306 protein-coding genes and 24 pseudogenes are annotated in these 353,368 nt (G+C 58.5%); 189 read left to right on the top strand and 141 right to left on the bottom strand.

Going from position 1 to position 353,368, the window contains the following annotated elements; genetic code table 11:
• Positions 1-467, bottom strand: a 467-nt coding sequence (locus AC07O1_RS05885; protein ID WP_495088196.1) for a hypothetical protein, incomplete at its 3' end; no start/stop codon positions are given.
• Between the two features lie 216 nt (positions 468-683).
• Positions 684-1,055, bottom strand: coding sequence for a hypothetical protein (locus tag AC07O1_RS05890; protein WP_495088197.1), 372 nt, complete (start codon positions 1,053-1,055; stop codon positions 684-686).
• Between the two features lie 316 nt (positions 1,056-1,371).
• Here AC07O1_RS05890 and AC07O1_RS05895 point away from each other — a divergent pair, with 316 nt between their 5' ends.
• The gene (locus AC07O1_RS05895) at positions 1,372-1,650 is read left to right on the top strand and encodes a DUF2790 domain-containing protein (RefSeq protein ID WP_495012258.1); all 279 of its coding nucleotides are present in this window, start codon (positions 1,372-1,374) and stop codon (positions 1,648-1,650) included.
• A 608-nt stretch (positions 1,651-2,258) separates the two neighbouring features.
• On the opposite strand, the gene AC07O1_RS05900 is transcribed toward AC07O1_RS05895, so the two are convergent.
• Positions 2,259-3,392, bottom strand: a complete 1,134-nt coding sequence (locus AC07O1_RS05900) for an ATP-binding response regulator (RefSeq protein WP_495088198.1) — start codon at positions 3,390-3,392, stop codon at positions 2,259-2,261.
• 117 nt (positions 3,393-3,509) lie between these two features.
• Complete coding sequence (locus AC07O1_RS05905; protein WP_495088199.1) at positions 3,510-8,375, bottom strand: HAMP domain-containing protein; 4,866 nt, start codon at positions 8,373-8,375, stop codon at positions 3,510-3,512.
• 582 nt (positions 8,376-8,957) lie between these two features.
• On the opposite strand from AC07O1_RS05905, the gene AC07O1_RS05910 reads away from it, so the two are divergent.
• The gene (locus tag AC07O1_RS05910) at positions 8,958-9,599 is read left to right on the top strand and encodes a response regulator (protein ID WP_495088200.1); all 642 of its coding nucleotides are present in this window, start codon (positions 8,958-8,960) and stop codon (positions 9,597-9,599) included.
• Between the two features lie 31 nt (positions 9,600-9,630).
• Here AC07O1_RS05910 and AC07O1_RS05915 read toward each other — a convergent pair whose 3' ends face one another.
• Complete coding sequence (locus AC07O1_RS05915) at positions 9,631-9,798, bottom strand: hypothetical protein (protein WP_495012263.1); 168 nt, start codon at positions 9,796-9,798, stop codon at positions 9,631-9,633.
• A gap of 162 nt (positions 9,799-9,960) precedes the next feature.
• On the opposite strand from AC07O1_RS05915, the gene AC07O1_RS05920 reads away from it, so the two are divergent.
• From AC07O1_RS05920 to AC07O1_RS05930, 3 genes are all read left to right on the top strand, one after another.
• Entirely contained in the window at positions 9,961-10,470 is a 510-nt protein-coding gene (locus AC07O1_RS05920; protein WP_495088201.1) for a response regulator, read from the top strand.
• On the top strand, positions 10,437-11,387 hold the full coding sequence (locus AC07O1_RS05925) for a hypothetical protein (protein ID WP_495088202.1): 951 nt from the start codon (positions 10,437-10,439) through the stop codon (positions 11,385-11,387). Before AC07O1_RS05920 ends, AC07O1_RS05925 begins: the two co-directional genes overlap by 34 nt.
• Before the next feature lie 106 nt (positions 11,388-11,493).
• Positions 11,494-11,793, top strand: a complete 300-nt coding sequence (locus AC07O1_RS05930; protein WP_495088203.1) for a hypothetical protein — start codon at positions 11,494-11,496, stop codon at positions 11,791-11,793.
• Positions 11,794-12,171: 378 nt separating this feature from the next.
• On the opposite strand, the pseudogene AC07O1_RS05935 reads toward AC07O1_RS05930, so the two are convergent.
• The 5 genes and pseudogenes from AC07O1_RS05935 to AC07O1_RS05955 form a co-directional block, all read right to left on the bottom strand.
• Positions 12,172-12,643, bottom strand: a pseudogene (locus AC07O1_RS05935) (carbohydrate kinase family protein).
• 62 nt (positions 12,644-12,705) lie between these two features.
• A pseudogene (locus AC07O1_RS05940) lies at positions 12,706-12,873 on the bottom strand (helix-turn-helix domain-containing protein); the annotation flags it as partial.
• 79 nt (positions 12,874-12,952) lie between these two features.
• Positions 12,953-15,061, bottom strand: coding sequence for a methylmalonyl-CoA mutase (gene scpA / locus AC07O1_RS05945; RefSeq protein ID WP_495088204.1), 2,109 nt, complete (start codon positions 15,059-15,061; stop codon positions 12,953-12,955).
• A complete protein-coding gene (locus AC07O1_RS05950) occupies positions 15,058-15,930 on the bottom strand; it encodes a Pnap_2097 family protein (RefSeq protein WP_495088205.1) in 873 nt (290 codons plus the stop codon). The genes scpA and AC07O1_RS05950 overlap by 4 nt, the downstream gene beginning before the upstream one ends.
• A gap of 258 nt (positions 15,931-16,188) precedes the next feature.
• A complete protein-coding gene (locus AC07O1_RS05955) occupies positions 16,189-18,096 on the bottom strand; it encodes a sigma 54-interacting transcriptional regulator (RefSeq protein ID WP_495088206.1) in 1,908 nt (635 codons plus the stop codon).
• A gap of 242 nt (positions 18,097-18,338) precedes the next feature.
• Here AC07O1_RS05955 and AC07O1_RS05960 point away from each other — a divergent pair, with 242 nt between their 5' ends.
• The 7 genes from AC07O1_RS05960 to AC07O1_RS05990 are packed head-to-tail and all read left to right on the top strand — an operon-like array spanning position 18,339 to position 24,236.
• A complete protein-coding gene (locus AC07O1_RS05960) occupies positions 18,339-18,821 on the top strand; it encodes an MSMEG_0572/Sll0783 family nitrogen starvation response protein (RefSeq protein WP_397452632.1) in 483 nt (160 codons plus the stop codon).
• A gap of 60 nt (positions 18,822-18,881) precedes the next feature.
• On the top strand, positions 18,882-19,859 hold the full coding sequence (locus AC07O1_RS05965) for a Nit6803 family nitrilase (protein ID WP_495088207.1): 978 nt from the start codon (positions 18,882-18,884) through the stop codon (positions 19,857-19,859).
• Entirely contained in the window at positions 19,846-20,928 is a 1,083-nt protein-coding gene (locus AC07O1_RS05970; RefSeq protein WP_495088208.1) for an MSMEG_0568 family radical SAM protein, read from the top strand. The genes AC07O1_RS05965 and AC07O1_RS05970 overlap by 14 nt, the downstream gene beginning before the upstream one ends.
• 28 nt (positions 20,929-20,956) lie before the next feature.
• A complete protein-coding gene (locus tag AC07O1_RS05975) occupies positions 20,957-21,517 on the top strand; it encodes an MSMEG_0567/Sll0786 family nitrogen starvation N-acetyltransferase (RefSeq protein ID WP_494991665.1) in 561 nt (186 codons plus the stop codon).
• On the top strand, positions 21,510-22,541 hold the full coding sequence (locus AC07O1_RS05980) for a sll0787 family AIR synthase-like protein (RefSeq protein ID WP_495088209.1): 1,032 nt from the start codon (positions 21,510-21,512) through the stop codon (positions 22,539-22,541). The genes AC07O1_RS05975 and AC07O1_RS05980 overlap by 8 nt, the downstream gene beginning before the upstream one ends.
• A 1-nt stretch (position 22,542) precedes the next feature.
• Positions 22,543-22,878 carry an MSMEG_0570 family nitrogen starvation response protein gene (locus AC07O1_RS05985; protein ID WP_494991663.1) on the top strand — a complete coding sequence of 112 codons (336 nt, stop codon included), beginning with the start codon at positions 22,543-22,545 and terminating at the stop codon, positions 22,876-22,878.
• A gap of 56 nt (positions 22,879-22,934) precedes the next feature.
• Positions 22,935-24,236, top strand: a complete 1,302-nt coding sequence (locus AC07O1_RS05990) for an MSMEG_0569 family flavin-dependent oxidoreductase (protein WP_495088210.1) — start codon at positions 22,935-22,937, stop codon at positions 24,234-24,236.
• A 451-nt stretch (positions 24,237-24,687) separates the two neighbouring features.
• Here AC07O1_RS05990 and AC07O1_RS05995 read toward each other — a convergent pair whose 3' ends face one another.
• The 4 genes from AC07O1_RS05995 to AC07O1_RS06010 form a co-directional block, all read right to left on the bottom strand.
• Positions 24,688-26,358 carry an FMN-binding glutamate synthase family protein gene (locus tag AC07O1_RS05995; RefSeq protein ID WP_495012300.1) on the bottom strand — a complete coding sequence of 557 codons (1,671 nt, stop codon included), beginning with the start codon at positions 26,356-26,358 and terminating at the stop codon, positions 24,688-24,690.
• A 62-nt stretch (positions 26,359-26,420) separates the two neighbouring features.
• A complete protein-coding gene (locus AC07O1_RS06000) occupies positions 26,421-26,906 on the bottom strand; it encodes an acyl-CoA thioesterase (protein WP_495088211.1) in 486 nt (161 codons plus the stop codon).
• A 327-nt stretch (positions 26,907-27,233) separates the two neighbouring features.
• The gene (locus AC07O1_RS06005; protein WP_495088212.1) at positions 27,234-28,925 is read right to left on the bottom strand and encodes an NAD-dependent malic enzyme; all 1,692 of its coding nucleotides are present in this window, start codon (positions 28,923-28,925) and stop codon (positions 27,234-27,236) included.
• A gap of 571 nt (positions 28,926-29,496) precedes the next feature.
• Positions 29,497-30,399 (bottom strand): LysR family transcriptional regulator, encoded by a 903-nt coding sequence (locus tag AC07O1_RS06010; protein ID WP_494991736.1) that lies wholly within the window; start codon positions 30,397-30,399, stop codon positions 29,497-29,499.
• A 364-nt stretch (positions 30,400-30,763) separates the two neighbouring features.
• Here AC07O1_RS06010 and AC07O1_RS06015 point away from each other — a divergent pair, with 364 nt between their 5' ends.
• The 4 genes and pseudogenes from AC07O1_RS06015 to AC07O1_RS06030 all read left to right on the top strand — a co-directional run.
• The gene (locus AC07O1_RS06015) at positions 30,764-32,104 is read left to right on the top strand and encodes an MFS transporter (protein ID WP_495088213.1); all 1,341 of its coding nucleotides are present in this window, start codon (positions 30,764-30,766) and stop codon (positions 32,102-32,104) included.
• A 244-nt stretch (positions 32,105-32,348) separates the two neighbouring features.
• A complete protein-coding gene (gene salA / locus AC07O1_RS06020; protein ID WP_495088214.1) occupies positions 32,349-33,632 on the top strand; it encodes a salicylate 1-monooxygenase in 1,284 nt (427 codons plus the stop codon).
• Between the two features lie 615 nt (positions 33,633-34,247).
• Entirely contained in the window at positions 34,248-34,850 is a 603-nt protein-coding gene (gene wrbA / locus AC07O1_RS06025) for an NAD(P)H:quinone oxidoreductase (RefSeq protein ID WP_123359376.1), read from the top strand.
• 233 nt (positions 34,851-35,083) lie between these two features.
• Positions 35,084-35,263, top strand: a pseudogene (locus AC07O1_RS06030) (PaaX family transcriptional regulator C-terminal domain-containing protein); the annotation flags it as partial.
• A 7-nt stretch (positions 35,264-35,270) separates the two neighbouring features.
• Here the strand turns inward: AC07O1_RS06030 and AC07O1_RS06035 are convergent.
• Positions 35,271-35,480 (bottom strand): annotated as a pseudogene (locus tag AC07O1_RS06035) (transposase domain-containing protein); the annotation flags it as partial.
• A 135-nt stretch (positions 35,481-35,615) separates the two neighbouring features.
• On the opposite strand from AC07O1_RS06035, the gene AC07O1_RS06040 reads away from it, so the two are divergent.
• From AC07O1_RS06040 to AC07O1_RS06060, 5 genes are all read left to right on the top strand, one after another.
• A complete protein-coding gene (locus AC07O1_RS06040; protein WP_495023818.1) occupies positions 35,616-36,245 on the top strand; it encodes a LysE family translocator in 630 nt (209 codons plus the stop codon).
• A 481-nt stretch (positions 36,246-36,726) separates the two neighbouring features.
• On the top strand, positions 36,727-37,326 hold the full coding sequence (locus tag AC07O1_RS06045; RefSeq protein ID WP_494991640.1) for a hypothetical protein: 600 nt from the start codon (positions 36,727-36,729) through the stop codon (positions 37,324-37,326).
• Between the two features lie 245 nt (positions 37,327-37,571).
• Positions 37,572-37,826: a helix-hairpin-helix domain-containing protein gene (locus AC07O1_RS06050; RefSeq protein ID WP_494991639.1), complete on the top strand. Its 255-nt coding sequence runs from the start codon at positions 37,572-37,574 to the stop codon at positions 37,824-37,826.
• Entirely contained in the window at positions 37,819-38,532 is a 714-nt protein-coding gene (locus tag AC07O1_RS06055) for a helix-turn-helix transcriptional regulator (RefSeq protein ID WP_494991638.1), read from the top strand. Before AC07O1_RS06050 ends, AC07O1_RS06055 begins: the two co-directional genes overlap by 8 nt.
• A 44-nt stretch (positions 38,533-38,576) precedes the next feature.
• Positions 38,577-38,885, top strand: coding sequence for a hypothetical protein (locus AC07O1_RS06060; RefSeq protein ID WP_494991637.1), 309 nt, complete (start codon positions 38,577-38,579; stop codon positions 38,883-38,885).
• Between the two features lie 180 nt (positions 38,886-39,065).
• Here the strand turns inward: AC07O1_RS06060 and AC07O1_RS06065 are convergent.
• From AC07O1_RS06065 to AC07O1_RS06075, 3 genes and pseudogenes are all read right to left on the bottom strand, one after another.
• Positions 39,066-39,170 (bottom strand): annotated as a pseudogene (locus AC07O1_RS06065) (transposase domain-containing protein); the annotation flags it as partial.
• Positions 39,146-39,436, bottom strand: coding sequence for a transposase (locus AC07O1_RS06070; RefSeq protein ID WP_495088215.1), 291 nt, complete (start codon positions 39,434-39,436; stop codon positions 39,146-39,148). The gene AC07O1_RS06070 and the pseudogene AC07O1_RS06065, both read right to left, overlap by 25 nt.
• Positions 39,437-39,542: 106 nt before the next feature.
• Complete coding sequence (locus tag AC07O1_RS06075; protein ID WP_495012309.1) at positions 39,543-40,088, bottom strand: MerR family transcriptional regulator; 546 nt, start codon at positions 40,086-40,088, stop codon at positions 39,543-39,545.
• Between AC07O1_RS06075 and AC07O1_RS06080 the strand changes: the two genes are divergently transcribed.
• On the top strand, positions 40,065-40,625 hold the full coding sequence (locus AC07O1_RS06080) for an RBBP9/YdeN family alpha/beta hydrolase (RefSeq protein WP_495088216.1): 561 nt from the start codon (positions 40,065-40,067) through the stop codon (positions 40,623-40,625). The two genes, AC07O1_RS06075 and AC07O1_RS06080, sit on opposite strands and share 24 nt — an antisense overlap.
• Positions 40,626-40,769: 144 nt before the next feature.
• Here the strand turns inward: AC07O1_RS06080 and AC07O1_RS06085 are convergent, their stop codons facing one another.
• The 4 genes and pseudogenes from AC07O1_RS06085 to AC07O1_RS06100 form a co-directional block, all read right to left on the bottom strand.
• Complete coding sequence (locus AC07O1_RS06085) at positions 40,770-40,979, bottom strand: SDR family NAD(P)-dependent oxidoreductase (RefSeq protein ID WP_495088217.1); 210 nt, start codon at positions 40,977-40,979, stop codon at positions 40,770-40,772.
• Between the two features lie 8 nt (positions 40,980-40,987).
• Positions 40,988-41,809, bottom strand: a complete 822-nt coding sequence (locus AC07O1_RS06090; RefSeq protein WP_495088218.1) for a helix-turn-helix transcriptional regulator — start codon at positions 41,807-41,809, stop codon at positions 40,988-40,990.
• Between the two features lie 5 nt (positions 41,810-41,814).
• The gene (locus tag AC07O1_RS06095) at positions 41,815-42,354 is read right to left on the bottom strand and encodes a kinase inhibitor (protein ID WP_494991633.1); all 540 of its coding nucleotides are present in this window, start codon (positions 42,352-42,354) and stop codon (positions 41,815-41,817) included.
• A gap of 202 nt (positions 42,355-42,556) precedes the next feature.
• Positions 42,557-42,826, bottom strand: a pseudogene (locus AC07O1_RS06100) (pyruvate kinase); the annotation flags it as partial.
• A gap of 622 nt (positions 42,827-43,448) precedes the next feature.
• On the opposite strand from AC07O1_RS06100, the gene AC07O1_RS06105 reads away from it, so the two are divergent.
• The 5 genes and pseudogenes from AC07O1_RS06105 to AC07O1_RS06125 form a co-directional block, all read left to right on the top strand.
• A complete protein-coding gene (locus AC07O1_RS06105) occupies positions 43,449-44,858 on the top strand; it encodes an NAD(P)/FAD-dependent oxidoreductase (protein WP_495088219.1) in 1,410 nt (469 codons plus the stop codon).
• Entirely contained in the window at positions 44,845-46,083 is a 1,239-nt protein-coding gene (locus AC07O1_RS06110; protein WP_495088220.1) for an NAD(P)/FAD-dependent oxidoreductase, read from the top strand. Before AC07O1_RS06105 ends, AC07O1_RS06110 begins: the two co-directional genes overlap by 14 nt.
• A 27-nt stretch (positions 46,084-46,110) precedes the next feature.
• Entirely contained in the window at positions 46,111-47,526 is a 1,416-nt protein-coding gene (locus tag AC07O1_RS06115; RefSeq protein WP_495088221.1) for an FGGY family carbohydrate kinase, read from the top strand.
• A 236-nt stretch (positions 47,527-47,762) separates the two neighbouring features.
• Complete coding sequence (locus tag AC07O1_RS06120; protein WP_495088222.1) at positions 47,763-49,235, top strand: amino acid permease; 1,473 nt, start codon at positions 47,763-47,765, stop codon at positions 49,233-49,235.
• 448 nt (positions 49,236-49,683) lie between these two features.
• Positions 49,684-50,010, top strand: a pseudogene (locus tag AC07O1_RS06125) (methyl-accepting chemotaxis protein); the annotation flags it as partial.
• Between the two features lie 219 nt (positions 50,011-50,229).
• Here AC07O1_RS06125 and AC07O1_RS06130 read toward each other — a convergent pair.
• A complete protein-coding gene (locus tag AC07O1_RS06130; RefSeq protein WP_495088223.1) occupies positions 50,230-51,009 on the bottom strand; it encodes a DeoR/GlpR family DNA-binding transcription regulator in 780 nt (259 codons plus the stop codon).
• Between the two features lie 490 nt (positions 51,010-51,499).
• Between AC07O1_RS06130 and eutH the strand changes: the two genes are divergently transcribed.
• The 3 genes from eutH (at position 51,500) to ggt (ending at position 54,955) form a co-directional block, all read left to right on the top strand.
• On the top strand, positions 51,500-52,747 hold the full coding sequence (eutH, locus tag AC07O1_RS06135; protein ID WP_495088224.1) for an ethanolamine utilization protein EutH: 1,248 nt from the start codon (positions 51,500-51,502) through the stop codon (positions 52,745-52,747).
• A gap of 57 nt (positions 52,748-52,804) precedes the next feature.
• Positions 52,805-53,161, top strand: a complete 357-nt coding sequence (locus tag AC07O1_RS06140; RefSeq protein ID WP_256453159.1) for a DUF1937 family protein — start codon at positions 52,805-52,807, stop codon at positions 53,159-53,161.
• A gap of 66 nt (positions 53,162-53,227) precedes the next feature.
• Positions 53,228-54,955: a gamma-glutamyltransferase gene (ggt, locus tag AC07O1_RS06145; RefSeq protein WP_495088225.1), complete on the top strand. Its 1,728-nt coding sequence runs from the start codon at positions 53,228-53,230 to the stop codon at positions 54,953-54,955.
• 75 nt (positions 54,956-55,030) lie between these two features.
• Here ggt and AC07O1_RS06150 read toward each other — a convergent pair.
• Together AC07O1_RS06150 and AC07O1_RS06155 are read right to left on the bottom strand one after the other, a co-directional pair.
• A pseudogene (locus tag AC07O1_RS06150) lies at positions 55,031-55,564 on the bottom strand (IS3 family transposase); the annotation flags it as partial.
• Positions 55,557-55,682 (bottom strand): annotated as a pseudogene (locus AC07O1_RS06155) (patatin-like phospholipase family protein); the annotation flags it as partial. The pseudogenes AC07O1_RS06155 and AC07O1_RS06150, both read right to left, overlap by 8 nt.
• 294 nt (positions 55,683-55,976) lie before the next feature.
• On the opposite strand from AC07O1_RS06155, the gene AC07O1_RS06160 reads away from it, so the two are divergent.
• Together AC07O1_RS06160 and AC07O1_RS06165 are read left to right on the top strand one after the other, a co-directional pair.
• On the top strand, positions 55,977-56,192 hold the full coding sequence (locus AC07O1_RS06160) for a hypothetical protein (RefSeq protein WP_494991632.1): 216 nt from the start codon (positions 55,977-55,979) through the stop codon (positions 56,190-56,192).
• 32 nt (positions 56,193-56,224) lie between these two features.
• Positions 56,225-56,370: pseudogene (locus AC07O1_RS06165) on the top strand (metallophosphoesterase family protein); the annotation flags it as partial.
• 33 nt (positions 56,371-56,403) lie between these two features.
• On the opposite strand, the gene AC07O1_RS06170 reads toward AC07O1_RS06165, so the two are convergent.
• From AC07O1_RS06170 to AC07O1_RS06180, 3 genes are all read right to left on the bottom strand, one after another.
• Entirely contained in the window at positions 56,404-56,613 is a 210-nt protein-coding gene (locus AC07O1_RS06170; protein WP_495088226.1) for a hypothetical protein, read from the bottom strand.
• 255 nt (positions 56,614-56,868) lie between these two features.
• Positions 56,869-57,735, bottom strand: a complete 867-nt coding sequence (locus tag AC07O1_RS06175) for a patatin-like phospholipase family protein (RefSeq protein ID WP_495088227.1) — start codon at positions 57,733-57,735, stop codon at positions 56,869-56,871.
• Positions 57,736-57,971: 236 nt separating this feature from the next.
• Positions 57,972-58,580: a trimeric intracellular cation channel family protein gene (locus tag AC07O1_RS06180; RefSeq protein WP_495088228.1), complete on the bottom strand. Its 609-nt coding sequence runs from the start codon at positions 58,578-58,580 to the stop codon at positions 57,972-57,974.
• 57 nt (positions 58,581-58,637) lie between these two features.
• Here AC07O1_RS06180 and AC07O1_RS06185 point away from each other — a divergent pair, with 57 nt between their 5' ends.
• The 3 genes from AC07O1_RS06185 to AC07O1_RS06195 all read left to right on the top strand — a co-directional run bounded on the left by AC07O1_RS06185 (position 58,638) and on the right by AC07O1_RS06195 (position 63,877).
• The gene (locus AC07O1_RS06185) at positions 58,638-58,742 is read left to right on the top strand and encodes an alcohol dehydrogenase catalytic domain-containing protein (protein ID WP_495088229.1); all 105 of its coding nucleotides are present in this window, start codon (positions 58,638-58,640) and stop codon (positions 58,740-58,742) included.
• Between the two features lie 303 nt (positions 58,743-59,045).
• On the top strand, positions 59,046-59,966 hold the full coding sequence (locus AC07O1_RS06190; RefSeq protein WP_495088230.1) for a GGDEF domain-containing response regulator: 921 nt from the start codon (positions 59,046-59,048) through the stop codon (positions 59,964-59,966).
• 164 nt (positions 59,967-60,130) lie between these two features.
• The gene (locus AC07O1_RS06195) at positions 60,131-63,877 is read left to right on the top strand and encodes a response regulator (protein WP_495088231.1); all 3,747 of its coding nucleotides are present in this window, start codon (positions 60,131-60,133) and stop codon (positions 63,875-63,877) included.
• A 408-nt stretch (positions 63,878-64,285) separates the two neighbouring features.
• Here AC07O1_RS06195 and AC07O1_RS06200 read toward each other — a convergent pair whose 3' ends face one another.
• Positions 64,286-64,651 carry a nuclear transport factor 2 family protein gene (locus AC07O1_RS06200; RefSeq protein WP_495088232.1) on the bottom strand — a complete coding sequence of 122 codons (366 nt, stop codon included), beginning with the start codon at positions 64,649-64,651 and terminating at the stop codon, positions 64,286-64,288.
• A 112-nt stretch (positions 64,652-64,763) separates the two neighbouring features.
• Here AC07O1_RS06200 and AC07O1_RS06205 point away from each other — a divergent pair, with 112 nt between their 5' ends.
• Positions 64,764-65,726, top strand: a complete 963-nt coding sequence (locus AC07O1_RS06205; protein WP_495088233.1) for an AraC family transcriptional regulator — start codon at positions 64,764-64,766, stop codon at positions 65,724-65,726.
• A 498-nt stretch (positions 65,727-66,224) separates the two neighbouring features.
• Positions 66,225-66,605, top strand: a complete 381-nt coding sequence (locus AC07O1_RS06210; RefSeq protein ID WP_495088234.1) for an alpha/beta hydrolase — start codon at positions 66,225-66,227, stop codon at positions 66,603-66,605.
• A 565-nt stretch (positions 66,606-67,170) separates the two neighbouring features.
• Here the strand turns inward: AC07O1_RS06210 and AC07O1_RS06215 are convergent.
• The 3 genes and pseudogenes from AC07O1_RS06215 to AC07O1_RS06225 form a co-directional block, all read right to left on the bottom strand.
• Positions 67,171-67,296: pseudogene (locus AC07O1_RS06215) on the bottom strand (lytic transglycosylase domain-containing protein); the annotation flags it as partial.
• 44 nt (positions 67,297-67,340) lie between these two features.
• On the bottom strand, positions 67,341-68,843 hold the full coding sequence (locus tag AC07O1_RS06220; RefSeq protein WP_495088235.1) for an aldehyde dehydrogenase family protein: 1,503 nt from the start codon (positions 68,841-68,843) through the stop codon (positions 67,341-67,343).
• A 99-nt stretch (positions 68,844-68,942) separates the two neighbouring features.
• Positions 68,943-69,416 carry a hypothetical protein gene (locus AC07O1_RS06225; RefSeq protein ID WP_495012328.1) on the bottom strand — a complete coding sequence of 158 codons (474 nt, stop codon included), beginning with the start codon at positions 69,414-69,416 and terminating at the stop codon, positions 68,943-68,945.
• Between the two features lie 144 nt (positions 69,417-69,560).
• Here AC07O1_RS06225 and gorA point away from each other — a divergent pair, with 144 nt between their 5' ends.
• The 7 genes from gorA (at position 69,561) to AC07O1_RS06260 (ending at position 76,508) form a co-directional block, all read left to right on the top strand.
• Positions 69,561-70,922 carry a glutathione-disulfide reductase gene (gorA, locus tag AC07O1_RS06230; protein ID WP_495088236.1) on the top strand — a complete coding sequence of 454 codons (1,362 nt, stop codon included), beginning with the start codon at positions 69,561-69,563 and terminating at the stop codon, positions 70,920-70,922.
• Positions 70,923-70,964: 42 nt separating this feature from the next.
• Entirely contained in the window at positions 70,965-71,477 is a 513-nt protein-coding gene (locus tag AC07O1_RS06235) for a hypothetical protein (protein WP_495088237.1), read from the top strand.
• A gap of 301 nt (positions 71,478-71,778) precedes the next feature.
• A complete protein-coding gene (locus AC07O1_RS06240; RefSeq protein WP_495088238.1) occupies positions 71,779-72,402 on the top strand; it encodes a glutathione S-transferase family protein in 624 nt (207 codons plus the stop codon).
• A 381-nt stretch (positions 72,403-72,783) separates the two neighbouring features.
• Positions 72,784-73,719 (top strand): transcriptional regulator CynR, encoded by a 936-nt coding sequence (cynR, locus tag AC07O1_RS06245; RefSeq protein ID WP_495088239.1) that lies wholly within the window; start codon positions 72,784-72,786, stop codon positions 73,717-73,719.
• 123 nt (positions 73,720-73,842) lie between these two features.
• Positions 73,843-74,472 (top strand): glutathione S-transferase family protein, encoded by a 630-nt coding sequence (locus AC07O1_RS06250; protein ID WP_495023799.1) that lies wholly within the window; start codon positions 73,843-73,845, stop codon positions 74,470-74,472.
• Positions 74,473-74,676: 204 nt separating this feature from the next.
• Positions 74,677-75,597: a LysR substrate-binding domain-containing protein gene (locus AC07O1_RS06255; RefSeq protein WP_495023798.1), complete on the top strand. Its 921-nt coding sequence runs from the start codon at positions 74,677-74,679 to the stop codon at positions 75,595-75,597.
• On the top strand, positions 75,597-76,508 hold the full coding sequence (locus tag AC07O1_RS06260; RefSeq protein ID WP_495088240.1) for a LysR family transcriptional regulator: 912 nt from the start codon (positions 75,597-75,599) through the stop codon (positions 76,506-76,508). The genes AC07O1_RS06255 and AC07O1_RS06260 overlap by 1 nt, the downstream gene beginning before the upstream one ends.
• A gap of 41 nt (positions 76,509-76,549) precedes the next feature.
• Here the strand turns inward: AC07O1_RS06260 and AC07O1_RS06265 are convergent, their stop codons facing one another.
• Entirely contained in the window at positions 76,550-77,287 is a 738-nt protein-coding gene (locus AC07O1_RS06265; RefSeq protein ID WP_495088390.1) for an alpha/beta fold hydrolase, read from the bottom strand.
• Positions 77,288-77,589: 302 nt separating this feature from the next.
• Here AC07O1_RS06265 and AC07O1_RS06270 point away from each other — a divergent pair, with 302 nt between their 5' ends.
• The 4 genes from AC07O1_RS06270 to AC07O1_RS06285 all read left to right on the top strand — a co-directional run bounded on the left by AC07O1_RS06270 (position 77,590) and on the right by AC07O1_RS06285 (position 81,784).
• Positions 77,590-78,213 (top strand): DJ-1/PfpI family protein, encoded by a 624-nt coding sequence (locus tag AC07O1_RS06270; RefSeq protein WP_495023795.1) that lies wholly within the window; start codon positions 77,590-77,592, stop codon positions 78,211-78,213.
• Positions 78,214-78,257: 44 nt separating this feature from the next.
• Positions 78,258-78,803 carry a cysteine hydrolase family protein gene (locus AC07O1_RS06275; protein ID WP_140678626.1) on the top strand — a complete coding sequence of 182 codons (546 nt, stop codon included), beginning with the start codon at positions 78,258-78,260 and terminating at the stop codon, positions 78,801-78,803.
• Between the two features lie 32 nt (positions 78,804-78,835).
• Positions 78,836-79,516 (top strand): glutathione S-transferase family protein, encoded by a 681-nt coding sequence (locus tag AC07O1_RS06280; protein WP_495088241.1) that lies wholly within the window; start codon positions 78,836-78,838, stop codon positions 79,514-79,516.
• Between the two features lie 195 nt (positions 79,517-79,711).
• Positions 79,712-81,784 (top strand): 2Fe-2S iron-sulfur cluster-binding protein, encoded by a 2,073-nt coding sequence (locus AC07O1_RS06285; RefSeq protein ID WP_495012338.1) that lies wholly within the window; start codon positions 79,712-79,714, stop codon positions 81,782-81,784.
• An 18-nt stretch (positions 81,785-81,802) separates the two neighbouring features.
• Here the strand turns inward: AC07O1_RS06285 and grxC are convergent, their stop codons facing one another.
• From grxC to AC07O1_RS06325, 8 genes and pseudogenes are all read right to left on the bottom strand, one after another.
• Positions 81,803-82,066, bottom strand: a complete 264-nt coding sequence (gene grxC, locus AC07O1_RS06290; RefSeq protein ID WP_495088242.1) for a glutaredoxin 3 — start codon at positions 82,064-82,066, stop codon at positions 81,803-81,805.
• A gap of 30 nt (positions 82,067-82,096) precedes the next feature.
• Positions 82,097-82,759: a carbonic anhydrase gene (locus AC07O1_RS06295; protein ID WP_110750121.1), complete on the bottom strand. Its 663-nt coding sequence runs from the start codon at positions 82,757-82,759 to the stop codon at positions 82,097-82,099.
• 53 nt (positions 82,760-82,812) lie between these two features.
• Positions 82,813-82,944, bottom strand: coding sequence for a DUF2790 domain-containing protein (locus AC07O1_RS06300; protein WP_495088243.1), 132 nt, complete (start codon positions 82,942-82,944; stop codon positions 82,813-82,815).
• Positions 82,945-83,149: 205 nt separating this feature from the next.
• Complete coding sequence (cynS, locus tag AC07O1_RS06305) at positions 83,150-83,617, bottom strand: cyanase (protein ID WP_495012341.1); 468 nt, start codon at positions 83,615-83,617, stop codon at positions 83,150-83,152.
• Between the two features lie 128 nt (positions 83,618-83,745).
• Positions 83,746-84,298: pseudogene (gene wrbA, locus AC07O1_RS06310) on the bottom strand (NAD(P)H:quinone oxidoreductase).
• Positions 84,299-84,342: 44 nt separating this feature from the next.
• Positions 84,343-84,819, bottom strand: a complete 477-nt coding sequence (locus tag AC07O1_RS06315; protein ID WP_214383422.1) for a nuclear transport factor 2 family protein — start codon at positions 84,817-84,819, stop codon at positions 84,343-84,345.
• Positions 84,820-84,887: 68 nt separating this feature from the next.
• On the bottom strand, positions 84,888-85,520 hold the full coding sequence (locus AC07O1_RS06320; RefSeq protein WP_495088244.1) for a carbonic anhydrase: 633 nt from the start codon (positions 85,518-85,520) through the stop codon (positions 84,888-84,890).
• Positions 85,521-85,716: 196 nt separating this feature from the next.
• Positions 85,717-85,875, bottom strand: coding sequence for a hypothetical protein (locus AC07O1_RS06325; protein ID WP_495023793.1), 159 nt, complete (start codon positions 85,873-85,875; stop codon positions 85,717-85,719).
• A 315-nt stretch (positions 85,876-86,190) separates the two neighbouring features.
• On the opposite strand from AC07O1_RS06325, the gene AC07O1_RS06330 reads away from it, so the two are divergent.
• Both AC07O1_RS06330 and AC07O1_RS06335 read left to right on the top strand, forming a co-directional pair.
• On the top strand, positions 86,191-86,391 hold the full coding sequence (locus AC07O1_RS06330) for a YbdD/YjiX family protein (protein WP_495088245.1): 201 nt from the start codon (positions 86,191-86,193) through the stop codon (positions 86,389-86,391).
• A gap of 74 nt (positions 86,392-86,465) precedes the next feature.
• Positions 86,466-86,843: pseudogene (locus AC07O1_RS06335) on the top strand (carboxymuconolactone decarboxylase family protein); the annotation flags it as partial.
• A gap of 148 nt (positions 86,844-86,991) precedes the next feature.
• On the opposite strand, the gene AC07O1_RS06340 reads toward AC07O1_RS06335, so the two are convergent.
• A complete protein-coding gene (locus AC07O1_RS06340) occupies positions 86,992-87,621 on the bottom strand; it encodes a LysE family translocator (RefSeq protein WP_495088246.1) in 630 nt (209 codons plus the stop codon).
• A gap of 158 nt (positions 87,622-87,779) precedes the next feature.
• Here AC07O1_RS06340 and AC07O1_RS06345 point away from each other — a divergent pair.
• Positions 87,780-88,058, top strand: a pseudogene (locus AC07O1_RS06345) (Lrp/AsnC family transcriptional regulator); the annotation flags it as partial.
• A gap of 235 nt (positions 88,059-88,293) precedes the next feature.
• On the opposite strand, the gene AC07O1_RS06350 reads toward AC07O1_RS06345, so the two are convergent.
• Positions 88,294-89,217, bottom strand: a complete 924-nt coding sequence (locus AC07O1_RS06350) for a LysR family transcriptional regulator (protein ID WP_495088391.1) — start codon at positions 89,215-89,217, stop codon at positions 88,294-88,296.
• 105 nt (positions 89,218-89,322) lie between these two features.
• Between AC07O1_RS06350 and AC07O1_RS06355 the strand changes: the two genes are divergently transcribed.
• Positions 89,323-90,075: an SDR family NAD(P)-dependent oxidoreductase gene (locus tag AC07O1_RS06355; protein WP_495088247.1), complete on the top strand. Its 753-nt coding sequence runs from the start codon at positions 89,323-89,325 to the stop codon at positions 90,073-90,075.
• A gap of 49 nt (positions 90,076-90,124) precedes the next feature.
• Here the strand turns inward: AC07O1_RS06355 and AC07O1_RS06360 are convergent.
• Together AC07O1_RS06360 and AC07O1_RS06365 are read right to left on the bottom strand one after the other, a co-directional pair.
• Positions 90,125-90,259: pseudogene (locus tag AC07O1_RS06360) on the bottom strand (site-specific integrase); the annotation flags it as partial.
• Positions 90,260-90,601: 342 nt separating this feature from the next.
• On the bottom strand, positions 90,602-90,955 hold the full coding sequence (locus tag AC07O1_RS06365) for a helix-turn-helix domain-containing protein (RefSeq protein WP_495088398.1): 354 nt from the start codon (positions 90,953-90,955) through the stop codon (positions 90,602-90,604).
• Here AC07O1_RS06365 and AC07O1_RS06370 point away from each other — a divergent pair.
• The gene (locus AC07O1_RS06370) at positions 90,930-91,004 is read left to right on the top strand and encodes a hypothetical protein (protein ID WP_495023836.1); all 75 of its coding nucleotides are present in this window, start codon (positions 90,930-90,932) and stop codon (positions 91,002-91,004) included. The two genes, AC07O1_RS06365 and AC07O1_RS06370, sit on opposite strands and share 26 nt — an antisense overlap.
• 488 nt (positions 91,005-91,492) lie before the next feature.
• Here AC07O1_RS06370 and AC07O1_RS06375 read toward each other — a convergent pair.
• From AC07O1_RS06375 to AC07O1_RS06385, 3 genes and pseudogenes are all read right to left on the bottom strand, one after another.
• Positions 91,493-91,717, bottom strand: a pseudogene (locus AC07O1_RS06375) (LysR substrate-binding domain-containing protein); the annotation flags it as partial.
• Between the two features lie 80 nt (positions 91,718-91,797).
• Positions 91,798-92,220, bottom strand: a complete 423-nt coding sequence (locus AC07O1_RS06380) for a PA0061/PA0062 family lipoprotein (RefSeq protein WP_495088248.1) — start codon at positions 92,218-92,220, stop codon at positions 91,798-91,800.
• A gap of 40 nt (positions 92,221-92,260) precedes the next feature.
• A pseudogene (locus AC07O1_RS06385) lies at positions 92,261-92,374 on the bottom strand (PA0061/PA0062 family lipoprotein); the annotation flags it as partial.
• Between the two features lie 325 nt (positions 92,375-92,699).
• Here AC07O1_RS06385 and AC07O1_RS06390 point away from each other — a divergent pair.
• Both AC07O1_RS06390 and AC07O1_RS06395 read left to right on the top strand, forming a co-directional pair.
• Positions 92,700-93,104, top strand: a complete 405-nt coding sequence (locus tag AC07O1_RS06390; protein WP_495012357.1) for an antitoxin Xre-like helix-turn-helix domain-containing protein — start codon at positions 92,700-92,702, stop codon at positions 93,102-93,104.
• Positions 93,098-93,790 (top strand): RES family NAD+ phosphorylase, encoded by a 693-nt coding sequence (locus AC07O1_RS06395; RefSeq protein WP_495088249.1) that lies wholly within the window; start codon positions 93,098-93,100, stop codon positions 93,788-93,790. Before AC07O1_RS06390 ends, AC07O1_RS06395 begins: the two co-directional genes overlap by 7 nt.
• A gap of 176 nt (positions 93,791-93,966) precedes the next feature.
• On the opposite strand, the gene AC07O1_RS06400 is transcribed toward AC07O1_RS06395, so the two are convergent.
• Positions 93,967-94,167: a YbdD/YjiX family protein gene (locus AC07O1_RS06400; protein WP_427632182.1), complete on the bottom strand. Its 201-nt coding sequence runs from the start codon at positions 94,165-94,167 to the stop codon at positions 93,967-93,969.
• Positions 94,168-94,181: 14 nt separating this feature from the next.
• A complete protein-coding gene (locus AC07O1_RS06405) occupies positions 94,182-96,239 on the bottom strand; it encodes a carbon starvation CstA family protein (RefSeq protein ID WP_494991573.1) in 2,058 nt (685 codons plus the stop codon).
• Positions 96,240-96,539: 300 nt separating this feature from the next.
• On the opposite strand from AC07O1_RS06405, the gene AC07O1_RS06410 reads away from it, so the two are divergent.
• Together AC07O1_RS06410 and AC07O1_RS06415 are read left to right on the top strand one after the other, a co-directional pair.
• Positions 96,540-97,907 carry a cache domain-containing protein gene (locus AC07O1_RS06410; RefSeq protein ID WP_495088250.1) on the top strand — a complete coding sequence of 456 codons (1,368 nt, stop codon included), beginning with the start codon at positions 96,540-96,542 and terminating at the stop codon, positions 97,905-97,907.
• A gap of 33 nt (positions 97,908-97,940) precedes the next feature.
• On the top strand, positions 97,941-98,573 hold the full coding sequence (locus AC07O1_RS06415) for a response regulator (protein WP_495088251.1): 633 nt from the start codon (positions 97,941-97,943) through the stop codon (positions 98,571-98,573).
• A 64-nt stretch (positions 98,574-98,637) separates the two neighbouring features.
• On the opposite strand, the gene AC07O1_RS06420 is transcribed toward AC07O1_RS06415, so the two are convergent.
• Together AC07O1_RS06420 and AC07O1_RS06425 are read right to left on the bottom strand one after the other, a co-directional pair.
• Entirely contained in the window at positions 98,638-99,267 is a 630-nt protein-coding gene (locus AC07O1_RS06420) for a Vgb family protein (protein ID WP_495088252.1), read from the bottom strand.
• 35 nt (positions 99,268-99,302) lie between these two features.
• Entirely contained in the window at positions 99,303-100,523 is a 1,221-nt protein-coding gene (locus AC07O1_RS06425; protein WP_495088253.1) for a helix-turn-helix domain-containing protein, read from the bottom strand.
• A 116-nt stretch (positions 100,524-100,639) separates the two neighbouring features.
• Between AC07O1_RS06425 and AC07O1_RS06430 the strand changes: the two genes are divergently transcribed.
• On the top strand, positions 100,640-101,407 hold the full coding sequence (locus AC07O1_RS06430; protein ID WP_495088254.1) for a DUF899 domain-containing protein: 768 nt from the start codon (positions 100,640-100,642) through the stop codon (positions 101,405-101,407).
• A 45-nt stretch (positions 101,408-101,452) separates the two neighbouring features.
• On the opposite strand, the gene AC07O1_RS06435 is transcribed toward AC07O1_RS06430, so the two are convergent.
• The gene (locus tag AC07O1_RS06435; protein WP_494991568.1) at positions 101,453-102,370 is read right to left on the bottom strand and encodes a LysR substrate-binding domain-containing protein; all 918 of its coding nucleotides are present in this window, start codon (positions 102,368-102,370) and stop codon (positions 101,453-101,455) included.
• Between the two features lie 210 nt (positions 102,371-102,580).
• Between AC07O1_RS06435 and AC07O1_RS06440 the strand changes: the two genes are divergently transcribed.
• From AC07O1_RS06440 to AC07O1_RS06455, 4 genes are all read left to right on the top strand, one after another.
• Positions 102,581-103,876, top strand: a complete 1,296-nt coding sequence (locus AC07O1_RS06440; RefSeq protein ID WP_495088255.1) for an MFS transporter — start codon at positions 102,581-102,583, stop codon at positions 103,874-103,876.
• 34 nt (positions 103,877-103,910) lie between these two features.
• Positions 103,911-105,167, top strand: coding sequence for a CaiB/BaiF CoA transferase family protein (locus tag AC07O1_RS06445; protein ID WP_495088256.1), 1,257 nt, complete (start codon positions 103,911-103,913; stop codon positions 105,165-105,167).
• The gene (gene scpB / locus AC07O1_RS06450) at positions 105,164-105,964 is read left to right on the top strand and encodes a methylmalonyl-CoA decarboxylase (protein WP_495088257.1); all 801 of its coding nucleotides are present in this window, start codon (positions 105,164-105,166) and stop codon (positions 105,962-105,964) included. The genes AC07O1_RS06445 and scpB overlap by 4 nt, the downstream gene beginning before the upstream one ends.
• Positions 105,965-106,131: 167 nt before the next feature.
• A complete protein-coding gene (locus AC07O1_RS06455) occupies positions 106,132-107,895 on the top strand; it encodes an L-lactate permease (protein WP_495088258.1) in 1,764 nt (587 codons plus the stop codon).
• A gap of 50 nt (positions 107,896-107,945) precedes the next feature.
• Here AC07O1_RS06455 and AC07O1_RS06460 read toward each other — a convergent pair whose 3' ends face one another.
• From AC07O1_RS06460 to AC07O1_RS06475, 4 genes are all read right to left on the bottom strand, one after another.
• The gene (locus AC07O1_RS06460) at positions 107,946-108,470 is read right to left on the bottom strand and encodes a cupin domain-containing protein (RefSeq protein WP_495088259.1); all 525 of its coding nucleotides are present in this window, start codon (positions 108,468-108,470) and stop codon (positions 107,946-107,948) included.
• An 88-nt stretch (positions 108,471-108,558) separates the two neighbouring features.
• Positions 108,559-109,905, bottom strand: coding sequence for a glutamine synthetase family protein (locus AC07O1_RS06465; protein ID WP_495011944.1), 1,347 nt, complete (start codon positions 109,903-109,905; stop codon positions 108,559-108,561).
• 23 nt (positions 109,906-109,928) lie between these two features.
• Complete coding sequence (locus AC07O1_RS06470) at positions 109,929-110,486, bottom strand: helix-turn-helix domain-containing protein (RefSeq protein ID WP_494991562.1); 558 nt, start codon at positions 110,484-110,486, stop codon at positions 109,929-109,931.
• Between the two features lie 24 nt (positions 110,487-110,510).
• Entirely contained in the window at positions 110,511-111,800 is a 1,290-nt protein-coding gene (locus tag AC07O1_RS06475; RefSeq protein ID WP_495088260.1) for an NAD(P)/FAD-dependent oxidoreductase, read from the bottom strand.
• A 306-nt stretch (positions 111,801-112,106) separates the two neighbouring features.
• On the opposite strand from AC07O1_RS06475, the gene AC07O1_RS06480 reads away from it, so the two are divergent.
• The 4 genes from AC07O1_RS06480 to AC07O1_RS06495 all read left to right on the top strand — a co-directional run bounded on the left by AC07O1_RS06480 (position 112,107) and on the right by AC07O1_RS06495 (position 114,806).
• Entirely contained in the window at positions 112,107-112,646 is a 540-nt protein-coding gene (locus AC07O1_RS06480; protein WP_495088261.1) for a cytochrome b, read from the top strand.
• Between the two features lie 48 nt (positions 112,647-112,694).
• The gene (locus AC07O1_RS06485; protein WP_495088262.1) at positions 112,695-113,267 is read left to right on the top strand and encodes a YceI family protein; all 573 of its coding nucleotides are present in this window, start codon (positions 112,695-112,697) and stop codon (positions 113,265-113,267) included.
• A 247-nt stretch (positions 113,268-113,514) separates the two neighbouring features.
• Entirely contained in the window at positions 113,515-114,114 is a 600-nt protein-coding gene (locus tag AC07O1_RS06490) for a phosphatase PAP2 family protein (protein ID WP_495088263.1), read from the top strand.
• A gap of 137 nt (positions 114,115-114,251) precedes the next feature.
• Positions 114,252-114,806: a DedA family protein gene (locus tag AC07O1_RS06495; RefSeq protein WP_495088264.1), complete on the top strand. Its 555-nt coding sequence runs from the start codon at positions 114,252-114,254 to the stop codon at positions 114,804-114,806.
• Positions 114,807-114,884: 78 nt separating this feature from the next.
• Here AC07O1_RS06495 and AC07O1_RS06500 read toward each other — a convergent pair whose 3' ends face one another.
• From AC07O1_RS06500 to AC07O1_RS06540, 9 genes are all read right to left on the bottom strand, one after another.
• The gene (locus tag AC07O1_RS06500; protein WP_495088265.1) at positions 114,885-115,898 is read right to left on the bottom strand and encodes a M14 family metallopeptidase; all 1,014 of its coding nucleotides are present in this window, start codon (positions 115,896-115,898) and stop codon (positions 114,885-114,887) included.
• Positions 115,899-115,952: 54 nt separating this feature from the next.
• Positions 115,953-116,654 carry an ABC transporter permease gene (locus tag AC07O1_RS06505; protein WP_494991727.1) on the bottom strand — a complete coding sequence of 234 codons (702 nt, stop codon included), beginning with the start codon at positions 116,652-116,654 and terminating at the stop codon, positions 115,953-115,955.
• 5 nt (positions 116,655-116,659) lie between these two features.
• A complete protein-coding gene (locus AC07O1_RS06510; protein ID WP_494991555.1) occupies positions 116,660-117,373 on the bottom strand; it encodes an ABC transporter permease in 714 nt (237 codons plus the stop codon).
• Between the two features lie 169 nt (positions 117,374-117,542).
• Positions 117,543-118,325 (bottom strand): transporter substrate-binding domain-containing protein, encoded by a 783-nt coding sequence (locus AC07O1_RS06515; protein WP_495088266.1) that lies wholly within the window; start codon positions 118,323-118,325, stop codon positions 117,543-117,545.
• Positions 118,326-118,358: 33 nt separating this feature from the next.
• Complete coding sequence (locus tag AC07O1_RS06520; RefSeq protein WP_495088267.1) at positions 118,359-120,365, bottom strand: aminotransferase class I/II-fold pyridoxal phosphate-dependent enzyme; 2,007 nt, start codon at positions 120,363-120,365, stop codon at positions 118,359-118,361.
• A 230-nt stretch (positions 120,366-120,595) separates the two neighbouring features.
• Positions 120,596-121,459 (bottom strand): hypothetical protein, encoded by an 864-nt coding sequence (locus tag AC07O1_RS06525; RefSeq protein WP_495088268.1) that lies wholly within the window; start codon positions 121,457-121,459, stop codon positions 120,596-120,598.
• 434 nt (positions 121,460-121,893) lie between these two features.
• Complete coding sequence (locus AC07O1_RS06530; protein WP_495088269.1) at positions 121,894-122,667, bottom strand: PAS domain-containing protein; 774 nt, start codon at positions 122,665-122,667, stop codon at positions 121,894-121,896.
• Positions 122,667-123,326, bottom strand: a complete 660-nt coding sequence (locus tag AC07O1_RS06535; protein ID WP_495088270.1) for a response regulator — start codon at positions 123,324-123,326, stop codon at positions 122,667-122,669. Before AC07O1_RS06535 ends, AC07O1_RS06530 begins: the two co-directional genes overlap by 1 nt.
• The gene (locus AC07O1_RS06540) at positions 123,295-124,452 is read right to left on the bottom strand and encodes a sensor histidine kinase (RefSeq protein WP_495088271.1); all 1,158 of its coding nucleotides are present in this window, start codon (positions 124,450-124,452) and stop codon (positions 123,295-123,297) included. Before AC07O1_RS06540 ends, AC07O1_RS06535 begins: the two co-directional genes overlap by 32 nt.
• Positions 124,453-124,737: 285 nt before the next feature.
• Between AC07O1_RS06540 and AC07O1_RS06545 the strand changes: the two genes are divergently transcribed.
• From AC07O1_RS06545 to AC07O1_RS06580, 8 genes are all read left to right on the top strand, one after another.
• Entirely contained in the window at positions 124,738-125,271 is a 534-nt protein-coding gene (locus tag AC07O1_RS06545) for a dimethylamine monooxygenase subunit DmmA family protein (RefSeq protein WP_495088272.1), read from the top strand.
• A complete protein-coding gene (locus tag AC07O1_RS06550) occupies positions 125,268-126,209 on the top strand; it encodes a PDR/VanB family oxidoreductase (protein WP_495088273.1) in 942 nt (313 codons plus the stop codon). Before AC07O1_RS06545 ends, AC07O1_RS06550 begins: the two co-directional genes overlap by 4 nt.
• A gap of 9 nt (positions 126,210-126,218) precedes the next feature.
• Complete coding sequence (locus AC07O1_RS06555; protein ID WP_495023760.1) at positions 126,219-127,232, top strand: heme-dependent oxidative N-demethylase family protein; 1,014 nt, start codon at positions 126,219-126,221, stop codon at positions 127,230-127,232.
• 40 nt (positions 127,233-127,272) lie between these two features.
• Positions 127,273-128,403 carry an aminomethyl transferase family protein gene (locus AC07O1_RS06560; protein ID WP_495088274.1) on the top strand — a complete coding sequence of 377 codons (1,131 nt, stop codon included), beginning with the start codon at positions 127,273-127,275 and terminating at the stop codon, positions 128,401-128,403.
• A 35-nt stretch (positions 128,404-128,438) separates the two neighbouring features.
• The gene (gene purU / locus AC07O1_RS06565) at positions 128,439-129,305 is read left to right on the top strand and encodes a formyltetrahydrofolate deformylase (RefSeq protein ID WP_495088275.1); all 867 of its coding nucleotides are present in this window, start codon (positions 128,439-128,441) and stop codon (positions 129,303-129,305) included.
• Positions 129,306-129,355: 50 nt separating this feature from the next.
• The gene (locus AC07O1_RS06570) at positions 129,356-130,723 is read left to right on the top strand and encodes a trimethylamine monooxygenase (protein WP_495088276.1); all 1,368 of its coding nucleotides are present in this window, start codon (positions 129,356-129,358) and stop codon (positions 130,721-130,723) included.
• Positions 130,724-130,768: 45 nt separating this feature from the next.
• Positions 130,769-133,111, top strand: a complete 2,343-nt coding sequence (locus tag AC07O1_RS06575; protein WP_495088277.1) for a trimethylamine N-oxide demethylase — start codon at positions 130,769-130,771, stop codon at positions 133,109-133,111.
• 202 nt (positions 133,112-133,313) lie between these two features.
• Positions 133,314-134,993 (top strand): APC family permease, encoded by a 1,680-nt coding sequence (locus AC07O1_RS06580; RefSeq protein WP_495011915.1) that lies wholly within the window; start codon positions 133,314-133,316, stop codon positions 134,991-134,993.
• A 162-nt stretch (positions 134,994-135,155) separates the two neighbouring features.
• On the opposite strand, the gene speB is transcribed toward AC07O1_RS06580, so the two are convergent.
• Both speB and AC07O1_RS06590 read right to left on the bottom strand, forming a co-directional pair.
• The gene (gene speB, locus AC07O1_RS06585; RefSeq protein WP_495088278.1) at positions 135,156-136,115 is read right to left on the bottom strand and encodes an agmatinase; all 960 of its coding nucleotides are present in this window, start codon (positions 136,113-136,115) and stop codon (positions 135,156-135,158) included.
• A 13-nt stretch (positions 136,116-136,128) separates the two neighbouring features.
• Positions 136,129-137,220 carry a polyamine ABC transporter substrate-binding protein gene (locus tag AC07O1_RS06590; protein WP_495088279.1) on the bottom strand — a complete coding sequence of 364 codons (1,092 nt, stop codon included), beginning with the start codon at positions 137,218-137,220 and terminating at the stop codon, positions 136,129-136,131.
• 101 nt (positions 137,221-137,321) lie between these two features.
• Between AC07O1_RS06590 and AC07O1_RS06595 the strand changes: the two genes are divergently transcribed.
• The gene (locus AC07O1_RS06595) at positions 137,322-138,221 is read left to right on the top strand and encodes a LysR family transcriptional regulator (RefSeq protein WP_495088280.1); all 900 of its coding nucleotides are present in this window, start codon (positions 137,322-137,324) and stop codon (positions 138,219-138,221) included.
• 281 nt (positions 138,222-138,502) lie between these two features.
• Here the strand turns inward: AC07O1_RS06595 and AC07O1_RS06600 are convergent, their stop codons facing one another.
• Both AC07O1_RS06600 and AC07O1_RS06605 read right to left on the bottom strand, forming a co-directional pair.
• Positions 138,503-139,156, bottom strand: coding sequence for a DUF2931 family protein (locus AC07O1_RS06600; protein ID WP_495088281.1), 654 nt, complete (start codon positions 139,154-139,156; stop codon positions 138,503-138,505).
• 2 nt (positions 139,157-139,158) lie between these two features.
• Positions 139,159-140,778 (bottom strand): T6SS phospholipase effector Tle1-like catalytic domain-containing protein, encoded by a 1,620-nt coding sequence (locus tag AC07O1_RS06605; protein WP_495088282.1) that lies wholly within the window; start codon positions 140,776-140,778, stop codon positions 139,159-139,161.
• A 686-nt stretch (positions 140,779-141,464) separates the two neighbouring features.
• On the opposite strand from AC07O1_RS06605, the gene AC07O1_RS06610 reads away from it, so the two are divergent.
• The 3 genes from AC07O1_RS06610 (at position 141,465) to AC07O1_RS06620 (ending at position 143,123) form a co-directional block, all read left to right on the top strand.
• On the top strand, positions 141,465-141,755 hold the full coding sequence (locus tag AC07O1_RS06610; RefSeq protein WP_495088283.1) for a DUF3077 domain-containing protein: 291 nt from the start codon (positions 141,465-141,467) through the stop codon (positions 141,753-141,755).
• A 130-nt stretch (positions 141,756-141,885) separates the two neighbouring features.
• A complete protein-coding gene (locus AC07O1_RS06615; protein ID WP_495088284.1) occupies positions 141,886-142,356 on the top strand; it encodes an LEA/WHy family protein in 471 nt (156 codons plus the stop codon).
• Positions 142,357-142,577: 221 nt separating this feature from the next.
• On the top strand, positions 142,578-143,123 hold the full coding sequence (locus tag AC07O1_RS06620; protein ID WP_495023753.1) for a GNAT family N-acetyltransferase: 546 nt from the start codon (positions 142,578-142,580) through the stop codon (positions 143,121-143,123).
• On the opposite strand, the gene AC07O1_RS06625 is transcribed toward AC07O1_RS06620, so the two are convergent.
• Positions 143,116-144,036 (bottom strand): carbon-nitrogen hydrolase family protein, encoded by a 921-nt coding sequence (locus AC07O1_RS06625; RefSeq protein WP_495088285.1) that lies wholly within the window; start codon positions 144,034-144,036, stop codon positions 143,116-143,118. The two genes, AC07O1_RS06620 and AC07O1_RS06625, sit on opposite strands and share 8 nt — an antisense overlap.
• An 85-nt stretch (positions 144,037-144,121) precedes the next feature.
• Between AC07O1_RS06625 and AC07O1_RS06630 the strand changes: the two genes are divergently transcribed.
• A complete protein-coding gene (locus tag AC07O1_RS06630; RefSeq protein WP_495088286.1) occupies positions 144,122-145,030 on the top strand; it encodes a LysR family transcriptional regulator in 909 nt (302 codons plus the stop codon).
• Between the two features lie 73 nt (positions 145,031-145,103).
• On the opposite strand, the gene AC07O1_RS06635 is transcribed toward AC07O1_RS06630, so the two are convergent.
• Complete coding sequence (locus AC07O1_RS06635) at positions 145,104-145,355, bottom strand: hypothetical protein (RefSeq protein ID WP_494991528.1); 252 nt, start codon at positions 145,353-145,355, stop codon at positions 145,104-145,106.
• 165 nt (positions 145,356-145,520) lie between these two features.
• Here AC07O1_RS06635 and AC07O1_RS06640 point away from each other — a divergent pair, with 165 nt between their 5' ends.
• On the top strand, positions 145,521-145,838 hold the full coding sequence (locus tag AC07O1_RS06640; protein WP_495088287.1) for an ElaB/YgaM/YqjD family protein: 318 nt from the start codon (positions 145,521-145,523) through the stop codon (positions 145,836-145,838).
• 46 nt (positions 145,839-145,884) lie between these two features.
• On the opposite strand, the gene AC07O1_RS06645 is transcribed toward AC07O1_RS06640, so the two are convergent.
• Positions 145,885-146,922, bottom strand: a complete 1,038-nt coding sequence (locus AC07O1_RS06645; protein ID WP_495011905.1) for an Ldh family oxidoreductase — start codon at positions 146,920-146,922, stop codon at positions 145,885-145,887.
• 292 nt (positions 146,923-147,214) lie between these two features.
• Here AC07O1_RS06645 and AC07O1_RS06650 point away from each other — a divergent pair, with 292 nt between their 5' ends.
• A complete protein-coding gene (locus AC07O1_RS06650) occupies positions 147,215-148,216 on the top strand; it encodes a FecR family protein (RefSeq protein WP_495088288.1) in 1,002 nt (333 codons plus the stop codon).
• A 221-nt stretch (positions 148,217-148,437) separates the two neighbouring features.
• The gene (locus AC07O1_RS06655; RefSeq protein ID WP_494991525.1) at positions 148,438-148,818 is read left to right on the top strand and encodes a fe2+ zn2+ uptake regulation protein; all 381 of its coding nucleotides are present in this window, start codon (positions 148,438-148,440) and stop codon (positions 148,816-148,818) included.
• Positions 148,819-148,835: 17 nt separating this feature from the next.
• Here AC07O1_RS06655 and AC07O1_RS06660 read toward each other — a convergent pair whose 3' ends face one another.
• Positions 148,836-149,024, bottom strand: a complete 189-nt coding sequence (locus tag AC07O1_RS06660) for a hypothetical protein (protein ID WP_489071560.1) — start codon at positions 149,022-149,024, stop codon at positions 148,836-148,838.
• 158 nt (positions 149,025-149,182) lie between these two features.
• On the opposite strand from AC07O1_RS06660, the gene AC07O1_RS06665 reads away from it, so the two are divergent.
• The gene (locus AC07O1_RS06665; protein ID WP_495088289.1) at positions 149,183-149,320 is read left to right on the top strand and encodes a hypothetical protein; all 138 of its coding nucleotides are present in this window, start codon (positions 149,183-149,185) and stop codon (positions 149,318-149,320) included.
• Between the two features lie 46 nt (positions 149,321-149,366).
• Here the strand turns inward: AC07O1_RS06665 and AC07O1_RS06670 are convergent, their stop codons facing one another.
• On the bottom strand, positions 149,367-150,287 hold the full coding sequence (locus AC07O1_RS06670; protein WP_495088290.1) for a LysR family transcriptional regulator: 921 nt from the start codon (positions 150,285-150,287) through the stop codon (positions 149,367-149,369).
• A 121-nt stretch (positions 150,288-150,408) separates the two neighbouring features.
• On the opposite strand from AC07O1_RS06670, the gene AC07O1_RS06675 reads away from it, so the two are divergent.
• From AC07O1_RS06675 to AC07O1_RS06690, 4 genes and pseudogenes are all read left to right on the top strand, one after another.
• Positions 150,409-151,404 carry an aldo/keto reductase gene (locus tag AC07O1_RS06675; protein ID WP_495088291.1) on the top strand — a complete coding sequence of 332 codons (996 nt, stop codon included), beginning with the start codon at positions 150,409-150,411 and terminating at the stop codon, positions 151,402-151,404.
• A 137-nt stretch (positions 151,405-151,541) separates the two neighbouring features.
• Positions 151,542-151,709, top strand: a pseudogene (locus AC07O1_RS06680) (copper resistance protein B); the annotation flags it as partial.
• A 1-nt stretch (position 151,710) separates the two neighbouring features.
• A pseudogene (locus AC07O1_RS06685) lies at positions 151,711-151,979 on the top strand (YqaA family protein); the annotation flags it as partial.
• A gap of 114 nt (positions 151,980-152,093) precedes the next feature.
• Positions 152,094-153,056: a D-2-hydroxyacid dehydrogenase family protein gene (locus AC07O1_RS06690; RefSeq protein ID WP_495088292.1), complete on the top strand. Its 963-nt coding sequence runs from the start codon at positions 152,094-152,096 to the stop codon at positions 153,054-153,056.
• On the opposite strand, the gene AC07O1_RS06695 is transcribed toward AC07O1_RS06690, so the two are convergent.
• Positions 153,036-154,085, bottom strand: a complete 1,050-nt coding sequence (locus tag AC07O1_RS06695) for an NAD(P)/FAD-dependent oxidoreductase (protein ID WP_495088293.1) — start codon at positions 154,083-154,085, stop codon at positions 153,036-153,038. The genes AC07O1_RS06690 and AC07O1_RS06695 overlap by 21 nt on opposite strands.
• Entirely contained in the window at positions 154,072-156,234 is a 2,163-nt protein-coding gene (locus tag AC07O1_RS06700) for a hypothetical protein (protein ID WP_495088294.1), read from the bottom strand. The genes AC07O1_RS06695 and AC07O1_RS06700 overlap by 14 nt, the downstream gene beginning before the upstream one ends.
• Positions 156,235-156,840: 606 nt before the next feature.
• Between AC07O1_RS06700 and glgA the strand changes: the two genes are divergently transcribed.
• The 9 genes from glgA (at position 156,841) to AC07O1_RS06745 (ending at position 171,001) form a co-directional block, all read left to right on the top strand.
• The gene (gene glgA / locus AC07O1_RS06705) at positions 156,841-158,409 is read left to right on the top strand and encodes a glycogen synthase GlgA (RefSeq protein ID WP_495023747.1); all 1,569 of its coding nucleotides are present in this window, start codon (positions 156,841-156,843) and stop codon (positions 158,407-158,409) included.
• A 16-nt stretch (positions 158,410-158,425) separates the two neighbouring features.
• Entirely contained in the window at positions 158,426-160,234 is a 1,809-nt protein-coding gene (gene treZ, locus AC07O1_RS06710; RefSeq protein WP_495088295.1) for a malto-oligosyltrehalose trehalohydrolase, read from the top strand.
• Positions 160,231-162,309, top strand: coding sequence for a 4-alpha-glucanotransferase (gene malQ, locus AC07O1_RS06715; RefSeq protein WP_495088296.1), 2,079 nt, complete (start codon positions 160,231-160,233; stop codon positions 162,307-162,309). The genes treZ and malQ overlap by 4 nt, the downstream gene beginning before the upstream one ends.
• The gene (locus AC07O1_RS06720; protein WP_495088297.1) at positions 162,306-165,089 is read left to right on the top strand and encodes a malto-oligosyltrehalose synthase; all 2,784 of its coding nucleotides are present in this window, start codon (positions 162,306-162,308) and stop codon (positions 165,087-165,089) included. Before malQ ends, AC07O1_RS06720 begins: the two co-directional genes overlap by 4 nt.
• Positions 165,090-165,110: 21 nt before the next feature.
• Positions 165,111-165,383, top strand: coding sequence for a DUF2934 domain-containing protein (locus AC07O1_RS06725; protein ID WP_494991515.1), 273 nt, complete (start codon positions 165,111-165,113; stop codon positions 165,381-165,383).
• A 120-nt stretch (positions 165,384-165,503) separates the two neighbouring features.
• Entirely contained in the window at positions 165,504-167,663 is a 2,160-nt protein-coding gene (glgX, locus tag AC07O1_RS06730) for a glycogen debranching protein GlgX (protein ID WP_495088298.1), read from the top strand.
• 224 nt (positions 167,664-167,887) lie between these two features.
• Entirely contained in the window at positions 167,888-168,646 is a 759-nt protein-coding gene (locus AC07O1_RS06735; protein ID WP_494991513.1) for a PIG-L deacetylase family protein, read from the top strand.
• A gap of 95 nt (positions 168,647-168,741) precedes the next feature.
• A complete protein-coding gene (locus AC07O1_RS06740) occupies positions 168,742-169,542 on the top strand; it encodes an endonuclease/exonuclease/phosphatase family protein (protein WP_494991512.1) in 801 nt (266 codons plus the stop codon).
• Positions 169,543-169,933: 391 nt separating this feature from the next.
• Positions 169,934-171,001 (top strand): autotransporter domain-containing protein, encoded by a 1,068-nt coding sequence (locus AC07O1_RS06745; protein ID WP_495088299.1) that lies wholly within the window; start codon positions 169,934-169,936, stop codon positions 170,999-171,001.
• Positions 171,002-171,248: 247 nt separating this feature from the next.
• Here the strand turns inward: AC07O1_RS06745 and glgB are convergent, their stop codons facing one another.
• From glgB to AC07O1_RS06760, 3 genes are all read right to left on the bottom strand, one after another.
• Positions 171,249-173,480 (bottom strand): 1,4-alpha-glucan branching protein GlgB, encoded by a 2,232-nt coding sequence (glgB, locus tag AC07O1_RS06750; RefSeq protein WP_495088300.1) that lies wholly within the window; start codon positions 173,478-173,480, stop codon positions 171,249-171,251.
• A complete protein-coding gene (gene treS, locus AC07O1_RS06755; protein WP_495088301.1) occupies positions 173,477-176,830 on the bottom strand; it encodes a maltose alpha-D-glucosyltransferase in 3,354 nt (1,117 codons plus the stop codon). Before treS ends, glgB begins: the two co-directional genes overlap by 4 nt.
• A gap of 168 nt (positions 176,831-176,998) precedes the next feature.
• A complete protein-coding gene (locus AC07O1_RS06760) occupies positions 176,999-178,996 on the bottom strand; it encodes an alpha-1,4-glucan--maltose-1-phosphate maltosyltransferase (RefSeq protein WP_495088302.1) in 1,998 nt (665 codons plus the stop codon).
• Between the two features lie 1,347 nt (positions 178,997-180,343).
• Here AC07O1_RS06760 and ccoG point away from each other — a divergent pair.
• Positions 180,344-181,756 (top strand): cytochrome c oxidase accessory protein CcoG, encoded by a 1,413-nt coding sequence (gene ccoG, locus AC07O1_RS06765; protein WP_494991506.1) that lies wholly within the window; start codon positions 180,344-180,346, stop codon positions 181,754-181,756.
• 135 nt (positions 181,757-181,891) lie between these two features.
• Positions 181,892-183,301 carry a GntR family transcriptional regulator MpaR gene (mapR, locus tag AC07O1_RS06770; RefSeq protein ID WP_495088303.1) on the top strand — a complete coding sequence of 470 codons (1,410 nt, stop codon included), beginning with the start codon at positions 181,892-181,894 and terminating at the stop codon, positions 183,299-183,301.
• 403 nt (positions 183,302-183,704) lie between these two features.
• Here the strand turns inward: mapR and AC07O1_RS06775 are convergent, their stop codons facing one another.
• From AC07O1_RS06775 to tpx, 7 genes are all read right to left on the bottom strand, one after another.
• Complete coding sequence (locus AC07O1_RS06775) at positions 183,705-184,451, bottom strand: SDR family oxidoreductase (RefSeq protein ID WP_495088304.1); 747 nt, start codon at positions 184,449-184,451, stop codon at positions 183,705-183,707.
• A 90-nt stretch (positions 184,452-184,541) separates the two neighbouring features.
• Positions 184,542-186,623, bottom strand: coding sequence for a putative bifunctional diguanylate cyclase/phosphodiesterase (locus tag AC07O1_RS06780; RefSeq protein ID WP_495088305.1), 2,082 nt, complete (start codon positions 186,621-186,623; stop codon positions 184,542-184,544).
• A gap of 178 nt (positions 186,624-186,801) precedes the next feature.
• Complete coding sequence (locus AC07O1_RS06785; RefSeq protein ID WP_495088306.1) at positions 186,802-188,295, bottom strand: efflux transporter outer membrane subunit; 1,494 nt, start codon at positions 188,293-188,295, stop codon at positions 186,802-186,804.
• Entirely contained in the window at positions 188,292-191,399 is a 3,108-nt protein-coding gene (locus AC07O1_RS06790; RefSeq protein WP_495088307.1) for an efflux RND transporter permease subunit, read from the bottom strand. The genes AC07O1_RS06785 and AC07O1_RS06790 overlap by 4 nt, the downstream gene beginning before the upstream one ends.
• A complete protein-coding gene (locus AC07O1_RS06795) occupies positions 191,396-194,497 on the bottom strand; it encodes an MdtB/MuxB family multidrug efflux RND transporter permease subunit (protein WP_495088308.1) in 3,102 nt (1,033 codons plus the stop codon). The genes AC07O1_RS06790 and AC07O1_RS06795 overlap by 4 nt, the downstream gene beginning before the upstream one ends.
• Positions 194,494-195,810: an MdtA/MuxA family multidrug efflux RND transporter periplasmic adaptor subunit gene (locus tag AC07O1_RS06800; RefSeq protein ID WP_495088309.1), complete on the bottom strand. Its 1,317-nt coding sequence runs from the start codon at positions 195,808-195,810 to the stop codon at positions 194,494-194,496. Before AC07O1_RS06800 ends, AC07O1_RS06795 begins: the two co-directional genes overlap by 4 nt.
• A gap of 175 nt (positions 195,811-195,985) precedes the next feature.
• On the bottom strand, positions 195,986-196,486 hold the full coding sequence (gene tpx / locus AC07O1_RS06805; protein WP_495011888.1) for a thiol peroxidase: 501 nt from the start codon (positions 196,484-196,486) through the stop codon (positions 195,986-195,988).
• Positions 196,487-197,107: 621 nt separating this feature from the next.
• Here tpx and AC07O1_RS06810 point away from each other — a divergent pair.
• A complete protein-coding gene (locus AC07O1_RS06810; RefSeq protein WP_494991497.1) occupies positions 197,108-197,302 on the top strand; it encodes a hypothetical protein in 195 nt (64 codons plus the stop codon).
• 143 nt (positions 197,303-197,445) lie between these two features.
• Positions 197,446-198,846, top strand: a complete 1,401-nt coding sequence (locus AC07O1_RS06815) for a DUF1254 domain-containing protein (protein ID WP_495088392.1) — start codon at positions 197,446-197,448, stop codon at positions 198,844-198,846.
• Positions 198,847-199,044: 198 nt separating this feature from the next.
• Here the strand turns inward: AC07O1_RS06815 and AC07O1_RS06820 are convergent, their stop codons facing one another.
• Positions 199,045-199,539 (bottom strand): DUF934 domain-containing protein, encoded by a 495-nt coding sequence (locus AC07O1_RS06820; protein WP_495088310.1) that lies wholly within the window; start codon positions 199,537-199,539, stop codon positions 199,045-199,047.
• The gene (locus AC07O1_RS06825; protein ID WP_495088311.1) at positions 199,536-201,209 is read right to left on the bottom strand and encodes a nitrite/sulfite reductase; all 1,674 of its coding nucleotides are present in this window, start codon (positions 201,207-201,209) and stop codon (positions 199,536-199,538) included. The genes AC07O1_RS06820 and AC07O1_RS06825 overlap by 4 nt, the downstream gene beginning before the upstream one ends.
• 425 nt (positions 201,210-201,634) lie before the next feature.
• On the opposite strand from AC07O1_RS06825, the gene ccoN reads away from it, so the two are divergent.
• Both ccoN and AC07O1_RS06835 read left to right on the top strand, forming a co-directional pair.
• The gene (ccoN, locus tag AC07O1_RS06830; RefSeq protein WP_495088312.1) at positions 201,635-203,062 is read left to right on the top strand and encodes a cytochrome-c oxidase, cbb3-type subunit I; all 1,428 of its coding nucleotides are present in this window, start codon (positions 201,635-201,637) and stop codon (positions 203,060-203,062) included.
• Positions 203,063-203,121: 59 nt separating this feature from the next.
• Entirely contained in the window at positions 203,122-203,343 is a 222-nt protein-coding gene (locus AC07O1_RS06835; protein WP_495088393.1) for a cbb3-type cytochrome c oxidase subunit 3, read from the top strand.
• Between the two features lie 125 nt (positions 203,344-203,468).
• Here AC07O1_RS06835 and AC07O1_RS06840 read toward each other — a convergent pair whose 3' ends face one another.
• Positions 203,469-203,963 carry a hypothetical protein gene (locus tag AC07O1_RS06840; protein WP_494991492.1) on the bottom strand — a complete coding sequence of 165 codons (495 nt, stop codon included), beginning with the start codon at positions 203,961-203,963 and terminating at the stop codon, positions 203,469-203,471.
• Between the two features lie 70 nt (positions 203,964-204,033).
• Positions 204,034-204,810 carry a helix-turn-helix domain-containing protein gene (locus AC07O1_RS06845; RefSeq protein ID WP_495088313.1) on the bottom strand — a complete coding sequence of 259 codons (777 nt, stop codon included), beginning with the start codon at positions 204,808-204,810 and terminating at the stop codon, positions 204,034-204,036.
• 80 nt (positions 204,811-204,890) lie between these two features.
• On the opposite strand from AC07O1_RS06845, the gene AC07O1_RS06850 reads away from it, so the two are divergent.
• Complete coding sequence (locus tag AC07O1_RS06850; RefSeq protein ID WP_494991490.1) at positions 204,891-205,583, top strand: aspartate/glutamate racemase family protein; 693 nt, start codon at positions 204,891-204,893, stop codon at positions 205,581-205,583.
• Positions 205,584-205,616: 33 nt separating this feature from the next.
• Here the strand turns inward: AC07O1_RS06850 and AC07O1_RS06855 are convergent, their stop codons facing one another.
• Positions 205,617-206,057: a carboxymuconolactone decarboxylase family protein gene (locus AC07O1_RS06855; protein ID WP_495088314.1), complete on the bottom strand. Its 441-nt coding sequence runs from the start codon at positions 206,055-206,057 to the stop codon at positions 205,617-205,619.
• A 191-nt stretch (positions 206,058-206,248) separates the two neighbouring features.
• Here AC07O1_RS06855 and pdxR point away from each other — a divergent pair, with 191 nt between their 5' ends.
• The 3 genes from pdxR (at position 206,249) to AC07O1_RS06870 (ending at position 208,585) form a co-directional block, all read left to right on the top strand.
• Positions 206,249-207,682, top strand: a complete 1,434-nt coding sequence (gene pdxR, locus AC07O1_RS06860; protein WP_495088315.1) for a MocR-like pyridoxine biosynthesis transcription factor PdxR — start codon at positions 206,249-206,251, stop codon at positions 207,680-207,682.
• Between the two features lie 102 nt (positions 207,683-207,784).
• Positions 207,785-208,066 (top strand): putative quinol monooxygenase, encoded by a 282-nt coding sequence (locus tag AC07O1_RS06865; protein ID WP_495088316.1) that lies wholly within the window; start codon positions 207,785-207,787, stop codon positions 208,064-208,066.
• Positions 208,067-208,165: 99 nt separating this feature from the next.
• Positions 208,166-208,585 (top strand): cupin domain-containing protein, encoded by a 420-nt coding sequence (locus AC07O1_RS06870; protein WP_495088317.1) that lies wholly within the window; start codon positions 208,166-208,168, stop codon positions 208,583-208,585.
• Positions 208,586-208,765: 180 nt separating this feature from the next.
• On the opposite strand, the gene AC07O1_RS06875 is transcribed toward AC07O1_RS06870, so the two are convergent.
• Positions 208,766-213,688, bottom strand: coding sequence for an NAD-glutamate dehydrogenase (locus tag AC07O1_RS06875; RefSeq protein WP_495088318.1), 4,923 nt, complete (start codon positions 213,686-213,688; stop codon positions 208,766-208,768).
• Positions 213,689-214,192: 504 nt separating this feature from the next.
• On the opposite strand from AC07O1_RS06875, the gene AC07O1_RS06880 reads away from it, so the two are divergent.
• From AC07O1_RS06880 to AC07O1_RS06925, 10 genes are all read left to right on the top strand, one after another.
• Positions 214,193-214,549, top strand: a complete 357-nt coding sequence (locus AC07O1_RS06880) for a hypothetical protein (protein WP_495088319.1) — start codon at positions 214,193-214,195, stop codon at positions 214,547-214,549.
• Between the two features lie 293 nt (positions 214,550-214,842).
• Entirely contained in the window at positions 214,843-215,802 is a 960-nt protein-coding gene (locus tag AC07O1_RS06885) for an AAA family ATPase (RefSeq protein ID WP_494991483.1), read from the top strand.
• A gap of 5 nt (positions 215,803-215,807) precedes the next feature.
• Entirely contained in the window at positions 215,808-216,752 is a 945-nt protein-coding gene (locus tag AC07O1_RS06890) for a DUF58 domain-containing protein (protein ID WP_495088320.1), read from the top strand.
• A complete protein-coding gene (locus tag AC07O1_RS06895) occupies positions 216,749-217,243 on the top strand; it encodes a DUF4381 domain-containing protein (RefSeq protein ID WP_494991481.1) in 495 nt (164 codons plus the stop codon). The genes AC07O1_RS06890 and AC07O1_RS06895 overlap by 4 nt, the downstream gene beginning before the upstream one ends.
• Positions 217,236-218,312, top strand: a complete 1,077-nt coding sequence (locus AC07O1_RS06900) for a vWA domain-containing protein (RefSeq protein WP_494991480.1) — start codon at positions 217,236-217,238, stop codon at positions 218,310-218,312. The genes AC07O1_RS06895 and AC07O1_RS06900 overlap by 8 nt, the downstream gene beginning before the upstream one ends.
• Complete coding sequence (locus AC07O1_RS06905) at positions 218,309-220,048, top strand: vWA domain-containing protein (RefSeq protein ID WP_495088321.1); 1,740 nt, start codon at positions 218,309-218,311, stop codon at positions 220,046-220,048. Before AC07O1_RS06900 ends, AC07O1_RS06905 begins: the two co-directional genes overlap by 4 nt.
• On the top strand, positions 220,045-221,685 hold the full coding sequence (locus tag AC07O1_RS06910) for a BatD family protein (protein ID WP_495088322.1): 1,641 nt from the start codon (positions 220,045-220,047) through the stop codon (positions 221,683-221,685). Before AC07O1_RS06905 ends, AC07O1_RS06910 begins: the two co-directional genes overlap by 4 nt.
• Before the next feature lie 141 nt (positions 221,686-221,826).
• The gene (locus tag AC07O1_RS06915; protein ID WP_495088323.1) at positions 221,827-223,071 is read left to right on the top strand and encodes an exonuclease SbcCD subunit D C-terminal domain-containing protein; all 1,245 of its coding nucleotides are present in this window, start codon (positions 221,827-221,829) and stop codon (positions 223,069-223,071) included.
• Entirely contained in the window at positions 223,068-226,709 is a 3,642-nt protein-coding gene (locus AC07O1_RS06920) for an AAA family ATPase (protein ID WP_495088324.1), read from the top strand. The genes AC07O1_RS06915 and AC07O1_RS06920 overlap by 4 nt, the downstream gene beginning before the upstream one ends.
• On the top strand, positions 226,706-227,329 hold the full coding sequence (locus AC07O1_RS06925; protein ID WP_495088325.1) for a glutathione S-transferase: 624 nt from the start codon (positions 226,706-226,708) through the stop codon (positions 227,327-227,329). Before AC07O1_RS06920 ends, AC07O1_RS06925 begins: the two co-directional genes overlap by 4 nt.
• Before the next feature lie 51 nt (positions 227,330-227,380).
• Here AC07O1_RS06925 and AC07O1_RS06930 read toward each other — a convergent pair whose 3' ends face one another.
• From AC07O1_RS06930 to AC07O1_RS06995, 14 genes are all read right to left on the bottom strand, one after another.
• A complete protein-coding gene (locus tag AC07O1_RS06930) occupies positions 227,381-227,653 on the bottom strand; it encodes a hypothetical protein (RefSeq protein ID WP_495011873.1) in 273 nt (90 codons plus the stop codon).
• Positions 227,650-227,862 carry a hypothetical protein gene (locus AC07O1_RS06935; RefSeq protein ID WP_495088326.1) on the bottom strand — a complete coding sequence of 71 codons (213 nt, stop codon included), beginning with the start codon at positions 227,860-227,862 and terminating at the stop codon, positions 227,650-227,652. Before AC07O1_RS06935 ends, AC07O1_RS06930 begins: the two co-directional genes overlap by 4 nt.
• Before the next feature lie 115 nt (positions 227,863-227,977).
• Complete coding sequence (locus AC07O1_RS06940) at positions 227,978-228,103, bottom strand: hypothetical protein (protein WP_494991472.1); 126 nt, start codon at positions 228,101-228,103, stop codon at positions 227,978-227,980.
• A gap of 215 nt (positions 228,104-228,318) precedes the next feature.
• Positions 228,319-228,498: a hypothetical protein gene (locus AC07O1_RS06945; protein WP_495088327.1), complete on the bottom strand. Its 180-nt coding sequence runs from the start codon at positions 228,496-228,498 to the stop codon at positions 228,319-228,321.
• 157 nt (positions 228,499-228,655) lie between these two features.
• Positions 228,656-229,831, bottom strand: coding sequence for a lactonase family protein (locus tag AC07O1_RS06950; RefSeq protein ID WP_495088328.1), 1,176 nt, complete (start codon positions 229,829-229,831; stop codon positions 228,656-228,658).
• On the bottom strand, positions 229,818-230,111 hold the full coding sequence (locus AC07O1_RS06955) for a DUF5629 family protein (protein WP_494991469.1): 294 nt from the start codon (positions 230,109-230,111) through the stop codon (positions 229,818-229,820). Before AC07O1_RS06955 ends, AC07O1_RS06950 begins: the two co-directional genes overlap by 14 nt.
• Positions 230,112-230,333: 222 nt before the next feature.
• Positions 230,334-232,739, bottom strand: a complete 2,406-nt coding sequence (locus AC07O1_RS06960; RefSeq protein WP_495088329.1) for an efflux RND transporter permease subunit — start codon at positions 232,737-232,739, stop codon at positions 230,334-230,336.
• A gap of 19 nt (positions 232,740-232,758) precedes the next feature.
• On the bottom strand, positions 232,759-233,811 hold the full coding sequence (locus tag AC07O1_RS06965) for a WD40/YVTN/BNR-like repeat-containing protein (protein ID WP_495088330.1): 1,053 nt from the start codon (positions 233,809-233,811) through the stop codon (positions 232,759-232,761).
• 1,074 nt (positions 233,812-234,885) lie between these two features.
• Positions 234,886-237,555, bottom strand: coding sequence for an aminopeptidase N (gene pepN, locus AC07O1_RS06970; protein WP_495088331.1), 2,670 nt, complete (start codon positions 237,553-237,555; stop codon positions 234,886-234,888).
• A gap of 12 nt (positions 237,556-237,567) precedes the next feature.
• Complete coding sequence (locus AC07O1_RS06975; protein ID WP_495088332.1) at positions 237,568-238,398, bottom strand: DUF2797 domain-containing protein; 831 nt, start codon at positions 238,396-238,398, stop codon at positions 237,568-237,570.
• Positions 238,395-238,655, bottom strand: a complete 261-nt coding sequence (locus AC07O1_RS06980) for a YeaC family protein (protein ID WP_494991464.1) — start codon at positions 238,653-238,655, stop codon at positions 238,395-238,397. Before AC07O1_RS06980 ends, AC07O1_RS06975 begins: the two co-directional genes overlap by 4 nt.
• 36 nt (positions 238,656-238,691) lie before the next feature.
• Positions 238,692-239,561 (bottom strand): rhomboid family intramembrane serine protease, encoded by an 870-nt coding sequence (locus AC07O1_RS06985; protein ID WP_495088333.1) that lies wholly within the window; start codon positions 239,559-239,561, stop codon positions 238,692-238,694.
• Complete coding sequence (locus AC07O1_RS06990; RefSeq protein ID WP_495088334.1) at positions 239,558-240,529, bottom strand: metallophosphoesterase; 972 nt, start codon at positions 240,527-240,529, stop codon at positions 239,558-239,560. Before AC07O1_RS06990 ends, AC07O1_RS06985 begins: the two co-directional genes overlap by 4 nt.
• On the bottom strand, positions 240,529-241,419 hold the full coding sequence (locus AC07O1_RS06995) for an NAD(+) kinase (protein WP_419115794.1): 891 nt from the start codon (positions 241,417-241,419) through the stop codon (positions 240,529-240,531). Before AC07O1_RS06995 ends, AC07O1_RS06990 begins: the two co-directional genes overlap by 1 nt.
• Between AC07O1_RS06995 and AC07O1_RS07000 the strand changes: the two genes are divergently transcribed.
• Positions 241,411-242,472 (top strand): DUF1853 family protein, encoded by a 1,062-nt coding sequence (locus AC07O1_RS07000; protein WP_495088335.1) that lies wholly within the window; start codon positions 241,411-241,413, stop codon positions 242,470-242,472. The two genes, AC07O1_RS06995 and AC07O1_RS07000, sit on opposite strands and share 9 nt — an antisense overlap.
• 158 nt (positions 242,473-242,630) lie before the next feature.
• Here AC07O1_RS07000 and AC07O1_RS07005 read toward each other — a convergent pair whose 3' ends face one another.
• A complete protein-coding gene (locus AC07O1_RS07005) occupies positions 242,631-243,188 on the bottom strand; it encodes an NADPH-dependent FMN reductase (protein WP_495088336.1) in 558 nt (185 codons plus the stop codon).
• A gap of 185 nt (positions 243,189-243,373) precedes the next feature.
• On the opposite strand from AC07O1_RS07005, the gene AC07O1_RS07010 reads away from it, so the two are divergent.
• Together AC07O1_RS07010 and AC07O1_RS07015 are read left to right on the top strand one after the other, a co-directional pair.
• Positions 243,374-243,610, top strand: a complete 237-nt coding sequence (locus AC07O1_RS07010; RefSeq protein WP_494991458.1) for a hypothetical protein — start codon at positions 243,374-243,376, stop codon at positions 243,608-243,610.
• An 88-nt stretch (positions 243,611-243,698) separates the two neighbouring features.
• Entirely contained in the window at positions 243,699-244,592 is an 894-nt protein-coding gene (locus tag AC07O1_RS07015) for a LysR substrate-binding domain-containing protein (RefSeq protein ID WP_495088337.1), read from the top strand.
• Here the strand turns inward: AC07O1_RS07015 and AC07O1_RS07020 are convergent.
• From AC07O1_RS07020 to AC07O1_RS07040, 5 genes are all read right to left on the bottom strand, one after another.
• Positions 244,558-245,175 carry a GNAT family N-acetyltransferase gene (locus tag AC07O1_RS07020; protein ID WP_494991456.1) on the bottom strand — a complete coding sequence of 206 codons (618 nt, stop codon included), beginning with the start codon at positions 245,173-245,175 and terminating at the stop codon, positions 244,558-244,560. The genes AC07O1_RS07015 and AC07O1_RS07020 overlap by 35 nt on opposite strands.
• A gap of 14 nt (positions 245,176-245,189) precedes the next feature.
• Positions 245,190-247,445 (bottom strand): Orn/Lys/Arg family decarboxylase, encoded by a 2,256-nt coding sequence (locus tag AC07O1_RS07025; RefSeq protein WP_495088338.1) that lies wholly within the window; start codon positions 247,443-247,445, stop codon positions 245,190-245,192.
• Between the two features lie 103 nt (positions 247,446-247,548).
• Complete coding sequence (gene dnaQ / locus AC07O1_RS07030; RefSeq protein ID WP_495088339.1) at positions 247,549-248,301, bottom strand: DNA polymerase III subunit epsilon; 753 nt, start codon at positions 248,299-248,301, stop codon at positions 247,549-247,551.
• Positions 248,302-248,436: 135 nt separating this feature from the next.
• Complete coding sequence (rnhA, locus tag AC07O1_RS07035) at positions 248,437-248,889, bottom strand: ribonuclease HI (protein WP_494991453.1); 453 nt, start codon at positions 248,887-248,889, stop codon at positions 248,437-248,439.
• 144 nt (positions 248,890-249,033) lie between these two features.
• Positions 249,034-249,792, bottom strand: coding sequence for a methyltransferase domain-containing protein (locus tag AC07O1_RS07040; protein WP_494991452.1), 759 nt, complete (start codon positions 249,790-249,792; stop codon positions 249,034-249,036).
• A gap of 65 nt (positions 249,793-249,857) precedes the next feature.
• On the opposite strand from AC07O1_RS07040, the gene gloB reads away from it, so the two are divergent.
• From gloB to fabI, 8 genes are all read left to right on the top strand, one after another.
• The gene (gene gloB, locus AC07O1_RS07045; protein WP_495088340.1) at positions 249,858-250,625 is read left to right on the top strand and encodes a hydroxyacylglutathione hydrolase; all 768 of its coding nucleotides are present in this window, start codon (positions 249,858-249,860) and stop codon (positions 250,623-250,625) included.
• Between the two features lie 99 nt (positions 250,626-250,724).
• Positions 250,725-252,143 carry a transglycosylase SLT domain-containing protein gene (locus AC07O1_RS07050; protein ID WP_495088341.1) on the top strand — a complete coding sequence of 473 codons (1,419 nt, stop codon included), beginning with the start codon at positions 250,725-250,727 and terminating at the stop codon, positions 252,141-252,143.
• 125 nt (positions 252,144-252,268) lie between these two features.
• Positions 252,269-254,101 carry an extracellular solute-binding protein gene (locus AC07O1_RS07055; RefSeq protein WP_495088342.1) on the top strand — a complete coding sequence of 611 codons (1,833 nt, stop codon included), beginning with the start codon at positions 252,269-252,271 and terminating at the stop codon, positions 254,099-254,101.
• Positions 254,098-255,951, top strand: coding sequence for an extracellular solute-binding protein (locus AC07O1_RS07060; RefSeq protein WP_495011860.1), 1,854 nt, complete (start codon positions 254,098-254,100; stop codon positions 255,949-255,951). The genes AC07O1_RS07055 and AC07O1_RS07060 overlap by 4 nt, the downstream gene beginning before the upstream one ends.
• 1 nt (position 255,952) lies before the next feature.
• Positions 255,953-257,026 (top strand): microcin C ABC transporter permease YejB, encoded by a 1,074-nt coding sequence (locus tag AC07O1_RS07065; RefSeq protein WP_494991447.1) that lies wholly within the window; start codon positions 255,953-255,955, stop codon positions 257,024-257,026.
• A gap of 1 nt (position 257,027) precedes the next feature.
• Complete coding sequence (locus AC07O1_RS07070) at positions 257,028-258,047, top strand: ABC transporter permease (RefSeq protein ID WP_495011858.1); 1,020 nt, start codon at positions 257,028-257,030, stop codon at positions 258,045-258,047.
• A gap of 1 nt (position 258,048) precedes the next feature.
• Positions 258,049-259,659 carry an ABC transporter ATP-binding protein gene (locus AC07O1_RS07075; RefSeq protein ID WP_495088343.1) on the top strand — a complete coding sequence of 537 codons (1,611 nt, stop codon included), beginning with the start codon at positions 258,049-258,051 and terminating at the stop codon, positions 259,657-259,659.
• Between the two features lie 20 nt (positions 259,660-259,679).
• On the top strand, positions 259,680-260,474 hold the full coding sequence (gene fabI / locus AC07O1_RS07080) for an enoyl-ACP reductase FabI (RefSeq protein ID WP_494991444.1): 795 nt from the start codon (positions 259,680-259,682) through the stop codon (positions 260,472-260,474).
• Between the two features lie 138 nt (positions 260,475-260,612).
• On the opposite strand, the pseudogene AC07O1_RS07085 reads toward fabI, so the two are convergent.
• Positions 260,613-260,732: pseudogene (locus AC07O1_RS07085) on the bottom strand (LysR family transcriptional regulator); the annotation flags it as partial.
• Between the two features lie 95 nt (positions 260,733-260,827).
• Here AC07O1_RS07085 and AC07O1_RS07090 point away from each other — a divergent pair.
• Positions 260,828-261,252: pseudogene (locus AC07O1_RS07090) on the top strand (VOC family protein).
• 16 nt (positions 261,253-261,268) lie between these two features.
• Here AC07O1_RS07090 and AC07O1_RS07095 read toward each other — a convergent pair.
• From AC07O1_RS07095 to AC07O1_RS07115, 5 genes are all read right to left on the bottom strand, one after another.
• Positions 261,269-262,234 carry a GGDEF domain-containing protein gene (locus AC07O1_RS07095; protein ID WP_495088344.1) on the bottom strand — a complete coding sequence of 322 codons (966 nt, stop codon included), beginning with the start codon at positions 262,232-262,234 and terminating at the stop codon, positions 261,269-261,271.
• A gap of 66 nt (positions 262,235-262,300) precedes the next feature.
• Positions 262,301-262,900, bottom strand: coding sequence for a hypothetical protein (locus tag AC07O1_RS07100; RefSeq protein WP_495088345.1), 600 nt, complete (start codon positions 262,898-262,900; stop codon positions 262,301-262,303).
• A 1-nt stretch (position 262,901) separates the two neighbouring features.
• Complete coding sequence (locus AC07O1_RS07105) at positions 262,902-265,067, bottom strand: xanthine dehydrogenase family protein molybdopterin-binding subunit (RefSeq protein WP_495088346.1); 2,166 nt, start codon at positions 265,065-265,067, stop codon at positions 262,902-262,904.
• 50 nt (positions 265,068-265,117) lie between these two features.
• Positions 265,118-265,573, bottom strand: a complete 456-nt coding sequence (locus AC07O1_RS07110) for a (2Fe-2S)-binding protein (protein WP_495088347.1) — start codon at positions 265,571-265,573, stop codon at positions 265,118-265,120.
• A gap of 195 nt (positions 265,574-265,768) precedes the next feature.
• Complete coding sequence (locus AC07O1_RS07115) at positions 265,769-265,960, bottom strand: hypothetical protein (protein ID WP_495088348.1); 192 nt, start codon at positions 265,958-265,960, stop codon at positions 265,769-265,771.
• A 276-nt stretch (positions 265,961-266,236) separates the two neighbouring features.
• Here AC07O1_RS07115 and AC07O1_RS07120 point away from each other — a divergent pair, with 276 nt between their 5' ends.
• The 3 genes and pseudogenes from AC07O1_RS07120 to AC07O1_RS07130 form a co-directional block, all read left to right on the top strand.
• Positions 266,237-266,740, top strand: a complete 504-nt coding sequence (locus tag AC07O1_RS07120; RefSeq protein WP_495023716.1) for a VOC family protein — start codon at positions 266,237-266,239, stop codon at positions 266,738-266,740.
• A gap of 37 nt (positions 266,741-266,777) precedes the next feature.
• The gene (locus tag AC07O1_RS07125; protein ID WP_495088349.1) at positions 266,778-267,611 is read left to right on the top strand and encodes an AraC family transcriptional regulator; all 834 of its coding nucleotides are present in this window, start codon (positions 266,778-266,780) and stop codon (positions 267,609-267,611) included.
• Positions 267,612-267,632: 21 nt separating this feature from the next.
• Positions 267,633-267,797, top strand: a pseudogene (locus AC07O1_RS07130) (adenosine-specific kinase); the annotation flags it as partial.
• Positions 267,798-267,883: 86 nt separating this feature from the next.
• Here the strand turns inward: AC07O1_RS07130 and AC07O1_RS07135 are convergent.
• The 3 genes and pseudogenes from AC07O1_RS07135 to AC07O1_RS07145 all read right to left on the bottom strand — a co-directional run.
• On the bottom strand, positions 267,884-268,504 hold the full coding sequence (locus AC07O1_RS07135) for a LysE family translocator (protein ID WP_054596689.1): 621 nt from the start codon (positions 268,502-268,504) through the stop codon (positions 267,884-267,886).
• A 209-nt stretch (positions 268,505-268,713) separates the two neighbouring features.
• Complete coding sequence (locus AC07O1_RS07140) at positions 268,714-269,136, bottom strand: DUF2000 domain-containing protein (RefSeq protein WP_494991433.1); 423 nt, start codon at positions 269,134-269,136, stop codon at positions 268,714-268,716.
• 293 nt (positions 269,137-269,429) lie between these two features.
• A pseudogene (locus AC07O1_RS07145) lies at positions 269,430-269,507 on the bottom strand (LysE family translocator); the annotation flags it as partial.
• 678 nt (positions 269,508-270,185) lie between these two features.
• On the opposite strand from AC07O1_RS07145, the gene AC07O1_RS07150 reads away from it, so the two are divergent.
• From AC07O1_RS07150 to AC07O1_RS07175, 6 genes are all read left to right on the top strand, one after another.
• Positions 270,186-270,410 (top strand): hypothetical protein, encoded by a 225-nt coding sequence (locus tag AC07O1_RS07150; protein ID WP_495088350.1) that lies wholly within the window; start codon positions 270,186-270,188, stop codon positions 270,408-270,410.
• A gap of 319 nt (positions 270,411-270,729) precedes the next feature.
• Entirely contained in the window at positions 270,730-271,350 is a 621-nt protein-coding gene (locus AC07O1_RS07155) for a LysE family translocator (protein ID WP_495088351.1), read from the top strand.
• A 34-nt stretch (positions 271,351-271,384) separates the two neighbouring features.
• Positions 271,385-272,425 carry a DMT family transporter gene (locus AC07O1_RS07160; protein ID WP_495088352.1) on the top strand — a complete coding sequence of 347 codons (1,041 nt, stop codon included), beginning with the start codon at positions 271,385-271,387 and terminating at the stop codon, positions 272,423-272,425.
• An 80-nt stretch (positions 272,426-272,505) separates the two neighbouring features.
• Positions 272,506-273,588 (top strand): bifunctional transcriptional activator/DNA repair enzyme AdaA, encoded by a 1,083-nt coding sequence (locus AC07O1_RS07165; RefSeq protein WP_495088353.1) that lies wholly within the window; start codon positions 272,506-272,508, stop codon positions 273,586-273,588.
• A gap of 60 nt (positions 273,589-273,648) precedes the next feature.
• Positions 273,649-274,461, top strand: coding sequence for an isocitrate lyase/PEP mutase family protein (locus AC07O1_RS07170; RefSeq protein WP_495088354.1), 813 nt, complete (start codon positions 273,649-273,651; stop codon positions 274,459-274,461).
• 5 nt (positions 274,462-274,466) lie between these two features.
• Positions 274,467-275,084, top strand: coding sequence for a DNA-3-methyladenine glycosylase family protein (locus tag AC07O1_RS07175; RefSeq protein WP_495088355.1), 618 nt, complete (start codon positions 274,467-274,469; stop codon positions 275,082-275,084).
• Between the two features lie 41 nt (positions 275,085-275,125).
• On the opposite strand, the gene AC07O1_RS07180 is transcribed toward AC07O1_RS07175, so the two are convergent.
• The gene (locus AC07O1_RS07180; RefSeq protein WP_495088356.1) at positions 275,126-276,022 is read right to left on the bottom strand and encodes a LysR family transcriptional regulator; all 897 of its coding nucleotides are present in this window, start codon (positions 276,020-276,022) and stop codon (positions 275,126-275,128) included.
• Positions 276,023-276,150: 128 nt separating this feature from the next.
• Between AC07O1_RS07180 and AC07O1_RS07185 the strand changes: the two genes are divergently transcribed.
• The 5 genes from AC07O1_RS07185 to AC07O1_RS07205 all read left to right on the top strand — a co-directional run bounded on the left by AC07O1_RS07185 (position 276,151) and on the right by AC07O1_RS07205 (position 280,618).
• On the top strand, positions 276,151-276,816 hold the full coding sequence (locus tag AC07O1_RS07185) for an RraA family protein (protein ID WP_495088357.1): 666 nt from the start codon (positions 276,151-276,153) through the stop codon (positions 276,814-276,816).
• 11 nt (positions 276,817-276,827) lie between these two features.
• Positions 276,828-278,036, top strand: coding sequence for a pyridoxal phosphate-dependent aminotransferase (locus AC07O1_RS07190; RefSeq protein WP_495088358.1), 1,209 nt, complete (start codon positions 276,828-276,830; stop codon positions 278,034-278,036).
• A 93-nt stretch (positions 278,037-278,129) separates the two neighbouring features.
• Complete coding sequence (locus AC07O1_RS07195; RefSeq protein ID WP_495088359.1) at positions 278,130-279,398, top strand: cation:dicarboxylate symporter family transporter; 1,269 nt, start codon at positions 278,130-278,132, stop codon at positions 279,396-279,398.
• A gap of 69 nt (positions 279,399-279,467) precedes the next feature.
• Positions 279,468-279,956, top strand: coding sequence for a GFA family protein (locus AC07O1_RS07200; RefSeq protein WP_495088360.1), 489 nt, complete (start codon positions 279,468-279,470; stop codon positions 279,954-279,956).
• 44 nt (positions 279,957-280,000) lie between these two features.
• Positions 280,001-280,618, top strand: coding sequence for an LbetaH domain-containing protein (locus tag AC07O1_RS07205; RefSeq protein WP_495088361.1), 618 nt, complete (start codon positions 280,001-280,003; stop codon positions 280,616-280,618).
• A gap of 160 nt (positions 280,619-280,778) precedes the next feature.
• Here the strand turns inward: AC07O1_RS07205 and AC07O1_RS07210 are convergent, their stop codons facing one another.
• From AC07O1_RS07210 to AC07O1_RS07230, 5 genes and pseudogenes are all read right to left on the bottom strand, one after another.
• A complete protein-coding gene (locus tag AC07O1_RS07210) occupies positions 280,779-283,856 on the bottom strand; it encodes an efflux RND transporter permease subunit (RefSeq protein ID WP_495088362.1) in 3,078 nt (1,025 codons plus the stop codon).
• Positions 283,853-285,055, bottom strand: a complete 1,203-nt coding sequence (locus AC07O1_RS07215; RefSeq protein ID WP_495088363.1) for an efflux RND transporter periplasmic adaptor subunit — start codon at positions 285,053-285,055, stop codon at positions 283,853-283,855. The genes AC07O1_RS07210 and AC07O1_RS07215 overlap by 4 nt, the downstream gene beginning before the upstream one ends.
• Positions 285,052-286,416, bottom strand: coding sequence for an efflux transporter outer membrane subunit (locus AC07O1_RS07220; RefSeq protein WP_495011841.1), 1,365 nt, complete (start codon positions 286,414-286,416; stop codon positions 285,052-285,054). The genes AC07O1_RS07215 and AC07O1_RS07220 overlap by 4 nt, the downstream gene beginning before the upstream one ends.
• Before the next feature lie 291 nt (positions 286,417-286,707).
• A pseudogene (gene miaE, locus AC07O1_RS07225) lies at positions 286,708-286,816 on the bottom strand (tRNA isopentenyl-2-thiomethyl-A-37 hydroxylase MiaE); the annotation flags it as partial.
• Positions 286,817-286,905: 89 nt separating this feature from the next.
• Complete coding sequence (locus tag AC07O1_RS07230; protein ID WP_495088394.1) at positions 286,906-287,862, bottom strand: LysR family transcriptional regulator; 957 nt, start codon at positions 287,860-287,862, stop codon at positions 286,906-286,908.
• A 194-nt stretch (positions 287,863-288,056) separates the two neighbouring features.
• Here AC07O1_RS07230 and AC07O1_RS07235 point away from each other — a divergent pair, with 194 nt between their 5' ends.
• The gene (locus AC07O1_RS07235; RefSeq protein WP_495088364.1) at positions 288,057-288,689 is read left to right on the top strand and encodes a glutathione S-transferase family protein; all 633 of its coding nucleotides are present in this window, start codon (positions 288,057-288,059) and stop codon (positions 288,687-288,689) included.
• A 121-nt stretch (positions 288,690-288,810) separates the two neighbouring features.
• Positions 288,811-289,176, top strand: a complete 366-nt coding sequence (locus AC07O1_RS07240; protein WP_493060885.1) for a nuclear transport factor 2 family protein — start codon at positions 288,811-288,813, stop codon at positions 289,174-289,176.
• A 146-nt stretch (positions 289,177-289,322) separates the two neighbouring features.
• On the opposite strand, the gene AC07O1_RS07245 is transcribed toward AC07O1_RS07240, so the two are convergent.
• Complete coding sequence (locus tag AC07O1_RS07245) at positions 289,323-289,931, bottom strand: MiaE family protein (RefSeq protein WP_495088365.1); 609 nt, start codon at positions 289,929-289,931, stop codon at positions 289,323-289,325.
• Positions 289,932-290,158: 227 nt separating this feature from the next.
• Here AC07O1_RS07245 and AC07O1_RS07250 point away from each other — a divergent pair, with 227 nt between their 5' ends.
• Entirely contained in the window at positions 290,159-291,022 is an 864-nt protein-coding gene (locus AC07O1_RS07250; RefSeq protein ID WP_494991420.1) for a universal stress protein, read from the top strand.
• A 57-nt stretch (positions 291,023-291,079) separates the two neighbouring features.
• On the opposite strand, the gene AC07O1_RS07255 is transcribed toward AC07O1_RS07250, so the two are convergent.
• On the bottom strand, positions 291,080-291,550 hold the full coding sequence (locus AC07O1_RS07255) for a DUF1289 domain-containing protein (RefSeq protein WP_494991419.1): 471 nt from the start codon (positions 291,548-291,550) through the stop codon (positions 291,080-291,082).
• A 407-nt stretch (positions 291,551-291,957) separates the two neighbouring features.
• Here AC07O1_RS07255 and acnB point away from each other — a divergent pair, with 407 nt between their 5' ends.
• Positions 291,958-294,558, top strand: coding sequence for a bifunctional aconitate hydratase 2/2-methylisocitrate dehydratase (gene acnB, locus AC07O1_RS07260; protein ID WP_495088395.1), 2,601 nt, complete (start codon positions 291,958-291,960; stop codon positions 294,556-294,558).
• Between the two features lie 51 nt (positions 294,559-294,609).
• On the opposite strand, the gene AC07O1_RS07265 is transcribed toward acnB, so the two are convergent.
• The 8 genes from AC07O1_RS07265 to glnT all read right to left on the bottom strand — a co-directional run bounded on the left by AC07O1_RS07265 (position 294,610) and on the right by glnT (position 304,897).
• Positions 294,610-296,277 carry a SulP family inorganic anion transporter gene (locus AC07O1_RS07265; protein ID WP_495088396.1) on the bottom strand — a complete coding sequence of 556 codons (1,668 nt, stop codon included), beginning with the start codon at positions 296,275-296,277 and terminating at the stop codon, positions 294,610-294,612.
• A gap of 13 nt (positions 296,278-296,290) precedes the next feature.
• The gene (locus tag AC07O1_RS07270; protein ID WP_495088366.1) at positions 296,291-296,908 is read right to left on the bottom strand and encodes a ParB-like protein; all 618 of its coding nucleotides are present in this window, start codon (positions 296,906-296,908) and stop codon (positions 296,291-296,293) included.
• Between the two features lie 270 nt (positions 296,909-297,178).
• Complete coding sequence (locus AC07O1_RS07275) at positions 297,179-298,459, bottom strand: serine/threonine transporter (RefSeq protein WP_495088367.1); 1,281 nt, start codon at positions 298,457-298,459, stop codon at positions 297,179-297,181.
• Between the two features lie 477 nt (positions 298,460-298,936).
• Positions 298,937-300,271 carry an ammonium transporter gene (locus tag AC07O1_RS07280; protein ID WP_495088368.1) on the bottom strand — a complete coding sequence of 445 codons (1,335 nt, stop codon included), beginning with the start codon at positions 300,269-300,271 and terminating at the stop codon, positions 298,937-298,939.
• Positions 300,272-300,550: 279 nt separating this feature from the next.
• Positions 300,551-301,873 carry an FMN-binding glutamate synthase family protein gene (locus tag AC07O1_RS07285; protein ID WP_419115674.1) on the bottom strand — a complete coding sequence of 441 codons (1,323 nt, stop codon included), beginning with the start codon at positions 301,871-301,873 and terminating at the stop codon, positions 300,551-300,553.
• Positions 301,874-301,883: 10 nt separating this feature from the next.
• Positions 301,884-302,567, bottom strand: a complete 684-nt coding sequence (locus AC07O1_RS07290) for a protein glxC (protein WP_495088369.1) — start codon at positions 302,565-302,567, stop codon at positions 301,884-301,886.
• A gap of 11 nt (positions 302,568-302,578) precedes the next feature.
• Positions 302,579-303,484 (bottom strand): class II glutamine amidotransferase, encoded by a 906-nt coding sequence (locus tag AC07O1_RS07295; RefSeq protein ID WP_494991414.1) that lies wholly within the window; start codon positions 303,482-303,484, stop codon positions 302,579-302,581.
• A gap of 78 nt (positions 303,485-303,562) precedes the next feature.
• Positions 303,563-304,897, bottom strand: coding sequence for a type III glutamate--ammonia ligase (gene glnT / locus AC07O1_RS07300; protein WP_495023702.1), 1,335 nt, complete (start codon positions 304,895-304,897; stop codon positions 303,563-303,565).
• Between the two features lie 368 nt (positions 304,898-305,265).
• On the opposite strand from glnT, the gene AC07O1_RS07305 reads away from it, so the two are divergent.
• The 15 genes from AC07O1_RS07305 to AC07O1_RS07375 all read left to right on the top strand — a co-directional run bounded on the left by AC07O1_RS07305 (position 305,266) and on the right by AC07O1_RS07375 (position 319,879).
• A complete protein-coding gene (locus AC07O1_RS07305; protein ID WP_495088370.1) occupies positions 305,266-305,871 on the top strand; it encodes a helix-turn-helix domain-containing protein in 606 nt (201 codons plus the stop codon).
• A gap of 405 nt (positions 305,872-306,276) precedes the next feature.
• Entirely contained in the window at positions 306,277-307,143 is an 867-nt protein-coding gene (purU, locus tag AC07O1_RS07310; RefSeq protein WP_494991411.1) for a formyltetrahydrofolate deformylase, read from the top strand.
• Positions 307,140-308,060 carry a bifunctional methylenetetrahydrofolate dehydrogenase/methenyltetrahydrofolate cyclohydrolase FolD gene (folD, locus tag AC07O1_RS07315; RefSeq protein ID WP_495088371.1) on the top strand — a complete coding sequence of 307 codons (921 nt, stop codon included), beginning with the start codon at positions 307,140-307,142 and terminating at the stop codon, positions 308,058-308,060. Before purU (AC07O1_RS07310) ends, folD begins: the two co-directional genes overlap by 4 nt.
• A complete protein-coding gene (locus AC07O1_RS07320) occupies positions 308,060-309,301 on the top strand; it encodes an FAD-dependent oxidoreductase (protein WP_495088372.1) in 1,242 nt (413 codons plus the stop codon). The genes folD and AC07O1_RS07320 overlap by 1 nt, the downstream gene beginning before the upstream one ends.
• 12 nt (positions 309,302-309,313) lie before the next feature.
• Positions 309,314-309,619, top strand: coding sequence for a sarcosine oxidase subunit delta (locus AC07O1_RS07325; RefSeq protein ID WP_494991408.1), 306 nt, complete (start codon positions 309,314-309,316; stop codon positions 309,617-309,619).
• Positions 309,606-312,545 (top strand): 2Fe-2S iron-sulfur cluster-binding protein, encoded by a 2,940-nt coding sequence (locus AC07O1_RS07330; protein ID WP_495088373.1) that lies wholly within the window; start codon positions 309,606-309,608, stop codon positions 312,543-312,545. Before AC07O1_RS07325 ends, AC07O1_RS07330 begins: the two co-directional genes overlap by 14 nt.
• 2 nt (positions 312,546-312,547) lie before the next feature.
• Positions 312,548-313,228, top strand: coding sequence for a sarcosine oxidase subunit gamma (locus AC07O1_RS07335; protein WP_495088374.1), 681 nt, complete (start codon positions 312,548-312,550; stop codon positions 313,226-313,228).
• 182 nt (positions 313,229-313,410) lie between these two features.
• Positions 313,411-314,193, top strand: coding sequence for an IclR family transcriptional regulator (locus AC07O1_RS07340; RefSeq protein ID WP_495088375.1), 783 nt, complete (start codon positions 313,411-313,413; stop codon positions 314,191-314,193).
• A 332-nt stretch (positions 314,194-314,525) separates the two neighbouring features.
• Entirely contained in the window at positions 314,526-315,116 is a 591-nt protein-coding gene (locus tag AC07O1_RS07345) for an amino acid synthesis family protein (protein WP_494991404.1), read from the top strand.
• A 25-nt stretch (positions 315,117-315,141) separates the two neighbouring features.
• Positions 315,142-315,975 carry an alpha/beta fold hydrolase gene (locus AC07O1_RS07350; protein ID WP_495088376.1) on the top strand — a complete coding sequence of 278 codons (834 nt, stop codon included), beginning with the start codon at positions 315,142-315,144 and terminating at the stop codon, positions 315,973-315,975.
• Positions 315,972-317,453 carry an aldehyde dehydrogenase gene (locus AC07O1_RS07355; RefSeq protein WP_495013116.1) on the top strand — a complete coding sequence of 494 codons (1,482 nt, stop codon included), beginning with the start codon at positions 315,972-315,974 and terminating at the stop codon, positions 317,451-317,453. Before AC07O1_RS07350 ends, AC07O1_RS07355 begins: the two co-directional genes overlap by 4 nt.
• 12 nt (positions 317,454-317,465) lie before the next feature.
• Complete coding sequence (locus AC07O1_RS07360) at positions 317,466-317,951, top strand: flavin reductase family protein (protein ID WP_494991401.1); 486 nt, start codon at positions 317,466-317,468, stop codon at positions 317,949-317,951.
• Positions 317,952-318,080: 129 nt separating this feature from the next.
• Positions 318,081-318,470, top strand: a complete 390-nt coding sequence (locus AC07O1_RS07365; RefSeq protein ID WP_150807566.1) for a carboxymuconolactone decarboxylase family protein — start codon at positions 318,081-318,083, stop codon at positions 318,468-318,470.
• Between the two features lie 90 nt (positions 318,471-318,560).
• Entirely contained in the window at positions 318,561-319,313 is a 753-nt protein-coding gene (locus AC07O1_RS07370) for a GntR family transcriptional regulator (protein ID WP_494991400.1), read from the top strand.
• Between the two features lie 2 nt (positions 319,314-319,315).
• Positions 319,316-319,879 (top strand): NUDIX hydrolase, encoded by a 564-nt coding sequence (locus AC07O1_RS07375; protein ID WP_494991399.1) that lies wholly within the window; start codon positions 319,316-319,318, stop codon positions 319,877-319,879.
• A gap of 15 nt (positions 319,880-319,894) precedes the next feature.
• Here AC07O1_RS07375 and AC07O1_RS07380 read toward each other — a convergent pair whose 3' ends face one another.
• Positions 319,895-320,188 (bottom strand): DUF1330 domain-containing protein, encoded by a 294-nt coding sequence (locus AC07O1_RS07380; RefSeq protein ID WP_494991398.1) that lies wholly within the window; start codon positions 320,186-320,188, stop codon positions 319,895-319,897.
• An 86-nt stretch (positions 320,189-320,274) separates the two neighbouring features.
• On the opposite strand from AC07O1_RS07380, the gene ribBA reads away from it, so the two are divergent.
• From ribBA to AC07O1_RS07430, 10 genes are all read left to right on the top strand, one after another.
• On the top strand, positions 320,275-321,384 hold the full coding sequence (gene ribBA / locus AC07O1_RS07385) for a bifunctional 3,4-dihydroxy-2-butanone-4-phosphate synthase/GTP cyclohydrolase II (protein ID WP_495013117.1): 1,110 nt from the start codon (positions 320,275-320,277) through the stop codon (positions 321,382-321,384).
• Positions 321,385-321,761: 377 nt separating this feature from the next.
• The gene (locus tag AC07O1_RS07390) at positions 321,762-322,787 is read left to right on the top strand and encodes an ABC transporter substrate-binding protein (RefSeq protein WP_495088377.1); all 1,026 of its coding nucleotides are present in this window, start codon (positions 321,762-321,764) and stop codon (positions 322,785-322,787) included.
• Positions 322,784-323,728 (top strand): ABC transporter permease, encoded by a 945-nt coding sequence (locus AC07O1_RS07395; RefSeq protein WP_495088397.1) that lies wholly within the window; start codon positions 322,784-322,786, stop codon positions 323,726-323,728. The genes AC07O1_RS07390 and AC07O1_RS07395 overlap by 4 nt, the downstream gene beginning before the upstream one ends.
• 6 nt (positions 323,729-323,734) lie before the next feature.
• Complete coding sequence (locus AC07O1_RS07400; protein ID WP_494991395.1) at positions 323,735-324,544, top strand: ABC transporter permease; 810 nt, start codon at positions 323,735-323,737, stop codon at positions 324,542-324,544.
• A gap of 17 nt (positions 324,545-324,561) precedes the next feature.
• Positions 324,562-325,716, top strand: coding sequence for an ABC transporter ATP-binding protein (locus AC07O1_RS07405; protein WP_495013118.1), 1,155 nt, complete (start codon positions 324,562-324,564; stop codon positions 325,714-325,716).
• A gap of 271 nt (positions 325,717-325,987) precedes the next feature.
• Complete coding sequence (locus AC07O1_RS07410; RefSeq protein WP_489074574.1) at positions 325,988-326,473, top strand: flavin reductase family protein; 486 nt, start codon at positions 325,988-325,990, stop codon at positions 326,471-326,473.
• 58 nt (positions 326,474-326,531) lie between these two features.
• Positions 326,532-327,575, top strand: a complete 1,044-nt coding sequence (locus tag AC07O1_RS07415; RefSeq protein WP_494991393.1) for an LLM class flavin-dependent oxidoreductase — start codon at positions 326,532-326,534, stop codon at positions 327,573-327,575.
• Positions 327,576-327,653: 78 nt separating this feature from the next.
• Positions 327,654-327,812, top strand: coding sequence for a hypothetical protein (locus AC07O1_RS07420; RefSeq protein ID WP_494991392.1), 159 nt, complete (start codon positions 327,654-327,656; stop codon positions 327,810-327,812).
• A gap of 130 nt (positions 327,813-327,942) precedes the next feature.
• Positions 327,943-328,626 carry a cysteine hydrolase family protein gene (locus AC07O1_RS07425; protein WP_495088378.1) on the top strand — a complete coding sequence of 228 codons (684 nt, stop codon included), beginning with the start codon at positions 327,943-327,945 and terminating at the stop codon, positions 328,624-328,626.
• Positions 328,623-329,984, top strand: coding sequence for a purine-cytosine permease family protein (locus AC07O1_RS07430; protein ID WP_495088379.1), 1,362 nt, complete (start codon positions 328,623-328,625; stop codon positions 329,982-329,984). The genes AC07O1_RS07425 and AC07O1_RS07430 overlap by 4 nt, the downstream gene beginning before the upstream one ends.
• A 153-nt stretch (positions 329,985-330,137) precedes the next feature.
• Here AC07O1_RS07430 and AC07O1_RS07435 read toward each other — a convergent pair whose 3' ends face one another.
• Positions 330,138-331,112: a site-specific integrase gene (locus AC07O1_RS07435; RefSeq protein ID WP_495088380.1), complete on the bottom strand. Its 975-nt coding sequence runs from the start codon at positions 331,110-331,112 to the stop codon at positions 330,138-330,140.
• A 536-nt stretch (positions 331,113-331,648) separates the two neighbouring features.
• Here AC07O1_RS07435 and arnB point away from each other — a divergent pair.
• From arnB to AC07O1_RS07480, 9 genes are read left to right on the top strand one after another with little or no spacing between them, the layout of a single operon-like run.
• Positions 331,649-332,788: a UDP-4-amino-4-deoxy-L-arabinose aminotransferase gene (arnB, locus tag AC07O1_RS07440; RefSeq protein ID WP_494991388.1), complete on the top strand. Its 1,140-nt coding sequence runs from the start codon at positions 331,649-331,651 to the stop codon at positions 332,786-332,788.
• 5 nt (positions 332,789-332,793) lie between these two features.
• On the top strand, positions 332,794-333,813 hold the full coding sequence (gene arnC, locus AC07O1_RS07445; RefSeq protein ID WP_495088381.1) for an undecaprenyl-phosphate 4-deoxy-4-formamido-L-arabinose transferase: 1,020 nt from the start codon (positions 332,794-332,796) through the stop codon (positions 333,811-333,813).
• Positions 333,810-335,801, top strand: coding sequence for a bifunctional UDP-4-amino-4-deoxy-L-arabinose formyltransferase/UDP-glucuronic acid oxidase ArnA (gene arnA, locus AC07O1_RS07450; RefSeq protein ID WP_495013121.1), 1,992 nt, complete (start codon positions 333,810-333,812; stop codon positions 335,799-335,801). The genes arnC and arnA overlap by 4 nt, the downstream gene beginning before the upstream one ends.
• Positions 335,801-336,685, top strand: coding sequence for a 4-deoxy-4-formamido-L-arabinose-phosphoundecaprenol deformylase (gene arnD / locus AC07O1_RS07455; RefSeq protein ID WP_495088382.1), 885 nt, complete (start codon positions 335,801-335,803; stop codon positions 336,683-336,685). Before arnA ends, arnD begins: the two co-directional genes overlap by 1 nt.
• Positions 336,682-338,331 (top strand): lipid IV(A) 4-amino-4-deoxy-L-arabinosyltransferase, encoded by a 1,650-nt coding sequence (arnT, locus tag AC07O1_RS07460; protein ID WP_495088383.1) that lies wholly within the window; start codon positions 336,682-336,684, stop codon positions 338,329-338,331. The genes arnD and arnT overlap by 4 nt, the downstream gene beginning before the upstream one ends.
• A complete protein-coding gene (gene arnE, locus AC07O1_RS07465) occupies positions 338,328-338,672 on the top strand; it encodes a 4-amino-4-deoxy-L-arabinose-phosphoundecaprenol flippase subunit ArnE (RefSeq protein ID WP_495088384.1) in 345 nt (114 codons plus the stop codon). Before arnT ends, arnE begins: the two co-directional genes overlap by 4 nt.
• Positions 338,669-339,076 carry a 4-amino-4-deoxy-L-arabinose-phosphoundecaprenol flippase subunit ArnF gene (gene arnF, locus AC07O1_RS07470; protein ID WP_494991382.1) on the top strand — a complete coding sequence of 136 codons (408 nt, stop codon included), beginning with the start codon at positions 338,669-338,671 and terminating at the stop codon, positions 339,074-339,076. The genes arnE and arnF overlap by 4 nt, the downstream gene beginning before the upstream one ends.
• On the top strand, positions 339,073-340,452 hold the full coding sequence (locus AC07O1_RS07475) for a UDP-glucose dehydrogenase family protein (protein ID WP_494991381.1): 1,380 nt from the start codon (positions 339,073-339,075) through the stop codon (positions 340,450-340,452). The genes arnF and AC07O1_RS07475 overlap by 4 nt, the downstream gene beginning before the upstream one ends.
• Before the next feature lie 8 nt (positions 340,453-340,460).
• Entirely contained in the window at positions 340,461-342,068 is a 1,608-nt protein-coding gene (locus tag AC07O1_RS07480; RefSeq protein WP_495088385.1) for an ArnT family glycosyltransferase, read from the top strand.
• 312 nt (positions 342,069-342,380) lie between these two features.
• Here AC07O1_RS07480 and AC07O1_RS07485 read toward each other — a convergent pair whose 3' ends face one another.
• On the bottom strand, positions 342,381-343,346 hold the full coding sequence (locus AC07O1_RS07485) for a LysR family transcriptional regulator (RefSeq protein WP_494991379.1): 966 nt from the start codon (positions 343,344-343,346) through the stop codon (positions 342,381-342,383).
• Between the two features lie 303 nt (positions 343,347-343,649).
• Between AC07O1_RS07485 and argH the strand changes: the two genes are divergently transcribed.
• The 9 genes from argH (at position 343,650) to AC07O1_RS07530 (ending at position 353,244) form a co-directional block, all read left to right on the top strand.
• Positions 343,650-345,077: an argininosuccinate lyase gene (argH, locus tag AC07O1_RS07490; RefSeq protein ID WP_495023686.1), complete on the top strand. Its 1,428-nt coding sequence runs from the start codon at positions 343,650-343,652 to the stop codon at positions 345,075-345,077.
• 198 nt (positions 345,078-345,275) lie between these two features.
• Positions 345,276-346,154: an amino acid ABC transporter permease gene (locus AC07O1_RS07495; protein WP_494991377.1), complete on the top strand. Its 879-nt coding sequence runs from the start codon at positions 345,276-345,278 to the stop codon at positions 346,152-346,154.
• A gap of 20 nt (positions 346,155-346,174) precedes the next feature.
• On the top strand, positions 346,175-346,939 hold the full coding sequence (locus AC07O1_RS07500; RefSeq protein WP_494991376.1) for an amino acid ABC transporter ATP-binding protein: 765 nt from the start codon (positions 346,175-346,177) through the stop codon (positions 346,937-346,939).
• A 42-nt stretch (positions 346,940-346,981) separates the two neighbouring features.
• Entirely contained in the window at positions 346,982-347,806 is an 825-nt protein-coding gene (locus tag AC07O1_RS07505; protein WP_494991375.1) for an ABC transporter substrate-binding protein, read from the top strand.
• Positions 347,807-348,012: 206 nt separating this feature from the next.
• On the top strand, positions 348,013-348,861 hold the full coding sequence (locus tag AC07O1_RS07510; RefSeq protein ID WP_495088386.1) for a polysaccharide deacetylase family protein: 849 nt from the start codon (positions 348,013-348,015) through the stop codon (positions 348,859-348,861).
• Positions 348,854-349,741 carry a polysaccharide deacetylase family protein gene (locus tag AC07O1_RS07515; RefSeq protein WP_495088387.1) on the top strand — a complete coding sequence of 296 codons (888 nt, stop codon included), beginning with the start codon at positions 348,854-348,856 and terminating at the stop codon, positions 349,739-349,741. The genes AC07O1_RS07510 and AC07O1_RS07515 overlap by 8 nt, the downstream gene beginning before the upstream one ends.
• On the top strand, positions 349,738-351,093 hold the full coding sequence (locus tag AC07O1_RS07520; protein WP_495088388.1) for an MmgE/PrpD family protein: 1,356 nt from the start codon (positions 349,738-349,740) through the stop codon (positions 351,091-351,093). Before AC07O1_RS07515 ends, AC07O1_RS07520 begins: the two co-directional genes overlap by 4 nt.
• Positions 351,094-351,215: 122 nt before the next feature.
• Positions 351,216-352,388 carry an MFS transporter gene (locus AC07O1_RS07525; RefSeq protein ID WP_495013156.1) on the top strand — a complete coding sequence of 391 codons (1,173 nt, stop codon included), beginning with the start codon at positions 351,216-351,218 and terminating at the stop codon, positions 352,386-352,388.
• Positions 352,389-352,536: 148 nt separating this feature from the next.
• Entirely contained in the window at positions 352,537-353,244 is a 708-nt protein-coding gene (locus AC07O1_RS07530; RefSeq protein ID WP_495088389.1) for an HPP family protein, read from the top strand.
• Positions 353,245-353,368: the final 124 nt, after the last annotated feature.

The following is a 353,368-nucleotide window of genomic DNA, read 5'->3' on the forward strand; positions in this document are numbered from 1 at the left end:
AGCATTGCGGCATAGAACCACGACACGCCAGAGAACGCCCCCGAGAACAGCGCCAGCATGCGCAGGCTGAAGGAGAGTTTCAGTAACGAACCGGCTTTTTTCAGAGCAGGCAATACCGCGCTATGCAACACGACGCCATTAATGGTCAGCAGTACAACTATGCCGATCTTGGCTTGCAACTTTGGATTGAGGAAATACTCCATCCCCTTGCCGGCATAATCTATCCCGACAATACCAATGCCCGTAATCCAAAGAGCTACAAGGGCAAGCACTACGGTTTTTTGAAGACTTTCCATGTGCGCGTCATCATGGTGACCTGACGCATCCCCCTTCAGGAGTTGCTTGACCATTGCAATATCGCTGGTCAAAACAAGCCCGATTGCCACACAGCAGGCAATAAGGTGGGCATATACAACTCCCAAACGCAAAAACTCCACGGTCGACGAAGAAAGCATATTAAGCTCCATGGTTACCGGTTACCTCTTTGTTCTAGTAGTGAATCAATACATGACTCTCAGTTGGACTTAACTGGAACTTACAGTTACTGACTGCAATTAAGATCCAGCAATTTCTATCAATTAGTCTTGCGGTATTACGCTGCCAGGACAATAGCGATTTTCGCGAACGAACTTTCAATCATTCGATCATGTCCATTTTCAGGTAATAAAAATCCCCATTCGCACTTAGTGCATATGAGGTTTAACTTCCGCTTCTGGGGCTAGGTGAGGATCAGAGCCTGTGTCACCTGCTGCGTATTCTGAACGAAAAAGTCCGAGTCCGTTCATTTTTTGATCAATTGTCCCGACAAACGGCAGTGAAATGGATAGTGTCATATTGCCAGTTCTGATGGCGCAGCCAGCACCATTACTGGGTTTCCGGCGAGTCGGGAGGCAGATGAGAGCCCCGCCGATTTTTTCGTCTTTTTTCCAAATTCCATGGGGGAAATCGGGGGGTATAACCTGGTCAGCCATAAAAAATCCCTTGGCCGGGTTAACAAACCAGGTCAAAGCACTGCCATTTTTCCCTCGAAAAAAGCACATTCGCGGCAATGCCATAGGGGAGTCCTCAGCTAAAAAATTGATTCCTCGGGGAATCGAGGGGAATCGAGGGGAAACGATCATCAAGCCACCCCATCAACTCCCACGTCCTGCGCAAATGAATGCCGCTTTGGTAAAACAATCGACAGATTGGGAGAGCGCCCATGGATAAAGGACGAGTGGTCGAAACCGCTCAACCATGGGGGATCGCTGGGGCCTGCGGCGACTCAAGCAATAATGGAAAAGGGTCGTTCGTCCGGGTGGAGTGAACTTCACTTTCACCGCGTGTCACATGTAGTCCTTGTCAAGCGAACTTCAGCAGAGGTACAGCCTAATGAACATCGCCACAGCAGTAAGTGCCGTGATTTCCAGTCTCGCGCCAAGTGTATTCGACCAGAACGGCCTGCAAGAACCCGGCGCGCATGTCTCAGCCGTCGAATACCACTACGGGATGGACATCGATGTGAAGAGGGTACTGCAGCGCACTGATACATCCGATAAGACCGGTGTGGTACCGGTGACCCTGGTCTACGAAGACAGCGAGGGCGAGGTGCACAAGATCCGCTTCCTCGAATGGGGCGCAAGCCCGGCCAACCCCGCCAGCATTGCCTGATCCGCTCGCCGATAGGGTTCTGGGCCTCGCCTGCGCGGCGCAGGCCGGAACCCCGACTATCTCCTGTCACAGCAACTCGTCCACCGTCGCGGCGCGGGTGTTCCGCGAGCAAGCCTGAAGGCGTTTCAACGCGCCCCGGCGACTTGCCAGGCCATTGATGCAGAGGAGCTGCCCTCAGCGCATGGACCTCTGAAACGGACTGCAAACGCGGCCCGGGACGCTGCCAAAGTCGAGGCGAACGCAGCCAGAGAGGCTGCCAAAGTTGAGGCGAGGGCAGCCAGAGCGGATGTGGCCGACGCCCCAGATGCCCCGGATTTCGACGCGGTTGAGGTACAGAACTAGGCCGGCACGTTCCGTAATGAACACGGCAGGCAAACCCGTAGAAAACGTCCCGGGAGCTTGAGGGACGTATCGGCAATGAGTCGCAAGCCCTGAAACGTCGCGGGGTTTGCGACTTTTTTTCGAAATCTGTCGCACCGTCCGAAACACCGACGAGGATAGCGGCAGCGGGGATATTCCTTGGCGGCTGCACCGCCATCAAAAGGGTGGTCGCAGTCTGGTTGGCCCGCCCGATGGGCCCGGGCTATAGCATTTCAATGCCATCCGGGTCAGTCGAGTGGCAGCGATATCGTTAATCTCGTTCCTTTGTCCGGTGCGCTGTCGATCGTGAATTCCCCGTCCAGCATGCTGATGCGTTCCTTCATCCCCACCAACCCGAACGAGTTCAATTTTTTGCGATCCGTCATGCCTACGCCATTGTCTTTGATCTGCAGGTAAAGCCGGCGACCGTCCCTGTAGAGTTCGATATGCACCTGTGTCGCTTGCGCGTGCCGGGCAATGTTCGACAGCGATTCCTGCACGATGCGGAACAGAGTCGTGGCGGATTTTTCATTCAGATCGCAACGGAAATTCTGGTCTTTCACCGACATCACGCAATCGATCGCGCTGCGCTGCCGGAACTCTTCAAGTTGCCACTCGATCGCTGCCTGCAATCCCAGATCGAGTACGGGCGGCCGAAGATCATTGATGATACTGCGGACACTGCGGATGGCTGTATCGAGGTGATTCAGAGCATCGCTGGCCTTTTCGTTGAGCTTGGGGTGCATGGTACTGGTGCGCGCCTGCAACATGGAGACATCGATTCGCAACGCCAGCAGACTCTGTCCCAGCTCGTCATGGATGTCGCGTGCGATGCGCTTTCGCTCTTCTTCCTTGATGTGCTCCTGATAGGAGGCCAGTTCACGCAGCAGCAGCTTCGATTGCAGCAATTCTTCGGCCTGCATCGTCAGTTTGCGCTGCAGGTAGAACAGGTCGACAAACACCCGGATCTTGGCGCGAAGAACCTCGGCCACAATCGGCGAGAAGATGTAATCCACTGCGCCGGACGTATAACCGCGGAAACGCTCGGAATCCGTATCGGCCTCAGCTGTGACGAAGATAATGGGCGTGTGGGCCGACTTCGGGCGGCCGTGAATGAGTGCCGCGGTTTCAAAACCGTCCATCACTGGCATTTTCACGTCGAGCAGAATGACTGCGAAGTCGCGCTGCAATAGCAGGCGCAGCGCCTCGAACCCGGAAGTCGCCGTGGCAATATCGAGGCCCATGTCGGCAATCACCGCGGCAAGCGCCGTAAGCTTGGCGGGGTTGTCATCCACCAGCAACACTGATGCTGGCACGCCATCAGGCGGGAGCGCTTGCCGCACCTGGGCTCTCTCTTTGAATACCGGGGGTTCCTGCTGCATATTTATGCCACTTCGGTTTGCGCTAGCGCATCTTGCCATAACGGCAGCACCGGTAAAATCGAGCGGGCCTTGCGCACATTGCCACCTTTGCTGTCGCGCAATGAGCGCAGTACAGAGTCATCGATAGAGCCATTTGCGCATCAGTGACAGCAGCTGGTCGGTATCCACCGGCTTGCTGACATAGTCCGATGCTCCTGCTTCGATGCACTTTTCACGGTCACCCATCATCGCCTTGGCCGTCAGCGCAATCATGGGCAGGGTTTCAAATCTTTTGAATGTACGGATCTGGCGCATGGTTTCAAAGCCATCCATCTCGGGCATCATGATGTCCATCAGCACGATGTCGGTATCGGGCTGCTGCTGCAGCAGTTCTATGGCGGTTCGGCCGTTTTCGGCCGTGGCCACCAGCATTTTGTTGGACTCAAGCACGCTGGTCAGGGCAAAAATATTGCGCACGTCATCGTCGACTACCAGGGCCTTTTTACCCTCCAGACTGTCCGAACCCTCATAGAGTTTTTCCAGCATCCTGCGCTGGGTCTGCGGCAGCTTGGCTACGACGCGGTGTAGAAACAGCGCGGTTTCGTCGAGTATGCGCTCGGGGGATTGAACTGCCTTGATGACGCCCTTGCCGAGCAGTGTCCTGAAACGCTCGTGTTCCGGCTTGGTCAGTGTTTCTGCACCATAGACGACGATTGGCAATTCACGCAATGCGTGGTCTTCCTGCAGCGCCTCGAGAAACCTGATACCGGATGCGTCGGGCAGTTTGAGATTGATTGCCATGCAGTCGTAGCGTTTCTTTGCCAGTTTTTTCAAGGCATCAGCGCCGCTGTCGGTCGTTGCGATCTTCACGTCGGTGTTGCCAAGTAGATCGAGGATGCGGGCGCGGTCCCCTTCGTCGCCGTCGATGAGCAGCAGACTCCTGGTCTTGCGCCGTGCGAATGCCACGATGCCGACCAGCGCATTTTGAATCTCGTCGGCTGTGACCGGCTTGAGCAGATAGTCGAAAGCGCCATAGCGCAGCCCGCGTGTGCGGTCGTCAGCGATCGAGATGATCTGGACCGGGATGTGACGCGTGGCGAAATTTCGCTTCAACTGCTCGAGTAGCAACCAGCCATCGATGTCCGTCAGGCCCGGGTCTAGCGTGATCGCGGCGGGTTTGAAGCGCTCGACAAGCTCCAGTGCATCCGCGCCACGGGTCGTGACGATAGCCCTGAAGCCCTTCTGGCGCGCGGCCTCGAGCAGAATGCCGGCGAATCGGGCGTCGCCCTCGAGCATCAGCAGCACTTGGTCCCCGGGTTGGACAGACTCGCGGTCGTCCAGTATCTGTGCAGACGGGCCTGACATGAGGTCTCGCTTGACTTGGCCAGGAACTGTCTCTGTCTCTGTCGCTGATTCGTCTAGCGCCTGACGCTGGGCATCCTGTGTACGCAAGGGCACGTACAGCGCGAAAGTACTGCCCTTGCCCTCACCGGGGATCAGCCGCAGCTCACCGCCCAGCCGGTGTGCGAGCTCGCGGCTGATCGACAGGCCGAGGCCGGTGCCGCCGTATTTTCGTGAGGTTCCGGTATCTGCTTGCTGGAACGCCTCGAAGATGAGCTTCTGCTTGCCGCCAGATACGCCAATGCCGGTGTCGGTGACCACGAAGGCGACCACCGCATCGGCGCGATTCAGTTCGCTGTGATCCACGCTCCAGCCGGACACAGCGGGCGCGATGCTGATCTTGACGCTGCCTTGCTCAGTGAACTTGAAGGCGTTGGACAGCAGGTTCTTGACCACCTGCAACAGGCGCTTTTCGTCGGTCCAGATGACGGGGGGCAGGGTAGGCGCCAGTTCAATCGTGAAGGTGAGGCCTCGGCTTTCGGCGACCGGCCGGAAGGTGCGTTCGATCTGGTCGTGCAGATCGGCGAACAGCGCTTCATTCAGATCCAGTGTGACCGTACCCGACTCGATCTTGGACAGATAGAGAATCTCGTCGATCAGCTCCAGCAGGTCTTTGCCCGCGCTACGGATGGTCTTGGCATATTCGACCTGCCTGGGAGTGAGATTGTGTTCCGCATTGTCGCTGAGCTGCTGGGCCAGGATCAGCAAGCTGTTCAATGGCGTTCTGAGCTCATGGGACATACTGGAGAGGAATTCGGACTTGTACTTCGAGGTCAGCGTCAGCTGCTCCGCCTTCTCCTCCAGCGACAGCTTGGTGATTTCGACTTCGCGGTTCTTGCTCTCGACTTCGGCTTTCTGCTCCGCCAGCAGTCCAGCCTTGTCCTCCAGTTCCTCGTTGGTCTGTCTCAATTCTTCTTGTTGCCTTTGCAGCTCCTGCGCCAGCGATTGCGACTGCTTGAGCAGTTCTTCGGTACGCATATTGGCTTCGATCGTGTTGAGCACGATACCAATCGATTCAGCAAGCTGATCAAGGAAGGTTTGATGAATGATGCTGTAGCGCGTGAACGAAGCCATTTCGACGACGGCCTTGACCTTGTTCTCGAACAGGATCGGCAACACGATGATATTCAGCGGGGCGGCCGCACCCAGTCCCGATGAAATCGCGACGTAATTTCCGGGTACATCAGTCAGCAGGATGCGCCGCTTCTCGTAAGCGCATTGCCCGACCAGGCCCTCGCCGAGCCGCCACTCATCGTTCACATTGATGTTTCCCTTGTACGCATAAGCCGACAGCAGTTTGAGTTTCGCAGGATCGGGCGGGCTCTCGTTCATCATGTAGAACACACCGTGCTGGGCGTTGATCAGCGGAGCCAGTTCTGACAGCACCATCTTGGAGACTGCCGCCAGATCGCGCTGGCCCTGCAGCAGGCGGGTAAATTTCGCGAGATTGGTCTTGAGCCAATCCTGTTCCGCGTTTTGCCGCGTGGTTTCCCGCAGGTTGCGGATCATCTCGTTGACGTTGTCCTTCAATTCCGCCACTTCACCCTTTGCTTCCACCTCCACGTAACGAGTCAGATCGCCCTTGGTCACGGCAGTCGCCACGTCGGCAATTGCGCGCACCTGATTGGTCAGGTTGGCCGCCAGACCGTTCACGTTGTCGGTCAGATCGCGCCAGGTGCCGGCAGCACCCGGCACGTTGGCCTGGCCGCCCAACTTGCCCTCGACGCCCACTTCACGCGCCACCGAGGTCACCTGATCGGAGAACAGCGCCAGCGTATCGGTCATACCGTTGATGGTGTCGGCCAGTTCGGCGATCTCGCCCTTGGCTTCCAGTGTCAGTTTCTTCTTCATGTCGCCGTTGGCTACCGCGGTCACCACTTTCGCGATGCCTCGCACCTGGCTGGTCAGGTTGGCCGCCATGAAGTTCACGTTTTCGGTCAGATCGCGCCAGGTGCCGGACACGCCTTGCACCTGTGCCTGTCCCCCGAGCTTTCCTTCGGTGCCGACTTCGCGCGCCACCCGCGTCACTTCGGCGGCAAAGCTATTGAGCTGGTCCACCATTGTGTTGATGGTGTTCTTCAGCTCCATGATTTCGCCCTTGGCTTCCACGGTAATCTTGCGCCCCAGGTCGCCTTTGGCCACCGCCGTCGTCACGTCGGCGATGTTGCGGACCTGATTGGTCAGGTTGGCCGCCATGCTGTTGACCGAGTCGGTCAAATCTTTCCAGGTTCCACCGACGCCCGCCACCTTGGCCTGGCCACCGAGCTTGCCGTCAGTCCCCACTTCGCGTGCCATGCGCGTCACTTCGTCGGCAAAGGTCGAGAGCTGGTCCACCATTGTGTTAATGGTTTCCTTGAGTTGGAGAATTTCACCTTTCGCTTCGGCGGTGATCTTGCGCGACAGGTCGCCGTTGGCCACCGCCGTGGTCACGTCGGCAATGTTGCGCACCTGGGTGGTCAGGTTGGCCGCCATGCCGTTGACCGAATTGGTCAAGTCCTTCCAGGTACCGGATACGCCGCTCACTTCGGCCTGTCCGCCCAGTTTGCCTTCGGTACCGACTTCCAGCGCGACGCGTGTCACCTCCGCGGCGAAGCTGGAGAGTTGGTCGACCATCGTGTTGATAGTGTTTTTCAGTTCGAGAATCTCGCCCTTGGCTTCAACCGTAATTTTCTTGCCGAGGTCGCCGCGCGCCACCGCCGTCGTCACCTGTGCGAGGTTGCGCACCTGGGTGGTCAGGTTGGCCGCCATGCCGTTGACCGATTCGGTCAGGTCGCGCCAGGTGCCTGATACGTCGCGCACTTCCGCCTGACCGCCCAACTTGCCTTCGGTACCGACTTCCAGCGCCACGCGGGTCACCTCCGCAGCAAAGCTCGAGAGCTGGCCGACCATCGTGTTGATGGTGTTTTTCAGCTCGAGAATCTCACCCCTGACTTCGACGGTAATCGTCTTGCCCAGATCGCCATTGGCCACTGCGGTCGTCACGTATGCGATGTTGCGCATCTGGGTGGTCAGATTGGCGGCCATGTCGTTGACGGAGTCGGTCAGATCTTTCCAGGTGCCGGACACCCCTTTGACATTGGCCTGCCCACCGAGAATCCCTTCAGTGCCGACTTCGCGGGCCACGCGGGTCACCTCGGAAGCGAAGGAGCCCAGTCGCGTCACCATGGTGTTCACGATCTGGGCGGATTTGAGGAACTGGCCCCGGAGTTTCAGGCCGTCGAGTACCGGCGGTACCTGCTGGCTCAGATTACCCTCGGCAACCGAACCGACAACGCGAATTATCTCGTTCATCGGGCTGATGAGGTCGCTGGTGAGCGCATTGCTCGAGTTGACGATCTTTTGCCATGAGCCTTTCATCATCGGCAATTCGATACGCTCATCGACCTTGCCCTGCTTGCCGATCAGTCGCGCCACGCGTTCGAATTCGGTGGTGGTGTCGGCTGCCATGTCGATGATCTCGTTGAGCGTGTCGGCGATCTTGCCCGGCATGCCGGTCCAGTCTTCCGGCATACGCGTGGTGAAGTCACCTTTGCGCAACGACTTCAGCGCTGCCAGCAATGTCTTCATGTCGAAAACTTCGATCGGTGTCGTCACTGTGGCCATGTCTCTGTCCAGTTAAAATTGATGCCACGCGCAAGGCATTAGCCATGGGCGCATGCAGACACACCTGAGAGCTTAGGCGCCAGAGGCCGGAAATGCCCCCGGACTGAATGCCCACACGGGTGTCGACTCCAGGATTGCCATTGCCGCTGGAGCCGGCTTTGCAGTATTTTCCATGATGAAAACTGAGCGCTGGCTTACGAAATATTAGCAAGGTTGGCGCAATGCCCCAGATCCTGGGGAAATTGTCATCTTGCAGTGCAATCCCAGCCTGACTGCCTGGCGGATGCCGATTGAATATGCCGGGTGGTAGTGGCCGAATGATAGCTTCCGTGGACAGGCCGTTCCAATCGACTGCACCGGCAGTCCGGAGAAGTGAGCGCTAACGCCTGAGGCAACAGTGCAAGTGCGCTACCTGCCTGCTAACGTCAAACTCTGCAGCAGATTCCATGGCTTGCCGGCCACCGGCCGCAGGGTTAGTGTGGGACTGCATGAGCGCGCGCCACTGTGCCGGCGGGTTCAACATCATCTGTACATCGAGACACGATACGGCCAGGGCCTTGCGGGTGCGAATGGAAAATACAGATGACTGACCACAGAATCAGAGTCTTGCTGGTGGATGATCACAGCATCGTGCGTAACGGCGTGCGACGCATGCTGGAGACTGCCAACGAGATCGACGTAACGGGTGAAGCAGAGACGGCACAAGAAGCAATGCTCCTGGTCCGGGAGCAAGATTTCGACGTGGCGCTGGTAGATATTCAGCTGCCCGATAAGACCGGCCTCCAACTCCTCAAGCTCATGCGTGCGGAGAAGCCCAAGCTCGCCGTTCTGATGTTGAGCATGCATTCGGTCGAGGCCTATGCGTTACGCGCAATCAAGCACGGCGCTGCGGGATACCTCACCAAGGATATTTCCGCAGCCACCCTGGTTGCGGCAGTTCGCAAGGTGGCCTCAGGCGGCAAGCACGTCAGTCCTGAACTGGCAGAAAAACTGGTCAACGCTATCGGCAGAGGCGACGGGGCACCCCACGAAGCGCTATCGGACCGGGAACTTGAAGTACTAAAGCTCCTCGCTTCAGGCGAGAGAATTGTCCGCATCGCTGAAATATTGCACTTAAGCCCGAGTACCGTCACGACGTACCGGGCACGCATCCTGGAAAAAACAGGGATCGACAGCAACGCGAAACTGGCCCGCTATGCACTCGAAAACGGCCTGTTAACTTAGAACGCCCTGCCATCCGACGCAGCCGAGCCACTCAATCGTTTTCGGCATCCTCCACTCTCTGCGGTAAACGCCTCGGCATCATTGAATCGTTCTGATTGAACTTCAGGTGCGGTTTAACGAACTGTGCAGCAATGATGCGCAGCACATGCCCGGCTTCGCCGAAGCGTCGCCCGATCCAGCCTGCTTGTAGTGGAATCACTACAAGTTCTTGGCCGATATCTCCACAAAGAACTCCTGCTAACGTCGATAGTGGTATTCGTTGCACTTAAGCATAGTTACCTCTCTGCAAGATTTCGTCCGCTGAATGGAGTTGTCTTCGTCAGCGTCTTGTACAGCTATGTCAAAAAAGAGAGGTCAAATCATGCAGGTCACCAACACAAAACCATTGACTGCACTGATGCCAGCCAGAGATTCAGGCCCCTTGCGCCTGTTTGTCGTTGAGGATTCGAACGTCGTGCGAGCGTTGTGGCGCACGGTGTCGCCGCGGATCGCGGGCCTGTCACTTGCCGGGGCGTTCCACTGCGCATCGACCGCTATCGCCGCCATCCGGCATGAACCACCCGATGTCGTCTTGCTGGACGTCAACCTCAGCGACGGTAATGGCATGGAAGTATTGCGTGTGGTCGCAGCCGAGTATCCGCTGACAAAAGTCATAGTGGCCAGCAATTGTGCTGATCCGACACATTGGAAGTACTTCACAAAAGCGGGAGCCTACGCCTCCTACGACAAGATCCATGAACTTGCCGCCATGCGCCGCATGTTGGAGCGTTTAGCCAAGTCCCTGTTACCAGAAGCTTTGTCCTGCGGGCAACCATCACCAAATGGGAGCAGTACCCCATGGAACCAATCAGCAAAGAACACGACTTTCTAGCCGTACTGCAGCACGTCATGTCACATGGCGTCATCACCTTGCTCGCAATGGCTATGGCGTTTGCCACGCCGGATGCCGCACGGTACATCCTCTATGTATGGTGGCCACGCGTGGAGTTGAACTCGAATCTGCTGCTTGCGACAGAAATCGTGCTGGCCTCAACCTTGATGGTTCTGTTCTATCTGTGCAAACGCGCATGGGGCAACCACCATCGTCTGACAAGCGCGAAGATGGCCTCCCTGCTCTTTGCCAGACATCCTCGCAAGGGATGGCTTTCGACCCTTCACGAACGGAATCTGGTCCGCTCTTTACCGGCGGCGCGTCACGCCTCCATCCTTTCGCTCACGGGGTACGAAACCCTGATTGCACCAGATAGCGTGTTGAAAGACGTCTTCACGACGGCGTATGAAATCCGCGTCATGCTGCTCAATCCGCTTGGCGTAGCAGCGCGCAAGCGAGTCGACTCACTTCCAGAAGAAATTACGACCTCGACCTTTCAAGAGGAACTTGCCGCCAGCATTGCGTTCCTTAATGAGTGCCGCAGACGCGGCAAGAAAGTTTCGCTGAAGTTCTACGACCACGACCCGTTCTGGAAGGTTGTCGTCCTCGACGACCGTGTCTGGGTCCAGCATTGCCATAGTGGTCGTGAAATGAAGGACCAGCCTGAGTACGTGTTCGGGCTGCAATACGCTGAACCGGGCCAGGGACTGTTTGTGCCGTTTTATACCTACTTTCTCCACGAGTGGAATAAGGCAGGCCACTGGGAATATGACTTCGACGCCGCCGAACTGGTCCAGCGGGATGCGACCACTGGCAACGAGACCGGGCGTGCTCCGCTCGGACTCCCCGTCTATGGTCCTGCATCGCCGTCCCTGGCAGCCGCTCGAACCTTCTCACCTGCTTCAGAATATGCATGAGAGCAAATTGCACGAGTCAGAAAAAACTCTGGAATCGATATTCGTAAGTTAAGCGCGGAGTGCGCGCTGTATTCATGTTGAATCAATGTTCTAACTGGAGGACATCATGATGATAGGCTATTGGTTGTGCGCGTTGCTGTGGGGTGTGGTGCTGCTGGAGGAGATCCAATGCATGCCCCTTCAAGAATGGAAAGACGAGGGTCTGAAAAAGGTTCTGTTGCTGCGCCGGACTAGAACCCAGACCGGCTACTTCATTGCGTTGATCGCGGGTGCCTTGTGCCTTTATAGCGAAATCCTGGTGGCGCCGGTCGATCAGAGCATTTTCAATCCGGAGCTAATACTTGCCCTATGTGGTGTTCTTTGGGGTGCTTATCTTTCCGTAGTCTGCATGAAGGGGAAGCGATAGATGCCCATCTCCATGACTACTGCGGGTAATTGATATTTCACTATTGTCGGCTGGCAAGGAAGTTCCCCCGGTCAGGCGCTCAACTCAGCATCTGAACAGCCGCAGCCTCGCTGGCAGCGGCTCGCCTTTGGTCATGGAGCCGGACACCGCAAAACCGTGTTGACGGAAAGGCTCAGGGCGTGATGGACGTTAACGATGACGCGTGTTTGCTGGATAAACGCGTCGCCCTCAGGTCCATCGTCGGAGCGCCGCCCGGAGCAATCGAGCGTCGACCGGCTGCTCCTACACATACCCTCAACTGACTGGCATTACCCTCAGGGCTTTTTTCATTGTCGCGAAAAACATGTTTAGATGCCTCTCAGCAGTCGACCCATTTCGTCAAATACCGGGAACGGCGCTGAGCAACTTTTTCACTTCGGCCATTGCTGGCGCATGGGCACCTGCATAACAACAAGATACAGATGCACAAGCGGCTGAAAAATGAAGGCGCTCTTGCAGATCGGAGATCCCAAGCAAGTCTGCGGCGAGCCAACCGGCCATAGAAGCATCTCCGACCCCGACTGTATCTGCGACGTCTACAACGTAAGCGGACTGTTCGTAGTAGCCATCGCAGGTGTACAGCGCCATGCCGCATTCACCGCGCGTTAACAGGATTTGAGCGTGCGAGTTGATGGCACGAATCTCATTGATTGCCTGGGTTTCGGTCAACCCTGGATAGATATGCCGAATGTCTTAGCGCTCGTGCGACATTCCAAGGCGCACCGCCCGGATACCCTTGCCATTGTCCAGGATGACCCTGCACCAGGTCGGTCAGGGCTTCGCCAAATACGACTGCGCGAGGCAACACCATTGTGATTTCCTTCTTGTTGTGGGATGCGGATGACTAACCCGCATCGGTCAGGCGTTAATTACTTAATGGGCTTTTGTGTGCGCCAGGGCAGCCTGGAGACCGTTGCGATTGAACAGGTTCATCGCCGTTCCGCGACGATATTCACTCGGTGTCTGTTCCATTTCGATACGGAAGTGTCTGTTGAAGTTGGAAAGGTTTTCATAGCCAACCTCAAAACAGATGTCCGCCACGATATCATTAGCAATGCACCCCAAACCTTGCAGGTCATAACCGAACAACATGCTCTTGTCGACCAATGGATTATTCAAATCAAAGAGTCGGCCACTCCTGGGATGAAATCCTCCGATACCGCGCGCTAAAACAAGTGTCGAGCAGATCGACTAGCTGTTCAATGATTTCAATCACATCCTGGCCAGGGCCGAAACATGCCTTGACCCCTAAATCCAGCAATCGACGCGCGTCAGCATCTGGAATGATTCCCCCCACAACCATCGGTATGTCGAGCTTGCGTTCGCCCAACAGATCCATCAGCTCAGTGAGTAACTCGTAGTGCGCCCCAGCCAGACTCGAAATACCAACCAGATCCACCTGGTTTTCTTCATCCAGTGATTCCAGTAACCGAACCGGCGTCTGGAACATGGGGAGAAGGCGCACCTCGAAACCGGCATCGGCCAGCGCTGCGGCGATCAGCCGAATTCCGCGGTCATGCCCATCCTGGCCCAGCTTGGTCAGCAGAACCCTGGGCGGACGGCCATGGTCAGCGACAAAGGTCGAGATGCGCCCGCATACCTGCGTCCAGTCCGGGCGCTCACTCACAGCCGGTCCATAGTGACCTGCGCGAAAATCCAGGTCCTGCCTGAAGCGTGGCCATACCTTTTCCAGTGCCTGGGTACATTCACCCAGCGTCGCCCGTGCCCTGATCGCAGCCACGGTTGCCGCCAGCAGGTTGCCCTGACCCGAGCGTGCGCACTCGGTTATCGCTTGCAACAGGGTTTCAACCCGTGGGGTGTCGCGTGTCAGGCGCAATCGGCTGAGACGTCGACACTGTCGGGCGCGCAGTGCCTGACTGTCCATTGCCAACGCTGCTTCCTCCACAGCTTGCGCCTGTGCACTTGAAGCAACACGCCGCTGAATACCGCCATCAAGTCGAGCCTCGGTCGCCATGGCCTGAAGATGGATGGCCTGGCTGATCCAGCCGGACTCTATTGACTGGAGCATCCCGCCCTGGGCATCAATCTCAGTCATCCGTTGGCGAACCTGCTGAGCCATTTGTGCCGTCAGGGATTCCATCATGTAGGACCCGGCCCAGGGATCGACCACATCACAGAGCCCGGTTTCCTGCTGAAGGATATGTTGGGTATTGCTGGCCAGCCTTGCCGACTCCTCACTGGGTAGCGTCAACGCCTCGTCCCAGGCATTGGTATGCAGCGACTGGGTACCGCCGAATACCGCTGCCATGGCCTGGACTGTTGTACGCGTGACATTGTTGAGTGGATCCTGAGCGCAGAGCGACCAGCCTGATGTCTGGCAGTGCATGCGCAGTGCCTGGCCTTTCTCACTCCGCACGCCCAGATTCCGGGTGATCTCGAACCAGAGCAAACGGGCCGCACGACACTTGGCGACTTCGGTGAAAAAGTCGCAGCCTATGCCGAAGAAAAAACTGATTCGTTCACAGAATCTTTGCAGATTCAGGCCGCTGTTTTGCACGTGCTCGGCATAGGTCCTGGCGTTGACCAGCGTCAGTGCCAGCTCCAGTACAGCATCTGCACCAGCTTCCTGGAAGTGATACCCGGACACCGAAATCGGGTTGAATCGCGGCAGGTGTTCACCTAAGTAGCCAATAACATCCGTGGTTATACGCATAGAGGGTTGCGGCGCAAAAATGTAGGTGTTGCGCACCGTGAACTCTTTGAGAATATCGTTCTGGATAGTGCCACTGAGTCGCTCTGAAGCGACGCCGGATTCTTCGGCGGCGACGATAAAGGCCGCCAGCACGGGCAGCACTGCGCCGTTCATGGTCAGCGACACCGACACCTCATCCAGGGAAATGCCGTCCAGCAGTTCAGCCATGTCCTCTACGCTATCAATGGCGACGCCTGCCTTGCCGACATCGGCCTGCCATTGAGGATTACTGGAGTCGTAGCCGCGATGCGTCGGCAAGTCGAAGGCCAGTGATAAGCCCGTTGCGCCCTCGGCCAAACGTTGCCGCAGGCGCTGGTTGCTGGCGTCCGCTCCCGAGAACCCAGTGTACTGACGCACGGTCCAGGGTTTTTCCGGGTACATGCTCGAGTAGGGCCCGCGCACAAAGGGCGCTTTGCCTGGCAGGCTGTGCAGGTGTTCAAGACAGTCCAGGTCACTGCTGTGATACACCGACTTGAGTCGCAGGCCTTCGGGCCGCCAGAGAGGAGGATGGCTCATGGTCGGCTGCAGTCCGAGAGATGGATTTTCCGGGTGAAAACGTCAGCCAGTTTGAAGAGATCGCTGCGCCGATAAACTTCACACCAGTGCAATTCGCGATTGGCTGGCTGACCAGGGTGCAGTCTGAGCTGCAAGCTGTCGTTGATATTGAGATTGCCGTAGAAATGCAGCTCGCGCCGACGAATGTGACCGGGGCGGCGCAATCCCAATAGGGCCCATTCCGCACGCTCGACCATGGCCTGGAAGTTGGCGAAGTACAGCAGGTTGGCACCGTTGAAGTCGACATCGGGGCAGGGCGTAAAATCGAACAGACGCGCCGCTTCCCCTGATTGACGATCAATGCCGTAATGACGGTGCCAGTCGCCGGTGCGTATTCTCCGGCTGTCGGTATGCAGTTCATGCAACACGTCAGGTGGCTGCGTCACCGGTGCCTGAGAGCCCCTGAGACACGCTTTGTTGACACTGCGATTGTCGCCCGGCACATGCCGGCTGACGAAGGTCGACAGCAATGCCAGTTGCCCCACGAGGCGGTCGCCAAGTCTGACCTCATGCTCGCTGTAATGCCGGGCCTGCCCACCACGTCCGATCCGGGTATGGATCTGGAACGGGCGGTTCTCGACGATGGCTTCCAGCTTCAAGTCCCACATTTTTACGGCGGTGAACGCGGCATAGGCGATGCGCCCCTGCTCATCGACGAAATCAGGCAGAGACCGGTTATGTAATTGGGCCAATGCGAGCCAATGTTGATGACCACATTCTTTCAATAACCAGTTTTCAGAAAGGCCGGTGAAGGCCAGATTGGGCATCGAAGCCAGGTAGGTTTCTTGGCGTGTGACGGTGAAAGCAGAGGTTGTCGGCATGGTAGGCATCCGTGATCTGCTGTTATCGATGGCCCACTTGGCTTATCGGTTGCAGTATTCAGGAGCGAAGGTCGTGCCAGCTTTTTACAGTTTTTTATGCGCGAGCTAACTATTTGATAATAAATAACATTTTTGTCTGATTTGGTTCTGCGGGGCGTCACTTGCGATGTAGTAGAACTACGCAATTGCATAAAAATACGAATATTCGTAGAGGGTTTCACGAGATTGCGTGGTCATGCTTGTGCCATAACCAGCAACCCGGTCGAATCATTCCTCCAGCTTGATCTCCAGCCGCTTGAACCTTGAAGCCAATGTCGTAGGTTTGAGGCCCAGCAGTTCGGCTGCTCCACCTTTGCCAAACAGTTTGCCGTCGGCGGCCTTGAGCGCGGCCTGCATGTTGTTGCGCTCCAGCTCGCGAAACTGGGCGTCAGTCATGATCGTGGACGAGGAGGAGGGCAATTGGGTGGCTGGGAGATTGGTTTTCGGCTCCTCGGGCAGGTCGAGGTTCAGGTCGGCACCGTTCGAGGTGATCAAGGCGCGCTCGATGACGTTTTGCAGCTCGCGGATATTTCCCGGCCAGGAGTAGTTCTGCAGTCGTTCGATATCCGTGTTGCGCAGACGACGTCCGGGCATGTTCAGGCGCTTGCCAGTCTGCTTGAGGAAATGCGCGGCGAGGGGCGCGATGTCCATGGGGCGATCACGTAGTGCGGGGGACTGGATAGGGAAAACGTTGAGCCGGAAATACAGATCTTCGCGAAAATGCCTGGCTGCGACTTCCTGGCGCAGGTCGCGGTTGGTCGCAGCAATGATCCGCACATCGACCTTGCGGGTACGTTCTTCACCGACCCGCTCGAACTGGCCCTCCTGCAAAACCCGCAGCAGTTTGCTTTGCAGTTCCAGCGGGATTTCGCCGATTTCGTCGAGAAACAGCGTGCCGCCGTCGGCCAGCTCGAAGCGCCCGACACGATCGCGAACGGCGCCGGTAAAGGCGCCGCGGATATGCCCGAAGAACTCGCTTTCGAACAGTTCGGTGGGAATCGCCGCGCAGTTGACCCGGATCAGCGGGCTGGCATTGCGGCGGCTGGCCTGATGGATCGCACGGGCGATCAGCTCCTTGCCGGTGCCAGACTCGCCGTTGATCAGCACGCTGGCGTCGGTGGGGGCGACCACGTCGATCTGCTTGATGATCTTCAGGATCGGCTCGCTCTGACCGACGATCTCGCGGAAGTTGTGTTCAATGTGAATCTCTTCCTGCAAGTAGGCGTTTTGCTCCTCCAGGCGTTGCTTGAGGACTTTCAACTCTTCCAAAGCGTTTTGCAGTTGATTCTCTGTGTTGCGCCGTTCGGTGATATCCCGAAATACCACTACTGCACCTGCGATGCGGCCATCGGAAATCACCGGCGTGCTCGTGAACTCTACTGGAAACGAGCTGCCGTCTCGGCGCCAGAACACCTCCTGACGCCCTTCATGGACTACCCCGTCATGCACGGCTTTGTAGATCGGGCAATCTTCCACCGGGTAGTGACTTCCATCGGCGTGGGTGTGGTGGTGAATGCGGTGGATGTTCTTGCCGATCATGTCTTGCGGTTCCCAGCCGAGCATTCGCGCCCCGGCGGGGTTGACGAAGGTGGCCAGACCGTCGCTGTTGATGCTGTAGATGCCGTCGCCCACCGAGCTGAGCAGCAGTTGGTTGTCGCGTTCGGTTTCCTGGAACAGGTTGAGAATGTTGCGCCATTCGATCAGTCCGCCGCGCATGGTGCGCTCGGTATGGGCCTGATCGCGCTGGTATTTCTCATGGCTCAGCTCGCGTAGCACCAGAATAAGATGCTGCTCACCCTTGATCTGCAAGGTGGTGGCGGAGATCTCCAGCTCGATGCGTTCGCCGGTCTTGCAGTTGCAGCTCAGCTCTTCGGTCCAGCCGCGACCTTTGTCCATCACAGCCTGGGTGAACACGATCAGGTCCGCCAGTTGATGGCCGAACAGTTTGCTCACCGGCAACTCCAGCAACTCCTGGCGCGGGTAGCCCAGCAGCTTGCAGGCGGCGATGTTCAGGTCGCCCAGTCGATCGGAAAACGGATTGAGCAGGGCAATGGCCTCAGCGCAATGCTCGAACACCATATGTCTTGAGGAGTAGGCCAGGTCGGCCCAGCCGATGAGGGAATCTGTTTCGTTCATGGGTACGAAATCTCGTGATTGGCCGCTACGAATGTTCGTATTTCTACGGGAATGCGTGATTCACCGATAGCATCAGATGCGTTATAAAAAACCGGATCAGATAAGTATATTTAACCTAATCAATCACTTAGCAGTGTGCGAGAAATAAATTTATTTCCTGGCACGGCGTTCGCTCTATCTCCTGCAACCCGGCAGCCAACTCAGGCCGCCGTTAAAGCACGAAGAAACTGGAGAGCGACACTATGCCAACCGTGGATATTCCCCATTACAAAGACGGCGACTTCCTGGTCAATTACGAAGAGAAAGTCTTCGAGGACGTCAAAGCCGAACCCGGCGAGAAAGTCCTGATCACCTTCCACACCATCGCCTTCGAGGGCTCCATCGGCCTGGTCAATATGCTTCAGGCTAAGCGACTGCTGCGCAAGGGCTTCGAAACCAAGATTCTGCTGTACGGACCTGGCGTGCAACTGGGTGTGCAGCGAGGTTTCCCGACCCTGGGCGCCGAAGCCTTCCCCGGCCACCTGGCGGTGAACAAGCAGATCATTCAGTTCATGGAGGAGGGCGGTGAGGTTTATGCCTGTCGCTTTGCCCTGCAAGCCCTTTATGGCCAGACCGAAAAGGCCTTGATCGAAGGCATCCGTCCAATCAATCCGCTGGACGTGATGGACCTGCGCCTGCTGATGCGCCGTGAAGGCGCAATGATCATCGATACCTGGACGGCCTAAGCGTCTGCCGGAGCAAGCACCCACTTGCTCCGGTCGCCCTCAATTTTTCAGGAGTCAGGTATGCCGATTATCAAAGCCGCTGCCGTGCAAATCAGCCCGGTGCTTTACAGCCGCGAAGGCACCGTGGACAAGGTCTGCCAACAGATCATCGACCTCGGTCGGCAAGGCGTGCAGTTCGCCGTCTTTCCAGAAACGGTGGTGCCTTACTACCCGTACTTTTCGTTTGTGCAGCCGGCCTTTGGCATGGGCGCACAGCACCTGAAGTTGCTGGATCAATCGGTGACAGTGCCGTCGGCCGCCACCTTGGCCATCGGTGAAGCCTGCAAGCAAGCAGGGATGGTGGTGTCCATCGGCGTCAACGAACGCGATGGCGGTACGATCTACAACGCGCAATTACTCTTCAATGCCGATGGCAGCCTGATTCAGCATCGACGCAAAATCACCCCGACCTATCACGAACGCATGGTCTGGGGGCAGGGCGATGGTTCCGGCCTGCGCGCCATCGACAGCGCAGTGGGGCGCATTGGCTCCCTGGCCTGTTGGGAACATTACAACCCGCTGGCTCGTTATGCCTTGATGGCCGATGGCGAACAGATCCATGCCGCAATGTTTCCGGGATCCCTGGTAGGCGACATTTTCGCCGAGCAGATTGAAGTCACTATTCGCCATCACGCCCTGGAGTCCGGTTGCTTCGTGGTTAACGCCACCGCCTGGCTGGACGCCGATCAGCAGGGCCAAATCATGCAAGACACCGGTTGCAGCCTCGGCCCGATCTCGGGTGGCTGCTTCACCGCCATCGTTTCCCCTGAAGGCAAATTGCTCGGTGAGCCGCTGCGTTCCGGCGAAGGGGTGGTGATCGCCGATCTCGATCTGGCACTGATCGATAAGCGTAAACGGATGATGGATTCGGTCGGGCATTACAGCCGCCCAGAACTGCTCAGTCTGTTGATCGACCGTACGCCCACTGCGCATGTGCATGAACGTAGCACGCACCTGGTGGCTGTCGCTACCGAGGAGCTCGATCATGCAAACCAATGAACTGCTCGCCGAACTGCAATGCCACGGCGTGCGCTGGCCTGCTGCGCAAAACGGATTGTCCCGCCAAGGCGGAGCGGGGCCGTCAGACCACAAGGCGCTGAGTTCCGGTAGCCGGACCATGATGGTGCCGATCCTCAATCAGGCCTCGCAGGACTCGCCCTATCAGGCGCAACCCAGCACCGATGGCAGCCAGGCGCTGATCTTTCGCGAAGGTCTGCAGGTCGGTCAGGTGCAGATGCCCGGTGTGCCGAAGTTCTATGGCTTGAGCACCGCTGACGGCATTCCCTACTGGAAAATCGCCACCCTGCACAGCAACGATGTGCTCGCCACAACGGTGTTGCAACACTGCATACGCTTCAATGATCGCGGCACCTCCTGCCAGTTCTGTGCCATCGGCCAGTCACTGGCGGCCGGTAAAACCATCGCCCGAAAACGTCCACAACAATTGGCTGAAGTGGCGAAAGCCGCGGTGGAACTGGATGGCGTCAAGCACATGGTGATGACCACCGGCACGCCGCAAACCCCGGATCGTGGTGCGGCGATTCTGTGTGAATCCGCCGCCGCGGTGACGGCCGCGGTCGATTTACCGATTCAGGCCCAGTGCGAGCCGCCGGACGACGACCGCTGGTTTCAGCGTTTGGCCGACAGTGGTGTGGTGTCGTTGGGCATGCACCTGGAAGCGGTCACCGATGACGTGCGCCAACGGATTATGCCGGGCAAGGCCGAGGTTCCTCTGAGCCGTTATTTCGAGGCATTCAGCGCGGCGGTCGAAGTCTTCGGTCGGGGGCAGGTCAGTACCTACATCCTCGCCGGCCTGGGCGACAGCGAGGCGGCGATCAGTGAAATGAGTGAGCGGTTGTGCGCACTGGGTGTGTATCCGTTCGTGGTGCCGTTCGTGCCCATCGACGGCACGCCGTTGGCCCACCACCCCAAACCCGACAGCGCGATGATGGCCAGGCTGTATCCGCAGATCGGCGCAAGTTTGCGCCGTCACGGTTTGCACTCCGATCAGATCAACGCCGGCTGCGCTAAATGTGGCGCCTGCTCGGCGCTGAAAAGCTATGAATAAGCAGGCTTTGCCCTAGAGAGGATTCACCATGTCCAACCTCGCGTTTGCTTTGGTCGATAGCACCTTCGAGCCGTTTCGTGCCGGCGAGCTGGTGGTCAAGCCTGCCAGCGAAAACTGGGAGAAACAGGCCTATTTTGCTCTGCGTCGCTCGGTGTTTTCGGATGAACAGCAACTGCTGGCTCAGGACAAGGACAGCCACGATTTCCAGGCCATCGCCATTGTCGCCCTGGCCGGCAATTGCGGCATGGCGGATCAGGTGGTCGGTGCCGTGCGCATCTATCAACCAGAGCCTGGGTTGTGGTTTGGCGGGCGCTTGTGTGTGGCCCAGGCCTATCGACGCCACAGCATGATCGGCAAGGCGTTGGTCAACGAAGCGGTGTCGCGAGCCAAGGAGCTGGGCTGCGAGATATTTCGCGCCACGGTGCAGGCACAGAACGAAAGGTACTTCCATGGTCTGCGCTGGCAAACCCTTGAACATATGGAGTTGCTTGGACGGCCTCATTGCCTGATGCAGGCGCGGTTGTCGAGCTACCCATTGATGCAGCGCCAGGTCTCGCTGCGTGCGCTGAAGGTGGCCCGTCATGACTGAAACTCTTGACCTGTCGGCGCTGCTCGACACGTTGCGCTGTACACCAGCGATGCGCGCCAAGCAGGCGATTCAGCAGCCAGCGGCCGTCATCGGTCAGGTAAAACAGGTACTGACTCGCGAGCAACTTTACGCGTTGCCAGGCGATGACACGGCGGCCATTGCCTGTGGCGATCATTTCCAGTTGCTGGCCATCGAAGGCATGTTGCCGGCCTTCGTTCAGACCGCACCCTGGTTCGCCGGATGGTCGGCGGTCATGGCCAATGTCAGTGATATTGCGGCCATGGGCGGGCGCGCCACAGCGGTGGTCAATGCTTACTGGCATCACGATAACGCTGCGGCGCAGCAGGTGCTGGCCGGTATCCGTGCGGCTTGCGAAGCCTACGGTTTGCTGCTGGCCGGTGGGCATACCAGCCTTGCCGCTGGTAACCCGACCGCACTGGCGGTGGCGATCACCGGCATCGCTCACCAACTACTGTCCACGCTGCACGTGGCTCCCGGTCAAGTCATCGCCATGGCGGTAGACCTTGAGGGGTATTGGCATGCCGACAGCACTTATTGGAAAGCCTTCGAAGGCGTGCCGGCCGAGCGCCTGCGCAGCAAGCTCGAAGTGCTGCCGCGACTGGCCGAAGCCGGCTTGCTGCGGGCGGCCAAAGACATCAGCAATGCCGGGGTGCTGGGCAGCCTGCTGATGCTGCTGGAAACCACTGGCTGCGGCGCGACCATTGATCTGCCGGCGCTGCCATGTCCGCCAGATGTCGACCTTGAGCGCTGGCTGCAAGTGTTCCCCAGCTACGGCTTTGTGATGACCCTGGAGGGAGGGGACTGGAGCGAGGTCCAGGCCGCTTTCGCCTTTGAAGGTGTGCGTTGCGAACGCATCGGCCAGGTCAACGCCAGTGGCTCACTGCGGGTCTGCGCCGGTGAGCAGCACGATGAGTTCTGGAATCTGCGCGAGCAGGCATTTACCGGCTTCAGCTACCTCCATCTCGATCTCAGCCCTTTGACACTCACCGAACAGGAGCACTGACATGCCCGCCGTCAACTTCAAGATCCGCTGGCCCAATGGCAAGGAAGCGACAGGCTATTCGCCGTCGACCGTGATTTATCAACACCTGGAAGAGGGGGCCAGTTACCCGCTCGCCGAATTTCTGCTGCGCGTGGAGGCCGCCTTGAACAGCGCCTCGGAGCGGGTCAAGCAGGTCAAGGGCTTCTATTGCAGCTCGGCCATGGACACCTTGAGTTCGCTCAAGGGACAGGCCAGTTATCTCGAAGGCGAGCTGTTCGAGACTGGTGAGGTGGACGTTCTCAGCATGCGTACCGAAGGCGTAGGCCAGGTGATTAGCGCGGGCTGGAGTTCGTTCTGATTCAACGGTCTTTCCCCTTCAACCCTTATTTTTTTCATTATGTTCCGGAGCACCCCATGGCTAGTCACCTCACTACAGTCAAACCTCCACACCACAGTGTGATCATCGTTGGCGGCGGTCAGGCCGGATTATCCGCCAGCTACTACCTGCAACAACAGGACATCGATCATCTGGTGCTGGAAAAGCACAGTCTGACCCACACCTGGCGCAACCAGCGCTGGGATGCCTTCAGTCTGGTAACGCCCAATTGGCAATGCGCTTTGCCGGGTTATACCTATACCGACGGCTTCAACGGCAGCGATCCTCACGGTTTCATGAAGAAGGATCAGATCAACGAGTACCTGGCCGGCTTCGTCAAATCGGTCAATGCCCCGGTCCGTGAAGGTGTCGCGGTGCAGCGCGTGGTCCCCCGAGCCGTTGGTGGTTTCGATATACACACCTCGCAAGGCGAGTTCACTGCCGATCAGGTGATTGTCGCGTCGGGCGGCTATCACACGCCGATCATCCCGCGCCTGGCCGAGCGTCTGCCAGCGGGCATCCATCAGATTCACTCCGAGCAATACCGCAACCCACAGGCTTTACCCGCTGGCAATATACTGGTGGTCGGTTCAGGGCAATCAGGCGCGCAGATCGCCGAGGACCTGCACCTGGCCGGGCGCAAGGTCTTTCTGGCGGTCGGCGACGCGCCGCGTTGCGCGCGCTTTTACCGTGGCAAGGACGTGGTCGATTGGCTGGCGGAAATGGGCTACTACGATATCGGCGTTGATACCCATCCGCTGCGTGAAGGCGTGCGCGACAACACCAACCACTACGTCACCGGCCGAGATGGGGGGCGCGATATCGACCTGCGCACTTTTGCTCGCGAAGGTATGGAATTATTTGGTCGTCTTGAGGGGTTGGAAGGCAATCGCTTGCAGTTTTCCTGCAACCTGGGCGAGAGCCTGGACAGCGCTGACGCGGTCTACAACCGGATCAACGCATCGATCGATAAATACATCGAGCAACACTCGATTGTCGCTCCAGCCGGTGAGAGTTATGAGCCGGTCTGGACGCCCGAGCAGGAGCGCAGTGAACTGGACCTGCAAGCGCAGGGCATCACCAGCATCATCTGGTGCATTGGCTTCACTCCAGATTTCACTTGGGTAGAAGCCCCTGTGTTCAACGGTCGTGGTCATCCGGGCCACCAGCGTGGGGTCACAGCGCAGACGGGTTTGTACTTCCTCGGGTTGCCGTGGCTGTACACCTGGGGCTCCGGGCGTTTTTCCGGGGTCGCGCGGGATGCGCAGTATCTGGTCGAGCACATAGTCGATTCGCAGACTGAGTTGAATGCGCAGTTACGGCGCTCCGCTTCCAGATAGGCAGAACCTGATACGTGTGGCTATTTCCGATCTGAATATTGATGAGTCAGGTGTTGCTGACACCTGACTTATCAACTGTCAGCGCTTGTAAAATTTGATGAGAATAGTTGCCGTTATTTGAGCATCAAAACTGGCTTTTCCTCTGTATCTGATATGTATTTTTCGATCTTATCTGACTCTGTAATGCAGTCCAGTTTTAGAGGATATTTCTCAACAACGGAGTGACCAGATCGAGCGTTGTATAACACTCGATCTGTGGATGGATCGGTATTCTGGACACTGGCATTGGTGATACCGAGAACGACCAGTGCTACGGCGAGTGTGCTATGCGTGCCTTTTGTTCTGGTTCAGCTTCCCTATCAAAATGAATACCCCAATTCCAGTCACCGGGAGAGCACTAAGCGGATGCGTTGGCCAACCCTCTATCTCAGCGGTGCACTGATGGCAATACTCACGCGATAGCGGTATATCGAGTCTCAGATGAGGTCCTGTCGACAACGATCTCATCGCCTGAGTCGTTGCGTTTGAATCTATCGGCCCGGGCGCTGTGCCACATGCGCAAATAGAACTCGCTGGTACAGCGGTCATCGAGCAATTCGCCTGATTTAAGGAAGGTGTGTGTCTGGGAAAATAAACGGATCTGGGTGTCGCTGATTCGCCGTACCAGGTGCTCGGCGGTTAATTGCGAGGGATGCTCGATACCCGCGGAGGCGAGCATTTCGGCCAGTGTCATCAGGGTATTGCGGTGGAAATTGTAGACGCGAGTGGCTTTGTCCTCGACCACCAATGCGCCCTGGCGCAACGGATCCTGAGTGGCGACCCCGGTCGGACATTTGTTGGTGTGGCAGCTTTGGGACTGGATGCAACCGATGGCAAACATGAAGCCGCGCGCCGAGTTGACCCAGTCGGCACCGATAGCCAGCACACTGGCGATATCAAAGGCACTGACAATCTTGCCGCTGGCACCCAACCGGATGTTGTCTCGAAGGTTCAGGCCGACCAGGGTGTTGTGCACGAATAACAACCCTTCGCGCAGAGGCATGCCAATGTTGTCACTGAACTCCCTTGGTGCGGCGCCTGTGCCACCTTCGGCGCCGTCGACGACGATGAAGTCGGGCAGGATGCCAGTCTTGAGCATCGCCTTGGCGATCCCCATGAACTCCCAGGGTTGGCCGATGCACAGCTTGAAGCCTACCGGTTTGCCATTGGACAGTTCACGTAGCTTTTGAACGAACTGCAGCAGTTCGATCGGTGTAGAAAAGGCGCTGTGGCGAGCCGGTGACACACAATCGCGGTCCATGCTCACGCCCCGGGTCTCGGCGATTTCCGCAGTCACCTTATGCTTGGGCAGAATACCGCCGTGCCCGGGCTTGGCACCTTGGCTGAGTTTGATCTCGATCATCCGCACCTGAGGGTTGCAGGCCTGCGTGGAGAAACGCTCGGGATCGAACCGACCGTCCTGGTCGCGACAGCCAAAATAGCCACTGCCCAGTTCCCAGATCAGGTCGCCAGCAAATTCACGGTGATAGGGGCTGATGCTGCCTTCGCCGGTGTCATGGGCAAAGCCGCCCAGTTTTGCTCCCTTGTTCAGAGCGCGGATGGCATTGGCGCTCAGGGCGCCGAAACTCATGGCGGAGATGTTAAAGATCGAAGCGCTGTAAGGCTGACGACACTGCGGGCCGCCGACCATGATGCGGAACTCCTTGGGGTCGAGCACTTCGCTGGGCAGCATCGAGTGAACGATGAATTCAAAGCCGGGTTTGTAGACATCCTTCAGGGTGCCGAAGGCTTTCTCCGCGCTCTGGTTCTTGGCGCGGGCATAGACCAGCGAGCGTTGGGTGCGGGAAAAGGGCAGTTCGTCGTCATCACCTTCAAGCAGGTACTGGCGGATCTCTGGACGGATATGTTCGATCAGGTAACGAAGGTTACCGATGACGGGATAGTTGCGACGCACCGAGTGTTGGGTCTGACGCAGGTCATTAAGGCCGATCAGCGTCAGGATCCCGGTGATCAGAGTGAAGGACCAGAGCCACTCGATGCGCTCGAACAGGCACAGACCGACGAGGGTAAAGACAAAGCAAAAGGCGAAGCATGAGTAACGACTCAATAATGATAGTTTCATGCGTGTTGTTCCTTGTAGTGTGGCATCGACAGCTATCGGCTGACCGCTCGGTTTCACGTGGTTCAAGCCTGGGAGACTTTTAGCGAGTCGTAGCGCGCTTGCAGCTCCTGGCGTTGCAGGCGGCGCTGCTGAGCCTGGGCGTACCGGCGTTGTTCGGCGCAGGTCTCCGGAACCAGAGAGCGCACGGCTACGGGGCGGTGGTTGTGATCGACAGCGACCATCGTGAAGTAACAGCTGTTGGTGTGGCGTACGCTGCGCTCATGAATGTTTTCAGTCATGACCTTCACGCCGACTTCCATCGAGGAACGACCGGTGTAGTTCACTGAGGCCAGAAAGGTCACCAGCTCACCGATGCGGATCGGCTCCTTGAAGATCACCTGGTCGACCGACAGGGTCACCACATAATTGCCGGCATAGCGCTTGGCGCAAGCGAAGGCCACTTCATCAAGCAACTTGAGCAAAGCCCCACCGTGAACATTGCCGGAGAAATTGGCTTTGTCCGGGGTCATAAGCACACTCATGGTCAATTGATAGCTTCCTGGTTCCATTACTGCCTCATCAGGTCGGTCAAACATGTTGGCTCAGCTCATCCGGATGTTGCTGCGGCCATGGGCGACTGGCGCGGTTGTACGTCGACGCAACGAGAAGGGCAGATTCCGGCCGATCAGGGCGTAACAGGGTTGCAGGACACGAAGCACCAGGTGGATGAGCCATGGTGGCGGGGGGAGTCTAACAATCGAAAAAAACGATAGCTAGCTAATGAAATGAGAAGGTCTGTTTCATATTTTGTAACGGTGCGACATGGTGTGTGGGTATTCCGGTATGCCCGGACAGTGTGGGAGCACGTGAGACGTGCTCCCACAGATCGTTATGCATCAGATCGAGGAACGACGATAATCCCGGTAACGCGCTTGCCAGAAGTTGCTTTCGATTGCCAAGTGCAGACGTTCGTCACTGATCTGTAAAGCCTTGCCTTCCTCCTGAGCCTGTTTGGCTACGGCGAAGGCGATCTTCTTGCTCACCGCCTGTATCTCGCTCAACGGTGGCAACACCGCATCACCCTCTCCGGTGAGTAGTGGCGAGCAGTCGGCCAAGGCTCTGGAAGCGGCCATGATCATGCCATCGGTGATCCTGGTGGCCATGACCGCCAAGACGCCCAGGCCGATACCGGGGAAGATGTAGGAGTTATTGCACTGGGCGATCTGAATCTTGCGCTCGCCCAGGCTGACCGGTGGAAACGGGCTGCCGGTGGCCACCAGAGCCTGGCCATTGGTCCAGGTAAGGATTTCCTGAGGGGTAGCCTCGATCTTGGAGGTCGGGTTGGACAGCGGCATGACGATCGGCTTGGAGCAGCCCGCATGCAGGGCCCGAATGACTTGCTCGGTGAACAGTCCGCGTTGCGCCGATACACCCACCAAAATGCTGGGCCTGGCGTGGCTAACTACATCCAGAAGGGTTAAATCGCCATTGCCTGCAGCCCATGCCGGCATGCTACTGCGCTTTTGCGCCAGCTTGTGCTGGAACGGAAGCAGGTTGGCCATGTCATCGGTCAGCAGGCCCCAGCGGTCGATCATGAAGATGCGCTGGCGAGCCTCGCTGTCGCTCAGCCCTTCGAGCATCATCGCCGCGACGATCTGCTCGGCAATACCACAGCCGGCTGAACCTGCGCCGACGAAGGTCACTACCTGATCGGACAGACGTTCGCCTTTGGCCTTACACGCGGCGATCAAGGTGCCGACGGCTACGGCAGCGGTGCCCTGGATATCATCGTTGAAGCAGCAGATCTGGTCCTGGTAACGCTCCAGCAGCGGGGTGGCGTTGGTCTGGGCGAAATCCTCGAACTGTAGCAGCACGTTGGGCCAGCGACGTTTGATGGCCTGGATGAACAGTTCGACGAACTCGTTGTACTGTTCACCGCTGACACGTGCATGGCGCCAGCCCATGTACATCGGGTCGTTCAGCAGGTCAGGGTTGTTGGTGCCGACGTCCAGTACCACCGGTAAGGTGTAGGCCGGGCTGACGCCGCCACAAGCGGTGTACAGCGACAATTTACCGATCGGGATACCCATGCCACCGATGCCTTGGTCGCCGAGCCCGAGGATGCGCTCACTGTCAGTGACCACGATGACTTTGACGTTGCCCTTGGTGGCGCTGTGCAAGATATCGTCAATGCGATCGCGGTCGGGGTAGGCGATGAACAGTCCGCGATGGGTGCGGTAGATGCTGGAGAACTCCTGGCAGGCCTGGCCGACGGTCGGGGTATAGATGATTGGCAGCATCTCTTCGAGGTGATCTTCGAGCAGACGGAAAAACAGTGTCTCGTTATTGTCCTGCACGCCGCGCAGAAAGACATGCCGGTCGATATCGCTGGTGCACAGCTCATATTGCCGGTAAACCCGGGTTGCCTGCTCCTCGATGGTTTCCGTGGTTTGCGGCAACAGGCCGAGCAGGTTGAAGTCGATCCGCTCCTGCGAGCTGAAAGCGCTGCCCTTGTTCAGCAGGGGCATTTCCAGTAACGACGGGCCGGAGTAAGGAATGTACAGCGGCCGCTTTTGTTTTTCGTTCATCTTCAATTCACTCCCTATCTTTTTTGCAGAAACCCGAACCTAGCAGGCTAATGAGAGCGCGGTACAGTAAACGTTAGTCTGCTACTTATTTGCTCCCGGTCCTTGTGGCGAGGTGCCAAGTGAGCCTTGCGAGCGTTTGAATGCGGCGTGGGTTTCTCTGCTTGGACACGATGTATCCAATCACTCGGGAAGCTCTGTCGGTCAGGGTCGCCGCACAGCCGAGGGCCGTAGAAGTCATCACGGGTCAAGCCGCGTTCTGACCGTTACTGTACCGTCAAGGAGCTAAAAAGCTTAGACGTGTTTTTTTCCCGATACTGCTTATTGCGGATATCTGAGGGCGTCATTGCCTATATCTCCTCGATTTTTGTTCTTCTTTTGAGGTTTGATCATCGGGCGCGCTACGGCATGGGTATTGAATATTCATGCGCAGGTGTTGAAGGAATCTGCCATCGCAGATATTCAATGGTGGGGAGGGCTGGGGCACGAGATGGCGGGCGAACAGCCTACGGATTTTGGGTTTATCGCTCGTGACGACTTTTAATGACCGTCATACTCCGAGGATTCAGTGCATTTAATCGGAGAACAGCTCGAACATGAGCTGGCGTAACCAACGATTGGCCGGATCCTTGTTGTAACGGGCATGCCAGAACAGATTGATCTCGATTTTTGGCAGCTCCAGCGGCGGCGGTAGAACGGCGAGCCCGAAGGGTTGTTCGCAACTGGTGGCAAACCGTTCAGGCACTGTTGCCAGCAAGTCCGTGCGTTGAAGTATGTGGCCGACCGCAACGAAATGCGGAACCTCCAGACGTATTTTTCGCTCGATACCGGCGCGTGCGAGGAACGTATCAACTTCACCGTGTCCTGTGTTCGCTGCTACAACACGAACGTGGTCATAGCTGCAAAAACGTTCCAGCGTCAACGGCTCCCTGGTGGCGGGATGGCCTTTGCGGCACAAGCAGACGTAGCGATGGTGAAACAAGCGTTGCTGAAAAAAACCCGCTTGAAGGTGAGGAAGCAACCCGACAGCAAGATCGATCGCACCGTTTTGCAGCCCTTCGGCCAGGGTATCGACGTTGTTGCGCAGCGTGCTGATCGAGCAACCCGGAGCGCGTTCAGCCAGAGCATCCATTAGCCTCGGCATGAAGTAGATTTCACCAATATCCGTCATTGCCATGGTGAATCTGCGATTGCTGTGCAGCGGGTCAAACGTGTCCTGTCGGCTAAGTGCATCGCGTAACGTTTGAATGGCTTGCGCAACCGGCTCAGCCAGCTGCCGGGCATAAGGCGTGGGCTCCATTCCCTGGTAGGTGCGTACGAAAAGTTCGTCGTTCAAGGCGCTACGCAACCGCTTTAGCGCGTTGCTGACAGCGGGTTGGGTCAGCTCAAGATTATCCGCCGCAGTCGAAACCCTACGGTCGATGAGCAGTTGGTTGAACACCAAAAGAAGATTGAGATCCAGCTCACGTAATTCCATAACGCCTCGTGCAGATTGGCTCATACCAGGGCGATAAACCGTTGCCCGCCGCTGGGTTTGCACCGCGCTGAAATGGCCGCTGCAAGAACCGCAAGCCTATCAAGTGCTACACCGTTGCGTCCATCGTAAGAATTGCTTGGCTTTTGCTCATCTCTGATCTTTATTCACGTTCGAAATAGTAGGTATTCGGATCGCTGCATTTATCACGGTGGATGCCTTGGCCATGATCGCTGCAATGCCCAAACTCTGAACGGTTTACGTCCCTCAAGAACAACGCGCATATCGGTCAGCTAGTTGGGCACCGCGCAACGCCCGGAGACGTCTGATCCTCCGGCTCTATAACAATGACAAAAAGAGCGATGCCATGCGAACGATCGATGTATCAGCCCTGATTGACGGGGCACGTTTCAACGCCTTCCATGCGCGCGTACTGTTCTGGTGTGCGCTAATCATCATCTTCGACGGCTATGACCTGGTGATCTATGGGGTCGTGTTGCCCTCGTTGATGGCCGAGTGGGGGCTGAGCTCATTACAAGCTGGAGCGCTGGGTAGCTGTGCGCTGGTAGGAATGATGTTGGGTGCGCTGTTTTTCGGATCATTGTCGGACCGGATAGGCAGACGTAAAGTCATCATGATGTGCGTAACACTTTTCAGCGGTGTCACAGCCATCAACGGCTTGGCGCAGAGCCCAGAGGCATTTGCGTTGTGCCGGTTTGTTGCCGGCCTGGGGATCGGTGGGGTCATGCCCAACGTTGTCGCGTTGATGAACGAGTACGCACCCAGGAAATCCCGCAGCACCTTGGTCGCCGTCATGTTCAGTGGTTACTCGCTAGGGGGGATGCTGTCCGCCGGACTGGGCATGGTGCTGATTCCTCAGTGGGGATGGCAAGCGGTGTTCTATGTGGCCTTGATTCCACTGTTGGCAGTGCCACTGTTGGTATGGCAGTTGCCCGAATCGATGGATTTTCTTCTGCGCACCGGGCAGACGGTCAAGGCCCAGACGTTACTGACGCAGGCCGTACCGAGTTATGTGCCCGGCGCAATCGATCAGTTGAACCGGATAGTCGCTAAAGGCACGAACGTATCGATTGCGCAGTTGTTCCGGGACGGGCGCAAGTTGAGCACCTTCATGCTATGGCTGGCGTTTTTCTGTTGCCTGTTGATGGTCTATGCATTGAGCTCCTGGTTGCCAAAACTCATGAGCGCCGCAGGATACGGCTTGAACTCGAGCCTGGCGTTTCTGGTGGCGCTGAACATTGGCGCGATTATCGGAGCGGTAGCCGGTGGGTGGCTTGGCGATCGAATAGGCATCGCAAAGGTCTTGTTCGCTTTCTTCGGTTGCGGTGCTTTGGCCCTGAGCCTGCTCGCACTCAAAGCCCCATTACCTGTGCTCTATTTACTCATCGCTGTTGCCGGGGCGTGCACCATCGGCACGCAAATCCTGGCCAACGCTTGCACCGTGCAATATTACCCGCCGCAGATACGGGCCACAGGCCTCGGTTGGGCGATGGGTGTTGGCCGCACGGGTGCAATCGTTGGTCCTCTGCTGGGCGGCGCGCTGCATGCCTCATCGTTGCCGCTGCAGGCAAGCTTCCTCATCTTCGCAATACCAGGATTGGTTGGAGCAGTAGCCATTCTGGTCTTCTTGATGCAAAACGCCGCGAGCCGTCAGATCACATCGTCCAGGCAGGCTATACCGCAGTAATAGCAGCAGAAAAAAGACGAGTTCCGTTAAGGGCTCGTCGTATCTGAAAGATATACAGCTTGTAGAGCATGCTGGCGAAAAGTCCGGATTAAAAAATGAAGATATGACGACGGGTTTGCATTGCTCTGCTGAGTAATATTCACACTGGTAATGCCGGGTATGGGAGTTACGGTATTTATCAATAGCACTCAGATGGCGATTATCTGGTTACTCCAATAACAATCAGCCTCATGGGTACCTTGCTATGTATACCTCTCAATCTACCTTGCACATCGGTATTGTCGGCGGCGGTATCGCTGGCGTGGCATTGGCACTGGATCTGTGCCGCCACTCCCATCTCAACGTGCAGTTATTCGAATCGGCACCCGCCTTTGGCGAGGTCGGTGCAGGTGTTTCCTTCGGCGCCAATGCCGTTCGTGCCATCGCTGGTCTGGGCATTGCCGAACCCTACCGGCAGATCGCCGACCGCACGCTTGATCCCTGGCAGGATATTTGGTTCGAATGGCGCCGCGGCGAGGATGCCGGCTACCTGGGCGCGAGTCTTGCCGAAGGGGTAGGGCAGTCTTCGGTGCACCGTGCTGATTTTCTCGACGCTCTGGCCAGCCAGTTGCCCGACGGTATCGCCCAATTCGGCAAGCGTGCGGTGAGCGTGGAACAGGATGCCGAACAGGTCCGCGTGCTGTTCACCGATGGCAGCGAACACCGCTGCGACCTGTTAATCGCCGCTGACGGCATCAAGTCTTCGATTCGTGATCATGTGCTTCAAGGCCTCGGCCAGCCCCTTGCGGCGCCGCGCTTCAGCGGTACCTGCGCCTACCGGGGAATGATCGATAGCCAACAGTTGCGCGCTGCCTATCGGGCTCGGGGTGTCGATGAGCACCTTGTCGACGTTCCGCAGATGTATCTGGGGCTCGATGCACACATCCTCACATTCCCGGTCAAGCAAGGCCGGCTGATCAACGTAGTGGCCTTCATTTCCGACCGCAGTCGGCCTGACCCCTCCTGGCCGAGCGATTCCCCATGGGTTCGTAATGCCAGCCAGGAAGAAATGCTTGCGGCCTTCACCGATTGGGGCGATGCCGCGCGAGTGCTGCTCGAGTGCATTCCGGCACCGACCCTTTGGGCTCTGCATGAACTTGAAGAGCTGCCGGGTTACGTGCACGGCCGTGTAGGGCTGATCGGAGATGCGGCCCACGCGATGTTGCCGCACCAGGGCGCTGGCGCAGGGCAGGGGTTGGAAGATGCCTGGCTTTTGGCCCGATTGCTGGCCGACCCACAGGTTCTGGCGAGCCGGCCACAGGCGGTGCTAGAGGTCTATGACGCTATTCGTCGTCCACGTGCCTGTCGTGTGCAACGCACCTCCTGGGAAGCCGGCGAGCTCTATGAACTGCGTGATCCGGCAGTAGCCGATAACGAGCAATTGCTGGGCAAAACCCTTGCAGAGCGTTTCGATTGGCTGTGGGATCACGATCTGCAGTCCGACCTGCAAGAGGCTCGTGAGCAATTGGGCTGGAAAGTACTCGCCTGAGACTTGAACCGGCTTTCGTCCGCAGACACCCATAAGATCAGGTGAATGATCATGACATTGAATATTTCTCAGACCCCCGAAATAAGGGAGCGGGTGTTTTAGACATAGAACCTAGTGACACACAGCCCGAGGCGGGTAGTGGAAGTGGTTGTGAGTCGATACGCGACTGCCAGCGATGTCAGGGCTTTTTTGCCTCTGTGTCACTGGCAGGATGCGAGGCGAACTACCTTGGTGTCCGCTGTTTTAATGACTATGCAAACTCGAGCACGTCTTCGTCGGCGGCCATTTATTGGTCGCTCTTAAGCACCACTTCCTCGACAAGGATGACATCTTGGTCGGCATGCTCCCCAAACCCAGGAATTGAGCGGGTACGTGACCTGGTTGGAAATGGTGTCGCTGACACTGCTTATAAAAGCGTCTCTGTCTGCCAGCAGGCAGCATACGGAGCTGCTAGTGTTAAGTCCGCATGCCGTCAAAGTCTCTGCAGTCGGGTGGGGTGTGAGCCGCAGTTTTGTTCGTGACCAAGCGCTACACCTGCCGCTGTGGTTCGTTGGCAGTGGTGTAATCCAAGATCTTCCTAATCCATCGAATGGCACTTAATCCAGGGAAAAAATCATGGCGAAGGTACTGGTTCTCTATTACTCGATGTACGGTCACCTCGAAACGATGGCTGGCGCAGTGGCCGAAGGCGCACGATCCGTCCCCGGCACCGACGTAACGCTCAAGCGTGTCGCTGAAACCATCCCGGCCGAACAGGCAGCAGCCATCGGCGTCAAACTTGACCAGAAGGCTCCGGTGGCAACACCTGACGAGCTGGCCAATTACGATGCCATCATCTTTGGTACACCGACGCGCTTTGGCAATATGGCGGGACAGATGCGCACGTTTCTCGACCAGACCGGCGGACTGTGGATGAGCGGCGCGCTGGTCGGGAAAATCGGCAGTGTCTTTGCGTCGACCGGCACCCAGCACGGTGGCCAGGAAACCACTATTACGTCGTTCCACAGCACACTCCTGCATCAGGGGATGGTCATCGTGGGTGTGCCTTACACCTGCGCAGGACTGACCAACATGAGCGAGATCACCGGCGGTACGCCCTATGGCGCGACGACCCTGGCAGGCGCCGACGGCAAACGGCAACCGTCACAAAATGAACTGGATATTGCGCGTTTCCAGGGTAAACACGTCGCTGAGCTTGCAATAAAGATCGCGGGTTAACGCAAGCACGTAAATGGGCACATGTTGCAGGACAGGAGTCGAGCGTCGCTGGCCTGTGTAACGCCGGGGCGGAATTCACCATCGCGTTGCTAATGCTCGCTGGTGGCTTGGCGATGCTGCTGGCCTTGCCAGCGAAAGCCTTGCGCGTCGGTAGTCATTGAAGAAGACGTAAGCGTTTTTCGATTCAAAGGAGCGACGCTCTAGCGAGGTCGCTCCTCATCCCGTCAGTCAAACTGACCTCCAAGGCTCTGCGTTTGCAGGTGCGCGAGAGCTGGAACATCGAAGAGCTGACGACACATTACAGCGAGTTCATTCAGCTGTTCCGGCCACTCTGGAAAACGCTTCGCGAGAAAGAGCATTTGCAACCATCGGACTGCTTTCTGGCGCGGACTCTGCTTGTTCATGGTAATCGGCTGGGCATCACAGGTTGCGCGACGGCCCCCAGTTATGCGGCAGCAACTCTGTAACTGCGCTAGGCAGCTGCGTCGGCAGGCGCGTGAGAACGTCCTTCAGGCAAGCATTTGGATCGTGCCAATCGAGCCTTGCCGACTGGATCAAACTCATGATCGCAACCGCGCGTTTGTCGCTGCGTAACGACCCCGAGAACAGCCTGTTCGCCTGTCCACGTGCCCTATGCATCCCTGCGACAGCAGCAGTTAACGCTCCCTGAAAATCGACTGTTGCTATTAGATAAACTCTGACTGTAGCTACCGCCATATCAATAGTTCGCTTATCGTCGTCGCTCAAGCCTACGGAGTGATGCCCATGCCGGATGCAGCCAATCTCTATCTATTCATTGTCGCCGCCATGCTCCTGTTAATCGTTCCGGGCCCGAACATGGCTTTTGTGACCAGCCATGCGTTGGCCCACGGTTGGCGTGCGGGCTTCGCTGCCGCTCTTGGTATTTCCTTCTCTGACTTGCTGATGACCGCTTTGGTTAGCGCAGGTATTGGCGCTATGGTAATGAGCTGGGCACCAGCGTTCGAAGTACTACGCTTGGCCGGGGCGTGTTATCTCATATGGATCGCCTGGCAAGCTTTAAAAACGCCAGCAGTGACTCAGGGCACTCAACCTCAGTTGGCTTCCTTGTGGAAAATCTTCGCCCGAGGCACCCTCAACAGCCTCTTGAATCCTAAGGCGCTTTTGTTCTTTATGGTATTCCTGCCTCAATTCGTCAGCGTAACAACCGGCGATGTTAGCCTCCAATTAATGTTCCTTGGAGCGCTGCTTGCGCTGATCGCGCTAATCTTCCATACCGTACTTGGGATGTGTGCCGGGCAGCTAAGAGGGAAACTGGGCAGCGGCAGGATCTCCAAGCGTCTGGGGACTTATGGTTTTGCTGGGGTGATGGCAGCGTTAGCGGCACGCTTGTTGTTTCTTGACCGCCCACTTTGACGCAGTGCAGGACAGAGCGGGGGGACGCGCCCGGCAAATACACTCAAGCCCGCGCCCCCCGCGCTTACCATCCCAGGTTGCGGGTGCCACGATGAACCTCCCCAGTTCGACATTTCTGGATAAGCGTCCGCTCAACACACCTTGTGTAATGTAACCGTCCGGTGAAGGCGCCTACCTGTACTGAGCAGGATCTGCAATGAGGTGCAGTCGCCCCCGAACCTCACCGCGCAACGGTCTAGATAGGATCCTGAACATTGCTGGCAGGGTCAGCTATGGATGCGTAGGACGTCCCAAGGTAAGGTACGGTCGTCACGCTTGGGTTGATAAGGATTCGCCAAGCAGTGAGTAAGGATAACTTCACAAGGAATTGTCAGTGTACCCACCCGCGTTCCCCCATGACCCTATCACTCCTATTTTCCACAACGTTTACCTAGTTCATGGCAGCATCAGGATCGGCCCTGGAATGCGTATGAACCGAAACATGGTCATTGTCAAAAGTGGCGATGAATTGACCCTCATCAACCCGGTGCGCCTGAGCGATGCCGCACTTAGTCAGCTGGATGCGCTAGGTAATGTTCGCCATGTCCTGCGTCTAGGAGATTTCCATGGTCTAGACGATCGGTTTTACGTTGACCGATATCAGGCGGAGTTCTGGTGCCAATCTCGACCGGAGACTTACAAGGTGCCTATGGCAAACCATGTGATCAACGCCGCAGCGTCTCCGCCGATGCCTGATGCACAGTTTTTCGTGTATGAAGCGGCCAAATACCCTGAGGCGTGCCTTTTGCTGAAGAATCTAAAACTGCTCATCGCCACGGATAGCATTCAATATTGGGCCGACTGGAGTTACACGACTTTCCTTAGCAGATGCGTACTTCGAATGATGGGTTTTAAGCTGACGCTACTTATTGGCGGCCCTTGGCTGAAACGCGTCACGCCGGAGGGGGGCAGCCTTGCCGCCGACTTCGAGAGGCTTCTGAGGCTTGATTTCGAACATGTCGTAGGCGCTCACGGCCAACTCTTGCATGACGCAGCCAAACCTATGCTTGAAGCGGCAATTGCTAAGACATTGCCAGATTGAGCAGGCGATAGCTGGCTTCCGACAAGCGTGCGACCGAATCGCTCGACGTTAGTCAGGCCGGTATCCACCTATGCGGCAGCAGCTGCTCGATCTCACTCGCGCGCTGGGTTGGCAGCCGCATCGTCCGTCTGCCGAACCCACCTTCCTGATGCTTACGCTTGGGGCGATGGAGTCCATCTATTGAGATGCCCTCTCTCGTCGGGCAAACTCCGGTTGCCTCATTGGCCGATAACAGGAGTTTACGGATGCCATTTCCACTGACGGAACATAATGCCTTGTTGGCTCTAAAGGGCGTGGGGCCGGCCGTTATCGCTCGCCTTGAGCAGATGGGCATTGACTCGCTAGCTGTGCTCAGCAAAGCGAATGTTTGTGACATCCTGGCTCAGGCATCGGCAGCAGTGGGATCGACTTGCTGGAAGAATAGCCCCCAAGCTCGGGCCGCCATTAACGCGGCCATTGAGCTTGCGAAGGACTCTCAGTTGAGCACACCTGGTGCGTAAAGCTGATCGCTTATTTCAATTGGTAAATCTGATTCGTGTCCATCAGCCAATCTCTGCTGAACGACTGGCTAGCCGAGTCGGAGTTTCCGTTCGCTCAATCTATCGATACATCGACGACCTTTCCTTCAGTGGAATCCCAATCTATGGTACCGCTGGCGTGGGATATGCCTTGGATGCCGATTTTGAGATGCCGCCTTTAACGTTGAACAAGCTCGAACTGGATGCATTGATGCTCGGGATGGAAATGCTTTCAGCTTCCGCCGATAACGAACTAAGTGCTGCTGCGGGGATGTTGTTGAGCAAAATCTCAGCGTCCATAGTCCATCACAAGGTTGACCCCAGCACGGCAAAAATCAGGGCACTTGGAGCAACACCTTCCTCAACGCGTGCCCATTTGGCAACCCTTCGAAATGCCATCGAAAACACTCAGGCGCTGAAGATAATTTATACCAGCTTGGACGGTGTGGTTTCGCAACGTCTCATTTCTCCCCTTGGCCTTTTCTACTGGGGAGGAAAGTGGACGGTTGGAAGCTGGTGTAGTGCCAAGGCGGCTTACCGCGATTTTCGGGTCGATCGCATAGCCTCCATCGCTATTGCCCAACAACCATCACCCGACAATCCTGCCCTTGATCTCCAAGCGTATATGAAGCACCAGGCAAGCCAGTGGAAAGCGATCACCACTACTGACACTACGCTGTCAGTATGAGGCACTGATAATTGGGACTCCCTAACACACAGAAGGTCATCCCTATGCAGCGCTCATCTCATGTACTCGAATTAGCCATTTTCAAGGTCAAACAGGAATGCGTTGCGCAAGTGCCTGTGCTCCGCGCAGGTCTTCGTGAAACGTTAAAGACCTTCCCTGGTTTGATCGAGTACCGCGCCTACTGCCCTATGAGCGACGACCGAATCTTCGCGGACTTAGCAATGTGGGACAGTCTTGAGAACGCACAAAAAGTGGCAAAGGCGTTCAACGATGGAGATCCGAGATTCTCTGAGTATATGCACGCTATTGAAAACCTGACGTTCATGAGCCACCTCGTTCCAGAGATGAGTTGACCCCGACGGACTGTCAGAGCAGGCAAGCGACACCGATGCCTTTGCTGTCAGGCATCGTTGTCGTCACTTCCAGTGTAAGTGTTCTCAGATCACCTATTGCTAGGTTCCGGGCTGCGAACTGACGTTATATGGTAAAACCGTTTCGAAAAAACGTATCGTCCGCCCTCACACCTTGCGTGACTAAACGGGCGTCCACCTATGCGGCAGTAACTCCGTAATTTCACTCGCCCGCTGCGTCGGCAGGCGCGTGAGGACGTCCTTCAGGTAAGCATATGGATCATGCCCGTAATGCCACGCGGCTGCCGGATTTCAACGCAGATATTCGGTGATGCAGCTTGCGAATTTGCTCCGGCTAGCTTCATGGGTAACGGAATAAAAGCAGGTTGCAGCTCCGTGCTTTTTTGCGTTTGCAGCCGAATCCATTTGTGGACAAGGTTCGCATTGAGGCTATGGCTCAGCGCGACGCTGGCAATCGAGGCACCGGGCTGATCGTACTCTTGAATGACCTGGACTTTGAAGGATTTGGAGTAGGAACGGCGTTGTGGCTGCATGAAATACCCGCTTAAAAGGCTAGAACTGGTGCCCACTTAAATTTAAGTGCACACCATGTCTTGGCTTTGCAGGGTTGGGTAGATGACTTGGGCGGACGGATACAAACTAACTCTCTACCTGGCCAACGAAAGCAGCAAGAACACGTCGGCTTTGCATCAGGGCTTCGAGCCTCTCTTCCAACCTTTCCAGTTCGTCACGCAAAGCAGAGCGCACTGCGGCGCATGGATGAAAACGAGGTGTATCGTCAATCATGCAAGGCAGCACCATACGAATGGTTTCCAGCCTGAGCCCTGCGCGGTTTAGCTGGCATATGGCGTGCGCTGTTCTTAAATCCTGATCGCTGTAGGACCGATACCCGGTGGTTGATCGTTGCGGGCAGAGCAGCGCTTGTTCTTCGTAATAGCGCAGCATTCGCTCGCTGGCCCCGGTCAGCCGAGACACCTCGCTAATTCGCATCGCGTTTTCCTTGACCTTCACAGTGCTGTCAGGGTTCAGACTGATGTCTTGTTTCCTGAAAAGAGTTGGTATTCCCAAATGATCAGTTTCCTGAAAGCTGCTTCGCTGACTTGCATTGTCGCCGTGTTTTGCATCTATGGTCTGCCGGCTACTGCCTCCAGCAAGCCCCTCATGCCAATTGTCTACATCCTTCATGGCTACGCAGCCTCCGCAGACGATCACTGGTTTGCGTGGCTTCAGAACAGCCTGGCCGAACGAGGTATCGAGGCACATATACTGTCTTTACCTGACTCGAGCCATCCGTCATCGAAAGCTTGGGCAGACTATCTCGACCAGACGATTACCCGCCAGGATCGTGAGACATTTTTTGTCGCGCACAGCCTTGGCTGTATCGCGCTACTCAGGTACTTACAGCGTCAGCCGGCGGGAACCCGGATCGGTGGGATGCTATTGGTGTCGGGCTTTTCCGCAAAGCTTCCCTCCCTCCCGCAACTTGATGACTTTGTCAGTCCCCCTGTGGATTACAACGCAATCATACAAAAAGTCGACAATCGTCGCGTGATCGCAGCCCAGGATGATCCGATAGTTCCTTACGCGTTAAGTGCCTCACTCGCCATACAGCTGAAGTCGCCTTTAATGTCAGTGGAGCATGGCGGTCATTTTCTGGCGTCTGATGGATTCGTGCGAATGCCGCAAGTGCTGGTGGGGCTGCTGCCGATGATCGAGCACTAGAGTTTGCACAATAAAATCCGGCGTCCGGAGAGCCTTGAGGATTACGTCACTGAAACCGACCCAGTGCGCGTTGTTTGTCTATGAACTCTGAACTGCATCCAGTCGAGCTGTAAGCAAGAGCGAGAGGTCCAGCTCAACGTCGAACTAATGTGGCTGACCGGGTGGAACGATCTCGACGGCCTGAAGGCTGATGCCCTTGAGTCGTTGACGCAACAATTGCGCGCAGGAATAAAGCGCGGCTTTCGTCGCGCAGTAGCTGGTGATGACGGTCTTGGGTACGAACCCCGCAGTGGAGGTGACGTTCGGGATCGCGCCACGGGGTTGTTTCAACAGGAAGGTATGGGGATACCTCACAGGAATGCTTAAATTGCCGCCCGCAATTCCCGTGGCGACAGACCATAGTGCGAGCGAAAGCGCACTGCAAAACGTGAGGCCGAGGCGTAACCGCAGGCAGCGGCGATTTCACCGATGGGGCGAGACGTGGTTTGCAACCATTGCAACGCCATGGCTAGTCGGACGTTTTCCAGAATGTTCCTGAAGCTGTCACCTTCATTGGCCAGTTGGCGACGCAAAGTCGATTCACCAAGGTTTAGCTGTTGTGCGACGCTTGCAACAGTCCATTCCCTGGCAGGGTTGCCCATTACAAGCTGCTGCACACGTTCGCAAAGTGGATCGTTGCGATTCATCAGCAGCGGCCCGGCCAGGCCGGAAAGGCCCAAGCTCAGAAGGACAGCCTCCCCATAGAGTGTGCGTAATGCGTCTGGGGCATTCGCACTGATGGAGGCCAATAACTGATCCCATGCCTGTGTTGTATGTCTATCCAGAAGGACACATAGGTCCGTCTTCAAGGCTCGACTACGATGACTCATGATCTGCTGGCCATATCGAGCGCTGAAGTTACGCAGTGTCGAGCTGGGAAAGGTCACTGCATCGGCGATGTAGTGTCCGTAAAGGCTGGGCAGGTTGGAAATTCCCAGTTCGCACCCTGCCGGCATCAGCAATAGATGTTGTGGTCCTGCACGCATCTCCCGCTCGTCCCACTGCAACAGCTTTTCTCCCTGCCGCACTCGACACAAGGTGGTAACGAATATCGGCACCCTTTGTAAGGTATGGGGCTGCCGAGCCCGGATTACGCAACCCTCGATGAAGTTTTCTCGGTGCTGGATGCTGGCAGGAGGGTGCATCGTTCCTAACGTCCGTAAGTGGAAGTGATTGTGGCTTTGGCCAGGGTATTGGCATTAAGCATGTAGCCAACCAAGGCGCCGCTGGCCTGCTCGTCGAGTGGTAGCTTATCTACTTTCAATGCCCATACGGTGAATTGATAGCGATGGGGCTTATCCCCGACTGGTGGGCAAGCTCCACCAAATCCCGACTGACCATAATCGGTCCGCCCTTGTACTGCACCAATAGGCAGGTTCGACCCCACTCCTCTTGGCAAGCTGCTGGTTGAAGCAGGTATGTTGACCACAGTCCAATGCCACCAGCCGCTGCCGGTCGGCGCATCAGGATCGTAGACCGTGATCGCGTAGCTTTTAGTCCCGGCAGGGGCGTTACTCCAGGAAAGCTCAGGAGAGGTATTCCCCCCCTCGCAACCGAAGCCTTGGAATACTTCAAGATTGGTCAGCGGTCGGTTTTCAGCAATATCCCGGCTGGTCAGCGAGAAATCGGCAGCGTATCCACTGAGTGCTACTGCCATAGATAGGGCCGGCAGGATTAATCTGATTTTCATTGCGATCTCATCTGCATCTTAGAGTGAAACCCGAGTCTAGGTAGATCAAAGGGTGGTTACTGTGCCGAAATGCTCGATAGCTGTGCCGAAACGCTCGATTAGTTTGTACTGGGAAACATCATTCGCCGGTTGCAGCGTGAAGCCAAACTCAGCCGCCCTTTGCTCTTAACCGTCAGTACCCGCAATTCAATGCATCCAGAACGAATTGCTCGCCTTTGGTGATGTTCACTTTTCCTTCAGCGAAGCGGGCAATGCGAATCTTTGGGCCTTGCAGGTCGGCTAATACGGCAACGAATCAACCATGTTTGGCAGCTATCTTTCTGACGAACTCGGCTCTGGCGAAATGATCCTCGGCTGAACCATGGGAAAAGTTGAGGCGCACAACGTCGACGCCCGCTTCTACAAGGCCTTCGATCGCTTCAGGGGTATTGGTTGCAGGGCCGAGAGTGTCTGCGTTGCATGGCAATGACATCTCTAAAGAAGGGAAAGCCCGGGCGGGCAAGAGCTCCTTCCAGATCGCACCATCTATGCCTATGTAATTTCTACATGTGGTTTTATGCGGTTAATAATGCTTTATCAGTCACATTTGTTTGGTTTTTGTGACCGAATGTAGGCCAGTTAAGGCCTAAAGGCTGTGAGTTTTATTTTTGAAACGGCCGTTAGCAGCCCCAACTCGATAGCCTGGAAGCCACGTAAATAGGGTGTTTTTCCACAAAAGTGTGCAAAGGTAACCACCGGGCGCTCCATTGTGTAGCCTCGTATCACTTTCCACTGATATTGACTAATTCCACAAAATATTACTTGGATCGGTATTTTGACGGAATGCTGCGGAATGCTGCGGATGGCGTGGATTTGGTCAGCCGATCACTGCGGTTCTCGAATCTCCCCTTTTTAGCCTAATGCATCAATAAACATTGGTTGATTACTCAGCCTTGATACTCATTTTTTTCGCTCATCGTTTTGATGATCCGGAAATTTACGAGTGATAGGAGGAGTGCAATCGGTCATTCCAACCGGAAATCGGTCAGTGGCATATGCAATGCACCCTTATCCGGTCATTAAAGATGCTGTTACTTCACCAGATAGGCTTGATCATGACGAAACCATTCCCGAATCAGACCGATGCCTACGACGTTGTAGTCATTGGCGGCGGTGTTGTGGGATGCGCGATGGTACGGCGATTCACTCTGGAAGGGGCTCGCGTGCTCCTTTTGGAAAAAAGCCCCGATATCCTTTCAGGCGCGAGTAAAGGGAACAGCGCCATTTTGCATACGGGCTTCGATGCGCCGCGAGGCAGTCTTGAGCTCCAGTGCATGAAGGATGGCTACCGCGAGTACCTGGACATTCACGAAAACATGTCGCTACCCGTGCTTAAGACAGGTGCGATGGTCGTTGCCTGGAATGAGGATGATCTTCAAAAGCTGGAAGGTATTGTCCAGCAAGCGCATGACAACGGCGTCGCGGACGTCAAATTGATAGATCGTAGTCGCGTACGTGCCCTGGAACCGAACTTGGCACTCAATGCTCTGGGGGCGGCAGAAGTCCCTGGCGAGTATTTGATTGATCCGTGGTCGGCTCCGTTGGGGTATCTGCTCCAGGCACTGATGCATGGCGCTCAAGTGAAATTCAACACCGAAGTTAACAGCGGGAAGTTAGATGGTGAGACCTGGTCGCTTGATACCACAAACGGTGTGGTTCGAGGCAAGACGATCATCAATTGCGCCGGCTTGTTCGGTGACTTACTAGAGCAAAAGCTGCTCGGCGAATCGAGCTTCTCCATCCATCCTCGTAAAGGCCAATTTGTTGTGTTCGATAAGGCAGCCTCGCGCTACCTGACAAATATCGTGCTGCCTGTGCCCAACGAGCGCACTAAAGGCATCGTCCTGACCAAGACGGTCTACGGCAATCTCCTCGTGGGGCCTACGGCTGAGGAGCAGGAAGATCGCATTCATGCCGGCCTCAATAGTGAAATTCTGAGCCAGTTGGTGGACGCCGCCGTTGAGCGTATCCCCGCGCTTGAGGGAATGCCGGTGACTGCAACCTATGCAGCACTGCGACCTGCAAGTGATAAGAAAGAATATCGAGTACGCAGGGTTGAGGGTAAGAACTGGATCACCGTCGGTGGCATTCGCTCCACCGGCCTGACGGCTGCGCTTGGTATCGCAAAGCACGTTTTCAGCATTTACGAAGGTCGTCATCTGCCGATCGCAGCGACCAGCCTTCAATGGCCTTCACTACCCAATTTGGCTGAACACCTGCCTCGGGATTATCAGCGGCCAGGCTATGGGGAAATTATTTGCCACTGTGAAATGGTTACGCTCAGAGAAATTGAGAATGCATTGTCCAGTGCGCTCCCGCCAGGTGACTTGGGCGGGTTGAAGCGACGGACACGTGCCTGCATGGGGCGTTGCCAAGGTTTTTATTGTGGGGCGCGGGTGGCCCAGTTAAGCGCCGGCCATCTCGCCATTCCCCTTGCTACAGGTGTTTGTCATGAGTCCCATTGAAATCGAAAACGTTGATGTCGCCATTATCGGTGGCGGGCCTTCTGGTCTTTCGGCTGCGATAGAGCTGCGTAAGCTTGGCGTAGATAAAGTCGTAGTGATTGAGCGTGAACCAGAAGCTGGCGGCATACCTCGCCACTGTGGGCATCCTCCTTTTGGATTCTGGGAATACGGGAGGATCTACAGTGGCCCCGACTATGCCAAGCGTAACGTCGAGGAAGCGCTAAAGGCCGGTGTAGACATCCGGATGAAGCACTCAGTTACACGGCTTGGGGAAAGTGGCCATTTAGAGATTGTGAGCCCTGAGAGGGCACTCATCATCCAGGCAAAGAGGGTGCTTATAGCGACAGGTGCAAGGGAGACACCGCGCTCGGCTCGTCTTGTGGGTGGGGATCGCCCGCTCGGTGTTATCAATACCGGGGCCTTTCAGTCCTATCTCTACTTGGAACACCTCAAACCCTTCGATCGACCTTTGATCGTGGGTACCGAGCTCGTCAGTCTCTCTTCGATCATGAGCTGCCGTCGTGCGGGGATCAAACCTGTGGCGATGATCGAGACAAACAACCGCGCTACTGCACGTTGGCCTTTGTCGCTTTTCCCAAGGATTTGCGGCGTTCCCATGCATTTCGGCGCGCAGCTACACGAAATACACGGCACCGGTCGAGTTGAAGGAGCGAGTGTTCGTCTGGTCGATGGAAGCATCAAGGAATTCGATTGTGACGGTGTGTTGCTGACAGGGCGGTTCATCCCCGAATCCAGTCTTGTGCGATTGAGTGACTTAACGCTCGACCTGAAAAGCGGTGGGCCGGAAATTGATCAGTACGGGCGCTGTTCCGACCCAGTTTACTTCGCCGCAGGAAATCTATTGCGTCCCGTTGAAACCGCAGGTTGGTCGTTCCGCGAGGGTCGCAAAATAGCCACCATGATCGCCCGTGATCTACGTGGGCAACTTCCTGCTGCAGACCGGACGGTAGAGATTATCTGCAAGGGTGAATTGAAGCTCTGCGTACCACAACGACTCAGTCTCTCCTCTGTAGAGGGAATGAAGCATCTTCAAATGCGGGTTAGCAGGGCAGCGAGAGGGCGTTTGGTCGTTCGAGCAGATGGTAAAGAACTTTGGTCACGCCCAAGTTCCTCCCTCCCAGAGCGGCGAATTCTGATACCGATCGCAAGTTTGAACGTGCCAAAGGGCGCACAGCAACTCGAAGTCGACTTTGTCGGCCAATAACAAGAAACCTGCCGAGGAGACTTAAAAATGCGCATTGCCGCTATCGATCAAGGCACCACCAGCACTCGTGTACTGGTAGTAACCCAGGATGGTTCTGCCGACATTCAGCACTCACTTCGTCATCAGCAGCATCATCCCCATCCAGGTTGGGTGGAGCATGATCCGCTTGAGCTGCTAAACAACCTCCAGCGCTGCCTGGAATCCACTGGTCGTGTGGACGCTATCGGCATCGCCAACCAAGGTGAGAGCTGCCTGGCGTGGGATGCCAAAACGGGAGAGCCGTTATCTCCGGTCATTGTTTGGCAGGACAACCGAACCTCCGCAGAGATTGCCAAGCTACGCAGTAATGGGGGCGAGACATTGACCCTTGAGCGAGCCGGACTTCCGCTTGATCCCTATTTTTCTGCGAGCAAACTCGCCTGGATAGTGCAAAACCTGCCCGCCGCGCAGAGTGCTCTGAGAGCCGGGAGACTGCGTCTGGGTACCACCGATGCGTATTTCCTGGATCGCCTCGCGGGTGTCTTTGCCACGGATGTAACGACGGCCTCGCGAACTTCCCTTATGAATCTTTCGACTGGGCAGTGGGACAGTGAGCTTTGTGAGTTATTTGGCGTACCGATCGAGACGCTGCCGGAGATTCGAGACACCGTCGGGCACTTTGGTGAGATTGGCGTAACGCCAGTAACGGCGTCCATTGTCGATCAGCAGGCTTCCCTCTATGGTCACGGTTGCCGTGCAGAAGGTGATGCGAAGATTACGTTTGGTACAGGTGCATTTGCTCTGACCTTGACCGGGGAGCAAATTATACGGGCTCCGGAAAAGGGGCTTTTGGCGACCATTGCCTGGCAAATCGCTGGCAAGCCAACCTATGCCATGGATGGCGGGGTCTACGATGCGAGCGCTGCTGTTGAATGGGCTGGGCGGCTCGGATTGTTCTCTGATTTTTCGGAACTGGCAGGTTTTGACGAGCCGCCGGCTATCTCCCGTCAGCTCGCATTTGTGCCAGCGTTGTCCGGACTGGGTTGCCCTCACTGGGATCGAAGCGCCACCGCTCTTTGGATTGGGATGAATGGCGGCACCACTCGCCAGGATCTGTGTCAGGCATTGTTGGAAGGCGTTGCGCTTCGCAGCGTTGAAGTCATCACCGCCATGGATGGTTTCCTGAGTGTGACTGATCGTTTATCCATCGATGGCGGACTGGCGCGCAGCCCCTATTTTGCTCAGTTTCTCGCAGATGCTCTTCAACGGTGCATTGTCACCCAACGATTTGATGAATTGACCTCTTTTGGTTGTGCCGCGCTCGCCGCCAAAGGAATAGGTATCGAATTAAAACCCCCACGTAATACCAGTACAAAGTTCAGACCGAAAGTTAGTTCCGAAGAAGCGATGCAATGGAGAACCACTTTCTCCGATACGGTGAAGCGTTGCAGAGACTGGCGTTAACTGAGTTAAAAGTTTGACGGCTGACTACGGAGCGGGGGAGCGATTGTCTTTTCGCAAAGCATCAGCTGGAAGTCGGCCATCTGTCTGACCGTTTCGGGAATGCCAAAGGCGCAATCCAACAACGAAAAAGCAGTCTGGCATTAGAAGTGCGTTAAATATATCAACTCCATCCCTTTGCCTCTTAACAGAGGTTTAGAACAGGGTTTGTTCATAGTGCATGCTCCAGGAGACATACAATGTCTAATAATAAAGTCGGCGCCCAGTCAGATGGCTTAAGCGCGAAAGTGGGCGAAGATGGATATCAAGCCCAATTTGAAAGGACTCTGGGTAAGTTTGAGTCGTTTGCGGTTGCTTTTTCGTTCATCTCGATTACAACAGGTCTGTTTGCCACCTATGGGAGTATGTTGATCTCGAGTGGGCCAGTGGGTATTTGGACTTGGCCGATTGTTACTTTTGGAACACTTCTGGTAGCACTTGTGTTCGGCCTGCTTGCCAGCAAAATTCCATTGTCAGGATTTAGTTATCAATGGGCGAGTCGGTTGGTCAATCCTGTTCTTGGTTGGTGGTTTGGATGGGCAAGCTTTGCCTTTCTCGCTATCGTCGCTGTGGCGGTGGACTACAGCCTTGCACAGGTGGCGCTGTTTCCACTCTTGGGATGGGAGTACACAGCGGCCACTGGAGCTTCAACTACGGTAGCGGTGCTTGTGATACAGATGCTTTTGATCATCTGGTCTACACCCATCCTCACAAAAATCAACAACATGGCGGTCGGTGCAGAGGTTGTTGCGGTCTTTGGACTGATTGTCGCGATCGGTGCTGCGGTATTGTTCTCCGGGAAAGGCAATGTGTCCAATCTCGTTTCGACCGGGATCATCCACAGTGATAACTACTATGGTTGGCTGGGCCCGTTCATGTTGTCTGGCTTGCTTGGCGCGTTCACGTTGGTGGGTTGGGAGTCGGCAGCGAACCTCGCTGAGGAAACACATAACCCCAAGCAAGTAGTGCCTCGCGCCATGGTGAATGCCATCTTGGTGAGTGGAGTGCTGGGCCTCCTGTTCCTGATCGTCATCAGCCTTGGGCTGGGTGACAATGTCGATGAGCTAACCAAGAGTTCCGCTCCGGTTGCGGATGTGATTCGGATGTTGCTAGGGGAGGTCTTCAGTAAAATCGTGCTGGTCGTAGTATGTATCGCGATTTTCGCCTGTGGCTTGGTGATTATGACCAGCAACAGCCGCCTAATTCACGCAATGGCACGCGACGGGCGTCTTCCTTTCTCTGAGAAACTTAGTGTCGTTCCTCGTCCTACTGGGGGGCCATTATGGGCAACGGTCGTAGCCGGAGTTGTTTCAATCGGCATCGTGCTTAGCTTTTACACCAGTCCTGACGCCCTGACCCAATTGCTAGGTGCAGCGACATTGTTTCCTGCACTGCTCTATAGCGGCACCGTTCTGCTCTATATCTTCACTCGGCATAAGCACATCCACCACCCTGATGATTTCAGCTTGGGTAAGTGGGAGTGGCCGGTAGTAGTTGGTGCATGTGTTTGGCTGTTCGTAGAAATGTGCGTGTTCATTATCCCAGCTGACTTTCGGGTTGCTCAGATGTATGTTCTCGCATCGATGGGCGCGGGCCTTGTCGTATTTCTCTCTGTGTGGATTACTCGTCGAAAGCAACTTGAACGGATGCCTGCCCTGGGCTCCTACCTTTAATACCAGAAGTCAGGTATTGCCTGCGGCCCTCCGGGTCGCAGGTTTTTTTGCGTCTAGGAGCGTGCGGAGCATTCTCGTGCCGAAGACAATAATTGCCCGATTTACATGTGTTCTCGTATTTATTTTGCTGTTTATTGCGTCGTTTATTTACGGCGTGATCGTTCTACGTGGCGAACCCAAGCTGATTGAGGCCCAGACACAGGCGGCTGAGCAGTCAGCAATGGCTATGCTCGCCACGGCCGTTACGGAGATGGCTTCCAGTGCGCAGGAAATGGCGAGGAATACTGGAGACTGCTCAGAAACAATAGCGTTGTCGCTGGCCAGTGCTCGGGCCAGTCAAGGTTATGTTGAGGAGAACGGCCAAACTACTGCGTTTCTGACGGGAGATATTTCAGCAGTGGCCGAGGCCGTCACTCAATTGGACGCTGACAATGAGAGCGTGAGTGAGGTTCTGGATGTCATCAAGTCTATTTCCTCACAGACCAACCTTCTTGCACTCAATGCCGCGATCGAAGCTGCGCGTGCTGGCGAGCAAGGCAAAGGTTTCGCTGTAGTAGCGGATGAAGTCCGAACTCTGGCGGGACGTACCCAGGCTTCTGCAGACCAGATTCAACAAATGATTGGGGATCTGAGATTGGCTTCTGAGACAGCGGTCAGCACGATGGTTGCGAGCGAAACCCGCACTCGTGTGGTGGCGCAGCAAGCGGATGCACTCCAAGAGTCATTGGAGGGCACAGTCGCTGGCTTCGACGATATTGTGCAAAGAGCGCGATAGATTGCAGTGTCCGCCGAAGAGCAAAGCTACGTCACACAGGAGATCAACGAGCTGGCAGTTCGGATCCACGCAGCCAGTGAGGAGGGGGCCCGCGATGCGGCGTCATTAAGCACCTTGAGCCAGGGAATGCAGGACTTGTCTCGCAGGCTGGGATCGCTCAGCAATCGTGCCGGATGATTCTCAGAGGGGAGCATAGACGGCTCAACCCTCTATTGCTCATTACCAATCTGATTTGTTCAGCGCAGGAGCCTCAAGCACCTCAACTTGGGCTTGCGCTAATGCTTTGGCAAGCTCACCCATAGGTTTGCGATCGATGATCAGTCGATCGATACGTTCTAGTGGAAACACCTGAAACAAAGCGCGCTTGCCCATCTTGGAGGAGTCTGCAATCACGGTTAAGTAGCGCGTGCGCGCAATCATCGCTCGGGTGATTTCAGCTTCCTCTATCGAAAAGTCGAAAGCGCCATCTGAGCTCAGCGCACCAATCGTCACCACGGCATGTTCCGCGTTAAATCTCGCGATCTGCTCCATGGCCAATGCACCGATATTTTGCTCCGATTCGGGCCGGTATTCCCCACCGATCATGAACACCCGATTACCGCTTGCGCCGATGCTGGCAGCGATGAGCAATGAGTTCGTAATCACGGTGATGCGGTTGAGTTTGGCCAACTCCCTGGCGAAAAATAAGGTCGTAGTGCCTGTATCGATGAGGACGCTATCGCCTGGCGCATAGAGTCCAGCTGCGAACTTGGCGACCGCTCGTTTTTCTTGAGAGAACTCGTTCATTCGCGTTTGAAAGGCGTTTTCGTGCTCTCCGCTGGGCGGAAGCGATGCCCCTCCATGGAATTTAGTGACTTGGCCATCCTCGGACAGGGCGGTCAAATCCCTTCGAATCGTCTCCTGCGACGTGCTGAGGGTTCGCGCCAATTCGTCGACCGAGATCCGCTCCCGTTGGCGAAGGAGTTCGAGGATATGTTGCCGTCTTTCGTTGGGGCGCATGTTCAATCCTCTCAATGCTACGCGAATGCTCTTTAGCCGCGCATTGCTGTTACCGAGGCACACAAATGATGCCGGGGTAACGACGTCAGTAAAGATCTACTCGCAACGAGAGACTTCTGAGTTTGGCATTCACTTTCTCCTTCACTCATGGCCGACCCGTTGCTTTCAAAGAGGTAGCTAAAGAGTACGCAATAAAATTGACCGATTCTAGTGGGTTTAACAAACATAACCACATAAAAACAACAAATGGCATGCGAAGTGGTTAGTAATACTGCGAAAAACAGATAGATGGACGCTGATCTTCAGCACTGCGGCGATATCTCTTAGCAGAATCGGGCATTCGAACATTGATGCGCACCTGAGACTCCCTACGGACTCTCAGGAACGATCCAGTAATGAATTTATGAGCCTTCGTGCTCTTCCGGCGGTGCTCCCAACTCTGGCTGCACCCATACAAGCAATTGATTCAGTACACGTGTAGGGAAAGGCAATGGCGGAATTCGGAAACTACGTAATTTATCTGATCATGATAGGCGCCGTTGTTGGTGCATTCGCCTCGGTGATCAAGCCAGAGAGTGGCCTTGGTAAAGAGTTCGTGAATGGCATTCACTCGATAGGGCCAGTGTTTCTTGCGCAGGCAGGGATCATGGTCGCGATCCCATACCTCTCGAAATTCATCGAAGTAGCTCTAGGGCCATATTTCGGAGCGATGGGATCCGACGTCTCGATCTCGGCACTGTCCATCATTGCAGTGGACATGGGCGGGTATCAGCTGGCTGATGCGCTTGCGGCAAACCGTGACATGTGGATTACAGCGATGATCGTTGGCTATACATCCGGCGCCACTATCGTTTACCTCATTCCCGTCGGCCTGATGATGCTTGAACGTAAAGACCACAAGTATTTGGCTTTAGGTGCAATGGCTGGGCTGATCAGCATCCCGTTCGCAGTGCTTGCATCGCTGACGATGATCACGACATTCAATCTGCCGGTACGTGAGATGGTGTCTACGACTTCACCCGCGCTTCACTACCTGACACTCGACTTTGTCGGGTGCGTCAAATTGCTCGCTCCTCTATTTGTCTTCTGCTTCTTGCTGGCCGCTGGCTTGCGCTACAGAGCATCGTTCATGGTGGCCGGCTTTCTGGTATTCGGTAAGGTGATGGATGCCTTCATCAAGATCGTGTTAGCCCTGGCAATCGTCGAGCACTTCACCGGTTTCTTCATGAAGAACTTTGGTGTTTGGGGCTTCGACCCAATGTTCGCTGACCAGAAGGAGTTGTTCCGTGCAATCGAAATTGCTGGCTACATCGGCATCATGCTCGCGGGCACATTCCCGATCTGCTACCTGTTCCAGCGTTACGGAAAAAAACCAATGGAAGTCCTGGGTAAGCATCTCGGGCTTTCGGCAGATGGTGCAGCGGCGTTCGTTATGGTCTTCGCCAACATCATTGCTGTGTACCACCTCTTCAAGAAGATGAATGCCCGGGACAAAGTCCTGTGTGTTGCCTTGGGCGTCTGCGCCCAAGCAACCATTGGCGATCATTTGGCCTTCACCGCGAACTTCCAGCCGACCCTGATCATGCCAATCGTGCTCGCCAAGCTCTTTGGTGGCCTGCTCGCTGTTGCGATCGCAATCAAGATATCCGTACCTGCTGCCCAGCGTTTTGAGGCTGAGGAAAAGGAGCGAACTCAATTCGCAGATCACTTTGGTATCCCAGCAGTCCAGGCTACTTGAAATCGCACATCCATAGTCAGGAAGGGCAGTAGGCCCTTCCATTTTAACGAGGTAACAATGAGAAAGATCTTTCTAGCCTGCCCGTACAGCCACGCAGACGCGTCGGTTACCCACGATCGCTTCATTCAATGCAACAAAGTGGCGGCAACCATCATTGAGTCGGGCAGTGTAGTGTTTAGCCAAGTTTCAATGTCCCACCCCATCAACCTGGCATTTGAAGGCAAAGACAGCGCCGCCATCGGCAAACTGTGGGCTCCAGTGGACGCTGTGTTCATGGACATGATGGAAGAGCTGATCATTCTGGATCTACCAGGTTGGGATCTCAGCTCGGGTATTAAGCGCGAAATAGAGTTCTTCAAGAACCGGGGCCAAAAGGTAAGTCTTTGGTCTGAAGTAGTAAGCGAGTTCAACTGAACCATCTGAAAGGGGGGCCACGGGCCTCCTTTTTTATGCATCACTACCACGGATGAGGCTCAATAGATGAATTATGAACGTATTGTCGCGCCGTTAATTGCGACTGCTTTTCTTTTTAACCACACCTTTGCCCAAGCAGCCTCTCAGGCGCCTGCTGCCGCAGAAAATGGGATGGTTGTAACCGCTCAACACCTTGCTACACATGTCGGGGTCGATGTGCTGAGGTCAGGTGGTAACGCGGTTGATGCTGCAGTGGCTGTTGGTTACGCCCTTGCTGTGGTTTACCCGGCGGCAGGCAATCTTGGTGGAGGCGGTTTCATGACCGTGCAGTTGGCCGACGGTCGCAAGACTTTCCTCGATTTTCGCGAAAAAGCCCCCCTGGCCGCCACGGCCAACATGTACCTGGACAAGAACGGCAATGTCGTCCCCAACCTGAGTTCGAAAGGGCACCTGGCGGTCGGCGTACCGGGCACCGTCTCGGGTATGGAACTGGCGCTGGAAAAGTATGGCACGAAAAAACGCGCGCAGGTCATGGCCCCGGCCATCAAGCTGGCTGACGAAGGTTTTGTGCTGGAGCAGGGCGATATCGACCTGCTGCATACCGCCACCGATGAGTTCAAGAACGACATTCACGATTCGGGCTCGATCTTCCTGAACAAGGGCGAGCCGATGCAGGTCGGTCAGAAGCTGGTACAGAAAGACCTGGCCAAGACCCTCAAGGAAATCTCCGCCAAGGGCACCGACGGCTTCTACAAGGGCTGGGTCGGCACGGCCATCGTCGATTCGAGCAAGGCCGGCAAGGGCATCATCACCCAGGCCGACCTCGACAAATACAAGACCCGCGAACTGGCGCCCGTCGAGTGCGACTACCGTGGTTACCACGTCGTCTCGGCACCACCGCCGAGCTCGGGTGGCGTCGTGATCTGCGAGATCATGAACATCCTCGAAGGTTATCCGATGGCGGATCTGGGTTATCACTCGGCACAGGGCCTGCACTATCAGATCGAAGCCATGCGCCACGCCTATGTGGATCGCAACAGCTACCTAGGGGACCCCGACTTCGTCAAGAACCCGGTGGCGCACCTGCTGGACAAGGGCTACGCCGAGAAACTGCGGGCGGCCATCGAACCGCAGAAGGCCGGGATCTCCCAGAACATCAAGCCCGGCGTAGCACCCCATGAAGGCAACAACACCACCCATTACTCGATCGTCGACAAATGGGGCAATGCGGTGTCGGTGACCTACACCCTCAACGACTGGTTCGGTGCCGGTGTCATGGCGAGCAAGACCGGGGTCATCCTCAACGATGAGATGGATGATTTCACCTCCAAGATCGGCGTGCCTAACATGTACGGCCTGATCCAGGGCGAGGCGAATGCGATTGCCCCGGGCAAGGCACCGTTGTCGTCGATGAGCCCGACCATCGTCACCAAGGATGGCAAAGCGGTCATGGTGGTGGGTACGCCCGGCGGCAGTCGGATTATCACCGCGACCTTGCTGACCATGCTCAACGTCATCGACTACGGGATGAACATCCAGGAAGCGGTGGATGCACCGCGTTTCCACCAGCAGTGGATGCCGGAGACCACCAACCTGGAGAATTTCGCGGTCAGTCCGGATACCCGCAAGATCCTCGAGAGCTGGGGCCACAAGTTTGCCGGCCCCCAGGACGCCAACCACCTGGCGGCGATCCTGGTCGGCGCACCGTCGCTCGGTGGCAAGCCGGTAGGCAACAACCGCTTCTACGGCGCGAACGACCCGCGACGTAACACTGGTTTATCGCTTGGCTATTAAAGGTTACAAGGGCTAGAGGTTGGAAAAGGTTTTGGCGGTGAACTAGACATTCCCGCCAAATTTCGTACGGGTATTTTCATAAGTTCGGATATACGTGATATCGGTGACCCAGACTTTGTTGGGTTCACTGACATCGAATTGGCGCTTCAGTAAGTTCGGTGAGGCAACCGCTGGTTTACCGTCGTATTTTCCTGGTCGCCGTCGATGCCCAGTCTGGGAGCGCAGACCTTCAAGGCGCATCAACCTAGCCACTTGATGCCTGCCACATTCCTCACCAACCTCACGCAGGTCGTCGTGGATCTTGCGGTAACCATAAACACCATCGCTCTCCAGCCAGGAATGCTTGATCAAACCGAGCAGTCGCTGATCGTCTTTGGCTCGCGCAGATTTTGGATCGAATAGCCACGCGTAGTAGCCGCTGGGAAGAACCTTCAAAGTCAGGCAACGCCGCCGAATGGAGTAGTCACCCGCTAGCTTTAATAAAGGCGTACTTCAGCCGCACTCCTTGGAAAAGTACGCAGCGGCCTTTTTTAAGATGTCCCGCTCCTCCGTCACCCGCTTGAGTTCGGCCCGTAGACGACGCAGCTCAGCATTCTGATCTTCCCCCTGAACTACCAACCACCATATCGAATCGAAGATTGGCTTCGACCAAGGCCCGCAACATGCCCACCTGGACAGCACCCAAGCTGCCACCGCCAGCGAATACGATTGCGGTTTTGCTCGCCATGCTCGAAGTCTCTGTGCGGCAATGCGTCGAATCAGTGTAGCTGACGGGTCAGCATTCCTTTCGGGTGTTCGCTACATGATCGAGACGCCGCGAGCCTGCAAGGCCCGGCTCGAGGGTAGCGCTTTAGCTTCATTACGGATCGGCGCTACAAACGTAATTGACCTTCATGGTGCGCCCCTTCAGCTTGCGTCAAATCAATCGGAGTCTGTATTTCAACCCAGTTCGTGCAACTGAAACACTGACGAAACATTCCGGCCATATGATTCGCGTCACCGAAAGCTAGGAGGGTTGGAGATGAATCGGCCATCAAGAAGTATGCGCAAACTGCTCGACGCCGTTGCCACTAACAATGAGGCAGCGGCGCTTGATGTGATGCGTGCTGCCGAGCAGCTCCAAGATGAGGTGTTGCGGCAACGATTGCTTAATCTCATTCATCGGCTCAACCAAGACGCCAATGACTTGCGAATGGCGCGGGAGGATATCCAGGGCGGAGCCATCAAACTCGCGTGACCCGCATCCTCCACTTCTAAGCTCGTCCACCTAAGCCACGCATTGAGTGGCGCGATGAGCAGCTTTATCTAAATCCAGGTAGTGCGGGGCGACGACACTTCCAGCTGCCTGTAACGCAGCGCTGCTTGAAACATCTGCAACCTCCATTAAGCCTCGATTGATTCACCTATTCGAGTGACTCGTATCATCAATGGTGAAAAGGACGACCAGATCACTCAGGTGTCATCAGCACCGCGAGCGTCATGTTGAAGAACTCTTCGTTTCGGTCGATAGCGGCCAGAGCCCCGCGCACATTGTCGGCGACGTCACCTGATCCGCGTTGCTCGACCCGATTCGTAAGCTCCATGATGGCAGCCTCAAGGGCGAGTTGGTTTTGATTGATTTTAAATAGCAGGGAAGGGAGCAGGTCTGCATTCGACATTGTGATTCCTCCGCGGAAGAGGTCAGCGTAGCAGGAGGAAAAATGAGGTGGGACGCTTTCAGAAGGGCGGAGCACAATCTTGAGTCCGCGTGACCCAACCAGGCTGGAAATTGATCGCGGCTTTCCCGATGATGTAGTGCTCACGGGACACTCGGCATAGGTCAACATCGAAGTGGGGCATGCTCAACCTCTCCAGGTACTCTCGCAACATTGCACTGAGTGTTCAGGGCGTCTTTTATAGGTAATTCACATCACTCAATGCTCATGGGCATGTGAATGGATGGTCAGGGCACCAGGTACCTTGGTGCGTTCGAGCCCCCCACGTTCCAGCCACCGGAGGGTCTGCTCATAGGCGCGCTGCAGCAAAGACTCGGTCTGGTCAAAGTTGAACACCGAGACATCCACAGGGCACAAGGGCGGGACGATGTGCAGGCTGGTGAGAGTGCGGAAGTGTTCGATGTCGCTCACCAGTTGGCGCATGCTCATCAGATTGACGGTGTGCAGGGCTAAGGCGACCAGGCCTCGGGGTGGTTGCGTTAGGGCGCAACTCACCCCGGTGGGAATTACCACGACGTTTGTGGCTCCCAGGGCTACGGCAGTCGAAATAGGTGTATTGCTTGCCACGCCACCGTCAACCAGAAAATGATCGGCGATTTGTACGCAGGGGAACACCAACGGGATGGCAGCACTGGCCAGTAACGCCTGCTCGAGTTCGCCACTGGACAGAACCGTCTCGACGCCACTGAGCAGGTCGGTGGTGACGATGTGCAGGGGCAGCACCGCCTCCTCAATGCGATGAATGGGCAGTGCCTGACCCAGCAATCGGTACAAGGCTGCCGGCTGCAACAGAAAGCCACGCCGTTTGATCAGTCCTCTACAGGTATCGAGCCAGGAGAGGGGAAAGATGTCCGTTTTACTCAGGCCGCGCCAGAAACCGGCGAGCGCCTCGACACCCTCGGCGTCGGGCCTTGCGGCAAAGTAGGCACCGTTGATGGCGCCCACCGAAGCGCCCACCACCATATCGAATCGAACATTGGCCTCGACCAAGGCCCGCAACATACCCACTTGGACAGCACCCAAGCTGCCGCCGCCAGCGAATACGATTGCGGTATTGGTAGCCATGGTCAAAGTCTCTGTGCAGAAATGTATCGAATTAGTGTAGCTGGTGGGTCGGGGTTACTTCCGGGTGCTCGCCACATGATCGAGACACCTTAGCAGCTCCGTCAAGATGCGCGAATCTCACAAAGTTTCAGTACCTATTGTCCATTTGGCCCCGAGGCACTCGATAGCTCAACTGGATCAGTGCCACAGCGCTGCCAGCTTTCAATAGATCCGACACGGCCGTCACCCCGGACGAATTATCCCTGCTTGGTAGAGAAAATCGCTGGCATTTGAAGATGCCTGTAAATGGCCAAAAACCTCAGGCCGAAGGTGAAAATAAAAGCAATCCAACCGGCGATCCAGACCGACGGGAATATGTTGCGCAACACAACATACAGGGTGCATCCCAGCAAGATTGGCGTGGCATATATCTCACGTGACATCAACAATGAGACTCTTCCGGCCAGGACATCGCGTGCTATACCGCCTCCAATGCTGGTCAGCACGCCCATCATCACTGCCAAAGGCGCGGCAAGGTGGAATGCCAATACTTTCTCAGTAGCAGCCAGGCCGAACAGTGCAGCGGCCAAACCATCGAGATAGAGCAGCAGGCGATAACGTCGTTGTAATCTTTTAGTCAGAAAAAACGCCAATAGCGCAGCAAACAAGGCGGCCCAAATGTAATTGAAATCGGCAATCCAGAAGATCGGTAGACCCAGCAGCAGATCTCGTAGGGTGCCACCACCAATAGCGGTGATGATGCCGAGCACCACAGCACCGAACAAATCGACATCGGCTTTTTGGATAGCCAGCACACCGGTTATTGAAAATACGGCAATGCCTAGCATTTCCTGAAAATAAAGCATCCTGTGTTCCTTCATCGGGTTACCAATCGCCCAACAATGTTGAGACAGTAGCCCAAGATGGGGAAATCGCTTTTTCGGGCACTTGGGCTGGAAGGCGCGGGGCATGTCGCCGCTGTTGGTGCATGTGTCAGCAATGTGCGAGTAGGGGATCGCGTCGCCTAAGCGTGTTTTTTTGTACTAGGCTAGTGCAGCAGACTGGGCTGATAGATTTTTGGGAAGGGAGGGGAACTGCTGCTTATCGGTACAACGCAGCTCTTCTGCGACATCGAAGGCTTTCCCCAGTATCAGTAAATTCGTTGGAACTGTGAATCGCGGCAAGCGCTGCTTCTTAACGATAGCCTTGCAGTGACCCCATACACCACGTCGGCGGAAGACGTGTTGATGGCAATGGCACTCAGCGTGCCTACATGATGAAGGGGGCGTGACGCCATTACGGCAAACGATGATTACGATAGGGATGAATCGATGTCAGATCTTTTTGCCGAGCAGAACCTGATACTGATTGTTGACGACAGCGTCGATACGATTCGTCTGTTGAGCGGCATGCTCAAAGATCAAGGCCAAATACTGTTCGCCACCAGCGGCGAAACCGGTATTCGTCTGGCCCATGAGCGAAAACCGCAACTGATCCTGCTCGATGTGGAAATGCCCGGTATGAGTGGCTATGAAGTCTGCGCGGCGCTGAAAGGAGACCCAAGCACCTCTGGCTGTGCTGTCATTGTTATTACGGCACATACGGGGGTGGACAGTGAAGTCGCAGCGTTGGCTTCTGGTGCAGTGGATTACATCACTAAACCGTTCAATCCTCCGGTCGTGCGCGCACGTGTTCAGACGCACCTTCGACTGCAACAGCACAATCATTTCTTGCTTCAACTGGCGAATCGGGATGGTCTAACGGGGCTATATAATCGACGCTTTTTTGATGAAACACTCGCATTAGAGTTCGAGCGGCACCGACGGCAGAAAATGCCTTTAGGCCTAATGCTTATCGATATCGATCACTTCAAGGCTTACAACGATCATTATGGTCATCAGGGTGGCGATGAGTGCTTGAAGCGTGTGTCGGCTGCCATTGGTGCTACCACGAGAAGACCAGGTGAAGTCGTCGCACGCTATGGCGGTGAAGAGTTCGTGGTCATCCTGCCGCACACGGGAACATATGATCTACAAAAGCACGGGGAGTGGATCTGTAAACAGATTCGTAGTTTAAACCTCGAACATCAGTCCTCAGCAACCGCCAGCAGCGTTACGATCAGTGCTGGTTTAGCCTCCATTGTGCCTAATCAGAGCGATTCTATGCAGCAACTGATTGCAGCAACTGACCAGGCGCTATACCAAGCAAAGTCAGCTGGGCGAAATCGTGCGGTGATGAGTACGCCGAAGTGATTCGAAAACGCTGGCGGGTAGTCGTCAGCGGCAATAGCTTCGTATCTGGCTGAGCTACATTCTACGGGGCGGGCTTAGTGCAATGGCCCCTTGGGTATCCAGTGAGGGGCTTAGAGATATACCTAGAAAGTGCTTTGCTTGATGGTTAACCAAGGAGCAGCAGCTTGCAGACCAAGAAGAGAACGTCCAGTTTTTTTGCAGACGTGTGGTTTGTATGGCCTTGCCTGCTGTTTGTGTTATGCCTGACAACCACATTGGTGGTACTGGTCTCTGACTATCGGACTCGGCAAAAAGCCACCTCGGAACTTGATGCAGAAGTGGTCAGAATTGCCAAAGTGCGCTTTGGGCAGTTACAACATCGGATTGCAGACTTGCGCAACGATGTTTTGTTTCTATCCAAGGTTCCTGCGGTGTCGGGAATGGTTCGTGCTTCCCTTGCCGGAGGTATTGACGCCAAAGAAAGCGACAGCTATGAGGTTTGGAAACACCGGCTCGAACAACTCTACAGCGCATACCTCGAAACCAACCCGCACTACTTGCAGGCAAGGCTGATTGGCGTAGCGAATAATGGCAAGGAGTTGGTGCGTGTTGAACACAAGGCTGGAGCTGTGTTGGTGACTCCCGCCGATCAGTTGCAGTTCAAGGGCGACCGCGATTATTTCCAAGCCACCGGTAAACTGCGCCAAGGGCAGGTTTATACCTCCGACTTCAACCTCAATCGTGAGCGTGGCAAGCTGGAACTACCCATCGTACCAACGGTACGGGTGGCAACCCCCATCTATGCCGACGACGGCAGCCTATTCGGTATCGTGGTACTCAATATCGACAGCAACGCCATATTGTCCCAGGTGGGAGAGCGGTTGCCTGATAACTATTCTGCTTACATCGTCAATCAGGAAGGGGACTTTCTGCTGCACCCCGACTCAGCTCGCGCCTTTGGTTTTGATCTGGGTAAGCGCTATCGATGGGAGGATGAATTTAAGGCTGTGAGCCAGTCTGCTCTTGGCGAGGAAGGCCCTGTCCAAAATTGGAGAAGCCAGGCGGGAAGCTTGCTGCATGTTGTGCAGCATGACGAGATGCTGAGCGGTGAGGGTTCGGAGCGCCATCTGACAGTATTTATTGCTGTCAGCGACACAGCGGTCATCGAAAGTGTGGCCAGTTCGAGACAGATCACCCTGTTTACGATGCTGGTCATTTCCGGCATCGCTGCCGGCTTTCTTTACCTGTATGGAGTCAGTACGCGACGTCAGTTGCAAGTAATGATGGAGCAAAGCCGCCTTGCTGCCATTGTCGCCAGCTCTAGCGATGCCATCGTTGGTACAACACCGCTAGGCTTTGTGCTCAGTTGGAACGAGGCCTCAGAGCGCATGTTTGGCTACAGTGAAGACGAAGCAGTGGGCCGCTCGTTAGCAAAGTTGATTGGCTCGCCGGAGCTGATAGCGGAACAGGTGCGCCTGACGGCAGCCATTGAGCGCGGAGAAGCAGTCCCCCATTTTGCTACAACACGACGCCGACGCGATGGTACGACCGTGGACGTCTCTATCGCTGTTTCACCCGTCCGTGAGGCTGACGGTAAAGTGACAGCCGTTGCGCAAACAATTCGTGATATCAGCCAAGAAAAGGCCAACGAGTCTCGGATTCTCTCGCTGAACGCCAATCTAGAGCAGCAGGTCGCTGAGCGTACTGCCCAGTTACTGATAGCCAAGGATCGTGCTGAAGTCGCCAGTCAAGCGAAGAGTGAGTTTGTTGCCAATATGAGTCATGAAATTCGCACGCCGATGAATGCCGTGTTGGGCATAACGCACCTTCTGGCTAATACGTCTTTATCCACCGACCAAAATAAATACCTGCAAATGTTGCGAGGTGCTGGGGAGTCCCTGCTTGAAATTTTGAATGACATTCTGGATTTTTCCAAAATTGAGGCCGGTCACTTAGAGATTGTCCCCATTCCGTTCCAGTTGTGCGATGTACTCAATGCACTAGCGACCATTATGTCCATCAATGCCGTCAACAAGGATTTGGAGTTGGTGATCGGCGTCGAGCCGGATGTACCGCAAGCTTTTATCGGTGATGCACTACGGTTACAGCAAGTGCTGGTCAACCTGGTGGGTAACGCTATCAAGTTCACTGAGCGTGGGGAAGTTGTTGTGCTCGTGCAGCGGGTGGGGAGCGAAGAGGACATCGTCAACATGTGCTTCCGGGTGCGTGATACCGGCATTGGTATGACGAACGAACAACAAGCGCGTTTATTTTCACCGTTTTCCCAGGCAGATACCTCCATCACCCGTCGCTTTGGCGGCACTGGCCTTGGGCTGGCTATTTCGAAGCGTTTGGTTTCCTTAATGGCGGGAACCATCACGATGGAGAGTTCCGTCGGCGTCGGCAGTGAGTTCCAGGTAAATATTCCACTTCGACAAAAAAGCTCCATTGAACACATACAACATCCACAAAATACCTTGGGTGACTTACGCATTTTGGTTGTCGATGACAACGTGACCAGTCGTGAGTATTTGTGCAAAACGATTTTTGGTTGGAACTGGCAAGCCGACGGGGTGGCGTCAGGCGAGCAGGCGATAGAGCAGGTGCGCGTGCTTGAACGGCGTGGTGAGCTCTATGACGCGGTGATAGTAGACTGGCAGATGCCGGGCTTGAATGGGCTCGAAACCATGCAGGGGATCCGGAGGATACTGCCTACGTATACGCAGCCGATTATCATAATGGTGAATGCATTTGATCAGGGTAAGCTCATGCAAGAGCCTTCGTCGGCGGAGATCGATGCAGTCTTGATCAAGCCCGTTACCAGTTCAAATCTGTTCGATACGCTGCATCAAGCGCTGGCAGCGCGAATAGATCCCCAGGTGTCCGTCCAATTCAAAAGCGAGAGCTTATCTTCAAGTCTGCAATTGGATGGCGTGCTCCTACTGCTGGTGGAGGACAATCCCCTGAATCAGTTCGTGGCAACGAACATACTGGAACAAGCTGGCGCGATTGTGGAGGTCGCCGGCGATGGTCAGCAGGCTGTCGATAGATTGCGTGCCGATCCGCAGCGTTATCAAGTAGTGCTAATGGATGTGCAAATGCCAGTCATGGATGGTTTTTCCGCCACCCGAGTTATCCGCAATGAGTTGCAACTGACATTGCCGATATTAGCCATGACTGCGGGGGTATTTGAGTCTGAGCGTGAGCAGTGTGTAACCGCTGGTATGGATGGTTTTATCGCCAAACCCATTGACGTAAAGCAGATGCTGAGCACCATCCGCCAACATGTGCCGACTATCAGCCACGCATCAAAGACGCCAAAAACAATGACTTTAGCACCTTCGATTGACGACCTTTCGGCATTCGATGTTGGGCCGTTACTCGCCGTCGCCAAGAACGACAAAACCTATTTTGACACCCTCATTACATTGATCAAAAGGACTGTAGAGGACGGCGTCGCTCCCATCACTAAAGCGCGTATCGCGTGGCAAGAGGGGCGGAGCCGCGATGCGGCGAGCCTGTTCCACACACTGCGGGGAACCCTCGGTACGTTAGGAGCCAGGCGTTTTGCAGAAACATCTCTACAAATCGAATTGGCCATTAACGATAACGACAGGATGCGCGCCGACGCATTGTTTGGTGTGATCACGCTGGATCTGGAGGAAACGCTGACGGCTGCTAAACATTGGATTGCACAACAGGGAGTATCTGAAACGAATGAGAATACCTCTGCTAACTGGGATCCAACCCAAATAACTGAGTTTTACCTACTGCTCCAGCAACAGAGTTTGGATGCCTGTGAGCTCTACAGCGCTTTGCGGTCGTCGCTTCTATTACAGCTCGGTTACGATCTGGCTAAGGAGTTGGACGCGGCAATGGAGCGGTTGGATTTTCAAACAGCATCGGCGTGCATTCAGTCTGTAATGATCTAATGAAACCGCATTTATTTCGCTACGTTGAAAGCGGATTTTCAAACCATCGACTTCGATGAACTTCATGTCGTCTGAGTTTATCGATTTAGTCATGACGTGTTCCTCGGGTTGCATGCAATATCCCTGTGAGGGGACTTTTTGTGGTCATGCGATGGTTGCAGGCGAGCGCGCGCACTCGCGCAGCAGAAATCTTCGGTCGCCCGCCGAATACGACGCGCGCTTGGGCAGCTCGAAGCTCGCCTGCTGCGGGCGACAGAACGCTATCGACTCTGCCTCACCGGCCCTACACCAGTGCCGTGCGTTCGATAAAAAACAGCGGTGACAAGGCAACGAAAGCAACGAAATTGGAGGCGTTGCGTTCAAGGTCATCCGCATATGGATTGGCCTTCGCCACCGCCATATCCCCACTCAGAACATCGTGTTCGTGTTGTTGGCCGTTTCCGGCACCGGCTGCAGCACGTCCCAGTGTTCCACGATCTTTCCATCGGCATCGAAGCGGAAGATGTCCACGCCTGCGGTTTCCTTGCCGCCCCAGTCCAGGTAGCGCACGTGGATGAAAGCCAGGTCGCCGTCGATCGCAATACGCTTAACTTCGCACGCCACTTTCCCAACCTGCTTGATGTAGCCGGCGATGAAATCGGTGCCATCCGGAAACAGCGGGTTGTGCTGGATATACGGACCAGCAACTAGACCTGCCAGCAGTTCGGATTCGCCCTGGTTGAAAACACGCGCGTAGATGGTGTCGATTGCTGCCTGAATGCGATCTCTACTCATGGTTCCACCTATTGGTTGTTGTGAGCTGTATTGCATCAGTCGCGAAGGAGATGAACCATGTCTTAAATTTGCTAATACATATCAATTCGTCTCATTCTGCTAACATGAGGTGATGGACGCATTGAATGGTTGGTTGAAAGCGGTTCGGGCCGACGGCTTGGTGCTGGCGCGCACCCGCGTGGCAGGGCCATGGGGGTTTGCGGTGCAACCTTGTGAAGCCGTAGTGTTTCATTTCGTCGCGGAGGGACGAGCCTTCGTCCGCCAAGTGGATGCGGCAACTATCGAGCTGCAGGCTGGTGAAATGGTCATGTTCCCGCGTGGCCATGCGCATGAAGTGGCGTTTTCGAAGCGCGGCCGAGTCATACCGCTCGAATCCTTCCTCGCCCTGCGCGATGGCGTCCTCGACAGCGATCCGAAGGCCACCACATTGATTTGCGGTCAATTCAACGTGGATCAGCACCTGGCGCTTCCAGCACTGCGGGCGTTACCGCAGTCGGTGTCGTTGCGCGCCGGAATGGAGCCTGGCAGTTCGTCGCTGAGCGATACACTGCGCATGCTACGTCACGAAGTGGAGACACCGAACTTCGGCAACCATATCGTGGTGCGTAACCTGCTCTCGTCCCTGTTCGTTTACTTCATGCGTAGTTGGGCCGATGCGGCTTCTCCAGCGGCAAACGACTGGTTTTCAGCTTTGCGATCGCCGCAGATGACACGGGTTCTCGCGCGCATACACGAAGCACCTGACCATGCATGGACCTTGGAGGAACTCGCCAAAGAAGCTCGCTTGTCGCGTGCTGCTTTTGCCCGCAACTTCTGCGCCTTGGTGGGCGAGCCACCACACCAATATCTGACGCGTTGGCGCATGGGAATTGCCGCGCAACTATTGGAGGATACCGAGCTGCGACTTGGCGAGATCGCCTCGCAAGTTGGCTATAGGTCGGAATTTTCGTTCAGTCGTGCCTTCAAGTTGGCGCGAGGAGTTTCACCGATCCAGTACCGCCGAGCACAACAGAATCAAGCACCCGCAGGTCAGCGCGAGCCTGGGTCGGTTGCGACGCGATCCCTGCCAACGTAGACACCGTGATGGGTGTATGCGCCTCGGCCGACAATCAGATGAGATCCAGTCGGAAATGTCGTCATTCGGTGCCTCCTAAATTGGTGTTTGTGGGTTGCTGCAGTGCCTCCTTCACACTCTAGGATGGCAGTGCTGTTGCCGCTGCCCCAAAACTGACCCAGTAGAGGTTGTTCTGCCGACTGAAAACTGACCCAGGTGTTCAACTGCTTCTGCTCACTTTCCGAGCAGGAGAACACAGGGTGATCAGCACGGAAATGTTGGGAAAAATCCGGCGGATGAACGAAAGCGCAAGGACGAAGATGGTATCGAGGACGATGAACCGTTTTGATCTGCACCATAAACACCCTGCCGCATGCCTGCATGCGGTCGGGCCCGATGCGTCTTCAACCAGGACACTACTGCTAAGCTTATCCACAATTGCTGGGACAAAAATCAGCAATCCGCCCTGGGTCAATTTTCAATCGGCAGGGTGGGTCAGTTTTCAATCAGCGCCAACACATGGGCAACCGGACACTGTTGGCAGTGCTCGAAAACTGGGAGAACAAACCTGATGCGACACCAATCAGTCAGATTATCCTCGCAGCTCCAGATGTCGATGCCAAACGATTCAAGCAATTTGGACGTGTCTTCAATTTGTATGAGCAAGTGACTCTTTACGCCTCCCGCCATGATCGAGCGATTGCGGCTTCGCAGTTTGTTCATAGCTATCCCAGAGCAGGCGGCGCCAATCCTCCATTAGTCATGGATCACCTTTCGACTATCGACGTATCGAGCGCGGGCAGAGACATGTTTGGGTTGGGGCATAGCTACGTCGCCGAGGTATCGAAAATTTTTCGGGATCTTTTTTACATTGTGAGGCATCGCCACAAGCCAGACTAACGGGCGGGGATCTCGAAAAAAGAGGAAGGATATTGGGAGCTGACCTAACGACGCTTCAGAGCGAAGCGCCGCAAGATGAGTCGACAAGCGAGATCAGAGCGCGGGTCATCGGTGCCCCATGTTTTGACTTCCAATCCGCCTCTTTAGCATTAGTTAGTTAGAGGCTTTTTGAAACTTCGCCTGGCGCTGCCCAACTCCCTCTGGCTTACTATTAACTTGTTTTTCGCCTCTACCTGCCGTGCGACACGATCAGCAGTTCAGTGGCTTCGCGAGCTGGAAGCACGCAGCGGAATCGCGAAAAATCTGGGCTGTTTGCAGGCTTACCCGGCCGGTGAGGAACCGGCACGCACTTGGGCAACTCCACTGTGATAGACCTTGATGCGCTTTACAACCGCTCTGGGTGGATAGCTACCGGTGAGCGTGGAAGATCGGTAGAGCCATTCCCCGCCTGGCGTATTGATCGAGCGCGCAATCTGATTGCTTTCGTAGGGCGGATAACTCGCAAGCGTTATCCTCCGTGGAGAGGGTGGCGTATTACATATTCCGGGTTATGCGCCCTACGTTACTAACGATGGTTGCGATAGCGTTCGGTCAAGGACTGCACGAGGGTGACGCAGGATTGCGTCTCGGCGTAGGGAGGTACCCCGTTGTACTCGACCACGGACGCTTCGCCAGCGTTGTAGCCTGCCAACCTTCCAGCGACCTCATAGTCGGATGGTCGCTGGAAGGAGGGACTTAGCGTTTGACGCCCAGATCGATCTGGGTCATGCGGCTGCGAATAGTGAACACACCATCGCCCGAGAGAATCGCGCTACGCGCAAACAGGCGCCCGCTCTCCCAGTTCGACAGGCCCAGTTCCGGCTTGTTGAGGGCGTACTGGCCATCGACCCAACGGGTAATGCCGTTGCCGACAAAAGGCGCGTTGACCGCGTTGTAGAAGCGCTCATGCGCCGCGCCATCTTCACTGATCAGCGACACGGTGAACTGCGGGCTGTAGCGGTTGAACAAGGCGATGGCGTTGTCCAGGTCGTCGACGATTTTCAGGCTGACTTCCGGGGTTTCTTCCCATTCCCACTCGCGCCCCAATTGATCTTCGGGCAGCGGCTCGGCCAAGGCTTCGGTCTGATAATCTTCGGCGCGGCAGACGTCGACCTTCGCAGTCCTCCAATCGTAAGGCAGGTACGACTCGCTGCCCTCAACGATGTGCAACTTGCAACCTTCGTCCCGTGCGGCTCCAGCCTGTTTCAAGGCCTGTAGAAACAGCGGCACCAGTTCGGTGGCGCGGTCGCGGTGGATCAGGCACACGTTCAGGGTGTTGCAGACCTTGCGGTCCAGGGAGTTGCGCACCACAGCGGCAAAGCGCGTGGCATCGGCGTCGGCATTGGCGATCAGCCAGGCGCCACCGGTGCCGTGCAGGCTGACGGCGGTGCCGGCCTGCTGCGCGATGCTGCCCAACTGACTGACGGCACGTCCCGAACCACGGGCCACAGCTAGAGACAGACGTCGGTCGGCGAACATCGCCCAACCGGCGGCGTGATTGACGCTTTCCACCAGCGACACTGCGCCGGCTGGCAACCCGGCATCGACCAATGCCGGATTCAACGCGTGGGTGACAATGGCTTGCGCCGTGCCCAAGGCATCGCTGCCAATGCGCAGCACTGCGGTGTTACCGGTGCGCAACACACCGGCGGCATCGGCGAAGACATTCGGCCGGCCTTCGAAGACGAAAGCGACGATGCCCAACGGCGAGACCACTTGCTCGACTTTCCAGCCGTCATGCTCGACGCAACTGACCACTTTGCCACGGGTGGCCGGTGCATCGCGCCAGGCACGCAGACCGGCAATCATGTCCCGACGCATGCGCTCATCGGCCAACAGTCGTGTGGTAGAGCGCCCACGCGCCTTGGCTCGCTGGATGTCGGCCAGGTTCGCCGCCTCGATCAAGGCCCAGCAATCGGGGGTTTCCAGACGTTGGGCAAACAGATCGAAGAACCCGCTGATCGCCTGATCCGAGACCGCCGACAGGGCGCTGAACGCCGCTTCGGCGCGCTCGACCGCCACGGCAGCCGCTTGCTGATCCGCCACCGGGATCAACAACAACTCGCCGCTGACCTGTTCCACCAGCAGGTGGTCTCCGGGCTGGAAGCGTGCCGCCAGTTCGGGGCTGACCACAGAGACACGATTACCCGCGAAAGGGATTGGCGTGCCAGCGACTAGACGTTCGAGCGCAAGAGACATAAAGCGGTTTCACCATGGTGTGGACGGCCGGGAAGGGGACCGATCGGGTTTATCCGTAGCTCGGCAGAGAGCTGATTTTTTTTCCAAGGACACTGTTGGCTATGTGTCCAGAAGATTCTCCATTTTAACTTCATGCATCTCAAAGGACACCAGATGCTTTTCAGTACATTGCGATGCCTCCGCTAAACCCACGGTGCACTCGAACCAGGAGGTGTTTTGGAGACTTGGAATTTTGAGACTATCAATGACCTCGCATAAGACGCTGACGCCAAGCCTGATCAGTATGTTCAGAACAACGCCTCGCTGGATTATTTCACTCAGCACAATTAAGTCATGACATCCCTGCAGGTTCTCTAATTGCCCATACATGGTGAGACTGAACGCAGAAGCAGTTGACCCATTTCGGGTTAATGCAGTGTCCATCCAGGGAGTCCCCACATGATTGATGTCGCTCATTCCTGCGACGGTAACCCTTGGTTGGATACTCCAGCCATGGCCCTTACCGAATACGAATGCGGCTTTTTGCTGCCCCAATTGATGGGAGCGCTGGCTAGCGAATCTAGAGCGGCTCATGTCACGCACAGATCCAGCACGCATCAGAACAAGGCGTCGTTCCTGAAACTATGCGCCCCAATTTTGCGTGCATTGAAGCTTCGTTTTTCTCCCCTATAACGACATTCGGCGCCCATGTGTTGTGCGACCTTGCAGAGAATTGAGATGACCTACGACTTTGATTTATTTGTGATTGGTGCAGGTTCCGGCGGTGTCCGCGCAGCGCGTTTTGCCGCAGGGTTCGGCGCGAAAGTGGCGGTTGCCGAGAGTCGCTACCTCGGTGGTACGTGCGTCAACGTCGGTTGCGTACCGAAGAAACTGCTGGTCTACGGGTCCCATTTTGCTGACGACTTTGAACAGGCCGAGGGCTTTGGTTGGACTGCCGGCAAGGCACAATTCGACTGGGGAAAATTGATCTCCAACAAGAACCGTGAGATCGCACGACTCAATGGTATTTATCGCAAACTGCTGATCAACAGCGGCGTAACGATACTCGAAGGTCATGCACGACTGACCGACGCGCATCATGTGGAAATCAATGGACAGTGTTTCAGCGCCGAACGCATTTTGATTGCAACAGGCGGCTGGCCACAAATTCCGGATATTCCAGGTCGCGAGCATGCCATCACTTCGAATGAAGCATTCTTTCTGGAGCAACTGCCCAAGCGAGTACTGGTGGTGGGCGGCGGTTACATCGCCGTCGAATTCGCCGGCATCTTCAATGGCCTTGGTGCCGACACCAGCCTTCTGTATCGCGGTGATCTATTCCTGCGTGGGTTTGATAAGGCGGTTCGCACGCACCTGGTGCAGGAGCTGACCAAGCGCGGACTGCAATTGGAATTCAACACCGATATCGTCCAGATCGATAAACAGTCTGACGGTAGTCTACTGGCGACACTCAACGACGGTCGTCAACTGGAGACCGACAGCATTTTCTACGCCACTGGCCGGCGGCCGATGCTCGACAATCTGGGCCTGGAAAATACCCGCGTCGAACTCAATGAAAAGGGTTACATAGACGTCAATGACAACTTTGAAACTCGCGAACCATCGATCCTGGCGTTGGGTGATGTGATTGGCCGAGTGCAACTGACCCCTGTTGCAACGGCGGAAGGCATGGCGGTCGCTCGTCGATTGTTCAAACCTGAAGAATATCGTCCAGTAGATTACCGCCACATTCCCACTGCTGTGTTCAGCCAGCCCAACATCGGAACCGTTGGGCTGACTGAGGAACAGGCGCTGGAGAATGGCCACAATGTGACCGTTTTCGAAAGCCGATTTAAGCCGATGAAACTGACCCTCACGGATTCGTCTGAGCAGACGTTGATGAAGCTGGTGGTGGATGCTGTTACTGATCGGGTCTTGGGCGCGCACATGGTGGGTCCCGACGCCGGAGACATCATCCAAGGGCTGGCCATCGCGTTGAAAGCGGGTGCGACCAAGCGCCTGTTCGATGAAACCATCGGTGTGCACCCGACCTCGGCAGAAGAATTTGTGACCCTGCGTACACCTGTCTCTGGCAGATGACAGCAGACGGCCAATCCAAATACTTTTTTCAAGAGCGTTGTTATGAAAGTCCAATTACCTCGTTACGAAGGCTGGTCGCTGTTCGGTCTGCTGTGTTTGCTGATATTGGTGATGACGGCGTTGATACTGGCGCTGAATCCAGATTTAGTTGAAGGTCTACGTAGCGCAATCCGCGCCACCGCGCGCACCTCGTTTGCTCTGTTTCTTGTGGCTTTTACCGCCTCTGCATTCGCTGTTTTGGTACCGTCCCCGTTTTCCAAAGCGCTTGTGCGCGAGCGTCGTTTCATTGGTCTGGCATTCGCGTTCTCTCACCTGCTGCATGCGGTATTGATCTACGAGTACGGTCAGCTGAACACCAAGTTCTGGCCCGGTCGAAGCACTATCACCAACATCCATGGCACGCTTGGCTATTTATTTATCCTGTGGATGACAATTACGTCCTTCAAGACCACCACACGATTGCCGTTTAGCATCATGTTTTCGGCAATTGCCATTCGGGTTGTGGGTAAGCTCGCACAGAAGAACAAACGGAATCAGCCTCGCGCTTTTGCTTGAAATCGATTTGGTTTGAGCGGAGCAGGGGAGAGCGTATGTCGATAAATATGGTCGTGAACACTCCGTTCACTCGTCATTGGATTGGTCTAAATTGAATGGGCTTGCCTAGGTGTACGTCACCATCAACATCGGTTACAGCACCGTCAAATTGACGTTGACCTCCCTCGCGGCTTTCATGCCTCCGTTGCTCCCGTATACCGACAAGCTCGTTTGATGTGTTACAGACTCGGTTCCTCTGGCATCGCAACACTGCTTACAAGCCAGGGGCTCGATAACGTCCATCTATGTTGGAGCAAGCGTCATGAGCCTTACTCTCTACGGTTTTGACGGCAGTCCATACGTTCGTACGGTGAAAATGCTGCTGAAGGAAAAAGGAGCGGAATTCAATCAGTTACAGGTTAACGTGATGAAAGGTGAACCGCATCATCCGGAACACCTCGCACGGAATGCGTTCGGGAAAGTGCCGGTCATCGATCACGACGATTTCAGGGTGATCGAAACAAGCGCGATCATGAGCTATCTGGATGAAGTTCTGCCTGGGACTTCACTGACGCCCAAAACTGCTCGGGACCGCGCCAGGAGCCATATGGCTCAGGCAATCTACGATTCCTATGGTTATGGTTCGATGGTCGCCGTCTTCGGTTATTACCTGTTCCCTGACTTCATTGGCGGGCAGAACGACGCCTCTCGCCTTCAAGGCATCGAGAAATCGAAACTGGTGCTCAGCGAGTTGATGAAGATCAAAGGCAACGATCCGTTTGTGGGTGGGCCCGCATTGAGCATCGGCGACCTGTACCTGGCACCGGCATGTGCTTACTTATCGATGACGCCGGACGCAGAGGAAATATTTGCCACCAAAGGCTTCGCAGACTGGTGGACACGAATTCAGGAACTGCCCAGCTTCAAGGCCACACCACCGCAATAGTTTGTAGGGTGATCTAAGAAATTTTGCCCTGCGCAACGACGGAGCGTCACCCTTCGATAAGCTTGGATCTGACATTCAAAATCCCTCTTTGACGTTTTTACACATCCTCGATTGAGGTTGTGTAAAAACGTTTTTCTGCGACTGGAGTCCAGTTTGTTTTTCGCGTCGCACATCAATCCGCCGGAATAACCTTCGGCAGTCTACTAAGTCCAACCATACCCATTTTGGTGCGTGGACCCAGTTTGGTGCTTTGCATTTCATAACACCGTTTAACATCTCTTTACTCGTTGCCACGTGTTCGGACGCTCATAGTTTTCCCTTCTCCCGCTCATAACATGATCAGGTGTCACTGATCTCGTTGCCAGCCCACGGAGTTGAAAAATGACAGACCAATCTCCGCTTTCCCATGATGAGGCGACGCGCCGTAGCCTAGTGCTAATCGGCCTTGGCGCAGCCATTGCCACCGTGTTGCCAGAGTCTGCTCAAGCACAAACGGCTGAACCGGCAAAATCGCACAACGTCCCATCCAACACGATCACCACCCGCGACGTGCTGTTCGACCGGACCTCGCGCACGGTAGAACCTACCGATGCGGGGCAGGCCTACATCGAATGTGCGCGTCGCGTATTGGTTGAGTTGGAAGCTGGCAAGCGTGCATTGCACGATGTAAAGGATCTGTCCCGCGGGACCCTGCGCCTGGCCATGACACCGACGTTCATGGCGTACCTGGTAGGACCGTTGATGCGCGACTACATGTATCTCTATCCAAATATCCATCTGGAGATCTTTGAACTCTCCATGGCCGATATCGAAACCGGCCTGGCGGACGACTCACTGGATATCGCCATTGCGTTTGATGAGGTGAGAAACCCGGACATCGAAACGATCCCGGCTTTTATTGAAACCCTGGGGCTGGTGGTGGGGCGGGATCATCCGTTATACGACTGTAAGAAACCGTTGACCGCCGAGCAGGTCGCTCAACTGGACTTTGCGTTGCTGACTCCCGACTTCGCCACCCGCATCTGTATTGACGAGTACTTCGCCAAGACGCAGATCACACCCAAGGTGGTGATCGAGGTCAATTCGGTCAACACTTTGCTGGAAGTCATGCGGCACACGGCGGTCGCCACTATTCTTCCGGAACCCATCGCTACCCAGGACCGAGCCCTGCGCAGGATCGCGCTACTGGACAAGGGGCCACGGCGCGGAGCCGCCCTGTTACGGCGTAAAAACAACTATCACAGCGCGGCGTCAGTCGCCTTTATGGACCTGATGTTGGGAGTGTCGGTACGGGCAGTAGCTTCGGCAAAAAAATGATCATTACACGCAATGAAATGCTGGATTGTAATTGCTGGTCATTCCGCTGTTTATGAGAGGAGGGGAAGATAACTCCATCGACGCGATCACCGGGTCGAACTCAAACAACAATCGGAGCACGTCATGTCCCAGCAAGCGATCAAACTTTATCGTCACCCTTTGTCTGGCCACTCTCATCGGGTCGAACTGATGCTGTCCCTGCTGGGACTGCCAACCGAACTGGTATTCGTGGATCTGATGAAGGGCGCGCACAAAACGCCTGACTTCCTGGCTCTCAACCGCTTTGGCCAAGTGCCGGTGATCGATGACAACGGCACCGTCCTGGCTGACTCCAACGCCATCGTGGTTTATCTCGCCGCCAAATATGGCAAGGGCCAATGGCTGCCGACCGACCCGGTAGAGCAAGCCAAGGTTCAACGCTGGTTGTCGGTGGCCGCCGGTCAAATCAATTCGGGCCCTGCCACCGCGCGATTGATCACCGTGTTTGGTGCCGGTTATGACGCCGAAGAAACGATCAAACGTTCTCATGCCCTGCTCAAGATCATGGAGGAGGAGCTGGGTCAGAGCAAATTCCTGGCCGGCGACAAGCCGACCGTCGCCGATGTTGCTGCCTACACTTACGTGTCCCACGCACCGGAAGGTAACGTGGCGCTGACTGAATACCCGAATGTCCGTGCCTGGTTGAGCAGCATCGAAGGGTTGCCGAACTTCGTTGGCATGCAACGTACTGCTGTAGGCTTGCAAGAGGCTTGACTCGATTCTGAAGGAGCTTGCCGGGAGAATAATTCCGGCCAGTTCCTTTTCATCTGTTTCGCAGTTCTCCCAGGACGCTTTGCGTACATGCAGCCAGCCCGACGGCGCGTGCGAAAGTCGCTGTAGCCGACGATACTGGCAATCAGGTCTTCCCGCGCAAGCGGCCAGATACCTCGCTGTCCTCTCATCAAGACAGGGGCGACTATGGATCGTTTTCAAGAAATGCAGATATTCATGGCCGTAGCCGAGGAAGAAGGCTTTGCCGCCGCCGCCCGCCTGTTGAATATCTCTCCCCCCAGCGTGACCCGTGCCATCGCCGCGATGGAGGAGCGAATCGGCACACAGCTCCTTTCTCGAACCACTCGCAGCCTGCATCTCACCGAAGCGGGTCAACGCTATCTCGAGGATTGTCGGCGTATCCTCAGTGATATCGACGAGGCGGAGGAAGCGGCTGCTGGTAGTTACTCGATACCGTGCGGGCATTTAACCGTGACCGCGTCGGTGCTGTTTGGTGAGTTGTACATTGCGCCGCTGCTGGCCGACTACGTAGATCAATATCCCTCGGTGCATCTCAATGCCTTGCTGGTTGACCGTGTGGTTAACATGGCCGATGAGGGTATCGATGTGGCCATCCGCATTGGTCATTTGCACGAGACCAATCAGCACACCATCAAAGTCGGCGAAGTACGCCAGGTGATCTGCGGTACCCCCGATTATTTCGAACGCTACGGCAGGCCGCGTCATCCCGGAGAACTCAGTACCGCCAACATCGTCATGTCTTCGGCCAGCCATTTGCTGAGCGACTGGCAATTCGTCAACGACGGCAACGCCCTGAGCTTTCGATTCGAACCGCGATTGGTGGTCACCGCCAATCAGGCCGCGATCAATATCGCCAGCCTGGGCTGGGGCGTGACGCGGGTGTTGTCCTATCAGGTGGCCAGACAGGTGGCGGCTGGCGAACTGGAATTGGTGCTGGAGGACTTCGAACCGCCTGCGCTGCCCATTCAAGTGGTCTACCTCAAGAGCACCCGAATACCGGCAAAGGTTCGTACCTTCGTGGATTTTCTCGCGGATCGACTCGGCAAGGATTCGGCGCTCAAGGCTGCGGTGAAGGGTTCCAACTGATGGATCGCTACCATGAAATGCTGATGTTCGAAGCGTTATCGGAGCGTCCCAGTCTGGCTGCTGCGGCCCGTCGTCTGGATGTGTCCGGACCTACGGTCGTTCGCGCCATTGCACGGCTGGAGGAACGTCTTGGCGTGCCTCTGTTACTTCGAAGCACCCGCGGGGTGTCGCTGACCGAGGCCGGCGCCGGCTTCATGGTCGATTGTTCACGCATTCTCAAGGCCATCGAAGACGCAGAGGCTTCGGCCAAGGGCTTACACGTTCAGGCCCAAGGCAATCTCACGGTGCTGATGCCTTTGCTGTTCAGTCGTTATGTCATGACCTCGATTCTGACGGACTACATGAGTCTGTATCCTGAGGTAAAAGTCTTTGCGCAATACCATGATCGTTTTCCGAACATGAATGAGGAGGGCATCGATGTGGCGGTGCTGATCGGCAATCTACCAAGTTCGTCATTGATCGCACGACAGGTGGGCTATGTACGCTCGATGGCATGCAGCAGCCCTGCTTATCTGGCTGCTCACGGTGAGCCCGGCGTACCTGAGGATCTGCAAAATCATCGACTGGTCGCCACCCATGCTTATCGAGACTGGGTCCAGTGGGACTTCCACCACGACGGTGAGGTGAATCACTTAAAAGCCCGGACACGGATCAGTTGCGCGACAGTACAGGCGGCCATCGATGCAACCGCTCATGGCGCCGGCATTACCCGTTGTCTTAGCTATCCGTTGTACGAGTATTTGAACACTGGGCGATTGCGGCGTGTGTTGCAGCCCTATGAGTTACCGGCGCTGCCGGTGCACGTGGTGTACCGCGAAGGGCGCAAGGCCTCGATGCGGGTGCGCAGTTTTGTTGACCACATCGTCGACGGCCTGCGCGAGCATCCGGCCATGCAGCCGGATGTTCTTTGAACGCTTGCAGCGCACGCAACAGCGGAGGTCACTGCTAGTCATTACTTAGCAGTGGCAGCTGTTTCAATCAGGCTGGCAACGACTTTCGGATTGGACACCATCACCACATGGGACGCGCCTTTGACTACGACAGTCTTCTTGGCGTGTGCCCGCTCAGCCATGAACACCTGGGCTTGCGCAGGGATGTTCTTGTCCTTGTCGCCATAGACGAAATACGACGGAACGGTTTTCCAGGCGGGTTCGCTCGAGGCTTCATTTAGCGCAGCTACGGTCACGGGACGTTGGGTCGCTGCCATCAATTTTGCGTCAGCATTCGGCACATCGGCGGCGAACTGATCGTGGAACTTGTCCTGCTGGATGAACAGATCCTTTCCACCATCGGCCAATTCAACCGGTGGAGCCAGGGTTTGCCCCAAGGTATTACCCGGGAAACGACCCGCCAGGTCGGCGGTGGATTCACCGGCTTCAGGCGCGATAGCCGCGACGTAAACCAGCGCCTTGACGTTGGCATTGCCGTAGGCGGCTGCGCTGATTACCGGGCCACCGTAGGAGTGACCAACCAGTACCACAGGGGTTTTGATGCTTTTCAGTACATCAGCCACCGATTGCGCATCGCCTTTGAGGCTGCGCAGCGGGTTGGAAGCCGCAATCACCGGGTAGCCGTCTTTTTCCAGAATCTTGACCACGCCGTTCCAGCTGCTGGAGTCGGCGAAGGCGCCGTGCACCAGCACAACCGTTGGTTTAACGGGGGCCGCCAGCGCAGCAGTGGCGCTGGCCATGGCTGTGGCAAGGCCCAGTCCTGCGAATAACTTGTTCATCGGGTGTTCCTGTACGGGGTGGGAGGAGTGAAGCGACAGGGCCATTTGAACCGGATGCTGTGTCTCGCATGTGTCTGACTTGCCCGCCCGGCGCATGGAAATATGTCTGAAATCGCCTGAGCTACAAACGGATACAAGCGCCGTTCGGGCATTTCAGTGAGCGAAATAGTGGATTGTATTTTGTGGTCGTTCTCTACATCGCGGTTAAGGCGGAGCATAAGCACACACACTCTTCCATGCTGTACAGCAGAGGCTCATGACCGATGAAACGCGTGCTTATGTTACTGGCCAACGGCGTAGAGCCTCTGGAAATGGCCGCTTTTACCGATGTGCTTGGCTGGGCCAACCTGCTGGGTGATCACCCTGTGGAACTGGTCAACGCCGGCCTTCGCAGAAAGATCGTGACCACCTTCGGTCTCACGCTCAATCCGAGTTTTTTATTGAGCGATCTGGACGTGAGCAGCTTCGATGCCTTGGCACTGCCGGGTGGTTTTGAACCGTCGGGTTTTTACGAGGAAGCCTTGAGCGAACCCTTCCTGGCGACCATCCGGCATTTCGTCGAAGCCGGTAAACCCGTTGCCAGCGTTTGCGTGTCTTCCGTTTGCCTGGGTGTGGCCGGCGTGCTGCGTGACAGGAACGCCACGACCTACCACCAGGAGGGCGGCAAGCGGAAAAACCAACTGTTGGAAACCGGTGCACGCTTTGTCGATCGCCCCGTGGTTGTCGATGACCAGATCATCACTTCAAGCGGGCCGGGCACTGCCACCGAAGTTGCATTCGTACTGCTCGAAAAAATAACGAGCGTCGAAAATGCCGCTTTTATCCGCAAGAAGATGCGCTTCGCCACCCCCGACCGTGATTGGTACGAAACGCCGCAAGTGCCCTGAAATGATCCACCCACTCCGAATCGACTTTTTACCAAGGTAACCATATGACTAACACAGCACTCATCGTCGTTGATATTCAGAACGACTATTTTTCCGGCGGCAAATGGGAACTCAACGCTACTGACTCGGCCGCTGACAATGCGGCTCGTGTGATTGGAGCAGCACGTGAGCGGGGTGACTTGGTCATCCATATCCGTCACGAGACTTTAGCCCCTAATGCACCGTTTTTTGTTCCAGGATCCGACGGCGCGCAATTGCACGAGAAGGTGCGCAATCTTGGGGACGAGTTGGTCATCGTCAAACACTTCATGAACCCATACCGCGAAACGGAACTGCTCGAAGTGCTTGAACACAACGAGATTGAACGGGTCACCGTGGTCGGCAACATGAGCCACATGTGCATCGATGCTGTCACCCGCGCGTCTGACGACTTCGGGTTTGAGGCGACAGTTATTCACGATGCCTGTACGACCCACGACCTGGAATTCAACGACGTCAAGGTTCCTGCACATCTGGTGCATGCGGCGTTCATGGCCGCTTTGAAGTTCGGGTACGCCGAAGTGCTGAGCACTGACGAGTATGTGGCCTAGGTTTTAATTCTGCTGCCGAAAAAGGTAACCCAATGTTCAATCTTTCCAATGCTGTCGATTACTACTACTGGCCAACCCCCAACGGGCAGAAGGTCGCCATTTTTCTTGAGGAATCGGAACATCCCTACGTCGCGCATCCCGTCAATATCAGCAATGGTGAGCAATTTTCCACTGAGTTCACCCGAATTTCACCCAATCAGCGCATTCCAGCGATAGTCGACAGAGAGACTGGTGTATCGGTCTTTGAGTCAGGGGCGATTTTGTTGTACCTGGCTCAGCGCCGCGGGCAATTCATCCCCGCCGATGCGAAAGGGGCGGCTGAAGTCATGCAGTGGCTGTTCTGGCAAGCGGCGAACCTGGGGCCGATATTGGGACAGGCAGTGTTCTTCCTTAATTACGCCTCTGAACATGTGCCGCTCGCCGTGGCACGGTTCAGTAAAGAGACCGAACGTTTGTATGGCGTTCTGGAGCAGCAATTGAGCGAACGACCTTACGTCGCCGGCGAGTACTCCATTGCCGATATGGCGATCTATCCTTGGATGCTGCAACATGACAAGCAAGGAATGACGCTCGATGGTTATCCTAACGTCGCCGCTTGGCTAGAAAAAATCAGCATGCGCCCAGCAGTGGTTCGGGCCTACGCTAAAGGGGAGCAAATTCGTCCATCTGGTCAAACTGATCAAGACAGAAAAAAGCTTTATGGGCTTCCATAGCGGGGTCGCTACCCACTTAGGCGATTCCAGGTTGCTCGAAGTGCGTGCAGGGTCTGTCTCGAGCTTCATGAGGTTGCAAAGCGCAGAGTTGATGATCACCGGCAACTGCGTATTAGACCCCGCTGCCGGGGATTCAACCATTCCTCGCCGGGCGGCGGGTGAAGGGCACCTGTTTACGAATGCGTAGAGGTGATCATGAATCAGTCGGACGCGCCAGGAGCATCCCCTTGGCATGCGGGTGAGCGTGAGTTGCAGGAAAGCGTCGGCGTCGCCGATCAAATGGAGATATTTGGACGCAAGGTCGTACGTGACTACATGCCTGATCAGCATCGATTGTTTTACAACCAGTTGCCTTACCTGGTGGTGGGCGCGGTCGATGAACAAGGGATGCCTTGGGCCACGTTGATCGAAGGCCCCCCTGGCTTCATCCATTCACCCGATCCGCGTGTGCTGCAACTCGACCGCCTGCCCGCCGAGGGTGATCCAGTTAGGGCGGCCCTTAAGCAAGGCGCTGCGGTGGGACTGCTGGGCATTGACCTGAAGACCCGAAGGCGCAATCGCATGAACGGCAACATCAGCACCGCCTCGTCAGGCGGTTTTACCGTTTCTGTGGTGCACACTTTCGGCAACTGCCCGCAATACATTCAGTTGCGAGGCGTTGAGCCGGTCAGCCTTGGCCAAGCCTCAGCAAACGTAGCGGCCGAATGTCTCAGCGAACTGGATGAAGCCGCGAAGTCGACCATCAGCAAGGCCGATACCTTTTTCCTCGCCAGCTACGTCGATCTGGATGGCGATGCATCCCGGCGCTCGGTGGACGTTTCTCACCGGGGAGGCAATTCAGGTTTCGTCAGGATCGAAGGCAACGTGCTGACGATTCCCGATTTCGCTGGCAACCTGCACTTCAACACCTTGGGTAATTTCCTGCTCAACCCGCGAGCAGGGCTGGTGTTCATCGATTTTGAAACAGGCGACATGCTGCAAGTCAGCGGGCGTACCGAGATCATTCTCGAGGGGCCGGAGATTGCCGCCTTTCAGGGGGCTGAGCGGCTCTGGACACTGACCGTGGAACAGGTGGTTCGACGTCAGGCTGTGTTGGCCCTACGTTGGCGGTTTGAAGGTTTTTCGCCTAACAGCCTGATGACGGGCAGTTGGGAGCAAGCTGAGGGCCGATTGCAAGCCGATAACCTGCGTGATCAATGGCGACCGCTGAGGGTGACGCGGATCGTTGACGAGAGCAGCTCCATTCGCTCCTTCTATTTTGAACCGGCCGATGGCGCGGGCATACCGCGGTTTGAGGCTGGCCAACATCTGCCGGTGCGCTTTTGCCTTGCTGAAGGACAGGCGCCTCTGGTCAGAACCTACAGCCTGTCGAGTGCGCCGTCGGACAGTTTTTTCCGCATCAGCGTCAAGCGTGACGGACTCATCTCGTCGCATCTGCACGACCGCGTTAAGGTAGGGGATCTGGTTGAAGCCCGTGCCCCTCAAGGGCGCTTCACGGTGCAAGCCGATGAATATCGACCGTTGGTTTTGCTGGCCGCGGGCGTGGGCGTGACGCCACTGTTGTCGATGCTGCGTGAAGTGATTTATGAAGGCGAACGTATCCGTCGCACTCGACCGACCTGGTTCATCCAAAGTGCGCGCAGCCTGAGTGAACTCGGGTTTCGCGATGAGCTGTACGAACTGGCGACCCGTGCCAAGGATAAAGTTCGTGCGCTGCGTCTGCTCAGTCAGCCGGAAACTCATGCTCGCGTTGGTGAGGATTTTGAAGTGGCGGGGCGTGTGGATGTCGAACTGCTCAAGGCATTGCTGCCCCTGGACGATTACGACTTTTACCTGTGTGGCCCTGGTGCTTTTACCCAGGCGCTGTACGACGGCCTGCGTCAGTTGCGTATTGGCGATGATCGTATTCACGCGGAGACTTTCGGTCCTTCGACCCTGGTTCGCCAACGGGATCATTTAACCCCGGCGGTCGAGCAGATACCCGCGGCAAGCAGCCCGGTCAAAGTGCTGTTTTCGGCATCGGCGAAGGAAGCTCGTTGGGAGCCGGGTGGCGGGAGTTTACTGGAACTGGCCGAGAGCCGTGGCCTGAACCCGGACTTCAGTTGCCGGGGCGGATCGTGCGGTACATGCAGGACCCGATTGGTCAGTGGCCAAGTGCATTATCTGAACCTGCCGGCTGAGATGCCGGCCGAAGGGGAAGTACTGATTTGCTGTGCGGTGCCAGCGCAAGCCAAGGAGGGCGACGCCCCCCTGGTGCTGGATTTGTGAACTGGCCGTCATAGGTGCTCATCCCGCCATGCGCGGGTTGAGTACCTGGTCGATGCCGCCTTCGCTTTCAAGTTGAGCCAAGTCATCGAAGCCGCCAACGTGCCAGTTGCCGAAAAAGATCTGCGGGACGGTATGGCGACCGCTTCGGCTGATCATTTCGTTCTTCACGTCGACTGAGCGCACATCGATTTCCTTGTACGCAACCCCTTTGGCATCGAGCAACCGCTTGGCATTACGGCAGTAGGGGCAGGTCGTGGTGGTGTACATAGTGACTTCAAGCATGTTGAGTGCTCCTGAAAATTAGAGGCTGATTTAGGCAACAGCTTTTGCTGGACGGGCATGAACGGCAACGGTGTTCGGATGCTTGACCAGTGACTTGAAGGTCTTGTTGTCGGCGTCCAGGGCGTCGATTGAACCGGTGCCGATGTCGTAGACCCAGCCATGCAGATTCACCAGACCTTTTTCCTGAGCCAGGCGCACGCTTGGATGAGTCTGAATGTTGGCCAGTTGGGCGATGACGTTCTCACGCACCATGGAACTGACTTTGGCGGCTTCACTGGCGTGAGGACGCGATTCGTTGATGACTTTCGCCGACTCGGCATGTTGCAACCAGCCGGCGACCGCAGGCAAGTGATCCATACACTTGCACTTGGCGACAGCGGTCATGGCACCGCAATCAGAATGGCCGCAGATCACGATATCGGTCACGCCCAGTACGGCGACGGCGTATTCGACCGTGGCAGACACACCACCGGAATGCGGGCTGTAGGACGGCACGATGTTGCCAGCGTTACGGATCACGAACAGTTCGCCAGGCTCTTGCTGCGTCAGCAGTTCCGGTACAACACGGCTGTCGGAGCAGGTGATGAACAACGTGCCTGGATGTTGCGTGGTGGCCAAGTGTTTGAACAGGTCAGTGCGTTGCGGAAATGCTTCTTTTTGGAACTTCAAAAAACCTTCGATGAGCGCTTTCATGATGTTTACCTTTCATTGAGTGTTGAGTGAGTGACAATTAGTTGGTGCAGCCGCTACCGATACACGCTGTATTCCAGGATGTGGGTTTCACCGTGCGAATCGCGGTAAGTCATTTGCACTGGCGTCGGGCCACAGACATCAGCCGTCGGGGTGATGTGAATGACTTTGGCGATATCCAAGTGCATGCCATACGCATATGGAACGGCCTCAGGTGCTACCACAGCTTCCTGTGCGTAGGCTGACAGCGAAGCCGTCAGGGACAGGGCGAGAAACAGAATTTTTTCATGACGAATCCTCCATTCAAATGTGGTGATTGATCGAAAAGGGTTTAGAAATTTTTTGAAGCAGGCCCGCAAGGCTGCGGGCCGATTTACAGGTCCGGTTGCATCCTTAGAAAGGACGCAGTGGCAGGAACTTGCCGTCGAGGGTGATCACTGCACGGTGGCCGCCTTCCGGGTCTTCGACTTTCTTCATGTCGAGCTTGAAGTTGATCGCGCTGATGATGCCGTCGCCGAACTGCTCGTGAACCAGGGCTTTCAAGGTGGTGCCGTAGATCTGGATCATTTCGTAGAAGCGGTAGATGGTCGGATCCGTTGGAACACCCGACAGGCTGCCGCGCAGTGGGATGATTTGCAGACCGGCGACCGAGTCGGCGTCCAGGTCCAGTTTTTCGCCGATCACTTTGGCAGCGGCTTCAGGCAGTGGATGCTGGCCGAGCAGGGCGGCAGTGACATAAGCCAGACCGAGGCCGGTGCCTTGAGCCATGTCTTCGAAGGACAGGTTTTTGCGCGCCTTGGCGTCGAGGATTTTCGCGGTCAGCTCGAGGCTGGTGTCGTTGTAAGCGTGGGACTGTTGCATGGTGTTTCTCCTATCGGGTTTGCTTGTTGGCTGTTTGCCGGGTTGGTGTTGCTTGGGTGTGAAGCAATCTTCTGCCGTTTGCTCGATAGCGTCCAAGACCGATATACAATCCTGCGCATAAGTCGTTCCTATAGATGCAGGTCGGAGCGTTCATGAATTTGGCGGGATCCATCAGCACCTGAAATGGTGGATGCCCCATAGGGGGTACCGCCGCCTGGTTGCGATACATCGAATAAGGCTGGATCGGAATAACCGATAGGCACAATGACCATGCCGTGATGAGCAAGTGTCGTCCACGTCTAGGTGATGGTCATCTCTTGGCCACCGCCAGTACCCGTTGATGTAAATACACTTGCGGCCTTGCCAACCAGTGCTCCGCTAGCCCACAGGCCGCCAGTCTGATCGAGGAAGTTGCGCATCTGTCCTTACATGTTGCCAAAGCGGGTAGGCGTGCCAATTATGATGGCGTCATAGCCAGACAATTCAGCAGGGTTTGCCACTGGAGCCGCCTGGTCAGTTTTGCCATGTGCAGCTTTGAATGCCTCAGGATCCATGGTTTCAGGAACACGCTTTACCGTGACTTCACCCCCCCGGGACGCTGCTAGCACCCTGAGCTACATGCTGCGCCATCATTTCGATATGGCCGTACATCGAATGATAGAGAACCAGAATCTTGACCATCTTCACTTCCTCGTTTCGCTACATCATCTGTCGAACGCCGGTTGTTACAGGCCTAAATCAGAAAGACCTGGATGATCGTCAGGGCGACGGCCTAACGGCCAACGAAATTTTCGCTCCGACTCTTTGATTGGCATGTCATTGACGCAGGCAAACCGATGAGCCATCAGTCCGTTTTCAGCAAACTCCCAATTCTCGTTTCCGTATGAGCGATACCAATTACCGGAGTCATCGTGCCATTCGTAGGCGTAACGTACCGCGATGCGGTTATCGGTAAATGCCCACAGCTCTTTGATCAGTCGATAGTCCAGTTCTTTGTTCCATTTTCGGGTCAGGAATGCTGCGGCTTCAGCCCTGTTTACTGCGAAGTCGACTCGATTTCGCCATTTGGTATCAGTTGTGTAAGCCAGTGAAACTTTTTCTGCATCGCGGGAGTTCCAGCCATCCTCTGCAAGCCGGACTTTGAGAATTGCCGACTCACGATCGAAAGGGGGTAGTGGGGGACGGGTTTCAGATTCAGCCATGATTTTCACTCCAAACGTGTGGGGACATCGTGGTCAAGCAGGCAATGTGCTTAGGGAGCAGGTGAGGCCTATGCCGTTGTTTCCGGAAACTCCGCCAATGGAACGAATTTGTTGGTTCTGCCATCGAGCGCGACGATGGACCCTGTTTCGATGTCATAGACCCAACCATGCAGATTCAGCTTTTTCTGTTCCAGAGCCAATCTGACGCTGGGGTGGGTTTTCAGGTTGGAGAGCTGAGCGATAACATTTTCCCGAACCATTGAGCTGACACGTTCTTTGTCGGATGCGTGGGTACGGGTCGCGTTCATTACCTTCGCCGACTCCGCATAGCTCATCCAGGCCGCCACTGCCGGTAAATGATTCAATGATTTGCCACTGGAAACCGCCGTCACTGCTCCGCAATCCGAGTGACCGCAAATGACGATGTCATGGACCTCGAGTACCGCAACGGCATACTCGACAGAGGCGGTGACACCACCCGGTTGTGGACCATAGGATGGAACTATGTTCCCAGCGTTGCGTATAACGAATAGCTCTCCGGGCTCTTGCTGTGTGAGCAACTCCGGAATGACTCTACTATCGGAGCACGTGATAAATAACGTTTTTGGATTTTGGGTAGTGGCGAGATATTTGAAAAGGTCCGTTCGCTGCGGAAAAATTTCTTTTTGAAACTTGATGAAACCTTCGATGAGTTCTTTCATGTGCAAGTTCCGGCGTTAAGTGTCTGGGTGAAATTGCGAAGACCAATGTTAGAGGTCTTGCTAAATATCGTCCAAGAATAAGAGGGAGCAATGATTTATTTATTATATGGGATAAGTCTAATGCTGCTGAGCTTTCATGCTATCTATGTAAGGCTGGAAGGTGAGTCGTGACTTCGCTCATCAATTACTGCAATAATTAGGCTTGGTTAACCTGAATTATTGACGGAAATTTTAAGCCGCTTTTTTTTGCACTTATTTCGAGCAATGTTCCACTTTTTTCGCTCAAATAATCAGCAATGCGGGAGCGTAACCAACGCTCGCCTGGATCGTTGTCCAGCGTGGCGATCCATGACATGGATAGATCGAGGGGCGGGAGACTCATCGGAACGGGGTCCGCGCGTAGACCACCTTACATCGTCAAGAAGGGTGAGCCGCTGGTTAACTTGCAGAAATAGGCTGCACTTGCCGGCTGCTTGGAAAACATGATTTCCGGGCAGACGGCCCGAATTAAATAGCGCCGCTTACCTACTGGCCCGTTGTTCGCCTTAGCGTTAACTGACAACGTGACGCGCGATTCTGGACGTACTTAGAAATAGAAAAGCTCAGACACATTCCAGATATATAACTGCGGTTTGATGCATCAGTCCCCCTCCAAACAGAGAGAGTTGTTTTGTTCAGCAGATTGCAGACCGCGCTGAAGTCGGTGAGCCAGAGCGCGCGATTGATGGTAGGTGTACCCAATTACGACAATTATGTGGCCCAAATGGGTATCAACCATCCGGACCAGCCGGTAATGACGTATTCGGAACTCTTTCGCGAGCGTCAGGAAGCTCGCTACGGCAATGGAAAATGTACAACGCGCTGCTGCTGACCATTCATTCGGAGCGTTGAAGCAAAAAGTTGTTTCGCCACAAGATTCTGATGGCGATCGCTTTGAGCGAAAAAGTAGCTGAACGTGAAGTCGTGCAGCTGATTGCTGCGACCAATCACGGTTGTGATTTCTGCGTAGCGGGTCACACCGCGGTAGCGTTGAACAAGGCGAAGTTGTCTGATGAAGTGGTCGGCGCACTGCGCGGACAAACAGCCATACCGGAGGTGAAGCTTGAAGCCTTGGCAGCCTTCGCCCGCGAAGTTATCGCGACGCGCGGTAACGTCAGTGAACAAACCTACAACGCTTTCAAAACTGCGGGCTACACAGAGGGAAATGCCTTGGAAGTAATCCTTGGAGTGAGCCTGGCAACCCTGTGCAACTTTGCCAATGTCTTCGCTAAAACCCCTCTCAATCCGGAGCTTAGCCGTTACAGCTGGCAGTCGGATAAATAATCCAAAATCTGGCAACTGGATCGCCTGTCTGGGCAGGTTAGCCCAATTGATAGTCGCCCCAGTGGTCAATGCAGCAATTTCGCGCCGGTATCGGCGCGAATGTGCTGGTACCGCAGTAGCCAATGAAAAAGCTCTTCACAATTGGGTTTCAGGCTTGCTGTACCAGTGCCAGCCTTACGGAGAATCCTATGAGAAGAGTACCGAATAGCCATTGCTGAATGCGTTGCGCCAGCGCGCTTCGTTCCATCCAGCGGCCTACCCATGCGCTGGCGGTTGCAAAAATACTGTCGAACAGAAGCCCTGTAATTACGAGGACGATACCTAACACGGCAAATTGCTCCCATACGGAGGAGCGATTGGGGTCAATGAATTGTGGTAGCAATATTGAGCTGAACAGTAACGCTTTCGGATTGAGCAGATTAGTCAGAAGACCACGCCGGAAAGCTGCCTTCAAAGATGGCGATGCAACGGGATTCTCAACAGCTGTTGGTGAGCTTGCGCCACTGCTTTTAAACATTTGTAACCCTATCCAGAGTAGATAAGCAGCGCCTGCGTATTTAACGACGTCAAATGTCCAGGGAAGAACTTTGAACATCGTTGCCAGCCCCAAGGCGGTCAATGTGACGTGGCAGGCACGCGCAAATGCCAAACCCAGTGCGGTTGCCAATGCGGCCGTTCTGCCTTGTTTTGCGCCGGTTTGCAGCAGCAGGATCATGTCCGGGCCGGGCATTAAAAAGATCATTGAAAGGGCTAAGAGATACAGCGCTTTATCTTCCATTCTGAAGCAGCTCAGTGAGTGGTGAGGGAGATAAATTCTAGGTCCAAGGGGGAGGGCAGGTGGTTGCGTTTTGAACTCAATACTCGGGTTGTTTTGGCAGTTTATGCCGATGAAGTTTTATAAAAGGTTTGCCTATGCCAAATTTTCGAAATCCTCAAATAGAGCTCGATAGCTATGACAGAGGCATCCTGGCCGCCCTTCAACGAGACGGTCGACTGACTAACGTACAACTGGCAGAAGAGATCGGTCTCTCTCCCTCTACTTGTTTGCGGCGCGTGCGCAATCTGGAGGAGGCAGGAGTCATCCGCGGTTATCAGGCAACGCTCGATGCAGAGTCGGTGGGGTTGGGACTGACGGTGTTCGTTGGAGTAAAAGTCGAACGTCATCATGAGGTGGAGGCGGAAAAATTTCGAGTGACGGTTCTGGCGCTTCCAGAGGCTGAAGCTTCCTGGTGTCAGGGACAAAGCAGCCTTAGTAGCAGGTCATCGAAACTCCCGGCCCATAGGTGGCAAATTTTCCCAATCCAAATCGATACACTGCGCAGGCGTTTCAGCTAGGAGAGTGGTGAGGTCGAGCTTCACTCTTTCCGAATCTTGTTTGTGTTTTTTGGGCGTAGAGGTATCAGGGTTGGGGCGGAAATTTCGCTACGCTCTGTAATTCGCTAGTATTCGCCTAGGATCGATTAGTCAAACGCCAAGCCGGATCAGATAATTTGGCTATGAAAAAATCCGCTAGCACATCCACTTTGGCTGGCCGGGTGCGAGCGGTCGGCGTCACAAAATACAGTCCTCCCTCCTGCATGCTCCACTCTGGCAGTACCACTTGAAGTCTTCCATCGCGTAGATATTCACTTGCGACAAACTCTGGAAGCTCAGCTATCGCAATTCCTGCAAGTACGGCAGGGATTAAGGCGTCCACATTTGTGACGCGCAGAGAGCCATTGGGGGAGACGCTGACCTCATCCCCTGATTTATTGAGTAAGCGCCAGACGTCACTCTGGGCTCGATAGGCGTATCCCAAGCAATTTCGACCTACCAGATCATGAGGGTGTTTTGGGTGACCATGCTGTTCAAGGTATCTAGGAGACGCCACAAGATACCGAGCAACCCGGCTAATTCGTCGTGCTACTAGAGATGAGTCGGGTAATATTGCGATCCGCATCGCAGCATCAAAGCCTTCCCCAATGAGGTCGACTGACGCGTCGGACAAATGAAGATCGACTGACACTTCGGGATAAGCGAGAAGAAATTCCGGTAGAATCGGGGCAACCCAGCGGATGCCGTAAGTCATCGGTATCGCCAATCGCACGAGCCCTCTAGGTTGTGACGAAAGTTCGCGTGCAATACCCTCCGTCTCTTCCGCCTCTCGGTACAGGCGACTAGCGCTTTCCGCTATGCTGCGGCCAAATTCTGTGAGTGCGAGCTGTCGGGAGGTCCGATTTAAAAGACGGGCACCTAGCCTTTCTTCCAAGCGACCAACTCCTCGTGAAACCGTTGCGACGGAGACACCCATCACCCTCGCAGCAGCCGCAAAGGATCGCTCCTCAGCTACCTTTGCAAACATCGCTAATCCTTCAAAATCTGGCATCTTTGACATCGACATTTCTGCAATGATGGTTTGCAATCAATTCTATTTCGAAAGGCAGGGTTCGTCGATATTCTTTGGTCATGCGCTTTCTTGCGCCAACCTGAGGAACGTCAAATGTCACGCAAACTTGAAGGTAAAATCGCCATCGTCACCGGCGGTACCAGCGGCCTTGGATTGGCAACTGCCATTCGTTTCGCTAAGGAAGGTGCTCACGTTTACATCACTGGTCGGCGCAAACCTGAGCTTGATGCTGCTGTTTTGGCTGTCGGTAATGCAACCGGTGTTCAAGTCGACTCCTCCAAGCTGGATCAATTGGACGCGTTATACGCCCAGGTGAAAGAACAACACGGTCGTGTTGACGTTCTGTTCGTGAACGCTGGCGGCGGTGAAATGAGCAATCTGAAAGATGTCACTGAAGAGCATTTCGACGACACCTTCGGCCGAAATACCAAGGGCGTACTTTTTACGGTCCAAAAGGCGCTGCCACTGCTGTCCAAGGGAGCTTCCGTGATTCTCACGGGCTCTACCGCGGGTAGTGTTGGCACCCCAGATTTCAGTGTTTACGCCGCTTCGAAAGCAGCTGTAAGGTCCTTCGCCCGTAACTGGATCCTCGACTTGAAAGGTCAGGACATTCGCGTGAACACTCTCAGCCCTGGTCCGATCAAGACACCAGGCCTCGTAGGATTGGCAGGCCCAGACGCGGCACAGCAGCAAGGTCTGCTGGATCACTTTGCTTCATTGATTCCAATGGGCCGCGTTGGCGATCCAGATGAAGTCGCAAAGGTAGCAGTATTCCTGGCCTCTGATGATTCCAGCTTCGTGAACGGCAGCGAAGTATTTGTCGACGGCGGCATCGCCCAAATTTGATCCGGAACGTATTGGGAAAGTGTGAGCTTTCCCATTACTGATCAATCTATTGCCCACCGATGCGTTTGAACCGAGATTTGACCATGGGGCCGACCCAGTCCGCGGGCGGGTTAAGACAGAACTCCATGAATTGCTCAGCATCGGAGCGGCGCAGTTCCAGTAGCGGTTTGCGATCCACAGCTAGTGGCCAACTGCAGATATCTAGTACCTCGAATAGGTAGTTGACTGCTCTCGATGCCGAAGCGGACGGTACGCAGGTTGCAGAAAATAGGACTGCTGAAGAACAGTAATTATGGAAAACCAGGGAAGCGTTCCCGGTTTTCCATAATTACTAGCATGAATTTCTCAGAATTACTTCCGGGTAGTGCGGCTACAAAGCTGGAGGGAAGTTCCGCGCAGACACATAATTTAACATAATATACATTATGCGCACCTATGGATTTTCCTTGTGAGGCTCTTGCTCGATGCTTTTCACCAGGTGATCAGGCTGGCCAGGCCGAATTTCTCGCATGCGAGAAAAACGCCGTTACGAACATGACGATGGCCGCTGTGCTTCTGCCGCTGCATCGATACGGATTTTGGCGCGTGCAACAACGGCCATCGCTTGGACAATATAAGCGGCGTCACCGGTGTCGTAAGCATCAGCCAAAAAGACAGCTACGGTCTCTGAATCAATCAGCGAGTCCGCAGGATCATAATCATGAATCGACTCTGTCATTTGATCACCAGGGGAAAATATGAACCCTACATCAAGCTCTGAAAATAGACGCTGGATTGTCACCTGCCAAGACGCTGATGATGGAACTGGCGACCTGATCATACCTTTGCCTGACGATCTTCTGGCGGCCATCGGGTTGACCAGCGGTGACAAGCTGGACATGGAAAAACAACCGGACGGCACGATAACCCTGACGCCAGTTCGTTCTTAGGATTCATTAAGCCACTCAAAGACGACGGTCTACATGATCCCAGAGGAGAAAACCGTGAGTGAACAAAAGAAGTACGATGCCGAAACCTTGATCAACGTATTGATAGACCTGTATCTGGTATGTGGCGATATGGATGCTGATGTAGAGGTTTTGGATTAGATAATGGCTGCTATTCACGAAGAGCCTTTGCCGCATGAATCGCTGATTGCCCTACGAAAAATTAGCGATGAAAGCTGAGAATTTGGCACCCTGCCCTAATGTCATAGCATGTAAAGTTATAACTCAACTAAATGACTGTTTAGTTGAGTTAGTTCAAAGCGCTCCACGATCAGGAAGATCAGCTGTTACGCATACCCTCCTTTTACAGTCATGCTGACCCATTGCTGCGCGTGGTACCAAGCCAATGGCCGCATGAGCATCGGCGAGGTCATTAACCATTACAACGGACTAGTACTGAAGATGCTCCGCCGTAACCCTCCTCCATACTGTCAGTTAAAACCGGCCGCGAATCGCCCTCGCAGGTATTCGACAAAAACGGTTACGGCCCTCGGCACATGTGTGGAATAAGGACGCACCAGATAAATGTCCTCAGGGAAGGCGCCTACTATTTTCCACGTTGGCAGCACCTGCACCAATGTTCCGCTCTTCAGCCCAGCCTGAGCGCTGAAATCGGGCAAAAGCGCGATACCCAGATCCGTCAAAGCTGCATCACGCTACGCTTCGCTATATTTGTCCATCGTGCGAAACCGGCACCAAGAAAATCATCTACCAGAAAAACGACCGCTGATTCGCCTCACATCAGGCAATAGGACTCACGGTCTTCAGCGACGATCTCGCGCTTGGCGTTGTACAACCGGGCCTCGGGGGTGAAGGCTATCGAGCGGCCCTCGAGCACATAGCGTTGGCCAGCTTCGAAATGATCGTAGTGGATGGTCAGGTAGCATATGCGTTCGGAGGGGCCGTCCATCATGCTCGAGCCCCCGGAACCGGGTACTTCGAAGTCGAAGCGGACGATCAATTCATGGTTTCCGGGCGCGACCTCAAAAAAACGCCCGTCGACCAAGCGCTGCTTGTCCAGGCGCTCGGCCATCAGCAGTCTGTCGTTGGGGAATGGCGTAGAGAAGTCGACCCAGGCCATCTGAGGATTCGCCGCCGGCATCGGGGTCTGACAACCAGCAACAACACTGGCGGCGAGTAGCAGCATCAACGTGCGCATGATGAATGTCCCAAGGATTATGCATTCAGCATAACGCCGATCAGGTACGTTGGCAGCCAGCTGGTGTGCCTTGGCCAATGACTTTTCGCTGTTGATCGTAGAGTTTTGCCCAGGGCCGAAAACCGATGTTCCCCGCTTTGGCGATGCTGTAACGAAGTTAACTTCTCAACTGCTCAGCGCAGCGCCGATGCAGATACTGCAGGCGAAGCAAGTACCCCCAAACGCCCAGTAAGTTGCTAAGCAAAATCTGATCCGGTTAACGTCTGCTCCACGTCCAGACTTCAATCTCAGAGGGGCATTTTTCGCTCGCCGGAACATAGGCGACTTTTTCAACAGAATCGACCGTCTCCAGTCGTTCACTTTGGCTAGTCAACCTGGATAGGTTCAATCTGCACGATCTCCACTGGTCGAGGCAGCATTGATCTGTAGACGCTATTTGTCTATATTTGAGTCTATGGATTTATGATGAGGTATTGGACATGACAGTAATCCCCCAAGCACAAGGATTTACCAAGAGCCAGTGTGTTACTGGTCTGCGAGCAGCCGTAGGCATACTCGAAAAATGGGGTGCGTCCAGCGATCAGGCCTGCCGTATCCTGCGCATTTCTCGCAGCACGTACACACGCGCCAAGCAGCGCGATCCTGGCTGGTCCGTGGGCCTGGATTCAGACCAGATGCAGCGCATCAGTTTTGTTCTCAATATCCACGCCGCTCTGCGCCTCGTCTTTGATAACCCGGAAAACGTCTATGGTTTCCCGACGATGGCGAACGAAAACGAGTTTTTCAACGGGCGTACACCGCTCGATATTATGTCTCAGGGGGATATGATTTCTCTGTACGAGACGTTTCGGCGGATTGACGTGCTACGAGGCGCGCAATGGTGATGGTGAGCCAGCTGGCAGAGCTGGCCGGTGAGCCGTTGCAGGCCTACCGCCTGGTCAATTCGAAGTTTCCGCCTATTTCATTGTTTGATGACGTAGCGGACGCGGACGAGTTTGAGGTTCTGTATCAAATACAGGCTCTCACTAATCCGAGGCTGCTAAATGAGGTTGGACACCTTGAGTTGATTCCGCGAGGGGAGATCCCGTTCGGTATTCCTGGATGCTCTTACGCGACAGCGCCTTTTACCCACGTCAACCCGGCTGGTTCGCGATTCAGCGATGGTAGCTTTGGTGTGTTGTACCTGGCTGGCTCAATGGAAACGGCGCTGGCAGAGGTGCAGCATCACCAGAGTCTGTATTGGTCGAAAGTCCAGAGCCTCAACTATGAGCGGTTTGTTTTCCGCGGGTTATCCTGCTCCTTCGTGGACATAGCGATGAAGGATGCCGCATCCATCCCGATGACTGATCCTATCTACGCTCCTGACGATTACACGCATTCCCATCGCTTGGGGAAGGCTGTCAAGGATGCAGGGTGTCCCGGTCTTCGTTACAACTCCGTGCGTACGCCTGGCAACTACTGCTGGGCGCTGATGACCCCGAGACCAGTCTCATCAATTATTCAAACAGCCCATTACGAGATGATCTGGAGCGGTCAGATCACCAGCGTCAATAAAATCAGCGAAGCCTGACCGCGTTTTTGGGGGCGATATCAATTCAACGATGGGCCAGCGCCAGCTCAGGCCGAGAAAAACTTGTCGATTCCTCGTAGCGGTATTCAATGAAAAACCCGGCCTTATCAGCCGGGTTTTTTATGAGCGCGATTTGAGCGTTGCAGCGACTTCAGGATTGAACCCGGTGTCGACAATCAACAGCAGCGAGTCTGTCCATTGCCGCCTCCGTAACGGGCTTCCTGGCGTTCGCGGAAGAACGCCTCGTAGCTCATCACCGGCTTGTCCGGGTGTTTGGTTTGCATATGCTCGACGTAGGTGTCGTAGTCGGGCATGCCGACCATCAGGCGCGCGGCCTGACCGAGGTACTTACCGAGGCGACTCAGGTCATTGAACATGGTGCACTCCTTGATCAAGCGTCCGGCAAAGCCTGAAATGGCGCTTCTTTATCCGTCCGTTCTTTGCTGCCCCAGGCGGCGACACCGACCTTGAGCGCAAAGAACAGGATGCTGAATACCACGAGCAGGAACAGCGCCGTCAGTGTCGCATTGGTGTAGGCGTTGTAGATCACATGCTGCATCTGGGTGATGTCCTTGGCCGGGGCGAGGATCTGACCGTTGGCCAGCGCATCGCTGTACTTCCTGGCCAGCGCCAGGAAACCGATCGCCGGGTTGGCGTCGAACAGCTTGATGAAGCCTGCGGTGGTGGTGCAGATCAGCAGCCAGACTGCCGGCAGCAAGGTCACCCAGATGTAGCGCTGGCGTTTCATTTTGATCAGTACGACTGTCGCCAGCATCAGCGCGATACCGGCCAGCATCTGGTTGGAGATGCCGAACAGCGGCCACAAGGTGTTGATGCCGCCCAGTGGATCGATCACGCCTTGATACAGCAGGTAACCCCACATCGCCACGCAACCGGCGGTCGCGATCAGGTTGGCGGTCCAGGATTCCGTGCGCCGAAGAGCCGGAACGAAGGAACCGAGCAAGTCCTGCAACATGAAACGACCGGCACGGGTACCGGCGTCGACGGCAGTCAGGATGAACAGTGCCTCGAACAGGATCGCGAAGTGATACCAGAACGCCATGGTGTTTTCACCCGGCAGTACGTGGTGCAGGATCTGTGCGATACCGACCGCCAGGGTTGGCGCGCCGCCAGCACGGGCCAGAACCGTGGTTTCACCGATGTCCCTGGCCACTGTTTGCAGCGCTTCCGGGGTAATCGCAAAGCCCCAGCTGCTGACGGTCTGCGCCACTTGCATCACGTCACCGCCGACAAGCGCCGCCGGGCTGTTCATGGCGAAGTAGACGCCCGGCTCAATCACCGAAGCAGCCACCATGGCCATGATGGCCACGAAGGACTCCATCAGCATGCCGCCGTAACCGATGTAACGGGCATGGCCTTCACTTGCCAGTAGCTTGGGCGTAGTCCCGGAGGCAATCAGCGCGTGGAAACCAGACACCGCACCGCAAGCAATGGTGATAAACAGGAACGGGAACAGCCCGCCCTTCCATACCGGCCCGGTACCGTCGGTGAACTGGGTCAGTGCCGGCATTTTCAGCTCGGGCATGGTGATCAGAATGCCAATCGCCAGGGCCATGATGGTGCCGATCTTGAGGAACGTAGAGAGGTAGTCACGCGGCGCCAGAATCAGCCAGACCGGCAGTACCGCCGCGACGAAACCGTAGCCAATCAGCATCCAGGTGATCTGGATGCCGGTAAAGCTGAAGGCTTTGGCCCACACGGGATCGGCGGCAATCTGCCCGCCCAGCCAGATCGAACCCAACAACAGCAACACGCCGACGATGGAGATTTCACCGATGCGACCCGGGCGGATGTAGCGCATGTAGATGCCCATGAGCATCGCAATCGGGATGGTCGCCATCACCGTGAAAATGCCCCACGGGCTCTCGGCCAGGGCCTTGACCACGATCAGCGCCAGCACCGCGAGGATAATGATCATGATCAGGAAGCAGCCAAACAGCGCGATGATGCCGGGAATGCGGCCCATTTCTTCACGGACCATGTCGCCCAGGGAGCGGCCGTTGCGGCGGGTGGACATGAACAGAACCATGAAGTCCTGAACGGCACCGGCCAGCACCACGCCGGCGATCAGCCACAGCGTACCGGGCAGGTAGCCCATCTGCGCCGCCAATACCGGACCGACCAGCGGCCCCGCGCCAGCGATAGCCGCGAAGTGGTGACCGAAGAGCACGTGTTTGTTGGTCGGCACGTAGTCCAGACCATCGTTATTGACTACCGCGGGGGTGGCTCGACCGGGGTCCAGTTGCATCACCTTATTGGCGATGAACAGGCTGTAATAGCGGTAAGCGACGAGATAGATAGCGACTGCTGCGACTACGATCCAGAGGGCGTTGATGGCTTCGCCGCGGCGCAGGGCCACGACACTCAGCGCAAAAGCTCCCAGGACAGCCACGGCAAACCAGGCGAGGTGTTTAGCCAGTCGGGTCATTGCGAGTCTCCTGCCGACAGTCAGTGGACTGCGGCGGTAATTTTTATAATTGTGTCCGCTGTGCGGAGCTGGCCCAATATCCGCGCATGCCGTCTACAAATAAATCCGCAGAACTACGTACGCAGCGTCTACGTAGTTCTACTGAGTTCGCTCGTGCAATACCTGAAATCCACCGGTCATTACGTCCAACCGACTACTGAACGAGCGTATCTTTGGCATATGATGCCGAGCCTTCGCCGCACCTCGGGCGGCATGAGTCTATGACCCCTGGTCATCCGTTCGGTCTGGACAGGAGCAAAGATGCAGCTCAAACACAAAATCGTCGCGCTCGGGATTCTGCCGCTGGTGTTGGCGATCGCCGTCATCTGCGCGCTGGTGATTTCCCTGAACCGCCAACTGGGTGATCAACAGGCGCAACTGATCGAAGACAGCATTCTGGCCAGCAAGCGCGCAGAACTTAAAAACTACGTCGAAATGGCGCAAAGCCTGATTGCGCCGCTGTACGACAACGGCCAGGGTGACGAGCACGCACAGCAACAAGTGCTGGAAGAACTGCGCAAGCTCAGCTTCGGCATCAATGGCTACTTCTTCGTCTACGACCACCAGGGCCGTAGTCTGATGCACTCGCGGCAGTCGGAACTGGTGGGCAAAGATCTGTGGGACATGAAAGACCCTCACGGCCTGCCGGTGATCCAGGCGTTGCTCAAAAGTGCGGAATCAGGAGAAGGCTTTCAGCGCTACGCCTGGAACAAACCCTCTTCCGGTCAAGTGACCGACAAGCTTGCCTATGTGGTGATGCTGGATCGTTGGGGGTGGATGCTCGGTACCGGCATCTACCTTGAGGACGTTGAACGCGCCACACAGCAGGCGCGTGACGAGGTAGCTCAGGGCATCCGCAAAACGATGCTTGCGATTGCCGTGGTGGCCCTGGTAGCGGTGCTGTTTGTCTTCGCCAGCGGTATGACGCTGAACGTCAGCGAACACCGTCTGGCCGACAAAAAACTTCAACGCCTGACCCAGCGTATCGTCAGCTTGCAGGAGGAAGAGCGATCACGGGTTTCCCGTGAGCTGCACGACGGTATCAGCCAGGTACTCGTCTCCATCAAGTTTCAGTTCGAACTGGCCAGCCATGTGCTGGAGAATGGACAAGGACAAGACAAGGGTTTGAGCATTTTAAGAGAAGCCACGGAACGCCTGGGGGAAGCAATTGGCGAAGTTCGTAGCCTCTCTCACGACCTGCGCTCGTCGCTGCTCGACACCCTGGGCCTGCCTGCGGCGATCGGTCAATTGGCAACAGAATTCGAGCAACGCAGCGGGCTCGTGGTGACCTACAACAACAACGAGTGCGACTGCCATTTGGCCGATGGTGCACCGGTCTCGTTGTTTCGCATTGTGCAAGAAGGCCTGACCAACATCGAACGACATGCACAGGCTAAAAACGTCTCCATTACCCTGCACGGGTCTGAAGACGCTGTACGTCTGGCCGTGGTCGATGACGGTATCGGTTTCAACGTCGCCCAGGTCGAACGTCGTCACGCCGGCATTGGCCTGCGCAATATCCGTGAACGTGTCGAGCATTTTGGTGGTCAATTCGCCCTGATATCGACGCCGGGAAGGAGTGAGCTGGAGGTTCTGCTGCCGGCGAAAATGCCCGGTACGAAATGCTGACTCCCCCCATAACAACAAGAGTGAATGCCCGCGATGAACCTGCCCTACCCGATCCGCGTCGCCTTGGTCGACGATCACTCCCTGGTACGCGATGGGATCAAAGCGCTGCTGGCGGTAATGGCCCCCCTGGAAGTGGTGGGAGAAGCCGAAAATGGTGCGGATGCGCTTGAGATGGTCGGGCGCTGCCTGCCGGACCTGTTGCTGGTCGACATCAGCCTGAAGGACATGAACGGGCTTGAGCTGACCCGAGTGTTACGCAACCAGTACCCGTCGCTCAAGGTGCTCGTGCTCAGCATGTACGATAACTATGAATATGTGAGTGAATCCGTTCGCTCGGGTGCCAGCGGCTACGTGCTGAAGAACGCGCCTTCACGGGAGATCATTGCTGCGATCGAAGCCATTGCCAGTGGCGGGACATTCTACAGTGCCGAAATCGCGCAGAGGCTGATTGCCGATAAGAGTACCGACAATGAGCTGACACCGCGCGAGAGCCAGGTGTTGTACAAGATGGCTCAGGGCCTGAACAACAAGGAAATGGCCCGCGAGCTGGATATCAGTGTCCGGACTGTAGAGACCCATCGTCTGAGCATCCGGCGCAAACTTAACATCGACAAGCCCGCGGCCCTGGTAAAGTACGCGATTGAACACGGGATAATTTCGCATTAGGCCAGTCAATCACGACTCAAACGTCGCAAAGTCACCTGTCGCAAGCGCAGCCAGCGGCGAAGCCTCATTCAGGCCGGCGAACAACCCTCACCTTTGCGCTCCCACCGCCGCCGCAGAAAAACTGATCGCGCCCATCGGACTCAAGCCCCGACACCCCTACCCCAGCCGGCATCTTGAGGCTTTCCAGGACCTCTCCCGTTCCCGGATCGACTCGCCGCAATTCACTCTCCTCGCCTTCCCACGTACCGTGCCAGAGTTCTCCGTCGACCCAGGTGACGCCGGTGACGAAGCGGTTGGACTCTATGGTGCGAAGAATCGCCCCGGTCTGGGGATCGATTTGATGAATCTTGCGGTCCCGATACTGGCCCACCCAGAGCGTCCCTTCGGCCCACGTGAGCCCCGAGTCACTGCCGCCGGGCGCCGGGATCGTGGCGAGTACACGGCCGGTCTGCGGATCGATCTTCTGGATGCGATCCTCGGCGATCTGAAACAGGTGCTGGCCGTCGAAGGCCGTTCCTGCATGGGCGGCGACCTCGATCGAGCGCAGCGTCTTGCCGCTCGCCGGGTCGAGGGCGTTCAGTTTGTCTCCGGTAGCAAACCAGACGTGCTGGCCGTCATAAGTGACGCCATGCACGGCGTCGACACCCGCAAAGGGGCCATACTCACGGAGGATTTCAGCGGCTGAGCGTTTCATGTTTGTTTCCTCTTCACGGGCTGCTGAAGTGAATCCTAGTCACTGGGCAGTGGAACGGGGAGTAACAAGGTCGTCGCGAATCCCGGCACCGGCGGGGTCATCCAGCGACGTGCTCGCCCGCGACCGAACGACTGCACCTTGCCGGCCACCGCCAGCGAGTCGAGTGCTCGCTGCACGGTGCGCTGGCTGGCGCCAAGGGCCAGCGCCAGGGCCGAGCTCGACCACGACTCACCGTCGGTGAGGAAGGCGAGCACCGCCGCCTGCTTCTCTTCGACGGGCCGCGCCAGCACGACGACCTCGGCCGCGCCGCGGGGCACCAGCGCAAACCCGCGCCTGGTCGCGGTCACGCCGGCCAATGCCCGAAGCGCCACGCGAAGCCGCCCGACTTCGACTCGCAACCGCGCGCGATGGGACTCATCGCTGAGCTTCAATCGAAAGGCTCGCGCGATGAGCGTTTCCCTCGGCACGTCTGCGGGCCACGCTTCGCCGAGCGCCCGCGCGAGCGCGAACAACACCGGCCGCCTGGCGAGCGAGACCGAGGTGCCGGCGTCACGCACCACATGCCGACACGCGTCCACGACGAACACCTTTGACGCCAGCAACGCTTCAACTTCGTCGAGCACCAGGGGCCGTTCTTCGCCACCGGCAATCAGGCGCGCTGCGGGGGTATTGAGGATGAGCGCAGCGCTTTCGACCTCGGCTGTCAGCGCCGGGATGCCGGCGTGGCGCGCGGCATGCCCGGCCCGATCAAGCGCAGTGCGGGCGGTCTGCGTGCGCAGGCGTCGCATCGCAATCCCCGCCACGACCAGCTCATGGGCGGCCCTCAGCGCGGGCGGCAATGGCGTGGGATCGAGCTCGGCGAGCCGAGCCTCGGCCTCGTCGAGGCGCCCGATCAGCAGCAAGCGGCGGATCTCGAGATAGCGTGCATGGGCGGCGTTCACCCGGTCGCCGTGGGCCTCAAGCGTCGCCCGCGCGGCGTCGAGCGCCTTCACTGGCCAGCCCAGGTCGCGCGAGGCCAGCGCGATCTCGGCCTCGGCGACGACACACCGCGCCCGCGCCAGCGCCTCTTTCGGGCCGAAGGCACGCGCCGCGCTTCGCACCAGCGCCTTGGCTCGAACCAGATCGCCGAGCTGCGCCATCGCGATGCCTCGCAACGCGAGCGCCGGCGCATCGTCGCGCAAGGCGACCCGGTTCAGTGCACCAAGGGGATCACCCGCCGCCAGCGCACGCGCCGCGGCCGTGATCAGCGAGTCCATATCAATCGCGCCACACTTGTCACTCCCACCGTCCGATGCCCGCTGTTTAGTCTATCTCACGACCACCCACCAGCACGTCGTATCGCGAATTGAACGAACGACGAAGGGAGCTAAGAATGATAACCAGACACATGACCGGGACACGTGAACAATGGCTGGCAGCGCGACTCGAGCTGCTCCAGGCGGAGAAGGCGCTGACGCGTCGCAGCGACGAACTGGCGCGGCAACGTCAAGCGCTGCCGTGGGTTCGGGTCGACAAGGCGTACCGATTCGACACCGATGAAGGCAGTGCCTCGCTGGCCGACCTCTTCAGAGGGCGCTCGCAGCTTCTCATCTACCACTTCATGTTCGGGCCCGACTACAAGGCCGGCTGCCCGTCCTGCTCGGCGATCGCGGACGGGTTCGACGGTTTCGTCGTCCACCTGGCGAACCACGACGTCACACTGGCGGCGGTATCGCGGGCGCCGCTCGCAAAACTGCAGGCGTACAAGCGGCGGATGGGCTGGACCTTTCCCTGGGCGTCCGCGCCTGACAGCGACTTCACCTTTGACTTCAACGTCTCGTTCACCGAGGCGCAACAGCGCGAAGGGCTCATCGAATACAACTACCAGCGCGGCGGCCACGCCATGGACGCCACACAAGTCCCGGAACCCGTCGCCCGGTTTGCCGCCACCTGCGGAACCGATGCCTCCACCTACTCGCGCGACAGACCGGGCATGAGCGCGTTTGTGCTCGAGGACGGCGTGGTTTACCACACCTATTCAACCTATGCGCGTGGACTGGATGGCCTGTGGGGCATGTACCAGTGGCTCGACCGTGCACCCAAGGGGCGCAATGAGACGGGTCCTTGGTGGCTCAGGCATGACGAGTACGACAATGGCTGATCTGAAGTTTTCGGCGTTTGTACTTCCCCCACGCCACTGGCCACGTCATTGTCCGTCAGCCCACCCCGGGTGCCGTCCGAACGCCTCGAACAATTCAAAAATGGTCGCCTTGACCTTTTGCACTGCATTGCTCTGCACGGCCGTGTCAGGCCAGCACAGAGATAGATCACGAGTGAACAGCCGATGATCGATCCTGGCCAGCTTGAGCTTATGCTGATCAAGTTCAACATGGGCGGCCGCCCAAGGCAGGATCGTGACACCCAGCTTTGCCAGAACGGCTGCGAACAACAAGTCCGTGGAGTTGGCTTCGAACTCAACCTCACAGTGCAGGCCCGCCTGCTGCAGTGCCGATTCGACTCGACTGCGAATCGTGTTCGGTGCACAGGGCAGAACCAGCGGCATCTTCGCCAAGGCATCGATCGTCACGGGCTCGTCCGGTATCGAAAACTCCGGCCACGCAACCAGATACAGCGTTTCGGTCAGCAGCCGCCGCGAGGCCACACCACGGGTCTGGACCGCATCGACAATCACCGCGAGAGCAACCCGCCCAACCGTGATCAGGCCTCCCAGGTCAGCGCTCGGTGCATCGATCAATTCCAGCTTGATACCCGGATAGCGACTGCGGATCGTGCGAGCCAGCGGAATCGCCAACATCCGGGCCGTACTCGACGGCATGCCGACCGACACCTTTCCTTGCGGAAATTCGGCGTCCTGACGGAGTAGTTCACGGGTGCCGTCGGCCTGGCGCAGCAGCTCGATGGCGTGCCGGTACAGCGTCTGGCCAGCCGCAGTGGGCACCACGCCCTGGACGCTGCGCTCGAGCAATTGCATGTCCATATCCCGTTCCAGATTGCGCATCTGCTGGCTGATCGCGGGCTGCGCGATATGCAGCGCTTCACTGGCGCGGGTGATATTGCCGCACTCAACCACCTTGACGAAATACCGCAACTGGCGCAGGTCCATGGGAGAGCGTCCAAAGAATCTGACTCTATATAAAAATCCGATAGGACCAAAGAAATTTCATATTTGATGCTTATGATATGCACTGCCTAGACTGATTTCACAATAAACGAAGCGCTGACGGTCGCAACGGCCTCGCAACGCTTCTATAGGGCTGATCAAGGTCAATGGGAGATCTTAATGTTTAGAGCATTAACAGCATCGGCAACTAGCGTGAAGCCCATCAAAACGCCTCTGACCCGCGAGCAGATTCGCGGTTTCTGGGCGGTCTACCTGGGATGGGTTCTGGATGGCGTGGATTCGGTGATCTTCGCCCTGGTTTTGATTCCCGCCCTGACCGAGCTGCTACCCAACTCGGGCATTACCCCAACCCCCGCCAACATCGCCATGTACGGCTCTGTGATGTTCGGGCTATTTCTGATCGGTTGGGGCCTGTCGTTCATCTGGGGCCCCCTCGCCGACCGCTTCGGCCGGGTCAAGACGCTGGCCGCAAGCATTCTGGTCTACTCGCTCTTTACCGGAGCGGCGGCTTTCTCGGGCGACATTTGGCAGTTGGCCATTTTTCGGCTGATTGCCGGGATCGGTGTCGGTGGCGAGTGGGCACTGGCCGGTACCTATGTGGCGGAGAGCTGGCCGGAAGACCGGCGCAAGATGGGTGCGGGCTATCTGCAAACCGGCTACTACCTGGGCTTTTTCATCGCTGCGTTGCTGAACTACACCGTTGGCGCAACCTATGGCTGGCGCGTAATGTTCCTGTGCGGCCTCGCCCCGGCGGTCGTTGCGATCTATACCGCGTTGAAGGTCAAAGAACCCGACCAGATACGCAACGCTGCGCATAACGTCGCACGTCCCCACTCGCCCACTGCGTCGGCGCGTGCGCCCTGGTGGGAAATCTTCGCCCCGGCGTTTCGGCGCCGCACGCTGACCAGCTCTGCCCTGGTCGGGGTCGCCATTGTCGGTTTGTGGGCTGGCTCGGTTTACGAAGCGACGGCCGTCGTGACACTGGCGACGCGCGCCGGTATCGACCACGTCGGGGCGGTGCATCTGGCGTCCATTGGCGCGGCGGTGCTGTCGCTCAGCACGATCCTGGGGTGCCTCGTGGCGCCATGGCTGGCCGAACGACTGGGGCGACGGGTTGCGCTGGGCACTTACTTTGCCGGTATGGCCGCGTCAATCGTCTTCGCGTTCGGCTGGGTGTTCTACATGGACGATGGCCTGCATCTGTTCATGGTGTCGTTGATGTTCCTCGGTTTCTTCGGCGGCAACTTCGCAATTTTCTCGCTCTGGCTGCCCGAGCAGTATCCGACCCGGATACGCGCTACGGCATTCGCCTTCAACGCATCGGTCGGCCGCTTCATCGGCGCGGGCGTCAACTTCCTGCTGGCCGCTGCAATCCACTGGTATGGCTCGATAGGCGCGCCGATCGCCTGGACGGCCGCCGCCTTCGTGCTGGGTGTGTTAATCCTGCCGTTTGCCGTTGAAACCCGGGATCAAACGTTGCCGCAATAAAACAGCGCCACTCAAACATTGACTGGAGAACCGTATGCAAGCTTTGCAAGGCGTGAAGATCATCGACCTGAGCCGTGCGCTGTCGGGGCCGTTCTGCACCATGGTGCTGGCGGACCTGGGTGCCGATGTGATCAAGATCGAGCCCGGCCCGACCGGCGACATGAGCCGGACCTGGGGCCCGTTCGACCGGGGCGTGAGCACCTACTATCTATCGTGCAATCGCAATAAGCGCGGTCTGTGCATCGACTTCCGCAACCCCCAGGGGCTGGCCACGATCCAGCGGCTGATCGATGATGCCGACGTGGTGATCGAGAACTTCAAACCCGGTACCCTCGAGAGCATGGGGCTCAGCTATGACGTGCTCAGCGCAGGCAATCCGCGGCTGGTCATGGGCAGCATCAACGCCTTCGGCACCGATGGGCCGATGAGCAGCTGGCCGGGTTTCGACCAGATCGCTCAGGGCTACTCGGGGCTGATGAGCCTGACCGGTTTCGTCGATGGCGACCCGACCCGCACCGGCACGGCCATCGGTGACCTGACCTCGGGCATGTGGCTGGTGACGGCGGTATTGGCCGCCCTGCTGGAGCGCGAACGCACCGGGCACGGCCAGCACGTCAGCACCTCGTTGCTGGCCAGCCTGGTCGGCTTGTTAAGTGTGCACGGTCAACGCTACCTCAGCCTGGGCGATGTCCCCCGCCGCACGGGCAACGCCCATTCAGTCATTGCGCCTTACGGCGTGTTCCAGACGCAGGACGGACCGCTCAATCTGGCGCCGATAACCTCGGCCATGTGGGGACGTTTATGTGTGCTGCTCGATTTACCCACGCTGCCGGACGACCCGCGCTTCGCGACCAATGAATCCCGGGTCGCGCGGCGTGACGAATTGAAAGCGATCCTGGAAAGCCGTTTAAAAACCCGCAGCAAACGAGCGTGGACCGAACTGTTCATCGAGGCAGGCTTACCCGCAGGTCCGATCAACACACTCGACGAAGTGTTCGACGATCCGCAGGTGCTGCATAGCCAACTGACCAAAACACTCATGCATCCAGAACTTGGCGCATTGCGTCAGGTGGTGACACCCGTATTCAGCGCCAATGACGCAGCAGAACCTGCGCCTGGCGTCAGCCAGCGCCCACCGCCCCTCCTTGGCGAGCACACCGTCGAGGTGCTGCGCGAGGCGGGTTTCGATACAGCGTCGATCAATGCGCTTCTGAGCGCGAAGGTTGTGTACCAGGACTCAAACGATTCGCCAGTAATGGCTTCCGGACAATCAACAGGAACAGCACAATGACCCCGACGCAAACCTCTTCCGCCACCGTGACTGTCAACATTGTCGATGAACAAATCGGGCGGTTGGTCTTCAGTAACCCCGCACACCGCAACGCACTCAGCGCGCAACTACTGGCGGCCTTCGACGAAGGTCTTGCCGCACTGGCTTCACAACGCATACCGGTCGTTGTTCTGGGCAGCGATGTGGGGCAGGCAGTCTGGAGCGCCGGCCACGACATTCGCGAACTGGAACATGACCGCGACCCGATTGCCTACGGCAAGCCACTCGAACACCTGTTGCGCCGCATACGCGCCTACCCCGGCGTGGTGATTGCCATGGTATCCGGCTCGGTGTGGGGAGGCGCGGTCGACCTGGTGATGAGTTGCGACCTGGTCGTCGCCGATCGCAGCGCGAGCTTTGCGATGACCCCGGCAAACATCGGCTTGCCTTACACCACCAGCGGGCTGCTGCGCTTCTTCAACAACCTGCCGATTCACGTGTTGAAGGAAATGTTTTTCTGCGCGCAGAAGCTCGATGCAGAGCGCGCCGAACGCTTCGGTGTGGTGAACAGGCTGGTCGACAGCGACGCGCTGGAGGCGACTGCACTTGAACTGGCACGCACGATTGCTGGCAAAGCGCCGCTGGCGATTGCGGCGGTCAAGGAGCAGTTGCGCATCCTCGAAGACCTGCAACCGATGCCCGTCCAGGCAATGGAGCAGATCGCCGAACTGCGCCGACAGGCGTGCCAAAGCGGCGACTTTGATGAGGGCCTGGCAGCATTTGCGGCGCGCCGACCAGCAGTATTCAGCGGTAGGTAGGACGCGATGGCGTGATGTGCTCCACCACGCTTTTGCCCAACCTGTTGTGATCTTGCTAAAAAACGAGCCCTGCCCAGACAGCGGCGTAATGCCACCTATACTAGAAGCACTACAAGCGACCGACCCTTGGGGCCTGCACTACCGACAAGAACAAGCAGAGGTGGAAAATGGTCTGGCAGCAAATCTACGACCCCTTCGGTAACCCGGCGCTTTCGACCATCATGGCGGCAGTGCCGGTGGTGGTGATGCTGACATCCCTGGCGTTTTTCCATATCAAGGCACATCTTGCGGCATTGCTTGCCCTTGGCTCGGCCTTGCTGATCGCAATCTTCGCCTTCGGCATGCCAGCAGGCATGGCCGGCTCGGCCGCGCTCTTCGGTGCCGCCAACGGCCTGCTGCCGATTGGCTGGATCGTGCTCAACATCATCTTCCTGCATCGGCTTACCACCGAGAACGGCTCGTTCAAGGTGCTGCAAGACTCCCTGGCGCGCATCACCGACGATCGCCGCCTGCAATTGCTGCTGATTGCCTTCTGCTTCGGTGCTTTTTTCGAAGGGGCTGCCGGCTTCGGCACGCCAGTGGCGGTAACCGGGGCCATTCTGATCGGGCTGGGCTTCTCTCCCCTGGCCGCGTCTGGTCTGGCGTTGATCGCCAATACCGCGCCCGTGGCTTTCGGCGCCCTGGGCACGCCCATCATCACCCTGGCCAAGGTGACCGGGCTGGATGAAATGGAGCTGTCGATGATGGTCGGCAGGCAATTGCCGTTTTTCTCGGTGATCGTGCCGTTCTGGTTGATCTGGGCCTTCGCCGGCTGGCGCAAGATGCTGGAAATCTGGCCGGCGATCCTGGTCGCCGGGGTGAGCTTCGCCGTGCCGCAGTTCATCGTTTCCAACTACCACGGACCCATGCTGGTGGACGTGGTCGCCGCGCTGATTTCCATGGCCTGCCTGACGGCTTTCCTCAAGGTCTGGAAGCCAGCCCATGTGCACACCTCCGCGGCCCTGTCGGGGCGAACCGACAACTCCCGAATCGATGCCGCCGAGGACGAAAAACCCGTGGCCAGCGCGACCTTTGCCAGCGATGCCCGGCCCGCTGTCATGCGTGCGTGGATGCCCTGGATCATCCTCACGATCTTCGTCTTCGCCTGGGGCACCCAGGGCTTCAAAAACATGTTCGATACCCGTCCGGCCATGGACCCGCAAACCAACGCGGCCAGGCTCGATCCCCAGGGCAAGCCGATGCGCGAGGCGAACCCGATCTTCGCGCCAGCCCTGACCTTCACCACCCTGCATCTGCAGATCGAGAAGGTTCCGCCCGTGGTGCCCCAGCCTAAAACCGAGGAAGCGATCTACAAATTCACCTGGTTCACCAGCACCGGCAGCGGCATCTTGCTGGCGGCAATCCTCGGCGGGCTGCTGATGGGCTACTCCATCCCCCAACTGCTGCGCCATTACCTGCGAACCCTGTGGGTGGTGCGCTATTCGCTCACCACGATAGTGGCCATGCTCGCCCTGGGCTTCCTCACCCGCTACTCAGGCCTGGATGCCACCATGGGCCTGGCCTTTGCCGCAACCGGCACCTTCTACCCCATGTTCGGCACCCTGCTGGGCTGGCTGGGCGTTGCCTTGACCGGCTCAGACACAGCATCCAATGTGCTGTTCGGCGGCTTGCAACGGGTGACCTCCGAGCAATTGGGGTTCAACCCGGTGTTGATGGCCGCCGCCAACAGTTCCGGCGGGGTCATGGGCAAGATGGTCGACGCCCAGTCGATCGTGGTGGCGTCCACCGCGACCCGCTGGTACGGCCATGAAGGGGAAATCCTGCGTTACGTCTTTTTCCACTCCATCGTTCTGGCCATGCTGGTCGGCGGCCTGGTCACCTTGCAGGCGTATGTGGCGCCCTTCAGCCATATGGTCGTGGGCGGCCATTGATCGACGCGGCCCGGGTTTGCGTTGGCGGCACCTTGACCGCCAAATGGAGCCTACTCTCGCGTCAGCTTTTCAAACCACAGCGAATGTTCGGGGAACAGCTCGCTGAGCTTTTGCTGAGTGCCCAACTCCATATCCGCAAAATCAAACCCTGGTAAAACCGCTTCACTGATCAGGCCGTAGGCAGCCGCCCCGGCCATAAGCTGCGAAGCTTTCCAGACGCCGCCAGGCACGTGCAGTTGCAAGCACTGCCCGGCTGTCACATCGCTGCCCATCACCACGGTTTTCAATGTGCCGTCCGGGAAGATGAGGATGTACTGAATCGAGTCCCCCAGATGGTAGTAGTGCACGATGTCGGATTGGTTCAGGTGAAAATGACCAATGGGAGAGCCCTTGGTCAGCAGGTAGTAGATGGAGGTCATCAAGTAACGCCGGCCACCATCGGTCTCGATCATGGCGTGCCGATCAGCCTGAAAGGTTCTGCGGTAGTAACCACCTTCCACGTGTGGTTCCAGGTCGAGTGCCGCGACCACTTCTTCAGCGCTGGGAGTGTGTCTATCAAGTACGCTATCAGTCATGCTGCAGGCCATCAGTCATTGGAGTGCTGTCCACAATAGCATCCAGCATTCTGTGCGGCGCCAACGCACAAGAACGATGCATGCCCGTTTACAGATACCAGCGGTATTCGCGCGCACTGATCTCCTGCATAAAGGCCAGATGGTCCTGGCGCTTGTTCTCGCAGTAGACATCAATAAACTCCGCCCCCAAACCCTCGCGCAGCTGTGCCTGGTGCTGCATGGCGCGCACTGCTTCAAGCATTTCCAGGGGGAATGCGATACCACTGCTGCGGTCTTCATTGAGTGATGTGATCGGCTCCCGACCGGCTTCCAGGCCCTGCTCCAGACCAACCAGAATCGCCGCCAGAACGAGATAAGGGTTGGCATCAGCACCGGCCAGGCGATGCTCGATCCGCAGGTTTTTCGAATCCGAGTCAGGAATCCGCACACAGGCATCGCGATCCTCAAAACCCCAGCTGGCCGTTGTCGCCGCGTTCACCGTGCCGCCCAGACGGCGAAAGGCATTCTGGTTCGGCGCGAAGATCGGCATGCAATGCGGTAGCAGCTCCAGACAACCGGCGACCGCATGACGCAGCGCCTGCTGTTGGTTAGCCGCCAGCAGGTTTTTACCTGCCGCGTCGTAGAGGCTGACATGGACGTGCATGCCGCTGCCCGGGTGCTGCAAGTAAGGCTTGGCCATGAAGCTGGCGCGGTAACCGTGCTTGAGAGCGACGCCACGAGTGCTGCGGCAAAACAGGGCTGCCCAGTCGGCGGCACGCAGGCCGTCATCGAGGTGAGCAAAATTGATCTCGAACTGTCCCGGCCCGAGTTCGGCAGTGATCACCGTGGTATCGATGCCTTGGGCCCGCGCCGCCTCGACCATTTCATCGAGCACCGGGGAAAAGCGCGACAGCCGCTCGATGTGCATATTCGGCTGGTCATCGGCATCGTCCGTCAGCAGATCGCGGGGGAACTGTGGCTGGCCATCGCGCAGCTGTTTATCGAACAGATAGAACTCCAGCTCGAACGCCACCACCGGATGAATACCTTTATTCCCTAACCGCTCCAACACCCGCGCCAGGACTTCGCGTGGCTCGAAGACGATCGGCTTTTGAGTACCATCCGAGGTAATCAGCATCTGCCCAAGCGGCTGCGTTTCCCAGCTCACCGGTTTGAGCGTACCGGGCACCAGGCGACGCAGTGCGTCCGGGTCGCCGTCGTTAAAGCAGTAGTCGCCGATTTTGAACAGTCCGCCCTGAACGCCCAGTAACACACAGTTCTGCGGCAGTTTCAGCGCGCTACCAGCCGCAACCTTCTCGAGCATCTCTACCGGATAGCGCTTGCCGTAAAAATGCCCGGGAATATCCAGGGAAATCAGGTCGACATAACGCACCTTGGGGTAGCAATGGCGAAAAGCACGAACCTCAGCCAGCAGATCAGAGCAGGTAGCATCCATCATTGTTGTTCCTTTTATTTTTATCAGGTGTAAACCCAAAGCACTCGTGTGAGCTGGTCTGTGAGGTTGCCGTAGCGACACCGGGTGTGGCTGGCCAGTTGAAAACTGTCTCCGGCATACAAGGTCACCGGCGCGTCGTCATCGTCCAGCCACAGCGTCAACTCCCCCTCCAGGACATAGCCGCCCTGCTCCGAGCTGTCGCTCAAGTGCCGCTCGCCACTGCTGGCACCGGCCTCCAGTTGGCTTTCGAGCATGGAGAAGGAGGCCCTCATCTTCGGCGAGACCAAAATATCGGTAATCCCGTTGGCGTAATACAGCGTGCGTCGCTCATCCGGCCGGGTAACCCAAGGCAACTCCTTGGGTTTTGGCAAACTGTAGAAATAGGTGGTCGGTACCCCAAGGGTTTCGCTGATCGCCGTCAAGTCCGCCACGGTGGGCCGTGACAAGCCACGCTCGACTTGCGAGAGAAAACCGACGGAGCGGCCGATTTTGTCTGCCAGCTCCTTGAGGGTGTATTTCTTGTGCTTGCGTAGATCGTGAATAAGGATCGCTAAGGCGGCGATTTCTTCTTGCTTGTTCATGCCAGAGCTCCAAAAGATTGCTCATCAAATACTGTCGCGCAGTCGATACCAGGCCTTGCCGATGGCCTCCAATGGTGCTGCCAGGTATTTACCGCCGGGAAAGCTGCCATTGCTCAGACCTTGGTACAAGGCCAGGTCATCCGGCTGACCGAGAATCGCCTCGGACACCGCGCGAGCACCGGCCAGCGTCGGGAGTACACCATGCCCGGAGTAGCCCTGTAGCCAGTAGAGATCACCACGCCGGCCGATGTGGGGGGTGCGCTTGAGGGTAAGGTCGATATGCCCTCCCCAGGCAAACTCCAGCTTGACGTCCTCAAGCTGCGGGAATACCCGCTGCAGATAAGGCCGGGTCGCTGCGGCGATGTCTTTTGGCATCCCTCCCAGATAAGTGCAGCCACCACCGAACAGCAGGCGGTTATCCGGTGTGCGACGGAAATAGTCGAGGACGAACTGGTTATCGGTGACGCAGACATTACTCGGCAGCAGCGCCGTGGCCTGCTCCGCGCTCAGCGGCGCGGTGGCTACCTGGTAGGTACCTACCGGCAACACGCAACTGGCCAGCTTCGGATCAAGTCGATCGAGATAGGCATTGCACGCCAGCACCAGCACATTCGCCCGAATACGTCCGCGTTCGGTGGTCACCACATACTGATTGCCTTCTTCGCGGTAGCTCAACGCTTTGCTCTGCTCGTGGATGCAGCCGCCCGCACGCTCTATGGCCGCGGCCAGACCGAGGGCCAGTTTGAGCGGATTCAGATGCCCGCCTTCGGGGTCGAACAGGCCTGCCTGATAACGCTCGCTGGCCACCCATTGCGACAGCTGCGCACGGGGAATGAATCGCAAGCCATCGTGCCCCCACTTGTGGCTGGCCTCGCGCTGCCACTCGGTCAGGATGCTTACCCGCCGCGGCATGACCGACGTCCACAGATGGCCGGCCCGGTAATCGCAATCGAAGTCATGGCGCGCGGGTAACTCACGCAACTCCTGCGCAGCCCAGCGCATGCTGTCCCACAACCGCCGCGCTCGTTCGTAGCCAAGCGCAGCCTCCAACGGCGGCATATCACACGACCACCCGAGAATCGCTTGACCTCCATTGCGCCCCGAAGCCGCCCAGGCAACCCGGCTGGCTTCCAACAACGTCACACGCTTGCCCGCCAGGGCCAGGCGCAAGGCTGTATGCAGACCACTGAAGCCGGCACCGATGATCAGCACCTCGGTGTTTTGTTCGCCTTCCAGGGCGGCTCGAGTCAATAGGCGATCCGCGCAACTGTGGGCGTAATAGCTGGCAACGTGCTGTGTGGATTGCTGAAACATAGGGACGTCCATGAAATTATGTTTTTATAATTTCATGGAAAATTACATCATAAATTTCACCAGCGCAACACGCCACCCATCGGTTCAAGCATTGACTCTGCACCCGAAACACCAAATATCCGGGGCAAGATTTTCACCTCAAGCCCCGTGGCCAGTGGCATAGTCGGGTGAACATTTGATGCAGAACCACTATTGAACTCATCTACACTTAAAAACCCGTGGGAACGCAAATCCCGGTCAAGGCCTTTGCAGACGTTCAGACGTCTGCACCGCCCAGCCACTCCAGCCAGCCGAGGCGCAGCATTCATGAATCATCGTTACACCCGCACGGCGATTGCTCTCCACTGGCTGATGGCTCTGGGGCTGATCGGCACCTTCGCGCTCGGTTTCTACATGCCGGAACTGCCGATTTCACCGCTCAAGCTGAAACTGTACTCATGGCACAAATGGGCTGGTATAACCCTGTTCCTCCTGGTATGGATACGGCTCGCCTGGCGCCTGACCCATCCGGCACCGCCCCTACCGACGACGATACCGGCGGTATCGCGTCTTGCCTCCCATGCCATGCATTGGCTGCTGTATGCACTGATGCTCGCGATTCCGCTCAGCGGCTGGTTGATGGACTCGGCGAAAGGCTTCCAGACCGTGTGGTTTGGCCTACTGCCACTGCCCGATCTGCTGCCCAGGGACGCCGCGCTGGGTGACCGCCTGAAGGATGTGCATGAGGCGCTGAACTTCATTTTGCTTGGCCTGGTGATTGCCCATACGGTCGCCGCGCTGAAGCACCACTTCATTGATCGCGACGATGTGCTCACGCGCATACTGCCGCTCAGGAACAAAGGCTGACCCACGGCACTTCAATCCATTACGCTCACGCCCCGGCCGGAGAGTCCCATGAGTTATCGATTCCTGCATTCTGCCGCGCTGGCCGTCGCACTCTCGCTCAGCGTCTTGACCTGCGCCCACGCGGTTCAATACAAGCGGGTGAACGCGGCTGCCAGCCAGATTGCCTTCACCTACACCCAGATGGGCGCAAGGGTGTACGGCAGTTTCGGCAAGTTCGACGCCAAGATCGATTTTGACTCGGCAAACCCCGCAGCGGCCCACGCCGAGCTCACCATCCAGCTCGACAGCATCGACGCGGGCACCAGCGACGCCAACACCGAACTGCAAAAACCCGCCTGGTTCAACACCGCCGCGTTTCCGGTGGCCAGGTTTGAATCGAACGCAGTGAAGGCGCTCGACAACAACCGCTACGAGGTCTCCGGCAAGCTCGCGATCAAGGGCCGCACTCGCGACGTCAGCGCGCTGATCATTTTGAAGCCGCAGAACGCCATCGGCGTATTCGACGGCGAATTCATCCTCAAGCGCGCCGATTTCAATATCGGTGAAGGCGAATGGGCTGGTTACGGAATCATTTCCAATGATATCCATATCAAATTCCGCGTGGTCGCTCCCGCGCAGTAACTGCAAAAGGTCGAGCATTCGATGGGTCAGTCCACTGAAGCACCGTCGAGCCGGAGTTAACACCGACTTATTGATTTGCCACGTCCAAAATAACGGTTTCTTCACGGCCCCTCGGGCAAGCTTTATGCGCCTTGAAAAACCACCAGAGTGCAAAGCACCTTGCCCGCTCAGAGCCAAAGGCAGGGGGCGATCGAGGTGACAAGGCTTTCGCCGCCATCAATATTTTGTCTATAAGTGAAATCGCGTAATGGAAGAACTGAATCGTTCACTGTTTCTGATCATCAATGCCAGTGCACACCCCTCGCCAGGCGCACTGATCATGGCGAATGTCCTGGCACAATGGCTGATCTATGGTGTTCCCCTGTTACTGGCCGGGCTCTGGCTTTGGGGCGGGCGAGAGAGCAGAACCGTCGCATTGGCTGGCGTACTGAGTACCGTGTTCGCACTGGGTTGCAACGTGTCGATCGGCGTCTTCTGGACACACCCAAGGCCCTTCATGATTGACTTGGGTCACACATTCCTGGCACATCAAGCGGAAACCTCCTTTCCCAGCGATCATGCCGTTGTGTTCTTCGCCTTGGGTCTGGCCTTCATGCGGGGCTCCCTGCGCAAGGCCGGGGCTCTGCTCGTGCTGTTCGGCATAGCGGTTGGATGGGCTCGTGTTTACCTGGGTGTGCATTTCCCGTTCGACATCGTCGGAGCCCTCGCGGTGGCATTCGTCAGCAGCTGGATCGTAGCGCTGGCACTGAGCTTCGAAACCTTGCGCGCGCGTCTGCTCGATGGGCTGGAAAATCTGTACCGGCGCCTGTTCGCATTGCCGATCTCCAAGGGATGGGTTCATGCGTGACATTCATCTGTGCCTCCCGGGCTTTCGACCTCATAGGGCCAGAAGTCTCTGTGGGCCAGGGAATGGAGCTGTGTCCAGCCTGTCGTTGTGTGAGTGATGGTTGACGAACACCTGATGATCCTGCCGGGAGATGCCGCATGACGCTGACACAAGCAGTCGCCGAATATGGTTACCTGGCGGTATTTATCGGTGCAGTCATGGAAGGTGAAACCATTCTGGTTCTGGCGGGTTTCGCCGCACACCAAGGGTATTTATCTTTCCTTTTGGTGGCTGTTATCGCCATGTGCGGTGGGGCAATGACCGATCAGGTTCTGTTTTTTATTGGTCGCCGGTATGGCGGGTTATTGTTGCAACGCTTCCCGCAATTTGATCCAAACGCACAGCGGGTCTATCGCTTGCTGCTGCGCTATCAAACCGGACTGATCATCGGTGTGCGTTTCATGTATGGATTGCGCATTGCAGGCCCCTTGGCCATTGGCATGAGTGGAGTACCCGCCTGGCGTTTCATGCTGTTGAACTGGATAGGGGCTGCGATTTGGGCACCACTGATTGCCGGAGCCGGCTACCTGTTTGGCCAGTCTCTGGAATGGCTGTTCGCCGATATCAAGCGTTATGAGGAAGCGACACTACTGCTGATCATCGGCGTGGCATTGGTGCTTGGCCTGATGCGTCACCTGCGTCGACATCATTGAGTGCGCTGATACCCAAGCTGCGATATGAAAACCGGCCACGGCAATCGCCGCACCATCGACCACAGCCTGGCGCGAATTTTAAGGGTCCAGTAACCCACCGGCCCAGTTCTGTGACTGCCGACTCCCCGTGAACTTGGCGACCACCGCGCCTTGCGGGATCAATCGATCGCGATAGCGAGTCACCATTCGCCCTGACTGGGCAGCCTGCAGCACCACCTCCGACGCCGGGTCGCCTGGCCTGCCGAGGATCCTGGCGAAGCGTTCACCTTCTTCAAGGTAATCGCCCAGCGCCCTCTCGAAAATCAGTACGCCGGCCTGCGGAGCGAAGATCGACTCCATGCAGCCGATATCCACCGCCTCGCCCTGCCACTCCTCCAGCGGCACATGCTCATCAATGACGCCGCAAGCACAGAGCCAGGCGTAGAGCCCGGCGGCGTCTTGCGCTGCCAACAGATCGTTGACGTCGGCCTGCCCCCGCAACTCGATGGTCGCGGCCAGCCGCTGAGCGCCTCCGGCCCCTCGCAGCCAGGGCGAGATAATGGTTTCTTCGAAGGAGCCGTCGCCACCTTCGTCCCAGAGAATTGCCACGTCGACCTTCAGCGCTGCCGCCAGCTCACGACCTCGGGGCCAGAAACTCCGGTGGATATAGAGGTAAGGCAGCGCTTCATCATCGGTGTGCAGGTCGAGCATCAGGTCGGCATCGGCCGCCAATTGCGCCAGGCATTTTTGCCAATGCCCCAGATTGGTCGCGGGTCGAGTCAGGGCCAGCGATTGATCAAACAGCCGATTGAAATTCTGCCCGGTGGCCTCATGAATACGGCCGAGAATCCGGCCCTGACGAAATTGCCCGATGCCGAACGGATTGGCCTGCGGCACCACCGTCACGCTGCCCTTGAGCAGCCCCTGATCCTGGGCCGACTGTAGCCGGGGCAACAATAGGTGCAGCACCAGCATGCCGGCGATTTCGTCGGCATGCACCCCGGCCTGGAGGTGTACCTTCGGCCCGCTGCCATCACCGTCGAAACGCCATGCGCCAATGCGCAGCGTTTCACCGGAATCACCCTGAACGCTAAAGGAAACATCTTGCGCCATACACTCCCCCTCCTTTGCTGATGCCTTGCAGCGAACGGTCGACCTTCGACGAACTCATCCCATTGACCTGCGCAATGGTGTACCCCGCCGCTCGGCGATGGTGAACACGGCCTCGATCAGGAAGGTCAGGCAGACATAAACGCCCGCCACCAACAGCAATGGCTGAAATACCTGAAAGGTCTGGGCCCGGACCACATTGGCCGCGCCCAATAAATCGACCACTGCAATGGTCGAGGCCAATGCGGTCGACTTCATCAACATCACGCTTTCACCCGCCAGGGTTGGTAACAACAGGCGCATCGCGCGCGGCAGGCGGACCCGAAGCAACGCCTGACGCGCGGTCATACCGAACGCCGAAGCCGCTTCCATTTCCCCCTTGGGCACCGCCATCAGCCCGCCGCGAATGACTTCACCGACATAAGCGCCGACCGACAGCACCAACGCAAACACGATGTACCAGTAACCCTCCCGCAGAAACGGCCAGAGAACGCTACCGCGCAGCGCCGGAAACTGTGCGAAAAGGCTGCCCAGCCCGTAGTAGAAGATGTAAATCTGGATCAGCAACGGCGTACCGCGAATCACACTGGTGTAGGCCAGGCTGCATCTGGCAATCAGTTTGCGCCGCGACAATCGGGCCAGCGCCGTAAGCACTGCCAGCCCAAAACCCAACACGCTGGAAATCAACAAAATCGAGATTGTCGTCTGCAAGCCTCGGCCTATCAACGCCGCATAATCGAACATCCACACTGGAATCATCGCGTTCACTCAGCCAAAGGCATCCAGCGACGGATTCGTCGCTCGAGGCGTCCCGATAGGTAGTTGGAGGTCAGTGTCACCACGTAATACAGCGCGGCCGCCGTGAGGTAGAACAGCAGGTAGTGACGGGTCGAACCGGCCGCCTGCTTGGCGGTGTACAGCAGCTCGTTGGTGCCGACCACGCTGATCAATGCACTGTCCTTGATCAGGTTGATCCACAAATTGGCCATGCCGGCCAGCGCATACGGCGCCATGATCGGCAACGTGACCCGACGAAACAGCCCGAAGCCGTGCAAACCGAAAGCACGCGCCGCTTCGATCTGCCCATGGGGAATGGCCAGAATCGCCGCGCGGAAAATTTCCGAGGCATAAGCACCCTGCACCAGGCCCAATACCAGAATCGCCACCAGCGGCCCACTGACGTTCACTTCGGCGTAGCCGGCCCACACCATCAGCGCGTTGAGGCCCATGGAGCCGACGTAATACAGGAGTAAAATCAGCAACAGTTCCGGGATCGCCCGAAACAATGTGGTGTAACCACGCATCAGTGTCGCCACCGGTCGCGGTGCGCCGAGTTTGGCGCAGGCCACCACCAGGCCGATAAACAGGCCAACTACAAAGGCCCCGGCCGAAATTTGCAGGGTCATCCATAACCCTTGCAACAGTGCACTTCCCCATCCCTGCTCACTGAAATCGATCAAATCGAATATCGCTGGCATTTCAGCCCTCCACGGATTTATCGACGGTCTCCCCTATGTCAAAGATCTACCGTAGGAGCCGAGCTTGCTCGCGATGGTCGTTAACGATTACGCGTGCTTGCTGACAAAACGCGTCAGCTTCACGTCTATCGCGAGCAAGCTCGGCTCCTACGGGTTCGGGTTGCCTGCGTTATTGAGCGGGCTTGACGCTGATATCGAAATATTTCCGGGAGATGGCGTCGTAGTCCTTGCTCGCCAATAGGGACTGGATGGCTGAATCCAGATGGGTTTTCAGCTCCGTGTCGTCCTTGCGCAGACCCGCGCCGACACCGCGACCGAACACCGGGTCGTATGGCACGGTGCCGAGGTTGTCCAGTCCATTGGCGTCGGGGGATTTGACGAAGCTGGAAACCGCGGTGCCATCGGCCATCATCATGTCGATGCGTCCGGCGATGAGGTCGGCATTGGCTGAATCCTGAGTATCGTAATAACGCAGGTCAGCGATGTTTTCGTAGTATTTCTTCAGGTAGTTGGCGCTGACCGTGGAGATCTGCACACCGATGACCTTGCCCTTGAGCCCGGCCGGGGAAATGTCCACTTTGGTCCCTTTGGGGCCGGCAACCGCTACTGGCGTATCGTAATAGGCCTTGCTGAAGGCGATCTGTTTTTCACGCTCTTCAGTGATCGACATCGACGAGAAAATCACATCGATCTTCTTCGCCAGCAGCGATGGGATGATCCCGTCCCAGGCCACTTCCTTGATTTCACATTGTGCCTTTATTTCATCGCACAGCTTGTGAATCAGGTCGACCTCAAACCCGGACCATTGCCCATTGGCCTGTTTCAACGTGAACGGCGGATAGGGTTCCGCCGCGACCGCAAATACAATGGGTTTTGCCTGAGCCAGGCCAGAGCTTGCCGCAAGCATAAGCACTGCACTGCCCAACCAGTTTGCCAAACGCTTTTGTCCCATGATGTTGCCCCGTCTTTTTATTGTGTGTTGGAGTTAGCGAGTTTGATGTGCGTTGACGAATTGACGACAACGTTCACTGCGTGGATCTACAAACACCTCATCCGGCGAACCGGTTTCCTCGATCAGCCCTTGATGGAGAAAGGCCACTTTGGAAGAGACATCGCGGGCGAAGGCCATTTCATGAGTCACCAGGATCATGGTCCGGCCTTCTTCGGCGAGTGAGCGGATCACCCTCAGCACTTCCCCAACCAGCTCCGGGTCCAGCGCCGAGGTGGGTTCATCGAACAGCATGACCTTGGGCCGCATGGCCAAAGCGCGGGCGATGGCCACCCGCTGTTGCTGTCCACCGGACAAAAAGGCCGGGTATTCATTACGTTTGGCCGCCAACCCGACCCGTTCAAGCAGCGCTTCGGCGCGCTCGATGGATTCGGCCCGGCTTTCGCGCAGCACCTGGATCGGTGCTTCGATGAGGTTTTCCAGCACCGTGCGATGGGGCCATAGATTGAAATTCTGGAAGACCATGCCGAGGCTGGAGCGGATGCGCACCAATTGTTTCGCGTCGGCCACCAGCGGGCTGCCGGGTCGGTCGTAATTGAGTTTGATGCTTTCGCCGTCGACATGAATGCTGCCCTGGTCCGGCACTTCGAGCATGTTGATGCAGCGCAGCAGTGTGCTTTTACCCGAGCCACTGGCACCGATCAGGGAGATCACCTCACCTTCGTGAGCGGTCAGGGAAATACCCTTGAGCACCTCGATATTGCCGAAGCGTTTGTGCAGTGTGTCGATCTCGATCATCTTTTTTGCCGCTGTGGGCTCAGCGGGTGTTTTAGCCGCAGCGGCAGTGATTCTGACTCTGGTCGACACTTCAGCCTGCAGGGCCCGGACGAAGGCCGTGATTCGTTCACAGGCCTGCAACAGGCGTTCTTCAGCCAACGTCAACGACAACCGAACGAAGCCCTCGGCGGGTTTGCCGAACACCGCCGCGTCGAGCACCGACACGCCGGTTTCACGAAACAGGCGCCAGGCGAAATCCAGCGAGCTGAGCCCGGTATCGCGCACATCCACTAATACGAACATTCCCGCTTGCGGTTTGAGCACGCCAATACTCGGGCAATGACTCAGGCCATCGACCAGCAGATCGCGCCGACGGCGGTAGGATTCGCGCAGGCTCCGGGAGACCTCGTCATGGGCCAATACAGCGGCCAGCGCCGCCTCCATGACAAAACCGGGCAAACTGTAACGCATGCTCAGAACCAGGGTTTCGGCGTGGGCGATCAGGGTCGGCTCGGCGATGATCCAGCCGATGCGCCGCCCCGTCACAGCGTGGGATTTCGCCAGGCTGCCAATCACCACGCAGCGTTCAGCCATGCCGGGCAAGGCCGCGAGGCTGATGTATTCGCACTCGAACACCAGGCTTTCATACGCTTGGTCCACCACCACCCACAGGTCATGGGCAATCGCCAGGTCGGCGATGCCCTGCAGCTCTTCGCGACTGAGCACGACGCCGGTGGGGTTGTTCGGACTGGAGAAAAAAATCGCCCGGGTCCGCGGGGTGATGGCCTTTGCCAACAACGCGGCGTCGAGGCGAAAACCCGAGTCTGCCGCGCACGGCACCCGCACCGGGGTCGCGCCGCTGTCCTTGAGCGTCGCCTCATAGGCGACATACATCGGATCGAGAACGACGACCTCATCGCCGGCCTGCAACAGACACATTGAGGTCACGAACAAGGCGTTCTGCGCACCGGCCACGGCGAGGACATTTTGTGTTTGCAAGGGACGGCCGAGGGATTGGCTGTAACGGGCGACGATGGCCTCGCGCAACGCTGTGCAGTCGGCGATTTCAGTGTGGGAGGTGTCGTCTTGCCGCAAGGCGTCGATGGCGGTGCCGGTAATCAAATTCGGTGGGGGGAAATCCGGATCACCCACGCTGAGGATAATCACATCTTCGCCCTTGCGCTGAGCGTTGAACGCAGCCTGGTGGATGTCCCAGGCAGCAACACCCTGCCCTGAAATTCGCTCAACAAAGGGTGAAAACCGCATGCCAGAGCCTCTCGTTCAGATAGAAAAAGCGCAAGCCCGCATGTAACCAGCCGGGGGGTGCAGCCAACATAAATGAAACTGAACAGTCGTTCAACGTGAAATTTCAACGAATGTCGTTCAAGGCTCAAACAGTCGCGAATTGAGGTATCCATGTTCATGGAAGTCGTTACCGGTTGCCCTGCCTGGTGGAATCAGTATTGTCTTTGTTGAAAGACCGGGTGGCGCAGCACCTATTTCACCGGTGATGCAGAGTCGGCGGCGCGCTGGCGCTGGACCTCCAGGCGCTTCATGTTCAGATACTCGCTTCTCTCCAATTCATGAAGCTGCCGCGGATAACGCTCGGTCCCCGCGTACCAATCACTCAGGCGTTTTTCGAGCTGCTGCGGCGCAGGCGTCGACAGCGCACCCAGGTAGGCTTCGATCGCCAGGTAGTAGCGCATCGCATTGCGCTCGACGATACCGCGCATGCCGCCAATATAGGCTGGCTGTCCGTCGACCTTTGTGCCAACGATACTGAAACCTGCCTTGTTGCGCCCCGTCGTTGCCAGGTAGCTCTGCATGGTCAGGCGGGCCGCAATGCCATAGCCATATGAATACGACAAATGAAGGAAGCTGTGTTGGGAGTCGAGCATCACCACCTCGAGTTCGACACGGTAGCGATTCGTTCCAAGCGGTCCTTGCGCGGCGCTCAGTGTGATCTGCAGATAGTCGGGACCGGCCACCACTACCTGATAGAGAAAGTCGAACCGGTAGGCATCAGCCAGCGGCTGATCGAACTTGCGCCCAATATAGACGGTCAATGTGTCGCCGCCGGATGAGGAACGACAACTCTTTACGTTCAGATGCAGGATCAGGATGTCACACCAGCGGTCGATGCCCTGCAATGCCGGACTGAGCACCGCATAGGGCTGCTCAACCAAGGAATAGATGTCGCCTTTCAGGCTCCCTGAGGTTTCACTGGATTCAAGGTAGAGCGGACGGTGAAACGAGTTGCTGAGCATTTGTTCATGCAAGGCAACGTAGCGTGCCTTAAGCGTTTGTGCATCCTGCGCATGTACCAGCGGCATACCGACCAGCGTACAGAGCAAGACCATCCAAAGCAGCCTGGTACATCCGTAGAAGCTGATCTTCGCCCTGCTGCCGCGTCTTGCAGGCATCACCTGTGCATGAGTCACAGCCAGTACTCCCAGAGGTGAGCGAACACTGCTGGCATGAGCAGTGTCAGGCTCAGCACTGCCGAGGCTCGCACCAGATTCCACATTGAAAGCGGGCTCATTGAGCATCCTCCTGGGGCTGGAGGGGACACCTGGATCATCGCAGTGAATGAACACAGCTTCGGTACGATAACGCGCTTAACAGAACACTTTCCGAGTTTAGTACTTCAAGCATCGCCTGAGATAGCAGCGTTCGTTGCAGCAGGCCAGGTCCTGATCCGAGCTGTACCTGAATGTCTGGTTTGCCAAAGCACTTAACCAATCAACGGCGGCTGCGCCGCGGGATGAGCGTCACACTTTGTATCGCGGCTCCGTCATCTGCGCCCCGCAGGCAGATTGACGATTTCAAAAATCGCGCCCTCGATACCCAGCACTTCGCGGCTGTCCGAATAGATGCCGACGCCCTTTTCCCAGACGTTCTTGATGGTGTTGTCCGCACAGCGGATCCGGTAGCGAAGTTCGTAAGGCTGGTGTCGGGACAAAGCGTGCTGAACCTCGCGCCAGACGTAATCGGCATCGTCCGGATGGATCAGGCTGTTATAGGTGCAGTCGTGACTGTCCATCAGCCGTTCGGCGGCATAGCCCGTCAGTTGCTGGCAGCCGGCGCTGACGAATTCCATGGTCCAGTCGTGGTTGTTGCGCCCACGATAGATCAGCCCGGGCATGCTATCGAGCAGGCTCAGGGCGCTGCGTTGACTGGCCTGCAAAGCGATTTCGCGACGTTTGTGCTGGGTGATGTCGTTGACCACCAGATAGAACTGCAAGTCCCGGCGCTTGAGGCTGATATCGAACCAGCGCAGATCTCCCTGAGGATGGACGAAACGCAGGCGCTGACTGAAGGAAATATCCGGCCGATGGCGCAATTCATACAGCGCCTGACGCCACAGGGAACGGTCTTCCTGATGCACATAATCAACGATGTTGCGCTCATCGCCAGGCGGCCCCATCAAGTCCGTCCAGGCCGTGTTGAAATGGGCAATCTCGCCGTTGTCCTTGAGTTCAAGCAAGGCGATAGGAAACACGTCCAGGGGTTGCGACGCCGGCCGGCCAAACACCGACTCAAGGGGTGAAGCACATTCGTCCGCCATCAATGACGCTCCTTTGTTCTCAATGACGCGACCTTGTGGACCCAGGCTGCCAGCTCCAGTCGCGAACGCAAATTGAGCTTTTGCAGCAGGTTCTTCACGTAGATCTTCACGGTGCCGTCGCTGATGCCCAGCTCCCGGCCTATCTGTTTGTTGCTCATGCCCGAAGCGATCAGCGCCAGGGTTTGCCCTTCACGATCAGTCAGGCTGCCGTCTTCGATTTTTTCCTGCGGCGCTTCGGTTTCGCCATGCCCGGCCAGCAGCGACACCAGGCAATCATCCAGAACAATCGCGCCTTTGCTGCAATTGCGCATGTACGACAGCAGCGCTTCGGGCTCGGTCTCCTTCAGGACATAACCACTGGCTCCCAGGCGTAAGGCCGTCAGCAACTCGCCGCGATCCATCGAAGCGGTCAATACGACAATCTGGCATTCGAGCCCCAACTGTTTCATCTCGTCGAGTACCTGCAAGCCGCTCAAACCCGGCATGTGCAAGTCCAGCAACACCTGCCTGGGCATCAGCTGCACCGCCAGGTTGATCCCTTCCCTGCCGCTGGCCGCCTGGCCAACCACATCGAAGTCATCGCTGGCGGCAAACAGTTGCGCCAGACCTTTGCGGAACAAGGGATGATCATCGATCAACAATAAGGTCGTGCTGTTCATCGAAGTGCCTCTGCGGGTCGTCATTGTTCTGGATAAGGCTCAGGTGCACGCGAGCGCCATGGGGGCGAATGGTTTCGATGGACAGCTGCGCACCGATGGTCGATGCGCGTTCACGAATGATCGCCAGCCCATAGTGGTTCTCCTCAACCGAGGCCGGACTCAGACCGATGCCGTCATCTTCGACGGTCACCGTAATCTCACCGTGCCGGGTCTGGCGCAGTTCGATCCGCACGTGCCGGGCGTGGGAATGTCGCACCACATTGGCCAGCGCCTCGCGGATGATCTGCAGAATCTGCAGTTCGGTTTCCGGGTACAACGCATCCTCGGCCAGACGGTTGTCCAGCTCGAAAACGATGATGCAGCGTCGGGAAAACTCGGCCACCGAGTCCGCCAGCGCCTGGCGCAGTGAACGCCCGTCCATGGTCAACCGTGCGCTGGTGATCAATTCGCGTACCTGGCGCTGCAAATGACTCAACCCGCCGCGCAACTCGGCCAGCAAGGGGGCGGCCTGCTCCGGCTCACGCAGCTTGGCCTGCATCAGGCTGGCCTGAAACGACAGATAGCCCAATTGCTGTGCCACCGAATCGTGAAGTTCACGGGCCAGTGCACCATGCTGGAACGTTGCCTCCCTGCATTGCTGTTCACGCTTGTGCCGCAGCAACTGCACCGTTACTCCCAGCACCCGCGCCGTTTCCCCAAGCAACCCATGAAACCCGCGACTGGCCGCGCGCGGCGTGTCCAGCAGCAACACCCCGCGCCTGTCGGGCGCGATGCCCGGCAGAACACTCAGCAGGCGATAACGACCCCGATGCCGGCAGGCCATGCACTGCTGCGGTACCGCTGTCGCGGCACCGTTGCGCCACGGGCAGCCCGGCGTCTCATTGCAGGAGCTGAGCATGGCCCGACGGCCGGGGCCGAAGTCCTCGCCAGTCAACAACAACCCCAATTTGCTGCCAGGGTTCAGTGCTTCGAATCGATCGAGAAAATGTGACAAGGCATCGTCCGCGTCGACCAGGCGCAGCGGCAATTGGGCGAGCAATGCCCGCACGCTGTCCACCTGACGCGGCCGCGAACGCAAGAACCATTGCGCCCACCCGCCAGGTCGCATTCGAGCTTTCAATGACATCCGCCTGCCCTTTGGAAAACCGTGGCGATTAGTCGAGCAACTTCCATGCCTGCCCACTATCGCCGACGGACTACCTCCAAAGAGATATCTCTTTTTCCGGATTGAACGGTAATTCCTTTCGGGAAACTATCTTCCCCACCAAGAAACAACAACGCCGATTCTGAGCACGGCCAAACGCCGAAAGACAGCGCACCAGACCGAGGCTTTGACGCCTGGCTTGCGCACCAGATCGGGACATTTATTCGCCAGGCACTGTTGAAATGCTGGACAGCCAGGAGGGTTGCAATGATTGAGAGACAAAGCGCTACGCCGTACAGACCCCAGAGTGTGCCGGTGTACCGTGAACCGACTCTGCGCTCTCACGCGCTGCATCACATTCTGGTGACGCAAACGGCGACAGCCGCGGCGCTTGGGCGTCTGCTCAAGAACTTCGATCAGCCGGCGCTGCCCACTCCCCGTGTACTGTGCGCCGCGGTAGACGGGTTCGAGCGACAGTTGAAAGCGTTGCTCGACGCCACTGCGGTCGGCACCCAGCTGTACGTTCTCGGCGACGAAGCCTTTCTTTGGCGCATCCACGGCGTGGCGCGCACTGCCGGAATGCATAGCGAAGAGATCGACCTGATCGAATCCGGGCCGGTGCTGCGCAGGGTGTTTTGCGTTCACTGCAGCCATGTTCAGGACAGCGGCCCACAGGCACAAGTGTGCTGCTCCAATTGCCAGCTCCGTCTGGGCGTGCGCGAGCACTTTTCCCAGCGCCTGGGTGCTTATCTGGGCGTCTGCGAAAACCCCGATCAGCCTTATGCGCAGGCTCAATCATGAGCACGGAGCTGGAGGTACAGGTCGCCGACGCAAAAATGCTGACACCGGTGATTCGCGAATTCACCTTCGTCAGTCGCTCTGGCCGGTTGCCGGGGTTTTCCTCGGGCAGTCACGTACAGGTCCATTTGTCATTGGCCGAGCGCAGTGTGCGCAACGCTTATTCACTGATCAGCGATCCGGCTGACACTCGCCACTATCGCATCGCCGTGCGCTTGCAGGACGACTCCCGCGGTGGTTCGCGCCATCTGCATCAACGGGTGAATATCGGCGATACCTTGCACATATCGCCCCCGGCGAATCTGTTCGCCCTGCATTCGACCGCTCGCCAGCACATCCTGATTGCGGGCGGCATCGGTATCACGCCGTTCATGGCGTACATCAGTGCGCTGGAACTGCGCAACGCCGACTTCGAATTGCATTACGCCTACCGCAAAAACCTGACCGATGCCTATGCCGACGAACTGCAGCAACGCCTGGGATCACGCCTGCATCGCTATGACGCCAGCACTGGCGCAGCCCTGGACCTAACGGCGATTCTCAGCGACCGGCCCTTGGGCAGTCATGTCTACGTCTGTGGCCCGCAGCGGCTGTTGATGGGCGTTCGGGAACAGGCCAAAGCCCTCGGCTGGCCACCCGGCCGGGTCCATTGGGAAGCCTTCAGCGGCGCAGAACCGGGCTTGCCGTTCAGCCTGGAACTGGCGCGCAGCGGACGGCGGATTCAGGTGAGCGCCGAGCAAAGCCTGCTCGAAGCACTGGAATCGGCCGGTCTGGAAGTCCCCAGCCTGTGCCGCGGCGGGGTCTGCGGGCAGTGCATCACGCGCCATCTCAAAGGTGATATCGATCACCGCGACAGCATTCTGAGCAGCACCGAGCAGGCCGAATTTCTCATGCCCTGCGTATCACGCGGCTGCGGTTCTTCCGTTTTGCTGGACCTATAGGAGTCGACCATGACCGTTCAATTCAGCCCTCTGGAAAGCTACCGGGACACCTTCAGCTTCCACAACAGTGCATCGGCCATCGAGCGTTTTCCGTTTCCGTTCACCGAAGACAGCTACATGTACTCGGTGAACATCGAGCCGGCGCGCGCCAAAGAACCGGGCTCGGTGTACCAGCACTGGTTCGATATCGACGAGCATTACCTGTCGGAAATGGCCGAGCGTGCACTGGTACTGGACAAGGACCCGCGCCGCTACCTGGTGATGCCGCATATGCAGGAAGCGTCGTGGGATGCCTTGCAGATGTTCATGGAACATCTGGCCGCCGACTATCCGCAGTGGTTCGAGCTGAGCTGCGACGCTAACCGCTGGCACTGGCGCAACAAGGCGCTGGGCATCGATCAGGCGTTTGTCTTCGGCGATGCCTCGACCCTGCCCTGCGAACCGCTGGAGTTCATCACCCGTCAGGTCCAGGGCGACATCGCGCTGCTCGACCAGCGCGATGGCGATCTGTTCATGGACGCCGGGATGGTCACCAGCCCCGCCGACTGGTCGCTGGCCTTCGATGCCGGGATGAGCTTCAAGCAATGGCATTCGCCGGTGCCCATGGCCAACCAGATGGGCGTGTTCGACCGGGCACTGAAGTACCTGCTCAACGTCCAGGTCGATCAACCGGTGCGCAGGCTCAACTGGACGCTGACAATCAATCCGCGCCTGGATTCTTCCCCCGAGACTTACCACGAATGGGGTGCCGAGCGCGGAAGCGTCACCGATGAGAACGTCGGCCAACTCGTCCACCTGCGCGTGGAGCTGCAATTCATGGCCCGCCTGCCCCGCAGCAACGGCCTGATGTTCAGCATCCGCACCTACCTGATCAGCATGAACGAACTGGTCAGCCATCCCGGCTGGGGCCGTCGCCTGCACCGGGTGCTGCGTGACTTGCCCGACCCGATCGCCGAATACAAAGGCATGACCCGTTATCGGCAGACGCTGGTGGACTGGCTGAGCCAGTTCGACCAGGCCTGAAACACCTTGACCCAACCCCATTCAGACAAGGAATCACGATATGGCCAACTCCTGGCGCATTTCCGCACTGGCCGAACGTCACCGCGCGCTCGGCTCACAGCTTGAAGACTGGAACGGCATGGGCACTGCCTGGACCTACAGCTCGGACTTGGCCGACCATCATCAGGCGATCCGTACCCGCGCCGGTTTGATGGATGTCTCGGGGCTGAAAAAAGTCCACTACGTCGGGCCCCACGCCGAAAGCCTGCTGCAATGGGCGACCACCCGTGACATCGCCAAGCTCTACCCCGGCAAGTCGGTCTATGCCTCGATGCTCGATGAGGACGGCAAGTTCATCGATGACTGCATCGTCTACCGCACCGGCCCCAATGCCTTCATGGTGGTGCACGGCGCGGGCACCGGTTACGAGATGCTGGTGCGCTCGGCTCAGGGCCGTCAGGTCGCGGTGCTGTTCGATGACGACCTGCACGACCTGTCGTTACAAGGGCCGTTGGCGGTGGACTTTCTCGCCGAACACGTTCCGGGCATTCGTCAGCTGCCGTACTTCCATCACCTGCAAACCAAACTGTTCGGCCGCCCGGTGATGATCTCCCGCACCGGTTACACCGGCGAGCGCGGTTACGAAATCTTCTGCAAGGCCGCCGACGCCCCGACCCTGTGGGACGAAATCCTCGAACAGGGTGCGGGCATGGGCATCATCCCGTGTGCCTTCACCGCCCTGGACTGGTTGCGGGTCGAAAGCTCGCTGATGTTCTTCCCCTACGACAACTCGCAGATGTACCCCTTCGCCGATCAAAAAGCCGGCGACACCCTGTGGGAGCTCGGCCTGGATTTCACCGTATCGCCGGAAAAACAGGACTTTCGCGGTGCCGATGAGCACCGGCGCCTGCGCGGTAAAGAACGCTTCAAGATCGCCGGCGTGTTGCTCGAAGGCCCCCGCGCCGCTGAGGCCGGAGACACTTTGTGGCAGGCCGGCAAGAAAGTCGGCGTCATCACCTGCGGCATGTATTCGCGCCTGAGCAAACGCTCCATGGCCATCGCCCGCATGGACGCCGACTGCGCCGCACCGGGATTTGCCCTGCAGGTACGCGGCAGCCTCGAGGTCGCGGCCATCACCCACGCCTTGCCGTTCGATGATCCGGAAAAGACCAAACGCACCGCCAAAGGCTGATCGAACGCCAACCACGCATTCCAAGGGAGACCTCGATGGACACGCCACACGAACATTACATCCTCAAGATCAGCTGCCCCGCCGCTTCCGGTATTGTTGCCGCAGTCACCTCCTGGCTGGCCGGGCAAGCGTGCTACATCAGCGAGCTGTCGCAATTCGACGATGAATTCACCGGGCGCTTTTTCATGCGCGCGGTGTTTCGTTTCAACAAAGGTGTGGTCGGCGACATCGCCCCGCTGCGCCTGGGCTTGAACGAGTTGGCCGGCGGTTTCGACATGCAATGGCAGCTGTTCAGTTCGGCTCAGCCGACCCGCGTGCTGCTGATGGTCAGCAAGTTCGACCACTGCCTGACCGACCTGCTGTATCGCCATCGCAAGGGCGAAATGGACATGCAGATCACCGCCATCGTCTCCAACCACCTGGAGCTGCGGCCGATGGCCGAACGTGAAGGGATCCGCTTCATTTACCTGCCCGTGAGCAAAGAGAGCAAGTCCCGGCAGGAAGCCGAACTGCTGCGCATCGTCGAAGAGACCGAGACCGAGCTGGTGGTGCTCGCCCGCTACATGCAGATCCTCTCCGATGACCTGTGCAAGCAATTGTCGGGCCGGGCGATCAACATCCATCACTCGTTTCTGCCCGGCTTCAAGGGTGCCAAGCCCTATCACCAGGCCTACGAGCGCGGGGTGAAACTGATCGGCGCCACCGCCCACTACGTCACCTCGGACCTCGACGAAGGCCCGATCATCGAACAGGAAATCCAGCGCGTCGATCACACCTACCTGCCCGATGCGCTGGTCGCCATCGGCCGCGACACCGAAACCGTCGCACTTTCCAAAGCCCTGAAATACCACCTGGAACACCGGGTGTTCATCAACCAGGACAAGACGGTGATCTTTCGCTGAGCGAGCCACCACCTCGAACCCATTCCGACCGACAGGCACGAGACACGACCATGACCACACGCGTTGCAATCATCGGCGCCGGCCCTTGCGGCATGGCTCAACTGCGGGCATTTCAATCGGCCAGGGACAAGGGAACCCCCATCCCGGAACTGGTCTGCTACGAAAAACAGCAAGACTGGGGTGGCATGTGGAATTACACCTGGCGCACCGGCCTGGATGAAAACGGCGAACCGGTCCACGGCAGCATGTACCGCTATTTGTGGTCCAACGGCCCGAAAGAATGCCTGGAGTTCGCCGACTACACCTTCGAGGAGCACTTCGGTCGCCCCATCGGCTCCTATCCGCCCCGGGAAGTACTGTGGGATTACATCAAGGGCCGCGTCGAAAAAGCCGGGGTTCGTGACTACATCCGTTTCAACAACGTGGTGCGCCAGGTCACCTATGACCAACAGACCCGGCGCTTCACCGTGGTCGCACACGACCATGGCAGCGATACCCAGACTTGGGAAGAGTTCGACTACGTGATCAATGCCTGCGGGCACTTTTCGACGCCGAAGATGCCGTATTTTCCCGGTTTCGAACATTTCGGCGGGCGCATCCTGCACGCCCATGATTTTCGCGAAGCGCTGGAGTTCAAGGGCAAGGACTTGTTGATCGTCGGCAGCAGTTACTCCGCCGAAGACATCGGTTCGCAGTGCTACAAGTACGGCGCCCGCAGCATCACCAGTTGCTACCGCACCGCGCCCATGGGCTATGACTGGCCCGCCAACTGGGAAGAAAAACCGCTGCTGCAGCGCCTGGAAAAGAACCGCGCGTATTTTATCGACGGCACTCACAAACACATCGACGCGGTGATTCTGTGCACCGGCTACAAGCATCACTTCCCGTTCCTGCCGGACGAACTGTGCCTCAAGACCGACAACCGGTTGTGGCCGATGAACCTGTACAAGGGGATTTTCTGGGAGCCCAACCCACAGTTGATCTACCTCGGCATGCAGGACCAGTGGTACTCCTTCAACATGTTCGATGCCCAGGCCTGGTATGCCCGCGACGTGATCCTGCAACGCATCGCCCTGCCCGATCAGGCGCAAATGATTGCCGACAGCCTGGAGTGGCAAGCCCGCGAACAGCAGCTTGAAACCAACCAGCAGATGTTCGAATACCAGGGCGCCTACATCCAGCAATTGGTGGACGCCACCGACTACCCGAACTTTGATATCGCCGCGGTCAACAACACCTTCCTGCACTGGAAGCACGACAAGGCGCACAACATCATGGGTTACCGCGACAAGTCCTACCGCTCGCTGATGACCGGCACCCAGTCACCGCCCCATCACACGCCATGGCTCAAAGCGCTGGACGATTCCATGGCGGCCTATCTGAGTGAAGAGCCCGATGCCATCAAGTCGGTCGGTTGAGCCTGTGCCGATGACCACAGCACTTAAAAGCACAGGAGCCTGCACATGAACGCACCGCGTGTTTCGACCCCCTGGGAACCGGGGCTGTTTGCCCGGGCACCGGCTCTGGAGCGTTATCGGGTGGCCGCTGGCGGGCTGACGCTGATCGCTCTGGAAGCCGGCGATACCCTGCAAGTGATCGACGTCGAAGGGCTGCAAACCTGCGAGCTGCTGACCTTCGACGCCCTTGGGCGCTCAGCGCTGGCGGCGCTGGGTCTGGCTGCCAGGCCCGATTGCAGCTTCATCGCCACGCGGATGTCCGAGCCCGACATGCAGGCACGCCGCATCGCACAAGGCTTGAGCAAGCGCGGCATCGCCTTTCATCCACTCCCCGGCGCGGCCACGCTGTGGGATGAGCAATCACCCGCCGGCTACAGCCGCAACTTCGTGGCCGGCGAAGCGTTGCTGATCATCGTCGCCGCGCCCAGCGGACCGAGTGCGGTTGACCTGCAATACACCGCCAGCGAATTGCGCGTCGTGGTCCAGCGGGCCAATCCATCGCCACTGCTGGTCCCGCCGCTGCCCGAACCGCTGGGCGAGCTGCTGGATGAATTCACCATCCGCGCCGGAACCGCCCACAGCTACACCGTGGCCAAAGGTCAGTACCTGCAGGTGCTGGACGTCGCCGGACGCCAGTGTTCGGATTTCGTCGCCCTGAATCGCCGGGCGCTGGATCGCGGGCAAGAACTGGACCTGGACCAGACGGTCACCCGCACCCTCAATGGCAACGCCTATCCGGCACCGGGGCTGTTCTCGAAGTTCTTCGACCGGCAGATGCAACCGATGCTCGAGGTGGTGCGTGACACCGTCGGCCGCCATGATTCCTTCGCGTTGGCCTGCGCTGCCCGTTACTACGAAAGCCAGGGCTATTTCGGGCACGACAACTGCAGTGACAACCTCAGTCGGGCGTTGGAACCGTTTGGAGTCCAGGCCCGCTGCGGTTGGCCGGCGATCAATTTTTTCTACAACACCGGGATCGATGCTCACCAGCAGATGACCCTGGATGAACCCTGGTCCCGGCCGGGGGATTACGTGTTGCTGCGGGCCATGACCGATCTGGTCTGCGCCAGCTCGTCGTGCCCGGACGACATCGACCCGGCCAACGGCTGGAACCCGACCGACATCCATATTCGTGTGTATTCCGACAAGGAGCGCTTTTCCATCGCCATGGCCACTCGAAAAACCGCCGATGCCGATCCGACGCTGACCCGCGAATCGGGCTTTCACTCGCGCACCAGCGCCCTGACCGGCAGCTTCACCGACTACCGCAACTGGTGGTTGCCGCTGCGCTACGACGGTTTCGGCGCCATCGATGAATATTACGGCTGCCGCGAACGAGTGGCGGTGATGGACCTGACCGCCCTGCGCAAATTCGAAATCATCGGCCCGGATGCCGAAGCCCTGCTGCAGTACTGCCTGACGCGCGACGTGCGGCGGCTGGCGATCGGTCAGGTGGTCTATTCGGCCATGTGCCATGAACACGGCGGCATGCTCGACGATGGCACCCTGCTGCGCCTGGGCCAGGACAACTTCCGCTGGATCTGCGGCGAGGATTACGCCGGGGTCTGGCTGCGCGAACAGGCACAGAAGCTGGGCATGAAAGTCTGGGTGAAGTCCGCCAGCGAGCAGATTCACAACCTTTCGGTACAGGGGCCGCTGAGCCGCGAACTGCTCAAGCAAATGGTCTGGACCCCGGCCACCCAGCCCGGCGTAGAAGCCTTGGGTTGGTTCCGCTTTCTGGTGGGGCGCCTGGATGGTTACGACGGCTGCCCGCTGATGATTTCCCGCACCGGCTACACCGGCGAGCTGGGCTACGAAGTCTGGTGTCAGCCGCAGGACGCCGAGCGGGTCTGGGACCGGATCTGGCAACTGGGCGAGCCGCTGGGCATTGTCCCGCTGGGCCTTGAAGCACTGGACATGCTGCGCATCGAAGCCGGACTTGTTTTTGCCGGCTATGAGTTCAGCGACCAGACCGATCCGTTCGAGGCCGGGATCGGCTTCAGTGTGCCGCTCAAGAGCAAGACCGACGATTTCATCGGCCGCGATGCACTGCTGCGGCGCAGTGCCAATCCCATGCACAAACTGGTAGGCCTGCAACTGAGTGGCAATGAAGGCGCCCATCACGGCGACGGCGTGTACAGCGGTCGCGCCCAGGTCGGCGTGGTCACCAGTGCCTGCCGTTCACCGCTGCTGGGCAGCAATATCGCCTTGTGCCGGGTCGATGTCGCCAGCTGCGAAGCTGGTACCGCGCTGCAAGTAGGCAAGGTCGATGGCTTGCAGAAGCGCATCGATGCCCAGGTCATGGCGCCGATTTTCTACGACCCGCAGAAATGCCGGGTGCGCAGCTGATCGGCCAGACAAGTTGTTGCTGCACCGAACACCGCTACTGCGTTGCCCACCAGCGAGACAAAGAGTCTTTCGACAAGACCGAAAACACTCGCTGACCGAAGCCCTGCCGCCGAACCGGATGCCAACGCATCCGGCCGAGTGCCGGGGTATCGGCTGACCTTCCGACTGCCCCCGACAATTCTTCTTACATGGGATCACAGAAATGGAAGCGACTACGTTCGAGACCGTATCGCAGGCTGGCCAGACGGTTGGCAGCCTGCAGCGCAAAATTGACTGGAGAGGTGCGTTCTGGGTGGCCAGCGGCGTGCCAGCACTGGTGCTGTTTTCCATTGGCGCGATTGCCGCGACGGTGGGCAAACCGGCGTGGATCGTCTGGATCATTTCGATCCTGTTTGGTTTCATCCAGGCCTTCACCTATGCCGAGATCGCCGGATTGTTCCCGCATAAATCCGGCGGTGCGTCGGTTTACGGTGCGGTGGCCTGGGTGCGTTACAGCAAGCTGATCGCGCCGGTGTCGGTGTGGTGCAACTGGCTGGCCTGGTCACCGGTGTTGTCCATCGGCTCCGGGCTGGCCGCCGGTTACATCCTCACCGCGTTGTTTGCGCCGGACGCGCTGATCAACACCTGGCAATTGACCTTGCTGGATCTTGGCTGGATCAAGAGCGGGCTGTCCCTGCGCATGAATGCGACCTTCGTGGTCGGCGTGGTGATTCTGCTCGGGGTGTTTGTCATACAGCACGGCGGCATCCTGCGCTCGGCACGCCTGACCCTGATACTCGGTGTCACCTCGCTGATTCCGCTGCTGCTGGTGGGCGTGGTGCCATTGTTGACCGGCGATGCGCTGCAGGCCAACTTCCTGCCGCTGTATCCCTTGGCTCACGACGCCGGCGGCCAGGTCATCGATGGCGCGTGGGACATTTCCGGTTGGTCGTTGATGGCCGGCGGGCTGTTCATGGCGGCATGGTCGACCTACGGTTTCGAGACCGCCGTGTGCTACACCCGCGAGTTCAAAGACCCCAAGCGCGACACGTTCAAGGCGATCTTCTATGCCGGCCTGCTGTGCATTCTGGTGTTCACCCTGGTGCCGATGGCGTTTCAGGGCAGTCTCGGCCTCGGTCAACTGGTCAGCGCCGCGGTGCTGGATGCCAACGGCACCGTCGTGACGCCGGCGGTTTACAGCGGTTTGCTGTCACCGGCGATCTACAGCGGCATGGGCGTTGGCCAGGCGATGGCCGACAGCATCGGCGGTGGTAAAGTCGTGGCCAATGTGGTGTTGATCATGCTGATCCTCGCCACGCTGCTGGCGATCATGACCTCGATGTCCGGCTCCTCGCGCACCTTGTATCAGGCTTCGGTGGATGGCTGGTTGCCCAAATACCTGGGCCACACCAACGAACACGGCGCTCCCACCGCAGCCATGTGGACCGACCTGTCGTTCAATCTGCTGCTGTTGCTGATGTCCGACTACGTGTTCGTCCTCGCGGCGTCCAACGTCAGTTACATCATCTTCAACTTCCTCAACCTCAATGCCGGCTGGATCCATCGCCTCGACCGCCCGGACTGGGTGCGCCCATACAAGGCACCGACTGTACTGCTGGCATTGGGTGGCGTGCTGAGCTTCGTCAACCTGGCGTGCATGGGCCTGGGCGCCGATATCTGGGGCGCCGGCACCTTGTTCACCGGGGTGCTGCTGGCGCTGTTGATTATCCCGGTCTTCGTCTATCGGCACTACGTGCAGGACAGGGGCAGCTTCCCGGTGGCGATGCTCAGCGACTTGCATATCCAGACCGATGAAGGCGCCAGGCGGGCCGGGATGCTGCCCTATGTGACCCTGGTGGCGGGTGTGCTGGTGGTGTACTTCTGTCATCGCCTGGCGGTTTAGGAGTACGGCTTGTTGGTGATGGCGTCCTTGAGACCGCCATCGCGAGCAAGCTCCAGGTTATGGGCCGACCACAAAATTGTGATTCGGCTCAATACTTGCAGGAGCCAGGCTTGCCCGCGAAGACGGCCTGGAGGTCACTACAGACTTGTAGCGAATACAGCCCTAGCGATCGACCTTATGCCGCGCCGCATACAAGCACAGCATCTCCATCGCCAGGGTTGCTGCCGCCAGTGACGTGATGTCCGCGCTGTCATAGGCGGGTGCGACTTCCACCACGTCCATGCCCACCAGATTGATCCCGCGCAAGCCGCCGAGAATCTCCAGCGCCTGCACCGTACTCAGGCCACCACATACCGGTGTGCCAGTCCCTGGTGCGAATGCCGGGTCCAGACAATCGATGTCGAACGTCAGGTACACCGGGTTATCGCCAACCCGCTCACGGATCGATTCGATGATCGCGTCGCAGCCGCGCCGATGCACTTGCCGCGCGTCCAGCACCTGAAAGCCCTGATGGTCATTATTAGTGGTGCGCAAACCGATTTGTACTGAACGGGACGGATCCACCAGCCCCTCTTTCGCTGCATGCCAGAACATGGTGCCGTGGTCGATGCGTTTACCGTCTTCATCGGGCCAGGTGTCGCTGTGGGCGTCAAAATGGATCAGCGACAACGGACCGTGCTGCCGGGCATGGGCCTTGAGCAGCGGATAGCTGATGAAGTGGTCACCGCCAAAGGTCAGCATTGCGCAACCCGCCGCGAGGATTTTCTCGGCATGGGTCTGGATACTGTCCGGTATCGACTGCGGCGTGCCGTAATCGAAGTTGCAATCGCCGTAGTCGATCACGGCCAGATGGTCGAAGGGGTCGAAGGTCCACGGCCAATGCCGTTCCCAGGCGATCCCGGTCGAAGCACTGCGAATCCCCCGTGGCCCGAAGCGCGCGCCCGGGCGGTTGCTGGTGGCGGTGTCGAACGGTACGCCACTGACCACCACGTCCACACCGCGCAAGTCGCGGCTATAACGGCGGCGCATGAAACTGGTGATGCCGGCGTAGGTGCTTTCAGCGGCAGTCCCGTAGAGGCTGTCGCGGGTCATGGCCTGGTCGTTCAAATCAGCGATATCCATACAGAGGTCCTTATTATTGGCGGCTACGGAAAGTGGTCCACACGCGGGTGCGCTGACGCATGTCCTTGAGGCTCATGCTGCGGTCGGCGTACAGACGATCACGCACATCGGCAGGCGGGTAGATGTTGGCGTCTTCACGCACGGCGGTATCCACCAAGGGTGTCGCTGCCTGGTTGGCTGTGGCGAAAAACAGCGTGTTGGTCAACCCTGCCACCGACTCCGGGCGCAACATGAATTCGATAAAGGCCCGCGCCGCTTCCGGGTGCGGTGCGTCCTTGGGGATCGCCAGGTTGTCCTGCCACACCAGTGTGCCTTCCATGGGTATCCGGTAAGTCACCTCGAACGGTTTGTTGGCCTTGTGCGCCTGATCGGCAGCCATGCTTGCGTCACCGTTATAGGTCAGCGCCAGACACACACTGCCATTGGCCAGATCACTGATCTGTCGCCCGGTGGCCACGTACAGCACCGAAGGCTGCAACTGATGCAACAAGGCTTCGCCGGCGGCCAGATCATTCTTGTCAGTGCTGTAGGGATCCTTACCGAGGTAATGCAGCGCCAGACCGATCACTTCCTGAGGCGAATCAAGAATGGCGATACCACAGTCCTTCAACTTGCTGGCGTATTCGGGCTTGAACAGCAGATCCAGACTATTAAGAGGTACGCCCGGCAGGCGCTTCTTCACGGCTTCCACATTGATGCCCAGGCCCAGCGTGCCCCAGGTATAAGGCACGCCATAACGGTTGCCCGGATCGACAGCGGCAAGCTTTTTCAGCAAGTCCGGATCAAGGTTGTCGTAGCCTTTGAGGTTGTCGTGGGGAATTTCCTTCAAGGCGCCGGCGGCCAGACCACGGGCCAATACGCTGGAGGACGGCACCACCACGTCATAACCGCTGCCGCCGGTGAGCAGTTTGGTTTCCAGGACTTCCGAGGTATCGAACGTGTCGTAGCGCACGTGGATGCCGGTTTCCTGTTCAAAACGCTGCACGGCCTCGGGCGCCACGTAATCGGCCCAACTGTAAAGATTGATCACCTTTTCTTCGGCCACTACCGGTAGGGCCAGGACAAAAACCAGAGCGGGACAACAGAACCTGAGAAGCGGACCCATGATGAATACCTGCAGGGAGTGAGTGCCTGCAGGATGCGCCAGGGGATACATTGGAAAAATATTAAGTTTATTATCCTGACTTTCACCGGGAGTAATGTTTGATGCTCGGACAAATTCACGATCTGGACCTGCACCTGCTGCGCCTGTTTGTCAGCGTGGTGGAGTGCGGTGGTTTCAGCGCCGCCCAAGGTGAACTCGGTCTCAGCCAGTCAAGCATCAGTCAGCAAATGGCCAAGCTCGAAACCCGTCTCGGCTACCGGCTGTGCAGTCGCGGCAAAGGCGGTTTCAAACTGACACCCAAAGGCGAACAACTGCTCAACTCGACTCGCGAGCTGTTCCAATCCATTGAAGTGTTCCGCCATCAGTCCAACGGCGTGGCCGGTCGATTGCTCGGTGAAGTGCGCCTGGGCCTGTCCGAAGCCCTCGATCAGTCAATTCTGCAACGGGTCGCCGAAGCGATCCGGCGCTTTCGCGAGCGCGACGAGTCGGTGCGCATCGAACTGATCAGCGCCATGCCCGGCGAGATGGAAAGGCTATTGCTGCAACAGCGGCTGGACTTGGCGATCGGCTATTTCTCACAGGTACAAAGCGCATTCGACTACCGCGAACTGTTCACTGAAACCCAGCATCTGTACTGCGCGAAAGGTCATCCGCTATTCACCAGCGATGCACCGGACGATGAAGCACTGCAAAACACCGATCGGGTCGACCACCCCTATCGCTTTCTGCGAAGCGCCGAACCCTTCCAGGGCAAGCTCTGTTCGGCCCGCTCGGAACAGGTCGAAGGCACCCTCGCCTTTATCCTTTCCGGAAAACATGTCGGCTATCTACCCAACCACTTCGCCCGATCCTGGGAGGAAAAAGGCTTACTCAAGGCCGTGCGTCAACAAGACCTGAGTTTTGAAGTGGCCTTTCACCTGGCCCGGCATCGGGCGCAGATGCCGGGGGATGCACAGCGGGCATTCGAGGAGGACTTGTTGATGGCGTTTTCCCTGACCTAGTGGCCTGTGTGGCTAGTTCGTTAGCTCAAATTCGGATGCCGGCGGCCCAGAGCCAAGGCGCTGTGACGAGTCATAGCCCGCTATGGCGAGGAACAGCAACGCAGGATATGGGCTGCTGGCGCCGAAGTTGACTAACAGAACTAGCCACACAGGCCACTAGACAGCTGCGGGGGATTTTCGCGTGGGGCTGGCATGAGGTTGCGTCAGCATTGCTCGGGCCTGTTGTGGAAATCCCACTGTCAGTGGGATCCAGCTTCGAGTTGATATCAAAGGAGTTTCCATCACCAACTCCCGTAAGGGATGCCGAAGCGTTCGATGTAGCGTTTGGAGGCGGCTTTGATGCTGACGTAATACCCTTCGTACATCCCTTGATCCGGCCCCAATGGCTCGATGCCGACCACGGCGCGGTCGGCTTTGTTGGCGTGGAAGCAGTCGTCTTGCACCCAGACCTGAATGATGCCGCCGGGGGCCAGGCCCAGACTCAAGGCCGCACTAGGGTTTGCGCTGTATTCGGGGTACTTGTGACAGCGCTGCGCCGTGGAGTTACGCATTATCTGTCGGGTTTCCTCCGGGATATCGATCCAGCCGCTGTAGGTTTTTCGCTCGACAATCGACTGCCAGCGCACATAGATGCGCTTGGGCAGGTCGGCGCCAACAACCGGCATGCCTGAGCTGCCGACCCCCACCCAGCCTCTCGCGTTCTCCGTACCATCTTCGTAGTCGCTACTCCCAGCGCTGCCGGCTGCGATATTGCGAAATAGTCGACCTTGAATGTCTTCGACTGAGGAAGTTTCCACCCACACGGTCATATGGGCCGGTTCGGTAAAACCGATGTACCACCAGCGGCTCTTGTAATCATTTTTGGCGGAGAGCGGGTCCGGTGTCTGGCAACCGCTCAGAGCTAACAGCGCTAGAAGCAAAAAAAGGTGTTTCATGGCTACAGCATCCATTCCGGTACATGAGGGTGTTGCACCCGCACGGCGTCCGCCGTCGGAGCGTTGACATAGATCAGCTCGAGCTTGCTGGTGCGCGGTCCGGCGAGCAGGCCCGGCGTCCAGTGGGCAGACCTATGGATGTAGCAGTGCCTGAGCAGCTTCTCTTCGGTGGGCGTCGTGCTGTAGTCGCCCGAGATAAAACGATCGCATAGCGTTTGCAGTTCAGAAGGCGGACGTAACCCCGGTCTTTCATTGATCTCTTCAAACTGCACACCGTGCTTTTTCGCCGCCTCGTACATCACCCGCAAATACACCTTCGCCAATCCGGCGCTAACCTTACGCTGCAGCAATAAGCCGACAAAAACCCTTTTTTGTTTCTGGCCCATACGGTCCTGTGAGTCAGCCGGCAGTAGTTCGGGCTCAGGGGTGACAAGCCTCAACATGTCCAGGGGCCAGCCTTTGGCGTGCCATGTGGCTTGCGCTTGTTGGGCGTCGCGGTAGATCGAGGTGGTTTTCACATCGGTGTGCACAGGCACGTCCAGTGCCTGCAGCGGGATAAGCATCACCCGTTCTTCGGCCTCGTCCCGGTAGCCGCCGCCAAGGTCCGAATGGGCGCCGGGCAGGCTGATTTCCGTATGGTCCGGGCCCACCCGATTCAGGGCGAAGTTGGCACGGTGTTCGTCCCGCGCCACCAGATGCAGCACATGAGGAAAGAACTTCGGGTGTAGATGCAGCTTGACCCCCGGCGCGGCCGGGCTACGCACATAACCCAGGTTGCTCCAGCCGCCCACCGAGGCCACGGTGTCGAACAGCCCGATAAACCCGGTATGCACGCTTTCGCCATAGATTTTGCTGAAACCATTGGCGAAGAATTTTTTGGGCAAAGCCAGGGTTTCGTGCAAGGGACTGCCGACTCCTGCCATCGTCAGGTAGGCAAAGTGCCGCGCCGCTGCGGCACCACGGCTGAAGCCGAATATGTCAACAATGAGGGAGTGGATTTGAAGGTCAGGATTTTCATCGTGGAAGCTCCACATTAGCCTTTTGATCTCACGAAAGGCTTGAAAAACCCGCGCCTCGATACCCGTCTCACCCCGCCCCAAAGCCGAGCCCAGGACGCTGTCTGGCTCACCGGCCGTGGTGCCGATCCCCTCAACGTAAACTTTTTTGAAGGCCAGCTTTTGTTGAATGATTTTCTCGCGGCCAATCGATAGCTCGTACAGGTCATAAAGCCATTTGACATTCGTCACATCATTCCCATAACTCCCGCTCGGATCCTGCATGTACGGCTTGCAACTCCCGTCCAGATCCTGCGGGGCGATCGGATGATGGGCGCCGCAGCGTTGGCCCAGCTCCACGTTGAACGGGTTGTTGCCCGTGCCATCGAAAAACACGCCGATGCGCAAGGTGACGGTGACTTGTCGGCGTTGTCCTTCGGCCTGTTTCTCTTCCCATCGACGATTGCATTCGTCTTCATGGGCCTGTTGCCGGGCCAGCATGGCTGCGTTCTGCCGTTGCGCCGTCTCGGCGCAGAAGGCTCTTTCCTTGGTTCGTTCCGCCCGTTGTGTTGCCAACGCCTGATCACGGCACACGGCGCAATGGTATCCATCGACTTCATTTTTCATTTGGCATCCTTTTTTCAGTCGACCCATCCTTGGGCCTGAAGCCCAATGGCAGGCTTCAAGCTAAAAATGCGCCCAAACGGTAAGGCCGGATGCCAGTTGCGGATTGATAGTCTGTGGGAAGTGCGCTGAATTCGCTGCACTTGGAGCTGACAGAAAAAACGCACTCTAAAACGAGGTTTGGCATAAATCCGGGCGAGAGGGACCAGGAGCCTCAGTTCTTATCGTCTGAACCAGGCCCGAGCCTTCGGCAGTGACGACAGGGGAAGTGTCGGATTGAGATTTTTCCGGCGTTATTTTGAGTTGCAGTCCCCCGACCTCCCCGCTATCCTTCGGCGGTCGTTGCACATTCAGCGACCGGGCTTGGCGGCCTGAGTTAATCAAGGCGCGACAGCGCCTCCCACACACATTGCAGGCGCTTTTTTTGCGCCCGCATATCTGCGTTATGGCGGGTTGCGTGGGAGAACCTTCGGGTTCGCCGGTTCCTTGATTCCCGGTCCGCCAATCCTGCGCAATCCGCCACCCTCATCTGCTTGGCGGCAGACGGTGGTGGTTCCCCTAGAATCGAGGAGCCAGACTATGTACAGCATAAATCCGTCCAAAATCCGCATTTGCGCTTACCGCGCTACACCCTTGACCACGCTTCAAACCTCCCCCCTGCGCCACCTCCAGCCCCTCGGAGGTGCCCAATGACCGATCACCAAGACCTAAAAACCATCGGCATCACGCCGTTCTCCATCCATTCGGATCAGGCGCTGTTCCGGGTCAACAGTGGCGTGTCGATCCGAGAGGCGCTGTCGCACGTGTCCGACTTGCTCCATGTCGCGAAGATGCTGGCAGAAGATGCCGCGATGGAACGAAATACCGACCGTTATGCCTGGGCGTCGCACTATTTGCAGGAGATGAGTAAGGCGGTGATCGATGACGTGGTGAAGGTGCTGACGCCCAAGCCTGTACCCGTTGCGAAGGAGAAGATGTGAGGATGGAATATCGATCCAGCTCACTGTCGGCGCGTTCTGCGCTATCTTGCTGAACATGCGGTGAACCGTTAGAGAGGCTCAAGGGCCCAGCCACTGGCGGTTCGGCCCTTTTCTTTTCGAGAATACGTCCATGCGCAGATTCCTCGGTTTATCCCTCGCCCTGCTCTTGCTCACCTTGAGCGCCTGCGCCCTGTTCCCCAACCGTGATCCTCTGAACATCAACGTGGTGGGCATCGAACCGCTGCAGAGCCAAGGTCTGGAAGTACGATTCGCGGTGAAACTTCGTCTGCAAAACCCCAACGAAACGCCGATCGACTACAACGGTGTGGCCCTGAATCTTGAGGTCAACGGACGGCCACTGGCCAGTGGCGTGAGCGATCAACACGGCTCGATCCCGCGTTTCTCCGAAGCGATCCTGACGGTGCCGGTGAGCATCTCGGCATTCTCAGTGTTGCGTCAAACGCTGGGACTGAGCCAGACCCAAAGCCTGGATAACCTGCCTTACGTGCTGCACGGAAAACTGGCGGGGGGTGTGTTCGGCACCATGCGTTTCGTTGACCGAGGCAATCTCAGCCTGCCAGGCTCGACCGCAGTCTGGTGAGCGGTACATCCCCTGCAGGAGCAGCCGGTCGACGCTCGATTGCTCGCGATGCAGGCAGCACGGTCTGTCTGATCTGCCGCGGTGATGCGATCGCGAGCAAGCTCGGCTCCTACAGGGGTTCGCGGAGATTGTATCGGTCAGGCTTTCATCGGGGTCGAGTAGCCGCTGGCGAAGCCTGCTGCTACGGTACGCGTAATACCCCCAAGGAGGAAACCTCGCACATGGAACCCGTCCCAATCCTGTACACCGAACGGCTGATTCTGCGCCCGCTGGAGCTGGCCGACGCCGAAGCCATTCAGCAGCAGTTCCCGCACTGGGAGGTGGTGCGTTATCTCAATGCCATGGTCCCATGGCCTTACCCTGCGGACGGTGCACTTCGCTATTTGCAAAGCATGGCCCTGCCAGCAATTGCCCGATGCGAAGAATGGCACTGGTCGATCCGTTTGAAGTCGGCACCGGATCAACTGATTGGCAATGTCAGCCTGATGGACGAGCCAGGCAACAATCGTGGCTTCTGGCTTGCACCACAATGGCAAGGTCAGGGGCTGATGAGTGAAGCCAGCGCGGCGGTGACCCAATACTGGTTTGAAACCCTCGGTCGCGCACTGATGCGAGTGCCCAAGGCCTCGCCGAATCTGGCCTCACGGCGTATCTCCGAGCGCGACGGTATGCGCCTGATCAACACCGAAGAAAGCAACTTCGTCAGCGGGCGCTTCCCGTGCGATACCTGGGAAATCACCCGCGAAGAATGGCAACGCCTCAGATAAACCGCACGCCCGGTTTGGCCCGCTCATCCACGGTCAATTCGAACACGTCCGGGCGTGCATAATGCCCGACCACGTCGTAGTCGTAACGAGCGCGGACCAATTGATCCGTGTCGATTTCAGCGCTCAGCAGACCGGCGCCGCCCAATAGCGGCCCGGCAAGAATATCGCCCATGGGACCTACGATCACGCTGCCGCCGGCAATCAACGGGCGCTCGGCCGGCCAATTGGCAATGTCCCGGCCCAAGGCTTGCGGTGAGTCCTGAACCTGACAGGCACTGACCACAAAGCAGCGCCCTTCGTGAGCGATATGACGCATGCTGACCTGCCACATTTCCCGCTCATCCACCGTCGGCGCGCACCAGACTTCCACGCCTTTGGCATACATCGCGGTACGCAGCAGCGGCATCATGTTTTCCCAGCACACCGCCGCGCCGATTCGCCCGACCTTGCTGTCGATCACCGGCAATGTCGAGCCGTCGCCCTTGCCCCAGATCAGCCGCTCGGTACCGGTAGGCATCAGTTTGCGATGCCTGGCCACCAGGCCGTCCTGGGGCTCGAAATACAGCACGGTGCAATACAGCGTGCTGGCGCAACGTTCGATCACCCCCAGCACCAGACTGGCCCCGGTGCGCGCTGACAATTGCGCCAGGACTTCGGTTTCAACACCGGGAACGTCGATCGCGTTGGCGAAATAACGGGCAAAGGCCTCTCGGCCTTCCGGCAAGCGATAGCCCAATTGCGTTCCAAAACTTTCGCCTTTTGGATAACCCCCAAGCAAGGCTTCAGGCATGACCACCAGGCTCGCACCGGATTCGACGATGGCACTTTCATAAGAGAGGATCTGTTCCAGTGTCTCGCCCTTGCCGCCGGGCAACGAACCGATTTGCAGTGCAGCAACGATGGACTTGGGCATCGCGGTAACTCCATGAGCAATGAGGTGTTGCTCATTCTCCCGCCGCGATCGACTATGAATAAAGTCCATTTCAATGCTGAATGATATGAACCAAATGAATATCACCGACATCGACCTCAACCTGCTCAAAGCTTTCGAAGCGTTGCATGACGAGTCCAGCGCCAGCCGGGCGGCGTTACGTCTGGGGGTGACGCAATCGGCCATGAGTGCGGCGTTGCGCCGGCTGCGAGACGTGTATGGCGATCAACTATTCGTTCGCACGGGTCGCGGACTGGCACCGACGCTTCGCGCCAACCAGCTGAAACCGGTGATCAGTGAAGCACTGAACAAGTGTCGGCAAAGCCTGGCGATGGTCGACCCTCATGTCAGCCATTACGAAGGTCGCTCGGTCGCCATCGGTTTATCGGATGACTTCGAAATTGCCTACGGACGGCGGCTGATCGAGGAGATTGCACAGCGCGCGCCGAAACTGCGGCTGATTTTTCGTCAAACCCACAGTCAGATTGTTGCCCATGCATTGATGGAGCGCAGTATCGACCTGGCAATCACCGCCGGTGGTTTTGCCGAGCGCATGCTCAGCCGCCAGGTGCTCGGTGAAGGAAGCTATCTGTGCCTGGTGGACCCGGCCAGCCTGGCCGACGGGCAGCATGAAATCAGCCTCGAGGAGTTTGTCACCCGCGAGCATATCCTGGTGTCGTCGGGAGGATTTATCGGGATCACCGATGAGGGGTTGGCCGGATTGGGACTGAGCCGACAGGTCTGCGCCTCGACCACCCACTTCGCGGCGTTGCCTTATCTGCTCAAGGGTAGCCAGGCCGTAGCGACCATCCCGGCCCACGCAGCGCAGAGCATTGCGGCGCTCACCGGGCTGACGCTGTTGCCCTGCCCTCTGACGCTGCCACGCTACCCGATCGAACTGGGCTGGCGCACCAGTACTCAGCTCGATCCGGTGGTGCTAAAAGTACGGGAAGCAATAGTGGCGTGCTTTTTGTAGGAGCTGCCGCAGGCTGCGATCTTTTGGGGATAACCCTGTGCTCAGCTGGCTACACACTGACAAGAAAGCCCGGTTACTTCGCCGCCATCAACCGATTGACTTCACTGCGCACCATGTTGGCGAATTCCGGCGGAGACATGAGATCCAGCTCCGAACGCACCCATTCCGCCCATTTGCCCTTGCGCTTGGCGCGCTCGCCGAACAAGCGTGCGCCCTCGCCTTTGGCTTTACCCAGATTGCTCTGCCAAAGGTCGAACAGACGGGACTTTTCATCTTCAAGCGCAGCGCGCTCGGCAAGGGGCTGGTTAGCCAGATTGAAGCTCATGGGAGTTACCTGCTGCGTAAAATTGGCAACATCTTACACTGTAGGAAGAAATATCTTTGCCTGGATTTCTTGTCGACTTTCGGCTCAGGCACAAAAAAGCTGCAACTTTTACACGTGCAGCTGACTCCATGGTTCACTGCACACTCACCTGCAAGGAGTATCTCGATGGCCCGGAAAAACGCCGCGCAAATGGCTGACGAACAAATCAAGGATCAAGCTTTCAGCGAGCTGCGGGCGCTGATCGAAGAGTCGGAAAAATTACTCAAAAGCAGTGCCTCGCTGGTGGGCGAGGAAGGCGAAAGCCTGCGCGAACAGGTCGCGTTGAAACTCAACCAGGCACTGAACGCCGTATCGAGCGTACGTGAGCGCAGCAAGCCGGTGGTCGATGCCACGCAAATCTACATAGGCGGGCATCCTTGGCAGACTGTGGCGATTTCAGCCGGTTTTGGTCTGGTGCTCGGTTTGTTAGTGGGCCGCCGTTAATACGTCGGTTCAAAAGGCGAGCCGTAGTCAGCTCGCCTTTTTCACATCAAAGTCCTGCCAACTCGCGCAGCTGCGTCAACTCTGCGCTGGCAATCCGAATCCCTTCTTCGCCAGCCTTCGCTCGCTCACGATGACGACGGTCGCCTGGTAAACGCTTGAGCCCTACCCCGTGCATCTGCCGCACCAATTCCTGACTGCGCTCGGCGAAACTCTGCCCGGCCGCTTTGCTGGGGTCGATCACGATGATCAACTGACCGGTCCAAGGGGTTTTCGCCCCAGGGTGATTAGACCAATCGAACTCGAACGAGAAGTTTCCACCGGTCAAGGCCGCGGCCAGCAGTTCGACCATCATCGATAGCGCCGACCCCTTGTGACCGCCAAACGGCAACAGCGCACCGCCTTCGAGAATCGCCTTCGGGTCCTGGGTCGGCTGACCAAGGCTGTCCACCCCCATGCCGGCGGGCAGGCGCTCGCCCTTGCGCGCAGCGATCTGTACATCTCCGTGGGCAATGGCGCTGGTGGCCAGATCGAAGACAATCGGATCGCCATCGGCCCTCGGTGCGGCAAAGGCAATCGGGTTGGTGCCAAACAGCGGGCGATCGGCGCCATGGGGCACGACGCAGGTCATGCTGTTTACCACGCTTAACGCCACCAGCCCTTCATAGGCGAAGGGTTCGACATCCGGCCAGAGTGCCGCGAAGTGATGAGAATTGCGTATCGCCAACACTGCGATCCCGGCGCTTCGGGCTTTCTCGACCAGAAGCGCCCGAGCCGCCGCCAGGGCCGGCTGAGCAAAGCCGTTGGCCGCGTCGACCCTGACAAAACCTGATGCCACGTCTTCAACGACAGGCACCGCCTTGCCATCGACCCAGCCGCTCGCCAGCGTCGATACATAACCGGGGATACGGAATACGCCGTGACTGTGGGCACCATCGCGCTCGGCGCCCGCGCAGTTCTCGGACAGGACGCGAGCCACTTCGAGGGAAGTACCCTGACGCAGGAAAATTTTCTCTAACAACGCCACCAACTGAGCATAAGTGATGCGTTCTGACAGGGTTTCGTCAACCAAAGGTGATGCAGACATCTGAAGCTCCAGTTTAATTATTGGAGGGGGGCAACAGCGTATGAAATTCCGGCACCCGGATTAAACAACGCTTAGCGAGCGCCCTGTCAACTTTTGTTGCTCGAGCAGACGCTCAAGAGCACGAGGTTTTCTTGATTATTTTCGTACTCCATTGACGGGCATTGCTGATAGATGTGCTGTTTTCTTGGGTCTTTTCCGGGGCAACAGGTTCCATACTGATATCTATTTGCCATTACCGCCATTCTCGTCGCCTGCCCGTGAAGGTTAGAATGCAGGAAATCAGGAAGAGTCAATGAGCGAACAATCCCTCTCAGAAGCCGAATACGATGCCGTTACGGATGCCGCCGCGCATTGGTGCATGCGTTTGCACGCGCATGACTGCACGGCAGCCGAGCGCCTGGCGTTTGAGCAATGGCGAGACCTTCATCCATTGCACGCCTTCGAGTACGAGGCAATGCGCAAAGTCTGGGATGTCTCGGAGCAACTTCCGCGCACAGAAACGCCACAAATCACTCCCGTTTCAGCGCCACACCACCCATGGCGAACTTACGGCCTGGCCGCGGCAATCAGTCTGCTGGCGTTGCCGCTGGCGGCATTTACCGGCTGGACCCTGGGCTGGCTACCAGGTTCCTATGAATACTTCCAGGCCGAGAGCCATGTGCGTCACATCACCTTGGCCGATGGCAGCCAGGTCGAACTGAACCTTGGCAGCGAATTGACCTACAGCAACTACAAGGAACAGCGCAGGGTTACGTTGAATAAAGGTGAGGCATTCTTCAGAGTCAGCCATGACAGCAAACACCCATTCGTGGTCAAGGCTGCTGACGGCCGCATTCGTGTCACCGGCACCCGGTTCAATGTATGGATGTACCAGGATCAGGTTCGTGTGACGCCGCTGGAAGGTTCGGTACTGGTCAGCAGTCATTCGGCTCAACCCGGTGATGGTCTGCGCCTGGACCCGGGCATGCAGGCTCACTACAAGACGGGCGACTATTGGCCACAGATCAGCCAGACCTGCGCCGGCGATACCTCCCTGGCCTGGCGCAGCGGCAAGCTGATTCTCGACAACCTGACACTGAGCGATGCGCTGCCGCTGATCAATCGCTACCTGAGCAAACCGGTAATGCTGGCGGACAGTGCCACTGGCGCGATTCGCATCGCTGGCATCTACAACATCAATGAGGTCAAGGGCATCGTCACCTCGCTGCCCAAAGTGCTGCCGGTCTACCTGACCCAGAACAGAGATGGCAACCCGGTGCTCAACTCGATTCCGCGGCAAGTGCCTAAAAGCTGAAAAGGCAGGTTGGCCAACAGCATCCCGCGCCCGTTGAACGAGCGTTCACTGCCGAGGGTGACGGCGTTGTCGAGTCAGCTATTTTGGGTAGATGACATGCCGGCAACCTGATACCGACAATTTTTCTACATCTGGCGCTTCATGATTTGGTGTACTCATTCGTCTTAGTAACAGAGAGCACCCATCATTTTCCTGATCAGGCTCTGAAAAGGAGTTTTTGCATGTACAACCAGCAATTGCCAATGGATGGCAACAAAACGCTGCACAGCCCGACACTGGGTGGTGAGACCGATGTATTCGGCAAAAGCGCTGAGCGCCACAACAATGACCGGATCAGGCTGTTGCTCAAAAGCTTCGGCCTGCGCACCAGCCTGATTCGCCTGAAGGTCATCGACGCCTTGTTGACGGCGGCCGAGAACGACCGCTCGCTTGGCGTGCGCGGTGTGCACAGCCATTTGTTGGAGCTGGACATCCCCTTGTCCTTTCTCAGCGTACGCGAGGTGCTCAAGCGCCTGTGCAGCGAAGGTGTGATCACGCTGAATCCGGACAAGAGCTACAGCCTGAATCAACAGGCTATCGCGCTACTGCACGGCAAAGACTGAAACCTTGCAGCCCCGACTCAGGGCTTGACCTTGCGGCGCATGACGCCATTGACCACCACCACGACCACCGCCACGCCAATGGCGATGTACTGGAACATTTTTTCGGTGATCATCCCGGCGTTTTGCATGTAAGAGAGGCCAAACATGATCCCCAGTACCACCAGGGAGATCAGAATCGAATATTTCAAACGTTGCGACTGGGTCATTGCGGGTTCCTGAGCCTGAAAATGTGTATCCGGTTTGTATCCAGATGCATGCCAAGACCCTACCTTTGTGCGGGAATGGGCAGCTACAAACGGGGTCTCATGTTACAGCCGATGAAGAGTTTTGGCTTCATTGCGGCTTTAACCATGAGGATTTTGAAATGTTCCGTCGAATCACAATGCTGATTCCCCTGCTGATTATCCTGACCCTGAGCGGCTGCCTGTTTTTCCCTCGCGAAGGTGGCTGGCACGAGCACCGCCATTACGATGGTGGCCATGGTTATTATGAACGTCGCTAAAAAGCCTTCAGTGAACCTCTCGACTCACCCCTTCTAATAACCACGATCATCCTCCCGGGCGCTTGAAACCACTCTGCTCCCGGGAGCACAGATCAACCAGCCAATCGACAAATACCCGCACCCGCAGGGACAACTGGCGGTGCGGGGGATAGAGCGCAGTCAGTGGCAGCCTTGGCGGCGGTATATCCCTCAGGACCTCGCACAAGCTGCCCTCTCGTAGCTGTCGGTCAACGTGGTAACGAGGCATCTGCACCAGGCCATATCCCGCTTCACAAGCCGCCAGATAACCATCGGCACTGTTGACCGAGACCTGCCTGGGCAAGTCGATCAAGCGCACCTCATCACCCACCTGAAATTCCAGGCCATAGCGCTTGCCCGTGGCGCTGGAAAAATACTCGACCACTTGGTGCCCAGCCAGGTCATCCAGACATTGCGGCCTGCCGTTGCGCTGCAAATACTCGAGGCTGGCACAGGTCACTTGACCTATCAGTGCCAATGGACGGGCCACCAGCGAGTCATCCAGAGACAGCCCGCCACGCAGCACGCAATCGACACCCTCACGAATCAGGTCCACAGGCCGATCGTTCAAGCCGATTTCCAGCTCGATCAACGGATAAAGAGTGGTGAACTCGGGGAGTGCCGGAATCACGATCAAACGACCGATACCGGCAGGCATGTCAACCCGCAACGTGCCGCGAGGGTTGTTGCGAGCGGCAGAAAATACCGCCTCCGCTTCCTCAAGATCCGCCAACAGACGAATGCAGCGCTGGTAATAGGCCGCTCCGTCGAGAGTCGGACTGACCTGCCGCGTTGTGCGTTGTAACAGCTGCACACCCAAGTGCGACTCCAGCTGCTTGATCAGAATAGTCACTGAGGCGCGAGGCAATTGCAGGCTGTCGGCGGCCTTGGCAAAGCCACCCAATTCAACAATCCGCGTAAACACGCGCATGGCGTTAAAACGATCCATTGCTTTGCCCTAACCGACCATTATTTAGAAATTACAAATAGTGATAGCGGTTTTAGCCGGTTTATCTTGTTTTTGTCGAGGAGAACAATAGCTCCGGTCATCTATAAGGAGCTTCAAACCTATGCACACTCGTCAACTAGGCACAAACGGCCCACAGGTTTCCGCCATCGGTCTTGGCTGCATGGGCATGACCGACTTCTACACCACCGGCACAGATACCCAAGAGGCGATCGCGACTTTGCACCGCGCCCTGGAGCTGGGCATCAACCTGCTGGACACCGCTGACATCTATGGCCCTCACAGCAATGAGGAACTGATCGGCAAGGCGATTAGGGGTAAACGGGATCAGGTATTTCTGGCCAGCAAATTCGGCATCGTCCGCGATCCGGCAAACCCGGCCAGCCGTTCGGTCAATGGTCGTCCGGACTACATTCGCACATCGATCGACGGCACCTTGAAACGCCTGGGCGTGGAAACCCTGGATCTGTATTACCAACACCGCATCGACCCCGATGTCGCGATCGAAGAAACCGTGGGTGCCATGGCCGAACTGGTCAACGAAGGCAAGGTGCGCTATCTCGGTTTGAGCGAAGCATCGGCCAACACCCTGGAACGGGCGCACAAGGTTCATCCCATCAGCGCGCTGCAAAGTGAATACTCACTGTGGAGCCGCGATCAGGAAGATAACGGCTGCCTGGCGACCTGCCAGCGTCTGGGAGTCGCTTTCGTGCCTTACAGCCCGCTCGGTCGGGGTTTTCTGACTGGAGCCCTGAAAAGCCCGGACGACTTCGCCGCCGATGACTACCGGCGCTTCAGCCCACGCTTTCAGGGTGAAAATTTCGCCCGGAACCTGCGGCTGGTGGAGCAAGTGCAGGTCCTGGCCGCCGACAAGGGCGTCACCGCCGGGCAACTGGCACTGGCCTGGGTGTTGGCACAGGGTGATTACCTGATTCCGATTCCCGGGACCAAGCAGCGCAAATATCTGGAGGAAAATGTCGCGGCATTGGACATCAAGTTGAGCGCTGGCGAGTTGCAGGCCCTGGAAGCGATCTTCCCGGCGGATGCCACCGCAGGCCTGCGTTACCCCGAAGCGGTAATGCAAATGCTCAATATGTAGTAGCGATGTCCATACGCCCGTTCAATCCCCTTGCGAACGGGCCCGTGGATCTCGAGCCTGACAAATCTGTAATACCCCTATCAGTTAGCTGACAGGCTGCGCCGATTAAAGTCCCGTCGAACCCGGCACATCAGGCCCGACGGGACTTCAACCCCGGCTCGCCACAGACCTGAGGGGCTGTCGGCCCGGAAGGTCTTTCCCTGTATAAATTTGAAACACAAGCGATCTTTTTTGTCGGTGAAAATCGTCAGAATGCGCTTCGCCTGGAAGGCAACCACGATATTTTGCTGAGCAACCGACCCATTGATGCTCGCAGGCTACCTCGGGCTGTTCCTCGCGGCGTTCGGCGCCGCCACTTTGCTGCCGTTGCAATCCGAAGCCGTGCTGGTCGGTCTGCTGCTGAGCGACAAGTACCTGGTCTGGTTGCTGTTGAGCATCGCCACCGCCGGGAATGTACTGGGTTCGCAGGTGAACTGGTGGCTGGGACGCGGCATTGTTCGTTTCCGGGAAAGCGCTGGTTTCCGGTCAGCCCTCGATCATTGGCAAAGGCTCAGCGGCATTATCAACGTTATGGTCAGATGCAGTGAGCCTTTGACTCACCGGATTGCCGCTGATTAATGTCGCCATAATCGGCGGGTTACAGCATCGACGGGTTTGCTGTGCCCCCACTCGATAACGAGGTAGCGTCCATGCGTGTACAGATCGCGGTAATCGATGACTGGCAGAACGTCGCCAGCCGTGTGGTGGACTGGTCAGCCCTGGAGCGGGTCGGCGAGGTCAGCTTCCTGCATGACTACCCGGCTGACAGTGCAACACTGCAAGAACGGCTGGGCGCGTTCGAAGTGATTTGCGTCATGCGTGAGCGCACCCTGTTCGACGAAACCCTGCTGCGCGGCTTGCCCAAGCTCAAGTTGCTGGTCACCGGCGGTATGCGCAATGCCGCAATTGATCTGAAGGCTGCGGCCGGGCTGGGCATTCAGGTGTCCGGCACCGACAGCTACAAACACGCCGCTGCGGAACTGACCTGGGCGCTGATCATGGCCCTGACCCGCAATCTGGTAAAGGAAGCCAACGCCCTGCGCAGCGGTGACTGGCAGCAAGGCCTGGGCGGCGATCTCTATGGCAAGACCTTGGGCATTCTGGGCCTTGGCAGTATCGGCAAACGCATTGCCCAGTTTGGTCAGGTGTTCGGCATGCGCGTGATCGCCTGGAGCGAAAACCTCACCGCCGAGCGCGCGGCGCAGTCCGGCGTAACCTGGGTCAGCAAACGTGAACTGTTCGAACAGGCTGACGTGCTGTCGATCCACCTGCTACTCAGTGAGCGCAGCCGTGGCCTGGTGGACGCACAGGCTTTGGGCTGGATGAAGCCGACTGCGCACTTGATCAACACCGCCCGCGGGCCGATTGTCGATGAAGGCGCGTTGATCGAAGCGCTCCAGCAACAGCGTCTGGCCGGTGCGGCGCTTGATGTGTTCGAGCGCGAACCTTTGCCGGTGGATCATCCGTTCCGGCATTTGAGCAATGTGCTGGCCACACCCCATGTGGGCTACGTCAGTGAACAGAACTACCGGCAGTTCTATTCGCAGATGATCGACGACATCCAGGCCTGGGCGAACGGGCAGCCGATCCGATTATTGGTTTGCGACTTTTGAGTAGCCGTCGAGCCAGGCAGGAGGGCTGGGATGGGCCCGATAGAACCCGAGCATCGCTGCCCTGTCACGCTCAAACCAATCGCTCACCCAGCGTCGATATTGATGTTGTGCTGCGAACTGACAAACCGGCCATTCAAAACAATCGGCAATGACCTGCGCCGCCTGCATACCGGACATCAATGCTTTGATAACGCCATGGGATGCTCCCGGGTCCAATACTGCAGCGGCATCACCGACAACAAAATAACCAGGGCCCGCTGTTGCGTTGCACAAACGCCAGGAAACATCCGCCCCTCTGTTGCCTCCGATGGCCTCAAGATGCACCAGGGGTTGAGGCACCGCCGGCACGCGAGCGTGCTCATGGGAAAACCAGACCCGCGTCCAGTGATAGCAATCCCGAGCGACTTGAGCGATCCAGTACCACCCACCATCATCAGCCACGATAGCTGGCGTGTGATTGAGCTCCGCGCAAGCGCCCTTGCGGTAACCATATTTGGCAATCAGCGTCGGGGAAAACTGCTGCCGCGCCAACCCCAGCAGTCGCGAAAGCCAGCCACGGGAACCGCTGGCATCAATCAGATAAGAGGCGTGCAGCAGGGTTGAGGATGTTTGTACGCCTTGCACTCGCCCATCGTACACCAGCACTTTTCTCGCCTCGCACGTTTGCATGACCATCACCCCCAACGCAGTCGCCCGCTGCAAAAGCAGCTGGTCCAGCGTAGCCCTTGGGACTTGAAAGCCACGCCAGGGTCCCGTTGCATCCTGACCGAACGCATTGAAATGCGGGTCGCGTCCCCAATGGACCCAACTGCCGGTATGACGCAAAAAATCGCCTCGTTGCACCTGTTCAGCAATTCCCAGTTGTTGCAAAAGCGGTTCGATACCCGGATGCAGCGTTTCGCCCGGGCGCTCACGGGGAAACGCGCAGCGCTCGAGCAGCGCCACCTGCATCCCCCGCCGCGCACACTCAATGGCGGCAGCGGAGCCGGCCGGGCCGGCCCCTACCACGACGACATCAAAGCGATTCAAGTGCGACCCGCCAGGGATCCTGATCCCACTTGATCAACATCTCGTCTGCACTCACGAACAAGCGAACCTGCTGTTGAATTTCAACATGGCGATACTTGAATTCATCGCCAGGTGTCGTGACCTCACCATGCTTATACAAATGGAAGTACTGAATCTCGCCGTGAAGGATTACACCTGACTCTTGCTGCGCAGTTTCCAGGTCTGCATCAGGGCGCTGCACCTGTATGAAAGACAAAACCGGCCACTGCCGACGTTTTTCTTTGTCTATGCCCGCCCCGACTGCGTTGTAGGCCCGAAACATCGCCATCACACGCTGGTGATAATGCGCAGTGGTCGTCTGTCCCGTGCCCTGCAGCGATAACTCCCCGGCCAGCGCCGCCTGGGTGTAGTCGGTGTATTCATAAGCCCTGTATTGCACCGCTTGCTGCCCTTGCAGCTCAACCAGGACCGGGCCATGCACACCATCCCACATGATTTCCTCATCGGTCAGCGGAATGATGGTTGTCGAGATCGACCGGGGTTCAAATGTTCGAGCCGAGTCCGGTGACACTCCTGGCCAATAGGAGCCCAACGCCGCACAAATTCGCACATCCTCAGTGAAGGGGCTTGCCAGTTGGTATCCACATAGCATGTTCTGAAAGGGATTACTCGACGTCCCCCGTCCAACCTCCCAGCCAGGACCGAATACACCGCTGGAGAAATCCGGCAGCCAGGACTGGCGCTGGGCCAAGGCAACCTCACCGTGCTCCGCTGGCGGGTTGGCACTCTCAATGGACAATGAAACAATCGCCGTGACACCCCGATCCTCAACAGAAAAATACTCCCCCTCTAACGACTGGTTGGCGTAAAAACGTACATCCGACAACGCGCCCAGTTTGGTATGCCAGACCTGTTCAGAGGCGAAAAGCGGTTCGCCAGCGGCCCATTCTTTAAGTTCTCGTTGGCCACAAAACGGAAAAAAATCTGGAGCACCAAGGATCGAATAGGCAGCAACGTTAGTGCCTAACAATGGCTCCAGCTCCGGGCACCGCGCACGGACCCAACCATCCGCCATGGCGTCCTGATAATGCAGGGCGCGATAACCTCCAGCTTTGACGATCGCGTCGACCCCGAGCCTATCGTTGAGGTTCTCGACGACACCATCAGCCAACACTTCATGCCGACCATGAACCATCCCGCCGGTCCCGGCCGGCATCATGAACGACAGGGGCTTACCTTGGTAAAAAGCGGTCTCCACCAGTCGATTCCTGGCAACTGGCAATAAAAGCCCTTGTCCGAACTCGTCAACGGGTGCCCATTCGGCCAACCCGTCAGTCACGACAAAAGGCGGATTGCTGATGTCGGGCTCGTACCAGCCGGTGCCCCTGAAACGTACATGTATTTGTTTGATTTTTTCGTTGATCTGGTAGTTCTCCAGATCAAGAGTCAAATCCAGTCCTTCCAGGCATTCCGGACCATTGAACACCTTGTGCAGGGGCACCCAGAAGTCCAGGGACGGGTCGGTGTCCAACTGAAAGCTCATCGGCCCGAAACGCTGCTTATCGCCTTTTTTCTGCATCGCAATGTAGGCACTGTAACGGGCAGGAATGACCCGCATTGCCTGTGAATCGTCTTCGACAAAGGGTAAAAAACCTCTTCGCCGTGAATCATAAAGCGCAGGCGCAGTGCCAATTCTGGCGACACCTGAGCGGGAAAAGCACAGATCAGCCTGATGTCGATGAACCGTTTCAGGACGCGGCCGGTACTCGCTGGCGAACACCGCTATCGCCAAGGGAGCGCCAGCCGCCTGGTCCCGCAAATCAGACAGTGACGGTGGACGCACACCGTAGACGTAGTTCAATACCGTTTCTATCTCGGCGGCGCTTGGAAATAGCTGCAATGGAGCGCCCGTGGCATCGGTCGTCACATTGGGTGACGCCAATGCGTGATAGAGCAGGCTGCGTGCTGGCTGTTGCGCCTCTATACCTGAGTTGCCTTGCACCGAGAAATCCTCGAACCCCTTGAGCGTGCGGTCCACCTCGAGCGGCTTGCCCAGCTCCTGGTACAAATCCTTCGCGGTAATATCAAGATGATGGCGCAACAGCAATCCATGCCAGCCGCCTGGAGCCAGACGCTTACATACCGACCTCACTTCATCGATCAATGCCATGCTTAGTTACCTCGAAAGGCCTGCGTGCAGCAAAATGGCCCAAGGTTGGTCGTGCCAGTCATGCTGTATGAATGGGCACCAATCAACAACTAGCAGAACTGCTAGGAGAAGCAGTCAATAACAAGTGGTCGATCTCAAAGCGCCTTGCGGAGCGCACTATCACGGTGCAAGCGCATTTTCTTCGCGCACTTGCATCTGGCAATCCCCTCACCTTTTTCGCGCCTGGGGCTCAATTTATCTGCCCTTCGCCAGTGCGCCTGTAACACTTGCATGCTAGGCGAACGCCTCCCTTGGCATTTTGTCGGACAATTTTGCCAAGTTGCCTCTCCCCCTCTAACTTCTGGCCTAGACTCAGTTTCGCGGGTGAAAAACGATCGGCCAACAGCATAAAAAAGTCGAAACTTTCTACCCAAGAGAAAGGTCAGGTTTAAGGTAAGGCCGCATTGTTTGGTGCATTCCTTGCAACGGCCAATCCACTCTTTATTGCTTCAGCGTACTCAGTGCCATTCTCTCGATTGCGTAGCGCTCATGCGCCTGGTCACAGGAGTTGACCAACCCTATCTCTGGTGTTTTGCCAGGAACAGATCAATAAAAGGGGAAAAACAGATGATCAGTGCCGCTGTAGAAACCCAAGGAGAGCTTTCTCATCAGCAGGTCGGCGAAACGGTGCCGATAGCGGTTTTCGCTCCTGCGAACAAGACGGTGCTACCGGCGCCCAGGCAGAACCCCAATCGAAAAAAAGTCCTGTTTGTAACCTCGGAAATGGCCGACCTGGTGAAAACCGGCGGTTTGGGCGACGTCTCTGCGGCGCTGCCCAGAGCGATGGCCCAACTGCATGATGTACGGGTGTTGATTCCCGGCTATCGGCAAGTACTCAACAGCGAAAATCCGATCCATATCATCGGCGAGCTGGGCGGCCATGCTGCGCTACCGCCCTGCAAGATCGGCCGCATGGACATGCCCGACGGCCTGGTCATTTATGTATTGATCTGCCCTGAGCTGTACGAGCGCGAGGGCACGCCCTACGGCGCCAATAACGGTCGCGACTGGCCGGACAACCATATCCGCTTCGCCCGCCTCGGTCTGGCCGCTGCCGACATCGCCGCCAATCTGGCGCAAATTCATTGGTGCCCTGATCTGGTGCACGCCCACGACTGGCCTGCCGGCCTGGCACCGGCCTATATGCATTGGCGCGGTCAGCGCACACCAACCCTGTTCACTATCCATAACCTCGCCTATCAGGGCGTGGTCAGCCTGGCCTGCTGCCCGGAGCTGGGCATTCCAGTGCATGCCCTGCAACAGGAAGGCATGGAGTTTTACGGAAAACTGTCTTTTCTCAAGGCCGGGATGGCGTATTCGAGCCATATCACCACGGTCAGCGCGACCTACGCGCAGGAAATCACTACGCCGGCTTTCGGCTGTGGTCTCGATGGCTTTTTGGCCAGCAAGACCCAGCAAGGTCTGCTCAGCGGCATCCCCAATGGCATCGATGACAGCTGGGAAGCGGCTACCGATCCGCATCTGGTCTGCCCGTTCAGCATCGGCGACTGGCAAGGCAAAGCGGTCAACGCCGCTCATGTACGCGAACTGTTTGGTCTGCAGGCGTCTGAAGGTCCGTTGTTCGCCGTGGTCTCGCGCCTGGTCTATCAAAAAGGACTGGACCTGACCGAAGGTGTGGCCGAGTTCATCGTTGCCTCGGGCGGTCAGATCGCGATCATCGGGCGTGGCGAGCCGGAAGAAGAACAAGCCATGCGCGCGCTGGCCCAGCGTTTCCCCGGGCAGATTGGTGTACATATCGGCTTTAACGAAACCGATGCCCGACGCATGTTCGCCGGCAGCGATTTCCTGTTGATGCCTTCAAGGTACGAGCCCTGTGGCTTGAGCCAGATGTATGCCCAGCGTTATGGCTCGTTGCCAGTGGCCCGTAATACCGGCGGTCTGGCCGACACCATCGAAAACGGCGTAACCGGCTTTCTGTTCGATGAGTCCACAGTGCCCAGCTATCAAGAAGCGCTACAGCGGGCGTTCAAGGTATTTGCCTACCCTGATCTGCTCCACGCCATGCGCTGCAGGGCCATGGCGGTGCCCTTCATCTGGTGCAAGGCAGTCGAACCCTACGCCGAGCTTTATGAGCAATTGGTCGCTAAAGCGCTGGGTAAATCGGGCAAACAGTAAGAGGTCTTCATAATAGATGCCTTTACGGACTCTGGAAGCCTGGCCCCACGGCGCAATCATGCTGGATGCGGAGCACACCCGCTTTGCCTTGTGGGCGCCAGATGCGTTTTATGTGAGTGTCGAACTGGAAAACCGCCAGTCGCTGCCGCTGTTGCCGCAGACCGACGGCTGGTTCGTGATTCAAACCCGCTGCCCCGCCGGTACCCGCTATCGCTACAACATCGATGGCGAACTGGATGTACCTGATCCCGCCGCCAGGGCTCAGGACGGCGACGTGGACGCTCACAGTGTGGTAGTCGACCCTCTCGCCTACCACTGGCAACACACCACTTGGCAAGGCCGCCCCTGGCATGAAGCGGTGATCTATGAGCTGCATGTCGGCGTACTGGGTGGTTATGCCGAAGTCGAAAAACACTTGCCGCGCCTGGCCGCATTGGGCATCACGGCGATCGAACTGATGCCTCTCGGGCAATTCCCCGGCGAACGCAACTGGGGTTACGACGGGGTTTTTCCGTATGCACCGCAAGCCTCCTACGGTTCGCCCGAGCAACTCAAACAGCTGATCGACAGTGCCCACGGTTATGGTCTGGCGGTGATTCTCGACGTGGTCTACAACCACTTCGGCCCGGACGGCAACTACCTGCATCGCTACGCTAAAAGCTTCTTTCGCGAAGACAAACACACCCCTTGGGGAGCCGCCATTGACTTGCGCCACCGCGAAGTGCGCGACTTCTTTATCGACAATGCATTGATGTGGATTCTGGAGTATCGCTTCGACGGTCTTCGCCTGGACGCCGTGCACGCCATCGATGACCCGGATTTCATGCAAGAACTGGCGCACCGCGTGCGACAACAAATCCCCGCCTCAAGGCATGTCTGGCTCACGCTGGAAAACGAGTTGAATCAGGCCAGCCTTCTGGAACAAGGCTTCGACGCGCAATGGAACGATGACGGCCATAACGCGTTGCACGTGTTGTTGACGGGCGAAACCGATGCTTATTACGCCGACTTCGCTGACCAGCCGACCGCAAAACTCGCCCGCTGCCTGAGTCAGGGCTTTGCCTACCAGGGCCATACCACCCGCCACGGCACACCGCGTGGTGAACCCAGCGGACATTTGCCGCCCAGCGCTTTCATACTGTTCCTGCAGAACCACGACCAGATCGGCAACCGCGCCTTGGGCGAACGACTGAACCACCTGGCTGCGCCTCAAGCGCTGCATGCCGCCACCGTGCTGTTGCTGCTATCGCCGATGATCCCCTTATTGTTCATGGGCGATGAAGGTGCTGTCAGCGAGCCTTTTCTGTTTTTCACCAGTCACCGCGGTGAGCTGGCCGACGCTGTTCGTGAGGGGCGGCGCAATGAGTTTGCCGCCTTCAGCGCCTTCGCCGATCCGCGCAAACGTGAGCTGATTCCTGACCCCAATGCACCAGAAACCTTTCACGCCTCACGACCGGTGCTGACACAAGCCAATACGGATGCGCAACGCGCGACTCGGGAGCTGTATCGGCAGCTGCTGGAGATCCGCCACCGCAAGATCACCGCTCGCTTGCCCGGTGCCCAGGCATTGGGCGCCGACGTTCTGGCCGAGGGTGCGCTCAGCGCGCGCTGGCGACTGGGTGACGGCAGCCTGCTGCGAATTGACCTGAACCTCAGCGCGCAACCGGTGGCCCATTCATCACCGGACCCGGCACCGCAGGATCAGGCACAACAGCTTTTCGAATACCCGCAAGAGGCATTCAGCCTTCTGCAACAGGGCACACTCGCCCCGTACTGCGCGCTTGTCAGCCTGACGGCGCCACCCCTGACTGGAGAGCGCCCATGAACGATGCGCAACTGGAAACACTCGCCAGACGTGCGGGGCTGGCGGTCGACTGGATCGATGCCAACGGACAGCCGCAAAAAGTCACCCCCGCCGTGCTGCGTGCCGTACTGAGGGGGCTGGGTCACCCCGCCTCCACGAAACAGGAAATCGATGCCAGCCTGCTCGAACTGCAACACGTCCAACAGAACAAAAAACTGCCACCGCTGTTGACTGCCGACGTCGACAAAGGGCTGGACCTGGCACATTACTTTGCCCCGGGAACGCCCTGTGAGATTCATCTGGAAGACGGCGCCATCCTCAACCTGAAACTGGACGCCGAGGCTGTACTTCCGGGGCTGATTCCGGTCGGCTATCAAGGTGTCAGTATCGCCGGGCAGCACTTCACTCTCGCGGTGGCGCCCCAGCATTGCTATAGCATGGCCGATGCACTCGACAGCACGACACCGCGCGCCTGGGGCCTGAGCGTGCAGCTGTATGCCCTGCGACGCCCGGGCGATGGCGGCTTCGGCGACACCCAGGCGCTGGAGAACCTCGCCAGGGTCGCCGGCGAGCGCGGTGCCGATGCCTTGGCCATCAGCCCGCTGCACGCGATGTTCAGCAGCGACACCCAGCGCTACAGCCCCTACTCGCCCTCCAGCCGCCTGTTTCTCAACAGCCTGTACGCCTCGCCTGGAGAGATTCTGGGTGAGCGAGCGTTGCGCACAGCGATAGACGCCACCGGCCTTGCCGAGGTGCAGCACCGACTGGAGCAACAAACACTGATCGACTGGCCCGCCGCCGCAGACGCCAAACAGCGCCTGTTACGGGCGCTGTATGAGGGCTTTTGTCACGGTGATCATCCACTGCAAGAGGACTTCAGCAGTTTTCGACATTGCGGTGGCGAAGCGCTGGAGAACCATTGCCGATTCGAGGCGGTTCAAGCCGAGCGCGCAGCCCGAGGTGAAAGCCTTGACTGGCGCCAATGGCCAGAACAATGGCGCGACCCACGCAGCGCGGCACTGGCCGAATTCGCCGAGCAAAACGCCGGACACATCGGTTTCTTCGCCTTCTGCCAATGGTTGATCGCCCGCTGTCTGGAGCGTGTGCAAACGGCTGCACGCAGCAGCGGCATGGGCATCGGCCTGATCGCCGATCTGGCGGTGGGGGCGGACGGCGGTGGCAGCCAGGCCTGGAGTCGCCAGGACGAGTTACTCGCTGCTCTGACGGTCGGCGCACCACCGGATATCCTCAATCGCACCGGACAAAGCTGGGGCATTTCGGCGTTCAGTCCTGAGGGGCTGGTGCGCAACGGCTTTCGGGCGTTCATCGAAATGCTCAGGGCCAACTTCGCCCACGCCGGCGGGCTGCGAATCGACCATGTGATGGGCCTGCAGCGTCTATGGGTGATCCCGCTCGGCGCGCCACCGAGTGATGGTGCCTATCTGTATTACCCGGTGGACGACCTGCTGCGGCTGCTGGCACTGGAATCGTTCCGGCATCAGGCCATCGTGCTCGGCGAAGACCTCGGTACCGTGCCTGACGGCCTGCGGGAAAAGCTCATCGCCCGCTCGATGCTGGGCACGCGCGTGCTGCTCTTTGAGCAAGACAACGCGCATTTCAAGCCGATCCTCGACTGGCCGGACAACGCCTTGGCCACCACCAGCACGCATGACCTGCCAACGCTCAACGGCTGGTGGCATGGTCGCGACATCGAGTGGAACGCGCGTCTCGGGCTGGCCGACACCAGCGCCCAGGCCCATTGGCTAGCACATCGACAGCGCGAACGTGACGGGTTGCGCCGGGCCTTGAGCCAGGATCCGCAGAATTTTCGCGAAGAGTCCCACGAGACCGATCAAGTGCTCGATGCCAGTGTGCGCTTCCTCGGCCACACCCGCGCGCCACTGGTATTGCTGCCACTTGAGGACGCCTTGGGTATCGAGGAACAGGCCAACTTGCCCGGTACCACCGACAGCCACCCCAACTGGCGCCGTCGATTCGCCAGCGACAGCGAAGCACTGCTCGATGACCCAGATGCCGCACGGCGCCTGGAAATGCTCGCCTGCGCACGACAACAGGCCTTTGAGCGTGACCGATGAATGCCACACTCAGCCACCCGCTGCGGGCAACCGTGCGCTTGCAATTTCACAAGGGCTTCACGCTCAATGACGCGGTGCCTTTGCTGCCGTACTTCGCCAGCCTGGGCATCAGCCACATCTACGCTTCGCCACTGCTCAGCGCCCGTGCCGGCTCCATGCACGGTTATGACGTGGTCGACCCGACCACGGTCAATCCCGAGCTGGGCGGCGAAGCGGCCTTGCATCATCTGGTCTACGCCCTGCGCCAACAGCGCATGGGCCTGATCCTCGATATCGTCTCCAACCATATGGCCGTAGGCGGTGCCGACAATCCCTGGTGGCTGGATTTACTGGAGTGGGGTCGGCTCAGCCCCTATGGTGAGTTCTTCGATATCCAGTGGCACTCCCCCGACCCTTTGCTTGAAGGCCAGTTACTGCTGCCATTTCTCGGCACTGACTATGGCGTGGCATTACAGGACGGGACGATTCCCTTGCGCTTCGATGCCGGACGCGGGGTCTTTTACGTCGAGCACTATGAGCACCATTTCCCGATCTGTCCCACCGATTATGGTGAACTGCTCAAACCCAACGATCAGCTGGATCCCGAACACGCGCAACCGCTCAAGTCCCTGGCTGATCGTTTCACCACCCTTCACTACCTGCCTGATGCCCATTGCCTGGCGTTGCCGCTGCAACAGAAATTGCTCGAACTGGCCCGGCAATCGGTCATCCGACAAGCCATTGAACACACCCTGAGCCTGTACGATTCCCGCCAACCTGAAGGCCTCGCCCGCCTGCACAACCTGCTGGAGCGGCAGAGCTATCGCCTGGCCAGTTGGCGCACGGCGGCCGACGATATCAATTGGCGGCGCTTCTTCGACGTCAATGAGCTCGCCGGCCTGCGGATCGAACGGCCGATAGTGTTCGAGGCCACCCACGCAAAAATTTTCCAGCTGATCGGCGACGGCCTGGTGGACGGGTTGCGTATTGACCATATCGACGGTCTTGCTGATCCGCGGGGGTATTGCCGCAAACTGCGACGCCGGGTCGATGCCTTGTCGCCTTCGCGGCACTTCCCGATCTACGTCGAGAAAATTCTTGGCCAGGGCGAATCGCTGCACCGCGACTGGCAGGTGGACGGCAGCACCGGCTATGAGTTCATGGATCAGGTGTCGCTGTTGCAACATGACCCGCAAGGCGCCGACACCCTTGCCTGGCTGTGGACGACTCACAGCGAACGCCCTGCCGACTTCGTTCAAGAGGCACTGCTGGCCCGTCAGCAGGTGCTCAACGGCTCTCTTGCGGGGGATTTCGAAAGCGTCGCCCAGGCGCTGTTGCAGATTGCCCGCGATGACCTGATCAGCCGCGACTTGACCCTGGGTGCGATTCGCCGGGCGTTGCAGGCGCTGATCGTGCACTTTTCGGTATACCGCACCTACATCAGTGCCTGTGGCCGGTCAGCGCAAGACGAGATGTTTTTTCAGCAAGCCATGACCGGTGCCCGTAGCACGCTGGGCGAAACTGACTGGCCGGTGCTCGACTACCTCGAACGCTGGCTCGGCGGCGAGCCATGGCGCAAGCGCCCCGTGGGCAGGCATCGCAAGATCCTCAAGCATGCCTGTGTGCGTTTTCAACAGCTGACGTCTCCGACGGCGGCCAAGGCCGTGGAAGACACCGCGCTCTATCGCTCGGCGGTGCTGCTGTCACGCAACGATGTCGGCTTCAATACCGGGCAGTTCAGCGCCCCTGTTACCGACTTTCACCAAGCCTGCAGCCAGCGCCTGGCGACCTACCCGGACAACCTGCTGACGACGGCCACCCATGACCACAAACGCGGTGAAGACACCCGCGCCAGGCTGGCCGTGCTCAGCGAACGCAGCGCCTGGTATGTCGAGCAGGTCGAGCACTGGCGAGCGCTGGCCGCACCGCTGCGAATCGATCCCGCAGTGCCTTCAGCCGGTGATGAGCTGATCCTCTATCAGACACTGCTCGGCAGTTGGCCGCTGGAACTGCGCAGCGACGAAACAGCCCTGCAGGACTTCGCTCAACGTTTCTGGCAATGGCAGCAAAAAGCATTGCGCGAGGCCAAACTCCAGAGCAGCTGGAGCGCACCCAACGAGGCATATGAACAAGCCGTTCATGGATTCCTTGAGCGCCTGTTGTTGTTCCCCGAGGGGCTGAAGTTACGCTCTGCCATCGGCGAGGCCGCGCACGTGATCGCCCCTGCCGGCGCCTTGAATGGTTTGGCTCAAACCTTGCTGCGTCTTACCGTACCTGGCGTCCCTGATCTCTATCAGGGCAATGAGTTCTGGGACTTCAGCCTGGTGGATCCGGACAACCGACGGCCCGTGGATTTCAGCCTTCGGCAGCAAGCTTTGGACACGTCTTGCGATATCTCGCAGCTACTAGTGAGCTGGCGTGACGGGCATGTCAAACAAGCGTTGATTGCCCAGGCACTGACCCGGCGCGCCGAGCATCCGGAGCTGTTTCGCCGGGGCCGCTATCAGGCACTGGAAGTGCTCGGTAGCCAGGCCGGACACGTGCTGGCGTTCATGCGCGAAATCGATGGTCAGCGGGCCGTAGTAATTGTTCCAAGGCTTGCGGCCAACTTGCTGGAAGTTGGCGCCAAACCGCTGTTAGACGCTCCGGTTTGGGGCGATACCCGGGTAAGACTTCCGGTCGCCGCGTCCGGGCAAAACCTGAAAGGACTTTTTTCAACGTGCGCAGTCACGCTCCACAAGGAGTTAATGATCAGCGCCGCGCTGAGGGACTTTCCGGTCAATCTCTTTATACAAACTTGAGTTCAGTTCAGGAGCATTACGATGAGTACCGACGAAAAACGCGTCCGTGAATTTGCCTATCAAATCTGGGAGTCCGAAGGTAAACCTGATGGCCAGGAAGCCCGCCATTGGGAGATGGCATGCAAGCTTGCAGAAGCCGAAGCCCTGGTCCCGAGCAAACCACCTAAAACCAGTACGACCAAGGCCAAACCCAAAGCCACGCCCTCCGCTGCTGCGCCGGTAGTGGTGCCAGCGGGTGAGAAACCGGCTACCGTGAAAAAACCACGAGCACCGCGTAAACCAGCAGTCAAGTGACGTCATAACAGCCCATGCTATCCATGCATTTTTGTGTGGCGAGCTGGCTCGCCACGATGGGTTCGTTCTCCCTGCAAAAAACGCCAGAGCGGAACATCGAACTCATTTGCAGGAGCACCTATGGCCAAGCCACATAAAGCCGCGCCCGAGCTTCACGCAGTGGCTTCACGTATCCGTGAAGGCTTGCCCTTTCCGCTGGGCGCCACCTGGGATGGCCTTGGGGTCAACTTTGCGCTGTTCTCCGCCAACGCTACCAGGGTCGAACTGTGCCTGTTCGACGACGCCGGCGAAGTAGAGCTTGAACGCATCGAGCTGCCGGAATACACCGACGAAATTTTCCACGGCTATCTGCCTGATGCCCATCCCGGCCTGATTTACGGCTACCGCGTCTACGGCGCCTACGATCCGCAAAACGGTCATCGTTTCAACCACAACAAGCTGCTGATTGACCCGTACGCCAAGCAACTGGTGGGCAGGTTGAAGTGGTCCGAGGCATTATTCGGCTTTACCATCGGCCACCCTGACGCTGACCTGAGTTTCGACGAACGTGACAGCGCGCCGTTCGTGCCCAAGTGCAAGGTCATCGACCCGGCCCACACCTGGGGGCACGATCATCGCATCAGTGTGCCGTGGGACCGGACGATCATTTACGAAGCTCACGTGCGCGGCATGACCATGAGACACCCTGGCGTCCCCGAGAACCTGCGCGGCACGTTCGCCGGGTTGATGGTCGACGACGTTGTGGAACATATCCGCAAACTCGGTGTGTCGTCGGTCGAATTGATGCCGATCCATGCGTTTGTCAACGACCAGCATCTGCTGCACAAGGGCATGACCAACTACTGGGGCTACAACAGCATCGCTTTCTTCGCCCCGGACCCGCGGTACCTGGCCAGTGGCAAGATCGCCGAGCTCAAGGAAATGGTTGCGCACCTGCACGAAGCCAATCTGGAAGTGCTTCTCGACGTCGTCTACAACCACACGGCCGAAGGCAACGAGCAAGGCCCGACCCTGTCCATGCGTGGCATCGACAACGCCTCTTACTACCGCTTGAATCCGGACGACAAACGCTTCTACATCAATGATTCCGGGACTGGCAACACCCTGGACCTGAGTCACCCTTGCGTGCTGCAGATGGTCACCGACTCACTGCGCTACTGGGCCACGGAGATGCACGTGGACGGATTTCGTTTTGACCTGGCGACCATTCTCGGGCGTTATCACAATGGCTTCAACGAACGCCACAGCTTCCTCGTTGCCTGCCGCCAGGATCCGGTGCTACGTCAGGTAAAAATGATCGCCGAGCCTTGGGACATCGGTCCCGGTGGTTATCAGGTCGGTCGTTTCCCTCCGGGTTGGGTCGAGTGGAACGACCGCTTTCGCGATACCGTCCGGGCGTTCTGGAAAGGCGACGACGGCCAGCTCGCAGACTTCGCCGCACGCATGACCGCCTCCGGCGAATTGTTCAATCAGCGCGGCCGTCGGCCTTATACGTCGCTCAACTTCATCACCGCCCACGATGGTTTCACCCTGCACGACCTGGTGTCCTACAACGACAAACACAACGAGGCCAACGACGAGAACAATCAGGACGGCAGCAACAACAACCTGTCCTGGAACCACGGTGTCGAAGGCCCGACTGACGACCCTGAAATCAACGCTCTGCGCGCGCGCCAGATGCGCAACTTGGTTGCCACCCTGTTGCTGTCCCAAGGCACACCGATGCTGGTGGCCGGTGACGAATTCGCCCGCACCCAGCACGGCAACAACAACGCCTACTGCCAGGACAGCGAAATCGGCTGGGTCAACTGGGACCTGGACGAAGACGGCAAGTCGTTGCTCAAGTTCGTCAAACGCCTGATAAAGCTGCGCCTGACCTATCCGGTCTTGCGGCGCGGACGCTTTCTGGTGGGCAATTACAACGAGGACATCGGCGTCAAGGACGTCACCTGGCTCGCGCCCCACGGTAGTGAAATGACCACCGAACAATGGGAAGAGAGCCACGGCCGCTGCCTGGGCATGTTGCTCGACGGCCGCGCCCAGGAGACCGGCATTCGCCGCCCGGGCGCAGACGCGACCTTGTTACTGGTGGTCAACGCCCATCACGACGTGGTCAATTTTCGTCTCCCGCAAGTGCCTGACGGCGGTTTCTGGACCTGTATGGTGGACACCAACCAACCGTCGATTCGAGGCCAGGAGCGCCTGGACTTCGATCACCAATACTCGGTAACCGGCCGCTCGCTACTGCTGTTCGAGCTGCAGCATGAGGAAGAAGATTGAAATCGCCGTTGAAGGCATTGATCCTGCCGGTATAAAAAAAACTGCGACCCGTTCTTCATACAAGGGAGACTTAACCCGGAGTATGAGCAATACTCAGCTCGCGGCGATCCAGGACCCGGAGCGCCAGCAAACCTCTATCGACACGTCATCACCGGCGTGCAGAGGATTGACCACAAGCCACCGTTCAAGACTGGCTGCGGTATCAAAACAAGGACGTGACGCCGATGAAACCTGTCTCCCTCCCCGACAGCACCCTCCCTGCGCAGATTTGGAACAGCGCGCTCGAGCTGGAAAATATCCCGGTCATCAGTACCAGCATGCTGGTCCCGCCAGGCGCTCGCGCGGTCGTGATCGCTCCTCACCCCGGTGACGAGGTGGTGACCTGCGGTGGTCTGTTACAGCTATTGGCCAGTCTGGGCCACCCCTTGCAACTGATCTCGATCACCGACGGCAGTGCCAGTCATCCGGGCTCGAACCTATGGTCGGCCAAGCGCCTGAGCGTATTCCGCCCGCAGGAAAGCGTCGAAGCCCTCCGGCGTCTGGGGCTGCCGATGCACAGCCTGAAGTGGATCCGCGGCGGCTTCACCGACAACGCCCTGGGCGAATGCGAGCATCAGCTGACCCAGTTCATAGCGCGCTATTTGCGACCTGGTGATGTGGTCTTCAGCACCTGGCGTGAAGATGGCGATGTCGACCATGACACCGTTGGCCGGGCCAGCGCCAAGGCCGCGGCGATGGTCGACGCGCACTTTCATGAAGTACCGGTCTGGGCCTGGCACTGGCCGGTCCGCGAACAAGGCCTGATTCCCTGGCAACGGGCGCGTAAGATTCGTCTGAACACCTGGACCGTGGCCCGAAAAAGCCATGCGACCCATGCCTACGCCAGCCAACTGGATGGCGAGCCCGCTATCGGTATCGCACCGATGCTGCCGCGGGTCATCCTGGAGCGCATGCGCCTGCCGTACGAGATCGTGTTTGTGTAATCGATGCAAGCGCGGATCAATACACCGGTAAACGCTGAACTGTCGGGCAAAGCATCAGTCGCATAAGTCATCAGCCCTGAATCAGAGGAGCGACCGTGAGCAACGAATCAGACAGGCGCCCCGTCAGCCCGGCATCAACCAGCAACCCATCGGTGATTCATCGCCTGAGAGTTCTGACGGTCAACACCCACAAGGGCTTCACGGCCTTCAACCGGCGCTTCATCCTGCCAGAATTGCGCGAAGCAGTTCGCAGCACCTCGGCGGACCTGGTGTTTTTGCAAGAGGTGCTGGGCGAGCACGACCGCCACGCCTCGCGCTACTTCAATTGGCCGCAGCAGTCACAGTACGAGTTTCTCGCTGACAGCATGTGGAAGGACTTTGCCTATGGACGCAACGCGGTCTATCCGGACGGCCATCACGGCAACGCCCTGTTGTCGAAATACCCAATCAGGCAACACCGCAATCTCGACGTATCCATCACCGGCCCCGAACGTCGCGGGCTGCTGCATTGTGTGCTGGAAGTGCCGGGGCATAACGAAGTTCATGCGATCTGCGTGCATTTGAGTTTGCTGGAAAGCCATCGTCAGTTGCAGCTGGCCCTGCTCTGCCAACTGCTCGAATCGCTACCCGACGATGCGCCGGTCATCATCGCTGGCGACTTCAACGATTGGCAGTTGCAGGGCAACGCCACCCTCGCCCGGCGCGACTATCTGCATGAAGCCTTCGAGCGCCATCTCGGGCGCCCGGCCAAGACCTATCCGGCACGCTGGCCACTGCTGCGTCTGGACCGAATTTACCTGCGCAACGCCAGCAGCCACGAGCCGAAGATTCTCAGTCACAGGCCGTGGACGCATCTTTCCGATCACTTGCCATTGGCAGTTGAAGTGCACTTCTAACAACCCGAAGCCGATCATTTTAGCCGAGTCGGCACCGTCGGCAATCCGGGTGTCAGGGTAGTCCGGCACTCTCGTAGCTACCTGACAAAAGGCTCTAGCCAGCGTCCTGGAAAATGATTTGACGTACAAACAAGAGCTTAGAGAATGTATAAATATCAATAATTTGACGACTCTAAATTAACCATACCGCCCATCGTCCAATTTCTTGACGCAACGTCAAGGGTCTTCTTAGCTTCACCTACTACCCCCGGAAATACCATCAGGGGCAAGCCTCCAAACGCCCGCGCAAGCAGGCCGACAGGGCTTTGCCCCAATAAATTCGGTCGCCCCTCATTCGGGGTAGGAGAGACGCCAAAGCGAGATAAGGCATGCCATTGCAAGGTAGACCTCCATGAAAATTTCCATCACCTCACAAGAGATCAAAATCACTATTTGCACCGTTTCGACTTCACTGCTGCTGTGCTCTGCCATGGAGGTTCAGGCAGCCTCCGCCGATGATGAGTCGATCCCCTGGTATCGCCAGGACGTTCCAGCGTTTACCTTGCCAACACCTGACTCGATGTTCACTGGCCGTTACACTACAAACCCCACCCTCGACACTCACCCGTTGACTGTTTACGAGGCCGCGCCCGCTACATGGGAGCGCGTGTATGGTCAAGCCTCCAGACAGGCTGAAACCGACTACCTCACCTCCCAGTCTTCCGGCAACGTCGATGGCCTTCTCAAGGGACCAGCGCTCTACACCGTGCAAAACGATAGCGGGCACACCCAACGTGTCGGCTTGCTGGGTGGTCAGAGCCAGTTCCAGACCAACAGCAATGGCATTGTGATTACCCGCGCCATGGCCGCCCCCCGTAACGATAGCCTCGATCTGCAAGGCTCGAGCCTCGGCGCCTACTGGAGCCTGACCGGTTCGCAGGGCTGGCATGTGGATTTGACCGCGAGCGGTGGCCGGGTCAACGGCTACAGCCGCACCGATCAGGGCGCACGGCAAGCGACCGAAGGTAGCGCGGTGACGCTGTCGGTCGAAGGCGGATTTCCCATCGGCATCAACGAAAACTGGGTAGTCGAACCCCAGGCGCAGTTGATCAACCAACGAATTAGCCTGGACACCCCGAATGCCGGAAGTGGCAACTACTCGTCCAGCGACTTGACCTCCTGGAGTGGCCGGGTTGGTGCGCGCTTGAAAGGTAACTACCAGATTAGCGGGCTGCCGATCGAACCCTACGTTCGGACCGACTTGTGGCACACGGTAAACAGCACTGACACGCTGACTCTCGGCCAGGTCGACAAGATCAGCAGTAGCCGCAACTCCTCCACCGTTGAACTGGGCCTTGGCCTGATAGCCAAGGTCTCGCCCACTGTGAACCTTTATATGAGCGCCGATTACAGCAGCGACGTCGACACCAATGCCCTCAACGGCTTGATCGGCGTCCTGGGTGTGCAGATGCGTTGGTGAAAGCCTGTGGCGAGGGGGCTTGCCCTACTGCCGGTAAGTTAAGCGAGCGCTGCCCCTGTAGGAGCGAGCCTGCTCGCGATGGACTCAAGGGCGACGCGTTTATTCAGAAAACACGCGTCATCGTTAACGTCCATCGCGAGCAGGCTCGCTCCTACAGAGACCTCATTTCCTTAACTTACCGGCAGTAGGGCTTGCCCCCTCGCCACAATTGCCCGCGAATGATTACACAGCGGCCGCTATCGCCCGCTCAACCCTCCGGCCGCAAGATCAACACCGCCAACGGCGGCAGATTCAACACCAGCGACAACACCTGACCATGGCTGGGCTCCTCCTCGGCGATAACGCCGCCACCGTTGCCATAGTTGGAGCCGGCATAGGTGTCGGCATCGCTGTTGAGCACCTCGCTCCAGCGCCCGGCAAAGGGCACACCGATCCGATAGGCCTGACGAGGCACCGGAGTGAAGTTGGCCACCACCAGCACCGGGCGCCCTTGCTTGCTCCAGCGCAACCAGGCGTAGACACTGTTGATCGCGTCATCACCGATCAACCACTGGAAACCCTGCGGCGCATCGTCCTGATCGTGCAGTGCCGGCTCCTCGCGGTACAGCCGGTTAAGGTCTGTCACCAGTTTCTGCACACCTCTGTGCTCCGGGTACTGCAGCAAATACCAATCAAGCTGCTGATCGTGATTCCACTCCCGCCATTGGCCGAACTCGCAGCCCATGAACAGCAGCTTCTTGCCCGGATGCGTCCACATGAACGTCAGGTAGGCCCGCAGGTTGGCGAATTTCTGCCAGCGATCACCGGGCATTTTGTCGATCAGCGAATGCTTGCCGTGCACCACTTCGTCATGGGAAATCGGCAGGATGAAACGCTCGGACCAAGCGTAAACCAGGCCGAAGCTCAACTCGTTGTGATGGTGAGCGCGGTACACCGGATCCTGCTGAATGTAGTGCAGCGAGTCGTGCATCCAGCCCATGTTCCATTTGTACGCGAAACCCAGCCCACCCTGCTGAGTGCCCTGACTCACACCAGGCCAGGCCGTGGACTCCTCGGCAATCATCAGTGCACCCGGTGCCTCCAGGGCAATCACGTCGTTCAGGTGGCGAACAAAATCGATGGCTTCCAGGTTCTCGCGACCACCATGACGATTGGGCACCCACTCGCCCGCATTGCGTGAGTAGTCGCGGTAGAGCATCGAGGCCACTGCATCCACGCGCAGACCGTCGACATGGTAATGCTTGAGCCAGTGCAGCGCCGAAGCCAGCATGAATCCGTGAACCTCGGTGCGACCCAGGTTGTAGATCAGCGTGTCCCAGTCCTGATGGAAGCCTTCCAGCGGGTTGCCATACTCATACAGCGCCGTGCCGTCGAACTGCGCCAGACCATGGGCGTCGGTAGGGAAATGCGCCGGCACCCAATCGAGAATCACGCCGATATCCGCCTGATGGCAGGCGTTGACGAAGGCGGCGAAATCATCTGCCGAGCCGTAACGAGCACTCGGGGCAAACTGCGACAACGGCTGATAGCCCCAGGAGCCACCGAACGGATGCTCCATGATCGGCATCAGTTCGATATGGGTGAACCCAAGACTCTTCACATAAGGAATCACACGTTCGGCCAGCTCATGCCAGTTATATTGGCGCGAGACCTCACCCAGGTCGTCGACTTCGCACTGCCAGGAGCCGGCATGCAGCTCATAGATCGACAGCGGTGCATCCGGTCGCTGGCGCTCGCCTCGGGTCTGCATCCAGTCGTTGTCTTGCCAGTCGATCTTCAGCGGGGAAGCGACTTTCGACGCGGTGTCCGGCGGCAGCTGAGTCGCCAGCGCCATAGGGTCGGCCTTGAGCGGCAGAATCCCGTCCGCGCCAAGAATTTCGTACTTGTAGGCCTCGCCTGCCTGCAGGCGCGGGATAAACAATTCCCACACACCTGAGGAATGGCGCAAGCGCATGGGATGCCGACGACCGTCCCAGACGTTGAAGTCACCCACCACCGACACCCGCCGGGCATTCGGTGCCCACACTGCAAAGCGCACGCCGTCGACGCCGTCCACGGTCTTCAATTGCGCGCCAAGGCAGGCGCTCAGGTCGCGGTGGTTGCCTTCGGCGAACAGGTAAAGGTCCATCTCGCCGAGCAGTGGGCCAAAGCTGTAGGGGTCTTCGCTGGTCTGCTCGCCGCCAGCCCAATTGATCCGCAACTGATAGGCCTGAGCCCGGTCGAAATGCCCGACAAACAGACCCGGTACATCGGCCTCGCTCAAACTTCCGAGCACCTCCCCACTGTCCCTGGCCAGCACCTGAACACTCAGGGCACCCGGTAAAAACGCGCGGATAATCTGCCCGCCTGCACCATCGTCATGGGGGCCCAGAATTGCAAACGGATCGCGATGCTCGGCACGCACCAAGGCGTCAATATCCTTTGCGCCGGGCAGCAATGTCACTCTCGAATGACCCTGTTCCCTGTTTGAGAAACTCATGACTGCTCTCCACTGGTCTCTGTGTCGGAAAAGGGTTTAAGCCCCCTCAATAATCCATACAAGCCGTGCAATGGCACCGGCAGCCAAGTGGGTCGATTTTCGGCTTCATACACCACTTCATAGGCTGCTTTCTCCAGACAGAACAACGCCAGCGCGGCGTCTTCACCTTCGTCGTTTTGCCATGCATGAGCAAGACTAGCCGTTGCCAGCCGATATGCCTGAACAAAGGCATGCCGCGCTTCACTCAAATACCGATTCGTCACACGCTCGCGCGCGGCATGGGCCTGTGCCGAGCCGTCGACACCCTGCACATTCAGCGCCATCGCCGCCGCATAGTCGAACGAACGCAGCACGCCGCTGACATCCTTGTACGGGCTGTGTTTGCCACGACGTTCATGCAATGCGCGGGCCGGTTCGCCTTCGAAGTCGATCAGGTAGGCATCGTTCTTGATCACCAGCACCTGTCCCAGGTGCAGATCACCGTGTACCCGCATACGCAAACCGCCGACAGTCTGTTTTGCCAGGCTCTGGATGTGGCTCAGCAGGGCTTCTTTGTGTTGCAGCAAACGGCTGACCAATACCTGATTTTCAGGCCCAAGCCCGGTCCGATGTTGCTCGAGCATCTGCAAGGCGCACTCCAGTTGCGTGCCGATGTGTCTGGCCCACTCTTGCGTATCCTCGAGCGTACTCGGTTTCGGACTGAAGTCCGGGTTATCGCTGGGCGCGGCCAACACCTGGTGCATCTCGCCCAGGCGCTGACCCAGCATGCCGGCGAAATCTTTCAGTTCGCCCAACGCGTTGTAATGCTGTTCCTGTTCGGAAACAGCCTCGGCCAACTCATCGCGAATCGCCCGTTCAAGGTTGTTCTGCGTCCACTCCCAGGCGTCCCCCTGATTACTCAGATACCCTTGCGCGATCATCAACAGATTGTCCTGGCCCTGCTCGTCACGGCGAATCACCGAGCCGAGCAGCGGTGAAATATGAGGGAAGCCCGCCGAGGTCAAATAAGCCCCCATTTCCAGCTCCGGATGAACACCGGCGCTGACTTTGCGGATCAGTTTGAGCACCAGACTGCTGCCGATCACCACTGAACTGTTGGACTGTTCGGCCGACAGGTATCGCACTTCAGCTTCGTCGCTCAGGCCCAGCCTGGCCAGTTCGGCTGTGGCCTCGAAGCGAATTTCGCCTGCGCTTGTCGGCAATACGGTCTGCGTCTGGATGCCCTGCAAAATCGCCCGCACAAAGGTATCGAGGCTGAAGGCATCGGTGATCAAACCGACTTGCCGTCCACGCCGGACCCGCGCCAGTGCCAGCTGCTGCGCCAAGGCTGTGCTGAACTGATCCTCGGCCAACAGACCGAACGGCAACTGATAGCGACTGGCCTGCCCATCGCTGGTGACCTCGATTTCGCTGAGCAGCACCGGATGCTGCGGGTCGCCAAAGCGCACGCCGTAGGCGATATGCACCCGTTCGATCGCCGAGTCCTTGCCAGCGAACCAACGCCGCTTCGGCAACCAGGTCGGCAGCGACGTCTGCTCCAGGGTGGTGCGTGACGGCGCTTCGAGCAATTCTTCGAGGCGTTCTTTCAAGACCAGGGTGGTGAAGTCCGGCATGCTTTGCGCCGGCTCCACATGCCAGCTCGGCATTTGATTTTCCGCCGCCAGTACAAACCAGTAAAAACCGTACGGAGCCAGCGTCAGCAGAAAATTCAATTGGCCAATCGGCGGGAAGGCGTTCCCACCGAGCATTTCCACCGGCACCATGCCCGCGAAAGCCGACAGATCCAGTTCTGCGGCCTGTGCACTGCGGGACACGTTGGCCACGCAAAGGATAATTTCGTGCTTGCCGTCGGCTCCTGTGTATTCCCGGGTATAGGCCAGAATCCGTCGATTGCTCGGCGACAGCATTTTCAGCGTACCGCGACCGAACGCTTTCGACTGTTTACGAACGGCCAGCATCCGCCGATGCCAGTTCAACAATGAATGCGGATCGACGGCCTGGGTCTCGACATTGACCGACAGATAGCCGTAGAGCGGGTCCATGATCGGTGGCAGCACCAGGCTGGCCGGATTGGCGCGCGAGAATCCACCGTTACGGTCGATCGACCATTGCATCGGCGTGCGCACGCCGTCGCGGTCGCCCAGATAGATGTTGTCGCCCATGCCGATCTCATCACCGTAATACAGCGTCGGGGTGCCCGGCATCGACAGCAGCAGGCTGTTGAGCAGCTCTACGCGACGGCGGTCACGCTCCATCAAAGGTGCCAGGCGTCGACGAATCCCCAGATTGATCCGCGCCCGACGGTCGGCCGCGTAGTAATTCCACAGGTAATCGCGCTCTTTGTCGGTGACCATTTCCAGGGTCAGTTCATCGTGATTGCGCAGGAAAATCGCCCACTGGCAGTTGACGGGAATCTCCGGGGTCTGACGCAGGATGTCGGTGATCGGAAAACGGTCTTCCTGGGCCAACGCCATGTACATGCGTGGCATCAACGGGAAGTGAAAGGCCATGTGACACTCGTCGCCATTCTGGCCTTTGCTGTCAGCATCGCCAAAATACAGCTGTGTATCTTCCGGCCATTGGTTGGCTTCAGCCAGCAGCATACGGTCCGGGTAGTTGGCGTCGATCTCGGCACGGATCTGTTTGAGCACCTGATGGGTTTCGGGCAGGTTCTCGTTATTGGTGCCGTCACGTTCGATCAGGTACGGAATGGCGTCCAGCCGCAGGCCGTCGATGCCCATGTCCAGCCAGTAGCGCATCACCGAGAGTACGGCTTTCATGACTTGCGGGTTATCGAAATTCAGGTCGGGCTGGTGGGAATAGAAGCGGTGCCAGAAGTACTGACCGGCCACCGGATCCCAGGTCCAGTTGGATTTTTCGGTGTCGAGAAAGATGATCCGCGTGCCGTCGTACTTCTGATCGTTATCGGACCACACATAAAAGTCCCGCGCCTTTGATCCCGGTTTGGCTTTGCGCGCCCGCTGAAACCACGGGTGCTGGTCCGAAGTATGGTTGATCACCAGTTCAGTGATGACCCGCAGCCCGCGCTGGTGAGCCTCGGCGATAAAGCGCCTGGCGTCGGCCATGGTCCCGTAGTCGGCATGAACGCCCCGGTACTCGGCAATGTCGTATCCATCGTCGCGACGCGGTGAGGGGTAGAACGGCAGCAGCCAGAGGGTGTTCACACCCAGATCGGCAATGTAATCGAGCTTGGCGATCAAACCTGGAAAATCGCCGATTCCGTCGTTATTGGAGTCGAAAAATGACTTTATATGAACTTGATAAATCACCGCATCCTTGTACCAGAGCGGGTCCTTGATAAAGCTTGCTGACTTGGGTTTCTTTGCCATTGGAAACTCCTGGACTGATCGGATCGTTCCCACGCTCTGCGTGGGAATGCCTCACCGGACGCTCCGCGTTCGCTCTTGGTGTGACGCGCAGCGTCACGGGCTGCATTCCTTTGCTGCGCATGGGAACGATCAAAAGCGCTCTGCGTGGGAACGATCAACCCGTCATCGTCACACTGCCGATATCCGCCAGATCCCGAACGGCTGATTCCACGGCTCGATCCGCATCCGCTGGGTTTTGCCGTACCAGGTCCACCGATGACCGTTCATCAAATCCTCGCCGCGGGTTTGCGCGTCGTCGGGTAAGCCCATCTCCCATAGCGGCAGCTCGAAGTTCGCCTCTTGCACATTGAATGGATCGAGGCTGACCGCCACCAGAACGAAGTTGCTGCCATCGGCGCTGCGTTTGCCGAAATACAGAATGTTGTCGTTCCAGGCGTTATAGATTTTCAAACCCAAATGACTGTGCAGTGCCGGGTTTTGCCGACGTATGCGGTTGAGCTGGGTGATCTCGGCGATGATGTTGCCGGGGGCGTTGAAGTCGCGGGGGCGGATCTGATATTTCTCCGAGTCCAGATACTCTTCCTTGCCCGGCACCGGCGCGGCTTCACACAGCTCGAAGCCCGAGTACATACCCCACAGCCCCGAGCCCATGGTCGCCAGCGCGGCGCGGATCAGGAAACCGGCACGACCGGACTCATGCAGAAAAGCCGGATTGATATCCGGCGTATTGACGAAGAAATTCGGGCGGAAGCACTCGCGCCACGGCGACTGGTTGAGCTCGGTGAAATACGTCGCCAGTTCAGCCTTGGTGTTGCGCCAGGTGAAGTAGGTGTAGCTCTGGGAAAAGCCAACCTTGCCCAGGCGCGCCATCATCGCCGGCGTGGTAAAGGCCTCGGCAAGAAAAATCACCTCGGGGTACACCGCCCGTACATCCGCAATCATCCACTGCCAGAACGGCAAAGGCTTGGTGTGCGGGTTATCGACGCGAAAGATCTTCACCCCCTCCTCGACCCAACCGACGACGACATCCCGCAACGCCATCCACAGACCGGGAATCGCATCGGTGGCATAGAAGTCCACGTTGACGATGTCCTGATACTTCTTCGGCGGGTTTTCGGCGTATTTAATGCTGCCGTCCGGCCGCCAGTTGAACCAGCCTGGGCGCTGCGTGAGCCAGGGGTGATCCTGGGAACACTGGATGGCGAAATCCAGAGCGATTTGCAGCCCATGTTCAGCGGCAGCGGCCACCAGGCGGCGAAAGTCTTCACGACTGCCCAACTCTGAATGAATCGCCTCATGCCCGCCCTCGTCGCTGCCGATGGCATAAGGGCTGCCCGGATCATCAGGACCACACGTCAGCGAATTGTTCGGGCCTTTGCGGTAGCTGCGGCCAATCGGGTGGATCGGCGGAAAGTACAAAACATCGAAGCCCATGTCGTGGATCATCGACAATCGCGAGTGCACATCATTGAACGTTCCATGACGCGCCGGGTCATCGGTGACCGAGCGGGGAAACAGCTCATACCAACTGGCAAACTGCGCCAGTTCGCGCTCGACGTCCAACGGGTATTCAGGGCTGATGCTCAAGTAGGCACGATGATTGGCCTGGGCCATCAGCTCAGCGCTGCGCTCATGCACAAACAACGCGACTTGCTCGGTTTCCGGCAAACCGCAGAGCTCATGATGCAAAGCGCTCAACTGCTCGCTCAATACCCCTTCACTGCGCTCGACCGCTTGCTGCACCAGGTTGCGTCCTTCCTGCAACTCCAGGCTGACCGGTACGCCGGCCATATGTTTCTTGCCCAGCTCATAACAAAAACTGGCGAACTGATCGATCCAGGCTTCGATGCAAAACACATAGCGACCCTGGGCGGGCACCGTGAACTGCCCTTGCCAGCCGTTATTACCGAGGTCGGTCATGGCTTGGCTTTGCCACGCGCTATCAGCCTGCGCGCGCCAACGGAGGTTGACCGCCAGCTTGTCATGCCCGTCGGCGAACACCTTGCTGGTGACTGTCACCGGCTGGCCCACCAGGGCTTTGGCCGCAAACTGGCCTCCATCGATGACAGGCTGGGTGCTTTCGATCGCAATGCGTGGCAACAGCAACGCCTGCGACAAAGGCAATTTCGGGTTGTGTTCAAGTTCTGTCGGTGTTTCAGCAATCATTGAGCATCTCTCCCTACGCCCCCTTGGACGCTCTTGTGCCTGGTCGTGCCTCACAGGCGCTGGTCTGTCTGTGAATGAACTCACTTAGGTTCCGAGCCAAGAGCAGGCACAAAAGTTCAGACTGATTTGCCTGCGGCGTACCCTCGGCAAAATCGGCAGTCATCGTCACCCGCCGACGTTCAACCGCTTTACTCCTGTCACCAACAAGCAGAAACGAGGCCATGTTCATGGGTATTTCAATAGCGCGTGAAAAAGATCCGCCGACTGAAGCGGCCCCCTATTAGCGGCCCAACAGAAGCGATAAGCATAGGTAGAAAACCAATGGGTGACCTGCGTGAGGGATGGTTTTTACAGCCGACCGTTCGTCGCTTTATTCATGGCAAGCCTGCAAATCGCAGGCTTTATTTTTTAGAAACTCCAATAAGCGTCCTACATCTGAAACATCATGCTCGAGAACGGCCATGACTGTCTTTATCATTAAATTTATATGTCGCTACTATATCCAACAGGTAATGCGATTCTTAAATTCACGCCTGAGAAATCCGGCAACTTTGTAATACCCTTCCCACACAAGAACAACCAGACACTTGACTTCTAACACATAAATCCAGCACATAGAGGCACAGCGTACCTCTGTGCCTGAAACCCTGAAAACCCTGAAAACCCTATCGGAAGACAACACCATGAAAGCAGTATTTACAAGCTCCGAGAACCGCAAACAGACAACGGCAGCACTGCCCCGCGTGCTGAATCGCGAGCAACTAAAAGATAGTCGACCGACCTGTGAACCCCTACAACTACGAGATGCTTAACTTCTACAACAAACACCTCAAAACATCCAAAAAATCCGTTCCCGAAAAAAGACAGCGGTCACCAAGAGAAACCCTTGATCAACTGAGCAAAAACAACGACATCGACTTCAGTAAACATGAACTGCAGAAACCATCGATTGGGGACGACACATCTTTATCGGAAACTGAATAAGGCCTGCGCGAACTATTACTCATCCGTCTCCGGCAACCGTACCACCCTCGGCATCACACTGAGGACCGCCAATACCAGCAAGGTACTTGGCACCGTAGCGGGCACGGTTGACCGTCGTTAGCATTCGCAGGCCAACGAGGGTGGTTCGGTGACTTGACTGATCCGGATTACAGGCAGCGGCCAGCGCCTGCGTCGGGGGCTGTCGTGTCGCTGTAATGGGGACGCCAAGGGTGCTGCAACTTGTCGCAGGCAAGCGTCTGGCGCTCATCTGATCCGCTTTTTATTCCGATACCTGAGTCTGTTATGCAAACAGATCGCTCGTCATAGTGCAGCTGCCTGATGGAGGCTGATGAGCGAAAGACCATGAGCGATAGAATCCCCGTCCGACTAGTAGAAACATTCGAGCCTTCGCGTCCAAAGATGAAGGCCAAATCCAGCGACAACCTGATTCACACCCGAAGCTTCACCGGTTTGTTCCGCACCTTGCGGGTGAGCGGTGCAGGCTTTTTGTTCCTGGCGTTCTTTGGCACCGTGTGGCTGAACTGGGGTGGCCGTCAGGCGGTGCTCTGGGACTTGTCGGACAGCAAATTCCACATCTTCGGTGCTACCTTCTGGCCGCAGGATTTCATTCTGCTCTCGGCGCTACTGATCATCTGCGCCTTTGGCTTGTTTGCGATCACCGTGTTCGCCGGGCGAGTCTGGTGTGGCTATACCTGTCCTCAGAGCTCCTTTACCTGGCTGTTCATGTGGTGCGAAAAGGTCACCGAGGGCGAACGCAACCAGCGAATCAAATTGCAAGCCGCGCCCTGGGGCCTGAACAAGCTGATGCGCCGCTCGGTCAAGCACACTATGTGGCTGGCCATCAGCCTGCTCACCGGCTTGACCTTTGTCGGTTACTTCACGCCAATCCGGCCGCTGGCCAACGAGCTGCTGACCCTGCAAATGGGTGGCGTCAGTCTGTTCTGGGTGCTGTTTTTTACCGGTGCGACGTACATCAATGCCGGTTGGTTGCGCGAAGCGGTGTGCATGCACATGTGCCCCTATGCCCGCTTTCAGAGCGTGATGTTCGACAAAGACACCCTGACCATTTCCTACGATGTTGCCCGCGGCGAAAATCGTGGCCCACGCAAACGCGGCGTGGCATCGGCCGAGGTTGGGCTGGGTGACTGCATCGACTGCCAACTGTGCGTGCAGGTCTGCCCCACCGGTATCGATATCCGTGACGGCTTGCAGATGGAATGCATAGGTTGCGCAGCCTGTATCGATGCCTGCGATTCGATCATGGACAAAATGGGTTATGCCCGCGGGCTGGTCAGCTATACGTCGGAGCATGAGTTGCAAGGTGGCAAGACTCACCTGCTGCGCCCACGACTGGTCGGCTATACCGTGGTGCTGCTGCTGATGATCGGCGCATTGGCCCTGGCGTTGGTGGAACGGCCGATGGTCTCGCTGGATGTGAGCAAGGATCGTGGCCTGTTCCGCGAAAACAGTCTGGGCCAGATAGAAAACATCTACAGCCTGAAGATCATCAACAAGACCCAGCAACGCCAGCAATACAACCTGGCCCTGGTGGATGGCGATGGCTTCCAGTTGCAGGGCAAGACGGAGCTGAGCCTGGCGCCGGGCGAGATCGTGGATATCCCCGTGTCGGTGGCGATGACAACCGACCGCCCAAGCAGCAGCTCGCAAAAAATCAGCTTCATGATCACCGACAGCGATGACCCGAGCGTACACAGCGTCGCGCAAAGTCGTTTTGTTGCGCCGTTGAATCGGTAGACTCTCTAGCAAGCGCTTCGCGCTCGATCGCGGGCAAGCCTCGCTCCTGCATGGTGTACGCAATTCTGTAGGAGCGAGGCTTGCCTGCGAAGCAGTCAGCCGAATATTTCTGTATGACACTGAACCGGGCCTTAGATGAAACGCTACGAAAAATTCGCTGACGACATCGCAGAACTGATCCGCTGCGGGGTGCTCGGCCCTGGCCAGCGCGTGCCATCGGTGCGCTATGCCAGCCAGACCTATGGAGTCAGCCCGTCCACGGTGTTCCAGGCGTATTACCTGCTGGAACGTCGCGGTCTGATCCGTGCCCGACCGCGCTCCGGTTACTTCGTCAACACCCACGCGCCGAGCCCGTTCTCGGAGCCGGTGATCAGCAGCCAGGTCAACGAATCCACTGAAGTCGATGTCAGCGAACTGGTGTTCTCGGTCCTTGATTCGATCAAGGACCCGACCACCATCCCCTTCGGCTCGGCCTTCCCCAGCCCGACCCTGTTCCCGCTGCAACGTCTGGCCCGTTCACTGGCCAGCGCCAGCCGCGAAATGGACCCACGGATGGTGGTCACCGACATGTCGCCGGGCAACCCGCAACTGCGTCGGCAGATCGCCCTGCGCTACATGGTCGGCGGCTTGATGCTGCCCATGGAAGAACTGCTGATCACCAACGGCGCCCTCGAGGCCCTGAACCTGTGCCTGCAAGCGGTGACCGAACCCGGTGACCTGGTGGCCATCGAAGCCCCGGCGTTCTATGCCAGCCTGCAAGTGCTGGAACGACTCAAGCTCAAAGCCGTGGAAATCCCCGTGCATCCACGGGACGGCATCGACCTTGGCGTCCTGGCGCAAACCCTCGAGCGCCACCCGATCAAGGCCTGCTGGTGCATGACCAGCTTCCAGAACCCCATGGGCGCGACGATGCCCGAGGCCAAGAAACAGGAGCTTGTTGAGCTGTTGCGCACTCATCAAGTGCCGCTGATCGAGGACGACGTCTACGCCGAACTCTATTACGGCCAACAGGCACCGAAACCGGCCAAGGCTTTCGACACCGAAGGCCTGGTGATGCACTGCGGCTCCTTCGCCAAAAGCCTGGCTCCCGGCTACCGTATCGGCTGGGTCGCCGCCGGGCGCTATGCACAGAAAATCGAACGCCTGAAACTCATGACCTCACTCTGCGCCTCGATGCCTGCCCAGGCCGCCATCGCCGACTACTTGCAACACGGCGGCTACGACCGCCACTTGCGCAAACTACGTTACGCCCTGGAAGAGCAACAAAGCGCCATGCTCGCCGCCATCGCCCGCTACTTCCCGGCGCAAACCCGCGTCAGCCAACCGGCCGGCGGCTACTTCCTGTGGCTGGAACTGCCGGTGCAGATGGACTCATTGAAGTTATTCCAGATGGCACTGGCCCAGGGCATCAGCATCGCACCGGGGCCGATCTTCTCGCCAACCCGGCGGTTCAGGAATTGCATTCGGTTGAATTACGGCAGCCCCTGGAACGAGGCTGCCGAGAAGGCGATGGAGACGCTGGGGCGGATTGTGCGGTCGTTCTAAACCGATGATCGTTGTGATCGTTCCCACGCTCCTGCGTGGGAATGCAGCCCGTGACGCTCTGCGTCACTGCCGAAGCGGACGCAGAGCGTCCAGTGAGGCATTCCCACGCAGAGCGTGGGAACGATCCAACTCCCCCACCCTAATCACCAAGTGGATTGATCTTCAAGACCGGCCCTATGGATCGTTCCCACGCTCCCGCGTGGGAATGCAGCCCGTGACGCCCTGCGTCACTGCCGAAGCGGACGCAGAGCGTCCAGTGAGGCATTCCCACGCAGAGCGTGGGAACGATCCAACTCCTCCACCCTAATCACCAAGTGGATTGATCTTCAAGACCGGCCCTATGGATCGTTCCCACGCTCCCGCGTGGGAACAATCATTAAACAGACGATGCAGCTCTAAAGCCCTACCTCCCACCGCCCAGATCCAAAAAAGTCCCGGTCGCATAGGAAGCCTTGTCCGACAGCAGCCAGATAATCGCCTCGGCCACTTCATCGGGGCGGCCGCCGCGGGCCATCGGAATGCCGGATTCGAGTTTGCTGACGCGGTCCGGGTCGCCGCTCAGGGCGTGGAAATCGGTGTAGATGTAGCCGGGGCGCACTGCATTGACGCGGATACCCTCGCCTGCCACTTCTTTGGAAAGACCGATAGTGAAGCTGTCCAGTGCGCCTTTGGAGGCCGCGTAGTCGACGTACTCACCGGGGGCGCCCAGACGCGAGGCGACGGAGGAGACGTTGACGATACTGCCACCCTGGCCGCCGTGTTTGGGGGACATGCGCAACACCGCATGCTTGGCGCAGAGAATCGGCCCCAACACATTGGTTTTCATGACTTGGAGAATACGAAACTCGGACATTTGATCGACCCGGGATTTGTGCCCCACGGTGCCCGCGTTGCTGACCAGTGCCGTCACCCGACCCAGTTCGGTATCGACCCGATGGAACAGGCCGATGACTTCGTCTTCGATACTGACATCGGCGCGCACGGCAATCGCCTGGACACCCAGCGCGCGGACTTGCTCGAGCACCTGCTGAGCGGCCAGCTCGTCCGCCTGGTAATTGATGCAGATCCGATAACCCTGCTGCGCTGCCAGAAGTGCAGTGGCCGCGCCGATACCGCGGCCACCGCCGGTGATGACCATGACTCTGTCCATGCTTGTTCCCCCATTCAAACCTTAAGCATTGACTGCACAATACCTGCCAGCGAGTGCTTTTGCATGGGTTCAAGTCAAGCACATCGCAGTTCAACTTGCCGCCAGTTGCTCCGTCCTATGGATATCTGCCATGAAGCGCTCCGCTGGCAGCGGATGCCCGAGCAGGTAGCCTTGCAACGAATCGCACCCTAACTGGGTCAGGAAATTTTGCTGCACATCGGTTTCCACGCCTTCTGCGACGATTCGCAGCCCCAGCGCCTGACCGAGGGCGACGATGGCTGAAACGATGGCGGCGTCATCGCTATCGTGTTCCAGATCGCGGACAAAACCACGGTCGATCTTCAATTCGTTGGCCGGCAAACGCTTGAGGTACATCAGGCTCGAGTAGCCGGTACCAAAGTCATCAATGGACAAATCGACGCCCATTTGCGAAAGCTCCTGGAGGACCGTCATGCTCGCATCAGCGTCGCTCATGGCCGTGGTTTCGGTGATTTCCAGGGTCAGGCTGTTGGCCGGCAAGTGGTGGCGCGCCAACGCGCCGGCGACGCTTTTCACCAGCCCGGCATGACAAAACTGCAAAGCCGACAGGTTCACCGCGATACGCCAGTCGGTGTAGCCCTGCACGTACCATTCACGCATCTGGCGGCAGGCTTCGTTCAAAACCCACTCGCCGATCGGGATGATCAGACCGGTCTTTTCTGCCAGATCAATGAATTTGTCCGGCAGCATCATGCCATGCTGCGGGTGTACCCAACGCAACAGGGCCTCGGCACCTACTGGTTGGCCGTTGCAGGCATCGAACTTGGGTTGGTAATACAGACTGAATTGCTCGTGCTCGACGGCGGCACGCAGGTCTTGCAGCAATTGCAATTGTTTACGGGCGTCGGTGTTCATCGAGGCGTCGAAGAAGCGATAACCGTTCTTGCCGGTACCTTTGGCGTGGTACATCGCCGCGTCGGCGTTCATCAGCAATTCTTGTGCGGTCTCACCGTTACCGGGGTAAACGGCAATACCCACGCTGGCGGAGATTTGCAGGTCATGCTCGGCCACCCGAAACGAGCGCGAAATCAGCCCGACCTGGCGCGCCGCCAGGCGCAGGGCATCATCCGGCTCGCCGAGCTGCACCAACAACACGAATTCATCGCCACCGATGCGCGCCAGCGTATCCTGACTGCGCAAATCCTCGCGCAGGCGCAGGCCGACTTCACGTAGCAACTGGTCGCCCATGTGATGCCCAAACGCATCGTTGACCGGTTTGAAGCCATCCAGATCGAGGAACATCAACGCAAAACAACCGCCCTGCTCGCGCACCAGATGCATCGCCTGATCAATGCGATCGGCCAGCAGAACCCGATTCGGCAATCCGGTCAGGGTGTCGTGCAGGGCCAGCTGGGTGAGTTCCTGATTGGCCAGGGTCAGCGAGTAGGCCAGATCGGCAGTACGGGCTTCGAGGCGGGCGTCGAGGACCGAGGTCAGCAACGCGATGCACAGCACCGCCAGGGTGGTGACCAGCACCAGATTATCCAGGCCCTTGCTGCTCAGGCCGTCGAGCGCTGCACCACAAAAGCTGCCGTCGGCGAAACGCGCTGCGGCCATGCCGGTGTAATGCATGCCGACTATCGCGATGCCCATGATCACTGCCGCGCCGCCACGGGCAAACATGACGTAAGGGGTATTTTGACGCAGCCGGAAGGCGATCCACAACGCAGCGGCTGAAGCCCCGACGGCGATCAACAAGGACGCGCTGAACAGCGCCGGGTCGTAATCGATACCCGGCTGCATGCGCATGGCGGCCATGCCGGTGTAGTGCATGGCGCTGATCCCGGCGCCCATGATCAGGGCGCCGAACGCCAACTGCCAGGCCGGCAAACGTGGCTGGCTGACCAGCCACAGGGCAAAACCACAGGACACAATGGCGATCAGCAGGGATAACAGGGTAATCGTGAGGTCATACCCCAAGTCAACCGGCAACTCGAATGCCAGCATGCCGATAAAGTGCATCGACCAGACACCCACACCCATGGCCAGCGCCCCGCCCGCCGTCCACAGATGAACCGCCCGGCCCCTGGCCGTAGCGATGCGTCCGGTGAGATCCAGAGCGGTATAGGAAGCGAGAATCGCTACACTGAGGGAGATCAAGACCAGGGCGGGGGAATAACTACCAATGAGCATGGGGCTTCTCGTGGCCAATGAGCCGAACGGCGTCCATGCTCGGTGTCAAAGTGGCGATTGTACCGATTGCGCTACAGAACGCACTGAGAAAAACTATCAATAGGCCATTAGTCGATAATCCGCTTATGTAGCAGCTGGCGAAGCCAGCTGCTACAAAACCTGCCTGTATCTTTATCCCCTACTCCTTCTCACTCACCTGCATCTGCCCATCCCAGCCACCGCCCAACGCAGCGATCAGTTGTACGCTGGCAATCAAGCGGCTTTGCAGCAGGGTCAGCACGCTGCGTTCGTTGCTCAGGGCAGTGGCCTGGACCACCACCACATCGAGGTAGGCGATCAAACCGGCCTTGTACTGGTTCTGGGTCAGACGCAAGGATTCGCGGGCTGACTCCAGGGCTTGCTGTCGCACCGCCGCTTCGTCTTCCAGCACCTTGAGCTGCACCATGAAGTTTTCCACCTCGCGAAAGCCATCGAGCACGGTCTGCCGGTATTTGGCCACGGTCTGGTCATACACCGCTTCAGTGCGATCGACCTCCGCCGAGCGTTGGCCGCCGTCGAACAGGGTCATGGCCAGTTTCGGTCCCACCGACCAGAAGCGGTTTGGCAGGCTGATCCAGTCGGCGAAGGTACTGCTGCTGTAACCGCCGCTCAGGCTGAGAGTCAGGTCTGGAAAGTAGGCTGCTTCAGCTACGCCGATGTTGGCATTGGCGGCAATCACCGAACGCTCGGCCGAAGCGATGTCCGGACGCCGCTCAAGCAGCTGCGACGGCAGACTCAAGGGAATCTGCGGCAACGCGGGGATGTCCTGAGTCTCTGCCAGGTTGAACTCTGCCGGCGGCACCCCCGTCAGTACGGCGATGGCGTTTTCCAGTTGGGCGCGCTGCCAGATCAGGTCGATGAGGTCCGCCTGAGTGCTTTTTAGCTGGGTTTGCGCCTGGGCGACCGCATCCTTGCCGGATATGCCGGCGCGGTATTGGTTTTCGGTCATTGTCAGTGAGCGCTGATAGGTCTCGACCGTCGCTTCCAGCAGGCGCTTCTGTTGATCCATCACCCGCAGTTGCAGGTAGCTCTGCACCAGCTGTGATTGCTGGCTCAGGCGCATTGCCGCCAGATCCGCAAAGCTTGCCTGGGCACTGGCCTCATTGGCCTCCAGGCCGCGACGCAATTTGCCCCAGACATCCGCCTCCCAACTCACACCCAACTGGGTGTTGTAAGTATCGCGAATGCCGCTGCTGGAGCTGGTCAAGCTCGAACTGCTGCTGCCAGTGCCCTGACTGGAGCGGGTTTTCCCGGCGCTCAGGTTCACACTCGGAAAAAACGAACCTCGGGCGCTGCGAACCAGGGCCTGGGCCTGGCGGTACTGGGCTTCCGATTGGGCAACGGTCTGGTTGGCACTGTTGAGTTTCTCGATCAGTCCGTCGAGTTGCTGATCGCCGTATAACTCCCACCAGGCACCACGGGCCAGGGAGTCGCTGGGGTTGGCCTGACGCCAGCCTTTGGCTTCTTTGAATTGGGCTGGAGCACTCAGTTCCGGGCGCTGGTAATCAGGGCCGATAGCGCAGGCGCTGAGCATCAACCCGCACAAGGTCAGGCTAAGCAGACGCGAACCGCGGGCCATGACCAGGCGTTGAGTGAACGGCACGGGGGCTTTGGGAGGCGAGCGGTCAGTCATAGCGGAGTTTCCAGAGCAGCATCGGTACGTATCCCGCGCCAGTGATTGAAGCGATGGCGCAGACGGTCGAGATAGAGGTAAACCACCGGGGTGGTGTAAAGCGTCAGTACCTGGCTGAAGATCAACCCGCCGATAATCGTCAGGCCCAGCGGCTGACGCATCTCCGCGCCCTCCGCGGTGCTGAGCAACAATGGCAAGGCACCGAGAATCGCCGCCAGGGTGGTCATCAGAATAGGCCGCAGTCGCAACAGGCAGGCGCTGCGGATCGACTCCAGCGGTGGCATGCCCCGCTGACGTTCAAACTGCAGCGCCAGGTCGATCATCAGGATCGCGTTTTTCTTCACCACGCCGATCAGCAAGAACAGCCCGAGCAACGAGATCAGGCTGAACTCGCCGCCGAACGCGTAGATCGACAGCAGCGCACCGACCCCGGCCGACGGTAGCGTTGAAAGAATGGTCAACGGGTGAATATAGCTTTCATAGAGCACCCCCAGCACCAGGTACACCGCCACCAGCGCGCCGAGAATCATCCACGGCTGACTCTTTTGCGCCGCGGCGAAGGCGTTCGCGGTACCCGCCATCTTGGCAATCACTTCTTCGGGTAGCCCGACCTTGGCAATGGCCCGTTCGATGGCCGCAGTACCCTGTTCGACGGTGACGCCTTCGGCCATGTCGAAGGTAATGCTTTCAGAAGCAAACTGCCCTTCATGGCTGACCCGGTCGTTTTCCAGGCTGTTTTCATAATGGGCGATACCCGACAGCGGGATGCGCTGGCCAGTGGCGGTGATCACCTGCACCTGATTGAGGGTTATCGGGTCCCGGGCGTATTTCGGGTTGACCTCCATCACCACCTGATACTGGTTGAGGCTGTCATAGATGGTGGAGATCTGTCGCTGGCTGTAGGCGTTGTTCAGCACTGCTGTGACCATGTTCATGTCAACGCCCAGGCGCTTGGCCTGGTCGCGGTCGACCACCAGCGTCACCTGCTGGGCACCCCGTCCCTCGCGGGCATCGATGGCCGTCAGCTCGGGCAAGGCCTTGAGCGCTTTGACCACTTTGGGGTACCACTCGCGCAATGCCCCCAGATCGCCACTTTGCAGGATGTAGGAATATTGCGAGGTGGTTTGCTCGCGACCACCACCAAATTGCAGATCCTGGTCGGCCATGAGCATCAATTGACTGCCCGGCACCTTGGGCACCGACTTGCGTAGACGCTCGATGACTTTCTGCGCGGAAACCTGCCGCTCCTTGATCGGTTTCAGACGCACCAGCATGAAAGCGTTGTTGGTGCCGTTGTTCCCACCAATAAAGCCGGCGACACTTTCTACCGCCGGGTCGGCCAATACCGCGCGACGGAAGGTTTCCATCTTCGGTTGCATCACGTTGAACGACATCCCGTCATCACCGCGCACAAAGCCAATCAACTGACCGGTGTCCTGTTGCGGCAGGAAGGTTTTGGGCACTACCACATACAGCGCGACGTTGACCCCGATAGTGATCAGCAGGCTGAACAAGGTCAGGCGCCGATGATGCAACACCCAGTCCAGGCTGCGCGCATAGCCGCTGACCATCCACTCGTTGGCCCGCTGGCTCCAGCGTTGCAAGCGATTTTCCTGGCCGGGGTTGTGGGGCTTCAGCCAGCGCGCGCAGAGCATCGGCGTCAGGGTTAGCGAGACCACCAGCGAGACCACGATGGACGCTGCCAGGGTGATGGAAAACTCGCGGAAAAGGCTCTCGATGATCCCGCCCATAAACAGAATCGAGAGAAACACCGCCACCAGCGAGACGTTCATCGATAGCAGCGTGAACCCCACCTCCTGGGCCCCCCTATACGCCGCTTTCATCGGCGAAATGCCTTCGTCGATATGCCGGGAAATGTTCTCCAGCACCACGATCGCGTCGTCCACCACCAGCCCGGTGGCAAGAATCAGCGCCATCAGCGACAGGTTGTTCAGGGAAAACCCATAGAGGTACATGATGGCGAACGTGCCGACCAGCGACACCGGTACCGCCAATGTAGGGATCAACGAGGCGCGCAGCTTTCCGAGGAACACAAACACCACCACAATCACCAGTGTCACGGCGATCAACAGGGTCATTTCCGCTTCGTGCAAGGTGGCCTTGATCACCGGCGAGCGGTCCATGGCCAGGTTCAGTTTGACGCTGGCCGGTAACACTGCCTGCAACGCTGGCAGCTGGGCCTTGATCTCGTTGACCGTTTCGATGATGTTAGCCCCGGCCTGACGGTTGATCACCAGCAGCACCGCCGCGTCATCGTTGAAAAAGCCGCTGTTGTAGCGGTCTTCGACGCCATCGCTGACCTTCGCCACATCACTGAGGCGCAACGCCGAGCCGTTCTGGTAGCGAATGATCAGCGGCTCGTAATCCCTGGCTTTCTCCAGTTGGTCGTTGGCCTGCACCAGCCACATGCGCTGGTCGTCTTCGACCGAGCCCTTGGGTCGGCGCACGTTAGCGTTGGCGATGGTCGTACGCACATCGTCCAGTGCCACGCCGTACTGGTTAAGCAACTGCGGCTCCAGCTCGATGCGCACTGCCGGCAGCGAACTGCCGCCGATCTGCACTTCACCCACCCCCGGCACCTGGGACAGGCTTTGCGACAGAATGGTCGAGGCCAGATCATAGAGCTGGCCCTTTTGCAGCACATCCGAGGTCAGCGACAAGACCATGATCGGTGCCTGGGACGGGTTGACCTTTTTGTAGGTTGGCATGCTGCGCATACCACTGGGCAGCAGGTTGCGCGAAGCGTTGATCGCGGCCTGCACTTCCCGCGCCGCGCCGTTGATGTCCCGATCGAGGTCGAACTGCAGGATCACCCGGGTCGAGCCCTGGCTGGAACGGCTGCTCATGGTGTTGACCCCGGCGATGGTGCCGAAGGAACGCTCCAGCGGCGTTGCCACGGTCGACGCCATGACTTCCGGGCTGGCGCCAGGCAGGCTCGCCTGAACCACGATCACCGGGAAGTCCATCTGTGGCAGCGGCGCCACCGGTAGCAAACCGAAGCTCACGCCACCCAGCAGCAGGATCGCCAGGCTCAGTAACATGGTCGCTACCGGCCGGCGAATGAAGGGTCCGGACAGGTTCATGGCTCAACCGGCTCCAGACGATCCGGCGCCGGCCGCCAGCGCCGGGCGAGACGGTCGAAGTACAGGTAAATCACCGGCGTGGTGAACAGCGTCAGCACCTGGCTGACCAACAAACCGCCGACCATCACCAGGCCCAGCGGTTGACGCAATTCAGCGCCGGAACCGGTGGCAAGCATCAAGGGCACGGCGCCGAACAGTGCGGCCAGGGTAGTCATCAGAATCGGCCGGAACCGCAGCAACGCCGCTTGATAGATCGCCGCCTCCGGGTCCATGCCCTGATTGCGTTCGGCATCGAGGGCGAAGTCGATCATCATGATCGCGTTCTTTTTCACGATACCGATCAGCAGAATGATGCCGATGATCGCGATCATTCCCAAATCATTGCCGCTGAGGATCAACGCCAGCAAGGCGCCAACCGCCGCCGAGGGCAAGGTCGAAAGAATGGTGACCGGGTGGATGTAGCTCTCGTAGAGCACGCCAAGCACGATGTACATGGTCACCACCGCCGCCAGAATCAGCAGCAAGGTGCTCGACAGCGACGCTTCAAAGGCCTGGGCGGCGCCCTCGAACCGGGTCTGCACGCCGATCGGCATGCCGATATCCTGCTGCACCTTATTGATCAGCTGTACCGCCTGTCCCAACGCCACGCCGGGCGCCAGGTTGAACGACATCATCACCGCGGGGAACTGGCCGATATGGGTAATCGCCAGTTGCGCCTGACGCTCCTCGATATGGGCCAGGCTGGACAACCGCACCTGACCGCCAGCGGTGGTTTTGACGTGGATCTGCTCCAGGGCCTGCGGACCGATCTTCTCGCCGGACTGCGACTGCAGCACCACGCGGTATTGGCTGGCCTGGGTGTAGATGGTGGAAATCTGCCGCTGGCCGAAGGCGTCATACAGTGCATCGGTGATGTTCGACACGGACACACCAATGCGCGACGCTGCATCGCGGTCGATCACCAGAAAGACCTGCAAACCCTTGTCCTGCAAATCGCTGGCAACGTCGGTCAGCTCCGGCTGCCTGGCCAGCGCTTCGACCAGCCTGCCGCTCCAGAGGCTGAGCATGTCGGCATCCGGCGACGACATGCTGAACTGATACTGGGTACGACTGACCCGGTCTTCGATGGTCAAATCCTGCACCGGCTGCATGAACAGCCGGATGCCCACCAACTTGTTCAGTTCCGGCTGCAAGCGCGCAATCACTTGCGTTGCGCTCTGGCCACGCTCGTTATGGGGTTTGAGGTTGATCAACAGGCGCCCGCTGTTGAGCGTGGCGTTATCGCCGTCGACGCCGATGTAGGACGACAGGCTTTGTACGGCCGGGTCTTGCAGAATGATTTTGGCCAGTTCCTGCTGACGCTGGCTCATCGCAGCGAACGAAATCGACTGCGGCGCCTCGGAAATGCCCTGGATCACCCCGGTATCCTGCACCGGGAAGAACCCCTTGGGCACCACCATATACAGGAACACCGTCAGGCCCAGAGTGGCGATGGCCACCAGCAGGGTCAGTGGCTGGTGTTTCAGCACCCACTTCAACTTGCGCCCGTAGGCGGCAATCATCCAGTCGATCCAGGCGCCGCTGGCACGGTAAAAACGGCCCTGCCCTTGCTCCTCGGGGTCACGCTTGAGCAAACGCGCGCACATCATCGGTGTCAGGGTCAGGGAGACGACCAGGGAAATCAGGATCGCCACCGCCAGGGTGATGGCGAACTCGCGGAACAACCGCCCTACCACGTCAGCCATGAACAGCAGCGGAATCAATACCGCGATCAGCGACAGTGTCAGCGAGATCAAGGTGAAGCCGATCTGCTTGGCGCCCTTGAGCGCCGCCACTAGCGGGCTGTCACCCTCCTCGATGAAGCGCGAGATGTTCTCCAGCATGACGATGGCGTCGTCCACCACAAAACCGGTGGCGATAGTCAGGGCCATCAGGGTCAGGTTGTTGATCGAGAATCCGGCCAGGTACATCACACCAAAGGTACCGATCAACGACAGCGGTACGGCAACCGACGGAATGATCGTCGCGCTGGCCCTGCGCAGAAACAGGAACGTCACCATGACCACCAGTACGATGGCGATCAGCAGTTCGTGTTGCACGTCGGTGACCGAGGCGCGGATGGTCTGGGTACGGTCGGTCAGCACGATCACGTCAAGGCCGGCCGGCAAGTTGTCGGTGATGCTTGGCAACAATGCCTTGATCCGGTCGACCACTTCGATCACGTTCGCGCCCGGTTGACGCTGGATGTTCAACAACACGGCCTGGTTTTGATTGGCCCAGGCGGCGAGACGTTCGTTTTCGGCACCGTCGACGATCTGTGCCACGTCCTTCAGACGCAGCGGAGCACCGTTTTTATAGGCGAGGATCAGCTCGGCGTAGTCTTTGGGCGAGGTCAGCTGGTCGTTGGCATCGAGCATCGAGACCCGGGTCGCACCGTCGAAGTTGCCCTTGGGCTGGTTGACGTTAGAGGCACTGACCAGGGTGCGCACGTCCGAGAGGTTCAAGCCGTTGGCCGCCAAAGCCTCGGGATTGACCTTGATCCGCACCGCCTGACGCTGACCACCCGCGATGCTGACCATGCCGACGCCACTGATCTGGGCGATCTTCTGCGCCATGCGGGTATCGACCAAATCATTGAGCTTGGGCAACAGCATGGTCCTGGAGGTAATGGCCAACGTCAGAACCGGGGTGTCCGCCGGGTTGACCTTGTTGTACACCGGCGGTGCCGGCAGATCCTTGGGCAACAGGTTGGTGGCGGCGTTGATCGCGGCCTGCACCTGCTGCTCGGCGACATCCATATTGATCTCGAGGCTGAAACGCAAGGTCAGCACCGAGGCGCCGCCAGAACTGGTCGAGGTCATCTGGGTCAGCCCTGGCATTTGCCCGAACTGACGCTCCAGCGGCGCAGTGACCGCACTGGTCATCACATCAGGGCTGGCACCGGGGTAAAGCGTCATCACCCGAATGGTCGGGTAATCGACCTGGGGCAATGCCGAGACCGGCAACAGCCGGTAGGCGATCAGGCCGGCCAGAATAATGGCCAGCATACTCAGGGTCGTGGCCACCGGACGGAGGATGAACAGCCGTGAGATGTTCATGCGCCGCCCTTTATCGCCTTGCCAGTGGCTGCTGGTTCAACTGCGCTGCTCGCCGGTGTGCCTTGCAGATCCTTGGCCGGGGTGGCCGGAATCTCCTGGCTGTCGTTGACCACTTCCACCTCGCTGCCCTCTTTCAGGCGATCGGTGCCCTCCAGAACCACACGATCACCCGGGCTCAGGCCTTCGTTGATAACCGTTACATCGCCGTCGCTGGCACCCACCTTCAACGGCAGGATCCTGACCTTTTTATCGCCGTCCATCGCGTAGACAAAGGTACCGTTGTTGCCGAACTGGATCGCTGCCGACGGCGCCAGCACTACGCCTTTCAAGGTATCGGCGAGCACGCGCACATTGACGAACTGATTGGGAAACAGCGTTTGATCACGGTTCTCGTAGCGCGCCTTGAATTTCAGGGTTCCGGTGGTGATGTCGATCTGGTTGTCCAGACTCTGCAAGACGCCGGTAGCCTGCAATTTCACGTCGCCGCGGTCCCAGGCTTCCACTGGCAATCGGGCACCGCTGTGGAAGCGCTCAAGGACCGTCGTCAGGCTGTTTTCCGGCAAGGTGAAGGCCACGCTGATCGGCTGAGTCTGGGTAATGATCACCAGCGCCGTGGTGTCATTGGCCGCCACCAGGTTACCGACGTCCAGTTGACGCAAGCCCAGACGTCCGGCAATCGGTGCGCGAATCCTGGTGAACTCCAGGTTGAGCCTGGCGTCATTGACCGCCGCCTGATTGGTCTTGACCGTGCCCTGATACTGGCCCACCAGCGCCGCGGCGGTGTCCAGCGTCTGTTTGGCGATACTGTCTTCGGCGTACAGGCCGCGGTAGCGCTCAAGGTCGACCAGGGCATTTTTCAGTTGCGCCTGATTCTGCAGCAAGGTGCCTTCGGCCTGAAGCAGGGCATTCTGGTAGGGACGCGGGTCGATCTCGGCCAGCAAGTCGCCGGCCTTGACCATCTGCCCTTCCTCAAACGCGATCCTGACCAGCTCGCCAGCCACGCGACTGCGCACATTGATGGTATTCAACGCCGTGACGGTACCCAGTGCTTTGTAGTACAGCGGGAAATCTCCACGCGTCACTGCCGCCACGCGTACCGGAACCGGTCCGGCGGACCCGCCGAAACCCGGGCGCATGAGGCCGGACTTGCCGGTATGCCCGGTGCTGGCTTTCTGCGCTGCGGCTTCTTTGTGAGCAACGTCGGTTGGCCAGAACTTCCAGCACAGACCAGCGATGACCAACAGGACAAGCAGGCCAAGCAGCCAGCGACGGGGGTTACGGGAAGCAGTGGATTGCATGGAAGGATCAACCATTGGGCGCGTGAGCATCTTCTACTGAAGGCTGAAAGATAAGCACTGGCGGGGATTTAGCAAAGCGCCTTTACCGGCAATTTACGTTGGGCTTACGTTCGTCAGTGCTTGCTAAACCACTGACGCACAAATAAAAACGGCCTGGACAAGGCCAGGCCGTCAATAATCGTAAAACCTGTTACTTCAAAACGGCCAACGCCGCTTCGTAGTTGGGCTCTTCAGCGATTTCCTTGACCAGTTCGCTGTGCAGCACAGTGTCGTTTTCGTCAAGGACGACAACGGCACGAGCAGTCAGGCCTTTGAGTGGACCGTCAGCGATAGCCACGCCGTAGTTCTGGATGAACTCGACGCCACGCAGGGTGGACAGGTTCTGGACGTTTTCCAGACCTTCCGCGCCGCAGAAACGCGCCTGGGCGAACGGCAGGTCAGCCGAAATGCACAACACAACCGTGTTCGCCACGTCGTTGGCCTGGGCATTGAACTTGCGCACGGAAGTGGCGCAGGTCGGGGTGTCGATGCTTGGGAAAATGTTCAGCACTTTGCGCTTGCCGGCAAAGCTCGCCAGGGTAACGTCGGACAGATTGCCAGCAACCAGGGAGAACGCAGGCGCCTTGGAACCGGCTTGCGGCAGCTGGCCGTTGACTTGAACCGGGTTGCCTTTAAGAGTGACTTGAGCCATGAACGGAGTCCTTTTGAGAGGAGTTGTGGTGAGAAATCTTGAACATTTCGCGGAGCCAAAGTTAAACACGAAAGTGCTTTGCGGCCTATCCCGTATTGCTGACAAATAACTCCCGTTCCATTACCTGAAATGTCCTGCTCATGACTGTAATACACGCTCGTCAGCAGATGCAGGTTTCTACGTTGAATGACGGACCGTCTATCGCGGGCAAGCCTCGTTCCCACAAATATGACGCGATCCTCTGTCGGAGAAGGCCGGGCAACACTTCTATGCCCAAGACACAAGCTGGCGAAGCCTGCGTTCAAGTGCGCAGCGGTCGAAATTGAGTGAACCGCCTGTTTTCAGAAAGAAAGCGCTCGCCGGTTTTACGACCGCTACGCGCTCGAACGCAGCCTTCGGCAGCTGCTATGAAGAACTTGCCCGTCCGCCCCCTCAACCCCGGCAAAGCCGTGCACAAAACCCAACGAATTAATGCCTTCCACTGGCTAAGTCGACTTTCCCTGCTAGCTTCATCAGAAGCGTACTGCTGGAGTCCTAGAGCGAAAAGCTATATCAATCGACCATGAAGTGCCGAGTCGTCCACTGAGCACGAAGGAATCGGGGAATGATAAGGAAGTTGCTATGAATGTTTTTCTTCGCGCAGCGGGTTTCAGCCTGATGGCGCTTTTCGCAAGTTGTGGCGTCGGTGCTCAAGCTCAGTCTCTGGACACTCGCCTCGGCCCAATCAACATGCAGGGCGAACTGCCGTCCCGCGACGCCATTGCCAAACGCTACGCCGAACTGGACTTTCAACTGGCTATTCAGGCTTATTTGTGAGCCTTGCCGCTTGTGTGTTCAGCTACTTGCCGCTGTATGCGCCAACCGGTGCCTGTTTCGACAAAAGCTGGAAACCCGACGGCATCATGGCTGTGGAATAACGCCTGAAAACCGGATGAGTTCATGAGAAGGACGAAGCAATGATCATTGAAAGACCGACACGCCTGTTGCTCGCCAGCCTTTCGCTGCTGCTGAGCAGCACTGCCTGGGCCGACTTCAGCGCCACACCCGCCGAAGCCCGGGCAATTGCCAAAGAGGCGTACCTCTATGGCTTCCCGGTGGTGGAGATGTACAAGACCCTGTACACCCAGGCCGTGGACAAAAAAGCTCCGAACTACAAGGCACCGTTCAATCAGATCAGCAATACCGCCATGCTCTTCACGCCCAAGGACACCGCCTTCCTCACCCCTGACTCCGACACGCCCTACTCGTTCGTCTGGATGGACCTGCGAACCGAACCTGTGGTCCTGACACTGCCGGCGATCGAGGAAAGTCGCTATTACTCGGTCCAGTTGATCGACCTTTACACGCAGAACTTCGCCTATCTCGGCACCCGTAGCACCGGCAACCAAGGTGGCCATTTCATGATCGCCGGCCCCGACTGGAATGGTCAGCAACCGGTCAACATCGACCGGATGATCCGCAGTGAAAGCAACATTGCCTATGCCATGTATCGCACGCAGTTGTTCGACGAAAAAGACCTGAACAAGGTCAGACAGATACAGAAGGGATACAAGGTTCAGCCCCTGAGCCGCTACCTGGGCGAACCTGCGCCCCAAGCGGCCTCCAGGGTAGATTGGCCAAAACCCGAGGCCAACATGAGCGACAGCCCGGAGCTGTTTCGCTACCTGAACTTCATGCTGGCCTTCGCTGCACCGCAAGCGGTTGAAGGAGACCTGCTGGCGCGCTTCGCCAAAATCGGCATCGTCGCCGGACAACCGTTCAAGGTCAGCGACCTGAGTGCCGAGCAGCGCAAAGCCCTGGAGGCCGGGATCGCCGACGGCAAGGCCGAGTTTGCCGCACTCAAGAAGGACAAGGTCGACACTCACCAGGTCAACAGCGGTAATCTATACGGCACCCGAGACCGCCTGAACAACAACTACCTGTACCGCTATGCCGGCGCCAGGGTGGGGATCTTCGGCAATTCGGCCGAAGAGGCGAATGACATCGTTTATTTGGTCGACAACAAGGGCAAGCCGGCCAATGGCGCGAAACGCAGTTACACCCTGCACTTCGACAAAGATTCACTGCCGCCGGCCGACGCTTTCTGGTCACTGACCATGTACGACGGCAAGAGCCAGTTGCTGGTGGCCAACCATATGAAGCGCTACCTGATCAACTCGCACCTGTTGCCGAACCTGAAACTCGATGCCGACGGCGGCCTGACCCTTTACCTGCAGCACTCAGAACCGGTCAAGGACAAAAAGAGCAATTGGCTGCCGGCGCCGCACGGACCGTTCTATGCCGTGCTGCGGATCTACCTGCCCAAACCGGAAGTGGTCAGCGGACAGTGGAAAATGCCGCTGCTGACACCCATTGAGTGACACGCCGTGAACATGCGCCTGATTGTTGGCTGGCCTCAACAGCGTCACGTTCAAGAACCAGACCTGGGGATTCGGCGTTGAAGTAAAGAGTGCCGAATCAACGATGATGGTGTGATGGTCATTTGTGGCAAGGGAGCACGTTCCCTCGCCACAGGCCCTATGCCTGGCATTCCAGCGTGTCAGCTCAATAGCCCCCCTCTAACGCCTGCGAAACAACGGCCGTGGCTCGATCACCGAGCGGCCGTACAACACGCTCATCCCGGCCAGGCCCTTGAGGGCATCTTCGGCGGATTTGTCTTCACGCACCGCGAACGCATCGAAGCCGCATTGGCGCATATGGCTGAGCTGATCGCGCAGCACATCGCCAATTGCGCGCAACTCGCCCTGCCAACCCAAACGAGTGCGCAGCAGATAAGCCTGGCTGTAGGCACGGCCGTCGCGAAAGCTCGGGAAGTCCAGGGCAATCAGCGGCAGGCTGGAAAACCAGGGCGTCAGGTTTTCCACTTCGTCGTCAGGGCCGAGCCAGACGCCCACGAGCGCCGTCGTGGTTTGAGCACTGCGGGCAAGCCACTGGGGTAGCGGCAGGATCAGCGGTCCACTGGGCAACTCATCCGCCGCGTCACGAACCAACTGCCAGGGATCGTCGCGCACCCACTCGGCGACACCCTCTCGCAAACGCAACACATTGTTCATATCGAGACCTCCAGGACCTTCGGATAGACCCTTTCCTTGAATGGCTCCAGGCCAATGCGTTGCAAGGTATCGACGAACAGCTCTTCGCTTTCCCGGTAAAGGACAAAGGTCGCGATGATGCGCTCGATGACCTGCGGTACTTCGGCGGCGCTGAACGAAGGGCCGATCACCTTGCCCAATGCGCTGTTCTTGCCCTGGGAGCCACCGAGAGTGATCTGGTACCACTCACTGCCGTTTTTATCGACGCCAAGGATGCCGATATTGCCGATGTGGTGATGGCCGCAGGCGTTCATGCAGCCGGAGATATTGAGGCTGATATCCCCCAGATCGTGCAGGTAATCGAGGTCATCGAAACGCGCTTGAATGGCCTGCGCGATGGGGATCGACTTCGCGTTAGCCAAGGCACAGAAATCACCACCGGGGCAGGCGATGATGTCGGTCAGCAAGCCGATATTGGCGCAGCCCAGCCCCTGTTCATTGGCCAGACGCCAGAGCGCATAGAGATCGGCCTTGGGCACATCCGGCAGGACGATGTTCTGCTCATGGGCGATACGGATTTCGCCAAAGCCGAACTGCTCGGACCAATCGGCGACCGCTTCCATTTGCTCAGCGGTGACGTCGCCGGGCGGTGAGGCAATACCGGGTTTGGTCGACAGCACCACACTGGTGTAGCCCGGCACTTTATGCGGCTGCACGTTGCGCGAGACCCAACGGGCGAAAGCCGGGTTTTCACTCAGATGGGTGCCGAAGTCCAGATCGGTATCCACCAGTGGCCGGTAGTTCGGCGGTACAAAGGCGCTGGCGACGCGCTCGTACTCGACGTCAGTCAACTGCGCCGGGCCATCCTTGAGGTGCTGCCACTCCTCCTCCACTTCCCTGGCAAAGGCTTCAATGCCCAAGGCTTTGACCAGAATCTTGATCCGCGCCTTGTACTTGTTATCGCGTCGGCCATGGCGGTTATAGACCCGCAGCACCGCTTCGACATACGACAGCAAGTGCTGCCACGGCAAACCCTCACGAATCTGCAAACCAAGGATCGGCGTGCGTCCCAGACCACCACCGACAATCACCCGCAGCAGCATCTGGCCGCCGCCATCGCGGTAAAGATAAAGACCGATGTCATGCATCATGATCGCCGCCCGGTCTTGGCTGGCCGAGCAGATGGCGATCTTGAATTTGCGTGGCAGGAAGAGGAATTCCGGGTTGATGGTCGACCACTGCCGCAGGATCTCCGCCAGCGGCCGCGGATCGAGCAGCTCGTCGGCGGCGACCCCGGCAAAGGCTTCAGTGGTGATATTGCGTACGCAGTTGCCCGAGGTCTGGATCGCGTGCATCTCGACCTGGGCCAGACGCTCGAGGATGTCCGGCACCTGAGCCAGTTCAATCCAGTTGAATTGCATGTTCTGCCGGGTAGTGAAGTGACCATAGCCACGGTCGTAATCCCGGGCGATGCTCGCCAGGGTGCGCATCTGCTGCGCGCCGAGGGTGCCGTAGGGAATCGCGACCCGCAGCATGTAAGCGTGCTTTTGCATGTACAGGCCGTTTTGCAGGCGCAGCGGCAGGAACTCTTCCTCGCTCAACTCACCCACCATGAAACGCTCGACCTGATCGCGAAACTGCGCGACCCGTTCAAAGACCAGGGCACGGTCATAGTCGTCATAGTGATACATGGTCCTACCTCATCAGTGCTGACCCCAAACTCTCACATCACGTAGCAGCTGCCGAGCCCGCGAGGCTTCGTTCGGCTCGGTCCGCGTTCGGGCGAAGCAGTCGTAGAGCCCGAGCATGCGGTGCGTCTGTCATACCGCGTCGTCTGGATTACGAGCGCTGCGCACTCGAACGCAGCCTCGCGGGCTCGGCAGCTGCTACAGGGTGGATATGGCGACTATGCACCTGCAGCTCAGCACGTTACAGATTCAGGTAAAGACTAAAAAACCATATCAGAGTGCGGCGTATGGCCGTCGGCAGGCACTCCATCTGATCTGTATTAATGCAGTTTTTCTGAGTCTGTTTTGTTTCTCCCATGCTTTCTACAGTTCAGCGCATGCCAGACCGGGTGGCCTGGCAAGACTTTGCAACCGTGGAAGAATTGACCATGAGCACAGCAGCAAACGGACAGGCTTATAACTACAGGGTCGTCCGCCAATTTGTCGTGGCAACGGTGGTGTGGGGCGTGATCGGAATGGCGATGGGCGTATGGATCGCCTCGCAACTGGTCTGGCCGCAAATGAATCTGGACCTGCCCTGGACCACTTTCGGTCGCTTGCGGCCGCTGCACACCAGCCTGGTGATTTTCGGCTTTGCCGGCAGCGCGCAGTTCGCCGCCAGTTATTACGCGGTACAGCGCACCTGCCATGTGCGGCTGTACTCCGACAAGCTCGCCGCCTTCACCTTCTGGGGCTGGCAGTCGGTGGTCACGATCATGCTGATCACCTTGCCGCTGGGCTACACCACCACCAAGGAATACGCCGAGATCGAATTCTCGGGCGCGGTGTGGATGACGGTGGTCTGGGTCGCCTACGCCATTGTGTTCTTCACCACCGTGGTGCAACGCAAGACGAAGCACATCTACGTCGGCAACTGGTTCTTCGGTGCGTTCATTGTGGTAATCGCCATGCTGCACGTGGTCAATCACCTGTCGATCCCGGTGGGCTGGTTCAAGTCTTACCCGGTGTATTCCGGCGCCACCGACGCGATGGTCCAGTGGTGGTACGGGCATAACGCCGTGGGTTTCTTCCTGACCACCGGTTTTCTGGGGATGATGTACTACTTCGTGCCCAAACAGGTCGGTCGGCCGGTGTATTCGTACCGTTTGTCCATCGTGCACTTCTGGGCGCTGATCACCCTGTACATCTGGGCCGGCCCGCATCACTTGCACTACACCGCGCTGCCGGACTGGGCGCAGTCGCTGGGCATGGCCATGTCGCTGATCCTGCTGGCACCGAGCTGGGGCGGGATGATCAACGGCATGATGACCCTCTCCGGCGCCTGGCATAAATTGCGTACCGACCCGATCCTGCGCTTTTTGGTGCTGTCACTGGCGTTCTACGGCATGTCGACCTTCGAAGGACCGATGATGGCCATCAAGACGGTCAACGCCCTCTCCCACTACACCGACTGGACCATCGGCCACGTACACGCCGGCGCCCTGGGTTGGGTGGCGATGATCACCTTCGGCTCGCTGTACCACATGATCCCGAAAGTCTTCGGCCGTTTACAGATGCACAGCATCGCGTTGATCAACCTGCACTTCTGGTTGGCGACCATCGGTACCGTACTCTACATCGCCTCGATGTGGGTCAACGGCATCACCCAGGGCCTGATGTGGCGCGCGATCAACGATGACGGCACCCTCACCTACTCCTTCGTCGAGGCTCTGCAAGCCAGCCATCCAGGCTTCGTTGTGCGCTTTGCCGGTGGCGTGTTCTTCCTCAGCGGCATGCTGCTGATGGCCTACAACACCTGGCGCACAGTGCGCGTCGAAGACCTGAAAATGGCCGTGAGTGAAGTGCAGTTCGCTTGACTCCAACGCTGACGCAAGCCTTCATCGCTTGCGTCGTTCCTGTCAGGGAGAAGCTTGTCATGATCGAAATCGGACTGAATCTGCTGGCGGTGGCCTGCCTGTATTTTTCCGTTGAATATTGCTTGAGAAACCAGTCGGCAGAAGCCTTGGACGATGCCAGCCTGATCCCCTTTGCCGACGACCCGGAAGTGGCGCGAAGGGTGGAATTGGCAACGGGCAAGACCATCAAGGCCGTGGCGCCTGAAGTGGCGAAGGAAGGCTGGGGGAATGTAAACATGTGATTGATCGTTCCCACGCTCTGCGTGGGAATACATCCCGTGACGCTCTGCGTCACATCCAAAAGCAGACGCGGAGTGTCCGGGGCGGCATTCCCACGCAGAGCGTGGGAACGATCCTCAGCTCGCTCCTACCCACGCTCCCGGGGAATCAGGCTTTGCAACTGCTGCGCCAGGAAATTCGCATCAAAAGCAAAGATATCCGGGTCTTTCAAACCGTTGGCCTTGCGCCACTGCCAGTCGGTCGACGGCGGTTGGCACACCAGCGAGACACTGCCGTAACGTGCGGCCGTCAGGCCCATCACCGCCACAGAGATCAAGCCACCGACACCCATCGCTTCCGGTACGAATTCCACCGGTTTGCCGGTAATCTGCACCGTCAGCTTCCAGGTGTTGAAGGGAGAGGTTTCGACAGGAACGTTCGGACCTGAAGCGACATAGCCTTCGCGACTGACTTCAAGCAGGTTCGGACTCTCCACAGGCTCAAGCCACTGTTCGATATGGTCGAACAGCTCGCCGATGCGCACCGCCCATTCGGCCGATTGAGTCTCGAACACCTGCTTCTTGTGCGCTTCGCTTTCTGCATAGTGGCGAAGCATCTCGCCCAGTTGCGTTACGTCGTCCATTGCGTTGTTCCTCGGATCAAGCATGACTTCAAGGTTCTGATCATGGCAGATGCCAGCAAGCAGCGTATGACTAAAACCGCCGACGGTACTGAGCCGGCGTCATCCCCAACAGCGTGCGGAATGCGCTGCCCATGTGCGACTGATGGGCAAAGCCTGCATCCAGCGCGATAGCGGCCAGTGGTAGCGCTGTGTGCTCGATCATCCACCGTGCAGCCTGGACCCGGACTTCGACAATCCAGGCGTGGGGCGTCCTGCCGATCGCCCGGGTGAAATCGCGCAGCAAACGCAGCTCGGTATGCCCGTAGGTGGCAGCCAGCTGCTCCAGCGTCAACGGTTGATGGTACTGCCCGGCAATCTGCTCCAGTACCCGAGCTAACGCTTTTGGCGTCACACGTTCCGGCTTTTGCGCCTGGACCAACGGCAAACCAACGAAACTCAGGGCGCAGGCCTCCAGCGCCAGCAGATCGGGTTGCGGATCGAGCAACAACCGCCGCAGCTCGCGGCCCAGCGCCAGAGCGTGGCGATGGCCAGGGACCTGCACACGGTGTCTGAAGTTGAGCGGTTCGTCGCCAGTAAACGGCTCATCCCAGCGCGCCAACAGGTATTCACCGCCACTGGCCGACTCGGAAAACACTTCCACACCCACCGGTGTATAGGCCAGCACACCGGGTAAGGTGTCGAAATCCACCCGTCGGTCCGAATCGATCGCATGTACCCCTTGCTGACGCTCAAGGGTCACGCCCAGGGTTTGCCACTGTGCCGGATCACGGGCACTGTAAGCGACGCGCGGCAAGAGTTGCAGGCAGAGTTTGCCGCCCAGCAGGGTCTGGCTCAGCAGGCCTGGCATGTGAAATTTCTTGATAGATCGAACCGCTGCGTCACGGGAAACTCTCTCCGACAAAAATTTGCCATCAACAGGAGAACAGCATGCGCACCATTGGCCTGATCGGCGGCATGAGCTGGGAGTCCAGCGCCGAATATTACCGCATCATCAACCAGCAAGTACGCGACCGGCTGGGCCCGCTGCGTTCAGCGAAGTTGTTAATGTACAGCGTCGACTTCGGCCCTGTCGAACAGGCACAGCATGCTGGGCGCTGGGACGATGCGGCACTGATTCTGGTGGACGCGGCGCGCCGACTGGAAGCCGGCGGCGCCGAGTGCGTCGTGCTCTGTACCAACACCATGCACCGGGTGGCCGAGCAGATTCAGGCGGCGATATCGGTACCTTTCCTGCACATTGCCGACCCGGCCGGACAGGCCGCGGTGGATGCCGGCGCGCTGACAGTCGGCCTGCTCGGGACCGCGTTCACCATGGAGCAGGACTTCCTCAAGGATCGTCTCGCGGCCCAAGGGCTGAGCGTTCTGGTGCCAGGAGCCGCCGAGCGCGACGCGGTCCACCGGATCATCTACGACGAGCTGTGTGTTGGCGTGATCAGTGAGCGTTCACGGCAAACCTATCAACGGATCATCGAATCCCTGGCCGCACGCGGTGCCCAGGCAATCATCCTCGGCTGCACTGAAATCGGCCTGCTGATCAAACCCGAACACAGCTCGCTGGCGCTACTCGACACCACCGAATTACACGCCCGGGCAGCCGTGGCGTTTGCCTTGGGCGATTGACTCAGGAGACGGTTCGCGTACGACGCAGGCGCCTTAATCACTGGGCTGCTGCCGAAACCCCACCGCCAACCGGTTCCAGCAATTGATGGTGGCAACCGCAACGGTCAAATCGACCATCTCCCGCTCGCTGAACTCGGCCCGCAGCGCCGTATACAGCTCGTCCGGCACATTGGAGGCAGGCAGCAACGTCACCGACTCGCTCCAGGCCAGTGCGGCCTTTTCCCGTGCATTGAAGAATGGTGAATCACGCCAGACGCCGATTGCGTACAACCTGCGTTCGGTCTCGCCCTGACGGCGGGCCTCGACGGCATGCATGTCGGTGCAGAACGAACACTGATTGAGCTGCGAGACGCGAATCCTGATCAGCTCCAGCAACGGTTTTTCAATCGACAGGCCAAAGGTCGCCGCCTCGAGCATGAGGATCCCCTTGAGGGCTTGCGGCGAGGCCGTGTAGTAATCCAGACGAGGTTCCATGGGCGTGACCTTAGGCTGACATGCGGTGAGTCAAAGCCTAAGACCCGAGGCGCCAAGGCCCTATATCCAATTGCCGATTTTTTCGAAAGACCACCCATGCACCAAAACCCGCAGCCGTAGCCTGTGGCCCGGCTACACGAAATGTATTGTTGCGCGTAACCTTGCACACGACCGCCTTCAGGACTTCACCCATGGAACTTCATGTTGTCATCAATGGCCGCAAGGACCTGGCCGAGCAGCTGTACCAGCAACTGCGCGGTGCCATCGAGTCCGGTCGGCTTGCCGCCGGTGCACAGTTGCCACCCAGTCGTTTACTGGCTGAGCAACTGGGCGTTTCGCGCAAGACGGTCTCCGACACCTACGCGCTGCTGACCTATGAAAACTTCCTGATCGGCAAGATCGGCCGTGGCACCTTCGTCAATGCCCGGGCGGCCAAGGCCGAGCGCAAGCAAAGCGCGGCGGACCTGGCCTGCGCACAAAGCCTGGCAAACTGGCAGAACCTGCCCGCGCCCTTGCGCCATCCAACCCTGGAAGGCACCTTGCGCTGCGAATTCATCGGCGGCGCGACCACTCGCAATCAATTCCCCCAGGAAGAATGGCGGCGCTGCACTCAGGACGCGCTACGCCGAATCGCGCTCAACAGTGGCTTCTACAGCCAACCGGAAGGCCTGCCAGCCTTGCGCAGTGCCATCGCCGGGCATGTCGCGTTCTCCCGTGGCGTGGCCTGTCATGACGACGACATCGTGGTCTGCAACGGCGCCCAACAGGCGCTGGATCTGATCGCCCGGGTGGTTCTGGAACCCGGCAGCATCGTCGCCATGGAAGACCCCGGCTACACCCCGGCACGACTGCTGTTCACCGCCCAGGGCGCGATGGTGGTCGGTGTGCCGGTGGACGCCGAAGGTATCCAGGTCGAGCTGATTCCCGACGGCGCGCGACTGATCTATGTCACCCCCTCGCACCAGTTTCCCCTCGGCATGCCGATGAGCCCGGCACGCCGCACAGCGCTGCTGGAACGCGCCCGAGTGCTGGGTGCGATCGTGATCGAGGACGATTATGACAGCGAGTTCCGCTATGAGGGCCGGCCCACCGATTCCCTGCAAAGCATGGATAGCCGGGGCGTGGTCGCCTACGTCGGGACCTTCTCGAAAACCATGCTGCCGGAGTTGCGACTCGGTTATGCAGTACTGCCACCGGCGATCCACAGTGCGGTGGTCAAGGCCAAGCAACTGACCGACTGCCACACCTCGACCCTGCCGCAATGGGCGCTGGCCAAGTTCATTTCCGAGGGCTATCTGCTCAAGCACATCCGCCGTTGCCACGCGGTCTACGCCGGGCGCCGGGAACGTATACTGAACCGCCTGCAAGGTGATCTTTCGCCCTGGTTCGAGGTGGTGCCATCAATTGCCGGTTTCCACATGGCCGCACTGTGCAAGGTGCCAGTGGATGTTCCCTTGCTGATCGAGCTGGCGAAGAAAGTCGAGGTCGGGCTTTACCCCCTGGACAGTTTCTTCCACGACACACCGGTTAGAAGCGGACTGATCATCGGCTTCGGAGCGATCGAGACCCTGGACATCGACCCGGCGCTGGACAAGGTCAGGGATATTCTCGAACAGATCGCCTGATTGGCTCAGTGGTTTTCCTGCGGATTGGATATGGGTGTTGAACGAGTCCGGCCCTACTCTTCTCCTCACGAACTCCCCTGCACGTCACTCGGAGAACCTGCCATGTCCAGCATCGCGATCAATACCGTCCAGATCCAGGCCGCTAAAGGTCGTTCGGATGAGCTTGGCCTACACCTGACGCGGATTGCCGACACCCTGCGTGAAGCGCAGGGCTGTCTCGATTATGCGGTGCAGGAGTGCCCGAGCACTCCTGGCCTGTGGACCGTCAACGGCCATTGGCAGACCCGCGAATGCATGGAGTCGCACTTCGCACTGCCGGCGTTGCAGGGTTTTATCGAGCTGATCGGCAATCGCCTGGCCTGCCGACTGGACTTCAATCACTGAGCCATTGGCCTCCTGCTCTTTCCCGGGATTGGCTATTGGTCGGTCCGGGATTGGGACTTAGGGTGAGTCACCTCCCCCGACGACATAAAAGGAACCGCCATGAAAGCCCTCTCGCTCGCGACCTCGATCTTCGCTGGTCTGGCCATGCTGGCCTCGCTCAGCGCCTTCGCCCACGACCCGGTCTATGGCAAGGAAAAACTCAATGTTCTGCAAGAACATGAACTGACCAACGCACCGGGCAAGAAAGCCATGATGCTCACCGTCGACTACGCCCCGGGCCAGGCCACTGCGCCGCATATGCATGCGGGCTCAGCGATGGCTTATGTGCTGGAAGGTGAAATAACGTCCCAGGTCAACGACGAAAAAGCCATCACCTACAAGGCCGGCGAGTCGTGGTACGAAGCCGCAGGCTCCAGGCACCCGGTCTCGGCCAATGCCAGCCAGACCAAACCCGCCAAACTGCTGGTGTTCATGTTGCTGGGCGATAAGGATGAAGTGTTGACCCCGTTGAAAAAATAAGGACATCAATGTGTGGTGTCTGTCAGGGCCTCATCGCGAGCAAGCTCGCTCCTACAGAGTACACGTACCACCTGTAGGAGCGAGCTTGCTCGCGATGGCGTCAAATCAGACACAACATGATTTTCAGGCTGAAAAAAAACCCGCATCTTTCGATGCGGGTTTTTTTCATTCAGCACTCAATCAGGCAGTGGCGGCAGCCACCGTTTGACTGTCCATCTCCAGGTCCGGCAGTTCGCGGTTAGCGACGGCATTTTGACCGCTCATCGCCAAATCCAGCAGTTCGCGGTTGGCCACTGCGTACATGGCGTAGTCAGTGCCGCTGGCGGCACGGATGTCCACCAGCATGGCGCGCCAGCGCTCGACCATGGTGTGGTTCTGTTCCAGCCACAACTGAAGACGTGCTTCCACCTCTTGCGGGGCATTGGCCATTTGCAGAACCGAGATGGTGATCGCCCGTTGCTGCCAGTCGACGTCATCACGGAAGGCTTCGCGCGCCAGTGCCTGCCAGTTGTTTTCCACCGGCAGAGCACTGATCTGTTGCAGGTACCAGGTGATGTCCAGCGCACTGCCCACGGCGAAGAACGCCTTGGCCACATCGGCAGGGTTCTGACCGGTCACATCAGAGGCTTCGATGACCGGCAGCAAGGAGTACAGGTGAGTAGTGCCTGCAACCATGCGCGCCAGCAACTCAGGCACGCCGGCTTCGACGTAGGCCTGGTAGCGGGTCTGCCAGCCATCGCGGGTCGGGCCTTCCAGCAGTTCGTCGAGCTTGAGACCCAACGCCGCCAGATGCGGACCGAAATGCGCCACATCACGGGCAGCATTCTGCTCGTTGCGACGGCTGCGCAGGAACCAGCGAGTAGCCCGACGGCCCAGACGCATCAGCTCATCCATCAGCTCCAGTTGTACGTCCGCCGAAACCTGGTAATCCAGGGCCTCTATCTGCCGGAACCAGTGCGGGAGATGGAAGATATCCCGAACTATTACATAGGCACCCGCAACATTCGCCGGGCTCATGCCGGTGGACTCTTTCAAGCGCTGAACGAAGGTGATGCCCATGTGGTTGACCAGATCGTTGGCGATCTGGGTGCTGACGATCTCGCGTTTCAGACGGTGACGGCGCATGGCTTCGGCGAACTTGCTGACCAGCGTCGGCGGGAATGCGGTTTCCATGTCGCGAGTCAGGTAGGCGTCATCCGGCACCTGAGAGTTGAGCAGCGCTTCCTTGAGGTCGATCTTGCTGTAGGAGATCAGCACCGACAGCTCGGCACGGGTCAGGCCATGGCCAGCCGCGACGCGCTCGTCGAGTTGCTCTTCCGACGGTAGGAACTCGATGGCGCGGTCCAGCTTGCCGCGGCCTTCAAGGTCGTTCATCAGGCGTTTGTACTCGGCGATCCGTACGTAGGCACGACGGGCCGCCAGGGACAGCGCCTGGGTCTGCTTGTAGTTGTTGCCCAGAACCAGGCCGCCGACTTCATCGGTCATGCTGCCAAGCAACTGGTTACGTTGCTTCTCGGTCATATCGCCAGCATGCACAACTTCGTTGAGCAGGATTTTGATGTTCACTTCGTGGTCGGAGCAGTCCACACCACCGGCGTTGTCGATGAAGTCGGTGTTGGAACCGCCACCATTGAGACCGAACTCCACACGACCCAGTTGGGTCATGCCGAGGTTACCGCCCTCGCCCACGACTTTGCAGCGCAGTTCGTTGCCGTTCACGCGCAGCGCGTCGTTGGCCTTGTCGCCGACATCGGCGTGGCTTTCGGTACTGGCCTTGACGTAAGTCCCGATACCGCCGTTCCACAGCAGATCCACCGGTGCCTTGAGCAAGGCGTTCAGCAGTTCGGTCGGAGTCAGTTTGTCGGCCGAGATGTCGAAGCGCTCTTTCATCTGCGGGGAAATCGCGATGCTTTTTGCACTACGAGAGAAGATCCCGCCGCCTTCGGACATGATGCTGGTGTCGTAGTCCGACCAGGCCGAACGCGGCAGATCGAACAGACGCTGACGCTCGGCGAAGCTGTTGGCAGGCGCAGGATTGGGGTCGATGAAGATGTGCAGGTGGTTGAAGGCTGCGACCAGTTGCAGCTTGTCGGACATCAGCAAGCCGTTACCGAACACGTCACCGGCCATGTCGCCGACGCCGACCACCGTGATGCTGTCTTCCTGAACGTTGATACCGCGCTCACGGAAGTGACGCTGTACGCCGACCCACGCACCCTTGGCGGTGATGCCCATTTTCTTGTGGTCATAACCGGCCGAGCCGCCGGAGGCGAACGCGTCACCGAGCCAGAAACCGTAGTCGATGGCAATACCGTTGGCGATGTCGGAGAAGGTCGCAGTGCCCTTGTCCGCTGCCACCACCAGATACGGGTCATCGTTATCGTGACGAACCACGTTAGCCGGAGGCACCAGAGCGCCGTCTTTCAGGTTGTCGGTGATGTCCAGCAGGCCGGAGATGAAGATCCGGTAGCAGGCAATGCCTTCTGCCGCGACTTCATCACGGCTGCCGCCCAATGGCAGGCGACGCGGCAGGAAGCCGCCTTTGGCGCCGACCGGTACGATCACCGAGTTTTTCACTTGTTGGGCTTTTACCAGACCCAGCACTTCAGTGCGGTAGTCTTCTTCACGATCGGACCAGCGCAGGCCGCCGCGCGCGACGTTGCCGAAGCGCAGGTGCACGCCTTCAACCCGTGGCGAGTAAACGAAGATTTCGAATTTCGGAACCGGTTTAGGCAGTTCCGGAATCAGGTGCGGGTTGAACTTGAAGCTGAAGTAGGACTTGTTCTGACCATTGGCATCGGTCTGGTAGAAGTTGGTCCGCAGAGTCGCCTTGATCAGGTCCAGGTAGCGACGCAGGATACGGTCTTCGTTCAGTACTTGAACGTCGTCCAGCGCGCTCAGGATCGCGTGTTCCAGACGCAGCTGCTTGTCGTCGAGGTCTTCGCTGGTCAGCTTGCGGGCCAGGTAGAAACGGGTCTTGAACAACCGGGTCAACTCGCGAGCGATGTCGGTGTGGTTGTTCAGGGTGCTGGCGATGTAGCCGAGGTCGAAGCCCAGGCGAATCTGCTTCAGGTAACGGGCGTATGCACGCAGCAGCGCCACGTCGCGCCATGGCAGGCCGGCAGTCAGTACCAGACGGTTGAACCCATCGTTCTCGGCATCGCCACGAACGATGTGGACGAATGCGTCCTGCAGCGTGTCGTTGAGCTGCTGGATGTCGAGGTTCAGGCCTTCAGCGGCGGTGAATGCGAAGTCATGAATCCAGAACTCGCGCCCGGTGCTGTGGCGCAGGCGATACGGGAACTCGCCAAGGACGCGCAGACCGAGGTTTTCCAGGATCGGCAACACGTCGGAAAGTGCCAGCGGGGTATCGGCGTGATACAGCTTGCAATGCAACTGTTGCTGACCGGCGGTTTGACCCAGCAGCGGCTGGTAGAAGCTCATGACCAGCGGATTGGCTTCGCTCAGGCTCAGCAAGTGTTGCATGTCGACCACAGCCGAGTGCGCAGCGAAGCGCTCGCGGTAGCCGGCCGGGAAACCTTTAGGGAAGTCGGACAGCACGTTGGTGCCGTGGGCTTCGCCGAAGCTTTCGATCACCAGGCTTGAGTAGTCGTCCTGCCAGCTGCGGCAGGCCTGCACCACTTCTTTTTCCAGCAACAGCGGATCGATGTCGAGACGGTTCTTCGGGTCGACCCGCAGAATCAGTTGCACACGGGCCAGCACGGACTCGGAGAAGAAGGTCCAGAACTCGCAATCGGAGGCTTTCAGGCGATCCATCAGCACTTGCTGGATCTTCTGACGCACTTCGGTGGAATAGATGTCGCGCGGCACATAAGCCAGGCAGTAGCAGAAGCGGCCGTACGGGTCTTTGCGCAGGAACACGCGGATCTTGTTGCGTTCCTGGATCTGCACGATCGACATCACGGTGCTGAACAGCTCGTCGACCGGAGTCTGGAACAGGTCGTCACGGGGCAGTACTTCGAGTACCTGAGCCAGTTCCTTGCCCAGGTGAGCCTTGGCCTGGAAACCGGAACGACGTTCGATTTCCCCGACCTTGCGGCGGATGTACGGAATGACCCGCACGCTCTCGCCATACACCGAGGAGGTGTACAGGCCCATGAAACGGCATTCCTTGATGACCTTGCCGTCGGCATCGATCTGGCGGATCGACACGTAATCGGGGTAAGCCGGACGGTGCACACGGCTTGGATGCGCAGCCTTGGCGAACGACAGCACGGTCGGTTCGCGCAGGTAATTCACGGCGTAGTCTTCGATGCGCAGGTCATCGGCGGTGAGGCCGGCGCGCAGCAGTTTGGTCAGACCGAGGAAGGAGTTCTGGTCATACTCGATATGACCGCCATTCTGGTCATCGCAAACCACGAACTCTTCGTAGCCAAGGAAGGTGAAGTGGTTGCCCACCAGCCATTCGAGGAAACCCTCGATCTCGTTCTTTTCGTCTGCATCAATAACAAACTTGCTTTTGTCGATGCCGTCGATCAGCTCCTGGACCTTGGCTTTCATCGGTTCGAAATCGGCGACCGCAACGCGGACTTCGCCGAGAACCTGCTCCAGCTCTTTGCTCAATACATTGAGCTCGGCGGTATGAGCGCAGCGATCGATCTCCAGGTACATCAGAGATTCTTGCTGGATGCCTTCGCCCTGGGTGCCTTTTGGCAGGATTTCCAGCAACTCGTTCTTGCTGCCGCGACGCACGCTCAGCACGGTGGTCTGCAGCGTGTGGATGCTGTAACCGCGACGGTTCAGCTCGGTGCGCACCGAGTCCACCAGAAACGGCAGATCGTGGTGCAGCACTTCGACTGCAGTGTGGGTCGACTGCCAGCCGTGACGTTCGTAATCGGGGTTGTACACACGCACCTGCGGTTGGGCGTGGTCAAAGCGCTCAAGCAGGCGCCAGGCAGAAAGGGTGCAGCCGGCGAGGTCAGACAACCGACGCTGGGTGAGTTCATCCAGGGAAATGATGCCAAAAAATTGTTCAGCGAACAGCGCCACTTGTGGCAGTGCCTGTTCACTGATGTGCTGCGCCAGTGCCGCTTGCAGTTGGTGCTGGAAGTCGGCTTTGCTGGCTGCGGTGAAGAACGCCATCTGTGGTACTCCGCTTGGGCTTGTTATTGATGGAAGCGTCGCGTGCAAAACCCCTTACGGGGCGGTCCGTCACCCGGTTCCTGATTCTCGGGCAGAGGAAACAGGGCGACAGGTGGGTGAAGCTGGACGAGACACTCAGGTCACATTCACCTTCCTTCGATGGGCATCTGCAAAAACGACTGCCGGGCAGACAAGCAATGTCTTTACAGGTGTCCATCAGTTGCGCAGCTTAACCAGTGCGGCAAGGCCACTGCTTGCGATGCTGCGACATATTCGGTCATCGGTAAGTAACTCGGGTGCTGCGCATCGAACAACACTAGCAGTTGCGCAGGAAAATCGCTGGTTCAAACCAGGTTTTACAGTACATCCGTACCAGAAGTGACCGATAAGACTCACTCCGTTCATAGCACAGGCTCTGACACACAAGTCAGCAGAAAATTCTTCGGGCTGGCAGAATTAGACTTTGCTTGCTTTCACAGCGCCCCCAGAGCCAGGAACCGCCCCATGCAACTGACCACCGCCCATTTGATCGCCAACCCCTGCGACGACGAAGAAGACAACATGGCAATGCTCTGCTGCCATAGTGACAAGGGCGAGATGTTCCTGATGACTCGCTACCCCGACGAGAATGAAGTCGAGCTCACCCTCGATGGCGAACCTTCCACACTCGATGGTTTGAAAGTCACCCTCAGCGCCGATCGCCTGTTGATCGAAATCGGCGCCGCCGATGCCGATGTGCTCAATGGCGACGACCATCTGGAAATCCATCACAGCACCGCAGCGATGGACTTGCCCGAGGTTGAAGAAACCCTGCAAAACATCCTCAAAGGTACCGGCACCTATATAAGCCAGCTCGCCTGAGCCTTTGGCAAAAAGCGCAAGAATGATCGTTCCCACGCTCTGCGTGGGGATGCCGCCATGGACGCTCTGCGTCCGCTTCTGAAGCTGTGACGCGGAGCGTCACGGGATGCATTCCCACGCAGAGCGTGGGAACGATCTCCTTATACGCGCAAAAAAACCTCCATAACCCCCACAAATCCCGAAAAATCCCTGATCGCCGTTAGTCGCCACCCCCTGCTATGGATTAAAGTAACGCCCCCAAGCCAGAGCGTTATTCGAACGCCTTCGGTCACCCTTTCCAGGAACAGTCATAGATGGAACATCGTGAAGCGCTGCTAGCGCTGCGAACCTTTCTTTCAACGCAGATTCTAGGCCAGGAAAAACTCATCGAGCGCTTGCTCATTGCCCTGCTCGCTGACGGCCATTTACTGGTCGAAGGGGCCCCTGGTCTGGCCAAGACCAAGGCCATCAAAGAGCTGGCCGAAGGTATTGAAGCGCAGTTCCATCGTATCCAGTTCACCCCCGACCTGCTCCCCGCCGACATCACCGGCACCGAGATCTATCGCCCGGAAACCGGTAGCTTCGTATTCCAGCAAGGGCCGATTTTCCATAACCTGGTGCTGGCCGACGAAATCAACCGCGCCCCGGCCAAGGTCCAGTCGGCCTTGCTCGAAGCCATGGGCGAGCGGCAAGTCAGCGTCGGCCGCAGCACCTATGAGCTGTCGCCGCTGTTTCTGGTGATGGCAACCCAGAACCCCATCGAGCAGGAAGGCACCTATCCGCTGCCCGAGGCTCAGCTCGACCGTTTCCTGATGCACGTCAAAATCGGCTTTCCAGACGCTACCGTCGAGCGGCGCATTCTGCAGCAGGCTCGCGGCGAAGCGCTCAACGGCGAAATCAAACCCGAGCGCCGCGTCAGCCAGCAGGCAATCTTCGCCGCGCGTAAGGAGATCCTCGGTTTGTACATGGCCGATGCCGTGGAGGAATACCTGGTGCAACTGGTCATGGCCACCCGCACCCCGGCCAAGTTCGATCCGGAAATGGCCGAGTGGATCGCCTACGGCGCCAGCCCGCGAGGCTCGATTGCCCTCGATCGCTGCGCCCGGGCCCATGCCTGGCTGGCCGGTCGCGACTTCGTCAGCCCGGAAGATATCCAGGCCGTGCTGTTCGACGTATTGCGCCACCGCATCATTCTTTCCTTTGAAGCCGAAGCCGCGGGCATCGACCAGGACCGGGTGGTCCAGCGGATTCTCGACGTTGTAGCCGTCGCTTGACCCCTATGACCCACCCAATTCACGAACCGGGCATCCGCGTCAGCCTCGCCGAGCTGATCAAGATGCGCCATCGCGTGCGTGAAGTGCAGTTGTTTTCAACGCCCAACCAGCGCAGCCCGCTGATTGGCCTGCACCACTCGAAACTGCGCGGACGCGGTGTGGACTTCGATCAGGTGCGGGTCTATCAGGCCGGCGACGACGTGCGAACCATCGACTGGCGCGTTACTGCACGCACCCAGGAGCCCCACACCAAGCTGTTCCATGAAGAACGCGAACGGCCGATTTTCATCATGGTGGAACAAAGCCGCCGGTTGTTCTTTGGTTCCGGCCTGATGTTCAAATCGGTACTCGCCGCCCAGGCCGCGAGCTTGATCGGCTGGGCGGCGCTAGGTCACAACGACCGGGTCGGCGGGCTGGTGTTCGGTGATAACGAGCACTACGAGATCAAGCCACGACGCAGCAAGCAAAGCCTGCTGCAGTTGCTCAACCGCCTGGTACGGGTCAATCAGTCGCTGCGCACCGACAGCGAGCCAGACCGTGATACCTTCGGTATAGCCCTGCGCCGCGCCCGGGAAGTGTTGCGCCCGGGCAGTCTGGGGATCGTGATCTGCGATGAACGCGCCTTGTCGGATGCCGCCGAGCAACAACTGAGCCTGCTGTCACGGCATTGCGACCTGTTGTTGCTGCCATTGTCCGATCCGCTGGACCATGCCCTGCCCGCCGCCGGTCTGCTGCGCTTCGCCGAGCGTGGCGCACAACTGGAACTGGACACGCTCAACTACGACTTGCGCCAGGCCTATCGCGCTCAAGGCGAAGCGCGCATTGCCCGCTGGGAGTTGCTTGCACAAAAACTGCGGGTACCATTGATGCCCTTGAGCACCCAAAGCGAAATGGTCGAGCAATTGCGCGAGTACCTGAATCCACAGCTACGGCCGGGAAAAGCCAAGTGAGCAGCCTGGAACAATTACAGCCCTTGATCACCCCGCCGCCTGTTGGCTTCTGGCCGCCTGCGCCAGGCTGGTGGCTGCTGTTGATTCTGTTGCCGCTGATCGGTTTCGGCCTTTGGACGCTGCGCCGCTTTCTACCGAAAAAACGCCCTGTGGCCCGCGCCGAACAACCGCTCGACCCCGTGCGACTGGCGGCTCTGGCCGAACTGGCGCAGATGCCAAAACCCTATGACGGCGCGCCGGCTGGCGCCTGGCTGCAGCAGCTTAACGGGCTGCTCAAACGCCTGTGCCGCAACCATTATCCCTACAGCCAAAGCCATACCCTCAATGGCCGCAAATGGCTGGCGTTTCTCGACAATCGCTGCCCCGCTGCCGGCTTGACCCGCTGGATGGTGCTGGTCGAAGGCGCCTACAAGCCCGAATGCAAACTCGATGACAAGGCCATCGCCGGCCTGACCCAAGCGGTCGACACCTGGATTCGTAAACATGTTTGAGTTCGCCTGGCCGTGGATCTTCGTTCTGCTGCCGTTGCCCTGGCTGCTGCGGATGTTGCTGCCGGTGGCAGACAGCGGCGAACCGGCACTCAAAGTCAGTTTCCTCAACGATCTCGAAGGTCTGGCCCGACGTCGTGCCCGGGCTAACCTTCCGGCCTGGCGCCAGCAGGCGCCGTTCATTTTACTCTGGCTGCTGTTGCTGATCGCCGCTGCCCGTCCGCACTGGCTGGGCGAGCCGTTACCGATTGCCGCCAGTGGCCGCGATCTGTTGGTGGCGGTGGATGTCTCTGGTTCCATGGACTTTCCCGACATGCAGTGGCAGGACGAAGACGTCAGCCGCCTGACGCTGGTCAAGCGCCTGCTCGGTGACTTCCTCGAAGGCCGCGAAGGCGATCGCGTCGGCTTGATTCTGTTCGGCAGTCAGGCCTATCTGCAGGCACCACTGACATTTGACCGACGTACGGTGCGGATCTGGCTCGACGAAGCGCGAATCGGTATCGCCGGCAAGAACACCGCCATCGGTGATGCCATCGGCCTGGCCCTCAAACGCCTGCGTCAACGTCCAGCGCAAAGCCGGGTACTGATCCTGGTCACCGACGGCGCGAACAATGCTGGCCAGATCGCCCCGATCACCGCCGCGCGGTTGGCCGCCGAAGAAGGCGTGACCATTTACCCGATTGGCATCGGCGCCGATCCGGAGCAAAGCGGCACGCTGGGCTTTCTGGGGCTCAACCCCAGCCTGGACCTTGACGAGCCTGCCCTGAAGGAAATAGCCGAGGTCACCGGTGGACGCTATTTCCGCGCCCGCGATGGCGAAGAGTTGCGAGCGATCAAAGAAACCCTCGATCGGCTTGAACCTGTTGCGCAACAACCGACCCAGGCCCGCCCGGCCCAGGCGTTATACAACTGGCCGCTGGCCGCGGCGTTGCTGCTGAGCATGCTGCTGGTGATCCGCCAGCGTTGGCCGGACAACCCGGTGCAGCGTTTATTCACCAAGGAGATTTTCCTGCACCAACACCCTGAATGGCGCCAGCGACTCAAGCGCCTGCGTCTGCGGAGGCGCCGATGATCGCGCTCTGGCCGCACTGGTTCCGTCCCTGGTGGCTGCTACTGTTGCCGCTGCTGGGATGGTTGCTGTGGCAACTCTGGCATCGACAAAAACGCGCCGGACGCTGGCAGGTGATTCTGCCCCCGGCGTTTCACGCGACATTGCTCAGCGGTGGCAGGGGCCATGAGAGCAAATTGCCATGGGTCGCCCTCGGCCTGGCCTGGACCCTGGCGGTATTGGCCCTGCTCGGCCCGAGCTGGCAGCGGGTTGAACAGACCAGCCAAAAGCCGGCCGACCCGCTGGTGGTATTGCTCGAACTGACCCCGGAAATGCTTGCCACGGACGTTTCGCCGAACCGCCTGGAGCAGGCCCGACGCAAGCTGTTGGACCTGCTGCAAAACCGCAGCGATGCGCAAACCGCGATTGTCGTCTACTCAGGCAGCGCTCACACCCTGGTGCCGTTGTCGGATGACCTGGCCACGAGCCGCAACCTGCTGGAAGTGCTGAAACCGTCGATCATGCCCCAGATAGGTCATCGCGCCGATCTGGCGGTGAAAAAAGCCTTGACCCTGCTTGATCGCGGCGCCCTCGGTCAGGGCCGGATATTGCTCATCGGTTCATCCCTCACCGAGCAGGAACGCCAAGGGATTCGTCAGGCACTCAGCGGCCAGGCACCACAGTTTTCGATACTGGGTATCGGCAGCCGCGCAGGTGCGCCGGTCGCTCAGGAAGGCGGCAGTTTCCTCAAGGATGCCCAAGGCGCAATTCTCGTCGCGCGGCTGGATGGAGCAAGCCTCAAGGCCTTTGCCAATGAGCTGGGCGGTCGCTATCGGCAGGCACGGCTGGACGATAACGATTTGCGCGGCCTTGGCCTGCTCAACGGCCCGCAAAGCTTGCGCAATCAAGGCCAGACCCTGCACCTGGATACCTGGGCCGATCAAGGCTATTGGCTGTTGCTGCCATTGCTGCTGCTCGCTGCCTGTGCCGGACGACGGGGCTGGCTGTTTTGCCTGCCATTGCTGTTCATGCTGCCGCAGCCGGGTTACGCCTTCGAGTTCAACGACCTCTGGCTGCGCCCGGATCAACAGGGCCAGCATTTGCTTGAGCAACAACGCCCGGCCGATGCCGCCCGGCATTTTGAAGACCCACAATGGCAAGGTTTCGCGCTCTATGAAGCCGGCAATTATGCCGCTGCCGCCCAGCGTTTCGCTGAAGGCAACGACGCCCGCGCCCATTACAATCGTGGCAACGCACTGGCCAAAAGCGGTGAGCTGGAAGCTGCGCTGGATGCCTACGAACAGGCACTGGAGCGCCAGCCGGATTTGCAGCCAGCACTGAGTAACAAAGCCCTGGTGGAAAGTCTGCTTAAACAGAAACAGCCACCGGCGCAGAGCGAACCGAACAAGACCGAAGGTTCTGACGCCGAGCAAGCCACGCAAAACCCGCCACCCGGCGCGGCGACGCCGCCCCCGACCAGCGGTGAACAGAAAACCGAGACGCAGAACCCGTCGTCGACCAGCGAACCTCAGGCACACGGCACACCGCAACCGGGCAATAATGAGGTGCCGGGCAGCGAGCTGGGCGACGAACACACCACCACACCGCCCATCAGATCGGCCGAAAACAACTTCGACGACGAGCGCCGACAAGCGCTGGAACAATGGCTGCGACAAATTCCGGACAACCCGAGCGAACTGCTCAGACGCAAATTCTGGTACGAACAGCAACAACATCAGGATCAGGGAAAAATTCGATGACCCGCTTCACCGCCCTCTTGCTCGCACTCCTTCTCTGGACCTGTCAGGCCCTGGCTGCAGGGCTGGTCGCCAGCGTAGATCGCAGCCGTTTGAACTCTGGAGAAACCATTGAACTGACCCTCGAATCCAGCGATGCCACGCTGTTCGGCAAACCCGACCTGACTCCGCTGGATGCGCTGTTCGAAGTCCGCGGCACCCGCCAGATCAACCAACTCACCACCTTGGGCGGTGACAACCGTGCCACCACCCGCTGGATTATCACCCTGCTGCCCAGACACAACGGCACCGTGGAGATCCCGTCGTTGCAACTGGGGGAATTCAAAAGCCAGCCGATCAGCCTGCAGGTGGTCGAAAGCGAAACCCAGGACAGTGCAAACAAACTGGCGCCGGTGTTCATCGATGCCAGCCTCGATCAGGACAGCGTCTACGTGCAGGCCCAGGCGATCCTGACCCTGCGCATCTACCACTCGGTGTCACTGTATGACGACAGCAGCCTGACACCCTTGCAAATTCCCGATGCACGAATCGAACAGCTGGGTGAGTCGCGCACCTACGAAAAAGTCATCAACGGCCTGCGCCATGGCGTGATCGAAATGCGTTACGCGATCTTTGCGCAACACAGCGGCGAGCTGAAGATTCCAGCGCAGATATTCAGCGCAACCCTGGTCGACGCTCAACCATCCCAGGACCCGACACCCCAGGGTCCGAAACAAGGCAAACTGATACGCGTCAGCTCCACCGAGATCCCGCTGACGGTCAAAGCCAAACCTCTCGACTATCCGGCCGACGTACCCTGGCTGCCGGCACGCAGCCTGAGCCTGAGCGAAAGCTGGAGCCCGGAGCCGGATCACAGCCAGGTCGGCGACTCTCTGACCCGCAGCCTGACGATCAAGGCTGAAGGCCTGTCCAGCTCACAACTTGCACCCCTGCCCACCACCGATGTCAACGGCCTGCGCCGTTACCCGGACCAACCGATACTGGGCAACAAGAACGGCGAGCGTGGCCTGATCGGCAGTCGCGAAGACCGCGACGCTCTGGTGCCGACCCGCAGCGGCGCAATCGAGCTGCCAGCGGTGGAAGTGGTCTGGTGGAACACCTTTAAGGATCACCTGGAACGCAGCAGCCTGCCGGCCCACACTCTGCAAGTGGCGAACAACCCGAGCCTGGTGGTCGACACCCCCGCCAGCAACACACCGACCGGCTCATCGACTGACTACGCAGAACTTCGACGCTGGCAGCTCAGCACCCTTATTCTGGCCTGCACCACCCTGCTCGGCTTCGGTCTCTGGTGGCGCGCCCGTTGGCAACCGGCGATCCTGCGCACGGCGCAGACAGGCCCAAGCCCGCGCACCCTGCTCGACGATATCAAACGCGCGAGCCTGGCCAACGACCCGCAAGCAACCCGACAAGCGTTGGACGCCTGGGCCCGGCAACAACCGGAAACCCTGGCCGATATGGCCGCCCGCTACGTGCCGCTGTCCGATGCACTGGACGGCCTGAACGGGGCGCTCTACAGCGAAACCGGCCAACACTGGCAAGGCGAGGAGCTGTGGCGGGTGATCCGCGCCATCCCAATCACCGAACGCGTTCAGGACCCGGTTGGCGACAGCGGCCTGCCGCCGCTTTATCCGAAATAGTGGAATAGCGCGACTCTCCTACGGTGGTCGCGCGAATCCACATCAACCGCGCCCTCGCAGTTTTTTGCCAGTAAACTCTTTGCCCTTTCGCCGCTATCATTTTTCCCGCGGCCACACCTCATTTTTCAAGCGGAGTTTGCCTTGCGTCTGTTTCACACCTCCGACTGGCACCTTGGGCAGAACCTGCACGGCCAGGAACGCGACTTTGAACACGCCTGCTTTCTCGACTGGCTGCTTCGCCAGCTTGGTCTGGAGAAGCCCGATGTCCTGCTGATCGCCGGCGACATCTTCGACACGGTCAACCCGCCGGTCAAAGCCCAGGAACGCCTTTACGACTTCATTGTCAGCGCCCACGAGCAACAGCCATTGCTGACCATCGTGATGATCGCCGGCAACCACGATTCCGGCTCGCGCATCGAGCTGCCCGCGTCCTTGATGCGGCGCTTGCGCACTCACGCGCTGGGTCGGGTGTTGTGGCTCGATGACGGCCAACTGGATGCCGAGCGCCTGCTGATCCCTTTGCCCGATGCAACCGGAGAAATCGCCGGCTGGTGCCTGGCGCTCCCTTTTTTGCGTCCGGCAGAAGTCACCGGCGCGCATTTGGGTGACGACTACCTGCGCGGTATCGGCCAGGTTCATGAATGGCTGATCGCCGCCGCCAACGCCAAACGCCAACCGGGTCAGGCGCTGATCGCCATCAGCCACGCGCACATGGCCGGCGGTTCGGTTTCGCAAGACTCCGAGCGCAGCCTGATCATCGGCAATGCCGAAGCGTTGCCCGCCAGTCTGTTCGGGCCGAGCATCAGCTATGTCGCCCTCGGCCATTTGCACAAACCGCAAAAGGTCAACGGTGAGGAACGCATTCGTTACAGCGGTTCGCCGATTCCCCTGTCGTTTTCCGAGATTGGTTATCAGCATCAGATTCTCGACATCGAACTGGCAGGTGAAACCCTGCTCAGTGTCGAACCCCGGCTGATCCCCCGTGCCGTCAACCTGCAACGCCTGGGCCCTTCGCCATTGGCCGAGATATTGAGCCAGCTGCAAGACCTGCCGAATATCGATCTGCTGGCCGATATCCAGCGCCAACCCTGGCTGGAGGTGCGGGTTCGCCTCGACGAGCCGCAGCCGGACCTGCGCCAGCAAGTGGAAACAGCGCTGCAAGGCAAAGCCGTGCGCCTGGTACGAATCGCCGCCGAATACGCCGGCAATGGTGACTGTGAAGGCGCCGATGAAGGCAGTCAGCTGATCGAGCTGGACCAACTCACGCCCCAGGAACTGTTCAGCCGAGCCTGGATGGACAGCTATGGCAGCGAGGTCGACGAACAGACCCTCAACGACTTCGCCGTGCTGTTGCAAGACGTTCAACTGGAGAGCGAACAGCCATGAAAATCCTCGCGATCCGCTTGAAAAATCTCGCCTCGCTGGCCGGCCCCTTTGAAATCGACTTCACCGCCGAGCCCTTGGCCAGCGCCGGCCTGTTCGCCATCACCGGGCCTACCGGCGCCGGCAAAAGCACCTTGCTCGATGCCTTGTGCCTGGCGCTGTTTGGTGCAGTGCCGCGACTCAACAACACCGGGCGCGACGCCAAAGTGCCGGATGCGGACGGTGAAATTGCCACGGGCGATCCGCGTACGCTGTTGCGTCGTGGCACCGGTGACGGTTATGCCGAGGTGGACTTTCTCGGTATCGACGGTCGTCGCTATCGCGCACGCTGGGAAGCCAACCGGGCGCGGGAAAAAGCCAATGGCAAACTGCAAGCCAGCCGCCAAAGCCTGCGCGACCTGGACACCGATCAACTGCTGGCCAGCCAGAAAGGCGAGTACAAAACCCGGCTCGAAGCGGTGCTGGGCCTGAACTTCGAACAGTTCACCCGCGCGGTGATGCTTGCACAGAGTGAGTTCAGCGCCTTCCTCAAGGCCGATGACAACGACCGCAGCGAGTTGCTGGAAAAACTCACCGACACAGCCCTCTACACTCGCCTCGGCAAGCGCGCCTTCGATAAAAGCAAAGACGCCCGCGAAGCCCACAAGCTGTTGCAAGACCAGGCCACAGGTGTCACGCCGCTGGAGCCCGACGCGCGCGCCGAGCTCGATCAGCGTTTCAATGACGCTCAACAGCAACTCAAGACGCAACAGGCGCAACTCAAACAACTTGAGTTGCAGCACACCTGGCTCAATGAACTGCGCCAGTTGCAAGACGGCCAGCAGAGCGCCGCCGAGCAGCTGCAGCAAGCCAATCAACATTGGCACAGCCAGGCCAGCGAGCGCCTGAATCTGACCCGCCTGGAGCAACTGGCGCCGCAGCGGCATCAGTTTGCCCGCCAGACAGAACTCACCGCCCAGCTCAATCCGCTGGCGGTACAAATTCAGCAACACAGCCAGCAGCAGCTTGAACTGCAAACCCGTCAGGGCCAGCTCGAACAAAACCTGCTGGATGCTCAGACCGCCCTGGCCGACGCACAAGCCCGACAAACCGCTGGCGCGCCACTGCTACGTCAAGCATTTGAAGAACAAAGCACCCTCGTGCGCCTGACCAAGGATCTGGGCCAAGGTGCAGCGCTCAAGCAACAAACGGAGCTGGCCTGCACCCAAGGGCAAAGCGCAATCCAGGCCATGTTCGAGCAACAACGTCTGGTCGCCGAGCGCCTGACTAAAATCGCCGAACAACTTGAACACAGCGCGTCTCTGGCACCGCTGGGCGAAGCCTGGAATGCCTACCGCGATCGTCTGCAACAGTTGGTGCTAGTCGGTAATCGTCTGAATCAGGGGCAGGCCGAACTGCCTCAACTGGAACATCGCGCCGCCACCGCCGCGCAGCAACTGGGCGAGCAACGCAAACAGCTCGAACTGCTCTACCGCGAAGCCGCCGCCGAGCCTGAAGCGGTGGCCGAGCAGATCCAGATTCTCGGCAGCCTGTTACAAGACAACCGTAAGCAGCAGCGAGCCTTCGAAGAGCTGGCGCGGTTGTGGGCCAGCCAGCAACAAATGGATCAGCGAGCGCTGGAACTGCAACAGCGCCAGCACAGCGCGCAACAAGAACGCGAGCGCCTGACCCACGAGGGAGTTCAGGCCAAGGCCGAGCTGACGGTTGCCGAGCAAACCCTGAACGTCACTCTCCAACTGCTGGAGCGTCAGCGCCTGGCTCGCAGTGCCAGCGTCGAAGATCTGCGCGAGCAGTTGCAGGACGACCAGCCCTGCCCGGTCTGCGGCAGTCACGAACATCCTTACCATCAGCCTGAAGCCCTGCTGCAAAGCCTGGGCCGTCACGACGAAGGCGAAGAAGCCAATGCGCGCAAAGCTGTCGATACGCTGAAAGCAAAGCTCGATGAGTTGCGTTCCGACGTCGGCGGCGTTATCGCCCGGCAAAAGGAACTGCTGCAACAGCTGGAGCAGCTCGCCCCCCAGCGACAAGCGCTGGCCCTGAGCCTGGAAGCGCACCCGCTGTGGGTGCAACTATTGGCCCAGGACACCGGCAAGCACGATGCCTGGCTCAATCAGCAAACCAGCCAGCTGAACCAGAGCATCGCCCAGGATGAACAGCGCCAGAATGCGCTGCTGACCTTGCAGCAAGACGCCGCACGCCTCCAGCAACAGCTACGCACCGCCGAGGAGGCCAGCCAGCAGGCTGCCCAACAATTGGCCGAACAACAACGGCAACTGGCCGCAGACCGCCAGCGCCTGGAGGAAGAGCTGTCAGCCTTCAGCACCCTGCTCCCGCCCGATACGCTAGAAGGTTTGCGCCGGCAGCCAGCCGCGACCTTCATGCAGCTCGATCAGCAGATTGCCCAACGCCTGGAACACCTTGAGCAGCAGCGCGACGAGCTCAGCGAACAGCAGCAGCGTCAGCAGTCGCTGGATAAGGAACAGGATCGTCAGCAACTGCGCACGCAGCAATCCGACGCCGCGCAACAGCAGTTCACCGCCCTCGCCGATCAGCAGCAAGCCTGTCAGCAAAAACTGCGTGGGCTACTGGGTGAACACGCCAATGCCGAGCAATGGCAGGAGCAACTGGATCAAGCCGTCGAACAGGCACGCAACGCCCAGACAATGGCCGACCAGGCGCTGCAAGAAACCCGTAGCCAACTGATCCAGCACGGCGCGGACCTGAAGGCCAAGCAAGAGCGCTTGCACTCCCTTGAGCTAGAGAGCCGAGAGTTGAGCAGCAAAATCGCCGACTGGCGCCAGCGGCATCCCGAGCTGGACGACGGCGGTCTGGAACAGCTGCTGGCCTTCGACGACGAGCAGATCAGCCAGTTGCGCCAGCAGTTGCAACACAGCGAAAAAACCATCGAACAAGCCAAGGTTCTACTGCATGAACGCGAACAGCGCCTGCACCACCACCAGGCGCAGCACAATGGCAACCTCGATGCCGGCCAGCTGGCCAGCGCCCTGAGCGAACTGCAAAGCCAGTTCACCGCCACTGAACAACTCAGCGCCGAACTGCGTGCCCGGCAAGCCGAAGACCAACGCCGGCAGAACGCCAATCAGGTACTGGCGCAACGCATCGCCCAGGCCTACAGCGAATGGCAGCGCTGGGCACGGCTGAATGCCTTGATCGGCTCGGCCACCGGTGACACCTTTCGCAAGATCGCTCAGGCCTACAATCTTGACCTGCTGGTGCATCATGCCAACGCGCAATTACGTCAACTGGTGCGCCGCTATCGCCTCAAGCGCGGCGGCAGCATGCTCGGTCTATTGGTGATGGATACTGAAATGGGTGACGAACTGCGCTCGGTGCATTCGTTGTCCGGTGGCGAGACGTTCCTGGTCTCCCTGGCGCTCGCCCTGGGCCTGGCGTCGATGGCCTCCAGCACGCTGAAAATCGAATCGCTGTTTATCGATGAAGGGTTCGGCAGTCTTGATCCTGAGTCGCTGCAACTGGCGATGGATGCACTCGACGGTCTGCAGGCGCAAGGGCGCAAGGTCGCGGTGATTTCCCACGTGCAGGAAATGCACGAGCGAATCCCGGTGCAGATTCAGGTCCGCCGCCAAGGCAACGGCCTGAGCACACTGGAGGTGAAATGAGTACGCCGACGCTCTATTCCTTCCGTCGCTGCCCGTATGCGATGCGTGCGCGCATGGCCCTGCGTTATTCAGGCGTGAGCGTGAACATTGTCGAAGTCAGCCTGAAAGCCAAGCCTGCCGAAATGCTCGCGCTGTCCAGTAAAGGGACGGTGCCGGTGTTGAACCTTAATGGCCGGGTAATCGAAGAAAGCCTGGAGATCATGCGCTGGGCGCTGGAACACCATGATCCGCAGGATTGGCGGCTCAAGGACGACCTCGCGGCAGAGCAAGCGAGCGCCGCGCTGATCGAAGAGAACGATCAGGTGTTCAAGCGCTATCTGGATCGCTACAAGTACGCCGATCGCTATCCGGAGCAGCCAATGGAGCATTACCGCGCGCAAGGTGCCGTTTTTTTACAGAAGCTCGATGACCTCTTGCACAAGCATGCCTATCTGGCCGCCGATCACTTGAGCCTTGCGGACATCGCCCTTGCGCCGTTCGTGCGCCAGTTTGCTCATGTCGATCAGCACTGGTTCGCACAAACGCCGTATCGGCATTTGCAGGCGTGGTTGCAGCGATTTCTGGAGTCAGAGTTGTTTATCGGGGTGATGGCCAAAGAAGCTGCGCCACAAAACCCGTAGCAGCAGCCTGGCGGCAGCTGCTACAGAAGGCTCGTCGCTCCTGATATCGGCTTAAGCCACCACAGGCTCGGCAAACACACTGCACATTTGCAACGCCGAGCAATCCACTTTGAACGGGCCGAAAAATGCGGCTTTCGGCTTGATCGGCGGATTACCCGCCAGCAGCCCCAACGCCTTGGCGGTTTGAATGTTGTGGGCGATGTTGTGATTGCACTCGATGGCCCGGGCCAAAGAGCCCGCTGAACCCTGCCCGATCCCCAGCAACGAAGAACCGTTGGTCAAGAACGCCAGGAAGGCAATGACCCAAAGCTTGCCTCCTTTCATAGCGTCGCCACTCCCACAGTCTGTGCCTGTTCGGCAGTGACGCTTTGTGCGCGATGTTCGAATTGAATGGCTGGGTAAGCCACTTGAATCGGCGCGTCGATCCAGGCTTTAGTCTGTGCCGACAGCGTGACCACGATGATTATGGCCACGTACAAACCGATCGCGACGTACGCACCGTGTTTGGCAGAGGTAAGAAGTGTGCTGGCCATGGGATTCTCCGTGGGCGTTGAAACATGCCCACAGATTCGATCAAAAAACCGGCAATGAATAGCGACCTTTGTGCATAGTAGCTATCAGCTTTATTGATCTTTAATCCGACGTGTTTTAGTCCTGCAGCAAGCTCATTAACCGCTCGCGCGCAGCATCCGGCTCGTCTGGAACAGGCTGGGCAGCCGACAAAATGGGGGTGGAATAGAGGAACAGAAGAACCACTGCCAGACGCATAACCATGCTGTCGATCCCTTGGAGAGATTGAGTCAATAAATTAGCGTCAAATTTAAACACATGGCCATGTGATATTACCAAAGGAATTTGCACTCGGCGCACAAATCAACAGCACAGCGATTTATGCAGGAGCGACATCACTCTTGGTCCCGGTCGACGAAAATAATCGCCGATCGGAGTAAGTGACTTCGCTCCTGCATAAATTCTTCAATGCCGAGTTTTCAGTGTTGGATCTTGTGATCCAGTGCGGCGTAGAAGTTGGCGCTTTGTTGCAGGTATTTCTGGGTGTACGTATGGGTGCTGGATTTTCTATTGCTGATCTCAACGCTGGCACTGGCTGGCAAAGCCACGGTAGCCGAGATAGCGGAAGCAGCGATGACGGAGAAGAGATTGAAGTTCATGGCGGTAACCCTCGTGAATTCAGTTGGCTTGCTTGCCCGGGTGGGCCGTGAAGCAAACTTACGCCCGAGGTTCGGCGCGTTGAAATGCTTTGCAGCAGTAGCGAATATCATCGTCATTAATAGAAGTACGCAGGCCCCGACCTTCGGGGCCTGCGGCCTATTGACACAGCAGAAACCTGATATCGCTGGGGGAATCGAAAGGCAGTTTTTGTACGGTTTTGCCTAACAAACCAGTCTTGGCGTCCCGCTCCAGCACGACGATATGGTTGCTTTTCTGGTTGGCAATCAACAAGAACTTGCCGCTCGGATCTAGGCTGAATTCGCGCGGATGATCACCTTCTACCGAGCGTCGCTGGATTTCCTTGAGCTCTCCCGTCGCAGGATCAACGGCAAACACCAGCAACTGATTGGCGCTGCCACGGTTGCTGACGTAGAGAAATTTGCCATCCTGCGACGCATGCAGCGCGCCAGCGGCTTTCTCTTGCGCAGGCCGGTTGGCGGCCAGGTCGACCATCTGCCGCTGCACAAGCTTGCCTGCCTGATAATCGAACACCACTACTTGCGCGCTCATTTCCATCGTCAACCAGGCATGCTTGCCATCACTGCTGAACAGCAAATGCCGCGGCCCGCTGCCCGGTGGCAATTGCACCGAAGCTGGCGTAGCGGCGGTCAACGGCAGCTCGGGGCTGGCTTTGGGGTCATAACGGTAGACAAAGATCTTGTCCGCCCCCAGGTCACTGGCAAACACAAACTGACCGTCCGGCGATGACACCGCCGAATGCACATGGGCTGACATCTGCCGTTCAGGATTGACCCGACTGGACGGATGACTGCTGAGTTGCACCGGCGGTGCCAGCTTGCCATCAGCCGCCACAGGTAAGACCGCGAGGCTGCCACCCGGATCTTCCAGCACCGAATAGTTACTGACGAACAGGTAGCGCCCGTCGGCGCTCAGACTGGAGTGAGTCGGCTCATTGCCCAGGGACTGGACCTGATTGATCAGGTTTAGCTGATGGTTCTTCGGCTCAATAGAAAAACTGCTGACACGGCCGACCGGATCGGTCTGACCGGGGCCGTTCTCGTTGACCACAAACAGTCGCTGCTGATCCTTGGACAGGGTCAACCAGGACGGGTTGGAGCTCTTCACCACCTGCAACGGCTTGGCATCGAGCTGACCTGTGCGACTGTCGAACTGCAGGCGATAGAGGCCCTGGCTCTGGCCCTGGGTGTAGGAACCGACCAACAGCTCATAGTTATCAACCGGTGCTGCCTGCACGGACATCGCCCCCACACTTCCAGCCATCAGCAATGGCCAGAAGTCACGCATCCTCATGCTCGTCGTCCTCTTCGTCTCCGGCGCTGAATGCGCTCATGCACACCAGTCGGTGTTCGCCGGAGTCGCCGGTGATGGTCCAGCTTTGCAACGTTTCATCAAAGGTCGCGGCTTGAACCTGGGCCACGCTGAAACTCCAGCGTTTGGCTGCCCGGCCGTCCATGCATTCGATCTGCAACTGGCTGTCATCGAGGGAGAAATCAAAAGCATGCAGCCCGTCGATTTCCAGCATGTCGCAAGTTTGGAGGGCGGTCAGCAAGGTGTTGGTAACGGCAGTCATGGCGATCAATCATCAATTGGAAAGGTGCAATGATAGCCCATCAACGAACTTCACTTCCCGCGCTGATCGTTCCCACGCTCCCGCGTGGGAATGCCTCACTGGACGCTCTGCGTCCGCTCTTGTGACGCGCAGCGTCACGGGCTGCATTCCCACGCAGAGCGTGGGAATGATCAAAAAAAAAAACCGCAACCTGAGTTGCGGCTTTGTTGTTTCAGCTAACCCTTAGTGGGCGAACAACGAATTACCCTTCTGCCCGGCCAGGCTCGAAGGCTTGATCAGGAAGCGCGCCAGCGCTGGCAACAGCCACAACGCGCCAAACATATTCCACAGCAGCATGAAGGTCAGCATCAGGCCCATGTCGGCCTGGAACTTGATCGCCGAGAAGATCCAGGTGCAGACGCCGATGGCCAGGCACAAACCCGTGAACAGCACTGCTTTACCGGTGGATTTCAGGGTCTGGTAATAGGCTTCCTGCAGCGGCAGACCGGCACGCAGGAAACTTTCCAGGCGGCTGTAAATGTAGATGCCGTAGTCGACACCGATCCCCACGCCCAGCGCCACCACCGGCAAGGTCGCGACTTTCACGCCGATCCCCATGAAGGCCATCAGGGCGTTTCCGAGCACCGAGGTCAACACCAGCGGCAGCACAATGCACAAGGTTGCCGCCCAGGAACGGAAGGTAATCATGCACATGGTCGCCACGCAGGCGTAAACCAGGATCAGGATGGTCAGCTCCGACTCCTTGATCACTTCGTTGGTGGCTGCTTCGATCCCGGCGTTACCGGCCGCAAGGATAAACTCCAGGCCATCCTTGTTGTTCTCTTTGGCGAACGCCTGCACCGCCTGCACCGCGCGATCAAGGGTTGCGGCCTTGTGGTCGTTGAGGAACACCAGCACCGGCGCCAGCGAGCAACTGTTGTTGTACAGACCATCAGCTCGAGCGATGGAGTTGTTCAACACATCCGGGTTGCGCGACAGGGTTTCCCATTTCAGGTTGCCCTCGTTCATGCCCTTGATCATCTGTTTGGAGACCGTCACCAGGGAAATCGCCGACTGCACGCCCTCGGTGTTCTGCATCTTCCACATCAACTCATCGATCGGCGCCATGGCTGCATAACGCGAGCAGCCTTCCGGAGCAGTCTTGACCATCACCACCAGTACATCGGAGCTGGTGGAGTAGTTGCTGATGATGAAGTTGTTGTCCTTGTTGTAGCGCGAATCAGGACGCAGCTCCGGCGCACCTTGATCGAGGTCGCCGATCTTCAGGTTCTGGCTATACCAGAGACCGCCGCCGAAGGCCAGCAGGGCCAGGACGATCGACACCGGCGCAACTTTCGGGCTGGCAAAGTTCGACAGCACACGCCAGAACGGATGCTCACGCACTGCGTCTTTCTTGCTGCGTTCGACGGCGCGCCTGCTGATGCCGACATAGGAAATCGCCACCGGCAACAGGATCAGGTTGGTGAACACGATCACCGCCACGCCGATGGACGCGCCGATGGCCAGTTCGCGAATCACGCCGATATCGATGATCAGCAAGGTAATGAAGCCCACCGCATCCGCCAGAATCGCGATCATCCCCGGCAGGAACAATTGCCGGAAGGTACGTCGCGCCGCCGTCAGGGCGTTGTCGGCCTCACTGGATTGCAAGGCGATGCCGTTGATCTTTTGCACGCCGTGGGAAATACCGATGGCGAAAATCAGGAACGGCACCAGCATCGAATACGGGTCCAGCCCAAAACCGAAGGCGTGCATCAGCCCGAGTTGCCAGACCACCGCCACCAGCGTGGTACTCAACACAGCGATGGTGCTGCGCAGGCAGTTGGTGAACCAGTACAGCAACACCAGGGTGATGATGAAAGCGACGCCGAAGAACATCACCACCATGATCAGGCCATCAATCAGGTCGCCGACCTTCTTGGCGAAACCGACGATGTGGATCTTCACATTGGGGTTTTGCGCTTCGAACTTGTTGCGGATTTTCTCTTCGAGCTCGTGGGAGAATTTCTGGTAGTCCAGCGCGAGCAACTTGCCCTGGTCTTGCGGGTCCGGGTAGGACTCCAGCAACGGGATATCGACGATACTCGACTTGAAATCGTTGGCGACCAGCCGACCGACCTGACCGGACTTGAGCACGTTATTACGCAGCAGTTCGAGGCTGTCGGCCGAGCCGTTGTAGCTCTGCGGAATCACCTCACCACCGGCGAAACCTTCCTCGGTCACTTCGGTCCAGCGAACGCTGGGGCTCCACAGCGACTTGAGACCGGAACGGTCAACACCGGAGATGTAGAACACCTCGTCGTTGATCTGCCGCAAGGTCTCCATGTACGTCCTGGAGAAAATGTCGCCATCAGTGGCTTCCACCGAGATCCGCACGGTGTTGCCCAGGTTGGCCAGATCGTTGCGGTGCTCAAGCATCTTCTCGATGAAGGGGTGCTTGAGCGGAATCATTTTTTCGAAACTGGTGGACGGCCGGATCAGCGTCGCCTGCCAGAACAGGAAAACGCTGACCAGCAGGCAGATGACGATCACAGCCGGGCGGTTGTTGAAAATCAGACGCTCGAGAAACGTCGCCTTGTCCTGGTGATGACTGCTGATGGAAATCGTGTCTTGTTGATGACTGCTCATGGAAATCCCCGCCTTCTTATTATTTGCCCAGCTCAGCGCCGGTTGGCGTGGTAGCGTGAACGCCGCCCTGTCCCACCAGAATCAAGTTGCCGTTGCCCGCCGCCGTGACCGCCGACAAGGAAATGCGGTCTGGTCGATTGAATACGCTAAAGGTCAATCCATCGTCGTTGCTGCGTACCACGCTGCCGCCGTTGCCGACGATGACCAGTGAACCGTCGTCGAACAACGTCGCACCGGACAGACCGAATTCGAGTGCACCGCGAGCAGCCTTCAGCTCCACCGGCTCCCAGGTACTGCCGAAATCAGTGGAGCGGAACAGGTTGCCGCGCAAACCATACGCCAGCAGTGTGCCGGACTGGCGGGTACCGATCACACCGAACAGCGAGCCGTGATACGGGCTTTCCAGGCGCTCCCAGGTTTGCCCCCAATCGGCGGAGCGGAACATGCTGCCCTGCTCGCCGACGATGAACAGACCGCAATCCTTAACCGCCGCGATGCCGTTGAGGTGGTACTGGTCTTCGTTGTTCAGGCGATCGCTGGCATCTTCCCAGTTCTTTCCGCCGTCGGTGGTCTCCAGCAGTGCGCCATAGGCGCCCACGGCAAAGCCGTTGCTGGCGTCCTTGAACCAGACATCGAGCAACGGCGCTTCACGTTTCAAGTCTTCGAATTGTTTGGTCCAGGTGGCGCCGCCGTCTTCACTGGCAAGAATCTGCGCGTCATGCCCGACTGCCCAGCCGTGCTTGTCATCGACAAAGAACACCGCCGTCAGCAGCTGCCGAGTCGGCACTTTGGCCTGGGTCCAGGTCTTGCCCTGGTCATCGGAATAGAGAATGTGGCCGCGATCACCCACCGCCACCAGACGCGCACCGGCATGCACAACGCCAAGCATCAGGCCTTTGGCGGACTTTGCGGATTCAATCGAATAGACAGTACCGGCCGCCGCCGTGGCAGCAGCCTGGACAGGGGCCGACAGAGCGGCAACTCCCAACAGCGAGAGCGCTGTAGCCAGCAACGCGAATCTGCGTAACGCCGGCGGGCGGCAAAAAACCACACCCATGACAGGCTCACTCATAGACCTTTCCCCCATTATTATTGTTAGGTCATTCAACCTTTCAGGGCGCCGCTCAGGGCGTTTTTTCTGATTTGCGGTTTCGGATGGTTGTCCTGAAAGCTGCAATCTAGAGCCCCCTCTGAAGCTGACCTATCCTATCCAGCTTTGGAAAGGTCTGACAATCGACGCCACGTTATCTTTTGTTAACCCGGCGCTTTGGAGGAGTGCCTGAATGGCAAGACATTCGCTGTCATGATGAATAACGGCCGTGTCGCACTGCCCCTGGAGCGAGACATGCCCGCGATAGCGGCGGTGCGTTCACTGTTGATTTTGACCGGGTACATATCCGTTTCTGCGGTAACGGATATGTACACCTGTAACAGATTGGTCGGCTGTCAGGCCGCCATATCGCGGGCAAGCCATGCTCCCACAGTTTTGATTCGCATACGTCTGCGAGAGCTAGGTCGACTGTCAGGTCGCCATCGCGAGCAAGCTCGGCTCCTACAAAAACGGCAGAAAGGTAGAGCGGCATACACCGCCCCACCACTCAACAGGCCGAGCGTTAGCTCGCCTGCCGCTTTTGATCTTGATCTACCCGCCCCTTCGGCAGGCCGAGCGGAGGCGTTCATCAGGGGGTGGGCGCGAAGCGCCGTTCGACGAAGTCGAACACATCGAGAGGAGGTCGAAGCGAAGCCGACCGGAGGCGATGCCCCCTGATGAATGCCGGAGCGAGGGAACACCGAGCCTAGGCGAGGTGCCGTACGCTTGGGGCAAGCCCTTTTGGGTCCTTTTGGGGCGTTTGCCAAAAGGGCCTCGCCGTAAGGGCGAAACCCTAAGCGGCCGTTACCGCAGGAATGGATATGTACACCAGCAAGAGCCAGGCCGGCTGTCAGGCCGCCATCGCGAGCAATCGAGCGTCGACCGGCTGCTCCCACAATGGATTGGTGTACATCTGTGAGAGACAGGTCGGCTGTAAGGCCGCCTTCGCGAGCAAGCTCGGCTCCTACAATGGATCGTGTACATCCGCAGGAGCCAGACCGGCTGTCAGGCCGCCTTCGCGAGCAATCGAGCGTCGACCGGCTGCTCCCACAGGGGTCAGGCCAGGCTTTTACTGACCACTTCGAAGACATCACTCGAAAGCTCACCCGAAGCCAGAATCCGCTCCAGCTCCCCCTTCATCAACGCCTGGCGCGCAACATCGTACTTGCGCCAGCGAGTCAACGGCGCCAACTGCCGTGAAGCAATCTGCGGATTGAACCCATTAAGCTCAATCACCAAATCCGCCAGGAAACGATAGCCAGAACCATCCGCAGCATGGAAATTGATCAGGTTCTGCCCGGCAAACGCCCCGACCAACGCACGAACCTTGTTCGGGTTCTTGATGTTGAACGCAGGATGCTTCATCAGCTCCTTCACGCGCTGCAAGCCGCCCGGCAAACCACTACCCGCCTGGACACTGAACCACTGATCCATGACCAACGGGTTGTCTTTGAAGTTTTCAGCGAAGGTCGCCAGGGCCTTGGCCTTCTCTTCAACGAATGGCGAGTTGACCAGTACCGCCAGCGCGGTCAGGCGCTCGGTCATGTTGTCGCAAGCATCGAACTGCTCGAGGGTCGCAGCCAGAACTTCCGGTTTGTCGCTGAGCATCAGGTACGACAGCGCGATGTTCTGCAGGCTGCGACGGGCGAAGTGCTCGGCCTCGGCGATGTAGGCAGTCTTTTTCGACAGCTCGCGATTGGCCTGATAGCGCTGCCACAAACCATCGAACAGGCTGTCAGCCAATTGCTTGCGAGCGAATTCGCGAGCGGCATGGATGGCATCCACGTCGGCCACTTCGCTGATTTCGGTGAGGTAGGCTTCACTTGGCAACGAAAGCATTTCCGCGACCATGGCCTGATCCAGCGTCTCGTCCGCCAGCACTGTGCGCAAAGCCTTGACCAGACGTTGATCCAGTACCAATGCAGTGCCTTGTTGATGCTGAGCAATCAGCTCCTGCAACACCTGCACCGACAATTGCTGGCCGGCTTCCCAGCGATTGAAGCCATCGCTGTCGTGTTGCATCAGGAACATCAACTGGTCGCGATCGTACGGGAAGCTCAGCTTCACCGGTGCCGAGAAGCCACGCAGCAAGGATGGCAATGGCTTTTCAGTGATGTCGACGAAAGTGAAGGTTTGCTCTGCTTCGGTCACCGACAGCACACGGGAGGTACCGTCAGCGGCGGCTTCACCGACCAGGCGTAGCGCAATGGCGCCACCCTTGGCATCCAGCAGACCGAGTTCGACCGGGATCACGAACGGCAGCTTTTCAACCTTGTCCGGGGTCGCCGGGTAGCTCTGGCGGAAGGTCAGGCTGTAGGTTTTCGCTGTGCTGTCAAAAGCCTCGCTGACGGTCAGACGCGGCGTACCCGCCTGGCTGTACCAGCGTTTGAACTGGGTCAGGTTGACGCCGTTGGCGTCTTCCATGGCTTTGATGAAATCGTCACAGGTCACAGCCTGGCCGTCATGGCGCTCGAAATACAGGTCGCTGCCTTTGCGGAAACCTTCGTCACCCAGCAAGGTGCGAATCATCCGCACCACTTCCGAGCCCTTTTCGTAGACCGTCAGGGTGTAGAAGTTGGAGATTTCGATAAAGCTTTCCGGGCGCACGGCGTGGGCCATGGGGCCGGCGTCTTCGGCGAATTGGTGAGTGCGCAGGTAGGCCACGTCCTCGATGCGCTTAACGGTGCGCGAGTTCATGTCGGCAGAGAATTCGGCGTCGCGGAACACCGTGAAGCCTTCCTTGAGCGACAGCTGGAACCAGTCGCGGCAGGTCACGCGGTTGCCCGACCAGTTGTGGAAGTATTCGTGAGCGACCACCGCTTCAACGCGCTGGTGCGCAGCGTCGGTAGCGGTTTCGGCGCGAGCCAGCACGCAGCTGGAGTTGAAGATGTTGAGGCCCTTGTTCTCCATGGCCCCCATGTTGAAGTCGTTGACCGCAACGATCATGAAGATGTCCAGGTCGTACTCGCGACCATAGACCTCTTCGTCCCAGCGCATGGATTTCTTCAGGCTGTTCATGGCGTGCTGGCATTTGTCGATGTTTTCCGGCTCGACATAAATACGCAGTGCAACAGAGCGTTCGGTCATGGTGGTGAAGGTGTCTTCAACGCACCACAGGTCACCGGCCACCAGCGCGAACAGGTAAGCCGGCTTCATGAACGGGTCTTCCCAGGTCGCCCAGTGCCGACCGCCCTCTTGCGGACCGCTGGCAATCGGATTGCCGTTGGACAGCAGTACCGGATAGCTGTGCTGCTCGGCGCTGACCGTCGTGGTGAACTTGCTCATCACGTCCGGGCGATCGAGGTAGTAAGTAATCTTGCGGAAACCTTCGGCTTCGCACTGGGTGCAGAACATGCCGCTGGATTTGTACAGGCCTTCCAGAGCGGTGTTGGTTTCCGGGTGGATCCTGACGCTGGTGTCGACGGTGAACGAAGCGCTCGCCGGATGCAGGGTCAGGTGATGCTCTGTCAACTGATAATCGGCGGCTGTCAGGTCGCGGTCAGCCAGTTTCACCGACAGCAGCTCCAGCTGCTGGCCATCGAGCACCAACGGCGGCAGGCCCGCAGCGCCGTCCAAAAGGCAGGCCGGGTTGCGGCGCATCACCAGTTGCGCATGGACCAGGGTGTGGTCCTCGAACAACTCGAAGGTCAGGTGCGTCTCGTCGATCAGGTACTCAGGCGCCTGATAGTCCTTCAGGTAGATCATCTTCGGTTGTTCGGTGCGCATGCTGGAGTCCTTCTACTGATGCACGGCGAGTTGATAAGCCGTGTACTTGCGAATATTGATAACGCCGGTGTCGAAAATCAGGTACTGACCCTTGATCCCCATCAGCGTGCCTTCGGCAATCGGGTTCTTGTCCAGGTTGAAGCTGACGATCCTGGCCGGGTACTGCTCGACCGGATAGCGGATTTCAATCGGTTCGACATCGCCAATCACCTGAATAGCCTGCAGGCCGAAGCGCTCCTGCAAACCCAGCAGACCTTCGGCACAGCTATCGAAAAGCTGCTCGCGAACCTGTTTGAGGTCCACCGCCTCGGCATCACCCTTGAGCAACGCACGCCAGTTGGTTTTGTCTGCCACCTGACTGCGAAACAGGTCTTCAACGAAACCCGATTGCTGACGGGTCGATACCCGCATGATCGGTAACGCCTGGCTGGCGCCCTGGTCGAGCCAGCGAGTCGGCAGCTGAGTCGCACGGGTGATTCCGACTTTGATCCCCGACGAATTGGCCAGATAGACCACATGATCGGTCATGCAGAACTGCTCGCCCCAGGCCGGTTCGCGACAGGTGCCAGCGTCGTAGTGGCAGCGCTCCGGACTCATGATGCAGATATCGCACTGGGCCAGCTTGGTCATGCACGGGTAGCAGTAGCCCTGGCTGAAACTGGTTTTGGTCTTGCGCCCGCAATGAGTGCAGTGGATCGCCCCCAGGTACTCGAGGCGCACTGTGGTGCCGATCATTGGATTGACCGGCACCTCGGTATCGCCAAGACGAAAGGCGTATTGAACGACCGACGCTTCGAGGCGCGCCGACATCTTGCTGATTGCACCGCGGCCAATCTCGATCAATGGATGGCATCCGACTTGAACAGGATGTTCGGTACTGGCGCCGACTTGGAGCTGCACTCCTGCGGGCCCATGTAACCGGTACGTTGTTCTTCCGGCAGATTCTGGATTTCCCAGGCAATCATGGCTTGCAGCGAAAGCGCTTTTTGCTCGTCCGTCAGCTTGCCGCCGTCGGACCATTTGCCAATCTCTACCGCCAGTTTCAGGCTCTGGTAGATGTGGGGGGTGATGTTTTTGATCATTTCGTTAAAAGAGGACATCAGGTTCTCCGCGCTCTTTATTCAAATCGCAATTTTTTAGACGGCCAGTTTACGTCGGCTGAACAAGCCACCCAACAAACCGGTGACGCATCCGACGAGCAACCCGCCGATATGCGCCGCATTGGCAATTTCACCGAAACCGATCATCGAGATCAGTCCGGACATACACAGCAGCAGCCACACCAGCATCATCACCAGCACCCCACGGGGCAGGCGATAGGCCGGGTTCGGCGACAGTAATTGGTAGATCCAGCAATGCCCCAGCAGGCCGTAAAGCACCCCGGACAGCCCGCCAAACAAATTCGGACCGCTGAAATAATATTGAGCGTAATTGGACACCAGGCCGAACAATAGCGTCAGACCCAACAGGTTGATGCTGCCCTGGCGAATCTCGATACGCCGCCCCAACTCCCAGTACCACATGCCGTTCATGGCCAGGTGGAGGATGCCGAAGTGGATCAGCATCGGTGTCACCAAGCGCCACCACTGCCCCGCTGCAAGGCTGTCGGCCAGTGGCGTGAACTGGATGTACTCACCCGCCACGCGGAACTCGAGGAAGGTCAGCCAGCGCAGGGTGCCGAGGTTTTCGCCGAGCATCGTCACGCCGCCAACGATCAGGCACAAAAGCAGGATCAGTGCGGTTACGGGGCTGTAGCGCAATTGCTCGACAAAGCCCGGCTGCATCGTGGCCTCGGCCACCGGGATGTCCAGCTGCTGATCGGGATCGCCGGCCGGGAAACGCTCGTACAGCGAACGAACGTCATCGCTGATGCTATCGGGAACCCACAGCACCTGCTCGCCGGCCTCTTCGCTGACCCTGTGCGGCACTTGCATGCGTTGCAGCAGTTTGACGAAACCACTCAGGTCGACCGCCAGCGGCAGGCGCAATACAGCGACGGCACTCATTGCATGACCTCTGGACGTTCGACATTGACCCAGACGAACTTGCGCGGATCGAGGCGGGTTTCCTGGTCCAGTCGATAAGCAACCAGTTTGCCGTAGAGCACCGCACTGTAGTCCAGGCAGGCCAGATTCGGCCGGATCGGTGCCGGTTTTCCGCTGCGCCAGTAGTGGCCGACAAACAACAGTGGCTCGTCGATGCCATAGCGCAGCAAGGTGTCTTTCTGGGTAGCGGACAGCGGTGTCCGGGCCACTGGCTCGGGTAAGGCGTCGGGTTGGAACACAATGTCTCCGTAGGTTTGCGGGTCGTCTTCCCAGAACTTGGTACGGAAGAACGCCCGGGTCAGGCCGTCACCGCTGGTCATGGTCAAGCCGTGAGGCAGACGCATGTCGGTGCCGCGCAACAAACGATCGAACACCGTGCAGGCAAAACTGCCGGGCACAGCGGCGGCCTGGAGGAAGTGCTCGTCGATGCAGCCATCGGGATGCAGCGCCCGCAACGGCTCGATCAGCCCGGCATCCCAGCAGGCATGCACCACGCGAAAGCGCCCGGCGTCGACAAACAACGGCATCTTGTAGAACCACTTGAGGAAGTCATGCCAGTCCGCCGGGTGCTGAGCGAATTGGGTCAGGGTTTCGTTGATCAGCCGAGCATGGCGCGGCGTGTGTTCGCGCACGTATTGCTTGCCGCTGCCCGGAGGAGCCGGCGTACTCCAGCCCAGAGCGTTGAACTCATGGTTACCCATGATGCACAGCGCCTGACCGGCTTCGCTCATGTCGCGGACGATATGCAGTGCTTCCCGGATCCGCGGGCCACGGTCGATGACATCGCCAAGGAATACCGCCATTCGCGAGGAATGGCGCCAGACACCGCCCAGTCTTTGGTACCCGAGCCGGTCGAGCAAATGCTCAAGAGTATGAGCGCAACCGTGCACGTCACCGATCAGGTCGTAGCTACGCGCGGGATCGAGCATCAGTCGCCTCCACCACCCAACCGGCTGCCCCAACCGAGCTTGGTCCGGCACACTTCGTAGTAGTTGTGGTCCAGAGGATGGATCAGGCGCAGTTTTTGCGCCTTCTTGCTGATGGTGATGGTGTCGCCGGGCGCACAGGTGAAGTGATTCTGGCCGTCACAGGAGACTTGCGGGTATATCTGCATATCCTTGGACACAACGATTTTCAGCTCACTGTTGCCATCGACCACAATTGGCCTTCCAGACAAGGTATGGGGGTACATGGGTACGATAACAATGGCATCGAGTTTGGGATGCATGATCGGCCCGCCTGCCGACAGCGCATAAGCGGTCGAACCGGTCGGCGTCGCGATGATCAGGCCGTCGGCCTTCTGGCTGCAGACGAACTGGCCGTCGATGTACAGCTCGAACTCGATCATCCGCGTCGACTTGCCGGGGTGCAGCACGACGTCGTTGAGCGCATCGCCCTGGCCGATGGCCTCGGCGTGGCGGCGGACTTCGGCTTGCAGCAGGAAGCGGTTTTCCACCAGGTAATGGCCGTCGAGCACCTCAGCGACCTTGACCTCCAGCTCGTCGGGGCGGATATCGGTCAGAAAGCCCAGGCTGCCACGGTTGATCCCCAGCACCGGCACGTTATGTCGCGCCAGAGCCCGGGCGGCGCCCAACAGGCTGCCGTCACCGCCGACGACGATCACCATGTCGCAGACTTCACCGAGCATTTTGCGTGAGGAAGTTTGCAGGCCGTGGCCCGGGAGGACTTCGGCGATGGTGTCTTCGAGGATCACATGCAGGTGCCGCTCGAGCAGAAACCTTTTCAGCCGGCGAACCGTGTCGAGTACCTGGGAACTGCCCAGGCGACCGATAATGCCGATATTACGAAATTGCTCCATGGGGTTCCTGCAAGGTTCTGGGACGGGCGAAAAAGTCGATTATGGGCGAAACCTGGCCGCAGACAAAATCCTTTCCGGCACATAAACGACTATGCTCGCAGAATGATCCTGTTTCCCGGCTTACTCAACCTACCCCGCCAGTTGCGTCATCCCGAAGTGCGCGACCTGGCCTGGGTCATCCTCGCGCCGCCAATGCTCAGTGAAACGCCTTGGCCGCAGCGCCACCCTCTGGCGGGCAGCGATTGGGTGCAGGCCCCCGAACAACTGGTGCAGTGGCTCAAACAGCTGGATCGCGACAGCGGCCCTTTGCGGCACTGGCTGGCCCTGGGCCCGACCCGGCGCCTGGGCCTGTATTACGAACGCCTGTGGCAATTCGCCGTGCAGCACGCCCCCGGCGTCGAATTGATCGCCGCCAATTTACCGATCCGCCGTGAAGGCCACACCCTGGGCGAGCTGGACATGCTGCTGCGCGACCGCGATGGCGTGCATCATCTGGAACTGGCGATCAAACTCTACCTGGGACCGCAGCACGGTGACGGTCATGACACCGCGCAGTGGCTCGGCCCCGGTTGTCATGACCGACTGGACCGCAAACTGGCGCACCTCAGCCAGCATCAGTTACCGATCTCCGCCCGCCCCGAAAGCCGCGAAGCACTGGCGACACTCGACATCCTGCACTTCAGCGCGCAGTTGTGGCTGGGGGGCTATCTGCTTTATCCGTGGCCGGGCAAGGCTCAGCCACCGACCGGCGCCCACCCGCAGCATTTGAACGGCCGTTGGTTACACCAGCGTGACTGGCTGACATTTGTCGTTGAAAGGCCGCCGGGGCGCTGGCAACCCCTGCCCCGTCACGCCTGGCTGGCACCGGCGCATTACCCTACCGATCAGACGTGGGACGCTGACCGACTGGATGCCTGGCTGGCCGATCTGGAACCACAGGCACCCGCACAGTTGCTGGTGCGTCTGACGGAAAACTCCGCGGGCGACTGGGAAGAAGCCGAGCGGCTGTTTCTGGTGGCTGATCTTTGGCCGAATGTGCCCGGGACGGGTTAAGCCTTTCAGCGTCTGGAAGGGCCTCTTCGCGGGCAAGCCTCGCTCCTGCAGAGATCCGGATCAGCCCAGCATGGTGTGATCGACTCCAACCCCGTACTCAACGACGCCATCGCCGGCAAGCCGTGCTCCTATAGATGATCCATGCGTGACAGCGTGCTTCAGACCTTCTTATGCTGCTCGACCCAATCCCCGTAGGCATCGATAAATTTCTGCAATAACGGCCGGATAGCCTCTGAAGGCTTGCCCGCTTCGTCGAATGCAGAGCCTGCATGACTCAGATAGGCTTCGGGTTGCTGCATGCACGGCACGTTGAGGAACACCATAGACTGACGCAGGTGGTGATTGGCGCCAAATCCACCGATAGCCCCCGGCGAAGCGCTGATCACGGCGCCCGGCTTGCCGTTCCAGGCACTTTTGCCATAAGGACGGGAACCGACGTCAATCGCATTCTTCAATACACCCGGCACGGAGCGGTTGTATTCCGGGGTTACGAACAACACTGCGTCGGATGAACTCACCTGTTCTCGGAAAGTGCTGTAGGCTGCCGGCGGTGACGCGTCAATGTCTTCGTTGTAGAGCGGCAGATCACCAATCTCGATGATGTTCAGTTTGAGATTGGCGGGCGCCAGGTCTGCCAATGCCAGCGCGACCTTCCGGTTGATCGACTGTTTTCTCAAGCTGCCGACCAGAACTGCAATCGTATAGACGTTGCTCATTGAGGATTCTCGACTAACTGGCTATAGGAGCCTGTAGTTATAGATGATTCAGGGGGCATGACAACCAATTTGGTTCGAGGATTCGGCCCCCACGACTATTTTTTTCCTGCAGGAAAACTTACCCCGCCCAACTACGGTCTACAGAGCCGCAAATTGAGTGATTTATCTCCAGAGGTTCTAAGCAGATGGCAGCAGTACTCGTCGGACAATTCCATGCAAGAGACGCGCAAGGCCGTGTCTATTCAGTGCATGAGTTCCAGGAATCCACCCCCTCGCAAGACAGCCTGACTGGCTCGCAGCCTGTTACCACCTATCGCCTGGCCATTGGTGACCGGGTCAACAAACTGGATGACAACCAATTCATGCTGGTTCAAACAGGCGTTACCATCGTTCGTGAGCCCCAAACAACGATCTCCTCATAACATGCGGTCATGAGCAGAAGTCATATGCGCGGACTTGGGTTAGGATTCAGTCACTGAATCCCTCACCTGCTGGACATGGACTTCAAGCATGCGTTTACGTCATATCGAAGTGATCCAGGCGCTCCTGCAAACCAGTCATCTGGGCACTGCTGCCGAGTTGCTGCAATTGCCGGTGGCCGAGGTCGAAGCGATCCTGCGTGATACCGAAGACCAGCTGGGCTTCATGCTGTTCGCCAGTGTGCGCGGGCGGCTGCAAGCCACTCGCGAAGCACGTGAGCTGCAAGTCGGGATCACCCGCGTGTATGAAGCGCTTGAGCCCGTGCAGCGACTGGCCAGTAGCCTGAAGCAGTATCAGGCGCCTCCTTTGCGGATCATCTGCACGCCAGCGCTTGCGCAGCAATTATTGCCGCAGAGTGTCGCAGCGCTGCGCCGAAGATTTCCCGATGCACCTTGTAGCCTTTCCAGCCAACCGACCCGCGACATCGTCAAAAGCCTGTTATTACGGGAAAGCATTCTGGGTTTTAGCCTGTACGACCCCGACCACGGCGACATCCATTGCGAGGTTGTTGCTCAAGGCAAACTGCAACTGCTGGCCCCCCATGGCTGGCTGCAACCCAAGCAGAAGTACATCTCCCTACAGGACCTGGCGGGCCAGTCAATGGTCGGCCTGGAAGGTCATGAGCCGCTTAGCGTGATGTTCGACAGCAAGCTGCAAGCCTTGCGCCCGGCACCGGTGATTCAGACTCGGGTACAGACCTACCAAATGATGCGCAGCATGGTCGAGGCCGGGGAAGGCCTGGCCATCGTCGACCCGTTTACCGCCATTGGCGCACGAGCCGGCGGTCTTGACGTGTGCCCACTGTCACCACCCGTGCCGATCACGCTCTACTCCCTTGCGCTCAAGAACAACACGCCCTCGCCCGCCTTGCAGGCACTGCTGGAAATTGTCACGGAAAAAGCCGAGGCGATGCTGGCAGGTTGATCGTCGGCTTATCCTGCGGATCTTCAAACAAGCGATACCAGAAAATCGCCACCTCGCAGGTTTGCGGATCGATCCCGCGATAGCGCAGATGATCGATCCCACCGACCACGTAACCGCAGCGCTCGTACAGCCGACAGGCCCCCAGATTATTGTTCTGGGTTTCCAGCATGATGCCCGGCAATTTCTTCTTGCGGCTCCAGAACTGCGCGACATCCAGTAAAGCCTTGGCCACACCGTGTCGACGCGCGGGTGCATGCACTGCCAGCTCATCGATATGGGCAAAGCCATTCCAGTTGGTGCTGACCACGACATGCCCAACCGGAAGATCATCGAGATAGGCCATGAAAATTGCGCTATCGACCGCGTCGCGGTAACTGCTGAACTCCTGCGGATCAATGCCATAACACTTGCGATAAGAGGTGACCTGCTCCAGCGGCCATTGATCGACACTTTTGTCGATTTGCGCCGAAGCATAAACACTCACGTCAAAACTGAAGTCGCTGCCCCAGACGTAGGTCGCGAAACCCTCATCGGCAACGCGCACGGACAAGCCTGGGTGCTTGGGATTGATGACAGGCCGCATGGCAGGAAAAGTCCTCAAACCTTGATGCAATCAACGGTGTAGCAACGCCCATTGCCTAGGTCTTCGTGCTGCAAACCATGCACGTCCGCGACAAAGCCGGGAAAACTACTGTTGAAGGTGCGAGCGAACGCCAGGTAATCGATGATCGAGCGGGTCGCTTCAGTGAAGCGCTCGCCGGGCATGATCAGCGGAATGCCCGGTGGATAGGGTACCAGCATCACGGCGGCGATCCGTCCATTCAGGGCGTCAATGGAGACGGCTTCAACCTCGCCACGCACCAGTTGGTCATAGGCGTCGGCAGGTTTCATGGAGATTTCCGGGAGTACGGTGTACATGCGTTTGAGGTGCTTGGCCGTGGCATTGCTGCGATAACAGGCATGTAGCTGGTCACACAGATCTCGCAAGCCCATTCCCTGATAACGGGCAACGTCCTGTCTCGCTATGCACGGCAGGCAGGTGGCGAGGCTGACGTTGGCGTCGTAGTTGCGTTTGAACTCCAGCAACTCGGTGAGCAGCGTGCTCCACTTGCCTTTGGTAATGCCCATGGAGAACAACACCAGAAATGAATACAGACCGGTTTTCTCCACCACCAATCCGCGCTCCCAGAGAAACTTGCTGACCACCGCTGCCGGAATGCCACGCTCGCTCAACGCGCCACCGGCGCTCAACCCAGGCGTGACCAGCGTGACCTTGATCGGATCGAGCAGTACGTAATCTTCGGCAATGTCGCCAAAACCGTGCCAGTCCGCTTCGGGCTCAAGCAGCCAGTCAGAGGTGATAACCCGATCGATACCTTCAACCGACGGTGGCTGCCAGATCGAGAACCACCAGTCATCGGCGGCGATATGCTGACGCAGATTGGCCAGGGCACGACGGAAACTCAGCGCCTCATCGAACATTTCCTGCAGCAGCGAACGGCCCGTCGTACCTTCCATCATCGCGGAAGCAACGTCCAGAGAGGCGATGATGCTGTACTGCGGCGAAGTGGAGATATGCATCATGAAGGCTTCGTTGAAACGATCACGGTCCAGTTTCCGCGCACCGCCGTCCTGCACATGGATCATCGATGCCTGACTGAAAGCCGCCAGCAGCTTGTGCGTGGAATGGGTGGTGAACACCAGGGGGCTATCGGCCGTGCGCGATGTCCCCATGCCGTAACGCCCGGCAAAGAACTCGTGAAACGCCGCGTAGGCATACCAGGCCTCGTCGAAGTGCAGCACCTCGACGCTGTTACCCAGCGTCTGCTTGATCAGCTCGGCGTTGTAGCACAGACCGTCGTAGGTCGAGTTGGTGACCACCGCCAGCTTGACCTTGGGCGGCCGGCCTTTGGTCAACGGGCTGGCATCGATCTTGGCCTTGATCGATTCAGGACTGAATTCGCTCAGTGGTATCGGCCCGATGATCCCCAGTTCATTGCGCTCCGGACACAGGTACAACGCAATAGCACCGGTCATGATGATCGAGTGCAAAACCGATTTGTGGCAATTGCGATCCACCAATACCAGATCGTCGCGCCCGACCATCGAGTGCCAGACAATTTTATTGGCCGTTGAAGTGCCATTGATCACGAAAAACGTGTGATCGGCGCCAAAGTTCCGTGCAGCGCGAGCCTCTGCCTCAGCCAACGGGCCGGTGTGGTCCAGTAACGAGCCCAGTTCCGGCACCGAAACCGACAAATCCGAACGCAGGGTGTTTTCCCCGAAAAACTGATGGAACGCCTGCCCCACCGGACTCTTGTGATAGGCAACGCCACCGCCGTGACCGGGAGTGTGCCAGGAGTAATTGGAGTCTGCGGTGTGTTGCACCAGCGCTTTGAAAAACGGCGGCAGCAGGCCATCAAGGTAACTGCGTGCGGCCCGCGCTACTTGCCGCGCGAGGAACGGTACAGTGTCTTCGAACAGGTAGAGAATGCCGCGCAGTTGATTGAGCTCACTCATGGCGTCGGCCGGGGCGTTTTCCAGAGTGACCTGCTCGCCCAGCGCGAAGATCGGCAGGTTCGGCGCGCGGACACGGGCCAATCGGATCAACTCGGCCATGTTCTGTAGCAGATGGGTGTTTTCTCTGGCATCTTCGGCCGCAATCAGCATGCAGGCCAGGCCGTGATGGGTCGAGGCGACCAGTCGCCCCTCGGTGTAATCCACCGCGCAAACGATACTGAAGCCTTCCTGCTCCAGTTCCCTGGCGATCCCGCGGACCCGATCACCGGCAACGGTGTCGGCCTTGATGTCTCGGTGCACGATAAGGACGGGAAATTTCAAGTCTTTATACATGGGGCTCGACGTCCTGAAGCGGCAGACCGAGGCCTGCCAATGACCTCAGGGTAGAGGGTTGAGACCCATGTGGCGAGGGGCATTCCTCGCAAGCGAACGCAGATTACCCCTTAGCCTCGGCCAACTGCACCCAGAGCGCCGGAGCGCCGGCGGACTTGGCAATCGCCTCCATCCTCGCCACGTGTTCGGCCAGGTCATTTTCACTGGCACGAATGATTCGGGTTGGCTGACGATCGGCAGGCAAACGACGAATCTCGTCAGGTCGGTTGCCAGAACCTTCGCCTGAACCATTGCCGTCCGAAGCATTGCCGGCCAGAGACAGGCTGGTCTGGCCGCCAGTCATGGTCAGGTAAACGTCAGCGAGGATCTCGGAGTCGAGCAACGCGCCGTGCAGTTCACGGCCGGAGTTGTCGACGCCATAACGTTTGCACAAGGCATCGAGGCTGTTGCGCTGACCGGGGTGACGCTCACGAGCCATCATCAGGGTGTCGAGGATCGTACAGTGCTGAGTGATATCAGCCCGATCCTTCTGACCCATCAGGGTAAATTCATTATTGATGAAGCCGACGTCGAACGCCGCGTTATGGATGATCAGCTGCGCGCCTTTGATGAATTCGAAGAATTCTTCGGCCACTTCGGCGAAACGCGGTTTGCCCACCAGGAATTCGTTGGTGATGCCGTGGACGCCGATGGCGCCTTCATCACTTTCCCGGTCAGGCTGCAGATAAACATGGAAATGCCGACCGGTCAGGCGCCGACCGATCAACTCGACGCAACCGATTTCGACAATCCGGTGGCCGTCAGTCACCGGCATGCCGGTGGTTTCGGTATCGAGTACAACGGATCTGTTGGCCATCAGGGGTCAGCTCTCAACGGTTCATCTTTCAAAGCGCGCGATTTTAGCACGCTCTATGTCCCAGCTGGCGAAGCCTGCGTTCGCCTCGCGGTCGCGCCCGCCCTGGCGGGCGCAATCGGCACCAGACAGAGTCGTTTACGCCGGCTTGTAGCCCCGCACCTCATCCACGCCACGGTTGGCCAGCTGATCGGCACGCTCGTTACCGTGATGGCCGATATGCCCGCGAACCCATTTCCAGGTGACGTTATGGCGATTGACCTGTTCATCGAGCATCTTCCACAGGTCAGCGTTTTTCACCGGTTCCTTCGCAGCGGTTTTCCAGCCGCGTTTCTTCCAGTTGTCCATCCACTCGTTGATGCCTTTCATCACGTATTGCGAGTCGGTGACCAGCAGCACGTCGCAAGGGCGTTTGAGTTCTTCCAGGCCACGAATCGCCCCCATCAGCTCCATGCGGTTGTTAGTGGTATTGGCTTCGCCACCCCAAAGTTCTTTTTCAACGCCCTTGCACACCAGCAATGCGCCCCAGCCGCCAGGGCCGGGGTTGCCCTTGCAGGCGCCGTCGGTGAAGAGTTCTACGCTATCGCTCATGCCAACCTATCCAGAAAATGCCTGTGGCTTGCCGATCGTTGACCGGCAACGTCCCAGGGCCTGCTGATGCAGGGTGACAAGCCGTCACCAAACGTCAACAGACCCTTGGCCGGGCAAGCCCGGCCGGGGAATATAAAGAGTGTTTTACGGCTCGATGTGGCGACGATTGACCTTGGCCATCGGCAACGGAATCAGCTTGCCCATTGGTTCGCGCCGAACCTGACGCACCGGCCTCAAGCCAACCACGATCTTGCGTGCCACCAGCAAATAAAAGCCGCCGCCGGACAACTGCCAGTCGCCGGCCTTGCGCTCCCAACCGGCCAGACGGGCCTGCCAGGCGGGGGACGCAAGCGGCGGACGATAGCACCCGAAGCGGCGTTTCTCCAGCGCAAAGCCCAGCAGGTTCAGCCAGTCGCCTACCCGCGAAGGCGAAATGCAGCGGGCCTTGCTTAGCGCGTCATGAGCGAACACATGGCGCAAGCCCCAGCTACTCCAGGGGTTGATTCCGACAATCAGCAAATGTCCGCCAGGACGCACGCTGCTGGCGGCTTCACGGAGCAAACCATGGGGCGACAGGCAAAAATCCAGACCGTGCTGCAATACCACCACGTCGGCGGCATGCTCACTGAGCGGCCAGGCCTGCTCCTCGCAGACGATCTCCACCCCGGGTAGCGGTGCACCGAGCCGGACATTGCGCTGCACTTGCGGTGCCGCTGGCGGCGCCTCGGCCGAAGGACCGTAATGCACCAGGTAGCCGCCAAAGAACCGCCCCAGCTCGTCTTCGAGCATGCGCCGTTCTTCATCCAGCAAAAATTGCCCGATGGGACCTGACAGCCACTCACGGGCCGCGCTGATCAATGCCAACCAGTCAGGATCAGCCTGAGCGAACGCTTTATCGGTCATTGCATTCTCCAACTCGCCAAGAAGTTCTAAGATGCGCCATTGTTTTCCGCTTGGCGAATCCGACGATGATACAGATCAGTGCCCTGCCCGCCTTCACCGACAACTACATCTGGTTGTTACAAGATCACAGCACCCGGCGCTGTGCCGTGGTCGACCCGGGTGATGCCGCGCCGGTACAGGCATGGCTTGAGCAACATCCTGAGTGGACGCTGAGCGACATTCTCGTCACGCACCATCACCATGATCATGTCGGAGGCGTCGAGCAACTGAAAAAAGCCTCGGGTGCCAGGGTCTACGGTCCGGCGAGCGAAAACATTCCGGCGCGCGATGTGGCCCTGAACGACAACGACTGCATCAGCGTGCTCGGCCGGGATTTCGAGGTATTGGCCGTTCCAGGCCATACCCTGGGGCATATCGCATTTTACCATCACGGGCTGCTGTTCTGTGGCGACACCCTGTTCGCCGCCGGTTGCGGGCGTCTGTTTGAAGGTTCGCCGCAACAGATGCACAACTCTTTGACGCGTCTGGCGGCCTTGCCTGAAGACACGCTGGTGTACTGCACCCACGAATATACCCTGAGCAATCTGCGTTTTGCCCAGGCCGTCGAACCGACCAACCCGTACATCGCTGAACGTCTGGCGACGGTTACTCAATTGCGAGAAACCGGCCGCATGACCTTACCCTCGACCCTGGCCCTGGAAAAACTCACCAACCCTTTCCTGCGTACTGGCGAAACATCCGTTAAACAAAAAGCGGACGAGCGGAATGGCCTGGATAACCGGGCTCCCAGTGCAGTTTTCGCTGCCTTGCGCGCCTGGAAAGATAAGTTCTAAGCCGAGCCACCATTGGTACAAAAATTCTGAATGGTTGACCGCACCTTCCGTGCTTTCTAGAATCGCCCGACATTTTTGCCCGGAACTTTCTTCCAGCCAATGTCGTCATCTATTCGTAAAACCAACAATTCAGACGCATTGACCCGCCTGGCTCAAGCCATCGCGGTGGCTGTGTCCGCCACCCTGGCGGGCTGCCAAAGCACCAACTATGCCCCGCAAACCGACGCGGTGCACACTCCGAATCTTTCCAGCCACATCAAGCAAAAACCTATCTGGCTCAACGAAAAACCCAATCCGCAAGCCGCTCAGGATGTCTGGGAGCGCATGCGCCTGGGCTTCCAGTTGCAAGAGGGCCTCGGCGTAAACCCGCGCATCGAGCAACAGCGCTTGTGGTTCGCCAGCAACCCGTCGTTTCTGGAAAACGCCGGTGACCGCGGCAGCCTGTATATCCATTACATCATCGAACGCCTTGAAGAACGCAATATGCCGCTGGAGCTCGCGCTGCTGCCGGTGATTGAAAGTGCCTACAACCCGATGGCCTACTCCCGGGCCGATGCCGTTGGACTGTGGCAGTTCATCCCGTCCACCGGGCGTTACTTCAACCTGCGTCAGACCCGTTTCTACGACGGCCGCCGCGACATCACCGCTTCGACCACTGCCGCACTGGATTACCTGACCCGTTTGCATGACATGTTCAACGGCGACTGGCTGCTGGCGCTGGCCGCCTACAACTCTGGTGAAGGTACTGTCAGCCGGGCCATCGAGCGTAACGAAAGACTCGGCCTGCCGACCGACTACTGGAACCTGCCGCTGCCTGCCGAAACCCAGGCTTATGTACCTAAACTGCTGGCCTTGTCCCAGGTGGTGCTGGCGCCCGAAGCTTATGGCGTCAACCTGAGCCCGATTGCCAATGCTCCCTACTTCCAGGTCGTCGAAATCAATCAGCGCATGGACCTGTCCCGTGTCGCTGCCGTGGCCAATATCGACGAAGACGAACTGTTCCAGCTCAACCCGGCCTTCAAGCAACGCACTACCATCGATGGCCCCCAGCATTTGCTGGTGCCGACGTCCAAGGCACAGTTGCTGGCCGACAGCCTGTCGACCATGAAACCCGAAGAGCTGATCAGTCAGCGCCCGCTCAAACCCGTCTTCGAGGGTATGGACAGCCACGAACTGGCCAGGTTGAAGCGCAACTATCGGGTGAAACACGGTGACAACCTGTCGTTGATCGCCAAGGCCAACAAGGTCGACATCAAGGATTTGCAACGCTGGAACAAACTGACCGGCAAAAATCTGAAAGTCGGGCAGACGCTGGTCATGCAAGACACCAGCAAAGGCAAAAGCAACGGCGTTGCCAGCAGCAAGAAGGCGACCCAGTACAAGGTCAAGCAAGGCGACTCGCTGTACATGGTTGCCAAACGTTTCAATGTAGAGATGCAGCACCTCAAGCGCTGGAACCCGAACACGGCCAAGGCACTGAAGCCGGGGCAGACGCTGACCGTTTATTTATCGCATTGAGAGCGGTTTAAAGTCAGGCGCTTGTGGCAAGCCCCCTCGCCACAGGTGCACGACCTTTTTCCTGTCGATACAAGCTGTTACTGTACCGATCACAAAGCCCAAGCCGCCTGGATCGGATCTCTGCCTTGACGCGTCCCCTCCTCCTGCTCCTAATCAGTCTGGCCTTGAGCTTTCCCGCAAGCGCGACGATCAGCGAAAGCCATGGTTATGCGCAGTTCGGCACGCTCAAGTATCCGGCCAAATTCACCCATTTCGATTGGGTCAATCCTGCAGCGCCAAAAGGCGGTATCTTGCGGATCATGGCATTTGGCACCTTCGATACACTCAACCCCTACACGTTCAAGGGCACCAGCCCGGTTTCGACGCCCAACTTCCTGCAATACGGCGTCAACGAGCTGAATGAACCCCTGATGGCCGGCACCGGCCAATACGCCCCCTCGGGCGATGAGCCAACGTCCAGCTATGGCCTGATCGCCCAATCCGTGGAATTCAGCGAAGACCGCAGCTGGGTGGTGTTCAACCTGCGGCCCGAAGCGCGCTTTCACGATGGCACGCCAATCACCGCCTACGACGTAGCGTTTTCTTACCGTTTGCTGCTCAAGGAAGGCCATCCGCAATACCGGACCAACCTGCAGGAAGTGCTACGGGTCGACATCCTCAACCCGCAACGTATCCGCTTCGTCTTCAAGCGTGCTGGCAATCCACTGATGATCTTGCGTCTGGGCGAACTGCCGGTGCTGCCACAGCATTACTGGGAAGGCCGCGACTTCAAGGCCACTTCCTTTGAGCCGCCATTGGGCAGTGGTCCTTATCGCATCACCCAGGTACAGCCCGGTCGACAGCTGGTGTTCGAGCGGGTCAAGGATTACTGGGGCAAGGACCTGCCGGTCAATCGCGGCAAATACAACTTCGACCGGGTCGAGGTTCAGTTCTACCGCGACAGCGATGTGGCCTTCGAAGCGTTCAAGGCCGGCGAGTTCGATATCTACATCGAACACCAGGCCAAGAACTGGGCCAATGGCTATAACTTCCCGGCGGCAGGCCGTGGGGAGGTGATCAAGGCGCAGATCGCCCACCAGATTCCGACCCAGACCCAAGGGCTGTTCATGAACGGCCGCCGCAGTACTTTCGCCGATGGCAAGGTGCGCGAAGCATTGGGCCTGATGTTCGATTTCGAGTGGACCAACCGCACGCTGTTCAGCGGTGCCTATAAACGGGCCATGAGCTACTACCCCAACAGCGAGTTTTCCGCCACAGGCGTTCCGCTCGGCCACGAATGGCTGATGCTCACGCCGTATCGCAACCAGTTGCCCGCCGACCTGTTTACCCAGCCCTTCAGCCTGCCGCAAACCGATGGCCGCGGCATCCCGAGGGAAACCCTGCGCCGCGCCCTCGGGCTTTTGGCTGAAGCCGGCTGGAAGCTCAATGGTCAACGCTTGCAGAACAGCGCCGGCCAGCCCCTGCGTTTCGAAATCCTGCTGGTCAATCCCAACCTGGAACGGCTTCTGCAACCCTACGCCGAGAACCTCGCCAGCATCGGCATCGACGCCCGCCTGCGCACGGTGGATCGCGCGCAGTACAAACAGCGCCTCGACCAGTTCGACTTCGACATGATCCTGATGACTCTTGACCAAACCCTCAGCCCGGGCCTGGAGCAATGGCAGTACTTCCATTCCAGCCAGGTCGGGGTCAAGGGCAGCAAAAACTATGCGGGTATCGCCAACCCGGTGGTCGATCATCTGCTGGAACAGTTACTCGCGGCCAAGACCCGCGACGAACAACTGGCCGCAGGCAAAGCCCTGGACCGGGTATTGTTGTGGCAGCATTACATGATCCCCAACTGGTATCTCAATTATCATCGCCTGGCGTACCGCAACCGGTTCGCCTTCGTCACCACGCCCCCCTACGACCTGGGTCTGAGCGCGTGGTGGCTGAAGCCTTCGGAGAAAGCCCAATGATGCCCTTGCGTGCCCTGCTCCTGCGGGCCTGTGGCCTGTTGTTCACGGGACTTGCGTGCGCTGCCCAAGCTGCTCCGCAACATGCCCTGACGCTGTACAACGAACCGCCTAAATACCCGGAAGATTTCAAGTACTTCAATTACGTCAACCCGGATGCGCCCAAGGGCGGCACCTTCCGCCAGGCCGGTTTTGGTGGCTTCGACAGTCTCAATCCGTTCATCAACAAGGGCGTTCCAGCCGACAACATCAACCTGATCTACGACACCCTGGCCAAACAGGGGCTCGACGAGCCATTCACCGAATACGGCCTGATCGCCAGCAAAATCGAAAAGGCCCCGGACAACACCTGGGTGCGCTTTTACCTGCGACCCGAGGCCCGTTTCCACGATGGCCACCCGGTTCGTGCGGACGACGTGGTGTTCAGCTTTCAGACCCTGATAAAAAATGGCGCCCCGCTATACCGCGGTTACTACGCTGACGTCGAAGAGGTGGTCGCCGAAGACCCGTTGCGAGTACTGTTCAAGTTCAAACACAATAACAACCGCGAATTGCCGCTGATCCTCGGGCAATTGCCGGTATTGCCCAAACACTGGTGGGAAAACCGTGATTTCAGCAAAGGCAACCTGGAGATCCCGCTGGGCAGTGGCCCCTACAAAGTCACTTCGGTGAAAGCCGGGCGCTCGATTCGCTATGAGCGGGTCAAGGACTACTGGGGCAAGGATCTGCCGGTCAACCGTGGTTTCTACAACTTCGACACCATGGCCATCGATTACTACCGCGACAACACCGTAGCACTGGAAGCCCTGAAGGCCGGTCAGTTCGACTATTGGCTGGAAATGACCGCGAAGAACTGGGCCAATGCCTACAACATTCCGGCGGTTACCGAGGGTCGATTGATCAAGGAACAGATCCCCAACGGCAACCCTACCGGCATGCAAGGTTTTGTCTTCAATCTGCGCCGCCCGGTGTTCCAGGATGTTCGGGTGCGTCAGGCCCTGAGCCTGTTGCTGGACTTCGAATGGACCAACAAGCAACTGTTCAACGGCGCCTACGTACGCACCCGCAGCTACTTCGAAAACTCGGAAATGGCCGCCACTGGTCTGCCGGATCAGGATCAACTGGCGATCCTCGATCCGTTCAGAGGAAAAATTCCCGAGCAGGTGTTCAGCGAGGCGTTCCAGAACCCGCTGACCGACGCCAGCGGCATGATCCGCACCCAGCAGCGCAAGGCCTATCAACTCTTGCAAGAAGCTGGCTGGCGCATCGTCGACGACAAAATGGTCGACGCTAACGGCAAGCCGGTGATCATCGAGTTTCTACTGGCCCAGACCGAGTTCGAGCGGGTACTGCTGCCGTTCAAGCGCAACCTCAGCGATCTGGGGATCGATCTGGTGATCCGTCGGGTCGACGTTTCCCAGTACATCAATCGCCTGCGCTCGCGGGATTTCGATATGGTGGTCGGCAGCTTCCCGCAGTCCAGTTCGCCGGGCAACGAACAGCGCGAGTTCTGGAAGTCCGAAAGTGCCGACAAACCCGGCAGCCGCAACTCCATGGGCTTGAAAGACCCGGTCATCGACCAGCTTGTCGATCAGTTGATCAACGCCGACTCGCGCAAAAGCCTGGTAGCCCATGCTCGCGCCCTCGACAGGGTATTGCAGTGGGGCTACTACGTGATCCCGAACTGGCACATCAAGACCTGGCGCGTCGCGTACTGGAATCATCTCGGTCACCCCAAGGTCTCGCCGACCAATGAGGTGGGCATTTCCACCTGGTGGATCAAACCCGACGCCAAACCGGCGATAGAAGTTCAAACCAAGGTGCAAGCCGAACCTGCAGGCGTGGAGCAATAAGATGCTGGCGTATATTTTTCGGCGACTGTTGCTGATTATCCCGACCCTGTTCGGTATTTTGCTGATCAACTTCTTGATCATCCAGGCGGCCCCCGGTGGACCGGTAGAACAGATGATCGCCAAACTCGAGGGGTTCGAAGGTGCCACCAGCCGCATCGCTGGCGGCGGCGCAGAAGTGTCGGTGGCCGGTTCCAGCTACCGCGGTGCCCAGGGCCTGGACCCGGCGCTGGTCAAAGAGATCGAGCACATGTACGGCTTTGACAAGTCGGCGCCGGAACGTTTGTGGATCATGGTCAAGAACTACGCCACCCTGGATTTTGGCGACAGCTTTTTCCGCGACGCCAAGGTCGTCGACCTGATCAAGGAAAAATTGCCGGTGTCCATTTCACTTGGGCTCTGGAGCACGCTGATCATGTATCTGGTGTCGATTCCGCTGGGGATTGCCAAGGCCACTCGGCACGGCAGCCATTTCGACGTCTGGACCAGTTCGGCGATCATCGTCGGCTACGCAATCCCGGCGTTTTTGTTCGCCATCCTGCTGATCGTGGTGTTCGCCGGTGGCAGTTATTTCGACTGGTTCCCATTACGAGGCCTGACCTCGAACAACTTCGATGAACTGAGCTGGGTCGGCAAGATCCGAGACTACTTCTGGCACTTGGCACTGCCCGTGACGGCACTGGTGATCGGCAACTTCGCGACCATGACCTTGCTGACGAAAAACAGCTTTCTCGACGAGATCAACAAGCAATACGTGATCACCGCCAAGGCCAAAGGCCTGACCAATCGCGGAGTGCTTTACGGTCACGTGTTCCGCAACGCCATGCTGCTGGTGATCGCCGGTTTCCCGTCGGCCTTCATCGGGATCTTCTTTACAGGTTCCTTGCTGGTGGAAGTGATTTTCTCCCTCGACGGCATGGGCCTGATGAGTTTCGAAGCGGCGATCAACCGCGACTACCCGGTAGTGTTCGGCACGCTGTTTATCTTCACCCTGCTGGGTCTTGTAGTGAAACTGATCGGCGACCTCACCTATACCCTGGTCGATCCGCGTATCGACTTCGAAAGCCGGGAGCATTGAGATGAATCTTTCCCCCCTCAATCGCCGACGTCTCGAACTGTTCAAGACCAACAGGCGTGGCTGGTGGTCGCTATGGCTGTTTCTGATCCTGTTCGGCGCAAGCCTGGGTGCCGAGCTGATCGCCAACGACAAACCGCTGGCCGTGCATTACGACGGCGGCTGGTATTTCCCGGCGCTCAAGCGTTATCCGGAAACCACCTTCGGCGGCGAATTCCCGCTGGAAGCCAACTACAAGAGCCCGTACATCCGCGAACTGCTGAAGGCCAAGGGCGCCTGGATCTTGTGGGCGCCGATTCCATTCAGCTATCAGAGCATCAATTACGACCTGAAAGTCCCGGCACCCGCGCCGCCTTCGGCCGATAACTGGCTGGGCACCGACGATCAGGGTCGCGACGTGCTGGCCCGGGTTATCTACGGGTTTCGGGTTTCAGTGTTGTTCGCCCTGACGCTGACCATCCTCAGCTCGATCATCGGCGTGATCGCCGGGGCCTTGCAGGGCTTCTATGGTGGCTGGGTCGACCTGGCCGGGCAGCGTTTTCTGGAGATCTGGTCCGGGTTGCCGGTGCTGTATCTGCTGATCATCCTCGCCAGTTTCGTGCAGCCGAACTTCTGGTGGCTGCTGGGGATCATGCTGCTGTTCTCCTGGATGAGCCTGGTGGACGTGGTGCGCGCGGAGTTCCTGCGTGGGCGCAATCTCGAATACGTACGTGCCGCCCGGGCGCTGGGCATGCAGAACGGCGCGATCATGTTCCGCCACATCCTGCCCAACGCCATGGTGTCGACCATGACCTTCATGCCGTTCATCCTCACCGGCGCCATCGGCACCCTGACCGCTCTGGATTTCCTCGGCTTTGGTCTACCCCCCGGCGCGCCGTCCCTCGGCGAGCTGGTGGCCCAGGGTAAATCCAACCTGCAAGCGCCGTGGCTGGGCATGAGCGCCTTCGCCGTGCTGGCGATCATGTTGAGCCTGCTGGTGTTTATCGGCGAGTCCGCTCGCGACGCCTTCGACCCGAGGAAGTGAAATGAATCAGGACAATCTGATCGAAGTCCGCGACCTCTCCGTCGAGTTTGTCGTCGGTGAACGCCGCCAGCGGGTGGTCGAAGGCGTCAGCTTCAATATCAAACGCGGTGAAACCCTGGCCTTGGTCGGTGAAAGCGGATCGGGCAAATCGGTGACCGCGCATTCGATCCTGCGCCTGCTGCCCTACCCTTTGGCACACCATCCGACCGGTGCCATCCTGTACGCCGGACAGGACTTGCTGAGCCAGAGAGAAAAAACCATCCGCCACATCCGTGGCAACCGGATCGCGATGATCTTTCAGGAACCGATGACGTCGCTGAACCCGCTGCACTCGATCGAGAAACAAATCAACGAAGTGCTCGGTCTGCACAAAGGCCTGAGCGGCAAAGTCGCGACCAAACGCACACTGGAATTGCTTGAGCTGGTAGGCATCCCCGAGCCACACAAACGCCTCAAAGCTCTTCCCCACGAGTTATCTGGCGGCCAGCGGCAAAGGGTGATGATCGCCATGGCCCTGGCAAACGAGCCGGAACTGCTGATCGCCGACGAACCGACTACCGCTCTGGACGTCACCGTTCAGCTGAAAATCCTCGAATTGCTCAAGGAGTTGCAGGCCCGTCTGGGCATGGCGTTGCTACTGATCAGCCACGACTTGAACCTTGTACGAAGAATTGCGCATCGGGTATGTGTCATGCAGCGTGGTTGTATCGTCGAACAGGCATCGTGCGAAGAGTTGTTCCGCGCACCACAGCATCCTTACACTCAGGAGCTGCTGGCAGCGGAGCCTCGCGGCAACCCGGCGACCAATGTGGCCGGCGCGCCGTTACTGGAAGTCGAGGACCTGAAAGTCTGGTTCCCGATCAAGAAAGGCTTTCTGCGCAACACCGTCGATTACGTGAAAGCGGTAGATGGCATCAATTTCAGCCTGCCTCAGGGCCAGACCCTGGGGATCGTCGGTGAAAGTGGTTCCGGCAAATCCACCCTGGGCCTGGCGATCTTGCGGTTGATCGGCAGCAAAGGTGCGATCCGTTTCGAGGGCAAGCAGCTGGACTGCCTGACGCAGCAACAGGTTCGACCGCTGCGGCGGGAAATGCAGGTGGTCTTTCAGGACCCCTTCGGCAGCCTGAGCCCACGGATGAGCGTGGGCCAGATTGTCGGCGAAGGCCTGCGGATTCATAAGATGGGCACGCAGGCCGAACAGGAACAAGCGATTATCGCAGCGCTCAAGGAAGTAGGTCTGGACCCGGAAACCCGGAACCGCTACCCCCATGAGTTTTCCGGCGGGCAACGACAAAGAATCGCCATTGCCCGGGCATTAGTGCTAAAACCGGCGTTGATTCTGCTCGACGAGCCCACTTCGGCGCTCGACCGGACAGTCCAGCGCCAGGTAGTGGAGCTGCTGCGTTCACTGCAAACCAAGTACAACCTGACGTATTTGTTTATCAGCCATGACCTGGCGGTAGTCAAAGCGCTCAGCCACCAGTTGATGGTGGTCAAGCACGGCCAGGTGGTCGAACAAGGTGAGGCGCAAAACATTTTTGCCGCACCGCAACATCCCTATACACAGCAGCTGCTGGAGGCCGCTTTTCTGGCCCCAACAGCTGTCGAATAACCTGAAGAGAGGAGCAACACATGGGTTTTCTCGCCGGTAAGCGCGTACTGATCGTCGGTGTCGCCAGCAAGCTGTCCATCGCATCCGGCATCGCTGCCGCCATGCATCGCGAGGGCGCTGAGCTTGCCTTCACTTATCAGAACGACAAACTCAAAGGTCGTGTCGAAGAGTTTGCCGCTGGCTGGGGTTCGGGCCCTGAGCTGTGCTTCCCTTGCGACGTGGCCAGCGATGAAGAAATCGCCAAGGTCTTCATCGATCTGAGCAAGAAGTGGGATGGCCTGGACTGCATCGTCCACTCCGTCGGCTTCGCCCCGGGCGACCAACTGGACGGCGACTTCACCGAAGCCACCACCCGTGAAGGTTTCCGCATCGCTCACGACATCAGCGCCTACAGCTTCGTGGCCCTGGCCAAAGCCGGTCGCGAAATGATGAAAGGCCGTAACGGCAGCCTGCTGACCCTGTCGTACCTGGGTGCCGAGCGCACCATGCCGAACTACAACGTGATGGGCATGGCCAAGGCTTCCCTGGAAGCGGGCGTTCGCTACCTGGCTGGCTCCCTGGGCCCGGAAGGCACTCGCGTCAACGCCGTATCGGCCGGCCCGATCCGCACCCTCGCCGCCTCCGGCATCAAGAACTTCCGCAAAATGCTGGCCGCCAACGAAGCGCAAACTCCGCTGCGTCGTAACGTCACCATCGACGAAGTCGGCAATGCCGGCGCCTTCCTGTGCTCGGACCTGGCGTCCGGCATCAGCGGCGAAATCATGTATGTAGACGGCGGCTTCAACACCACCGCCATGGGCAACCTCGAAGAGTGATGCCCACGCTGTGAAAAAACCCGCCAATTGGCGGGTTTTTTATGAGCCCGCTCCCCCACTGAATTACGCCTCCTGACCCCCTCCCAGCAAACACCGGGCAAACAGCTGTTGAATGGACAAATTACGCTGGTTATACCGTACAAGTAGCACGATCTCCCGGCGAATGACCTGTGCAGACAGCTCCTTGGGTAGCTCAAAGGGCGGTTTGATCAGGATCGCCAGATCGACTTCGCCGGTGTCGACCTGACTCAATAAATCAAAATAATTTGAGCTGGACGCAAAAATTTGGGTCTTTCAATCAAAAACAACAAGTCTAGAATCAGTTCGACTCCCTACAACCGAGGATTGATCCTATGAAACTTTCTCCCTTTCACCTGGCCATCCCGGTTTTCGATCTACCTGCAGCGCGCCGTTTCTATGGCCAAGTGTTCGGCCTGGAAGAAGGTCGTTCCAGCGATCACTGGGTCGACTTCAATTTTTCGGCCATCAACTGGTCATCCATGAACATGCCAAAACCGCTTCGCAAGAATCCGCACACACCAATGCCGTGGACGGTCATGACGTTCCGGTCCCGCATTTTGGCGTAGTGTTGGCGATGGATGAGTGGGAAGCCCTGGCCGAACGGCTGAAATCCCTCGACACCCGGTTCGTGATCGAACCCTGCATCCGTTTCAAGGGCCAGGTGGGCGAACAAGCCACCATGTTCCTCTTCGACCCTTGCGGCAATGCCCTGGAGTTCAAGGCATTCAAGGACATCGATCAGTTGTTCGCCAAGTAAGCCTGAGGGCGAGGTATTAACGTTTCCTGAAAACCTGCTTATGTGTATGTATCGCCCAGTCGGCATCGGCCAGCAAATCCTCGATCGATTCGTGACGCTGCAGGTCATATTCGATCTGGCCGACGCTGAAGCGGATGGCGTAGCCGCGCTGCAAGGTCGAGTTACGCTCATCCAGAATCTCTTGCAGGCGCGCCATGATTGCCGAAGTCTCCACGTGATGGGAGCCGGTCAGCAACGCCACGAATTCATCCCCATCCAAACGGCCGATCACATCACTTTCACGAAACGCGATGCGAAGCACGTCAGCGAAGGTTTTAAGCGCGTTATCACACTCGGCATGGCCGTACCAATCGCTGATCCGTTTGAAGTCGTCGAGGTAAAAAAATAGCAGCGTCGCCGGTTTTTTCAGCCGTTTACAGGCACTCAACCCGTGTTGGGCCAGGGCCTCGAAACCATGGCGATTAGACAGCAGCGTCAGTTCATCCAGGCTCGCCACCTGCACTGCCGCCAACTCCTGCTCAGCCATGCGCGCAAGCTCACTTAGCAGCTCGCGCTCTTCGTCGTTCAGCTGGCGGGGTTTCGTGTCGATCAGGCACAAGGTACCGAGTGTGTCGCCATTGGCGGCGGTCAGCGGGCAGCCCGCATAAAAACGAACGCCTGGTTCGCCGACGACCAGCGGGTTGTCATGGAAGCGCTCATCGTGCTGCGCATCCGACACCATCAGCATCTGGTCCTCGAGGATCGCATGGCCGCAAAAAGAAATATCACGCCCGGTCTCACTGACCGCCAGCCCAGCGCCGGACTTGAACCACTGCCGGTCTGCGTCCACCAGACTGACCAGGGCGATCGGCACATTGAACACGCGCCTGGCCAGACGGGTCAGGCGGTCGAAGCGCTCCTCCGGGGAGGTGTCGAGGACATTCAACGAGCGCAGAGTCTCTACGCGGGCATTCTCATTGACAGGTTTGATTGGGGCCAGCATCACGCACTCCTTTGGCATGTATGTTCCGTTGATCAGTCCACACGCGGATTTACTCCGCGATATCTCTCACCTTAGCTGAGTCGTCTCCATGCCGTGCCCCAGCGGGCACGGCCCACCCGCTGTGGCCCACAGTTTGAACTGGGTGACAAAAATGTCATGGGCGACCGGCACCGGTGCCCGTGTTCCGCCGGGGTTCCAGCCCCACAGCACCAGTTTGTCGTCGCTGACGTGTTTGATCAGCGCGGCAAAGTCGCGGTCGCCATTACTCGATTTATCCTTGATGAGCTGGCACAGCTTATCGGCCGGCAGGCCAATCCAGGCCATTTTGTGCGCGGGCGGCGGCAGGCTCCAGTGCGGCGCGCCCGGAGGCGCGTGAGGCCCATAACTGGCGGGAGGATTGGTCTCGGCGTGGCAGGTTGCGCAAGGCAATCCCGCCGCACCCTTGCCGTCCTCACCGCGCACCACGTCCATGGCATGAGGAACGCCGGCATCGAATTGCAACGGCGAATCGCCGGGTATGTGGCAGTTCTGGCAACGCGGGCTCTGGAAGACTTTCTGCACCGTGGCAAACGCTGCCAGCGCCGCCTCATCCCTGGCAAACAGATCGTCGGCATAGCCGCCAAAGCCGATCAATATCAACGCGCCCAGAAACAACTGTCTTTTCATCTCAAACCCCTGCCAGGCGCAACGGTAATTCGCGCAAGCGTTGACCGGTCAAGGCAAACACCGCGTTGGCCACCGCCGGCGCCGTGGGCGGTACACCGGCTTCACCGATGCCACCGGGCTTGTCGCTGCTGGGCACGATATGCACCTGGACCAGCGGCATTTCGTTCAGGCGCAGCACCTGATAGTCATGGTAGTTGGACTGCACAACGCGTCCCGCCTTGATTGTGAGTTTGCTGTGCAAGGTCGAACTCAGGCCAAAGGCGATGCAGGACTCCATTTGTGCGGCAATGCTTGCCGGATTCACCGCAATTCCGCAGTCCACGGCGCAGACAACCCGATGCACACGGATCGCCAGGTTGTCCTGCGAAACTTCGGCCACCTGAGCGACGTAACTGCCGAACGACTCATGCACGGCAACCCCCAACGCATGCCCATCGGGCAAGGGCGCTCCCCACCCGGCCTTCTCCACCGCCAGATTCAGCGCGCCCAAATGCCGCGGGTGGTCCTTGAGCAACATCCGCCGGTATTCCACCGGATCCTTACCGGCCGCTGTGGCCAACTCATCGATCAACGACTCCACGACAAATGCGGTGTGACTGTGCCCCACCGAACGCATCCACAACACCGGGATCCCGGTTTTCGGTGAATGCAGATCCACCTGATGATTCGCCAGACCTTTCATATAAGGCCCGTCGGCCAGCCCCTCGACGGACGTACCGTCGATACCGTTCTTTACAAAACCTGCTTCGAACGGTGTGCCGGCCATGATCGACTGCCCCACCACCACGTGCTTCCAGGCAATCGGTAGCCCATCAGCACCAAGACCGATACGCGCCTGATGCAAAAACGCCGAACGGTAGTAACCGCCGCGCACATCATCCTCGCGGGCCCAGACAGTCTTGACCGGTGCCTGGGCCGCTTTGGCCACCTGCACCGCTTCGCTGACAAAGTCCGACGACGGGTTGGCTCGCCGGCCAAAACCTCCGCCCAGAAAGGTCGTATGGATCTCGACTTGCTCGGGCTTGAGGCCAGTGATTTTCGCTGCAGTTTGCTGATCCATGGTCTGGAATTGAGTGCCAGTCCAGATTTCGCATTTGTCCGCAGTGAGCTTGACCGTACAGTTGAGCGGTTCCATCGGCGCATGGGCCAGGTACGGCACGCTGTATTCGGCGACGACGGTTTTCACCGCCTTGGCCAAGGTGCCAGCCGCATCGCCAGCCTGGGTCGCAGACACGCCTTGCGTGGTGGCCAACTTGCGAAATGTTTCCAGTAGCGTCCCACTGTCCAGATCGGCATGGGGCCCCAGGTCCCATTCGACCTTCAGTGCGTCACGGCCCAGTTTCGCCGCCCAGAAATGCTCGGCAACCACCGCAACGCCGGTGGGCACCTGCACCACCTTGCGTACCCCTGGTACCGCCATGGCTGCTGCGCCGTCGAAGGATTTGACGGTACCGCCAAACACCGGCGAACGAGCGACCATCGCCGTCAGCAGCCCGTCGAACTGCACGTCCATGCCGAACCGGGCCCGGCCAGTGATTTTCTCCGGGGTGTCGAGACGTTTGGTCGGCTTGCCGATCACTTTCCAGTCTTTCGCCTCCTTGAGCTTTATCGAGGCCGGATCCGGCAACGGTAGCTGACCGGCCTCATTGGCCAACTCGCCATAACTGGCCCGATGATCACCGGCAATGACCTGTCCTTGCTCGGTACGAATTTCGGAGGGCGCGACGTTAAAGCGTTTGGCAGCCGCCTCGATCAACATGATCCGGGCGGTCGCTCCGGCCAGACGGTAACGGTCGAACTCCATCCAGGTGGACGTCGAGCCACCGGTCATCTGCATCCCGCCAAAGGCCGGCAAGCCATAAACCGCCGCTGCCGGAGCATGTTCGACGCGAATCTTCGACCAATCGGCGTCCAGCTCCTCGGCGATCAGCATGGACAACCCGGTCCAGATGCCTTGACCCATTTCCGAATGCCCCAGCAGCACCGTGACGCTGCCATCACTGGCGATGCGCAGAAAGGCGTTGGGCGCAAAAGGTCTGTCCGTCCCTGACTCAGCCTGGGTGAAACGATGGGCCCCGGGAATGACAAAGGCCACGACCAGGCCACCGCCTATCAGTACTGTGCTTTTGAGAAAGTTACGCCGCGAAGTCTCTATCACGCGATTCATCGCCAAGCCTCCAGGTCCACAAGTACGTGCCAACGGCGCGCCGCGGCTTTTCAGCCGAGCTCGGCCGCGCGCTTCACTGCAGCGCGAATACGTGGATAGGTACCGCAACGACAGATATTCCCCGACAAGGCCTGATCGATATCGCTGTTGCTCGGCGAGGGAATTTTCGCCAGCAAGGCTGCTGCCGACATGATTTGTCCGGACTGACAGTAACCGCACTGCACCACATCGAGCTCAGCCCAGGCCCGCTGCACCGGGTGCGAGCCGTCTTTCGACAGGCCTTCGATGGTGAGGATTTTTTGCCCTTTGGCCACCGCCGAGGCCGGGGTGATACAGGAGCGCAACGGCGCGCCATCGACATGCACGGTGCAGGCACCGCATTGCGCAATGCCGCAGCCAAACTTGGTGCCAGTCAGGTGTGCCACGTCGCGCAGCACCCAGAGCAGTGGCATGTCATCGGCGACGTCGAACTGCTGCGCTTTGCCGTTGATGTTGAGCGTAAGCATGGTTATTCCTCATGCCGATGACAGGACTCACGGGGTCCTTGAGCTGCGACGCTGTGGCCGACCCGGTCTACGCGCGCATTGGGTTATCCATAGAGCTAAGCCCACTTTGCCAAGCGGTTCATTTTCAGCGACCACCGGTCACGAAAAAGGGCCGCTTCTTTCGAAGCCGCCCTTTGCTGACACCCATCAATTTCCTTATACCCGTGGCCCGAACAAAATCCCTGTGTAACGCATAAGAAACAGCATGGACACCAGCGTCACGATCCCGAGTTGACCTTCGTAACCATAGGCACCGATGACGCCGGTGCACAGCAGGACCACACCGAGCCCAAGGACCTTGCTCGATAGGTGCAGGACATTCTGAGGGGAGCTGAAGAATTCAAACACTTGGGCGTACTCCTGAAATGGTTCAGTTGTACTGTTGACCTATCAAGTCCCGTGCCAAGTTTAAATACCATATGTATCAGCCATTTAAGACAACAATGGTCAATATGACCATAAGCATAATTGGTCTTAATGACCACATATGCAGTCATTAAGACTGCATCTTGAAGCATTCTCATTTTCCAGATCAGGACATAATTGTCGATCTACGGCGCGGCCGGACGACTATCGGGGGGCTACGCTGTTATTGCGCCGTGACTACCGAAAAGGAGAACCGCCATGCAACGCATTCAAAAAATCACTCCATGCCTGTGGTTTGACGACCAGGCCGAAGCCGCCGCCGGGTTTTATTGCTCACTCTTCGATCACTCGAAAATCACCGCTATCACTCGCTATGGCAAAGCCGGTTTCGAGCTTCATGGCCGGCCCGAAGGTTCGGTGATGACTGTCAGTTTTGAGCTGGACGGTCAATCCTTTACTGGCCTGAACGGCGGACCGGTGTTCACCTTCAGTGAGGCCATTTCGTTCCAGGTCAACTGCCTGGCCCAGGATGAAGTCGACCACTTCTGGAACGCCCTGTCTGAAGGCGGTGACAAACAAGCCCAGCAGTGCGGCTGGCTCAGGGATAAATTTGGCGTTTCCTGGCAGATTGTTCCGACCGTGCTGATGCAGATGATGAAAGATCCCGACACAACAAAATCCCAACGGGCCATGCAAGCCATGTTGCAGATGAAGAAAATCGATATTGCCGCACTCGAGCAAGCCTTTGCCGGTCAGAGCTAATACACTCTAGAGCTGGCCTGCCGATGGACGCCCGACGATGACCCATAACCCTGCGAAAGATGCTGACAAGGCGCCACGCTTCTGGCGCGACGAGGCCTTGCCTTTTATCGAAGTCCGCTCCATCGCGGACGGCCGCGAGGTCTGCTACGCCCGGCATTCACACGAGCACTTTTCCATTGGTGCAATTACCGCAGGGCAAAGTACCTACATCCATGAGAACAGCCACCTGAGGGTCAGCGCCGGTACCGTAGTGCTGATGAATCCCGGTGATGTCCACGCCTGCAACCCGATCGACGATCAGCCCTGGTCGTATCGCATGTTCTACGTCGACACGCCTTGGCTGACCGATCTTCAGCACACGCTGGGGTTCAGTCCGGAGCTGGACTTTCGGGCTTTCTCCACCACCCATACCACCGACGCCAGCCTGTATGCGGGGCTGAACCGGCTGTATGAGGTACTGATCGACGAACAGGCCGAACCGCTGCAAAAACACAACAGCGCAGTGACGTTTTTCTCTGACTTGCAGCAAAGACTCAACCCCTCCGAACTCCTGGGCCGTGAGATCAACCTCAAGCTCGAACGGGCGGCAGAGTACATCCGGGACAATTGCACATTGGCGTTGAAGCTCGATGACATCTGTGAGGCTGCGCAGCTATCGGCCTCCTACCTGACCCGTGCCTTCAAGCAGCACTACGGCATGACCCCTCATGCGTTTCTGGTGAATAGGCGTATCCAGTTCGCCCGGGCGCAACTGCGCAGCGGCAAATTGATTGCCGATGTCGCACTGGAAGCCGGGTTTGCCGATCAGGCGCATTTTCAGCGGGCGTTCAAGCAACATCTGGCGGCGACGCCGGGGCAATATCGCGGTTGAGTTCCCCTCATGGCCTCACAAATTTCTTGTGCGACAGCCAATCCAACTGAAGTCATTCTCGCTGAAATAGAGCAAGAACGAGCGATCCTGGGCGTAGTGGATGGCTTCTGCGCCAAGGACATTGAAGGCGACGAAGACATCCTGTGGCGCAAGAACCTGTTGCGACAGATCGGTTACAAGCTGTGAGTTGAAGAGCCGGCAATGAGTGGCGCCGTGACCGCGCCGCAAGCGGAACACTCCGATGCAGGGCGCAGCCACGGCCACTGAGCACCTCAACGAATCAGCATCGCCGCGGCAGCCGCTACCATGATCGCCGCCGCGCCGCGGAACAGCCGCTGTTGCGCTCGCAAGCTCGACAGCAGGTGCCGGATGCGCACCGCGCCGACAATGAACAGCGCGCCAACGCCCAGCAGAACGAGAATGGTCAGTGGCACCAGCATCAGCCCCCAGGTCTGCAACGAGACCGTCTCAAGGTTGATCACCAGCGGCAACAACGCCAGATAGAAAGCGATGGTCTTCGGGTTGCCCAGGGTAATGGTCAGACCGGATATCGCCGCCGACAGCAGCTCCTTCTTCTTCACCGGCTTGCCGACTTCAATAGCCTGATGGTTGGCGAACCAGAACTGCCAGGCCAGATAGCACAGGTACAGCGCCGCCGCCCAGCGTACCAGCTGGAACAACGCATTGAAGTGCTCGGCGATCATCGCCAGACCAAAGACCGCAAATGACAGGTAGGTCAGATCGCCGAGGATCAACCCAAACAGCAGACAAAAGCCCGACAACGCGCCACCGCTGACGCTGCGCGCCACCAGCGCCGCCATGCCGGGGCCGGGAATGGCGGCCGCGATGCCCAGCGCTGCCGAATAGGTAAGTACTTGTGTCAAATCGAGCATGTCGCTTTCCTCAGGTAATTTATTATTGTATTGCTCGATGATTTCCGCTTCCGGCAAGCGAGGTTATCAACGGCTTCAACAGGATGCAGCGACCCACTGCCTGACGACTTCCCGGGAAAAAACCAGATCCTGCATGGCTAATCCGACCGACTTGAAGATCGTCACGCCCTGGCTCAGGCTTGAATAAAGCGCACACTACAACCTCCTTGTCATTTAAACAGCGAAAGATTACCGGTCAACTTACTGATTTTTTTCTGTGGCCCGATCAAGCCAATGGCAACCAATTCTATGGCTGAACTATCGGCCTCGGAGATACGCGTCTCATACTCCTGATAAGTCTTGCAGGATTGCGCCAGCGCGCTGAATGGCATGGTATGGATTTCATCATCCGCCAGCGCTTTCTCTTGAAGCGCCTGCAAATACTCATTGGTGGATAGCAGAATCGGCAACGGTGCGTAGATGACTCCGGGGTAATTGACATTGTCACGGCTTTGCATGTCTGGTCCGACCAGACCTTCTACCGAACGCCCCAGGCTGACGCCGATGACGCTGACGGCATTGGCCGCATGTCCCAGCCCCAGTGCTTTGTCGACTACAATTACGCATTTGTGAACGGCAGCATCGAAATTCATTGAATCCTCCACAACTAACAATAAACCTTCAGTTCTTTGAGCTTTGTCACACGGAAGTCAGCCCAACCATCGAGCAGCCCGGCAAACTTTGTAGCGTCACTACCGATGTCGATATCAACTACTTGCCAACTGGCAATTTTTGGCACTTCATCACACCCTGCAGATGGTTGGGTTGAATCAGAAACGCAGAGAGTGTCGCTTGCGTTTCAAACAACCCCATTACCACAAAGTTCATAACCTGTTTGCGCCGACTTACATTCCTGCCGCAAGCCCGGCCCAATATTTCGTTGATATAAGGCGACGATATTGACCGGTCCAGGGTTAATCGAGGAGGCCAGGGCAAACTCGACCATGGAGATAATCAAACTCATCACGTACCTTCTTCAAGTCAGTTGGGTAATTCCAGCACTCAGGATAAAGAGCGCTCCCATGCCTGTATTGAAGAAAAATGCCCCCCGGGGAGTGCGGTATAAACGGATCGTCTGCTGACCTTTCCCGGGATGATCGCTCCCGCCGTTGCTTCATCCGCCAGTGACACAGCGTGGCTGGCAGTCAAAACACGACGCAAACATTGCCAATGTCGAGCAAACCGGCCTCAAGTATCAGGTTAGCGTCAATGGCATAACGCACAGCGCGTTGGTCACCGGGTGTCAGCGTTGCCATAGCGCGCTGTACGCCCCTTGGCTATATGGATCTTCACACCCGCGGGTGTCTGCCAGGCAGCAGGTCGAGCAATAGACATCCTGTCTTCTCCCAATGGCGTCCACCTGGATGAGGCAGACGCTCGCTATCAGTATGGTTTTTTTACAATGGATGGAGAGGCGTAAGCCTTGCCTGGGTATCAACAGTCGATCCAGCAGTTGGCCTGTGATTTGCTCCCTCTCCCATCGGGCTTCCTATCCTGGGAGTCAAGTTGGAGGTCAATATGCTTATCACAAAGCCTTTATTGGCATTAGCTATCGGCGCAATCTTATCGGCATCAACTGTCCTGGTACCTGACACAATTTCTGGATTTTCGAGTGCCTATGCCAGGGAGGGTGGCAGCGGCCATGGTGATGGGGGCGGCGCAGGCCACAGTGGTGGAAGTGGTAGCGGCGGCGGGCATGGCGATGGTCATGCCGGCGAAGGCCACTCAGGGAGTTCGGCTTCTGGCCGCGATGGAAGTCATGCCGAACCTGGCGATGACCACGGCATTCACGCAGCCGGCGAACTTGGGGATGACCACGGTGTTCACGCAGCAGGCGAGCTTGGGGATGATCGGGGCGTTCATGTAGGCGGTGAGCCTGGAGATGACAAGAGCGGGACCTGAAAGGCTGCATTGACTGACAACCTATAAAGTTTTGGGGGCAGGCTTTATAGGTTTTCTTTTGAATGAAAGAAGACAAACACCCAGGAACAAGACAATCCCCTTGCCCCCGTTTACGGGGCAGATCCCCCAATCCTGGTCTCGTTTTGGCAATATCGCCCCCCTGAAAAGGAGGCTGATTGTTCCCCGACACATCACATACACTCTCTGCATCTGCGGGTGACACCTGAGTCCAAGGCACAATGCAGCCACACTGCCTGAAATAAAAATATCCCATGGAGCCCATCATGGATCTCGCAACACTCACCTTGTTTCTTCCCGCCTGTTTCGCTTTGAACATGGCCCCCGGTCCGAACAACCTGCTCTCGGTGAGCAACTCGACCCGCTACGGCTATCGCACCTCCTGCGTCGCCGGGGTGGGTCGCCTGCTGGCCTTTGCCGGAATGATCGCCCTCGCCTCGGCCGGTTTGGCCGTGGTGCTGCAGACCTCGGAACTGTTGTTCTACGGGATCAAGATTCTGGGCGCGGCCTATCTGTTTTACCTGGCGCTGCAGTTGTGGCGCGCCAATCCTGAAACTGAAACCGAGGCGGTGAAAGCGCCAGTCGGTGTGCTGGCTCTGGCGCGGCAAGAATTTTTGGTGGCTGCCGGCAATCCAAAGGCGATCCTGATTTTCACCGCCTTCCTGCCGCAGTTCGTCGACTCGACACAAGCGGTCACACCGCAGTTCGCTGTGCTCGGTGCGTTGTTCCTGTGCCTGGAATGGATCGCCATCAGCGCCTACGCCTACATGGGCTTGCACATGCGCCGCTGGTTTGCCGAGCCACGCGGCAAGCGGATGTTCAACCGCTGCTGCGCCGGGTTGTTGTCGGGTGCTGCTTCGGTGTTGCTGATGGCCCGCCGGACTTGAGAAATTCCAGCGTTAGACTCGGAGTACCAGGTGAATGAACATCAGCATTTTCTACGCACTGGCGGCCGCCGCACTATTTGGTGCAAGTACACCACTGGCCAAACTGTTAGGCCTGAATCTCTCCCCGATCCTGCTCGCCGGCCTCCTGTACCTGGGTAGCGGCATTGGTCTGACAGTCGTCAGGTTTATCCGCGATCGCCGTTGGCAAAAAACCGGTCTTACGTCGTCAGAATGGCCGTGGCTGATCGGTGCGATCGCTTTTGGTGGTGTTTTTGGCCCGATCGCACTGATGTTTGGTTTAACCCGAACATCAGCCTCGACAGCGTCACTCATGCTTAATCTGGAAGCCGTACTGACAGCGTTACTGGCGTGGGTCGTTTTCAAAGAGAATGCTGATCGCCGGATCGTGGCGGGTATGCTCGCCATCGTTGCCGGAGGCCTCGTCCTGGCGTGGCCGCAGAGTACAACCCGGTCTTATGAGTGGCTTGGGCCATTGGCTGTCGCTTTGGCCTGTGCTTGCTGGGCTATCGATAACAATCTGACGCGCAAGGTTTCAGCCTCGGATGCTCTTTTTACTGCTGGTATCAAAGGCTTGATCGCCGGTCTGGTGAACTGTTCTCTGGCACTTTTCCTGGGGGCTCAACTTCCAGGTTTTTCCGTGCTTGGCCCCACGCTCATCGTTGGATTTCTGGGCTATGGCATCAGTCTGGTGCTGTTCGTTCTGGCGCTTCGAGGGCTTGGCACCGCACGCACCGGCGCGTACTTCTCTACGGCACCGTTTCTGGGCGCAGCCATTTCGATTTTGATGTTGGGCGAGCCTGTGTCCTTCACGTTCTGGGCGGCGGCCTTGTTGATGGGCACAGGTGTCTGGATTCATCTCACCGAAAGCCATGCCCACGATCACCAACACGACCCGCTCACGCACGAACACCGTCATGTTCACGACGAACATCATCAACACGAGCATTCGTTTGAATGGGATGAAACGCAGCCCCACAGCCACGTACACGACCATGCGCCGATCCGCCACAGCCATCCGCACTTTCCAGACATTCATCACCGGCACAAGCACTGAGGTCACGCTCAAGCAAAAGCCGGAATTCGCTGTCGATTTTCCGGTGGAGGCTCAGCGCCGGTCACTCTAGACTCGTGTCCATGAACCTAAAAAACACCCTACTCCCGCCCCATACCGAGATGGTTCGCGCCATGCTCGAACGAGACACCGCCTATGAGGGGGTGTTCTTTACCGCGGTCAAAACCACCGGCATCTTTTGTCGCCCGACCTGCACAGCGCGCAAGCCGAAGCCGGAAAACGTCGAGTTCTTCGCCCATGTCGACGAGGCGATGTCGGCGGGCTATCGCGCTTGCCTGCGTTGCAAGCCGCTGGACGCCGCGGCCATCGCACCGGACTGGGTGCAAAAGCTGCTCTCGGCGGTGGATACCGACCCCGACCAGCGCTGGACCGATGCCCAGTTACTGGCCGAGGGCATCGAGCCGCTGAAGCTGCGGCGTTGGTTCAAACAGCATTTTGGCATGACCTTCCATGCCTGGCTGCGCACCCGGCGCCTCGGCATGGCGTTAGGCGGCATCAAACAGGGCAATTCCATTGATAACGTCGCGTTCGACTCGGGTTACGAATCCCTGAGCGGTTTCCGCGACGCGTTTCAAAAGTCCTTCCATATCACCCCCGGCCGCGCCGCCAACAGCGAGCCACTGCTGTTCACTCGCCTGACCACACCGCTGGGGCCGATGATCGCCATGGCCGAGCGCCGTGGGCTGGTGCTCCTGGAATTCCTCGATCGACCCGCGTTGACCCGGGAGGTAGAAGTACTACAAAACCGCTACAGCTATGCCGTGGCGCCAGGGCACAACGCCTACTTGCGACAAATCGAAAATGAACTGGCGCAGTATTTCGCAGGCAAGCTGACCGAGTTCAAGGTCCCGCTGCATTTGCCGGGCAGCGATTTCGCCAGGCAGGTCTGGGCCGAACTGACGAAAATCCCCTATGGCCAGACCAGCACCTACGGCACCATCGCCGCGTTGCTGGGTAAACCCGGCGCCAGTCGTGCCGTGGGCCTGGCGAACGGGCATAACCGTCTCTCGATTGTCGTGCCCTGCCACCGGGTGATCGGTGCAGATGGCTCGTTGACAGGCTATGGTGGAGGACAACCGCGCAAGGCGTTTTTGCTTAGGCTGGAAAAGGCCAAGGTGCAGGTCATTCAACAACTCGCGTTCTGATCGCTCCCCGTTTAATTCAACCCCGTCTATATCAACAAAGTCATAAGGGAAGGACATCCGATGGACACGCTCGACAATCAATTTCACCAGCTGCACCACGAGGGTTTGCTGATCCTCACCAACGTCGCCGATGCCGCCGGGGCGCGGCTGGTGGAGCAATTGGGCAGCAAAGCCATTGCCACCAGCAGCGCGGCTGTGGCGTGGGTTCATGGCTATCCGGATGGCAACACCCTGCCCCTCGAACGCCTGGTGTCGACCGTCGAGTCCATTGCCCGAGTGATTTGCGTGCCGTTGACCGTGGACATCGAGGCCGGTTATTCCGATGACCTGGCACGGGTTGCCGATGTGATCGATGCGGTGATCGCCGCCGGGGCCGTCGGGATCAACATCGAAGATGGCGCCTCACCGCCCGAACTGTTGGCGCGCAAGATCGAGATCGCTCGTCAGGTTGCCAGGCGCCGCGATGTGAAGCTGTTCATCAATGCGCGCACCGACGTCTACCTCAAGGGTCTGGTGCCCGCCGAAGATCGCGTCGCAGAAACGCTCAAGCGTGCGGCGTTGTATCAAGCCGCTGGCGCCGATGGGTTGTTCGCCGCAGGCGTGACCGCGGAGTACGAAATTGCGGCGCTCTGCCAGGGCACCACGCTACCGGTGAACGTACTCGGATTACCCGGCCTGCCGTCGCCAGACGAGCTCAAAATCCTCGGCGTACGCCGCTTGAGTGCAGGATCGGGCATCGCCGAGTTTCTTTACGGCGCCATGGCCGGGCTGGCTAAAAGCTTTCTGCAAACCGGCAAGCTCGACAGCAGCCACCTGAAGGCCTTCACCTATGGCGAACTGAACGCCCTGCTCAAACCCTCCGGGAAAGCCTGATCGCGATGCTCGATCCCTATCTGCCCGCGACCGAGTTTCTGTCGTCCATCGATGACGACTGGCGGCGCCACATTGCCGCCATCGGCCCTTGCCTGCATCAGCCCCATCCGGCGCGCGATCCTTATGAGTCGCTGGTGCGGGCGATTGCCTATCAACAACTGCATGCACGCGCCGGCGATGCGATTCTGGGTCGATTGCTGGCGCTTTTTCCTGAACAGGAGTTCCCGAGTGCCGAGCAGATTCTGGCGACGGACTTCGATGTGTTGCGAGCGTGTGGTTTCTCCGCGAGCAAAATCGCGACGATTCAGGGCATCGCCCAGGCCTCACTGAATGGCGTGGTGCCGGACTATCCGACAGCGCTGGAGATGAATGACGAAACGCTGATCGAAAGACTGACCCGTCTGCGCGGGGTCGGTCGCTGGACCGTGGAAATGCTGCTGATCTACACCCTGGAACGCGCCGACATTCTGCCCGCCGACGACTTTGGCGTGCGTGATGGTTATCGCCGTTTGAAGGGCCTGGAGCACCAGCCGACCCGCAAACAGATGATTGATCTCGGCCAAGCCTGGAGCCCCTACCGGACCGTGGCGTCCTGGTATTTGTGGCGAGTGCCAAGCTGTTGAATCGGGTCGTAGCGATGGGGCTGCTGGAGCTCGCAGTGGGCCTACAGCAGTAACCGAGAAAAATTGCAGCACTCCAGTGCCAGTTGCGCCACGTTCTGATTCAGTCCGAACTGCCGGTCGATGCGGTGCAGGGCCGCATAACGAATGCGCGGCAGACCAGGCTGAGTCGTCAGGGCACGCAAGGCACCCCGCTCGATCAAATGCGACAAACACGCTTTGGGCAAATAACTCACGCCCACTCCGGACAAGGTCAGTCCAACCTGAACCAACAAGTTATGGCTGGTGATGGTTCGCGGCATCTGTACGTTGTGCGCGGCCAGCCAGCGCTCGTAAATCAAGCCGGTGCCTGATTGAGAACCCTGGGTCAGCACGGTGAAACTGGCCAGGCGTTCGACGCTTACAGGGTCCGGATCAGGAATCAGGCCGGGGGCACACATCCAGGCGTTTTCCACACTTTTAAGTGGAGTGCTGACAAAGCGTGCGTCCTTGTACACGTCCGGCACGATGACCAGGTCGAGTTGGTCATTTTCGAGTTTGCGGAACAGTTCGCTGCTCAACTCCACTGACGGTTCGATCTGCACCTTCGGGTACGCCTGACGCATGGCCTCGACCAGCGCGGGTAGCCAGGTCAGCGCGGTGAGCTCGGTGACGCCAAGGCGGAACCGCCGCACCAGCACTTCCCGGGCGCTGACCCGCTCAAGCAGATAGTCACGGCGCTCCAGCAGGTCCTTGGCGTAATCGAGCAGTTCGCCGCCCTTCTCGGTCAACCGCGCATTGCGTTTGCTGCGGTCGAAAATTTCCACGTCGAAGGTTTCTTCCAGCTCCTGGATACGCTTGGAAATCGCCGACTGCGACATGTTCAGCTTGTTCGCCGCCGCTTCGAAGCTGCCCAGCTCGGCGATCCAGTACAGCGCGTCAATCTGCTTGAAGGTGATCATCGCATTCATCACATGACAAAAAGCGATGTTAACGCATAATAAAATATCGCTAAAACTGTTTATTGATCCCTCCTAAGATCGAGCCACAGCCCTGATCGGCTGCTACCTCATTCTTCTGGAGATCAGCCATGTCCTTGCCCGGTTCACGCATTCTTCCCAACCCGCCGCTGGCGTCCGCCCAAGTGCTGCAAGCGTTTCAGAGCGTGGTCACGCCGCACATCAGCGACAACCTTGGCCGGCACATCGGCGCTCGCGGTCTGACCCGTTACAACCGCAGCGGCAAACTGGTCGGCACCGCGCTGACCGTCAAAACCCGCCCCGGCGACAACCTGCTGATCTACAAAGCCATGAGCATGCTCGAACCCGGCCACGTGTTGGTGGTCGACGCCCAGGGGGACACCAACAACGCGGTGATCGGCGAACTGGTCAAGCTCTACGCCCAACAGCGCGGCTGCGTCGGTTTTGTGATTGATGGGGCGATCCGCGATGTCGCCAGCTTCGAAGACACCCCATGCTACGCCCGTAGCGTCGTGCACTGTGGCCCGTACAAAAGCGGTCCGGGTGAAATCAATGTGCCGGTATCGATCGGCGGCATGCTGATCCAGCCGGGTGACCTGCTGGTGGGTGATGAAGACGGTCTGGTGGCCTTCGCCCAGGAAGACGCTCCGGAGGTGCTGCGCCGTGCCGCGCAACATGCCGCTCATGAAGAAGAAGTCAAAGCCGAAATTGCCACCGGTGCCGTGCGCCAGAGCTGGATGGACAAGGTTCTCAAACAGGCCGGCCTGTCCGAGTGAGGGAGAAACACATGAGCACTGCATTCTTGTCTAAACGGGTGTTGAGCATCCAGCCCTCGCCCAGCATCGCGGCCAATGCGCTGGTGACCGAATTGCGCGCCCAGGGCCGCGACATCATCAACTTCACCATGGGCGAACCGGACTTCGACACCCCCGCGCACATCCTCGAAGCCGCTAGCCGCGCCATGCACAGCGGCGACACCCATTACACCGCCACCAACGGCACTGTTGCCCTGCGCCAGGCCATCAGCCTCAAGCTTGCGCGAGACAATGGTCTGAGCTACAGCACCGATGAAGTCGTCGCCGGCTGTGGCGGCAAACACATCATCTATCACGCGCTGGCGGCGACCCTGAATCTGGGCGATGAAGTCATCGTGCACACCCCGTACTGGGTGTCCTACCCGGACATCGCACGGTTGAACGACGCCACTGCGGTGATTATCCCGGGCAGCGAAATCAATGGCTTCAAACTCACCCCCCAGGAGCTGGAGCAGGCCATTACCCCGCGCAGCAAATGGGTGATCCTCAACAGCCCGAACAACCCCAGCGGTGCGGTGTACAGCGAAGCGGAACTGCTGGCCCTGACCGAAGTGCTGCGGCGCCATCCGCAGGTGCTGATTATGGCTGACGAAATCTACGAGCAATTCGTTTACGGCGATGCTCACCATGTTTCACTGGTCAAGCTGGCGCCGGACCTCAAGGACCGCACGCTAATCGTCAACGGTGCCTCCAAGGGTTACGCCATGACTGGCTGGCGGCTGGGTTTCGGTGCCGGGCCAACATGGCTGATCGCGGCCATCGGCAAATTGCTGTCGCAAACCACCACTTGCCCCAGCTCCGTCAGCCAGGCGGCTGCCGTGGCCGCATTCGCCGGTGACCAGGCGCCGATTGCCGGCATGCGCGAGGTCTATGGCCAGCGTCGCGACCGCATGCTCGAACTGCTGGCGCCCATCGAGAGCCTGAATTGCACACCGCCGGACGGCGCCTTCTATGTATTCGCCAATGTCTCGCGTCTGATCGGCACACACACCGAACAGGGCGAACTCATCGACAGCGACACTCGCCTGGTCAACTACCTCCTCAAGGAACACGGCCTGGCCACGGTCAGCGGTGCGGCGTACGGCATGTCGCCCTATATCCGCCTGTCGTTCGCCAGCTCCCTGAACGTGATCGAAGAAGGCTGCCGTCGCCTCAAAGAAGCGTGCCAACGATTGCGCTGACGGTTTGTTGCTGCACCCGACAGCCACCGGACGGCTGCTCATTGACTGCCTAGAACAAAACTCATAATCATTGTCATCAAATGAGGCATCCCCATGCACACGCCACGTATTGCGCTGGTCTGGCAAATCCTGATCGGCATGCTCGCCGGCATCGCCATCGGCGCCCTGCTTCACAGTTTTCCTGACTCACGTCCCTGGCTGGTCGACAACCTGCTGCAGCCGGCCGGCGACATTTTCATCAAGCTGATGAAGATGATCGTCGTGCCCATTGTCTTTTCCTGCATGGTGGTCGGCATTGCCGGCCATGGTGACGGCAAGTCGCTTGGGCGGATCGGGGTCAAATCGCTGACCTACTTCTTCAGCATCACCACCCTGGCGATCATTGTCGGGCTGGTGATCGGCAACCTGCTCAAGCCAGGTGCCGGCACCGATCTGGCCAGCCTCAAAGCAGCGGCCATCACGCTGCCAACCGCCAGTGCGGGTGGTCATAGCCTGGGGCAAATCATCGTCGGGATTATTCCGGACAACGTCATCAATGCCATGGCTCAGGGCAGTCTGCTCTCGGTACTGTTCTTCGCCGTGATGTTCGGTATGGGTGTGTCGCGTCTGAGCAATGAGCGCAAGGAACCGCTGATTGCCATGCTGCGAGCGGTGTCCGAGGCGATGTTCAAAGTGACCTCAATGATCATGGCCTACTCGCCCATCGGCGTGTTCGGGATGATTGCGGTGACCGTGGCCAACTTCGGTTTCAGCTCGCTGTTGCCCCTGGCCAAGCTGATCATGGTCAGTTACGTCGCGATTGCCTTCTTCGTTCTCGTGGTGCTGAACCTGGTGGCGCGGCTGTGCGGGATCAATCTATTCGCCCTGATGCGGCACATCAAAGATGAACTGATCCTGGCCTTCTCCAGTGCCAGTTCGGCGGCGGTGATGCCGCAATTGATGAAAAAACTCGAAACCTACGGCGTCCCGCCTTCTCTGGTGAGTTTCGTGGTGCCGGTGGGTTACTCCTTCAACCTGGATGGTGCCTCACTGTTCCTTGGCATCGGTACGCTGTTCGTCGCTCAGTTGTATGGCATCGACCTGAGCTTCGGTGATCAAGCCCTGCTGGTGGTGACGATGGTACTCACCTCAAAAGGCGCCGCGGGAGTGCCCGGATTCATGTTCGTGATTCTCTCCGCAACGCTGGCCAGTGCCGGGCTGCCACTGGAAGGAATTGCCTTTATTGCCGGCGTGTACCGACTGATGGAAATGCCCACCACCGCGCTCAACGTACTCGGCAATGCCCTGGCGCCACTGGTGATTGCCAAGTGGGAGGGACGTGAAGCCCATTGCCTCAAAGGCGACAGCAGAGTCATGAGTTGAGAAAGTCCGGGATAACCCTGAGCGACTAGACTGTCATGGGAACGCCAATGGGTCTGTTGGAGGTTTCCCATGCAGCTCGAAGGTTCCTGCCATTGCGGTGCGGTCACGTTCAGCCTGAGCAGCGCACATCCCTACCCTTACCAGCGCTGCTACTGCTCGATCTGTCGCAAGACTCAGGGCGGTGGCGGCTATGCGATCAACCTGGGGGCTGACGCCAACAGCCTGAAAGTCCGCGGCCGCAAGCAGATCGCGATCTATCACGCCCGGCTCAAGGATGAAGGTGATCGCCGCGCTCACAGCAGCACGGCAGAGCGGCACTTCTGCAAGCTCTGCGGCAGTGCGCTATGGCTGTTCAGCCCTGAGTGGCCGGAACTGATCCATCCGTTTGCCTCGGCCATCGACACGCCTCTACCAGTGCCGCCGGAACACACGCACCTGATGCTCGGTTCGAAAGCCGGCTGGGTTGAAGTCCAGGCGCAATCCGGCGACCAGCAGTTTGAAGTGTATCCCGAAGAATCGATTGCCCAGTGGCACGAGCGGCTTGGGCTGGAGCGATGAAAATGCTTTAGGCTCTGGCGACCATCCAATCTGCAGGGACCGCCATGATTCAGATCGCCACCTTCATCGAAGCCCTTCCTGGCTCTATACTTTCTCGCTGGGCAGACCAGTCACCCTGGGAGTTGGTAACCCATTCCAGCGAACGAGTACGCGAGTTGCTCACGACCCTGGACCCCAGGGATTATCGGATAGAGGGTGATATCGCGGTACACCGCAGCGCTATCGTCGAACCGGGTGCCGTGCTCAAAGGACCATTGATTATCGACGCTCACTGCTTTGTCGCCACTGGCGCTTATCTGCGCGGAGGCTGTTGGGTTGATAAACAATGCATTATCGGGCCTGGAGCGGAATTGAAGTCTTCATTCATGTTCAGCGGCAGCAAACTCGCACACTTCAATTTTGTTGGCGACTCGGTGCTCGGAACCGGCGTTAACCTTGAAGCCGGCAGTATCGTCTGCAACTACCGTAATGAACGTGCCGACAAAGAGATCAAGATACGTATCGACGCACAACTCCTGCCGACTGGCTGCGACAAGTTCGGTGCCCTGATCGGCGACGGTTCACGTCTGGGTGCAAATGCAGTGCTCGCCCCAGGTGCGTTGCTGCTGCCGGGGTCGATCATTCGACGTGGCTCCTTATTCGACGCAGAAATCGACAAATAACCCACAGCCAAATGGCAAATAAACCGGCAGCTCCTTGGTACTGCGTACACCTGATAATTTTCGGGTACACGAAGTCCGGCGTAGCTGCCGTAGGCTGCGATCTTTTTGGGCACGCGACTGGCACTGGGGCAATCCTCCTCATAGCAACCGTCGTAAACCTCTAACTCCTCACCAGCGAACGCTCAACCTCGCTCCGACGCCGAAAACGATCGAACCAGAGGTAAACCACCGGGGTGGTGTACAGCGTCAGCAGCTGTGACACCGCCAACCCGCCGACGATGGCAATCCCCAGCGGTTGTCGCAACTCGGAGCCGGCACCGTGGCCGAAAGCCAGCGGCACAGCGCCCAGCAAGGCCGCCAGAGATGTCATCAAAATCGGCCGCAGCCGCAACAGGCAGCCTTCGCGCACGGCTTCGCGGGGCGACATCCCTTGCTGTTCGGCCGCCAGGCTGAAATCGACGATCATGATGGCGTTTTTCTTGACGATCCCGATCAACAAAATGATCCCGATCATGCCCAGGACTGAAAGATCCTGACCGCAGATGATCAATGCCAGCAAGGCGCCGAAGCCTGCCGAGGGTAACGTGGAGATGATCGTCAACGGATGGATGGCGCTTTCGTACAGCACACCCAGGACGATGTAGACCGTCAGAATCGCCGCCAACACCAGCCACGGCTGCGACTTGATGGAATCCTGAAACGCTTGGGCGGTTCCCTGAAAGCTCCCACGGACGCTATCCGGCAATCCGACATCCAGCGAGGCCTGCTGAATTGCCGCGACGGCGTTGCTCAGGGCTTGACCCGGCGCCAGGTCGAACGACAGCGTGATGGCCGGGAATACCCCCTGATGGTTGATCACGATCGGCGCCAGCTCGTTCTTGACGCTGGCCAACAGGTTCAACGGCACCCTATCGCCGGCGGCTGAACGAACGTACAGATGCGCAAGCGTATCGAGCGACAACTGCCAGCGCGGATCGAGCTCGAGAATCACATGATTCTGATCGAGCTGGGTGAACATGGTGGCTATCTGTCGCTGCCCGAACGCATCGTAAAGCACGTCATCGATAGCCTGGACGGTGACACCCAGCCGTGCCGCCGTGGGACGGTCGATCACCAGTGTCGCCTGGGGTGCGGCGTGCTGCTGATCGGAGGTGACATGCTGCAACTGTGGCAGCGTCTTGAACTTCGCCAACAGAACCGCGCTCCAGTGGTCCAGCTCAAGGCTGTTCGGGTCCTGGAGGGTGTATTGATACTGGGTCTTGCTCGCCCGCCCACCGATCTGAATGTCCTGGTTGGCCTGCATGAACAGCTTGATAGCAGGCACCGCATCAAGCTGCGGTTGCAGTCGGGCGATCACTTGCTGGGCGCTGGCAGTACGTTCACTGAAGGGCTTGAGGTTGATCATCACCTTGCCCTGGCTGATCGTCGGGTTGGGTCCGATCCAGAAATAGACCTTGGCCACTGCAGGGTCCTGACCGATGATATCGGTCAGGCGAGCGACGTCCTCGCGCATTGCCTGCGACGAAATATCCGGCGCCGCCTCGGCGACCCCCTGAATCAGCCCGGTGTCCTGCTGTGGGAAAAAGCCTTTAGGGATGTAGACATACAGCGCAGCCGTCGCCACCAGTGTCGCCAGCGCGACTGCCAGGGTCAGGCGCTGATGCTCCAGTACCCAATCCAGACTACGTCGGTAACCCTCGTGCAAGCGTGTGAACCCCGCTTCACAGGCCTGCGCGAATCGCCCGGGGCGGTCCTCGGTGTGGGGTTTCAAGAGCCACGCGCAGAACATTGGCGTCACCGTAAGCGAAACGATGCAGGACATGACAATTGCCACGCTGACCGTGACCGCGAACTCGCGCATCAGGCGCCCGACGATCCCTCCCATCAACAAAATCGGCAGGAATACCGCGATCAGCGAAACCGTCATAGAGACGATGGTGAATCCGACTTCACGCAAGCCATCGACCGCCGACTGCAGGCGTGACTTGCCCATTTCCAGGTGACGCACGATGTTTTCCATCACCACGATGGCGTCGTCGACCACGAATCCCACCGCGATCGCCAACCCCATGATCGACAGGTTATCCAGGCTATAACCCAGCAAGTACATCACCGCAAAGGTCGCCACCAGTGACAGAGGAATGGTCAGGCTCGGGATCAGGGTCGCGGTGGCTTTGCGCAGAAACACAAAGATCACTACCACGACCAGCGCGATGGACAGCAACAACGTGAACTGCACGTCATGCACCGACGCTTCAATCGTCTGCGTGCGATCGCCCACCACCTGAACCTGAACGTCACGGGGCAACGATGCCGTCAACGATGGCAGACGCGCTTTGATCGTTGCGATGGTCGCCAGCACGTTGAAACCCGGCTGTTTATGGATGTCGACAATGATCGTCGGCTCCCCGCCGATGGCCGCCGCCTGCTGGGTATCTTCGGCACCGTCGATCACCCGGCCAAGGTCGCCCAGCTTGATCGGCATCCCGCTCTTGTAGGCAACCACCTGGTCGCGATAGCCCTGCGGGTCGAGCAACTGGTCGGTGGTGTTGAGGGTCACGTTACGGCTGGCACCGTCCAGGCTCCCTTTGGGCTGGTCGAGCGTACTCAGACCGATGACGCTACGCACGTCCTCCAGTGTCAAGCCGCGAGCTGCCAGGGCATCCGGGTCGATCTGAATGCGCACAGCGGGTTTCTGTTCACCATGAAAATCCACCAGACCAACGCCCGGCATCTGCGATAACTGCTGAGCCAGGTAATTGTCGGCATAGCGATCCAGTTCGTGCAGCGTGCGAGTCGGTGACGTCAGCGCCAACGAAAGCACGGTGAACTCGGCCGGATTGACCTTGTTGAAGGTCGGCGCACTGGTCATGCTTTTGGGCAGGCTGGCGCTGGCGGTATTGATCGCCGACTGGACATCCTGGGCAGCGCCGTCAATGTTGCGGGACAAATCGAACTGCAGCACGATCTGGGTTTTCCCCGAGGCGCTGGACGAGGTCATGGATGTGACTTGAGGGACTGCCGAGAAGGCGCGCTCCAATGGTGTCGCCACCGAAGTCGCCATAGTCTCGGCACTCGCGCCGGAGAGTTTTGCGGTGACCTGAATCGTCGGGAAATCCACGGTCGGCAGCGGCGCTACGGGTAACTGAAAATACGCGAAGCTTCCCAGCAGCATCACCCCCAACGCCAGCAAGCCCAAACCGACACGTCGCTGGATCAAACCGGACAAGGCTTTCATCGCCGTCCCTCCACGCCGTTGCTGGAGGCAATCGATACGGACGTATCGACTTGCGCAGGATCCGCCTGAACCGCAGACACCTTGACTCCCGGTGCGATACGCGACTGCCCTTGAACCACGACCGTTTCTCCCGGTTCCAGCCCAGCACGAATCCATTGCTGGCCATCAACCACGGCCGCCGCCTGGACTTGTCGCGGCGCTACTCGCTGATCAGCGTTGACCACATAGACAAAACTGCCCTTCTGTCCTAACTGGACCGCATTCGCCGGAACCACGGTTGCCTGGCGCTGGGTATTGAGCAACAGGCGGGCGTTGACCAACTGCCCGGGCCAAAGCTTGTTATCGGCATTGTCGAATTGGGCTTTGAGCTGAATCTGGCCGGTGGCGGCAGCGACCTGACTATCAATGAAGCTCAGGTGCCCGCTGGCAATCTGTTGCCGACCATCACGGCTCATGGCAACCACCTGCAAGGGCTGGCGCGCAGTCTCTTCAAGGATTTCGGACAGCTCATCCTGGGACACGGCAAAAGCCACCGAGATCGGGTCCATTTGAGTGATGGTCACCAACCCCGTCGCATCCGTGCCATGAACAATCGAACCGACATCCAGCAGGCGCTGGCCGGTGCGCCCGGTCAGCGGTGCGAGGATCTGGGTGAATCCCAGTTGCAGACGCGCATTCTCCAGCGCGGCCTGATCCGCCTGTACGCTGGCTTGCTGCGCGGCCAGCTGCGCCCGATAGGTATCGACATCCTGGGTCGGACCGGCCTTGGCCGCAGCCAGTTTACTGGCCCGATCCAGGCTGACGCGCAGATTGGCCAGTTGCGCCTGATCTTTGGCGACCACGGCCTGGGCCTGCGCCAACTGAGCGTGATAGACCCGCGGATCGATCTGCGCCAGTTGGCTGCCAGCAGTCACCATCTGGCCCTCACTGAAGAGCACCTTCTGCAACTCGCCATCGGCCCTTACCCGCACATTCACCGTGTTGAGCGGCTGGACGTTGCCGATCGCATCCAGCCAGATGGGTAAATCTTGTTGGCGGGCCTGCTGCATGAGCACCGGCACCGCACTGTCCGCCGGTTTGGCGGGTTCGGCGGATGCGCGCCATGGGGTGCTGATCACCCACCCGGCGCCCAGCAGGACGATGAGCAGTCCGGCATGGCGCCAGCGGCGAAAAGGAGGCGAAACGAGTGGGACGTTCATGGGCGTGTGGCCTGAAGAGCTGAAGAAGACGGAGTGGGCATGGTGTTAGACGAGATGGCGGCAGCCGTGAAATCACCGCCCAGTGCGCGAAACAGGCCGACCGCGGCCTGCAAATGCTGCAGGCGCACCTGCAGCAAGGTGTCTTCGGCCTGGTACTGGGTACGCTCCACGACCAACAGCGTCTGGAAGTCGGTTGAGCCCAGACGGTAACGAACCTGCGCCAGCCTCGCGGCCTCACGGGCCGAGGCCACTGCAGCGCGGTTCAGCTCATAGGCTTGATCCAGTTCATGGGCAGCACTCAACTGCGTCTCGACATCCTGCAAGGCTTCGATCACCGACTCCCGATAGCTGGCCGTCAATTCCTGGACATGAGCCTGATCGAAGTGCAATTGACCGTTCAGTTGGCCACCCATGAACACCGGTTGGGCCAGTGTGCCGACCACGCTCCAGATCCGCCCTCCAGCCAGGGTGTCGAGGCCGCCCATCAGATCCAGCGATAGATTGGGTAAAAAGGCAGCTCGCGCCACACCGACATCAAAATTGGCCGATTTCAGGCGTGCCTCGGCCGACTGGATATCCGGCCGCTGACGCAGCAGCCCGATCGGCAATCCAAGCGTTGGCTTTGGTACGTCGAACCGGTCCAGGCCGGTCTGAGACACGGTGAATCCTTGTGGCGCAGCGCCGACCAGTACCGCCAATTGATACAGCGCCTGATCGCGTTGCTGACGCAGGGCCGGCACCGCGGCCTGAAACGTTTGTCGGGCATTGCGTTGCTGCTCGACCTCAAGATTGGAAACCGCGCCCTGGCTGGCTTGCACCTGGACCAACTCAAGCACTTGTTGCGCGTCGTCAGCGATCGACTGTGCCAGACGCAGCCGCTCTTCGAGCGAGAGCACCTGGAAATAGCTGTCGGCAATCGACGCTCCCAAGGTCATGCGCAAGGTCTGCGCATCGAAAGCGCTCGCTTGCGCCAGCGTCTGGGCTGCGTCAGCCGTTGCCCGGTGCTTGCCCCAGAAGTCCACCTCATAGGACGCCTGGGCAAACACGCTGCGTGTCTGGCTCGTCGAGCTACCGTTCTGCCGCTGATAGCTGCCGCCCAAAGCCACTGCCGGGTATTGCGCGGCACCCGCCACCTGGGCCGAAGCACGGGCTTCATCGATTCGGCTGAGAGCCGCTTGCAGGGTGTAATTGTGATCCAGACCGCGGGCGATCAGAGCGTCGAGCTCCGGGCTGTGAAACTCTGTCCACCACTGCCCGCCCGCTGCCGGGGCGCTGGAAGCCGCGCCGGCCCAGGCCGGCGCAACTGCCAATGCGGGTTGATGGTAGGTCGGCACCAGCGAGCAACCACTCAACAACAGCATGCCCAGGAGCGTCAGCCGTTTAGAAAGTCGAAGCGAGGCTGAGGACGGTCTGAAAGACGAAGGTAACGTAACGACGGGCATCTACTGATCATCTCCGGCAAAGCCTGTGTGGCTTGGCCACCACGAATGGCGCGAAGATAACAATGGGCACCTAGCAGAGCGTTCCCCTGAACCTAAAATTTAATTTAGCCAAGCCCAACGGCTGTACCACTGCGAGTCCGGCCGCCATACAGCCATCAGGTCGACTCGCCCGAAAGATCAGGCTACCGATGAGAGCGGTGGGATCCCGCTGCAGCTTCGAGCCTCGATAAAGGCATCGCGTGTCCAGCAGTTTGACCGGCTCGTGGTTGCGCACCACTTTGCGCAGCCCTGAGGCATAGCGGCTTGCGGAGAGCTGGCGTCCCCATTTTTGCATTTATGGCGACGTTGGCGAGATGCGCTATTGCTCCGAGCGCTGCCGGAGCGGGCCATTCACTCCCCCCGCCATCTTCACCGTCTGCGCCGGTTTGATGGCTTCTGTTCCAGGACCGTCTCGGCTCTCCATTGCGCCGCGGCGAGTCTGGAGGTAAAGAACTCTGCCAAGGCGCTAACTTTCGCTGGCCGTGCACGAGCCGTGGGTGTGACGAAATAAAGACCCCCTTCAGGCAAACGCCAATCGGTCAACAGCGGCTCGAGCTGCTTATCGCGCAAATACTGTGTCGCGATGAACTCGGGGATCTCCGTGATGGCCAGTCCGGCAAGGACGGTAGGTAATAATGCCTCCACGCTCGTTGCCCGCAACCCGCCGGCGGGCACAACAGTGCATTCCTCAGCGCTCTTTGTGTGCGTAAAGCGCCAGATGTCATGCCTATTTCTGTTGATGTAACTCAGGCACCGGTGAGCACCCAACTCGCTCGGGTGTTGCGGGCGACCGTAGTGGGACAGATAGTCAGGGGACGCCACCACGAACCGGCGCACCGGTGCAATGAGACGGGCAACGAGTGACGAATCCTCCATGACCGCGATACGCAGGGCGGCGTCAAAGCCCTCGCCAATCAAGTCAGCTTGCGCGTCCGCGGAATGGAGATCGATGGAAATGTCTGGATAGGTCCGAAAGAACTCGGGCAGCAACGGGGCGACCCAGCGCACCCCAAAGGAAAGCGGTACCGCGAGCTTTACGAGACCACGTGGTCGACTCGATGTCTCACGTGCGAAATCCTCGGCGTCCTCAGCCTGCGCGTAGATCCTTGCCGCTCGATCGGCGAGCGAGCGGCCATAGTCCGTGAGCGCAAGTCGTCGGGAGGTGCGGTTGAACAATCGACCTCCCAACCGCTCTTCAAGGCGGGTAACGGCCCGCGAGACCGTCGCGACCGAGACACCCATGGCTGTCGCCGCCGCCGCAAATGAACCTTCTTCGGCGACCTTCCCGAACATCGCGAGTCCTTCGAAATCTGGCAGCTTCGACATGACATTCCTGCAACGATGGTTTTCATTCATTTCTATTTCGAAAAATAGCGCATGGCCATAGATTTGTCTCACCCAACTTCCTCCGACGTAGCTTGCATCGCGGGTACGGAGCTCTTCGTCGATGGAGGGCAGGCCCAAGTCTGACGACTGCCCTGGGCGGCTGGTTCGTCAATTGAATGAAAGAGGATATGACCATGCTTGAAGTGTTTGCCTTTGCCACGCCCAACAGCCTCAAGGTCTCCATCGCGCTGGAAGAGTTGGGGCTGGACTACCGGCTCGTCCCCGTCAATTTGCGTCAGGGGGAACAGAAGAGCGAAGCCTTCCGAGCCTTGAATCCCAACGCCAAAGTGCCCGTGCTTACTGACCGCTCCTCCGAGCCAGGCGTCGACGATGTGGTGCTCGGCGAGTCCGCCGCCATCCTGGTCTACCTTGCAGAGAAAACCGGGCAACTGCTTGCGAATGATGGCATTCATCGCGGCAAGGTATTCGAACAACTCTTCTTCCACGCGTCCGGCCTGAGTCCCGCGTTCCTGCAGGCGTTCCTGGTCAACCTGCAGTCCTCACCGCAAGCTGAGGCCCAAGCGCGTGCTTTATCGGAAGTAGATCGAGTTCTGGGGGTGCTCAACCACAACCTTGAGCAGAGTCCTTATGTGGCTGGTGAGACGTACAGCATTGCGGACATCGCACATTTCGGGTGGGTGTGGCGTCACCAGGCAATCGGCGCCTCTCTCGCCAAGTTCCCGTTCGTGACTCGCTGGTACGAAGAAGTCTCGGCGCGGCCGGCAGTCGTTACGGCCATCAAGAAGACCTTGGCGCTTGCTCAATAACGCAACGCCCACTCTCTCAACTTCCTGGGGCAAAGCGGCCGCTTGAGGGCGCCGGATGCGAGAGAGGTCCACGCCATACGCCCGGAATCGGCTCAACAGTCAATGACTGAGGAAAAGAATCATGAATGCTCGCATCAATGAACTGCTGCTTCGCAACCTTCAGGAGGTCTTTGGTGAAGGTGACGCGTCCCGTCGTCGTGAGGCCATCATGGAGCTCTACACAGAGGATTGCATGATCTACGTGCCTCCAGGTGTGTTTGTCGGGCACGACGCGCTGGACAAACTTGCCGGAGATCTTCGCGCGATGCACCCGCACTTCGTGTACACGCCACACAGTAAACCGCAGGCGCTCCACAATGCCGGTCGCCTGGCATGGGGCTCTGGTCCGCGCGGCGAGTCACCCGACTACACGGGTTGGGATGTGATCATCGTTCGCGATGGGAAGATAGCGGCGCTCTATGTCTTTCTCGATAGCGATCCCACCTGAAACAACCGAGCGCTCTCGCTTGGCTGCACTGGGTCGGCGAGCGAGAGTACTCCCTCGGGGTGCGTTCAATGCAAAAATTAAAAAGCCCCGCAGACCTTAATCTGCGGGGCTTTTATATGGCGGACAGATCATGATTCAAAACTACGTCACGTCAGCGTCGGGATACCACTATGGAATCTGAATTCGCTATCCGGGCTGTCAATCAAGCCAGCCTCAACCGTCCTGACCTTTTCGATTACACGATCCACGTCAGCGGCATCCCCGTACTGATACGCAAGCTTTAGATAGCCTTGGAAGTGCCGTGCTTCGCTTTTAAGCAAGCCGAAGTAGAATCGCCCCAACTCATCGTCCAAATGCGGCACCAGCGCTTCGAAGCGCTCACAGCTACGGGCCTCGATAATGGCTCCCACCACCAACGTATCAACGAGCTTCACTGGCTCATGGCTTCGTACAACAGCCCTTAGCCCAGAGGCATACCGGCTAGCCGACAGCGGGCGCCATTCGATTTTACGCTTTTTCATTAGCCGCAAAACCTGTTCGTGATGCACAAGCTCTTCACGGGCCAGCCGAGACATCATGATCACCAGATCAGAGTAAGCACCGTACTTGGCAATCATGCTCAGAGCAGTGCTAGCGGCCTTGAACTCACAATTCTTGTGGTCGATCAGCAGGGTTTGCTGATCCGCCAGCGCGGCCTGGACCCAACCGTCCGGGGTGCGGCAACCCAAAAACTCGTGAATTTCCGGAAAAATCATAGGGACACTTCCGTACGTTCAGGAGCGTGGCAAGGCAGGAGGGCAGCGACTTCAAGGATCGGTAACATGAGGCTCACGAAAGAAAGGTTCACAGCGAAGGGCGCTGATTATACCGGCCGGGCCGCAGACCACCAGTCGGCCGACTTGATGTGCGTCAACATCACAGTCAGCGCACAGCAACTATAGTTGTGCAACGTAGCGTCTATCACCTTCTGGAGATCCCGATCATGCAAGCCATTCGCAGCATCCTGGTGGTCATTGAGCCCGAGCATTCGGAAAGTCTCGCACTCAAACGCGCCAAGCTGATCGCCGGAGTGACCCAGGCGCACCTGCATTTGCTGGTCTGCGACAAGAAGCATGAGCACTCGGCGCTCCTGAGCGTGCTCAAGAGCAGCCTGTTGAGCGAAGGCTACAGCGTCACCACCGAACAGGCGTGGAATGAAAGCCTGCACGAAACCATTATCGACGTGCAGCAGGCCGAAGGCTGCGGCCTGGTGGTCAAGCAGCATTACCCCGACAACCCGCTGAAAAAGGCCCTGCTCACCCCCGCGGACTGGAAACTGCTGCGCTATTGTCCGACTCCGGTGTTACTGGTCAAGACCTCCACCCCCTGGACTGGCGGAACCATTCTGGCGGCCATCGACGTCGGCAATACCGATGGTGAACACCGCAACCTGCACGCCAGCATCGTCGATCACGGCTTTGACATCGCCAGCCTGGCCAAGGCGCAGTTGCATGTCATCAGCGCCCATCCGTCACCGATGCTGTCGGCGGCCGATCCAGTGTTTCAGCTCAAGGAAACCATCGAAGCCCGCTACCGCGAGCAGTGCAAGGCGTTTCAGGCCGAGTTCGACATTGATGACGACCATTTGCATATCGAAGAAGGCCCGGCAGACGTATTGATTCCACACTTTGCCCACAAGTTGCAGGCATCGGTCACGGTCATCGGTACCGTGGCGCGTACCGGATTGTCAGGTGCATTGATTGGCAATACCGCGGAGGTGGTGCTCGACTCGCTGGAAAGCGACGTACTGGTGCTCAAGCCGGACCAGATCATGGACCACCTGGAGGAAGTGGCGTTGAAGCATTGAGGTGATGATCACCTGTGGCGAGGGAGTGGCCGCTCCCTCGCCACTAGGTTTCAGCAATCAGGAACCGAAGGCATCCCTGAGAAAGCCCGGCGCGATGTAACGCTGATAATGAGCTTCAGACAGCAGGAAAAACTCCCGATCAATGGCATCACGCAGCTGCGGCAGGCTCCAGCCGCGAAACTCGGGCATTAACACCATGCCGTAGGCGTCCAGTTGGCTGATGACCCGCGCGCCACGGGCAATCAACTGATAGGCCCAGCAATATTCGGACTGATGGGGCACGAAGCGGATTTTTCGCTGCTCCAGCTGCTGACGCAGCCGTTTGGGGTCGAAAATTTCCAGTTTGCCGGCCATCACCTGCACCAGCAGCTGCTCCAGACGCAGCCAGACCGCACGTTTTTCTTCCTCGTTGTAGCCGTTCCAGTGAATCACTTCATGGTGGAAACGCTTGCAGCCACGGCATACCAGATCACCGTAAACAGTGGAGCAGAGGCCGACGCAGGGGGTCTTGATGGTCTGATTGGGCATAGGTAAGCAGAACGTGAGAAGCAAAACAGGTCGGCATGTTAGCCCTTTGTCTAACATTCATCACCCCTCAAAGTTCAGAGGCTAACTTACCTTTAAATTTTTTTTGCCGTAGAATCAGCCAGCCTTTTAAGGCGCCAATGTCCGTTAGAAGCTGTTTTCAAAGCGTCACGAGCACAGTCGTTCCTTCAGAGCGGTGTTGGCGAAGGGTTTTTCCAGCGGGGAAAAGCCCAACGCCAACCCTCATCAGCTCCCCGTTCTGCAGGCGTAAAACTTTGAAAGCAGCTTCTGTAAGGAATTGCCGGTAATTCTGGCTAAGTGGCCCACAACGCTACGCAGCGCATGAGTACGGCAATTTCGGGATGAGCGTCCCGGACACCCATTTGGGACCACTGATGAGGGTAATAACTGTGCTTGAAGCCTACCGCAAACATATCGAAGAGCGTGCAGCACTGGGTATCGTTCCCCAGCCGCTTAACGCCGAACAAACTGCAGGCCTGGTCGAGCTGCTGAAGAATCCCCCGGCTGGCGAAGAAGCTTTCCTCGTTGACCTGATCACCAATCGCGTGCCGCCTGGCGTGGACGAAGCAGCCTATGTAAAGGCCGGTTTCCTCTCTGCTCTGGCCAAAGGCGAAGCCACTTCCCCTCTGCTCGACAAAAAGCGCGCTGTTGAACTGCTTGGCACCATGCAAGGCGGCTACAACATCGTGACGCTGGTTGACCTGCTCGACTCAGCCGAACTGGCTCCGGTCGCTGCCGCGCAACTCAAGCACACCCTGTTGATGTTCGATGCTTTCCACGACGTCGCGGAAAAAGCCAAGAACGGCAACGTTCACGCTCAAGGCGTACTGCAATCCTGGGCTGACGGCGAGTGGTTCAAGAACCGCCCTGTTCTGGCCGACAAGATCAGCCTGCGCGTATTCAAGGTCACCGGCGAAACCAACACCGACGACCTGTCCCCTGCTCCTGATGCCTGGTCCCGTCCAGACATCCCGCTGCACGCCCTGGCCATGCTGAAAATGGCCCGTGAAGGCATCGTGCCTGATGAGCAAGGCGTCACCGGTCCCATGAAGCAGATCGAAACCATGCGCGGCGAAGGCTTCCCGATCGCCTACGTCGGCGACGTAGTGGGTACCGGTTCTTCGCGTAAATCGGCCACCAACTCGGTGCTGTGGTTCTTCGGCGACGACGTTCCTTACGTGCCGAACAAGCGCGCTGGCGGTTTCTGCTTCGGCAGCAAAATCGCTCCGATCTTCTACAACACCATGGAAGATGCCGGCGCACTGCCAATCGAATTCGACGTGACCAACATGAACATGGGCGACGTGATCGACCTGTACCCTCATGCCGGTAAAGTCACCAAGCACAACAGCGACGAAATCCTGACCACCTTCGAAATGAAGACCCCGGTCCTGCTCGACGAAGTCCGTGCTGGCGGTCGTATTCCGCTGATCATCGGCCGTGGCCTGACCGAGAAGGCGCGTGCCGAGCTGGGTCTGCCGCCGTCCGATCTGTTCAAGAAGCCGGAAGCTCCGGCTGAAAGCACCAAGGGCTTCACCCTGGCGCAGAAAATGGTCGGCAAGGCGTGCGGCGTAGCTGGCGTTCGTCCAGGTACCTACTGCGAACCGAAAATGACCACCGTCGGCTCCCAGGACACCACAGGTCCCATGACCCGTGACGAACTGAAAGACCTGGCGTGCCTGGGCTTCTCGACCGATCTGGTAATGCAGTCTTTCTGCCACACCGCGGCTTATCCAAAGCCGATCGACGTGACCACCCACCACACCCTGCCAGACTTCATCATGACCCGCGGCGGTGTTTCCCTGCGTCCGGGTGACGGCATCATCCACAGCTGGCTGAACCGCATGCTGCTGCCGGATACCGTCGGTACCGGTGGTGACTCCCACACCCGTTTCCCGATGGGGATCTCCTTCCCGGCCGGTTCCGGTCTGGTCGCTTTCGCTGCAGCCACTGGCGTGATGCCACTGGACATGCCGGAATCGATCCTGGTTCGCTTCAAAGGCAAAATGCAACCGGGCGTCACCCTGCGTGACCTGGTTCACGCCATTCCTTACTACGCGATCCAGGCTGGCCTGCTGACCGTAGAGAAGAAAGGCAAGAAGAACGCCTTCTCCGGTCGTATCCTGGAAATCGAAGGTCTCGACAACCTGAGCATCGAACAGGCATTCGAACTGTCCGACGCCTCGGCCGAGCGTTCCGCTGCCGGTTGCACCATCAAGCTGTCCAAAGAGTCGATCACCGAGTACCTGAGCTCCAACATCACCCTGCTGCGCTGGATGATCGGCGAAGGCTACGGCGATGCGCGTACTCTGGAACGCCGCGCTCAAGCGATGGAAGCCTGGATTGCCAACCCTGAGTTGATGGTTGCCGATGCTGACGCCGAATACGCTGAAATCATCGAAATCGACCTGGCCGACATCAAAGAGCCTGTGCTCTGCGCGCCGAACGATCCGGACGACGCCCGTCTGCTGTCCAGCGTTGCTGGCCAGAAGATCGACGAAGTGTTCATCGGTTCGTGCATGACCAACATCGGTCACTTCCGCGCTGCCGGTAAACTGCTGGATCAGGTCAAGGGTCAGCTGCCAACCCGTCTGTGGCTGTCGCCGCCGACCAAAATGGACGCTCACCAGTTGACCGAAGAAGGCTACTACGGCATCTACGGCAAGGCTGGCGCGCGCATGGAAATGCCGGGCTGCTCGCTGTGCATGGGTAACCAGGCTCGCGTTGAACCGAACTCCACCGTAGTGTCGACATCGACCCGTAACTTCCCGAACCGTCTGGGCGACGGCGCAAACGTCTACTTGGCTTCGGCTGAGTTGGCGTCTGTTGCTTCGATCCTGGGTCGCCTGCCGACCGTCGAGGAGTACATGGCCTACGCGAAGGAAATCGACACCATGGCCAGCGATGTCTATCGCTACCTGAGTTTCGACCAGATCGCCGAGTTCCGTGAAGCTGCTGCGAATGCCAACATTCCGGTCATTCAAGCCTAACGTTACAACGCTATAGAAAACGCCGCGTATCTTGCGATACGCGGCGTTTTTTTATGCCTGCTGATCAGTCCATGCCTTCAGCGCCTCCTGAACCGCGCCGTCCACACTCAAGCCACTGAGTATCACCTGCGAACGCTCGGTCACCGGCAAGGCCCGCAATGCCTCTTTGGCCTCGTGCTTCAAACGCGCCAGCACCAATCGCTTGCCTTCAACACTGACATGCCCAAAGAACTCCTCCAGCGCCTCGATGCTGGTGCCGTCCAGGTCAGGCGACTCTTCCAGACTCAAAATGACCGTATGAATCGGCTCTTCACTGTGACGTATCAATCTGAGCGCCCCGCCCAGGATCCGTTCGACATTGGCGAAAAACAGCGGCTCACCGGGGCGAAGAATGATCATCCCGGGAATTTTCAGGGCTAAGGGATGGCGTTGCAGATCGACGTAATCATGCCCGCCACCCATTTGCCCAAGGATCTGGATATCCGCCGAGGACATCTGCCTCAGCATCAGCACGACGCTGATGGCGACCGCCACCAACAATCCATCCAGCACACCGAGTACCAGCACCGCCACCACGGCACAGGTGACCAGCAATCGGTCGCGGCGCCAGACAAAATAGCGCCCTAATGGCTGCAGGCTCAGCCCGCGAGCCAGGGCATGAATGACGATGGCCGCCAGCACCGGCTCCGGTGTCAACGCAATGTATGGCAGCACCGTCAGCACGATGGCCAGCACCACCAATGCCGCGATGCCACCTGCCAGGCGCGAGTCGGCACCCGCCGCCTCATTGGCAGAGGTAGCCGAATAACCAGCGCCCGCCGGCATCCCATGAAACAGGCCGGAAATCAGATTAGCCGCCCCAAGCGCGAGCAAATCCCGGTTCGACGACACCCTATCGCCGTGCTTGAGGGCAAAGGAGCTGATCGAGCCGTACGACTCGGCATACAAGATCATCACCATGGCAAAGCCCAACTCACCCAGGCGCAACCAGTCGGCGAACGGCAATACCGGAAGATTCGGGATCTCCAGCCTCAAATCAATCACACCGATCAACTTCACCCCATAGGCCGGCAGGTTCAGCCATTGGCCGGCCGCAATACCGACCATCACCACCAGCAGTCCTCCCGGCAAGCGTTTGACCCGTGCGAACAGCCATAACAGTGCCAAGGCTAGCGCTGCAACGCCGGCACCGGCCCAGTTCCAGTGCGGTAACTGCTCCAGTAACTCAGGCAGAAAACGGATTAGATTGCTGTTGGTCAGGTGCACGCCGACGATGCTGGCGACCTGCTTGATGACGATGGTGATCGCCAGACCAAACGTAAACCCGCGCAATACCGGCTTGGCGATGAAGGACGTCACGCTGCCGAGCTTGAGCAGCCCCGCCAGCAGAAAGAACGCCCCGGTCACCAGCACCAGAGCGATCGCCAGCGTCAATCGCAGCGCTGAATCGCCACCCGCCAGCGTCACGGTCGCCGCCGCCAGCACCGCTGCCGAAGAGGACGTCGCGGAAACAATGGCGTAGCGGCTGGTACCGAACAACCCATAACAGAGCAAACCGGCGAACAATGCGATGACCCCGGCCTGAGGTGGTAACGCCGCGATGCTCGAATAGGCAACGGCTTCAGGCAACAGCAAGCCAGCAATCGACAGGCCTGCAAGCAGATCCCGCGTGCGGTTTTGCGGTGGTGGTGCAGCCTGCTCCGGGGGTGACCCAGAGATTGGCGCGCGCGGACTAATCAGCAATCGGACCGACCCAGCCCGGCAGATATCGGGCTTCCTGACTGCGTGCAAGAATCAGGGCTTTGTCCTGAAGTTTCGGGCCCTGATCGTTGATCAGTTCACTGGCAATCCGGCTGCGGAAAAAATCAGCCCAGAGAAACTCACTGAAGGGCGTCGCGTCCTTGGCGTAACCACCGGCACGTCGCAACTGCCCGGCCAGGCTGCGATAGGGATCGTCTTGCAAATCGGCGATACGCCGAGGGATGGCCTCATATGGACGCCTTTCGCCCTGGGCGTCGTAGGGGTGTGCCCACTGGTTAAAGTTCATCACATTCCAGAACGTCACCGGCTCGACAAAAGACAAATCCTTGAGCACCAGCAGTGCTACGAACTTGACCTCTTCTTGTAGCAGCGCCAAACCGAAATGATGGTGATCGACGATGTAATAACGCCCTTCAGGCCCCAGAATAGAGGGAAACCAATGATTCTCCAGCGCCGCAGCGCGCTCCTTGCGTTTGAGTTTTCCCCAGTCCTTGCGCTTGGCATTCACTTCGGCCAGGCCGACGGTGAGCTGCGTTGGATGCAGTTTTTCCAGCTTACCGGTGATCAGTTGCGGATGAGCACGAGCCATGTAGAGCCTCCAGATGAGAAAGCCCGAAACGTTTGGCGAGTTCACCTGTTTCTAAAAGCAGGAACTGCACGGCGCGGGGCATAAGTCCCAAGCTTAGACGGCAATGGCGCTATGGCCTTGATACCCATCAAATATTCAACGAATCGGTGAGGCAACGTCAGCAAAACCGCCACAGCGCATTGCACGCTGAATCGGCGTCCGTCACTTTGTTCAAGCACACGCTTGTGAGTCGAGGGTCGGCCTGGAGGTCCAGGCTGACCCTGCACAGGCTCAGGCGGTGAGCGAATAAATCAACGCCGAAATCGCCACCAGGCCGACCAGTGTCACGAAGACGTTGGAGGCCTGGCCGCGATACGCAGCCATGGCCGGCACACGACGGATCGCATACATCGGCATCAGGAACAGAATCGCCGCGATGACCGGGCCACCCAAAGTTTCGATCATGCCCAGGATGCTCGGGTTGAGCGTCGCGACGATCCAGCACACCACCAGCATGAAGGCAGCGGTCATGCGATCCAGAGTCTTCGGTGCCGGGCGACGGCCACTCTTGACGATCAAGCCCTTCAGGCCTTCGCTGGCGCCAATGTAGTGCCCCAGGAATGACTTGGAGATGGCCACAAAGGCAATCAGCGGTGCGGCGAAAGCAATCGTCGGGTTGCTGAAGTGGTTGGCCAGGTACGACAGGATCGACAGGTTCTGCGCCTTCGCTTCAGCCAATTGCGCTGGCGACAAAGTCAGCACGCAGCTAAAGACAAAGAACAGCACCATCACCACCATCAAGCCGTGGGCGCGAGACAGGATCTGCGAGCTGCGCTCTTCAGCATGGGCGCCATAACGACGCTTCTGGTCCACCGCAAACGCCGAGATGATCGGCGAATGGTTGAACGAGAACACCATCACTGGAATCGCCAGCCACAGCGTGTGCAGCAGGGCCGAAGGCTCAGGCAGTGTGGTCGCAGTGGCGAGAATGCCGCCGGTCCAGTGCGGAACCAGGAACACTGCCAGGAAAAGCAACGCAACGATGAACGGATAGACCATCAGGCTCATGGCCTTGACGATCGCCTGTTCGCCACAGCGCACCACTGCCAACAGGCCGAGAATCAGCACGAACGACAGAATCGCCCGCGGTGGCGGCATGATGTGCAACTGGTGCTCGAGGAAACTGCCCACGGTGTTGGTCAGGGCTACGCTGTAGATCAGCAGAATCGGGAAGATGGCGAAGAAATACAACAAGGTGATCAGCGCGCCAGCCTTGATCCCGAAATGCTCTTCGACCACTTCGGTGATGTCCGCACCCGCACGGCCGGAGAGCACGAAGCGGTTGAGGCCGCGGTGCGCATAAAAAGTCATCGGAAACGCCAGCAGCGCCAGAATCAACAACGGCCAGAAGCCGCCTAGACCAGCGTTGATAGGCAAAAACAGGGTACCCGCACCGATTGCCGTGCCAAACAGGCCCAGCATCCAGGTAGTGTCATGACGATTCCAGCTACTTAGGCTTGCTGGTACCGCCGCATCAAAGCGTTCGCCGACGCTATTGGCCTGATCATTCATCCGGTCGGATCTCCGCATTCCGTTCATTTGCCACACAGCCGGAGCGAGTCAGAAAAAGCTGACAGGCAGCGCCCCGGCCGTAACAGGGGCGCGATTCTCCGGGATTAATCAACAGAAGCAAAGACTTAGCTGAGCAGCGGTAAAGCGGATGAGCTTGAGCGCCAGAAATTTTCTGTGGCAGCAACGCCCTCATCGCAGTTCAGCTCGGCTCCTACAAAAAAGCCGGAACCAAGGCTAATGCCAGTCAGTTAAGGATTTTTAAGTTCAGCACTGTCCCCCGTAGCAGCTGCCGAAGGCTGCGTCCGGCTGCGCAGCAGTCGTAAAACAGTCACTGCGGTATTCCAGACAAATCGTGGAAGCAGGATTTGCGACGGCTTCGCCGCCGGACGCAGGCTTCGCCAGCTGCTACGGTCCGCGTAATGTCTTAACTGACTGGCATTGGGAGCCAAGGCTCCTCATCTTTTTTAACCTGCCGGATCACACGCTGTAAGCACGCTCGTCATGCTCGGCCAGGTCCAGGCCCACTGTCTCGTTCTCGCCACTGGTGCGCAGGCCGAGGGTCCATTCCAGTACCTTGAGGATGATCAGGCTCACGACAAAGCAGTAGACGAAGGTGAAGCTGACGCCCTTCAACTGAGTCAGCACCTGAGTCACGATATCCAGATTCTCGACGTAACCGCCCAATGCAGGAGACGCGAAGACGCCGGTCAGGATCGCACCGACGATTCCGCCAATGCCGTGCAGGCTGAACACATCCAGCGAATCATCGTAACCAAGCTTCTGCTTCAGCTGGCTGACGCCGAAGAAACAGGCGGCCCCGGTGATCAGGCCAATCGCCAAGGCACCGGCCGGACCGACAAAAGCACAGGCCGGGGTGATGCCGACGAGGCCGGCCAATGCACCTGAGGCCGCACCGAGCGCGCTGGGCCGACCCTGGATCAGGGATTCGGTGAGCATCCAGCCGACGACACCGGCGCACGCTGCCACCTGGGTGGTCAGCATGATGATCCCGGCACCGGTATTCACCGCGGCTCCCGAGCCGATATTGAATCCGAACCAGCCAACCCACAGCAGACCGGCGCCCATCAGGGTGAAACCGAGGTTATGCGGTGGCATCGCGACGTTCGGGTAGCCTTTGCGTTTGCCCAGTACCAGGCACGCCACCAGTGCCGCCACGCCCGCATTGATATGCACCGCAGTGCCGCCGGCGAAATCCAGCACACCCCAATTGACCATCAAGCCGCCGGGTCCGCCCCAGATCATGTGCGCGACCGGCGCGTAGACAAAGGTGAACCACAGCGCCATGAACGCCAGCGCGGCGCTGAACTTCATGCGCTCGGCGAATCCACCGGCAATCAGCGCCGGCGTAATGATCGCGAAGGACATCTGGAACACGCTGTAGACGCCTTCGGGAATACTGCCGACCAGGCTGTCGTGGGTCATGTCGAGCATGAACACTTTGCTGAAACCGCCGACAAAGCTGTTCAGATTGACTTCACCGGCGACCATGCCAGTCGCGTCGACGACGATGCTGTAGCCGTAGACCACCCACAGCACACCGATCACCCCGGCGATGGCAAGCAACTGAGTGAACACCGAGAGGAAGTTTTTCGCCCGGACCATCCCGCCATAAAACAGCGCCAGGCCCGGAATGCACATCAACAATACGAACATCGTCGCGGTCATCATCCAGGCGGTGGTACCGGTGTCCAGGGTGACATCGGCCGCCGAGGCCAGAGGCGACAGGCACAGTGCCGCGAACATCAGCGTCAGCCGGGAGAAAGTCAGCCGTGAATCAGGGAATGGAATCATTGTCAGCAAGCTCCAGAGCAGGAAAATCGTCTAAAGGGGGCTGGCAGAGGAAAGAAAGTGCGAGGTGATGGGGCCTCGCGGTGCATACGGGTCTGTGCCCGCTGGTGGTAAAACCGGAGACCTGTGGGAACGGGCTTGATCGTTCCCACGCTCTGCGTGGGAATGCAGCCCGTGACGCTCCGCGTCACCTCCAAGAGCCGACGCAGAGCGTCCAGTGAGGCATTCCCACGCGGGAGCGTGGGAACGATCGATCGAGCCCACTCCCACAGGTCCTACGTTTTAGTACTGCTGCCCAGGAATCCACGAAGTCCCGGCCAACGGTACGCGGGCCATGGCGGCGGCTTCCACGGTCAAGGCCACCAGATCCTCAGGGTCGAGGTTATGCAGGTGCGACTTGCCGCAAGCCCGGGCCATGGTCTGGGCTTCGAGGACCAGCACCCGCAGGTAGTTGGCCAGACGTCGACCGCCCTCCACCGGATCCAACCGCTTGGACAGTTCCGGGTCCTGGGTGGTGATGCCCGCCGGGTCGCGGCCCGCTTGCCAGTCATCGTAGAAACCGGCGGCCGAACCAAGCTTGCGCAGTTCCTCGTCCAGACGTGGATGGTTGTCACCCAGGGCGATCAACGCCGCCGTACCAATGGCCACCGCATCCGCGCCGAGGGCCATGGCCTTGGCCACGTCGGCACCGTTACGGATACCGCCGGAAACGATCAACTGCACCTTGCGATGCATGCCCTCCTCCTGCAACGCCTGCACCGCAGGCGGGATGGCACCGAGAATCGGAATGCCGACGTGCTCGATGAACACCTCCTGAGTCGCCGCTGTGCCGCCTTGCATGCCGTCGAGCACAATCACATCGGCACCGGCCTTGATCGCCAGTTTGACGTCGTAGTACGGACGGCTCGCGCCGATCTTCACGTAGATCGGTTTTTCCCAATCGGTGATTTCACGGATCTCGGCGATCTTGATCGCCAGGTCGTCCGGCCCGGTCCAGTCCGGGTGACGGCAGGCACTGCGTTGATCGACGCCGATGGGCAGCGTGCGCATCCCGGCCACGCGCTCGGTGACTTTCATGCCCAGCAGCATGCCGCCGCCACCTGGTTTGGCGCCCTGCCCCAGGACGATTTCGATGGCATCGGCCTTGCGCAGATCATCCGGGTTCATGCCGTAACGCGATGGCAGGTACTGATAAACCAGGTGCTGGGACTGTCCGCGCTCTTCCGGGGTCATGCCGCCGTCGCCGGTGGTGGTGCTGGTCCCGGCGATGGTCGCGCCACGGCCCAGGGCTTCCTTGGCATTCGCCGACAAGGCGCCGAAGCTCATGCCGGCAATGGTTACCGGAATCTTCAGGTGCAGGGGCTTTTTGGCGAAGCGGTTGCCGAGGATCACATCGGTGCCGCATTTCTCGCGATAGCCTTCCAGCGGATAGCGGGAAACACTGGCGCCGAGCAATAGCAAGTCATCGAAGTGCGGCAGCTTGCGCTTGGTGCCGCCACCGCGAATGTCGTAGATGCCGGTTTCGGCGGCGCGCTGGATTTCCTGAATGCTCAGGCGGTCGAAAGTCGCGGATTCGCGCAGGACCGGAACAGGTTTGTCGCTCATTGTGTTCTCCTTAGTACGCGGACGCGTTATCGACTTTGAAGTTGTACAACTGACGGGCCGAACCGTAGCGTTTGAAGGCTTTCGGGTCAGCGGTGAAACCGGCTTGGTCCAGCAGCTCTTTGAGCTCGGCAAGATGTTCGTCGCGCATTTCCTTTTCAATGCAGTCCGACCCCAGCGACTGCACGCTGCCCTGCACGTAGATCCGGGTTTCGTACAGCGAATCGCCCAAGGCATCGCCGGCATCGCCGCAGACCACCAGCCGCCCGGCCTGGCCCATGAAGCAGCTCATGTGGCCGATGCTGCCGCCGACCACGATGTCGATGCCTTTCATGGAAATCCCGCAACGCGCACCGGCGTCGCCCTCGATCACCAGCAAGCCGCCATGAGCGGTGGCGCCAGCGGCCTGGGAGGCGCTGCCCTTGACCCGTACCGAACCGGACATCATGTTTTCCGCCACACCGGTACCGACGTTGCCGTGCACAGTGATGTGGGCTTTCTTGTTCATGCCTGCGCAGTAGTAACCGGCGTGGCCCTGGATATCGATGAACAGTTCCTGGTCAACGCCGACCGCAATGTTGTGCGCGCCGTTGGAATGGGTCACCACCCACTCAGCAAAGCTCAGTTGTCTGGCCTGGTCGTGCAGCGCCTGATTGAGCTCGCGTACTTCACTGACAGATAGATCGATAGTTTTCATAACGGGGCTCCTCAGGCGCTTTTGCGTTCCCAGATGTACATGGTGGATGGCGCCGGTTCCCAGACCTTGGCGTTCTCGATGCCGGGCAGGCTGGAGAGCGCCTGGTATTCCGAGGCCATGGCGACGTAGTCGTCGGTTTCGGCGAGGATCGCCGGCTTGCAGGCAATCGGATCGCGGATCACCGCGAAGCCGTTGCGGGTGCCGATGGCGAACGTGAAGAAACCGTCGAGGTCGTCCAGCGCGTGATCCAGCGCCACTTTCAGCGAGTCGCCCTGTTGCAGGCGCCAGGCCAGGTAACCGGCGGCGACTTCAGTGTCGTTCTCGGTCTGGAACACGATGCCCTGACGCTTGAGTTCCTGGCGCAGGCGGAAGTGGTTGGACAACGAGCCGTTGTGCACCAGGCACAGGTCGGCACCGGTGGAAAACGGGTGGCTGCCTTCCATGGTCACGGCGCTTTCGGTGGCCATGCGGGTATGGCCGATGATGTGACTGCCTTTCATCCCGGCGAGGTTGAAGCGCTCGGAGATTTCCTTGGGCAAGCCCATGCCCTTGAGGATCTCAATGCTTTGACCGGCGCTCATGATGCGCACGCCCGGCGCCAGTTCGGCCAGTGCACTGCGAACAGCGGCTTCTTTGGCGGGGGTTTTCAACACCACTGCGCTGGCGTTCTGAAACCAGTTCACCGACTGGCCGAGCCGGCCTTCCAGCGCGCCCATCAGGGCATTGAAGTCAAAACCGGGCACCGTGCTTTGCAGGGTCAGCTTGACCGAGCCTTCAGCCACTTCATCGCCATAAATGGCAAAGCCGGCGCTGTCCGGGCCACGGTCGGTCATCGACAGCAGCATGGGTTCGAAGAGTTTGCCAAGCCGGGACTCCAGCGCTGGATTCTTCAAGTACAGACCTACGATTCCGCACATACATTTCTCCTACTGGGCAGCCGGTTCCTCGATCAGAGGTACCGGGTCGATACAAAACGGGTGGTTGAAAAGACTCGCTTAGAAAAATTCGGTGTAGCGCTGGATCTCCCAATCGGAGACGTGGCGGCTGTACTCGACCCATTCCATGCGTTTGAGCTCGATGAACTCGTTGACGATTTCGCTTCCGAGTTTTTCCCGGAACAACGGATCGGCATCCAGCGCGTCACAGGCTTCCTTGAGGCTTTGCGGCAAGGTGGCGATGCCACGGCCAGCGATTTCTTCGAGGCTCAGGGAGTAGAGGTTTTCGTTGCACGGCGGCCCTGCTTCCAGCTTGCGGTCGATGCCGTCCAGGCCGGCAGCGATGATCGCGGCGCTGACCAGGTACGGGTTGCAACCGGCATCCGGCAGGCGAAACTCGAGGCGCCCATAAGGGACACGGACCATCGCCGAGCGGTTGTTGGAGCCGTAGGCAACGAACGCTGGAGCCCAGGTCGAACCGGAAAGCGAACGGCCGACCACCAGGCGTTTGTAGGAGTTGACCGTCGGCGCGGCGAAAGCACACAACGCCGGACCATGGGCCAGCAGGCCGGCCGCGAAGTGATAGGCCATTTTCGACAGGCCCATGCCACTTGAGTCGCTGGCGTCATGGAACAGGTTCTTGTTCACAGCGTCAGCGATCGACAAGTGAAAGTGCATGCCGTTGCCCGCACGTTTGGGGTCAGGCTTGGGCATGAACGAGCAGATCATCCCCAGGTCGTTGGCGACTTCACCGGCGGCCATGCGGAAGAAGGTGAAACGATCGGCCGAAGTCAGCGCATCGCTGTAGGTGTAGTTGATCTCGAACTGGCCGTTGGCGTCTTCGTGATCGATCTGATAGATGTCGAAATCGACTTTCTGCAACGCTTCGGTAAGGTTCTCCAAGAACTGCCGCGAGCGCGACAGGCCTTTGTAGTCGTAGCAGGGTTTGTCCAGGTTATCGCTGGCATCAACGCTGCATAGCTTGCCTTCGGCGTCACGACGGAACAGGCTGAACTCGGGTTCCAGGCCGGTATTGAGGGTCCAGCCGCGAGCACTCAGGCGCTCCACCTGGCGCATCAAGACGTAACGCGAATCGTAAGGATGGGGTTCGTTGTTGACATGGCCGACGCAGACGATGCGCCCGTAACCCGGCTGCCAAGGCACCGCAGTCAAGGTACTCAGGTCGCCCTTGGCCATGAAGTCCGGGCCGTGGGGTTGCATGCCCATGCCGCAGATGGCGAAACCGGCAAAGCCGGCGCCACTGTCGATCACCGTCTGTAACCCGGAAACCGGCACCGACTTGGTTTTCGCCGAGCCGTGAATATCCACGAACTGAGCCAGCACGTATTTGATTTTGTGCTCATCGATGATTCGTTGTGTATCTGTGGGCAACATCACATATGACTCCTCGAGCAAGGCAAAACAGCGGGATCTGCTTGGAGGGTCGGCCGAAGTCGTTAACGATTGCCCAGTGCTAGAATTCAGCTGGACGAGACCTGAAGCCAACCCGATTATTCTCACAAAGAAATTTACTTTCCTAATGAGAATGCAATTGCCTTGCCAGATTTGCTTTCAGATAGCCGCTCCACAGCGCCTGGCGCCAGGAAACACTGGTGTTTCAAGGGCTCGTCAGGGAAATGAGTGTCGCAACGGGCAAACTTCAGACATGCTGGAACCGCTCAGGCTGGAGAAATGACGGGTAGCAGCAGGAGTGCATCGCACATTCATAGTGCGAAATTTATATTCATGATCGGAAATGAAGCATGAACAAAGTGATTCCCACCGAGGCCGAGCCCCGCTTGAGGCTTGAGCAGTATCTGGGCATGCAAATCAAGCGGCAGCGGCAATTGCAGGAATTGAAGATTGCCGATGTGGCGCAACTGGCCGGTATCAGCCAGGGCATGCTCAGCAAGATCGAAAATGCCCAGGTGTCCACCAGCCTCGATACCTTGAGCCGCCTGTGCGACGCCCTCGGTATGCCGATGTCGAAACTCTTCAGTCAATACGACCAGCAAGGCAGTGGCGCCCTGCTGGTGCGCAAGGGTGAAGGGATGCAGGTGGTGCGTCGCGGCACCGAGAAAGGCCACACCTATCACCTGCTCAACCACACCCGTGGGCCGAAGAAAACCTTCGAGGCTTACATGGTCACCATGGACGATGCCAGCGAAGAGTTCCCGACCTTCTCCCATCCGGGCACCGAGTTTCTCTATCTGCTCAAAGGCGAAATCGTCTACCGCCACGGTAACCAGCTCTATCACATGAAAGCCGGCGACAGCCTGACCTTCGATGGCGAAGTCCCTCACGGCCCCGAGCAGTTGGTGAAAGTGCCGATCCAGCTGCTGTCGATCATGAACTACGGCGACGACTGATCAAGACTCAGCACATCCCCCGTAGCAGCTGGCGTAGCCTGCGTTCGGCGGCGTAGCCGTCGTAAATCCAACCTCCACGGTTAACCTGAAACACCGCAGGGTCCGATTTTACGACTGCTTCGCAGCCGGACGCAGCCTGGCGGCAGCTGCTACAGGGCATCAGCGTTTGGCCACGATACAACATCCAGAACAACCCTCCTCCCCTCGCGCCTCCTTTCTTCCCCCTCGCAAAAAAAACCAAAACAACGCTGGACGGCGTTTTTTATTTCACCTATAAAAAGCGCCACAGGAATATTTTATTCGTGCAGAGAATCTTTATTCAGCGATGAATTTAATTCCCACCGATGAATATTCATCGACTCCACAGCCCCCTTAGCCTGTATGTCACCCTTGCGAGGACCCGTAATGAGTACCGAACCGGACCACTTCATTTTCAAGATCAGCTGCCCGGCGACATCGGGTATCGTCGCCGCCGTGACCTCCTTTCTCGCCGAGAACCGCTGCTACATCAGCGAACTGGCGCAGTTCGACGACGAGGAGACCGGTCAGTTCTTCATGCGCGCGGTCTTTCGCTTCAACAGCGGCGTCACGGGTGACATCGAAACCTTGCGCCGGGGCTTCGATGAAGTGGCTGTGGCACTGAACATGGACTGGCAATTGCACGCCGTCGCCCAGCCGATGCGCGTGTTGATCATGGTCAGCAAATTCGACCACTGCCTGACCGACCTGCTGTACCGCCACCACAAAGGCGAGATGGACATGCAGATCACCGCCATCGTCTCCAACCATCTGGAGCTGCGGCACATGGCCGAACGTGAAGGCATCCGTTTCATCTACCTGCCGGTGACCAAGGACACCAAGGCCCAGCAGGAAGCCGCGCTGCTGAAGATCGTTGAAGAAACGCAGACCGAGTTGGTGGTACTGGCGCGGTACATGCAGATCCTCTCCGATGACCTGTGCAAGCAATTGTCGGGCCGGGCGATCAACATCCATCACTCGTTCCTGCCCGGCTTCAAGGGCGCCAAGCCCTACCACCAGGCCCACCAGCGCGGGGTGAAACTGATCGGCGCGACAGCGCACTACGTCACCTCGGACCTGGACGAAGGTCCGATCATCGAGCAGGAGGTGCAACGGGTCGATCACGCCTACAAGGCAGACGATCTGGTGACTATCGGCCGCGATACGGAAACCGTCGCGCTGTCCAAAGCCGTCAAATATCACCTGCAACACCGGGTGTTCATCAATCGCGAAAAAACGGTGATCTTCCGATGAACAGTTCTATCCCGCTCGCCCGCGACATCGACGGCAAAGCCATTGCTTCCCAGGTCCTCAGCGAGGTCGCGGCCGAAGTCCGTGAACTGGCACAACAGCAGGTGACGCCGATGCTGGCCGTGGTATTGGTCGGTGAAGACCCGGCCAGTCAGGTCTATGTGCGCAACAAGATTCTTCGCGCCAAAGAGGCCGGAATCGGTTCACTGGAACAGCGCTTGCCCGCGACCACCAGCCAGGCGCAATTGCTCGCGGTGATCGCCGAGCTGAACGCCGACCCGACGGTCAACGGCATACTCGTGCAACTGCCGGTGCCGGCGCATATCGACGAAGGCGCAGTGATTCAGGCGATCGACCCGATCAAGGATGTCGACGGCTTTCATCGGGAGAACGTCGGTGGTCTGGTCCAGGGCCAGGAAGTCCTTACACCGTGTACGCCAAGCGGCTGCATGCGCCTGTTGCACGACACTTGCGGTGACCTGAGCGGCAAGCATGCGGTAGTGATCGGCCGCTCGAACATCGTCGGCAAGCCCATGGCGACCCTGTTGTTGCAGGCCCACTGTTCGGTCAGCGTGGTGCATTCGCGCAGCGTTGACGCCGCAGCCCTGTGCCGTCTGGCGGACATCGTGGTGGCTGCCGTCGGCCGTGCGCAGATGATCGATGCCAGTTGGCTGAAACCCGGTGCGGTGGTGATCGATGTCGGTATCAACCGCATCGAGACTGAACACGGCAGCCGCCTGGTGGGCGATGTCGATTACGCCAGCGCCCGCACCGTCGCCAGCGCCATTACCCCGGTGCCCGGCGGTGTCGGCCCGATGACCATTGCCTATCTGCTGAAAAACACCGTGATCGCCACCCGCCTGCAGCTGCAGCGGGCTGCCGACTCGCCTGCCACTCAACCGCCGATCCAGGAGGCGTGATGCCCTTTAATCTCTTGAAGTACGGCCTCTCCTGCGAGTACACGGCTGAGATGGACCTGCCACCGCCCAAGGAACTCAAGTCTTCCTACGACGTAGTGATCATCGGCGGCGGCGGTCATGGCGTGGCAATTGCCTATTACCTGGCCAAGTACCACGGCATCACCAATGTCGCGGTGCTGGAAAAATCCTATCTGGGTGGCGGCAACACGGCGCGTAACACCGCAGTGATTCGCTCCAACTACTTGACCAGCGAAGGCGTGCGTTTCTACAGCGAGTCGGTGAAGTTGTTCAAGGACCTGTCCAACGAGTTCGACTTCAACATCATGTACTCCGAGCGCGGCCAACTGACCCTCGCCCACACCGACGCAACGGTCCGGGCTTTCCGCCAACGCGCTGAGGTGAACAAGCACTTCGGTGGCCGTACGGAAATGATCGACCGCCAGCAGATCCGCGAACTGGTGCCGAGCCTCAACCTCGACCCCGGCCACCTGCCGGTCCTGGCCGGCCTCTGGCATATCGACGGCGGCACCGCCCGCCATGATGCCGTGGCCTGGGGCTACGCCAAGGGCGCAGCGAAACGCGGAGTGGAAATCCATCAGCTGACCGAAGTGCAGGACCTGATTATCGAAAATGGCCGGATCACCGCAGTGAAAACCAACCGCGGCACGATTCAGTGCGGCTGCGCGGTACAAGCCGTGGCCGGGCACAGTTCATTGATGGCCAAGAAGGCCAAAATCGAGATGCCCATCGTCTGCTATCCGCTGCAAGCCATGGTCACCCAACCGTTCAAGCCGTTCCTCGATCCGCTGGTGAGCTCGTCGGCGCTGCACTGTTACGTGCAGCAGACCAGCCGTGGCGAAGTGGTGTTCGGCGGCGGCTCCGACCCCTACCCGCTCTATAACACCCGCTCGACCCTGGACCTGAAGGAAAGCCTGATTTCTGCCGCCATCGAAATGTTCCCGTTCCTGGCCAATGCCAAGCTGATGCGCCAGTGGGCCGGGATCACCGACATGACCCCCGATTACAGCCCGATCATGGGCCTGTCGCCGGTCGACAATTACTATCTGGATGCCGGTTGGGGGACCTGGGGCTTCAAGGCCACGCCAATCTGCGGCAAGACCATGGCCGAACTGGTCGCCTCCGGCGGCAAGGTTCCGGACCTGATCAAGCCTTTTGGCCTGGAACGCTTCTCGACCTTCCAGCAAGTCAACGAGATGGGCGCGACCGCGGCCAGTCACTAAGGGGCGAAACCTATGAAAGTCATGAATTGCCCACTGAACGGGCCGCGCAATATCACCGAGTTCACCTACGGCGGCGAGTTCAAGGACATGCCCGACCCGGTGACCTGCAGCGACGCCCAATGGGCGCATTACGTGTTCAACAGCGAGAACGCCGCCGGCGTGGTTCGCGAGTGGTGGATGCACAACGCCTCGAGCTACTGGTTCCTGGCCGAGCGCCACACCGTTACCGACGAAATCCTGCGCACTTTCGATGCTCGCGAAATCTACAACCAGCGCGTCGAGTTCAGCCTTGCGGAGCACAGCAATGAGCCAGCCTGATTCCACCTTTGAAAGCCGCTTGCCGCTGCCCATGGGCCTGCTGATCGATCGGCAACGCCCGTTGCTCTTCAACTTCGACGGCAAGCCCTATTCCGGCTTTGCCGGTGACAGCATCGCCAGCGCCCTGCTCGGCAGCGGCCGTTTTTTGCTCTCGCGCTCGTTCAAATACCACCGCCCACGCGGCCCGTTGACCATGGCCGGGCAAGACGCCAACACCCTGGTGCAACTGCCGCAAGAGCCTAATGTGTTGGCCGATACTCACTGGCTGCAGGCCGGTGTCCAGGTCAGCGGACAAAACTATGCCGGCTCCCTGGACAATGACCGGGATGCGCTGCTGGGCAAATTCTCGCGATTCATGCCGGTGGGCTTTTATTACCGCTCGTTCTACAAGCCCAAGGGCATGTGGAAAATCTGGGAGCCGCTGATTCGCAAAAAGGCCGGGCTGGGCATCCTCAACCTGGATTTCAAGCCGCAGTATTACGACAAGGCTTACCTGTTCGTCGATCTGGCCGTGGTCGGCGCCGGGCCCGCCGGCTTGCAGGCAGCACTGACCGCCGCCAATGCCGGGGCCAAAGTGCTACTGATCGAGCAACAGCGTCTATTGGGTGGCGCACTCACCTATGCACGCTTCGACGTGCAGGGCGCTCAGGCCGATGACGTGCGCCAGGCGCTGGTGAACGCAGTCAGCCAGCACGCCAACATCCAGATTCTCACTGAAGCGACCTGCAACGGCTGGTTCACCGACAACTACCTGCCGGTGATCAAGGACAAGCGCATGTACAAAGTGCGCGCCAGCCAATGCATCATCGCTTCGGGCGCCTTCGATCAGCCGGTGATTTTCCGCAACAACGACCTGCCCGGCGTGATGCTGTGCAGCGCCGCGCAACGCTTGATGAAGTTGTACGCGGTCAAACCCGGCAAACGCGCGGTGGTCCTGACCGGCAACGACGACGGTTATCGCACCGCGCTGGATTTGCTGGAGCAAGGGGTTGAAGTCGCAGCCGTAGTCGACATGCGCAACGGCGCCGACGATGCGCGTCTGAGCACCGAGCTCAAACGCCTGGGCGTTACCCTGCACCTGCAACACACCGTTTATGAAGCCTTGCACAGCAAAGGCATGCGCCACATCAGCGGCGTCGATATCCGACGCATCACGGCGCGTGGTGAAGTGGGCAAGGAACGTCTGCAACTCGATTGCGACCTGCTGTGCATGACCGCAGGCTACATGCCGGTCTATCAACTGGCCTGTCAGGCGGGTGGCAAGTTGGCCTACGCCGACCCGGTGGCGGAGTTCGCCATCACCGGCCTGCCGAAAAACCTCGCCATCGCCGGTTCCGTCAACGGTCGGCACCTGCTGGAAAACGTACTCAAGGACGGTGCCAAAGTCGGTGCGCAAGCGGCGTTGGCCTTGGGCCTGGCTGTGGAGCATCAGGAGCAGGCGCTGAGCCCCGAACATCGGGTCAACTTCGACTGGCCAATCTTCGCCCACCCGAGCGGCAAGGAATTCGTCGACTTCGATGAAGACCTGCAAATCCGCGACATCATCAACGCGACGCGCCACGGCTATCGCGACGTGCAGTTGGTCAAACGCTTCTCCACCGTGGGCATGGGGCCTTCGCAAGGTCGGCACTCGGCACTGCCAACGGCGCGTCTGGTGGCCGCCAGCACCCAGCGCACTGTCAGCGAAACCGGCGTCACCACCGCTCGCCCGCCGTTCGAGGCGGAAAAACTGGCACACATCGCCGGTCGCAGTTTCGACCCGATCCGGCGTACCGCCATCCATCAGCGTCATCTACAGGCCGGGGCGAAAATGATGCCGGCCGGTAACTGGCAGCGTCCGGCCTACTACGGCTTCAAGGACAAAAATGGCCAACCGGCCAGCCGTGAGCGCTGCATGCAGGAAGAAGCCTGTCATGTGCGCAAAAGCGTCGGCCTGATCGACGTCTCGACCCTGGGTGGCCTGGACATTCGCGGCCCGGATGCCGCCGAACTGCTGGAGCGGATGTACACCTTCGCGTTCGCCAAACAACCGATTGGCCGCACCCGTTATGCGTTGATGACCAACGAACACGGTGTGGTCATCGACGACGGCGTCTGTGCGCGGCTGGCTGACCAACACTTTTATGTCACGGCCACCACCAGTGGTGTCGACCGGATCTATCAGTCGATGCTCAAGTGGAACGTGCAATGGCGGCTGAACGTCGACATTGCCAACGTCACCGCGGCCATCGCGGCGGTCAACCTGGCCGGGCCCGAATCGCGCAAGGTGCTGGAAAAGGTCTGCGCCGATATCGACCTCTCGCCTGACGCCTTCCCTTACCTGGGTGTGCGTCAGGGCACGGTGGCCGGGATCGCCGCTCGGGTCATGCGGGTCGGCTTCGTCGGCGAGCTGGGGTATGAGATCCATGTGCCGGCGCGTTATGCCGAATACCTCTGGGACACGCTGATGGACGCCGGACGTGAACAGGGCATTCGCCCGTTCGGCGTCGAAGCACAGCGCTTGCTGCGGCTGGAAAAAGGCCACGTGATCATCAGCCAGGACACCGATGGCATGACCCACCCTGCAGAAATCGACATGGGTTGGGCGATCTCGCGCAAGAAGCCGTTCTTCGTCGGCCGGCGCTCCGTGGACATCCTCGAAGCCCAGCCGCTCAAGCGCAAACTGGTGGGTTTCACCTTGCCCAAGGGCAGCAGCCAACCGCTGGAAGGTCATCTGGTGCTCAAGGGCCCGGACATCAGCGGCAACGTCACCTCCTGCGAATATTCGCCAACGCTGGGCATGATCATCGGACTGGCCTATGCCGCCGTCGATCAGAGCACACCGGGGCAACAGATTCCGATTCGGGTAGAGGGCGCGCAAGTGGTACAGGCCACGGTGGTCAAACTGCCGTTCTTCGATGTCGATAGCCAACGCCAGGAGTTGTGATCATGGTTACTGCACAAGATTTTCGCGAACGCAGCCCATTGTCTGCCTTACAGGAAAACGCCCGGTTGGCACGTCTGGGCGACTGCCTGATCGTCAGCCGTTACGGCGATCAGGACGAAACCGCGCAGTTGGCGAGCTGCGCCCTGCTCGACCTGAGCAATCTGGCGCGGGTTGGCTTTCGTGGTGCCGATGCCGCCGCGCATCTGCACGCGCAACAATTCGAACTGCCGAGCGCGCCTAACCGCTGCGTCGTGCAGGCCGACGGCAGCAGCGTCGCACGCCTTTCCCAGACCGAGTATTTCCTGCTCGGCAGCTTGCAGGACGCGGGAGCCAGGCTTCAGAAGCTCGAAGCCCAATGGCAACTGTCCTCCAGCGCCTGCTACCTGCTGCCACGGCAGGACAGCCACGCCTGGATGGTGTTGACCGGCGAACACCTCAGCTCGGTGATGGCCAAGGTCTGCGGCGTCGATCTGCGGCAACAGACGTTCGCCACCGGTGCCGTGGCACAGACCTCGGTGGCGCGCATGAACGCGATCATCATCAACGCCTCGCAACCGGACCTGCCGCTGTTCCACATCCTCTGCGACCGGGCTTCGGCGCAATATTTGTGGGGTGCGTTGCTGGATGCGATGCAGGAGTTCGGTGGCGAACCGGTGGGTATTGATGCGTTGTTGGCGGGATGAGGTCTGCCTGAGGGATTTTCGTGCCTTATAGGCCGCCTCGCGAGCAAGCTCGGCTCCTACAGGTTATGTGCCAATCACACCACCCAGATCTGGCGCAATTCCACTGTAGGAGCCGAGCTTGCTCGCGAGACGGCGTACCTGACTCACCGCATGATGGCCCGGCTACTCCTGCAGGAGATTCCATGAACAGCATCGAAGACCCCACCCTCGACAGCGATTACCGTGTCCCGGCCTTGCAGCGCGGGCTGTGGATTCTGCAGTTGTTCAGCAGCAGCGAACGGGTGCTGAGCATGAACGATATCGCCGAGCGCCTGGCGCTCAGCGTGTCGTCGATCTACCGCATCGTGCAGACGCTCAATGGCATGGGTTATCTGAAAAAAGCCGGGAAAAACACCTATGAACTCGGCCCACAGGTGATCGCCAATGGCTTCACCTACCTGGCCAGCCGTGATCTGGTGGACATCGCGATCCCGCACCTGAACACCTTGCGTGACCGCAGCTCACTGTCCTGTCACCTGGCCGTGCGCGAGCAGACCGACAGCGTTTACATCTACCGGGCTTTCGCCTCCCAACGCTTGCCGGTCAACGTGCCCATCGGTACGCGCATTGCCTGCCATTGCACCGCAATGGGTCGGGTGCTGCTCAGCGATTTGAGCGAAGCCACCCTGGTCAGCCTGTACCAGCACGTGCGGCTCGACGACTACCCGGCGCCCGCGCCCAAGACCTTGCCCGAGCTGCAGCAGATCGCCGAACAGGATCGACAACTGGGCTGGGTACTGCACCGCTCCGATTACTCCACTGCCATCGCCACCGGTATCCGCGACCACCGCGGCGAGGTGGTCGCTGCAATCAATCTGTCCGGCCCGGATGCAATCATGGACTCCCCGGACAATCGCGAACGCTTCAAGAACATGCTGCTGGACAGTGCACGGTTGATCTCGGTGGAGATGGGTTTTAAGGCTTAACCCTCAAGCGCAATCCCCTTGGCGACACCAATCTAACGTGGGAGCGGGCTTGCTCGCGATAGCATCACCGCGGTGTTTCAGATACACCGAGGTGTCTGCATCGCGAGCAAGCCCGCTCCCACATTAGATTGGGCCAGGCTTCAAAACTGTCGCCATGCCCACATCGACTTCCAACCTATGGAATCGCACCCGCCGCATTCCCCACTTTCCCCTCCCCGCTCTACCTTCCGTCGCCTTCCCTTTCGATGAACTTGCAGCTGACGCTTGCATACACAATATTATGGTATACCATCATACGACAAACACATTCCCTCTCTCATACGGAGTCGCTCATGAGTTTCGAAATTCGCAAGATCGTCAGCTACGTGGAAGAAACCTTTATCGAAGGCGGCAAGGCCGCTGACACGCCCGTGACCATGGTCGGCCTGGCCGTTGTCATCAAGAACCCATGGCTGGGTCGTGGTTTTGTCGAAGACCTGAAGCCGGAAATTCGTGCCAACTGCTCCGATCTGGGGGCTCTGATGGTCGAGCGCCTGGTGGCGACGATCGGCGGCGCAGACAAGATCGAGGCTTATGGCAAGGCTGCCGTAGTCGGCGCCGACGGCGAGATCGAGCACGCTTCCGCGGTGATCCACACCCTGCGTTTCGGCAATCACTACCGCGAAGCGGTGAAAGCCAAGAGCTATTTGAGCTTCACCAACAAACGTGGCGGCCCGGGCACCTCGATCCAGATTCCGATGATGCACAAGGATGACGAAGGTCTGCGTTCGCACTACATCACCCTGGAAATGCAGATCGAAGACGCGCCGCGCTCGGATGAGATTGTCGTCGTTCTCGGTTGCGCCAACGGCGGTCGCCTGCACCCACGCATCGGCAACCGTTACATCGATCTGGAAGAACTGGCCGCAGAGAAAGCCCAGTAACTCATAAGATTTGCAGGAGCGATCCATGATTCGGCTCAGCGCTGAACTCACCCCGGCCGGCACCAGCTATCTGGCGACCGGCCAAGGCCAACCCGTGGTATTGATCCACGGCGTGGGTCTGAATAAAGAAATGTGGGGCGGCCAGATCGTTGGTCTCGCTCCGCATTACCGGGTCATTGCCTATGACATGCTTGGGCATGGTGCCAGCCCGCGCCCGGCATCCGGTACCGGGCTGCTCGGTTATGCCGACCAGTTACTGGAACTGCTCGAACATTTACAGCTGCCACAAACCACGGTCATCGGCTTCTCCATGGGCGGGCTGGTGGCACGGGCGTTCGCCCTGCATTACCCGCAGCATTTGCTCGGGCTGGTGGTGCTCAACAGCGTGTTCAACCGAAGCCTTGAGCAGCGCGCAGGGGTCATTGAGAGGACCGCCCAGGCCGCCGAGCACGGCCCGGATGCGAATGCCGAGGCGGCGCTATCGCGCTGGTTCAGCCGCGAATATCAGGCGGCCAATCCAGCACAGATCGCGGCGATCCGCCAGACCCTGGCCGGCAATGACCCACAAGGTTATCTGACCACCTATGAGTTGTTCGCCACCCAGGACATGTACCGCGCCGAAGACCTGGGCACTATCCAGGTGCCGACCCTGATCGCCACCGGCGAGCTGGACCCCGGTTCCACGCCACAAATGGCCCAGCAATTGGCCGAACGGATACCCGGCGCGCAAGTTGCCGTGCTCCACGAGCAACGGCATATGATGCCGGTAGAGTCGCCGCGCCTGGTCAATCAGGTGCTGCTGGACTTCCTCAACACGGCGCAAACCCGACAAAATCAAATAAAGGGGATCGTTGCATGACACTCGCACGCTTCCAGATGTGCATCGACGGACAATGGGTCGATGCCCTCTCCGGCAAGACCTTCGAAAGCCTCAACCCGGCGCTGGCCCAAGCCTGGGCCGAACTGCCGGATGCTGACGAAGCCGATGTCGAGCGCGCCGTACAGGCCGCGCAAAAAGCTTTCGAAAGCCCCGCCTGGCGCGGTTTGACCGCCACCGCCCGTGGCAAATTGCTGCGCCGTCTCGGTGATCTGATCGCCGAGAACAAAGAGCAGCTGGCGCAGCTGGAGAGCCGCGACAACGGCAAGCTGATCCGCGAGACCCGCGGTCAGGTCAGCTACTTGCCCGAGTTCTTCCATTACACCGCAGGCCTTGCCGACAAACTTGAAGGCGGCACCCTGCCGTTGGACAAACCCGACCTGTTTGCCTACACCGTGCATGAACCGATGGGGGTGGTCGCTGCGATCATTCCCTGGAACAGCCCGCTGTACCTGACCGCAATCAAGCTGGCCCCGGCTCTCGCAGCGGGCAATACCATCGTGATCAAGCCGTCCGAACACGCATCGGCAACGATCCTCGAGCTGGCCCGTCTGGCCCTTGAAGCCGGTATTCCAGCGGGCGTGGTCAACGTCGTCACCGGCTACGGACCCAGCACCGGCGCGGCCCTGACCCGCCACCCGCTGGTGCGCAAGATCGCCTTCACCGGCGGTGCCGCCACGGCCCGTCATGTGGTGCGCAGCAGTGCCGAGAATTTTGCCAAGTTGTCGCTGGAACTGGGCGGCAAATCTCCAAACATCATCTTCGCCGACGCCGACCTCGACAGCGCGATCAACGGTGCCATCGCCGGCATCTATGCCGCTTCCGGGCAGAGCTGTGTGTCCGGTTCGCGACTGTTGGTGCAGGACGAGATCTACGATGAGTTCGTCGAGCGTCTGGTAGAACGCGCCAAGCGCATCCGCATCGGCAACCCGCAGGACGACTCCAGCGAAATGGGCCCGATGGCCACCGCCCAGCAACTGGCCGTGGTCGAAGGCCTGGTGGCCGACGCCATCGCCGAAGGCGCCCGCCTGCGCCTGGGTGGCAAGCGCCCGCCAATGGACAGCGACGGCTGGTTCTACGAGCCGACCCTGTTCGAATGCGACCGCAATTCGATGAAGATCATGCAGGAAGAAGTCTTCGGCCCGGTCGCGTCGGTGATTCGCTTCAAGGACGAGGCCGAGGCGCTGGCCATCGCCAACGACTCGCAGTTCGGCCTGGCGGCAGGCATCTGGACCCGCGACCTGGGCCGCGCCCACCGCTTGGCGCGGGATGTACGCTCCGGGATTATCTGGGTCAACACCTACCGTGCAGTCTCGGCCATGGCGCCGATCGGCGGTTTCAAGAACAGCGGCTACGGTCGCGAGAGCGGCATCGATTCGGTGCTGGCCTATACCGAGCTGAAAACGGTATGGATCAACCTCTCGTCGGCTCCCATGCCCGACCCCTTTGTCATGCGTTGAGGATGGCCCGAAATGATCGAACCTGGCATTTATAAAGACGTGATGGCCTCCTTCCCCTCCGGGGTCACGGTGGTCACCACCCTCGACCCCGAGGGCGGCATCGTCGGCATCACCGCCAGCGCCTTCAGTGCGCTGTCGATCGACCCGGCGCTGGTGCTGTTCTGCCCCAACTACGCCTCCGACACCTACCCGATCCTGCGCGACAGCAAACGCTTCGCGATCCATTTGCTCTCGGCGGATCAGCAGGCCGTGGCCTACGCCTTTGCCGGTAAAGGCAAGGACAAGGCCAAAGGCATCGAATGGCACCTGAGCGAACTGGGCAACCCGCTGCTCAACGAGGCCACGGCGATCATCGAGTGCGAACTGTGGCGCGAATACGATGGCGGCGACCACGCAATCATCGTTGGCGCGGTGAAGAACCTGATCCTGCCTGAGCAACCGGTCACGCCAATGATCTATCACCGAGGCAAGCTGGGCCCGCTGCCCACCCTCGCCTGAGCACTTTTCTTCAGGGTCGCACGCCACCACCCATCATCACCGCGAAGGTTCGAAATACGGCATCGACGACTACCTTGAACTCAAATACACCCTGATGGGTGGGCTTTGATCCGCCGGGAGCGATCTGACATGAACAACGAGAAATACCAAAAGGGTCTGGCGATCCGCACTCAAGTGCTGGGCCAGGACTATGTGAACAAATCGATCGAGAACGCCGACGACTTCACCCGGCCGCTGCAGGAAATGGTCACCGAGTACTGCTGGGGTCACGTCTGGGGCCGCGAGGGCTTATCGCTTAAAGAACGCAGCATGATAAACTTGGCCATGATTTCGGCACTCAACCGGCCACACGAACTCAAGCTGCATGTACGCGGCGCCTTGCGTAACGGTCTGAGTCGTGAACAAATACGGGAGATCCTGCTTCAGGTAGGCATCTACTGCGGTGTCCCCGCAGCCGTAGACAGTTTCCGTCTCGCCCGTGAAGCATTCGCCGAAGCCGACGCCGAGGCATCCAGTTAACCACTGGCTGTTCAATCTGACCGGAGCACTGATGATCGAAGCGATCGAAGTGCTCTTTTTGCATGGACAGCCACATTCAGAGCGGACCCGATGAAACGCCTGCCACTTGACGACAGCTTCAAGGTCAATCGCAACCCCGTTACCCTGCGCGAAATCGTGCTGGATAAACTGCGAAGCGCCATCATGAACTTCCAGCTTCTGCCGGGAGACCGTCTGGTCGAGCGGGATCTGTGCGACCGTCTGGGTGTCAGCCGCACCTCCGTTCGTGAAGCCCTGCGCCACCTGGAATCCGAAGGCCTGGTGGAATTCGCCGATGCCAAGGGCCCGAGCGTTGCCATCATTACCCTGGAAGATGCCTGTGATATCTACGAGCTGCGTTGCGTGCTCGAAGGCCTGATCGTCCAGTTGTTCACACTGCGCGCCAAGGCCAAGGATGTTCGCGCCCTGGAAAAAGCCCTCGAGGAGAACCGCAAGGCCCTCAAGGACGGCGAATTGCAGCAAGTACTCGATTCGGTACAAGGCTTCTACGACGTTTTGCTGGAAGGCTCGGGCAACCACGTCGCGGCCACCCAGTTGCGCCAGTTGCAGGCACGCATCAGCTATCTGCGCGCCACCTCGGTATCCCAGGAGAACCGCCGCAGCGTCAGCAACCAGGAAATGGAACGCATCGTCGAGGCGATCAAGAGCGGCGACCCACTGGCTGCGCATCAGGCATCGGTCGATCACGTCCGCGCCGCCGCGAAAGTTGCGCTGGACTACCTCAAGCTCAAGCAGAACGAGACTGACAAGGTGCGTGAAATCGTCTCGCCCATTGTTCTCAAAGAACCGCGCATAGGTCACTGAACATGCCCATCCCGCGCTTCTGCCCGCAATGCGGTAGCAGTGACCTCGGTCACCAGCAGCCGCAAGGCGATACCCATGAGCGCTTGATGTGCCGCGGTTGCGGTTACATCCACTACGTCAATCCAAAGATCATTGCCGGCTGCATCATCGAGCAGGATGGCAAATACCTGCTGTGTCAGCGTGCGATCCCGCCGCGCCCCGGCACCTGGACCCTGCCCGCAGGCTTCATGGAAAGTGGCGAAACCACCGAGCAGGGAGCCCTGCGCGAAGTCTGGGAAGAAACCGGGGTGCGCGCGGAAATCGTCTCGCCCTACTCGATCTTCAGCGTGCCGCAGATCAGTGAGGTCTACATCATCTTCCGCGCCATCGCCGTGGAAGACACTGGACAATACGGCCCGGAAACTCTCGACTGTCGCTTTTTCGCGCCCCAGGACATTCCCTGGGACAGCATCTACTACCCGGCCATCCGGCAGATCCTCGAACGCTATATCGAGGAACGCCAGGCGGGTGTCTACGGCATCTATATGGGCAACGATGACAGCGGCACAGTCCACTTCATCCGCTGACCGAACCGCCGAAACTCAGGCTTCATACCCTTCGACAATGATCACTTCAGCCCTGGCTGCGCCCTGGCGGTACTGGCACGCCTGCTGATATTCCGGCGAGCGATAACACGCCTGCGCCTGTTCGTAAGACTCGAACTCGATCACCACGCTGCGTTGCGGCGTCGCCCTGCCCTCCATTGCCTCGCAACGCCCGCCACGGGCCAGCAGCTTGCCGCCAAACAGGGCGAAGGCTGCTGGCGCGCGCTGGGTGTATTGAACGTATTGATCCGGGTCGGTGACGTCGACGTGGGCAATCCAGTAAGCCTTCATAGCAACCTCGTTATTTCGGTTTATTTTGTATTATGGTATACCATAAACACAAACCTTCAACCATTCGCGACACAGAGAGCCCGAGCATGGCCTTCAACAGCATCGAAGAACTTATCGAAGATTACCGTCAAGGCAAGATGGTCCTGTTGGTCGACGATGAAGACAGAGAAAACGAAGGCGACCTGCTGCTCGCCGCCGAACGCTGCAACGCCCGGGCGATCAGTTTCATGGCCCGTGAAGCACGGGGTCTGATTTGCCTCACGCTGACCGACGAGCACTGTCAGCGGTTGGGTCTGGAGCAGATGGTGCCGAGCAATGGCAGTGTATTCAGCACCGCCTTCACCGTGTCCATCGAAGCCGCCACCGGGGTCACGACCGGAATCTCGGCCGCCGACCGCGCCCGCACCGTCGAGGCCGCCGTGGCGGCGACTGCTACCGCGCAAGACCTGGTACAACCGGGGCATATTTTCCCGTTACGGGCCAAGGAAGGTGGCGTGCTGACCCGCGCCGGGCATACCGAGGCCGGTTGCGATCTGGCGCGCCTGGCCGGTTTTACCCCGGCCTCGGTGATCGTTGAAGTGATGAACGATGACGGCACCATGGCCCGGCGACCGGACCTGGAGATCTTTGCGGCCAAACACGGCATCAAGATCGGCACCATCGCCGACCTGATCCATTACCGGCTCAGCACCGAACATACAGTGACCCGCATCGGCGAGCGCGAACTGCCAACCGTTCACGGTACGTTCCGACTGGTCACCTATGAGGACCGGATCGAAGGCGGCGTGCACATGGCCATGGTCATGGGCGATATCCGTCGCGAAGACCCGACACTGGTCCGCGTGCATGTGATCGATCCGCTGCGCGACCTGGTTGGCGCCGAGTACACCGGGCCGTCGAACTGGACGCTGTGGGCGGCACTGCAAAAAGTCGCCGAAGAAGGCCGTGGTGTGGTGGTAGTACTGGCCAATCACGAGTCCTCGCAGGCGCTGCTTGAGCGGATTCCCCAGTTGACCCAACCGCCTCGGCAATACACCCGCTCACAATCGCGAATCTATTCCGAAGTCGGCACCGGGGCACAGATTCTGCAAGACATCGGCGTCGGCAAACTACGCCACCTCGGGCCACCGCTCAAATATGCAGGCTTGACCGGGTACAACCTGGAAGTCGTGGAAAGCATTCCGTTTACCGGCTGACGCTCTACCCCTGTAGGAGCGAGCTTGCTCGCGATGGACGTTAACGATAACGCGTGCTTTCTGAATAACACGTCGCCCTTGAGTCCATCGCAAGCAATCGAGCGTCGACCGGCTGCTCCTACAGGGGTTTTGCATACACCTGATGCACAAAATATCGCCATCTGCTGACAATCGGTAAGGCGAAGCCCTTGCAGAAAGTTTGGAATACCATAATATGATATTCCATAGACCGAGCAATTCGTCAGGTGCACCCGCCAGGGAGGACACACAACAACAGCCCCTGACACGGTCGATGTTCAAGGCCCCGATGGACCTACTGCTCCCGATAGGCGGGCGTCAACAGCCCGCTCAAAAACACAACAAATGAGGGCGTAAAAATGGTGTTGAATAAACGTGCAACCGCGTTACTCGCTGCAGGCTTTCTGGCGCTTACCTGCACTGCAGCCAGTGCGGCTGACAGCATGAGTTTCGTCAGCTGGGGTGGCTCTACCCAGGATGCGCAAAAGCAGGCCTGGGCCGACCCTTTCAGCAAGTCCAGCGGGATCAAAGTGGTCCAGGACGGCCCGACCGACTACGGCAAACTCAAGGCCATGGTTGAAAGCGGCAACGTGCAATGGGACGTGGTCGATGTCGAGGCGGATTTCGCCCTGCGCGCAGCGGCTGAAGGTTTGCTCGAACCGCTGGACTTCAAGGTGATCCAGCGCGACAAGCTCGACCCGCGTTTCGTCTCCGATCACGGCGTCGGCTCGTTCTTCTTCTCCTTCGTCCTCGGTTACAACCAGAGCAAGCTCGGCGCTACGGCCCCGGAAAACTGGAACGCACTGTTCGACACCAAAACCTTCCCGGGCAAACGTGCGCTGTACAAATGGCCGAGCCCTGGCGTACTGGAACTGGCCCTGCTGGCCGACGGTGTTCCCGCTGACAAGCTCTATCCTCTGGATCTGGATCGCGCCTTCAAGAAACTCGACACCATCAAAAAAGACATCGTCTGGTGGGGCGGTGGCGCGCAATCCCAACAACTGCTGGCCTCCGGTGAAGCCAGTCTCGGTCAGTTCTGGAACGGCCGGATCCATGCCCTGCAAGAAGATGGCGCACCGGTCGGTGTGAGCTGGAAACAAAACCTGGTCATGGCCGACTTCCTGGTCATCCCCAAAGGCTCGAAAAACAAGGACGCGGCCATGCGTTTCCTGGCCAACTCCAGCTCCGCCAAAGGCCAGGCCGACTTCTCCAACCTGACCGCCTATGCACCGATCAACACCGATAGCGTGCAACGCCTGGACTCAGTACTGGCACCCAATCTGCCGACTGCCTACGCTAAGGATCAGATCACTCTCGACTTCGCGTACTGGGCCAAGAATGGTCAGAGCATCGCGACACGGTGGAACGAATGGCTGCTCAAATGAAGATGACGGCCACTGCGTCCCGTCAATCCAATCCGGTCGGGGGCGCCTCTGGCGTCGCCGGTTCGGCTCCAGGCAAGGCGGCGGCCATGAAGCCTTCCACTCCACTGACCCAACGTTGGCGCGGTGCCGGCAACCTGGCCCCGGCACTGCTGTTCCTTGGCCTGTTCTTCTTCGCACCGCTGATCAGCCTGCTGCTGCGTGGGGTCCTCGAACCTGTTCCGGGGCTGGGCAACTATACCGAGCTGTTCGCCAACTCGGCTTACGCCCGCGTGCTGTTCAACACCTTCGCGGTGGCAGGCCTGGTCACCGTGTTCAGCTTGCTGTTGGGTTTCCCGCTGGCTTGGGCAATCACCCTGGTCCCGCGTGGCTGGGGCCGCTGGATACTCAATATCGTCTTGCTGTCGATGTGGACCAGCCTGTTGGCACGGACCTATTCCTGGCTGGTGCTGCTCCAGGCTTCAGGGGTGATCAACAAGGCCTTGATGGCCATGGGCATCATCGATCAACCGCTGGAGATGGTGCATAACCTCACCGGCGTGGTGATCGGCATGAGCTACATCATGATTCCGTTCATCGTCCTGCCGCTGCAGGCGACCATGCAAGCCATCGATCCGATGGTCCTGCAGGCCGGGTCCATTTGCGGTGCCAGCCCGTGGAGCAATTTCTTTCGGGTGTTCCTGCCGCTGTGTCGGCCGGGGCTGTTCTCCGGCGGCTTGATGGTGTTCGTCATGTCCCTGGGCTACTACGTCACCCCGGCACTGCTCGGTGGCGCGCAGAACATGATGCTGCCGGAATTCATCATCCAGCAGGTGCAGTCGTTCCTCAACTGGGGCCTGGCCAGCGCTGGCGCAGCCTTGCTGATCCTGATCACCCTGGTGCTGTTCTACTGCTACCTGAAGCTGCAACCGGAATCCCCGGTCGGCTCCAGCAACTCGAGGTAAGCCATCATGTTATTGACCGCCAATGCCATGAGCCGGCGCATGCGTTTGAGCCTTTACCTCACCACCGGGGTCATCGCGTTGTTTCTGCTGCTGCCCATTGTGTTCATCGTGCTGCTGTCGTTCGGCTCTTCTCAGTGGCTGGTGTTCCCGCCACCGGGCTGGACGCTGAAGTGGTACATGCAATTCTTTTCCAATGCCGACTGGATGGATGCAGCCTTTGCCAGCCTCAAGGTCGCGGTCCTGACCACGATCTTTGCCGTGGCCCTGGGTTTACCGACCGCCTTCGCCCTGGTGCGTGGGCGCTTTCGCGGCCGGGAGATGCTGTATGGCCTGTTCACCCTGCCGATGATCGTGCCGCTGGTGATCATCGCCGTGGCGGTGTACGCGCTGTTTCTCAAGCTCGGCTACACCGGGACGATGTTCGCCTTTGTGGTCAGCCATGTGATCGTCGCATTGCCGTTCACCATTATCTCGATCATCAACTCGCTGAAACTGTTCGATCAGTCGATTGAGGACGCTGCGGTGATTTGTGGCGCTTCGCGACTGCAAGCGGTGTTCAAGGTGACCTTTCCGGCAATCCGCCCGGGCATGGTCGCCGGTGCGTTGTTCGCCTTTCTGGTGTCGTGGGATGAGGTGGTCCTCAGCGTGATGATGGCCAGCCCGACCCTGCAAACCTTGCCCGTAAAAATGTGGACCACCTTGCGTCAGGACCTGACCCCAGTGATCGCCGTCGCCTCGACGCTGCTGATCGCGCTGTCGGTACTGGTCATGGTGATCGCCGCCGCTGTGCGCCGGCGCAACGAAGTCAGCGCCTGAGCGCCTGGGAGAAAAAAATGAGTGCTGTGATCAAAGACCCTGCGCAGCAGGACAACAAAACCCTGGTCAGCCTGCGCAACCTGAACAAGCACTACGGCGACTTCGCCGCCGTGGACGACATCTCGCTGGATATCCAGGACGGTGAATTCCTCACCTTTCTCGGCTCCAGCGGCTCCGGGAAAAGTACCACCCTGTCAATGCTGGCCGGCTTCGAAACCCCCAGTTCCGGGGAGATCCAGGTCAACGGCAAATCGCTGGTCAATGTGCCACCGCACAAGCGCGACATCGGCATGGTGTTCCAGCGCTATTCGCTGTTTCCGCATCTGTCGGTGCGCGACAACATCGGCTTCCCGCTGGACATCCGCAAACTCGGCAAAGCTGAACGTGAGCGCCGGGTCGAAGCCATGCTCAAACTGGTGCAACTGGATCAGTTTGCCCATCGCCGCCCTTCGCAACTGTCCGGCGGTCAGCAGCAGCGCGTGGCGATTGCCCGGGCGCTGGTCTACGAGCCACGCATTCTGCTGATGGACGAACCACTCGGCGCGCTGGATAAAAAACTCCGTGAAGACCTGCAGGATGAACTGCGCCAGCTCCATCGGCGCCTGGGTATCACCATTGTCTACGTGACCCACGATCAGGAGGAAGCCATGCGCCTGTCACAACGCATCGCGATCTTCAGTCATGGCAAGATCGTCGGCCTGGGCAGCGGCTTCGACCTGTATCAGAACCCGCCGAATGCCTTTGTCGCCTCGTTCCTGGGCAACTCGAACTTCCTCAAACTCAACGCCCAGGGCAATGCCGTGGCGACCTTTGAAGGCCAACCGCTGTCGATCCGTCTGACCTCAGGGTTGCAAACCGGTCAGGAAGTGCTGCTCATGGTTCGCCCGGAAAAAGCCCTGGCCCTGAGCGTCGAACAGGCCGCCAGCGATCCCCTCGCCCCAGGCTGGAACGAAGTGTCGGCGAGCGTCACGGAAGTGTTGTTTCTTGGCGAAAGCCAGACCTGCAGCGTGGTCACCTCTGGCGGCACGGCGATGACCGTCAAAGCGCTGTCCGCTGCGGGTATGCCGCTTAAAACCGGCGATCCGGTGCGGGTGCGCTGGGCCACTGCCGATGCCTGCGTCTATACCCAGTGGGCGGAGAGTGATTTGAACAAGGCGGCTGGCGCGCACTGATCTGCTTCCCTGCCAAACCAGGCCAACACCCTTTAACCAGGGCGTTGGCTTTTTTGTGGGTGACAGATTGTCGTTTCGGGCAAGCCTGCTGCTACGGGGGGATTGTTGTATCGGCCATAAAATTCCTCCGATTCATGACCTCTCAGCCGAGAACGGACATTCGTCTAGACAGGAGAAAAACCACTTGCAAAGATGATATTACGGTATACCATCAGACATACAAAACCACTAAAAAGGCGCACAGCGCTACCGTCTGGCCGAGGAACATCCAATGATCGACGCGAATGTCTACAAATTAGTCATGGGCTCCTTCCCTTCCGGTGTGACAGTCATCACCACACTGGATGATGAGGGTCAAATCGTCGGTCTGACGGCCAGCGCTTTCAGTTCACTGTCGATGGACCCGGCCCTGGTGCTGTTCTGCCCCAATTACAGCTCCGACTCCTACCCGGTGCTGATCAAGAACAAGCGCTTTGCCATTCACTTGCTTTCCGGTGAACAACAGAACGAAGCCTATGCCTTCGCCCGCAAAGGCAAGGACAAGGCGCAGGGCATCCAATGGACCCTCAGCGAGCTGGGTAATCCGCTGCTGAGCAATGCCACCGCCATTATCGAATGCGAGCTATGGCGTGAATACGAAGGCGGCGATCACGCCATCATGGTCGGCGCGGTGAAAAACCTGATCGTGCCGCAGCAGCAGAGCCGCCCGCTGGTGTATTGCCGCGGCAAGATGGGCGCCCTGCCAGCCTTTGCCTGATCCCACCCCTGCGCCTGTAGCTGACAGGCAACAACAAAAAAGATCCGAGGTATGCGTCATGAAATTTTCGTTATTCGTGCATATGGAGCGCTGGGATGAGCAAGTCAGCCATCGCCAATTGTTCGAAGACCTGACCGAGCTGACCCTGCTGGCCGAGGCCGGTGGTTTCCGCACCGTCTGGATTGGCGAACACCACGCCATGGAGTACACCATTTCCCCAAGCCCGATGCCGCTGCTGGCCTACCTCGCGGCACGCACCACCACCATTCACCTGGGCGCCGGCACCATCATCGCGCCGTTCTGGCACCCGCTGCGGGTCGCCGGTGAATGCGCGCTGCTGGATGTGATCAGTAACGGCCGCATGGAAGTCGGCCTGGCCCGAGGCGCTTACCAGGTTGAGTTCGACCGTATGGCCGGCGGCATGCTTGCCTCCTCCGGCGGCCAGGCCCTGCGGGAAATGGTTCCGGTGGTGCGCGCGCTGTGGCAAGGCGACTACGCCCACGATGGCGAGATCTGGAAGTTCCCGACGTCCACCAGTGTGCCCAAGCCGATCCAGCAGCCAAACCCGCCGATGTGGATCGCCGCCCGCGACCCGGACTCGCACAACTTCGCAGTGGCCAACGGCTGCAACGTCATGGTCACGCCGCTGATGAAAGGCGACGAAGAAGTGCTCGACTTGAAGAACAAGTTCGAAGCCGCTCTGGCCAATAATCCTGACGTCCCGCGCCCGCAACTGATGGTATTACGCCATACCCATATCCACAGCGCTGACGACCCCGAAGGCTGGAAAGTCGGCGCCAAGGCCATTTCGCGCTTCTATCGCACCTTCGATGCCTGGTTTGGCAACAAGCAAGTACCGGTCAACGGGTTCCTGGCACCTAGCCCGGAAGAAAAATTCGAAGGCCGTCCTGAGTTCGAACTGGAAAACATCCACAAGAACACCATGATCGGCACGCCTGAAGAAGTCATCGCACGGATCAAGTACTATCAGGAACTGGGCGTCGACGAATTCAGCTTCTGGTGTGACAACAGTCTGCCCCACGCCGAGAAAAAGAAATCCCTGGAGCTGTTCATCAAGCACGTCGTGCCTGCGTTCCAGTAAGCCTGCGGTTACGTATACTGCCGCACCTGCAGGGTTGCGGCAGTACCCGATCAGCATTGCCTGTCATGGTCGATTTTCATGATAAACAGTCGATTCTACCCACGTGCAAGCTCCCCTGCTCCAGGCGCTGAACTGGCGTACTTGCGTGGCGATTCGACCTCTTCGCACATCCATCTCAAGCGCTTGCGCGCCTGCGTTTCGGCCAAGCAGAACGGCTTCTGGCTGATAATCACCTGAGCAAACCCTAAGTTAGAACCACACTGCGACCGGACTTCGCCTGGCGAGTCTTGTCGTTTGTGTACTCTGCTTCGACTCGATCGAGTCTGCGGGGCGGCCGTTTGCGCCCCGTTCTTCATCAGGTTTGCTCATGAATAATAAAAACGCGCTCTTGATCATCGACATGCAACAGGAAGATGGCTTCCCCCTGGAAAACTTCGAGGGGGTCATCGCCCATAACCTTGCATTGCTCACGGCGGCCCGCCGCAGCTCTATCCCGGTGTTCTACACCCGGCATATCAATCAGGCCGACGGCCGTGGTCTAGCTCCGGGCGAGCCCAGTGCCGACGACGGCGGCCCCAGCAGTTACCGGGCCGGTACCGCTCAAGTAGAAATCATCGCTGCACTGGCACCCCGGCCGGACGAGCAGGTCATCGACAAACATCGCTACAGCGGCTTTCATCAGACCGACCTCGACGCGCGACTCAAACAGCTGGGCATCGACACCCTGATCATCAGCGGCGTGCTGACCGATGTTTGTGTATTAACGACGGTTTTCGACGCCTTTTCGCTGGGTTATCGCATCCAGCTGATCACCGACGCCTGCTCAACCAGCACCTGGGCGGCGCACTACTCTGCGCTGCTGATCATGGCCAACTGGGTGTACTCAATCGAGCTGTTCACCTGCGAACAATTCCTGCTTTCGCTGCGCGGTGAGCATTTCGTCTGCTGCGCCCCCGGGCAGCCAGACCTGTTCGCCCACCAGCCCGAGGAGTTGACGAACACCATTGCCCGCTTCCAATCCAGCCTTCAGCGCCAGGAGTGCCTGCCATGAGCATCGAAAAAAGAAGCATCGATTTCATTCCAGAGTCCGAACGCTATGGTAAGCCCGGTTCGCTGTTCTTCATCTGGTTCGGCGCCAACATGAACATCACCACCATCGCCTCCGGGGTGTTGCCGGTGGTGATCGGGTTGAATCTGTTCTGGAGCGCGCTGGCGATCGCTCTGGGCTCGCTGCTGGGCGCGATCTTCATGGCTTCGCACTCGGCCCAGGGACCCAAACTGGGGATCCCGCAGATGATCCAGAGCCGCGCGCAGTTCGGGGTGATCGGTGCGATCCTGCCGTTGCTGTTCGTCATGCTGATCTACCTCGGCTTCTTCGTCAGCAACACCTTGCTGGCGGCCCAGGCCCTGGAGTCCGTCAGCCCGCTGGGTAGCAACGCCAACATCGTTCTGATCGGTGTGTTGTGCTTCGTGGTGGTGCTGTATGGCTACCGGCTGATCCATCGGCTGCAAAAGCTGCTGTCGATCCTGTCGCTGTTGGTGTTCATCGCCGCCACGTTGCTCGCGTTGAGCCTGCCGATCCCGGCGGGGCAATGGGCTGCGACGGACTTCTCACTGGCGAAATTTTTGATGGCAGTGAGCATTGCCGTGACCTGGCAACTGTCCTACGCCCCGTATGTAGCGGACTACTCACGCTACTTGCCGAGCAAAACGCCGATGCCCCAGGTGTTCTGGTACAGCTACGCCGGGACGGTCAGCGGCGGTGCGTGGATGATGATCCTTGGGGCGATCCTGAGCGTGGCCGTTCCCGACTTCGCCGCCAATGTAGGCGGCCATGTCGCCGGACTGTTCGGCCCGGCGGCGCTGCTGTTGTTCGCGTTTATCGTCTACGGCCAGGTGTCGATCAACGTTTTCAACCTGTATGGGGCGTTCATGTCGACCATCACCGTGATCGAACCCTTCTCTCGCCTGCGCGTCACACCACGGGTCAGAGGCGTGTTCATGTTGATCATCAGCCTCGTCGCCACAGCCTTATGCACCATCAATCAGGCTGACTTCATCGCCTTTTTCCTCAATTTCATCTTTTTCATGAGCTATTTCCTGATTCCCTGGACGGCGATCAATCTGGTCGACTTCTATTGGTTGAGGAAAGGTGAATACCGGATTGACGATATCTTCGACATGAATGGCATCTACGGCCGGGTCAACTGGATCGCCTGCGCGAGCTTCATCGTGGCCATCGTGGTGGAGATCCCCTTCATGAACACCACCCTTTACGTCGGTCCGCTGGCCACGCTGCTCGATGGTATCGACCTGGCCTGGGTAGTCGGATTGGTGGTGCCAGCCTTCAGCTACTACTGGCTGATGCGACTCGGCAAGCAGGTTCCAAGGGTTGGTGAACTGTCATAAAGACCCTGCGCAGCACCTGATCGCGGGTTTTCGCCCATCACACACCCGCCTGAGCCAAGGCGAAGGCCGGTGTGTGAGCTCGCGCCAGCTTTGGTACCCGACGTCGAGCAGAAGAGCCCGCCCGGCGGGCCCTCCCAGGCAATAGTGCACCCTTTAAAGGTCAAAGCGATCAATCGCCCGACGTCGTTCGTTTTCATCTCGAACGTCGTAATTGGCGGTTGTCTGGATGTTCGTGTGATGCGCGAGCTTTTGCGCAATCGACAAGTCGTGCTCCTCGATCACACGCGTAATGAACGAGCGACGAAAATCATGAGGCATGATTTTCACGCCAACCTGGGCACCGCGTTGTCGTGCAATGTAATAAATCGCGTGCTTGGTGATCCGTTCACGGGTGATGTGACTGCCACGACGAATTCTGTTGAACAGAAACGGATCGTCATCCTGCCCTTCGACCAACTGTGAGCGCCGAAACTGCAACCATGCGTCCAGCCTGGCGAACGCCCAGGTCGGTGCATACTTGATCAGTTCCTTGTTTCCTTTTGCCGTGACTCGCAGGCTGCGCTCACGAAAATCAATCTGGTTGAGCTCCAGATTCACCGATTCGGATTTACGCATACCCGAGCCATACAGGATTGCTATCACCGCAGCGTCCCGCAACCCTTGCGGTCTTGGATCGGCCGCACAGACGGCCATCAGTTCCTGGATCAATGAGCGCTTGAGGTTTCGCCCCTGGGACAGGCGTGTGCCCGCGATGGCTTTGACCGAGCGCATTTTCAACAGATGATCCTGAGTGATCAGGCTCAGACGCCACGCCTCATTCATCACGCCGCGTACGGCATTGACATATAACGAGGATGTATTAGGCGCATAACCATCGGCGCGTAATGTCGCCACCAGCGCGATAACGTCGCCGGGCTGCAGTTCATGCCAGGGGATTTCCTCGATATCCATATCTTCAAAACCCAGCCGATCCGCAGCGTCTTGCAGCACATAACGCATGGTCAGCCGGCTTGAAGGCGCCAATCGAGCCAGATAGAGGGTCAGTGGATTGTCGTTACCCTTCCCCTCAGGCACGTTCAATCGGCTGCCGGGGGTATGCGGTGAATCGTTAGTGGGTAGATCAATCAAACTGAACAGCCCTTAAATGAAAATAGCTCAACCAAACATCCATTCGGGCGAGAAAATTTAATACAGAACAACAGCCACTGCGAATGCCACCGACTGAGTGATGCCCTTCCCTGACGCGTCCAAAAAGACCGAAAGATATTTTTCCAGAGAAAGCCGCCGGGCCAAAAAACCTGAAAAACTCTGAACATTAGCTGTCTGGCCCCGAGATAAACAGTCTGTTGCCCTATTTTTCATATTAGTTTCACATTTTTACGCTTAACCTCGCCCCGGAGAATAGGGTGCCATCACGTTGATGGTGCAGACACTACACCCCCACTGCAGCAACGGGTGACAATTCCGGGCGATGACGATAAAGTATTGATCCTTATTTACTTTTCAGCCTATTGGTCTTTACTCACGGTGCGCATGGATCGCCCGTATCCAACCTCTGGAATGGACACTGTCGAATGCCCGGCTTGAACAATTTCACTGAATGACATCCTGGTTTTAACCCGTTTTATTGCCTGCGCCCCCTACCCGTTTTACCCGAGGTCTTGATGAACCAGCCGTTTCTCCCCTTCTCACGTCCCAGCATTGGCGATGAAGAGATTGCCGCCGTTGAGCAGGTACTTCGCTCTGGCTGGATTACTACCGGCCCGAAAAACCAGCAGCTCGAAGAACAATTCGCAGAGCGTGTGGGCTGTCGGCATGCCGTGGCGCTGTCTTCGGCCACTGGCGCGATGCACATCACCTTGCTGGCATTGGGGATCGGTCCAGGCGACGAAGTGATCACGCCTTCGCAAACCTGGGTCTCCACCGCCAATATGATCTGCCTGTTGGGGGCAACACCGGTTTTCGTCGACATCGACCGCGACACACTGATGACCGACGTCCATGCCATTGAGGCGGCAATCACCCCTCGGACCAAGGCAATCATCCCGGTGCATTACGCCGGCGCTGCCTTTGACCTGGATCCACTTTATGCGCTGGCGGCCCGACATGGCATCCCCGTGATCGAGGACGCCGCCCATGCCGTCGGTACGCAGTATCGCGGCCGCGCAGTCGGCGCCCAAGGCACGGCAATCTTCTCGTTCCACGCGATCAAAAACATGACCTGCGCCGAAGGCGGGATGTTTGTCAGCGACGATGAGGCGCTCGCCAACCGGGTACGCATGCTCAAGTTTCATGGCTTGGGGGTTGATGCCTATGATCGCCTGACCCATGGCCGCAAGCCGCAGGCACAGGTGATCGAGCCCGGCTTCAAGTACAACCTGGCCGACGTCAATGCGGCGATCGCACTGGTGCAACTGCAGCGCCTGGATGAAATCAATGCCAAACGCGAAGAACTGGCGCAAGCCTATTTGAAGCGCCTGAGCGCATTGCCGGTAGAACCGCTGAAAATGCCGGGCTACCCGCAACAACATACATGGCATCTGTTCATTCTGCGCATTGACGCCGAGCGTTGTGGGCGCGATCGTGATGCCTTCATGAAAGCATTACAGGAACAAAACATCGGCAGCGGCATTCACTTTGTCGCTACCCATCTGCATACTTACTACCGCCAGCGTTTCCCGAACATCCATTTACCCAATACGGAGTGGAACTCGGCACGCCTGTGTTCGATCCCGTTGTTCCCCGACATGACCCTCGACGATGTCGAGCGTGTCGCGAGCGCCATTGAAAACATTCTGGACTGAAGCCTTTGAGACCTTATCCGATTAAGTGTGTGTCGATCGTTATCCCGGTCTACAACGAAGAAGAAAGCTTGCCTGAATTGCTGCGCCGTACCGAAGCGGCCTGTCAGCAACTCAAGCACGAATATGAAATCGTCCTGGTCGATGATGGTAGCCGCGACAACTCGGCACAAATTCTCGAAGAAGCCGCCCAGCGTGAAGGCAGTTCAGTGGTCGCCGTCATTCTCAATCGCAACTACGGCCAGCACGCAGCAATCATGGCCGGTTTCGAGCACTGCAAAGGCGATGTGGTCATTACCCTTGACGCCGACCTGCAGAACCCGCCGGAAGAAATCCCCCGTCTGGTGGAACAAGCCGAACTGGGCTACGACGTCGTTGCCACCGTGCGCAACAATCGTCAGGACTCGGCCCTGCGCCGCTGGCCGTCGAAACTGATCAACCTGGCAGTGCAACGCTCAACCGGTGTCGCCATGAGCGACTACGGCTGCATGCTGCGCGCCTACCGCCGCACCATCGTCGACGCCATGCTGGCCTGCCGGGAACGCAGCACCTTCATCCCGATTCTGGCCAACAGCTTCGCCCGTCACACCACCGAAATCCTGGTGCAGCACGCCGAGCGCGAGCATGGCGAGTCGAAATACAGCCCGATGCGCCTGATCAGCCTGATGTTCGATCTGCTGACCTGCATGACCACTACCCCGTTGCGACTGCTGAGCATCATTGGGTTCAGCCTCGCGGCACTGGGAGCGCTGTTTGCCTTCCTGCTGATCTTCCTGCGCCTGATATTCGGCGCCAGCTGGGCGGGTGATGGCACCTTCGTACTGTTCGCAGTGCTCTTTGTGTTCACCGGCGGCCAGTTCATCGGCATGGGCCTTCTGGGTGAATACCTGGGCCGCATGTACAGCGATGTCCGCGCCCGGCCGCGCTTCTTTATCGAAAAAATCCTACGTAACAAACCCGCTACTCCTGCTCCCGTTGTCACTGTCGACGGTCTGCCTTCCACCACTACTGATCAGGTTTCGCCATGAATCCAAAAGCTGTTGTTTTCGCCTACCACGACATCGGCTGTGCAGGTATCGAAGCACTGCTCAACGCAGGTTTCGAGATTGCTGCCGTGTTTACCCACGCCGATGATCCGAAGGAAAACACCTTCTACGGCTCAGTAGCCCAATTGTGCGCCCGTAAAGGCATTCCCGTGCACGCACCGGAAGATGCCAACCACCCGCTGTGGATCGAGCGCATCGCCAAACTGAACCCGGACTACCTGTTCTCGTTCTACTACCGCAACCTGCTGGGCGAGCAACTGTTGGCTACCGCCAGCAAAGGTGCGTTCAACCTGCACGGCTCGCTGCTGCCAACCTACCGTGGCCGCGCTCCAGCGAACTGGGTACTGGTCAACGGCGAAACCGAAACCGGCGTGACCCTGCACCGCATGGTCAAGCGTGCCGACGCTGGCGCAATCGTCGCCCAGCAACGTGTCGCGATCGACCGTGCCGATACCGCCCTGAGCCTGCACGGCAAGCTGCGTGAAGCCGCTTCCAACCTGCTGCGCGACACCCTGCCGCTGCTTGTCCAGGGCAAAGTCACCGAAACCGCCCAGGACGAATCCAAGGCCACTTCTTTCGGTCGTCGTACCCCAGCGGACGGCAAGCTTGTCTGGAACAAACCTGCCGAAGAGCTGTTCAACCTGGTTCGCGCCGTGACCCAGCCTTACCCGGGCGCTTTCTGCGACGTGGGCGAGCACAAACTGATTGTCTGGAGCGCTGAAGTCGCCAAGGGCAACGAAGGCCTGGCACCAGGTCGTGTGATCAGCGTCAACCCGCTGCGCATCGCCTGCGGTGAAGACTCGCTGGTAATCACTTTTGGTCAGCGCAATGACAATGGCCTGTACCTGGCCGGTCCTTCCCTGGCTAACGAGCTGGGCCTGGTGGACGGCTCCGTGCTGCGCGGTGCCGAATCCGGCCGCAAGCCACGCCGTACCCGCGTACTGATCCTCGGTGTGAACGGCTTTATCGGTAACCATTTGTCCGAGCGCCTGCTGCGTGACGACCGCTACGAAGTCTACGGCCTGGACATCGGCTCCGACGCCATCGAGCGCCTGCGCAGCCACCCGAACTTCCACTACGTGGAAGGCGACATCAGCATTCACTCCGAGTGGATCGAGTACCACATCAAGAAGTGCGACGTGGTCCTGCCGCTGGTGGCCATCGCCACGCCGATCGAATACACCCGCAACCCGCTGCGCGTATTCGAACTGGACTTCGAAGAGAACCTGAAACTGGTTCGCTACTGCGTCAAGTACAACAAGCGCGTGATCTTCCCGTCGACCTCCGAAGTCTATGGCATGTGCCAGGACCAGTACTTCGACGAAGACACCTCCAACCTGGTGGTCGGTCCGATCAACAAGCAGCGCTGGATCTACTCGGTTTCCAAGCAACTGCTGGACCGCGTGATCTGGGCCTACGGTGCCAAGGGCCTGAACTTCACCCTGTTCCGTCCGTTCAACTGGATGGGCCCGCGCCTGGACCGTCTGGACTCGGCCCGTATCGGCAGCTCCCGCGCCATCACCCAGTTGATCCTGAACCTGGTGGAAGGTACGCCAATCCGCCTGTTCGACGGTGGCGAGCAGAAGCGCTGCTTCACCGACATCGCCGACGGCATCGAAGCCCTGGCACGCATCATCGACAACGACAACGATGCCTGCAACGGCCAGGTCATCAACATCGGTAACCCGGAAAACGAAGCCAGCATCCGTCAACTGGGCGAAGAACTGCTGCGTCAGTTCGAAGCTCACCCGCTGCGCGCCAACTTCCCTCCGTTCGCCGGTTTCCGCGACGTAGAGAGCAAGGCGTTCTACGGCACCGGTTACCAGGACGTGGCACACCGCAAGCCAAGCATCGAAAACGCCAAGCGCCTGCTGAACTGGGAGCCAACCGTGGAGATGAGCGAAACCATCGGCAACACACTGGACTTCTTCCTGCGTGAAGCCATGCTCGAAATCGCGGACAAGCGCTGATGCAGGCAGGTCTTCGGATCGATGTCGACACCTACCGAGGTACCCGTGAGGGGGTACCCCGGTTGTTGGAGACGCTCGATGAAGCACAGGTCAAGGCGACGTTTTTCTTCAGCGTTGGTCCGGACAACATGGGGCGCCATTTATGGCGCCTCATCCGCCCGCAATTTCTCTGGAAGATGCTGCGCTCCAATGCGGCCGGTTTGTACGGCTGGGATATTTTGCTGGCCGGCACTGCCTGGCCAGGCAAACCCATCGGTCGTGATCTCGGGCATCTCATGCGTCAGACGCTTGCGGCCGGGCATGAGGTTGGTTTGCACGCCTGGGATCACCATGGCTGGCAAGCCAACGCCGGGCGCTGGAGTGAAGCGGATCTGATCGAGCAAATTCGTCGTGGCGTCGACAGCCTCAGCGATATTATCGGCCAGGCTGTCGATTGTTCGGCCTCTGCCGGTTGGCGTGCCGATGAACGCGTCATCGAGGCCAAGCAACGTTTTGGCTTCCGTTACAACAGCGATTGTCGCGGTCAGAGTCTGTTCCAGCCGCGGCTGGCTGACGGCAGCCTGGGCGCGCCACAGATTCCGGTCGACTTGCCGACTTTCGACGAAGTCGTCGGGCCGGTGGTTGCCGCCAATGATTTCAACTCATTCATTCTTGATCGTTTCAGCCCTGAAAAGCTGAACGTCTACACGATTCATGCGGAAGTAGAAGGGATTCTGATGGCTAACGATTTTCGTCAGCTGTTGGCTACGGCCAGTCAACGTGACATCCAGTTTCAACCCTTGGGCAATTTGCTGCCCGCCGAGCCTGGCAGCTTGCCTGCAGGCCGGGTGATACGCGGTGCCCTGGAGGGTCGCGAGGGTTGGCTGGGAGTGCAAGGCGCATGACCAACCGTTGGGCGCTGCCTTTGCTGTTGCTGGCATTCGGTTTGTTTTATCTGCTGCCTCTGGCCTCTCACGGGCTGTGGATTCCGGACGAAACCCGCTACGCCCAAATCAGTCAGGAAATGCTCCTGAGCGGTGACTGGATTTCCCCGCACTTCATGGGTATTCGCTATTTCGAAAAACCTGTCGCCGGTTACTGGATGATCGCTATCGGTCAGGCCGTGTTCGGCGACAATCTATTCGGTGTACGGATCGCCTCGGCGCTGAGCATCGGCTTGAGTGTAGTCCTGGCCTACCTGATCGCTCGCCGCCTGTGGAATGATCCTCGCAAGAGTTTCACCAGCGCCCTGCTCTATACGAGCTTCGCGGTGATCGCCGGCCAGGCCGGGTATGCCAATCTCGATCCGCAATTCACCTTCTGGGTCAATTTGAGCCTGGTGGCGTTGTGGTTTGCGCTCGATAGCGTGAATCAACGCGCCCGCCTCGCTGCGTGGGCAGTAATGGGTTTGGCCTGCGGCATGGGATTCATGACCAAAGGATTCCTGGCCTGGTTGTTGCCGGTGTTGATCGCCCTGCCCTACATGCTCTGGCAAAAGCGTTTGCGTGAGTTGCTGACCTACGGTTGCGTAGCGGTCGTGGTGGCAATTGCGGTGAGCTTGCCGTGGGTCCTGGCCGTCCACGCTCAAGAACCGGACTACTGGCGGTTCTTCTTCTGGCATGAGCACATTCGGCGCTTCGCCGGGGACGATGCCCAGCACTCTCAACCCTGGTGGTTCTACCTGCCGATGCTGGTGGCTTTCAGCCTGCCATGGGCCGGGTTGCTGCCCTCGACATTCAAACAGGCCTGGCAAACCAAAGGTCAGGCCAGCATCGGGTTCCTGCTGCTCTGGCTATTGCTGCCACTGGCGTTTTTCAGCCTGAGCAAAGGCAAGCTTGCGACCTATATCATGCCCTGCCTGTTGCCGCTGGCCTTGCTGATGGGCAATGCGCTGATGGATCGAGTGGCTGCAGCGCGCGGCCGGGCTATCGGCCTGAACGGGCTCCTCAACGCGGTACTGGGCCTGCTCGCTCTGCTGGCACTGGTCTACTTCCAGCTGAAGAACCCGGTGTACATGGATGAACTCCAGAGTCTGGTGCTGGTGTTCATCGTGCTGTTCGGCTGGATCATCTGCAATCTTGTGCAAGCGTTCAGGCCGCTGCGGCTATGGGCCGCGCCGGCGCTCGGCAGCTGGCTGCTGGTGGCATTGGCACCTGCTGCGCTGCCCAACTCGCTGGTCTACAACAAGATGCCCGACCAATTCATCATCGACCATGCTCAGGAACTTGGCCAGACCGGGAAACTGCTGAGCAATGACCTGGGTGCTGCCTCGGCCCTGGCCTGGCGTCTGCAACGCCCGGATGTGGCGCTGTACAACACCGTGGGCGAGGTGAAATATGGCCTGGCTTATCCCGACTCCGCCCAGCGCCAGGTCAATCTCGAGCAGATTCAGCAATGGATGAGCGACGCCCGCAAGACCGGCTCGGTCGGCGTGGTGATGCGGGTCAAAAGCGACGACGAACTGCATGAAATCGAGTTGCTTCCCAAAGATGCCAAGCGCTATGAGCAAGGCAATATCGTGATTCTGATCTTCTCCCAGAGTGCGCCATGACCCTGCTGTTACTACTGACCGCTTGCCTGCTGACCTGTATGGGGCAGATCGCCCAGAAATACGCCGTGGAAAGCTGGCGCGGGACAGATCATGACTGGATCGCCAAGCTGCTCTCCCCATGGCTGTGGCTCGCCCTCGCCTGCCTTGGTTTCGGTTTGCTGGTTTGGCTATTGGTATTGCAGCGACTGGAAGTCGGTATCGCTTATCCGATGCTGAGCCTGAATTTCGTGCTCATCACCCTGGTCGCGCGCTTCGTGTTCCATGAGCATGTCGACGGTCGTCATTGGCTGGGAGTCGCCCTGGTCATTGCCGGTGTCGTGTTGCTGGGAGTACACGCATGAATCTGCGCCGTGGAATTATCTTCGCCATGGGCAGCGTGCTGCTGGTCAGCGGTGCGCAACTGGGTATGCGCTGGAGCATGACCCGTTTGCCAGCACCGGCGCAGTGGCTCGAAGCCCTGACCGGCGGCAGTGTCGATCTGCTGGCACTGGGAATAGTGTTCAGCTCTATCCTGGCGTATGCCCTGTCCATGCTCTGCTGGCTCGCCGCATTGCGTGACCTGCCACTGGGCAGGGCCTATTCCTTGCTGAGCATCAGCTACGCCCTGGTGTATCTGCTTGCCGCCAGTTTGCCGTTCTTCAATGAACACTTCAGTATGTCCAAAACACTGGGGGTGGCCTTGGTCATGCTCGGTGTTATCACCATTAACTCTTCACGTATACCCCGTCCTAGGGACTCCGTATGAAAATCAGCGTAATTGGTAGCGGTTATGTAGGTCTGGTGCAGGCAACTGTCCTGGCTGAAGTCGGTCATGATGTCATCTGCATGGACGTCGATCAGAACAAAATCAAATTGCTGCAGAAAGGCCACGTCACTATCTTTGAACCAGGGCTGGAGACCATGGTCAAGGAGAACCTGGAGAGCGGGCGCCTGCATTTCACCAGCGACGAAAAGCTGGCGATCGAACACGGGCAAGTGTTGTTCATCGCTGTCGGCACGCCATCGGACGAGGACGGCTCGGCCGACCTGAAATATGTCTTGTCCGTGGGTGACGCGGTCGCACGCCATCGGGTCGAACCGCTGATTCTCGTGGAAAAATCCACTGTTCCGGTCGGCACAGGCGACACCCTGCGGGCGCACATCGAAGAAGTCCTGAACAAGGACGGGCGCACCCTGGAGTTCGATATCGTTTCCAACCCGGAATTCCTCAAGGAAGGTTCGGCCGTCAGCGACTGCCGCCGCCCTGACCGCATCGTCATCGGTTGCGAACGTGAAGAAGTCCGTGAAGTGATGCGCGAACTTTACGCGCCCTTCAACCGCAACCATGACCGCATCATCTTCATGGACCTGCGCAGTGCCGAACTGACCAAGTATGCAGCCAACTGCATGCTCGCGACCAAAATCAGCTTTATCAACCAGATCGCAGAACTGGCCGAACACCTGGGTGCGGATATCGAAGCCGTACGCATGGGCATCGGTGCGGACCAGCGCATCGGCTACCACTTCATCTACCCTGGCTGCGGCTATGGCGGTTCGTGTTTCCCCAAGGATATGCGCGCCCTGATCCACAGTGCCCAGGAAGCGAACTGCTCCAGCGACCTGCTGCAGGCGGTCGAGGCCATCAACGAGCGGCAGAAACACAAGCTTTTCGAGCGCATCAACGCGTTCTACAAGGGTGAGCTGAAGGGCAAGACCTTCGCCCTCTGGGGCCTGGCATTCAAACCCAACACCGACGACATGCGCGATGCGCCAAGCCGGGTGCTGATGGAAGCCTTATGGGCTGCCGGCGCACAGGTACGGGCCTTCGACCCTGAAGCCATGCAAGAGACCCAACGGCTGTACCCGAATCAACAAAACCTGTCGTTGATGGGTACGCCAGAGTCCGCACTGGTGGGCGCAGATGCCTTGATCGTCTGCACCGAATGGCAACAGTTCAAGGCGCCGGATTTCAAGTTGATCGAGCAGCGGCTCAAAGCCCCGGTGATCTTCGACGGGCGCAACCTGTATGACGCCGATCGTCTGGCACGCAAAGGCTTCAAGTACTTCCCGATGGGTCGTGGCGAGTCGCGCAACCTGCCAATCCCTGATCAGCAGTGGCCATCCGCCCCAGTCGTAGCCTAGGAGGCCGCGTGCACGCTTATCCATTGACAAGGATCCGTCAGCAGTCGTTAGGGCTGGGACTTTTGGCGCTGTTGCTGTTCTGCGCCGGGGTCTACCAGCAAACGGCGATAGGCTTCGACACGCGGTTCGTGCTGTTCGCTCAGGAAATGCTGCGCCATGGGCCGGGATTCTTCCCGACCACCTATGGCCAGCCTTACGCTGACTACTGGGCCACCTCGACCCTGTTTACCTGGCTGCTGTCGCTGCCGTTCGGCCAGGTAAACGCCTTGACGGCCTGGTTGCCCAGCGCCATTGCCTCGGCGCTGATCGTCACGCTGATGTATCGCCTGGTGGCGCCCTACTCCAGAACCTGGGCGCTGCTGAGCATCGCCCTGCTGTTGCTGACCAATACCTTCATCACCGAAACCCGCGCCGTGTCCCTCGACCAGATGGTCGCGGCCGTGACCTTTACCGTGTTCTACCTGGGCTATGCCGCCGACCATTTCGCCGCACCACGGCGGCTGGTCTGGATACTCGCGCTGCTGGTACTCGGTTTTGCCATTCGCGGGCCCATCGGGCTGGTGGTACCCACTGGCGTGCTGTGCAGCTATTACCTGCTCAACGGCCAGTGGCGCCGGATGATCAGCGTCGGCTTGCTGGCCGGGCTGCTGCTGGCGGCGGGTATCGGTCTGCTGCTGTGGCTGGCGAACGTCAGCGGTGGTTCGGCCTTCGTCCAGGACGTGATCCGCATGCAGTTCATGGGGCGCATGGACGGCAGAGAAGGCTCCAGCGGCCTGTTTTTTTACTTCGGCAGTTCGCTTGGCAACTTTGCGCTGGCCTACCCGCTGGCGCTGCTGGTTTTGGCATCGGTGATTGCGGCTGGTCGTCAGCATCAACGGCCGGCATTACGTTTGCTGTTTTTTTGCGCTGCCGCCGGGCTGATCGTGATGATCGGTTTGTCCATACCACAGGCCAAAAAAGCCCGCTACCTGTTGCCGATGGTGCCCATGGCCGCAATCGTTGCAGCTTATCCGTTCCAGGTCGCACAAGGCCGGGTGTTCCTCTGGCTTCGAGGCTTGATGCAAGGGATCTGGTTGTTGCTGCCTGGCTTGCTGATCGCCGGATTGTTGTTCGCTCAACGACGGTTTCCTGAGCAACTGCCCTCGATCACTTCGATGCTGATACTCCTGGCAGTGCTACAACTGGCGGCACTGGCGCTGCTGTTCAAATCCCGCTGGCGCGCAGTGGGGCTGGCGTATTGCGCCGTGCTGGCCGTGTGGTCCAGTTTCATCCTGGTCGTCGAGCCTGCCGAGCGTGAGTTGTATGACACGCGCGCCTTCACCCTCGCCGCTCACGATATGATCCAGCACGATCCGGCGACCGTCGTCCTGCACGCCATGGGGAAAGACGCCAAGGCTATCAAGTTCATGGTCAATCTCGAGCAGGACCTGCAACCAACCTTCACTGACGCGCCGCAAGACCTTGAGCGAGTGCAAGGGCCCGCGTGGCTGGTGATGGATAAAACCGACTACCTCGCCCTACAAGGCACCCGATTCGCTGCATTACAGCCTCTGCTGACCGGGCGTTTCGACAAGAATGACTACGTGCTGCTGCACTTGCCGCAAGCACAGCCCTGACCGGCCTCCCGCCAAAGCGACAGGTAACGCTTAACGCCCTCCAATACAGCCGTCAGAAGTATTTCTGACGGCCCCACCTATTCCCTCATGCATTAATTTTTTGCGGCAAAATCCGACAGTGATATAGGTAACCGCCACCTATGAGCGTCCCTTTAGCGGACCATAATCAATCCGTAGCAGCGACGCTGAATAAAGTTCTTCAGCCACTCAACAACCCTTCATAGACGCGACCCAGAAACGTTACTTCTGAGTTCCTCGTTCAAACACCATAGGCGCCTCCCGGCCCCTGGATTTCCAAAGACAACTGGCCCATCAGGAAACGGCCTTCAGGTCGACTCCCAAGGCATTCGCGAACGCTTTTACCAGCGGGCTGCGAACGATGTTATGCCGCAAGATCAGATTGAATGGCGTGCTGAAATTAATCAGATCCGGCCGCAGCGCCCTTAACTCCCCTCGCGCCACCAGAGCCGCTGCATAGTGCTGCGGAAGAAAACCGACAAATCGTCCGGTTTTGATCAACATGGCGACGGCTTCAACCTGAGAAGCCGACGCAGAGTCACTGTCGTAGACAGCAAAGTTGGCTTTATCCCGGTGAATGGCGTAACGGTGATTGATGAACTGATGGTCCTTGAGTACATCGACACTCATGTCACTGTCCGCCGCGTTGAACAGCGCATGCCCGACAGCGCAGTAAGCCTCTGATCTTTCTTCGTAGAGATTGAAATAATCAAACTCTTCTCTTTTTTGATACACGGGCACTATTCCTGCGACTAAACGCCCTTCCACCACGCCCCGTTCCACTTCATCTAACTGAGCCGCATGCAGTCGAAACCTGACCTTGGGCGATTCATCATGAATCCGCCTTAACGCTGCCACTAACGGCGACTGCTCATCTGAAATAGTATTATCAATAACGCCGACACTAAGGTCGCCAATCAATTCATTCTGCGCGCAACTAAGGCGATCCCGAAAGTTATCAACCGAGGCAAATAACTCGATCGATGCCTGATATACCAGAGTGCCTTCTTCGGTCAGGCAAAAACCTTCGCGACCACGGGTACACAGGCGCATGCCAATGCGAATTTCCAGATCCGAGATCTGTTTGCTGATGGCCGCAAGACCCACATTCAGCTCATTCTGGGCGGCACTGAAGCCTCCGGCCTCGACCACAGCCTTGAACACCTTGAGCAGTTTGAAATCCAGACCACTGAGCGCCAAAGGTGCTCTATGCACGGTTTTCGGTGGTGGGTTTCCAGAATTGGAAAGTGGGGTTTCCATAATGCTTATTTACCTCACGCGCCCTATTCAACAAGCTGTGCTCAACAACAAAAACATAGCCGACCAATAATAATGAACACAGAAAACAAGGCTTGGCAACTACAAATAAATCCATCAATCAGCCTCAACCTGCTGATGTCGAACGATTTAAAGTTGACACTTCGATCAGCTCTCGCCACTTGCAACTGCCCTCTTGAAAACTGCATGACCTCAACACGGTCCGACTTATTCGATTAAGCCCCGGTCACCTGTTACGGACATGCGTACCGCCTTCAGTTCGAGTTACCGACGAGGAAAATAAAAATGACTCAACCTACCGATCGTCTGTGGGGAGCGCGCTTCAAAAGTGGCCCTTCCGAGGCCCTGGCAGCACTGTCGCGTTGCCCCGAACGCTACTTCCGCTTGACCCCGTATGACCTCGCTGGCTCCAAGGCCCATGCCCGTGAATTGCAGCGTGCAGGCCTGCTGGATGAGCAGGAAACCCTGAAAATGCTCGCAGCCCTGGAGCAAATCGGCGTTGATTTCCGCGACGCTCGCATCAGCCCGACCCAGGATGACGAGGATGTCCATACCTTCATCGAGCGTCTGCTGACCGAGCGTCTCGGCGCTCTGGGCGGCAAACTGCGGGCCGGCCGTTCACGCAACGACCAGACCGCCAACGACCTGCGGTTGTTCCTGCGTGACCACGCCCGCACCCTGACGGTCGAAGTATTGGCTCTGCAGCAAGCGCTGGTGGATCAGGCCGAGCAGCACATCGAGAGCATCTGCCCGGGCTTTACCCACCTGCAGCAGGCCCAACCGATCGTCTTCGCCCACCACTTGCTGGCCCACGCCCAATCCATGTTGCGCGACGTGCAGCGTCTGGTGGACTGGGACGCGCGCACCGCCCTGTCACCCTTGGGCGCTGCGGCCATGGCCGGCTCCGCCATCGCTCGTATGCCCCAGCAGTCGGCCAGGGAAATGGGCTACAACGGTGTCTGCGAAAACTCCATCGACGCAGTGGCCAGCCGCGATCACGTCGCTGAATTCCTGTTCGTCGCCAGCATGCTCGGCATCAACATTTCGCGCCTGGCCGAGGAGTTTTGCCTGTGGTCATCCCGGCAGTTCCGCTGGGTCGCACTGGACGATGCCTATGCCACCGGCAGCTCGATCATGCCGCAGAAGAAGAACCCGGACATCGCCGAACTGGCACGCGGCAAGGCTGGCCGGCTGATCGGTAACCTCACCGGCCTGCTCTGCACCCTCAAATCCTTGCCGCTGTCCTACAACCGCGACCTGAGCGAAGACAAGAACGGCGTACTCGATACCGTCGATACCTTGCTGCTGGTGCTGCCGGCCATGGCCGGAATGGTCGCGACCATGAAGGTCAACGTCGAAGAGTTGCGTCGCCAGGCACCGCTGGGCTTCACCCTTGCCACCGAAGTTGCTGACTGGCTCGCGGTTCGCGGCGTGCCGTTCAAAGAAGCCCACGAAATTACCGGCGCCCTGGTCCAGGCCTGTGAAAAGCACGGTATCGAACTCTGGGAAGCCTCACCGGCGTTGCTCGCCGAGGTCGATGCACGGTTGACACCGCAGGTGCGCGACAGCCTGACCCTGGAAGCGGCGATCGCTGCTCGCAGTGGTTGGGGTGGCACCGCGCCGCAACAGGTGCGCGAGCAGCTCGGCCGGCTGAAAACCGCCCTGGCCGCACAGCACCAATGGGCCGAGGACTACAACGGCTTTCGTCTCTGAAACCCTGAACACCTGTAGGAGCGAGCTTGCTCGCGATGGACGTTAACGATAACGCATGCTTTCTGAATAAACGCGCCGTCCTTGAGTCCATCGTCGGAACGCCGCCCGGAGCAAGCTCGCTCCTACAGTGTTCGCCGTTGCCTTTTTTGAATGACCGATAGACCGCAGGTGCCGTCAGCCTGCGTTCGGAGAAACAACATGAGCCAGACCCAGGCACAGCGCCTCCTTGCCGAGCGCAAACAAGCCGAGAATCAGTTCGACATTACCCAGTACGAACACGTACCCCGGCGTTACTACGGGCGAATCATCTTCGCCACCCTGATCGTCGTCGCCTTGCTGGGGCTGGTGCGCGCGTTTGCCGAAGGCCAGATCGAGTGGTCGTACATCGGCCAGTTCCTGACCTCCAAAGCGATCCTGTTCGGCCTGTTCAATACCATCGTCATGGCGATTCTGGCCATGGCCCTGGGCGTGGTATTCGGGGTCATCACGGCGATCATGCGCATGTCGCAGAACCCGATCCTGCGCTACGTGGCCGTCACCTACACCTGGCTGTTTCGCGGCACGCCACTGATCCTGCAACTGCTGTTGTGGTTCAACCTGGCGCTGATCTTCCCCACCATCGGCATACCCGGTCTGTTCGAACTGGACACCGTCAGCCTGATGACACCCTTCATCGCCGCCCTCCTCGGGTTGAGCATCAACCAGGGTGCCTACACCGCCGAAGTGGTACGCGCAGGGTTGCTCTCGGTGGACACCGGCCAGTACGAAGCCGCCAAGTCAATCGGCATGCCGCGCTTGCAGGCGCTACGCCGGATCATCCTGCCTCAGGCCATGCGCATCATCATCCCGCCGGTGGGCAACGAGTTCATTGGCATGGTCAAGATGACCAGCCTGGCCAGCGTGATCCAGTACTCGGAACTGCTCTACAACGCCCAGAACATCTACTACGCCAACGCCCGGGTGATGGAATTGCTGATCGTCGCCGGCATCTGGTACCTGGCCGCCGTTACCGTCTTGTCCTTCGGTCAAAGCCGCCTGGAGCGTCGCTTCGCCCGTGGCGCTGGTAAGCGCTCTTAAACCGCGCTGGAGAATTGAACATGAGAAGCATCGTCAAGGCTGTCAGCCTCAACAAGTACTACGACAACTACCACGCACTCAAAGATGTCAGCCTGGAAGTCGAGCAAGGTGAAGTGCTGTGCGTGATCGGCCCCTCCGGCTCCGGCAAGAGCACCCTGCTGCGTTGCGTCAACCAGCTGGAAAAAATCGACAAGGGCGGTCTCTGGGTCGACGGCGAACTGGTGGGCTACCGGATCGTCGGCAACAAGCTGCACGAACTCAACGAAGCGCAGATTGCCCGCCAGCGCCTGGCCACCGGCATGGTGTTCCAGCGTTTCAACCTGTTCCCGCACATGACGGTGCTGCAAAACATCATCGAAGGCCCTTGCCAGGTGCTCAAGCGCTCGCCCAAGGAAGCCCAGGAGGATGCCCTGGAGTTGCTTGCGCGGGTCGGCCTGGCCGACAAACGCAATAGCTACCCGATCGAACTCTCCGGCGGCCAGCAGCAACGGGTAGCCATTGCCCGTGCCCTGGCCATGCGCCCGAAACTGATGCTGTTCGATGAACCCACTTCGGCACTCGACCCGGAACTGGTCGGTGAGGTGCTGTCGGTGATGCGCGATCTGGCGCAGACCGGCATGACCATGATCGTCGTCACCCATGAATTGGGCTTCGCTCGCGAAGTCTCCAACCGCATGGTGTTTATGGATGGCGGGCAGATCGTGGAGGCTGGAAGCCCCGAAGAAATTCTAATAAGTCCACAAAACCCTCGCACCCAAAGCTTCATTTCTGCCGTTCGCACCTAGGTCCGGTTTCGGATCTCACAACAACTCAAAAAGAGAACGACCATGAAGAAATTTGTCATTCCAGCAGTCATCACCGGTCTATTGGCTTCATCCGCAGTCTGGGCCACCGAGTTGCCCGCCAGTATCAAGAGCAAGGGCGAAATCGTTGCGGCAATCATGCCCAACTACCCGCCGATGGATTTCAAGGACCCGGCCAGCAACACCCTCACCGGCCTCGACTACGACCTGGGCAACGCCCTGGCTGAACGTCTGGGGGTGAAGATCAAATGGCAGGAAACCGGCTTCGAGCAAATGATCAACGCACTGAGCACCAAGCGTGTGGACATCGTGCTCTCGGGCATGACCGACACCGCCGAGCGGCAGCAAACCGTGACCTTTGTCGACTATTTCACCAGCGGTCCGCAGTTCTACACCTTGCAGAAAAACACCGCGATCAATGACAGCATCGACTTGTGCGGCAAAACCGTCGGCACCAGCCGCCGGACTACTTTCCCGGCAGAAATCGCCGAGTGGAGCAAAGCCAACTGCGAAGCGGCCGGCAAACCGGCGATAAAAGTGGTGGGTTCCGAAGGCTCGGCTGATGCCCGCGCACAACTGCGCCAAGGTCGACTGGATGCGGCGATGCAAGGCAGCGAAACCTTGTCGTACCTCAAGACTCAGGAAGCCAACACCTTCAAAACCCTCGGCACACCGATCTCCGTGCAGTTTTCGGGGCTTGGCGTCAGCAAGAGCAACCCGCAGCTGGCCGAAGCCATCAAAGTTGCCCTGCAAAGCATGGTTGCCGACGGCAGCTACCAGAGCATCCTGAAAAAATGGGACCTGAGCCAGGGAGCGATCGAGACCGTGGCTATCAATAACGGTAAGTAGGTTTTCGGTTGGGTGGGTTTCGCAAAGGTCGAGATTGACGACTGATTCGAAGTCCGCCCCTTGTAGGAGCGAGCTCGCTCGCGATGGACGTTAACGATAACGCGGGCTTTCTGAATGAACGCGCCGCCCTTGAGTCCATCGTCGGAACGCCGCCCGGAGCAAGCTCGCTCCTACATTGGCACCAATAAAACAATGGAGCACCACCCATGCCCTCCTCGCCGCAACCGACCTGGCCCGGCAGTCACAAAGCCTGTCTGGCCCTGGCGTTCGACCTCGACGGTCCCACCGGCGATGCCATGCTCAATGGCTCGATCTGGCACAAGCCCGAGTATTTCGGCTTCGGCGGGTATGGCCCGTATCGGGCCTTGCCGCGGATTCTCGACCTGCTCGACGAGTTCCGGATTCCGACGACCTTCTTCGTCCCGGCCTGGGTCGTGGAGAACTGGCCCAGGCAATGCCAGGCGATTGTCGAGCGAGGCCATGAAGTGGCGTATCACGGCTACAAACACGAATCCTTCTATGCCCTGACCCTGGCGCAGCAGCAGGACGTCATGAACAAATGCCGCGAGGTGTTCTGGCAGCATCTGAACATCCGTGCTGAAGGTTTTCGTACCCCATCCGGCGACTGGCGTGCCGAAACTCCGGCCATGCTGGTGGAAGCCGGCGTGATCTATTCCAGCAGCATGCGCGGCGATGATCGGCCGTACCTGGTGCAGGTTCCCGGTCATGCGCAGCCATTGGTGGAAATCCCCGGACGCTGGGAAATGGACGACTACGCCTCACTGGCTTACACCCGCGCACCGGACTTTCCCTCAGGTCTGGACCGCACCGCCAGCTACGAGTTGACGCTGGACAACTGGTGCCGCGAATTCGATGGTGCCGCCGATGAAGGGCTGTGCCTGACCACCTTGTTCCACCCGAAAATCACCGGCAAACCGGGCCGCATTCTGCTGCTCGAACGCCTTTTCGAGCACATGCGTCAGCGCGATGACGTGTGGTTCGCCACCTGCCGCGATGTCGCCCACTGGTGGCTCAAGGAGCATCACCATGGCTGAGTCCAGTGTTTGGCCACAAGGTTATCGTTGCGCCGTGGTGCTGACCGTGGACTACAACGACATTCACGGCATTCTGACCCAGGCCCCGGAAGTCGCCGGGCGTGACAAGACGCTGTCGGTCTGGCGCTACGGCACTCAGCGCGGTGTCGATCGCTTGCTGGGCTTGTTCGAGGAGTTGGGTGTACCCGGCAGCTGGTGTATTCCCGGCGTCGTTGCGCAAGAAAATCCCGGGCACATTCGCGCGATCCAGGCCGCCGGGCACGAGATTGCCTGTGCCGGTTACCGCCATGAAAACTACGACACCCTCAGTCTCGCCGAGCAAGTCACTGCACTGGCTCGTGGTTGCCAGGCGCTGACCGATATCACTGGCAAGCCACCACAGGGATTTCGCATCCCGGCCGGCAACTGGGCGCCCGGATTTGTCGAGGCGCTGCGCGCGCAAGGTATTCGCTGGTCGTCGTCCTGGCGCGGGGATGATCTGCCGTTCGCCCACCCCACGGCACCGCAAGTGATCGAGTTGCCGTTGCACTATGAACTCGAGGACGAGCCCTACTTTGCCTTCAACCTCAGTCCGGCGGTGCCGCCGGCGCAATCGCGGATCGCCTCCTACAGCCACACCCTGGGCAACCTGCAGATGGACTTTGCCGGGTTTCATCGTTTCGGCCTGTGCTACGTGCTGCGTCTGCACCCGGAGATTATCGCCACTCCAGGCCGTATCGGGGTGCTGCGCGAACTGCTCAAGGGCATCCAGCAACACGATGACGTGTGGATCGCCACTGCGGCGGATGTCGCGCAATGGTGGAGCGAGTCGGCAGCACCAATGACCGAGGACCATCCGGCGGCGGTGTATGAGCGGCACTATCGGGCGTACTTGCCATGAGCGAACGGATGCAGCGGCTGGCGCGTTTTTGTGTCCAGACCCGTTTTGAAGACCTGCCCCCCGAACTGGTGGAGAAAGCCAAACGGCACATCCTCGACACCTTCGGCGCGACACTGGCCGGGACCCGAAGCGAGATTGTCGGTGCCGTACGCCAGACCCTGGGACAAGAGCCGGGCATCGCGTTGGTCTGGGGTACTCACCAGCGCACTGGCGCCACTCAGGCCGCGATGCTCAATGGCATCGCCGCTCACGCGCTGGAACTGGATGATACCGGTGGTTGCGACCACTCTGGCGCGGTGGTGCTACCCGCGGCCATCGCCGCTGCGAGCTTGAGGTCGACACCATTGAACGGCCAGGAGCTGATCACCGCGGTGGTTATCGGCTATGAAGTGGGTCGCCGGGTTCTCGAAGCCTGCGGCGGCTATTCGGCCCATAACGGCGCGGGTTGGCACTCGACCGCCACCTGTGGGGTGTTCGGCGCGGCGGCGGCCAGTGCGCGCATCCTTGGCCTGGATCAAACGCAAATGCTGTCGGCCCTGGGCATCGCCGGCAGCTTCAGCGGGGGGCTCTGGTGCTTTATCCACGACGGCTCGCAAAGTAAAAAACTCCACAGCGGCCGTGCCGCCGAAGGTGGTTTGCTGGCGGCGCGTTTTGCCCGGCAAGGCATCAGCGGCCCATCGAAGCTGTTCGATGAGGTCTGGGGCGGTTTTCTCAAGACCCTGGCCGGTGACAGCGCTGTGCCCCGGGCACTGGATGAGGCCCTCGGCCAGGTCTGGAAACTCGCCCGTTGCTCGATCAAACCCTATGCCTCGTGCCGTGGCACTCACTCGGCCATAGACGCCCTGGGCCTGCTGCTTGAGCAGTTGCAGGTCAGCGCAGATCAGGTGGAAGACATTCAGGTGTCCCTGTGCGGTTTCTTGAAGGCTATGTGCGGCGGTCGCGACATCAGCACCCTGGCTGCCGCGCAAATGAGCCTGCCCTACGCCCTCGCTGTTCGACTGGTCTATGGCCATGCACGGCTTGATGCCTACGATGATGAGCAGCGTCGCGCCCCGCAGATCCGGCATTGGCTGCAACGCATCCAGCTTGATGTGGATCCGCAGCTGTCAGAGGATGGCGAACCGGTGGTCACGCTGCGTTGTGTGGATGGACGCCAGGCCAGCCTCTGCGTCGAAGTGCCGCTGGGCGCGCCGGGCAATCCGTTGAGCGATGGGGCGCTGCAAGAGAAGTTTCACAGTTTGGCGATGCAGGTGATGCCCAAAGAACAGGCCGCAGAGTTGCTGGAGCAATTGTGGCGGCTTGAGGAACTGGAATCTGTTGGGGTGCTGGATAAATGGCTGGTGGCTGAATGATCGTTCCCACGCTCCCTCGTGGGAATGCTGCGCGTCACATTCAAGAGCGGACGCAGAGCGTCCAGTGAGGCATTCCCACGCAGAGCGTGGGAACGATCAACGACAAGGAAATCTGCACCACCGTGGCCACTTACTCGCTCGTAATCCGCCGTTTGATGATCTGCTCGCTGACCATTGTCGTCAGCCGCGCCATCACCAGCCCTTTGCTCACATTGTTCCTGAGTAACAAACTCGGCCTGAACCAGCAGGACGTCGGACTGTTGCTGGGCATCGCGGTGTTCATTGCCACCCTGCTCGCCCTTTATGGCGGTTACATCATCGATCGCCTGGAAAAGCGCCGGTTGCTGATCCTCGCGATGCTATCCAGCGCTATCGGTTTCGTCCTGCTGACCTTCGCCGAAAACCTGTACCTGACGACCCTGACCCTGGTGATTACCGAAACCGCGTCCGCGCTGTTTCTGATCGGCTCCAAAGCGATCATCAGCGAAAACCTGCCCATGGGCCAACGGGCCAGGGTTTTCTCGCTGCGCTACACCCTGACCAATATCGGCTACGCCACCGGCCCCATGCTCGGGGTGGTGATTGCTGGTGTACAGCCGTTGGCGCCGTTCCTGATCGCCGGCGGCATCGCGTTTTTCAGCACCTTCCTGATGCGTGGAATTCCCTCAGACGCCAGCACCGCCCCCAACAAACCGCAAAGTTTTCTCAACACCCTGGTGACACTGAAAAACGACCGCACGCTGATCATGTTCACCTGCGGCTGCCTGCTCAGTACCGTCGTCCATGGGCGTTACACCCTGTACCTTTCGCAATACCTGTTGGTGACCCAGAACTCCCACAGAGCCCTTGAAACCATGGCGGCGATCCTCGCCTGCAACGCCATCAGCGTGATCCTGTTGCAGTATCAGATCGGCCGTTTCCTGAAGCGTGAGCAACTGCGCTACTGGATCGCCGTGGGCAGCAGCCTGTTCATTCTCGGGCTGATCGGCTTCAGCTACGCCGACAACCTGACCTCGTGGTGCCTGGCGATGTTTGTCTTCACCCTCGGCGAGATGATCATCTACCCGGCGGAGTTTCTTTTCATCGACACCCTTGCCCCTGAGGAGTTGCGCGGCAGCTATTACGGCGCGCAAAACCTCGCAGCCCTGGGCGGCGCCTTGAGTCCGGTGATCTGCGGTTACTTGCTGACCCACTCCGCGCCAGGCACGATGTTCTATGCCTTGAGCGCCCTGACGGCCATGGGCGGTTCGCTGTGCTTCTTGAGCGGACGCAGAGTCTCGACACTTCAAAAATAATGCACTTAAACAGCATCATTATGAATTTGTCAGCGATTCCATTGATCGGCACACTGTGCCGGTTCCTCCCCCAAATGTTGGAACTTTCAAAGGGTTGCCTCGGCAGCCCTTCTTTTTGCCCTTCATCAGCAATTGGATCGTCTCCATCATGCTTGCTCGCTGGTTACCTGCCGCCGTCAATACCCGCCCCACGGAATGGAGTCGCGCCGCCATCGGCATGTCCCTCGGCACCTTGTTCAGTGTGTGGTTCTGCGGGCATGTGTTCGGGATGGACGTGGCGCTGCACCTGATCGGCCCGCTGGGGGCTTCGGCGGTACTGCTGTTTGCCGTGTCGTCCGGCGCACTGGCTCAGCCGTGGTCGATTCTCGGCGGCTACTTGACCGCCGCGGTGGTGTCCCTGCTGGTGGCCCACGTGCTTGGCCGAACACTGGGCAGTGCCTGCCTGGCTGCCGGCATGGCGCTGATTCTGATGTGCTGGTTACGTTGCCTGCATCCACCGGCCGGGGCGCTGGCCTTGCTGCTGGTACTGGCGGATCCCGCGACCATCGCCATGGGCTGGCTGGCGCTGGGCCCGGTCATGCTTGGCGCGCTTTGCATGCTGCTCAGTGCCCTGGCCTATAACAACCTGACGCGGATTCGCTACCCAAAGAGCCATAACGAGCCTGTCGCGGTGATTGTGGCCGATCACCCGCCCACAGACACTTCGGGCATCACCGCCGAAGACCTGAGGCGTGCGCTGGAAGACATGCAAGAGTTCTTCGACGTGACCCCGGAAGACCTTGAGCAACTGATCCACGCCAGCGAGCTGCACGCCAGACGCCGCAGTATCGGCCAGGTGCTGGTCAGCAGGATCTGAGCGCAGATGATCAATGGAGCCCCGCTCCGGACTCCATTGTTGCGTTCCCTAGTGGCCTGTGTGGCTAGTTCGTTAGCTCAAATTCGGATGCCGGCGGCCCAGAGCCAAGGCGCTGTGACGAGTC

It is taken from the genome of Pseudomonas sp. GW821-FHT07G10 (assembly GCF_059418545.1).

Bases quoted from the DNA above. Each gene is read 5' to 3' on its own strand.
- AC07O1_RS06510 (WP_494991555.1), bottom strand. From the start codon at position 117,373: ATGCCAGCGATATTCGATTTGATCGATTTCAGTGAGCAGGGATGGGGA.
- AC07O1_RS06320 (WP_495088244.1), bottom strand. From the start codon at position 85,520: ATGAAAGAACTCATCGAAGGTTTCATCAAGTTTCAAAAAGAAATTTTT.
- AC07O1_RS06930 (WP_495011873.1), bottom strand. From the start codon at position 227,653: ATGAAAGGAGGCAAGCTTTGGGTCATTGCCTTCCTGGCGTTCTTGACC.
- AC07O1_RS07475 (WP_494991381.1), top strand. From the start codon at position 339,073: ATGAAAATCAGCGTAATTGGTAGCGGTTATGTAGGTCTGGTGCAGGCA.
- glgB (WP_495088300.1), bottom strand. From the start codon at position 173,480: ATGAGTTTCTCAAACAGGGAACAGGGTCATTCGAGAGTGACATTGCTG.
- AC07O1_RS05990 (WP_495088210.1), top strand. From the start codon at position 22,935: ATGGCTAGTCACCTCACTACAGTCAAACCTCCACACCACAGTGTGATC.
- AC07O1_RS06270 (WP_495023795.1), top strand. From the start codon at position 77,590: ATGAAACGCGTGCTTATGTTACTGGCCAACGGCGTAGAGCCTCTGGAA.
- AC07O1_RS06950 (WP_495088328.1), bottom strand. From the start codon at position 229,831: ATGAGGATGCGTGACTTCTGGCCATTGCTGATGGCTGGAAGTGTGGGG.
- AC07O1_RS07360 (WP_494991401.1), top strand. From the start codon at position 317,466: ATGATCGAACCTGGCATTTATAAAGACGTGATGGCCTCCTTCCCCTCC.
- AC07O1_RS06965 (WP_495088330.1), bottom strand. From the start codon at position 233,811: ATGAGTGAGCCTGTCATGGGTGTGGTTTTTTGCCGCCCGCCGGCGTTA.
- AC07O1_RS07180 (WP_495088356.1), bottom strand. From the start codon at position 276,022: ATGATCACCTTCAAGCAGATTGACGCGCTGTACTGGATCGCCGAGCTG.
- AC07O1_RS05985 (WP_494991663.1), top strand. From the start codon at position 22,543: ATGCCCGCCGTCAACTTCAAGATCCGCTGGCCCAATGGCAAGGAAGCG.
- AC07O1_RS07275 (WP_495088367.1), bottom strand. From the start codon at position 298,459: ATGAATGATCAGGCCAATAGCGTCGGCGAACGCTTTGATGCGGCGGTA.
- AC07O1_RS06180 (WP_495088228.1), bottom strand. From the start codon at position 58,580: ATGCTTTATTTTCAGGAAATGCTAGGCATTGCCGTATTTTCAATAACC.
- AC07O1_RS06835 (WP_495088393.1), top strand. From the start codon at position 203,122: ATGATCGAAATCGGACTGAATCTGCTGGCGGTGGCCTGCCTGTATTTT.
- AC07O1_RS06870 (WP_495088317.1), top strand. From the start codon at position 208,166: ATGAAAGCCCTCTCGCTCGCGACCTCGATCTTCGCTGGTCTGGCCATG.
- AC07O1_RS07110 (WP_495088347.1), bottom strand. From the start codon at position 265,573: ATGCTTACGCTCAACATCAACGGCAAAGCGCAGCAGTTCGACGTCGCC.
- AC07O1_RS06610 (WP_495088283.1), top strand. From the start codon at position 141,465: ATGACCGATCACCAAGACCTAAAAACCATCGGCATCACGCCGTTCTCC.
- AC07O1_RS06080 (WP_495088216.1), top strand. From the start codon at position 40,065: ATGCCAATTGTCTACATCCTTCATGGCTACGCAGCCTCCGCAGACGAT.
- AC07O1_RS06645 (WP_495011905.1), bottom strand. From the start codon at position 146,922: ATGTCTGCATCACCTTTGGTTGACGAAACCCTGTCAGAACGCATCACT.
- AC07O1_RS06285 (WP_495012338.1), top strand. From the start codon at position 79,712: ATGAATCAGTCGGACGCGCCAGGAGCATCCCCTTGGCATGCGGGTGAG.
- AC07O1_RS06570 (WP_495088276.1), top strand. From the start codon at position 129,356: ATGACCACACGCGTTGCAATCATCGGCGCCGGCCCTTGCGGCATGGCT.
- AC07O1_RS07120 (WP_495023716.1), top strand. From the start codon at position 266,237: ATGCAACGCATTCAAAAAATCACTCCATGCCTGTGGTTTGACGACCAG.
- AC07O1_RS06505 (WP_494991727.1), bottom strand. From the start codon at position 116,654: ATGATTCCAGTGTGGATGTTCGATTATGCGGCGTTGATAGGCCGAGGC.
- AC07O1_RS07170 (WP_495088354.1), top strand. From the start codon at position 273,649: ATGGACACGCTCGACAATCAATTTCACCAGCTGCACCACGAGGGTTTG.
- AC07O1_RS06045 (WP_494991640.1), top strand. From the start codon at position 36,727: ATGGTCATTGTCAAAAGTGGCGATGAATTGACCCTCATCAACCCGGTG.
- AC07O1_RS07335 (WP_495088374.1), top strand. From the start codon at position 312,548: ATGGTTACTGCACAAGATTTTCGCGAACGCAGCCCATTGTCTGCCTTA.
- AC07O1_RS06575 (WP_495088277.1), top strand. From the start codon at position 130,769: ATGAACGCACCGCGTGTTTCGACCCCCTGGGAACCGGGGCTGTTTGCC.
- AC07O1_RS06380 (WP_495088248.1), bottom strand. From the start codon at position 92,220: ATGCGCACGTTGATGCTGCTACTCGCCGCCAGTGTTGTTGCTGGTTGT.
- AC07O1_RS06090 (WP_495088218.1), bottom strand. From the start codon at position 41,809: ATGCACCCTCCTGCCAGCATCCAGCACCGAGAAAACTTCATCGAGGGT.
- AC07O1_RS07165 (WP_495088353.1), top strand. From the start codon at position 272,506: ATGAACCTAAAAAACACCCTACTCCCGCCCCATACCGAGATGGTTCGC.
- gloB (WP_495088340.1), top strand. From the start codon at position 249,858: ATGATACAGATCAGTGCCCTGCCCGCCTTCACCGACAACTACATCTGG.
- AC07O1_RS06875 (WP_495088318.1), bottom strand. From the start codon at position 213,688: ATGGCGTTCTTCACCGCAGCCAGCAAAGCCGACTTCCAGCACCAACTG.
- scpA (WP_495088204.1), bottom strand. From the start codon at position 15,061: ATGAGCCATCCTCCTCTCTGGCGGCCCGAAGGCCTGCGACTCAAGTCG.
- AC07O1_RS06640 (WP_495088287.1), top strand. From the start codon at position 145,521: ATGGCCCGGAAAAACGCCGCGCAAATGGCTGACGAACAAATCAAGGAT.
- AC07O1_RS07530 (WP_495088389.1), top strand. From the start codon at position 352,537: ATGCTTGCTCGCTGGTTACCTGCCGCCGTCAATACCCGCCCCACGGAA.
- treS (WP_495088301.1), bottom strand. From the start codon at position 176,830: ATGGCAAAGAAACCCAAGTCAGCAAGCTTTATCAAGGACCCGCTCTGG.
- AC07O1_RS06885 (WP_494991483.1), top strand. From the start codon at position 214,843: ATGGAACATCGTGAAGCGCTGCTAGCGCTGCGAACCTTTCTTTCAACG.
- AC07O1_RS06425 (WP_495088253.1), bottom strand. From the start codon at position 100,523: ATGGACTCGCTGATCACGGCCGCGGCGCGTGCGCTGGCGGCGGGTGAT.
- AC07O1_RS06530 (WP_495088269.1), bottom strand. From the start codon at position 122,667: ATGGCGGACGAATGTGCTTCACCCCTTGAGTCGGTGTTTGGCCGGCCG.
- AC07O1_RS06735 (WP_494991513.1), top strand. From the start codon at position 167,888: ATGAAACCTGTCTCCCTCCCCGACAGCACCCTCCCTGCGCAGATTTGG.
- mapR (WP_495088303.1), top strand. From the start codon at position 181,892: ATGAAACGCTACGAAAAATTCGCTGACGACATCGCAGAACTGATCCGC.
- AC07O1_RS06350 (WP_495088391.1), bottom strand. From the start codon at position 89,217: ATGTCAAAGATGCCAGATTTTGAAGGATTAGCGATGTTTGCAAAGGTA.
- AC07O1_RS06690 (WP_495088292.1), top strand. From the start codon at position 152,094: ATGCGTGTACAGATCGCGGTAATCGATGACTGGCAGAACGTCGCCAGC.
- AC07O1_RS07325 (WP_494991408.1), top strand. From the start codon at position 309,314: ATGAAAGTCATGAATTGCCCACTGAACGGGCCGCGCAATATCACCGAG.
- AC07O1_RS07040 (WP_494991452.1), bottom strand. From the start codon at position 249,792: ATGACCGATAAAGCGTTCGCTCAGGCTGATCCTGACTGGTTGGCATTG.
- AC07O1_RS07105 (WP_495088346.1), bottom strand. From the start codon at position 265,067: ATGAATCGCGTGATAGAGACTTCGCGGCGTAACTTTCTCAAAAGCACA.
- AC07O1_RS07365 (WP_150807566.1), top strand. From the start codon at position 318,081: ATGAACAACGAGAAATACCAAAAGGGTCTGGCGATCCGCACTCAAGTG.
- AC07O1_RS06670 (WP_495088290.1), bottom strand. From the start codon at position 150,287: ATGGATCGTTTTAACGCCATGCGCGTGTTTACGCGGATTGTTGAATTG.
- AC07O1_RS06900 (WP_494991480.1), top strand. From the start codon at position 217,236: ATGTTTGAGTTCGCCTGGCCGTGGATCTTCGTTCTGCTGCCGTTGCCC.
- AC07O1_RS06185 (WP_495088229.1), top strand. From the start codon at position 58,638: ATGGGGAAATCGCTTTTTCGGGCACTTGGGCTGGAAGGCGCGGGGCAT.
- AC07O1_RS06130 (WP_495088223.1), bottom strand. From the start codon at position 51,009: ATGCGCCCCAACGAAAGACGGCAACATATCCTCGAACTCCTTCGCCAA.
- grxC (WP_495088242.1), bottom strand. From the start codon at position 82,066: ATGCTTGAAGTCACTATGTACACCACCACGACCTGCCCCTACTGCCGT.
- AC07O1_RS06405 (WP_494991573.1), bottom strand. From the start codon at position 96,239: ATGACCCGACTGGCTAAACACCTCGCCTGGTTTGCCGTGGCTGTCCTG.
- scpB (WP_495088257.1), top strand. From the start codon at position 105,164: ATGACCCCGACGCAAACCTCTTCCGCCACCGTGACTGTCAACATTGTC.
- AC07O1_RS06095 (WP_494991633.1), bottom strand. From the start codon at position 42,354: ATGAAAATCAGATTAATCCTGCCGGCCCTATCTATGGCAGTAGCACTC.
- AC07O1_RS06595 (WP_495088280.1), top strand. From the start codon at position 137,322: ATGCTCGGACAAATTCACGATCTGGACCTGCACCTGCTGCGCCTGTTT.
- AC07O1_RS07205 (WP_495088361.1), top strand. From the start codon at position 280,001: ATGATTCAGATCGCCACCTTCATCGAAGCCCTTCCTGGCTCTATACTT.
- AC07O1_RS06200 (WP_495088232.1), bottom strand. From the start codon at position 64,651: ATGAGTAGAGATCGCATTCAGGCAGCAATCGACACCATCTACGCGCGT.
- AC07O1_RS06920 (WP_495088324.1), top strand. From the start codon at position 223,068: ATGAAAATCCTCGCGATCCGCTTGAAAAATCTCGCCTCGCTGGCCGGC.
- AC07O1_RS07270 (WP_495088366.1), bottom strand. From the start codon at position 296,908: ATGGCTCGTGCTCATCCGCAACTGATCACCGGTAAGCTGGAAAAACTG.
- AC07O1_RS06550 (WP_495088273.1), top strand. From the start codon at position 125,268: ATGAGCACGGAGCTGGAGGTACAGGTCGCCGACGCAAAAATGCTGACA.
- AC07O1_RS06540 (WP_495088271.1), bottom strand. From the start codon at position 124,452: ATGTCATTGAAAGCTCGAATGCGACCTGGCGGGTGGGCGCAATGGTTC.
- AC07O1_RS05925 (WP_495088202.1), top strand. From the start codon at position 10,437: ATGGAACCAATCAGCAAAGAACACGACTTTCTAGCCGTACTGCAGCAC.
- speB (WP_495088278.1), bottom strand. From the start codon at position 136,115: ATGGATATCGCTGATTTGAACGACCAGGCCATGACCCGCGACAGCCTC.
- AC07O1_RS06720 (WP_495088297.1), top strand. From the start codon at position 162,306: ATGAATGCCACACTCAGCCACCCGCTGCGGGCAACCGTGCGCTTGCAA.
- ggt (WP_495088225.1), top strand. From the start codon at position 53,228: ATGAATTATGAACGTATTGTCGCGCCGTTAATTGCGACTGCTTTTCTT.
- arnD (WP_495088382.1), top strand. From the start codon at position 335,801: ATGCAGGCAGGTCTTCGGATCGATGTCGACACCTACCGAGGTACCCGT.
- AC07O1_RS06845 (WP_495088313.1), bottom strand. From the start codon at position 204,810: ATGCCAGGCCTGCTGAGCCAGACCCTGCTGGGCGGCAAACTCTGCCTG.
- AC07O1_RS07425 (WP_495088378.1), top strand. From the start codon at position 327,943: ATGAATAATAAAAACGCGCTCTTGATCATCGACATGCAACAGGAAGAT.
- AC07O1_RS05895 (WP_495012258.1), top strand. From the start codon at position 1,372: ATGAACATCGCCACAGCAGTAAGTGCCGTGATTTCCAGTCTCGCGCCA.
- AC07O1_RS07380 (WP_494991398.1), bottom strand. From the start codon at position 320,188: ATGAAGGCTTACTGGATTGCCCACGTCGACGTCACCGACCCGGATCAA.
- AC07O1_RS06275 (WP_140678626.1), top strand. From the start codon at position 78,258: ATGACTAACACAGCACTCATCGTCGTTGATATTCAGAACGACTATTTT.
- AC07O1_RS06985 (WP_495088333.1), bottom strand. From the start codon at position 239,561: ATGAGTGCCGTCGCTGTATTGCGCCTGCCGCTGGCGGTCGACCTGAGT.
- AC07O1_RS05980 (WP_495088209.1), top strand. From the start codon at position 21,510: ATGACTGAAACTCTTGACCTGTCGGCGCTGCTCGACACGTTGCGCTGT.
- AC07O1_RS06630 (WP_495088286.1), top strand. From the start codon at position 144,122: ATGAACCAAATGAATATCACCGACATCGACCTCAACCTGCTCAAAGCT.
- AC07O1_RS06235 (WP_495088237.1), top strand. From the start codon at position 70,965: ATGAAAGTCCAATTACCTCGTTACGAAGGCTGGTCGCTGTTCGGTCTG.
- AC07O1_RS05930 (WP_495088203.1), top strand. From the start codon at position 11,494: ATGATGATAGGCTATTGGTTGTGCGCGTTGCTGTGGGGTGTGGTGCTG.
- AC07O1_RS06465 (WP_495011944.1), bottom strand. From the start codon at position 109,905: ATGGATGCTACCTGCTCTGATCTGCTGGCTGAGGTTCGTGCTTTTCGC.
- AC07O1_RS07025 (WP_495088338.1), bottom strand. From the start codon at position 247,445: ATGTATAAAGACTTGAAATTTCCCGTCCTTATCGTGCACCGAGACATC.
- AC07O1_RS05950 (WP_495088205.1), bottom strand. From the start codon at position 15,930: ATGCCTACCATGCCGACAACCTCTGCTTTCACCGTCACACGCCAAGAA.
- AC07O1_RS06495 (WP_495088264.1), top strand. From the start codon at position 114,252: ATGACGCTGACACAAGCAGTCGCCGAATATGGTTACCTGGCGGTATTT.
- AC07O1_RS07290 (WP_495088369.1), bottom strand. From the start codon at position 302,567: ATGAAAACTATCGATCTATCTGTCAGTGAAGTACGCGAGCTCAATCAG.
- AC07O1_RS06175 (WP_495088227.1), bottom strand. From the start codon at position 57,735: ATGGCTACCAATACCGCAATCGTATTCGCTGGCGGCGGCAGCTTGGGT.
- dnaQ (WP_495088339.1), bottom strand. From the start codon at position 248,301: ATGGCCAACAGATCCGTTGTACTCGATACCGAAACCACCGGCATGCCG.
- AC07O1_RS07010 (WP_494991458.1), top strand. From the start codon at position 243,374: ATGGCAGCAGTACTCGTCGGACAATTCCATGCAAGAGACGCGCAAGGC.
- cynR (WP_495088239.1), top strand. From the start codon at position 72,784: ATGACAGACCAATCTCCGCTTTCCCATGATGAGGCGACGCGCCGTAGC.
- AC07O1_RS06520 (WP_495088267.1), bottom strand. From the start codon at position 120,365: ATGCGGTTTTCACCCTTTGTTGAGCGAATTTCAGGGCAGGGTGTTGCT.
- AC07O1_RS06525 (WP_495088268.1), bottom strand. From the start codon at position 121,459: ATGGTCTTGCTCTGTACGCTGGTCGGTATGCCGCTGGTACATGCGCAG.
- AC07O1_RS06995 (WP_419115794.1), bottom strand. From the start codon at position 241,419: ATGGAGCAATTTCGTAATATCGGCATTATCGGTCGCCTGGGCAGTTCC.
- AC07O1_RS07320 (WP_495088372.1), top strand. From the start codon at position 308,060: ATGCCCTTTAATCTCTTGAAGTACGGCCTCTCCTGCGAGTACACGGCT.
- arnA (WP_495013121.1), top strand. From the start codon at position 333,810: ATGAATCCAAAAGCTGTTGTTTTCGCCTACCACGACATCGGCTGTGCA.
- AC07O1_RS06850 (WP_494991490.1), top strand. From the start codon at position 204,891: ATGCGCACCATTGGCCTGATCGGCGGCATGAGCTGGGAGTCCAGCGCC.
- AC07O1_RS06615 (WP_495088284.1), top strand. From the start codon at position 141,886: ATGCGCAGATTCCTCGGTTTATCCCTCGCCCTGCTCTTGCTCACCTTG.
- AC07O1_RS06410 (WP_495088250.1), top strand. From the start codon at position 96,540: ATGCAGCTCAAACACAAAATCGTCGCGCTCGGGATTCTGCCGCTGGTG.
- AC07O1_RS06940 (WP_494991472.1), bottom strand. From the start codon at position 228,103: ATGGTTATGCGTCTGGCAGTGGTTCTTCTGTTCCTCTATTCCACCCCC.
- AC07O1_RS07015 (WP_495088337.1), top strand. From the start codon at position 243,699: ATGCGTTTACGTCATATCGAAGTGATCCAGGCGCTCCTGCAAACCAGT.
- AC07O1_RS06190 (WP_495088230.1), top strand. From the start codon at position 59,046: ATGTCAGATCTTTTTGCCGAGCAGAACCTGATACTGATTGTTGACGAC.
- AC07O1_RS07095 (WP_495088344.1), bottom strand. From the start codon at position 262,234: ATGCTGGCCCCAATCAAACCTGTCAATGAGAATGCCCGCGTAGAGACT.
- pepN (WP_495088331.1), bottom strand. From the start codon at position 237,555: ATGCGCACCGAACAACCGAAGATGATCTACCTGAAGGACTATCAGGCG.
- AC07O1_RS07190 (WP_495088358.1), top strand. From the start codon at position 276,828: ATGAGCACTGCATTCTTGTCTAAACGGGTGTTGAGCATCCAGCCCTCG.
- AC07O1_RS06295 (WP_110750121.1), bottom strand. From the start codon at position 82,759: ATGAAAGCGCTCATCGAAGGTTTTTTGAAGTTCCAAAAAGAAGCATTT.
- AC07O1_RS06170 (WP_495088226.1), bottom strand. From the start codon at position 56,613: ATGTCGAATGCAGACCTGCTCCCTTCCCTGCTATTTAAAATCAATCAA.
- AC07O1_RS07100 (WP_495088345.1), bottom strand. From the start codon at position 262,900: ATGAAAAGACAGTTGTTTCTGGGCGCGTTGATATTGATCGGCTTTGGC.
- AC07O1_RS05970 (WP_495088208.1), top strand. From the start codon at position 19,846: ATGCAAACCAATGAACTGCTCGCCGAACTGCAATGCCACGGCGTGCGC.
- AC07O1_RS06260 (WP_495088240.1), top strand. From the start codon at position 75,597: ATGGATCGCTACCATGAAATGCTGATGTTCGAAGCGTTATCGGAGCGT.
- AC07O1_RS07500 (WP_494991376.1), top strand. From the start codon at position 346,175: ATGAGAAGCATCGTCAAGGCTGTCAGCCTCAACAAGTACTACGACAAC.
- AC07O1_RS06675 (WP_495088291.1), top strand. From the start codon at position 150,409: ATGCACACTCGTCAACTAGGCACAAACGGCCCACAGGTTTCCGCCATC.
- AC07O1_RS06255 (WP_495023798.1), top strand. From the start codon at position 74,677: ATGGATCGTTTTCAAGAAATGCAGATATTCATGGCCGTAGCCGAGGAA.
- AC07O1_RS06655 (WP_494991525.1), top strand. From the start codon at position 148,438: ATGTACAACCAGCAATTGCCAATGGATGGCAACAAAACGCTGCACAGC.
- AC07O1_RS06925 (WP_495088325.1), top strand. From the start codon at position 226,706: ATGAGTACGCCGACGCTCTATTCCTTCCGTCGCTGCCCGTATGCGATG.
- AC07O1_RS06775 (WP_495088304.1), bottom strand. From the start codon at position 184,451: ATGGACAGAGTCATGGTCATCACCGGCGGTGGCCGCGGTATCGGCGCG.
- AC07O1_RS06210 (WP_495088234.1), top strand. From the start codon at position 66,225: ATGGGCAACCGGACACTGTTGGCAGTGCTCGAAAACTGGGAGAACAAA.
- AC07O1_RS07075 (WP_495088343.1), top strand. From the start codon at position 258,049: ATGAATCAGGACAATCTGATCGAAGTCCGCGACCTCTCCGTCGAGTTT.
- AC07O1_RS07185 (WP_495088357.1), top strand. From the start codon at position 276,151: ATGTCCTTGCCCGGTTCACGCATTCTTCCCAACCCGCCGCTGGCGTCC.
- AC07O1_RS07485 (WP_494991379.1), bottom strand. From the start codon at position 343,346: ATGGAAACCCCACTTTCCAATTCTGGAAACCCACCACCGAAAACCGTG.
- AC07O1_RS07215 (WP_495088363.1), bottom strand. From the start codon at position 285,055: ATGAACGTCCCACTCGTTTCGCCTCCTTTTCGCCGCTGGCGCCATGCC.
- AC07O1_RS06355 (WP_495088247.1), top strand. From the start codon at position 89,323: ATGTCACGCAAACTTGAAGGTAAAATCGCCATCGTCACCGGCGGTACC.
- AC07O1_RS06590 (WP_495088279.1), bottom strand. From the start codon at position 137,220: ATGGGTCCGCTTCTCAGGTTCTGTTGTCCCGCTCTGGTTTTTGTCCTG.
- arnT (WP_495088383.1), top strand. From the start codon at position 336,682: ATGACCAACCGTTGGGCGCTGCCTTTGCTGTTGCTGGCATTCGGTTTG.
- AC07O1_RS07510 (WP_495088386.1), top strand. From the start codon at position 348,013: ATGCCCTCCTCGCCGCAACCGACCTGGCCCGGCAGTCACAAAGCCTGT.
- AC07O1_RS06625 (WP_495088285.1), bottom strand. From the start codon at position 144,036: ATGCCCAAGTCCATCGTTGCTGCACTGCAAATCGGTTCGTTGCCCGGC.
- ccoG (WP_494991506.1), top strand. From the start codon at position 180,344: ATGAGCGATAGAATCCCCGTCCGACTAGTAGAAACATTCGAGCCTTCG.
- AC07O1_RS07230 (WP_495088394.1), bottom strand. From the start codon at position 287,862: ATGTCGAAGCTGCCAGATTTCGAAGGACTCGCGATGTTCGGGAAGGTC.
- AC07O1_RS07375 (WP_494991399.1), top strand. From the start codon at position 319,316: ATGCCCATCCCGCGCTTCTGCCCGCAATGCGGTAGCAGTGACCTCGGT.
- AC07O1_RS06485 (WP_495088262.1), top strand. From the start codon at position 112,695: ATGAGTTATCGATTCCTGCATTCTGCCGCGCTGGCCGTCGCACTCTCG.
- AC07O1_RS06435 (WP_494991568.1), bottom strand. From the start codon at position 102,370: ATGGACCTGCGCCAGTTGCGGTATTTCGTCAAGGTGGTTGAGTGCGGC.
- AC07O1_RS06865 (WP_495088316.1), top strand. From the start codon at position 207,785: ATGTCCAGCATCGCGATCAATACCGTCCAGATCCAGGCCGCTAAAGGT.
- AC07O1_RS06040 (WP_495023818.1), top strand. From the start codon at position 35,616: ATGCCGGATGCAGCCAATCTCTATCTATTCATTGTCGCCGCCATGCTC.
- AC07O1_RS06480 (WP_495088261.1), top strand. From the start codon at position 112,107: ATGAATCATCGTTACACCCGCACGGCGATTGCTCTCCACTGGCTGATG.
- arnE (WP_495088384.1), top strand. From the start codon at position 338,328: ATGACCCTGCTGTTACTACTGACCGCTTGCCTGCTGACCTGTATGGGG.
- AC07O1_RS06795 (WP_495088308.1), bottom strand. From the start codon at position 194,497: ATGAACATCTCACGGCTGTTCATCCTCCGTCCGGTGGCCACGACCCTG.
- AC07O1_RS06015 (WP_495088213.1), top strand. From the start codon at position 30,764: ATGCGAACGATCGATGTATCAGCCCTGATTGACGGGGCACGTTTCAAC.
- AC07O1_RS06855 (WP_495088314.1), bottom strand. From the start codon at position 206,057: ATGGAACCTCGTCTGGATTACTACACGGCCTCGCCGCAAGCCCTCAAG.
- AC07O1_RS06265 (WP_495088390.1), bottom strand. From the start codon at position 77,287: ATGGCCAGCGCCACTGCTGCGCTGGCGGCCCCCGTTAAACCAACGGTT.
- AC07O1_RS07520 (WP_495088388.1), top strand. From the start codon at position 349,738: ATGAGCGAACGGATGCAGCGGCTGGCGCGTTTTTGTGTCCAGACCCGT.
- AC07O1_RS06475 (WP_495088260.1), bottom strand. From the start codon at position 111,800: ATGTTTCAGCAATCCACACAGCACGTTGCCAGCTATTACGCCCACAGT.
- ccoN (WP_495088312.1), top strand. From the start codon at position 201,635: ATGAGCACAGCAGCAAACGGACAGGCTTATAACTACAGGGTCGTCCGC.
- AC07O1_RS06430 (WP_495088254.1), top strand. From the start codon at position 100,640: ATGATAACCAGACACATGACCGGGACACGTGAACAATGGCTGGCAGCG.
- AC07O1_RS06945 (WP_495088327.1), bottom strand. From the start codon at position 228,498: ATGAACTTCAATCTCTTCTCCGTCATCGCTGCTTCCGCTATCTCGGCT.
- AC07O1_RS07370 (WP_494991400.1), top strand. From the start codon at position 318,561: ATGAAACGCCTGCCACTTGACGACAGCTTCAAGGTCAATCGCAACCCC.
- AC07O1_RS07020 (WP_494991456.1), bottom strand. From the start codon at position 245,175: ATGCGGCCTGTCATCAATCCCAAGCACCCAGGCTTGTCCGTGCGCGTT.
- AC07O1_RS06620 (WP_495023753.1), top strand. From the start codon at position 142,578: ATGGAACCCGTCCCAATCCTGTACACCGAACGGCTGATTCTGCGCCCG.
- AC07O1_RS06415 (WP_495088251.1), top strand. From the start codon at position 97,941: ATGAACCTGCCCTACCCGATCCGCGTCGCCTTGGTCGACGATCACTCC.
- AC07O1_RS06060 (WP_494991637.1), top strand. From the start codon at position 38,577: ATGCAGCGCTCATCTCATGTACTCGAATTAGCCATTTTCAAGGTCAAA.
- AC07O1_RS06395 (WP_495088249.1), top strand. From the start codon at position 93,098: ATGGTGATGGTGAGCCAGCTGGCAGAGCTGGCCGGTGAGCCGTTGCAG.
- salA (WP_495088214.1), top strand. From the start codon at position 32,349: ATGTATACCTCTCAATCTACCTTGCACATCGGTATTGTCGGCGGCGGT.
- ribBA (WP_495013117.1), top strand. From the start codon at position 320,275: ATGGCCTTCAACAGCATCGAAGAACTTATCGAAGATTACCGTCAAGGC.
- AC07O1_RS05995 (WP_495012300.1), bottom strand. From the start codon at position 26,358: ATGAAACTATCATTATTGAGTCGTTACTCATGCTTCGCCTTTTGCTTT.
- AC07O1_RS06400 (WP_427632182.1), bottom strand. From the start codon at position 94,167: ATGTTCAATGACCTGAGTCGCCTCGGTAAGTACCTCGGTCAGGCCGCG.
- AC07O1_RS05960 (WP_397452632.1), top strand. From the start codon at position 18,339: ATGCCAACCGTGGATATTCCCCATTACAAAGACGGCGACTTCCTGGTC.
- AC07O1_RS07515 (WP_495088387.1), top strand. From the start codon at position 348,854: ATGGCTGAGTCCAGTGTTTGGCCACAAGGTTATCGTTGCGCCGTGGTG.
- AC07O1_RS06420 (WP_495088252.1), bottom strand. From the start codon at position 99,267: ATGAAACGCTCAGCCGCTGAAATCCTCCGTGAGTATGGCCCCTTTGCG.
- AC07O1_RS07245 (WP_495088365.1), bottom strand. From the start codon at position 289,931: ATGATTTTTCCGGAAATTCACGAGTTTTTGGGTTGCCGCACCCCGGAC.
- AC07O1_RS06745 (WP_495088299.1), top strand. From the start codon at position 169,934: ATGAAAATTTCCATCACCTCACAAGAGATCAAAATCACTATTTGCACC.
- AC07O1_RS07005 (WP_495088336.1), bottom strand. From the start codon at position 243,188: ATGAGCAACGTCTATACGATTGCAGTTCTGGTCGGCAGCTTGAGAAAA.
- AC07O1_RS07405 (WP_495013118.1), top strand. From the start codon at position 324,562: ATGAGTGCTGTGATCAAAGACCCTGCGCAGCAGGACAACAAAACCCTG.
- AC07O1_RS07330 (WP_495088373.1), top strand. From the start codon at position 309,606: ATGAGCCAGCCTGATTCCACCTTTGAAAGCCGCTTGCCGCTGCCCATG.
- AC07O1_RS06800 (WP_495088309.1), bottom strand. From the start codon at position 195,810: ATGGTTGATCCTTCCATGCAATCCACTGCTTCCCGTAACCCCCGTCGC.
- AC07O1_RS07430 (WP_495088379.1), top strand. From the start codon at position 328,623: ATGAGCATCGAAAAAAGAAGCATCGATTTCATTCCAGAGTCCGAACGC.
- AC07O1_RS06810 (WP_494991497.1), top strand. From the start codon at position 197,108: ATGAATGTTTTTCTTCGCGCAGCGGGTTTCAGCCTGATGGCGCTTTTC.
- AC07O1_RS06555 (WP_495023760.1), top strand. From the start codon at position 126,219: ATGACCGTTCAATTCAGCCCTCTGGAAAGCTACCGGGACACCTTCAGC.
- AC07O1_RS07195 (WP_495088359.1), top strand. From the start codon at position 278,130: ATGCACACGCCACGTATTGCGCTGGTCTGGCAAATCCTGATCGGCATG.
- AC07O1_RS07495 (WP_494991377.1), top strand. From the start codon at position 345,276: ATGAGCCAGACCCAGGCACAGCGCCTCCTTGCCGAGCGCAAACAAGCC.
- wrbA (WP_123359376.1), top strand. From the start codon at position 34,248: ATGGCGAAGGTACTGGTTCTCTATTACTCGATGTACGGTCACCTCGAA.
- AC07O1_RS06760 (WP_495088302.1), bottom strand. From the start codon at position 178,996: ATGATTGCTGAAACACCGACAGAACTTGAACACAACCCGAAATTGCCT.
- AC07O1_RS06250 (WP_495023799.1), top strand. From the start codon at position 73,843: ATGTCCCAGCAAGCGATCAAACTTTATCGTCACCCTTTGTCTGGCCAC.
- AC07O1_RS06960 (WP_495088329.1), bottom strand. From the start codon at position 232,739: ATGAGCAGTCATCAACAAGACACGATTTCCATCAGCAGTCATCACCAG.
- AC07O1_RS07070 (WP_495011858.1), top strand. From the start codon at position 257,028: ATGAATCTTTCCCCCCTCAATCGCCGACGTCTCGAACTGTTCAAGACC.
- AC07O1_RS06470 (WP_494991562.1), bottom strand. From the start codon at position 110,486: ATGAACAAGCAAGAAGAAATCGCCGCCTTAGCGATCCTTATTCACGAT.
- AC07O1_RS05955 (WP_495088206.1), bottom strand. From the start codon at position 18,096: ATGAACGAAACAGATTCCCTCATCGGCTGGGCCGACCTGGCCTACTCC.
- AC07O1_RS06140 (WP_256453159.1), top strand. From the start codon at position 52,805: ATGAGAAAGATCTTTCTAGCCTGCCCGTACAGCCACGCAGACGCGTCG.
- AC07O1_RS06120 (WP_495088222.1), top strand. From the start codon at position 47,763: ATGTCTAATAATAAAGTCGGCGCCCAGTCAGATGGCTTAAGCGCGAAA.
- AC07O1_RS06280 (WP_495088241.1), top strand. From the start codon at position 78,836: ATGTTCAATCTTTCCAATGCTGTCGATTACTACTACTGGCCAACCCCC.
- AC07O1_RS06580 (WP_495011915.1), top strand. From the start codon at position 133,314: ATGGAAGCGACTACGTTCGAGACCGTATCGCAGGCTGGCCAGACGGTT.
- AC07O1_RS07400 (WP_494991395.1), top strand. From the start codon at position 323,735: ATGTTATTGACCGCCAATGCCATGAGCCGGCGCATGCGTTTGAGCCTT.
- AC07O1_RS06445 (WP_495088256.1), top strand. From the start codon at position 103,911: ATGCAAGCTTTGCAAGGCGTGAAGATCATCGACCTGAGCCGTGCGCTG.
- AC07O1_RS05920 (WP_495088201.1), top strand. From the start codon at position 9,961: ATGCAGGTCACCAACACAAAACCATTGACTGCACTGATGCCAGCCAGA.
- AC07O1_RS07505 (WP_494991375.1), top strand. From the start codon at position 346,982: ATGAAGAAATTTGTCATTCCAGCAGTCATCACCGGTCTATTGGCTTCA.
- AC07O1_RS06535 (WP_495088270.1), bottom strand. From the start codon at position 123,326: ATGAACAGCACGACCTTATTGTTGATCGATGATCATCCCTTGTTCCGC.
- AC07O1_RS06110 (WP_495088220.1), top strand. From the start codon at position 44,845: ATGAGTCCCATTGAAATCGAAAACGTTGATGTCGCCATTATCGGTGGC.
- AC07O1_RS06005 (WP_495088212.1), bottom strand. From the start codon at position 28,925: ATGAACGAAAAACAAAAGCGGCCGCTGTACATTCCTTACTCCGGCCCG.
- AC07O1_RS07250 (WP_494991420.1), top strand. From the start codon at position 290,159: ATGCAAGCCATTCGCAGCATCCTGGTGGTCATTGAGCCCGAGCATTCG.
- AC07O1_RS07255 (WP_494991419.1), bottom strand. From the start codon at position 291,550: ATGCCCAATCAGACCATCAAGACCCCCTGCGTCGGCCTCTGCTCCACT.
- purU (WP_494991411.1), top strand. From the start codon at position 306,277: ATGAGTACCGAACCGGACCACTTCATTTTCAAGATCAGCTGCCCGGCG.
- cynS (WP_495012341.1), bottom strand. From the start codon at position 83,617: ATGCAACAGTCCCACGCTTACAACGACACCAGCCTCGAGCTGACCGCG.
- AC07O1_RS07065 (WP_494991447.1), top strand. From the start codon at position 255,953: ATGCTGGCGTATATTTTTCGGCGACTGTTGCTGATTATCCCGACCCTG.
- AC07O1_RS07155 (WP_495088351.1), top strand. From the start codon at position 270,730: ATGGATCTCGCAACACTCACCTTGTTTCTTCCCGCCTGTTTCGCTTTG.
- AC07O1_RS07415 (WP_494991393.1), top strand. From the start codon at position 326,532: ATGAAATTTTCGTTATTCGTGCATATGGAGCGCTGGGATGAGCAAGTC.
- AC07O1_RS07060 (WP_495011860.1), top strand. From the start codon at position 254,098: ATGATGCCCTTGCGTGCCCTGCTCCTGCGGGCCTGTGGCCTGTTGTTC.
- AC07O1_RS06820 (WP_495088310.1), bottom strand. From the start codon at position 199,539: ATGAACAATGTGTTGCGTTTGCGAGAGGGTGTCGCCGAGTGGGTGCGC.
- AC07O1_RS06365 (WP_495088398.1), bottom strand. From the start codon at position 90,955: ATGTCCAGCTTGTCACCGCTGGTCAACCCGATGGCCGCCAGAAGATCG.
- AC07O1_RS07280 (WP_495088368.1), bottom strand. From the start codon at position 300,271: ATGATTCCATTCCCTGATTCACGGCTGACTTTCTCCCGGCTGACGCTG.
- AC07O1_RS06725 (WP_494991515.1), top strand. From the start codon at position 165,111: ATGAGTACCGACGAAAAACGCGTCCGTGAATTTGCCTATCAAATCTGG.
- AC07O1_RS06105 (WP_495088219.1), top strand. From the start codon at position 43,449: ATGACGAAACCATTCCCGAATCAGACCGATGCCTACGACGTTGTAGTC.
- AC07O1_RS06935 (WP_495088326.1), bottom strand. From the start codon at position 227,862: ATGGCCAGCACACTTCTTACCTCTGCCAAACACGGTGCGTACGTCGCG.
- eutH (WP_495088224.1), top strand. From the start codon at position 51,500: ATGGCGGAATTCGGAAACTACGTAATTTATCTGATCATGATAGGCGCC.
- AC07O1_RS06010 (WP_494991736.1), bottom strand. From the start codon at position 30,399: ATGGAATTACGTGAGCTGGATCTCAATCTTCTTTTGGTGTTCAACCAA.
- folD (WP_495088371.1), top strand. From the start codon at position 307,140: ATGAACAGTTCTATCCCGCTCGCCCGCGACATCGACGGCAAAGCCATT.
- AC07O1_RS06560 (WP_495088274.1), top strand. From the start codon at position 127,273: ATGGCCAACTCCTGGCGCATTTCCGCACTGGCCGAACGTCACCGCGCG.
- arnF (WP_494991382.1), top strand. From the start codon at position 338,669: ATGAATCTGCGCCGTGGAATTATCTTCGCCATGGGCAGCGTGCTGCTG.
- AC07O1_RS07135 (WP_054596689.1), bottom strand. From the start codon at position 268,504: ATGCTCGATTTGACACAAGTACTTACCTATTCGGCAGCGCTGGGCATC.
- AC07O1_RS06545 (WP_495088272.1), top strand. From the start codon at position 124,738: ATGATTGAGAGACAAAGCGCTACGCCGTACAGACCCCAGAGTGTGCCG.
- purU (WP_495088275.1), top strand. From the start codon at position 128,439: ATGGACACGCCACACGAACATTACATCCTCAAGATCAGCTGCCCCGCC.
- AC07O1_RS06700 (WP_495088294.1), bottom strand. From the start codon at position 156,234: ATGGCATTGATCGATGAAGTGAGGTCGGTATGTAAGCGTCTGGCTCCA.
- AC07O1_RS06160 (WP_494991632.1), top strand. From the start codon at position 55,977: ATGAATCGGCCATCAAGAAGTATGCGCAAACTGCTCGACGCCGTTGCC.
- AC07O1_RS07050 (WP_495088341.1), top strand. From the start codon at position 250,725: ATGTCGTCATCTATTCGTAAAACCAACAATTCAGACGCATTGACCCGC.
- AC07O1_RS05965 (WP_495088207.1), top strand. From the start codon at position 18,882: ATGCCGATTATCAAAGCCGCTGCCGTGCAAATCAGCCCGGTGCTTTAC.
- AC07O1_RS07345 (WP_494991404.1), top strand. From the start codon at position 314,526: ATGAGTTTCGAAATTCGCAAGATCGTCAGCTACGTGGAAGAAACCTTT.
- pdxR (WP_495088315.1), top strand. From the start codon at position 206,249: ATGGAACTTCATGTTGTCATCAATGGCCGCAAGGACCTGGCCGAGCAG.
- AC07O1_RS06325 (WP_495023793.1), bottom strand. From the start codon at position 85,875: ATGTCATGGATCGCCACGCTGGACAACGATCCAGGCGAGCGTTGGTTA.
- treZ (WP_495088295.1), top strand. From the start codon at position 158,426: ATGCCTTTACGGACTCTGGAAGCCTGGCCCCACGGCGCAATCATGCTG.
- AC07O1_RS06050 (WP_494991639.1), top strand. From the start codon at position 37,572: ATGCCATTTCCACTGACGGAACATAATGCCTTGTTGGCTCTAAAGGGC.
- tpx (WP_495011888.1), bottom strand. From the start codon at position 196,486: ATGGCTCAAGTCACTCTTAAAGGCAACCCGGTTCAAGTCAACGGCCAG.
- AC07O1_RS07305 (WP_495088370.1), top strand. From the start codon at position 305,266: ATGAACAAAGTGATTCCCACCGAGGCCGAGCCCCGCTTGAGGCTTGAG.
- AC07O1_RS06240 (WP_495088238.1), top strand. From the start codon at position 71,779: ATGAGCCTTACTCTCTACGGTTTTGACGGCAGTCCATACGTTCGTACG.
- gorA (WP_495088236.1), top strand. From the start codon at position 69,561: ATGACCTACGACTTTGATTTATTTGTGATTGGTGCAGGTTCCGGCGGT.
- AC07O1_RS07355 (WP_495013116.1), top strand. From the start codon at position 315,972: ATGACACTCGCACGCTTCCAGATGTGCATCGACGGACAATGGGTCGAT.
- AC07O1_RS06665 (WP_495088289.1), top strand. From the start codon at position 149,183: ATGTTCCGTCGAATCACAATGCTGATTCCCCTGCTGATTATCCTGACC.
- AC07O1_RS06515 (WP_495088266.1), bottom strand. From the start codon at position 118,325: ATGGGACAAAAGCGTTTGGCAAACTGGTTGGGCAGTGCAGTGCTTATG.
- AC07O1_RS06490 (WP_495088263.1), top strand. From the start codon at position 113,515: ATGGAAGAACTGAATCGTTCACTGTTTCTGATCATCAATGCCAGTGCA.
- AC07O1_RS07125 (WP_495088349.1), top strand. From the start codon at position 266,778: ATGACCCATAACCCTGCGAAAGATGCTGACAAGGCGCCACGCTTCTGG.
- AC07O1_RS07390 (WP_495088377.1), top strand. From the start codon at position 321,762: ATGGTGTTGAATAAACGTGCAACCGCGTTACTCGCTGCAGGCTTTCTG.
- AC07O1_RS05975 (WP_494991665.1), top strand. From the start codon at position 20,957: ATGTCCAACCTCGCGTTTGCTTTGGTCGATAGCACCTTCGAGCCGTTT.
- AC07O1_RS07340 (WP_495088375.1), top strand. From the start codon at position 313,411: ATGAACAGCATCGAAGACCCCACCCTCGACAGCGATTACCGTGTCCCG.
- AC07O1_RS07420 (WP_494991392.1), top strand. From the start codon at position 327,654: ATGATAAACAGTCGATTCTACCCACGTGCAAGCTCCCCTGCTCCAGGC.
- AC07O1_RS06500 (WP_495088265.1), bottom strand. From the start codon at position 115,898: ATGGCGCAAGATGTTTCCTTTAGCGTTCAGGGTGATTCCGGTGAAACG.
- AC07O1_RS06600 (WP_495088281.1), bottom strand. From the start codon at position 139,156: ATGAAACACCTTTTTTTGCTTCTAGCGCTGTTAGCTCTGAGCGGTTGC.
- AC07O1_RS06220 (WP_495088235.1), bottom strand. From the start codon at position 68,843: ATGTCTCTTGCGCTCGAACGTCTAGTCGCTGGCACGCCAATCCCTTTC.
- AC07O1_RS05890 (WP_495088197.1), bottom strand. From the start codon at position 1,055: ATGGCATTGCCGCGAATGTGCTTTTTTCGAGGGAAAAATGGCAGTGCT.
- AC07O1_RS07285 (WP_419115674.1), bottom strand. From the start codon at position 301,873: ATGAGCGACAAACCTGTTCCGGTCCTGCGCGAATCCGCGACTTTCGAC.
- AC07O1_RS06785 (WP_495088306.1), bottom strand. From the start codon at position 188,295: ATGACTGACCGCTCGCCTCCCAAAGCCCCCGTGCCGTTCACTCAACGC.
- AC07O1_RS06880 (WP_495088319.1), top strand. From the start codon at position 214,193: ATGCAACTGACCACCGCCCATTTGATCGCCAACCCCTGCGACGACGAA.
- AC07O1_RS07240 (WP_493060885.1), top strand. From the start codon at position 288,811: ATGAATGCTCGCATCAATGAACTGCTGCTTCGCAACCTTCAGGAGGTC.
- AC07O1_RS06455 (WP_495088258.1), top strand. From the start codon at position 106,132: ATGGTCTGGCAGCAAATCTACGACCCCTTCGGTAACCCGGCGCTTTCG.
- AC07O1_RS07140 (WP_494991433.1), bottom strand. From the start codon at position 269,136: ATGAATTTCGATGCTGCCGTTCACAAATGCGTAATTGTAGTCGACAAA.
- malQ (WP_495088296.1), top strand. From the start codon at position 160,231: ATGAACGATGCGCAACTGGAAACACTCGCCAGACGTGCGGGGCTGGCG.
- AC07O1_RS06635 (WP_494991528.1), bottom strand. From the start codon at position 145,355: ATGAGCTTCAATCTGGCTAACCAGCCCCTTGCCGAGCGCGCTGCGCTT.
- AC07O1_RS06115 (WP_495088221.1), top strand. From the start codon at position 46,111: ATGCGCATTGCCGCTATCGATCAAGGCACCACCAGCACTCGTGTACTG.
- AC07O1_RS06780 (WP_495088305.1), bottom strand. From the start codon at position 186,623: ATGCTCATTGGTAGTTATTCCCCCGCCCTGGTCTTGATCTCCCTCAGT.
- AC07O1_RS06605 (WP_495088282.1), bottom strand. From the start codon at position 140,778: ATGAAAAATGAAGTCGATGGATACCATTGCGCCGTGTGCCGTGATCAG.
- AC07O1_RS07200 (WP_495088360.1), top strand. From the start codon at position 279,468: ATGCAGCTCGAAGGTTCCTGCCATTGCGGTGCGGTCACGTTCAGCCTG.
- AC07O1_RS06075 (WP_495012309.1), bottom strand. From the start codon at position 40,088: ATGAAGGATGTAGACAATTGGCATGAGGGGCTTGCTGGAGGCAGTAGC.
- AC07O1_RS06390 (WP_495012357.1), top strand. From the start codon at position 92,700: ATGACAGTAATCCCCCAAGCACAAGGATTTACCAAGAGCCAGTGTGTT.
- AC07O1_RS07410 (WP_489074574.1), top strand. From the start codon at position 325,988: ATGATCGACGCGAATGTCTACAAATTAGTCATGGGCTCCTTCCCTTCC.
- AC07O1_RS06840 (WP_494991492.1), bottom strand. From the start codon at position 203,963: ATGGACGACGTAACGCAACTGGGCGAGATGCTTCGCCACTATGCAGAA.
- AC07O1_RS06000 (WP_495088211.1), bottom strand. From the start codon at position 26,906: ATGGAACCAGGAAGCTATCAATTGACCATGAGTGTGCTTATGACCCCG.
- AC07O1_RS06460 (WP_495088259.1), bottom strand. From the start codon at position 108,470: ATGACTGATAGCGTACTTGATAGACACACTCCCAGCGCTGAAGAAGTG.
- AC07O1_RS06955 (WP_494991469.1), bottom strand. From the start codon at position 230,111: ATGACTGCCGTTACCAACACCTTGCTGACCGCCCTCCAAACTTGCGAC.
- AC07O1_RS05910 (WP_495088200.1), top strand. From the start codon at position 8,958: ATGACTGACCACAGAATCAGAGTCTTGCTGGTGGATGATCACAGCATC.
- AC07O1_RS06980 (WP_494991464.1), bottom strand. From the start codon at position 238,655: ATGTCCTCTTTTAACGAAATGATCAAAAACATCACCCCCCACATCTAC.
- AC07O1_RS07395 (WP_495088397.1), top strand. From the start codon at position 322,784: ATGAAGATGACGGCCACTGCGTCCCGTCAATCCAATCCGGTCGGGGGC.
- AC07O1_RS07235 (WP_495088364.1), top strand. From the start codon at position 288,057: ATGCTTGAAGTGTTTGCCTTTGCCACGCCCAACAGCCTCAAGGTCTCC.
- AC07O1_RS06660 (WP_489071560.1), bottom strand. From the start codon at position 149,024: ATGACCCAGTCGCAACGTTTGAAATATTCGATTCTGATCTCCCTGGTG.
- AC07O1_RS06890 (WP_495088320.1), top strand. From the start codon at position 215,808: ATGACCCACCCAATTCACGAACCGGGCATCCGCGTCAGCCTCGCCGAG.
- AC07O1_RS06315 (WP_214383422.1), bottom strand. From the start codon at position 84,819: ATGGCTGAATCTGAAACCCGTCCCCCACTACCCCCTTTCGATCGTGAG.
- AC07O1_RS07160 (WP_495088352.1), top strand. From the start codon at position 271,385: ATGAACATCAGCATTTTCTACGCACTGGCGGCCGCCGCACTATTTGGT.
- AC07O1_RS06205 (WP_495088233.1), top strand. From the start codon at position 64,764: ATGGACGCATTGAATGGTTGGTTGAAAGCGGTTCGGGCCGACGGCTTG.
- AC07O1_RS06990 (WP_495088334.1), bottom strand. From the start codon at position 240,529: ATGCTCGATCCCGCGCGTAGCTACGACCTGATCGGTGACGTGCACGGT.
- AC07O1_RS06070 (WP_495088215.1), bottom strand. From the start codon at position 39,436: ATGCAGCCACAACGCCGTTCCTACTCCAAATCCTTCAAAGTCCAGGTC.
- AC07O1_RS07175 (WP_495088355.1), top strand. From the start codon at position 274,467: ATGCTCGATCCCTATCTGCCCGCGACCGAGTTTCTGTCGTCCATCGAT.
- AC07O1_RS06825 (WP_495088311.1), bottom strand. From the start codon at position 201,209: ATGTATCACTATGACGACTATGACCGTGCCCTGGTCTTTGAACGGGTC.
- glgX (WP_495088298.1), top strand. From the start codon at position 165,504: ATGGCCAAGCCACATAAAGCCGCGCCCGAGCTTCACGCAGTGGCTTCA.
- arnB (WP_494991388.1), top strand. From the start codon at position 331,649: ATGAACCAGCCGTTTCTCCCCTTCTCACGTCCCAGCATTGGCGATGAA.
- glgA (WP_495023747.1), top strand. From the start codon at position 156,841: ATGATCAGTGCCGCTGTAGAAACCCAAGGAGAGCTTTCTCATCAGCAG.
- AC07O1_RS07295 (WP_494991414.1), bottom strand. From the start codon at position 303,484: ATGTGCGGAATCGTAGGTCTGTACTTGAAGAATCCAGCGCTGGAGTCC.
- AC07O1_RS07210 (WP_495088362.1), bottom strand. From the start codon at position 283,856: ATGAAAGCCTTGTCCGGTTTGATCCAGCGACGTGTCGGTTTGGGCTTG.
- fabI (WP_494991444.1), top strand. From the start codon at position 259,680: ATGGGTTTTCTCGCCGGTAAGCGCGTACTGATCGTCGGTGTCGCCAGC.
- AC07O1_RS07220 (WP_495011841.1), bottom strand. From the start codon at position 286,416: ATGCTGTTGTTGAGTGGTTGCTCGCTGGTGCCGACCTACCATCAACCC.
- AC07O1_RS07350 (WP_495088376.1), top strand. From the start codon at position 315,142: ATGATTCGGCTCAGCGCTGAACTCACCCCGGCCGGCACCAGCTATCTG.
- AC07O1_RS06790 (WP_495088307.1), bottom strand. From the start codon at position 191,399: ATGAACCTGTCCGGACCCTTCATTCGCCGGCCGGTAGCGACCATGTTA.
- AC07O1_RS07150 (WP_495088350.1), top strand. From the start codon at position 270,186: ATGGTGATGGGGGCGGCGCAGGCCACAGTGGTGGAAGTGGTAGCGGCG.
- AC07O1_RS06300 (WP_495088243.1), bottom strand. From the start codon at position 82,944: ATGCACTTGGATATCGCCAAAGTCATTCACATCACCCCGACGGCTGAT.
- AC07O1_RS06910 (WP_495088322.1), top strand. From the start codon at position 220,045: ATGACCCGCTTCACCGCCCTCTTGCTCGCACTCCTTCTCTGGACCTGT.
- AC07O1_RS06340 (WP_495088246.1), bottom strand. From the start codon at position 87,621: ATGGAAGATAAAGCGCTGTATCTCTTAGCCCTTTCAATGATCTTTTTA.
- AC07O1_RS06650 (WP_495088288.1), top strand. From the start codon at position 147,215: ATGAGCGAACAATCCCTCTCAGAAGCCGAATACGATGCCGTTACGGAT.
- argH (WP_495023686.1), top strand. From the start codon at position 343,650: ATGACTCAACCTACCGATCGTCTGTGGGGAGCGCGCTTCAAAAGTGGC.
- AC07O1_RS06905 (WP_495088321.1), top strand. From the start codon at position 218,309: ATGATCGCGCTCTGGCCGCACTGGTTCCGTCCCTGGTGGCTGCTACTG.
- AC07O1_RS05905 (WP_495088199.1), bottom strand. From the start codon at position 8,375: ATGGCCACAGTGACGACACCGATCGAAGTTTTCGACATGAAGACATTG.
- AC07O1_RS06225 (WP_495012328.1), bottom strand. From the start codon at position 69,416: ATGAGCCGCTCTAGATTCGCTAGCCAGCGCTCCCATCAATTGGGGCAG.
- glnT (WP_495023702.1), bottom strand. From the start codon at position 304,897: ATGTTGCCCACAGATACACAACGAATCATCGATGAGCACAAAATCAAA.
- rnhA (WP_494991453.1), bottom strand. From the start codon at position 248,889: ATGAGCGATAGCGTAGAACTCTTCACCGACGGCGCCTGCAAGGGCAAC.
- AC07O1_RS05900 (WP_495088198.1), bottom strand. From the start codon at position 3,392: ATGCAGCAGGAACCCCCGGTATTCAAAGAGAGAGCCCAGGTGCGGCAA.